Origin of the sequence: Telluribacter sp., assembly GCF_035998675.1 — a bacterium.
Classification (GTDB): Bacteria; Bacteroidota; Bacteroidia; order Cytophagales; family Spirosomataceae; genus Telluribacter.
The window spans coordinates 57416-434522 of sequence record NZ_DASYHI010000019.1 but is presented as its reverse complement, the minus strand read 5'-3'; the positions used below and the strand labels follow the sequence as shown (position 1 = coordinate 434522).

The 377107-nt window shown below is 51.3% G+C and carries 315 protein-coding genes, 3 tRNA genes, 1 rRNA gene and 1 pseudogene (1 of these 320 only partly in view); 123 read left to right on the top strand and 197 right to left on the bottom strand.

What is annotated here, in order from left to right; translation table 11 throughout:
* Window positions 1-91 (top strand): 5S ribosomal RNA (gene rrf, locus VGN67_RS24630); the annotation flags it as partial.
* A 362-nt stretch (window positions 92-453) separates the two neighbouring features.
* On the opposite strand, the gene VGN67_RS14135 is transcribed toward rrf, so the two are convergent.
* Together VGN67_RS14135 and VGN67_RS14130 are read right to left on the bottom strand one after the other, a co-directional pair.
* Window positions 454-1143 (bottom strand): response regulator transcription factor, encoded by a 690-nt coding sequence (locus tag VGN67_RS14135; RefSeq protein WP_327487497.1) that lies wholly within the window; start codon window positions 1141-1143, stop codon window positions 454-456.
* Entirely contained in the window at window positions 1140-2393 is a 1254-nt protein-coding gene (locus VGN67_RS14130) for a HAMP domain-containing sensor histidine kinase (RefSeq protein WP_327487496.1), read from the bottom strand. Before VGN67_RS14130 ends, VGN67_RS14135 begins: the two co-directional genes overlap by 4 nt.
* A gap of 166 nt (window positions 2394-2559) precedes the next feature.
* Between VGN67_RS14130 and VGN67_RS14125 the strand changes: the two genes are divergently transcribed.
* Window positions 2560-2937, top strand: coding sequence for a DUF1573 domain-containing protein (locus VGN67_RS14125; RefSeq protein WP_327487495.1), 378 nt, complete (start codon window positions 2560-2562; stop codon window positions 2935-2937).
* A 55-nt stretch (window positions 2938-2992) separates the two neighbouring features.
* Here VGN67_RS14125 and VGN67_RS14120 read toward each other — a convergent pair whose 3' ends face one another.
* Window positions 2993-3214, bottom strand: coding sequence for a hypothetical protein (locus tag VGN67_RS14120; protein WP_327487494.1), 222 nt, complete (start codon window positions 3212-3214; stop codon window positions 2993-2995).
* A gap of 267 nt (window positions 3215-3481) precedes the next feature.
* Between VGN67_RS14120 and VGN67_RS14115 the strand changes: the two genes are divergently transcribed.
* The 3 genes from VGN67_RS14115 (at window position 3482) to gcvP (ending at window position 8119) form a co-directional block, all read left to right on the top strand.
* Window positions 3482-4738, top strand: coding sequence for a metallophosphoesterase (locus VGN67_RS14115; RefSeq protein ID WP_327487493.1), 1257 nt, complete (start codon window positions 3482-3484; stop codon window positions 4736-4738).
* An 81-nt stretch (window positions 4739-4819) separates the two neighbouring features.
* The gene (locus VGN67_RS14110) at window positions 4820-5047 is read left to right on the top strand and encodes a hypothetical protein (protein WP_327487492.1); all 228 of its coding nucleotides are present in this window, start codon (window positions 4820-4822) and stop codon (window positions 5045-5047) included.
* A gap of 180 nt (window positions 5048-5227) precedes the next feature.
* Window positions 5228-8119, top strand: coding sequence for an aminomethyl-transferring glycine dehydrogenase (gcvP, locus tag VGN67_RS14105; RefSeq protein WP_327487491.1), 2892 nt, complete (start codon window positions 5228-5230; stop codon window positions 8117-8119).
* An 87-nt stretch (window positions 8120-8206) separates the two neighbouring features.
* Here the strand turns inward: gcvP and VGN67_RS14100 are convergent, their stop codons facing one another.
* On the bottom strand, window positions 8207-9061 hold the full coding sequence (locus VGN67_RS14100) for a pirin family protein (protein ID WP_327487490.1): 855 nt from the start codon (window positions 9059-9061) through the stop codon (window positions 8207-8209).
* 109 nt (window positions 9062-9170) lie between these two features.
* Entirely contained in the window at window positions 9171-9932 is a 762-nt protein-coding gene (locus VGN67_RS14095) for a hypothetical protein (RefSeq protein WP_327487489.1), read from the bottom strand.
* Window positions 9933-10207: 275 nt separating this feature from the next.
* On the opposite strand from VGN67_RS14095, the gene VGN67_RS14090 reads away from it, so the two are divergent.
* Window positions 10208-11401 (top strand): IS4 family transposase, encoded by a 1194-nt coding sequence (locus tag VGN67_RS14090; RefSeq protein WP_327487488.1) that lies wholly within the window; start codon window positions 10208-10210, stop codon window positions 11399-11401.
* Between the two features lie 245 nt (window positions 11402-11646).
* Here the strand turns inward: VGN67_RS14090 and recQ are convergent, their stop codons facing one another.
* Window positions 11647-13800, bottom strand: coding sequence for a DNA helicase RecQ (recQ, locus tag VGN67_RS14085; RefSeq protein WP_327487487.1), 2154 nt, complete (start codon window positions 13798-13800; stop codon window positions 11647-11649).
* A gap of 107 nt (window positions 13801-13907) precedes the next feature.
* On the opposite strand from recQ, the gene folK reads away from it, so the two are divergent.
* Window positions 13908-14393 (top strand): 2-amino-4-hydroxy-6-hydroxymethyldihydropteridine diphosphokinase, encoded by a 486-nt coding sequence (folK, locus tag VGN67_RS14080; RefSeq protein ID WP_327487486.1) that lies wholly within the window; start codon window positions 13908-13910, stop codon window positions 14391-14393.
* 67 nt (window positions 14394-14460) lie between these two features.
* On the opposite strand, the gene VGN67_RS14075 is transcribed toward folK, so the two are convergent.
* Window positions 14461-15042, bottom strand: a complete 582-nt coding sequence (locus tag VGN67_RS14075; RefSeq protein ID WP_327487485.1) for a YdeI/OmpD-associated family protein — start codon at window positions 15040-15042, stop codon at window positions 14461-14463.
* A gap of 99 nt (window positions 15043-15141) precedes the next feature.
* On the opposite strand from VGN67_RS14075, the gene VGN67_RS14070 reads away from it, so the two are divergent.
* Window positions 15142-16140 (top strand): Gfo/Idh/MocA family oxidoreductase, encoded by a 999-nt coding sequence (locus tag VGN67_RS14070; protein ID WP_327487484.1) that lies wholly within the window; start codon window positions 15142-15144, stop codon window positions 16138-16140.
* 3 nt (window positions 16141-16143) lie between these two features.
* Here the strand turns inward: VGN67_RS14070 and VGN67_RS14065 are convergent, their stop codons facing one another.
* Window positions 16144-17100, bottom strand: a complete 957-nt coding sequence (locus tag VGN67_RS14065; RefSeq protein WP_327487483.1) for a nucleoside hydrolase — start codon at window positions 17098-17100, stop codon at window positions 16144-16146.
* A gap of 172 nt (window positions 17101-17272) precedes the next feature.
* On the opposite strand from VGN67_RS14065, the gene VGN67_RS14060 reads away from it, so the two are divergent.
* Entirely contained in the window at window positions 17273-18442 is a 1170-nt protein-coding gene (locus VGN67_RS14060; RefSeq protein WP_327487482.1) for an AIR synthase related protein, read from the top strand.
* A 21-nt stretch (window positions 18443-18463) separates the two neighbouring features.
* Here VGN67_RS14060 and VGN67_RS14055 read toward each other — a convergent pair whose 3' ends face one another.
* From VGN67_RS14055 to VGN67_RS14035, 5 genes are all read right to left on the bottom strand, one after another.
* Window positions 18464-19282 (bottom strand): serine hydrolase domain-containing protein, encoded by an 819-nt coding sequence (locus VGN67_RS14055; RefSeq protein WP_327487481.1) that lies wholly within the window; start codon window positions 19280-19282, stop codon window positions 18464-18466.
* Window positions 19260-19565 carry a serine hydrolase domain-containing protein gene (locus tag VGN67_RS14050; protein ID WP_327487480.1) on the bottom strand — a complete coding sequence of 102 codons (306 nt, stop codon included), beginning with the start codon at window positions 19563-19565 and terminating at the stop codon, window positions 19260-19262. Before VGN67_RS14050 ends, VGN67_RS14055 begins: the two co-directional genes overlap by 23 nt.
* A 64-nt stretch (window positions 19566-19629) precedes the next feature.
* The gene (locus VGN67_RS14045; RefSeq protein WP_327487479.1) at window positions 19630-26070 is read right to left on the bottom strand and encodes a right-handed parallel beta-helix repeat-containing protein; all 6441 of its coding nucleotides are present in this window, start codon (window positions 26068-26070) and stop codon (window positions 19630-19632) included.
* Entirely contained in the window at window positions 26067-26264 is a 198-nt protein-coding gene (locus VGN67_RS14040; RefSeq protein ID WP_327487478.1) for a hypothetical protein, read from the bottom strand. The genes VGN67_RS14045 and VGN67_RS14040 overlap by 4 nt, the downstream gene beginning before the upstream one ends.
* 102 nt (window positions 26265-26366) lie before the next feature.
* Window positions 26367-28136: a hypothetical protein gene (locus VGN67_RS14035; RefSeq protein WP_327487477.1), complete on the bottom strand. Its 1770-nt coding sequence runs from the start codon at window positions 28134-28136 to the stop codon at window positions 26367-26369.
* 307 nt (window positions 28137-28443) lie between these two features.
* Here VGN67_RS14035 and araD1 point away from each other — a divergent pair, with 307 nt between their 5' ends.
* Window positions 28444-29445: an AraD1 family protein gene (gene araD1 / locus VGN67_RS14030; protein ID WP_327487476.1), complete on the top strand. Its 1002-nt coding sequence runs from the start codon at window positions 28444-28446 to the stop codon at window positions 29443-29445.
* Window positions 29446-29502: 57 nt separating this feature from the next.
* Here araD1 and VGN67_RS14025 read toward each other — a convergent pair whose 3' ends face one another.
* Window positions 29503-30294, bottom strand: coding sequence for a hypothetical protein (locus VGN67_RS14025; protein WP_327487475.1), 792 nt, complete (start codon window positions 30292-30294; stop codon window positions 29503-29505).
* A gap of 191 nt (window positions 30295-30485) precedes the next feature.
* Between VGN67_RS14025 and VGN67_RS14020 the strand changes: the two genes are divergently transcribed.
* Window positions 30486-31667, top strand: coding sequence for a dienelactone hydrolase family protein (locus VGN67_RS14020; RefSeq protein WP_327487474.1), 1182 nt, complete (start codon window positions 30486-30488; stop codon window positions 31665-31667).
* An 82-nt stretch (window positions 31668-31749) separates the two neighbouring features.
* Here the strand turns inward: VGN67_RS14020 and VGN67_RS14015 are convergent, their stop codons facing one another.
* The 4 genes from VGN67_RS14015 to VGN67_RS14000 form a co-directional block, all read right to left on the bottom strand.
* On the bottom strand, window positions 31750-34398 hold the full coding sequence (locus tag VGN67_RS14015; protein WP_327487473.1) for a DUF7133 domain-containing protein: 2649 nt from the start codon (window positions 34396-34398) through the stop codon (window positions 31750-31752).
* A 260-nt stretch (window positions 34399-34658) separates the two neighbouring features.
* Complete coding sequence (locus VGN67_RS14010) at window positions 34659-35750, bottom strand: DUF4249 domain-containing protein (protein WP_327487472.1); 1092 nt, start codon at window positions 35748-35750, stop codon at window positions 34659-34661.
* A 35-nt stretch (window positions 35751-35785) separates the two neighbouring features.
* Window positions 35786-38182 (bottom strand): TonB-dependent receptor, encoded by a 2397-nt coding sequence (locus tag VGN67_RS14005; protein WP_414717321.1) that lies wholly within the window; start codon window positions 38180-38182, stop codon window positions 35786-35788.
* A gap of 216 nt (window positions 38183-38398) precedes the next feature.
* Window positions 38399-38472, bottom strand: a tRNA-Pro gene (locus VGN67_RS14000).
* Window positions 38473-39345: 873 nt separating this feature from the next.
* On the opposite strand from VGN67_RS14000, the gene VGN67_RS13995 reads away from it, so the two are divergent.
* Window positions 39346-43569, top strand: coding sequence for a putative Ig domain-containing protein (locus tag VGN67_RS13995; RefSeq protein ID WP_327487470.1), 4224 nt, complete (start codon window positions 39346-39348; stop codon window positions 43567-43569).
* A 7-nt stretch (window positions 43570-43576) separates the two neighbouring features.
* Here VGN67_RS13995 and VGN67_RS13990 read toward each other — a convergent pair whose 3' ends face one another.
* Entirely contained in the window at window positions 43577-44416 is an 840-nt protein-coding gene (locus VGN67_RS13990) for an N-acetylglucosamine kinase (protein WP_327487469.1), read from the bottom strand.
* Entirely contained in the window at window positions 44413-44646 is a 234-nt protein-coding gene (locus VGN67_RS13985) for a cytochrome b5 domain-containing protein (protein WP_327487468.1), read from the bottom strand. Before VGN67_RS13985 ends, VGN67_RS13990 begins: the two co-directional genes overlap by 4 nt.
* Before the next feature lie 167 nt (window positions 44647-44813).
* Here VGN67_RS13985 and VGN67_RS13980 point away from each other — a divergent pair, with 167 nt between their 5' ends.
* Together VGN67_RS13980 and thiL are read left to right on the top strand one after the other, a co-directional pair.
* Entirely contained in the window at window positions 44814-45260 is a 447-nt protein-coding gene (locus tag VGN67_RS13980; RefSeq protein WP_327487467.1) for a hypothetical protein, read from the top strand.
* Window positions 45261-45336: 76 nt separating this feature from the next.
* The gene (thiL, locus tag VGN67_RS13975) at window positions 45337-46368 is read left to right on the top strand and encodes a thiamine-phosphate kinase (RefSeq protein WP_327487465.1); all 1032 of its coding nucleotides are present in this window, start codon (window positions 45337-45339) and stop codon (window positions 46366-46368) included.
* Window positions 46369-46375: 7 nt separating this feature from the next.
* Here the strand turns inward: thiL and VGN67_RS13970 are convergent, their stop codons facing one another.
* Complete coding sequence (locus VGN67_RS13970; RefSeq protein ID WP_327487464.1) at window positions 46376-47443, bottom strand: mannose-1-phosphate guanylyltransferase; 1068 nt, start codon at window positions 47441-47443, stop codon at window positions 46376-46378.
* Window positions 47444-47919: 476 nt separating this feature from the next.
* On the opposite strand from VGN67_RS13970, the gene VGN67_RS13965 reads away from it, so the two are divergent.
* A complete protein-coding gene (locus tag VGN67_RS13965; protein ID WP_327487463.1) occupies window positions 47920-50985 on the top strand; it encodes a carboxypeptidase-like regulatory domain-containing protein in 3066 nt (1021 codons plus the stop codon).
* A gap of 77 nt (window positions 50986-51062) precedes the next feature.
* Here VGN67_RS13965 and VGN67_RS13960 read toward each other — a convergent pair whose 3' ends face one another.
* Complete coding sequence (locus tag VGN67_RS13960) at window positions 51063-51563, bottom strand: pyridoxamine 5'-phosphate oxidase family protein (protein ID WP_327487462.1); 501 nt, start codon at window positions 51561-51563, stop codon at window positions 51063-51065.
* A 160-nt stretch (window positions 51564-51723) separates the two neighbouring features.
* Window positions 51724-52368 (bottom strand): uracil phosphoribosyltransferase, encoded by a 645-nt coding sequence (gene upp / locus VGN67_RS13955; RefSeq protein WP_327487461.1) that lies wholly within the window; start codon window positions 52366-52368, stop codon window positions 51724-51726.
* 135 nt (window positions 52369-52503) lie between these two features.
* On the opposite strand from upp, the gene VGN67_RS13950 reads away from it, so the two are divergent.
* Both VGN67_RS13950 and lpcA read left to right on the top strand, forming a co-directional pair.
* Entirely contained in the window at window positions 52504-54252 is a 1749-nt protein-coding gene (locus VGN67_RS13950; protein ID WP_327487460.1) for a hypothetical protein, read from the top strand.
* A 28-nt stretch (window positions 54253-54280) separates the two neighbouring features.
* Window positions 54281-54865, top strand: coding sequence for a D-sedoheptulose 7-phosphate isomerase (gene lpcA, locus VGN67_RS13945; RefSeq protein ID WP_327487459.1), 585 nt, complete (start codon window positions 54281-54283; stop codon window positions 54863-54865).
* A gap of 178 nt (window positions 54866-55043) precedes the next feature.
* Here the strand turns inward: lpcA and VGN67_RS13940 are convergent, their stop codons facing one another.
* Window positions 55044-55787, bottom strand: a complete 744-nt coding sequence (locus VGN67_RS13940) for a ThuA domain-containing protein (RefSeq protein WP_327487458.1) — start codon at window positions 55785-55787, stop codon at window positions 55044-55046.
* 59 nt (window positions 55788-55846) lie between these two features.
* A complete protein-coding gene (locus VGN67_RS13935; RefSeq protein ID WP_327487457.1) occupies window positions 55847-56590 on the bottom strand; it encodes a ThuA domain-containing protein in 744 nt (247 codons plus the stop codon).
* 110 nt (window positions 56591-56700) lie between these two features.
* Here VGN67_RS13935 and VGN67_RS13930 point away from each other — a divergent pair, with 110 nt between their 5' ends.
* On the top strand, window positions 56701-57141 hold the full coding sequence (locus VGN67_RS13930) for an NUDIX domain-containing protein (protein ID WP_327487456.1): 441 nt from the start codon (window positions 56701-56703) through the stop codon (window positions 57139-57141).
* 64 nt (window positions 57142-57205) lie between these two features.
* Here VGN67_RS13930 and typA read toward each other — a convergent pair whose 3' ends face one another.
* The 6 genes from typA to VGN67_RS13900 all read right to left on the bottom strand — a co-directional run bounded on the left by typA (window position 57206) and on the right by VGN67_RS13900 (window position 62780).
* Window positions 57206-59020: a translational GTPase TypA gene (typA, locus tag VGN67_RS13925; RefSeq protein ID WP_327487455.1), complete on the bottom strand. Its 1815-nt coding sequence runs from the start codon at window positions 59018-59020 to the stop codon at window positions 57206-57208.
* Window positions 59021-59259: 239 nt separating this feature from the next.
* On the bottom strand, window positions 59260-60135 hold the full coding sequence (locus VGN67_RS13920; protein ID WP_327487454.1) for a methylated-DNA--[protein]-cysteine S-methyltransferase: 876 nt from the start codon (window positions 60133-60135) through the stop codon (window positions 59260-59262).
* 29 nt (window positions 60136-60164) lie between these two features.
* Window positions 60165-60326 carry a hypothetical protein gene (locus tag VGN67_RS13915; protein ID WP_327487453.1) on the bottom strand — a complete coding sequence of 54 codons (162 nt, stop codon included), beginning with the start codon at window positions 60324-60326 and terminating at the stop codon, window positions 60165-60167.
* A 149-nt stretch (window positions 60327-60475) separates the two neighbouring features.
* Window positions 60476-61936: a TlpA disulfide reductase family protein gene (locus VGN67_RS13910; RefSeq protein WP_327487452.1), complete on the bottom strand. Its 1461-nt coding sequence runs from the start codon at window positions 61934-61936 to the stop codon at window positions 60476-60478.
* Between the two features lie 248 nt (window positions 61937-62184).
* Window positions 62185-62592 carry a type II toxin-antitoxin system death-on-curing family toxin gene (locus VGN67_RS13905; RefSeq protein ID WP_327487451.1) on the bottom strand — a complete coding sequence of 136 codons (408 nt, stop codon included), beginning with the start codon at window positions 62590-62592 and terminating at the stop codon, window positions 62185-62187.
* Window positions 62592-62780, bottom strand: a complete 189-nt coding sequence (locus VGN67_RS13900; protein ID WP_327487450.1) for a hypothetical protein — start codon at window positions 62778-62780, stop codon at window positions 62592-62594. The genes VGN67_RS13905 and VGN67_RS13900 overlap by 1 nt, the downstream gene beginning before the upstream one ends.
* A 225-nt stretch (window positions 62781-63005) precedes the next feature.
* Between VGN67_RS13900 and VGN67_RS13895 the strand changes: the two genes are divergently transcribed.
* From VGN67_RS13895 to VGN67_RS13880, 4 genes are all read left to right on the top strand, one after another.
* Window positions 63006-64604: a M28 family peptidase gene (locus tag VGN67_RS13895; protein ID WP_327487449.1), complete on the top strand. Its 1599-nt coding sequence runs from the start codon at window positions 63006-63008 to the stop codon at window positions 64602-64604.
* A gap of 2 nt (window positions 64605-64606) precedes the next feature.
* Window positions 64607-65971, top strand: a complete 1365-nt coding sequence (locus VGN67_RS13890; RefSeq protein WP_327487448.1) for a methyltransferase RsmF C-terminal domain-like protein — start codon at window positions 64607-64609, stop codon at window positions 65969-65971.
* Window positions 65972-66087: 116 nt separating this feature from the next.
* Window positions 66088-66516, top strand: coding sequence for a hypothetical protein (locus VGN67_RS13885; RefSeq protein ID WP_327487447.1), 429 nt, complete (start codon window positions 66088-66090; stop codon window positions 66514-66516).
* Window positions 66517-66702: 186 nt separating this feature from the next.
* The gene (locus tag VGN67_RS13880) at window positions 66703-66876 is read left to right on the top strand and encodes a methyltransferase RsmF C-terminal domain-like protein (RefSeq protein WP_327487446.1); all 174 of its coding nucleotides are present in this window, start codon (window positions 66703-66705) and stop codon (window positions 66874-66876) included.
* A 42-nt stretch (window positions 66877-66918) separates the two neighbouring features.
* Here the strand turns inward: VGN67_RS13880 and VGN67_RS13875 are convergent, their stop codons facing one another.
* Window positions 66919-69435 carry an outer membrane beta-barrel family protein gene (locus VGN67_RS13875; RefSeq protein WP_327487445.1) on the bottom strand — a complete coding sequence of 839 codons (2517 nt, stop codon included), beginning with the start codon at window positions 69433-69435 and terminating at the stop codon, window positions 66919-66921.
* A 276-nt stretch (window positions 69436-69711) separates the two neighbouring features.
* Between VGN67_RS13875 and VGN67_RS13870 the strand changes: the two genes are divergently transcribed.
* The 12 genes and pseudogenes from VGN67_RS13870 (at window position 69712) to VGN67_RS13815 (ending at window position 81567) form a co-directional block, all read left to right on the top strand.
* Complete coding sequence (locus tag VGN67_RS13870) at window positions 69712-72768, top strand: WD40/YVTN/BNR-like repeat-containing protein (protein ID WP_327487444.1); 3057 nt, start codon at window positions 69712-69714, stop codon at window positions 72766-72768.
* Window positions 72769-72856: 88 nt separating this feature from the next.
* A complete protein-coding gene (locus tag VGN67_RS13865) occupies window positions 72857-73132 on the top strand; it encodes a hypothetical protein (protein WP_327487443.1) in 276 nt (91 codons plus the stop codon).
* On the top strand, window positions 73129-73536 hold the full coding sequence (locus VGN67_RS13860; RefSeq protein ID WP_327487442.1) for a putative toxin-antitoxin system toxin component, PIN family: 408 nt from the start codon (window positions 73129-73131) through the stop codon (window positions 73534-73536). Before VGN67_RS13865 ends, VGN67_RS13860 begins: the two co-directional genes overlap by 4 nt.
* A gap of 94 nt (window positions 73537-73630) precedes the next feature.
* Window positions 73631-73957 (top strand): metalloregulator ArsR/SmtB family transcription factor, encoded by a 327-nt coding sequence (locus VGN67_RS13855; RefSeq protein WP_327487441.1) that lies wholly within the window; start codon window positions 73631-73633, stop codon window positions 73955-73957.
* 71 nt (window positions 73958-74028) lie between these two features.
* Window positions 74029-74850, top strand: a pseudogene (locus VGN67_RS13850) (arsenite methyltransferase); the annotation flags it as partial.
* 9 nt (window positions 74851-74859) lie between these two features.
* Window positions 74860-75360 carry an arsenic resistance N-acetyltransferase ArsN2 gene (gene arsN2 / locus VGN67_RS13845; protein ID WP_327487505.1) on the top strand — a complete coding sequence of 167 codons (501 nt, stop codon included), beginning with the start codon at window positions 74860-74862 and terminating at the stop codon, window positions 75358-75360.
* Window positions 75361-75410: 50 nt separating this feature from the next.
* Complete coding sequence (locus tag VGN67_RS13840) at window positions 75411-76022, top strand: protein-tyrosine-phosphatase (protein ID WP_327487440.1); 612 nt, start codon at window positions 75411-75413, stop codon at window positions 76020-76022.
* An 86-nt stretch (window positions 76023-76108) separates the two neighbouring features.
* The gene (recO, locus tag VGN67_RS13835; RefSeq protein ID WP_327487439.1) at window positions 76109-76810 is read left to right on the top strand and encodes a DNA repair protein RecO; all 702 of its coding nucleotides are present in this window, start codon (window positions 76109-76111) and stop codon (window positions 76808-76810) included.
* Window positions 76811-76896: 86 nt separating this feature from the next.
* On the top strand, window positions 76897-77604 hold the full coding sequence (locus VGN67_RS13830) for a hypothetical protein (RefSeq protein ID WP_327487438.1): 708 nt from the start codon (window positions 76897-76899) through the stop codon (window positions 77602-77604).
* A 221-nt stretch (window positions 77605-77825) separates the two neighbouring features.
* Complete coding sequence (locus VGN67_RS13825) at window positions 77826-80207, top strand: TonB-dependent receptor (protein WP_327487437.1); 2382 nt, start codon at window positions 77826-77828, stop codon at window positions 80205-80207.
* A gap of 6 nt (window positions 80208-80213) precedes the next feature.
* Complete coding sequence (locus tag VGN67_RS13820; protein ID WP_327487435.1) at window positions 80214-81323, top strand: PepSY-associated TM helix domain-containing protein; 1110 nt, start codon at window positions 80214-80216, stop codon at window positions 81321-81323.
* A gap of 82 nt (window positions 81324-81405) precedes the next feature.
* A complete protein-coding gene (locus tag VGN67_RS13815) occupies window positions 81406-81567 on the top strand; it encodes a hypothetical protein (RefSeq protein WP_327487434.1) in 162 nt (53 codons plus the stop codon).
* A 163-nt stretch (window positions 81568-81730) separates the two neighbouring features.
* Here the strand turns inward: VGN67_RS13815 and VGN67_RS13810 are convergent, their stop codons facing one another.
* From VGN67_RS13810 to VGN67_RS13775, 8 genes are all read right to left on the bottom strand, one after another.
* On the bottom strand, window positions 81731-84349 hold the full coding sequence (locus VGN67_RS13810; protein ID WP_414717320.1) for a TonB-dependent receptor domain-containing protein: 2619 nt from the start codon (window positions 84347-84349) through the stop codon (window positions 81731-81733).
* A 130-nt stretch (window positions 84350-84479) separates the two neighbouring features.
* Window positions 84480-85292, bottom strand: a complete 813-nt coding sequence (locus VGN67_RS13805) for a LytTR family DNA-binding domain-containing protein (protein WP_327487433.1) — start codon at window positions 85290-85292, stop codon at window positions 84480-84482.
* Window positions 85289-86389 (bottom strand): sensor histidine kinase, encoded by a 1101-nt coding sequence (locus VGN67_RS13800; protein ID WP_327487432.1) that lies wholly within the window; start codon window positions 86387-86389, stop codon window positions 85289-85291. The genes VGN67_RS13805 and VGN67_RS13800 overlap by 4 nt, the downstream gene beginning before the upstream one ends.
* Window positions 86390-86582: 193 nt before the next feature.
* Window positions 86583-87314 (bottom strand): LPS export ABC transporter ATP-binding protein, encoded by a 732-nt coding sequence (gene lptB, locus VGN67_RS13795; RefSeq protein WP_327487431.1) that lies wholly within the window; start codon window positions 87312-87314, stop codon window positions 86583-86585.
* A complete protein-coding gene (locus VGN67_RS13790) occupies window positions 87314-87862 on the bottom strand; it encodes a GNAT family N-acetyltransferase (protein WP_327487430.1) in 549 nt (182 codons plus the stop codon). Before VGN67_RS13790 ends, lptB begins: the two co-directional genes overlap by 1 nt.
* A gap of 15 nt (window positions 87863-87877) precedes the next feature.
* Window positions 87878-89587 carry a single-stranded-DNA-specific exonuclease RecJ gene (gene recJ, locus VGN67_RS13785; RefSeq protein WP_327487429.1) on the bottom strand — a complete coding sequence of 570 codons (1710 nt, stop codon included), beginning with the start codon at window positions 89585-89587 and terminating at the stop codon, window positions 87878-87880.
* Window positions 89588-89752: 165 nt separating this feature from the next.
* Window positions 89753-90052: a helix-turn-helix transcriptional regulator gene (locus tag VGN67_RS13780; RefSeq protein WP_327487428.1), complete on the bottom strand. Its 300-nt coding sequence runs from the start codon at window positions 90050-90052 to the stop codon at window positions 89753-89755.
* A gap of 2 nt (window positions 90053-90054) precedes the next feature.
* A complete protein-coding gene (locus tag VGN67_RS13775; RefSeq protein WP_327487427.1) occupies window positions 90055-90252 on the bottom strand; it encodes a type II toxin-antitoxin system RelE/ParE family toxin in 198 nt (65 codons plus the stop codon).
* A gap of 398 nt (window positions 90253-90650) precedes the next feature.
* Between VGN67_RS13775 and ruvX the strand changes: the two genes are divergently transcribed.
* The 3 genes from ruvX (at window position 90651) to VGN67_RS13760 (ending at window position 92600) form a co-directional block, all read left to right on the top strand.
* The gene (ruvX, locus tag VGN67_RS13770; RefSeq protein WP_327487426.1) at window positions 90651-91064 is read left to right on the top strand and encodes a Holliday junction resolvase RuvX; all 414 of its coding nucleotides are present in this window, start codon (window positions 90651-90653) and stop codon (window positions 91062-91064) included.
* Between the two features lie 47 nt (window positions 91065-91111).
* Window positions 91112-91690, top strand: a complete 579-nt coding sequence (def, locus tag VGN67_RS13765) for a peptide deformylase (protein WP_327487425.1) — start codon at window positions 91112-91114, stop codon at window positions 91688-91690.
* Window positions 91691-91790: 100 nt separating this feature from the next.
* On the top strand, window positions 91791-92600 hold the full coding sequence (locus VGN67_RS13760; RefSeq protein ID WP_327487424.1) for an amidohydrolase: 810 nt from the start codon (window positions 91791-91793) through the stop codon (window positions 92598-92600).
* 34 nt (window positions 92601-92634) lie between these two features.
* On the opposite strand, the gene gatC is transcribed toward VGN67_RS13760, so the two are convergent.
* The 5 genes from gatC to VGN67_RS13735 form a co-directional block, all read right to left on the bottom strand.
* Window positions 92635-92922, bottom strand: a complete 288-nt coding sequence (gene gatC / locus VGN67_RS13755; protein WP_327487423.1) for an Asp-tRNA(Asn)/Glu-tRNA(Gln) amidotransferase subunit GatC — start codon at window positions 92920-92922, stop codon at window positions 92635-92637.
* 59 nt (window positions 92923-92981) lie between these two features.
* Window positions 92982-93362 (bottom strand): DUF5615 family PIN-like protein, encoded by a 381-nt coding sequence (locus VGN67_RS13750; protein ID WP_327487422.1) that lies wholly within the window; start codon window positions 93360-93362, stop codon window positions 92982-92984.
* Window positions 93362-93601: a DUF433 domain-containing protein gene (locus VGN67_RS13745; protein ID WP_327487421.1), complete on the bottom strand. Its 240-nt coding sequence runs from the start codon at window positions 93599-93601 to the stop codon at window positions 93362-93364. Before VGN67_RS13745 ends, VGN67_RS13750 begins: the two co-directional genes overlap by 1 nt.
* Before the next feature lie 100 nt (window positions 93602-93701).
* Complete coding sequence (locus VGN67_RS13740; protein ID WP_327487420.1) at window positions 93702-93866, bottom strand: Arc family DNA-binding protein; 165 nt, start codon at window positions 93864-93866, stop codon at window positions 93702-93704.
* A gap of 1 nt (window position 93867) precedes the next feature.
* Window positions 93868-94722 carry an SPFH domain-containing protein gene (locus tag VGN67_RS13735; RefSeq protein WP_327487418.1) on the bottom strand — a complete coding sequence of 285 codons (855 nt, stop codon included), beginning with the start codon at window positions 94720-94722 and terminating at the stop codon, window positions 93868-93870.
* A 200-nt stretch (window positions 94723-94922) separates the two neighbouring features.
* Between VGN67_RS13735 and VGN67_RS13730 the strand changes: the two genes are divergently transcribed.
* Complete coding sequence (locus VGN67_RS13730; protein WP_327487417.1) at window positions 94923-95999, top strand: isoaspartyl peptidase/L-asparaginase; 1077 nt, start codon at window positions 94923-94925, stop codon at window positions 95997-95999.
* 98 nt (window positions 96000-96097) lie between these two features.
* On the opposite strand, the gene VGN67_RS13725 is transcribed toward VGN67_RS13730, so the two are convergent.
* The 7 genes from VGN67_RS13725 to VGN67_RS13695 all read right to left on the bottom strand — a co-directional run bounded on the left by VGN67_RS13725 (window position 96098) and on the right by VGN67_RS13695 (window position 102663).
* Complete coding sequence (locus VGN67_RS13725) at window positions 96098-96583, bottom strand: hypothetical protein (RefSeq protein WP_327487416.1); 486 nt, start codon at window positions 96581-96583, stop codon at window positions 96098-96100.
* Window positions 96584-96686: 103 nt separating this feature from the next.
* On the bottom strand, window positions 96687-97271 hold the full coding sequence (locus VGN67_RS13720; protein WP_327487415.1) for a hypothetical protein: 585 nt from the start codon (window positions 97269-97271) through the stop codon (window positions 96687-96689).
* Window positions 97272-97292: 21 nt separating this feature from the next.
* Window positions 97293-98594: a hypothetical protein gene (locus VGN67_RS13715; RefSeq protein WP_327487414.1), complete on the bottom strand. Its 1302-nt coding sequence runs from the start codon at window positions 98592-98594 to the stop codon at window positions 97293-97295.
* Window positions 98595-98735: 141 nt separating this feature from the next.
* Window positions 98736-99158, bottom strand: a complete 423-nt coding sequence (locus tag VGN67_RS13710; protein WP_327487413.1) for a hypothetical protein — start codon at window positions 99156-99158, stop codon at window positions 98736-98738.
* A 59-nt stretch (window positions 99159-99217) separates the two neighbouring features.
* Window positions 99218-100441, bottom strand: coding sequence for a serpin family protein (locus VGN67_RS13705; RefSeq protein WP_327487412.1), 1224 nt, complete (start codon window positions 100439-100441; stop codon window positions 99218-99220).
* A 118-nt stretch (window positions 100442-100559) separates the two neighbouring features.
* Entirely contained in the window at window positions 100560-102122 is a 1563-nt protein-coding gene (locus VGN67_RS13700; RefSeq protein ID WP_327487411.1) for an outer membrane beta-barrel protein, read from the bottom strand.
* Window positions 102094-102663: an RNA polymerase sigma factor gene (locus VGN67_RS13695; RefSeq protein WP_327487410.1), complete on the bottom strand. Its 570-nt coding sequence runs from the start codon at window positions 102661-102663 to the stop codon at window positions 102094-102096. Before VGN67_RS13695 ends, VGN67_RS13700 begins: the two co-directional genes overlap by 29 nt.
* A gap of 349 nt (window positions 102664-103012) precedes the next feature.
* Between VGN67_RS13695 and VGN67_RS13690 the strand changes: the two genes are divergently transcribed.
* Window positions 103013-104776 carry a hypothetical protein gene (locus VGN67_RS13690; protein ID WP_327487409.1) on the top strand — a complete coding sequence of 588 codons (1764 nt, stop codon included), beginning with the start codon at window positions 103013-103015 and terminating at the stop codon, window positions 104774-104776.
* An 11-nt stretch (window positions 104777-104787) separates the two neighbouring features.
* Here VGN67_RS13690 and VGN67_RS13685 read toward each other — a convergent pair whose 3' ends face one another.
* The 4 genes from VGN67_RS13685 to VGN67_RS13670 all read right to left on the bottom strand — a co-directional run bounded on the left by VGN67_RS13685 (window position 104788) and on the right by VGN67_RS13670 (window position 109254).
* Complete coding sequence (locus VGN67_RS13685) at window positions 104788-106341, bottom strand: phosphatase PAP2 family protein (protein ID WP_327487407.1); 1554 nt, start codon at window positions 106339-106341, stop codon at window positions 104788-104790.
* An 8-nt stretch (window positions 106342-106349) separates the two neighbouring features.
* A complete protein-coding gene (locus VGN67_RS13680) occupies window positions 106350-107243 on the bottom strand; it encodes a hypothetical protein (protein WP_327487406.1) in 894 nt (297 codons plus the stop codon).
* Between the two features lie 43 nt (window positions 107244-107286).
* Window positions 107287-108417, bottom strand: coding sequence for a hypothetical protein (locus VGN67_RS13675; RefSeq protein ID WP_327487405.1), 1131 nt, complete (start codon window positions 108415-108417; stop codon window positions 107287-107289).
* A gap of 282 nt (window positions 108418-108699) precedes the next feature.
* Entirely contained in the window at window positions 108700-109254 is a 555-nt protein-coding gene (locus VGN67_RS13670) for a hypothetical protein (RefSeq protein WP_327487404.1), read from the bottom strand.
* 218 nt (window positions 109255-109472) lie between these two features.
* On the opposite strand from VGN67_RS13670, the gene VGN67_RS13665 reads away from it, so the two are divergent.
* A complete protein-coding gene (locus tag VGN67_RS13665; protein WP_327487403.1) occupies window positions 109473-110585 on the top strand; it encodes a patatin-like phospholipase family protein in 1113 nt (370 codons plus the stop codon).
* A gap of 87 nt (window positions 110586-110672) precedes the next feature.
* Here VGN67_RS13665 and dnaN read toward each other — a convergent pair whose 3' ends face one another.
* From dnaN to lipB, 6 genes are all read right to left on the bottom strand, one after another.
* Entirely contained in the window at window positions 110673-111797 is a 1125-nt protein-coding gene (gene dnaN / locus VGN67_RS13660; protein ID WP_327487402.1) for a DNA polymerase III subunit beta, read from the bottom strand.
* A gap of 156 nt (window positions 111798-111953) precedes the next feature.
* Window positions 111954-113609, bottom strand: coding sequence for a gliding motility-associated ABC transporter substrate-binding protein GldG (gene gldG, locus VGN67_RS13655; RefSeq protein WP_327487401.1), 1656 nt, complete (start codon window positions 113607-113609; stop codon window positions 111954-111956).
* 73 nt (window positions 113610-113682) lie between these two features.
* Complete coding sequence (rnr, locus tag VGN67_RS13650; protein WP_327487400.1) at window positions 113683-116118, bottom strand: ribonuclease R; 2436 nt, start codon at window positions 116116-116118, stop codon at window positions 113683-113685.
* A 135-nt stretch (window positions 116119-116253) separates the two neighbouring features.
* The gene (locus VGN67_RS13645) at window positions 116254-116988 is read right to left on the bottom strand and encodes a ribonuclease H-like domain-containing protein (RefSeq protein ID WP_327487399.1); all 735 of its coding nucleotides are present in this window, start codon (window positions 116986-116988) and stop codon (window positions 116254-116256) included.
* Window positions 116989-117079: 91 nt separating this feature from the next.
* Complete coding sequence (locus tag VGN67_RS13640) at window positions 117080-117493, bottom strand: hypothetical protein (RefSeq protein ID WP_327487398.1); 414 nt, start codon at window positions 117491-117493, stop codon at window positions 117080-117082.
* A gap of 31 nt (window positions 117494-117524) precedes the next feature.
* Window positions 117525-118265, bottom strand: coding sequence for a lipoyl(octanoyl) transferase LipB (lipB, locus tag VGN67_RS13635; protein ID WP_327487397.1), 741 nt, complete (start codon window positions 118263-118265; stop codon window positions 117525-117527).
* A gap of 106 nt (window positions 118266-118371) precedes the next feature.
* On the opposite strand from lipB, the gene VGN67_RS13630 reads away from it, so the two are divergent.
* Window positions 118372-118728 carry a YraN family protein gene (locus tag VGN67_RS13630; RefSeq protein WP_327487396.1) on the top strand — a complete coding sequence of 119 codons (357 nt, stop codon included), beginning with the start codon at window positions 118372-118374 and terminating at the stop codon, window positions 118726-118728.
* 56 nt (window positions 118729-118784) lie between these two features.
* Here the strand turns inward: VGN67_RS13630 and VGN67_RS13625 are convergent, their stop codons facing one another.
* Complete coding sequence (locus tag VGN67_RS13625) at window positions 118785-119270, bottom strand: GAF domain-containing protein (RefSeq protein ID WP_327487395.1); 486 nt, start codon at window positions 119268-119270, stop codon at window positions 118785-118787.
* Window positions 119271-119715: 445 nt separating this feature from the next.
* Between VGN67_RS13625 and VGN67_RS13620 the strand changes: the two genes are divergently transcribed.
* The gene (locus tag VGN67_RS13620) at window positions 119716-120657 is read left to right on the top strand and encodes a DUF6807 family protein (RefSeq protein WP_327487394.1); all 942 of its coding nucleotides are present in this window, start codon (window positions 119716-119718) and stop codon (window positions 120655-120657) included.
* 60 nt (window positions 120658-120717) lie between these two features.
* Complete coding sequence (locus VGN67_RS13615) at window positions 120718-123549, top strand: family 16 glycoside hydrolase (RefSeq protein WP_327487393.1); 2832 nt, start codon at window positions 120718-120720, stop codon at window positions 123547-123549.
* A gap of 95 nt (window positions 123550-123644) precedes the next feature.
* Here the strand turns inward: VGN67_RS13615 and VGN67_RS13610 are convergent, their stop codons facing one another.
* Entirely contained in the window at window positions 123645-124607 is a 963-nt protein-coding gene (locus VGN67_RS13610; RefSeq protein ID WP_327487391.1) for a N(4)-(beta-N-acetylglucosaminyl)-L-asparaginase, read from the bottom strand.
* Window positions 124608-124715: 108 nt separating this feature from the next.
* Between VGN67_RS13610 and purU the strand changes: the two genes are divergently transcribed.
* Complete coding sequence (purU, locus tag VGN67_RS13605; protein WP_327487390.1) at window positions 124716-125549, top strand: formyltetrahydrofolate deformylase; 834 nt, start codon at window positions 124716-124718, stop codon at window positions 125547-125549.
* Between the two features lie 94 nt (window positions 125550-125643).
* On the opposite strand, the gene VGN67_RS13600 is transcribed toward purU, so the two are convergent.
* From VGN67_RS13600 to VGN67_RS13590, 3 genes are all read right to left on the bottom strand, one after another.
* Window positions 125644-126801, bottom strand: coding sequence for a hypothetical protein (locus VGN67_RS13600; RefSeq protein WP_327487389.1), 1158 nt, complete (start codon window positions 126799-126801; stop codon window positions 125644-125646).
* Window positions 126773-127366, bottom strand: coding sequence for a hypothetical protein (locus tag VGN67_RS13595; protein ID WP_327487388.1), 594 nt, complete (start codon window positions 127364-127366; stop codon window positions 126773-126775). The genes VGN67_RS13600 and VGN67_RS13595 overlap by 29 nt, the downstream gene beginning before the upstream one ends.
* Window positions 127367-127531: 165 nt before the next feature.
* Complete coding sequence (locus tag VGN67_RS13590; protein ID WP_327487387.1) at window positions 127532-128089, bottom strand: RNA polymerase sigma factor; 558 nt, start codon at window positions 128087-128089, stop codon at window positions 127532-127534.
* A gap of 189 nt (window positions 128090-128278) precedes the next feature.
* Here VGN67_RS13590 and VGN67_RS13585 point away from each other — a divergent pair, with 189 nt between their 5' ends.
* Window positions 128279-129514, top strand: a complete 1236-nt coding sequence (locus VGN67_RS13585) for a 4-hydroxy-3-methylbut-2-enyl diphosphate reductase (RefSeq protein ID WP_327487386.1) — start codon at window positions 128279-128281, stop codon at window positions 129512-129514.
* A gap of 60 nt (window positions 129515-129574) precedes the next feature.
* On the opposite strand, the gene VGN67_RS13580 is transcribed toward VGN67_RS13585, so the two are convergent.
* The 3 genes from VGN67_RS13580 to VGN67_RS13570 form a co-directional block, all read right to left on the bottom strand.
* A complete protein-coding gene (locus VGN67_RS13580) occupies window positions 129575-130129 on the bottom strand; it encodes a DUF4142 domain-containing protein (RefSeq protein ID WP_327487385.1) in 555 nt (184 codons plus the stop codon).
* 76 nt (window positions 130130-130205) lie between these two features.
* Entirely contained in the window at window positions 130206-130739 is a 534-nt protein-coding gene (locus VGN67_RS13575; protein ID WP_327487384.1) for a DinB family protein, read from the bottom strand.
* A 44-nt stretch (window positions 130740-130783) separates the two neighbouring features.
* On the bottom strand, window positions 130784-132307 hold the full coding sequence (locus VGN67_RS13570) for a glycoside hydrolase family 10 protein (protein WP_327487383.1): 1524 nt from the start codon (window positions 132305-132307) through the stop codon (window positions 130784-130786).
* Window positions 132308-132581: 274 nt separating this feature from the next.
* On the opposite strand from VGN67_RS13570, the gene VGN67_RS13565 reads away from it, so the two are divergent.
* The gene (locus VGN67_RS13565; protein WP_327487382.1) at window positions 132582-134396 is read left to right on the top strand and encodes a glycosyltransferase; all 1815 of its coding nucleotides are present in this window, start codon (window positions 132582-132584) and stop codon (window positions 134394-134396) included.
* A gap of 119 nt (window positions 134397-134515) precedes the next feature.
* Here the strand turns inward: VGN67_RS13565 and VGN67_RS13560 are convergent, their stop codons facing one another.
* From VGN67_RS13560 to VGN67_RS13550, 3 genes are all read right to left on the bottom strand, one after another.
* On the bottom strand, window positions 134516-136012 hold the full coding sequence (locus VGN67_RS13560; protein WP_327487381.1) for a DUF4301 family protein: 1497 nt from the start codon (window positions 136010-136012) through the stop codon (window positions 134516-134518).
* Between the two features lie 77 nt (window positions 136013-136089).
* Window positions 136090-138345: an ATP-dependent helicase gene (locus VGN67_RS13555; protein ID WP_327487380.1), complete on the bottom strand. Its 2256-nt coding sequence runs from the start codon at window positions 138343-138345 to the stop codon at window positions 136090-136092.
* Window positions 138346-138429: 84 nt separating this feature from the next.
* Window positions 138430-139134 (bottom strand): LexA family transcriptional regulator, encoded by a 705-nt coding sequence (locus VGN67_RS13550; RefSeq protein WP_327487379.1) that lies wholly within the window; start codon window positions 139132-139134, stop codon window positions 138430-138432.
* Window positions 139135-139985: 851 nt separating this feature from the next.
* Here VGN67_RS13550 and VGN67_RS13545 point away from each other — a divergent pair.
* The 7 genes from VGN67_RS13545 (at window position 139986) to VGN67_RS13515 (ending at window position 146022) form a co-directional block, all read left to right on the top strand.
* Window positions 139986-140825, top strand: coding sequence for a MotA/TolQ/ExbB proton channel family protein (locus VGN67_RS13545; protein ID WP_327487378.1), 840 nt, complete (start codon window positions 139986-139988; stop codon window positions 140823-140825).
* A 44-nt stretch (window positions 140826-140869) separates the two neighbouring features.
* Window positions 140870-141487 carry a biopolymer transporter ExbD gene (locus VGN67_RS13540; protein WP_327487377.1) on the top strand — a complete coding sequence of 206 codons (618 nt, stop codon included), beginning with the start codon at window positions 140870-140872 and terminating at the stop codon, window positions 141485-141487.
* Window positions 141488-141535: 48 nt separating this feature from the next.
* Window positions 141536-142120, top strand: coding sequence for a biopolymer transporter ExbD (locus tag VGN67_RS13535; RefSeq protein ID WP_327487376.1), 585 nt, complete (start codon window positions 141536-141538; stop codon window positions 142118-142120).
* Between the two features lie 41 nt (window positions 142121-142161).
* Window positions 142162-142986, top strand: coding sequence for a TonB family protein (locus VGN67_RS13530; protein WP_327487375.1), 825 nt, complete (start codon window positions 142162-142164; stop codon window positions 142984-142986).
* 5 nt (window positions 142987-142991) lie between these two features.
* Window positions 142992-143213, top strand: coding sequence for a hypothetical protein (locus tag VGN67_RS13525; RefSeq protein ID WP_327487374.1), 222 nt, complete (start codon window positions 142992-142994; stop codon window positions 143211-143213).
* Window positions 143214-143229: 16 nt separating this feature from the next.
* The gene (locus VGN67_RS13520; protein WP_327487373.1) at window positions 143230-144183 is read left to right on the top strand and encodes a substrate-binding domain-containing protein; all 954 of its coding nucleotides are present in this window, start codon (window positions 143230-143232) and stop codon (window positions 144181-144183) included.
* A gap of 81 nt (window positions 144184-144264) precedes the next feature.
* On the top strand, window positions 144265-146022 hold the full coding sequence (locus tag VGN67_RS13515; RefSeq protein ID WP_327487372.1) for a tetratricopeptide repeat protein: 1758 nt from the start codon (window positions 144265-144267) through the stop codon (window positions 146020-146022).
* A gap of 99 nt (window positions 146023-146121) precedes the next feature.
* On the opposite strand, the gene VGN67_RS13510 is transcribed toward VGN67_RS13515, so the two are convergent.
* Window positions 146122-146328, bottom strand: coding sequence for a hypothetical protein (locus VGN67_RS13510; protein ID WP_327487371.1), 207 nt, complete (start codon window positions 146326-146328; stop codon window positions 146122-146124).
* A gap of 111 nt (window positions 146329-146439) precedes the next feature.
* Here VGN67_RS13510 and VGN67_RS13505 point away from each other — a divergent pair, with 111 nt between their 5' ends.
* Together VGN67_RS13505 and aroC are read left to right on the top strand one after the other, a co-directional pair.
* Entirely contained in the window at window positions 146440-147849 is a 1410-nt protein-coding gene (locus VGN67_RS13505; protein ID WP_327487370.1) for a BatD family protein, read from the top strand.
* 9 nt (window positions 147850-147858) lie between these two features.
* Window positions 147859-148938 (top strand): chorismate synthase, encoded by a 1080-nt coding sequence (gene aroC / locus VGN67_RS13500; RefSeq protein WP_327487369.1) that lies wholly within the window; start codon window positions 147859-147861, stop codon window positions 148936-148938.
* On the opposite strand, the gene VGN67_RS13495 is transcribed toward aroC, so the two are convergent.
* A complete protein-coding gene (locus VGN67_RS13495) occupies window positions 148935-149126 on the bottom strand; it encodes a hypothetical protein (protein ID WP_327487368.1) in 192 nt (63 codons plus the stop codon). The two genes, aroC and VGN67_RS13495, sit on opposite strands and share 4 nt — an antisense overlap.
* Between VGN67_RS13495 and VGN67_RS13490 the strand changes: the two genes are divergently transcribed.
* The 3 genes from VGN67_RS13490 to VGN67_RS13480 all read left to right on the top strand — a co-directional run bounded on the left by VGN67_RS13490 (window position 149113) and on the right by VGN67_RS13480 (window position 152445).
* Window positions 149113-150186, top strand: a complete 1074-nt coding sequence (locus VGN67_RS13490; protein WP_327487367.1) for an FAD:protein FMN transferase — start codon at window positions 149113-149115, stop codon at window positions 150184-150186. The two genes, VGN67_RS13495 and VGN67_RS13490, sit on opposite strands and share 14 nt — an antisense overlap.
* Window positions 150187-150379: 193 nt before the next feature.
* A complete protein-coding gene (locus VGN67_RS13485) occupies window positions 150380-151057 on the top strand; it encodes a phosphoribosyltransferase (RefSeq protein WP_327487366.1) in 678 nt (225 codons plus the stop codon).
* Between the two features lie 32 nt (window positions 151058-151089).
* Entirely contained in the window at window positions 151090-152445 is a 1356-nt protein-coding gene (locus tag VGN67_RS13480) for an erythromycin esterase family protein (RefSeq protein WP_327487365.1), read from the top strand.
* Window positions 152446-152725: 280 nt separating this feature from the next.
* On the opposite strand, the gene VGN67_RS13475 is transcribed toward VGN67_RS13480, so the two are convergent.
* Window positions 152726-154054: a Gfo/Idh/MocA family oxidoreductase gene (locus tag VGN67_RS13475; protein WP_327487364.1), complete on the bottom strand. Its 1329-nt coding sequence runs from the start codon at window positions 154052-154054 to the stop codon at window positions 152726-152728.
* A gap of 43 nt (window positions 154055-154097) precedes the next feature.
* The gene (locus tag VGN67_RS13470) at window positions 154098-155090 is read right to left on the bottom strand and encodes a formylglycine-generating enzyme family protein (RefSeq protein WP_327487363.1); all 993 of its coding nucleotides are present in this window, start codon (window positions 155088-155090) and stop codon (window positions 154098-154100) included.
* Between the two features lie 198 nt (window positions 155091-155288).
* On the opposite strand from VGN67_RS13470, the gene VGN67_RS13465 reads away from it, so the two are divergent.
* The gene (locus VGN67_RS13465) at window positions 155289-157175 is read left to right on the top strand and encodes an ABC-F family ATP-binding cassette domain-containing protein (RefSeq protein WP_327487362.1); all 1887 of its coding nucleotides are present in this window, start codon (window positions 155289-155291) and stop codon (window positions 157173-157175) included.
* A 91-nt stretch (window positions 157176-157266) separates the two neighbouring features.
* Complete coding sequence (locus tag VGN67_RS13460) at window positions 157267-157917, top strand: DedA family protein (RefSeq protein ID WP_327487361.1); 651 nt, start codon at window positions 157267-157269, stop codon at window positions 157915-157917.
* Between the two features lie 3 nt (window positions 157918-157920).
* On the opposite strand, the gene VGN67_RS13455 is transcribed toward VGN67_RS13460, so the two are convergent.
* The gene (locus tag VGN67_RS13455; RefSeq protein WP_327487360.1) at window positions 157921-158442 is read right to left on the bottom strand and encodes a gamma carbonic anhydrase family protein; all 522 of its coding nucleotides are present in this window, start codon (window positions 158440-158442) and stop codon (window positions 157921-157923) included.
* Between the two features lie 271 nt (window positions 158443-158713).
* Between VGN67_RS13455 and VGN67_RS13450 the strand changes: the two genes are divergently transcribed.
* Both VGN67_RS13450 and VGN67_RS13445 read left to right on the top strand, forming a co-directional pair.
* Entirely contained in the window at window positions 158714-159274 is a 561-nt protein-coding gene (locus VGN67_RS13450; protein WP_327487359.1) for a YqgE/AlgH family protein, read from the top strand.
* A 37-nt stretch (window positions 159275-159311) separates the two neighbouring features.
* Window positions 159312-159848, top strand: coding sequence for a transposase (locus VGN67_RS13445; protein WP_327487358.1), 537 nt, complete (start codon window positions 159312-159314; stop codon window positions 159846-159848).
* 20 nt (window positions 159849-159868) lie between these two features.
* On the opposite strand, the gene VGN67_RS13440 is transcribed toward VGN67_RS13445, so the two are convergent.
* From VGN67_RS13440 to VGN67_RS13420, 5 genes are all read right to left on the bottom strand, one after another.
* Window positions 159869-160789: a polysaccharide deacetylase family protein gene (locus VGN67_RS13440; protein ID WP_327487357.1), complete on the bottom strand. Its 921-nt coding sequence runs from the start codon at window positions 160787-160789 to the stop codon at window positions 159869-159871.
* Window positions 160790-160810: 21 nt separating this feature from the next.
* Window positions 160811-163579 carry a DUF6797 domain-containing protein gene (locus VGN67_RS13435; RefSeq protein WP_327487356.1) on the bottom strand — a complete coding sequence of 923 codons (2769 nt, stop codon included), beginning with the start codon at window positions 163577-163579 and terminating at the stop codon, window positions 160811-160813.
* Between the two features lie 218 nt (window positions 163580-163797).
* Window positions 163798-165924 carry a xanthine dehydrogenase family protein molybdopterin-binding subunit gene (locus VGN67_RS13430; RefSeq protein ID WP_327487355.1) on the bottom strand — a complete coding sequence of 709 codons (2127 nt, stop codon included), beginning with the start codon at window positions 165922-165924 and terminating at the stop codon, window positions 163798-163800.
* 21 nt (window positions 165925-165945) lie between these two features.
* The gene (locus VGN67_RS13425; RefSeq protein WP_327487354.1) at window positions 165946-166953 is read right to left on the bottom strand and encodes a xanthine dehydrogenase family protein subunit M; all 1008 of its coding nucleotides are present in this window, start codon (window positions 166951-166953) and stop codon (window positions 165946-165948) included.
* Between the two features lie 67 nt (window positions 166954-167020).
* Complete coding sequence (locus tag VGN67_RS13420; protein ID WP_327487353.1) at window positions 167021-167803, bottom strand: 2Fe-2S iron-sulfur cluster-binding protein; 783 nt, start codon at window positions 167801-167803, stop codon at window positions 167021-167023.
* Window positions 167804-168274: 471 nt separating this feature from the next.
* Here VGN67_RS13420 and VGN67_RS13415 point away from each other — a divergent pair, with 471 nt between their 5' ends.
* The 3 genes from VGN67_RS13415 to VGN67_RS13405 are packed head-to-tail and all read left to right on the top strand — an operon-like array spanning window position 168275 to window position 170212.
* On the top strand, window positions 168275-169114 hold the full coding sequence (locus tag VGN67_RS13415; RefSeq protein ID WP_327487352.1) for an alpha/beta hydrolase: 840 nt from the start codon (window positions 168275-168277) through the stop codon (window positions 169112-169114).
* Window positions 169107-169598, top strand: coding sequence for a sigma-70 family RNA polymerase sigma factor (locus VGN67_RS13410; protein WP_327487351.1), 492 nt, complete (start codon window positions 169107-169109; stop codon window positions 169596-169598). Before VGN67_RS13415 ends, VGN67_RS13410 begins: the two co-directional genes overlap by 8 nt.
* Before the next feature lie 11 nt (window positions 169599-169609).
* The gene (locus VGN67_RS13405) at window positions 169610-170212 is read left to right on the top strand and encodes a hypothetical protein (protein WP_327487350.1); all 603 of its coding nucleotides are present in this window, start codon (window positions 169610-169612) and stop codon (window positions 170210-170212) included.
* Between the two features lie 20 nt (window positions 170213-170232).
* On the opposite strand, the gene VGN67_RS13400 is transcribed toward VGN67_RS13405, so the two are convergent.
* From VGN67_RS13400 to VGN67_RS13390, 3 genes are all read right to left on the bottom strand, one after another.
* Window positions 170233-170637: a putative toxin-antitoxin system toxin component, PIN family gene (locus VGN67_RS13400; RefSeq protein ID WP_327487349.1), complete on the bottom strand. Its 405-nt coding sequence runs from the start codon at window positions 170635-170637 to the stop codon at window positions 170233-170235.
* 2 nt (window positions 170638-170639) lie between these two features.
* The gene (locus tag VGN67_RS13395) at window positions 170640-170858 is read right to left on the bottom strand and encodes a hypothetical protein (protein WP_327487348.1); all 219 of its coding nucleotides are present in this window, start codon (window positions 170856-170858) and stop codon (window positions 170640-170642) included.
* Window positions 170859-171090: 232 nt separating this feature from the next.
* On the bottom strand, window positions 171091-171333 hold the full coding sequence (locus VGN67_RS13390) for a hypothetical protein (RefSeq protein WP_327487347.1): 243 nt from the start codon (window positions 171331-171333) through the stop codon (window positions 171091-171093).
* Window positions 171334-171495: 162 nt separating this feature from the next.
* On the opposite strand from VGN67_RS13390, the gene VGN67_RS13385 reads away from it, so the two are divergent.
* Window positions 171496-172206: a hypothetical protein gene (locus VGN67_RS13385; protein ID WP_327487346.1), complete on the top strand. Its 711-nt coding sequence runs from the start codon at window positions 171496-171498 to the stop codon at window positions 172204-172206.
* A gap of 447 nt (window positions 172207-172653) precedes the next feature.
* Here the strand turns inward: VGN67_RS13385 and VGN67_RS13380 are convergent, their stop codons facing one another.
* The 3 genes from VGN67_RS13380 to VGN67_RS13370 form a co-directional block, all read right to left on the bottom strand.
* Window positions 172654-172959 (bottom strand): hypothetical protein, encoded by a 306-nt coding sequence (locus tag VGN67_RS13380; protein ID WP_327487345.1) that lies wholly within the window; start codon window positions 172957-172959, stop codon window positions 172654-172656.
* Window positions 172920-173186 (bottom strand): hypothetical protein, encoded by a 267-nt coding sequence (locus VGN67_RS13375; RefSeq protein ID WP_327487344.1) that lies wholly within the window; start codon window positions 173184-173186, stop codon window positions 172920-172922. The genes VGN67_RS13380 and VGN67_RS13375 overlap by 40 nt, the downstream gene beginning before the upstream one ends.
* 251 nt (window positions 173187-173437) lie before the next feature.
* The gene (locus VGN67_RS13370; protein WP_327487343.1) at window positions 173438-174379 is read right to left on the bottom strand and encodes a cation diffusion facilitator family transporter; all 942 of its coding nucleotides are present in this window, start codon (window positions 174377-174379) and stop codon (window positions 173438-173440) included.
* Between the two features lie 169 nt (window positions 174380-174548).
* On the opposite strand from VGN67_RS13370, the gene VGN67_RS13365 reads away from it, so the two are divergent.
* The 3 genes from VGN67_RS13365 (at window position 174549) to VGN67_RS13355 (ending at window position 175808) form a co-directional block, all read left to right on the top strand.
* The gene (locus tag VGN67_RS13365; RefSeq protein WP_327487342.1) at window positions 174549-175019 is read left to right on the top strand and encodes a DUF6444 domain-containing protein; all 471 of its coding nucleotides are present in this window, start codon (window positions 174549-174551) and stop codon (window positions 175017-175019) included.
* Window positions 174962-175366 carry an IS66 family transposase gene (locus VGN67_RS24565; RefSeq protein ID WP_414717317.1) on the top strand — a complete coding sequence of 135 codons (405 nt, stop codon included), beginning with the start codon at window positions 174962-174964 and terminating at the stop codon, window positions 175364-175366. Before VGN67_RS13365 ends, VGN67_RS24565 begins: the two co-directional genes overlap by 58 nt.
* A gap of 100 nt (window positions 175367-175466) precedes the next feature.
* Window positions 175467-175808 carry a transposase gene (locus tag VGN67_RS13355; RefSeq protein WP_327487340.1) on the top strand — a complete coding sequence of 114 codons (342 nt, stop codon included), beginning with the start codon at window positions 175467-175469 and terminating at the stop codon, window positions 175806-175808.
* Window positions 175809-176228: 420 nt separating this feature from the next.
* On the opposite strand, the gene VGN67_RS13350 is transcribed toward VGN67_RS13355, so the two are convergent.
* The 5 genes from VGN67_RS13350 to VGN67_RS13330 all read right to left on the bottom strand — a co-directional run bounded on the left by VGN67_RS13350 (window position 176229) and on the right by VGN67_RS13330 (window position 185539).
* Entirely contained in the window at window positions 176229-176861 is a 633-nt protein-coding gene (locus tag VGN67_RS13350; protein ID WP_327487339.1) for a hypothetical protein, read from the bottom strand.
* Window positions 176862-177260: 399 nt separating this feature from the next.
* A complete protein-coding gene (locus VGN67_RS13345) occupies window positions 177261-178382 on the bottom strand; it encodes an MBL fold metallo-hydrolase (protein WP_327487338.1) in 1122 nt (373 codons plus the stop codon).
* Window positions 178373-178960: a hypothetical protein gene (locus VGN67_RS13340; protein ID WP_327487337.1), complete on the bottom strand. Its 588-nt coding sequence runs from the start codon at window positions 178958-178960 to the stop codon at window positions 178373-178375. The genes VGN67_RS13345 and VGN67_RS13340 overlap by 10 nt, the downstream gene beginning before the upstream one ends.
* Window positions 178933-179589: a hypothetical protein gene (locus tag VGN67_RS13335; protein WP_327487336.1), complete on the bottom strand. Its 657-nt coding sequence runs from the start codon at window positions 179587-179589 to the stop codon at window positions 178933-178935. The genes VGN67_RS13340 and VGN67_RS13335 overlap by 28 nt, the downstream gene beginning before the upstream one ends.
* 499 nt (window positions 179590-180088) lie before the next feature.
* Entirely contained in the window at window positions 180089-185539 is a 5451-nt protein-coding gene (locus tag VGN67_RS13330) for an MG2 domain-containing protein (protein ID WP_327487335.1), read from the bottom strand.
* 198 nt (window positions 185540-185737) lie between these two features.
* Between VGN67_RS13330 and VGN67_RS24560 the strand changes: the two genes are divergently transcribed.
* Together VGN67_RS24560 and VGN67_RS13325 are read left to right on the top strand one after the other, a co-directional pair.
* Window positions 185738-185986, top strand: coding sequence for a hypothetical protein (locus VGN67_RS24560; protein WP_414717327.1), 249 nt, complete (start codon window positions 185738-185740; stop codon window positions 185984-185986).
* A gap of 165 nt (window positions 185987-186151) precedes the next feature.
* Complete coding sequence (locus VGN67_RS13325) at window positions 186152-186643, top strand: lipocalin family protein (RefSeq protein WP_327487334.1); 492 nt, start codon at window positions 186152-186154, stop codon at window positions 186641-186643.
* 108 nt (window positions 186644-186751) lie between these two features.
* On the opposite strand, the gene VGN67_RS13320 is transcribed toward VGN67_RS13325, so the two are convergent.
* On the bottom strand, window positions 186752-186973 hold the full coding sequence (locus VGN67_RS13320; protein ID WP_327487333.1) for a hypothetical protein: 222 nt from the start codon (window positions 186971-186973) through the stop codon (window positions 186752-186754).
* 88 nt (window positions 186974-187061) lie between these two features.
* On the bottom strand, window positions 187062-187496 hold the full coding sequence (locus VGN67_RS13315; protein ID WP_327487332.1) for a nuclear transport factor 2 family protein: 435 nt from the start codon (window positions 187494-187496) through the stop codon (window positions 187062-187064).
* A 175-nt stretch (window positions 187497-187671) separates the two neighbouring features.
* On the opposite strand from VGN67_RS13315, the gene VGN67_RS13310 reads away from it, so the two are divergent.
* Complete coding sequence (locus VGN67_RS13310) at window positions 187672-188952, top strand: hypothetical protein (RefSeq protein WP_327487331.1); 1281 nt, start codon at window positions 187672-187674, stop codon at window positions 188950-188952.
* Between the two features lie 107 nt (window positions 188953-189059).
* Window positions 189060-189293 (top strand): DUF433 domain-containing protein, encoded by a 234-nt coding sequence (locus VGN67_RS13305; protein WP_327487330.1) that lies wholly within the window; start codon window positions 189060-189062, stop codon window positions 189291-189293.
* A 35-nt stretch (window positions 189294-189328) separates the two neighbouring features.
* On the opposite strand, the gene pbpC is transcribed toward VGN67_RS13305, so the two are convergent.
* Window positions 189329-191629 (bottom strand): penicillin-binding protein 1C, encoded by a 2301-nt coding sequence (pbpC, locus tag VGN67_RS13300; RefSeq protein ID WP_414717325.1) that lies wholly within the window; start codon window positions 191627-191629, stop codon window positions 189329-189331.
* Between the two features lie 148 nt (window positions 191630-191777).
* Between pbpC and glpK the strand changes: the two genes are divergently transcribed.
* From glpK to VGN67_RS13270, 6 genes are all read left to right on the top strand, one after another.
* Window positions 191778-193277, top strand: coding sequence for a glycerol kinase GlpK (gene glpK, locus VGN67_RS13295; RefSeq protein ID WP_327487328.1), 1500 nt, complete (start codon window positions 191778-191780; stop codon window positions 193275-193277).
* Between the two features lie 69 nt (window positions 193278-193346).
* On the top strand, window positions 193347-194156 hold the full coding sequence (locus VGN67_RS13290) for an exonuclease domain-containing protein (RefSeq protein ID WP_327487327.1): 810 nt from the start codon (window positions 193347-193349) through the stop codon (window positions 194154-194156).
* A gap of 92 nt (window positions 194157-194248) precedes the next feature.
* Window positions 194249-194599 (top strand): NADH-quinone oxidoreductase subunit NuoK, encoded by a 351-nt coding sequence (gene nuoK / locus VGN67_RS13285; protein WP_327487326.1) that lies wholly within the window; start codon window positions 194249-194251, stop codon window positions 194597-194599.
* Between the two features lie 86 nt (window positions 194600-194685).
* Window positions 194686-196605, top strand: coding sequence for an NADH-quinone oxidoreductase subunit L (gene nuoL, locus VGN67_RS13280; RefSeq protein ID WP_327487325.1), 1920 nt, complete (start codon window positions 194686-194688; stop codon window positions 196603-196605).
* 33 nt (window positions 196606-196638) lie between these two features.
* Window positions 196639-198087, top strand: coding sequence for an NADH-quinone oxidoreductase subunit M (locus tag VGN67_RS13275; RefSeq protein ID WP_327487324.1), 1449 nt, complete (start codon window positions 196639-196641; stop codon window positions 198085-198087).
* 50 nt (window positions 198088-198137) lie between these two features.
* The gene (locus VGN67_RS13270) at window positions 198138-199532 is read left to right on the top strand and encodes an NADH-quinone oxidoreductase subunit N (RefSeq protein WP_327487323.1); all 1395 of its coding nucleotides are present in this window, start codon (window positions 198138-198140) and stop codon (window positions 199530-199532) included.
* 91 nt (window positions 199533-199623) lie between these two features.
* Here the strand turns inward: VGN67_RS13270 and VGN67_RS13265 are convergent, their stop codons facing one another.
* From VGN67_RS13265 to VGN67_RS13255, 3 genes are all read right to left on the bottom strand, one after another.
* On the bottom strand, window positions 199624-200961 hold the full coding sequence (locus VGN67_RS13265; protein ID WP_327487322.1) for a hypothetical protein: 1338 nt from the start codon (window positions 200959-200961) through the stop codon (window positions 199624-199626).
* A 648-nt stretch (window positions 200962-201609) separates the two neighbouring features.
* Entirely contained in the window at window positions 201610-202539 is a 930-nt protein-coding gene (locus tag VGN67_RS13260; RefSeq protein ID WP_327487321.1) for an AraC family transcriptional regulator, read from the bottom strand.
* A 174-nt stretch (window positions 202540-202713) separates the two neighbouring features.
* A complete protein-coding gene (locus VGN67_RS13255) occupies window positions 202714-203853 on the bottom strand; it encodes an acyl-CoA dehydrogenase (protein WP_327487503.1) in 1140 nt (379 codons plus the stop codon).
* Between the two features lie 229 nt (window positions 203854-204082).
* Between VGN67_RS13255 and VGN67_RS13250 the strand changes: the two genes are divergently transcribed.
* Together VGN67_RS13250 and VGN67_RS13245 are read left to right on the top strand one after the other, a co-directional pair.
* Window positions 204083-205354 (top strand): hypothetical protein, encoded by a 1272-nt coding sequence (locus VGN67_RS13250; RefSeq protein WP_327487320.1) that lies wholly within the window; start codon window positions 204083-204085, stop codon window positions 205352-205354.
* On the top strand, window positions 205351-206601 hold the full coding sequence (locus tag VGN67_RS13245; protein WP_327487319.1) for a hypothetical protein: 1251 nt from the start codon (window positions 205351-205353) through the stop codon (window positions 206599-206601). Before VGN67_RS13250 ends, VGN67_RS13245 begins: the two co-directional genes overlap by 4 nt.
* Window positions 206602-206699: 98 nt before the next feature.
* On the opposite strand, the gene serS is transcribed toward VGN67_RS13245, so the two are convergent.
* From serS to pdhA, 6 genes are all read right to left on the bottom strand, one after another.
* A complete protein-coding gene (gene serS / locus VGN67_RS13240; RefSeq protein ID WP_327487318.1) occupies window positions 206700-207974 on the bottom strand; it encodes a serine--tRNA ligase in 1275 nt (424 codons plus the stop codon).
* Window positions 207975-208038: 64 nt separating this feature from the next.
* Window positions 208039-209397: an aspartate kinase gene (locus tag VGN67_RS13235; RefSeq protein ID WP_327487317.1), complete on the bottom strand. Its 1359-nt coding sequence runs from the start codon at window positions 209395-209397 to the stop codon at window positions 208039-208041.
* 43 nt (window positions 209398-209440) lie between these two features.
* Complete coding sequence (locus VGN67_RS13230; protein WP_327487316.1) at window positions 209441-209704, bottom strand: CBU_0592 family membrane protein; 264 nt, start codon at window positions 209702-209704, stop codon at window positions 209441-209443.
* The gene (ribH, locus tag VGN67_RS13225) at window positions 209701-210195 is read right to left on the bottom strand and encodes a 6,7-dimethyl-8-ribityllumazine synthase (protein WP_327487315.1); all 495 of its coding nucleotides are present in this window, start codon (window positions 210193-210195) and stop codon (window positions 209701-209703) included. Before ribH ends, VGN67_RS13230 begins: the two co-directional genes overlap by 4 nt.
* 105 nt (window positions 210196-210300) lie before the next feature.
* On the bottom strand, window positions 210301-211002 hold the full coding sequence (locus VGN67_RS13220; RefSeq protein WP_327487314.1) for a tetratricopeptide repeat protein: 702 nt from the start codon (window positions 211000-211002) through the stop codon (window positions 210301-210303).
* Between the two features lie 208 nt (window positions 211003-211210).
* Complete coding sequence (gene pdhA / locus VGN67_RS13215; RefSeq protein ID WP_327487313.1) at window positions 211211-212239, bottom strand: pyruvate dehydrogenase (acetyl-transferring) E1 component subunit alpha; 1029 nt, start codon at window positions 212237-212239, stop codon at window positions 211211-211213.
* A gap of 139 nt (window positions 212240-212378) precedes the next feature.
* Between pdhA and recF the strand changes: the two genes are divergently transcribed.
* The 3 genes from recF (at window position 212379) to VGN67_RS13200 (ending at window position 216072) form a co-directional block, all read left to right on the top strand.
* On the top strand, window positions 212379-213464 hold the full coding sequence (gene recF / locus VGN67_RS13210; protein WP_327487312.1) for a DNA replication/repair protein RecF: 1086 nt from the start codon (window positions 212379-212381) through the stop codon (window positions 213462-213464).
* Between the two features lie 311 nt (window positions 213465-213775).
* Complete coding sequence (locus VGN67_RS13205; protein WP_327487311.1) at window positions 213776-214150, top strand: BlaI/MecI/CopY family transcriptional regulator; 375 nt, start codon at window positions 213776-213778, stop codon at window positions 214148-214150.
* A gap of 2 nt (window positions 214151-214152) precedes the next feature.
* On the top strand, window positions 214153-216072 hold the full coding sequence (locus tag VGN67_RS13200; protein WP_327487310.1) for a M56 family metallopeptidase: 1920 nt from the start codon (window positions 214153-214155) through the stop codon (window positions 216070-216072).
* Window positions 216073-216132: 60 nt separating this feature from the next.
* On the opposite strand, the gene VGN67_RS13195 is transcribed toward VGN67_RS13200, so the two are convergent.
* From VGN67_RS13195 to VGN67_RS13185, 3 genes are all read right to left on the bottom strand, one after another.
* On the bottom strand, window positions 216133-217203 hold the full coding sequence (locus tag VGN67_RS13195; protein ID WP_327487309.1) for a ferredoxin--NADP reductase: 1071 nt from the start codon (window positions 217201-217203) through the stop codon (window positions 216133-216135).
* 70 nt (window positions 217204-217273) lie between these two features.
* A complete protein-coding gene (locus tag VGN67_RS13190) occupies window positions 217274-219604 on the bottom strand; it encodes a DUF5916 domain-containing protein (protein WP_327487308.1) in 2331 nt (776 codons plus the stop codon).
* 144 nt (window positions 219605-219748) lie between these two features.
* Window positions 219749-220966: a pyridoxal phosphate-dependent aminotransferase gene (locus tag VGN67_RS13185; RefSeq protein ID WP_327487307.1), complete on the bottom strand. Its 1218-nt coding sequence runs from the start codon at window positions 220964-220966 to the stop codon at window positions 219749-219751.
* 275 nt (window positions 220967-221241) lie between these two features.
* On the opposite strand from VGN67_RS13185, the gene uxuA reads away from it, so the two are divergent.
* Complete coding sequence (uxuA, locus tag VGN67_RS24555; RefSeq protein ID WP_414717316.1) at window positions 221242-224532, top strand: mannonate dehydratase; 3291 nt, start codon at window positions 221242-221244, stop codon at window positions 224530-224532.
* Window positions 224533-224551: 19 nt separating this feature from the next.
* Window positions 224552-225316: an SDR family NAD(P)-dependent oxidoreductase gene (locus VGN67_RS13170; protein WP_414717315.1), complete on the top strand. Its 765-nt coding sequence runs from the start codon at window positions 224552-224554 to the stop codon at window positions 225314-225316.
* Between the two features lie 158 nt (window positions 225317-225474).
* Here VGN67_RS13170 and VGN67_RS13165 read toward each other — a convergent pair whose 3' ends face one another.
* Both VGN67_RS13165 and VGN67_RS13160 read right to left on the bottom strand, forming a co-directional pair.
* Window positions 225475-226464, bottom strand: a complete 990-nt coding sequence (locus VGN67_RS13165; protein WP_327487306.1) for a TlpA disulfide reductase family protein — start codon at window positions 226462-226464, stop codon at window positions 225475-225477.
* Window positions 226465-227414: 950 nt separating this feature from the next.
* Window positions 227415-229862, bottom strand: coding sequence for a TonB-dependent receptor (locus VGN67_RS13160; RefSeq protein WP_327487305.1), 2448 nt, complete (start codon window positions 229860-229862; stop codon window positions 227415-227417).
* Window positions 229863-230122: 260 nt separating this feature from the next.
* Here VGN67_RS13160 and VGN67_RS13155 point away from each other — a divergent pair, with 260 nt between their 5' ends.
* On the top strand, window positions 230123-231283 hold the full coding sequence (locus VGN67_RS13155) for a PepSY-associated TM helix domain-containing protein (RefSeq protein ID WP_327487304.1): 1161 nt from the start codon (window positions 230123-230125) through the stop codon (window positions 231281-231283).
* A 111-nt stretch (window positions 231284-231394) separates the two neighbouring features.
* On the opposite strand, the gene VGN67_RS13150 is transcribed toward VGN67_RS13155, so the two are convergent.
* Both VGN67_RS13150 and VGN67_RS13145 read right to left on the bottom strand, forming a co-directional pair.
* Window positions 231395-232621, bottom strand: a complete 1227-nt coding sequence (locus VGN67_RS13150) for an NADP-dependent isocitrate dehydrogenase (protein WP_327487303.1) — start codon at window positions 232619-232621, stop codon at window positions 231395-231397.
* A 123-nt stretch (window positions 232622-232744) separates the two neighbouring features.
* Window positions 232745-233224 carry a hypothetical protein gene (locus tag VGN67_RS13145; protein ID WP_327487302.1) on the bottom strand — a complete coding sequence of 160 codons (480 nt, stop codon included), beginning with the start codon at window positions 233222-233224 and terminating at the stop codon, window positions 232745-232747.
* Between the two features lie 78 nt (window positions 233225-233302).
* Here VGN67_RS13145 and VGN67_RS13140 point away from each other — a divergent pair, with 78 nt between their 5' ends.
* Window positions 233303-233659, top strand: coding sequence for a VOC family protein (locus tag VGN67_RS13140; RefSeq protein WP_327487301.1), 357 nt, complete (start codon window positions 233303-233305; stop codon window positions 233657-233659).
* A gap of 122 nt (window positions 233660-233781) precedes the next feature.
* On the opposite strand, the gene VGN67_RS13135 is transcribed toward VGN67_RS13140, so the two are convergent.
* Window positions 233782-234546 (bottom strand): DUF6503 family protein, encoded by a 765-nt coding sequence (locus VGN67_RS13135; protein WP_327487300.1) that lies wholly within the window; start codon window positions 234544-234546, stop codon window positions 233782-233784.
* 261 nt (window positions 234547-234807) lie between these two features.
* Here VGN67_RS13135 and VGN67_RS13130 point away from each other — a divergent pair, with 261 nt between their 5' ends.
* The 4 genes from VGN67_RS13130 (at window position 234808) to VGN67_RS13115 (ending at window position 236944) form a co-directional block, all read left to right on the top strand.
* The gene (locus tag VGN67_RS13130) at window positions 234808-235041 is read left to right on the top strand and encodes a DUF433 domain-containing protein (protein WP_327487299.1); all 234 of its coding nucleotides are present in this window, start codon (window positions 234808-234810) and stop codon (window positions 235039-235041) included.
* Window positions 235042-235153: 112 nt separating this feature from the next.
* Window positions 235154-235378, top strand: a complete 225-nt coding sequence (locus tag VGN67_RS13125) for a hypothetical protein (protein WP_327487298.1) — start codon at window positions 235154-235156, stop codon at window positions 235376-235378.
* Entirely contained in the window at window positions 235378-236115 is a 738-nt protein-coding gene (locus tag VGN67_RS13120) for a zeta toxin family protein (protein WP_327487297.1), read from the top strand. The genes VGN67_RS13125 and VGN67_RS13120 overlap by 1 nt, the downstream gene beginning before the upstream one ends.
* Before the next feature lie 55 nt (window positions 236116-236170).
* Window positions 236171-236944: an HpcH/HpaI aldolase family protein gene (locus VGN67_RS13115; protein ID WP_327487296.1), complete on the top strand. Its 774-nt coding sequence runs from the start codon at window positions 236171-236173 to the stop codon at window positions 236942-236944.
* Window positions 236945-236955: 11 nt separating this feature from the next.
* On the opposite strand, the gene VGN67_RS24550 is transcribed toward VGN67_RS13115, so the two are convergent.
* Entirely contained in the window at window positions 236956-237096 is a 141-nt protein-coding gene (locus VGN67_RS24550) for a hypothetical protein (RefSeq protein WP_414717314.1), read from the bottom strand.
* A gap of 26 nt (window positions 237097-237122) precedes the next feature.
* The gene (locus VGN67_RS13110; RefSeq protein ID WP_327487295.1) at window positions 237123-237350 is read right to left on the bottom strand and encodes a type II toxin-antitoxin system VapB family antitoxin; all 228 of its coding nucleotides are present in this window, start codon (window positions 237348-237350) and stop codon (window positions 237123-237125) included.
* 134 nt (window positions 237351-237484) lie between these two features.
* Here VGN67_RS13110 and VGN67_RS13105 point away from each other — a divergent pair, with 134 nt between their 5' ends.
* Entirely contained in the window at window positions 237485-238804 is a 1320-nt protein-coding gene (locus VGN67_RS13105) for a pitrilysin family protein (protein WP_327487294.1), read from the top strand.
* A gap of 107 nt (window positions 238805-238911) precedes the next feature.
* Window positions 238912-240288, top strand: a complete 1377-nt coding sequence (locus VGN67_RS13100; RefSeq protein WP_327487293.1) for a pitrilysin family protein — start codon at window positions 238912-238914, stop codon at window positions 240286-240288.
* Between the two features lie 151 nt (window positions 240289-240439).
* Here VGN67_RS13100 and VGN67_RS13095 read toward each other — a convergent pair whose 3' ends face one another.
* The 19 genes from VGN67_RS13095 to ilvD form a co-directional block, all read right to left on the bottom strand.
* Window positions 240440-240937 carry a hypothetical protein gene (locus VGN67_RS13095; protein WP_327487292.1) on the bottom strand — a complete coding sequence of 166 codons (498 nt, stop codon included), beginning with the start codon at window positions 240935-240937 and terminating at the stop codon, window positions 240440-240442.
* Window positions 240938-241096: 159 nt separating this feature from the next.
* Window positions 241097-242251: a 2-isopropylmalate synthase gene (locus VGN67_RS13090; RefSeq protein ID WP_327487291.1), complete on the bottom strand. Its 1155-nt coding sequence runs from the start codon at window positions 242249-242251 to the stop codon at window positions 241097-241099.
* A gap of 276 nt (window positions 242252-242527) precedes the next feature.
* Complete coding sequence (gene leuB / locus VGN67_RS13085; protein ID WP_327487290.1) at window positions 242528-243598, bottom strand: 3-isopropylmalate dehydrogenase; 1071 nt, start codon at window positions 243596-243598, stop codon at window positions 242528-242530.
* Window positions 243599-243648: 50 nt separating this feature from the next.
* Window positions 243649-245241 (bottom strand): alpha-isopropylmalate synthase regulatory domain-containing protein, encoded by a 1593-nt coding sequence (locus tag VGN67_RS13080; RefSeq protein ID WP_327487289.1) that lies wholly within the window; start codon window positions 245239-245241, stop codon window positions 243649-243651.
* A 100-nt stretch (window positions 245242-245341) separates the two neighbouring features.
* Window positions 245342-245938 (bottom strand): 3-isopropylmalate dehydratase small subunit, encoded by a 597-nt coding sequence (gene leuD / locus VGN67_RS13075; protein ID WP_327487288.1) that lies wholly within the window; start codon window positions 245936-245938, stop codon window positions 245342-245344.
* 149 nt (window positions 245939-246087) lie between these two features.
* Window positions 246088-247503 (bottom strand): 3-isopropylmalate dehydratase large subunit, encoded by a 1416-nt coding sequence (leuC, locus tag VGN67_RS13070; RefSeq protein WP_327487287.1) that lies wholly within the window; start codon window positions 247501-247503, stop codon window positions 246088-246090.
* 12 nt (window positions 247504-247515) lie between these two features.
* Window positions 247516-247920 carry a type II toxin-antitoxin system VapC family toxin gene (locus VGN67_RS13065; RefSeq protein ID WP_327487286.1) on the bottom strand — a complete coding sequence of 135 codons (405 nt, stop codon included), beginning with the start codon at window positions 247918-247920 and terminating at the stop codon, window positions 247516-247518.
* Window positions 247901-248143: a hypothetical protein gene (locus tag VGN67_RS13060; protein ID WP_327487285.1), complete on the bottom strand. Its 243-nt coding sequence runs from the start codon at window positions 248141-248143 to the stop codon at window positions 247901-247903. The genes VGN67_RS13065 and VGN67_RS13060 overlap by 20 nt, the downstream gene beginning before the upstream one ends.
* 105 nt (window positions 248144-248248) lie before the next feature.
* Entirely contained in the window at window positions 248249-248503 is a 255-nt protein-coding gene (locus VGN67_RS24545; RefSeq protein WP_414717323.1) for a DUF2442 domain-containing protein, read from the bottom strand.
* A gap of 120 nt (window positions 248504-248623) precedes the next feature.
* Window positions 248624-248737, bottom strand: coding sequence for a DUF4160 domain-containing protein (locus VGN67_RS24540; protein ID WP_414717312.1), 114 nt, complete (start codon window positions 248735-248737; stop codon window positions 248624-248626).
* Window positions 248738-248861: 124 nt separating this feature from the next.
* Entirely contained in the window at window positions 248862-249710 is an 849-nt protein-coding gene (locus tag VGN67_RS13050) for a helix-turn-helix transcriptional regulator (protein ID WP_327487284.1), read from the bottom strand.
* A gap of 11 nt (window positions 249711-249721) precedes the next feature.
* The gene (gene ilvA, locus VGN67_RS13045; RefSeq protein WP_327487283.1) at window positions 249722-250990 is read right to left on the bottom strand and encodes a threonine ammonia-lyase IlvA; all 1269 of its coding nucleotides are present in this window, start codon (window positions 250988-250990) and stop codon (window positions 249722-249724) included.
* A gap of 99 nt (window positions 250991-251089) precedes the next feature.
* Window positions 251090-252136 carry a ketol-acid reductoisomerase gene (gene ilvC, locus VGN67_RS13040; protein WP_327487282.1) on the bottom strand — a complete coding sequence of 349 codons (1047 nt, stop codon included), beginning with the start codon at window positions 252134-252136 and terminating at the stop codon, window positions 251090-251092.
* A 54-nt stretch (window positions 252137-252190) separates the two neighbouring features.
* Window positions 252191-253819, bottom strand: coding sequence for a hypothetical protein (locus tag VGN67_RS13035; RefSeq protein WP_327487280.1), 1629 nt, complete (start codon window positions 253817-253819; stop codon window positions 252191-252193).
* Window position 253820: 1 nt separating this feature from the next.
* Entirely contained in the window at window positions 253821-254549 is a 729-nt protein-coding gene (locus VGN67_RS13030; RefSeq protein ID WP_327487279.1) for a class I SAM-dependent methyltransferase, read from the bottom strand.
* Window positions 254550-254601: 52 nt separating this feature from the next.
* The gene (locus VGN67_RS13025) at window positions 254602-256362 is read right to left on the bottom strand and encodes a hypothetical protein (protein ID WP_327487278.1); all 1761 of its coding nucleotides are present in this window, start codon (window positions 256360-256362) and stop codon (window positions 254602-254604) included.
* A gap of 54 nt (window positions 256363-256416) precedes the next feature.
* Complete coding sequence (gene ilvN, locus VGN67_RS13020) at window positions 256417-256950, bottom strand: acetolactate synthase small subunit (RefSeq protein WP_327487277.1); 534 nt, start codon at window positions 256948-256950, stop codon at window positions 256417-256419.
* Window positions 256951-257026: 76 nt separating this feature from the next.
* A complete protein-coding gene (gene ilvB / locus VGN67_RS13015; protein WP_414717311.1) occupies window positions 257027-258787 on the bottom strand; it encodes a biosynthetic-type acetolactate synthase large subunit in 1761 nt (586 codons plus the stop codon).
* A gap of 39 nt (window positions 258788-258826) precedes the next feature.
* Entirely contained in the window at window positions 258827-260512 is a 1686-nt protein-coding gene (gene ilvD, locus VGN67_RS13010; protein WP_327487276.1) for a dihydroxy-acid dehydratase, read from the bottom strand.
* A 342-nt stretch (window positions 260513-260854) separates the two neighbouring features.
* Here ilvD and murQ point away from each other — a divergent pair, with 342 nt between their 5' ends.
* Together murQ and VGN67_RS13000 are read left to right on the top strand one after the other, a co-directional pair.
* Window positions 260855-261658: an N-acetylmuramic acid 6-phosphate etherase gene (gene murQ, locus VGN67_RS13005; protein ID WP_327487499.1), complete on the top strand. Its 804-nt coding sequence runs from the start codon at window positions 260855-260857 to the stop codon at window positions 261656-261658.
* Between the two features lie 213 nt (window positions 261659-261871).
* Window positions 261872-262888, top strand: coding sequence for a quinone oxidoreductase family protein (locus tag VGN67_RS13000; RefSeq protein ID WP_327487275.1), 1017 nt, complete (start codon window positions 261872-261874; stop codon window positions 262886-262888).
* A gap of 102 nt (window positions 262889-262990) precedes the next feature.
* Here VGN67_RS13000 and VGN67_RS12995 read toward each other — a convergent pair whose 3' ends face one another.
* Genes VGN67_RS12995 through VGN67_RS12985 form a run of 3 tightly spaced genes read right to left on the bottom strand, consistent with a single transcriptional unit; the run spans window position 262991 to window position 265077 of the window.
* Window positions 262991-263293: a Dabb family protein gene (locus tag VGN67_RS12995; protein ID WP_327487274.1), complete on the bottom strand. Its 303-nt coding sequence runs from the start codon at window positions 263291-263293 to the stop codon at window positions 262991-262993.
* A gap of 51 nt (window positions 263294-263344) precedes the next feature.
* Window positions 263345-264046: an SGNH/GDSL hydrolase family protein gene (locus tag VGN67_RS12990; protein WP_327487273.1), complete on the bottom strand. Its 702-nt coding sequence runs from the start codon at window positions 264044-264046 to the stop codon at window positions 263345-263347.
* Window positions 264043-265077 (bottom strand): sensor histidine kinase, encoded by a 1035-nt coding sequence (locus VGN67_RS12985; RefSeq protein WP_327487272.1) that lies wholly within the window; start codon window positions 265075-265077, stop codon window positions 264043-264045. The genes VGN67_RS12990 and VGN67_RS12985 overlap by 4 nt, the downstream gene beginning before the upstream one ends.
* A 254-nt stretch (window positions 265078-265331) precedes the next feature.
* On the opposite strand from VGN67_RS12985, the gene VGN67_RS12980 reads away from it, so the two are divergent.
* Entirely contained in the window at window positions 265332-266714 is a 1383-nt protein-coding gene (locus VGN67_RS12980) for an SGNH/GDSL hydrolase family protein (RefSeq protein ID WP_327487271.1), read from the top strand.
* Between the two features lie 112 nt (window positions 266715-266826).
* On the opposite strand, the gene VGN67_RS12975 is transcribed toward VGN67_RS12980, so the two are convergent.
* A complete protein-coding gene (locus VGN67_RS12975; RefSeq protein WP_327487498.1) occupies window positions 266827-268101 on the bottom strand; it encodes a Glu/Leu/Phe/Val dehydrogenase in 1275 nt (424 codons plus the stop codon).
* Window positions 268102-268462: 361 nt separating this feature from the next.
* Between VGN67_RS12975 and VGN67_RS12970 the strand changes: the two genes are divergently transcribed.
* Window positions 268463-268846, top strand: a complete 384-nt coding sequence (locus tag VGN67_RS12970) for a TraR/DksA family transcriptional regulator (RefSeq protein WP_327487270.1) — start codon at window positions 268463-268465, stop codon at window positions 268844-268846.
* A gap of 277 nt (window positions 268847-269123) precedes the next feature.
* Window positions 269124-270227, top strand: coding sequence for a VCBS repeat-containing protein (locus tag VGN67_RS12965; protein ID WP_327487269.1), 1104 nt, complete (start codon window positions 269124-269126; stop codon window positions 270225-270227).
* A 15-nt stretch (window positions 270228-270242) separates the two neighbouring features.
* Here VGN67_RS12965 and mnmD read toward each other — a convergent pair whose 3' ends face one another.
* Together mnmD and VGN67_RS12955 are read right to left on the bottom strand one after the other, a co-directional pair.
* Window positions 270243-270923 (bottom strand): tRNA (5-methylaminomethyl-2-thiouridine)(34)-methyltransferase MnmD, encoded by a 681-nt coding sequence (gene mnmD, locus VGN67_RS12960; protein ID WP_327487268.1) that lies wholly within the window; start codon window positions 270921-270923, stop codon window positions 270243-270245.
* A gap of 24 nt (window positions 270924-270947) precedes the next feature.
* Complete coding sequence (locus tag VGN67_RS12955) at window positions 270948-272216, bottom strand: aspartyl protease family protein (protein WP_327487267.1); 1269 nt, start codon at window positions 272214-272216, stop codon at window positions 270948-270950.
* Between the two features lie 189 nt (window positions 272217-272405).
* On the opposite strand from VGN67_RS12955, the gene tpiA reads away from it, so the two are divergent.
* Window positions 272406-273170: a triose-phosphate isomerase gene (gene tpiA, locus VGN67_RS12950; RefSeq protein ID WP_327487266.1), complete on the top strand. Its 765-nt coding sequence runs from the start codon at window positions 272406-272408 to the stop codon at window positions 273168-273170.
* An 88-nt stretch (window positions 273171-273258) separates the two neighbouring features.
* On the opposite strand, the gene VGN67_RS12945 is transcribed toward tpiA, so the two are convergent.
* Window positions 273259-273771 (bottom strand): rhodanese-like domain-containing protein, encoded by a 513-nt coding sequence (locus VGN67_RS12945; protein ID WP_327487265.1) that lies wholly within the window; start codon window positions 273769-273771, stop codon window positions 273259-273261.
* A gap of 88 nt (window positions 273772-273859) precedes the next feature.
* Between VGN67_RS12945 and VGN67_RS12940 the strand changes: the two genes are divergently transcribed.
* The 7 genes from VGN67_RS12940 to VGN67_RS12910 all read left to right on the top strand — a co-directional run bounded on the left by VGN67_RS12940 (window position 273860) and on the right by VGN67_RS12910 (window position 284864).
* Window positions 273860-276922 (top strand): glycoside hydrolase family 3 N-terminal domain-containing protein, encoded by a 3063-nt coding sequence (locus VGN67_RS12940; RefSeq protein ID WP_327487264.1) that lies wholly within the window; start codon window positions 273860-273862, stop codon window positions 276920-276922.
* A 96-nt stretch (window positions 276923-277018) separates the two neighbouring features.
* On the top strand, window positions 277019-281617 hold the full coding sequence (locus VGN67_RS12935; RefSeq protein ID WP_327487263.1) for a T9SS type A sorting domain-containing protein: 4599 nt from the start codon (window positions 277019-277021) through the stop codon (window positions 281615-281617).
* A gap of 69 nt (window positions 281618-281686) precedes the next feature.
* Window positions 281687-282130 (top strand): nucleoside deaminase, encoded by a 444-nt coding sequence (locus VGN67_RS12930; protein ID WP_327487262.1) that lies wholly within the window; start codon window positions 281687-281689, stop codon window positions 282128-282130.
* Between the two features lie 63 nt (window positions 282131-282193).
* Complete coding sequence (locus tag VGN67_RS12925) at window positions 282194-282802, top strand: superoxide dismutase (protein ID WP_327487261.1); 609 nt, start codon at window positions 282194-282196, stop codon at window positions 282800-282802.
* Window positions 282803-282899: 97 nt separating this feature from the next.
* A tRNA-His gene (locus VGN67_RS12920) sits at window positions 282900-282975 on the top strand.
* A gap of 97 nt (window positions 282976-283072) precedes the next feature.
* Window positions 283073-283750: a carotenoid biosynthesis protein gene (locus VGN67_RS12915; RefSeq protein WP_327487260.1), complete on the top strand. Its 678-nt coding sequence runs from the start codon at window positions 283073-283075 to the stop codon at window positions 283748-283750.
* Between the two features lie 235 nt (window positions 283751-283985).
* A complete protein-coding gene (locus VGN67_RS12910; protein WP_327487259.1) occupies window positions 283986-284864 on the top strand; it encodes a MerR family transcriptional regulator in 879 nt (292 codons plus the stop codon).
* Here the strand turns inward: VGN67_RS12910 and VGN67_RS12905 are convergent, their stop codons facing one another.
* The 6 genes from VGN67_RS12905 to VGN67_RS12880 all read right to left on the bottom strand — a co-directional run bounded on the left by VGN67_RS12905 (window position 284865) and on the right by VGN67_RS12880 (window position 291931).
* The gene (locus VGN67_RS12905) at window positions 284865-285818 is read right to left on the bottom strand and encodes a D-2-hydroxyacid dehydrogenase (protein ID WP_327487258.1); all 954 of its coding nucleotides are present in this window, start codon (window positions 285816-285818) and stop codon (window positions 284865-284867) included.
* A 101-nt stretch (window positions 285819-285919) separates the two neighbouring features.
* Window positions 285920-286882, bottom strand: coding sequence for a YheT family hydrolase (locus VGN67_RS12900; RefSeq protein ID WP_327487257.1), 963 nt, complete (start codon window positions 286880-286882; stop codon window positions 285920-285922).
* 98 nt (window positions 286883-286980) lie between these two features.
* Window positions 286981-289362 (bottom strand): M1 family metallopeptidase, encoded by a 2382-nt coding sequence (locus tag VGN67_RS12895; RefSeq protein ID WP_327487256.1) that lies wholly within the window; start codon window positions 289360-289362, stop codon window positions 286981-286983.
* 55 nt (window positions 289363-289417) lie between these two features.
* On the bottom strand, window positions 289418-290038 hold the full coding sequence (locus tag VGN67_RS12890) for a HupE/UreJ family protein (protein WP_327487255.1): 621 nt from the start codon (window positions 290036-290038) through the stop codon (window positions 289418-289420).
* A gap of 197 nt (window positions 290039-290235) precedes the next feature.
* Complete coding sequence (locus VGN67_RS12885) at window positions 290236-291021, bottom strand: glycerophosphodiester phosphodiesterase (RefSeq protein ID WP_327487254.1); 786 nt, start codon at window positions 291019-291021, stop codon at window positions 290236-290238.
* Window positions 291022-291127: 106 nt separating this feature from the next.
* Complete coding sequence (locus tag VGN67_RS12880; protein ID WP_327487253.1) at window positions 291128-291931, bottom strand: type II CAAX prenyl endopeptidase Rce1 family protein; 804 nt, start codon at window positions 291929-291931, stop codon at window positions 291128-291130.
* Window positions 291932-292162: 231 nt separating this feature from the next.
* On the opposite strand from VGN67_RS12880, the gene VGN67_RS12875 reads away from it, so the two are divergent.
* Complete coding sequence (locus VGN67_RS12875) at window positions 292163-293800, top strand: GMC family oxidoreductase (protein ID WP_327487252.1); 1638 nt, start codon at window positions 292163-292165, stop codon at window positions 293798-293800.
* A 99-nt stretch (window positions 293801-293899) separates the two neighbouring features.
* On the opposite strand, the gene VGN67_RS12870 is transcribed toward VGN67_RS12875, so the two are convergent.
* The 21 genes from VGN67_RS12870 to VGN67_RS12770 form a co-directional block, all read right to left on the bottom strand.
* Window positions 293900-294418 (bottom strand): NADH-quinone oxidoreductase subunit J, encoded by a 519-nt coding sequence (locus VGN67_RS12870; RefSeq protein WP_327487251.1) that lies wholly within the window; start codon window positions 294416-294418, stop codon window positions 293900-293902.
* A gap of 65 nt (window positions 294419-294483) precedes the next feature.
* Complete coding sequence (locus VGN67_RS12865; protein WP_327487250.1) at window positions 294484-295077, bottom strand: NADH-quinone oxidoreductase subunit I; 594 nt, start codon at window positions 295075-295077, stop codon at window positions 294484-294486.
* A gap of 28 nt (window positions 295078-295105) precedes the next feature.
* Window positions 295106-296185 carry an NADH-quinone oxidoreductase subunit NuoH gene (gene nuoH / locus VGN67_RS12860; RefSeq protein WP_327487249.1) on the bottom strand — a complete coding sequence of 360 codons (1080 nt, stop codon included), beginning with the start codon at window positions 296183-296185 and terminating at the stop codon, window positions 295106-295108.
* Between the two features lie 56 nt (window positions 296186-296241).
* Complete coding sequence (locus VGN67_RS12855; RefSeq protein WP_327487248.1) at window positions 296242-297357, bottom strand: 2Fe-2S iron-sulfur cluster-binding protein; 1116 nt, start codon at window positions 297355-297357, stop codon at window positions 296242-296244.
* Between the two features lie 99 nt (window positions 297358-297456).
* A complete protein-coding gene (gene nuoF / locus VGN67_RS12850) occupies window positions 297457-298797 on the bottom strand; it encodes an NADH-quinone oxidoreductase subunit NuoF (protein WP_327487247.1) in 1341 nt (446 codons plus the stop codon).
* A gap of 27 nt (window positions 298798-298824) precedes the next feature.
* Entirely contained in the window at window positions 298825-299322 is a 498-nt protein-coding gene (locus tag VGN67_RS12845; protein ID WP_327487246.1) for an NAD(P)H-dependent oxidoreductase subunit E, read from the bottom strand.
* A 33-nt stretch (window positions 299323-299355) separates the two neighbouring features.
* Window positions 299356-300585, bottom strand: coding sequence for an NADH dehydrogenase (quinone) subunit D (nuoD, locus tag VGN67_RS12840; protein WP_327487245.1), 1230 nt, complete (start codon window positions 300583-300585; stop codon window positions 299356-299358).
* Window positions 300586-300611: 26 nt separating this feature from the next.
* Window positions 300612-301112 (bottom strand): NADH-quinone oxidoreductase subunit C, encoded by a 501-nt coding sequence (locus VGN67_RS12835; RefSeq protein WP_327487244.1) that lies wholly within the window; start codon window positions 301110-301112, stop codon window positions 300612-300614.
* An 8-nt stretch (window positions 301113-301120) separates the two neighbouring features.
* Window positions 301121-301663 carry an NADH-quinone oxidoreductase subunit B gene (locus tag VGN67_RS12830; protein WP_327487243.1) on the bottom strand — a complete coding sequence of 181 codons (543 nt, stop codon included), beginning with the start codon at window positions 301661-301663 and terminating at the stop codon, window positions 301121-301123.
* A 43-nt stretch (window positions 301664-301706) separates the two neighbouring features.
* Window positions 301707-302081, bottom strand: a complete 375-nt coding sequence (locus tag VGN67_RS12825; protein ID WP_327487242.1) for an NADH-quinone oxidoreductase subunit A — start codon at window positions 302079-302081, stop codon at window positions 301707-301709.
* 191 nt (window positions 302082-302272) lie between these two features.
* Window positions 302273-304330 (bottom strand): sialate O-acetylesterase, encoded by a 2058-nt coding sequence (locus VGN67_RS12820; RefSeq protein ID WP_327487241.1) that lies wholly within the window; start codon window positions 304328-304330, stop codon window positions 302273-302275.
* Between the two features lie 201 nt (window positions 304331-304531).
* The gene (locus tag VGN67_RS12815; protein ID WP_327487240.1) at window positions 304532-307648 is read right to left on the bottom strand and encodes a T9SS type A sorting domain-containing protein; all 3117 of its coding nucleotides are present in this window, start codon (window positions 307646-307648) and stop codon (window positions 304532-304534) included.
* A 154-nt stretch (window positions 307649-307802) separates the two neighbouring features.
* A complete protein-coding gene (obgE, locus tag VGN67_RS12810; RefSeq protein WP_327487239.1) occupies window positions 307803-308795 on the bottom strand; it encodes a GTPase ObgE in 993 nt (330 codons plus the stop codon).
* A 159-nt stretch (window positions 308796-308954) separates the two neighbouring features.
* A complete protein-coding gene (locus tag VGN67_RS12805) occupies window positions 308955-309524 on the bottom strand; it encodes an adenylate kinase (RefSeq protein WP_327487238.1) in 570 nt (189 codons plus the stop codon).
* A 178-nt stretch (window positions 309525-309702) separates the two neighbouring features.
* Window positions 309703-310392 carry a LytTR family DNA-binding domain-containing protein gene (locus VGN67_RS12800; protein WP_327487237.1) on the bottom strand — a complete coding sequence of 230 codons (690 nt, stop codon included), beginning with the start codon at window positions 310390-310392 and terminating at the stop codon, window positions 309703-309705.
* Complete coding sequence (locus VGN67_RS12795; protein ID WP_327487236.1) at window positions 310373-311455, bottom strand: histidine kinase; 1083 nt, start codon at window positions 311453-311455, stop codon at window positions 310373-310375. Before VGN67_RS12795 ends, VGN67_RS12800 begins: the two co-directional genes overlap by 20 nt.
* On the bottom strand, window positions 311452-312567 hold the full coding sequence (locus tag VGN67_RS12790; protein ID WP_327487235.1) for a serine hydrolase domain-containing protein: 1116 nt from the start codon (window positions 312565-312567) through the stop codon (window positions 311452-311454). Before VGN67_RS12790 ends, VGN67_RS12795 begins: the two co-directional genes overlap by 4 nt.
* Window positions 312568-312736: 169 nt before the next feature.
* Window positions 312737-315454 carry an ABC transporter permease gene (locus VGN67_RS12785; protein ID WP_327487234.1) on the bottom strand — a complete coding sequence of 906 codons (2718 nt, stop codon included), beginning with the start codon at window positions 315452-315454 and terminating at the stop codon, window positions 312737-312739.
* Window positions 315455-315458: 4 nt separating this feature from the next.
* A complete protein-coding gene (locus VGN67_RS12780) occupies window positions 315459-318125 on the bottom strand; it encodes an ABC transporter permease (RefSeq protein WP_327487233.1) in 2667 nt (888 codons plus the stop codon).
* Window positions 318122-318460 carry a PadR family transcriptional regulator gene (locus VGN67_RS12775; protein WP_327487232.1) on the bottom strand — a complete coding sequence of 113 codons (339 nt, stop codon included), beginning with the start codon at window positions 318458-318460 and terminating at the stop codon, window positions 318122-318124. The genes VGN67_RS12780 and VGN67_RS12775 overlap by 4 nt, the downstream gene beginning before the upstream one ends.
* Window positions 318461-318870: 410 nt before the next feature.
* Complete coding sequence (locus VGN67_RS12770; protein WP_327487231.1) at window positions 318871-319650, bottom strand: T9SS type A sorting domain-containing protein; 780 nt, start codon at window positions 319648-319650, stop codon at window positions 318871-318873.
* A 250-nt stretch (window positions 319651-319900) separates the two neighbouring features.
* Here VGN67_RS12770 and VGN67_RS12765 point away from each other — a divergent pair, with 250 nt between their 5' ends.
* The 3 genes from VGN67_RS12765 to hemB all read left to right on the top strand — a co-directional run bounded on the left by VGN67_RS12765 (window position 319901) and on the right by hemB (window position 324239).
* Window positions 319901-321805 carry a HAMP domain-containing sensor histidine kinase gene (locus VGN67_RS12765; RefSeq protein ID WP_327487230.1) on the top strand — a complete coding sequence of 635 codons (1905 nt, stop codon included), beginning with the start codon at window positions 319901-319903 and terminating at the stop codon, window positions 321803-321805.
* Between the two features lie 294 nt (window positions 321806-322099).
* Window positions 322100-322900 carry a response regulator transcription factor gene (locus VGN67_RS12760; protein ID WP_327487229.1) on the top strand — a complete coding sequence of 267 codons (801 nt, stop codon included), beginning with the start codon at window positions 322100-322102 and terminating at the stop codon, window positions 322898-322900.
* Between the two features lie 355 nt (window positions 322901-323255).
* Window positions 323256-324239: a porphobilinogen synthase gene (gene hemB, locus VGN67_RS12755; protein WP_327487228.1), complete on the top strand. Its 984-nt coding sequence runs from the start codon at window positions 323256-323258 to the stop codon at window positions 324237-324239.
* A gap of 407 nt (window positions 324240-324646) precedes the next feature.
* Here the strand turns inward: hemB and VGN67_RS12750 are convergent, their stop codons facing one another.
* Entirely contained in the window at window positions 324647-324769 is a 123-nt protein-coding gene (locus tag VGN67_RS12750) for a hypothetical protein (protein ID WP_327487227.1), read from the bottom strand.
* A 175-nt stretch (window positions 324770-324944) separates the two neighbouring features.
* On the opposite strand from VGN67_RS12750, the gene VGN67_RS12745 reads away from it, so the two are divergent.
* Window positions 324945-325997, top strand: coding sequence for a hypothetical protein (locus VGN67_RS12745; RefSeq protein ID WP_327487226.1), 1053 nt, complete (start codon window positions 324945-324947; stop codon window positions 325995-325997).
* Window positions 325998-326288: 291 nt separating this feature from the next.
* Here the strand turns inward: VGN67_RS12745 and VGN67_RS12740 are convergent, their stop codons facing one another.
* From VGN67_RS12740 to VGN67_RS12655, 18 genes are all read right to left on the bottom strand, one after another.
* The gene (locus tag VGN67_RS12740) at window positions 326289-326411 is read right to left on the bottom strand and encodes a hypothetical protein (protein ID WP_327487225.1); all 123 of its coding nucleotides are present in this window, start codon (window positions 326409-326411) and stop codon (window positions 326289-326291) included.
* A 109-nt stretch (window positions 326412-326520) separates the two neighbouring features.
* A complete protein-coding gene (locus VGN67_RS12735) occupies window positions 326521-326850 on the bottom strand; it encodes a hypothetical protein (RefSeq protein WP_327487224.1) in 330 nt (109 codons plus the stop codon).
* A gap of 377 nt (window positions 326851-327227) precedes the next feature.
* The gene (locus VGN67_RS12730) at window positions 327228-328457 is read right to left on the bottom strand and encodes a YjbH domain-containing protein (protein ID WP_327487223.1); all 1230 of its coding nucleotides are present in this window, start codon (window positions 328455-328457) and stop codon (window positions 327228-327230) included.
* Window positions 328444-329208: a YjbH domain-containing protein gene (locus tag VGN67_RS12725; protein WP_327487222.1), complete on the bottom strand. Its 765-nt coding sequence runs from the start codon at window positions 329206-329208 to the stop codon at window positions 328444-328446. The genes VGN67_RS12730 and VGN67_RS12725 overlap by 14 nt, the downstream gene beginning before the upstream one ends.
* A gap of 206 nt (window positions 329209-329414) precedes the next feature.
* Entirely contained in the window at window positions 329415-330419 is a 1005-nt protein-coding gene (locus tag VGN67_RS12720; protein WP_327487221.1) for a hypothetical protein, read from the bottom strand.
* Window positions 330420-330992: 573 nt separating this feature from the next.
* On the bottom strand, window positions 330993-332360 hold the full coding sequence (locus VGN67_RS12715; protein ID WP_327487220.1) for an exopolysaccharide biosynthesis polyprenyl glycosylphosphotransferase: 1368 nt from the start codon (window positions 332358-332360) through the stop codon (window positions 330993-330995).
* Window positions 332361-332891: 531 nt separating this feature from the next.
* Window positions 332892-333653, bottom strand: coding sequence for a WecB/TagA/CpsF family glycosyltransferase (locus VGN67_RS12710; protein ID WP_327487219.1), 762 nt, complete (start codon window positions 333651-333653; stop codon window positions 332892-332894).
* Window positions 333637-334812: a glycosyltransferase family 4 protein gene (locus VGN67_RS12705; RefSeq protein ID WP_327487218.1), complete on the bottom strand. Its 1176-nt coding sequence runs from the start codon at window positions 334810-334812 to the stop codon at window positions 333637-333639. Before VGN67_RS12705 ends, VGN67_RS12710 begins: the two co-directional genes overlap by 17 nt.
* Window positions 334790-336040: a glycosyltransferase family 4 protein gene (locus tag VGN67_RS12700; RefSeq protein WP_327487217.1), complete on the bottom strand. Its 1251-nt coding sequence runs from the start codon at window positions 336038-336040 to the stop codon at window positions 334790-334792. Before VGN67_RS12700 ends, VGN67_RS12705 begins: the two co-directional genes overlap by 23 nt.
* On the bottom strand, window positions 336037-336945 hold the full coding sequence (locus tag VGN67_RS12695; RefSeq protein ID WP_327487216.1) for a phosphotransferase: 909 nt from the start codon (window positions 336943-336945) through the stop codon (window positions 336037-336039). Before VGN67_RS12695 ends, VGN67_RS12700 begins: the two co-directional genes overlap by 4 nt.
* The gene (locus tag VGN67_RS12690; RefSeq protein WP_327487215.1) at window positions 336935-338272 is read right to left on the bottom strand and encodes a hypothetical protein; all 1338 of its coding nucleotides are present in this window, start codon (window positions 338270-338272) and stop codon (window positions 336935-336937) included. The genes VGN67_RS12695 and VGN67_RS12690 overlap by 11 nt, the downstream gene beginning before the upstream one ends.
* A complete protein-coding gene (locus VGN67_RS12685) occupies window positions 338251-338676 on the bottom strand; it encodes a hypothetical protein (protein ID WP_327487214.1) in 426 nt (141 codons plus the stop codon). The genes VGN67_RS12690 and VGN67_RS12685 overlap by 22 nt, the downstream gene beginning before the upstream one ends.
* A 238-nt stretch (window positions 338677-338914) precedes the next feature.
* A complete protein-coding gene (locus VGN67_RS12680) occupies window positions 338915-340207 on the bottom strand; it encodes an O-antigen ligase family protein (protein ID WP_327487213.1) in 1293 nt (430 codons plus the stop codon).
* Between the two features lie 60 nt (window positions 340208-340267).
* Complete coding sequence (locus VGN67_RS12675; protein WP_327487212.1) at window positions 340268-341563, bottom strand: lipopolysaccharide biosynthesis protein; 1296 nt, start codon at window positions 341561-341563, stop codon at window positions 340268-340270.
* Window positions 341564-341832: 269 nt separating this feature from the next.
* On the bottom strand, window positions 341833-344211 hold the full coding sequence (locus VGN67_RS12670; protein WP_327487211.1) for a GumC family protein: 2379 nt from the start codon (window positions 344209-344211) through the stop codon (window positions 341833-341835).
* Between the two features lie 115 nt (window positions 344212-344326).
* The gene (locus VGN67_RS12665; protein ID WP_327487210.1) at window positions 344327-345148 is read right to left on the bottom strand and encodes a polysaccharide biosynthesis/export family protein; all 822 of its coding nucleotides are present in this window, start codon (window positions 345146-345148) and stop codon (window positions 344327-344329) included.
* Between the two features lie 636 nt (window positions 345149-345784).
* Window positions 345785-346582, bottom strand: a complete 798-nt coding sequence (locus VGN67_RS12660; protein ID WP_327487209.1) for a tyrosine-protein phosphatase — start codon at window positions 346580-346582, stop codon at window positions 345785-345787.
* Window positions 346583-347886: 1304 nt separating this feature from the next.
* The gene (locus tag VGN67_RS12655) at window positions 347887-348099 is read right to left on the bottom strand and encodes a DUF3185 family protein (protein WP_327487208.1); all 213 of its coding nucleotides are present in this window, start codon (window positions 348097-348099) and stop codon (window positions 347887-347889) included.
* Window positions 348100-348462: 363 nt separating this feature from the next.
* Between VGN67_RS12655 and VGN67_RS12650 the strand changes: the two genes are divergently transcribed.
* From VGN67_RS12650 to VGN67_RS12640, 3 genes are all read left to right on the top strand, one after another.
* A complete protein-coding gene (locus VGN67_RS12650; RefSeq protein ID WP_327487207.1) occupies window positions 348463-349848 on the top strand; it encodes a dihydroorotase in 1386 nt (461 codons plus the stop codon).
* A gap of 1206 nt (window positions 349849-351054) precedes the next feature.
* Window positions 351055-351492, top strand: coding sequence for a hypothetical protein (locus tag VGN67_RS12645; protein WP_327487206.1), 438 nt, complete (start codon window positions 351055-351057; stop codon window positions 351490-351492).
* 277 nt (window positions 351493-351769) lie between these two features.
* Window positions 351770-352114 carry a four-helix bundle copper-binding protein gene (locus VGN67_RS12640; RefSeq protein WP_327487205.1) on the top strand — a complete coding sequence of 115 codons (345 nt, stop codon included), beginning with the start codon at window positions 351770-351772 and terminating at the stop codon, window positions 352112-352114.
* 402 nt (window positions 352115-352516) lie between these two features.
* Here the strand turns inward: VGN67_RS12640 and VGN67_RS12635 are convergent, their stop codons facing one another.
* Together VGN67_RS12635 and VGN67_RS12630 are read right to left on the bottom strand one after the other, a co-directional pair.
* Window positions 352517-353971, bottom strand: coding sequence for a DUF5723 family protein (locus VGN67_RS12635; protein ID WP_327487204.1), 1455 nt, complete (start codon window positions 353969-353971; stop codon window positions 352517-352519).
* Complete coding sequence (locus tag VGN67_RS12630; protein ID WP_327487203.1) at window positions 353968-355893, bottom strand: ATP-dependent DNA helicase RecQ; 1926 nt, start codon at window positions 355891-355893, stop codon at window positions 353968-353970. Before VGN67_RS12630 ends, VGN67_RS12635 begins: the two co-directional genes overlap by 4 nt.
* A gap of 881 nt (window positions 355894-356774) precedes the next feature.
* Here VGN67_RS12630 and VGN67_RS12625 point away from each other — a divergent pair.
* Complete coding sequence (locus tag VGN67_RS12625; RefSeq protein ID WP_327487202.1) at window positions 356775-358052, top strand: D-alanyl-D-alanine carboxypeptidase/D-alanyl-D-alanine-endopeptidase; 1278 nt, start codon at window positions 356775-356777, stop codon at window positions 358050-358052.
* A gap of 5 nt (window positions 358053-358057) precedes the next feature.
* Here the strand turns inward: VGN67_RS12625 and VGN67_RS12620 are convergent, their stop codons facing one another.
* Window positions 358058-359812: a hypothetical protein gene (locus tag VGN67_RS12620; RefSeq protein WP_327487201.1), complete on the bottom strand. Its 1755-nt coding sequence runs from the start codon at window positions 359810-359812 to the stop codon at window positions 358058-358060.
* A gap of 71 nt (window positions 359813-359883) precedes the next feature.
* The gene (locus VGN67_RS12615) at window positions 359884-360912 is read right to left on the bottom strand and encodes a hypothetical protein (RefSeq protein ID WP_327487200.1); all 1029 of its coding nucleotides are present in this window, start codon (window positions 360910-360912) and stop codon (window positions 359884-359886) included.
* 93 nt (window positions 360913-361005) lie between these two features.
* Between VGN67_RS12615 and fcl the strand changes: the two genes are divergently transcribed.
* Both fcl and VGN67_RS12605 read left to right on the top strand, forming a co-directional pair.
* Window positions 361006-361947, top strand: coding sequence for a GDP-L-fucose synthase (gene fcl / locus VGN67_RS12610; protein ID WP_327487199.1), 942 nt, complete (start codon window positions 361006-361008; stop codon window positions 361945-361947).
* 446 nt (window positions 361948-362393) lie between these two features.
* The gene (locus VGN67_RS12605; RefSeq protein WP_327487198.1) at window positions 362394-362867 is read left to right on the top strand and encodes an Lrp/AsnC family transcriptional regulator; all 474 of its coding nucleotides are present in this window, start codon (window positions 362394-362396) and stop codon (window positions 362865-362867) included.
* Between the two features lie 75 nt (window positions 362868-362942).
* Here VGN67_RS12605 and VGN67_RS12600 read toward each other — a convergent pair whose 3' ends face one another.
* From VGN67_RS12600 to VGN67_RS12590, 3 genes are all read right to left on the bottom strand, one after another.
* Window positions 362943-365255 (bottom strand): NHL repeat-containing protein, encoded by a 2313-nt coding sequence (locus VGN67_RS12600; RefSeq protein WP_327487197.1) that lies wholly within the window; start codon window positions 365253-365255, stop codon window positions 362943-362945.
* Between the two features lie 51 nt (window positions 365256-365306).
* Window positions 365307-367628 (bottom strand): hypothetical protein, encoded by a 2322-nt coding sequence (locus tag VGN67_RS12595; protein ID WP_327487196.1) that lies wholly within the window; start codon window positions 367626-367628, stop codon window positions 365307-365309.
* Between the two features lie 445 nt (window positions 367629-368073).
* Entirely contained in the window at window positions 368074-369294 is a 1221-nt protein-coding gene (locus VGN67_RS12590) for a tetratricopeptide repeat protein (protein ID WP_414717322.1), read from the bottom strand.
* Between the two features lie 120 nt (window positions 369295-369414).
* On the opposite strand from VGN67_RS12590, the gene hpt reads away from it, so the two are divergent.
* The 3 genes from hpt (at window position 369415) to VGN67_RS12575 (ending at window position 371577) form a co-directional block, all read left to right on the top strand.
* The gene (gene hpt, locus VGN67_RS12585) at window positions 369415-369945 is read left to right on the top strand and encodes a hypoxanthine phosphoribosyltransferase (protein WP_327487194.1); all 531 of its coding nucleotides are present in this window, start codon (window positions 369415-369417) and stop codon (window positions 369943-369945) included.
* 41 nt (window positions 369946-369986) lie between these two features.
* The gene (locus tag VGN67_RS12580; protein ID WP_327487193.1) at window positions 369987-371384 is read left to right on the top strand and encodes an MBL fold metallo-hydrolase; all 1398 of its coding nucleotides are present in this window, start codon (window positions 369987-369989) and stop codon (window positions 371382-371384) included.
* Window positions 371385-371493: 109 nt separating this feature from the next.
* A tRNA-Leu gene (locus tag VGN67_RS12575) sits at window positions 371494-371577 on the top strand.
* 106 nt (window positions 371578-371683) lie between these two features.
* Here VGN67_RS12575 and VGN67_RS12570 read toward each other — a convergent pair.
* Together VGN67_RS12570 and VGN67_RS12565 are read right to left on the bottom strand one after the other, a co-directional pair.
* Complete coding sequence (locus tag VGN67_RS12570) at window positions 371684-372142, bottom strand: MaoC family dehydratase (protein ID WP_327487192.1); 459 nt, start codon at window positions 372140-372142, stop codon at window positions 371684-371686.
* 21 nt (window positions 372143-372163) lie between these two features.
* On the bottom strand, window positions 372164-372715 hold the full coding sequence (locus tag VGN67_RS12565; RefSeq protein ID WP_327487191.1) for a CopD family protein: 552 nt from the start codon (window positions 372713-372715) through the stop codon (window positions 372164-372166).
* A gap of 95 nt (window positions 372716-372810) precedes the next feature.
* Between VGN67_RS12565 and msrA the strand changes: the two genes are divergently transcribed.
* Both msrA and VGN67_RS12555 read left to right on the top strand, forming a co-directional pair.
* The gene (gene msrA / locus VGN67_RS12560; RefSeq protein WP_327487190.1) at window positions 372811-373479 is read left to right on the top strand and encodes a peptide-methionine (S)-S-oxide reductase MsrA; all 669 of its coding nucleotides are present in this window, start codon (window positions 372811-372813) and stop codon (window positions 373477-373479) included.
* 475 nt (window positions 373480-373954) lie between these two features.
* On the top strand, window positions 373955-377107 hold the 5' portion of the coding sequence (locus VGN67_RS12555; protein WP_327487189.1) for a TonB-dependent receptor. Its footprint extends 87 nt past the window's final position; only the first 3153 of its 3240 coding nucleotides appear in the window; the start codon lies at window positions 373955-373957; its stop codon lies off the right edge, out of view.

Below are 377107 nucleotides of genomic sequence, written 5' to 3'. Positions count from 1 at the left end.
TGATCACCTCTTCCCATCCCGAACAGAGAAGTTAAGCCCCGCACCGCCGATGATACTGGTTAACAGCCGGTAAAGTAGGTAGCCGCCACCTCTTCACCACAAGAGCCCCGCCCAATATGCGGGGCTTTTGCGGCTTAAGACAATAAGGAAAGGTAATATTTGATAAATTCTGTTATTAGCAGGATAATAACGGTGTAGAAAGCAGAAAAATGAAAAATTTTAGATCTTGTAGATTTACTTTTTAGAGGTTAGATATTGTAGTTTAACTGTTTGAAATACAGCTTGCTAAGTAGTTATTTTGTGCCTATAACAGCTTCCTAGAATTTTTCATAGCCTTCTCTCCCTGCCTTTGGTCTTATCTATAAAAATCTCAGACGTATGATATTTTTCTGCTTATAAAAGCTCCTATTATATTCTAGCTTCTATAAAAGCTCGCTTCATTACTTTCCCAGATTACCAACTCATCCGGAAGCCAACTCCATGAATATTATCCAGACGGATAGTGGGATCGGCCGCCAGGTACTTTCTGATTCTTGATAAAAAGACGTCAAGGCTGCGGCCTTTGAAATAGTCGTCGGTTCCCCAGATAGCGGTGAGTAGTTCCTCTCGCTTTATTACCTGACCCCGGCGGTCAGCCAGATATTTCAGAACCTCCGCTTCCCGAAAGGTGAGCGTATGGGATACGTGGTTGTTTAGCAGCAATAGTTTTTTGAAGTCGAAGGTATAGTTGCCGATGTGCTGGGGGTCATTGGTTACGCTGTGTCCGGTACGCCCTTTTTTACTTCGTCGTAGAAACACCTCTATCCGGAGCATCAACTCATGAATACTGAAAGGTTTGGTGATATAGTCATCGGCCCCTAATTGAAAGCCCCGTAGCTTATCCTCCTGTAATGAACGCGCCGAAAGAAAAAGGATAGGTACTTCTTCATCGGCTTCCCGGATTTGCTGGGCCAGCGTAAAGCCATCCATTTGGGGCAACATGACATCCAGAATGCAGAGGTCAAAGTGATCCTGACGAAAGGCTTCCCAGCCCTGGTGGCCATCCATGCAGTGGGTTACTTCATATTCATAAGCTTCCAGGTTGTCCTTGGTAGCAAAGGCCAGGTTGGGGTCATCTTCAACGTAGAGTATTCTTGCTTTCATGAGGTACTACTTTTCGGAATAATAATCCTGAATTCACTTCCCCGGCCCACCTGGCTTTCAAGTTCCAGTTTCCAGCGGTGGGCTTTAACGATTTGCCGAACATAGCTGAGTCCAATCCCAAAACCCTTTACATTATGGATATTTCCGTGCGGTACCCTAAAGAACTTCTGGAATATCTTTTCGTGGTACTCTGGAGCAATACCTATGCCGCAATCTTTTACAGCCAGTACCAGCTGATTTCCCTGCCCGAACGTACGCACACTTATTTGTGGCTTCTCGGGAGAATACTTAAGCGCATTATCAATCAGGTTGTTGACAATATTTCCAAAATGTATGGCATCAGCGTGTATGTACGGCGAAGGGGCTTCCAGAGAAAGATCAACTTTGCCATCGTAGGTACGGGCCACCGATTCAATAACTTGATGCGCGTCCAGCCATTCAATTTTTAATTCCAGTTTCCTCCGTTCGGTTTTGGCCATAGTCAGTACTGTCTCTACCTGGCGCTGTAATCGGATAATTTCTTCCTGAACTATTTGTACGTACCGCTTGTGCCGCTCAGGCTGGTGAAGTATGGCCGGAGTGTTCAGTACATCAGCAGCAATGCGTATGGTGGAAATGGGCGTTTGTAGCTCGTGCGTCATATTGTTCACAAAATCACGCTGCACTTCAGAGAGCTGCTTTTGCCGAAGTATCACAAATATGGCATAAGCGAAAAAACTAAGTGCAATCAGGATTAGGATAGACGAACCTATCCAGGCTTCCATATCATCGTTAATTGTTTTGGATTGTTGCGGAAACCGGATACCAAAGTAGTACGGGTACTTGTCGGTCTTGATCCAGCCGGCAGTAGCGGTAGGTGCTTTGTCGCTGTTACGGCTACTGAGCGACATACCGTAGCGGATCTGGTGGGTAGTACAGTCGTAAATCCCTACTTCAAAATCAGTGATAAGGTCATGCCTCTGAAATGACGATCTCAGAAAGTGCTCCAGTACATCGGGTTGGGTAGTAGAGTTGGTGTTGACCAGAAAGTATGTAGGAGAGAGTTGCTCTACCGGATTGGTACTTAGCATGACGCCATTCATTTCGGCCAACTCTTCGGCTACCTCCCGCAGTGCTATGTGGGCGCGCTGGTTAAACTGACGCTCCCGTACATCCAGCGTTTTTTTTACCCAATAAATCTGCGTGACTATTACCCCAATAATAGATAAGGCCGAAAGGAGTACCAGCCACCGAATGGTGCGTCTGCGCATAAGAAATAAGAAGATTCCGGTGCTAATTACGAGCTTTTCCGGCTTTTTTCAAGGCATTAACAGCTAGTTAACAATCATTACCAACTCATTAACAAGCCTATAATTCTAAAACTTCTACTTTTAGCCGGTTGATAACCATTTGTTCTATCTTAAACCGTAAAAAAGTATGAAACGAAAAAGTATGATTTTGCTGATTACTGGCCTGATTATCTCCTCATTGGTTATGGCCTATCCCCTGGCGTCCTTTAAATGGAGCCAAACGACAATGCAATTTGGTAAAATTCCCAGGGGCAAACCCGTGACGGCCGAGTTTAGGTACACCAACGCCGGCACTGCCCCCCTGCTGATCGCCCGGGCTACCGGCTCATGCGGCTGCACGGGCGTTGAGTACGACAAGGAGCCTTTATTGCCCGGCCAGTCGGCTGTAATTAAGGCTACGTTCAACGCCGCTGCCGTAGGGCCTTTTACTAAGTCTATTACTGTGGAGTCCAATGGCGACAGCGGGCTGGTGGTGCTGCGGCTCGAAGGAGAAGTAACTGAGTAAAGTACCAGGTTAAGTACCTATTCAAACGTACCCCAGGCACTTAGGGGTACGTTTTTTAGTTGGTGCTATTCAATCCCCTGACCGACTCATAATCGCTTTTTAGGCGTCCTACTTCTTTGGTCAGAAACTGCTGGAGTTGCCGGTTAAAGTCAGCCTTGTCTTCGTCTGACAGGGAAGCGTACAGGTCTTTCAACTCCTGATTAATGGCTGAACGCTCTTCTTCGCTATGCGCGTTTATGGAGCGAAGGTGGTATTTCTTAAAATCAAATTCTGGCATAAGATCTATTTCCTTGGGTGGTTACTGCCGAAGCCTGTTCCAGCTAAGGTAACACTTCGGAGTAATACGTTTATTTATAAACAAAAAGCTGTTGTTCTTCAATCTTTTTAACGAAGCTAAAAATAATATCCATTTACCCCTCAAAAGGCACCGTTTATCTACCCATAGCTGCACTGGAAATATAAGCGGGTAGTGAGCTTCCAATAATGAACAAGAAACTTCTGCTCTACGTTTAATTCCCCATAGATATACCCATTTACTTACCTTATGAGTCGTTCCTTTTTTTTTATTCTACTTACGTTTGTATTTATTGCCATTGACTGGTACGTATGGCAGGCGCTGCGGGTGGTTATTCGTTCCTCTTCACCTGGTGTGCAGCGCTCGGTAGCCTGGCTGTACTGGGGTTTTACCGCTATTACCCTGAGTGCTTATATCCTGATTCAGCTGTTACCGCCGGATATATTCGGCCGTACTACGCGTAACTTTGTTTTTTCGGGCATTGCTATTCCTTATTTTGCCAAGCTATTCGCGGTTCTCTTTCTGCTGGTAGACGATATTCGTCGCCTGGCACAGTGGGCGGTTAGCTTATTTGTGCCACCGGCTGCCGATCCTTCTGCTGATCCATCCGTATCGCGCATTCCCCGCTCCGAGTTTATGTCGCAGGCGGCATTGGTAGCAGGCGGAAGCTTGTTTGGTACTTTTGTCTTTGGCATTGTTTCCGGAGCCCACGACTACCGCATTCGTCGGGTGAAGGTTCCGCTCAAGAACCTGCCCGCTGCCTTTCATGGTATGCGCATTGCGCAGCTATCGGACATTCATTCGGGTAGTTTTTTTAACAAAACGGCGGTAAAGGGTGGTGTAGAAATGTTGCTGAATGAAAAACCGGACATGGTATTTTTTACGGGTGATCTGGTCAATGACCGGGCCGAAGAAGTAAAGGATTACATAGAGGTTTTCGGAAAGGTTAAGGCTCCGCTGGGGGTGTACTCGGTATTGGGTAACCACGACTACGGCGACTACGCCAACTGGTCCAGCCAGGCAGCTAAGCGTGAGAACCTGCAGGACCTCATGAAAGCCCACGCTGCCATGGACTGGCGGCTGATGCTGGACGAAAACCTACCCATCCGGGTAGATGGCGAAGAAATAGGCCTGATCGGTATTCAGAACTGGGGTGCCGGTGGATTTGCCAAGTACGGAAACCTGGCCAAGGCTTATCAGGGAGCCGACAAGTACCCGGTTAAGCTGTTACTCTCCCACGACCCCAGCCACTGGACCGCCCAGGTAAGGCCCCAATTTAAAGATATAGACGTGGCGTTTGCCGGACATACCCACGGTATGCAGTTTGGGGTAGAAGTAGGCGGTATAAAATGGAGCCCGGTCCAGTACCGCTACGAGCAATGGGCGGGCCTGTACCAGCAGGAAGACCAGTTTCTGTACGTAAATCGTGGTTTTGGATATATAGGTTATCCGGGCCGCGTTGGTATTTTGCCGGAAATAACTATTATTGAACTGGTAAAAGCCTAAGTACCTAGAATAAAAAAGGTAGGGGAGCGTTACCTACTAAAGCCTTTGGATAAAAGCAGTACTCAGAAAACCTTCAGACCCATGAAGAATAAAGTCCTGATAATTATACTTACAGCATTCATGGCCGGAGGGTACAGTGTAGAGTCCGCTGCGGCCACACTGTCTGCCGATGCCACTCAAACCGAACTTTTAGATAAGGGGAATAAAAAGAAAAAGCGGAAGCGGTATCGCGGTTATAAGAAGCCCAAGAACAAGAAGTTTCTGGGGATATTCAAGCGTAAGAGCTCCTGCGATTGTCCCAAGTACTAGTCCTCATATTTTTATTCTTCAAATAGTACTTTCGGCTTTCCCACCAGCAAACTTACGGCCGTACTTATTTGTTATACTAACATTGGTAAGCATACCAACTATTCTCATCAGGATTCAGTTGGATTTGCTTACTTTTGTGTTTATTAACCCCTATATATTGGCTTTTTCTGCCTCAATTGCATGAAAATCAACCTCCATTACCACGAAAAATTTGAAGATCGGCACCACGGCAAAGACAAGGATGAGTTGCAGGAAATGCTGAATACCATGGGGGTCAACTCCCTGGATGAACTCATAGACCAGACCGTTCCGGCTGCTATTCGGCTTGCCCGGCCACTGGACCTACCACAACCCCGGTCTGAACACCAGTTTTTGCAGGATTTTAAGCGGCTGGCGCGGCAGAATATTCTTTTTAAGTCTTACATAGGCGCGGGGTACTACGATACGGTTACACCTAACGTTATTCTTCGGAACATTCTTGAAAATCCGGGTTGGTATACGGCTTACACGCCCTACCAGGCCGAGATTGCGCAGGGCCGCCTGGAAATGCTCCTGAACTTCCAGACCGTAATAACGGACCTTACGGGAATGGAAATAGCGAACGCATCCCTGCTGGATGAGGCTACCGCCGCTGCCGAAGCTATGACCATGCTGTACAGCCTGCGTCCGGCGGCCAAAAAAGCGGCTGATACGTTCTTTGTATCCGAGCTTTGCCACCCCCAGACCATCGATTTGTTATATACCCGCGCTGTACCTATAGGTATTAAGGTTGTAGTGGGTGATCACCAGACCGTGGATCTGACCAGCCCCGGCTTGTTTGGCGTGCTGGTACAGTACCCGGCTACCAACGGTGAGGTATTTGATTATACAGATTTCATTGCGTCGGCCCACGAGCTGAACGTAACGGTAGCCGTAGCCGCCGACCTGCTGGCCCTTACGCTGCTGAAGTCGCCGGGTGAAATGGGCGCTGACGTAGTAGTAGGCTCAGCGCAGCGGTTTGGGGTACCCATGGGTTACGGTGGGCCACACGCTGCCTTTTTTGCTACCAAAGAAGCCAACAAGCGGCAACTGCCCGGACGCATCATAGGCGTGTCGGTGGACGCGGAGGGGAATCGTGCCCTGCGCATGGCCCTGCAGACCCGTGAGCAGCACATTCGTCGCGAGAAAGCTACGTCTAATATCTGTACCGCTCAGGTACTACTGGCGGTTATGGCGGGTGCTTATGCGGTGTACCACGGTCCGGAAGGGCTGAAAAACATAGCGGCCCGCACCCACGGCCTTACCACGCTTTTTGCCGATTCGGTCAGGAAGTTTAACTATAACGTTCTTACCTCTACCTACTTCGACACCGTTACTATCCAGACACCACTGGCCGGAAAACTACGGCAGGAAGCCCAGAAATGGGGTATTAACCTGCGCTTTACCGGCGAGGATCTGGTAGGTGTTTCGTTTGATGAAGTAAAAACTTTCGGCGATGTAATTGAGCTGCTGAACCTGTTTGCCGAGGTATCGGGCTTTCTGGGTGAAATGGTAATGGAGGAGGAGATAGAAATTGAGATTCCGGATAATCTGGCCCGTACGTCGGAGTACCTGACGCACCCGGTGTTTAACACGCACCATACCGAACACGAAATGCTCAGGTACCTTAAGTACCTGGAAAACAAAGACCTTTCGCTGGTACACTCCATGATATCGCTGGGTAGCTGTACCATGAAGCTCAACGCCACGGCCGAGATGATACCGGTTACCTGGCCGGAGTTTGGTAAAATGCACCCATTTGCACCGCAGAAGCAGGCGCAGGGCTATCGCCAGCTATTCCAGGAACTGAACGACTGGTTGTGCCAGATTACCGGCTTTGCGGCCATGTCGCTGCAGCCTAACTCGGGCGCTCAAGGCGAATACGCCGGACTGATGGTGATCCGGGCTTACCACGAAAGCCGCGGCGACACCCACCGCAACGTAGCACTGATTCCTTCGTCGGCCCACGGTACCAATCCTGCTTCCGCCGTGATGGCCGGAATGAAGGTAGTCGTAACCAAGTGCGACGAACGGGGTAATATTGACGTAGAAGACCTGAAAGCCAAAGCCGCGCAGTATAGTAACGAGCTGTCGTGTCTGATGGTCACGTACCCGTCTACCCACGGGGTATTTGAAGAAACGATTAAGGAAATATGCTCCGTCATCCACGAGCACGGCGGACAGGTATACATGGATGGGGCCAACATGAACGCCCAGGTAGGTTTGACCAGCCCGGCTACTATCGGGGCGGATGTGTGTCACCTCAACCTGCACAAAACGTTCTGTATCCCCCACGGTGGTGGTGGACCGGGTATGGGACCTATCGGCGTAGCCGAGCACCTGGTGCCCTTCCTGCCGGGTCATGCCGTGGTTAAGATTGGTGGAGAGCAGGCCATTTCGGCCGTGTCGGCGGCCCCTTTCGGCAGCGCCAGCATCCTGACCATCTCGTACGCTTACATCGCTATGATGGGCTCCGACGGCTTAACCAACGCTACCAGGATGGCGATCCTGAATGCCAACTATATCAAGTCACGCCTTAAAGGCCACTATGTAGAGCTGTACGCAGGTGCCAATGGCCGCTGTGCCCACGAGTTTATTGTGGACTGCCGTCCGTTCAAAGCAGCCGGTGTGGAGGCCGAGGATATAGCCAAGCGCCTGATGGACTACGGCTACCACGCGCCCACGCTGTCATTCCCCGTAGCCGGTACGCTCATGATCGAGCCGACGGAGTCGGAGTCGAAGGCGGAGCTGGACCGCTTCTGCGACACCCTGATCGCGATTCGTAACGAGATACGGGAAATAGAAGAAGGTACTGCTGATAAAGCCAGCAATGTATTGAAAAATGCGCCGCATACGGCCCGCGTAGTACTCGACGACAACTGGAACCGCCCGTACAGCCGCGAGAAAGCCGCTTTCCCGCTGTCGCACCTGCGTTTCAACAAGTTCTGGCCGAGCGTCAGCCGCGTGGACAGCGCCTACGGCGACCGCAACCTCATCTGCTCGTGCGTACCTATCGAAGAGTACGCCGAAGTATCGCAGGAAGAAAACGCTTGATTTTATTCAATAGTCATAAAAAAGCGGGAGCCCGGCCATCAGTTCGGGCTCACGCTTTTTTGCTAATAACTAATCGCTAACAGCTATCTACCCATTCCACTGGCCGAATTTTCCGGCGCGGTAGTCGCTGTAAGCTTCCATAATTTCTTCCTGCGTATTCATCACAAAAGGCCCCTGCGCTACTACCGGCTCGTCAAAGGGCCTGGCGTGGCCGAACAGAATCACGCTGTCAGCGGAGGATTTTACCTCTATCTCCTCCGCGTCATACCCAAACTCCACCAGCTGCAGGGCTTCTATCTCCTGGCTATTGACGGTGAGGGTACCTCGTACTACGTAAAAGAAAACCGAATGGTCGGCGGGTACTTGGGACTTGAACTCACCGCCGGGCTGGAAGTACACGGTACTCATAAAGACGTCAGTCATGGGACTGAAAGCTCCCTTTTGCCCCTCCCATTCCCCTGAGATAAGGTTCAGCGTTACCTTGCCTCTATCCAGGCTAAGGCTGGGAATATCTTCTTTCTGGAGGCCCTTGTAGGCGGGCTTTGCCATTTTGAGGCGCGCCGGTAGATTAATCCACAGCTGTAGAATTTCCATATCGCCGCCGTTCTTCTTGAATTCTATCGACGATACTTCGGCGTGAATCAATCCACTACCAGCGGTCATCCACTGTACCCCACCGGCATTGATCACACTTTCGTGGCCGCCGGTGTCCTTGTGCATAATGTCGCCTTCCAGGATGAACGTAACCGTTTCCATGCCCCGGTGCGGGTGCGGCCCGAAGGGCAGACCATTGTTGTTAGGCCGGTATTGCTGCGGGCCGTGGTGGTTCAGGAACAGGAAAGGGTCAATTTGGTCCAGCGACCGCGACGGCAGCGGTGAGTAGGTAATCAGGTCGCTAATGGGGGCGTAGTGGGCGGTATGTATTTTTTTGATGCTTCGCATGCGTGCAAAAGAGTAAGGTTTAGAGATGTACTTACTCTTTAACGGCTTGAAGTAGGGTTCAGTTTAGGTGGCAGGTAGTTATTAGTTTCACTCCTATCTAATGAAAAGCTTATTTGCTGACATCAAAAGCACTGTATAAACCTACCGACCACCTGTTAGGGTTAAAAGTTATAAATTCCTGTGTTGTTAGATAACGAGCGCTACCCGTGTTGTCTTTCAGCAGGCTCCAGCCACCAACGTTGAGTTTGATACCCAGCCACTTTGTGAAATTGTAGCCTATAACAGGAGAGATAGAGACTAAAATGGTTTCGGAAGAATAATTAGTTGAAGTGGTAGTGGTAAGAAGAGAAGGGTATGCGTTCGGCTCATTTGGATATGTTTCAGTTTGTTGAATGTACTCTCTATACCTATACTGTTGAGATCCCCAACCCACATGTAAAGCTGGAGCAAGCCAGAACCGTTTGTTCAGGTTGTATAAATATTTTACTTCGAAAAAGGGGCGGTTATTTGAATAGGTAAATCTCCTTCTGCCTATTACCTCTAATTGTTTAATGTTGTCACTTTCTGTATGATGGATAGAGTTATTAATACTGCCTTTCATATGGGTTAAGCCTATACTTATAAGCAAGTGCTTATTTAGCATAAAACCTACCGATCCGGTTAGCTTAGAGGTTTTCTGCCTATCATTTCCAGGTGAAAAGTAGCTATCTGCCAAAGGTGGAGCAGGTGTAAAAGGATAAGATATATCCACTCCATTTTGGTAAAAGCCAGTGGCTTCAACTACAATACTATGTACAGGTATTTGAGCATTGGAGGTTTGAAAAAAGGTTAAGAGAGGAACGAAAAGAAGTAGCTTTAAAAAGAAACGCATCTTGGTCGGCTAGATAAATTTGAATGTAAGGCTAAGAAACAAGTATTATTCCAGTATTCCACAGATTTCTCTACCGTTGCACTATTTGGTCAAATTGAGGAAGATATATTTTCATGTCGTTGTTGGTGTTTCTGACCATAGCCGTCAGGCTAAGGGTGGTTTATCAAAGATAGCGATACCTTTGCTGAGTGCAAAAGGTTCATGCCGTTGTTGGTGTTATCACCATAGCCGTCAGGCTAAGGGGAAGTTTTGAATGATAGCGGTACCTTTGTCTTGTGCAAAAGGTTGATATAGAGGATATAGATTTAGAGGCGTCAGGTCTTTCTGCCCTGTCTGTCTTTTTTGATAGTGTGCAGTTGGAAAGACTGGGGCGGCAAGTCCGATTCATCGAACGCAGCACCTCCCGGCTGAGCGCCTGGATGTTTTTGCAACTGAACACCTGCCTGGTGTCGAATGGCTCATCAGTTAGTCTGACCGACATGACTGATACGTTACTGGAAACTTTTGGTGTAGAGCTCACCAAGCAATCGCTGGATGAACGCTTCAATTGCTTTGCCGTAACGTTTATGCGAAGCTGCTTTGAACACGTATTTGAGCAGGTAGTAGCTTCATCGGGCGGCCCCCAAAGTGCGACTCGCGTTTTTGAGCGGGTCATCCTGCGGGATGCTACCAGTTTTCAATTGCCAGCTCAGCTCGCCTCTTTTTATGAAGGTAATGCCGGTGATACAACAGGCAGTGTCATCAAGATACAGCAGGAATACGATCTGCTATCGGGTAAGGTGCTGCGGCTGGACCTGCGTAGCGGTAAAGAGAATGACACGCAGTGGCTGAATGAGCAAGGACTGCCTGTGTCGGCTAATGATTTGCAGTTGATGGACCTGGGCTACTTTAAGTTGGGCCATCTGTTGCATATAGCTCGCCAGGGGGGCTACTTCATTAGTAGGTACAAAGTAGGCACCAGCCTTTTTCGTAAAGACCGCCAGGGACACTATCAGAAGCTGGATTGGTCGGAACTGCTACCCCATGTACAGGGCGCTGATTTCGAGCGGCAGATTTGGCTAGGGGAGGGGACCCAGAAACTGCCCGTACGCCTACACCTTCACGAGGTCCCTGACTTGCAGGTGCAAAAGCGGCTTAGAAAGTACCAGCTTAAAGATTGTAATCAACCTTCTACTAGAAAGAAGTATCAGACTTCGGAGCTAAAGAAGCGGCTAGCGAGTTACAACATTTTCATTACTAATGCTACTGAGCAGCAATTAGAGGCTGAGCAGATCTACACCTTCTATAAGCTACGATGGCAGATAGAGCTCTTGTTTAAGATATGGAAGAGCGTGTTTGCCATTGACAAGATAGGCAAAATGAGCGTAGGGCGTTTTCACTGCTACCTCTACGGTAAACTGATTGCTATACTAGTTACAGGTGCAGTTCAACCAGTTCATCCAGGACAAGATGCAGGTGGAGCTCAGTGAATGGAAAGCTTACAAAGTAATACAAAAGAAGATGTACACCTTTTGGCAAAAGCTTAGAGCGGGAGACAAACCGCTGAAACAATGGCTGGTAGAACTCTTTGAAAGACTTGTGAAAGTAGCCCAGAAAGAGAGGAAAAAGCTAAAAAAACATTCGTACAGACCCTCACCAAAAACTATCCTTCCCCTTAGCCTGACGGCTATGGTGATAACACCAACAACTCCTCAACCCTACTTACCATCCTTCACTACCCTTCCCCCTCTTCCTGCCAGATAGCTATCGCCAGGCGGATCTGCGCGTAGTCATACCTTTCTTCCAGGTGCTCGAATAGCGGCGTTACCGGGTCGCCGGGCTGGTAGTTGATGGCCCGCACGCCGTCCATGATGCTCAGGTACGCCTTGTCCGTAATCAGGTCGCGTAGCTTTACCCCGTGCCCCTCGTCCCGTAGCTTAATGAGGTGAGCGGCGATGGTGGAGGCACTGAGGCCGCGCTGCTGGGCCATATCGTCAAGGGTATAGCCGTCTTTGTACAGTTCCAGCGTCTGGAGGTAGGTCATGCCCTTTACCACGCGGGTACCGGGTTTGGTATGTTCTTTGGCAAAGGCTACGATTTCGTTGATGAACACGTCGCCGTAGCGGCGGTACTTCTCGGCACCTACTCCGGCCACGGCTTTCATCTGTGCTTCCGAAATGGGCTTTTTCTGCGCCATCTCCGATAGGGTCGCATCGCTGAAAATAACGTAGGGTGGTACGGCCAGCGCATCGGCCATCTGCTTCCGGAGCAGGCGCAGCCGCTCAAACAGCGCGTCGCGGATAATCTCCTGCTTGGGCTTCTCCTTCGGTACCAGCTCTTCCTCTTTGGCTTTGCGCTCCGCTAGCGGGATAAACTTCACCAGCTCGGGCTTGTGCTCGCCTTTGAGTACCTGCCAGCTAAGCGGATTCAGCTTGAATACGTGACCTTCGTCGTAAGCGATGTCCATCACGCCCAGGTTGAGGAGTTGACCGAGGTACTCGGCCCATTCTTCGCCCCGCAGGTCGTGACCAACGCCGAAGGTAGGTAGCTTGTCGTAACCGTGGTGCAGGACGTTGCGGTTGCGGCTGCCGCGCATGATATCGATGAGCATACCCATAGCTACGTTTTCTTTGGTACGGGCAATGGCCGAAAGTGCTTTCTGGGCAATGGTAGTACCGTCAAAACGGGTACGCGGATTTTGGCAGACATCGCAGTTGCCGCAGTCTTCCAGGATAGACTCGTTGAAGTAGCTAAGCAGAATACGACGGCGGCAGATATCGGCCTCGGCGTACTGCTTCATGCGGTTGAGTTTGGCCTGCATCAGCTCCTTCTGCTCCTCCGATTGACCGGAGTTCAGGATCATATCCTGCCGGGTGATGATATCCTGGTAGCTGTAAAAAAGCACCGTTTCGGCAGGAGCGCCATCCCGGCCGGCCCGGCCTATTTCCTGATAAAAGCTCTCTACGTTGGAGGGCAGGTTGTAATGAATAACCCAGCGGACGTTAGACTTGTCAATCCCCATCCCGAAGGCGATGGTCGCAACAATAATCTGGATATCGTCCCGCAGGAATTTCTCCTGCACATCGGAGCGCTGGTTGGAGGTGAGGCCGGCGTGGTAGCATTCGGCCTTAAAGCCCGCGTTCTGCAACCCGGCGGCTACAGTTTCGGTAGCTTTGCGGCTGAGGCAGTAGATGATACCCGGCTGGTTGGGGTGCTTCAGGAGGAAGGCCTGAATCTGCTGAATTCGCTTACGTCCGGGAAGCACCGTCAGGCTCAGGTTAGGCCGGTCAAAGCTGGACACGAAGGTTTTGGCTTTTTCGGTACCTATCTGCTTTAAGATATCGCGCCGGGTGACGCGGTCGGCGGTGGCGGTCAGCGCTACTACGGGTACTTCGGGAAAGCGTTGTTTCAGGACGGTGAGCTGGCGGTACTCGGGCCGGAAGTCGTGCCCCCACGACGAGATACAGTGCGACTCGTCAATGGCAAACAGCTTTACATTCCATTCCCGTAAAGCATCAAAGGTATTGCCCGAGAACAAGCGCTCGGGGGCTATATAAAGTAGTTTCAATTCGCCCAGCTTGGCCTGCCACAAGACCGAGTCCTGCTCGCTGCCGGAGAGGGACGAGTTGAGGTAGGCCGCACTGACGCCGTTGCTGCGCAGCGCCTCTACCTGGTCTTTCATGAGGGCAATAAGGGGCGAAATCACCACCGTCAGCCCGTCACAGAGCAGGGCCGGAATTTGGTAACAGATGGATTTACCACCACCCGTAGGCATGAGCACCAGGCAGTCCTGGCCGGATAGTACGGTATCTATGATTTCTGCTTGCTGGGGACGGAAAGAGTCGTATCCGAAGTATTGTTTAAGCGCTTGTTCTTTGGTAAGGGACATGGTAACGGTCAAAAGTACTAACAACACAAACCAGGGCGGGGGTAGTTAAATTCCCGCTTTCTTCGGTAATTTACCCCCTAATCCAAGGCCCCTAAATTACGAAAAAATTGGCTACTATTTACCTACTTCTTGGCGCTAACCTGGGCGACCGGCTGAGTACTATGCAGCGGGCCGCGACCCTCGTCGGCGAGCGCGTTGGGGCGGTTACGAAGGGGTCGTCGGTATACCAAACGGCACCCTGGGGCGTGGAAGAGCAGCCGGCTTTTCTGAATCAGGCGCTGGCCGTAGAGACGGCGCTGGCTCCCGAAGAAGTACTGCGTCACCTGCTGGATATCGAGTACGAGCTGGGGCGCGTCCGGTACGAGCGCTGGGGCGCCCGCGATATAGATATTGATATGCTGTACTACAGCGACCTGGTGATGGATACCGCCCGCCTGACCCTGCCGCACCCACGCCTGCACGAGCGCCGTTTCGCCCTGGTACCTTTGGCCGAAATAGCCCCTGACTTTGTGCATCCGGTACTGGGGGTGGATAATGCTACCTTGTTAAAGCAGTGCCCGGATGAGGGGGAGGTAGGATTATTTAGTGAATGAGTGAATGAGTTTATAGGTTCATAAGTTCAAAAACTCTGCGTACCTCTGCGTTTAAAAAACTTTTGCTCTACCCTACCACCTTCTCCCGCAGCATCTCCACGATTTTATCCAGTCGGCGCTGGCGGGTTTCTTCGCGCTTTGCTCCGGTAATCAACTGGATGTACTCCTTGCGTTGGGTGTAGGTCAACTTGTCAAATGCCTCTATGAGGTCGTGTTGGACCAGGTGCTGCCGGAGTAGGTCGGGTACCTCGAGCGTGCGGCTGGCGGGAGCAATGGCTACGCCGTCGCGGTTGAGCTGGGCGGCTTCTTTGAGGTAGTCGATGAGTTGGGCTTCGTTGATTTCGCTGATGTCGCGGTACTGAATCATGCGCATTTTTTCATTGTCCAGGCCGTGGGTGAACAGGCCGTGGCGGTCCGACATGGCAGCTCCTTTGTAGAAGTTCATGGAGGTGTGGCCTTTGAAAGCCCAGAGTCCGCATACCATGCCGTTGAGGTGGAAATTAGGTCCCCATTTCCAGTCCTCTTTGATGTCGGGGATCGTCTCGTGAATCAGCTGGCGAATACGGCTCAGAATGGCCTGGGCGAAGGGAGCGGCTTCAGCAATATAGGCGTCAATGCGTTGAGGAGCCTCGGGACGAATGGTAGCCATGGCAGATTTGGATTAGTGTACAAAAGCGGATAGCTTGTAGCCTTAAATGTAAATAAATACTATTTCAAAAGTTTCACCAAATCTACCTATACCCAATCTATGAACCCTATTCGTTGGGGCATACTGGCCCCCGGCCACATCGCCCATAAATTTGCGCAGGACCTTGTAAAAACACCCAATGCCCGCCTTACGGCCGTAGGCTCACGTAGTCTGGAACGAGCGGAGGAGTTTGCCAAAGAGTACGGCGCTCCCTACGCCTACGGCAGCTACGAAGAGCTACTCACCTGCCCGGAGCTGGATATTGTCTACATTGCTTCGCCCCACATTGGTCATTACGAACATACCATGCTATGCCTCAATGCAGGCGTGGCGGTCCTGTGCGAAAAGCCCTTTGCCATGAACCGCCGCCAGGTGGAGGAGATGGTCCGGACGGCGCGGGAGAAAAAGGTATTTCTGATGGAAGCCCTATGGAGTCGCTTCATGCCTACTATCCTTAAAACGCGGGAGCTAATCGAGCAGGGCGTTATCGGCAAGGTTTTGGGGGTAAAGGCAGATTTTGGTTTCAAAGGTCCTTATGATGTAACGAATCGTTTGTTCAGCCCGGCGCTGGGAGGCGGAGCCCTGCTGGATATTGGTATCTATCCGGTATTCTGGTCGTACCTGCACCTGGGCATGCCTACTACGCTGAAAGCCTCGGCTATATTCAGCGAAACGGGTGTGGACGCTTCCAATGGTATGGTGATGACCTACTGGGAGAACCAATTCGCCTTTCTTGACTCCACTTTTATGGCCAAGACTTCCTGTGAAGGTTGGGTATACGGCGAGAAAGGGAATATCAAGGTACATGGCCGCTGGCATGAGAGCCAGGGAATGACGCTAGAGCTATACGGGGAAGGTCGCGAGATGGAGACTCAGGAATTTAACTTCGAGCGCGATACCTGGGGTTACGGGTACGAAATAGAGGCCGTGGGCCGGTGCCTGTCCCAGGGACTGACCGAATGCCCCGACTGGTCACTGGACCACAGCCTGGACCTTATCCAGCTACTCGACAGCATTCGTAGCGAAATAGGGCTCCGCTACGAAGCTTTCGATGCGTAGGACTTAGTACCGTCCTAAATTTTGTTTCATGTACACCTCCATGAGGCGTTTGAGAAAGCCTTCCTTATCAATGGAGACACCAACCTCTCCGTTAGGCGTTTTGCTTTCGTCCATGCGGGTGTACCCTTCGTTATCTACGATCACGTGCATGGGTTTGGTCTTGAACAGGTCCGGCCATAGTACCATCCCTACCGCCACGGCATCGAATAGGGTCGGGTCGTTGTTATAGTTCCAGAGGCTATGCAGGCCCAGAATGCCGTTGGTGAGCGGGCTTTGGCGGTAGAGCATCTTCTCGCGGTAGGCCTTATCGGCCTTCACAAAGGTAGTAATGTCCAGTCCGGCGTAGATGATATTGATGCCGCTGTTATTCACAAAGGTTTTAGCGGATTCGACGTCGGCCACTACGTTCCATTCCTTGTTGATGGTGGGGCTATAGTTGTAGCCAATGTAGAAAGAGCCAAACATAGCGTACACCTTCTTCGCCATTTTCAGCGCCTGCGGGTCTTTCTTGATTACATCGGCCATGTTGGTTACGGGACCAACCGATATAACTACTACCTCGTTGGGGTACTTCCGGATTTGTTCAATGATAAAATCAGCGGCGGGTTTTTGAATGGGCTTTACTTTGTTAAAACCCTTGGCCCAGTAATACTGGGGTGCATACCAGTTGGCGCGCTCGCTGGTGCTGCTGGTATTGCGGCCCACGGCTACGGGTATCTTTTCCAGACCTAATTCATAGAGCATCTTACAGGCCAGTTCGGCGCGGTCATCGGTGCGGCCGTAGGTAGTGGTAATGCCCAATACGTCGAACTGGTCGTTGGCTACTACCAGCGCCAGCGCGAAGGCATCGTCAATATCGTCGCCCAGGTCGCAGTCGAAAATTACTTTTTGTTTGGTTTGGGCAAAGGAAGGAGCTACCATGAGTCCTAAGAAAAAAGCGAGTACAGCTATACGCAGCATGAATAAGAGATTTAATTAGTACTTTACGTGATAAAAAAAGGTACATCCTGGTACCTCTTCATGCCAAAGAGCAATAGGTACTCTATTTACCCGGTTAGCTGCCCCTTCCCCGCCTTTTTTTCTACCTTTGTACTTTATTTAATCAACCTGTTATTCAAAACTGTCGGTTCGCATGAATCCTACTGACCGCTACCTGCAACGAGGTGTTTCCGCTACCAAAGAAGATGTACACAAGGCTATCGCCAATATCGATAAAGGTATTTTCCCCAAAGCCTTCTGTAAAATAGTACCCGATACCCTGGCCGGTGACCCCGACTACTGTACCATCATGCACGCCGACGGAGCCGGTACCAAAACCTCCCTGGCGTACCTCTACTGGAAAGAAACCGGCGACTTGTCCGTCTGGAAGGGTATCGCGCAGGATGCGGTGGTGATGAATACGGATGATTTGCTCTGCGTGGGGGCGACAGGGCCGATGCTGCTGTCCTCTACCATTGACCGAAACAAGAATAAAATACCCGGTGAAGTAATAGCTGAAATCATCAATGGTACCGAAGAGGTATTGGCGATGCTCCGCAGCCACGGCGTGGAGATATACAGTACCGGTGGCGAAACCGCCGACGTGGGTGACCTGGTACGTACCGTTACCGTCAACAGTACCGTTATTGCCCGCATGAAACGCGCCGAGGTAGTAGACAACGCCAACATACAGGCCGGTGACGTGATCGTAGGGCTGGCCTCGTACGGGCAGGCTACCTACGAGAGTACTTACAATGGCGGTATGGGCAGCAACGGCCTGACCTCGGCCCGCCACGATGTACTGGGCAAGTACCTGGCTAGCGCCTATCCCGAAAGCTTCGACCCGGAGGTGAATCAGGAGCTCATATACAGCGGCTCCCGCAAACTTACTGATCCATTAGAAGGTACTCCCCTCAACGTAGGGCAGTTGGTTCTATCGCCGACCCGTACCTACGCGCCCGTTGCCAAAGCCCTGCTCGATGAGCTGCGCCCGCAGATACACGGTATGGTACACTGCAGCGGCGGCGCTCAGACCAAGGTACTTCACTTCATTGATAACCTGCACGTCATCAAAGATAACCTCCTGCCCATACCCCCGCTGTTCCGGCTTATCCAGGCCGAGAGTGGTACCAGCTGGCAGGAAATGTACAAGGTATTCAACATGGGCCACCGCCTGGAAGTATACCTGCCCGAGCAATACGCTCAGCGCGTAATGGAGCTGTCGCAGTCATTCGGTATTGAGGCGCAGGTAATAGGTAGGGTAGAAGCCGCGGCGCAGAAGCAGGTGACGATCTGGAGTGAGGTGGGGGAGTTTGTGTATTAACTTAATCATTACTCTTTTTCTTCAACGCTTACCGACGAACTGGTCCAGAAAAGCCTTGGCAAAAGCCGAGGCTCGCAGGTCCTTCTGCAGGCGGGGATTGGTCCTGAATGGGTCGAATTTGGCGTAGAAGGGGCGGCTCAGGTCCTGCGAGTTAGCCAGGATAATCAAGGTTAAGTCTTTTTCGGGAATTTTCACCAGCAGGGATGAATTCCCCTGCCACCAGCCGGTATGCCACATCATTTTGATGCCTTTATACGATTGTATAAACCAGCCGTACCCATACGGTAAAGCTTTGTTTTTGGGAGAACGGAAAGGGGTAAATACCTGCTCCCAGGTAGCTGGCTGCAACCACTGCTGCTCGTCAATAGCGACCGAGTACGCAGCCAGATCGCTGACGCACGACATCAAACCCGCCGCCGGGCCGAAGTGCGGTGGGTACGTGATGGGTACCAGCTGCCCTTTCTGAAGGTCGTAGGGCTTGGCTACCAGCTGGCGGTACTGGTCACGGTTGTAGCCCGTGAGGGCAAAATTGGTAGTATCGTCCACGTTGGGGGCGGTGTGGGTAAGGTGAAGTGGCTGGATGATGGTACTTACTACCGATTCACCAAAGGAAACGCCGCTCTCTTTTTCAATGGGTACGCCCAGTTGATTGTAGTAGTCGCCGTTGTAGCCAAAGCTGTACCCGGGTTTGAAGCCATTAAAGGTGTTGCCCTGAGCCGTGTGGGTGAGCAAGTGCTTGAGCTTGATACGGTCATCATTTCCCCAGCGGGCTCCCAGCTGAATACCGTAGGTAGTTACCGCTTCATCCAGACTAATTTTACCCGCCTCCACCAGCTGCATCAGAATAACCGACGCAAAAGTTTTGCGTGACCGAAGCCAGATGATAGACGGTGTGTTCGGTGGGCGGAATCTTGTTTTCCCGATCCGCGTAGCCCAGGCCCAGGTACCATACGAGTTGTTTTCCGTGCACAATCCCAACCGACAGCGAAGGTACCTGGTAGCGCTGGCGCAGGGTTTCCAGCTTTTGGGCAAAGCCAGTGGTGTCGGCCAGGGTAGGAGAGGAACGTTGGGCCAATGTGGTCAGCGCAAGGAGCAGCAGCGGGAGGAGGGCAAAGATTTTCATGAATAGTAATTTTGGACCAAACTACTAATTCTTTCCCAATCCGGCCCCTCCGATTGACGGTTTCCTACTCAACCCCCATTTTCAGACCACTACCTGCGTTGTTAAACTGCAGCTTGGCATTAAGACGGTACTCAATTGACTGAGCCTCGGCAGTTCCCATAACCGAAACCGTGTGCCCCTCGTCCAGTATAACTTCGTCACCAAGAATAGGAGTACGACCAATATCCCAGGTTCCTGCTTCTTGCCAGTTCCCGGTTTTTATACTGATGATGGTACCGTTCAGCAGGCCATTATACTCGTAGGCTCCCATGTCTACGGTGCCGTTCAGGATTCGCTGGTAACCCGCCAGATCCGAAGCCACTTCCGTGGGCAGGTGATCGTTCTGCCCGGTGTTTACGGCGGGGGAGGAGCGCTGGAGACGCAGTCCATCGTCTGCCGTACCCCACTTCCCGTCCGGTCCCGCCGGGTTTCCAGAAGCAGTAAACATAGGATCGCTCCCCGTCGGTGCGCATCTATCGCAGGTGGTGGATTGGAGGAGGCTATTCTGGAAGGTAATTGAAGTGGCTTCACCATCGGGCCGTACATCACAGGCTACGCTGGTGCTATCTCCATTAATTCCCCCAAACTTGTTGGAACGGAATAGGGTGTTACTAATCGTCAGGGGTGTATTAAGTACGTTAATGGCACCTCCTTTGTAGTCTACACTGGCTACCCGGTTTTTAAAGAAAGTGCTATTCACTACAACCGCCGTGTCTGCCGTATCAAACATCAGGGCTCCACCAGTTAGTGTTGACGTATTCTGAGCAAAGACAACATTGGCTAACGTACCGGAACCTGCCTTTATGTAGACACCCGCCCCCTGCTCACTGGCATCATTTCGGTCAAACACACAGTGAATACCCTGGAAACTCGTGTTATCTACGTACACTCCGGCACCTTTTAGAGCCGTATTCCCGGTTACTATACTATTGGCAAGCACCAGCGTGTCCATCTGGTTATTCAGTCCATAAATGCCCGCCCCCGGCTGGGTACTGTTGTACCCGTTCTGAATAGTAAATCCATCAATTACCGTTGGCTTCCCGCCCGCAGAGAGGTTACTCACCGTTACCACGTGCAGACTATTATCGGTCTGGATGGCGCTGTTTCCAATATTGCCGTCCAGTATTACCTGATTCTGATTAAGTGCACGGTCCCCACCACCGTTAGGATACCCACCCAGAAGAGCAAATCCAGCTCTTGGAATGACAAACGAAGCCTGTCGGTCGGTGCCGGATTGGGTACCGGTGGGGTAGTAGGTACCTTTGGCCACCAGTATGCTGTCGTAGGCGGCACAGGTGCCGGCCCTGGATAGTGCCTCCGCCAGGGTGCGGAAAGCGGTAGCCCAGGACTCTCCGACGCCGCTGACCGTACGGCTGCTGTCTACGTAGAGTATCCTTCGACCGGCGGCTATGGCTAGCTCGCAGGCGGTGGGGTATGAGCTTTCGTAGGCTCCCATGTCCAGGGTACTGTTGTGAATACGGGCAGCGCCGGTCAGGTCCTGGGTTACGGTGGCGGGGAGAGCCGCGTTGCTCGCGGTGTTGATAGCCGGTGAGTTTTCGCCCAGACGGAGGCCGTCGTCGGAGGTACCCCATATACCGTCGTCGCCCTGAGGAGTATCGGCTCCTACAAATTGAGGGTTCTGGTGACTATTACCGGTACCCGTGTATCCCTGCTTCACCAACGAGTAAGTGACCGTAGTCGCCGCAGAAGCATTGTTGACGATGGGGAGCCCAAAGGAGTCCAGGTCATTACTACCCCACAGAATAGAGTTGATGATAGTAGGCTGGGCGCTGGCTCCGTTATTGTAGATGGCCCCGTTATTCAGGGAGTAGTTATTGTAAAACGTACTATTAATGATGCTGGGCGAGACGCCTTCGTTATACATCGCTCCTCCCCGGATGCTGCTATTTTTGAAGAAAACAGAGGAAAGCACCGTAGGGGATGAGTTGTTAGCGTTGAATAGTCCGCCGCCGCCGTACGAAGTGCCCGTAGTATGGTTGTTTTCAAAGATACAGTGTACGAAGCGGGACGAGCTGGATATGTTACAGAGTATGGCCCCACCCCCGCCACTGGCGGAGTTATCGGTAAAGGTACAGGAGCGGAAGGTAGTTTTAGGGCCATTGAGTACACTACGCAGGTACACAGCTCCGCCGTAGCTATTCTCCAGTACCTGCCCACTGTAGGTACGGGTACCTGAGCCATTGGCATAACCGTTGAGGAAGGTGAAGCCATCCACCACAATACTATCGGCGTCGCTGGCAATACCGGCAATGGCCATGATGTGGTAGGAGTTGTCGTCACGTCCGCCTGCGGCTCCAATGTCCCCGTTGAGGTAGGTCAGGTGGGTACGGTGGTTGCGGGTACCTCCTCCGGCCGGGTACCCGCCGTAGAGCCTGATCCCCCCTCGCAGGATGGTGAAAGAGCTGTCGCGGAGGGTACTTGGTTGGGAGCCAGTAGGGTAGTATTGTCCCTCGGCCACGTGAATACTGGTGACGCTGGTACAGTTGTTAGCTACCTGCAGCGCTTCGGCCAGGGTACTGAAGGCGGTAGTCCAGCTCTCGCCCAGGCCGGGAGTAGCCACCGTGGCATCCACGTACAGGGAGGTCAGTCCCAGGCAGCCCACCTGCTCGTAGGCTCCCTGGTCCACGGTGTTTTGCTGCTTACGCGTCTGGCCGGCCAGATCTTTGGTCAGGTAACCGGGAAGTAGCGTGTTGGTACCGGCGTTGATAGCGGTGCTGGTCTTCTGCAGGCGCAGGCCATCGTCCGTAGTCATCCAGAGGCCGTCTGCTCCCGCACCCAACGCCATATTGACAAACTGGGGATCGGTACCGTGGATGTTGCTGTTGGAATTGACAACACTTGAGGCTCCTACGGTACGGATACCCGGCTCGGCAAAGGAAGCGGTGTTACCCCATATGAGGGAGTTTTGGAACCGCTGTGTCATAGTACTCGTGGAGCCGCTAATCTGCTGGCTATCCATAAAGCCTCCGAAACGGGCACTGTTAGAGGCTCCGGTTACCTGGGTCAGCCGGTACTCGAGGGCTCCGCTGCTGTTACTCTGGTTATAGATAGCTCCTCCCGAGCTACCTCCGGTGGTAGGGGTGGAGTTACTGTATAGTACACACAGAACCAGGTCCATCACAATCCCGCTTCCCACCGTATGGATGTTGGCAATGGCTCCGCCGTTGAGGGCGTAGTTGTTGCGCAGTACGCCATTGCGAAGCGTCAGAATGCCACCGTCGTTGAAGATACCGCCCCCCCGGTTCATGGTGAAGTTGGTAGCATGGTCGGCGTATCCTTCTTCGATAATCAAGCCATCAAGCTGGGTATTGGTACCCCGCAGGTACACAACGTGGTAGGCATTGTCCGTTTTAACACCCTTAGTACCCAGGTCACCACTGAGAATGGTAGGATTAGCCGGGATGTTACGCTCGTCCAGACGCGACTCGGTACCCGCAAAACCGCCGAACAGCCGGGTGTACCCACAAGGCTTGAAAGTAAACTGGCGGGATAGCGAAGCGGTAGATTCATAGTTGACGGTTTTGGTGGGGTAGTAGGTACCTTTCTTAATCCAGATGTCCTTGGTATAGGTGGACTGGCAGGCTTCGTCCAAAGCAGCCTGTAGGGTACTGTAGGCCCTGGCCCAGGAAGTACCATCCCCACCCGCCGGAGCATCGGCTGCCACGTAAATCATCGGCCGGATTTCATAAGCACCAATATCTATGGTATCCTGAGCTACGCGGTCCAGGCTGGAGAGGTCTACCGAGGTAGTGTTGGCACTGGAGAGTCCGCTGTTGCGCAGGGGCGAGTTGCCGGGTACCACCAGGTCCATGAAGGTCTGGTACAGCGGGTCTTTGTCGAGGTTATTCCCCGCGTTGGTACCCAGGGAGCTATTCCAGCCTGTGGGGGCACCGCTACCCTGAATCAGGGAGTAGCGGATGTAAATGTCCGACGATTCGTTTTGGATTTCCTGCGTGCCTGATGTACCGGCCAGGTCACCCCATAGCGACGTATTTTCAATTTTTACGTTACTGGTCGAGCTACTTAGCGCCCCTCCCTGGCTGGTAGCCGAGTTGAGGCTAAGGGAGCCATTGGTAAGCGTAAGAGAGGTGGTAGTTATGTGCAGGGCCCCTCCGTTCTGACCGGCCGTATTGCTCAACAGAGCACAGTTGACCATAGTCACCATACAATTCAGCTTATTGGCTCCCACACTATATAGGGCACCGCCCGACTGACTGGCCGTATTGGCTTTGAACAGACAGTTCTCAAACAATAAGTCGCCTCCAATGCCTGCTGTACGGTAGGCTACCGCCGCTCCCGTACTGGCCTTGTTGTTCTTAAAGCTACACTTACGGAAAGTAATGGCTTTCCGGCTTGCATCGGATAATTCACTGGCGTACACTCCCCCGCCTTCGGTATGTCCGGAGCCGTTGGCATTACCCTGTTCAATCGTAAACCCTTCAATAAGTACCCCCCGGCTGGTGGCCGGTATGGTCAGTACGTGGTAGCTGTTGTCGTGGTCGTTGATGGTATTGATATTCCCGGACAGGATGGTCGGGTGCATCAGGTGGTTGCGGGCGGCGAAGTCAGTGCCCCCGACCGGAAAGCCGCCGTAGAGCAGGGTACCCCGGCGAAGCACAAAGCTGGCGTTGCGGTCGTTGAGGGTGTAGCCCGTGCCCCGGTCGGGGTAGTAGGTACCGGTGGCTACGTATATGGTCTTGTTGGAACAGCCGTAGTTGAGGGCATCCTGCAGGTGAGTAAAGGCGTTGGCCCAGGAGGTACCGGTATTGGTGCCGGTGGCCTTGCTGTCTACGTACACTACGGCATTGGACAGGTCTTTGACCAGAAACCGTTCCTGATAGGTATGGCTGTTGCCGTTTTTGTCCGTAACCGTAAGAGGTACTACCACCTCCTGGCCCGACTGGGAGCAGTCGAAGGTGGTGGCGGGCCAGCTATAGGTTACTTCGCCACAAGGGTCCAGGTATACGGGGAAGTGCCCCTTTTCCAGCGTGACCGTACTGGTCGTGATATCAATGATCCGGGGAGTAGTAGAGACGGATTCCCGGTAGGGAGGCAGGTTATCAGCCACGGTAATAGTACAGGCAGCCAAAGCTTTGTTACCGGCAGCATCAGCCACGGTAAGGATAACCCGGTAGGTACCCAGGTCGCTGCAGGTAAAGGTACTCTTGCTGAGAGCGTAGGACTTAACCAGGTCGTTGTCGGTACTGCCGTTGTCTACCTGCCTGGCGTCCACTGTGAGGGTACCGGATGCGGGCAGGTACACCGTCATGTCTTTGGCCTGGGCTACGGGTGGAATGTCGTCGGCAATGGTCCGGAACTCAAACCAGCCATTGGATGACTCCTGCGCTCTGCCGCCTTTGATGTAAGACGCATCATAGCCACAAAAACTCTGCCCGCCCCAGGCTGATGAGGTACTTGTGCCATGTCTTCCATAAGATGTAGTGCCTGTACCACCTCCACCGGCTCCTGCCGATTTACCACCCGAAGTGGTAGCCGAGCCAGCACCTCCTCCCGAGTATCCACTCCCTCCTTTTGCACCCGGGTAAAAAATTCCAAGACCTGAACAAAAGTTAATAATGCCACCTGTTACATAGGGATTATGTACCCTTGTATAAGGAATTCCCCCCTGCTGGCCAACCTGAGGTGTTTGATAGGGATCCCCAAAGGTGAATATTTCAGAGCCTTTGGAAGCTGCTTTTTCTATATCACTTAAAATTGTACCTCCGTCGGATCTAACTGATGAGCCTGAATACACAAAAACATTTGCCTCAGAACATACTTCTGAGTTCATCTGAGTATTACTCTGAAATGTTTCACTAAGGTAGTCATGTCCCCCTTTGCCGTGGTGGGCCAGCAACGCCTGAGCGTATCCACCTCCACCACCTGCCGCAATGGCAATGACTTTACTGGATGGGTTAGTGGTAAGTAAATAGTCCCACATAGTAGGATTATCCACCGCCCAGGCCATTCCCGTAGAGCCACCACCGCCCGCCGCTACCGGGATAGTAGTAGCCCCTCCTCCTCCCTTTTTTCCGTAGGTAACCAGGAATTTGGCATCGTATACATCCATAATGTTGAACTGCACTAGTGCTCCCTGTCCCCCGTACCCGACCATATCACCGAAAGCACCCTTAAAAACAGCCTTTCCGCCGTCGGCTCCGCGCAGACGGAACTCCACGCCCTTTACGCCATCGCCGCGTTTAGGAAAATAGAACATCTTGGTTTCTACCTTCTGGATATCATCGGGCGCTAAGGCCGAAAACCGCACCCACTGGCCATTGGAGTTAAGGAGGCGGGTGGTTAGGTCGTTATTAATGGTGATGGTACTGCTTTGGGAAAAAAGCTGATGGGAAAACAGCATCCCAAAGATTAAGTAGGAAACAAGACGGCTCCACCGGATAGAGCGGGGGAAGCTTTGCCCGAGAAAAGAAAAAAACTTATTCATCGTGTATAGGAAGGGAAATAAAAGGTAGTACTGGTTACAAGATTTTCAAGCTGTTCATCCACCGCCTCAATCTTTAGGGAAAAAAACCACCACACGCTATAGGCTAATAAAGCAAACAACAGCACGATCAGCAGGTACCCCAGCCAGGGCCTGTGCAGGTAGTACTTGTTGAAAGAAAAGTTCAAACTGGGCATGAGGTTACATTCAGGCGCTACGAAAGCCCAAACCTACCCGCAGTGGGTTATATTCCACTGAAAAAAGGCGTGACAAAAACGTGACAATTGAAAAACAGGCCGCTATACCTGTTCAATGAGGCTTTCGAGCTGGGTACCTGCCGAGAGCTGGAGCTTACGGCGGAGGCGGCTGCGGTGCTGTCGGATGGCCTCCGGCCCTACCCCCAGCGTGCCGGCCATTTCTTTGGTGTTCAGATTTAGTTTGGCGAGAGCCATATACCGGATATCAGCAGACGTCAGGTCGGGGTACTTGCTTTTTAAGCGGTGAAAAAAACCAGCGTGTACCTTCTCAAACAACTCCGTAAACCGGGCCCAGTCGTCGTCGGTCAGAAGGGTAGCTTTTTCCAGTTGCTGAAGCGACTGGTAGTCTACGGCTGCTCCACTTGTAATTTGGGATTTTAGCTCCTGTAGTTCCTGATGCATTCGCTCCATTTCCATGGTAGCCTGTCCAATGAGTTCATTCTTTTGGCGAATATGGTCCGTAAAGTCCTGTAGCTGACGGGTCGCGTTGGTCAGCTCAAGCTCGGCCAGCTGTTTCTGGGTCAGTAGCTGCTGTTGTCGGCTTTTATTTTTCAAGGCCTGCCGGTTAAATAACAGCAGAGCAATTACCATTCCTAATCCCACCATGCCCAACAGTACATTGCGAAGTGCCTCCTGTCTTTCTTTCTCGTTCTGGAGTAGTGCCTCCCGGAGCTGGTGGCGTTCGCTTTCTGCGGCCATTTCGGCCTTATGCTTCATGGTTATGTCGATGTCTTTCTTCCAGAGTTCTTTGGCGTTAGCTGCCGAATCAGCGTAAAGCAGGGCCAGGTCAGCCTGCCCCGCCTGCTGGTAACAGGTTACCAGCGCCGAGTAGGTTTCCTGCGAAAATTTTGGATTAGCCGTACGCAGTGCGGCCTGGTGAGCCTGCTGAGCGTAATGTATCGCCTTTTGCGATTGCTCGTTCTTTAAAGCAATAAGGGCAAGCCTGGCTCCGGTAACGGCCACATAATCCCAGACCTTCTCCTGGTCAGCCAGCTCCAGGCCCCGCGCCAGCAGTGGCTGCGCCTCTGCGTACCTCTCTTCGTCGTAATAGGTAACCCCTAATTCAGCAGTAAGGATACCAACCCAAACGTCGTTGTTGAATTCTTCCACGGGTAGTTGCCGGAGAGACCACTGAAAATGTTTGCGGGCCTCCTGATGCTTGTTCAGCTTCTGGTACGACTTCCCCAATAGGCAGGCGGTATAAATGTGAGTATTCTGAATCTTCGCCGGAGGCTGTTTTAGCAATATGCTTCCCAGTGCAATGGCTTTCTCGTAATCGAAGAATTCGTAGTAAGCCCTCGCCAGAATATAGATTGAGTAGTTACGTTCGGGAAAGCTACTCTCTGTTTTATCCTGGATTAACTCGTAGGTTTTGAGGTAGTGAGTAAAGGCCAGATGGTAGTTGTGCAGGATATTGAAGTAGTATAGCCCCAGCATGAGGTGCAGCTTGGCAACTATCATTTCATCCGGCAGCTTGTTGGCCTGGTGAAGAAGAGCCGTTGCCTTTTTTAGAAAAGATTCATTATCGTAGCGGTTGGAGCGGTCAACGTTCAGGAGGGCGGTATGCAGGATAAGCAAGTCCCGCTCGTTTCCCTGTTGGCTTATAGATTTCTCCCATTCATGCCTTAGCCGCAGGGCCGTAGTTGTGTCGGTTTGCCAGGCCTTTCGGTACAGTTCTTCTATTTTCAGAATCCGACGGGGCGGGTCGAGCTGCAGGAGTTCGTGTGCAGTAACAGTCAATGGCGTGTTCTGTGCAACTACCAGGCTACCAGTGCCAAAAAGAAAAAGCAGTAAATTGAGGAAGGCCTTCATAGTATTTACCGCTGGCCACGGCTGGAATAGGGGGGCGGGCCGTGCAATGGGTACTCAAATATACTATCCGGAAAAATTAGGAAGAGGTACCGGGCCTTTATTTTTTTCTCTATTCTTTCCTGAAATAGCTAAAAACGGAGCAACAGTACTACCCGTCCGTATATACGCTTTACGATTAAGGTAGATTAGGAATAGCTTTTGAATCGCTTAACGTGCTAGTACAACCGGCAGCCTTGGCAGTCATTCTCTAATCAGGTAGCATGATAGATTTCGTGGAATTCCTGCTTTACATAGAAAAAAAAGCCCCATGCGAATCGTACAGCTCATCAATGCCCAGCACCAGCGCTGCGTCGCTGTAGTAGAAGAACCTCACCTGGTACTTATCAGGAATGCCTCCAGCGTGTACCAGCTCGCCCAGTCAGCTATTGAGCAGCAAGTACCTCTACAAAAGTTAATTGAGGGCAACCTGACTGACGAGCAATTCTCCTACGATGAGGTATACGAAGGCCAATCCGACTGGCAGCTCCTGCCCGCCATAGACCATCCTGACGACCCCCGTTTTTGTATGCTCTCGGGTACCGGCCTGACCCACAAGGCCAGCGCCGACAACCGGCAGAAAATGCACGATGCCGCTACGGCCGGTCAGGCTACCGATAGTATGAAGATATACCAGTGGGGCGTAGAAGGAGGCAAGCCCGATGCCGGGCAGATAGGCGTGCAGCCGGAGTGGTTTTACAAGGGCAATGGCAGTATGCTGCGGGCGCCCAACGAAGCGCTGCTGGTACCCAATTACGGCAACGACGGCGGCGAAGAGCCCGAACTGGCGGCTATATACATCAACGACCGGGACGGTACCCCCTACCGCGTCGGCTTCGCCACGGCCAACGAGTTCTCGGACCACGTCATGGAGAAGAAGAACTACCTGTATCTGGCCCCTTCCAAGATTCGTACCTGCGCCATCGGGCCCGAACTGGTGCTCACGGAGGCCGTGGAGGACATACAGGGTAGGGTAGCTGTAGAAAGGGCGGGGCAGACGCTTTGGGAGAAGGACATCCGGACCGGCGAAGCCAACATGGCTCACAGTCTCCAAAATCTCGAATACCACCACTTCAAGTACCCCAATCATCGCCTGCCCTTTGATGTACACGTCCACTTTCTGGGCGCCGACGCCTTCAGCTTCGGTGAGGGCATCCGGTTGCAGGACGGCGACCTCATGCAGGTACAATGGGAAGGCATGGGCCGGGCATTGAAGAATAGGTTGCGGATGGATACAACCAAAGAAACCTTACTTACCGTGCGGGTGCTTTAATAGGATAAAGCCAATGATTATACCAAATACCTTATCATAGTCAGGCACTTAGTGTAGTTACTGTGAACTTAGTGCGGATAATAAGAATAGTAAGCCCAAACCAATGGCAACGCCCAGCCAGGTACGTCTGTACCGACGGCCTTCCCGCTTTCGCTCTTCGCGGGTCATGTCCCGGTACAATTTCAAATTTCTATCCAGCGCCCGACCCAAAAAGTAGATTCCTGCTGCCAATATACCGGTACCCAACAGCAGTACCATCACAGCTCCTACGCCGTATCCTGAACAGGCCAGGTTACAGGCAATCGCGGCGGCGCCATAAGCTAATATTAATCCAAGAATGAATAGAAAAAAGTAACCAACGCGTGTGCCTCCCAGGCTCGAGCCACGGCGGGCCGAGGCCGGTACAGGAGCCCGTTCCTGACTGGGAGCGACGGCCGGAGCAGGCTTAGTCCAGTCATACATATATACGGAGCGGACTTCCTTACTACCCAGGCCTCCGGACGGATGAAAGGTACTTACCCGCTCGGCTCCTATGCCGCCCACTAGGATATAGGCTATAAAGTTGAGGCAGAAAAGGGCATAGATATACAACCGCTTATGGCGACGACTTTTAACAAAAGTCTGGGTAAAGTACCTGATAAAAAACACCAGACAGATCAGCAGGATAATGTTTACCTGAAGAAAGCCACCCGAACTAGCCTGAGGCCTGGAAAAATGGTCCCAGGCGCTGGCACCTAAGGCTGTACCAATAGCAGCATTGACCAGTTCAATACATATAATCAACAGCCGGGCAGGTACCGGGCGGCGGGCAGCCCAGCGGGTGAGGGGCGGTAGTGTGGTAGTGGACAAAGTACGGGAGGTTTATTTTTTTTTGAATATACTAATTTATTAGAAAAAGGCCTTTTCATGGTGTAATTTAAGATACCGGTAATCACTCAATAGGCAATATAACAGCCGTGGCTGGTGTATTGAAGTAGTCAAGGTATGAGTAGAATTTCGGATAATTTTCTTCATTTTAAATGAAAATACTACAAGTTCCTATGAAATCTATTTGTCTGCTTTTTGCCGCGTTCCTGTTTACACCGTACCTGTACGCTCAGAATTACGATGAGTCCAAAGTGGGCGACTATACCCTGCCCGACGTACTTACTGCCGCGAACGGAAAGAAAATTACCACGAAGAAAGAGTGGGAACAAACTCGTCGTCCGGAGGTACTTAACCTTTTTGAGGAGCATGTCTACGGTCAGTTTCCCAAAAAGTACGACCGGCTGGAGTACTCCGTCAAGAACGAGAACAAGCAGGCCATGAATGGTAAGGCTCACCTGAAGGAAGTGGAGATAACCGTGTATAATAATAACAAGCCCCTGCGCATTAATGTGGTACTATTTGTGCCAACGAATGCAAAGAAACCGGTACCGGCTTTTCTGCTGATCAACAACCGGAATAAACGCAATACCGCGCCCGCACGGGATACCCTGAGTGAATTCTGGCCCGCCGAAATGGTCATTGACGCCGGCTACGCGGTAGCTGCTTTTCACAATAGCGATGCCGCTCCTGACAACAAGAACACCTACCAGAACGGAGTACTTCAGCTCTATCCAGAACAGCTTCAGGCCGACAACGGCATGAAGGCCATCGGCGCATGGGCCTGGGGAGCCAGCCGGGTACTGGACTACTTCGAGAAAGACAAAGACATTGATGCAAAAAAAGTAGCTGTGGTCGGGCATTCGCGTGGCGGCAAGGCGGCATTGTGGGCGGCGGCGCAGGATCAGCGGTTTGCCATTTGTGCCTCCAACTGTTCCGGAAACACGGGGGCTTCTTTAGCGCGTAGAAACTTCGGCGAGAGCGTGGAACGAATCAATACCTCTTTCCCGCACTGGTTCACGACCAACTATAAAAAGTACAATGGGAACGAAGCCGCCCTTCCCGTAGACCAGCACATGCTGATCGCCCTCGTAGCCCCCCGACCTGTATACGTAACCAATGCTTCTAAGGATTTGTGGGCCGACCCAACGGGTACCTTCCTTGCTATAAAAGCAGCCGAACCTGTGTATACTCTTTTTGGGTCCAAGTCTAAACTGCCCGATAGTCCTCCTGCGGTGGATACCCCCTACGATAATCCTCCTTTAGGGTATCATAATCGGGTAGGGATTCATGATCTTACGGAATACGACTGGGCCAACTTCATTGATTTTGCTAATTTCCACTACAAGAAAAAGTAGCCGAGGTACCTACAAAATAAAACCTGGCGGAAGCTTTGTAGTTTGCTACAAAACTTCCGCCAGGTCGGGGTACTTTACTAAATTACTTCTTCTGCTGCGAGAGGAAGGTAATCAGGGAGGCAAATTCTTCATAAGAAAGCGAATTGGCCAGTCCGGCCGGCATCATAGAATGCTCCATTTCCTCCCGCTTCACCACATCCGAGGCCTTAAGGCGGTACACCTGACCGGTGATATCCCGCAGTACCAGCCGGTCGGCCGACTCTTCCGTCACAAAACCCATGTAGCTTTTATTACCCTTGGCCGTAATCATTACCGAGGCAAAGCCCTGTGAAATAGAGGCATTGGGTTTAAGAATAGACTCCGCAATCTGCTCCCGGTTCATGATAGAGCCAATCTGGCCCATGTAGGGGCCTTTCATAGTTTCACTTTTGGTGATACTGTGGCAGGCTACACAACCCTGGTTCGTGAACAGCTTCCGGCCCAGGGTGGGATCGCCCTGAATTTTATCCATGGCCAGCATCACGTCTTCAATGGACGATTCTCCCACCTGTCCTTTTTTAGTCTTTATTTTTTCCAGATCCACTTTTACCTCTTCTTTCGCGGCTACAACCGGCTCGTCGGTTCCCAGTTCCGGAATTTCCAGGCGCTGGCGACTATTGAGGTCCTTGAAAAATTGCTTGTCGGTGGCTGAGGCTACTTCTGCTACCAACAGATTTTTTATTGCCGGCGACGATTCCCACGTAATTCCTTTGTAGTAGGGGCCATGTGTGTCGGGGCGGGTACTCCACCACCACGAACCGTCGTAGGGAGCTTCCTGCTTGTAAAGCCGGGCCACCGTAGTTAGTATCTGCTTTTTCAGGTTATCGTCCTGAGCTACTTTATAGGCGTTGATCAGGCCATCAACGGCTTTGGGATCGTGCATGTACCGTAGGGCCCACAGCGCCAGCCTCGAGTTTTTGGTTCCAATAGCTTTTACACTTTCGTCTACGGCATTGAGGTTTACCAGGGCTTTTACCGCCAGGTGGGGAAGTACTATGGCCGAATTTGGCGTGGCGTGCGGGCCTTCGGTACCCATAGCCGGAGCCACAAAGGAAGCCGGAACGGAAGTAGTGAGCAAAGCCGGAATCGCTTCCTTGCGGCCCATGCGACCAAGACCAACAATGGCCGCCGCCTTAACCCGGTCCGAAGGATCATTAAGAGCTTTAAGAAAAGGCTCAACCGGCACGGACGAAGCGGTAGCTTTCCGGTCGGCGAGGGCTCGCAAGGCAAATTCACGCATGGCAGGCTCCTCCGTCAGTTTCACGAGGTTTGTCTGGCCGGTAGCTCCTGCCGCCTGGGCATAGGTAAACAGCCCCGCCACGCGTACGGCCAACGGCTGACTTTTATCCGTAGTTACTTTCCAGGCCACTTCCGACGCCTGTTTGGCCGGGCGGGTAAGCAACTCCTGCTGAGCCGCCAGGCGGGCCACACTACTACCCGATTTTAAGATAGAACCGAGCTGATTGACCGAAGCTTTTTTAAGATCGGGAAACGCCTGGTACTTCCAGTTTTTGGGCACCGCCCTTACCACAAAACCTTTGGACGGGTTACCCGAGTAGCCCGCACCGTCCCAGGCCGATAGGTACATGCGGCCGGAGGCGTCCATATCCACGTCGGTAATCTGGGCTAATTTTATAAATTCTTCTTCCTGCTGGGTAAAGCTGGGTCCGGTAGGCTGCACGCGGTGAATGTACAGCTGGCTGCGGCCCCAGTCGGCCATCAGAGGTACCTGATTGTATTTTTCCGGCCAGGTTGGGTCATCAATGAAAAGGGCACCCGTTCCCGAACCACCACCCAGGTCCACCATAGCCGGAATGATTTCTTCGGTAAAATGCTTGAAAAGTACCGGATAGCCATACTCACCCGACTGAATCTGGTGGCTGAACCGGATGTTCCAGCCGCCGCCATCGTTGGTGTTGCCCCGGGCAAACATATTCATGAAGGGGTCAATGGCCACATCATATATATTTCGCATACCATGGGTATATACTTCCATGTCGGTACCATCCGGCCGTACCCTAACCACGCCTCCCCCCAGCTGAGTAAGCTTCTTACCCGAGCGATCCACGGCATCGTGAAAACCAAAGTCTCCTACGGCAATGTAAATCCAGCCATCGATACCCATCCGGATGCCGTTGGTGGAGTGGTCGGTACCCCGGCTTTGCAGAAACTTGGGCGAACTGATATTTTGAATCAAAGGTTGGGAAGGTCCATCGGCTACGCCGTCCTGATTTTTATCCTCAAAAACCACCAGGTCCATACCCGACGCAATGCCGGTTTCGGGCGAGAAGGTAGTGTGCAGCACAAACAGTTGATCGCCTTTGGATATAATGCCGCGTGGGTTATCTACCGTGGCGTATACAGAATGCTTATCTACCTTCCCATCATTGTTGGAATCAACGAGTTTGACAATGCTTCCTTTGCCCGGTTTTTTACCAAGCGAGCCCATCATATCTACGCCTACGTACACTTCTCCGGTGGCGGCCACCGCCAGACAGGCCGGGCTGGGCGTGAGGTCGGAGCCGGTAAAATGGATTATGGTTAGTTCGGTCGGCCATTTGGCGGCGTTGGGCAGCGAGTCGGCTTTGGAAAAGACGGCTTGTTGGTTTGTGGTTTCATTGGTGGTAGGTCTTCCATTATTCAGGAGATAAATCAGGAAGGCAAATACCAGACTTAGAGAGATTTTCAACATACAGCAGGGATATTATGGCTTAATTAAAATTAGCTTTTAAAAGGACGAAACCCATAATGAATAAAAGCCAAATGTCGCTCAAAGCTACCGACCTACCGCCTATTTTGGGTATTTGTTATCATTAAAAATTCAGAACCGGGGCGCGGGAGAGCAACCAGGCTTCTTTACTGGTACTTATGGGCTATTGTACCCGAAGCAGGGTACTCTAGTACTTGCAGCCAGGTTTGCCCTGGCATAAGAAGAAGATAAAGTTGGATACTTCAGGGTTTAATAACCTGTACACTCTGATTGTAAGCCGCAAAAACACCTAGCCCACCCTTGACATTGGTATACACCAGGGCGGGTTCCGCAAAGGGATTATCCTCCCCTGCCTGCTGCACGCTGCGGTGAAACCGGTAGTAGTGGGAATCGGTATTCAAGAGCAAAAGGAAAGTTCCCTTGTTTTCGGGTCCGCGTTCGGGTTTGACGGGGCCGCCCGTTAACGAAGCCAGGTACTGCAAACCTTCTTTTGGTTTACGTCCCTGGGGAGAGGAAAACAGAGTACCGTCCAGATTAGTATCGTTTTGGAAAACGTTTCGGCTGCTGGTACCTACCCACCTAAAATAGGACCGTCCCAGCGTACGCGCTTCCTTAGTAGCTTGTGTGATGGTGTCTATTTTGACCACCGAGTATTCAAATAACTCAAAGGCTTTTACCCGATAGTAGTTTTCTTTTCCGGCCAGGTCATTCCACGTAAAACTCAAAATAAGGGAAGTATCGCGGCGGGAAAGGCCGGTGACCAGTGCCGTGTCGAGGGTATATTCTTTGATGGGTACCTGCTCCGGGGGAACGGTGCAACTGGCCTGCGCACTGCGTTTGCCGTCGGTAACGGTAAGAGAGTAGGTCGTGCCGGCCTTAATCGGAAACTGGCGGGCCGGTAGTGCATAAACCTGCTCCCGGGAGTTGTAGGGTAAAGTAGCACTCGAAACACCGTCACTAATCACTACGGTGGCGGTGGTAAAGCTGTCGATGTTACTGAGAATAGTGTCCCCATCTGCCACGACCAATGAGGTACCCGGCGAAAATGTGTATTCACCAAACAACGGAACCGTCTGGCTCACCTTAACCCGAATCACCGTATCCTGCGGCGATACAAAGGAAAAGACCGTCAGTTGCGACTCCATTCTGGGTAATTTGGACTCCGGTACTGTATTCACGAGCGTTTCGCAGGATGACAAACCCGTCAGTAGCAGGAAAACTACCGGACCATAGCTCATGAACAGCCTGGGCAGCCGAAGACGCGGCCTGGCGGCTTCTCCCGACGCCGGGAGCTTTTGGGTATATGTAAAATTCGCTTTCAAAACTGGTTTCATAACCTTCGCTGGTTATTGTCGGTTAGAGTACTTGCTTAAAACTTAAAGTTATAGCTAACAGAAGGTAGAAAAGGAAACAGCGAGTACCGCTTCAGTACCATCCTGGTTCTGGGTTTTCCCTGGGAATCTACCGTAGGTTCAGAATCCAGGTTGTAAAAAAACGGATTGCGGCGGTTGTACGCATTGTATATCCCAATCTCCCAGGTACGTTCGTGGCGTTTCATTTTTTTATGGAACTGTACGGCCAGGTCGAGGCGGTGGTAGGGTTCAGCCCGAAAACTGTTTTTGGGTCCGTGCTCGTTGACGACCACTCCAAACCAATTTAACTGGTTCTGGGGAGTGGTGGCATTGTCCTGGTAAGCATTGAATTGTGACATAGGTACCGTTAGGGCGTTTCCGGTACCGTACACCCAGGTACCCGACAGCGTAACGCGCTTGCTGATTTCATAAATGCCAACTACCGATATATCGTTACGGCGGTCGTAGCGGGGGTAGAAAATTTCGCCGAAATTTAGCTCCGGAAACTGCCACTTGGTCCAGGAAAGCGTGTACCCAACCCAGCCCGAAAACCGGCCGGTTTTTTTATGAATAAGAAATTCCGTTCCGTACGACCACCCGCGTCCGGCGGTTATGTTATCCTCCCAGCTAAGCTCGTTGGCGTTTTCTCCGGCCAGGCTCAGGAAAGAAGCCCCTTCCTTATAATTCAGGATGTTATCCATGTTTTTGTAGTACCCTTCCAGCGTCAGAGTCAGGGCGGGCTTCTCGAGGTCTTTGGCCAACCCTACCGCTACCTGTTGCGACTGCTGCGGCGCTACGCGGTCGGTGGTAGGTACCCATAGGTCGGTGGGTAGGCCCAGTCCGGTATTGGAAAGCAGATGCACATACTGATTCATCCGGGCGTAAGAAGCTTTCAGAGAAAAGTCCTGCGCCAGACGCAGGGCCGCCGAAAACCGGGGTTCGGGACGGATGTAATTCTTTGTTTCGGTCTTAAAAGAACTCAGCCGAAGACCGACGTTCATCTTCAGGGCATTGAAGGGCTGCCAGGTATCCTCCACATACAGGCCGCTCTCTACCGTGTTAACGGGATCTACGGAGCGCTCGATGGTCTGATTCACGAAAGAGCCTTTGAGGGCAATGGCCGAAGGCACAAATTGGTGGAAAGTCATCTGAGCGCCGAATTTGATGGCATGTCCCGAAGCCGGGTAGTAATCAAAGTCAGTCTTGATGCCGTAATCCCGAATGCGGGAATCGTAGCGTAAACTAAACTCGTCCGCCACGCTGCCATCTGCGTTTTTGTTTTTTATGTCGCTGTTAATACCAAAAACAAAATTACTGGCAATGACCGAGGTATTGGCAAAGAGCTTCTGGCCGAATAGGTGATTCCAACGAAGCGTAGCCGTAGTATTACCCCAGTTCAGGCCGTTCTGCGAGTCGGTATCGGGGCCCGCTTCGTTGACATAAAACCGGTCACGCCCGAAGTACCCGCTAAGGTACAGTTTATCATTTTGTCCCAGATCATAGTTGACTTTGGCGTTCAGGTCGTAGAAATAGTAGCCGGGCTTTACTTTGTTTTCTTCGTTTTTTTGCTGCGAAGCAATGAGCGGTGCGGCCAGTACATCAATGTAGGTACGCCGCCCCGACACCAGAAAAGAAGATTTTCCTTTGACCAGCGGTCCTTCCAGGGTCAGGCGCGACGATATCAGCCCAATGCCCCCCTCGCCGTGCAGCTTGTCCTTGCTGCCCTCCTTCATATTCATATCCAGTACCGACGACAACCGCCCCCCGTACCGGGCCGGAAAACCACCTTTAGTCAGTTCGACGCTCTTAAGCGCATCGCTGTTGAAAATAGAGAAGAAACCAAACAAATGATTGGCGTTATATACAACGGCGTCGTCGAGAATAATGAGGTTCTGGTCCGGACCGCCACCCCGCACGTACAGTCCGGTCTGGCCCTCGGTACCTTTCTGTACGCCCGGCATCAGCTGTAGTACTTTGAGTACGTCCTTTTCTCCGAAAAAGGCCGGAATTTTCTTGATTTGCTGAATTGGAATTTCAACCTGACTCATCTGGGCCGAGCGACTGATGTAATCATCCTGCCTGCGTGCCGATATTGTCACTTCTTCCAGCTGGTTGACACTGGTAAGCAGGACATTGAGTTGGATATTTTCGGTAAGGGACAGGTTTCGCACGGTCTTCTGGTATCCTACGTACGAATAGACCAGTTGAATACTATCCCGGGCGGGCAGGGTGAGCGAGTAAAAACCGTAGGTATTAGTGACTACCCCGTAGGCCGTGCCTGTTACGTAGACATTTACGCCCGGCAACTGCTCCTGGCTACCCATTTCTTTCACAAAACCACTGATAGTAACCATGTTTTGGGCTGCCCCCCACAGGGACAAGCACATAAGCAGGCACGTAAAACCTAGACGCATAATAAAGAGATTTTCTCCTGATGTACATGGGTAACGACCCACGCATGCCTTTGTTAGTTGTATTGACTAATAAATGAATAGAATTTACGGGAGAGTGAAGTACTAATAGTACCAATATAAAAACTTTATAGTGGCAGGAGTAGAAAGAAGATTTGTCAGCAACTCAACAAAAAAGCACTTACAGCTTTTGGCCGTAAGTGCTTTTTTTATAGTTCGTCGGGATGACAAGATTCGAACTTGCGACCCCTTGCACCCCATGCAAGTGCGCTACCGGGCTGCGCTACATCCCGAACTAATTGGGATTGCAAAAGTAAGGAGAAAAGTTACTTCTGTCAATGGTTTGAATAAAATAATGCCGCTATTGAGCTTTAGGGGGCTACTTGAAGATTTCTGCCGAAAATACATCATTTTATAAAAATTTATGACATAAATGGCTGTAAATTAATAGGTTATGTGCGATTTTAAAATAACATTTTGCTGCTAAGCAAATAATGTGCCTATTTGCAACTTATTTGCTTTTTATTCTAAGCATTTAAGTGGCTTCTACGGTAAACCTGTTTAATAAGGTGCGGTAGAACCCGCCTAAAAAGCTCAGAAACCATCCTGGCCATGCTACTTTAAGATTGCAGAAGCAATAGCATTTCTATTGCTTTTATACCACGCCCATTTCTTCAACAGAGCCTTTTTTTATCAGATGTAAACCTATAATGAGCTATTAGACAGCTTATTGTGTCCGAGGTCTGTATTTTGGTTATTTTTTAAATCCCAACAAATAGTACTAAAATTTACACCTCTGTTTGATTACGTTTTTTCTCCATGCGTTTGCTCCCATTCCTTCGTGGCCGGTTACTAAGGCCTGATCAAATTCCCGAAAAATGGCAAGGATATTGCTTTTTTCCTAACGGTCCCAATCACACACACTTCACATGACTTAAATACGACCACCATAAGATAACTTTTACACCATGCTTTTTACTGTTCTCTCTTTGAGGCCAGCGGTTACCGCGGCCTTGTTAGGAATGCTTTGCCTTTACTCAGGAAAAAGTTTGAGTAGTGGAACCCGAGAAGCTACCGGTAGCCTCAAGGATTTTTCTGCTGGACCTGCTGCGGTTGCTCAACCAGTTCCTCCCCAAAATCCGCCTCGTTTTCTGAGTCTATCCATCATGAACGTAAAAAATGATGATAGCTACCTACCCGTAATGGAGGAGGCGGCCAAGGCCGGGGTCAATTCTTTTTTGCTGAATGTAAACTGGGAGCGCATATACGGATCACGAGGAGAACAAGCTAACTGGAGTCAGATTGATAAGGAGGTAGCTCTGGCAGCCAGGCTAGGCTGTAAAGTAATGCTACGGATTTGGATAGCCCGCCACAACGATGGGTACGGAGGCTGGTGGCCGGAGTCATCCCGACCGGTCGGGAACGGAGGATTGAGACGCTCCATTCTGGGAGGTATTACTTTCTCCGATGAAAGTGCTATTCAGGAGAGTCTCGCTTTTGTTCAGGAGGTAGCGGAGCATTTTAAGGCACGGCAGCAGGCTGGTGAAATAGCCTTGATATCCATTGCCAATACCGAAGCATGCGAAATAGGCTATACCCTGGAAGGTTTTAGTCCTGAGCATGGAAAGGATATTCTACAGGTATACGATTATACCGATCATACTATCAGGGCCTTCAAAGACTGGATGAAGCGGAAGTACATATCTATTGATAATGTAAACAAAGCCTGGAATAGTGATTATAGCCGGTTTGAAGATGTATATCCCCCTCGTCCCAGAAACGAAGAGCTCTGGAATGCCTTTGCCTTTACAGCGGGAAGAGACTGGTACCTGTTTCGGCATCATGCCCTGAAAGGGTTCATGGACCGGGTGGTAGAAACGGTAAAAGGGGTAGACAACTCGTACAAATTTGTTCAGGACATGGGAAGCTGCTGGGATGGCTTGAGTGCCAACCGGGGGACTTTAGGCTTCAAGGATTTGTGTGCCAAGTCGGATGGCTTGAAAATTAACGATTTGAACGAATATCCGCACCGGTTTTCCATGGATCTGCTCCGGACCAATCTGCCGGGTAAAATGATTGGAAATGAGGTAGGAGGAATCCCCCCTAATAGCTACCCCAATGACTGGAAGAAACAAATAGACCAGAGCTTTGAGCATGGCGCAGACTGGGTTAATTTATTTGCTTTTGATGAACTTTGGCAACTATCCCCTGCCCTGGGAGTCATTACAGAAATGTCCCAAAAATGGCTTAATGTCCCTGTTCCTGCCATCTTTCCCGAGCAAACAGTTACCTATACGCTCTCAGAGGCAGTAAAGCAGGGAACGAACGGCGTTCGGGATCGGTGGAGAGCGGCTTATAATATTTCACAAAAACCGATTCGGGTAGTCCTGGAAGAAGACTGGCTGGGTGAGCTACCCGTTGTAAATAAGCCGCCTAAATTGGTGACCGCTATCCCGAACCAGCAGGGCTCGGTAGGAAAGTGGTTTCAGTACACCATACCCAAAGATAACTTTCAGGATGAGGATGGTATTATAACTGGGGTAGAAACGCAGGGTATGCCGGAGGGGATCTATCTCAACGGCTGGAATCTGGAAGGCAGGCCGCTCAAAACCGGAGACTTTACAGTAACTGCCCGAGTTAGCGATAACGCAGGGGCGATGGTTTCTACTACCTTTAAGGTTACGGTGGTTTCCTCAACCGACGCCAACCTTATCAGCCTTTATGCAGCGGGTAATTTTCTTACCCGCCGGTTCCTGCGCTATATTCAGGACGGGGATACACTCAGAGGTCCCGATGTACAGCAAACGGTCAACCTCATGGCTTCGCCCCGGACGGGCTCCATTGGAAGTTATTCATTTGCTTTATCTGGTCCCTATTCGGTAAGTAGTGTAGATAGCCGAACGCCTTATGGACTCTTTGGTGACAATGGAGGCGTTGCCCTGGTACCTGGTACATACACGTTTCTTATCAGGTCGTTTTCCAGTGCTGATATGCAGGGTACACTTATCAGTCAGCAGACAGTCCGGTTTGTGGTGGTAGAAGGACAAGATACGACCAATCAGCCTCCTTTCCTGTATAAGCAGCCTAAGGGACTGTTGGCGAAGGTGGGTGACCCCTTCGAGTACCGGCTTCCCGACAGTACCTATGTTGATCCCGATGGTACCATTGCTTCTATTAGTATGACGGGCCTTCCGGATGGACTTACCAGCACGGGTTCTCTTATTAAAGGTACTCCTTCCAGGAAAGGTGACTTTAACGTGCAGCTAAAAGCCACCGATGATCAGGGAGCTTCCTCGTCCACTCAGTTTGTATTCACCGTCACCGCCGATAATCAGCCTCCTGTCGTAAAGGCCTCAATTCCTGACCTGACGATCACTATTAATCAGCCTTTTGAGTATCGAATTCCGGATACTACGTTTGTAGATATGGATGGTACCATAGTGAGCTACGCCATACTGGGTACGCTGCCCGCGGGGCTTGTTGCCTCAGGCAGGTTGCTCTCGGGGGTACCTAAGGCCGCCGGGCAGTACCAACTGGCAGCAGTGGCCACCGATAATGGTAACGCTTCTGCGCAGGTTGCTTTTAAATTAATCGTAATAGACGCGACCAACGCCTCACCGGTACTTTCCAAAGCCCTGGTCAATTTGTCCACGAAAGTAGGCGAAGCTTTTGAATACCGGCTTCCGGACGCAACTTTTACCGACCCGGATGGTACCATTGCCTCCATCACCATGAATGCCCTGCCCGACGGCCTGGTATGGGATGGAACGCTCATAAAAGGGACTGCGCAAAGGAAAGGTACTTTTGAAGTACAGGTTACGGCGGTGGATAACAAAGGAGCTTCAATCGCCGCTAAATTTACCATTACCGTAACCATTGATAATGTAGCGCCCATTGCGGTAAAGACTATCCCTGACCTTACTACTGAGGTAGGCAAATCATTTAACTACCAACTCCCCGAAGGTACCTTTGTAGACACGGACGGAGTCATTGCCGGTATTACCATAGAGGGGGCTCCGCAGGGGCTGTCGGCCAACAAGGATGTGGTATCCGGTGCGCCGGCCGTGACTGGGGTGTTCCAGCTGAAAGCTATCGCCACAGACGATGCCGGCGCTACTGCCCAGATCACTTTCAAACTTACTGTTACCGCAGCGGTAGAAAACCATCCGCCATTTGTGGCCTCCCAGATACCCGACCAGCAGGCACTGAAAGGAGAAAGTTTTACCTACACGATTCCAGGCAATACCTTTGTGGACTCGGACGGAACCGTGGCCAAAATTGAAATTTCGGGTTTACCAGCCGGATTGACCGCAACGGGCTTAACCATCAGCGGGGTTCCGGCCGACTCGGGTTCTTATACCATCAGCGTTACGGCTATTGATGATAAGGGCGCTTCCGCTAAAACCACCTTTAAATTAAGAGTGAATATCGTCAATACGGCTCCCAACCTGCTAATGGACCTACCTGAGCTGGTGGCCATTGTTGGGCAGGTGTTTAGCTTTGACGTAAAAGAGTACTTTGAAGACAAGGATGGAAAGATAGAATCCATCTCCTATGCCTCGGCCTTGCCGCCGGGCCTCACGGCCAGTGAATCCAGGCTGTCGGGTAACCCCACCGCTGCCGGAAGATATGAAATAAAGGTAAGGGTAAAGGATAATAAAGGTGCAACCACTGAAAACACCCTTAAACTACGCGTGGAAAAGCCGGAGCTATCCATTGATCTGTACCAGGCCGGCAATGAGGTTACCCGCAAGTTTCTTCGTCAGATTGCCAACGCCGACATCATTGATGGCTCCGCGCTGCCTCAGTTACTAAATATTTTTGTGTCGAGTAATGCCCGCATTACCTCTGTCACTTTTGAACTGACAGGTTCCGTAACGGCGAAGTACACCGATGATAAGCCTCCTTTCTTCAGCCTGCTTGGTGAAGAAGAAGGATTCCCGCCCGTGACAGGCACCTACCAGCTGAAGGCAACGGCCTACCGCGACGGTGCCCTGGTGGTAAGCCGCACGATTCGGTTTGATATCATCAAGGGTGTGAGCAGTACGGGTCGCCAGGGAGTGGAAGAGACGGCGCCTGAGCAGGTAGAGGCGGCAGCCTTTGTCCCTGATTTTATAACCGATCCCTGGAAAGCTTACCCCAATCCCTTCCAGGACCGGGTACAGCTGCAGACCGGAGGTAAAAGCCAATCGACCGTAAACCGGGTAGAGGTACTTTCGATAGACGGCCGGCCGCTGCCCCTGGCTACTCACCACTGGAAGCTGAACGGGGGCGTACTGGAAGTAGACCTTTCGGAGGTAGCCACCGCGCCGGGTATGTACCTGATGCGCATTCAGGACAGCACCGGCCAGCAACGGACCATTAAACTGATCAAATCAGACCAACGCTAATTCACTGTCAATCTATACCATGATACCGAAGAAGCCCCTCCATGGGGCTTTTTTGGATAGTACCCATCCGGAGCTCCTTTTCAGCAACAGCCTCGGCTAACAGCTCCCGGAAGTAGTAGGCCACTGAACCCGTAAAGTGAACCGGGTAAGCAGGGGCGTCAGGATGTTTCAGAACGTATTTTTCCAGAAATACTCCAAAGGCCTCCCGGATGAGCTGCCGGATGTACGGATGGGGTAAGTTGTCGGAAAGAAAGCGGGTAAAGGTGGCGAAGTACCGGTTGGGAAAAGGCTTTTTGTAAGCGTTTTCGAGTACACTGAACCGGTCTATTTCCGGATAAGCCGAGGCAAAGCGTTCGTGAATTTCCGGAGGTAGTTCCTTGTGTAAAAAACGTACTACCAAGGTTTTTCCCAGGTACCCGCCACTGCCTTCGTCGCCCATCCAGAAACCCAGTGACCCTACATTATTTAAGATACGGGTACCGTCGTAGAGGCAGTTGTTGGCACCGGTACCCAGTATGCAGGCAATACCGGCCTCATGGCCACACAGGGCGCGGGCGGCCGCCAGCAAGTCGCTGTTGACCTCTACCGGCGCTCCCGGAAAGCTCCGCCGGAGTGCCTGCCAGACCGGACGCGCCGACTGTTCATCGGCACAGCCCGCCCCGTAAAAAAAGATATGGCTGGCCGTAGGTACCTGCGGGAGTACTTCGTGCTGCAGAGCCTCAAGAATAACGGCTTCAGTCTGGTAAAATGGGTTAAACCCCACCGACTGGAACCGCACGGCAGGTACCTCGGTACCCCAGGCCACCCAGTCGGTTTTAGTAGAGCCGCTATCGGCGATCAGAATCATGCTTGAATAAGTTTGCCTACTACTTTAAATCGTTCAAAAACCCGGCTGGTGTGGGGGGCATCCGAAAGCTCAGGGGTGAGGTCCTGGCCGGCCCAGTGCTCGTAGTGTTTGCCATTGCGCCACAGGCGCGAAGGGCTTACATCGTAAATGATGCCCTGGTAAGCGCACCAGATCTCTTCCCGGTCCTGCCCGTTGCGTAAGGCCAGTTGGGCCCGCGTATATTCTTTCATTACTACTTTACAATCAGACCCAAAGCAGCAGCCAGTGCCGTTAAATAATTAATAGTTTGAAATTATGGTTTAAAAGTGAGAAATTGTACCAGGATTCGCAAAGAATGCTGTAACTCGTATCAATAATAAGGTACCTACTTCGTTCTACTGAAAAAACAGGCAAGGCAATGAGAAAAAACACTACTATCCTTTGGTTTCTGGTATTGGCAATCGGACTGGTTGCAGCAGGCTGTAAGAAGCCCGTCCCCCCTATGTCGGAGCGCATTGCGAAAGACTGGTCGGCCGAAGCAGTCATGGAGGGCAGTACCCTGGTATTTACCAAAGGAGGTGCTAACAATACCCGTCCGGGCTATGCCAGCTGGCGCATAACACTACGGAGCGACGGCACCGCTACCTACACCGAATTTGACAATAATACCTTTACCGGCCAGTGGGAACTGCAGGGCGATACCCGGCTGGTACTGAAGAACCTGAATCCGCAGCCGACGGGCTCTAACGGTACCATCGAATTTACCATCAGTGAGTTTGAAGATGGCCGCATGGTACTGACCCGTACTACCTCCAGCGTAAAAACGGGAGGTACTATCAATAAATACACCCTGGTTGCTCCGTAAGGCAAATACTCGTATATACTAAGGAAGCCGCCTCGTGCTGAGGCGGCTTCCTGTTGTTTTTGGCTACCTTTGTCCTATGACACAATCAAGAACCGAAATAGCTACCCTGGGTGAGTTTGGGCTGATTCGCCGCATCAGCGAAGGTTTTACGCCCGCTTTGCCCGACACCATAAAAGGAATTGGTGACGACGCGGCCGTTATGGATCTGGGCGCTGAATACGGCCTCCTCACCACCGATATACTCATGGAAGGCGTCCATTTTGACCTGACTTTTTACCCCCTCCGGCACCTGGGCTACAAAGCCGTATCGGTCAATGTTTCGGACATTGCCGCCATGAACGGGGTACCCCGTCAGGTAGTAGTAGGCCTGGGACTGAGCAACCGTTTTTCGGTCGAAGCCGTGGACGAACTTTATGCCGGCATCAAAGCCGCCTGCGAAGACTTCCGGGTTGACCTGGTGGGGGGCGATACATCTTCATCGCGCGCGGGGCTACTCATCTCGGTCAGTGTATTTGGCAAGGTACCTAAGGAAAAGATTGCCTACCGCGCTACCGCCCGCCCCAACGACATCCTGTGTGTGAGTGGTGACCTGGGAAGCGCCTACATGGGCCTGCAGCTACTGGAACGGGAAAAGCAGGTTTTTCTGGTCAATCCGGACATGCAGCCCGAGCTGGAAGGGAAAGAATACGTGGTGCAGCGCCAGCTGAAGCCCGAAGCGCGGATGGATGTAGTTTATGAGCTGGAAGAGGCGGGCGTGGTACCTACCGCTATGATTGATGTATCGGACGGGCTGGCTTCGGAGCTCCTGCACCTTTGCAGCCAGTCGGGGGTAGGAGCGGTGGTAGTGGAGGAAAATTTGCCGATTGATGAGCAGACATTCCTGACCGCTACCGAGCTGAATCTGGACCCGGTTACGGCTGCTATGAACGGAGGCGAAGACTACGAACTGCTGTTTACAATCCGGCAGGACGATTACCACAAACTAAAAAACAACCCCAAGATCAGCTTCATCGGCTACATGACCGACAAGCCGGAGGAGGTCATCTTAAACACCAAGAGCGGCAACCGCTATCCGATTACCGCCCAGGGATGGAAAACGATTTCCTGATTTAGGGTTAGGTATATCGGGTATTAAGTACCTTGGCTTCTGCCACAAATTCCTTTACCCGTTGCTCCTCCTCTTTACGGCAAATGAGCAGCACACCGTCGTACTCAGCCACGATGAAGCCTTCCAGGCCGTTCACAACCACCAGCTTATCCTTGGGAGTTTTGATAATACAGTCCCGGGTATTAAACAGGAGCTGGTGGCCGTCCGTGACGTTATGGTTTTCATCTTTGGGAGAAATCTCATATAACGATTTCCAGGTACCCAGGTCCGACCAGCCGAAGTCGCTCAGTACTACGTGTACGTTATCGGCTTTTTCCATAATGCCGTTATCGATCGATATACTGCCGCAGTGCGAGTAGGCTTTACTGATAAAAGCCGCCTCCTGTTCGGTATAAAAGGTAGAGGCTCCATCTTCGAAAATTTCCGCCACCAGGGGCATGTACTTGCGAAAAGCCTCCTTGATGGTTCGGGCATTCCAGACAAATATGCCGGCATTCCAGACAAAATCGCCGCTTTCCAGAAACTGAACCGCCAGCTCGAGGTGGGGCTTTTCGGTAAAGGTCTTTACTTTTTTGACGGTACGCTTGTCGGGTATGTACTGAATATAGCCATAACCCGTATCGGGGCGGTTAGGCTGGATACCCAGCGTCACCAGTATGGCTTCCTGGCGGGTTGAGCCCAGGGCCACCCGGATCGTGTCCCGAAATACCTCTTCTTTTAGAATAATATGGTCCGCAGGCGCTACGACAATATTAGCATCCGGATTTCTGGAGGCTATTTTGTAGCAGGCATAGGCAATACAGGGTGCCGTATTGCGGCGGTATGGCTCCAGCAGGATCTGGTCTTCGGTGAGCGCCGGTAACTGCTGCTGTACCAGTTCTTTGTATTCCAGACTGGTAACTATATAAATATTCTCGGGCGGGCATACGCCCTCAAATCGTTCGGCGGTTTGCTGAAGGAGCGACTTCCCGGTTCCCAGTACATCATGGAACTGCTTGGGGTAAGTAGTTCGGCTAAATGGCCAGAAGCGGGAACCTACTCCCCCAGCCATAATAATAACATAGGTATCTTGCATAGAAGGCGTGGCTGATTATTGGTTAATAAATTTTGGCAAAGCTATCATTTTTAGTCGGTATTTAGTTGGAGTTCTGCATATACAAGCAGGTAGTGCCTTTTACCTCCTGTCTGATTTCGTAAAAAATAAAGTTATCGGGTTTACAAAATGGCGGTTCGACCGGCTTTTTAAGCCGCTTGCGGACTACCGGCCGACACTTTATAATGGCTGCGGACAGCCCTCCGAAGACCGGTTTTCCGGGCTTATAGCCAAAGAAAAAACAAAGACTATAATTACTATTGAATAGGGGTAAAAGTACTTAATACAGCTTGTTAAAGGCCTTTTTAGCCTTCTATTTTGGACTATTTGAATAGTAGCCGAGAGCAAAATTGCAATTTTTTAATAATATGGAGATAAAATAGAATAATAATCACACTTCTCGCTATAATTACATTAAAATAGCAAACTTTAAAACCAGTTTTAACCCTCAGAAGTGTATGTGCAAAAGATTTACAGAACGGGCATCGTATGTTATGATGCTCTTTTTATTGTTGGGAACTACGGCAGCGTTTGCCCAGGTAAGGTTAGCGGGAAGGATAACTGACGCTGCAACCCGTGAACCACTGGCCGGTGTGAGTATCCAGGTAAAAGGAAAAGTAGTAGGTACTATTACGGATACGGAAGGAAGGTTTAATTTGACAACAACTACCACGCCTCCCTTCTCCATTATTGTTTCGTCGGTAGGGTACGAAACCCAGGAAATAGAAATCACTGGCGACCGGAACAACCTGGATATCAGTCTGACGGAGCAGGCTATCATGGGGCAGGAGATAGTAGTAGCGGCTTCCAGGGTGGAGGAAAGCATTATGCAGTCGCCGGTGGCGGTGGAGAAAATGAACATCCGGGATATACAGGCAGCTGCCGCGCCTTCCTTCTACGATGCGCTGGCTAACCTGAAAGGCGTCGATATGACTACCCAGGGTTTGCTCTTTAAGTCAATCAATATGCGCGGCTTTGGTACTACCGGAAATCCCCGTGTAGTGCAGATGATCGACGGAATGGATAACTCGGCTCCGGGACTTAATTTCCCGGTTGACAACATAGTAGGTATGCCCGAACTGGACGTGGAAAGCGTGGAGGTACTTCCGGGAGCGGCTTCGGCCCTGTACGGTCCCAATGCTATCAACGGCCTTATTCTGATGAACAGCAAGAGTCCTTTCCTGTACCAGGGCTTAAGCGCTAACCTGAAAACGGGCATCATGAGCGCCAGTAACCGGGCACAGGTCAATACCCCTTTCGGGGACTTGTCAATCCGCTACGCGAAAGCTATTAACGATAAATTTGCCTATAAAGTAAACGTGTCGTACATACAGGCCAAAGACTGGGAAGCTACCAACTACAGCAACCTGAACATAGGTGGCGTAGAGAATGGTACCCGCGGTCCGGGCGTAGCCCTTGACTACGATGGTGTAAACGTATATGGCGATGAGGTGCAGGCCAACCTGACCACAGTGGGGCAGGCCCTGGTTGCCCGAAGATTGTTACCCGCAGCTGCATTATCCCTGATACCTAACTCCAATGTGAGCCGCACGGGCTTTCTGGAAAGAGACCTGGTTGATTATAATACCAAGAGCTTCAAGACCAACGTAGCCCTCCACTACCGCCTGAACGAAAAAGTAGAGGCCATAGCCCAGGTGAACTACGGCTACGGTACTACCGTGTATACCGGTACTGGTCGCTATTCGCTGCGTAATTTTAACCTGACGCAGGCCAAGCTGGAGCTACGGGGCGATAACTTTACCGTGCGGGCCTACACCACGCAGGAGCGTTCGGGGCAGTCGTACGTAGCGGGGCTTACGGCTGTAGCTATGCTCAACGGTACAAAGAGCCATGAGACGTGGTTTGGTGAGTACACCGGAGCCTTTGTTCAGGCGCGACAAAACCCGAATATCAGCGCGGAAATGGCGCATGCCGCCGCCCGCCAGTTTGCTGACCGGAGCATGCCTCTGCCAGGTACGGAGGCATTTACTGATTCACTAAACAAATACCGTAACTTACCCATTACTCAGGGCGGAAGCGGCTTTCTCGACAAAACCAATATGTACCACGCCGAGGGGCTTTACAATTTCAAGAATGAGATTAAGTTCCTGGATCTGTCGGCCGGGGCGAACATTCGTCAGTACCAGCTACGCTCGGGAGGTACCTTGTTTGCCGATACAAAAGACGGACGCGACGGCAGCATTGGTATTACCGAATACGGCGCTTTTGTTCAAGCCGGTAAAAGCCTGCTTCAGGACCACCTGAAACTGATCGGCTCACTGCGCTACGACAAAAATGAGAACTTCGAAGGCCAGTTTACACCGCGTGTGTCGGCCGTTACTACCTTCGGGCAGCACAACATCCGCCTGTCTTACCAGACCGGCTTCCGGATACCTACTACGCAGAACCAGTACATTGACTTGGAAACGCCAGCTGGAACACTTATCGGAGGCTTACCGGAGTTTGTGCAGCGCTATAACCTCAACAATGGTATTCTGCGGCAGAACCTCGATCCCAGGGTTATCGCCTCCTACGCCTCCCAGCCCGCGGTTATCCAGGCGGCTACTCAGTACGCAACCCAGTATGCTACCCTGCTTATCACACAGCAGGTAACAGCGCAGGTTACTGCGGGTGTTAATGCCGCGGTAGCCGCCGGGCAAATTCCTAATAATCCGCAGATAATTGCCGGAGCTATCCAGAATGGTGTAAATGGTGCGCTACCAGGTGCCTTACAGACTAATTTACCTGGAACTGTAGCTCTGGTACTGCCCCAGGTACTGCCCGCTTTTGCACTGGCGGCCATACCTAAGTACCAGGCTCCGGCTCTGAGGCCCGAGCGTATTGCCTCTTACGAAATTGGCTACAAAGGCATTATCGCCCGAAAACTTTACGTTGATGCTTACTATTATGTCAGTAAGTACACCAACTTTATTGGCGGTACTGTTATCATAGTGCCTACCTTACCAGCGGCACCGGGCTTACCGATTGAGTCGGGTGTAGGAAGTGCCAATACGCGTGAAGCCTATTCAAGACCAGCCAATAGTAATGAGTCTATTACCGTACAGGGTTTCGCCATCAGCGCCGACTACTCCCTGCCTAAAAACTATTTTGTGGGAGGAAACGTCGCAAATAACGAACTGACCAACTTTGTACCTACGCCGGAGCAGCAATTCTCGCAGTTTAATACACCTCGGAACCGGTATAACCTGAAATTCGGCAAGCGGATTGGAAGCGGCGACCGCTACGGTTTTAATATACAGTTCCGTCATCAGGACAGCTTTGTGTGGGAGGCTGGTTTTGTCCAGGCCACTACTACTACGGTACCTTTATTCACCAATACCATCGTACAACCTATCACTACTCTGGATGCCCAGGTAAGCGCCAAGCTGCCCGGTATTAAGTCTATCCTGAAGGTGGGAGGTACCAACCTGTTCGGAAAGCCTTACGTACAGGCTTACGGTAGCGCGGCCGTGGGCTCTACCTACTACGTATCGCTGACGTTTGACGAACTGCTCAATCGTTAACAAAACAGGAAGGGTCAACAATAGAAAAAGGACGCAGCAAGTGCTGCGTCCTTTTTCTGTATCTAGGAATAAAGCTGTTACAGGTTTATTTTTTTGTTTTCTCCCTGGTCGTACCGGTCGCCGGTCGCCAGGGCTTTGGCTATTTTGTAGGCCTGCACCATTTTGGATGAGCTGCCATCCCAGTACTCAGCCTCCTTAATTTGTATTTTCAGAAGCGTCAGTTCCGGGTCTTCCAGACCTTTGGGAAACCAGGCCTTTAATATAGGGTTCCACAATTCTTTTTTGGTTTCGGCGTCGTCCACTACACTGGCGGTACCGGTTATGGATACGTACGACCGGGACCCTTTGTCGGCGTAGCTAACGTTGATATTGGGGTGCTGCTGCAGTTCATCAATTTTTGGGGAATGCTCATTGGTGAAAAACCAAAGGCAGCCATCCGCATCGAATTTCTGCGTTTGCATGGGTCGGCTGCGGTGGTCGCCGTTGGCTTCCATGGTGGTAATCATGGCTACTTTTATGTCATCCACGATATCCTGGATTTTCTTTAAATCAGGGTGTGTTACCTCTTCAGTTTTCATAGTGTATCCATTTTGTTATATCCCGTAAGTGGTTAACAAAATAGTGCCAGCGTACCTGCCGTAACACAATAGCGGGAAGCTGGGCCAGCGGTCCGGCGGGTTTTCGGCAGATGTTGAAAAATATACCCAGCCCCGCAGCAGCAGAAAACAAGAATAAGAACTACTCTTTGGGACCAAAAGCCAGATCGCCCGCGTCGCCCAGGCCGGGTACTATGTAGTAATGCTCGTTGAGGTGGTTGTCCACGGCACCCAGCCACAGCCGGCACTCCGGCATACGCTGACGCAGGTACTCAACGCCTTCCGGACTAGCAATTACGGAAGCTATGTGGGTCTGGGCGGGTATTCCAAACCGGAGCAGCGCGTGGTACACCTTTTCGAGGGAGCGTCCGGTGGCCAGCATGGGGTCCATCAGAATCAGCGTTTTGTCCTGCAGGCTCGGGCTGGTTATATAGTCCATTTCCACGCTGAACTCGTCGCTGTTGAGGTGGTGGCCGCGGTAGGCCCCAATGAAAGCGTTTTCGGCCCCATCAAACATATTCAGAAAGCCCTGATGAAACGGCAGACTGGCCCGCAATATAGTACCCAGCACTACCGGCTGGCGCAGCTTATGCGCAGGAGCGGCCCCCAGTGGCGTTTGTACCTGCGATGGGCCGTAGAGGAGCGTTTTGGATATTTCGTAAGCCAGCAGTTCACCCAATCGTTCCAGATTACGCCGGAACCGCAGCCGATCTTTCTGAATGACGACATCTCTTAATTCGGCTAAAAAATGGTCGGCAACGGAATTCTTTTGGGACAGAATAAACATGGACTTTGCAGGTTTAAGAAAAAACAGTAACGATTATACAAATTGATTATCTAATTTGGCACTTTTTAGCAGCTAAATTTTCATTTGGCACCCTTTGTGTGGAAAATCCAGAGCAAGAAAAGGATTCCCTGTCTTATGATCCGATATTATTCGTTTTTATTTATACTTTTTAGTGTTGTTGCAGGAGGTAGGCCTTGTCATGCTCAAAGTACTTTTATTCCTCTGAATGATGATTACCACCATCTGATTGACCGCCTGGAGATTAAGCGGGGCAAGTTTTCGGAAGGCTTGCATTATGGGGTCAAGCCCTTTGAGCGGCGGGCGGTGGTGCAGCTTACCGATACTATTCTTAAATATGGGGGCGTAGGCCTGACCGAAGTAGACCGGGCTACCATACGCTACCTGCGGGACGACAGCTGGGAGTGGACCTCCGATACCGTAAGAACGTACTATAATACCAGCCCGTCGCGGCTGGGGGCTCTACCGTATCAAAAAAAGCGGGAGCGTACCTTTTGGGAGCATCCTTCTGACCTGTACAGCCTCCACAACGATGAGGTGGACCTGCATGTCAACTTCGCCACTGACAACATATACGGAGCCGAAACTAACACAAATTCAGCCCTGTGGTTTACGGGCAGGGGCGTGGAGATCCGCGGTATGCTCAACCAGAAACTGGGCTTTTATACCTTTGTGGCTGATAACCAGGGTACTTTCCCGGAGTACGTGCGTAACTATTTTTCGCAGTATGAAAAAGATTATACCAATATTTTTACCTTTCCGGGTGAGGGTTTAGCCAAGCCGCTGCGCCGGACCGGCGTAGACTTCATGTCTGCCCGGGGCTATATTACCTTTCGGCCGCTCAAAAGCGTTAACCTGCAGTTCGGGCACGACCGCAATTTTATCGGGAGCGGCTACCGCTCCATGATCCTGTCTGATGCTCACCCTCCCTACCTGTTTCTTCGACTCGACACGCAATTGGGCCGCTTTCGCTATACTAACCTCTGGACGAGTATGATTAACTCTCAGGGGACCTCTAACCGGGATTTTCTACGCGCGCGCAAGTACACGGCCATGCACCACCTCAGTATCAACCTGAGCGACCGCTTCAATGTGGGCGTATTTGAGGCGGAGGTATTCAGCCGGGGCGATAGTACCGGTGGGGGCGGCTATGATCTCAATTACCTCAACCCGATTATATTTTATCGTTTTGTAGAATCTTACATCGGGAGCGAGGACAACGCTCTACTGGGTTTTGACTTCCGGTGGCTGCTGGCGCAGCGCGGTTCGTTGTACGGACAGTTTATGATGGATGAATTTCTGACCAGGGCCTTTTTCAACAACCAAGGCTCCTGGACCAAAAAATACGGTCTGCAACTGGGAGGTAAATACGTTGATGCTTTTGGGATACCCAACGTGGACCTACAGCTGGAGTATAACCTGGTGCGCCCCTATACCTACTCGCACCGCGACGGTGCCCGCAACTATGCCCATTTCCGGCAGCCGCTGGCGCACCCATTGGGGGCCAATTTTGTGGAGGTACTGGGCATTCTTCGCTATAAAGTTTCACCCCGTCTGACCACCTATTTTACGGTAATGTGGTCGGACAAAGGACTGGATTCCTTCGGTAGAAACTGGGGCGGGAATATACTGCTCGACTACGATACACGCTTCCGGAATCTGGGCAACTACATAACCCAGGGAAAAACCACCGTTACCAAATCGGCCGACCTGAGGCTTTCCTATATGCTGGCCCACAACCTTTTTATAGAAGGCCGGTACCTGGGCCGCCGGGTAGAGTCGCCGCTGTATACCTTGGTTAACAGTACTGCCCTGGGTACCCTGGCCGTACGCTACAACATACCGTACCGGCAGCAGACATTTTAATTTAGAAGTACTTATCACTACCAAAAAAATGAGTTTTCAGGATATTATTACGCAGGAGCTAGCGGAGTCACAGCGGGTACTTACTGACTTTTTGGGTAATCCGGCCCACACGGAGGCCATTGAAAAAGCCGCCACGCTTATGGCCGAAGCCATCAAAAACGGGCAGAAGATTATTTCCTGCGGTAACGGGGGCTCTCACTGCGACGCCATGCACTTTGCCGAGGAACTATCGGGCCGCTATCGCGACAACCGCCGGTCACTACCGGCCATCGCTATTTCGGACGTCAGCCACCTGAGCTGCGTAGGCAATGACTATGGTTTTGATTACGTATTCTCAAGGTATATTGAAGGCCTGGGGCAGACCGGTGATGTACTGCTGGGTATAAGTACCAGCGGCAACTCAGGCAATGTACTTAGAGCCGTAGAAGCGGCTCGTGCCAAAGGGATGAGGGTCGTTATTCTGTCCGGTAAAGACGGCGGCCAGCTGGCCGGTAAGGCCGACGTAGAGATACGGGTACCTCACTTCGGCTACGCCGACCGTATTCAGGAGATTCATATCAAAGTCATCCATATTTTTATTCTGCTGATTGAAAAAATGGTCCTGGCGGAGTAGGTGGTAGCTGGTTAGGCGTTAGGTTTTTGGTATGTGAATTAAAGGGTACTTACTCCCGGATTAGATGAGCTTTGAGTAGGCAAAGAGGGTGAAACGGCAACCGTTTCACCCTCTTACTATTTGTAATACCATAGATGTAAAAGAGGCTAACCACCTAACACCTAACTACCTCCTTTAGCTACTTCGTCCTTTTCATGGACCACTTGATGCCTTCCAGCACGTGCTTCATAAACAGAGGCTCAGCATAGGACTCATCAGTGTGGCCGCCACCGGTATAAAAGGCCCGGCCGCCGTCGTACTCGTGGAACCAGATAAACGGATGGTTCCGGCCGTTGCGTCCGCCCTCGTAGGTACCTTCGTCGAGCGTAGCAAGTACCTTTATACCCGGTTGAATACTTTTGTAGCTGTACCACTCGTCAAAGCGTTTCCAGCGCTCGGGCAGGAAGCTAGTCGTAGGATGTTGCTGATTCCAAACGTGAATAATGGCATTTTGCTGCTTGGGGTGATGCAGGAAGTAAGCCCCTACCAGCTTGTTGTACCAAGGCCATTCGTACTCGGTATCGGCGGCGGCATGGATACCTACGAACCCGCCCCCTTTCTGAATATACTGCTCAAAAGCGGCCTGCTGCTCCGGGTTCAGGATGTCGCCCGTAGTACTAAGGAAGACAATGGTCTTGTACTTGCGCAGGTTGTCATTTGTAAATACTGAGGCATCTTCGGTGGTATCGGCCCGGAAATTATTTTTCGTTCCCAGTTCCATAATGGCTTTTTTACCGACCGGAATGGACTTGTGACGGAAACCGGCGGTTTTTGAAAATACCAGGATGGCATCGCGGGGGGCAGCTTTTCTCGTTTGTGCGGCACTCGTAAGTACTACTGCACTAACGCACAGCAGGATAAGCAGAGAGCAAATGTGTTTCATGGGACTTTTTTAATTTAAGGATTTTAGAAGAAAAGCGTAAATTCCGGTTAAGCTACTATTCACTTCCGGCGCTTCATGGCCCATAGGATACCTTCCTGAACGTGCTGCATAAACAGGGGCTCGGAATACGACTCGGGCGTGTGTCCGCCGCCGGTGTAGAAGGACCGCCCCCCGTCGAACTCGTGGTACCAGGCAAACGGATGAATACGGCCGTGTTTGCCGCCCGTGTAGGAGCTTTCGTCGACCGTAGCGATCACTGTAAGGCCAGGCTGGATGCTCTTGTAATTGTACCACTCATCGAAGCGATTCCAGCGGGCCGGTAGTACGCGGCTGGCCGGGTGGTCGCGGTTCCATACGTCAATGGAGGCATTCTGGGGCTTGGGGTGACCGTCAAAATAGGCGCCAATCAGCTGGTTGTACCAGGGCCAGTTGTACTCGGTGGTAGTAGCGCCGTGAATTCCCACAAAACCGCCGCCTTTGCGGATATACTCCTGGAACGCCTTTTTCTGCTCCTCATCAAATACTTCCCCCGAAGTACTCAGAAACACCAGTGTTTTGTACTGACGCAGATTGGCCGAAGTAAAAACCGAGGCATCTTCGGTGGTATCTACCCGGATGCCGTTTTGCTTGCCCAGTTTGAGCAAAGCCAGTTTGCCGTCGGGAATGGACTTGTGACGGAAGCCTTTGGTTTTTGAAAATACCAGGATGGTGTCACCGGGCTTTCCGGGTCCAGACGGTGGCGTAGAGCCGGTAATGGTAAGGAATAGAAATATAGAAAAAAGAGAGAGTACTAAAGATTTCATAATGCGTAATTTGACATTTACTAAAAGAGAAAGTCGCCGGGTAGGCAGAGCTTACTTGCAAAAGAACCCGTTTTTTTACAGAATTACCAAATAATTAGCTACACTATACGATGAGAGTACGGCCTGCCGCCCTGATTATACAAAATGATTCATTACTGACCATGCGGTACCGCTACGGTGCCACCGATGTGTACATGCTTCCCGGCGGTAACCCCGACCCGGGCGAGAACCTCCGGGAGGCGCTGCAAAGGGAGTTGCACGAAGAATTGGGTATAGAGGCAGTAGCGGGTCAACTGGTACTTTGTGGAGAAGTACTTGGCTGGCGCGGCAAAGAAGATACCCTGCACTGCGTATTTGAGGTAACTGACAGTACCGGCCCGGCCCGGCTCAATCCCGACCACACCAGCGCCGTGGCGGTGGCCTGGCTACCGGTGGCCGAATTAGGTACGAAGGTACTTTATCCCCAAGTGGGGGAGGCGCTGGCGGAGTACCTGCGGGGGGGGCTGGCTTCGGTGCATATAGGTACCATTGAACAGCCCTACGTAGATTAGGCAGTAGGTACAAAAAAAAGGAGGCGCTACTGCGCCTCCTCCACTTCTGTTAAGTACTTCCGACTTAAGCCATTTCCATTTTATTGGCGTAACGCTTGCGGTCGTTTTCGTCCAGATATATTTTCCGCATCCGGATGCTCTGCGGCGTTACTTCCAGGTACTCGTCCTTCTGGATATACTCCATGGCTTCTTCCAGCGAGAAGTTGAGCTTCGGAGCAATACGCAGACCGTCGTCCGAGCCGGAAGCCCGCATGTTGGTCAGTTTCTTAGCTTCCTGCAGGTTTACCACGATGTCGTTGGGGCGGTTGTGCTCGCCAATTACCTGTCCGCCGTAAATCTCTTCGCCCGGCTCCACAAAGAAGCGGCCGCGGTCCTGAAGTTTGTCAATGGTATAACCCGTGGCCATACCGGTTCCCTTCGAGATGATTGAACCGCTGATACGGCCGGGAATAGCGCCCCGGAACGGCTCAAAGCTCTTGAACCGGTGGGTCATAACGGCTTCACCCTGCGTAGCGGTCAGTACGTTGGAACGCAGACCGATCAGACCGCGCGAAGGAATCTCGAATTCCAGGTGCTGCAGGTCGCCTTTTGGCTCCATCACCAGTAGCTCACCCTTCCGCTGCGTAGCGAGTTCTATCACCTTACCGGCCGACTCCTCGGGTACGTCCACGACAAGTGTTTCGACCGGCTCGAGGCGCTGACCGTTTTCGTCTTCTTTGAAAAGTACCTGTGGCTGTCCTACCTGTAGCTCATAGCCTTCGCGGCGCATGGTTTCGATCAGGACCGACAAGTGCAGAATTCCCCGTCCAAATACCAGAAATTTATCTTCGGTATCGGTGTTCTCTACCCGCAGCGCCAGGTTTTTCTCCGTTTCTTTCAGGAGGCGGTCACGCAGGTGGCGTGAGGTTACGAATTTACCTTCCTTACCAAAGAACGGAGAGTTATTAATGGTAAACAGCATGTTCATGGTTGGCTCGTCCACGGCAATACGTGGAAGCGGCTCGGGATTTTCAACATCAGCAATGGTATCACCGATTTCGAAATCTTCGATGCCCGTTACTGCACAAATATCACCCGCCGATACTTCGGCGACCTTTGCCTTGCCAAGACCTTCAAATAAGTTCAGTTCTTTAATTTTTACCTTTTTTATTACACCGTGGGCTTTACAAAGGGCTACGATAGAGCCTTCTTTCAGCGTACCACGAAGTACCCGTCCGATGGCGATCCGGCCTACAAAGGCGTTATAATCCAGCGAAGTAATCTGCATCTGCACGGTACCTTCGTTCATAGGTGCCGGTGGAATCTGCTCAATAATGGTATCCAGCAGGAAAGTAATGTCGGTAGTAGGATTTTGCCAGTCAGGGCCCATCCAGCCCTGCTTTGAGGAGCCGTATACCGTTACGAAATCAAGCTGGTCTTCGGTAGCGCCCAGGTTGAACATCAGGTCAAATATACCTTCCTGTACTTCCTCGGGGCGACAGTTTTCTTTATCTACTTTATTTACCACCACAATCGGCTTCAGACCCAGCTGAATGGCTTTGCTTAGTACAAAACGCGTCTGTGGCATAGGACCTTCAAATGCATCCACCAGCAGCAGCACGCCGTCGGCCATTTTGAGTACACGCTCTACTTCTCCCCCAAAGTCGGAGTGACCCGGCGTATCGATGACATTAATTTTTACATCCTTGTAGCGTACCGATACGTTTTTAGAAACGATGGTAATTCCCCGCTCACGTTCGAGATCGTTGTTGTCGAGAATCAGGTCGTCGAAGGCCTGGTTGTCGCGGAAAAGCTTGGAAGCATGAATGATTTTGTCAACCAGCGTAGTTTTACCGTGGTCAACGTGCGCAATAATTGCGATGTTACGAATGGATTGCATGTATTTGATTACTGTTTTCAGTTCTAATAGCTAATCGGGCAAAAGAGTTCAGCTGCTACTTTTGGCGGTCAGCAAAGCATTTGGGCTTTACCTAACCTATAACGCCTCTTTTACCAAAATAAGCCGCAAAGGTACGGACTTTATTAACTGTATAACAGATTTTTACAATTAATAATCCATTACTATTGAAAAAACAGTGATTAAACTCAAAGAAATGCAAATAGGCTGAATCGGGCCGGTCATAAAAAGTCCAGTTCGGGCTGGGCCAGAGGCTGGCTTTGTACCGCCTCCCAGCCCAGTATGGCCTGCTTGCGGGCTGTGCCCCAGCGGTACCCACCCAGGCCACCTACCTTTTGCAGTACCCGGTGGCAGGGAATCAGGTAGGCGATGCGGTTGCTACCAATAGCGGTACCCACCGCGCGGGAAGCTGTAGGTTGCCCAATGTACCGCGCCACGTCGTCGTAGCTCACCAGTCGCCCCGACGGAATACGCAGCAGCGCCTCCCATACCTTGATCTGGAAGTTGGTACCCCGCAGCAGCAGAGGTAACGGAGTAGCCGATTTTGCAAAGAATAGTTGGTGAATGTAGGGATGGGTAGCTGCCGCGTCGTAGGTACTGCGGGCGTGGGGCCACTCCGCCTGTACCTGCGCCAGAACCGCCTCGGCCGTATCGGCTTCGCTCAGAAATCGTAAATCGGTAATCCCCCGCTCCGTAACGGCGATGAAGCATTCGCCAAAGGGCGTTTCGTGTACCCCGTACCGGATAGTTACACCCTCGCCTAGCGCCCGGAATTCGGCAGGCGTCATAGCTTCGTAGGTAACGAACAGGTCGTGCAGGCGGCTCGGGCTCGATAGCCCCACCTCATGGGTAGTTTCCAGCAGGTTGGCCGACGCCGCCAGCTGCTCCTTGGCGAACTCCTTGGTCAGGTACCGCATAAAGCGCTGCGGACTGGTACCCGCCCAGCGCGTAAACAGCCGTTGGAAATGGTACTCCGAAAGCGCCACATGTTCGGCTATTTCGCGCAGGCTGGGCTGCCGCTTGTAGTGCTCCCCAATGTACCGGATGGATTTTTCAATCCGCTGGTAATCCAGTAATGTATTTCCTGACTCTTCCATAGTACTAGTATGTTTACTTACCAAAGGTACTACGGTTGGAAAGGTCGTACAATCTGAATTTTGCTAATGTTAGCGTTATTGCCTGGTGCAGCAACCGCCGCCCTGGGAGCTTCGCTGTTGTAGTAGTCATTCTGCCGTTTGCCGTCGTGGGAGTTATCTCCACGACCTGACCGGGGAGCAGTCCCGGGCATCAGCTGTACCCCTGCCTCGGCCCCAGACGGGAATCACGGTAGGAGACCCCTCGGAGATAACTCCGGCAATGGCAGAAACCAAAAAGATGTGACTCACCGGAGTTTGCCTTTCTCTTTAAAGAAATTTTACCTGCCCAAGGCTATTTTTGTTAGAGAGTTAAAAGAGAATCTAAGTAGTTGCCAGATAATAATTCCGATGGCCGTTTGGCGTTAGCATTTATTATATTTCCATCTTTATCAATCATAATATATTTGGGAATTCCGTAAATTTTATACAGGCTGGTAATCATGTTTGAGTCTGCTACAAACTCAGAGTTTTGTATACCGTGTAATCCTTTGATTTGTACATTTTTTCTCAAAAACTTCTTCCATTGCTCCACGTCCTCATCTATTGATACATAAAGGAATTTTAAACCCGGATGATTTGAATATTTTTTCGATAGCTTTTTGGAATATTCCAATTCATCTATACATGGCCCACACCACGTTGCCCAGACATCTATGTATACAAGATTTCCTTTAAGGCTGGAAGCGCTGAATGCTTTTCCATTCGTATCATGCATCTTTATGTCCTTCATAGGCATCCCACTTTTTAACTGATAGAAGTCGGTAAGCTTATATTCCAACTCGGTCAAGTACTTTGATTGTGGATAATCCCTTTTGAACGAATTAATAAGCTTTGATCCTAAACTATAATCCATCTCGTCGCTATGTATCATTTGAGCTATAAACATAGCCATTAGCAGCTCCCGATAATCGTTCAATTTCGCGTCTCTAACTACCGCTCTCTTAATGTATTCATACTCCCCCGTTTTTATGCCATTCTCGTAACGGTAGTTCAAGAGGCTAAAAAATATTGGCCACAACCTCATTTGTATGTACCACTTATAGTTTGGAAACTTTATGTACTCAGGTTGTAAGCTAAAATCTTCAAACGCATTAGACAAGGTTGAGTCTAATTCTACACTTCTACCCTTGTTGTTTATCTCATTCCTATCGACTTGCGTGTCAAAATGCATGCGTTGAGTAATTTCAAAATGGGAAAAGTAATCAATTAGAATTTCCCGATAGTGATTTGAAATAGAATTATCTCTTTCTATCTGCTTTTTTAACTCTGTGCCAAATGTTGTCAGGCTATCAAAATACACTTGTTGCTCTAGTGAAGATGCAGTTCTATATCTCGCATGATTTGCATTTACATATTTCTGTCTTTCTCTATCATTCAAATCAATTTTATTATAGTATGAATTGATGATTTTCAAATCCCCTTCAAAAGTAGGGAGTCCATTCTCAATCGTAAGTTCGATAGTAGAGCCTGGCTCTAAGTACAGGGTCGTGAAGAATTCATAGTCGCCAACTTTCAAGAATGCATGGAGGGTATCCTTATGGATAAATTCAATTCTTGCACGCCCCAAGGAGTCAAACTGAGACTTATGAATTTCTTTGGGCCCAGAAGGTAAACTCCTGGTTATGGATAGAGACACCTCCATTCCATGATATTCTATAGACGAGATATTTATTTGAGTTTTATCCTCTTTCGAGAAAGAAGCGCAACCTGAAGCAAAAAGTATGGGAATGATTGTGCAGAGAATTGAAATGAGTGATTTCATGCGCTATGTGATTGTAAAAACTGAATCAATATGATGCAAATTCATATATATATTACTATGCACTATACTAATTTAAGATACTTTAAGATTTTTACCGTTGTGGGAGTTATCTCCCACGACCTGACCGAGGAGCAGCCCCTAGGCCTCAGCGGTACCCTCTGTCTCTGGCGCGGCCCATGGACGGGAATCAAAGTAGGAGAGCCAGCGGAATGAGCGGAGATAACTCTACCAATGGCAAATAGCCTAATCTAAGTAAGTTGTATAATGTTCGCTTCAAACCACTCCCGACACTCTTCCAGGCTAGATTGGCCGGATGCTACTTTGATGATGAAGTTATACAAATCGCTGTTTAGCAAACCTTTATTAAGCCTCATCCCATTTAACTTAAGGAAAGCAAGAGCAGCCTCTAATCCTGTCCTTTTATTTCCGTCGGTGAAGATATGGTTGCCAATAATGCTGAAGCAATATAGAGCGGCTTTATCTGAAATAGTCGGATACAAAGGCTCGCCAAACAGTTCGGCCTGAACCGCCTCAATTAGGTAATCCAGATTCTCTTCGTGCAGAAAGTTATGAGGTGGTACAAAGTTGCCACCGTGTTTAGCTACCGTTCTTTGGTTAATGAAGATGATATCTTCCTTGTCCAGGTAATATACCATTAGGCCAGGGCCTTAAAGACCTCATCGTACTCCCTGAAGTCTTCCTCAACAATCTCTTCAAGGCGCTTTCTCCGGGCTTTTTTTAGGTCCTCCTTCACTTCCAGTAGCAGTTCGCGTACAAAGTCAGGCTCCTCATGCGCCAATTGAAGAAGGGATTTTTTTAATGTTTCTTTTTCCAATGCTGTCATAGTTACGCTTTTACTTAAAAATCATCTAGTACCTAGGCTAAGTATAAAGATAGGTACGTTTTACTAAACGTACCCATTTCTGCGGATATTTCCCAGCGGTAAGGCAGGGAGGTACCTACGGTAATTTTGCTTTCGCCCGTAGCTTTGCTTTATTTGTCAAACGGACGAATCGGAGGAGCCTTTTTCTTCGTTTAGTACCTATTTACCATAACGTTACCTACATCAATGAACAAAAAACTAATCTGGGCGGGTATGCTGGCTACGGTAGCTACCGTAGCGCAGGCGCAGGATGTCGCCTCCAGGTACGCCGCTACCATTACCCCGGCCGACCTCAAGAAACACCTGACCATTATCGCTTCGGATAGTCTGGAAGGCCGTGACACCGGCTCGCCCGGGCAAAAGAAGGCTGCCGACTACGTGTCAAAGCACTTCAAACAGTACGGCCTGACGCCCATCGCTACCGAAGCCGATGGCTCGAAGTCGTACTACCAGAAATACAACCTGTACCGGCGTGGCTGGGGCGAGGTGTACGTAAAAGCGGGTAATCAGCAGTATGATTTGAACAAAGACTTCTACCTGAACGGACTGCTCAACGTACCCGAAGAAGCCACGGTACCTACCATATGGGCGGGCTATGGTATTGAAGCGGCGCAGTACAACGACTACGCCGGACTGGACGTAACCGGCAAAACCGTGGTGGTGTTTGATGGCGAGCCGAAGGATGCCAAAGGCAACTACCTGGTAAGTGGTGGTGCCGAAAAGTCCAACTGGAGCGGTCCGCCTTCGTGGCAGCGTAAAGTAGCCACTGCCCTGAGCAAAGGGGCCAAGTACGTCTTTATTGTTTCCGAGAAAAGCGGAACGGAGTTTGAGCAGGAGGTACGTCAGCGTTCGGTGATGGCCCGTCGTATCAACTCCATGACCATGAAGCCGGTGGAGGAGTCGCTGAGCAATATAGCTGCCTTTACGGTATCGCCGGAGCTGGCCGCTACGCTGCTCAAGAGCAGTACCAGGAATCTGGAGAAACTGAAGCAGGATATTACCAAAGCGGGTAAGACCGTAGATAAAGGTCGTCCGGCGGGAAGTGTGACGCTGAAAGCGGAGCGTACCAACGAGGTTATCGAAACGGAAAACGTAGCGGGCTTTATGGAAGGTACCGACAAGAAAGACGAAGTACTGGTGCTCACAGCCCACCTGGACCATATTGGTATTTCGGCGGACGGACAAATCAACAACGGGGCCGACGACGACGGCTCGGGTACGGTATCTATTCTGGAACTGGCCGAGGCGTTCAGTCAGGCCAAAGCCGCCGGAAACGGTCCGCGCCGGAGTATCCTGTTTATGACCGTAACGGGCGAGGAGAAAGGTTTGTTTGGCTCGGAGTACTACTCGGAGAATCCGCTGCTGCCGCTGTCCAATACCGTGGCCAACCTGAACATTGACATGATTGGCCGGGTAGACAAAGCCCACGAGGCTGACCCGAAATACGTATACCTGATTGGGTCGGACAAGCTGTCGTCGGAGCTGCACGCCATCAGCGAAGCGGCCAACAGCAAGTACATCAACTACAAGCTGGACTACACCTTCAACGACCCCAAGGACCCCAACCGCTTCTATTACCGCTCTGACCACTACAACTTCGCTAAGAAGGGTGTACCCGTTATATTTTATTTCACGGGCGTACACGAAGACTACCACCGCCCCGGCGATGACGTGGAGAAAATCATGTTCGACAAGCAGGCACCCATTGTGCAACTGGTGTTCCATACGGCCTGGGAACTGGCCAACCGCGACGCCCGCATTGTGGTAGACAGCAACAAACCTTGAGTATGCCGGTACAACTGCCCGAACAATTTCGGGAACGCATGCAAGCCCAATTGGGTCCGGAATACGATGCTTTCAGGGCGGCTCTGGCAACGGAGCCGCCTGTTAGTATCCGGCTGAATCCGGCCAAACCCACAGCCGGAATCTCTGACGACCTCTCTCCAGTGCCCTGGCACCCGCAGGGGTACTACCTGCCCGAGCGGCCGGTTTTTACGCTGGACCCGCTCTTCCACGCGGGCGGGTACTACGTGCAGGAAGCTTCTTCCATGGTACTTCGGGAGGTACTTAAGCAGGTCTATCCCGGTAAGTACCCGCTCAAAGCTCTGGACCTGAGTGCGGCCCCCGGCGGAAAAAGTACCCTGCTGGCTTCGTGGCTACCCCAGGGAAGTCTGTTGCTGGCCAACGAGGTGATACGCAGCCGCGTCACCATCCTGAAAGAAAACCTGGACCGCTGGGGCTACGCCAATACCTTCACCAGCAGCTACGACCCCGAAGCTTTCTCGGGACTGAACGGGTACTTTGATGTAGTACTGGTCGATGCGCCCTGCTCGGGCGAAGGGCTTTTCCGAAAAGATCACGCGGCGGTAAACGAGTGGTCGGAGGAGCACGTGCAGATGTGCTCGTCACGGCAGCGCCGTATCCTGGCGGCGGCCATGAAGCTGGTGGCGCCGGGGGGGGTACTGCTGTACAGTACCTGTACTTACAATGAGTTTGAAAACGAGCAGAATGCCGACTGGCTGGCCCGTGAACAGGGGCTTACTCCCGTTGCTCTTTCTTTACCGGCCGAATGGGGCGTAGTACCTAAAGGCATTGGCTACCAGCTATATCCGCATCTCGTCCGGGGCGAAGGTTTTTACTTTGCCGCTTTCCGTCAGACCCGGGGAACGGGCTTTCAGGGAAAGCCACAGCGAAATTTTACGAAGCTGATGCCACTCGGCCGGAAGCAGGAAGCTGCTATGGGCGACTGGCTAGAAGATGCTGACCAATTTTTTTACCTGCAGCGCCCGGACGAAACGGTACTAATGGCTCCGGCTTCCCTGCGTCAGGACCTGCTCATACTCGACAGGACTTTACCCCAGGGTGTATGGATGCGGGAAGTAGGGGAATTCAAAGGAAAAGATTTTATTCCGGCGCATGCGCTGGCGCTCAGTACCGACATAGCTACCCAACTACCCTACGTAGAGCTGGACCGCGATAGCAGTTTACAATTTCTGAAAAAAGAAAATCTGATACTGCCCGAGGCACCCAAAGGCTGGCTCCTGGCCCGGCACCGGGGCCTAAACCTGGGCTGGATGAAAAACTTGGGCAATCGTATGAACAACTACTTACCCAAAGACTGGCGCATCCGGATGGATATCCGGGAGGTCTGAAATTTTGTTTTTCTTTTATTTTCTTGGCTTTTCCAACCATTTCGGAGGTGACAGGTTCTAAGGTGACGAATACCTAATGTAATATTTTTTGTTTGAAACAGAAAATATACCAGAATATGAAAAGAGTGAAAATTTGGGCTGGAATATTGTTGGCGCTATTTGTACTTAACTGTTCAAAGGACGAACTACATCCCTATAAACAAAATGTTATTGGGACTTGGCGACTATTCGAATACGGGATTTCGCCGGGTTCTGGATATTTCGTTACTGAGATATCCGAAAAACCGCCGCAATTACTGACCTTTACGAAACGCGGCGAATTGATTCGACAGGGTACCCAAGCCCAGATGGAGTACTTTTTCGACGGTTATAACCGTTATCGGCTGGTTTCAAAACAACGCGGCATTTCCCTGGTATTCTCCAAAAAAGGCAAGGACGACTCCGAATACCGCTACCGTTTAAGTACACAAAATGACACTTTGACTATTTTACCGTATTGTGCTGAAGGCTGTCACTTCGGCTTTGTAAGAGTTGGTGAAAAATGAAACCGCTTCGATCCCTAGCCACCATTTTCTTTTTTATTTGTGTACTAGGTTGCGCCGATAAAGAGATTCGCCCCTATGAAACACACCTCGTGGGTACCTGGCGGCTATTTGAGGTAGCAGGCTCATCCGCTGGCTCTGGGTATTGATATCTCTACCGATCTGCCTTATGTGGAGCTGGATCGGGATATGAGTCTTCAATTCCTGAAAAAAGACAATCTAGTGCTACCTGATGCGCCCAAAGGCTGGCTCCTGGCCCGGCACCGGGGCCTCAACCTGGGTTGGATGAAAAACCTGGGCAATCGGATGAACAACTACCTGCCCAAAGACTGGCGCATCCGAATGGATATTCGGGAGGTATAAAACAGAACAGGAGCGCCCGCTGGCGCTCCTGTTTAACTTCTATTAAAATTCATCCACGTCTCCTCCGCCGTCTCCTCCTTCGCCACGCTGTTCGCGTTCGCGCTGGAGTTGCTTAACCTGTTTTCCGAAGCGGTAGGTAAAGCCAATGAAGCCAATCCGGGTTTCGCGCTTGCCGATCATATTACTTTCAAAGCCCTCACCAAACGTCCGGATTCGGAATTGAAGCGTGTTAAATATATCACTCACCCGCAGGTTTATAGAGCCGCGCCCATTCAGGACGTCTTTTTTCATACCAAAGTCTACGTTAAAGAATCCCATAATTTCCCCCTGCGGAATAATAAAGGGCGAGCGGTAGTTAACACTGAGCTGACCGTCGAACCCTTTGGCAAACGTGAAGCTGTTGTTGACGCGGGCGGTCCAGCTTTGGTTGGTCTGGGACAGTACATTAGGTACCTCCGGGTTGCTCAGGATAGTCCGGATAAAGTACGAGAAGTTACCGTTGGCTTTCCACCAGCGGGCTATGTCCTGATTCACCACCATCTCCAGACCGTACGAGTAGGAGCGGGCCAGGTTAAGGTACGTCTGCTCGGTTACCCCGTCGGCCCGCAGGGTACGGTATCGGGTTATGTCGTCGGTGCTGGCGCGGTAGAAGGCTGTGCTCGTCAGCGAAGTACTTTTGCCGTACCACAGGTGGCTCAGTTCGTAGGCATTGATCAACTCCGGACGCAGGTTAGGGTTACCAAAACTGATATTCAACGGGTCCGACAGGTCTACAAACGGGTTCAGGGCGCGCACCCAGGGGCGGTTGATCCGGCGGGTATAGTTAAGCTGCATTTTCTGGGCCTTGCTGATGTCATAGTTCAGGAAGGCACTGGGAAACAGATACGTATAGTTCTGCTGTGAGGTCTGGCCGGTGGTGCGCTGTTCGGTATTCAGGGTGGTATGTTCCAGGCGCATCCCTACCTGATAGCTCCACTTTTTCATTTCAGTACCGTAGTTGGCGTAACCCGCGCTGGTATGCTCATCGTAGATAAACTGGTTGGTAAGCCGCTCGTCAATCTGCCAGAACATGGCATCGCCGATGCGGTTTTCAAACAGGAAGTCTCCGTCCAGAAAACGATTGGTGTATTTAAGTCCCGTTTCGAACTTCCCGTTGTTTTGGAGCGGTTCCAGGAAGTCGGCCTGCATCACGGCCACGCGGTTGTTGTTGTCGCGGGTATTGCGCTGTTGTAAAGCCGGGTCGGAAGGAAGCCCGTCGGCACCAAAGGTACTCTGGTTAAACAAGGCTACCTGAGTACTCGTGGAGGTAGCCAGCGTAGCGTCAACGGTGAGCAGTCGCTTGGGCTTGCTGAACTTTTTTCGTATACCCAATTGATAATCAAAGCCGCCTCCTTTCTCTTCTTCATCATTGCTCCGGACAATACGCTGGGTAAGTTGTCGGTTAATATTAAAGTTGTTGTATATGGCCTGGTCGCGGTCGCGGTCGTACTCAGGCCGGTACAGGATGGAGCCACTCAGAGCAAACTTAGAGGTAGCATCCCAGTCAAAGCCGAAGCGCAGGTTATTATTCAGATCCCGGCTTATTCCGTCGGAACGTTGCTCAAGATAGCGCAGCTCCGGGTTCAGGAAGTTTTCCCGGTCCATGATCCGGTAGTTAAACCGGCGCTGCTCGCGCAGGTTATAGCTGGTATACAGGTTCAGCTTTCCATTGATACGATTATTAAGGTTAATGGAAGCGTTGTACTTGTCGCGCGTACCTACGTTCAGTTGGGCGCTTCCGTTAAATCCGTTCGCTTTTTCTTTTTTCAGTATTATATTTAATATTCCGGCCGCTCCATCCGCATCGTACTTGGACGAAGGATTGGTAATTACCTCAATACTTTCAATACTGCTGGCCGGAATCTGTTCCAGCACGGCCTGGCGGTCCAGGCCGGTTAGGCCCGAGGGTTTGCCATCTACCAGAATAATCACGTTCTCACTACCCCGCAGACTTAGATTCCCGTCCATATCCACCGTCACCGAGGGCACGTTCTGCATAATATCCAGCGCACTACCTCCGAGCGTAGCCGGCAGCCGGTCTACGTTGATAATTTTGCGGTCAAGGCTGTACTCAACCAGCCCTTTTTGTCCCGTTACATTAACTTCCGCCAGTTGCCGGGCCGTTTCGTTCAGCATAATATTTCCCAGCTGAATCTGAGGAGCATCCGGAGAAATTATGATATTTTCCCGACGCAAAGTAGTAAAGCCCAGCGACTGAATCAGCATGTAAAAAGTACCATCGGGAATACCTGTTATCGAAAAATATCCTTTTTCGTCGCTAATAACACCAGCTACGGCCGAGGAGTCACTGGTACGGAAAAGGGCTACGCTGGCAAACTCAACCGGCTTTCGCTGTCCGTCCTGTTCGTGGAGCAACCGGCCGCTTATTTCTCCTGCTGTTGACTGAGTGGCGGTGGTCTGAGGGGAGGGAGTAGGTACTTCCACCTCAGGAGTCTGAGCATAGACAGACGCTGTAAACAAGCCTGTGCAAAGGATAAATATAGTGTGTAAGTATTTCATGAGTGAGGTATTTTAAAAGCCTGTTAAATAGTAAAAGGTACTTTATGTATAGGTAAATGGTTTATAGTGAGGAGAGAAGTTTAGTAACCCATGGTAAAAAAGGGTGCCAAAACAAGCGGCTGAAAGGTAGAAATTGTATTTTTTACAAAAATAGGATTGGTACAGCTATCGGGCAGGTAGATTTTAATCATTACTAAAAGCGCTGAAATAGAATCTGCTTTCCTATTTTTGTTACAACAACTTTTACAAACCAATAACCAGGCTAATCGTCTTATAATGAGAAAAATATTACTATGTACACTGGCCCTCGTGGTAGGTGTATCATTGGGTGTCAGCGCCCAGAAAAAGAAGAAAACTACTGCGAATAATCCATCTGTGACCGTTACGGAACCCACCGCCGCCACCGACCGGTCGGCGGGTTACGAGCAGCGTAAAAAGTTGGATGCGGCGTCCCTGGTAAGTAATGTGAAGTTCAGGTCCATTGGCCCCACTACCATGAGTGGCCGGGTGGTGGACCTGGATGTGAACAATGCCAATCCTACGCAGTTTTTTGTGGCGTACGCCTCGGGTGGCCTCTGGAAAACCGAGAACAACGGCATGAGCTTTACGCCGCTTTTCGACCATCAATCTACCATGACCATCGGGGATATTGCCGTGGACTGGAAGACCAACGGGCAGACCATCTGGGTAGGTACCGGCGAGAACAATTCCAGCCGCTCCTCCTACGCCGGCGACGGTGTATATAAATCTACGGACGGAGGTAAGACGTGGCAGCAGCAGGGTTTGGAAGACACACACCATATTGGGAAAGTTATTCTGCACCCCACCGACCCTAACACCGTATGGGTAGCTGCCGTAGGGCATCTGTATAGTCCCAATGCCGAGCGGGGTATTTACAAAACCACCGACGGCGGCAAAACCTGGTCCAAAACCCTTTACGTAGATGAAAAGACGGGTGCCATTGATCTGGATGTACATCCCACCAATCCCAACGTACTCTATGCCGCCATGTGGCACAAGGAGCGTAGCGCCTGGAACTTCGTGGAAGGTGGCCGGACCTCCGGTATTTATGGGTCTACCGACGGCGGAAGTACCTGGCAACTGCTAAGTACCCCCGCCAGTGGCTTTCCGCAGGGCGAAGGTGTGGGCCGCATCGGCCTGGACATCTATCAGCGTGATCCGAATATCATCTATGCCTTTGTAGATAATCAGGATCGCCGTACCGCCGAAGAAAAGAAGGAAGAAGAAGGCCTGACGCTGAAGCAGCTCCGGGAAATGACCGTAGAGAACTTCATGAAGCTCCCCGATTTAATCATCAATGAGTTTCTGGACAAGAGCGGATTCCCTGAGAAGAATTCTGCGAAGCAGCTCAAAACGGATATTAGCGGCGGTAAGCTGAAAGTAAAGGACCTCTACGACTTTGTGGCCGGAGCCAACGACGAAATGACCCTGAATCCCGTTAAAGGAGCCGAAGTGTACCGCTCCGAAGACGGCGGCAAAAGCTGGAAAAAGACCCACGACGCGCCCCTTGACCTGGTTTATACCTTTGGCTACTACTTTGGACAGATATTCGTAGCATCGAATGACCCGAACCGGGTTGTTACATTCGGGGTACCTATTCTGCTGTCGGAGGATGGGGGCAAAAGCTGGAAGAGTCTGGACCGGGACAACGTACACGCCGACCACCACGCGCTCTGGATTAATCCTAACAATCCCAACCACATGATTGATGGTAACGACGGAGGCCTCAACCTGACTTACGACAGCGGCAGGCACTGGTCGCACCTCAATCCGATACCGCTGGGGCAGTTCTACGCCATTGGAGTGGATATGGAAAAGCCTTATAACGTGTACGGTGGCTTACAGGACAACGGCGTGTGGTACGGTACCTCCCGGCCCCGCGAAGAAGGGCCACTGCCGACCTGGAAGTCCATCATGGGCGGCGACGGCATGCAGGTACAGGTCGACTGGCGTGACAACAGTACCGTCTACACCGGCTTTCAGTTTGGTAACTACTTCCGGCAGGACAAAAACCGTAGCGGCTTCAGCAATATGAAGCGGCTGGTGATGCCCCGCGAAATTGGTGACCCGAAGCTGCGTTTCAACTGGCAGGCCCCTATTCACCTCTCGCGGCACAATCAGGACATCGTGTACTTTGGTTCCAATAAATTTCACCGGAGCATGGACAAAGGCGAAACCTTTGCTACACTATCGGATGATCTCACTAAGGGAGGCAAGGAAGGCGACGTTCCCTACGGTACGCTTACCATTATTGACGAGTCGCCGAAGCGCTTTGGTTTGTTATATACCGGTAGCGACGATGGTCTGGTACATGTCTCCAAAGATGACGGCTACACCTGGACCAAAATCTCCGACGCTTTGCCCCAGAACCTGTGGGTAAGCCGCGTAGCGGCCTCGGCCCACGAGGAAGGTACCGTGTACGTATCGCTGAACGGCTACCGCAACGATAACTTTAAGCCGTACCTCTACGCCTCGCAGGATTACGGCCAGACCTGGAAAGCCATTGGTACCGACCTGCCCGCCGAACCCATTAATGTGGTAAAAGAAGACCCCGCCAATGCCAACATCCTGTACGTAGGTACCGACCACGGTGTGTATATTTCGCTGGATAAAGGTACCTCGTTTATGCGCATGTCAGGCGGTCTGCCCGCCGTAGCGGTACACGACCTGCTGGTTCACCCGCGCGATAAGGAGCTGGTAGTAGGTACCCACGGCCGCTCCATTTACATAGCCGACGTAAGCCTGGTGCAGCAACTGGCCGATACGCTCCGCCGCAGGGACCTTTACGCCTTTGCCCTGGAACCCGTTACCCACAGCGAGCGCTGGGGGCAGGTCAGTAAGTACGAAGAAACCAAGCCCCAGCAGTACCAGATACCCTACTACGCGAAGTCAGCCGGTAGGAGTACCATCAGCATTCAGACCGACCAAGGCCTGACCCTCCGCTCCTTCACCGATGACAGCGAAGCGGGCCTCAACTACGCTACCTGGAACCTCACCGTAGACGAAAGCGCCAAAGCTGCCTACGAGCAGTACCTGAATGAAACCAGGAAGAACCCTTCGACAAGCTCAGGGCAAGATAAGGAGGTAAAGCTGGAAGTTGCCGAGGACAAGAACCTGTACGTGCGGGCAGGTACCTATAAAGTAGTAGTAACTACAACCGGCGGGGCCAAAACGGAGCAAAAGCTAACCATCAAAGCCCCCGAAAAACGCCCGTCACGTCGGGCTGTCATCCCCGGTTCGGCTATTCCGTCCACCCCCGGTGAGTGGGAAGAGTACATGGAGGAGGAGTTGGGGCTGGAAGAGGTGAAGTAGTAACTTGAAGGCAGACCGCCAAATTTGTTGAGGCAACAGATTTGGCGGTCTACATGCCATTTTTCGTTATCTTGTAAAAAAGATTGTTATGAACGCGTTACGAACTTTTGCAACAGCCGATAGTGAGGGTAAAATTACCATTCAAGTGCCCGATGAATACCGTCAAAAACAGGTAGAGGTGATCGTATTGCCCGTAGAAAACGTTGGAATTCCCAAAGACAGATACTACTTTGAGAATCTGGCTAAACTTCAAAACCCCAAAGATGCTAAATGGAGGGAGGCCCGAAATAAATTGGCCGGGCAGGCAGAAAAAAGCGGATTGACTCCCGAGCTACTCGATGATATTTTGAATAGCCCTGAATGAAAGAGGTTGTTGTTTGCGATACCAACCTGTTAGTAAGTGCTGCCATATTTCCTAACTCCGTTCCTGCGCAGGCGCTTGATAAAGTTACGAACGATTGTCTGCTTGTTGTTTCTATTGAAACCCTGGCCGAACTCTTTGAAGTTCTGAACCGGTCCAAGTTTGATAAATACATTGACCTTGAAACAAGGCTTCAATTCTTTGATGCTTACCAGGAGCGGTCACTGTTAATCGAGGTCATCCATGCAGCCCAGGATTGTCGGGATCCAAAGGATGATAAGTTTTTAAATCTCTCTCGTAGTGCCTCTGCCCGCTACCTTATCACAGGCGATCCTGATCTTTTAGAAATGAATACCTACTATGGAATTCAAATTTTGCCCCCGGCTGAATTTTTAAAAGCTAAGTAGCAGCATAAAATTAGCTAAAAAAAATATATCGTAATATTGCGATTAATAAAAATATCCGTTACCTTTGGAGCATCAATAGAGAAAGAGTACAGAAATGGGAGCGACCAAGACCGAAGAATTCACCGCCGAAGACAACCGGATAGCCGAGCTGGCCAAAGCCTTTGCGCATCCGGCGCGGGTGGCTATTCTGCGGTTGCTGGCGGAGAAGCGGACCTGCATCTGCGGGGATTTGGTTGACGAGCTTCCGCTTTCGCAGGCGACAGTATCGCAGCACCTGAAAGAGCTGAAGCGCATCGGTATTATTCACGGTAGTATTAATCCGCCCCGGGTATGCTACTGTATCAACGAGGCGGTGTGGGAAGAAGCCCGGCAGGCATTCGGTGGCGTGTTTGACAAGTACGTAGCAGCCGGATACTGCTAAAAAATTTTACCCATAATCATCGTAATATTACAATAAAATTATCTATTAACTATCCAAAACATCTATTAGCCATGAACAACACTACCAACAACGACCAGGCCCTGAAAGAAATCGTACGCCAGAAGTACGCCGAAATTGCCGGGCAAGACCCCGCGCTGAACGCCGCTTCCTGCTGCGGAGCTGGACCGGTATCGCAGGATGTTTGCAAGATTATGGCCGACGACTACACCCCCTTCGACGGCTACGTAGCTGAAGCCGACCTGGGCCTGGGTTGCGGCCTGCCTACACAATTTGCCCGGATTAAATCCGGCGACGTCGTGATAGACCTGGGTTCCGGAGCGGGTAACGACTGCTTTGTGGCCCGCCACGAAACCGGCGCGGAGGGAAAGGTCATCGGGATTGACTTTACGGAAGCGATGATTCAGCGGGCCCGTACCAACGCCGAAAAGCTGGGGTACCACAACGTCGAGTTCCGGCAGGGCGATATCGAGGCCATGCCGGTGAATGATAACGTGGCCGACGTAGTGGTGAGCAACTGCGTCCTGAACCTGGTGCCCAACAAACGGAATGTATTTGCCGAGATAGTCCGGGTCTTAAAGCCGGGCGGTCATTTCAGTATTTCGGATATCGTACTGCTGGGCGAGCTGCCGGAGCACCTGCGGGAGGCGGCCGAACTATACGCGGGCTGCGTGTCCGGGGCCATTGCCAAAGACGAGTACCTGGACCTGATTAAAGAAGCGGGTTTTGAAAATATTAACTTACAGAAGCAAAAGCCCGTTTACCTGCCAGACGACATTCTGCAAAAGTACCTTTCGGCGGAGGAGATAGCCGCTTTTCGGGCGGGCGCGGCCGGTATCGAAAGCATTACGGTCTACGCCGAAAAGCCCAGCCTGCCGCAGGAAGTGGAATTGGAAATAGGAACAGCCACGGCTCGGGACTTACCTGAAGTAGTAAGCCTGCTACGGGCCGAAAATCTGCCCGCCGAAGACCTCAACCCTGAGCTACCTCACTTCCTGCTGGCCCGCGCCAACGGTACTCTGGTGGGGATAGCCGGTCTGGAAGTATACGGTACTGATGCCCTGCTGCGCTCGGTGGTAGTACACAAGGACTTTCGCAACTTCCACATAGCCCGCCGCCTTACCAATGACCTGCTCAAACAGGCGAAGCTCAGCGGCATCAAGGACGTATACCTGATTACCACCACCGCTGACCAGTACTTTGAAAAGCAGGGCTATGCTCGGGTAGAGCGGACGGAAGTGCCAGCGGCTATCCTGGCTACCCAGCAGTTTAGCGGGCTATGTCCCGGCACGGCCCTAGTGATGCACCGCCGAATCGAAAAACCCAAGGTAAAGTTGTCGGAGGTACAGAACTCCTGCTGCTCGCCGAGTACCGGTTGCTGCTAATCTGACCTGATGGGGCCGGTTTTCGGTCCCTTTCTTTTACTTTTTTTCGTATGTATCCTTCTGTACAAAGCTATCTTAGTAGCCTCAATTTCAACAGCATTCCGGCCGAACGCCGCCCGTTGCTGGATAAACTTACCGAATATGTTAAAGAGAAAGTAGCCAGAGAGGAGCCGGTACGGCTGACCTACATCTGTACCCATAACTCCCGCCGGAGCCACCTGGGGCAGGTGTGGGCGCAAGTAGCGGCGGTGTACTACGGTGTAGCCGGAGTAACCACTTTTTCCGGCGGTACCGAAACCACCGCCTGTAACCCCCGTACCATTGCCGCTTTCGAGCGGGCGGGTTTGCAAATAGCCCAAACCACCGAAGGCGATAACCCGGTGTACCACCTTGTGTACGCTGGGGAACAGCCGCCGGTGGTGGCTTTCTCTAAGGTATACGACCAGGAGCCAAATCCGACGGCGGGCTTTGCGGCCATCATGACGTGCAGCCAGGCCGAGGAAAACTGCCCCTTTATCCCCGGCGCCGAGCGCCGCTTTTCCATTACCTACACCGACCCCAAGGAGGCCGACGGTAGTCCGGCCGAAGCCGCGACCTACGATGAGCGTTGCCGGCAAATTGCTACGGAAATGATGTACGTGTTTTCGGAGGTGAAGAAATAGCGCTGTTAGCGGTGAAGGTGTAGCTGTAAATCCTCCCTACTTGTGGGGAGGATTTACTATTTTTGTACCTGACCAATCAGCTACCTATGCTCCACAAAACCCGAGGCATTGCCCTGAGCTACATTCGTTATCGGGAAACTTCCATTATCGCGAAGATCTACACCGAAGCCTTTGGGATTCAGAGCTACATCGTGAACAGCGTCAGGAGCAGTCGGTCCAAGTCTAACCGGATTGCGCTGTTTCAGCCGCTGACGCTGCTGGATTTGGTAGTGTACCACAAAGACAACCGGGCCGAGGGGAGTCTGCACCGTATTTCAGAAATCAAGACGCGGGTACCATTCCGTAGTTTGCCTTTCGATGTCGTGAAGTCCAGTCTGGCCTTGTTCGTGACGGAGATACTGGGCAAGACCCTCCGCGAGGAGGAAAACAACGAGCGGCTGTTTCAGTTTCTGGAAGAGTCTATCCTGTTCCTGGAAGAGGCCGAGCGGGGCTACGAGAACTTCCACATTCAGTTCCTGCTGCAGCTGGCGTTTTTTCTGGGCTTTGGTCTGGAATCTACCAAAGACCTAGATGATGAGCTGTCGGCCAATCTGTACCCGCACCGCCCCGACCAGGAACAGCGCGAAGCCATCATGACCCTGCTCGTGGCTCCCTACGGTACGCCCGTACCGCTGGACCGCCCGCGCCGCGCTTCCCTGCTGGAAATGATTCTTTTCTTTTATAAAATACACATGGATACCCTGGGCGAAATACGGTCCATGGAGGTACTGCGCGAGGTACTTCGGTAGGCTAATGGGTAACCCGGCAAACAACCTGGGTGTGGAATGGTTCTTTAGGTTTGACAGATGAAATTTTCCTAAATCACTTATAGCTCATGAAACACCTATTAACTACTCTGCTGGTATCATTAGGACTAACCGCCTCGGCCCAGTCTATTAAGGGAGCCTGGAAGGCCCTGGCCCAAAACAACAGTACAGTCATGCTCATTATTGCGGATAACTACCTCATGAGCTCATCCTATAACCCCCTGAACAGGTACTTTGACCGGACCGAAGGGGGACCTTTTACCATGAGTGGTAACCAGATGACCTACACGCCCGAATTCAACACTACCGACACGGCGGCCATTGGGGTACCTATTGTGTATACCATTGAGCGAAAAGACAGCGTTCTGACGCTGCGGGGGAAAGAGGCCTGGGTGTACACCATTGTGGACGATGCGCAGAATGTACCTATGGCCGGTACCTGGCACATTACTGAGCGCGCCAATGACCAGGGAGGCATGTCCAAAATTCATCAGACCGGTACCCGGAAGACCTTAAAGATACTATCAGGTACCCGTTTCCAGTGGGCTGCCATTGACCCGGCGGTAAAAGGTTTCTATGGTACGGGTGGTGGTACGTATGACGTTAAAGATGGAAAATATACCGAGCGCATCCAGTTCTTTTCCCGCGACAATAACCGCGTAGGCGCTAACCTAAGCTTCAACTGGGACCTGAAAGATGGTCGCTGGGACCACTCCGGCAAAAGCAGCGCCGGAGCGCCTATCCACGAGGTGTGGGAGAAGGTAGACAGTAAGTAAGGTACTACAAGAATAACCGCAAAGTTAGCCCGGGGAGCGTTCTCCGGGCTTTTTTTATGGTAGATGGGCTGGTAAGCAATCCGAAGGTACTGGTTAATAGGAACACTAACATTCCTTATTTAGAATTATTCAAAATAATTTAGTTTTTTCTTGCGCTGTAAGCGAAGAGAGTGTAGGTTTGTGCCATTATTTATAATTAGTCTAATTAATTGAAGATATAGATGAAAAAGTTTACCTACATTTTGCCACTGTTCTTACTGGTAGCCGTAGCTGTATTACGGCTATCACCTGCCCGGGCCCAGTCCATACCCGGAAGTATTAAAGGAAAAGTAACTTCTACGGATGGACAGCCGGTTTCTATGGTGTCGGTATCGTTGAAAAATACTAAAGCAGGTACTATAACCGACGAGAACGGCGAATTTATACTTAGTAATCTGGAAGCAGGTACCTATACCCTGTTGTTTACAGCGGTAGGCTTCGGCGCCATAGAGCGTCAGGTACTTGTAAACGGCGGGCAAGCCAGCAGCCTGGAAGTTGCGATGCCTTCTACCATTGAGCAACTGAGCGAGATAGTTGTAACGGCCAGCCGCAAGCCCGAGAGCGTGCAGGAAGTACCCTCGGCCATGACCATCGTGGGACGTCGGCAAATACAGGAGCAGATAGCCATGAATGCTGACATTACCAATGTACTGCAGTACACCGTACCCGGCCTGGCCGTAGCCACCGGCCGTAGCTCCAACACTGGCCAGACTCTGCGCGGCCGCCAGGTACTGGTACTGGTCGACGGCGTTCCGCAGTCCACGCCGCTCCGCAACGGGGGCCGCGACCTCCGCACCATTGACCCCTCGGCCATTGAGCGCATTGAAGTTATCAAGGGAGCTACTTCTATCTACGGCAACGGCGCCGACGGCGGAATTATCAACTACATTACCAAGCGCCCCGACACCAACCAGCCCCTGGCCGGACAAACGTGGGTAGGTCTGACGAGTGGCCTGACCCCTAACAACGCCGAAACGATGGGCTACCGGCTGAGCCAGCAGTTCTCGGGCCGGAGCGACAAGTTTGACTACGTATTCAACGGTACTTACGAGCGCAGCGGCCTCATGCGTGACGCCAACGGCGTGGCTGTTTCGCCTTTTTATAATACAGGGCAAATGAACAATTATAATGTATTGGGTAAGCTGGGCTATACCATCAACAGCAAGCAGCGGGTAGAGGCCATGTATAACTACTTCGCGGCGAAGTCGGACCTGCAGTACGTGGAGCAGGTGGGTAAGTACGGCCAAACGCCGACCATCGGTATTCCTACGTCGGACGCAGTTCCGGGTACGCCGCAGGGCACCCCCTACAACCATAACGCCACCTTGCGCTACAGTTTTGACCGGCTGGTGGGTGGTACCGGCCTGGAAGTAGTGGCTTACGCCCAGAGTTTTCGCACCGTGTACGGCTACGAGGCCCAATTCTTTGAGGGCGGCGGACAATCAAATATCGTTTCTGATAAAAAAGGCATTCGCCTGAACCTGAACACGCCCCTGACGCTAACCCGAAACCTGACGGGCGAGCTACTGTACGGGGCCGACCTGCTCAACGACCAGACCGCCCAGAAGCTACAGGACGGCCGTTTCTGGACGCCCAACATGAACATGACCAATCTGGCTCCCTACGCGCAGCTCAAGCTGGATCTCTTCCGGAACCTGATTCTGAAAGCCGGTGCGCGTTTTGAGAATATCAACGTAAATGTATCGGACTTTTCTACCCTTAAAACCTACAACGCCGCCCGCAACAGCTACGATGGAGGTATCTTCGTGGGTGGAGGCGAGTTAAATTATAGTGCTTTCGTAGGTAATGTCGGTCTGCGCTATTCTGGTCTGGAAGCATTCCAGCCGTTCGTGAGCTTTTCGCAGGCGTTTTCGATCAACGAGCTGGGGCGCATCCTGCGTACCGCGCAGACGAGCATCATTGCCGACCTGAAAACCGAACCGGTCATTGTCAATAACTACGAAGCGGGTGTGTCGGGTACCATCTCGCGGTACTTCCACTACGACGTCGCCTACTACCAGAGCTTCTCGCAACTGGGGGCTTCTTTCCGTCAGCAGTCCAGCGGCGTATTTGAAATAGTACGGGCTCCCGAGAAGGTGTGGGGGTATGAGGTATCCGCTGATGTGTCACCTACGAAGTACCTGACGCTGGGCGGTTCGTACAGCTTCGTGGAAGGCCAGACCGATGCCAATAACGATGGTACTTATGAAACCTACCTGGGCGGCGACCGCATCATGGCTCCCAAAACTACCGTGTACGTACGTATCCAACCCCTCCCGGCGCTGGTCCTGAACGTCAACGCGCTCATTTCCGGCAACCGCGACCGCTTTGAGCCCGGTACCAACGGCCTGTATACCTACGGTCGCGGTCCGGTGGAGAGCTTCACGCTGGTCAATTTTAACGGCTCGTACAACATTAACCCCAAAACAACCTTGTCGCTGGGCGTGGAAAACCTGCTGAATACCGATTATTACCCGACTATTTCGCTCTGGGCCGCCCGTAATGCCGACTACATCAAAGCTCCCGGCCGCAGAGGTATGTTCACTGTTTCTTATAAATTCTAACAGCCAATGAAGCAGCTAAGGAAGCTGGTAGCACCGGTACATCTTTGGTTAGGACTCCTGTCAGGGCTCATCCTGGTGGTGGTAGCCATGACGGGCTGTATATGGGCCTTTGAGGAAGAAATCCGCTACGCTACGCAGCGGGAGTACCTGTACGTGGAGGCCCGGGCAGACGTTCTGCGGGCAGACGTGCCGCGTGCTACGGTAGAGCAGGTAGTTGCCTTACTCAACCGGCTGAAACCGGAAGTAAAAATCAGCCAGATTCGCTTCTTTGGTAATCCTGAAAAAGCCATCAACGTCTACACCAAAGACAAGCAGCTTCTTACACTGAATCCGTATGATGCGCGTGTCATCGCCGTTCGTAGTACCGAGGATGACTGGCTGCTGACGGTACTGAGCCTGCACCGGACGCTGCTGCTGGGTGAGGTGGGCAAGAAGATTATCTACTGGAATACGTGGGTATTTGTCCTGATGCTGCTGACGGGACTGGTGCTGTGGGTACCCCGCCGGCTGAACCAGTGGCAGAAGTATTTTACTATCCGAAATTGCGGCAACAAGAAAGTATACAACTACAAGATTCACTCCGTGGGCGGCATGTACGCCGTACCTCTGCTGCTCCTGATGGCTATTACCGGCCTGAGCATTGCATCCCACAAGGCCTCTAAGGACGAGGTGAAATCGGTGGTAGGTCCGGTGGCTCGTCCCGAACGCCTGGCCGATGCAGCCCTGCACAGCGTGTGGAAAGGCGAAGCGTACGAGAGCATTCGGGTCACGCCCGCCAAAGACAGTACTGACCTGCTCCGCATCATGATTCGCTACGCCACCAGCAGCCTGCGCAAGGAAAGTACCTTTGGCTTTGACCAGTATTCGGGAGAGCTACTAGTGGCTAATCGGTATACGGAGCAGTCGGGCTGGGAGAGGTTCTGGAAGTCGGATTTTGAGATTCATACGGGCCGCATCTGGGGGCTGGGCGGTAAAGTATTGGCTTTCTGTACCGGTCTGATGGCGCTGGTACTACCCATCAGCGGCTTTCTCATCTGGTTCTGGAAGCGCCGATCGTCCAAGGTACTTAACCGGAGAGCCGTGGCGAACAAAGTCGGGGTAGAAACGGTTGTTTAGAAAGAGTCAAAATAAATTCTGTAAATCATTTGGACTGATTCTAAATAAGCTTAATTTTGCATAAATATTTAGTCAATTGAACATGAACTACTTCCAGGGTTGTGATGTGGTAGCCAATGTAGGGGAGGAGAAGCCCTGGTCGTTGTCGCTGGTGGAGAATGAGTGTTGCGCGCTGAAGAAGTGCTGTAAAAACTACAAGAAAAAAGGGAAGTACTGCAAAAAGTGCCCCAAGAAGGACGACTAGGAGCCTTCAGTACCTTTATCAAAGATATTCGCAAAAGAGCGGGTGGCAGATTATTTCGGCCACCCGCTCTTTTGCTTTTTTATACCGCATAATAAAAGGCTGAGCGAGGCATTGGAAGCGATCAGTGTTCTATATTCCTACACCTCGCCCATCTTGGTAATTATTATCTGGGAGATCCTCCTGGGCCAGCGGGAGCACCACCTGGCTGCTGTGTTTGGGTACCACCGTCACTTTTAACATCGTCATTACTGACCGACTTGGTCTTTTTGCGAACAGGACTGACAGTCATCTTACCGAGCTTGTAGGTGAAAGTCATCCGGACACCCCGGTTGTACAGGTAGGTATTACTTACCTGCGAGAACTGAGCCGAGTTGAGCGTTGAGTTAATGTTAAACCGGTTGCTAAGGAAGTTTTCGGCGGCTAAGCCCAGGCTGCCCTTCTTGTTAGCAAAGTCTTTCTTCACACCCAGCGAGTAGAAGCCAAAGCCTCCCTGGCGTCCCTGTAGCTGTACCTGCGAACCCTGCATGAACCCGAAGGCCTGTGCCCCCCAGCCGTTTCCAAACTGAGCCGAAGCAAAGCTTCCTCCTCCTACGGTGAAGCCCGTGTTAGTGATCGTGGCAGATGCTCCGTCCAAGCCCATAGCCGGATCGCCGGACCGCTGACCCGTCAGGCTGGTGTAGTGGCTGTTTAGGAACAAACCAATGTTGATCTTAGAAGTCACGGCTACATTAGCGAATATATTGGTGCCGTAGGCATGTTGACGGCCGATGTTCTGATAGGTAGTAACGATAGCCCCCACCAGCGTATCCGAAGCCTGACTCACCTGCGTAATGGCGTTGTTGGTCGAGCGGCCGAAAAAGGTAGCATTGATGAATGTCTTCTTGATGGTGCGGCTCAGGCCCAGTTCAAAGTTGTTAGTCAGTTCAGGGCTCAGGGACGGATTACCAATCGTGATGTTCTGTGGGTTAGCTGCGTTGAAGTTCGGGTTGAGCTGCTGCAGACCCGGTCGCTGGATCCGGCGGTTGTAGCCTAGCTTCACGGTGGTACCACTGATTGTTTTGGATGCATTGAGGCTAGGTACCAGTACGCCGTAGTTGCCTACGTCCAGGTTACCTCCTTCGCGGGTACTGGCGTCGATAAATGTATGCTCGTAACGTAGTCCTCCTTTGAAGGTGTAGCGGTTCTTGGTCGTATAGGTGTAGGAGCTATAAGCCGCCGCGATGTTCTGGTTGTACAGAAGAGCACCCGAAGTACCATTGGTCTCCGTCACAAAACTTCCGGTCGGCCCCTCTATCAGGTAGCGGTAATCGCTGTTTACCTGGCGAATAATTCCTTTGGCGCCGATTTCAAATTGCTGGTTGCTCTTAATGGGTGTCTGGTAGTCGGTCTGTATGGTAATCTCCTGGTTCAGGTTCTTATTCAGGTTCTGCTGGCGACCCGTCAGCTCATTGGCGTCTCCCAATAAATCAGCGTCAAAGTTGTTAGTCAGGTTGTTGCGGCTGTATAGCGTCGAGATGCTCCACTCCTGACCGGGCTTGAAGGTACGAAGGTAGTCCAGGTTGGCATCCAGGGTACCTGACAGGTTCTTGACATCTACCGTACGGGTCGAAGTGGCATCCAGAATACCATTCGAGTATAGCTGGGTAGTGAGGTTCTGCTGGTTGAGCATGTTACGTGCTCCGAAACGAACACCGGCCGTCAGGCTCTGGTTGGGAGCCAGGTCATAGTCGAAACCCAGGCTGTAGTTAGCGTACATACCGGAAGAATTTCCCGCGCCATTTTGACGGGTAAGAGTAGGTATGCCGTTGGCAAAGCTGGTTTGTTCGAGGCTGTACAGGGTAGGAGTGTTGTAGCTCATACGTCCCATACCACCCAGGTTAAAGCCAATCTTGCCCTTGCGGTAGTTACCATTCAGGCCCAGCATAGAGCCGCGGTTACCTACCCCAGAGTCAACATTCAGGTTCAGGCCCTGTAGACTGTTTTTCTTCGTGATGATATTAATGATACCACCCGTACCTTCGGCATCGTACTTAGCGGAGGGGCTGGTGATGACCTCTACGGTTTTAATCTGATCGGCGGGTATCTGCTTCAGGGCATCGGCTACGCTGCTGGCTACGATGGTGGAAGGCTTGTTGTTAATGAGTACCCGTATATTCTGACTACCACGTATCGACACGTTTCCGTCCAGATCCACCGTCAGCAAGGGTACTTTACGCAGTACATCCGCGGCATCTCCACCTTTGGACGTAATATCTTTTTCGGCATTGAACACCAGCCGGTCTACCTTTTCTTCGATCAGCGCGGCCTGTCCCGTTACGGTTACCTCATCCAGTTGCTTTACGCTAGAGTTCAGCTTGATGGCTCCCAGTTCCAGGTTCTGTCCATCGGCCAGGGTGAGGGTATTTATGGTAGTATTTTCAAAACCAACAAATGTGATCAGCAGGTTGTACGTACCAGCCGGGAGCTTTTGTAGAGAGAATTTACCCTTCTCGTCAGCTACGGTACCGTCGATGGCTTTGTTAGTGGCCAGATCATACAGGGCGATGGAGGCGTATTCAACCGGTTTGGCATCGGTAGCATCCACTACCTGTCCCGTCATTTTGGCCGTTCCTTTGGGAGCTTCGGCCCCGGCGGTGCCGGGTAGTGCTTTGGGCTGAGTGGTACCTGTCCCCATCATGGGGAGCTGGGCCTGGGCTACCAGCGTACTTCCTACGAAGAAAAGAAAGAAGAACGAACGGGCTATCCGTTGGCTGAGGCGCGAAGAAAAGGTCGATGTGTTCATGACATTGTTTTTTTGTATGTCACAAAGTTCTCAACCCTGGCTTGGTCAGCCCAACGAATGTTGCGGAGTGCCGGATTTTAGGGTCTGAATTCCGGCTATTGCTGGCTAAATGTCGGAACCGGGAGCATAATTATTTGCCCAGCCACTCTTTAAAATCAGTTATGCGGTCCCCACTCACAAATACTTCAAAGCGCGGTTTGGGCTCCAGTTCCAGCTTGAGCTTTCCGGCCGAGTAGGCGGTAATAGAACGGATGGCGGGTAAGGATACCAGGCACTGTCGGTTCACCCGGAAGTACTGCTTCGGATCCAGGAGTTGAGTCAGCTTGTCCAGGCTGTACTCTACGGGCAGGTTGGTTCCCGCCTTTGTTACCAGGAAAGGAATGCGCTCGTCCAGGAAGAAGTAGGCAATTTCATTCGTCTCGACGCTCCATATCTTAGGCCCGACCGTGACCATGAACCGCTCCTTGTAGGTGGCTTCTTTGGGAGGCGCCAGCATACGCAGCAGGGCATCCAGATCGGGAGCCGGGGCCGGTGGAGCAGCCGGCTCGGCTGCAACCGGGTTGTACTGCTGCCGAAGGGACTTGAACTTATCTATGGCCGCGGCCAGCTCCTCGTAGTTGAGTGGTTTGAGCAGGTAGTCGATGCTATTGACTTTAAAGGCCTGTAGCAGGTACTCGTCAAAGGCGGTGGTGAAAATAATGGGCTTCGTTAGCCTGACCTGTTCTATAACCCGAAAAGCCAGCCCATCCTGCAAATGTATATCCATAAACACCAGATCTACCGGTACCGCCTGTTCGGACTCTTCCTGCTGAAGAAACCAGTCCACGGCTTTTTCTACGGAGGGCAGCGTGACCACTACCTTGATGGCAGGGTCGTACTTCTTGAGCAGACTTTCCAGTCGCTGGGCCGTCAGCCGCTCATCTTCCAGGATAACTACATTCATGAGAGTAGCGGAATTTTAACGATAAAGGTACTTTCCTCTTCTTCGATCCGGACGGGGCGGGTTGTAAACTGCTGGTACCGGTTAATAATGTTCTTTAAGCCAATACCTGTCGAATGGCTCATCTGCTCGCGCGGCTGAAGTGGGTTTTTAACTACCAGGTAGTCATCTTCTACCTGAATCTGTACGAACAGAGGCTGCTCCGGCGTCATCCGGTTATGCTTCACGGCGTTTTCTACCAGTAGCTGTAGCGTCATGGGCGGGATGTAGTACTGCTGAGCCACCGCGTCCGGTACCTCCATGTAGACCTCGAAGCTCTCCTCAAAGCGGATTTTGAGCAGGAATGTGTAGGAACGGATGAAATCAAGCTCCGTCCTCAGAGATACCCGGTCGTTGTCTTTCTGCTCGAGAATGTAGCGGTAGGCTTTCGACAACTTATCAATAAACTGCTCCGACAGGTCAGCATCTACGTGTACCAGGGACGAAAGAATACTCAGACTATTAAAGAGGAAGTGCGGGCTAACCTGGTCTTTCAAGGCCGCAAACTGCGCCAGGGCGGCTTCCTTCTGGTAGCGCTCCGTCTGTACCTGAATGTCCTTTAGCCGTCGGTTGGCCCGGCGGTTAGCGGCTACATAGAAGATAGATAACATAATAATGACGGTAAAGCCATTTTGTGACCGTGCCAGGTACTCCCCAAACACAGGGTCAGGTCGCCATCTTTCGGCACCACTGGGAGGTGTAATGTAAAGCATGGCGAGGGAAAACAGACCCTGGTAGAACAGACTAATGAGTATGGCTGCCCCCACCGCTCCGGCCAGTATGAGTAGTTGAGAGGAGAATTTAAACTCTACCAGTACCTCCTCTCCATATCGCTCCGACAGGCGCTGGAGGATCCACTCCGTGAAGTAAATCCAGCAGAAATAGGATAGAGTTGTTAGGATACCCTGTCCGAGGATAAATGGGGAGGCCTTCCGTAGCAGGGCCCAGGATAGCTCGGGCAGGTATACATACAGCAGGATAGGGTAGTATATAACCGTCAAACTAAGAGTAAAAGTCCAGATTTGACGGAGCGAAAGCCGGTAGTCGGTAGTTAATTTCATGAGCAATGGGAGAAGGACCGGCAGTATAGTCCGGCCACAAAGATGGCCGGAGCCACTGGTTCTAATCCATTAAATCCTGCAGAGTACCGATTTATACCCGCTCAATGGATAAAATCTATGTCGGAAGGGCTATTCGGAGAGAAGTAGAGGAGAAATGGGAGTAGAGTAGGTACTTATGCACAGGGATAAGTACCTATATCTTCCGCTTCAGCTCAAAGTGCTGCCCCAGGTATACCCGGCGTACCTGCTCGTCGGCAGCCAGTTCCTCGGCGGAGCCTTGCTTCAGGATTTTTCCCTCAAAGAGCAGATAAGCCCGGTCGGTGATGGAGAGGGTTTCGTTTACGTTATGGTCGGTGATGAGGATACCGATGTTGCGGTGCTTGAGCCTGGCTACAATACTCTGAATATCCTCTACGGCAATGGGGTCTACCCCCGCAAAAGGTTCGTCGAGCAGGATAAACTTGGGGTCTACCGCCAAGGCTCGGGCTATTTCGGTACGGCGGCGCTCTCCACCGGATAGTACCATACCTTTGCTTTTGCGTACGTGGTGCAGGCTGAATTCTTCCATCAGGGCTTCCACCTTTTCCTTCCGGTCGGCCTTGGAAAGATTAGTCATTTCCAATACCGCCATAATATTTTCCTCCACCGTCAACTGCCGGAAAACCGACGCCTCCTGGGCCAGGTACCCCAGTCCCAGCCGGGCCCGCTTGTACATGGGCAGGTTGGTAATATCAATATCATCGAGGTATACCTTTCCGCTGTTGGGCTTTACCAGCCCTACGGCCATATAAAAAGAGGTGGTCTTGCCGGCTCCGTTTGGTCCCAGCAGCCCTACAATTTCGCCCTGCTCCACCGAGTAGCTCACCTGGTCGTTGACCAGACGGGAGCCATATTTCTTGATCAGGTTTTCGGTCCTAAGGATCATCAGAGTTCTTTTATCATGAGGTACATACCCCGGTACTCGGGTTTCATCTGTTCAAAAGGGAGCCGCTTCACACCCGCCTTCCGGTAGCCGTATTTCTCATAAAACCGGATAGCCTGGCTACTATCCATGGTGTACAGGTACACATAGTCCCGCCGAAGCGCGGCGGCCCGCTCTGCTACCCACGCCAGTACCTGAGCGCCCAAGCCGGTTCCGGTGGCTTCTTTTAACAGGTATATTCGTTCCAGCTCCAGTCCGTTATCCGTTAGCTCAGTGCTTTCGGCGGGCCGGGCTTTAAGATTGATTTTCAGGTAACCAACGGGCAAGCCTTCCTCAGACTGGTATATCCAGTAAAACTCCGAAGCCGGGTCAGAAAGTTCGGTACGTAGCTGTTCAGGGTTGTAGCGGGTGCGCTGGTACCATTCGCCCGCATCGTACCAGAGGTACAGGTAAAACTGGGGGTAAAGTCGCAGACAAAGTGCAGAAAGAGCATCAGCCTCCTGAACGCTGATTTTTTCTAGTCGTACTGCGGTAGTGGCTTGTGTTTGCATGTAAACTTTTTGCCCTTAAAACTTCACATCTTTCAACCCCAACTGTAACGACTTATTGCCACGAAAGTTGTTTTCTTCGAGCTGGTAACAGATAGAAAACGGTTTCCCGCTCATGAGGTCGGGGTACAGGTGCGCCATACTGAACCCAATCACTGTAAAAGCCGGAGAATCGCCCTGATACACCTCAAACTTAATATGCTTGCTCTTCATGATGGTAGGGCGACCGGCCACCTGTACCTCGTGCGAAACAAATACCGGTAGCATATTACCCGGACCAAAGGGGCCCATCTGGCGCAGGACGTTGTAGAACTTCCAGTTGATAGCTTCCAGTTGCAGCTCGAGGTCAATCTCAATCATGGGGACCAGTTGCTCGGGCAGGATACGGCTCGTTACGATTTCTTCAAATTTGAGCCGGAATGCCTCCACATTCTCAACCGGCAGCGTAAGACCCGCCGCGAAGGTATGCCCCCCAAACTGCTCGAGCAGGTCGGCGCACTCTTCGATGGCTTCGTATACATCAAAACCCGGTACCGAGCGGGCCGAGCCGGTAGCTTTGCCGTTGGAGTGGGTCAGGATAATGGTAGGGCGGTGGAAGTGCTCAATGCAGCGGCTGGCCACAATACCCACGACTCCCTTGTGCCAGTCCTGCTTAAAGAGTACTGTACTTTTGGCCTGTGACAGCCACCCATCCTGCTGAATCATGCTGAGGGCTTCTTCGGTGATGCTGGTATCGAAGGTGCGTCGCTCGGTATTATGTTTGTTTATTTCAAAGGCAAAGGCAGTAGCCTCATCTTCGTCGTCACAGAGCAATAACCGGACAGCTTCTTTGGCGTGCTTGATGCGCCCGGCGGCGTTAATGCGCGGTCCCAGTCCGAACACTACTTTGGTAATATCCAGGGCCGTGGTGAAGCCCGCTATCTGGATCAGGGCCTTGATACCGGTGCAGGGCGTGTCGTTGAGCCGTTGCAGACCGTAGTAGGCCAGTACCCGGTTTTCACCCGTAATGGGTACTATATCGGCGGCTATACTCACTACCAGCAGATCAAGGTATTCATACAGCAGGTCAAGTTCCTGGCCGTTGTGCAGGCAGAAAGCGTGGAGCAGCTTAAAGCCAACGCCACAGCCGGTGAGTTCTTTGTAGGGGTACTTGCAGTCTTCACGCTTAGGGTCCAGTACGGCTACGGCCGGAGGAAGTTCAGAGCCAGGGCGGTGGTGATCGCAGATAATGAAGTCAATGCCACGCTTTTTAGCCTCCGTTACTTTGTCGATAGACTTGATGCCGCAGTCGAGCGTTACGATCAGTGTAAAGCCGTTGGCCTCGGCCCAGTCGATGCTTTGCCACGATACGCCGTATCCTTCCGAGTAGCGGTCGGGAATATAGTAGTCGAGCTTGTCGTATATTTTTCTAAGAAAACCGTAGAATAAAGCTACCGAAGTGGTACCGTCTACGTCGTAATCGCCGTAGACGAGTATCTTCTCCCCGTTGGCCATGGCTTCGCACAGCCGCTCCACGGCTACCTCCATATCCTGCATCAGGAAAGGGTCGTGCAGGTGCGAGAGCTCAGGCCGGAAGAAATCCCGGGCCGATTCAAAATCAGTAATACCCCGCTGAACGAGGAGTGCGGACAAAAATGAAGTTGTGCTGATCGCCTGCGCTAAGTCATGGGCGGTCTTGTCTTGTTCGGGGGTAAGCGCGGCTCGTACTATCCAACGTTTTTCATTCATACCTGCAAAGATAGCGGAATTGCCTGTCTCTCTCTCAAAAATACGAAGTTACAGCCATCTACTCTACTCCTGTGCGCTGGGGCGGGTTAGGGGGCTATGGGGTAGGTACAAAAAAACAGTCAACCCAGAGGATAGTTATATTTTATTATTGGTAAGAAAGACTAATTAAAGAAAGGTCAGGCCTATTTTCTTATTTAAGCCCTTCTCAAAGATTCGTATCAGAGTGGAGAGCTGGATATCGCCTCTCGCATTTTCTATACGTGAGATATAGCTCTTTTTAGTTCCTGCTTTTTCCGCCAGTTGTTCCTGGGTTAGTTTGGCTTCTCTTCTGGCCTCCTTCAGCATCTCACCCACTATAAACATTTGGGCATTTTCTTCATACTTATTACGATTTTCAGTACCTATCTTGCTGTGCTCCCTTTCTATCAGGTCATCGAAGGTCTTAATTCCTTTATAATCAGTCATAGCTATTTTCCTTTAAGTCTAAAATACTCGTTTTTTAGTCGTACTGCTTTCTCAATTTCCTCCTTGGGTGTTTTCTGGGTCTTCTTCTGAAATCCGTTGAACAGCACCACCAGCTTTCCTTCGTCAAAACAGCAGAAAATTCTGTAAATGTTCGACTGGTATTCTACCCTCACCTCATACAGGCCTTCGTATCCGCTCATAGGAGAAAGAAACTTTACCGGCACCCGTTCAATCTGCCTTATCAATTCCAGTACGTACTGAATTTCCCGTCAAGGCTTTTGTAGAAGTCCAGGAAATAATCTCCGTGGAAGATGATTTGTCTTATCATACACAAAGTTATCTTAAAGGATAACTTTCACAAAGCATTTTCACTATTAGATTATAGGATGAAGTATGTTACGTATCTAATTTACCTACCATACAGCCGCAACGAGAAGCACAGGCCAAACGTTCCGCGTATCGGGGAAGGGCAGTAAATCCAGCCAGCCAGTAATTATAAGCTACCCTGACGAGCAAGATACCGAATGCCAGCGGGAAAGCTACGCGAAAGGTTTTATCTTTGCGGGGTGTTTAACCTTTTTTAACTTAGTCGATTTCCATGCCCCGACTCCTGGCCATTGATTATGGTACCAAACGTACCGGTATTGCCGTCACTGATCCGCTGCAGATCATTGCCACGGCGCTGGATACGGTGCGGACGCATGATTTGCTGGATTTTCTCAAAAAGTACACGCAGCAGGAGCCGATAGAAGCCTTCGTAGTAGGTATGCCACGGCGACTTGATAATACCGATACCAACAATACGCCTTTGGTACAGGCGTTTATAAAACGGTTGCAGAACAGCTTTCCGGATATTCCCGTTTATACCCACGACGAGCGCTTTACTTCCTCCATGGCCCTGCAGTCCATGATTGCCGGGGGAACCAAGAAGAGCGACCGCCGCATAAAAGGAAATATTGACAAGGTAAGCGCTACCATTATTTTGCAGTCCTACATGGAGAGCCGACGGTAGCGTAGAAAAAACTAAAAACTAAGAGCTAATTACTAATACCTAATTCAATGATTTACCCCATAGTAGCTTACGGAGATCCTATTCTGCGTAAAATAACCCGCCCTATCGAAAAAAACGAACTGGATCTGAAGAAGCTGTCGGAGGATATGTACGAAACCATGTACTCAGCCTCCGGCGTCGGACTGGCCGCCCCGCAGGTAGGACTCAATATCCGGATATTTGTAGTAGATGGTACCCCCTTTAACGAAGGCGAAGACGAAGAGGACAAAGATGCTTCCCTGGAAGGATTCAAGAAAGTGTTCATCAACCCTCAGATTCTGGAGGAAGACGGCGACGAATGGCCCTTTGAAGAAGGCTGCCTGAGCATACCCGGTATCCGGGGTGATGTATACCGTCCCGAGCGGTTAAAGATCCGCTACCGCGACCTTGACTGGAATGAACATGAGGAGGAATATAATGGTACTGCTGCGCGTATAATCCAGCACGAGTACGACCACCTGCAGGGTAAGCTCTTCACCGACTATATGCCGGCCCTGAAGAAGCAGCTCCTTAAAAAGAAACTGAACGACATAGCCAAAGGAAACGTGGACGTAGACTACCGCATGCGCTTTCCGAACCGCCGGTAGGTACTTGTTGTAAGAAACTTGTTTGAACGCGGAGGAAAGGGAGTAGCGGAGTTTCGCAGAGCCGCTATACTTTCCTGATTTCCTCCTTTTTCCCTTTTTTATGCCTGAATCAGCCGAAAACCTGGCCGTAGCCTTACTGCAGGCCAACCTGTACTGGGAAGATACCACCGCCAACCTGGCCATGCTGGAAGAACAGATCGCGGCCCTGTCCGAGCCAGCCGACGTACTTGTGTTGCCCGAAATGTTCAGTACTGGTTTTTCCATGAATGCCGCCCGGGTAGCCGAGGCCATGAACGTGACTACCACACGCTGGATGAAGCAGATGGCCGCCAAGACCGGAGCTTTGGTAGTAGGTAGCTTTGCCGTAAAGGAAGAAGGAAAGTACTATAACCGCCTGCTGTGTGTGCGGCCCGACGGTACCTACCAGGCCTACGACAAGCGGCACCTGTTCCGGATGGGGCAGGAGCACGATACCTATACCGCGGGTACCCAGCGGCTGGTGGTGGAGTGGAAAGGCTGGCGTATTTGTCCGCTGGTGTGCTACGACCTGCGCTTTCCGGTGTGGAGCCGGAATAGTCAGGCGGCACCTTACGACCTGCTGCTGTACGTCGCCAACTGGCCCGCCCGCCGCACCTACGCCTGGCATACGCTGTTGCGCGCCCGCGCCATCGAAAATCAGTGCTACGTAGCCGGGGTAAATCGGGTAGGAGCGGACGGAAACGGTATTGAACACCTTGGTGGCTCGCAATTGATAGATTTTCTGGGCGAACCCATCACTGATCTGGGCGAAGCCGAGGCCGCCAAAGTAGTTAATATTGAAAAGGCTCCACTAGTGACCTACCGCGAGAAGTTCCCGGCTTACCTGGATGCCGATTCTTTTGAGCTACAAACAGAAAAACCCGCCCGATAGTACAGGCGGGCTATATTTTAACAGGGACAAGTACTTATTCTATCACCTTAGGTACTTTAATGTAAGTACCATCCTGACTGGGTGCGTTGGCCAGGGCCTCTTCCCGCGTCAGTCGGTTTTGCCCCACATCCTCGCGCCAGTTATTGACTTCACCCGTCACGTGGGTCAGCGGCTCCACGCCTTCGGTATCCAGCTCGTTGAGCTGCTCCATCCAGGTCAGTACGTTTTCCATACTGGCCAGCAGGGCTTCTTCTTCCTCGGGCTTCACTTCCAGCCGCGCCAGGTGCGCTATTTTATGTAAGGTCTCGTGATCTATTTTCATTTTGGGGATTCTATAGGTTTATCAGGACAAAGATAGGGAGTTGTAGGTAAGCCACCTGTCTATATTTCGCGTACCCGTATTTTTACTTTTTCAGGAAAAAGCTCTGCCACAATGATAAAAGGTATTTTAACATCCAGTTCTTTATCCAGAAGTATGGTCAGTATTTTTATTAAATCAGTCGAGCGAACATGCCCGGGACGTATGTAAACAATGCCTATGGGCTGAATGTTTTCCCTAAAAAATAAGGTGCCAAAATCACTGTCCTGAGTCAGGATGATCCTTGCTTTTTCTATGGCCAACTCAATAATAGAAGTATCCGGGGTAGAGGCCATACCTTCTTCTTTTATGTCAAATACATCAATACTAATACTCCTGAGGAAACTGACAACAAGAGGGGGAATGTTCTCGTCAGTAATAAACGGATACTCTTTCAGTAGCATCAGGCAGCTAGTTCAATATCCATAAAGCCGGAGTTTTTAGACAAAGCGGCGGCAAACAAAATGGCCTCCCGAACCGCTTCGGGCTTCAGATGCGGAAACTCTTGGCAAATTTGTTCAACCGAAGAACCATTAGCAATCCATTCCAGAACAAGCTGTACACTAATTCGGGTACCTTTGATAATAGGTTTACCGCCCAAAATAGCCGGGTCGGCGGTTATGTATTCAAACTGAGTTTTCATACGGCAGATGCTTTTAGCAAAAATATAAAAAGCTGTGAACAAGTACTAACCTCTGTACCCGCCAACATTTGTAAGATAGATACAGAGGTTAATACAAATCTCATTCCTTCCCCTTCCCGCCCGCACGTTTGCGCTTTTTTAAGGCTTCGCTCAGCAGGTACTCAATCTGTCCGTTGACGCTGCGGAAGTCTTCCTGCGCCCACTTTTCCAGCTCTTTGAGCATCTCCGGACTCACGCGCAATACAAAAGCTTTTTTTTCGGCCATATCAGGGATACAGGGTACCGGCGTTCACGATGGGGGCCGCCGCTTTATCACTACACAGTACTACCAGCAGGTTGCTGACCATGGCGGCTTTTCGCTCCTCGTCCAGGTGTACAATGCCTTTTTCGGAGAGCTGGGCCAGGGCCATATCCACCATACCCACGGCGCCGTCCACAATCTGGCGGCGGGCGGCTACCACGGCTGACGCCTGCTGACGCTGCAGCATGGCCCCGGCTATTTCGGGAGCGTAGGCCAGGTGGCTGATGCGGGCTTCCAATACGTCAATACCGGCCCGGCTGAGGCGCTCGGTAAGTTCGCCTTCCAGCATCGCGTTGATCAGGCCGGTGCTGTCGCGCAGGGTTACTTCCTCCAGCTGCTCTTCGTCCATAATATCGTAAGCGTAAGCGCCCGCCAGGTGCCGTACGGCCGCTTCGGACTGAATCTCTACGAACCGTACGTAGTCATCGACCTCAAAAGAAGCCTTGGCCGTATCGCCTACGCGCCACACTACCACGGCGGCTATCTCGATGGGGTTGCCGAGCTTGTCGTTTACTTTTAGTTTCTGACCGTTCAGGTTACGGGCCCGCAGGCTTATTTTCTTCCGGCGAAACAGTGGATTCACCCACCGGAGGCCGTTCTGGCGCATGGTACCCATGTAGTCACCGAAGAAGGTAGTCACGATGGCTTCGTTGGGGTTAATGACCGACAAACCAATCAGGATAATAATACCAATGATGATTATCGGTACGCCGAAGGATGGTTGTCCGGCCACAACCAGAGGTACACCACCAAGCAGCAACAGGAGGCCTATGGCAAAGAGCACATAGCCGGAAAGCGAGCGTAGTTCTTTTTCATTCATCGTCGTAGAAATGATAGTAAATTGATATCACAATGATAGAAGTTTTTTAGGCTGGAATCTACTGTTTTCGGACTAAGTACCCCCGGCCCGGATGAATGGTACCCGGCCGGGAAGAACGGTACCGGCTGATGCACCTCCTAACTAACCATCGTGCTTCGTCCGTTTTTGACTATATTTGGTAAAACTATTTTACCTGAACTATGAAGAAATTACTGCTGGGGGCGTTGGTAGGATTGATGACAGCACCGACACTTTTTGCCCAGGATTACAAAGATAAAATCACCCTGGTAATACACGGGGGCGCGGGTACCATTACCCGCCAGAACATGACACCCGAGCGTGAAAAAGCCTACAAGGAAGTACTTACGATGGCGCTGCTGAAGGGACATCAGGTATTAAAGCAGGGCGGGACCAGCCTGGAAGCGATAGAAGCTACGGTGATGGTCATGGAAGATTCCCCGCTTTTCAACGCGGGTAAAGGCGCTGTATTTACCAACGAAGGCAAGAACGAGATGGATGCCGCCGTCATGGATGGCAAAAATCTCATGGCGGGAGCCGTTGCCAGCGTTACGACTATTAAAAATCCCATTCGGGCAGCCATAGCCGTGATGGAAAACTCGCCGCACGTGATGATGATAAGTAAAGGCGCGGAACAGTTTGCCGAAAAGCAGGGCATTGAACTGGTGGACCCTTCCTACTTCCGTACCGAAGCCCGCTACAAAGCGCTCGAACGCGCCCAAAAGGAAGAAAAAGTGGAGCTGGACCACAATGCAAAGGAAAAACAGAAGGTGAAGAAAAGTCCCAAAACCGGAGCTGTACTACCCGAAGAAGACCTCATCTTTACCGAAGGCAAGAAATTCGGTACGGTAGGTTGCGTGGCGCTGGACCAGTACGGTAACCTGGCCGCGGGTACCTCTACCGGCGGTATGACCAACAAGCGTTACGGCCGCGTGGGCGACGCACCCATTATCGGCGCGGGTACTTACGCCAATAACAACACCTGCGCCATCTCGGCCACGGGCCACGGCGAGTACTTTATACGCTCGGTGGTTGCCTACGACGTATCGGCGCTGATGGAGTACAAGGGTCTGAGCGTGCAGCAGGCGGCCGACGAGGTAGTGATGAAAAAACTGGTAGAGCGGGGGGGCGAAGGCGGCCTCATCGCCCTCGACCGTCAGGGTAACATTGCTATGCCCTTCAACTCCGAAGGTATGTACCGCGGCTACGTTAAGGCCGATGGTACCATTGAGGTGTTAATTTATAAGGAGGAAAGGTAAGAAAGGAGGAAAGCAGGAAAGTGCCGAAGGGAATTACGGCTATTAAAAATTGGTCACTGGTTACTGACTGACTCCTTTCTCACCTTTACTCCTTTAATTCATTTCTCCTTCATAAATATCATGCGCTCGCTGCGGTTGTTAAAGTAGATAGAGAGTTGACTTTTTCGGTCCGCCGAAACGTGAACTTCGTAGCCGGTAGCACCGTTGAGGGCGGTCCAGGCTTTGGCGCTCCAGTCGGTTGGTTCGGCTACTTTAGTGCCGCCAAAGGTGACGTTCAGGAGCTGACAGGCGTCGGCTTTCTCATAGCTGCCTGATACCTCATTGGCTACGGTATGCCCCTGTATAGTACCCCTGTCGCCTTCTTCCCTGAACGTAAGTACAACGCCACGTCCGCCCGTCTCGGGGTCATGTTCCAGCTTACGACTGTCGATGTGCTGGTAGGCCTGTAGCCGCCAGGTACCTTCCATACCGCCGGAGGGGCTGCAGCTGTACGGAGCGTCAACAATGAAATCTTTCTGCTCGCAACGGAAGGCCGTAACGCCGAGCAGAAAGACCAATGCAACGCCTGAAATATATTTTTTCATATCTCTCTTTTAACTGATTTAAACGTTGACCCCGGCCTGCGAAACACCGGCCAGGGATGAGTAAATAAAGCCTACTGCTATTAGCTACCGCCCAGCCACCTTCCTAAAACGCAATTCCCATCCGCAGACACATCCGGTTGTAGACGCGGGTTTCGTAGCGCTCGGTCTGATCCCAAAGGGGTGGTTTAGTGACGGAGGCTTCCTGCCGCTTATAGCTGAGCGTAATGGTGAAGGCCGCTCCCTCAGGCCGGCCCAGCCGTAAGCCCAAACCAGGGTTCAGCATCATACCGCCCCGGGTCTGGTACCCTTCGCTATCATCATGGAACCACGCCAGTCCGTAGCCCGCGTCGGCCGTAGCGAAGAGGCGGGCATTGCGTTTGCCCGTCAGGTCGTACCTGACACCGGCGGCAATGGGCGTGATGAGCGCGGCCGTGTACCAGTCGAGGCCGGTGGTGAGGCCAGCCGCCAGGCGCGGGTTAAGCTGCAGACCGTTGAAGGTCTGCAGGGTCAGACTCAGGCGGTTTTCTACTACCTCGTCGCTGCCCTGGTAGGGGCGGTACTTCACCCGGCCAAACAGACCGCCCAGTTCGGTGTGGTTGATGTAGGTACGCCGGAAAAGACCCTCCTGGGCCGTGGCAAAGCCCATTGTCAGTACGCCTACTACGAATAATGAAAGTAGCTTCTTCATGATTTACTTTTTGGAAAAACCTTAAATGGCACTTTTACCGACCGGAATCTTACTGATTTGCCGTAGCTGACGCGGATTGGTAGCATCAAACTGGTAGAATCCATCTTTACCAACCATCAGCAGTGTTTTGCCCAGCGAAATAACATCGTAAGCGTCTACCTCCTTCATGTGAGACAGCAGGTTTTTATCTACCCCAAACTGGTCGGTTACGTTAAATGTCTTCAGACCGTACTGGCCTTCGCAAAGGTATAGCGTCGGGAAGTTAATGCTGAGTCCGTGGGGGTTCTGCATGGGGTAGCTCTTGATGAGGCGCGGACGCGACAGGTCACTGATGTCCACCAGGTCGAGCTGATTCTGGGCGTTGCGGCAGGTAGTACCCGACCGCAGCGTTACGTAGGCCACATTGTCCTGTACCACTACCGGGTCGCAGGCCATCATGTGCTGAAATACTGATAGCTGCTTCGGGTCGGACGGATTGCTATTGTCGTAGATGTACATACCCGTGCTGGAGCCGATAAAGAGTTTGTCCTTGTAGGGGAAAATGGTTTCAATACCCCAGCCGATGTTAACAGTTGAGTAGCTGGCGGGCTTGGCCGGATTGGATATATCGAACAGGTGCAGGTTATTTTGTCCTACGGTATAAAGGAACTGGTTGTAAAGCGCAAAGCGGGCCATAGAACCGCCTTTGCCGTCGCTGCTGCCGGGGGCCGAAGCCGGTGCCGCCGAGCTGGAGAAGGCCACATCCATCATGCGCCAGGCCCCACCTATGCCCCACCACATACCCGGCATAACCGGATTCTCTTCGCAGTTAGTGCTGATGGTTTCCGTTCTATACTCCACCTTCTGGTCATTGATAGCGCCAATGGATTCATTGTAGCTCCACCAGGCTCCCTCAAACTGACCGTTTTTGAATACCTCACCTACCCGCCCAACTTCTTTGGGTTGAGTCGGGTCAGTAATATCCAGCGCTACCAGGTCGGTGTAGCTGTCGGCGTAGAGAATGTTGTCCCGAACGGCCATGTCGCCGTTGCCGGGTATGTTAATGAATGATACAAAGCGCGGGGCAGCCGGATTGCTGTTGTCAATGACGTGCAGCCCCTTTTTTATTTCGTTGATAAGCAGGTAGTTGCCTTTGATATAAATTTTGCCGGGATGCTCGAGGGCACGTGGCGCTTCGGTTTTCAGGCTCCGCCGGATTTCCATCAACGATACCGTCACGGGGGTCATCTGCTTCACTACGCGGGTTTCCTGGCACTGGTCGTTGCAGGACCACAGACCGGTGGTCAGTACGGCAAACAAAAGAAGTAAAGGTGTAGGTCTCATGGCAAGTAAGGGGTTTAGTACAGTCGGTTAGAATACGCTCATATAGATTCTTTGTTACCTGAATTGGTTGGAACAGACACCAACAAAATCGTCCGAAAGCAAAGCCCCCGGACGATAACGCACCCCGAAAACGTCAGAAACTTACTGACGCTTGTACTCGTACAGCGAGCCGTCGGCTACTACAGATCCCTGCGTACCGCGCTCGTACAGGTACAAACGGCCTTCCGAAATCTCGTACGCCTGGTACGTATTATCATCAGGATAAATTACCGCACTTTTATAAGGTGCATTCTTCTGGCTTTCGCCGGTGTAGCAACGACCACTACTTTCTACCTTACCGTCACGGGTTTGGGTATAGTTGGTACCCGAAAATTCTATTTTTTCAGAATAAGGAAGTTGTGCACCCCGTACGGTAGTTTGGGAAAGACCGTAGGTAATGGCCTCGAGTTGCCAGGTACCGGTCAGTTGGGAGTCTACTTTTACGACATCTTCTTTTTCGCAGGAGGCCAGCAGGGTCACTACCGCCAGGGCGGGTACTAGTACTAATTTTCTTAAAAATTTCATGGCTATTTTAATAAATGGTACGAGTGAAAAGGATAAAAAACTGTGTTGAGTGATAAATACTAAGGATTCATGATACGCCCCATAAACAGGATGGTATCGGAGGATTTTTCGCTGATGATGAATACAAACGGCCGGTCAAATATATACGAAGGCGGCGCGGAGGTTACTTCTATTCCAATGGTTGTCACGGCGGCGGCTTCGGTACCCTTTTCGTCTACCCCCAGGTAGGTATTCTGCTTGATAAAGCTGACCGCCAGTTGCTCGGCCTTACTGATTTTATCCAGCTCAGCCTGGGCGGTAAACACCCGGTCCATGCCCATCTTCTGTAGCGTTTTGTTGAGGTTTACCTCATATTCCAGCGTAAACTTGGGCAGCCCTACCAAAACCTTGCTTTCCTGCAGCAGGCTACTTTGTAGTTTGGTCCACTCTTCGGCCGTAAAACCAGCAATCAGGTCGTTTACCGTAGCTCCTTCGTTGGGCATGAGCAGCGTCAGGTTAAACTGGCCGGTTGAGTAGGGTAGCTGAGCCGCGGTGTACTTTTCGGTACGGGCTACGCGGTAGTTCTCCTTGAGCGACATCATCTTCACGTTCTTGGTACCGCCGTTGGCCAGGGTAAAAGGCGCATCCATGGTCTGCTTGGGGTCAAACTGGTACTTCCAGTCGCCTTTGAAGTACAGGGCGTTGAGCAGGAACATGACGTGCTCGGGCCGGATCTCGTCAATGACTTTCTTGATCTTGCCGTTGGTGTTGTCGCTGGCCCACTGGTTTATGCGGTCTTTGGCGGCGGGGCTATCAAAGTTCTCAGCTGATACCTCCGCTTTAAACGACTGCTTGAGTACATTCAGAAAGTCTTTTTCGACCTGGAAGGTATTGCGGTACCATACCGAGTTGGCCAGGGCCAGCTTTACGCTGGGGTCGGCCTGCGGGAGTCCCTCCATCAGTGCCTGGTAAGCCTGATTCAGCTCTGCCTGCGTGAGCCCCTCCAGTTTCAGGGTCTGCTGAATCTGCCGGGCCGTTTCGCCTTCGGCTCCGTTCAGCAGCATACCCAGGGCAATGTGCAGGCTCAGCGGCGACACAAATATATTGTCCCCGGCGGGCTGGGTACTTTGCAGGTTTTTGAAGAAATCAAAAGCGAAGTCGGTGGTATTGGCGGCTACCCGGGCCGATATCCTCACTTCTTTACCCTCTATGGGAGCGGGTGTATTTCCGTTGTTGTCGCATCCGCTCAGGGATACGGTAATTAGCGCGGCCGTCACAGCGGCAGTGGTGAATATTTTGTTCATGGCTAACAGATAATTTAAAGTTCGCTTTCATCAGTCGGTCACCTATCTGTTGTGGTGGACTTGTTACTATAAAGATTCAGGTCCCGGGCTTAGGGTTGGAATCAAGACCTGAAATTTTTTAAAATAAATACCGGAAGCCCCATCCCAGTCCGTACAGCTGCGGATGCGAGCTAATGTTATCGTTGTTCTGAATCCCCGTCGCTAGCGCTTTCTGGTAGGAGCCGGTTAGGCTGGCGGTCCAGTGCGACGACAGGTGATAGCTCAGGCGTACCCCCGTAGCCGCCGACCAGTTGAGACCCCGGTATACACCATCGCCGGCGGTATTGGTCACGGTATAGCCGGGAGCCGTTTCAAGATCATTACGCAGAAACACGTTAGCGACCATGCCCCCCAGTACTGTGTAGCTCACCTTTCCTTCCGGATTCAGGGTATAGCCCGCCTGAACGGGTAACTGCAGGTAACGGTAATCATTACGCGTATGCTGGTCCAGATCAATGTACACGGCCGACATCTGGTAATCCTGCGCGGACGAAGGGGCAAACTGCGACTTATCATTGGCGGCCCGATTGCTGCTACCCGCCATCAGGGCATTTTCGAGTACATTGGCGCTGCGGTTGGACATGGCATCCAGCACGTAGCCATCGCTTACAAAGGTAGAATTGGCCTGTAGGTAGCTCACACCCGTTTCGAGTGACCAGTGCTTCGATAGCTTTACCCCGCCCTGCGTTTGTACGGCATACGACAGCCCCGCCCGGCTTGAACTGGACATAGACTGACGACCCGCGTTAGCGGCCGAAAAGGCCGCCGGAGGAGAAGTTACGTTAACAGCGGGGTTGAAAGCAGCGGGCATTACGCCAACTCCGGCCCAGTACTCTTTCGAGCGGGCAGGTGGTGTTAAAGGCATATCGTCCGGAGCGTCGTACCGGAAGTACACGTAGCGTTTCTGCGGGTACACGGCCAGTTCGCGGAACCCGCGGGGCGATAACGCTTCTACCTGCATAGCTACCATTGGAGTACCTGCCTCCAAAGAGCGGGGCGTTTCCGTGGCAGCAAGTCGGCTGTCGGCTGTGGAAGGTACCGTTGATTCCTGACCGGAAGTAGTACTGACTTCAGAGGTGCCCGGTACGGAAGTACCCGGTATGGAAGTACCCGGTACGGAAGTACCCGGTACGGCCGCAACCTGTGGTCCCAATAAAGTTTCGGGTGTTAGAGCGCGTTGTTCTCTGGAGGCTTTGCGACCACTTGCTGTCCGGTTTGACGCGGCATAGCGTGGTTCGGTAGCAGGTGCTGTTATTTCCGCCGGAGCAGCCTCTTTTTTCTGACCAGTGGCTGATTCCGCCCCCGTAGCAGCTTCCGCGCCAGTCTCTGCCGATCCGGCCAGACGGTCTTCGGCCTGGGAGTTGTTTTTGTCTACCGCTACGGTTGGCAGCTGCGACTGGCTGTTCTTGTCCAGGCGGAGCAGGAGGGGCCAGCTAACCAGTAAAAGGGCTCCCACCGCGGCGGCGGCGTACCACAGCCGGGGTGAGCGCCACCACAGAGGTACTATGGGCGCGGTGGCCTTTTCGGGCTGGTCGAGCTGTGCCTCCAGGGCGTCCCAGACCGAAGGCGGCGGGGCCTCCGAAGCCTCATCAAAGGCTCGGCGCCACTCCTCCTCAAAGTTGTGTTTTTCGGACTGATTCATCGTCAAACCGTTTTTCTTTGTTCAATTTCTGTTGCAGCAGCATACGCGCTCGCGCATACTGTGACTTTGATGTTCCTTCAGATATACCCATCAGCTGGGCAATCTCATTATGCTGGTAGCCTTCAATAGCATACAGGTTAAAAACCGTCTGGCAGCCGGTAGGTAGTTCATGGATGAAACCCATCAGCTGCTGCCACTGAAAGCTCGACAGCGTTAGTTCCGTATCGGCCAATCGGTTATCCTGGGTATGGACGTCGTCGAGTTCTACTAAGTTTTTCTGCTTGCGCAGATGCTTCAGGGCAGTGTTCACTACGACCGACCGTACCCAGAATTCAAGCGGACATTCCCCCCGGAAAGAATCCATGTTTTCATAGATCTTAATAAAGGCATCCTGCAATACATCCTCAGCATCGGGCCGGTTTTTGGTATAACGCAGGCAAATAGCGAACATCTTCCCCGCAAAAACGTCGTACAAACGCTTCTGGGCGATTCGGTCGCGCTGACGACAGCCGTTCACCAATTCCTGCTCGTTCAATATCATTCGAAGGTAGGGGTGCTTCGTACGCTTTCGTTTTCTTAGTTCGTGCCAATAGCTTTACGTACCGGAGGCAGAATAAAATTGGATGATTTACCAGAAATCAAACAGGCTATATCCTGACTAAGTCTTCCGTGTACCACATAAGATACCGTAAGTGTCGAAATGGTTGGAAAGTGTCTTACTAATTTTAATACAAATTTACATTTATTATTTATAGCTTCACTTCAGAAGGCTAGGGATCAACAATAACAGAAAGACGAGCGGGGGAGATAGTACCCTTCGCCAGCGGAGTGGCATAGAATTTTAACCACAATTGTACCTGCGCATTTTTTATAAACATTCACCTTACGGCATGAGTGACCTGAAACAACTTAGCTCGAAAAAATGGATAATATGGACGGTTGGGATAGTAGGGGGGATTGTATTGCTCATTTTAGTAGCCTCGTGGTTGCTGCCTCAGTTTTTTAAAAATCAGCTGGATGCTACGCTCAGGAAATCGGTATACGAAGCGTCCGACGGGCTGTACTCCATTGAGTATGATAATCTTGGAATTAACATACTCCTGGGTAACGCCGAAGTAAGCGGGGTAGTACTGAAATCGGACTCCGCAGTATACAAAAGGCTGGTGGAACAGCAAAAAGCGCCGGACCAGGTAGCCAGTTTACAAACGAACCGGCTCCGGCTGGGCGGGGTTTCCCTGTGGAGGCTGTTACTGTTCAAGGTCCTGTCTATTGATGAGGTAGTTATAGATAGCCCGGAGATTATCGTAGCGGTCGATAAAAAGCCCTACAATGAGAACCGCCCTAAGAAGTCGCCCTACGAGGTCATCAACAAGGTACTTAACTCCATCCGGATCGACCACATCAGCCTCTCCAGCGTTAATTTTACGTATGCCAATAACAACGGTGAGGAATCGCGGAAAAATCATCTTGAGGAGCTGTACCTGGACGTTTCGGATTTTTTGCTCAATGAAGAAACGGCCCAGGACTCTAGTCGTATCCTGTACTCCCAGCAGGTAAAGCTACGATTAAAGGGGTTGACGCTGGACGCTGGCAGCGACCTCTACACTTTTACCATGGAAGAGCTTGAGCTCTCCTCCCGGGACAGTACTATCAAAGTACAGAACGTGCACTACAAGCCTAAGCACTCCAAGGACCAGTTTGGTAAAGCCGCCGCGATATCTACTGACCGTTATGACTTAAAGTTTGAGGACCTGAGCGCCCGCGGGGTTGATGTCCGGCGGTTCCTGATGAAGCAACAGTTCTTTGCCCGTGCTTTGGATATTGACAAAGGCCTGATAGATGTGTTCAGGGACCGCCGCTACCCCGACCCGAAAGATAGTAAAATGGGGAAGTACCCGCACCAGATTCTTAAACAGGCTAAGTTTATCGTTTGCCTGGACACCGTCCGGATAAAAGGTACCCAGGTATTTTACGGGGAGCAGAGCGAGCAAACCGGCCTGCGGGGAATAGTCAGGTTTACGGGTACTCAGGGTACTATTACCAACCTGACCAACGACACGGCTACCATTACCAAACGGCGTTATTGCCGGGTGAGGGCCTATACGACGTTTATGGGAGCAGGCCGGCTTAATGCCTACTTTAACTTTGATATGGCCGCTGACAATGGAAGGTTCAACTGTGGAGGCACCATGAGGAACTTCAAGATACAGCAGATCAACCCGATTACAAGAGCGCTGGCTAAGGCAAGCGTCGAGTCCGGCAACCTGGATTTGTTACAATTTCAGATTCAGGCTAATGACCAGCAGTCGCGTATCACTACCCAGATGCGCTATAATAATCTGGCGGTCAAAGTACTAAAACAGGATGACGAGTCCGGAAAGCTGGAAGAGAGGTCACTGCTGACCAACCTGCTTAACGGACTCATCATCAAGAACAACAATCCTTCCGGAAATAACCCGCCCCGGGTAGGCGAGGCGACCGTACAACGAGAGGCCAGCGATTCTTTCTTTAACTTCATCTGGCAATCTATCCTTACCTCCATCAAAAGTGTTGTTTCGGGTAAGGCCGACGAAAAGGAGAAAGAAAAGGATACACCAGAAAAAGACAAAGAGAAGGACCGTAAAAAGGGCTTTTTCAAACGCCTGTTTAACTAAGCAGCAGGCTGCTACTGACCCGCTCCGTCGGCTTTGGCCCACGCTACGGCGTAACTACCAATGTTTTTACCGCATTTCAGCCCTGCTTCGCAATCAAACCGGTAGTGGATCAAACCGTACAGGCGCGAGTTGGATGCTTCCACGGCCATAGCATTGAACTTGTTGGCCTGTTCCGGAAAAACGTGTCCAAGTACCTCTGCTGCCGCCGCCGAGAAAGTAGAGTGCCCGGACGTATACGAGGGGAAGTTGGGGGTACCTACCGTAGTCTTCAGGCCGTATTGCTGGGGGCGCGGGTAGTACCACCAGTACTTCACATCCCAGCAGCAGATGCCGGCATCCATCAGGGCAGTACCTACCAGAGCCAGCGTCCGCGCCATGCGTACTTCGCTGTACCGGGCCTCGTGAGCGGCGTTGGCGGCAGTGCGGTGCCAGTGGCCGGGAGGGGTGTAGCTGCCTACGCCGTCGGACCAGTAGTTGGCGATTCGTGCCTGCTCGCGGGTCTGGTTTTTCTGAATTGTTTTCAATTCATCCAATGCTTTTTGAAATTCAGTACTACCTACCGCCGGAGGTGCTTCGGGGCGTAGCTTTACGACCGTGGCCTTATCGAAGTTCCAGGGGTTAAGGAAGCCGTAGGCGGGTAACATCGGCAGACGAGCCGGTACCTCCTGACTTACCCAGGGCTCAGTTACGCCCAGCTTTTTAGCGTTTTCAATCATACCCGCCGTCAGCGACTGGTTATTGGAGCTGCCCATGCCGTCGGTTCTGGCACGGCCCATTACCTTGGCCGCTACCGCGGTACCTAGCTCGGCTCCGGCGGTCAGGTCACTTTGTACATTCATACCCGCCCACAAACGGCTTTCCTGGTGCTCCTTCATCCTGGCTTCCAGGTATGGTACTTCGCCCGGAAACATAGCTTTCAGGACAGTGAAGGAAGCGGCTGCTACCACGGCGTCTTCGGAGGGGTAGGCAGGAATGCCAGTGGCCGGCAAGGCCGCTTTTATGGAGCTTTCGGTCAGGGCAGGCGCGGCGCGGTTGTACTTGTACTTATAGTGCCAGGCCGACACCAGCGCATCGTACTGCGCTACGCTCAGGTAGGCCAGCGCACGCGCGGTATAGGGCGGATTGGCAAACGGAAACGCAGGGTAGGACAGGGGGTTAGCCGCATCCGGAACCGGGTACTTGCCATCCGGGCCGGCTGCGGGAGGCAGGTTGTAGCGGGCAGCCAGCTCACGGGCTATCTCATTCCAGCGGTACACGGCTCCCGCGCCCCAGTAGGCCACTTTTTCCCGTTGTGCCGGGGTCAGCGTAGCCGATTGCTGTTTCAGACTGCTTAGTTCGGCCTGGTACGCGGCCGACCCCGTTGCGGCCGGAGCCGGAACTGCTACCTCAGTGGGCGAGGTAAGTACATAGGTTTTCCAGGTACCGGCGTTGGCATCGGTGCTGGTGGGAGCATAGGCCGGAATAGCCGGTTCCTGAATTGTTTTATCGCAGGAGGTAGCAACAAAAAGTACCGTAAAACCCATAATCAGGGCACGGTATGAAAGAAGGAAGGTATATTTCTTCATGGGAAATTCTAGTAATTAAATTGATACAAAACCCCAAGCGAATAGCTCAGGCTCTGGCCCACATTCAGGCCTTCCACCACGTAGCCCACCCGGACGTTCAGCCCCAGGTTACGGGGTTGCACTTTTCCGTACCAGCCCAGGGTAGTCATCTCCATTTTGTTGGTAGGAAAAGGCATGTCGTTACGCCGGATGTTATCACCCTCAACGCCGGCGAAGCGTTCAGCAAATACCTCCGTTTGCCAATTTGATTTCAGGATACCTACCCGTACGCCCAGATCAATGGCGTTGGGTACCCGTACTTCGCTGGTATTGTACACGCGGCCGTCGGCCTGGTAGGAGTTACGGTCCAGCTGAATATTGCTCCGCCACGAGTAGCTGCCGTGGCCGGTCAGGTAAAGGCCGGTAGGCGCGTGGGTATAGCTGGCAATCAGCCGACCGGTAGCCGTGCGAGCCTGAAGACCGATGGACATGGGCAAAAACTCCACCACGTAGTTGGTTAAGGGAACAGAGCCACCCAGAACTCCGTGTACCGAAAGGCCTTTCTTGTCCAGGAGCCGGTACTTCAGCCAGGCCGAAGCATCCTGAAATCCCTGCTGGCCCATCAGGTTCCCCGCGCTGGTGCTGGTCCTGACGTAGGGAATAGTAGCAATGATATTCAGGCGGTCGGTAATACCCACGGCTGCCATCAGCGATGCCGTCTGCGTGGTGTGGGTACCTATATTCAGGTTGTCGCGTTTTAAAGTACCTTCCCAGTACTCGTTCCAGCTACTCTGACCGTAGGTCAGGGCCAGACAGGTGGTCTTCCGGGGCATATATAGAACGTCGTGGGGCATTTGGGCCTTCGCTGCTACCGATACCAGTAGCAGCGTCAGGATAAGTATAGACAAAGGAGTCCCTTTCATTTTCAAGGAAGTAATGAGGTTGATTGTAAAGAGATAAAACAGGTTAGAACCAGCGTGACATACTTACTGAAACCAGGTAGTCAGCAAAGGCGGCGTCGCCGTGGCGCTGACCGGTGGGGTCCTGCCGGTCGGCGTAGCTCTTGATACGGTTGCGGTACAGCGCTACAGGTACGGTGGCGGCAATGGATAACTTCTGGTTCATATACGCCACGCCCGGCTCCACCGACACAATATAACCCGGACGACGGAAGCCCGCATCGCCACCAATCAGGTCGTGCGCGGGTACTCCCTCCACGCGGCCGCCCAGCATCAGCGACAAGCCCTTTACCATGGTCAGCGACTGGTTGATACCCAAACGGGCCGCAAACTGATCGGCCACCGAAAAGTACCCATCAATGGGGCTGATGGTAGTACCCGGGTTACGCACCACGTTGTTCGTCTCGCGGGGGTTAAACAGATAAAAACCATTGAAGTACACGGCAGTCTGCTCGCCCAGCTGCGCATAGCCCTGCCCTTCCAGGCTAAAGCCTACACCTCCGTCGCCCAGCTGAATAGACTGGTCCACGGGCTTGCGGATAATGTAGTCGAGTTTTTCCTGATTCAGCTTATGGATGTCGCCTTCTACGCCCGGATTGCCCGTTGGCAGTTTGACGCCTAGTCCCAGCGCGAAGTTCATTTTGGGGAGTTTCATAGGGTCAATCACCCAGTAGCTACCCGAAATACGCATATCGCCAATGCCCTGCGAGCCGGTATGAAAGCGCTTCTGCTCGGGGTTGGCGGTAGTACTGTTGCCGTAATGCTCGTAGAGCGACGAGCGATCATTGTAAAGTACCGGCACGTTCACCGAAAACGACAGCCGCATGGTAGGCTGGTAGGTAATGCCCAGGTCCAGGTTGTGCGATACATTCACTACTTCGGTATTGTTTTCCACCCGCTCTTGCTCCTCGTGGTCGCCCCGGAAGTGACGAAACGAACGGAAGTACCGGTAACCGGTATTGACCTGCCACTGTCCGTGCTTCTGCTTGAAAAGGTCTGATGAGGAAGCCCCGGGAGTCGCCACTCCTGGCGTGGAGGAACACATATTCATGTGGCGAACGGCCACGCAGCCCTGCCCTAGAGCCAGCTGAACACTAAATAGGGCGATAAGAATGGTACTGTATAGAATATTTTTCATTGTCCTGATTGATAAAAATGAGCTATTGATAGGTGCGCCCGGTACGGCGTAGCAGGATAGGCAGCTTTGGTGGTCGGGGGTACATAGAAGCAGGGCCGGCAGCTACCGTAGTAGTACCAATTGCTCAAATGACGAGGAACTAGGAGAACAAGTACCTTAGATATAAGGCTACTTTTAAGTACTTTCCCAATTCCCGACTACAAACCTACCCGATACCATACGTACCAAAGGGCGTGCGGGCCTGGCCTCTCTCAGCGGAGCGACCGGCGGCATAGCAGTATATCAGGCAAGGGCCTCCGGAGGTGGAGAAAGAAGCTGGTAAGTACCAGCAGGGAGAGAAAAAGCAAAATCACGGAAAGGAGCCGGAGCTTCTATCCATTCGTACAGGTTAAAATAAAGGTTTCGATGGGACGCGTAATAATCTTTTATCAGGTAGCTCACCAGGTGAGAGGCTTTTTCGGAAGTACCCGGCAGGCCATTCACGGTAATCTTGACCCACTCACTGAGGGTCTGGAAAAGTTGCTTTTCGGTATGATCTTTCACGCAAAGTACCATCAGCGTGTCGCCCACTACCTCCTGCTTGTAGAGCTTGTAGTACTCGTTGTTGTACCGGATTTGTCCGTCAATACGCTCGGGCGCTTGTCGGGTTTCGGTCCAGTAGGGGAGGTTAATAGGAATTTTGATAGTGAAGAGTTCTTCTTCTCCCAGAATGTTCTGGTTTAGTTTCTGCTGCATCTCCAGCTGGGCCTTCAGCTGCATACAAAAGTACACCGGGTAGTAACCCAGCGTATTGAGTAGCAGCAGAATCACGCCTCCGATACAGACTAAACGTTTCACCAAACCTTCAATTTTTTATACAAATATTACCAATACAAATTAGAATGAAAAATAACTGTGAAAGTAATTCTGTGTACCTGAGTAGGTTAACAGCTCATAAGCCAGCCTACTTCTTTCAATCAGGTACCTTACGTATTGCAGCAAAGCGGATAAATAAAGAGATTTACTACTAATCAAGTACCTCCCGTCCGGCATTTATCTACTTTTTCCTTATTTCTATGGCCAAGCAAAAGAATATACTGGTACTAAGCGGAGGTGGTTTTAAAGGAGCTTTCCAGTGGGGAGCGCTCGAGTACCTCATGGAGCAACGCAACGTCCGCTTTGACCGCATAGCCGGGGTGTCGGTGGGGGCGCTGAACGGAGCCCTGGTAGCCATGGATAAGTTTCATGAACTTAAAGCCCTGTGGCAGCAGGTACAGCGGGAGGGGTACCAGGCTATCTATACTTCCGATATTCTGGTGATGCAGGGCGAGACAATCCGTCCTGATTTTGCCGCCATTATCAAAAAACTTCTGCCCCGTTCCCTGCTTCGGTACGGGTTTCAGTACCTGTTTGACCGCCCGGCGCTGCTGCGGGAAGTCATGGCTAATTTTAACCAGATTCGCTCCCTGGCGGATAACCGCCCGCTTTATATGAAACTGCTGCAGGTAGTACGGCGCGGCGACTTTAAGGTACCTTACCAGTGCGGCGTAGTATCACTAACCAACGGTAACTACTACACCTGCCGTCCGCAGGACTTTACCACGGACGAAGAGCTGGCCAAAGCCATTCTGGCCTCTACGGCCATGCCTATTGTGTGGGAGCCGGTGAAAGAGTTGAACCTGCTGGGCGATAATTTTAACGAAGCTACGGTACTTCGGGAGGTAGTGGATGGGGGTATCCGGACGGTGTCGCCGTTGGGAGACGTGGTGCAGGCTATTAAAGACGAAGCCGACGATGTAGACGACTACATTATCTATATCCTGAACTGCAACAGCTGGGACCTCCCGGATGACCCGGCCCGAAAGTACCACCTGACCAACATTGCCCTGCGCGCCCTGGACGATATTGCTATCAATGAAATATTTAACGATGACCTGAAAAGGTACCTCGAAATAAACGAGCTCGTGATGCAGGTACGGGATGCGCAGCGGAGCCGGGTACTACCGCCCGACTTCCGATTGAAGCTGGGCGGGAAACCCCTGAAATACTTCCGGACGGTACTGGTACAACCGGAGCCGGGGGAGGTGGGCCATACGCTGGATAGCAGCGCCGCCATGCTCGAGCGACGCCGTCAGGCGGGGTATCAAAAAGCCCGGACCGCGTACGAAGCCGCGTTCCCACGGGCCTGACGCAGGTACTTCTACATAAAAAAGCGGCCCAACTGTAAAAGTGGGCCGCCGTCTTATAGGTGGTGGTACTGGTAAATGCTATGGCTATCAGGCGTAGGTATTGAGCATAACCGGCATAACAAGCATCAGAATATCTTCGTTTTCTTCCTGCTCAACCGGAATAATAAGTCCCGCGCGGTTAGGTGCGGACAGCTCAAACGTCACGTTTTTGCAGGTAAGGTTGCTCAGAATCTCAATCAGGAATTTAGCGTTAAAACCGATCTCCATATCGTCGCCGTTGTACTCGCACATAAGCCGTTCGTTGGCCTCGTTGGAGTAGTCAAGGTCTTCGGCCGAGATAGACAGATCGTTGAGCGTCATCTTCAGACGTACCTGGTGCGTAGTACGGTTAGAGTAGATAGAAATACGCTTCAGCGAGTTGAGCATTTCGGCCCGGTTGATCGTAAGCGTATTGGGGTTATTGGTCGGAATTGCGTTTTCGTAGTCCGGGAAGCGCTCGTCAATCAGACGGCAGATCATGCGGATATTTCCAAAGCTGAAAAAGGCATTGGAGGCGGTAAACTCCGCTTTCACGGCCAGGTCTTCGGAGGGAAGACAGGATTTCAGCAGGTTCAGGGCTTTCCGCTGAATAATCATGGATGTATCCGAGCTGGCCTTGATGTCGGTGCGGCGGTAGCGCACCAGGCGGTGCCCGTCGGTCGCAACAAAGGTGGCGTTTTCGGCCCCTATCTGCACAAATACCCCCGTCATAGCCGGGCGAAGATCGTCGGTGCTGGTAGCGAAAATGGTATTGGAAATAGCCGTACCCAGCGAAGCCGACGACAACTCTACCGACTGACCACGGTTGACCGAAGGCGTTTTCGGGAAATCAATGGGGTTTTCGCCGGATAGCTTGTAGCGGCCGTTGTCCGAAACGATTTCAGTCCCAAAGGTTTCTTCGTCAACATTGAAGGTAATAGGCTGCTCGGGAAGTCCGCGCAGGGTATCCAGAAGAAGCTTGGCCGGTACCGCAATAGCCCCCTTATCACCCGCTTCTACCTCTATTTCAGTAATCATAACCGTTTGCAGGTCCGACGCGGTGACGGTAAGGGTATTACCATCCAGTTTAAATAGGAAATTCTCCAGTATGGGCACAATCGGATTCGTGGAAACGACGCCGTTGATGGCCGATAGTTGTTTAAGGAGCACCGATGACGATACGACAAACTTCATAGTACGCAGTGGCTATTTTTTCGGTTGACAGATGACTTGTACAGTTCCTTTGGGAGGAATGGGGCTTCTTAAAGCTAAGATACTCACAATTCGCACGTAAAGCCCAAATTTTCTCTGTAAAAAACAAAAGTAAAAAAAATAACGCACCTACGACGCTCACCGGCCAAATTTTCGGCGACGCCAATAGTACCGGAGTGCCCCGAATATACCCACCAGCCCCACCGGCAGCAGCAGGTTGAGGAGCTGCCAGCGCGTACGCTGCTCCTGTACCCGTACCTTGTCCAGCGGCCGGATGCTGATTTGTTTGTTGCGGGCCGTTATAAGTCCCTGTGCATCAGTCATATAATCAAGGGCGTGCAGAATAAAATCCTTGTTGCCGTAGATATTCTGGGATACCCGGTCGTAGCCCAGCGGCAGGGGGGCGTTGCGGCGGTAGTCGAAGTCATTGACCACCAGGTCGCCGTCTGAAGCTACCAGGACCCGCCCCGCCTCACCCTGCGCCCGAAAGCCCGCCGAGCGGGGGTCAGAAGGAAGGATGCGGTTTTGAAAAAGGGACGTAAACTGCCCCTCCAGGAGTACTGCCGCCAGCTTTATTCCTCCGTTATATTCGGCCGGGCTGGGTTGCTGACGGGCTTCGTTATAGGCTACCAGCGCCGGGGCGTTAAGTAGTTTGGTATAGGGCGAAGTCATGAGCAGGGGGAGCTTCCTCAGACCTGCCGCTCCGCCCACGGTATCTATACTACTCATAAACCGGGCGAAAATAGCGTCGGTATTGCGCGTAATGGGGTGGGTGCCAAAGTTATTGAGTAGCGGAAAAAAACGCCACGGCAGGGGCTGTATCTGCGGGGCGTCGCCCATGTTACCTACATTGAGCGGTATGAGAGCCGAATTAAGGTCTTTGACCAGATTGGTATTGACCCTTACACCCCAGCGGAAAAACAGGTCGCTGAGGTTGAGGTCCAGCGGCTGGGCAAAGGTACCTTCCATGCTGACGCTATCCACGCGGGCTCCATCTATAAAGAACAACGCATTCCCTCCGCCGACTACGTACTGGTCAATTTTGTACTTCTCGTCCTCGTTAAAGGGCTGGTCGGGCTTGAGGACAAGCAGTGCGTCCAGCCCGTCGTAGGATTCAGGGCTATTGACATCCAGAAACACGTCGTAGCTCTGCTGCAGGGTAGCGATCAGGTCCGATAGCCGGGCGGGCGGAATAGTGGTATGGCTCACCAGCAGCCCGACCCGCTTGCGCTCCTGCGGGGCCATTAGCCGGATGGCCGACGCCAGCTCAAATTCCACGCCTTCGTACGACTGGTTCAGCTGCTCTTCGGAGCTGCTGCTGCGATTACCTTTCAGGAGCTGTACGGGTACCCCCAGGGTATCTACCTGTACTATGGCTCCGGGAAATATCAGTTTTTCGGTCCGCTTGCCCTCTTCATTGGCAAAAAGGTTGGTGGGCGTAAGGCCCCGGTCTACCAGTTGGGCGTACTGCCGCTGGCGCTGCTCCTCTGACGTAGCCGCCGAAGGATCTATAAACTGATAGGTGAGCCGGCCTCCGGCGTACGTTTCAAATTCTTCCAGGGTTTCGCGGGTGGCATTTTCCAGGCGCTCAAAGCCCGGCGGAAAGTCGCCCGACAGGTATACCGTTACGTGTACGTCGCGGTCGAGGTTCTGGAGGAGTTGCCGGGAAGCCTCCGAAATGGTATAACGCTGGTCTTCGGTAAGGTCCCAGCGAACATATATAAACGAAGCCAGCCAGTTAAGGCCGACCAACGCCACTAAAACTATAACAGATCGTAGGAGTAATTTTTTCATGAAGCTATAACGCCCGGTGGCGGGGCAAAAATACAAAAAGGAGAGGCTTCTAGGCCTCTCTTTACGTAACTCTTTACCTGCTGCTGCGCTTTGAGCGTTTGGCGCGCGACTCACCTTTGCCGTCACCTTTGTCACCTTTACTGGCAGTAGCGGCCTTGCTACCTCTTCCTCCCGAGCTTCGGCTACCCGATTGCGAGCCGCCGCTCCGCGAGTCGCTACTCCGGGAGCCGCCACCCCGAGAACTACCACTCCGGGAGCCGCCGCTCCGGGAGCCTGATTTGGAAGCTTCCGTCCGGCGGGTGCGTTTGGTAGCGTTGGGGTCGCCTTCCAGGTACAGGTCCATGCTGCGGCGGGCCAGGTTAATTTCCTTTACTTTTACCTTCACCGGATCACCGAAGGTATAGATCTTCTTGCTGCGCTGCCCGATAAGGCGGTAGTTTTCTTTGTCAAGCTCGTAGTAGTCATCCTCAAGGTCAGTCATCCGGACGAGGCCTTCGGAGGCGGTTTCGGTGATTTCTACGAACATACCAAACTCGGTAACTCCGGTAATAATGCCGTCAAAGACCCGGTCACCCTCCATGGTACCCATGTACTCGATCTGCTTGTACTTGATGGACGCGCGCTCGGCCTCCGCAGCCAGTCGTTCCCGCTCCGACGAATGTTTGCTGGCGGCTTCGTACTGTTCCTTTTCGACAGATTGGCCGCCGTCGAGGTAGTGCTGCAGCAGGCGGTGGGCCATTACGTCGGGATAGCGCCGGATGGGGGAGGTAAAGTGGGAGTACCGCTGGAAAGCCAGCCCAAAGTGGCCCTGGTCTTCGGTACTATAGCGGGCTTTGGCCATGGTACGTACCGCCAGCTGTTCAATCAGGTTCTGTTCCGGTTTGCCTTCGACATCTTCCAGCATACTGTTCATGGAGCCGGCAATCTTCTTTTCGTCTTCTACCTCAACCGAGTAACCCAGTTTGGCTACGAAGGTGGCAAAGGTTTTCAGTTTTTCGGGGTCCGGGGCCTCGTGAACCCGGTACACCATGGTATTTTTATTTTTACCCTTCGAAAGCGAATAGACGTACTCGGCCACGCGCTTGTTGGCCAGCAGCATAAACTCTTCAATGAGCTTGTGGGCGTCTTTGCGCTCTTTCTGATAAATACCCAGCGGCTTTCCGTTTTCATCCAGCCGGAAGCGTACTTCCACGGTTTCGAAGTTGATGGCCCCTTTCCGGAAGCGTTCGTCGCGTAGTTGTCTGGCTATTTGATTGAGCAGGGTGAGCTCTTCCGGGAAATCACCCGCGCCGGTATCCAGTACTTCCTGGGCTTCTTCGTAGGTAAAACGGCGGTCGGAGTGAATAATGGTACGCCCAAACCACTCATTGAGGATTTTTCCTTTGGAAGTCAGCTCAAATACCGCCGCAAAGGCCAGCCGGTCTTCATGGGGCCGCAGCGAACACAGGTTGTTCGACAGCTTTTCGGGCAGCATGGGTACCGTCCGGTCTACGAGGTACACCGAGGTAGCGCGCCGGTAGGCTTCCTTTTCCAGCTCGGTATTGGGTTGTACGTAGTGGGCTACATCGGCAATGTGAATGCCAACCTCCACGTTGCCACCTTCCAGAAAACGCACCGACAACGCGTCGTCAAAATCCTTGGCGTCCAGCGGGTCAATGGTAAAAGTAGTGGTGGAACGGAAATCGCGCCGTTTGGCCGCTTCGGCTTCCGGAATGGCATCGGCAATGGCCTGCGCTTCTTTTTCTACTTCCTCCGGAAAGCGGTTGGGTAAGCCGAACTCGGCCAGAATGGCGTGCATTTCGGCATTGTTGTTCCCGGCTTGTCCCAGTACTTCAATAATTTCTCCTTCGGCCTGGCGGGTACGGGTGGGCCATTCGGTAATCCGGACAATTACTTTATCGCGTTCCTGGGCTTTACCCAGCTGGTCCAGTTTCAGGTGAATGGGCTCGTAGAGTTTGCGGTGGTCCGGGTGTACCAGCGCGTACTTGGGCCATATTTCCACGACACCTACTACTTCGGAGCGTCCCCTTTCGAGTACTTCCGTAACCCGGCCTTCCAGTTTCTGGCCGCGCGCGCGGCCGTCGCTGAATATCTGTAGCCGTACGGTATCACCGTCCACGGCTCCTTTCAGGTTATCGCTCTCGACGTATACATCGTTGTCCTGACCTTCTACTATGACAAAAGCAAAGTTCTTGTTGACGTGGTCCACGCGGCCGGTTACGCCGGTTTGCCCGGTGGGGGCCGCTACGGAGTAGGTACCGTCCGACTGGCGGAGCAGGCGCCCCGCTTCCTGTAGTTCGTGGATGATTTCATTAAAGAGGTGGCGGAGCTTTTTGTCTTCTACCCCGAAGTGGTCGTGTACGTCGGTGGGACGGAAGGATTGTTCGTTATTTATTTCAAAGAAAGCGGCAATATCGGCCTTTAATTCATCTACGTAGGACAGAATGTTGTGCGGCTTTTTGCCCGATTTCTTTTCCCGGCCTTCCCGGTTTGATTTTTTATTTCTCATTGCTTAACAGATTGTTTTAAATACACGGCCCGGCCGGTAGAGGTATAGATGATGCCTCTGGTACCTAGCTCTCAGACCCGTATTCTTCTTAGTACTAACTTGGTATTTTTAGGATATGTTTTCTGCCCGTCGGGCTTAGGCCGGCCGGTCAATGTTTTTTTCGGCTACCAGGGGCAGATAATTCATCCGCAGATAGAGCTGGGCCAGTACTACCACGTCTTCGCAGCAGTAGCGACAGATTTTAGGTACGTCTTTGTCTTCGTAAAATACGCGGGTTACCTGGTCGCCGCTCATTTCGTCCTTGCTGCTGGCTACATCAAATACGGCCGCCAGCAGGTCCAGCGAAGTAGCCCCTTTAAAATCGCCGAATTTCCAGAGTTCCATGGTATCCTGGTGCAGAATTTCCCAGGGCTTTTTGCCCGATAACTGCAGCGCGCGGGGCAGCTCAATACCATGAATAAGCATACGACGGCAGATATACGGAAAGTCAAATTCCTTGCCGTTGTGGGCGCACAGAACCAGCTTATCGGCCGGGTACTTCTCGACCAGGTCCTTGAACCTGCGCAGCAGCGTAGCTTCGTCTTCGTCGGCGAAGGTGCGTACCTTAAAACTCATTTCGTCCTGAGCATTCCAGTAGAAGGCGCCAAACCCGATGCACACAATCCGGCCGAATTCGGCAAAAATACCCGCCTGGTCATAAAAAATTTCGGCGTCGGTCTGGGGGTAGTTGTCTTTTCGTAGCCGCAGGGCCTTCTTGCTCCATAGCTGCTGCATGCGCTCACTGAGGTGGTCGTAGCCAGGTACCGAAGCGACGGTTTCAATGTCCAGGAGGAGGAGGTTTTGGGCTCGGCGGCGAAATTCGGCGTTCATACTGAAAGCTTGGCAAGTTATAACTCCGACGGGTCGGCGGGTACTTTCCCGCCAGGCGGCGTAGCTAACCTAAGCGGAAACGGCAGCAAAGTTACTCGTGCAGGACCCCCTCCAGCCCCAGCGGAGCTATTTCAATGAGGTTGTCTTCGACGATGCTATCCGGCACGAAGATAAACTTTTTATCGTAAATCTGATTCCCGATGAAGTAACTCACCCAGTATTCGTTGTTCAGGTGGAACACATCCGGCATGATAGGCTCCACTATTACGTGCTCGCCGGGCGGTACTTCGGCAAAGAAATGGCGGAGGGTAGAGGTACGCTGGTCGGTAGTGGTACCTGACTCGGTGTTGCTGTATCCTTTGGAGGTAACAAACACATTGCTGATGGAAGCCGGTTTCCGGTTTAGAAGTACTACGTGCCAGTCCGGCTGTTCGAGTTCATTTATATTCCGTACAATGGCTACCTGAATGCCTTCGACGGGCAGGAATGGGATGTCTTTTTTCATTTACGCTATCTTTACTTCTATCTATATCGTACTATATCGTACTTTGAATGCGGGTTTCTTCCAGCTCCATTTCAAATAAAACGGCCAGCCGGGCTTTGAGTTTTTGGGCTACTTCGTCCATCGCTACCGGATGCCCCAGTTCGGCTTCGAGGGAGGTAACGGCTTTATCCTGAATACCACAGGGAACAATATGGCCAAAGTAAGCCAGGTTGGTATTGACGTTGAGCGCGAAGCCGTGCATCGTCACCCACCGGCTCGACTTAACCCCCATGGCACAAATCTTACGCGGATTGCGCTGCTCTTTGTGGTCGAGCCACACGCCGGTCAGGCCCTGCACGCGTCCGGCGTCCAGCCCGTAGTCGCCCAGCGTCAGGATGATAGCTTCCTCGAGCGTCCGCATGTACCGGTGAATATCCGTGAAGAAATTGTCCAGGTCCAGAATGGGGTACCCTACCAGCTGGCCGGGGCCGTGGTAGGTAATGTCGCCGCCGCGGTTAATCCGGTAGTACCTCGCCTCTTTCTGGTCCAGTCCATCGGTATCCAGCAGCAGGTGCTCCGGCTTGCCGCTTTTGCCCAAGGTGTACACGTGCGGGTGCTGGCAGAAAAGCAGGTAGTTGGGCGTCAGTAGCTGTACTTCGGGGGCCAGGTCACGGTTCTGGATTTTAACCGATATAACGTCCGCAAACAGTCCTTCCTGGTAGTCCCAGGCCTGCTGGTAATCCATCAGTCCTAAGTCCCGGAATTCGACGCGCTTATTAATGCGGGTATTCATTGGTAGTAACAAGTAGTAATCAATCTCAGGTCTTTCCCGGGCAAAAGTACTTGGTCAGGGGCGGCCTTTTGGTAAATTAACGTTAAATTGCCCTAAAAATGTTCGGATGGCGCAGCATAATGAGACTGGTAACTGGGGCGAGAAAAAAGCAATGGAGTACCTTCAGGAGAAGGGCTACGAGATAGTCGTGAAAAACTACCGCCACAAACAGGCCGAAATTGACCTGATAGCCAAAAAAGGAAAGCTGCTGCTGTTTGTAGAAGTAAAAACCCGTACGGGTACCGGTTTTGGGCTGCCCGAGGAGTTTGTCAACTACGCCAAGTCCAGGCTGATTATGAAAGCGGCCGAGGGGTACATATTTGATACCGACTGGCACTTCGACGTGCGGTTTGATATTATCTCTATCCTGGTTTTTCCGGATGGAGGTATTAATATCCGGCACATAGAAGATGCTTTTTGTTAAGCCAGCGCCACCGTCTGTTGTTTAGTAGCAGAGAGAACAGTGGCACCAAGGTGCCACTACAGCTTGCGCTCAATGAGCCGCATGAGTTTTTCCAGCCCCTGGGAGTCGGCCTGACCGAAGTCGTCGAGTTGGTCGCTGTCTACGTCAAGTACCATGGCTACGGTACCATTGCGATGAAAAACGGGTACTACTATTTCGGAGCGGGAAGCCGAGCTGCAGGCAATATGGCCCGGGAAAGCTTCTACATCGGGTACTACTATCGTTTCGCGGCGGGTGTAGCAGGCTCCGCAGACACCCTTGTGGAAGGGAATGCGGGTGCAGGCAATGGGACCCTGGAACGGCCCAAGTACCAGTTGCCCTTCTTTTGTGATATAAAATCCTACCCAGAAAAACCCGAAGGCTTCTTTCAGGGCGGCCGCTACGTTGGCCAGGTTGGCGGTCAGGTCACTTTCTGTTTCAATCAGGGCCGCTAGCTGCGGATACAGGGCTTCGTAGAGAGCTGCGCGGTCGGTGGTGGTAGGGAGTGTAAGCGTTTCAGCCATGGAGAATGGAGGTACTTTGTAATAATGGTTAAAGTACCTGAACGTACATCCGGCCGGAAAAGTTACTTCAGCCCGTAGTTGGGTACCTGTGTAAAGGGTCCATAGATCCAGACAATAACCTTGCGTAAATTCCCTGGCATCCGCCATAAGTGGATACTTCTGTCGCTGGTCATCATGAGGGTATGAGCCGGTAAGCTATTTATTTTTAGGTACTTATGGAATGCCTTTAAGATTATTTACAAGTCGGATCACTTTTAATTTTATGCCAGCTACACACTTTAATCGCGTAGATAAGGCCCGATAACTGCTTTTCCAAATAGTTAGGATGGAAAAAGCTTTAATCCCAAAGGAATTTATGGAGAGAGTAAGTAACAGTGGCTCTTTCTGAAGCTGCACCGGGCAATGTCCTGCTCCTGATATAGTATTGAATTTCGCCTGAGTAAGTATGAGTAAGATAAACAGGATAACATTTTTTACCCTATTCGTTGCTGCCGTCATTAGCTACGGGGGCGGTCTATTGCAGACCATGGCCTTTGCAAAAGATAGCTCAGCAATCGGCAATAGGGCATTACGAATAGAGCACGATGAGCAGGCGGGTACTATTTCGGTTTTTCGGGCCGGAGATAAAGCCCCCATCTTGACCCAAAATGCCAGGGAGGATACCCGCCCTTACCTTCACCCTGTTGTGGCTCCTGATGGGAAAGGTCTGCTGACAGAATACCGGCCCAAACATCACCTGCACCAGACTGGACTCTACTGGGGACTGAAACTGGTCAATGGCCGCGACTACTTTATGAACTGGCAGGGCGACTACTGGCGCCGCGTATCGGCTACGGTACTTAGGAAAAAGGGCGAGGAAGTTAAATGGCAAACCGTCTATGACCTGATTGATGAGAAAGGTACCACCATCCTGACCGAAACCCAGAACTGGTCCATGCAGGAGCAGGACGGTAAGTACCTGCTGGACCTGGAATGGAAGGGGAAAGCGCATATTGATATTAACCTGGGCAAGTTCTACGTCGGTGGGTTGTTTATCCGGATGCCCTGGAAGCCGGGTGACAGGGGCGAGGTAGTCAATGCGGTAGGACAAAAAGACAAGGAAGCGGAGGGGCAACGCGCCATCTGGACGGATGTGGGTATACAGGTAGAGGGACGTAATGACCTGGCTCATATAGCCATTTTCGATCACCCGGATAACCGGGCTTTCCCTACCCCCTGGCGGGTGGATAATGAGCTGGGCGTGGGACCTTCTGTTCAAATACTGGGCGACTGGAAGATTAAAAAAGGACAAACCGAGACAATTCGCTACCGGCTGGTTGCCTACACCGGAGACCTAAAGGGTGCTGGACTGACCCAACAGTGGAAGGAATTTGTCCGGGCGTATTGATACACGCAGCCTTACCACATTACTCAACTTTTCTCTGATTGATTACTGAAATAGAATTACATGAAACCATTTGCGTACCTCTTTTTGCTTCTTCCTTTTCTGCACCTATATACTGATAAGGCCCCGGTACCTCTATCCGGTGTTGTTGGGCTAGATTCTATTCCCAAAAGCGGCCCAAAGGACAAGTATGACAACTTTACGGATTGGGCCATCTACCGGGGAGATAAAAAAGCCAATCAGTACGCCGAGCTGGCGCAGATCAACGCTACCAATGTGCACCAGCTGGAGAAGGCCTGGGAGTACCATACCGGCGACCCTAAGGGACCTTCCATGTACAGCAACCCCATTATCGTGAATGGCCTGATGTACTTCACCACCCCCAAGCTGCATGCCGTTGCCCTGAACGCGGTCACCGGGAAGCAGGTGTGGGTGTTCGATCCGGCTAAATATAGTGAGGACAAAAAAGACTTCCGCGGGCGCAGCCGCGGCGTTACCTACTGGGAGGACGCTTCGGGTCAGAAGCAGCGAATCTTTAACTTTGTGAAGGACCGGGTGTATGCCCTGGACGCCAAAACGGGCGCTCTAATCGAGTCGTTCGGGGAAAAAGGTTTTATTGATTTACGTAAAAATCTGCCGGTTGATCCGTCCCAGGCCGCCATTGAGGTCACTACGCCCGGCATCGTGTACAAAAACTTCCTGATCGTAGGCTCGCGGGTACCCGAAGGAGAAGATTCGTCGCCGGGAGATATCCGCGCCTATGATACTGAAACCGGAGAATTTAAGTGGATCTTCCACACCATACCACAAAAGGGCGAGTTTGGCTATGATACCTGGAAGCGGGTGGAGGGCGTGACCTACGGCGGGGCCAATCCCTGGGGAGGTTTTTCGCTGGATGAAGAAAGGGGGTGGGTTTTCTGTGCCACCGGATCAGCCGCCGCCGACTTTATCTACGGAGGAGAGCGCAAAGGAGCCAACTTGTTTAGTAACTGCGTGCTGGCCCTGGATGCGACTACCGGCAAGCGCAAGTGGCACTACCAGACCATCCACCACGATATTTTTGATTACGACAATCCTCCGGCGCCTATGCTGACCACCATCAGCTCCAAAGGGAAAACCCGGGATGCGGTAGTTCAGTTTACTAAAATGGGCCTCACCTTTGTACTGGACCGGGACACGGGCGAACCCTTGTTTCCGGTAGTAGAGATGCCCGTGCCGCCCTCGGATGTGCCGGGCGAGGAAGCCTGGCCCACCCAGCCATTCCCCCTGAAACCAGCACCACTCAACCGATTGATCCTAACGGAGGCGGACCTGACCAATATTACCCCCGAATCCCGCGCTTCGGCTTTGAAACAATTCCGAAAATACAAAACCGGATTTTTATTCACGCCCGCTTCCCAGCAGGGTACCATCACGCTACCGGGGCATCAGGGCGGCATGGAGTGGGGAGGTGGCTCGTATGACCCCTACACCAACCGGTTGTACATCAACGTCAATGAAGCGCCTACTATCAACCAGTTGGTACCTTATCAGGATACAGAAAACAGGGCTCTGGCTACGCCCGGCGAGCGTGGAGCTATGATCTATAACAAAAACTGCACGTCCTGCCACGGAGTTGACCGGCAGGGCAACCTACCGGCTTATCCACCACTCGCCGCCCTGAAACTAAACAGCGCTCAGATTCGTACCGTACTGCACGCAGGGCGCGGTATGATGCCGGCATTCCCCCAGTTCAGCGAGGCGCAGGTAAATGATCTGGTCGCTTTTTTAAAGAGCCGGCCCGGCGAAATAAAGCTAACAGAGGTGGCTGGCGGGCGGGTACGCTATGCCAACGAGGCCCCCTTCTTTCTGGACCCCTACGGCGTACCGGCCATTTCGCCGCCCTGGGGTACCCTCAACGCCATTGATCTGGCAACGGGTGATATTCTGTGGAAGGTACCTTTGGGCGAATATCCCGAGCTGGTAGCCAAAGGCATCCGGAATACCGGCTCAAAAAACTTTGGCGGGCCCGTTGCCACGGCCGGAGATGTGGTATTTATAGCGGGTACCCCCGATGAAAAGATCCGGGCGTTTAGTACGCATACGGGCGAAGTACTGTGGGAGTACCAGTTGCCCGCCGGGGGCTATGCTACCCCGAGCGTGTACATGATCGACGGCAAGCAGTACGTGGTGATAGCCGCCGGAGGCGGAGGTAAAAACGGCACCAGGTACGGCGATTCCATCATAGCCTTCGCCCTGCCGGATTCAAAAAATAAGCAACAGCCGGAACAAAAAAAGGCGGAAACGGGCTGGGTTGATCTCTTTGACGGCGCAACCCTGAACGGCTGGGTGCAGCTCAATGGCACCCATACCTTTGCCGTGGAAGACGGAGCCATCGTAGGGCGGACGAAGGAAGGCAGCCCCAATTCTTTCCTGAGTAGCCGGCAAAAGTTCAGTGACTTTGAGCTCGAGCTGGACGTGATGGTCGATAGTGTGACTAACTCGGGTATTCAGATCCGGACCCGGGTAAAGCCGGTAACGGCAGGCAAAGGCCATGATCAGCGGGCTGGAAGAGTGTATGGTCCGCAGGTGGAAATGCAGCGGAATCACCGCCCGGGTACCCCAACAACGGGGCTCATCTACGGAGAGGCGCTGGGAACGGGCTGGCTCTCCTCGCCCGACAAAATTCAGAACGGCCACCACTACCTGAACAACGAGGGCTGGAACAAGCTACGTATCGTGGCCAAAGGCCCGCGCATACAAACCTGGCTGAATGGTCAGCCGATTGAAGACCTCACTAATGAGGCCATTTACAAGACCAATCCCGAAGGATTTATTGGCTTACAGATGCACGGCATAGAAGGCAAAGGTCCCTACCTGATGAAGTGGAAGAATATCAGGATCCGGCAGCTCTGAAAAAAGATTCAGGAAATAAGCGCTACTGGTTAATTTGATTGAAAAACAGGTATTATTAAGTAAATGCAGATAACATTAATGTTCGGCCGAAAAAGTTACTTCAGCCAGTAGTCTGATTCGATGACACGGTTCTGTCCGTTCTGGTAGAGGGCGAAGTTGAAGCCCTGCTGAATGCTGTACGCGCCGTATTCGCCCTTTTTATTGACGGCCAGGTACCCTACCTGAAAGTCCCGGAAATCATCTTTGGTTTTACCTTTCACAATGCGTCCGATGGCTTCTTCGCAGGCCTGCTGGGGAGTACGTCCCTGTCGCATGAGTTCAACCAGCAGAAATGAGCCCAGTGTCCGCATCACAAATTCACCTACGCCCGTGGCGCAAGCCCCGCCTACCTCGTTGTCAACGTACAGCCCCGCCCCGATAATGGGCGAGTCGCCCACGCGGCCGTTCAGCTTGAAAGCCATGCCACTCGTAGTACAGGCTCCTGACATATCGCCCTGGGCGTCGAGGACCAGCATCCCGATGGTATCGTGCCGCTCTACGTTCACAATGGGTTTGTATTTAGCCGTTTTGAGCCACTCTTTCCAGATCTTTTCGGATTGGGGCGTCAGCAGATTGGTCTTTTTAAAGCCATTGGCTAAGGCGAATCGCAGGGCACCGGCACCACTCAGCATCACGTGCGGCGTCTTTTCCATCACCAGCCGGGCTACGGATATGGGGTGCATGATATGTTCCAGGTAGGTAACCGCTCCGGCGTTGCCTTTTTCGTCCATGATACAGGCGTCGAGGGTCACGTGGCCGTCGCGGTCGGGCAGGCCGCCGTAGCCTACGCTGGTGTCGTTGGGGTCGGCTTCCTGTACTTTTACACCCGCTTCGACGGCATCCAGTGCGCGTCCCTTCTTTTCGAGTACGGCCTTAGCCGCTTCGTTAGCCTTAAGGCGGTCCCAGGTACAAATGGCCATGGGCAGACCTCCGCCCTCGGCTATAGGCAGAGCTTCGGTTAGGGTAGGGGAGAGCAGGGCGGCTCCGCCAGCCTGTAGAAATTCACGACGATTCAGCATAAAAAAGGTAGGTGATACGCGATAAGTACTTTAATTTGAAACATACGTAACTTTGGAGTTCCCTACGGTTGCGGCAGGGAATGTAAGAGCAATATATTAAAAATCCTGATGAATAACCGCCATATCCTGCTGATGGATGGTCCCGACCACAAGGGGTTGATCTACCACGTAACCCGCGTGCTGTTTGAGCATAACCTGAATATTATCCGGAATGATGAATACGTAAGTCCTTCGGGCTACTTCTTTATGCGGACCGAGTTTGAGGGGGAAGCCCATTCAGAACAGTTGCTGGAGGTACTTCGCAGCGAACTTCCTGGGGGGATAAACCTGCGGATAAACCCCAAAAAGAAAAAGGATGTGGTTTTGATGGTGACCAAAGAGCACCACTGCCTGGGCGAGCTGCTGATCCGTTACGCTTTTGACGAGCTGGATGCGACCATACAGGCCGTAGTGAGCAACTACAATGTACTGCAGCCTCTGGTGAGCAAGTTCGGGATACCGTTCCATTATATTTCGCACGAACACAAAAGCCGCGAGGAGCACGAGGAGGCGATACTGCGGACGCTGGATATTTACCAGCCCGAGTACGTAGTGCTGGCCAAGTACATGCGGGTACTTACGTCCGATTTTGTCAAACATTATCCTAACCGGATCATCAACATTCACCATTCGTTTCTACCGGCTTTTGTGGGGGCCAATCCCTACCGGCAGGCCTACGAGCGGGGCGTCAAGATTATCGGGGCTACGGCCCACTTCGTGAACAATGACCTGGACGAAGGGCCTATCATTGCGCAGGATGTTAAAGAGGTGGACCACCGCCAAAAGGCCACGGACATGGCTACGCTGGGACGCGATACAGAGAAGTCGGTGTTGTCCAAGGCGCTGAAGCTGGTTTTTAATGACCGGGTATTTATTTATAGCAACCGTACCATTATACTCTGATACCTACCTTTATTTCCGGCCCAAAAAAAGCCCTGCGACCGGAGCCGCAGGACTATGAACGAAATGGTATAAAGGAAAAAAATGGAGCGGGAAACTAATCTTTCAGACTCACGTCACCGAATCTTGAAATAACTTTAATCCGGGTGCCGCTACCGGAGCCTACCTTGCCTTCGTAGGATCGGGTGCTGGTACGGGTGGCTTTTTGTTCCTGCCCCGGCTGATTCGTAAAAAGTACCTTTACGTTGGAAGGGTAGCTAAAGCTTCCGTGCGTGACCGTTACGTCAAAGTTATTGGATTCGGCGGGCAGCGTTACCGACGAGTAAGCGGCTTGTATATCCACGTTTTCGACGGTCTGTGGTAATTGGCTGATGCGGAAATTTCCCGAGTAGCTCAGCCGTACTTTACAGGATTCATTTAGGGTACCTATGCTGGCACCTGAGTAATCAATGTCCGCATTCAACCGATCCACCTCGCCTATATTCAGTTTACCCGACTTGTTGATCAGCACCAGCGTAGTGGCGCGGTCCAGCAGCAGATCACCAAAGCGTACTTCCAGCTTACCACCCTTCATCGTTCCGATCTCGGCATTACCAAAAGCAACCTGAATTGCATTTTGGGCGTTTTCCAGAGCTGTGGCATAGAAGTTGCCATGTTGGGAGTCTACACTGAGCTGGGCGTGAAAAACCGGAATACTGGTATCACCAAACTTGTTACGTACCACCAGGGCGTTGCTTTTGGGCATGTTGATGGTATAGTCAATCTGGATATAATTTTTGTCGGTGACGCTGCTTCTGCCGGTACTCTTCCAGGCGTTCCAGTTGTTGGTGGCAAAATGCTCCCGGTTAATAGCAGTACGAAGAATGATTTGGTGCCCCTCTCGTTTTTCATCAATAGTTACCGAACTAAGGTACTCCTGGGCGCGCTGGTCGGTGGGGGCATTGGCCGTAATAACCACATCCACCCGGATGTCTTTTTTGTCCCACAGATTGACCTTAACCTGGCCAAACTGGTTGTCGACCATGAGTTGCTCTTTGGTACTTACATCAAATACTTTCACGATGGTTTTGCGCTTTTCGACCAGGTTAGCCTCGTCTTCATTATCCCAGGTACCGGCCAGGAGTGGCGCGGCCAGATGTGGCCCAGCCAGATGTGGCCCAGCCAGGCGTGGCGCGGCCAGATGTGGCCCAGCCTGTACGTTGATTACCTGAATCAGCGCCAGCAGACTAAATAATGGTACTATTATCTTTTTCATGGCTTTTATCGGCCTCTTTAATTCGTTGAAGAATTGTTAGTTGTTGATTGAGCAGATCGAGCTGCAGCTGTAAGTTTTGTATCATGGCCTGGATAAGCGCTTCCTGGTTGGGAGCTTTGGGTAGCTCCGACCGCAGGTTCTGGTAGTTGCGTTCCAGCCGGTCCAGGTCCGACGAGAACTCCTTGTACAATTCGGGATTATCCGTAGTAAGCCGGATAAGCTCGTTGCGCTTTTCGTCAATAGCCAGGGTGTAGTTATTGAACTCCCGGGCGTAGGTAGGTACGGCCAGGGCTACTTTGGGATCACGCGTGACTCCGTATTGGTTATTGAGGTGGTAGACATAGGACATGCCCAGGGCCATTACTATGCCGGCGGCTATGCGCCAGTCGAGGTAGGCTTTACCCCACCAATGCAGCCGTTTTGTGGGGCTGGTTTTGGGGGCTTCCCCAAATTGCTCCTCAATACGCGCCCACAATTCGTCGCTCGGCTCGTCGCTGTCAAACGCCTCACGATTATCCCGCACAAACCGCTCCAGCCGATCTTTCTTATCAGAAGGCTTTCTCATGGTATTATCAGATTAATTAGTAAAATAATTATCAAATAGTATACAGGTTTAGTGGTACTAAGCTTCAGGCTGTATGCTGTAAGCAATATGCTTTTATTCGACATTGTAAACTTAATAGTTCCCAAATTCCCTTCCTGCTTTCGTACCCGTCCTCCCTTCACATCATTACTTCATCAATTCCAGTAGTCGTCGTTTGGCCCGCATGTATTGGGTTCGGGAAGTGGTTTCGCTGATGCCCAGTACTTCACCGATCTCCTCGTGGTCGTAGCCTTCAAACAGGTACAGGCTAAGTACCACGCGATACCCTTCGGGAAGGTTTTTCATAGCGCAGCGAATACGTTCCACTTCGTACGACTGGTCCTCCTCCAGGTAGGATATTTCTTCCGACGGGCTGTTGGCTTCTTCGGCCTCCTGCCATTCATCAATCTCTACCCACTGTACCTTACGACTCCGAAGCTGATTAATTGCCTTGTTGACCACAATCTGCTTCAGCCACGCCCCGAATGTAGACTGCTGCCTGAACTGATGAATATGCGTGAACGCATCCACAAAAGCCTCCTGCAGGGCATCCTCGGCTTCACCCACATGGTTGAGCATCCTAAAGCAGATGTTATACATCGCTTTGGAGTAATGCTTGTACAGCTCGTACTGGGCTTTTCTTTCGCCCTGCTTACAGCGCTCCACCAAGTCGACATGCCGGTCGGTGTAAAGTTTTGTTTCCAAGCAGAAGGATAATAGTTGAACGTTCTGAATCAAAGACACCTAGCAGCGATCCGGTGTTGCATCCGGAGTAGAATTTTTTTAAGATAGTGGTTGTAACAACATTCTGTATCAGTAACGAACAAAGCTTTCGGGGTAGTTGTTGTTTCAATAGCTTGAGTACCTTTGCCCTCATAAAAGAGAACAACTTTCATGAAGACCTTCAATATACCGGATTTTTACCGAAGCCGGATCATTGGCCCCATAAAAGAATACCGCCGCCGCAAAGACAAGCTGAAGCGGGACTTTACCCCTACGGTACTGGATTTTGGTCCGGTCAGGTTTCTGATTGCCCGGCATTTCGGCTTTTGCTACGGGGTCGAGAACGCCATTGATATCGCCTACAAAGCTATTTCCGAAAACATTGGCAAGCGGATTTTCCTGCTGAGCGAAATGATTCACAACCCCGATGTAAACCGCGACCTGCTGGACCGGGGCGTTCGGTTTATTCTGGATACCAAAGGCAATCAGCTCATTTCCTGGGACGAACTCACGCCGGATGACATTGTCATAGTACCTGCCTTTGGTACTACCGTGGAAATACAGGCCAAGCTGACGGAACTGGGAATTAACGCCTACCAGTACGATACCACTTGTCCTTTTGTGGAGAAGGTATGGAACCGGGCCGCTCAGATTGGTGAGAAGCAGTACACGGTAGTAGTACACGGCAAGCCCACCCACGAAGAAACCCGCGCTACTTTCTCGCACAGCAAGGAAGGAGCCCCCACCGTAGTGGTCAAAGATCTGGCCCAGGCCCGGCGGCTGGGTACTTACATGACGGGCGAAGGTCGGGCAGAACAGTTTTACGAGGAATTTAAGGGGCAGTACTCCGAAGGCTTTGATCCGGAGCGCGACCTGCGGCGCATCGGCGTTGTGAACCAGACTACCATGCTGGCTTCGGATACGCAGGGTATTGCCGACTATCTCAAGCAACTTATGATTCAGCACTACCAGCTGACGCCCGGGCAGGTGGATGAACGCTTTGCCAATACCCGCGATACCCTCTGCTACGCTACCAACGACAATCAGGATGCTACCTACGCGCTCCTGACGCATCCGGCTGACCTGGTCATAGTGGCCGGGGGCTACAACAGCTCCAATACCTCCCACCTGGTGGAGCTCTGCGAAGAGAAACTACCTACCTATTTTATTTCGTCGGCCGATAAGCTACTGGACCGCCAGCTGATCCGGCACTTTGATATGCATAAAAAAGAAGAAGTAGTGACCGGCAACTACCTGCCCGACCGTACTCCCGTTACCATTATGCTTACCTGCGGGGCCTCCTGCCCCGATGCCGTCGTGGAAGGTATCCTGACGCGGCTGCTGTCCTTCTACGAAGGTACCCGTCCGGTAGAGGAGGTCATGGAGATATATCAGGAAGTACATTAGTACAGCAAAGGCAGCTCGGTAGAGGTACCAGGCTGCCTTTGTTGTACTAATGTGTTGTTATTACTTTACCGCATTCTGCATAGCCTGCGCTCTTTCCAGGTGCATTTCCAGAGCAGGTACTTTGCTGGCTGCCCAGGATTTCAGCTCTGCATCCTTACCATCTTCTGCCGTTTCCCTAAATTCTTCAATATCTTCCTTGTGGTCACTTACCATCAGGTCGGCGTATGCACGATCAAAGTCTCTTCCGGTTTTCTTAGCCAGATTATTGTATTTGTCCTGTTTGTCTTGGCTTAATGTAGTAGGAAGTGTAATATTTTTTTGCTGGGCTAACTTCTTAAGCTCTTCGTTGGCTTTACCATGGTCCGTTACCATCATTTTACCGAACTCTTTTACCTGGGGCGATGTACCGCTTCTCTGGGCGAGTTCTCCCATTTGCACTTCAAACATGCCCCCATCGGCAGCGGCTACGGCAAACTCCGCATCTTCCTCCATGGAGCTACGGAGTGTTTCCTCGTTTTGGTCTTCGGCTGTTTCTGTGCTATCCTCCTTGGTGTTACAGGCTACTGCTGCAAAAAGGGAAGCCGCGAGCATAAAATTGTAAGCTAACTTTTTCATAGAAATTTTAGGTTTTAGATGGTTGGTGTTAATTACCGATACTAAACTAAATATCTATGCCAGTCCTTAGCTCATTTCAAAGTTTGGTTGCCAGCCAGGCTTCCAGCTCTTTTTGCTGACGCAGGTGGTGACGCAGGTGCATTTCGCCCACGTGACACCACTGCCGGGCCGTGAGCCAGCCAAAGGCGGGCTGCAGGGCTTTGTAAGTACCGTCGTCGGCGGCTACGGCTTCCTGAATCGCTTCCATGCTTTGGATTAACTGGGGAAACAGCCTTCGGTACTCATCCCGGGTACGCCCCACCGGCTCGGGTGCCTGAACCTCCGCGGGCGGGCGGAGCTTCATGGGTGGGAAACTATTGTACTTAAAGAGATTGTGGCCGTGCTCGTTGAGTTCGCCGCCTTCCTGTCCCTTGCGTTTTTCGGTACAGCGTTTGGCATTGGCCAGGAAGAAGTAGGTAGTAGCCAGGTACAGGTGCTCGTACATCTGCGCCAGCGACCAGGTTTCTTCGGATGGTTTGGCCGCAAATTGCTCATCGGTATAGCGGTCAAGGGCGGTGATATAGCCGTTAATGGTAGTTTCCAGGCTTTGCTGAATTTCAGGGAGGGTCATTGGTTAATTCGTAGTTAACAAAGTTGTTTAATAAAACTCACCGGCTAAAACTGCTCTAATCGCTTATCATTCATCATAATTCGCAACGGGCCAATAGGGCGACCTTCGTTGTGGAGGCGGTCCACGGCCGTAACGTAGTACACGTACTTACGGCCGGGTAGTATGGTAGTATCCAAAAAACGCTCTCCTTTGTGACACATCCCCACAATACGACGGGGGTCGCGGGGAGTGGGAGTATCGTCTGGATCAAAGCGGTAAATGACGTAGTACCAGGCCCTGTCGCCGTCCTGGGCAGGTTCGGGGGCTTCCCACAGTAGCTCCACGCCCCGCGGATGGAGGATACCCTTCAGGTTCTGGGGTGCCAGGGGTGGTGTATTATCTTTCCAGGGCATGGTAGGTATCAGGGCCGGGTAGCGGTAGAAGTCCTGACGGAGGGAGTCCACAAAGCCCAGGTTATTGGCCCGCATGGAGCGGGAGCTAAAAAAGATACTGCCTTCGGCCCCCTGCTCGCGCAGGTACCGTACCTGACTGGGTATTTCGCGCGGATTGGCCCAGGTCTTGTCCTGATCTTTGAAACCGGCGCGGTAGGCTCCCTGCCCAATGTACAGGTGCCGGTCAAAGCGATTTTCCATCCACCAGTCTACCAGGTTTTTGTAAGGTACTTTGTTAAACCCCGACGAGAAGTATACCTGCGGGGCTATATAGTCGATCCATCCTTCCTTTATCCACTTGCGGGTGTCGGCAAAAAGGTCGTCGTAGGAAGCCAGACCGCCGTAGGTATTGGAGCCGTCGGGCGTAGAGCTTCGGTTGCGCCACACACCAAACGGACTGATACCAAACTTCAAGCGCGGATTTACCTCCGTCAGCGCATCGTGGATCTGCTTAACGAGCAGGTCAATGTTGTGGCGTCGCCATTCAGCTTTGTTAAAAAATCCTTCCCCGTATTTTTTGAAAGTGGCGTCGTCCTGTAAAGTTTGGCCCCGTACCGCGTAGGGATAAAAGTAATCGTCGAAGTGAATACCGTCTATATCGTAGTTTTTGGCAATATTCACCGTCAGGTCCGTGATAAACTGGCGTACTTCGGGTAATCCAAAATTAAAGAGCTTGGCCCCGTCGTAGGTCAGGATCCAGCTGGGGTGGGTATGGCTGATGTTCTGGGTCGAAACGCTGGTGGATGACTTGTGTACCAGACGGTTTAGATTAAGCCAGGCGTGAAACTCAAGCCCCCGCTGGTGGGAGGCCTCTATCATGTATTCGAGCGGATCATAAAAGGGCTGGGGAGCGCGTCCCTGCTGTCCCGTCAGCCACTCCGACCAGGGTTCCGGACTTTTGGCGTAGAAAGCGTCTCCGGCGGCACGTACCTGCACAAACACCGAATTGATACCGTTCTGCCGGTGAAAATCCAGTAGCTCGGCAAACTCCTGTCTTTGTTCTCCCGGCTCCATATTTTTACGGCTGGGCCAGTCTATATTGTCTACGGTAGCAATCCATACCGCCCTGAACTCACGCTTGGGCGGGGGAGGGTCAGGCAGGTCCGACACGGAAGATTGGGCCTGGCAGGAAGCCATCAAAACAGTACAAATTAATAGGCAGAGGGCTATGGTACGGGAATTTTTCACAAAAGCAGACCAGAGAAAGTTAGTTTCCTATTTTCAAAGTAAAGAATTTTAACGCAAATCTTGGCCCGGCAGCGCTACATATATTAAACGGAGGGCTGTACCAGGGAGTACTACCCGTTAAGTTTGTCGCATTTGTTGGGTATAAAGCAGGAGCTTTTGTGGTTTTAATGAAAAATAGTACCTTTCATTCGAAACCATAGCTGGATTAAACTCATACTATATTTTGGAACCATACGTAAAAACGACAAAGAATGCTTTACTATTTGAAGCTGCCTGGGAAGTTTGTAACCAGGTAGGGGGCATCTATACAGTTATTCGCACTAAAGTACCGGCTATGGTAGAGAAGTGGGGGGAAGACTATTTCCTGCTTGGCCCTTATTTTTCTCAAAAAGCCGCTTCTGAATTTGAGCCTATATCTGATCTGGACGACTCACCCGCCGGGCGCACGGTGCGGCGCATGCGCGAACTGGGCTATACTGTGCACTACGGCTACTGGCTCGTAACGGGTAAGCCCCGGGTTATCCTGTTTGATATCATGAGTATGGCTCCCCAGCTGGACAAGATCAAGTACGAGCTGTGGGAAAACCACCGGATATCTACCCTGAATGTCGAGGAACTGGTTAACCAGGTACTGCTGTTTGGGGAGGCCGTTCGGGTGTACCTGACAGAATTTGCCGCTGAGAATGCCCGGAAATCAGAAATTGTGGTACAGTTTCATGAGTGGATGGCCGGCAGTGGTCTGCCCGACCTGCGCCGCGATAATGTAAAGATAGCAACCACTTTTACCACCCACGCTACCATGCTGGGCAGGTACCTGGCCCAAAGTGTAGAGGGCTTTTACAACAAACTGCCTTTTTTTGACTGGGAGCACGAAGCCCGCAACTATGGCATCGAAACCCAGGCTACCATAGAGCGGCTGGCTGCTCAGAACGCCCATGTACTTACTACGGTAAGCGACGTTACCGCCCGCGAGTGTGAGGTATTTCTGGGCCGGATGCCGGACTTGGTTACTCCCAACGGACTGAACGTTACACGTTTTTCGGCGGTACACGAGTTTCAGAACCTGCACGTCAAGTTTAAGGAGCAAATCCATGAATTTGTGCTGGGCCACTTCTTTCCCAGCTATTCTTTTGACCTCGATAAAACCCTGTACTTCTTTACATCGGGGCGTTTTGAGTATAGCAACAAAGGCTACGATCTTACGCTGGAGGCGCTCGCGCGCTTAAACTGGAAAATGGTCCAGGCCAATATGGATATGACAGTTGTGATGTTTATCGTCACCAAGCAGCCTTACCACTCCATCAACGCGGATGTACTGCAGTCAAGGGCGGTACTGGATGAGCTTCAGGAAACTTGTACCGCCATAGAAAAACAGGTAGGAGAGCGGCTGTTTCTGGCCACCGCGGCGGGAAGTGACCACAAAATGCCCGACCTGAACAACTTTGTGGACGAGTACTGGCGCCTGCGCCTGCGCCGCACCATCCAGACCTGGAAAACCGAGCGGCTTCCAGCCTTTGTAACGCACGATCTGAAGCAGGACGACGGCATTACGGATTTCTGCCGCAAGGCCAACCTGGTCAACAACGAGCGCGACCGGGTCAAGATAGTGTACCACCCTGATTTTATCTCCTCTACCAATCCCTTGTTTGGTTTGGACTACGGTCAGTTTGTGCGGGGCTGCCACCTGGGGGTATTCCCCAGCTACTACGAGCCCTGGGGCTACACGCCGCTGGAATGTATCGTACGCGGGGTACCTACCGTAACCAGCGACCTGTCCGGCTTTGGTGACTATATCATGCAGATCATGCGCGACTTTGAAAACCGGGGTATCTACGTTATTAATCGTAAATCGCAGAACTTCTCCCAGGCCGCCGACCAGATGGCGGATATCCTTTTCAAATTTGTGAGAATGCAGCGCCGCGACCGCATCATGCAGCGTAACCGGGTGGAGAATATTTCGGATATTTTTGACTGGACCAACCTGCGTTCCTACTATGATACAGCCCATGACCTGGCCATCAAGCGCAAAAAGCCATGAGAGTGTTAGTAATGAATAGGTAAAGCCGAATAAACAAAGAAGCGGAAGACAGCTCCAGGGGGCCATCTTCCGCTTCTTTAATTATAGGTACTTATATTATAGGTACTTACAGGGGTACCTTACTGGTGCTGCTCCCGCAACAGGTCGTTGACCGTTTTTACCGGGTTGAATGTAACAAGAGGTACCTCTACGAATAACGTATTCCAGTTGGCCATGGAGCCATTCCAGAGGCCGGGCAGCTCCTGCGCTTTCAGCTCCTTACCATCTTTGGATTTGTTGGATACAAAACCGGTCATTGGGTCGCGGAACTGGCGCAGGTCATAGCTTTGGCCGTGGCGGTTTTTCATGGCGCACACCAGGTCTACGGGGTTGAAGTGGGTAGCATTCTTGAAAGTAGCTTTCTGCGCCTCATCTTCCATGTCAACCTGCGCCGACTCCACAATCTGTAAGGAAGCCGAGCCGTCGGTGTTGTCGGCCCAGAAGGGGCCACCGCCGGGTTCGCCTTCGTTTTTCACCATGCCACATACCCGCAGCGGACGGTCCAGTTTTTTAAGAAAATAAGCCGTTTTCTCTTCGTCGGTCCAGCTATTGAACTTTTGAGGAGGGCGTACGGATAGCTCCTGCCGGAAAAACTGGTCCAGCTCGTCCAGCAGCGCGCTGTCAGGGCCTTTTTCAAGTTTCTGCAGGTAGCTGAATATTTGTTTCTGATAACTCAGAAGTACCCCGGCCAGGGCTTTCTTGTAGGTGACGGTGGTATCTTTCAGGCGGTCAGGTACTACGTTGTCAATGTTTTTGGTAAATATGACATCCGCGTCCAGCCCCGCCAGGTTTTCGAGTAGCGCACCGTGCCCGGCCGGCCGGAACAACAGCCCCCCGTCTTTTTCGCGGAAGGGGGTATTATCCATATTAACGGCAATGGTATCCGTTGACGCTTTTTGCTCCGAGAAAGACACGTAGTACTTCACCCCAAACTGGCTTTCGTAGGCAGGAAGTACTTCCACCAACAGTTTTTCGAATTTATCGCGGTGCTCCGGCGATACCGTAAAGTGCAGCTGTACGCGGCCACCGGCGTTGGCATACAGGGCGCCCTCTACCAGGTGCTCTTCCAGCGGGGTGCGGGAGCCGTTAGGGTAGCGGTGAAACTCAAGCAAGCCCTTGGGCAGGGTACCATACCCCAGTCCTTTGTCGGTCAGGAAGTAATCAGCTATGGTGGTACGGTCGGCGGTACTTATATCGAGGTCGTCGGAGGCGAGGGCTTCCTGCAGGTCCTCATAAAAAGCGAAGTCGGAGAGGCGGTCAAAAAATTCTTCCACGGACTTATCACTTTTACCTTCTTCCAGAAAAGCAAACAGCGACTTGAACATACGGGTAGCAGCTCCTGAGGCAGGTACAAATTTCAGGAGGCTTATTTCTCCTTCGGCGGCACTTTGGTCGTAATCGGCCGTTAGCTGCTGAATCTGCTCGTCCGACAGCCGGATAATCCCCTCCCCAACCGTAGCTGCCTTCGCAAGCGGCAAAAAAGGAAAGCCATCTATAAAGTACTTGATTTGTTCTTCTACCAGCGCAACATCGCTGCCACGCGCTTTTATTTGGGTTAGGTCATTGTCATTGAACATAGTCGTGTAAGTAGGTTTCTAGGATAGGAAGTATAGTGTAAAGGTTTAGGTTTTGAAAATATAGGAAATTGAGGAGATTAATTTAAAATCTTAAGCTTGGCAAAACTCAACAGCAGTGTCTTTTCCCCGACGCTGTCAAATTTAACCACGGCTTTGCGGTCGGTACCGTTTATGTCTACTTTGCTTACTACCCCAAAGCCAAACTTCGGATGCTCCACCCGCTGCCCTTCGGCCAGGCCGGAGGTATCGCTGGGGGTAAAGTCAGAGGAAGGTACATGATTGCTGGCGGCGGCAGGTTTTGAGGCGGCTGGGCGCTGGGTCAGGTTCTTGAGGAAACCCATGGGCGTGGGCGAGGTTTCGCGCTCGGCCAGGTTGCGGGTGGTTTTGGAGGCATTGAGGAAGCGCTGGTCTACCTCCATCAGGAAACGGCTGGGTTCACACATTTTCAGGCGGCCCCACTGGTAGCGGCTTTCGGCGTAGGAAAAAGTAAGCTTTTGTTCGGCCCGGGTAATGGCTACGTAAAACAGCCGCCGCTCCTCTTCCAGGTCCTGCCGGCTTTCGAGCATCATCTGGCTGGGAAACAGGTCTTCTTCCATCCCTACTACGTACACGTTCCGGAACTCCAGACCCTTGGCCGAGTGGATAGTCATCATCGTTACGCGGTCGTTGTCGCCATCGTCGTCGGGCTCGTCGGCATTGGTCAGCAGCGACACCGACTGCAGGAAAGAGCTCAGCGATTTATCGTCCGTTTCGGCGTTATCAACGTATTCCTTAATAGCGTTGAGCAATTCCTGTACGTTTTCGTAGCGCGACAGCCCCTCCACGGTTTTGTCTTCGTACAGCTCCCGCAGCAGGCCCGAGGTTTTGGCAATGTGTGAAGCTACTTCGTAGGCATCTTTGCCCTGTTCTATCAGCAGCTTAAAACTTTTGATAAGGGTGGAAAACTGCTCAATGGGCGAAGCGGAGCGCCCACCTACGTACTGGTGAATGTTAGCAACTACCTCCCAGATAGGTACCTGGCGTTCGGCCGCCGTTACGGTGATTTTGGCAACGGTTGTGTCGCCAATGCCCCGCTTAGGTAGGTTGATAATCCGCTTGAAGGCTTCCTCGTCCTGCTGGTTCACCGTGAAACGCAGATATGCCAGCAGGTCCTTAATTTCTTTGCGCTGGTAAAAAGAAAGCCCACCCACAATACGGTACTTGATGCCCAGCTTGCGAAGAGCTTCCTCGAAGGCCCGCGACTGGGCATTGGTACGGTACAGAATAGCGAAGTTGGTATTGTGCAGGCTGTGCTGCATCTTCTCTTCGAAGATAGAGGTAGCAATCAGTCGGCCTTCCTCGTTGTCGGAGTTAGCCTTGATGACTTCAATGAGGGTACCTTCGTCGTTTTCGGTGAAGACATTCTTTTTCAGCTGCGCCTTGTTCCGTTCTATAATGGAGTTGGCAACGTTGACGATGGTCTGGGTGGAGCGATAGTTCTGCTCGAGCTTGATGGTACGTACATCTGGAAAGTCCTTTTCAAAGTTCAGGATGTTCTCGATGTTAGCCCCCCGGAAGGCGTAGATACTCTGGGCATCGTCGCCCACAACACATATATTACGGTGTACCGCCGACAGTTTGCGCGTAATAAGGTACTGCGACACGTTGGTATCCTGAAACTCATCCACCATCACGTGCTGAAACTTGTGCTGGTACTTATGAAGTACTTCGGGGAAGTCTCGGAAAAGTATATTGGTGTTGAACAGCAGGTCGTCGAAGTCCATGGCGTTGGCCTGGAAGCAGCGTGTGACGTACGCTTTGTAGAGCCGACCAATCTCGGGCATGCGGGCCGCGTCGTCGTCGGCCCTGATGATGGCGTTGTTGAGGTAGTCGTCAGCCGACACGAGCCGGTTCTTGGCACCCGATATCCTGTTAAATATCACATTGGCCTTATAGGTCTTGTCGTCCAGCCCGAACTCCTTTATAATAGAGCGCAGCAGCGACTTGGAGTCGTCGGTGTCGTAAATAGAAAAGTCGCTGGTGTAGCCCAGGTAGCGGGCCTCGATGCGCAGTATCTTGGCAAATACCGCGTGGAAGGTACCCATCCAGATATTGCGGGCCTCGTAGCCAACCGCTTTTTCGATACGCTGCCGCATTTCGGCGGAGGCCTTATTAGTAAAGGTCAGGGAAAGAATCCGGAACGGATCCACCCCGTTTTCTATCAGGTAGGCTATTCTATAAGTCAGTACGCGTGTTTTGCCCGATCCGGCCCCGGCAATAATCATCAGCGGACCGTCGCCGTGGGTAACGGCCTGGCGCTGGGGCTCGTTCAGACTCGACAAATAATCATTCATAAGTTTCTCCTCGTTTCCGTAGTCTTCGTAAAGTAGTAAGGCCCAAAGTTAGGAAAAACCAAAGAATGAATTAGCCTTCGGTGGCTACTCAACCGGGGCGCTTACGATATGAGCCACCCGCCACAGCCCTCTGAGTTCGTCAGCCGGTACACTCACACTTCCTCCCAGGGGATTGTCGGAATGTAAAGTAAGGTAGCGTTTGGTGAGCAGCTCGTTTTCACGGATACGTTTTACCACAAAAAAATCACGATAAATCACAGCAAACACGCCGCCTGACTGATAAATCCAGTCACCCGGATCAACGGGAACTACCATTACTTTCGCTCCATTAACCAGTTGTGGGCTCATGCTGTTGCCCGAAATCTCAATAATAATGGGATCACGCAGGCCTTTGGTAGCTTCGGTACTTACACTATAGGTATCCAGGTCGGCATAACGGAATCCGTCCGTAAAGGTCTCCACGAAGCTGGCGTGAAACTTAACGGGGACAAAAGGTACCTCCACATACGATATTTCATTGGATACCAGGTGGGCATTGGAGGGGTCAGCTCCGTGAAGAATGGGCTTTACACCACGAAACAGGAAGTCGGCGCTTACCTGCGGGTAATGATCCAGAATCCGGATAATCGTATCATACGATGGCTTGGCGCGCCCGTTCAGAATATTATAGAACTTAGAAGAATTCTCGTCTAAGTCTTTGGCTATCTGATAAATACTAATGCCCAGGGCATCAAATACCTGCTTTAGCCTTTCCTGAACAGAAGAGTCGTTGTCGAATCTGGAAGCCATTTGTATTAAAGAGGTTGCTGGTGTATAATAAAACTTAAATATATTTATGACACAAATGTAATAAATATAAGGTGATAATTAGTATAAATTTAAATAGATGCAATAAAATAGGCAATTTCTTATACCAAAACTGCCATATAATTCGTACCTAAGAACAACTTCTATTATGGGCTGCGTATAATGAAAGTTTTGGTTTTGGCCAGAACGGGAGGAGCACAGGAGCAGCCGGAAAATTTCCTGAGATAAAATAGAACAGAGGCAATTTGTTGGCAACGGTATGTTAGCCAGGTTAATTACCTTAGGTCAATCGGGAAAAAGCAGCCATTTTAGACGACCAGAATAAAAAGGGAGGTAGATTTCCAAAACAGCTCCCTTTATGAAAGGTATGTTTGTAGAAGAGTCGCCTTTCTGTACCAAATCCCCGCCCATTGGTAGTTACTTGAGTTGGGAAGGCCCTTCCGAATAAAATTTGCTTTTTTGTTGTTAAGAGGCTAATTTTCGAATCCGATTTGGGGGTATATTGAAATCAAATTCGTATATCAGCAAATAATAGTACAATAAGTAAAAGTGAAGTATGCTTATCCAGATAATTGATTGTCAAAGCAATAGCTTCTATGACGGCTAATTTCTGAAGTTCCCCGGGCTGGTAATAGTACAATTTTTTATTCAAGTACTTTAAAAGCTCTAAAAAAACTGAAGAAACCTTTGCTTTTTTTTAAAAGGAAAACACATACTTTTGTAATGCTCTTTTTTAACCTTAATCAAAATTTTATTTTACAAAAGTTCATTTATCCAAATTTTTCTTTTATTCACAACCAAAAATCTAAATTAACCCTTTAAAAGTAAGTCTGATGGAAAAGAAAGCTTCGACTCCGGCACCCGCAGCCAAGCCTGCAGCAGCACCCAAGAAAGGCAAAGGCGGTTTGAACCCAGCGTTGGTGATTCCCGTTTTGTTTGTGATTGCCCTTTCAATTTATCTGTTTGTGTTGGGGTCTCCCGATCACTTCATTGATGGTGATCACGAAAAAGGTCCAAAGCCAGGTGATTATTACGGTATCGTTTACAAAGGCGGACCTATTGTACCTATTTTGATGACCTGTTTTTTGATTGTTTTAGTATTTACAATTGAGCGTTTGATTACCCTGGGTAAAGCAAGTGGTAGTGGTAACATTGATGCGTTTGTTCGCAAAATCAGAAGCCTGCTCGACAAAAACCAAATCGACGAAGCTATCCGCGAGTGCGACAAGCAGAAAGGATCAGTGGGCAACGTAATTAAAGCCGGTCTGGAAAAGTATAAGCAGCTTATCAGTGAAACCAACCTTGACAAAGAACAAAAGTTGGCCGCTTTGCAGAAGGAAATAGAAGAAGCCACTACGCTCGAAATGCCTATGCTGCAAAAGAACCTGACTATTATCGCTACATTGGCGTCAGCATCTACGCTTTTGGCGCTTCTGGGAACGGTAATTGGAATGATTAAGGCCTTTGCTGCGTTAGGTACTTCGGGTCAGCCTGACTCCGCTGCACTGGCAACAGGTATCTCTGAGGCCTTGATTAATACCGCATTGGGTATCGGTACAGCTGCGATTGCTACCATCTCTTATGCGTACCTTAACAGCCGCGTTGACGACCTTACTTATAGCATTGACGAAATCGGTATGAGTATCCAGCAAAATTTTGCTGCGCACTATTAATACTATTTTTTCGTTTATATAAAAAAAACTTATATATTTGAGGTATGGGAAAAGTAAGACCGAAAAAGCATCCACCTACTACCGACATGACAGCCATGACGGATGTAGCGTTCCTGTTGCTTACGTTTTTTATCATGACAGCTACATTTAAGTCAAATGAAGCTGCCGAGATTACCACACCAACGTCAATTTCCGGAATTAAAGTACCTGATGAAAACATTATGATCATCAGTATTGACAACTCAGGAAAAGTATTCTTTGGTGTTGACGCCCAGGCAACCCGCGTCGGTATGCTCGAAAACATTGGCCAGACCAAGGGTATTTCGTTTAGCGATACGGAGAAAGCCAAATTTGCCCAGAATGCTAGTTTTGGATTTCCGTTGAATCAACTGAAACCCTGGTTAGCACTTTCCAACGAGCAGATGAGCGCAGTAAAGCAGCCGGGTATTCCTGTAGACTCTACGGGAGTGAGCGAACTAGCCGACTGGGTATACGCTGCTCGTAAGGCGAATCCACAGCTTAGACTGGCCCTTAAGGGAGATCAGATGGCTAAGTTCCCGGTATTTAAGGATGTACTTACAAACCTACAGTCGCAGAACATTAACAAGTTCAACCTGATTACAGGTACAGAACAACCCCCTTCGGGCTGGACTGTTGACTAGTAAGGTAAGCAAGTAGGGTATCATATCACCTGAAAAAAAAGCAAAAAAATGGCAGAAATAGTAGACGCCGGTGGTGGGCATGGTAAAGGCGATGGTAAGGTAAGGGCCAAAAAAATGTCTACCCGTGTAGACATGACTCCCATGGTGGACCTGGGATTCCTCCTGATCACGTTCTTCATGCTCGCGACCACCATGAGCAAGCCAACCTCCATGACGCTTAATGTTCCTGACAAACAGGAAGACAAGAAGGAGCAGCAAACTGAGCCTTTGAAGGCCTCCAAGGTATTGACCATCTTTATGGGTCGCAACAACGACATCTGGTACCTGGATGGCGTAGCGGCTGATGATGACAACGCCGAGGCAGCTTTGAAAAAGACCACGTATGGTACGGGTATCCGCGATGTAGTTTTTCAGTCCAAAACCCGTATCAATTCCCAAAATCCGAAGGATGAAGCCGGGAATGATCCTTTTGTAGTGGTTTTGAAGCCGACACCTGTATCAACCTATAGAAATATGGTGGATATTCTGGACGAAATGGCCATTACTAAATCAAAGCGTTACGCGCTGGTAGATGAACTAACGGAATCCGAAAAGAAGCTCTTGGGCGACCGGGTTGTTCCTCAGCCAGAGTAGCAGTTATTTGTAAATTGTATTAACCTAAAAACAATAGCGCCATGGCAGAAGTAAGCCAGAATGCAACACTGGAAGACATAGTGTTTGCAAATCGCAACAAGGCGTACGGTGCGTATTCACTTCGTCAGGATTATCGCGGTGTAATAAACCGTGCTACCCTACTTGGAGCCACTCTTTTTGTACTTGCCATGTTTACTCCAACGCTTATTAATAAGCTGATGGACTCGGGCGAGGAGCAGGAAGTAATGGTAGAAGTGGATCTAATGAAGATACCGCCGCCACCCCTTGATCCTACGGAGCCACCACCACCACCACCGCCGCCCGTTGAGACGCCTAAGGTGAATACGGTGAAGTTCTTACCGCCCGAAGTAAAGAAAGATGAAGAAGTGCCGGAAGAAACACCGCCACCCACCGTCGAAGAACTGAAAGAAGCGGTAGCTGCAACGGAAACCGTAAAAGGAGATCCCAATGCTGAAGAGATTATAATTGCTCCTGAGCAAATTGCCGCTCCCAGCAGAGGTGTTGTTGTTGAAGCTGCTCCGGCCGAAGAGCAAATCTTTACGGTAGTAGAACAGCAGCCGGAATTTCCGGGAGGAATTGCAGAAATGTACAAGTTCCTCAGCAAAAATATCAAGTACCCAAGCGCAGCCTCACGGGCCAACGTAACGGGTAAAGTATTTTTGACTTTCGTTGTAAATACAGATGGAAGTATCCAGGATGTAGCGGTACTGAAAGGACTGGGATTTGGTACTGACGAGGAAGCCATGCGGGTAGTAAAAACTATGCCTAAGTGGAAGCCTGGAAAGCAGTCAGGTCGTCCGGTACGGGTAAAGTACAACCTGCCGATTAACTTCCAACTCGAGTAAAATTCATGAAAGAAAGACCATTGCATGAGAAGGTTTCAATCCTAACCTCCATGATGATGGCTCTGGTATACGCAGGAGGAGGGATCTATCTGATCGCCTCCTCCTCGTCTTTTAATCTGATACCGGCAGGTAGTTGGGGCCGTTACCTGCTTAGTGCGGCGTTGATCGCTTATGGCGTATACCGGGGTTATCGGGCATGGAAGAACTGGGAGAGAAGTGAAGAGTAACCATAAATTGTGAGATATGAAAAGAGGATCGTCACTGGGCATAGCAAGTGTACTGATAAGTATTTTTATCTGGACGGGTTGTACCTCTGACTCTTCGTTGGATAATCCACGCCAGGGTACTATTACTGTAGCCGCGGACGAGTCGTTCCGGCCGGTAGTAAGTGCACTTACCAGGGCGTACGAGGGAATATATCCGGAAGCTCATTTTAATGTTTTGTACCGGCCCGAACAGGAGGCCATTCTGGCGCTTTTGCAGGACAGCGCCCGCCTGGCCATTGTTACCCGCGAGCTAACCGTAAAAGAAAGAGACATTATACGAAAGCAGGAAGGGGCGCATCGGGTGCAGCATATTGCTATTGATGGCATTGCCCTTATTACCAGCAAGGCCAATTCCGATAGTCTGATCACCATGCCCGAACTGGAAGGAATCTTTAATGGTACCCTAACCGACTGGTCGGGACTAAAGGACAGTAACCAGTCCGGCAAGATTACCCTGGTTTTTGACGATGCCAATTCCAGCAATCTGGGTTATATGCTCAAGCATTTTAATGTAGAGGATGTTACTAAGTTGCGGATTTTTACGGCCGGTAATAATGAAAAAGTAATTGATTATGTTCGAAAAAATCCCCAGTCTATCGGCTTTATTGGGGTGAACTGGATTAGTGACGGCGATGAGTCCATTACCTATGAATTGTCTAAAGGCATTCACGTATTGGGGGTGTCGGATAAGGCTGAACCGGCTTCCATTGCCGACTATTACCAGCCGTTCCAGCGGGACTTAGGCCGGAGAAAATACCCTCTATCCCGCAAGCTGTACATTATTAGCCGCGAAGGCTTTGCCGGACTGGGCGGTGGTCTTATGACTTACATTGCCCGGGATGTAGGTGGGCTTATCATTCAAAAAATGGGGCTGATTCCGGCGATCCCTTACCCCAGAGAAATAGAATTACGGTCAGAACAAAATTTTTAGAGTTCGGGCACGATTTCTTACATTTGAAAGTTAATACATATAAACACAAAATTTTTTATCCTTTTCCAATCCGGTTAAAAAATGAACACTAAATTGAAAACAATGTTCGGAGCACTCTTACTGAGTGCACTTACGCTTGCAACAGTTGTTGCTCAAACGCCTGAGGAAGGATTTGCGCAACTGGAAGCAGAGCGTCCTAATGATGCGAAAGCGATTTTTACCAAGTTAGCAGAAGGCAGTCCCACGCCAGAAAGTTACTATAATTTGGGCTATTTCTATGTGCGCAACAAACAACTGGATGAAGCGCAGAAAGCCTTTGAAAAAGGCCTGTCTTTGGATGACAAGAGTTACCTGAATCAGGTAGGTCTGGCTACGGTAGCTTTGGGTAAAGGTGATAAAGCCAAGGCGCAGGAATTGATCGCTCTGGCTGAGAAGAAAACCAGAGGTAAAGATGCTCAGGTACTATACCGTGCCGGCGAAGCGTATACTCTTTTTGAAAAGAACAACGATCCGGCCGAAGCTATCCGGTTGCTTGATGCCGCTATAAAGCGTGACAAGAGTCTGGCAGATGCTTATATAGCCAAAGGTGATGCGCTGATGCTTCGCAACGAAGGAGGGCCGGCCGTAACGGCTTATGAATACGCTCTGATGGCCAAGCCCGGTTATTCCTTAGCCAACAACCGTATTGGTCAGGTGTACCTGCGTGGTAAAGCCTACAACCAGGCGCTTGACTTCTACAAAAAGGCCATTGACGACAATCCTAACTTCGGGCCTGCTTATAAGGACCTGGCTGAGCTTTACTTCTTTGCCCGTCAGTACAAGCGTGCGGCTGAGAACTTTGATTTGTACCTTCAGAAAAGTGGCAACACTGACCCTAAAATGGTACTGCGTGCCGCTCAGTTCGCCTTTACCGCCGATGATTATACCAAAGCACTGGAATTGCTGGATTCGGTAAAAGGAAAACTTGATGACACGATCCTGAAGCGGATGTATGGTTGGGCTTATTACAAGACCAACGATATGGAGCAGGCTATCAAAAATCTTGAAGAGTTTATTGAGAAGTACCCGAAAGAAAAAGATGAGGAGGGTAAAGCCAAACAACTCGTTCCTGACGACTATAAGTATTTGGGACGCGCCTATAATAAGATGACAACGTCTGGTAAAGAGTATGACTCTACGGGTATGCAGTACATTTTGAAGGGTGCCGATCTGGATACAAGTGCAACCGAAGCAGCTACTACCTACAAAGAAGTAGCGGGTCTTTACTACAAAGAGAAGGAGTATGACAAAGCGGCCAGCACTTTTAAGAAGGGTATTGCACTGGATACGGCCAAAGCCTCTCCGAACGACTACTACTACCTGGGACTTTCTTACTACCAGGAGGCGGCTAATACTAAACAGGATAGCTCCACTACGATGGATAGCGCTCAGGTAGCTCAGACTAAATTCAATACCTACCTGCAGGCCGATTCAGTATTCGCAAAAGTTACTGAAAAGTTACCGGATTGGCCTTTTGGCTACTACTGGCGCGGTAGTGCTCTGTATAATGCCCATGGGCCACAGGCAAACCTGGAACAAGGTATCTCGGTTCCCCATTACCAGAAATTTATTGAAGTAGCGGAGCAGAAAGGAGATGTAGCCAAATCATTTCTGAAGCAAGCGTATCAATATATGGCCTTCTATCACCAGACAATTACCAAGGATGAAGAGAAAGCCAAAACCTACTGGACTAAGCTACTGGAAGTAGATCCGGCCAATCAGCCCGCTAAGGATGCACTCGGTATAGCTGAAACCGCAACAACACCTGCGAAAGGAACTACTACTCCCAAGCAGAAATAGTAAAATACATAAGCTTGTTACTACAAGCCTCTTTACAAGCAAAGGCCCCCGGAGATTTTCCGGGGGCCTTTGTGTTTTGAGTGGCAATCTTAAATAATACTAAGCAGCAATAGTGGGTAAAGAAAAGCAGCTGTCTAAAACTGTCCGATATATAGAACCAAATCGTTTGTAGCACCAGTTCTTTAATCGGTTTACTTCGTCGGGCATTAGCATTCGCAGGGCTTTTCTTAATTCTTTTTCAAATAACCTGCTGTCAAAGCTTACTTTTTGCAGAATAATTTTAATGTATTCAAGCATTGAGGCCATAGTAATTATGTAGTTTTGTGGTTTAGGAAGGCAATAGTAAAACCACCGCCTATGTTATTAAATAATAGCCCGTAATTGGTACATTGCCACTTTATATAACGAAACCATTTAATGAAATTATATGTTTTTTTAAATATTTTTTTGTGCTTTTCGTTACTTACTTCTGCCCAGGAACAAGTACCCGAGATTAGTGTTGAAGTAGGCAGCAAAACTCTCTCTATTAACAATCCATTTGTCATTTCTGTTATTGTCCGCCATAGCGAAGAACGCCCCACGGTTACCTTTCCCGATATACCCGGCCTCGAAAAAAGGAGTGCATCTGCCACCAGTGCTGTAACTACTTTGGGCGGTAAAGCTGCTATGGTTCAGACCATTACCCAACAGTACCTGGCAACCCGCGCCGGCACTTATGAGGTACCGCCGCTTACAATAACGGTCAATAAAGAAAAAATAGAAATTGAAGAATTCACCCTTACTTTTTCGGTAGACTCATCCGGAGAAGAACCAACCACCAGCCAGGTACCAGCGGCGCCCATACCCGAGATAGCCGCCGAAGACCTGGATAAGGGGTCCATTTTTCTCGCTGTACAGGCTACCAAGCCAGAGGTCTTTGTAAGAGAAGGATTTGCGGTTCGGTTCTCACTATACGTTTCAGAGAATGCCCCGGTAGAAATGGAGTTCTTTCAACTGGATAGTCAGCTACAGGCCATCATCAAAAAGCTCCGCCCGGCCAGTTGCTGGGAAGAAAACGTAGGTATTGAAGAAATAGTCCAGAATACAGTTACTATCAACGGCCGAAGGTTTACGGAATACCGCATGTACCAGTCGGTATTTTTCCCGTTAACAACCCAGAATGTTGCTTTTCCGGCAGTAACACTTGATATGCTGGTATACGAAGGACAAGATAAGGGTAATAGGGTAAAGACCATCCGGAAGTTCACTTCCCGCCCGGTACGGGTACGGGTACAGCCGCTTCCCCCGCATCCCCAAAGAGACCAGGTAGCCGTAGGAGAGTATACCCTTGAAGAGCGGGTTACCAAGCAGCAGGTAGCTTCCGGAGAAAGTTTTCGTTATATCTTTAAGATAGCCGGTACCGGTAACCTGGCCGCCGTTACGGTACCAGATGTCCTTACCAGTGCTTCCTTTGATTTTTATCCTCCCGAAGTAAGTCAGGTAGTGAGGCGTAGCTACGAGCGGGTCAGCGGAGAGAAATCCTTTAATTATTTTGTGGTAGCGCGGCAAAACGGTACATTCCCTTTGGGCAGGTACTTCCAGTGGGTTTACTTTGACCCCCACAAAGCCCGCTATGATACATTGCGGTCCGACCGGGTTATTGAAGTACTGGGGGAAAGCCGCCCGCCCGACGTCCTGTCATCAGAAGGAGACCTGCTGACGTACGAAAACCTGGCCCGGCTGGATACCTCCGAGCCCTATATCAATTACCAAAGCCTGACCCGCACTTTAATCAATGCAGTTGTAATTATATTATTGATGGGGACCCTTTGGATGTTCCGAAAATAAACAGAGACTATGAGTAGTACGTACGGTAAAATATTTAAAATTGCCACCTTTGGCGAATCACACGGAGCAGGGATTGGCGTAGTGATTGAAGGATGTCCGGCTGGTATTGACTTCAGCCTGGACTATATTCAGAGTGAGCTGGACCGCCGGAAGCCGGGGCAGTCACGTATTACCACCCAGCGCCGCGAAGCCGACGAGTTTGAAGTACTATCGGGTGTATTTGAAGGAAAAACCACCGGCACACCCATCGGGCTGGTTATTCGCAACCAGGATCAGCGTAGCAAGGATTATTCTCACATAGCCGCTCAGTACCGGCCCTCCCACGCCGACTATACTTACCAGGCCAAGTACGGCGTACGTGACTACCGGGGCGGGGGCCGTAGTTCAGCCCGCGAAACGGCTGCCCGCGTTGCGGCCGGGGCTTTGGCCAAGCTGCTACTGCAAAAGGCAGGAGTAACCGTACAGGCTTACGTGTCGCAGGTAGGGCGGCTGAAGCTGGAAAAAGGCTATCAGGAACTGGACTTCGCACAGGCCGAAAACAATGCGGTGCGCTGCCCGGACCCGGCCATGGCGCAGCAGATGTTTGACTTTATTGACGAAACCCGCAAAAGGGGCGACTCGGTGGGTGGTGTCGTAACCTGCGTGGCCAAAGGGGTACCCGTTGGTTGGGGGGAGCCCGTATTTGACAAACTACACGCCGAGTTGGGTAAGGCTATGCTGAGCATTAATGCCGTCAAAGCATTTGAGTACGGAAGTGGCTTTGCGGGAGTTGAAATGTTTGGGTCCGAACATAACGATGCCTTCTATACCGATGACCAGGGCCAGGTACATACTACTACCAATCATTCAGGCGGAATTCAGGGCGGCATCTCCAACGGAGAAGATATCTACTTCCGGGTGGCATTTAAGCCCGTAGCGACTATTATGCAGGACCAGGATAGTGTAGACCAATTTGGCGATAAAGTAACGGTACAGGGCAAAGGACGCCACGACCCGTGCGTAGTACCCAGGGCTGTTCCCATTGTGGAGGCGATGGCAGCACTGGTATTAGCTGACTTTTACCTGCGTGCCCGGGCCAGCAGGCTTTAACTGTTGCGCCGACGGCGGTGGTAAAGGCTCAGCACGAGCAAGATGGTACCCATAAAGTCTACCCCGAGGCCGGCCAGGATAGTCTGGTTGCCAAAGGGCATCGTACGAAGATTCAGGAAGGCTCCGGTAACGACTATCACCAGGCCGATGAATAAGATAAGTAACGCGTTTGTAATGCTAAGTTTCACCCGCTTTGGTAGTTCGTTACAGAATCAGGACCGCCGTACTGGTTCAGGAATGCAAAAGCGGCTGGTCTTTTTTTCGAATATAAGTATTCTACTGATTCTAATCTACTTACCAGCGCAGGTATTTGCGCAGCCGGTACGGTACGAGTTTGCCCGGGGGCTAATGGGTTCGCAGTTCCGGCTGATCCTGTACGCACCCGATAGTACCACGGCCCATCAGGCTGCCAACAGGGCATTTGAGCGCATTGAAGCCCTTAATGAAATTCTAAGCGACTACCGCGACGGCAGCGAAATCAACCGCCTCTCGGCGCGGTCGGGTACGGGCGAGTGGGTGGCCGTCAGTCCCGAACTTTTTGACATTCTTTCTATTTCCAAAAAAATCAGCCGACAGACCGGGGGTACTTTTGACGTTACCGTTGGCCCGGTGGTGCAGCTTTGGCGACGGGCTATGCGCCGTCAGTACTTTCCCGAAAAGGAGGCTATTCAGAAAGCCCGCCGGAGCGTAGGCTATCGTTACATAGAGTTGGACCCAGGGGAGCGTAAAGTACGCCTGAAACGGAAAGGAATGCGGCTGGATGTAGGTGGTATCGGTAAGGGCTACGCCGCCGATGAGGCAGTGCGGGTACTTCGCGAGCGTGGAATTACCTCGGTACTGCTCGACGCCGGAGGCGACCTTACCCTGGGCGATCCTCCGCCGGGGGAGCCGGGCTGGAAAGTAGAGATTTCTTCGGGTATCAAAGCAGACTCAGTACTAACCCTCGAACTGGCCAATACAGGCATAGCTACCTCCGGAGCCAGCTACCGCTTCCTCGAGCACCAGGGGCAACGTTACTCCCATATTGTAGATCCGCATACTGGCGTGGGCCTTCGGTACCATGTCCGCACTACCGTACTGGCGCCCACGGGTACCCTGGCCGATGCCCTGGCTACGGCCCTGAGTGTAGCGGGAATCCGGCGCGGAAAAAGGCTCTTGAAACAGTTTCCGGAAGTACAGGTGTGGCTCCTCGAAACAAAAGGGAGATCGGTCAGGAGCTGGAATACGCTTTCTCCGTTGGCTCCCTGACGATTAGCGGCTTATAGTACCCTCTCCATTTCTGAATCCAAAGCACCTGGCCTCCGGTTGATGCATACGTATATATACGTATTATTTGTGGTAATGTACCAAACATTACTTTACGGACACAGTTAAAGGGGAGAAGGGAAGAATGATTTGAGCACCTGACAAGGCACTGGCTTTGTCATAACAAATCAAGAGCATGGATAGAGTTGAGAATGAGCTAATCTTCAGGGATCGTCGGCATGCCGGCGAAGAACTAGGCAAGTACCTGGCACCTATTTACAAGCATCTGCATCCACTTGTACTGGGTATACCCCGAGGAGGCGTTGAGGTGGCCTACTACGTCGCCAAAGAGTTGGATACGGATTTGTCTCTCGTCATTACCAAAAAGCTACCTTTTCCGGGCCACAAAGAATACGGCTTTGGCTCCATAGCCGAAGACTACTCCGTGTACATCTCGCCCCGGGGGGAGGAAGGCCTTTCGAAGGAATCCATTGAACAGGTAATCGAAGAACAAAAGCAGGAAATCAACCGGCGGGTTAGTCAGTACCGGCAGGGGCGTTCTTTACCTTTTATGGAGGGACGTATAGTACTGCTGGTAGACGATGGCATCGCCACCGGTGTTACGCTAATTGCGGCTATCCGCCTTTGCCGGAAAAAACGGGCCGCCCGTATTATCCTGGCGGCTCCGGTGTCGGGCTACAGGTACGACAAAGCCCTGGACGAAGCCGACGCCCTGGAGGTACTGGTACAACCCGAGCCCTTCTTTTCGGTGGGGCAGGCCTACGAGGAGTTCGGAGACTTTACGGATGAGCAACTGGCCGATTTACTGAAACGAGCCGAAAGAGAGAAGAAACCAAATGGAAACTGGAATTAACGCGGTGCCCATTACTTGGAGAGGAGAAAGCTATGGCAACAGGACCTACCAACCAAAGAAGCTATACTGCTGCGGATGAGGTAAAAGAAAACCTATTTCATCTGCAAAATACTAAAGATCTGGACCCGCTGCTGGACCGGATCGGCGATGCCCGCTTTGTGTTGTTGGGCGAAGCCACCCATGGTACCCACGAGTACTACGTCTGGCGAACGGAGATAACCAGGCGGCTGGTGGAGGAGAAAGGGTTTAACTTCGTAGCGGTAGAGGGCGACTGGCCTGACTGTTACCGGCTCAACCGCTACATCAAAGGGTACTCCGACCAGGACAAAAAGCCGATAGATATGCTACGGGGCTTTGAGCGCTGGCCCACCTGGATGTGGGCTAACCTGGAAGTAGCAGCCCTTATCACCTTTCTTAAAGACCACAATGCCCAACTTTATCCCGACCAGCGGGTAGGGTTTTACGGCCTGGATGTTTACAGTCTGTGGGAATCCATGGATACCCTGGTGGAGTACCTGGAAAAAACGGACCCGAACGCAGCGGCGCTGGCCCGTAAAGCTGCTCAATGCTTTGAGCCTTACGCGGAGGATGGACAGCTGTACGCTACGGCACAAATGGAAGGCCTGCCCCAGGATGGCCTGCCCCAGGAAGGCCTGTCTCAGTCTTGTCGGGAGGATGTGGTAAAACTACTAAGAGAAATAAGAGCCAAAGCTCCGCAGTACGATCACGACCCCGAAGCAGCCCTGAATACCGAGCAGAATGCTCACGTGGCGGTGAATGCCGAAAGGTACTACCGCAGTATGGTGGGCTTTGACGACAACTCCTGGAATATTCGGGACACGCACATGGTCGAAACGCTGAACCGGATCGCCAACTTTTATGGTCCTGGGTCCAAGGCGATTGTCTGGGAGCATAATACCCATATCGGCGATGCCCGCTATACCGACATGAAGCGGGCGGGTATGGTCAACGTAGGGCAACTGGTGCGGCAGCAGCACCACGAAAACGAGGTAGTACTGGTAGGCTTTGGCTCCTACCAGGGAACTGTAATAGCCGGTAGCCGTTGGGGCGCGCCCATGGAAGTTATGGAAGTACCTGAAGCCCGGGAAGGGAGCGTAGAGGAGCTACTACATAACGAGTCGGCGGAAGACAGGCTTCTGATTTTTGACCGTTACAACCCAAAGGAACGATTTAGTAAGGTTATGCCGCACCGGGCCATTGGGGTGGTGTACAATCCGGAATACGAAAGCTACGGCAACTATGTACCTACGGTACTTAATGCCCGCTACGATGCCTTTATATTCCTGGATACTACCACGGCGCTGCACCCCCTGCGCCTGCAAACGGACCAAGAACTGACGCCGGGTACCTTTCCGTCCGGGAAATAGGTGTTAGCTGGTAGGTGTTAGTACTTAGCCGTTAGCTTACTATTAATTCTTTTTACCAATAAATAAATTGAATAGAATATTGTAAATAATTTTAATACAAATTATCTACAATATTCTATTATACAGCAAATTAGAGAACTAACGGCTAATTTCTAACAACTATTTATAAACAGAAGAAGCCCCGGTACTGTGTAAGTCCGGGGCTTCTTGTTATTCTAATAGTTGTATAGCCGAAGATTTAAGAGCTAAAAGCTAACGGCTAACTACTAATAGCTACCTACTAAATCACCTGCGTCTTACCGGGAACCGCTACGGGGTAGTAGCCATCCGGACCGGGAAGTACTTTAGGCGTAGCATCCCAGGCCAGCTTATCCGGGAAGAGGTTGATGTTCGAGTTGAGCGCTTCGTCCCACTTCACCAGCTTGCCCGAGTAGGTAGCCATCCGGCCCATAATGGCCGTCATGGTGCTTTTGGCGGTGCGCTCGGCATCAGCAAATTTATACTCTCCTTTGGCAATGGCCTCAAACAGTTCGTCGTGCTCTACCTGGTAGGGATTAATATCTTTCTTGCTGTCATGGGCATACATAACCCCCCCCTTGTAATCTTTCAGGACAGTGCTCTTGTTAGAGAAGCTATCAATGCGCCCTTTAGTACCCACAAAGGCCTCATCTACGCGACTATAGGTACCTTCGTAGTGGCGGCACTGGCTCGAAATGGTAGTACCGTCGGCATAGACCAGATCCAGCATGTGATGGTCAAATATCTCACCATATTTCTTGCCATCCCGGGTCTCTCGTCCTCCGGTTCCTTGAATCTCAACGGGATACGCTCCCTTCACCCAGTTGGCTACGTCGATGTTGTGTACATGCTGCTCTACGATATGGTCGCCGCACAGCCAGTTGAAGTAGTACCAGTTTCGCATCTGGTATTCCATTTCGGTCATGCTGGGTAGGCGGTCTTTAACCCACACACCCCCGCTGACCCAGTACACCTGTCCGCCCACGATGTCGCCCAAAGCGCCGTCGTGGATGCGTTTGATGGCCTCGCGGTAGTTGGCCTGATAGTGGCGCTGCAGGCCAGTCACCACGTTCAGTTTTTTCTTCTTGGCGATTTCGGCCACTTCGAGCACTTTCCGGATACCGGGCGCATCGGTAGCTACGGGCTTCTCCATAAAAACGTGCTTATTCTGACGCACGGCTTCTTCGAAGTGCGACGGACGGAAGCCCGGAGGGGTTGCCAGAATCACCACATCAGCCAGGGCAATAGCTTGCTTATATCCTTCAAAACCCACAAACTTATTTGCCTCAGGTACCTCTACCTTATTCACTTCTTTACCCGAAGCATCTTTGTACTTGCGTTTGGTCAGACCGTTGTAGGCATCATCCAACCGATCGCGGAAAGCATCGGCCATAGCAACCAGTTTCACGTTTTGGGTAGTACTCAGGGCCTGAGCAGCAGCTCCCGAACCACGGCCTCCACAACCAATCAAAGCGATCTTGATGGTATCGTCTACTGCACTATTATAGCCGTAGGATGCCAGAGGGCTGAGCATGGCGCCGCCCGCCAGTAAGCCAGTAGCTTTTAGAAATTCGCGACGATTTTTTTCCATTGTAATGTTATGTTAAGAGTTGAAAGGAATATATGTTACAAAATCAATAATCTTCGATCAGAGGTGGATTGTAGTACTTTTCAATTTCCTCCTTAGAAGGAGTTTTCTGCGGCCGCACCAGGCGCAGCCCCACAAAAGAGGCACTCGTCAGCCACCATTCGCTTTTGGGTAGTTGGGGGTCCAGAATCTTCCAGTCGGGGGAAGAAGGTATCCGGGCCGCACTGCGGGCTACCGGAGCCTCGTCGTCCCATGAGCCACCACGTACTGCGTTGGGATATAACTCAGTAACAGGTGCAAAGGGTTCCTTTACTTCACCTTTAGCCTTTTTGGTGTAATAGTCGGCATAGTACTGGTCCAGGGTCCACTCCATTACATTGCCATGGATGTCGTGCAGGCCCCAGGGGTTGGGCTTTTTCTGGCCAATCTGCTTATAGGCACCGTCGCTGTTGTCCTTGTACCAGGCGTAGTCGCCCAGTTGGGCGGGGTCGTTGCCAAAGGAGTAGGCAGTTTTGGAACCGGCACGGGCGGCATATTCCCACTCAGCCTCAGTCGGCAGGCGGTAAAAAATACCCGTTTTTTCGTACAGCCACTTACAGAAATGAATAGCGGAGTACTGCGTCATATTAATAGCCGGATACCCCGAACGCCCCATACCGAACGACATGTCTACGTAAGGCGGGCTGGGGCGGGTACTGGCGTCGGTTTTGGCAATGCTGTTGGTAGGGTCGGGGTTACGGGCGGCCATTTCTACCTCCATATTTTTAAAAGCAAACAGGTCGTAAAGGTCCCAGGTCACTTCGTACTTGCCCATCCAGAATGGCTCAATCTTTACCTTATGCTGCGGACCTTCGTCTTCGTTGCGGCCTTTCTCAGAAGCCGGACTTCCCATCATAAACTCACCACCCGGAATAGCCACCATATCGTAGGTTTGGCCGCTGCCGGGTATTTTTTGGGTATAGCTCTTAAAATCAGCCTGAGCGGAGGCTAATAGGGGTAAAAAAAGAGTAACTAGTAAACTGGTTAAACGCGTATTCATCAGGCTAAACTACAAATGGACTATTTGAAACAGGTGCATTTAAGTATAAAGAGTAAAAATAGCGAAGTTATACTACACAAAAGAGGATTTTTAAGATATGTTTGTTACCAGGGGTATAGACTTTACCAGCATCCCCGCCCAAAAGCAGGTTCTTAACCGTTATAATCCTAACTTTGGGTTTTACTTCTTTATTGGTACATGAATTATCTTTCTGCAGAAAATATAGCCAAGTCATTTGGTGAAAAATGGTTGTTTCGTAACATTACCTTCGGACTCAGCCGGGGCGACAAAGTAGCCCTGATTGGTACCAACGGGACCGGCAAAACTACTTTTCTGAACATACTAGCCGGCCTGATGCCACCCGACGAAGGCCTGGTGAGCTTGCGAAAGGATATCCGCCTGGGGTACCTCGACCAAAGCCCCACCTTCGACGAGGCCCTGCCCGTGATAGAGGTCATCTTTGCGTCGTCCAATCCGGTGGCGCAGGTAGTAAAGCGCTACGAAACAGCCCTTGCTTCCGGGAACAATAACGAACTGACGGCTATTCTTGGTGAAATGGATGCGCTGAAAGCCTGGGACTTTGAGGCAAAGGTCAAAGAAATTTTGGGGCGACTGGGTATTCACGACGTAGATGCCCGCTTTGGTACCCTCTCGGGCGGGCAGCGCAAGCGCGTGGCCCTGGCCAAAGTCTTGCTCGAAGACCCTGACCTGCTGATTCTGGACGAACCTACCAACCACCTGGACCTCGACACCGTAGAGTGGCTCGAAAACTACCTGGCTACCCAAAACACTACACTCCTGATCGTTACGCACGACCGCTACTTCCTGGACAATGTGTGTAACCAGGTGGTGGAGCTGGATAATGGCTCGGCTTATAGCTACAAGGGCAACTACTCCTATTTCCTGGAAAAGAAAGCCGAGCGCGAAGAAGCCGAAGCCGCCGAGATTGACAAAGCCCGTAACCTGATGCGCAAGGAACTGGACTGGATTCGCCGTCAGCCCAAAGCCCGGGGTACCAAAGCAAAGTACCGGGTGGATGCTTTTGAAGACCTGAAAGACAAGGCAAGTCAGAAAAAGTACGACAACCAGATGGAGCTGAACGTAAAGGCTACGCGCCTGGGCAGCAAAATTGTGGAGCTGCAGAGCGTAGGTAAGCGCTTCGGTGACCGCGAGCTGATCCATAACTTCCTGTATACTTTCCGCAAGGGCGACCGCATTGGCATTGTAGGCCAGAACGGCATGGGCAAAAGTACCCTGCTCAATATGATTACGGGTGAACTGCGGCCGGACAATGGTCAGGTAGTACGCGGCGACACGGTGCAGTTTGGCTACTATACCCAAAGCGACCTACAGTTTCAGGACGACCAGCGGGTTATTGATATCGTCAAAGATGTGGCCGAAGTAGTGCGCCTGGGTACCGGCCAAACCGTTACTGTCTCAAAGTTTCTGGAGGCGTTTCTGTTTTCACCTTCCAAACAACACGACTACATTGCCAAGCTCAGCGGGGGCGAAAAGCGCCGCCTGCAGCTGCTGCTCATGCTCATAAAAGAGCCCAACTTCCTGATTCTGGATGAGCCTACCAACGACCTCGACATCAATAGTCTCAATGTACTGGAGGAGTTCCTGGCCAACTTTCCGGGCTGTCTGGTCATCGTATCCCACGACCGTTACTTCCTGGACCGGCTCGTTGACCACCTGTTTGTATTCGAAGGAGAAGGGAAAATCCGCGACTTCCCCGGCAATTACAGCGACTACCGCATCTGGCAGGAAGAGCGGGAGGCGGAACAAAAACGCGGGCAGCAACTGGCCAACAGCAAACTGGCTGCTACCTTAACTACCGAAGCTAAACCGGCAGGTACCTCTGCCTCATCCAAACGAAAGCTGAGCTACAAGGAGCAGCGGGAATTAGAACAACTGGAAACGGACATAGCGAAGCTGGAAGAACGGAAGGCCCAACTCATCGGGAAGCTCAACAGCGGCGGCTCGCACGAGGAACTAACCGAATGGGCCCGGGAAATTGAGCAGCTTACGGAGGAGCTTTCGGAGAAGGAAATGCGCTGGCTCGAACTGTCAGAATTTGCTTAACTTTGGAAAGTTCAACCCCTTAGTTGCCCTGGCGAGTTATGGTTGCTACGTGCAGTAAAGGGAGAGTACTTTTGATACATACGGCCGTTTTATGAATTCTATACTTGAATTTTTTCAGTACCTGCTCGATTCCGAAGAACTCATCCGCACCGGGGGGCTGGTAGTTATTACCCTCATCGTTTTTGCGGAGAATGGCCTTTTCTTCGCGTTTTTTCTGCCCGGCGACTACCTGGTTTTTCTGGCGGGGGTATTTTGCGGTACTCAATTGCTGGATGTACCCATCTCCCTGCTGTTGCTGTGTCTGTTCTCGGCGGCGGTACTGGGGTCGCTGGTGGGGTACCTTTTTGGTAAGTACTTTGGTGACCAGCTCGAAAACCGGAAAGACTCTTTATTCTTTAAGCGCAAGCACATTGAAACCACCCGCAAGTACTTTGAGAAGTACGGCAGCCGGACGCTGGTTATCAGCCGTTTCCTGCCCATAGTACGAACCTTTTCCCCCATTCTGGCGGGGGTGGTCAAGATGCGGTTTGTGGATTTTATTATCTATAATGTGCTGGGAGGCGCTATATGGATAGGTGCCCTGACGGGCGGTGGTTACTTCTTTGGAGAGCGTTTTCCCTGGATTATGGACTACGTACACTACATCATTATCTTCTTCCTGGCCATTACAACTTTTACCGTTGTAAAGGCATACTTTAGTGCCCGCAAGGAAATGAAGGCCGAGCAGGAGCGGGTCGACTAGTACCTACTCCTCTTCCGTCCGGAACCAGCCCGCGTAGGTAATGTAGTTGTTGGCGGTGCGGGTAATAACTTCGTCCAGCTCGGGTGAAACTTTTTTCAGGAACCGGGCCGGATTGCCCGCGTAGATACTCCCCGGTTCCACGCGGGTACCCTGCGTAACTATGGCTCCCGCCGCTACAATGGCCCCCTCGCCTATGACGGCCCCGTCCATCACAATGGCCCCCATCCCTATAAGTACCCGGTCTTCGATGGTACAGCCGTGCACAATGGCATTGTGCGCAATGGACACGTAGTTACCGATGGTGGTACTGAACCGCTGGTACGTACAGTGAATCACGGCCCCGTCCTGGATGTTGGAGTTATGGCCAATCCGGATGCTGTTGACATCACCCCGCACCACCGCATTGAACCATACCGTGCAGTTTTCACCCATCACCACATCGCCCACCACCGTGGCGTTATCGGCCAGCCAGCAGTTGTCGCCGAAGGCAGGTTTTATTCCCCGTACAGATCTGATTAAAGCCATAGGATAGTCTGGCCGCTAGGTGGTACCTTCGGCCGGTAAGTTAGTAAAGGATTAAAATCAAAAGCTAAAAGTAGCACCCTCGTTTGATTTAATAAACAGGCCAGCCCTTATCGGCAGATCCTGGCCTTACTCACAGGTACTTCTTTGTGGAATAAAAATCGTGGAATGGTTTTAATGAAGAATTTTAGCAGGCGAAAAATATCTTTTTCGTCAATAGGAAAAGAAGGTTTAGGCGTATATTCAGAAGTATCAACCACTAAAAACGTGACCTATGGCATCAGTTGTAAATATATCAAAGGGTAGTTTGCTGATTGCGGAACCCTTTTTGGAAGACCCTAATTTTGAGCGGGGCGTTATCTTAATGTGCGAACACAATGAGCTGGGTTCGTTTGGTTTTGTGTTGAATCAGGCTACCGAGCTGATGCTGGGCGATGTCCTGGAAGAAACCATCTACCAGGACATACCGCTGTACCTGGGCGGACCGGTCGAGAAAAATACCCTGCATTTTATTCACCGCCGCCCCGACCTGATTGAGGGAGGCTCCGAAATTGGAGAGAATATCTACTGGGGTGGGGATTTTGAACAGTGCAAGACGCTGATTAATGTCAATCAGATCACCAATGAAGACGTCCGTTTCTTTGTAGGATATTCGGGCTGGGGCAGCGGGCAGCTACTGGACGAGCTCCTGCAAAAGACCTGGATTGTAACCCAGACTACCTCGGAGTTTCTGTTCACTACTCCGTCCAACCAGTTCTGGCGCGAGGTACTTAAAAACATGGGGGGCAAGTACCGCGCCATTGCCCACTACCCGACCGACCCGAGTCTGAATTAGGGCTTTTTGTAGAGACGCAACATCTTGCGTCTGGTACATGTATCGAATATTTAATATGGATGCGTATAAAAAGTATCGTGTCTCTTCGGCGCGATTGGCTAACTGGGATTATGGGTCACACGGTGTTTATTTTGTTACTATTTGTACTGCAGGTCGGGAAAATTACTTTGGTGAAATAAAAGAAAATCTTCCGGTTTACTCAGAGATTGGAGAAATAGCCTTTCAGTATTGGTTGAATATACCTGCGCACTTTCCTTTTGTTGTTATAGATCACTTTGTGGTGATGCCTAACCATCTGCATGGTCTTCTATTTCTGGATCGGCCACAACATCATAGCTGGAAACCTAACCGCTTTGGCCCTCAATCGCAGAACCTGGCCTCTATTATACGTGGATATAAGGCAGGGGTAAAAAAATACGCGACGCAACACCACATAGAGTTCTCGTGGCAGCCACGTTATTACGATCGGGTAGTCAGAAATGAAGATGAATGGAACCGGATTCGCCAGTACGTGGCTGATAACCCTCTGAAATGGGATCAGGATCGGGACAACCCCGAAAATTTGTACATGTAGAGACGCAAGATTTTGCGTCTCTACTGTGCAGCCTTGACAATATAGTCCGGCGTCGCGGGATCGTTGGCAAAGAATTCTTTTGGAACGGAGCGGCTGAGGGCCCAGCGATCAATCCAGGAAATGCCGTAGTTGCCAAATTTGGTTATTTTTTCCAGATAAGCTTTATCCTGAAGGGCTGTGTATAAATCTACGAACGTGTACCCGTTTCGCTTGTACATCTCAGCTAGCTCATCCAGATAATCCGCGTTGAGCAGGTTGGCGTGTATCAGCAAGACCTGCGGAATTTGCCGGTTGAATAGCCTGCTGCTCGCCTGCTCGTAAAAATAGACCTTGGCCTCCATGTACTTTACGTAGTCCGAACCAATGCGCTGCATCTGCGCCTTGTTATTCTTTTTGTGCGCATTGGAGTAGGCTTTGGCAAACAGATAATCTTCGTTATCAATGGTGACGGGAGCCTCAATGTAGTTATGGCTTTCAAGGAAGGTACTTAATGAATCGTACCGTGCCTGATTCTGGCCAATGTGCAGGAACGGGTGCCGGAAGTACTGCCACGGTAAACCGGCTTTTTTGCTCAGCGGCGGAGTTACCTTTTCTCCTTTTAGTATATCATTCGTAAATTCAGTAAACGGCGTTTTGTGGTAGCTCAGATGGCTGAAAGTATGGTTTCCTAACTCGTACCCCCTATCCAGCCACTGACGCAGCAGGTTTACGCTTTCCTTATGTACTTTCCCTGATTTGTACAGCTTCCTTTCATTGACAAATCCAATGGCAGGTATGTTGTATTTCTGGAAGTGAGCGACCAGCTTCTGGGTAATCTCTTCCTGATTTCCTTCGCCATACTCCACCGTAGGCAAGTCATCCACCGTAACGCATAGCTGCTTAGGTTGCGCTATGACTCCAAAGCCGGTAATGCTGAGTAGAAGAGCAAGTACTTTATTCATGCCTGAAGTAGGATACTTTCCTTATTTCTTTTCCAGCGACTTCACAAACAGGATAACTGATTCAATATCGGTATCGGACAGGATACCCTGGAAGGAGGGCATCTCCGGATTATAGCCCTTCACAATTTTAGCCGTTGGATTCAGGATGGATTCCCGGAGGTACTGCTCGTCGGCCACCACGGTGGTACCATCCTCCAACGGACGTTTAGCACCGTACAGCCCCTGGAACGGAGGACCGTACATACCCTTGGTGCGGGTACCTTCCGAGTGGCAACCGGCGCAGGCGGTTTTGGTGAAAACAGCCCGCCCTTTTTCCGCGGAGGCTACTTCTTTGGGTTTCTCCGCCGAAGCTTCTCTGCGGGCCGTCAGGAGAGCATAATCTACTTTTTCAAAACCATATTTGGCGGGCGCCAGGTCGTCCAGGTGATTAATCGTAAACCAGAACTGGTCGTCAACTTTACGGCCATCCTTAGCCTTTAACTGATAGTCCACCTCCATCTGCATTACTTCTTTCATCTCCGGGACCAGCAGCAGTACCTTTTTGCGGTCAGGCGATACGTAAGCGGCCGAAACGTACATGGTTTCTTCGCCCGTAGAGCCATCCAGTTTGTAGTGCCCGGAGCCGTACTCTTCGGTCCGCTTGTAGTTGTACCTTTTTACCTTAAAATTGTCCGGGTTGGAGGCTACGGCCGGGTCCAGTTCCGAATCAAAACTTAGTACAATTCCCTGCTTTCCACTCTCAAATCCATTGACCATATAGCTGGGCTTGCCCGTGTAGCGCAGCCGCAGCAGGGCGCTCAGCCCTTTCGAATTGGAACCCCACAGGTTAAAGCCCGCCACGTAGAGTTGCCCGTCCACGGGATGCGTTGCGCCTTTGGAAGTAGGAGCGGGGTAGTCGGCATGAATGATTGAAACACCCCCCTGTACACCCTGCGAAGTACTATCTATAAGTACCCTGAACAAACCGGGGCGACCAAAGGAGAAGTGTACCATGTTCCCGCTCAGGGGGCCCATTTTGTTACTGGTTACCCAGGCCTGTGAGATACTCGACTGGTCAATGTGGTGAGGAATCCAGGTAAGCGGCGGGGTTATCTCGGGATTCTCCTGCCCATGAGCGGTGGGGCTTACGCCGTAGTAGTCGCCTTTCTTTACCAGGTAAATCGGCGTAGAAGGCACAAAGTTACCCTGCTGGTCGGAGGAAGTAAGAACACCGGTTTGGGGATGGATACCCAGGTACGGCCCCCGCAGTCCCGTAGCGATCACCTCGGATTGGCGACCATCCGCTGAAATCCGGAGAATAGTACCGTTGTGCTTTGAGCCCGCCCGGAAGCCTTTACCCACCTGCGGCGTCATACCCGGACCGTTACTCAGGCTGCCGCCCTTGGCTACATAAAAACTACCGTCCGGCGCGGCTACCAGATCGGCCGCCCACTCCCGCCCTTCGGGCGACTGGGACATGATGTTCGAAAAATTTTCGTAGTAGTCGGCTACGCCGTCCCGGTTCAGGTCGTGCAGCCGCACGATGCCCTCCCGCCCAAACACATAAACCGTATCCTTCACTACCTCAATGGTCATGGTCTCGTGCATACCAGACGCAAACCTAGTCCACGTTAAGTTCTGGAGTCCCCGGTCAATGCCGTCAATCAGCCAGACATCCCCCTCGAAAGTAATGGCCGCAGCCCGTCCGTCTTTAAAGAAAGACACATCAGCCACCCGCACGTTCCGTTTCCAGGGGTTGGGTAGGGGCAGGGTCAGTTTGTCGGTCATGAAGGCCGCCGTGTCCGGCGCGAGTACGCCCCGTGTCACTACCTCCTCCTTCCAGTAGGCGGGACCGCCTTTTGTTACGTCGGGAAGCGTAATTTTGGTTGATTTAGTAGCTTTCTCAAATTGTTTGATCAGTCGGGCGGGACCTTTCCAGACCAGTACCGTAGCTTCCATGCCCTGGCTGGAAGGCGCTACTATGATTTTCAGGTGACCCTTATCCGATACGCTGGGTGTCATCAGCTTGGTACCCTTACCAGCCAGCCCCACCGCCGTCACTGTATCCTGATTGGTTCCCTGATAGATGTACGCGAAGCGTGCATTCTGCTCTACTTTTTTAGCATTGGGTACTTCTGCCAGCACCAGTCCCAGCGCATCGCTGGAGGAGCCTATTTTGAAGGTTCGGGTAAAGGCGGTTTGTCCGTTGAACGAAATACTGCCCGGCATTTCCAGTATAGGTACTTGACCCACAGTATAGTTCAGTACTACCTTATCACCGTGCGTATAAACCCCATTCCAACGGGCCTCTTCGGCCGGTAGCGGCATCCAGTCCCGTCGGGGAGTACCTACCTCGAAGTTTGCCGGATTGTCTTTCAGTGCTACCCAACCCGCGTAGCTTCCGGTAGCCAGCTGGGGTACTCCCCCCACGGTAGCCAGTTTATTACTCTTGTTGAAAAAATCACTGTATGAAACCTGCGCCATCAGGTTCATGGACATGAAGCTGCGGGTCCAGGCGACCGACCACCGGAGCAGGTCCGTATCAAAGCTTACGTAGGCGCTGTCGCTGAGCCGGATCGCCAGCGTCCGGGCAGCCTCATTCTCCTTAGGGAAGCCCGGCCCCAGCTTGCGACCATCAATGGACGTAGAGATAAAAGGGAAGTCAGGCTCCACAAAGGGGGCGATTTCGAGAGTATCGGGTTGGGTGGTAACTACTTTTTTAAAATCAGAGTTACCAGCAAGAAATAGCGAAGCCACGGACAGCACGCCGACCGAAGCAATGAGGGAAACTTTACGTGAAATTCTGAACATTGATCTATTTTATTGAAAGCAAAGCCTTTCTTTATCTAAAAGCAAAGATAACATTCTTACCTACCGAACTAAACAACCAGTATGTAGTGAACACCTTTGCAATAACACAGACGCAAAAAGTATCGGTCTGCCTTTACAAACGAAGGTAAAAACAAATTCCAGATACCACAGTACCTGGAATTTGAAATGGAGAAGTACTACTAGCAGGGAGCCTGGTTTTACACCAGTTTGTCCGGTGTGATGGGGAGTTGCCGGATTCGTTTGCCGGTGGCATTAAAAACGGCGTTGGCAACGGCCGCGGCTACCCCCACTATACCAACTTCCCCCAGTCCTTTTATGCCTAATTTGTTTGAGTGTTTGTCTTCTTCCCGGATAAAAATGGCTTCCATGGTACCTATATCCAGATTAGAAGGAACGTGATAGTCGGCCAGGGAGCGGGTTACGAAGTTACCCCAGCGCGGGTCCACCACCGATTCTTCGGACAAAGCCATGCCAATACCCCAGGCAATACCTCCAAGTACCTGCGAATTGGCCGTCTTAGGGTTGAGGATTTTGCCCGCTCCGGTTACGGCCAGGAAGCGGTCTACGCGTACCATGCCAGTATACATATCTACCCGCACCTCTGCAAAGTTGGCGTTGAAGCTGTGCGACGAGTACTCGTCGGCGCTTTCCAGTTCTTTCGAATCTGCCCGGGTCTGGAACTCAGTAACTTTTTCAGATAGCATCAACTGAGCGGCTGTCGGCCGGGCAAAAAACTGTTTGCCCGATTTGGCCATCAGTTCATCCGTGATTTTTATACAGGCATCATTTACTACGTTGGCGTAGCTGGTGGCCCCCACTGACCCCACCGAGCCAGCGGCGGGAGGCAAATCAGAATCACCAATTTTGACAGTTATCCTTTCCATCGGCAAGCCCAGTGCGTCGGCGGCGGTCTGGGCCAGAATGGTATAGGTACCAGTGCCCAGGTCGGCCGCGGCCAGCTCAACGGTGGCAGTCACTTCATTGCCCTTTCGGTCCAGTTTTACCAGCGCGGAGCTGGGCCTTTGGTGCGCCGGGTAAGTACCGCAGGCCACCCCGTAACCAATGAGGTAGTTGCCCTGCTGGTTCTGGCGGGGTTCGGGCCTGCGCTTCTCCCAGCCAAAGGCTTTGGAGCCTTCCCGCAGGCATTGTACCGTAGTTCGTGACGACCAGGGTTTGCCATTGGAGGGGTCACGCTCGGGCTCATTTTTGATTCGGAATTCGATGGGGTCCATTTTCAGCTTGTAAGCCAGCTCGTCCATCGCCGATTCCAGCGCAAAGCTTCCCGTGGCTTTTCCCGGCCCGCGCGTGTAGGTAGGCAGGATAATATGCATGGGTACTACCCGGTAGGAAATGAGCGAATTGGGCGTCGCATACATGACTTTGGAGCAGTCGCCGCAGGGCTCCACAAACTCATTGTCAATGGCGCAGTGGGTGGTTGTTTCGTGCGCCAGGGCCGTCAGTTTGCCGTCTTTGGTAGCGGCCAGACTTACTTTCTGGTGGTTCCGCTGCCGCAACCCGACCGAATTGAACATCTGGTGGCGGGTCAGGGCCAGTTGTACCGGCCGGTTCACCATTTTGGCCGCTATCGCCGTCAGCACCAGGTTGGCCCACTGCCCGCCCTTGGAACCAAATCCACCGCCGAGGTAGGGCGATACGATACGTACCTGCTCTGGCTTGAGGTTGAGCGTGGCGGCGGCGGCACTCTGCGCTCCGGTTACGATTTGGGCACTGTTGTACAAGGTTACGTGGTCGCCCTTCCACTCGGCGATGGTGGCGTGGGGTTCCATGGGGTGGTGGTGCTCCATGGGCGTTTCGTACACCTCCTCCACTTTAAATTCGGCGTTGGCGAGTGCCGCTTTCACATCTCCGCGTTTTACATCCGCCCGGTCCTTATCTTTTGGTGTTTTGGCTTCTTTAGATAATTTTTCAAAGTTGGTTTTGGGCGACGCCTCTTCGTACTTTGCCTTTATTAAGCGGGCGGCGTGCCGGGCCTGTTCAAAAGTTTCGGCCACCACCAGGCCAATGTGTTGCCCGTAAAATTCAATAACCGGACTTTGTAGCATGGCTCCGCCCCGAATGCCTCCTTTTTCGTTCAGCTTAGGCACATTTTTGTGGGTGATTACGGCCAGTACACCCGGTGCTTTCTCGGCCGCGGCGGTATCAATGTCCACAATCTTTCCGGCGGCAATGGTACTTTTAAAAATCATGGCGTGGGCGACATTAGCCACCGGATGGTCCACGGAATAATCAGCCTTGCCGGTTACCTTTAATATCCCATCGATACGACTGACGGGCGTGCCGATCATTTTATTTTTCTCTTCCATAAAATTTGGGGCTTATAAAAATCAGGACCTTTTTCCATCCATGGCTATTTGCAGAGCCCGCACAATGCTTCGTCGGCCCAGCTCCACTTTGTATTTGTTATGCTCCAGAGGCTTCGCCTCCGCCATGGCGGCTTCGGCCGCCAGCTTGAAATTAGCTTCGGTAGGTTCTTTTCCTACGAGCATCTGTTCGGCTTGCAAAGTCCGCCAGGGCTTGTGCGCCACACCTCCCATCGCAATCCGGGCCTGCACAATTCGGTTATTGGCCACCTCCAGGGCCGCCGCGACCGAAACCAGAGCAAACGCATACGAAGCCCGGTCGCGTACTTTTAGGTAGTATGATTTTTCGGCGAAGTTGTTCTTAGGTAGCTCAATGGCCGTAATCAGTTCACCGTGCGCGAGATTGGTGTCTTTTTCGGGCGTATCGCCCGGCAGGCGGTGAAAGTCTCGAAAAGGAATGGTTCGTTCCTGTCCGGCTGCATCCCGGACCCGTACCACCGCGTCCAGCGCGGCCAGTGCTACCGACATATCCGAAGGGTACACGGCGATGCATTTGTCCGACCAGCCAAAGATGGCATGCAGCCGGTTGATGCCTTCCATGGCGCCGCAGCCGGTACCCGGCTCGCGTTTGTTGCAGGGCATGGATACTTCGTAGAAATACGGACAGCGGGTACGTTGCAACAGATTGCCTCCGTTGGTCGCCATATTCCGTATTTGTCCGGAGGCACCCGCCAGTATAGCCTGTGTGAGCAGCGGGTAGTGCTGGCGCACCAGCGCATGATTGGCCGCGTCGGTATTCTTGCCCAGTCCCCCGATGGACAGCCCGCCTTTGAGGGTACCGGTAACTATGGGTTTTATCTGGTCAAGGCCCAGGCGGGAAATGTCAATCAACTCATTGGGCCGCTCTACATCTTCCTTCATCAGGTCCAGCAGATTGGTACCGCCCGCCAGAAACCGCCCTCCCGGATTGGCCGTCAGGAGTTGGGTGGCGGTGGAAACGTCTTTGGCATTCGTGTATTTAAATGGTCTCATAACCTCTCTATCAGCAAGTGAAGTACTTATATCAATTCCAGTTCACTCAAAGCATAACCATTGATGCTTACCCTACAAACCGCCAGGTCTGTTCCACGGGTTTTCCGCTGTATACTTCCCGGATGGCCGCCACAATATTGGGATAAGCGCCGCAGCGGCACAGGTTGCCCGACATCCGCTCCCGTATCTCCTCGTCTGAGAGAGGAATGGCTCCGGAAGTTTTACGAACGTTTTCGGTCACGTAACTGGCTTCACCCCTTTTGGCCTCTTCCAGCACGGCTACTGCCGAACAGATTTGCCCGGGCGTACAGAATCCGCATTGAAAACCGTCGTTTTTGATGAATGCCGCCTGCACCGGATGCAGCTCATTGCCCTGGGCCAGACCCTCAATGGTTTTGACCGACCGGCCTTCACAACTGGCGGCCAGGGTAAGGCATGACAGCACCCGCCGACCATCCACCAGTACCGTACACGCGCCGCACTGCCCGTGGTCACAGCCTTTTTTGGAGCCGGTGAGTTCCAGTCGTTCGCGCAGGGTATCCAGCAGCGTCATGCGGGAGTCTACCGTCAGCTTTTTGGCGGCTCCATTGACCTTGAATGCTACCTCAACCCCGTTTTCAATACTGGCCGGGGACAGCTGGTCCGGTGGTACGTTGAGTGGCCGGGTCAGTACCTGCTCGGCCGCGGCCGCCTGGTAGGCCAGGATTCCCCCACCGGTTAGGGTCAGTAGTTTCAGGAAGTGCCGACGGTTAACGCCGGTATCAAGGATTTCGTCCAGGTCTTCCGGCATGAGGTCTTCAAACAGTTTCTTCTCGTCCTCAGTCAGTTGCAGTTTTTCGTTTTCTTCCATGCAGGTATTCAGGATTTCGGTTTCTGGAATTTAAAAGCCTAAAAGAGGGGTATTTTAATAGGAAAGACTTGTTAGGGAATATTGTTTCAGATTGTAGCGCACCCAGTCCCCCGCAGGTACTCTGATAGGTAGTATAAAGTAGTAAAACTTCCTTCAGGTACTTTATGTTGTGCCAGTCTATTGGTATTAACCGCTGAAAAGGAATATAAAGTAGTACAAACAAGAGGCCACCCGATGATGCGTCGGGTGGCCTGGAGTAATGAAATTATAAAAACTAAATTTACCCCTCAGATAAGCGGCGCTTTTGCCCAGAGCTTCTTTGGGGGCAGCCACCATGTCCTGCTCCACATAGTAGTGTTCTACACGCCGCCAACAAGGCTCCCTTTTTGTATAGTTTTGGATAGATGTTAGGAAAAAAGTAGAGCCTATGTAACATTTGTCCGGCACCTGCATCAAAGCGATAAAAAACAAATGATGAAGACCATCAAATTTACTATCGCTTTACTACTAATGGCCGCCCTGACCTTCGCACAACCCAAAGCTATTCGGGTATTGAAGAGTGGCCAAGGTACTGCTGTTCTTTTTCTGCCCGGTTTTACGTCTCCGGGTTCGGTCTGGAACGAAACCATTAGCCACCTCTCCAAGGTGGAGAGCCACGTGGTCTCCTACGCCGGCTTCAACGGCATACCACCCGTTGAGACGCCCTGGTACCCCCGCCTCCGGCAGGAGCTGCTGGCTTACATTGAGCAGGAAAAATTGGGCAACCTGACCCTGATCGGGCACAGTATGGGAGGAAATCTGGCGGTTGATATAGCCGCGGCTCTTCCCGACCGCGTTACCAAACTGGTACTTGTGGATGCGATTCCGTGCATGCGGGCGCTTATGATGCCCGGCGTACCGGCCTCGCAGATATCCTACGAAAGTCCGTACAACAAGCAAATATTAGAAATGCCGAATGAGCAGTTTGCCCAGATGGCCGCAGGCATGGCCGGCAACATGACCAATAACAAGGCCATGGCAGACACCCTCGCCCGCTGGACCGTAGAAGCCCACCGACCCACCTATGTGTATGGGTATACTGACCTGCTCAAACTGGACCTGCGGGAAGTACTACCCAGCATAAAGGCTGAAACCCTGATACTGGGCGCTCCGTTTCCGGATGAAAAGATAGTCCTGGAAAACTTTCAGAAGCAGTACGCCCTACTACCAGCTAAAACCATTCAAATCGCTCCCGCCAGCAGGCATTTTATCATGTTTGACCAGCCGGACTGGTTATACGAAAAAGTAGCCGACTTTCTGAAAAATGAGTAGTACGCCCGCCCGGTTACCGCTGTTTGAGTCGCTGTACCAGCAGTACCGTCCTATGGTACTCCAGGTGTGCATGGGCTACGTACAGGGGGACAGGGACCAGGCCAAGGACCTCTCGCAGGAGATATTCATTAATGTCTGGAGAGCCCTGCCGCAGTTTCGGGGTGACGCTTCCCACAAAACCTGGATTTACCGCATCACCGTCAATACCTGCCTGATGTACATCCGGACTACCCGCCGGAAGGAGAAAGTAGCTCAGGAAGCAGTAGCCTTATTAGGCCAGGCCGATTGGGTAGAGGTGGACGACCCGGCATACCAGGCTTTGTACCAGGCCATCGGTAAGCTACCCGAGCTGGACCGGCTGATTATCATGATGGTACTGGACGAACTGGAATACGAGGAAATATCCAGGGTAGTGGGTATCAACGCGGTGAGCCTGCGGGTAAGGATTCACCGGATCAAAAACAAACTCAGACAATTACTCTAATAAATACTACTATGGACGAGCTTTCAAACCAGTGGAAAAAAGCCAGGACGCAGCTAAAAACACCTCCTGCCGACAGCAGCCAACTGGTAGGGCGGGCCCGACAGCGACAACGAAGTTCGCAGTACTTCCAGCTCGGGAATATTCTGGTCTTAACCATCAGCCTGATTGGCGTCGGCGCATTCTTTTATTGGGTCGCGCCGGTGCGGGAGGTACTTAGCCGGATAGGGGTAGTCTGTATGCTGGGTGGGCTGTTGCTACGAATCGGGATAGAGGTGTGGAGTATCTTCAAATCCCGAAAGATACAGCTCGGTACCACTACGCTTCAGACCACCCACGAGGCCGTACAGTACTACAGCTTCCGCAAGCAGATTCACGGACCGGTTACCCTGACCATCCTTGGCATTTATATACTCGGCTTTTATTTGTTGACGCCCGAGTTCAGCCAGTACATCTCTTTTAACTGGATGCTCCTGATGCATGCGTCATTCCTGGTCATGGCGGTATTTCTCTTCGTTCAAATCCGAAAAGGAATCAAAAAGGAAATGCAAAGCCTGGCCGAACTGATCGAGATTCAAAACGACTTACAAGGTACCGCAGGAGATACAAATTTCTGACGGCTTTAAATAAACCCTAATCATGATATTTCGATGTAGGAAATGTAGAACTGCCGGGGCGACAGGATTTGCGTTTCCTGGTACTTTTCCAAAATCAACAGGTCTTTGTCCCCCGTGATGATACAATCTGCTTGAATATAGCTCGCCAATTGAAGCACGTGATTATCGTCAGCGTCGCGGCAAACATCAGGCAGATCGTTGAAGGGATGCACTACGGCCATCCGTTCTTTAAGCAAATCCAGGTAGTCTTCTGCTTGCTCGTCGGTTAGCTTGAATTTTCCCGATAGTTTTTCTGATAGCTCATCCAGAAGCCAATCCGACGAGAAAATGTTATAGCTTACTGCACAGAAGTCATATACTTTGGTGGAAAAACCGGGGAATAACAGGGAGGATAATAGTACGTTGGTGTCGAAGATGACTTTCATTCCTAGGAAATAGACTCGAATAAATCTTCCTCACTATCAAAGCCCTGCTCCCTAGCTTTTCCTCGAAACTGTTGACGCATGGCATTAAGCCTTTCCAGGTAGAAATAATCTTCCAATGCTTTGTTGACAACGTCATCTGCATTGGTTTTGAGTTCTTTTGTCTTTTGCTCTAAGCTTCGGAGAATCGATGGTTTGAGCTTTATTTTTATGGTTTGATTCATAGTTTTAATAGTTGCTGACTGATTTTACCATTCTAAATCCTCTTCGGACAGCTTTTCTGACACATAGACAAGGTGCCGCCCAGTGCCAGATTTGATTTTTTCTTTGGGGCTTTCTTCCTGATTGTAATGACTTTGTCCTTACTCATTTTGTAAGCCCACCTGATTGTAATGACTTTGTCCTTACTCATTTTGTAAGCCCATCGGTAGTCTTCCCGGGCCTCTTTTGTCCACTCTATCTGGTAATCCATTCCTTGGCTTCACGCATGATCTGCGAATTGGGGATGGTTGCAGTGTCAGCATGAACCGATTTCAAGGCTCGCCGGAGTTGCTCCAGAAATTCCGGAGATTCTTTATCCCAAAGCTGTCGGTGGCCCAGAAAGTCGTTGACCGTAAGGAACAGGTCCTGAATATCTTCCGGGTCATTCAGCAACTCAATTTGTTTATGCAGTAGGTCTTTCAACTCTCGCGCCGACATATCTCTTTTGTTTTTTCAAATATATAAAAAAGATATGAAATTTGGGGTAGGGCCTCAGCGGGAAGAGTTTATCAGAGTTTTGGGTCCGGGTTCCAACCTATTCCCCTCTGAAGTCGTCTTTAGAATACAGGCTCATGATACCTGTCCAGTTTCCTTCAGACGATGAAAAATCTTCTACTCGTTTTGCTACTGCACTTGCCGCTTGCTGTTTGTTATGGACAAAAGACCGAGATCTCTATTCAGGCCAGTTCGGGGCTTTCTTTCTACGGAGGACAATCGGCTACCTCGACCCCGACCGTTTTTATCAATGATGTCGGCCCACCATTTTACCAGGTTAGTTCTCCTTACAGCAACAAAAGTGATTTACCCTACGGTTTTGCCGTACAAGTACAACGCGTATCGAGTAAGAACCTGCTCTTTGGCCTTAGATTGGGATACGATACCTTCTCGACAATCTCTCATTTTGATAGCTACGGAGCCATGGGAGGCAGGTCAAGCGTTGAAAATGGAACGATTCAACTCCAGAACAATTTGATATACGCTAACCCCTATCTGGGCTATCGTTTGGGAATCAATACTATTCATCTGGATGTAGTGGCTGGCATTAATGCCGGTTCCATAAGGAAAAGTACGTATAGTGTTAGTTTCGACGGTCAACCCGCTGCTTTTGACGAAAAAGTGGATAACTACCTTCTGACTACTAAAATGGATTTCGGCCCAACTATTGGATTGGCAACAGAATACAGAAGAGTTGGAATACAGGTATCTTACTGCCATGGGATTGTCAACTACATGAGAAACCTGGACTACCTGCCAAAAGCTCAGGCTTACTCCCGATACCTACGATTGGGCGTATCTTATCGAATCATGTAGTGTACTCCCTGCTCATCCGGTTTGCAAATCGGATGAGCAGGGAAAAATAAAGGCAGGTACCTTCCCGAGCATTAAAACTACACCGCTGCTTTTTCTGATTTCATAAATAACATCCCTCCCCACACCGCAAGTGCGGCCATCATTACCACCGTTCCCAGGGCAGCTAATTTTTCACCCCCGGTCAGAACGCCGTGTAGATGATGAAGACTTGTAAGCAGAGAACTTATAGTACCAAGTAGAAGCAAGGCTCTGCTACCTTCGGAGGGAAGTGCATGTCTGACCGCCTAGAAGGCCGCTCCCAGGGCAAAAAGTATATATCCATACCCGCGCGAAAATGAAATCATGCTAACGGGTAGTACCACGTTGTCGGCATTGTAAATGTCCGATACCTATTGGGGTTAGCGCTTCCGGTTTTGATCTGGTGCAACACGAATGACATATCATCGGCTACCAGTTGATAGCTGTCTTTGGGCTTATCGGCTGCATAAACGTACCATTGGAGGCCTGTAAAACAGGAGACAGGGGAGCAGAGTTGAGAGCAGCTACCATATACCCGGCACTCACCAGTTCCTGTATGATATAGCTATACTCAAGCGTGGACCAACCCATATCGGGTGCAAACAGAATCAGAGGGAATTTCTCTTTGCCGGTCAGACGAAGGCCCTCGGTAAAATAGGCTTTCCCAAAAGCAACCGCTTTGCCCGCTTCATCACCTAACTTCTTTGTAACACGGGCAGGTACTGCCGCCGCCATTCGTCCGTTAGAATGATATAGCTGGTGGTCTTGACAGAGGTAGTAGGATAATAGATAAACAGGGGGATTTCCCGGTTCTGACGCGAAGGGTCCTTCAGACTTAATCCGTAGCGGCCTACCTGAAATTTGCCCGATGGTTTAGGGAGTACAAAGGTCTCTCTTTGGCCTTGGGACCAGCCAGATCTCGTTATAGAGAGAAGGAGGAATAGGATGAGTGTTTTTTTCATGGCGCTTTTTTGCTAATTAAGGAATTTAGGTATACTAATACTCTGTATATGATCCACTTCTTACTTCTGGCCGGAGGACTGTGAAATGGCAGACACTAGTGAAAGAAATGGAAGCAGGTACATTATACTACCTGGTTTTTGTCAGACGGTAATCCAGGATTATGTGCGGTAGGGTCAGGGTAGGTGCCTGGTAATTAGCATGAGCTAATCATGAGTGAATTATGGGGCTGGATGTTCCTAAGAAATACCTGTTATACCTGATTATTTTGGGAAGTACTTCGGTCGGTGGAGATAGCCCTGGCTTCGATAAATATTCGTTTGATGTCAGGATGAGCCTGTTTGATTTTTCTTTCCAGTTTTTCTACGGCCTGTTCAACCTCCACGGCGGTTAGTTCTGGCAAGAAATTGACATCCAGGGCCAGAAAAACCTCATTGGGCCCAAAGTGCATGGTGAGCGGATGCTTTGCATTCAATATGGTGGGCTCCTCGTTAATAAGTACCACCAGGCTTTCCAAAACAGCCGGGTCAGCCCCCTCCCCAATCAGAAGGCCCTTACTTTCGTATGCCAGAAAAATAGCAATAGCCGAGAGAATCAGGCCAATAATCAGAGACGCTGCGCCATCAATGTACGGGTTGTTGAACTGATGCCCCAGGAAAACACCCAAAGCAGCTACAATCAAGCCCAATAAGGCAGCCGTATCCTCAAAAATAACGGCAAAATTTGAAGGGTCTTTGCTCGCCCGGATCGCTTTCCAAAAGTCTTGATTACTACGGGTAGCATTGAATTGTTTCAGGGCAAGGTATAGGGCGATGCTCTCAAAAACCGCCGCCATTGCCAGGACCACGTAATTCCAGGTGGGGTCGGTCAGGGGTTTGGGATTCTTGATATGAATAATCCCTTCGTAGAACGACATGCCTCCCCCAATAGAGAAAATAAGAATAGCTACTATCAATGACCAGAAGTATAACTCTTTGCCGTGCCCAAAGGGGTGTTTTTCATCGGCTGATTTTTTGCTTTGCCGAATACCGTGCAATAGCAGAAGACCATTGCCAGTATCCACTACCGAATGTATCCCTTCGGAAAGCATGGCAGAGCTACCAGTGAATCCGGCGGCAATAAATTTAGAAATGGCAATAGCCGTATTGGCACCAATAGCCGCATAGATAGCCGTTTTTGAGTTGGCGTTTGCCATGATTTGGAAAGGGGAAAGTGATTAACCAGGTAAAGCGGACTAAAAAAATCGAACCATTCGGCCGTTAAAAGACAATCTGATTAAATATTATCTATATAATACTGTGAAATACAGATATCTAAATCTTTATTTGTAATTATTTAGGTACACATTTTTTGGGATAACTTTAATGGGAGAGACCAATGACATCGGGGCTTTACAAGGGTTAGTTCATAGCCTGCTGGCTGAGGTCGAGCGCCTGAGGAAGCGTGTCCATGAGCTGGAATCCCAAAACGCCGATTTGACAGCCCGCCTGGCCCAGAGCTCTTCCAACTCTCATAAGCCGCCCTCTTCGGATGGTTATAGAAAAAAGCCTTTGATCAAGCCCGCCCTACCCAACCAGACCGGAAAGAAGCCCGGCGGGCAAGCGGGCCACCCCGGCCAGACGCTGGAAATGGTCCAGCAGCCCGATCTGATTCACCGCCACCAGGCCACGCACTGCGGCCAGTGTGGGCTTGCGCTGGCGGAGAGGGCCGGCTGGTGGCCCGTCGGCAGGTCTTTGACTTGCCCCAGCCCCGGCTGTGGGTCGAGGAGCACCAACTGGTGGCCCACCAGTGCCGCTGTGGCTGTGTGCAGACCGGCGAGTTCCCGGTCCATGTGAGGGCCCCGGTTCAGTACGGCCCGCGGATCCAGGCCCAGAGCCTACTTCTGAACGTGGACTACCGAATCCCCTTCGCCAAAGTGAGCCGGCTGTGGGGCGACCTGACGGGCTACGCCTACAACCCCGCCACGCTGGCCAGCGCCCAGGCGGTTGCCTTCGAGCGGCTGGCATCCATTGAGCAGCAGATCAAGGCGCAACTGACTCAGGCTCCGGTCTGCCACTTTGACGAGACAGGCATCCGTCTGGGGGGCAAGCTTCACTGGCTGCATGTAGCATGCACGCCGGAGTATACCTACCTGTTCGTACACGACAAGCGCGGGCAGGTGGCCCTTGGCTCACCCTGCTAACCCCGATTTGTAATCGGGTGTTGCGTCTTATAGCGTTTGTAACGCTCTACAATAACCCAAGCTGCTGTATAAGAGTTATAACATATCACATAAACGCTGTATGTCCAGCAGTCAATACTTTATTCGCAATCCGGAAGGTACTTACTTCCTCACCATGACGGTAGTGGACTGGGTCGATGTATTCAGCCGTCCCACGTACCGGCACATCGTAGTTGATTCGCTACGCTACTGCCAGCAGCAGAAAGGGCTACGGCTGTTTGGCTGGTGCCTTATGTCCAACCATCTGCACCTGTTAGCCGCCGCGGCTGATGATCATAATCTCTCAGATATCCTGCGGGATATGAAAAAGCATACGTCTAAGCAGCTGGTAAAAGCGATTCAGGAAGAGCCGGAAAGCCGCCGCGACTGGATGCTACAACGCTTTGCTTACGCCGGAAAATAGCAATCGAATGTAAAGGAGTATAAGTTCTGGCAAGATGGTAACCAAGCCAAAGAATGTAGCTCACAGGCCTTCCTGCTGGAAAAGCTGCAATACATTCACCAGAATCCGGTGCGAAATCTGCTCGTAGAGGAACCAGAGCATTACCTGTTTAGCTCAGCGCGGAACTATGCAGGTCTTAAAGGGTCGCTGGATGTGGAGTTGTTATAGGATGTTTATTAACTTTCGCGTTGCAAACGCTATGTGATGCAACCCCAGCGGGGGACCGTCCCGATTGCAAATCGGGGTTAGCGGAGAGCCTATGAAGAAGTAAGGCTGCTCCCGCTCACCCTGGCCGGGTAAATCTTCTAACCCCGATTATAAATCAGGGTTAGCAGGGATAGTGCCGCAAAGGTAGGTGCTGGCATTTAGCCCGAACAGGAACTACTTTTTATCAGCTACCCGAATGGTTATTACTACGTTTTCGGGTCGCCCTTCGTAATACCCAACAACTTGTTTGCCATTTGCTTCAACCATTTCTTTCGTGACAAAAAACGGAAACTCCAACGTATTCTTTTCGTTGGTTGTGATAGTAACTGTGCCGGGTAAATCGCCGGGTGTTTCCTCGTCGGCTCCGTTCAGGATACCTTCCATTTTTTTCATCTCTGGACTAATGTCAGGGGCATCGGCCCCCAGTAAGGACCTCCCGTTGTGCTGCACATCAAGCAGCGCGTTGACTAGATTACTGGTGTAGCGAAACGATACGTAACGGCCTACCCAGCTTCTTAGCTTTCCAATGTCGACGCCTTTGACGTTCTCCACATTTACGGTAAAATACTCCGTCATTTTCCGCTCCGGGAATTCAATGATCAGCGAGACCATCGGGTAAACCATATCGTCAACTTCCTTAAGCAAACCCAATTCCTGTATCTCCTCGTCGGAAGACGTAGTAGCAGCGGTTGAAACAATTTGAGTTTGGACCGAATCGGCAGAAGCGGTGGTTGTTGCCGATTTGTTTTCGTTTGCTGTGCAGGCCAGGCATAGCATCAGCGAAGCTGCGTATAAGTAACGGTTCATAATAGGTTGGGAGGGGGGGTGAATTTATGGTTAATTGACGCTATAAAATTAATGTGAATTCTATATTAAAAAATGATAGTCAGGGGTTTGTGTATAATTAAGCCTAAAAAAGGTTTTTAGTACTGTGAATTTGGTGTAGAGGGGTATCGTTACAGTCTAAGACTGATATTTATTTAATATCACCAGTCGCAGACTGGCGGGAGCGGCGAGTTATAAGGCTGACGAGGGCTGTTTGAAGGAGAATTGTTTTTGGGTGTAGATGTGAATCCGGTGGCGGGACCGTTGCACAGGTACGCCTGCCGGATCGATAGTTATTTTTAATACCCGGTCACCCTAAGGAAGATGTTCGCAGAGCGCGTTAAACTACAACGAAATAGAGGAAGACCTTGAAAAGCTATTCTATATGGAATCTCTTAGATGAATTGCAGCGCCTGCCAACTCTATTTTAAAGGGAGCCTCCCCCATAACAATATCAAGTCGATATCTTATTATTCCATAATTATTTTTTACCTCAGAAACGACAAGATCAAAATCTTTGATAAGCTTCTCTAAACGGCGAGCACGTTTTTTTGCTTTTCCAAAATTAGCTTTTGTTGATGTAATGTATAAATTATTTGAGAGCCCTCTATAAATTTTGAGCATATCATCTGTTGGAAGACCGTTATTGCGATTCCATGGAGTTAGAGTGGCTACTGGATTTTCTGACAAAAGTTCTTCCCATATTCGACTATGATAACCATTTTCCGAACCATGATGCGGAATTTTAAAATATATAGATTTAGTTTCTCTATCAATACATTTTAGATTATCTAAAATATTAAACCAGCCTGAGTTTTCTTGATTACCAATTTCTAGATCAGCACCAAAAATTGCGGTATAAGCTCCAAAGGTGAATAATAGCGCTACAGATTTTTCGTTTGGCTTTTCAATGACAATCTTGCTTTCTCTCGACCCAAAATCTTGTATTAATTGTGATATTTCCTCATCAAACCTATCCAATGTGGATGATGAGGGAGATAGGGCGAATATGGTAATTAATTTTCCGCCTAATTTTACACTATGTAGTAAATGGTCAGACTGTGCCCTTAGGTAGGATTTATTTCGGTTTATTAATATTTCAAGAATTGTATTAAACTCATGCGTCGAAGACATGGAAGGTTGGTCTTTCAGTTTAAGGGCATCTAATGAAACAAAGTAAAGAAATTTTCCTTGGTCATGGGCTTGGCTAAATGTGATTTCTGCTGATGAGCATTCTCGATATATATCTGCTAAACCTTTTATGTGGTCATCATGCCAATGAGTACAAACAATTAATTTTACGGAGTTTGCTAAATCTACACCCAGATGATTTAAATATTCCAAAGGCAAGTTTTTATCATCATCTGGAGATATGCAACTATCAACAATGATCCACTGTCCAGTTCCATCATGAATGATCAAGCTTTCTCCATATCCTCCACCAGTTCCAATAACTGTTATTTCAATTTCTCCTCTGTTAGGGGAAGTATTATCTATTTCCATTCAAGTGTCTCACCACTAATATTTTTAGCCAAATAAGTGGCTCTATCTGCTGCCTCATCAGTTTCCTCGACAGACCAAGAAACTAATCGTTGAAATTTCAAAATCATCTTTTTTTGGACTTGACCATTCGTATTATAGAAGTATCCAACACTAAGGTAAAATGTAGCCCCTATTTTCAAAAGGCTCAAATCATCCCTATCAATTTTTTCAATTGGAAGCTGTCCTATCTCGTAAGTTCCTTTGGCATCAATATCAAATAGTTTTGAAATAAATGTTTTCTTCTTTATTTCTGTGACGAATCCTTTCCATCGAACGACATCATTATCAGAGATAGTCGGTTTATAGCGAAATGTATTTAAAATAATTCCTTCCGGTAGATCTAACGTTTTTTCAACGTAAGAAGAAATGCCATATTGATCTTTAGAATGTACTAACGATTCTTTTTCTAAATCGATTCTTTCAATTGCATTTTCTACCACGTCCTTTTTGTCCAAGAAATCGAAGGGAACTGATGATAGGGGCTTGGTTTGCCGAGAAGTAAGTTTTGTATTTACTGTCTCTTCAAGAACTGGTTCCATAATGATGTTGTTATTAATTTTGTTTGGTCAAATGATGACTGCCAATTTTTTGAAATTACATCCAACATGTCACTTACTGATTTTACTTCAAAATGGTCATTAATGCTAATCGATATCCCATATTTAGCTTTCGCATTTGATATTCCTTCTAACTTAATATTCCTATACCCGGGAAGATTGTCTTTTCTTGGTTGCTCGAGAATTTCAATAGTTTTTAACTTAGAATGGCTTATTGTTTCGTCCCAAATATCCATTGTAGCTAAAAATTTCCCAAATTGATCAAATTTAGTTGCGTTACCTAAATCGAATACAATAACGTGGTTGATTCCAATAGCGTTTACAGGAGTCTCCCGTAATACTTTAAAAATACTTTGGAATAAATCCCTCATGGGCTCAAAATAGGAAATTGAGTCGCATATAAGCTCAAATCTTTCGGGTGTTACACGACAAGTTGACCAGCTTAATGAAAATTGGGTTAATTCTCTATGTATTATATCAATGTTTGCACTTTCTGTCTCTTGTTTACCGAGTGCACCCTTTCCTTGTAGCCACGCCGGACTTATGATTACAGGGTTAAACGATCCTATAGTAACTAATGCAATGGTATATTGAACTGGTTCAGTAGTCATTTCGGTAGTTAACTGCGTCTTTTAAATGGAACTTATTAATAGAAGGTCGTAAGACTTACATATATATAAACGCATAATTTATTAATTAATAATAAATTCCCTAAACTGATTGAGTTACAGACCCAACTCCTGACGAGTTCGAATGGCAAAAGTAGGCCTTTAAAGCCTTATCAACAAGTATGTTGCATAATTGTTTAACTATGTACTAGAGCTATTATATTACCCGCTAAGCCTGATTGCAAATTTGAGTTGCATCACTTCACGTTTGTAACGCGATTTGCGAATGAGTATATACCTCGTATCGGGCCCAATAGCTTAACTGACTTATAGTAAGCAACTTTATTCTAAACAGCAAGCAGTTTACCTCCCGCTCACCCCGATTTGCAATAGGGATGAGCATCCACTAGCGTTTATAACGCGACAACCGCCCAAATCTACCTAGCTCACCCCGATTTGCAATCGGGGTGGTATCACCTAGCGTTTGTAACGCGAATATAAACTACTCCACCACCACCTTCCTACCACCCGAATAGCTGCGGTACTGGCCGAGGTACATGGCATCGGCGGCGGCGGGGCCTACCGTGAAGGTACCTTTCGACACCGCCCGTACCTGATAGTAGAAGTGCTGCTCGCGCTCGGTGGCGGTGGTGAAGTAGTGGATACGGTCGTCGCGAATGTCGAAGTAGTCGGGTAGGGCAGCATTCTTAATCCACGGCATATCGCGGGGCTCGGTCAGGCGTGGGTTTTCTACCTCAAAGCCAGCAGGCAGCAGGTCCGTCACCACTACGTTTTCGATGGGTAGTCCGGTCGTACTTACCACGCTCAGCTTCACCACGAGGAGGTCGTTCTGCCGGAGGGTACCCGCCGGTCGGCCGTCGCGCGTCAGGTACTGGCGGCGTACCCGCAGGCCCTGGTCTTCCTCGGTGTAGGTACCCGTGGCGCTGATGCCTTCCGTCTGCGCAAACCAGTACAGGTCGCCCTGTCCCTGCGTCCGGACCGTCAGCTTCTGTCCGGCTATTCCCTTCTCCAGCGATAGCTCTTTTCCATCAAATCCAACCTGTAGCTTTCCGTTAGCCAGTACCGTGGCCGTGACGATGGAGTTGGCCGTACGTTTGGCGATTTTGCCCAGGGCCAGTACCGCAAAAGCCGCCTCCTGGGTATTGAGGGAGGATGCTGACTGCACCGCCTGCGAGAGCTGCCGCGCTAGTACGAGTACCTGCAGGTTGTCACGGTCGGTTTCGAGCAGGGTATTCAGCACCAGCGCTAGGTTGCGCAGGGGCGAGGAGTAGCTACTATTCGTGGCGTCTATACCGTTGGCCTCCGCCGTATATTTGGTAGGTACCAAAGCGGCGTGGCTGCGGGTGTCGCCGGTGAGCTGGAAGGCCCCGGCCAGTACGTAGCGGGCGTCGGTGGTCAGCAGGGCGGGGTTCTGCTTGTAGTAGTTCAGGGCCGAGCGGTTGGGACGGCCCGTGAGCGCCAGCACGTACAGGGAGTAGATGCTCTCGCGGCTGGCTACCACTTTACGTACCTGCCCTGCAACGGTTGCCCCCGCATCCTCAGTGGCGATCGGCATTTCCTTCGTGGCGGGGGTACCGGTTTTGGTGGTGAGGTAGTCGAGGGCGCGGCTAAAGCTGGCTTCGTTGATTTCAAATCCGGCGCGGCGGGCTTCTTCCAGGAAGTGAACAGTGTAGGCCGTTACCCACCAGTCTTCTTCGGTAGCGCCCGGCCAGAGGGCGTAGCCCCCGTTGTACAGTTGCTGCGACTCCGCCAGCCGGATGGCCTGCTGTACGTTCGTAACCGGGTTAAAGTCGCTCTCACCCCGGCTGACCAGGTACACCGGCGTTTTGGCCATGGCTTTGGTCAGATCCGCGAAGTAGATTTGGGGGAAGGCCCTGGATATAGATTGTTCCAGGCAGCCGTAGGGGTACCCCAGTAGCGTAGCCAGCGCTTTGCCGCTGGTCTGTACCATCGGCGAGCGGCTCAGTACCACCTGGCTGCGGGCGGTGCCGGGTATAAAAGGGTTGGTGAGTCCAATGGTACCGGTTTGTCCGCCCGCTATGACACCCGATTGGCTGGTCTTGAGCAGCGGCGAAGCCGGACGAATGCTGAGCTGGGTCTCCTGCACGAAAGTTTCGCCAAAGGCATTGACCTTCACGATAATCTTACCCGTACCCATAGCCGTACCGGCTTTGATACGGAAGGTAGTACGTACCTCCTGACCCGCGGGCACGGGCAGTGTACTTTTGGTCTGCTCTACCGCGCTCAGCGGACCACTCAGTGCCAGGCTGGTGGTGACGGAGGTGTTGCTGGTGGTTGTATTGCTGATGTTAACGGGTAGTACCAGTTCGTCGCCGGGGCTCAGGAAACGGGGGACTCCCGCACTGATGACCACCGGGTCGGCTACTTTCATGTTGGTCGAGGCCGAGCCAAAGGCGTTGCCTTTGTAGGCCACCGCCATCACGCGCAGGTCGCCGCTAAACTGCGGAATGTTGATGTCAAACTGGGCTTCGCCGCTGCCGTTGGTAGTAAGGATGCCGCTCCAGAACGTAACGAGCTGGGTGCGGCCGTTACTCAGCGGATTGATGCGCCGCTCGAGGTCGTAGCCGTCGCCCCCGGTGCTGGACGCGCCGGAGAAGTTCAGCTCGGGAAACAGGAACGCGTACAGGTCATGGCTGTTGACTTCCAGCGCCCGTTTTTGGTAGAAGTACCCGTGGATGTCAGGCGTCCGGAAATTCTTGATTTGCAGGATACCCTCGTCCACCACAGCCAGTGTCACCTGCGTATTCGGCTCGGTCCGGACGCGGATGCGCTGGGTCATTTTGGAGCGGGATTTCTCCACCGCCGTGAGCTGTACGTCCAAGTGCCGGTCGGGTGCCTCTACCTGAATGGGCGCAAAGCCGTGCGCTACCGTCAGGGGAAGCTGCGAGGCATCGAGCGGACGAATGAGCGTAGCCGTCACGTACACGTTGGGCAGGTACTTATCGGTTAATTTAATAGAAAGCTCAGCGGCTTTTTTCTGAGTCTGAATGATGTGCTGCTCCAGTACCTTGTCGCGCTCCACGGTCACCAGCAGCCGTCCGTCAAAGGGCGTCTTGAAAAGTACCTTGGCCGTTTCGCCTACCCGGTACTTTTCCTTATCCACCTCCATCAAGACCCGTCCCTCGTTGCTCACCTCAAAGGAAGAGTACTCGGTAAAGCCGTAGCCGTAGGCGAAAAATTTAGCCACGGCATAGTGGGCAGCCCCCGGCCGACGCACCCGCACTTCGTACTCGCCGGATACGGTAGGTACATAGCGGAAGGTTTCGCGGCCGGAGCTAAGGGCAAGCGGCTTCGAAAATACCACCTTCTCCCGCTCACGCGAGGTATAGCGCAGCTCCTCGTTCTGCTTCTCGACCACAGTCTGGTACTCGAGCCGCACTACCTCTACGGTGGCGTTGGCTCCTTTTCTGAGCTGTCCGGCCTTGTCTACGGCTATGACTTCTACCGGAGCCGGGGCGTTCACGCTGACGTAGCTATTGGCCAGACGAATGCCGTAAAAAGTAGGTTGCGTCACTACCTCGTAGCGGTGCAGCCGGTTCACGGCGCGGCCATTTTCATCAAAAACCGTAACGTAGATTTTTCCTTCCAGTACTCCTATGTCCTTGTAGCCGGGCGGTAGTACAAAGGCTTCCGTGGCCTGTCCCTGCGCGTTGGTGACGCCCTGGCGCTGCTCGCGCTCAAAGCTGGTTTCGGCCGGAATGTCGAAGCTGAATTCGGGGAAGGCGGGAGCCGTAAAGCTTTTACGCTTCAGCTGTGACTCCATTTCGTAGGTGCGGTTGGCGGCGGGCGGGCCGAAGAGGTTCAGGGCGGTGGCCGTGAGGCTGACCTTTTCGCCCGAAGTGTACTCTTTCCGGGCACCACTCAGCTCTACCTTGATGCGGTCGGGCATGAACTCCTCCACGCTCACCGACTGCGAGGCCAGCAGTACCTCGTTGGCGTTGTACACTTCCAGCGTGTAGGTACCGGTGAGGGCGGCGACATCCGTCGGTATAGTAGTTTCTACCGCGCCCTGCGCATTGGTACTCTTGCGCCAGCTCCGGTATTCGCGGCCGTTGGGCGTCACCAGGCGTATTTTCAGCGGAATATTGTCGGCGCTCTGCCAGCTCTGGGTACGTACTACCGTGTTGAAATGCAGCGTTTCGCCCGGACGGTACATATCCCGCTCGCCGTAGATAAAGGCCTGCAGGCCCGACGGATTATCCCGTGCGCCCTCCACCTCAAAGCGCGAGGTCTCGACGCGGGTATCCTGTAACAGGAGGTAGTTAAAGTCGTCTTTGGTGCGGACGGTAATCATGGCAATGGTAAAGCCGGGTGCTTTTTCGCTCAGTTTCTCTACGTGCGCTACGCCATCGCCGTTGGTTTCGGCGGTATATACCGACTGATTATTACTACTCACCAGCGTCACCTCCACGCCCGCCAGCGGCTCGGTGGTTTTGATAGAATTGGCAAAAATCCACAACTCATCCTTGCCCTGCTTGGCTATGAGCCCGATATCCGACACCGACACCAGCTTGGTAGAGCCCAGGTACGCCTCCTCTTTGGAATGCACCGATACCAGGTACACGCCCCGGCGCTCGTTGTGGTCGGGCAGGGCGATGTTCAGGGCCTGGATGCCTTTGCTGCGGGGCAAATTTTCGGTTTCGACGGTCTTGTTCACTACTATATCCGAGTACAAGCTCTGCTCGTCGGCGCTGTAGTTGTAGGCACCCGTGGGCTGCCATTCCTCGCCCCGGTAGTCGTACTCCTCAAAGCGGTTGGTCCGGACGAAATTCAGGATGTTATTCTCGTACACCTTCGCGATGCGCACCTGCACTTTCGGCACATTCACAATTTGTACGCCGATGTTCTTAGAACCTTTGGGAGTAAGGTAAATGGCCTTTTTATTGGCAAACGAAATACCCGCGGGCATTTTTCCAAAGAACAGGTCGCGCGATACCTCCTCTTCCAGCTTCGGCCCCAGTACCCCCTGCAGCCCCGTAGTGAGCGCCAGTACGTAGGTATCCGTTTCGTTGAATTCCCCCTGGATGAGGAAACCGTTTTCGGTAGGTTCGGTGCGGGTAGCGAGGGTGGGCGTGAGGCTGAATCCGCTTTCCAGGCTTTCGGGGGCCAGTTCCTGGGTAGTGATGACCCGGATGTACCCCTGATTATTTTCAAAACCCGTCTGAACGTCGGCTACTTCGAGCCGCAGTGGCGAGGGCAGGCTGGTAGTCTGTTCGAGGGGTTCAGGTGTAGTGTAGTTGGCGGTAGTGGTTTTAAGCCCTTTTTCTACCCGCACCGTCAGCGGTATTGGGTTCGGGTCGGCGGTGCCGGTGTTGGTCAGGGCTACCGTAACGGTGCGGCCGTCGGAGGAGGGAAGTACCTTAAAGTCCATCGCTGCATCGCGCAGGCTGAGGCGGAGCCGCCCGGCTACGGCCTGGGTCTCTACGGGGTAGTTGAAGGTAAGGCGGAGCCGGCCTTCGGGCCGACCGCTTTCGCGGGAACGCGTCCACCAGCTTTCGGTTTCGGTGAGCTGCAGGAAAGGCGTGTGGAACGCAATGGCCTCGTCGGCTACTTTATATTTTTCTTCCTGGGCGGCGTGCTTGAGTAGCTGGTCAGACAAACTGGCCTTGTAGGTCGTGGCGGCGCTGAAGGTACTGGTGGGCGAAAATACCAGTTCGTTGCGGGCCGTCCACCGGAATTTACCCCGCACCGCCGGTTCAAACTGTACGTATTGCGTGGAGTCCCACCCATTGAGCTGACTCTCCCGCACCAGATCCTTGTTGAAGGTAAATACCAGATTCTGCGAAAGCCTGACTTCGTCCGTAAAATTCGTTCCCACCACCCTTACCTCATTCCACGACGCACAACTATGTAACAACAGGCCCACCAGCACGGTGAGCAGGAAGGAGGCAACGGCCGTATACCTTTTCATAACGACAATCTTGAGTAAGGAGGATGAGGAACTACGTGAAATTTAAGTACTACCGAAGTAGTGGTGGAAGTTAGCTATTTCTCCGGCAGAAAATAAAAAAGCCGCTCTCTTTTTATGGAAGATTTGAAATCGGGGTGAGCGGGGGAAACAGGCTGGTTGCCCCCTGTTTTGACCTGTTCAGCCTAGGAAAACGAGGGAATTGAGGTTATTTGGGAAATCATTGAGCAGTACGAAGAGCGGACGAAAAAGAATGGTTTTTTTGACAAGAACCGACAAAATCAAAATCTGGATTGGCTCAGAAATTTTATTCGCCAAGAACTGGAAGTCCGGTTTCTGAATCATCCCGAAATCAAAGCGCAATGGTTTGCCACCGCCCAGGACATACAAGCGGGGAAGGAGCTACCACTGCCCACGACTGAGCGTCTCTTGAAGCTATTTTTCAAATAGTTTAATTATTTTTTATATTATATTGACTTTTGTAAAGATCAAATATCCGTTCATTAATTCTTAGGCGTTTATTCTAGAGTTTTAGCCTCTATTTTTCCTGTAAACGCAAATTCATGTATTACCTTCACTTTTCAGTTTTTTCATTTCTCAACCATCCGTTCGCTTATGAAAATTCCCCGCATGAAATTTCGTAGTATGTCCTCACTCGTGGTGCTCTGTGCACTACTGAGTATGGTGGCCTGCAAAAAAGACTCTGACGACCCCGCTCCGCAAAATGGAGTCGAAGGGACTTGGCAACTCACTGCATTGACTTTTAACCCGGCTTTTAACGGTATTACTGACTATGTATCCGCGCTCCAGGCTACTGGCAACACCTGTGCCAGTCAGATAAACTTCGTTTTCAATAACAACGGATCAATTACCATAAACTCCCCCAACACGTGTACGGATACCAAGGATTTATTTATGCAAAGTCTTGGCATCAACAGTTCCACAACCTGGAAGGTTGAGGGCGATAAGCTGGTGCTTACTACGGGCACCGACGTAACCCAAATCAATCTGAGCGTCAATCAATCAACCATGACGCTTACCGACACCGGAGCAATTCCACCCGCTACTACGGTCTATACCGTTACCTTTTCTTTCAAGCGGGTTTAGGCCAAGCTGGCGCACAAGCGAAAAGGGCCTTCCCAACCAGAAAGGCCCTTTTCGCTTTTCTAAACCGATAGCTTTCTATTCGGTCGCGCGTGTCTTCTCCGCTCTTAGTTACAGCAACCCTACCACCCCCGAAAGAAAGGTACCTACCTTAATCTCCCAAAAGAAAAGAAACCCCGTGCCTGCCGCCGAATTGGCCCAGGTCACCATCGTGGCGCGGTCGGGGTAGCGCTTCAGGTACCCCCCGCTCACCCCGATTTGCAATCGGGGTGGTGTCCTATTAGCGTTTGCAACGCGAATATAATCTACTCCACTACCACCTTCCTGCCACATGAATAGCTCCGGTACCTCCCCAGGTACATAGCATCGGCAGCGTAGCCCGGCGTGAAAGTACTTACAGATACAGAAAGTACTGAAACCCCTACCGAATAGGCGTCATTTGCACTGAAGCCACCTTCCAGCTACCGCCCTGCCTCACGGAAACTACGGTAAATACGACCTCGGTATTAAATCCATTTCCCTGAAATTTACCACTAACCCGCCAGGTACCGTTCGTAACGGCAGCGTCGCCGTAGGTACGGGTCCGTAGGCTGTACAGGGTACCCGTGTCAATGACAATATAGCCTCCGGCTACCGACTGGGTAAGGGTACCTCCGTCAATGATACTGCCGTCAAAGCTCACAATGCCAAAGTCGGGCGTAAGTAGCCGGCTCAGGGTAGTACCATCCTCGTTGAGCAGGGCCTCGAAAAAAGCGCTGGCGCTGGCCGTGGGGTCATTGGTGGAGAAGTTACCGGACTGGGCGTAGGTCGAAAGGGTACTTAGTAGCAGGAAACAGGTAAATACTATATTTTTCATGGGAAAGGCGCGTGATTTCTCGCAGGAGAACAACTTTTAGGATTATTAAAGGTAAAGTGAAGAAAAGGCGCATTCTATCAAAACATTTTAGGAGAAGTTTTGGTAAAGAGTGTGGTAATAGAGACTTCTAATCAGTATTTTAGTGCCAGGGTAAGGATGAAACGACTGCGTGCCTATGAAACAATATATACTATATATACTATTCTGTTTTTTAGTGGTAGGTACTGTAACGCTCAGCGTGGCGCAAAGCCCCTGGCGCATGAGTACCTCTCTGGGGCCGTCCGTATCGCTCAACCGGCTCTATTCTGATAAACCCATTCCTTCGGGACAGTTTGAGGCACCCAATCGGGTGGGCGTTTCGTTTGATTTATCGGCGGAGCGGAGCCTGACCCCCCACCTGTCGTTCCGGCTGGGCGTTCGTACCGCTAACCTGAAGGTAGGTACCCGTACCAGCTTTATATTCCGCGATTCGACGGGTACCATCAGTGGCTGGGGACGCAACAACGGCTATACGCAGTTTTCACCGGCCAACCTCAACATGGGTCTGACGTATAACTCGCGCTTGTTCTGGCGGCGTTTTATCCTGAACGGTGGCGTAGATGCCAGCTATATTGTGAACCGCTACGATGGCTTTGTGCGGGAGCGCAGCAGCCGCAAGACCGACGGCCACTGGCCGGGCGACGTGTACCGCTACGAACTGGTGAGCGCCCATACCCACAACAACGGCTTTGCCTTTACCCTGCGGGGCGGCCTAGACTACAAGATAGGTCAGTACCGGGCCCTGACGCTGCAGTTCCTGTACAACAACGGCCTCCGTGACCTGTTCCGCATCTCTACCCGTGAGCTGGACCTGAACGGCGTGAACTACAGGGCCAAGGTTGTGAGCCGGGGTAGCTTTACCTCGCTGCAGATAGGCTACAAGCAGGGACTGAACTGGAAACAAAAGGGCAACTACCTTACCCCCTACAACGTAGCCATACCTACCCGTCGCAACGCCAACTGGGCCGACTTCACGGCACGGTCTTCTATGGTTGGTATTTCAGGCGTGGTTATTCCGTATTCGACCGGGGGTAGTTTTGCCAACGTTGCCTTGAAAGGCGGGTACTTTGTGGCCGACCGCATTATGGTTGGAGCCGTAGGCTTCGGGGCTTATTCTACGATAGTACCCATTGATGCGCCGCTACGGGGCTGGGCGGTAGGCCCGATGGTCCGGTACCACATCAGTACTACGGCCTTCTCACCCTTCGTGGAAGCGTCGTACCTGATGGGCCGGGAGACCGGCGATAGCTACCGCCATGCCTGGCAGTTCATTGCCCTTATGCCCGGCTTCAGTGTACGCCTGAGCCGCCACCTGAAAGCTGATGTAGGCGTGTACATGCTGCGGCCAACTTATCCAACGGCCGAAACGGGGGTGGTATCGGTACCGCAGGTGGGGCTGCATTATTCATGGCGGTAGGCAAGGGTATATTTTCTTTTCAAACTTAGCCTTGTCCCTGAAAGGATGGAGATAACCGTTGAAATACCAGATAGGGTTTTTCAGGAAAATCTTTCCTTTTAAATATAATGGAATACATCGCGGATAGAATAACCATTGATCCGGACCTCTGTAATGGGAAGCCTACCATACGGGGCAAGAGAATTACCGTGCAAACTATTTTAGGGTTTTTGAGCGCCGGAGACAGCAAAGAAGATATTTTAGAACAGTATCCTTCCTTAGAAGCCGAAGATATTGACGCCTGTCTGAGGTTCGCATCCAAGCTTATGGAGAACCAGTACGACTTCCGGCAAACTGCCTAATCTATTTTCTTCCATAATTTCTTTACCACTTTCTTTCACAGTTTCTTCACCATAATCCAGATATCGGAATTGCGGCCCTTGTCGTCGCTGCACGAGATTTTGACGCGCCCCGGCGGGGGACTGATAAAGACTGCTTCGTTGGGCGAAGTTCGTTTTTGCAGACGGTCGTTGACGTACCAGAATACTTCCTGTACATCGTTGGCGGCCTGGCAACTGAGCTGGAGTTGCTGCGGCTCATTAGTATATACATAGTACTCACTGTTGGCGTTGGGACTGACGATCAGCGGCGCTCCTTTGCCAAATACCCGCTCGCAGGCCGGATTGTGCGGGGGCAGCTTCTCGTAAGGTACCTTCCTGGTTTCGTAGTAGGCAATCAGTTCGGGCAGCAGGTTGGGGTAAGACTTTTTCAGGTAGCCCTGTTCCGGCAGGCAGTGCGTACAGTAGGTAACACGGGCCGCTTCGTCTGTAAATACCCACCGCCGGTGCTGGCAGCGCCGGTACGGTGAAATACCCACGATGTAGTAGTCGGTGATTCTATGCTCACAAAATTCGTCCGGAATATCGCCACTGGCGGCACATACAGTTCGCAGGGTCAGGTTGGCGGCTGGCTGGTACCAGTCCCGGGGAGCATTGTAGTCGATCGTATTAAAAATGTCGAACAGCAGGGGCGTTGCCGTATTGGCCCCGCTGAGTTCAGGTACCCCTTCTCCCGAAAAATTCCCCACCCACACGCCCACCGTATAGTGGCGGTTGTAGCCCAGGCTCCAGGCATCGCGCTTGCCGTAGGAGGTACCGGTTTTCCAGGCTATGCGCGGCAGGCGGTAGGTATGGTCAAAGTTGGTGGGAAGGTCGGGGCGGGTGACCTGCGTCAGTACGTTGGTAATCATGAAGGCGGCTTCTGGCGAAATGAGCGCTTCGCCCCCGGAGAGAGTATCCGATTCGGTCAGGTAGCGCAGGGGGCGGAACTGGCCCTGGTGAGCAAAGGCGGCAAAAAGACGGGTGAGCTCTTCCAGCGTGACGCCGCAGCCACCCAGAATCATGGAAAGCCCCAGGTCTTTGGCCTGCTTGTGTACCGTCTGGAACTGCGCCTTTCGCAGCTGGTCTACCAGGATGGGGGTACTTACATGTTTTAAAACCTTAACGGCGGGTATATTCAGGGAGTTAGCCAGAGCGAATTCTATCGTGACGGGGCCGTTGAAGCGCTGGTCAAAGTTTTCGGGTTCGTAGCCGCTGAAGTTGGTGGGTACATCGTTCAGGACGGATTTGGGCGTCAGCAGCCCTTTGTCAAAAGCCGTAGCGTACAGCAGCGGCTTGAGGGTACTTCCCGGCGAGCGCACCGCCCGCACGCCATCCACCTGTCCGCCGTCGAAGGGATTATTGAAATCCGCCGAACCCACGTAGGCTTCCACCGCCCCGGTCTGGTTATTGACTACCACCACCGCCGCGTTATGGATGTTGAGCGACCGGAGGCGATTCACGTAGTTCTGCACCAGCGTTTCGGTCTGGGCCTGTCGCTGCGGGTGGAGTGTAGTCTGCACGATGGGTTGGCCGGGAAGCTCCTTTTTTAGCCGCCAAGCCAGGTGCGGTGCCCGGCGGGGCGGTCGGAGCCGGCGCACATTCAGCGGCTCGTTCAGGGCGTCCTCAATGGTACTTTTTTCGAATAACTCCTCTTTTTCAAACTGCCGTAGCCAGCGGTTGCGCTCCTCCCGCAGCCGATTGTTCTGCCGGCCGGGCTGCAGGCTCGACGGACGGTTGGGTACAATAGTCAGGGCAGTGATTTCGGCCAGGCTCAGGAGCTGCGGGGGCTTGCCGAAGTAGAGCAGCGAAGCCGCTTTGATTCCCTCGATGTTGCCGCCGTAGGGTACCAGGTTGAGGTACAGCTGCAGGATTTCATCTTTGGAGTAGTACCATTCCAGCTGCAGGGCCCGTAGTACTTCAATCAGCTTACTCGTATAGGTCCGCTGGCGGGGCTGCAGGAGCCGCACGACCTGCATGGTAATGGTGGAGGCCCCGGAAGTACGCCGTCCGGTAAGGAGGTTGCGCAGAGCCGCCCGGCCGATGGCCACCGGATTCACCCCCGGATGGGAATAGAAGTACTTGTCTTCCTTGTAAATGAGGGTTTTGCGCAATAGCGGTGTTATTTCGGGTAGTTCGGTATAGAGCCGCCACTTGTCGTCCGGACTGAGGAACGTGTGCAGGATGGTACCATCGGCGGCGGTAATCTGGGTAGAGTAAGGGACTACCGGCCGGAAGGGAAACAGTGCGTCGGCTCCCGCACCCAGAAACAGCACCACCAGCCCCGCCCAGAGCAGACGGGTGCGAAGTACTTTTTTAATCCGAAGCAAGTACGTTGGTTTCAATGGGCCGATAGAATCAGTAGCTGGTGAAGGTAACGCCACAAATCTGGAAATCTATTTGTCTCTGTTCGGAAAATTCACCTATTTCCCGCTTTATTCCTACTACCAGCCAAACCTTACTACTATCATGTCCAAATACGTGGCCGCAATTGACCAGGGAACTACCAGTACCCGCTGTATCCTCTTTGACCGTCAGGGAACTATTATTTCCGTAGGGCAGAAAGAACACGAGCAGATTTATCCCAAGCCGGGCTGGGTAGAGCATAATCCTGACGAGATATGGAAAAATACGCTCGAAGTCATAGCGCTGGCGCGTATTAAGGCGTCGGCTACCTCGGCGGACATCGCGGCCATTGGTATTACCAATCAGAGGGAAACGACGGTTGTCTGGAACCGCCGCACCGGCAAACCTTACTACAACGCGCTGGTGTGGCAGGACACCCGTACCGGTGATTTGGTAGCGAAGTACGAAAAAGAAGGCGGACTGAACCAGTTTCGGGAGAAGACGGGCCTGCCCGTATCTACCTATTTCAGCGGATTGAAACTGAAATGGGTACTTGACAATGTGGAAGGCGTACGGACGGACGCCGAAAAGGGCGAGGCTTTGTTTGGGAACATAGATACGTTCGTCATCTGGCACCTGACGGGAGGCGCGCGCGCGGGCATCCACGTGACAGACGTCACCAACGCCAGCCGCACGCAGCTCATGAACCTGCGTAGCCTGCAGTGGGACGACGATATGCTCAGTACCTACGACATACCCAAAGCCATGCTGCCGACTATCCGGAGCAGCAGTGAAGTGTACGGCGAAGTATCGTCGGAGGTACTGCCGGGGGTACCCATTGCCGGTATCCTGGGCGACCAGCACGCGGCGCTGGTAGGGCAGACTTGTTTTGAACCCGGTATGGCGAAAAATACCTACGGCACTGGTTGTTTTATGGTCATGAATACCGGAGATGAGCTGAAACTCTCCGAAAATGGCCTCCTGACGACCATTGCCTATAAGTTTGGCGACCAGCCGGTGCAATACGCCCTGGAAGGTAGTATCGCCATTGCCGGCGCGCTGGTGCAGTGGGTGCGCGATAACCTGGGACTTATCAATAAGAGTAGCGATATCGAAGTACTGGCCAAAACCGTGGAAGATAACGGTGGCGCCTACTGCGTGCCCGCGTTCTCCGGCTTGTACGCGCCCTATTGGCGCAACGACGCCCGGGGTATTATTGCCGGACTGACGCGCTACGTCAACAAAGGCCACATAGCCCGGGCGGTACTTGAGGCCACCGCCTACCAGACCCTGGATGTGGTAAAAGCCATGGAGCAGGACTCGGGCATAGAACTGTCGTCGCTGCGGGTGGATGGTGGCATGGTGGCCAATCAGCTGCTGATGCAGTTTCAGGCCGATATGCTGGGAGCGCCCGTAGTAGCACCCGCCGTGGCCGAAACCACCGCCCTGGGTGCTGCCTATGCGGCCGGTCTGGCTGTTGGCTACTGGGAAGGCCTCGACGACCTGCGCCGTAACTGGTCGGTGGCGCATACCTGGGAGCCCGCCATGAGCGAAGAAAAACGTACTGAGCTACACCGGGGCTGGAGTAAAGCGGTTACCAAATCGTTCGGGTGGATGGATTAAAGTACCTTACGTTGGGCTATCTGCTGGGTAACCCGTAACTTCGCGGCACATTTACCAAAATAGCTCCGTATGCATACCCTCATTCTGAAAAAGCCGCTGGCTTTTTTTGACCTCGAAACCACCGGCATCAATATCATACGCGACCGTATCGTCGAAATATCCGTGGTGAAGGCGCTGCCCAACGGGGAACTGGACATACGTACGCACCGGGTAAATCCGGAGATGCCCATTCCGCTGGAAACGAGCATGATTCATGGTATCTACGATGAGGATGTAAAGGATTGCCCCACCTTTAAGGGCATTGCCAAAAGTATTGCCGCTTTCCTGGAAGGCTGCGACCTGGCGGGTTTCAACAGCAATCGCTTCGACGTGCCCCTTTTGATGGAGGAGTTTCTGCGCGTCGGGGTAGACTTCGATGTGAAGGGCCGTCGGCTGGTGGATGCCCAGCGGATCTTTCATATGATGGAACCGCGTAGTTTGTCGGCGGCTTACAAGTTTTACTGCGGCAAAGAATTAACCGATGCCCACACGGCCGAAGCCGATGCCCTGGCTACCTACGAAGTACTTAATGCGCAGGTGGTCCGCTACGCCGGGGTAAAGATTAAAGATGAAAAGGGCAGGGAGGTGGAGCCCATACAAAACGATATTGAAATATTACACAATCTGACGGCTACCCGCACGGTTGATTTTGCCGGCCGGATGGTCTATAATGACAAAGGAGAAGAGGTTTTTAACTTTGGCAAGCATAACGGAAAACGCGTAAATGATGTGCTCAAACAGGAGCCATACTTCTACGATTGGATGTTAAAAGGAGAATTTCCGCTCGATACTAAACGCAAACTCACCGAAATTAAACTACGGGCTCTCACGGAGCGATAGAATTATCCGGGGCTTTATGTTGAGTAAGTAGTATTTATGAGTAGTTTTGCGGAAATTTTTATTGAGAATCCTGAGCTAAGAAAAATACAAAAATGGAACCCTCGATGATGCAACTACCGGCCGTGCCGGAAATCATACAGCTTATTCCCCTAAAGAACTACTTAATCCTGAGTACTGCTTTGTTTGTCATAGGCATTATAGGGGTACTTACCCGGCGTAATGCTATAGTTATATTTATGTCCGTGGAGCTGATGCTGAACGCGGCCAATCTGCTCCTGATTGCTTTTTCTTCCTACAAATCTGACCCGGCCGGGCAGGTATTCGTATTTTTTATTATGGCGGTGGCCGCGGCGGAAGTAGCGGTGGGGCTGGCTATTATCGTAATGATTTACCGGAATACCCGAACGACTGACGTTGGTTTTCTTAACAAACTAAAATGGTGATTCTGTAAGGCCCGGATGCCACAGTTGATAGCTGACTATATACTATCAATGAGCGAAGAATCACCTTACTATTCTTTATTAAAATTATGTCTGCTTCCTTACTTGTTCTGATACCTCTCCTCCCCTTAATAGGTTTTCTTATTAATGGTATCGGATTTCGTCGCGTCCCGAAAGGGGCCGTGGGAGTGATTGGCTCGCTGGCTGCCCTGGGTAGTTTTGCGGTGTCGGTAGCCGTACTGAGTGCCTTCAAAGCGGCCGGCAATGAAACGCAGGTCGTTTCGCTTTTTGACTGGATTACCGTTGGGAACCTGACTATTCCCTTTTCGTTCCAGATTGACCAGCTTTCCCTGCTGATGCTGATGATTGTGACCGGGGTAGGCTCCCTGATTCACATTTACTCCATCGGCTACATGAAGCACGACGAGGGCTTCGGCAAATTCTTTGCCTTCCTGAACCTCTTCCTTTTCTTCATGCTGCTGCTGGTGATGGGGTCCAACTACGTTATCATGTTCATTGGCTGGGAGGGCGTAGGTCTTTGCTCGTACCTGCTCATTGGCTTCTGGAATAAAAATACGGATTACAACAACGCCGCCCGCAAAGCCTTCATCATGAACCGCATCGGGGATTTGGGCTTTCTGCTGGGGATTTTTACCATTATCGCCACCTTCGGGTCGGTAGAGTACACGGAGGTATTCAGTCAGGCCACGCGGCTGTCGGTAGGTGACCCAATGGTGGTAACTATTACCCTGCTGCTGTTTGTGGGAGCCATGGGTAAATCAGCCCAGATTCCCCTCTTTACCTGGCTGCCCGACGCTATGGCGGGTCCTACGCCGGTGTCGGCCCTGATTCACGCCGCTACTATGGTGACGGCGGGCATCTATATGGTTATCCGTTCCAACGTACTTTATTCTCTGGCGCCGTTCACACTGGAAGTCGTCTCCATTGTGGGAATAGCCACGGTATTACTGGCTGCTTCCATTGGTCTGCTGCAGAACGATATCAAGAAAGTACTTGCCTACTCGACGGTGAGTCAGCTGGGTTATATGTTTGTGGCACTGGGTGTGATGGCCTACTCGGCTTCTATGTTTCACGTTATTACGCATGCTTTTTTCAAAGCCTTGCTTTTCTTAGGTGCGGGTAGTGTAATTCATGCCATGTCCGACGAGCAGGATATTCGGTTTATGGGAGGTTTACGTAAAAAGTTACCTATTACCTTCCTTACCTTCCTGATTGGTACCGTAGCTATCGCGGGTATACCTCCGTTTGCGGGTTTCTTCTCCAAGGATGAGATTCTGGCGCACGCTTTTGAGCATAACAAAGTCTTGTGGGTACTGGGTCTGGTTGGTTCGTTCATGACGTCCTTCTACATGTTCCGCCTCTTGTTTCTTACCTTCTTTGGTGATTTCAGAGGTACCCACGAGCAGGCACATCACCTGCACGAATCACCTTCGTCCATGACCATTCCCCTGATTATTCTGGCGGTGTTCTCGGCCGTGGGTGGATTTATGGGCGTACCCGAAGCGCTGGGAGGTACCCACTACCTGGCCGAGTTTATGAGTCCATTGTACGAAGGCGCGCGTCTGGTCAATCCCGAAGCCTTTGCTGCTACTACACTCGGACATTCGGAAGAGTACCTGCTGATGGGCGTTTCGGTAGTGGTGGCTCTGGTAGCTGCTGGTGCCGCCTACGTAATGTACGTGAGCCGTCAGGCAGTACCTGCCCCCGAGTCGGTGGAGCGTCCGGCCCTGCAGCGGGTGGTGTACAACAAGTACTACATTGACGAAATCTACAACGCTGTTTTTGTACGGCCCATAGGTACCTTGTCTAACCTGCTGTACAGCTTTGGCGAATTTTTCATTGACCTGGTCGTGAACGGAACCGGACGCCTGGTAAAAGGGCTGTCCGGACAGGTACGGCAAACCCAGACGGGCTCTACCGGCTACTATATATTTGCGATGGTAGTGGGTATTGTGGTAATCCTGTTCTGGAACCTGCTGATTCGTTAAGCTATTTTTCGATAAAGAAAAAGAATTAAACTCATGTTTACTTTCCTCTTACTACTTATACCTGCCCTTACGGGGGTACTTACGCTAAGCATCGGAGGGCGTCACGCCAGGCAGCTGGCCCTGATGGGAGCCCTGGCCGAACTGATTGTGGCCGTGGTGGTGTGGAGCCAGTTTGACCCGGTAGCCGGACTTCAGTTTGGCTTTAAGTACAACTGGATCCAGTCCGCCGGCGTTACGCTCGGGGCTGGTCTGGACGGTATCAGTATGTTGCTGGTACTGCTGACTACCTTCTTGTCGCCGCTGATCGTACTGTCGACCTTCGGTCACGACTACCGCAACGCGCCCGCTTTTTACTCGCTGATTCTTTTTATGGAGGCGGCTCTGGTGGGGGTATTTACAGCCACAGATGCTTTCCTGTTTTATTTTTTCTTCGAAGCCGCGCTGATTCCGGTGTACTTCCTGTCGGCGTTGTGGGGAGGTGAAAACCGTCTGAAGGTAACCTTCAAATTTTTTATCTATACCATATTTGGTAGCTTGTTCATGCTGGTGGCGTTTGTGTACCTGTACCTCCAGACCCCCGGTACCCATTCCTCCGAAATCACCGCTTTTTATAACCTGCAGCTTGATGCTTCCAGCCAGGGCTGGGTATTCTGGGCGCTGTTTATAGCCTTTGCTATCAAAATGCCGGTGTTCCCGTTCCATACCTGGCAGCCCGACACCTATACCGAATCGCCTACCCCGGCTACCATGCTGCTGGCGGGAATTATGCTGAAAATGGGAGTTTATGGCCTTATCCGTCTGCTGCTACCCATAGTACCGCTGGCGCTGGAAGAGTGGGGCGCCGTAGCCATTGTACTGTCGGTGATTGGTATTGTGTACGGCTCCATCATTGCCATCAAGCAGCGCGATATGAAGCGTCTGATTGCGTACTCGTCCTTCGCGCACGTAGGGCTCATGGCCGCCGGTGTGTTTTCTACTACGCTAAATGGCCTACAGGGCGCCCTGATTCAGATGCTGGCGCACGGTATTAACGTGGTAGGCATGTTCTTCATCGTAGAGATTATCTTCTCCCGCACCCGTACCCGTAATCTTGACCAGCTGGGAGGGATTACCCAAACTACTCCACGTTTGTCGGTCTATTTCATGATTCTCCTGCTGGGGAGTGTGGCGCTACCCCTGACCAACGCCTTTGTGGGGGAGTTCCTGCTACTGGCGGGTGTATTTGAGTACAACGGCTGGCTGGGTGCCGTGGCCGGTCTTACCATTATTCTGGGGGCCGTTTACATGCTGCGCCTTTTTCAGAAGTCAATGTTTGGTACCCGCTCGGTAGTAACGGAGCAGTTTGCGGACCTGAGTATAAGCGAGCGGGCAGTGCTGGTACCACTGGTCATTATGGTGTTCTGGATTGGGCTTTATCCGGCTACGTTCCTGCAGCTGACCGAACCTACTGTAAGTCAATTACTACGTTTCATAAATGGTTAATACGGGCTGACGGTACTGTACCGGCCTGACGACTAACGACTATAAAACTTATGTATCCTATTGTATTGCTGTCCGTTCTTGGTATCGTTCTCCTGTTTCTGGGATTTCTGAAATCAAAGAACATCTTACTGCCCGCTACGCTGTTGTTCCTGGCTTTGGCGCTGGCAAGCAACTTCATTGACTGGAACCAGGGTCCGTTTCTTTATTTCTATGGCATGTTTGCGGTAAATAAAGTTTCCCTGACTTTCAACGCCATAGTACTTATATCGGCCTTTATGATTGTGGCTATGACACGGGGTTTCCAGGACGATGACGAAGCCCAGCCCGCCGAGTACTTTGGTATCATGACCTTTTCGCTGGTAGGTGCCTTCATGATGATTGGCTATGAGCACCTGATAATGTTTTTTATCGGGGTAGAGATTCTGTCGGTAGCTATGTACATCCTTACCGGGAGCGACAAACGGAATCTTCGTTCCAACGAAGCCGCTCTTAAGTACTTCCTGATGGGGGCCTTTGCGACCGGAATCATGCTTTTTGGCATAGCGCTGCTGTACGGCGCCACCGGTACCTTTACCCTGACGGGTATTCAGGGATTTGTGAGTGCAGGCCAGGGACCCGAGCCTTATATTTTGTACGCGGGCCTGCTGCTGTTACTGATCGGGATGCTGTTTAAAGTGTCGGCGGCTCCTTTTCACTTCTGGACTCCCGATGTGTACGATGGTGCCCCTACCATTTTTACCACCTTTATGTCCACCATCGTCAAGACCGCCGGTTTTGCCGCTATCTTCCGGTTGCTGTCCCACTCGTTTTCGGACATTTATAGTTTCTGGTGGATTACCCTGGCTGGTGTTACCGTCCTGACGCTGTTCGTAGGTAACGTAGTTGCCGTGTACCAGGACAGCTTCAAGCGCATGATGGCGTACTCGAGTATATCCCACGCCGGGTACCTGCTGATAGCCCTGACGGCGCTGTCGAGGCAGACGGAGATGTCGATCCTGTTTTATTCCATGGCTTACTCCGTTGCTACGATCAGTGCCTTTGGAGTACTGATGCTGGTGGCCCGGGAAAAGTCGCTGAATGGTCGCCCCAACGAAAGCTACGATGCCTTTAACGGTCTGGCGCAGCACAACCCGCTCCTGGCCTTTGTACTGACCGTTTCCATGCTGTCGCTGGCGGGTATACCGCTTACGGCGGGTTTCTGGGGTAAGTTCTATGTATTCAGCAGCGCGGCCGAGCGCGGGCTGGTGTGGCTGCTGGTGGTAGCCGTGCTGATGTCGGCGGTAGGTATTTATTACTACTTCCGGGTGGTAATTGCGTCGTACATGAAAGAAGGTACTACCGCCAAAATCCGCATTGCTCCCTTTTACCAGATAGTACTGGTGGCCGCTACGGTTATTACTATCCTGTTTGGGTTGGTTCCCGGCTTTTTTGAGCAAATCCTGTAATTTACTGGTATACTATAAATCAAAGAGAGAGGCGGCTGAATCGAGAGAGGCGGCTGAATCCATCAGTCGCCTCTCTCTTTTGGTAGTACTACTACCACCACTCCGACGGCCGTTTACGCTGAATAGTAATGGAGTCGGGTTGAAAAGAATAGTAAGGATTATTTAGATGAGCGAGTACCCCTACCCGGTACTTACCTTCCGGTAAAGAGAAAGCGGTAACGTCAGTCGCTATGTCGCCCGCGTAGTATTGGCCCGTTCTGAGGAAGTACGTCAGGGAGGTTTGGCCGGGGGTCAGAGAAAGCACAAACTGGGACGCAGAGCTACGAAGCACGAGGTAGTAGTTCTGGTAGTGGCGGTACGCGATGCGGAGGTCCCTGCTTCTAAAAGTGTAGGTGTTATTCCGACTGTCATATTTTATTGTGAGTTTCGGTAAATCGGTCCTTTCGGGGCTAACCAGCCGGGCATGGCGCAGAAAGGCAGGGTCCGTTGGTTTGTAAACACCGGCAAGTATGGCTGAGTCTACATTGGGTTTATTGTATTTCTGATTGCCTCCCCCCCAGGTTCCAAAATCATTCATAAAGCCAGGCTTGTTGTGCAGGTAGTTGTACAGGGAGGTCGTGTGGAAGCGCTTCTCCCTGATGCGGGAGTCAATCCGGTAGAAATAGCTCAGGAAACAATAGATAAGCGCCAAGAAAAGCGATGTAACAAACACCCGCTGGCGGAATCGGCCCGCGAGCCACAGTGCCATCATATAGGCCATGGCGACCGTAATAGTAGGATATAAAATGAGCCGGGGTTTAAACAGCTGATCGCCATACTCAGGGGTAGTCCGGCCGTTAACAACCATATAAATGGTAACGAACAGCAGGGCCACTGCTCCGGTAATGAATAAGCGAATGCGCGGATAACGCTGCCACCAGTCAGATTTTTTCTGCATCCATTCCGGTATTCTTTTAGCCAGAAAAGGCCAGTTGCCAGCCCATGCCACCAGTAAGGTGTACATTATGATACTACTGCTGGCCAGGCCGAGTAAATAACTACCCCAATGAGCAGGATTGTAAATGGTTGATTCACTCACAGAAGTGGGGTGAAAGTGCAGTATGCCCCCAATATAAAGAATAATGTACCTGATAAGCAGCCAGACAGATAAGGGGTTGTCGTAAGGGCTGAATTCGGGCAGGCCCCAACCGGGCTGCGTATAGTTACGGAAGTACAAGGCCGCCGTCAGGATGGCGGCTAAACACCAGATTGCCAAATACCCCCAGCGTTTCCGTAAAAACAGTACCAGAGCCCCGGCTCCGTAGCCTAATAAACCGCTGGAAAAGGCACTTACCGCTATCACTACACAGGCCAGCGCGGCTATAACCCGCTTCCAGCCGTCTTTGGTTAACAGCCATACCGCTACCAGGGCAAAAAATAGGGAAGGCATGTAAAGCTGGTTAATCAAAGACCAGAACAGGTAGGTCCTTAGCTGAGGCTGGAATAGTAAAAAGGCTAAAGGTAAGCTGTAAAACAGCGGAAGGCGGGAGCGGTACAGTATAAAAGTAAAAAGAGCATAAAACAGCATCAGGAAAAGGAGACCTACTCTACCCGTATGGGTAATATCTAATTCTCCCCCGTTAAGAAGAGCTGCGATTAACGAAACAGAACGGGAAAAAGGATACCGGTGCCCAAACCCGTGCGAAACCCATTCGTCAAGCAGACTGCTCCAGGAATGGGTTGACCAATGGCGGACAAAGGTCATAGAAAGTAAGTCTTCGTGCTGCGGGTAATTCAGCTTAAAGAGGTCATAATAAATTAGGAAGAATAGGAACGGTACGGTTGATGCTACGACAAAAAGTAATGTAGCTCTTCTTTTGACAAAGTCGCTGATAAGCAGCAGGACTTTTGATTGCCTTGAATAGGCATTGAGCAAAGATAGTAACATAATACGGCTTACTTGTTAGACAATAGTGTCGGGGCGTAACGAGCAAGGAGGGCGTATTATAAAATCAAAAGTAAACGAAGCTAGCTAAAAATCAAAAAGAGAAGCATTTTTAATGCTTCTCTTTTTGATTTGGAAAAAAGAGCTTTGGGTCTATACGTTCATCAAAGACTCGCGACGACGCATTTTTCCGGCCGGAATACCGAACATCATCTTGAAGCGGCGGCAGAAGTAGGCAGTATCTTTGTATCCTACATCAGCACCAATAGCCCGGATGCTTTTTTTGGAGGTACGGAGCAGGTCAACGGCTTTCTCCATACGCTGGTATTCAATGTAATCCTGTGGGTTAATACCGGTCAGCATTTTGAAGTACTGTCCTACGTAGTCTTCGGATACGTTGGCTACGTTGGCAAGTACCTTATTGGAAAGGTCACCCCCGAGGTTGTCCTTGATATAAGCAAAGATATCGATCAGGCGAGGGTCTTTGAAATAGGTACTATTGGTGACGAGCTGCTCTACGAAAAGTTTATTCTTTAAGATATAGCGGATAATCTCAATCACTACCTCTTCGGTCTTAATCTTGATCACCCGGCCTTTTCCCGGCGTATCGGTCATGTCTTCGCCCAGTACCTGATTAATGGTAGCGGCCATATTATCGTCGCGCTTAATCAGGAAAGGCGGAATATCCAGCGAGGTAAAGAAATTAACTGTGTCAAATACTTTGGCCTCAAACGAGATCAATCCGAAGGAATTAGGAACTTTTCCGATCATGGATGGATTGTAGCTGGCTTCAAAGTAGTTGTCACGATTGGTCATGAACTCTTCGTTGGATACGGTTTTGGCCAGAGCGGCGTTTCCGTAGGTGACCGTGGCATGCTTACCCCCCGGGATGAACAACATGTCGCCCATCTCTACTCTCTGCGGTTCTTCGGTGCCAAACGACACCTCACCATCGTACAAAATCGTGAGTGAATTTTGTACATCATAAAAGTTTTTGATTGTAATTGGCTGTAAAATGCGGATGTGACGAGCCCTTACAAACTTAACCCCAAGTGATTCGATAATCTTGTTGTAGTCTTCCATGACATGTATTTTAGAGGCATGCAATTGCCTTGTAATTCTTATTTTTGTACAAATCTAATAAATTGTACAAAACTAATACAAGTATCCATATAGCGAAAATAAAAAAAAAGTACACGATTATACCTACAAATCGTGTACTTTTTTTATAAAATTTCGAAAAATGGGGCTACAACCCTATTTCAGGAGCTCTCTGGCTATCACAAGTTTTTGTATTTCTGATGTACCTTCGTAAATCTGGGTGATTTTGGCGTCCCGCATGAGCCTCTCTACGTGATACTCTTTCACGTACCCATAGCCGCCATGGACCTGAACGGCCTCGGTGGTAGCCCACATAGCCACGTCGGAAGCATAGAGTTTGGCCATGGCTGCCGCCTTGACATACTCCTTTCCTTCGTCTTTTAGCCGGGCAGCCTTGTACACCAGCAGCCGGGCGGCCTCAATCCGGGTGGCCATATCGGCTAATTTGAATTGCACGGCCTGATGCTCAAATATAGGCTTTCCGAAGGATTTGCGTTCCTGGGCATAAGCCAGGGCCAGCTCGTAGGCACCGGCGGCAATGCCCAGCGCCTGGGCGGCAATGCCAATACGGCCGCCGTTGAGGGTACCCATGGCAAATTTGAAGCCCAGTCCGTCTTCGCCAATCCGGTTTTCCTTGGGTACCTTCACATCCGAGAACATCAGGGAGTGCGTATCCGAAGCCCGAATACCCATTTTGTCTTCTTTCTTACCAACCGAAAATCCCTCCCAGCCTTTTTCAACAATGAGGCAGTTGATGCCCCGGTGGCCTTTCTCCGGGTAGGTTTGGGCCATCACCAGGTATACCGAAGCGGTATTGCCATTGGTAATCCAGTTTTTGGTCCCGTTGAGCAGGTAGTAGTCACCTTTATCCTCGGCAATAGTATGCTGGGAGGTAGCATCCGAGCCAGCCTCCGGTTCAGAAAGGCAAAAAGCACCTATGATTTCACCCGCCGCCAGGCGCGTCAGGTACCTTTGCTTTTGGTCTTCATTCCCGTATTTCTCCAGTCCCCAGCACACCAGGGAGTTATTAACGGACATAATGACCGAGGCCGATGCGTCTATCTTTGAAATTTCTTCAATGGCTATGGCGTAAGAAACTGTATCCATACCCCCTCCTCCGTACTCGGGAGATACCATCATTCCCAAAAAACCCAGGTCACCCAGGCGCTGGAGCAGGGTTGGGTCAAACTTCTGCGCATTATCACGCTCTATTACCCCCGGCAGCAAATCATTCTGAGCAAAATCACGGGCTGCTTGCTGTACAGCTTCGTGTTCTTCGCTCAGGTTGAAGTCCATGCCGGGCCATTCTGCAGTTATTGCCATATTCCTTTAGATCTGTTGATGAAGTTATATAACCAAATTTAGGCCATTTTGATATAGTATGCAAGCATACTGATTCGGGATTTTGAAAACATAACGATGAGGTTACAGTTTTTGTGGTAAACTATATAGTTTTGTACCATAAATTAAATCTGCCAGCCGGAAGGAAAGCTGCCGGTTTGAAGTAAAAGTATTTACCCATCGTATGCCCATCCTTACGGTTTTTTATATAAAACTGCTTCTTAACGTAGTACTTACAGCAGGAATTATCTGGGTTGTTCGTCGGCAGCCGCTTTTTGCTAAATGGCAGCATGAAAAGGAGGGGCTGGTATTCGGGCTGGGATTTCTGCTGTTCCGTTTACTCCCCTGGATCGGAATCTTTATCCTGCTTAATGAGGACCCGCGCGGCGATGTTCCGTTTTTTTTCTACAAAGCCGAAGGAGCCAAGGCCGGGGGCTTTGTCTACCGCGATTTCTGGTCGTACCATGCTCCTCTTTATGCCTATATTATCAGCCTGCCGGTTTGGGTGTGGCACAATGCCCGCGCTATTGTGCTGTTGATGGTACTGATGGAGGCGGCAATTCTGTGGCTTACGTACCGTACCTATAAGCACCGGCTCCCCAACGCCCTGCAGCTTACGGTTCTGTATTGGCTGCTACCGGCCTCGTTTATGTATGTACTTGTTGACGGGCAGGAGGAGGTCTGGTTCTGGGGGATAGCTTTACTGATGCTTCGCCACACCCTTAAGAAATCTACCGACTATGAAGTGGGACTGGGGCTTCTGTTCGCCTTGGCTTTGCTTACCATTAAAGTAACCTTTATTTTCTTCCTGCCGCCTTTGCTGCTGGTAGTGCGCAGGCCCGTCAGGATGCTGGCCGTTATGGCGGCGGTGGGGTTACCGGCGGTGGCTTTTCTATACTACCACATTGGCGACCTGTTTCTGATGCCAATCCGGCATACGGAGCAACTCATGACCCCAAATCTTTTTTCAATCTCGCGACCTTTTATTGAGCTCTTTTTCAGTATCAATGAAAAAGAGTCGACCCTGCTTAACTGGATCGGACTGGTATTTACAATCCTTATCCCGAGCTATATGGCTTACCGGAGCCGCAACCGACACATAACAGAAACGCTGCCGGGGTTATTTGTGGCTACCTTTGTGTGTATGATGATATTTCAGGCCAGTGCGCCGGGAGCCTATATTATTGCGTACCTGGTGGCGGTCGTGTTTGAACTGATTGAAGTTCGTAAGGCCTGGCACATTGGGGTACTGTTGGCCGTAAGTTGGCTGACCGTAGTGCAGCCCTTTGTGTATGTATATTATGACCAACCTTCCTATACCAGCTTTGGTATGTTTGCTAATCCGGTCTTTCTTTTTGAGTACCTACTCCAGTTGCTCAGTATACTTTGCTACTTCTGGATTCTGAAACAGGCGTACCGTAAGGTGGTAGAGCGGCAAATTCCGGTGCTGGTATGAGTATTATCCTTGCCAAAGCAGGCCTGAGCCTGGCAGCGCTGTTACTGGTTGGGGTAGTACTTTATCAAAAAGCAGCTATTACCCAATGGCTCAGGGGAAAAAGTACTTCCGTGGTACTGGGCACCGGATGGCTTCTGTTCCGTTTGGTCCCTTTTATGGCGGTTTACCTGGTAGCTGGCTTTGAGCCGACTTCAGATGTCAACGGCTTCTGGATGATGGCCAGTGAGGCGGCGGCCGGGAAAATAGTCTACCGCGACTTCTGGTCACCCTATTCTCCTTTTTATTCCTACTTCCTTGGCGCAGGCGCGGTACTTTGGTACAGCCCCCGGATGATCGTACTCATAATGGCGCTGATGGATGGGGTAGCGCTGGCCTTGACCTACGTTTTTTACCGGCACCGCCAGTCGCGGGAGCTCCCGGAAGAATTACGGTACAAGGCCTTGCTTTACCTGATATTGCCCGGAGCACTTATTTTGTGCGTAGTAGGAGCGCAGGAAGATGTCTGGATGTGGCTGTTTGTGGTACTGGCCTGGCTGGTACGGCAGCGCACGCAAAGTGTAGTAGCCTATAGTCTGGTACTAGCGGTTGGTTTACTTATGACGAAGGCTGTTTTTGTGCTTATTCTTGCGCCTTTGTTTCTGCTGGAGCCCCAGCGGCTCACAATGCTGATTTCGCTGGGGCTGGTAGGCATTGTTACGGTTATAGTACTTTACAGCCTCGTGGGCTGGGAGTTTATGCAGCCCCTGGGAGAGGCCAGCGTTTTGCGGGCTCCCAATGTGCTGTCGGTACTGAATCCGTGGGCGTTTAATGCCATGGGCACCGGTGAGAAGTTCTGGAACTGGATTGGACTGCTGGTATCGGTAGGGTTAGGTACCCTGGCCGCCTGGCGGCTGCGGGAGGCTCCTTTCTACCAGATGCTGTCGCAGGTGTGGGTGGTGCTGTACGCTACCATGATGATCGTGCAGCAAAGTGCTTACAGCAACTACTTGTTTCTGTTCCTGCTCCCGCTGGTATTTTACATCATTGACTGGCAGAACCGCCAGCAGGTACTCCTCTTACTCCTGTACAATCTGTTGTGCGTAGTGCATCCTTCCTACTGGTGGCGACTGGGAATGCCCAAGTACCTGTCTCCGGCGGATGTCTTCGCATCTTCTGCATTGATTATTGACTATCTGATGCAGGTAGGCATTGTGGGGCTGACTATCTATTTCATCGGGCTGGCTTTTCCCAAAAGAGCTGCTATTTAGGGAAAAATTGGGTTTATCTATCCTACCAGACCCTAAAAAAGCCGCTAACTGATGAAGGTTAGCGGCTTTTTTAGGGCTTATGATAAAGCTAAAAGACTTTACCCAATCCGATCAAATCCACAGTAAGGTACCAGTGCCTGCGGAATACGGATACTGCCGTCGGCCTGCTGGTTGTTTTCGAGCAGAGCGGCTACAATGCGGGGCAGAGCCAGCGCAGATCCATTGAGCGTATGCAGGAGCTGCGTCTTTCCTTCTACTTTATAACGTAGCTTCAGACGATTGGCCTGGTAGCTTTCAAAGTTAGATACCGAGCTGCACTCCAGCCAGCGCTCCTGCGCTGCCGACCATACTTCAAAATCAAAGGTAAGCGCGGAGGTAAAGCCCATATCGCCCCCACAAAGCCGCAGGATACGGTAAGGTAGTTCCAGCTTTTCTAATAAGCTTTTAACATGATCTACCATCTCGTCCAGAGCGGCATAGGATTCTTCGGGCTTCCGGATCTGTACAATTTCTACCTTGTCGAACTGGTGCAGGCGGTTAAGTCCGCGCACGTGGGCGCCCCAGCTACCGGCTTCGCGGCGGAAACAGGGGGTATGGCCGGCGTTCTTTACGGGTAGGTCGCTTTCCTGTAGGATTACATCGCGGTAGATATTGGTGATAGGTACCTCGGCGGTTGGGATTAGATACAGATCGTCAGCGGTAGCGTGGTACATTTGTCCTTCCTTGTCAGGGAGCTGCCCGGTTCCGAAGCCGGAGTCGGCATTGACCAGGATCGGAGGCTGTATTTCGGTATAACCGGCTTTGGCGGCCTCATCCAGGAAAAAAGAGATCATAGCCCGCTGCAAACGTGCTCCTTTGCCTTTATACACCGGAAAACCCGCGCCGGAAATTTTATTTCCTAATTCGAAATCAATTATATCCAGCTTTTTGATCAGCTCCCAGTGCGGCTGGTGTCCTGCGGGAAGTACCGGCTTTTCGCCCTGCTCATGTACCGTAACATTGTCCTCGGCGGTGCGGCCCTCGGGTACGCTTTCGTGGGGAAGGTTAGGGAGTTTTACCAGCTCGTCCTGTAGCTCAGTCTCAAACTTTTTTAGTTGCTCATCCAGTGCCTTTGATCGTTCTTTCAAAGAGGCTGTTTCGGCTTTGGCCGCTTCAGCTTCCTCTTTTTTGCCCTGCTTCATCAGGCCGCCTATTTCCTTAGCCTTCGCGTTGGACTGAGCCAGCAGACTATCCAGCTCCTGCTGGGTTTCCCGGCGCTGGCGGTCCAGGTTCAAAATAAGATCTACCGCACTTTCGGCGTTGGGAAAGCGCTTTTTGGTCAATCCGGCAATGGTCAGTTCTTTATTATCGCGGATAAAGGTTGTCTGTAACATAGTTAATGAGTGTCAGCTAAAAGCCCCGCACACTGGTGCGGGGCTACAAAAATAAGTATATTTCTTAGGGAGCCGTAAAAATTCCCTTCATGGCATCTTCATAGTAGAAGAGGCGCTCGTTCAGGACATTGAGGGCGTCGGCTTTGTACTTGGAATGAATCAGCAGCGAAAGGTTATGCTCGGAAGCGCCGTACGAAATCATGCGGATAGGAATGTGCTTCATGGCATCCAATACCTTCAGGGCTATGCCTTCCTTGTCGGCACTGAAATTACCCACGATACAGATAATGGACTGCTCCAGGTCGTGTTCTTCCAGGTCGGCAAATTCGCGCAGTTCGGCCGTGATGGCTGCCAGGTTCTCCGGATTATCAATCGTTACCGATACGGATACCTCCGAGGTCGTGATCATATCAACCGGAGTCTTGTACTTCTCGAACACCTCAAAAACCCGGCGCAGGAAACCATAGGCGTTCAGCATACGGGTAGAGTGAATATAGATGGCCGTGATATTATCCTTGGCGGCAATGGCTTTTATCTCCCGGTCGGTACTTTGGTTGGCAATGAGCGTACCGGGGGCCTCGGGCTGCATAGTGTTTTTCAGCCGCACGGGTACTTCCCGCATTTTGGCGGGAGTAATGGTACTTGGGTGCAGGATTTTGGCACCGAAGTAAGCCAGTTCGGCCGCTTCCTCAAACGTAAGTTCCCGGATGGGGAAGGTACGCTTCACAATGCGCGGGTCGTTGTTGTGCATCCCGTCAATGTCGGTCCAGATTTGAATTTCTTCGGCCCGGATGGCACCACCAATAAGGGAGGCCGTATAGTCGGAGCCGCCGCGCTTCAGGTTATCTACCTGTCTGCGGGGGTTGCGGCAAATAAAGCCCTGCGTTATAATCAGCTGTTTGTCGGGGTGCTGGTCCAGCATAGCGGTCAGTTTCTTTTCAATTACTTCCAGCTCGGGTTCGCCGTCGGCATCAATCCGCATAAACTCCAGCGCCGGAAATAGTACCGAGTTTTCGCCCTGCTCCGCCAGGTACGCCTGGAACATCTGGGTACTCAGCAATTCGCCCTGGGCTACCAGTTCTTTTTCCTGCTTTAGCGTAAAAGGCCGGATACCAATCAGGGAGCGGATAAAAGAAAACTCATTCTCTACTATCTTGCGACCCGTAGCCAGCCCCTCGTTGGTCTGATACAACTCCTGGATAAAGCTATCGTAATGCGCTTTGAGCTCGTCAAGTTTCTGCGTAGCCTCGGCTTCATTGTTAGCTTTGGCCGATTCGCCCATAGAAATAAGGGCGTTGGTAGTACCCGACAGGGCCGACAGGACCACGATCTTACGGCCTTCGGTAGACGTAATAAGGGTTCGGATTGAATGCATGCGCTCGGGCTTTCCGACCGAGGTACCGCCAAATTTCCAGACTTGCATCGTACTAAATGATTGAAATGAATAAACAGATGATTAAACAGTACTATATTTTAGAGATCTTTACTAATTTCTTCCGCTTCCAGAGGCCCCATATTCCAATAAAAACCCAGATTACGTTGACGCAGGCCGAAGGGTAAGCCCCTACGTAAGCCGTGTTCAGGATCAGGCCGATACTCCCTACCACGTTAGCCCAAAGGTAAGAGGGGGCGTCGGCCCGCAGGCGTCCGCTGATGTTAAGCGCATAGGCACCCACCACCAGTACCGAGCCGATCCAGCCTACAATATCAATCCAAACCTTCTCGCTCATTGCGCTGCCTGCACTTTAAGTCCCAGCATTTTTATGGCCGTAATAGCCGCTTCATCGCCTTTGTTTCCGTGCTTGCCACCCGCGCGGTCCAGCGCCTGCTCCATGGTATTGGGGGTAAGTACCCCAAAAATGACGGGCTTGTTGTACTTCAGCGACAGCTGGGTCAGTCCCTGCGCTACGGCGTGGTTAATGTAGTCATTATGCTTGGTCTCACCCTGAATCACGGCTCCCAGTGCTATCACTGCCTCTACGTCGGTCCGCTCGGCAAACCACTGCGACCCCAGCGTCAGCTCAAAGCTGCCCGGTACGTTTCCCCGCAGGATGTTTTCGGGCGTAGCACCGTGGTTCAGCAGGGTTTGGTAAGCTCCTTCAAAGAGCTTCTCGGTCACTTCGGTGTTCCACTCGGCTACCACAATAGCAAAGGTACGTTGGCTGATGTCGGGGAGTCCCTGGGTGGTAAATACGCTGAGGTTTTTATTGGCACTGGACATATTTTTACTATAAAGTGGTTAACTGACGAAAGTAGAGCTTTGAATAACAAAAAAGGATAAAACCGGGTCGGCTTTATCCTTTCATGGGAAGGGGGCATATACCCATTACTCGCCGACCTGTCCCTCGAGGAGCCCCTTGTATTTCTTGGCATTGACAACCTCCGCCGAGAGTGGGAAATCCTCAATAATACGTTTATAGGAAGCAACGGCATCCTGAGGCTGCTGCGCTTTTTCCTGAGCAATAGCCAGTTTCATCAGATAAACAGGCGTAAAGAACTGATTTGCTTCGTAATCAGCAGCATTTTTGTAGTTACTGATCGCTTCGGCAGGCTGTCCTTTTTCCATATAGGCATCTCCAATCAGGGCCTTGGCACGGGCCTGCACCAGCAGATCCGATGAACTAAAGTCCTGTAGGTGATCGATCGCTTCGTCGTACTTGCCTTGTTTCAATAAAGCTACACCCGCGTAAAAGCTGGCTAACTTACCGGCATCGGTACCACCGTAATTATCCGCAATACTGAGCAAACCTTCGTTTCCGCCGCTACCATTCAGAGCCTGCTGGAGCGAGTCACTTTCAAAATTATACACTACGCCCGAAAGAGCCCGTTGTGCTTCCTCTTCCTGATTATCGATATAAAACCGATACCCGGCAAATGCCACAATCGCTACTAAAATAGCGCCACCAACGCCCAACAGTACTTTTTGATTCTGGCGGAAGAAGCCTTCGGCCTTGCTAATCTGACCGGCCAGCGCTTCTGGGCTTTCAATGATCTCCAACCCGGGACCCGCCGTATTTTTCTTGCTCATACAAATGGTTGAAATTTGGAGTGCAAAGTTATGAAAACTTCTTAATCACAAACAAGTTGCACTATAATTCTTTCGTCTCTAACGAAACAAAACCATAATTATCTTGTTAGCGTTCCTCTTTTTTAGATTTAGCTCATTTAACCTAAAAAAGCCCGCCGGAGCTTTGGGAGCAACGGCGGGCTTTTAGTCAATTATATAAATAGGTACCTTACTCCATTATAAAAGGATAATCCTCCTGTACGTACACATCGGTGTAGGCTTCTTTTGGATCGGGGTAGTTCGACTCCTCGGCAAACTGTACCGACTCGGCAACCGACTCTTTAATCCGGGCATCAATGGCGTCCAGATCCTCCTGCGTCGCAATTCCGTTTTCCAGAATAGTGGCTTTTACCTGCTCAATAGGGTCACGCATCTTGTACTCTTCCACCTCTTCTTTGGTACGGTACTTCTGCGGGTCCGACATGGAGTGGCCGCGGTAGCGGTAGGTCCGGAACTCCAGGTAGGTAGGGCCCTCTCCCTTGCGGGCGCGGTCGGCGGCGCGGGATACCGCATCGTGAATGGCTTCCACGTTCATGCCATCCACGGGCTCCGACGGAATATCGTAGGCTTCTCCCAGGGTATACAGCTCAGTTACGTTAGAGGAACGCTTAACGGAAGTACCCATGGCGTAGCCGTTGTTCTCTACCACAAAAATAACCGGTAGCTTCCAGGTCATAGCCATATTGAAGGCTTCGTGAAAAGCACCCTGACGAACGGCCCCGTCTCCGAAGAAACAGATGCACACATTTCCGGTTTTGTTGTACTTTTCGGCAAAGGCAATACCGGCACCCAGCGGAATCTGAGCCCCTACGATACCGTGGCCACCCATAAAGTTACGCTCTTTGTCAAAAATGTGCATGGAGCCTCCTTTGCCTTTGGTGGTACCGGTTTCTTTTCCGTATAGCTCAGCCATGATGGCTTTGGGGTCGGTGCCCAGCGCCAGGGGCATACCGTGGTCGCGGTAGGCGGTTATGTACTTGTCGTCCGGGGTGAGCGCCGTAGCGGTACCCGACGAGCAGGCTTCCTGCCCGATGTACAGGTGACAGAAACCACGGATCTTCTGCTGGCCGTATAGCTGACCGGCTTTTTCTTCAAAACGACGCTGCAGGAGCATATTCTCGTACCAGAACATGTATCGTTCTTTGGAATGCTGCAACTTCTTGGCTGATTCTTTCTTTTTCTCCTTAACGGTAGCCATGTATTTGGTTCTCGTTTATAAAGACAGAACTTTGTCTGTCCGTTGTTGGTTTGAATTAAGTCTTATTTTCCGCGAAACATTTCCGGGTATTGGTCAAAGACCCGCGAAATTAAGCATAAAGTCCCTAACAAAGAAGTTCATGTGGCTCGAAAAACTCCACCTTACTTATTTTAAAAGCTACGAGGAGGGGAGTTTTACGTTTGGGGAGCGGGTCAATTGCCTCGTGGGAGAGAACGGAAGCGGCAAAACCAACCTGCTGGACGCTATTTATTTCCTGGCTCTTACCAAGAGCGCTTTTCAAACGCAGGATGCTCTGACCATTCACCATACGGCTGATTTCTTTGTCCTGGACGGTATTTTCAGAAAATCCGGCAAGGGTACTCAGATTACCTGCAGCCTGCAGCGGGGCCAGCGAAAGGTACTGATGTCGGATAAAAAATCGTACGAACGACTGAGCGACCATATCGGACAGTTTCCGGTGGTACTGATTGCGCCGGACGACACCGACCTGGTCCGGGGGATCAGCGAGGAGCGTCGGCGCTTCTTCGATGGAGTACTCGCGCAACTGGATCCTTCCTACCTTGACGACTACCTGCAGTACAACAAGCTGCTCACCCAGCGTAACAGCCTGCTCAAACTCTTTGCCGAGCGCAACTACCTCGACGAGGACATGCTCGAAACCTACAACGAGCCGCTCATTGGGCTGGCGCAACGGATTTATGCCCACCGGCAGCGCTTCATGGACAAGTACCTGCCGCTGTTTCGTAAGTACTATGCTTACCTGAGCAGCGAGCGGGAGGAGGTAGGCATTGCCTACGAAAGCGAAGTGGCCGTTGAAGACTTTGGGGCGGTGTTCCGGCGGCACCGCGCGCGCGACCTGCACGCGCAGCGTACCAGCAAAGGGGTACATAAAGATGATTATAGATTTGAAATTGACGGGGTAGCCCTCAAGAAGTTCGGCTCGCAGGGGCAGCAGAAGTCGTACGTAATAGCGCTTAAACTGGCGCAGTATGAACTATTGGCCGACGAAAAGGAAACCAAGCCCCTGCTGCTGCTCGACGATATTTTCGACAAGCTTGACGACCGCCGCATTCATAAGCTCATTGAACTCATTGACGACGGTTTTCTGGGGCAGGTCTTCATTACCGATGCCCGCCCCGAGCGCTCCCACCGTATCCTGGATCAGGTACAGGCCGATGTGCGGTTTTTTGAGATTGGGAAATAGCTTTTGAATTTCTGATAGGTAAATACAGAGCCCCGGAGGGGCAGTACCTTAGTAGCAGCGGTTAAAGAAAGTACCTAAGCCCCGGCGGCGGACGGCCGCTGCCGGGCCGACCTCCTTTTGACTTCTATTTATTCCTCATGCAACCTGAAGGCCGCTTACTTCATCTTTGCCTTAGTACACACCTGGAGCTCCCTTTTTAACATTTTTTAAGTTCCTTCTACGAAAAAATTCGTAGATAAAGTTTGTATCTACGAAAAGAATCGTATATGTTTGTTACGAAATATTTCGTAGATGTACTAATTCAAACAGCCATGACCCTGAAACCAACTGATTCTGAACTGGAAATACTGCACTACCTCTGGAAGGAGGGACCCAGCACCGTGCGACAGGTACACGAGTACCTGGCCGCTACCAAAGACGCCGGCTACACCACTACCCTTAAGCTCATGCAGATTATGCACGAGAAGGGGCTGCTCAGCCGCACCGAGGAGGCTCGTTCACATATCTACACGGCGGGAGTCAGTGAAGAAGAAACCCAGCAGACGCTCCTGGACCGCTTTGTCGAAACTACCTTCCGCGGCTCAGCGGCCCGGCTGGTGATGCAGGCGCTGGGCAATCATACTACTTCACAAGAGGAGCTGGATGAAATCAGGAAACTACTCAACAACCTCGAAAACAATCGTTAGCCATGAAAATAATCTTTAATCTGTTTTCCGAAACACTGGTGGGTGCTCTGGGCTGGACGCTCCTGCACGCGCTCTGGCAGGGTACCCTGCTGGCCGTGGTGGCAGCCTTTGGTTTTTATGTATTTCGAAACCGCCCGGCGCAGGTTCGCTACGGACTGGGCATTGGCTTGCTGGCTTCGCAGGTACTGGCTTCGTTGGCCACCTTTGCTTACTACTACCTTAATCTGGCCGTAACACCGGTTGCGGCAGCAGTTAGCTCAACGTCTGTTACTGCTTCCGGAGCCGCGTCGGTACTGTTGTGGCAGCCGGTAGAGTTATCGCTGGCCGCACAGGTTCGCCTGTGGGTCAATAGCCACCTTACCGAGCTGGTAGTATGCTGGCTGGTTGGGGCGGGGCTACTGCTGCTGCGCTTTGTGGGTAGCTGGCTTTATGTGGAGTACCTGCGCAGTGGTGCGGTACTGGTCGCCGACCGGGCGTGGCGAAACCGTTTCAGTATCCTGACGGCGAAGCTGAATATTACCGGGTCTATTGAGCTATACGAAAGTACCCGCATCCTGACCCCGATGGTGATCGGCGCTTTAAGCCCGGTGGTACTGGTACCGGTAGGGCTGCTGACCGGTTTTTCACCGGCAGAGGTAGAGGCTATTCTGGTGCACGAGCTGGCGCACATTCGCCGGCACGACTACCTCGTTAATCTGCTTCAGTCTTTCGTGGAGGTAGTTTTCTTCTTTCATCCGGCCCTATGGTGGATCTCCAACCGGGTACGAACCGAGCGGGAGCATTGCTGTGATGATATTGCTATCAGTATTTCCGGTGACCGCGTGTCACTGGCCCACGCGCTGGTGCGGGTGGCCGAGTGGCAGTCTAATCCGAAGCTGGCGGTAGCTTTTGCTTCCAAAAAACCGGTACTACTACAGCGGATACGCCGGGTAGTAGGCATTGCGCCCAAGCCGGTACAGACCTGGACGGGCCTGCCGGTGCTGCTGGTACTCGCCGGAATGCTGATTGGCGTGTCGGTGTATGCCGTGGAGCGGAAGCCGGAGAAAAAGCCGGGTAAAACAACTAAAGCCACTACTTCAAAAGCCAAAGATATTCCTTACCTGCCGGTAGCCTACGCGGATACTACTATAGAAGTGGAAGAAGAAGCAGAGGTTGATATGGAGGAGGTGGAGATGGAAGATTTAGACTTAAACATTGATATAGACATGGAAGAGATGCCGGCTATGTCGTACAATTTTAACTATAACTTCAACCACGACTGGCAGTTTAAAATGAACGATACGCTGCAGGAGAAGCTCGAAGCCTTTCATCGGAAGATAGAAGCGCTTCAGCAGCAAATGGAACCCCTGCACCGCCGCATGGACGAGCTGCACCTGAACATGGAGAAGTTCCGCTTTGAACAGGAACGCTTCGGACGGGAGCAGGAGAAAATTGAGTGGAAGAAAGATAAGGTGATGGAAGCGCGTGAAAAGCTGATCCAAAAGCGGGCGGAGCTGATGCATCCAAACCCGAAAGCGGCTAAGCTGGCCGAAGCCGAAGTAGAGAAGCAACTAGCCAGCATAGAGCAGCAGATCAAGGCCCAGGAACAGGAAGTGACGCAGCTGAATGCGCAACTCGCCGAAGCCCGCAAGCAGGCCGAGGTAGCCGATGAGCCGGCCCGTAAAACCGAAATGGCGATGGAGGAACTCAGCCAGCAGATGGAAGTACTGGGAAGAAAAATGGAGTTGGAAGCCAGAGGTATGGAGAAGTACCTGCCTACTCCACCACCGCCACCGCCTGCTCCCCGGGCTACTCCTGCCCCTAATGCTCCCCGGGCACCCAAAAAGGCGGGAGCCACGGTAAAAGGTACTCCGCCCCGCCCAGCCCGGCCCGCTGTGGCCCCGGTTCCGCCGCCGCCGCCGGCAAAGAAGAAGGTAAACTAATATAAAACGCCCTGACAGAGAAGTACCTGTCAGGGCGTTTACTTTTATCATACAGGCAGCCTACTCCACTTCAATCACCACATCGTCGCTCATGGGGTGGGTGACGCAGGTGAGAACAAAGCCCGCCTTCAGCTCGGCTTCCGACAGGGCGTCTTCTTCGTCCAGATGTACCTTGCCCGATACGCAGCGGCCCATGCAGGCGGTACACATACCCGCCTGGCAGGAGTAGGGCAGGTCAATGTCCAGGTCCAGGGCGGCTTCCAGTACCGTCTGGTGGGGCTCTACCTTAAATTTGTACTCGCTACCTTCGTACAGTACCGTTATTTCGCGCGTTTTCATACTTCCGTCGTTTTCTTCCATCGTTACCTCTCCGTGGTTTTTAGCAGTTGTAGCCGTGAGGAAACTTTCCTTATGTACCTTTTCTACAGGTACTCCCAAAATATCAAGTGCCCGCTTCGCCTCTTCCATCATATCGTCGGGTCCACAGAGGTAGTAGTCGGTGGCGGCGGGGTCAGTGGAAGGTAGCTTTTCCAGCAATTTAAGAATATGTGACTTGTTCAGCCGGCCCGTTTCGCCGGTCCAGCCTTCGTGCGGCTGGGTCAGGGTATGCATTACCTGAAACCGTTCGCGGTACTTAGTAATGAGCGCGTCAATTTTCTCCTTAAATATAATGCTGTTTTCGGTGCGGTTGCCGTACAGCAGCCGTACATGGCTTTCGGGCTCAACGATCAGGACTGACTTGGCAATGGAAATAAGGGGGGTTATACCACTACCGGCACCAATCAGTACTACCGTACGGCCTTTGTCAGCGTCGAGCTCGGGGGTAAAGGTACCCATGGGCTCCATGGCCTCTACTATATCACCTTCTTTAAGTTCATCAATCAAATAATTGGAGGCAAAGCCGGATGGGATACGCTTCACCGTAATCGCCAGCGACACATCGGTATAGGGCGAGCTGGACATGGAGTAGGAGCGACGTACCTTAGTACCTTCGCGGGGCAGTAGCAGCGTCAGGAACTGCCCGGGCTTGTACTTTACTACTTCGTTCAGCGGGTGCCAGAAGTGGATCGTCACCGCATCGGAAGTTTCATGTTCTATTTCTTTGACTTTCAGATAATAGTACTTACTCATTCTTACTTACACGGATAAAATGGAGGATTTATAGTTCTGTATTTTAAGTGGTACCCCTACAGCTGACTGCCTACACGTTCAGCCAATAGGTCAGTTTTACAACCAGCGCCCGGTTCTTGGAGTTCATCCAGCCCAGGTTATAGGGATGATCCGGATAGCTGGCAAAGTAATTGTCTGTGTACACAACAAAAAAATCAGAAACAGGTTTGAACCGCCACTGAAAACGCGTATTAAGATTAATATTATTGATCTGATTATTGTACTGTACGACCGTAGTCAGAAAAACGCTCTTGCTGAACGTCAAATCCAGGCGGGGACCTACCAGTATCAGTTGGGTGTCAGCATATCCCTGCTTTTCAGGCAGGTTTATATTATTGTAATTGAAATCAACTGATAAATTGGCATAGGGCTGGTACCTATACATCCATGAAGAGCTAAGAGAGGTAATGTTTCCATTGAAATATTCACCAATACGACCCATTAATATTACACTAAATAACTTGGCAGGATTGGATTGGTATGAAAAACGAGTACTTCGGTACCGGTATTCGGAACCCCGGGGTAAAGGCTTATTGCCCCGGTTACTCGGATCAAAGCTACGGTCAAACAGATAGGTATAATCAGTGCGTAAAGGTGTAAAGCGGAAAAGGCTGTTATCCACGAACCGTACAAAAAACTGAACTGGAGAAAAATCCCAGTCGGTAAGTCTGCCTGTACTGGCCTGAACACGAATATCGCTGTCAAATCCGAAACCCCAGCTGTTTACAATGCTGTTAAACCTTGGATTTTTAGGAAAGAAGCTATATTCTAGCTGAGGGTTTGATCGCCATATATCGTTTCGGGGGACAAATCCTATCTGGTTTACATTATAACCGGAACCTATGCGACTGGCCCCTGCCGTAAATGAAAGACGGGGGCTTGAGTACTCAAACAATGCAGCCATTGCCAGTGCATCATCAGGATTTTGAGGTGTAAATGATTTATGGGCGAATATTTTTCCGTTCAGACGACCATCACGCGACGCCAGATTGTAGTCAAGCCCAATTACTCGATTAAAACCGCTACTGAATAAGGGCTGATCTCTTTTACTATCAAAATCCTGCTTGCTGGCCATTATTATACCGATGGTCGAGCGTGAAAACACCCGCTGCTGGACGGACAGAACCGAGTAGTTAGCAGAGGCCTGTACCCCTTCTTTATGAGCTGTCTGCATAGACAGAAGCCCAACGCGAAGGCGATTAGTTACTTTTCCGCTGAGACGAGCTCCGCCGAGAATAGGTATAATCACATTATTGCCACTGACAGTATCCCGGGCAATACCTATGCGGCGGGAAAAAAACGGAGTTACTACCGAGTTCCCACCACCGCCGCCACCACCGCCACTGCCACCGGTGCTGCTACTAACTACACCACCTACTCCAAAACCAGCAAAAAGGTCGCTGTTCTCCAGAAAGAACTGACGTCTTTCCGGAAAGAAGAGTTCAAACCGGCTCAGGTTCGTTACCTGTCGGTCCACTTCTGCCTGAGCAAAGTCAGGGTTAATTGTCAGATCGAGGTTAAGACCGGTAGTAATAGCTATTTTGGCATCCAGCCCTATACCCGGACGTGTAGATCCGGGTCTTTCATTAAGGTAGTCGCGGTTAGAGTTCAGTGAAGCGTACGGGATCAGGGATATATTCCCAGCGGGCTGGGGCGGGGGGGTATCCCATATCAACGGACTCGTAAAGGCAATATTATTCCCTCTGAACCCACGGGGCATGTGTGACCAGGAAGAGCGCTCATTGATAGACAGGTTGTTCCGGAAAAAATTAACATTCCAGATATTGGTACCTTCGGTAACTTTATAGCGTAATGTCTTGAAGGGAATAGAGCTTTCTACTATCCACCGGTCGTCATAATTAGTTACCTGCGTATACCACTTGTTATCCCAGTCATTGGTAATATTATCTCCGTTTGCTATGAGTCCCTCCCGCTGTACGCCATAAGGATTCACAGCAAAATGAAATGCATTCTGTTTGTCACGGAAAGTATCCAGGTTTATGAAGATCAAATCAGTACCGCCACCCTGAGGAAAGTCCCTGCGCAGGGACTGAACCGCATACTTTCGGGGCTGGTACACAACGAAACTTACGTACAGGAATTCGTCGTCAAAGGTCATACGAGCCTCTGATTGCTGAACGGCGGCAGATGTATCGTAAGGAAACTGCTGCCAGAAGTTGCCTGCCACCTGAGCTACCTGCCAGTCCTCTTCATCCAGTATTCCGTCAAGTACTATCTTGCCAGTTGCCTTTTTAATATGTAGTGACCTTTCATTAGGGGCTTGAGCACAGGCCGGGACCAGAATAGCAGATAGGCTTGTACTAAGTAGTACTATAAAAAGAGACGGTAAAGCAAACTTCATCACTGGTGTAAATAATTAAAAGCTAATGGTAGTATATAAAGACATAATAATGAGGGGAGTTGCTATTAAAGTAAGGAATACAAACTATCAAAAAACCCCATAGGTAAAAGGCCCTATGGGGTTTTTGATAATTTATGACGTCATTTATTTCAGAGTAGAAACGGCATCTTTGATGCGTTGTACCGCTTCGGTCAGTGCTTCGTCGGCCGCAGCGGTCGAAATCCGGATGCAGTTGGGAGCCCCGAAGCCCGAACCGGCTACCGTCGAAACGTAGGCGGTATTGAGGAGCCAGTTCGAGAAATCGTCCGAATCTTTTATTTCAGTGTTCCCGTCGGACTTGCCGAAGTAGTGGCTCACATCAGGGAAAGCGTAGAAAGCACCCTGCGGTACATTCACTTTAAAGCCGGGAATCTCTTTCAGCAGGCCTACCACCAGGTCACGACGACGGGCGTACGCCTTGGTCATTTCTTTGGTAGCATCCAGTGGTCCGTTGAAAGCAGCTACGGCGGCTTTCTGGGCAATGGAGTTGGTACCTGAGGTTACCTGTCCCTGCAGTTTCTCGATACCGTCGGCGATCCACTTGGCAGCACCGATAAATCCGATACGCCAGCCGGTCATGGCGAAGCCTTTGGCTACCCCGTTCACGGTAATCACACGGTCTTTCAGAGCCGGGATAGAACCCATACTAAAATGACCTTCATCGGTGAAATTGATATATTCGTAAATTTCGTCGGCTACGACGAAAATATTGTCATGCTTTTCCAGTACCTCTCCGATAGCACGCAGCTCAGCCTCCGAGTATACTGAACCCGTTGGGTTATTAGGCGAAGCGTACATTACTACCTTGGTACGGGGCGTAATGGCGGCTTCGAGCTGCTCAGCCGTTACTTTGAAATCATTCTCGAACGCCCCTTCCAGTACCACTGATTTTCCTTCGGCCAGTTTCACCATTTCGGAATAGCTTACCCAGTAAGGCGCGAAAATAATCACTTCCTCGCCCGGGTTTACAAGTACCTGAATAGCGTTGGCCAGAGAGTGCTTGGCACCCGTTGACACCACGATATTCTCAGGTTTCCAGTCAATGTTGTTGTCGCGTTTCAATTTATCAGCAATCGCCTTGCGGAGATCAGGGTACCCTGCAACGGGCGAATAGCCGTGGAAACCATCGTCAATGGCTTTCTTGGCGGCTTCGCAAATGTGGGCGGGCGTCTTGAAATCGGGCTCTCCCACACTCAGACTAATTACTTTGTGGCCTTGGGCGGCCAACTCACGGGCCATTTTGGTCATCGCCAGCGTCGAAGATTCTTCGAGGGCGTTGATGCGGTCGGCCAGCAACCGCGTTTGCTCTGCTACTGCGGACATTGCATTAAAAAATTAAAGTAATTGAAACGGTTTCAACAAATTGCCCGCAAAGCTACGGGTTTTTTCAATGGAGTAGTAGGTATTAACTAATTTAAGTTTTTGGAGTAAATGGGAATAGCTATATAACGAGTCCGCCCGTAACCAGCGACATCAGCGAGCGGAGTAAGTAAATATTAACCCTTCCTGTATTATAAAAAGGATAGGGTTGTACCGTGGCAGTGGCACTCAGCTGGTACTATGCGTCCAAAATAAATTATAATTCAGCAATTTTTAAGATGCCTTTTATACACACAATGCGCTGGTTTGGCCCGCACGACCCGGTTTCACTCAACGATATTCGCCAGGCGGGCTGCGAAGGAGTAGTGTCCGCTCTGCACCAGCTACCCGTCGGGGCGGTATGGTCGGTGGAGGCGATCCGGGAGCGCCAACAACTGATCGAACAGGCCCCGGAGGGAGTAATGCCGCTGCGGTGGCTGGTGGTGGAAAGTCTGCCCGTCCACGAGGACATCAAGAAGGGTCTCCCCTCCCGCGAGCAGTATATTGAGAACTACAAGCAGTCGCTGAGGAATCTGGCGGCCTGCGGTATCGAGGTCGTGTGCTACAACTTCATGCCGGTGCTAGACTGGTCGCGGACGGATATAATGTACCAGCTGCCCAACGGTGCCCGTACGCTTCGCTTTGATTGGGAGAAGTTTGTAGCCTTTGACCTCCATATCCTGAAGCGTCCCGGTGCGGAGCAGGACTACGATGCCGATACCATCGAGCGGGCCCGGCGGCGGTTTGAGTCGATGAGTGAGGAGGAACTCCAGGCGCTGACCGCGACAGTACTACTAGGGTTGCCGGGTTCGGAGGAAGCCTTTGAACTGCCTACCTTTCAATCTTTATTAAGTACTTATAAAAATATAGACGCCGACGCACTACGGGCTAATCTGCACTACTTCGTGCAGCAGGTGGCGCCCGTGGCCGAAGAACTGGGGGTACGGCTGTGCATCCACCCCGATGATCCGCCGCGTCCGCTGCTGGGGCTGCCCCGCGTAGTAAGTACCGAAGCCGACCTGCGAGCCCTGATGGATGCCTGCCCTGTCCGGGCCAACGGTATTACCTTTTGTACCGGCTCGCTGGGTGTCCGGGCCGACAACGACCTGCCGGGTATGGTACAGCGCCTGGGCGATAAGATCCACTTTGTGCACCTGCGTTCTACCCAACGCGATGCCGACGAACCACGTAATTTTCACGAAGCCGACCACCTGACCGGCGATGTAGATATGTATAGCGTTATGAAAGAACTTACCCTCGAGCAGCAACGCCGGCAGCAGGCCGGACGGACTGACAGCGCGCTACCCATGCGCCCCGACCACGGTCACCAGATGCTGGACGACCTCCACAAAAGGACCTATCCCGGCTACTCCGCCATTGGTCGCCTCAAGGGTCTGGCCGAATTACGCGGGATGGAACTAGCCATCCGGCGCTCGCTGTCGCTGGTACTCCTGCTGATATGTACTTTGGCAGGAACAAGTACCCGCGCCGACGACGGCTACCGCCTCTGGCTCAAATACGACCGGATTCAGGACGCGGCCCTGCAGCGGACCTACGCTACTGCTTTTACTTCGATAGTCAATACCGAAAACTCACCCATGCGGCAAGTGGCCATTGAGGAGTTGCAGACGGGTTTGCAGGGATTGTTGGGCACCAAAGTACCTGTGCAGAAACAGGCTTCGGGTAAAGGTGATATTGTTTTTCAACTCAATGCGCAGGAACAAGTAGGGCCGGAAGGGTACCATATCTACCGCAAAGGCAACCAGACTATTATAGCCGCTAAAACCGAAAAAGGCCTCCTGTACGGGAGCTTCGGGCTGTTGCGTCATCTGCAGACCCTGCGTCCGCTGTCGGAGCTGAATATAACAACGAGCCCCAAGGTACAGTACCGCGTACTTAATCACTGGGATAACCCCAACGGTACCGTGGAGCGGGGCTATGCGGGCTCGTCCATCTGGAAGTGGTACGACCTGCCGCAGGTCATAGACCCACGCTATAAGGAATATGCCCGCGCCAACGCCTCCATCGGTATCAATGCCACGGTGGTCAATAACGTGAACGCCAGCGCCCGCTTCATGACGGCCGAGTACCTGCACAAGGTAAAGGCCCTGGCTGATGTATTTCGCCCCTACGGCATCCGGGTGTACCTGTCGGTACGTTTTACGGCTCCCCGTAACGTGGGTGGCCTCCCCACCGCCGACCCGCTGGACCCGGCCGTACAACAGTGGTGGAATGAGAAGGTGAAAGAGATTTATTCCATTATCCCGGATTTTGGTGGGTTCGTGGTGAAGGCCAATTCCGAAGGCGAGCCTGGGCCACAGGACTATAAGCGAACCCACGTCGATGGTGCCAATATGCTGGCCAAGGCGCTGGCGCCCTACGATGGCATCGTGATGTGGCGGGCTTTTGTTTATAAAGCGGACCCCAACGGCGACCGCTACAAGGCGGGTTACGAGGAATTCAAGCCCTTCGACGGGCAGTTTGACCCGAAGGTACTGGTACAGGTCAAGAATGGACCCATTGACTTCCAGCCCCGCGAGCCGTTCCACCCGCTGTTCGGCCAGATGCCCCAAACACCCCTGATGATGGAGTTTCAGCTTACGCAGGAGTACCTGGGCTTTGCCACACACCTGGTGTACGAAGCGCCGCTCTTCAAAGAAACACTCGATAGTGATACGTACGTCAAAGGTCCTGGCTCTACGGTAGCCGAGGTAGTGGATGGTAGTCTGCACGGCTATACCCGCACCGGCATGGCCGGAGTATCTAACATTGGCTCTGACCGCAACTGGACCGGTCACCCCGTGGGGCAAGCCAACTGGTACGCCTACGGGCGGCTGGCCTGGGACCACACGCTGTCGTCGGAGCAGATTGCCGGGGAGTGGATTAAGATGACGCTCACCCGCCAGCCGAAGGCGGTTGCTACCATTACCAATATTTTGATGGAGTCACGAGAAGCGGCGGTCAACTACATGACGCCCCTGGGCCTGCACCACATCATGGGCGAAAGTATCCACTACGGACCGCAGCCCTGGCTGGAGAAGAGTCAGCGCCCCGACTGGACCTCCCTCTACTACCACCGCGCCGATGCGCAGGGTATCGGTTTCGACCGTACCAAAACCGGCTCCAACGCCCTTTCGCAGTACGCTCCGGAGTTGCAACAGCAGTGGGGGGTACTGGAAAACACACCGCCCAAGTACCTACTCTGGTTCCACCATGTACCCTGGTCGCACAAGATGAACAACGGACGTACCTTGTGGGACGAGCTTTGCTACCGCTACTACGGCGGGGTTAAGTCCGTAGAGCAGATGATCCGGCAGTGGGATAGTGTGAAAGGGAACGTAGATCCTGAACTACACACCGACGTGGCGGGCCGTCTGCGGATTCAGAAGCGGGAGGCCGAGTGGTGGCGTGATGCCTGCGTGCTGTACTTTCAGACGTACTCGAAGCAACCTATTCCGGCTGACCTGCCCAAGCCTGACCGTACGCTGGAAGAGATTAAAGAGCTGGTGCGCATTTATCAATTACGTTAATTATCAGAAAATACAAGCTGTGAATACAACGCAATCTTTTTCACTAGAAGGAAAATTAGCCCTCGTAACCGGCGGAGGTACCGGCATCGGACTGGCTACTACCCAATGCCTGGTTGAGGCCGGCGCGCGGGTGGTCATAACGGGCCGCCGCGAAGAAATGCTGAAAGAAGCCATAGGTACCTTGGGAGAAAGGGCCCATTACGTGGTCAATGACGTGACGGACCGGGCGAAGCTACCAGCTCTGGTGCAGCATATTGAAAGTACCTACAGCCCCATTGACATCCTCATCAATAACGCCGGTATCAATATGAAGAAGCCGGCGCTGGACGTCACCGACGAAGAATTTGACCGCATCCTGATGACCAATCTTAATGCGGTATTTTCTCTTACCCGCGAGTGCGCCCGGAGCATGATTGCCCGCCGCAGCGGCTCCATCCTGATGATATCGTCCATGGCCGCCTACTACGGCATTGACCGGGTAGCCGCCTACGGGGCTTCCAAAACGGCCCTCGAAGGTATGATCAAGATACTGGCGTCGGAGTTTTCACCGCACAACGTCCGCATCAATGCCATTGCTCCCGGCTTCATCGAAACACCTATGTTTTTAAAAGCCATGGGTGACGACCCGGACCGTCTGCGGAGGGCCATGAGCCGTACGCCCATGGCGCGGTTGGGCGCTCCCAAAGACATCGGGCTGGCGGCGGTTTTCTTATCCTCCGAAGCCGCTTCCTTTATCACCGGGGTATCGCTGCCGGTCGATGGGGGAAATTCTATTGGGTTTTGAGGTAGGGTAGGAGCTAGAAGAAATTAGTTTAATGCTGCTTTGTCCAGTGCGGTACAGGCCCTAAATACTTGGCTAGGAGACGCGTAGGGACGCGGGCCGCAGTGAAAAATTTCTGCTTTCTTTTGGCTCTCCTGCTTTATCTAAATGAATTGTATCATTTACTCCTCCAGCGCCCTGTCCAGCACCTGGTGCACTTTTGGGTCGCTTGGGCGGGGTGCATTAGCATCCAGTACATTTCCCTGCCGGTCCAGCAGGACGTACCGTGGGATTTCTTTGAGATTGAACTGCTTTGTTAGACCAGAGGTAGCCGGATTAGGTACCAGAAAGCTCTCTTTCTCCGACAGCCCCAACTGCTTCACGGCCCGCTCCCAAGCCGCCGGGTTCTCGTCCACCGACAGGTACACGAATTGTACCCCCTTTGCTTCATACTCGGCTTTTAGGTTTTTTGAAGCGGGCATTTCAGCGCGGCAGGGGGCACACCAACTTGCCCAGAAGTCTACGTATGTGAGGCGTGACCCTGCGGCCAGAGCCTGCAACCTCACTGGCTGGTTCCGTTGCGTAAGCAACGCATCTGCGGCTGACAGTACTTGAGTGGGTTTTTGTAACATACGCGTCAGGTAGGAGCGGTAGGGCTCCGTCTGGCAGGTGGCCAGCAGGTCGGCTTCGAGTTTTATATCCTTGATTTTATTTTCCGACATCGACTGGTAGAGCATCAGGAGTAGAAAATCACGGGTGGGGCCGGTGAAAAACTGGTTGATGACGGACAGTTTCTGATTATTTGTAAGAGGCTGGTAGTTGTGCTGGCGTAGACCCAGGTAGAGCTGCAGAAGTCGCGCCGCGTTTTGGTACTCACGTAGGTAAAGCAAATGATGGTTTTGAAAGTATGGTAAGGTAGCATGTAGCTCATCCTGGTACCAGAGGGGTAGCTTCGCCGTCACGGTCTGGTTGGGTATCAGAAAAAGTTTCTTCTCGAGCATACAACAGGTGAAGTAGTCTTTCCACCGCTTATAAAATTCATCGCTCAACTGGTGTTTTTGCTGATAAGATCGGAGGTATCCGAGTTGTGCCTGAATCTCTCCTTTAAATTGCTCTTCACGGGCTTTGAGTCCTGTCTCCATTTGAGCTACCTTAACTGTGAAATCGGGCATGGCAATTACTTTTTTGACCCGCAGCTCTTCTAGATACTGACTGTAGAAGTTCACCTCAGGTAGCTGGCTTTGCTGCGATTCAGCAATGAACCTATTTGGCTGCTGGGATATTCGGATACTATCCGAAGCGCTCACTAAAAAAACAGTGTGTAGGTCTTTTTCTTGTAACTTTAATTCTAAAAAGTCAAAGTTGGTTGCCAGGTGAATATGCTCATTATGTAGTAACTGATAGTCTCCCAACTCATTGTAGAAAACTACTGTCGCTTCCTTAGATTTGGAGATGTTGATTGAAGTAGTGCGGGAGAGGGAGTCAGTTTGTTTAAACTTGATTGTACTACTATTCACGAAAGCCTCAGCCCTTACAGCCACAGTTGAGAGAAGGAAAGAGAACAGAAGGAATGTTGTACGCATAGAAGGGGGATAGGTCATATCTAGGATAGGTTTGAGAAAAATCATAGCAAAATAAGAGAAAGCCTGTGTATGACCAGCTATTTTGCGGAATTGTTATCCAATGGTACCTGGCTAACCAGCTTTAGATCCTTTTCACCGGCTACGGAGAAATTTATGTACAGAATGAAAACCTATAACACATAATGACTCAGTTATAGAAAGTGGACAGGGGCCACGGTGAAGAAAAGCCAGCCGGAAGGTACCACCCCGCTGGGGCTTTGACATTTTATTATTTGTGTTGCAGTTACTACTAAGGTGCCGCCCCTCCGGGGCTTTGGACAACAATAGGCTGGCCCCAGAGGGGCGGACGTCTGATGCCGCTAAATTTCAGTTGCAATACCGGATTAACCAGAAAATAGCCCCAGCGGGGGCGGTACTTTAGTAGAAAAGAGCAGGAAAGAAATTTGAGCCCCGGCGGGTCGGACGGCCGATGCCGCGACACTTTTGTTCAAAAACAATGGAATAACAGAACGGGCCGCTCAACTAATGGGCGGCCTGTCTTAAAACTCCTTTTCCCCAAACTCACTCGACGGTAGGCGGGACTTCTTACTCAGCTGGTTGAGCGAGTAGCTCAGGTTGAGGATGAATACGTCCGATTCGAGAATATAGTTGGTAGTGGTAAAAAAGTCCCGGCCGCGGGTGGAAATCCGCTGCTCGTTGGAGGGGAGCAGACCCAGACTCATCGACTGCCACATAGCCGATAGCTTCCCCTTCATAAAGGTTTTCTTGAGCGAAGAGTTAGGTACTATAAAGCGCGAGTCTTCGCCCTGGGCGGTGATGCGCTGCGACAGGTAGCTGACGTTGGCCTGGAGGAGGAGCGTCGGGGTGATCTGCACGCTGGAGGTACCAGTGAGAGAGTAGACCAGGCTGTTGGTATTGAAGGTAACCGTATTGTCGAAGAGCTGCCCGCGAATCTTGTAGTCGTAGACGTTGCCGCCCAGGTACAGCTTCCACCCTTTCACCGGCTGCACGTCCAGCCCCAGCTCCACGCCCCAGCGGCGGGCCTTGCCGGCATTGGTAAAGATACGGTTCAGGATGGTATCGGCGTAGACGCTGTTGACCCGGTTGACAATGTTGGTAATATCCTGGTGGTAAACCGTCGCCAGGAAGGTACCCTTCTCAAAGGTTTTGACCACGCCTATTTCGGAAAGGTTCACAAACTCTGGCAGCAGCTGCGGGTCGCCTTGCTCGAGGGTTTCGGAGTGCTCGCGTTCTGGCAGTGGATTCAGCGCAAAGTTGTTGTTGCGCTGCACGCGCCGGCTGTACCCCAGTTTTCCTTTTAAATCATCATTCAGAGAATACAGGATGTTGAAGGAAGGGAACAGGTTGGTAAGACGCAGGTCGTAGGTATCGTTGGTTTGCTTAATGAACAGGTGCCGGGTTGCGTACTCAAACCGCAGACCAGCATTGTACTCCAGGCGGCTCCTTTTGGCACCGTACTGGGTATAGAGCGAATGGATCTGGTTATCTACCAGAATACCGCCGGTAAAGGCCGGCATGAGCACGGGCCGGGTAAAGTTGCCTTCCTTTTCGAGGTAGAGAAAGTCCCCTTCGTCCTGCTGGCTGCGGTACTGGTAGCCCGCCTCCAGCTTACCTCCTCCTACGGTAGTAGCGTAGTCTACACTGGTACGGAAGTTATGAATGGGGCGGTCAGTGGTGGTCAGGGTGTACTGCAGGGTATCGGCGTAGTTCAGAGCATTTAAATTTGAATTGCGGGTATAGCCATCGAGGTAGTCGTACTCGTACAGCACCGAAGCCGACAGGGTAGAGCGGTTAACGAAGGTATGCGTGTAGTCGGCGTTGGCGGTATAGAATTTCCCTCTTTTCTGCACCAGATTGGAGTTAAAGTACGTGATGCGGTTCAGGATGTTGCCGGTGGAGAGGTCGGTAGTGGTATTGTTGTAGAGGATGTCGGCCAGGCGGTACTCGGTCCGATGGCCGTAGTAAAAGCCACCCCCGATGGAGTTGTTGGCGTTAGGGGTATATCCCACCGCCAGCCGCCCCGAAAAGTTGTACCGGTCAAAGCTGCGCTCGCCCACCGACGGAAAGCGGGTGAAGCGGTTGCCGATGGTGGTATTGACATCCCCCACGCGCCGACCGGCTATGTCGTTGCGGAGGTAGCTCAGGCTGGTGGACAGGTCCCACTTGCCTTTCTGGTAGTTGAGGGTAGCGTCGGCTCCGTAGCGTACGGGTTTTTCGGCGTTATTGTAACTGTTGACGCTGGGTAGTCCCCCCTGTACATTGACCAGCAGCGACAGGCCATCGTTAGCGCCTTTTTTAGTAATAATATTAATAATTCCCGCTTTGCCGTCCGGGTCATACCGCGACGAGGGCGTGGTGATAATCTCAATGTTTTCGATGGAGTTGGCGGGGAGCTGGGCCAGCAGGGTACCCATGTTGGCCTGTACCGGCTTGCCGTTGAGCAGTACCAGAAAACCATTGGAGCCCCGCATGCTCACTTCGCCTTCGGCGTTGACAGTAACCGAGGGCATATTTTTCAGTACATCCACCGCCGTACCTCCCACGGCCGACTGAAACTGGTCGGCGCGGTAAACCTGCTTGTCAATTTGGGTAATCACCGTCGCCCGCTGACCAGATACCCTCAATTCCTCCAGCAGCCTGGTATCTGCTTCAATGTCCAAAGTACCTACATTAACCTTTTGCCCCCTTTCGAGCTGAATGGGTACCTTATGTACCTTGTAGCCCACAAAAAACACCTGCAGGTAGTAGCTACCCGCTTTCAGTTTGGTCAATTCAAAGCTACCATCCGCGGCGGTCACCGCTCCGTTGACCAGGGCTGAATCAGGCAGGCTATGAATCGTGACGTTAGCGTATTCGAGTGGCTGGGTACTTTGCTTATCCCTGATGACACCGTTCAATGAATTGTTCTGGCCGTAAAGCTGGGCTGATAGTAAGAGCAAAAGGAAAAGCAAGCAGGGGTACTTCATGAGTTGAGCGATACACAAGGTTACAGGCGCACTACTACCAAGACAAGTTTACGCTTAATTTACCCTTACTACTATATATTGGGAAGATAAGGCCGACCGTTTCATCAGCCAGTTGAAAATTCAGAGGAAAATTTGCAGCGTATTCTATTTGTATTTATTCTAAATTAACTTTGCTTTGTGTAAATTTAACTGAAAGAAAAACGCTTCGGCTGTTTATTTACTTAACTCCAACCAGAAACCACTACCTGTTACTACCTACCATGAAAGTATTTTTTCGGAACATTCACCTGTACCTCAGTCTGGCCGCCGGGCTGGTTATTGCGCTGGTGTGTCTGACGGGCGCCCTGCTGGTATTTGAAAAAGAACTGCAGCAGACTATTTATCCCCATCGGTACCAGGTAGAGGCAGGAACGCAGCGGGTACCCATAGACCAACTGGTAAGTACAGTGGAGAAGCAGGTACCAGAGGCAAAAGTGACGGCTGTAAAACTATATGATAGTCCCGCCCGAAGCGTGGAGGTTACCTATAAAATAGAGGAAAAGGTGCCGGGACAGGAAGAGCCCAAGAGTGTGACGGAGCTGGCTTTCATGAATCCTTACACGGGGAAGCTGCTGGAGCAGTACAACCACCGCAACAGCTTTTTTTACACCGTATTCGCGCTGCACCGCTGGCTGCTGGCCGACGATCCCGGTAAACTGATCGTGGGTATCTCTACTTCTATGTTTCTGTTTATCCTGCTGACGGGGATTGTCCTGTGGTGGCCGCAGAACAAGAAAATTCTGAAACAGCGCCTGAAGCTCAAATGGGACGGCGGCTGGAAACGCCTCAACCACGACCTGCACATCGTTGTGGGTTTTTATACCGCTATCTTCCTCTTCGCCTTTGCCTTTACCGGCCTGGCGTGGTCGTTCAAGTGGTTCAACGACGGCATCTACTGGATTACCGGTACCGAGAATGTGAAATTTGAACCTCCGGTTTCCACCCCACAGCCCGATACCCAGGCTATTACGTTGGATCAGGCACTGGCTACTGCGGAACAGATGTACCCCGGCGCGAGCTACTATAACCTTAACAAACCTGAGGGACCGGAAGCGGCCGTAGCCTTTACCGTGATGCCCAGGGAAGCCATTCACGACCGGGCTTCTGATCAGATATTCCTGGACCAGTACTCCGGAGCCGTAATAGGTACTAATAAATTTGCGGAGAAGAATCTGGGACAGCGGATTCGGGGTACCTTCTATCCGGTACACGTAGGTTCTATTGGTGGTTTGCCTACCCGAATCATTGCGCTCATTGCCTGTATCGCCGGCTTTACGTTTCCTATCACGGGGGTTATACTCTGGATCAATCGTCTGAACAAGTCGCGCAAGAAAAAGGGCAAGAAGCGGAAAGATACCACTTTTGACGAAGTAGAGGCGTAGGTACCTCATCCCCCGGCCCCTTCTCCTGCTAGGAGAAGGGGTGAAAGTCTCCCTCTCCTCAAAGGAGAGGGGGTAGGGGCGGCCGCCGCTGCGGTGAGGTTATTTAGTACTTTAGGCCAGGGCCGACTGCAGGTTTTCGTTGATGGCTTCCAGGAACTCCTCGGTGTAAAGGAAGTGGTCGCCGTGCTTCACGTCGTTGCCGTGTACGATGATAGCCAGATCCTTCGTCATTTTACCACCTTCTACGGTCTCGATACATACGCGCTCGAGCGTCTCGGAGAAGTTGATCAGCTCCTGATTTTGGTCCAGTTTACCACGGAACGCCAGACCGCGGGTCCATGCGAAGATGGAAGCGATAGGGTTGGTAGACGTAGGACGACCTTTCTGGTGCTCGCGGTAGTGACGGGTAACGGTACCGTGGGCGGCTTCGGCCTCCATAGTACTTCCATCGGGAGTAACCAGTACCGAAGTCATCAGACCCAGTGAACCAAAGCCCTGCGCTACGGAGTCAGACTGTACGTCGCCGTCGTAGTTCTTACAAGCCCACACGAAGCTACCGCTCCATTTCAGCGCCGAAGCAACCATGTCATCGATGAGGCGGTGCTCGTACACGATACCGGCTTCTTCAAACTTAGCCTTGAATTCAGCGTCGAAAATTTCCTGGAAAATATCCTTGAAACGACCGTCGTATTTTTTCAGGATGGTATTTTTGGTTGATAGGTACACCGGCCAGCCCTTCTGCAGACCAATGTTCATACAAGAGCGAGCGAATCCACGGATAGACTCGTCGAGGTTGTACATACCCATAGCTACACCACCACCGGGGAAGTTAAATACGTCAAACTCCATCACCTGACCATCCTCACCTTCAAACTTCATTGTTAGTTTACCTTTGCCGGGTACTACAAAGTCAGTAGCGCGGTACTGGTCACCAAACGCGTGACGACCTACGATAATAGGCGAAGTCCAGGTAGTAACGAGGCGTGGTACGTTGCTCATCACGATAGGCTCACGAAATACAGTACCATCCAGGATGTTACGGATAGTACCGTTGGGCGACTTCCACATCTGCTTCAGGCCGAACTCTTTCACGCGGTCTTCGTCGGGTGTGATGGTAGCACACTTGATACCTACCCCGTACTCTCTGATAGCGTTGGCAGCATCAATGGTGACCTGGTCATTGGTTTCGTCGCGGTATTCGATGCCGAGGTCATAGTACTTAATATCGACATCCAGATACGGCAGAATGAGTTTTTCTTTGATGAATTTCCAGATGATGCGGGTCATCTCATCCCCGTCGAGCTCAACGACCGGATTAGCAACTTTAATTTTGTTCATGTAGTAATAAAATTAGTAGCCAAATATTATTTGTTTCAACATCGGCCCAAAAGTACAAAATCTAAGCTAAAAGCCGAAGGTTGAATCTAGATTGGTGTTTGTGGGGTACTTGATAGTACTGCATCAGGGTGTAAGTACCTTCACCAGCATATAGTCTATAGTTCTGTCAGGCCTGGTAAATACATTGATTTCCCGGAGGCCGTGTAGCCCCTTCCAGCGGCTCAGAGAGTCGCTTTTAGTATCAGGTGGCGTAGCGGGCAGGCCCAGCAGCGGCAGCGCGTGCTGAACGGGCGTCGAATCCGGGGGATTGACGGTGATCCAGTCGGCCATGTCGTTGATGTACACGATGCGCACCAGGCCATTTTTGTAGATGTACTTCTGGCAGTTCTTGCAAACGGCTAATTCTTCGCTATTCAGAGGTTGAAAGCTACTGGTCAGGCCGATGATGTGTTCCAGGTCTTCCTGCGTCTGGTTAGCTATTTCTTTAATATCAATAATAGGAGTAATAACAGGCGTTTGTCCCCGCTCTTCGGATGAGGCGGGTTGGGAGTGGCACGAGCTGGTAAGGATGCAAAGTGTCAGAGCAAGAAAGAAAGCTTTCATGGTAAAGGTGTACTCGCTATTTTTAGGTATAAAAGGTACCTGTTGCCTTTTTATACCAACTAAACCTGCATCTGCCTTATGTCAGCACTCATCTCCTGGTTCGAAATACCTACCTCCGACATTAACCGCGCCGCGCAGTTTTACGGTGCCTTGCTGGCTACCGACCTGTCCGTACTGGACCTGGGGGCGCTCAAGATGGTACTGCTGCCCGACGGCGGTGCACTGGTGCAGCACCCCACCGCCTACCACCCCTCGCACGAAGGTCCGCTGCTGTACCTCGATGGTGGCGAGGATATGACGGAGCTACTCAGCCGGGTGGAGATAGCCGGAGGCAGGATCATTCGCGAAAAGACACAGGTAAGTCCCAGCTTCGGCTACATGGCTCTTTTCGAAGACACCGAAGGCAACCGACTTGCGATACGGTCGCTGGGGTAGGGTTTTAGGAGTTTTGAGTTTATGAGTGCATGAGTATAAACTATAAACTCTGCGCTAACTACTTCTTTAACTCAACGTTCGAAAAATTCGAAAGATTAGCATTCGTCAATCGAAAATCCCACCTACATACTCACCGGGCTCTGAACCTTCACATTTTTGTTTTCAATCCGCGACAACTCTTTTAGTTTCCCGGCTTCAAAGTACTGGTCCAGCTTCACCAAATTCTCTGTCGTGACGGCCATCGTTGAGTCGACGGGGGCGTAGTTGATGTAGTCCTGCACCAGAATACCCCCCACCCGCTGCGGGTTGTAAGCTTCGCGGAAGCGCAGACCCGTTTCATCCGTGTAATACAGGTAAGCCAGGTAGTCGAGCGAGTGGTCGTCCTTGTCGAACCAGTACACAAACTCATCGCTGAAGTCCTTACCGCCGCCTTCCTGCGCAAAAGACACGTGTACTTTGTGGTAAGGCTTTCCCTTGATAGTCGCCTCGCCCAGGTACTTTTTCGTAACGGCCGGGTCATTGAGGGGTTGGGGGAGCAGAATGAAGTACGCAACCGAGTTAACGGAATTCTGGTACTTGCTCATGGTCGTGTCGGGTACGTTCTGGCGCTCACCGTTGATAGTGCGGTAGGCTCCGTCGTTGGTATATATATCCTGGATAGCGGCACCCGTGGAGTCCTGCTGATGGCGCTCGTACCGGAAGTGGTCTTTTTCCCGCACCACCACGTAGTGCTTATCCCGGAAATCAAACTCCATCCGGAATCCATTGTAGGCTTCGGCCCCGTGGTGGGCAATGGCCCTATCCACCACCGACTGGGCCGGGTCGGGCGACTGGCAGGATACCATACTGAGCAGGCACAGAAAAATCAGCGGGAAAGCGTGACGCATGGGAGGGGTGAGGTTAGTTTTGGTTGTTAATGACTTTTAGAAGAAGTACTTCAATAGATTTGTTCTGGTAAATATATAAAAATGAAAAAGACGGCCCTATCCCTGCTCCTTTTCTCCATGCATCGCTGGACCTGCTGGCGTATCGGCTAGTGCGGGAGTAGGCTTTTAGCCGGAGGCTAAAACCATTTTTGCTACCAACTGCTTTTTATATTGGATTCATTATAAATCAGGTACTTTAGTAGGAATCATATCTTTTGAACCATGGTAACTTATCACGAACGTATTGTAGCTGACCCGCAGGTGATGTTGGGAAAACCTGTCATAAAGGGTACCCGTATTACAGTTGAGCTGGTTTTGCGGAAACTATCCCAAGGAGCTACAACACAGGATATAACAAAGATGTACCCACATATTACGCAGGAAGACGTCATGGCGGTGCTGCTCTATGCCGCTGATTTACTCGCTAATGAGCAGATGATCGATACCGCAGCATGATTCTGGCGGATGAAAATATTGACCATTGTTTGACGTCTTTAATTGCAGAATCAAGGTAGTTGTAATTGACAGGTCAGAGAGCTATATTTGAATAAGGACGAAAGGAATAGACATGAAGCTGACAGAAAAAGAACTGAATTTCCTGGAAGAGCAAATTCCGGCGATGACCGAGCAGGCCACCCAAATAGCTTACTACACAACCCTGGCCAACGGGCACAGTGTAGTTATTGCCGAAGGCGGACATTTGGTGGAGGTGTTTCCTGATGGCACCAAAAAAATCAGAAAAAAACTACCGGCTAAACCTGTTCGTGCCACGCGAAAGAAATATATAATTTGATGAGTGGCATTCCCCGTCTGCGAATGTTTGCTGGTCCGAATGGCTCGGGAAAGAGTACCGTAAAAGAGTTGATTCCGGATAACCTCCTGGGCCTATATCTTAATCCGGATGAAATTGAGAAACAACTTCATAATACCCGGATTTTTGATTTTAGTCCTTCCGGTATAGGTACTACTACAAAAGAAGTTACAGAATTTTTTAAAGAGGCTGGCCTCATTCAAAAACTTGGACGGCAGCGGGAGATGGAGCAGCTCTCTGTTTCGGATGGAAAATTGTACTTTTCCACTGTTACCATTGACTCCTATGTTAGCTCGGTGCTAACAGATTTTCTTCGGCGAAAGCTACTGGAAGTCCATCAATCATTCACTTTTGAGACAGTCATGTCTTCACCTGATAAGGTACGTCTGCTGGAAAAAGCAAGGAATACATATAGCTATCGTGCCTACCTTTATTATGTAGCTACTGAAGATCCTGCCATTAATATAGCTCGTGTCCAGAACCGTGTAAGGATGGGAGGGCATGATGTTCCCGAAGATAAAATTATAGGTCGCTACTACCGCTCGCTAGATATGCTGCTTGATGCAATCAGGCATACCGACCGAGCTTATGTATTTGATAACTCTGGCAAAAGCCGTATTTGGGTAGCTGAAATTACCAACGGCATAGAACTGGAGATAAAGTCGGATGAGATACCTGTTTGGTTTCAAAAGTATGTTCTGGATAAATTAACGGTTTAGTTAGGAGTCTGTGTGGCTGATGAATGCTTTTTATTCTTACTAAATTAAATACACCATGCGCACCAACCGACTGAAAGAACTCTGGCGTCAGAACCAAACCGCCACCAACGCCTGGCTTACCATCCCTTCTTCCTGGACCGCCGAGGTACTGGCTCATGCCGGTTTTGATGCCCTGACCATTGATGCTCAGCACGGTTTGGCCAGCGACCTGTCGGCTATTTTACCGATGCTACAGGCCATTGGTACTACGGATACGGTGCCGCTGGTGCGGGTACCCTGGAACGACCCCGCAACGCATATGCGCATGATTGACGGCGGGGCGCAGGGGATTATTTGTCCCATGATCAACTCGCGCGAGGAAGCGGAGCAGTTTGTGGGGGCGTGTAGGTACCCGCCGGTTGGGTACCGGAGCTACGGGCCCCTGCGGGCGGAGCTTCACCTGGGCAGCGATTACTTTCAGCACGCCAACGAAGAGGTACTTACCCTGGCTATGATTGAATCGGCTGATGGGTATAAAAATATAGAGGACATTGCCCAAACCCCCAGCCTCGACGGATTTTACGTAGGCCCGTGGGACCTGAGTCTGGCGCTGGGTATCAAAAAAATGGGTGACTTCGAAGATCCTCAACTCCTGAACGCCCTGGACAAGGTACTTAATGTGGCCGCCAGGCGTAGCCTGATGGCGGGCGTTCACTGCGGTAGTCCGGAGATAGCGGCTGCCATGAAGGAGAAAGGTTTTCATTTTGTTACCTCAGCCATTGATACCAACCTGCTCAAAAAAGCCGCCGCCGATGTGGTGCAGCGGTATCAGGATTTGGTAAAAAAATAGCCGGTATATAGCTACCACAGGATTCGGACTTTGTAGTCTTCGAAGTAGCGGTCTTTAGTGGCTACTGTGAAATCTTCGGTAAGAGCTTGCGAGATAATAAGCCTGTCAAAAGGATCTTTGTGAAAATCGGGTAGCTGGCTGAGACGGACCAAATGCTGAAATTCAATGGGGAGTACTTCTATTTGATTGCGGACAATGAAGTTGAATACTCCTCAAACCCATCCACAGAAGCATCAAAGTCCTCCTTAATGTGTACTTTCCCTTTGGCATAGCCAAACTCACGTTGTGTGACAGTGGCTTTTGCACTCTGATTTTTCTGCTTCAGAAAGGCCACAAAATCAGACACTTGTTTCCGGAGGTCGGGTGGGAGTGTCTTTATTTCCCTGAGTATGGCTGAATGATTCATAATGAAAACAGTTTTAGTAAATATACTATTATTTTAAAACAATGTTCTGTTCCTGGCTCCACTCATCCCTTTGGAATATCAACTTCTCCCGTTTTTCGTTACTATTGCAGATCGAGAATCTTTAACCCTACACAATGTTACAAAAATTAGTACTGGCTGCGCTGTTGGTGGCAGGTATACAAAGTACCTACGCCCAGAGCAGTCCCGACGACGTTAAAACCTTTACGCTGCCCAACGGCATGAAGTTCCTGGTGCTGGAAGACCACTCCATCCCGACCGCCAACATGTACCTGTTCTGGAAAGTAGGCGCGCGCAATGAGGTACACGGCATTACGGGTCTGTCGCACTTTTTTGAGCACATGATGTTCAACGGCTCCAAAAACTACGGCCCCAAGCAGTTCGATAGGGTGATGGAAGCCAATGGCGGCTCCAACAACGCTTACACGACCGAAAACGTCACCGTGTATACCGACTGGTTTCAGAAAGACGCGCTCGAAACCATTTTCAAGCTCGAATCCGACCGGATCGCCAATCTGTCTATTGATTCGGCCATGGTGGAGAGTGAGCGCGGAGTAGTACTATCGGAGCGGAGTACCGGCCTCGAGAACAGCAACTACCGCGTTATTAGCGAGCTGGTAAAGTCAGTAGCTTTTCAGGAACACCCGTATATGCTGCCGGTCATTGGCTTTGAGTCGGATATAAAAAGCTGGACGCAGCAGGATTTGGAAAATTACTTCAAGACTTACTACGCGCCCAACAACGCTACGGTGGTAGTGGTGGGCGACGTTACCCTGGAGCAGGTACGCCGACTGGCCAACCAGTACATGGCACCCATTCCGGCGCGCGGTCTGCCGCCCAAAGTACGCACTGTAGAACCCGAGCAAAACGGCGAGCGCCGGGCCACTACCTACAAGGATATTTCGACGCCCAACCTGCTGCTGGCCTACCATACGCCCGAAACCGGCCACGCCGACTACTATGCGCTGGACCTGCTGAGCAGCCTCCTGACCTCGGGCAATTCGTCCCGCCTGGTAAAGTCGCTGGTGATGGATACTACGCTGGCGTCGCGGGTATTTACTAATTTTGGCGAAGGCTTTGACCCCAACCTGTTCTACATCTACGCCATAGCTGGTAACGGCGTATCGGCACCCGAACTGGAAAAAGCAATTCTGGCGCAACTGGATAAGGTCATCAAGGAAGGCGTTACTGATAATGAGCTGCAGAAGGTAAAGAACCAGAAGCTGATGGAGTTTTACCGCACCATGGAAACCATCAACGGCAAGGCCAACAGCTTGGGTACCTATGAGGTGTTCTTCGGCGACTACCGCAAGCTGTACGAAGCGCCCAAACTCTACGAAAAGGTAACGCCCGCCGATGTACAGCGCGTAGCGGGCAAGTACTTCACCGAACGCAACCGTACCGTCGGGTACCTGTTGCCGGAGAAGGGGGAGTAGGAGAAGGAGGAAAGGATGAAGGGAGAAAAGCAGGAAGGAAAGTAAATTAAAATCAAATTGCCTCCGGCTTACCGCCTAAGGCATTTAGCTTAAAGCCACTATAAACTATGAAACATATATTTTTAGCATTCCTGGCTTTGCTCACGTTGTCGGCCCAGGCGCAAAATAACTTTAAAGTACCTAAGTACGAGAAATTCAAGCTTAAAAATGGCCTGACCGTGTACCTGATGGAGCAGCACGAGGTACCTCTGATCAACGTATCGGTGGTGTTTGACGCTGGGTCTATCCATGACGGAGAAAAATACGGATTGGCGAGCCTGACGGCCGATGCGCTGACCTTCGGTACGCAGAAGTACACCAAAGAGCAGATCGAGGAAATGACGGACTACGTCGGGGCCAACCTGTACAGCAGCGCCGGTAAGGAAAGCGCCAACGTAGGAATGTCCTTCGCCGTGAAAGACCAGGAAAAGATGCTGGACGTACTACAGCAGGTACTGATGTACCCCGTATTTAACGAAACCGAATTTGCCAAACACAAGCAGCGTACGCTGCTGGAACTGACCCAGCAGAAAGAAAGCCCGCGGGCGGTGATTGGTAACTACTTCAACCAGATGGTCTTTGATAAGCATCCCTACGCCACCCCCAGCGGAGGTACCCGCACCACGGTAGAGAAAATAGGCGTAGCCGAGGTAAAAGATTTTTACCGCAGCAACTACACCACCGATCGCGCGGCCATTGCGGTAGTGGGCGACTTCAACACCGCCGACATGAAGAAGAAGATTACAGCGCTGTTGGGCGGGTGGAAAACGGCCGAGGGAAAAATGATTAAACGCTCCGCGCCCGAATTGTCATTTGATAAGAGCCAGGTACTACTGGTCAACAAAGCCGACGCCCGCGAAACTACCTTCCTGATTGGCGGGAAAGGCGTAGACTACAATAATCCTGACTACGTACCACTGCTGGTCGTGAATACCGTACTGGGCGGTAGGTTTACCTCCTGGCTCAACGATGCCCTGCGCGTCAACTCCGGCCTGACCTACGGGGCTGGTAGCCGGTTCAACCGCCTGAAGCACGGAGGTACCTTCTACATCAGTACCTTTACCAAGAATTCCACCACCGTACCCGCCATTGATATGGCGCTGGGGGTACTTGACAGTCTGCACCGCACGGGGCTGAACGAAGAGATACTGGCGTCGGCGAAGGCCTACGTCAAGGGCGACTTTCCGCCCGAGTACGAGTCGGCGGGGGCGCTGGCCCGTTTACTTACGGATATGTTTATCTACGGCTTTGATGAAAATTACATTAATACCTTCCAGACCAAAGTCGACGGCCTCTCCGTAGCCCAGGCCAATGAGATAATCAGGAAATACTTTCCGAAAGAAAATCTTCAATTCGTTCTAGTAGGCAAAGCCGATGAAATCCGGGACCAGGTAAAGAAATACGGTACCCTGACGGAGAAAGAAATAAAAAATGAAGGATTTTAGCCGGGCCTGACCCCAGGTACGCACCGGTAGTTACCCCGAATAGTACAAGAAAAAAGCCCTCGTCCACACTGGCCGGGGGCTTTCCGTATTCTGATGGAAATTAAATTCTTGGTAAGTATAGTACTTTTTGGTAAAAATATCAAATTCAGCCTCAGGCTATTACCTCCACCTTCTGATGGACAGGTACCTCCTCGGGTAGCTGGTCCCAGCGTGGTAGTTCGATTTTCGCCAGCAGTTGTTCTTCCAGCAGGTCGGCCCAGGTCATCAGGTACAGCACCACGTCGTCCCTTAGGTTGTGGCGCAGCGCGCGCTCGTCCCGGGGCAGCCTTTCCAGCACCCGCCGGTCCGATAGGCGTTCGAGGTGCTTGAGGTCATCGGTAGCTAGTCCGGCGGTGAGCATGTCGGCTATCAGGGTATCTATGGGCAGGCCACTCGTGGGGCAGTAGTCGTTCAATTGTTCATTCCAGTCGCCGCGGCCTACGGCCAGGGCGTGGGCGTGAATCTCCGCTTTGCTGAGCTTGGTTAGTTCCTGGGCCAGATTACCGCAGTTGCAGCTTCCCATGTGTCCCCACTGGTAGGGAGCACCGTCGGCCAGCTTCCGGGCGGTACGCCTCAGGGCGGCTATGAGTTCAGGGCTTGGTCGTGCCATAGCTTTTCTCTGTTTAAAGGCCCTGGTAGGGGCTTGCTTTTTTGTACTCAACCCTTCATTCAGTCATAATGTTTGAAAGAAAGGGGTACTTCCGGTACATAAAAAAGCAGCCCCGCCGGGGAGGCAGAGCTGCTTTTTTTAAGGCCAAAGTGGAGGTAGTTAAGCGGCTATAGTGGTACGGGCCAGCTCCACCAGGTCTTTGTCGTTTACTTCTTTTTTAACGTCAGCTATATCCAGGAAGCGCTTGTACAAGTCATCAAGGACGGGCTTGTCAAACGTAAAGCCCAGGAGCTCGAGGCGGTGCTTCAGGGCGTGGCGGCCGCTGCGTGCTGTTAGTAATATGTCCGATTTATCCACGCCCACATCATTGGGGTTCATGATTTCGTAGTTAATCGTGTTCTTCAGAAAGCCGTCCTGGTGTATACCCGACGAGTGCGCAAAAGCATTGCGGCCTACAATAGCCTTATTGGCCTGAATGGGCATCCGCATCATTTTGGACACCATCTGGCTGGTAGGGTAAATGAGGGGCGTCTGAATACCGGTTTCAAAGCCTAATTCTTTATGTACTTTCAGCGCCATCACTACTTCTTCCAGCGAGGTATTTCCGGCGCGTTCACCGATCCCATTCATGGTTACCTCTACCTGACGGGCTCCTTCCCGAATACCGGCCAGCGAGTTGGCGGTAGCCAGACCCAGGTCGTTGTGGCAGTGAATCGAGATGGTAGCTTTATGGACGTTTTTGACGTTTTCAAAGATGAAGCGGATCTTCTCGCCGTATTCTTCGGGCAGGCAGTAGCCGGTAGTATCCGGAATATTCACCACCGTGGCCCCGGCCCCGATGACGGCCTCTACCAGCTGCGCCAGAAACACGAGGTCAGCCCGGCCGGCATCTTCGCAGTAAAACTCTACGTCTTCGACCTTGGTCCGGGCGTATTTGGTTGCATCTATGGCCCGCTCAATTATCTTTTCGCGGGTCGTATTGAATTTATGCTGAATATGGATGTCCGACGAGCCTATACCGGTATGAATACGGCCGCGCTTAGCGTACCGGAGGGCATCGGCAGCCGCGTCAATATCGGCCTGTACGGCGCGTGAAAGGGCACATACGGTGGGTTCCTGTACGGCTTTGGAAATCTCAACAACGGAGCGGAAGTCACCCGGGCTTGATACGGGGAATCCAGCTTCGATTACGTCCACACCTAGTTTTTCGAGGTGTTGAGCTACCACAATCTTTTCCTCAGTGGTCAGTTGGCAGCCGGGTACTTGCTCACCGTCGCGCAGGGTGGTATCGAAGATGTAAACTCGCTGGCTCATTCGTGGGTATTGATTTATGGTTAAACTTCAAATTTGTATTTAAAAAGGCAATAAAAAACCCCTTCCCGGTGTGAGAAGGGGTTGTAATGTATACAAAACCAGACCTGTCTCACACCCTTAAGAGGTGATTAGAAGGAGAAGGAATAGGTTTTTTGACGTGTTCATCTTTATAAAGTCTGGCGAAATTTCGCCTTTTGGTAGTTTCTACTGCAAAGGTAGAAGAACTTCTGAATTCACAAAATAGATTTGGCACGAATTACAGCAGGGCTTTAAAAATCAGATCAATTCAATGATTTTCTGTCCAATAGCCTCTGTATTAAGTACCATTTCGGCGGCGGTAGAGGAGTCGGCGATGTCACGGGTACGGTAGCCGGCCTTCAGTACCTGGTCAACGGCACTGATAATAGCGTCAGATTCTTCCTTCAGACCAAACGAAATATCCAGCAGCAGGGCCGCCGAAAGTACCGAGGCCATGGGATTAGCTACCCCTTTTCCCGTAATATCGTGGGCTGAACCGTGGATAGGCTCATACACACCGGTACTTTCGCCCACGGAGGCGGAAGCCAGCATCCCCATAGAACCCGCAATCTGACTGGCTTCATCCGTCAGGATATCGCCGAAGAGGTTGGCCGTCACCACTACGTCAAAGCGGCGCGGGTCTTTGATCAGCATCATAGCGGCCGAATCCACGAACTGGTGTTCTACTTCTACGTCAGGGTACTCGGGTTCAATGGACTGAACTACCTCGCGCCACAGGCGGCTGGTCTCCAATACATTGGCTTTATCGACCGAACACAGTTTTTTACGGCGGGTACGGGCGGCTTCAAAGGCTTTGCGGGCAATGCGCTCTACTTCAAACTTGCTGTAGGCAGCTATATCATAGGCCGTATCGCCGTCGTCTTTCCGGCCTTTTTCGCCAAAATAAATATCGCCCGTCAGCTCGCGGAAGAAAAGTATATCGGCGCCTTTCAAGATCTCGGGTTTAATAGAAGAAGCCTCGAGTAGTTCGTCGAATAACTTGATGGGGCGCAGGTTGGCAAAAAGGCCCAACTCCTTACGCATGCGGAGTAGCCCCTGCTCGGGACGTACCTTAGCGGTAGGGTCGTTGTCGTACTTGGGGTGGCCCACCGCACCGAACAGTACCGCATCGGAGGCCCGCATTTTGGTCAGGGTTTCTTCGGGGAGCGGATTACCCGTTGCTTCAATAGCTACGTGGCCAATCAGGGCTTCGTCGTAGGTAAATTCGTGCCCGTATTTCTCCGCGATTTTTTCCAATACTTTCTTACCAACGGCAGTTACTTCCTGCCCGATCCCGTCACCGGGTACTACTAAAATATGTTTCTTCATTGGTTAATAAAAAGAGGTATTTATAGGATAGGAGTGATTTCTGGTGGTGATTAATTTTTAACAGCTACTTCGTAGAGTGATTCCGGAATGGACAATTGCGGACTTAGTACCGTCTCGTTCGATGAGCTTATCAGGTTCAGCATTTTCTGCGTCGCCTGAATGGCCGACACCGTCTGGTCCGAGTCCAGTCCGCGGGTTTTGACTTCCTTGTTATTGATGTTCCACGTAATGATGGTTTCACAAAGCGCATCGGTTTTTCCGCCCGGCGGAATACGGACCGTGTAATCCGTCAGCATGGGCAGGCAAATCTGCATTTTGGCGTAAATCTTTTTGAGGGCGTTCATAAAGGCATCGTACTGGCCGTCGCCCTGCGCATTTTCCTCAAAAACCCGCTCCCCAATCTTTACCTGCAGGGTAGCCGACGGGTTCAGGTTTTTGGAGTGGGTCAGTACATAGTTCAGTATAACTACCTTTTCCTCAATGGCGTTGCTGTCCAGTACATCCGAAATAATGTAAGGAAGATCGTCGCGGGTAACCATTTCTTTGCGGTCGCCCAGCTCAATGATGCGCTGCGTTACCTTTTTCAGGTCTTCATCGGTTAGTTTAAGCCCCAGTTCCTGCAGGTTCTTTTCAATGTTGGCTTTGCCGGAGGTTTTACCCAGGGCGTACAAACGCTTGCGGCCGAATCGCTCCGGCATCAGATTGCTGAAGTACAGGTTGTTCTTTTTGTCGCCGTCGGCGTGGATACCAGCGGTCTGGGTAAAGACGTTTTCGCCCACAATTGGCTTATTGGCCGGAATCCGGACCCCCGAAAAAGTCTCAACCAGCCGACTGACGGAGAACAGCGACTTTTCAACGACTGAGGTTTCTACTTCGGGCACAAAGTCGTTCAGTACCGCGATAGCGCTCGCCAGGGGCGTATTGCCGGCGCGCTCGCCCATGCCGTTCACGGTCACGTGCAGGCCCTGTACGCCCGCCCGAACGGCTTCCAGTACGTTGGCGGTACTGAGGTCGTAGTCGTTATGGGCGTGAAATTCAAAGTGCTGACCGGGGTACCGGTCTACAATAGACTTTACAAATTCGTAGGATTCGGCCGGGGTAAGTACCCCCAGTGTATCGGGCAGAAGTACCCGCTTAACCGGCTGGGTAACCAGAAAATCCAGAAACTCAAACACGTACTCGCGGGAGTTGCGCATGCCGTTGCTCCAGTCTTCGAGGTAGATGTTACTCTCAATACCATTGGACCGCGCCAGTTCAATCACCTGGGCTATATCCTCAAAATGCTCCGCGGGCGTCTTCTTCAGCTGGTACTTCAGGTGGTTCAGGGAGCCCTTGGCGAGCAGGTTCATGACCCTGGCCCCTGCTTTAAGCATCCAGTTGACAGATACCTCCCCATCAATAAAGGTAAGTACCTCAATCCGGTCAATGAAACCATTTTCGTTAGCCCATTCGGTAATTTTCTTCACCGCCTGAAACTCGCCCTCCGAAACCCGCGCCGAAGCGATTTCGATGCGGTCTACCTTTACTTCCTGCAGTAAGAGCTGCGCAATGGTCAGCTTCTCGGAGGCCGAAAACGATACACCGCTGGTTTGTTCACCGTCGCGGAGGGTCGTATCCATTATTTCTATGTAACGCTTGGGCATGATTGAGGGGGCTTTAAGCTTAAGGTACTACGCGGTAGTAAGCATTAGTTAGTTGACTTCTACTACTAAATTAAAGCATAGGGCCTTTACTTAAAGCATTTTAGAATGGTCGGGCTGCCTGAAAATCCTGTATTTCTTCCTTCATGGCCTGCAGGTAGTCAATATCATCAAAGCCATTGATCATATTATGCTTTTTGTAGCCATTAATATCAAAAGTCTCCTGCTCGCCGGTAGCCAGAATGGTGATGGTTTGCTCCGGCAGATTTACCTCCAGCTCGGCTTTTGGGTCGGCCTCAATGGCCCGGAAAATCTTATCCAGAAAATCCGGACTTACCTGTACCGGCAGTATACCAATGTTCAGGGAGTTATTCTTGAAAATATCGGCGAAGAAGCTCGACACTACACACCGAAATCCGTAATCATAAATGGCCCAGGCGGCGTGTTCGCGGCTGGAGCCGCTGCCGAAGTTTTTGCCGCCTACCAGGATTTTACCGGAGTAGATGGGGTTGTTGAGTACGAAATCCTGCTTGGGAGTACCGTCGGCATTGTAACGCCAGTCACGGAACAGGTTGTCGCCAAAGCCTTTGCGCTCGGTTGCTTTCAGGAAGCGGGCAGGGATAATCTGGTCGGTATCGACGTTCTCGATGGGCATCGGAACGGCGGAGCTTGTCAGTACAGTAAATTTATCGTAGGCCATTTTTGTAGGGCTTTAAGCTGTAGGCTGTATGCCTTAGCTTTTGCTGTTTATTTTCTTTTCTAAATGATAGAGTTTAAGTGTAGACAACATGAAGGGGGGATGCAGTAGGCCTGCATTACTACAAGCCTACAGCATGTGCCTAAAGCAGCTTACAGCAGTTCCCTCGGGTCAGTTACTCGTCCGGTTACGGCGGCGGCGGCGGCTACCAGCGGACTGGCGAGCAGCGTGCGGGCACCCGGTCCCTGACGTCCTTCGAAGTTACGGTTGGAGGTACTTACCGCGTACTTACCAGCCGGAATCTTGTCGTCGTTCATGGCCAGACAAGCCGAGCAACCCGGCTGACGCAGCTGGAAGCCAGCATCGGTCAGAATATCCAGAATGCCTTCTTCCTTAATCTGCCGCTCTACCACGTGAGAACCGGGAACAATCCAGGCGGTGATGTTATCGGCCTTTTTACGTCCTTTTACGATAGAAGCAAACGCGCGGAAGTCTTCGATGCGGCCATTGGTACAGCTACCGATAAACACATAGTCGACGGGTTTGCCCAGCATGGAGTCACTTTCGTCAAAGCCCATGTAGTTAAGCGCTTTTTCGTAGGTAGCTTTGCCGCCTTCCACCTGGTCAGCAGTAGGGATATTTTTAGAGATACCCATACCCATACCCGGATTAGTACCGTAGGTAATCATAGGCTCAATATCGGTAGCCTCAAATACATATTCCTTATCAAATGTGGCACCTTCCTCGGTTTTCAGCGTTTGCCAGTAGGCCATGGCCTTGTCCCAGGCTTCGCCTTTGGGAGTTTGCTCGCGACCTTTCAGGTAGGCAAAGGTTGTTTCGTCGGGTGCAATCATGCCCCCGCGGGCACCCATTTCGATACTCATGTTACAGACCGTCATGCGGCCTTCCATGCTCATATTTTCAAATACCTCACCGGCGTATTCAACGAAGTAACCCGTGGCACCGGCCGAAGTCAGCTGGGCAATAATGTACAGCGTTACGTCTTTGGGGGTCACGCCTTTGCCCAGGGTACCATTCACCGTTACCCGCATTTTCTTAGGCTTGGGCTGCATGATACACTGCGATGAAAGTACCATCTCTACCTCCGAGGTACCAATACCAAAGGCGATAGCTCCGAAGGCACCGTGGGTAGAGGTATGGGAATCACCACATACAATGGTCATACCGGGAAGTGTAATGCCGTTTTCGGGTCCGATTACGTGCACAATACCGTTTTTGGCGTGGCCCAGTCCCCAGTGCGAAATACCGTGTTTGGCGGTGTTGGTTTCAAGGGCTTTGAGCTGATTGGCCGACAAGGGGTCGGCCACCGGCAGGTGCTGGTTAATGGTAGGCGTGTTGTGGTCGGCGGTAGCGAAGGTACGCTCCGGGTACATGACACCAATCCCCCGGGTCTCAAGGCTCAGGAAGGCAACCGGGCTGGTTACTTCGTGGATAAAGTGGCGGTCAATGAAAAGTATATCCGGACCGTCTTCAATTTGTCGGACTACGTGGGCATCCCACACTTTGTCAAATAGGGTACTTGCAGTTAAATTTTGTTGGGTAGGCATATTAGTATTTGGCTAAAAGGTCCAGTTGTCAATTGTCAGATTTTCAATTCGGGAAAAATGGCCTGTATTATTAGTGACCAGCACAAAATCGTTTTGTATGGCGATACCAGCTATAAGGGTATCCAGATACCCTATCGGTTGGCCTGCCTGATGAAGTTTCGATATAATTTCAGCAGATAGCTCAACCGACTGCTTATCCAGATTAACAATTACATTCTCTTCGGCAAAAAGCCGATACCTATCCAGTTGCTTCCTGGCATCTTTTCGGAACAGGCCATTCAAAATTTCAAAGTGCGTGATGATGGATACATTTAAGTACCCGGATGTTTCACGGTATTTTTCAAGCTTCTCCACCACCGGCGGCACATTCCTGAGGTAATAAGACAAAGTGTCGGTATCAACCAAGGCTTCTCTCATCAAACTCTTTGTTTAGGGCCTCCCGGTTTTTTCTCATGTCATCAAGCAAATCCTGAAAATCTTCTTCGGGCATGTCGCTCCATATCCCCGCGAAGCTCCTGACTGGCTTTTCCTTCTTCTGCAGCAGCATCTTATCCAGAAACTCACGTACCTCGTCCATACGCGAAGCGGGTAGCTGACTCAACTGCTGCAAAACTCGTTGGTATGTTTGCGCCTGGCTCATAGTAGTTCTTTAATTTACTAAATGAAGGAGTCTCATCCTGTTATACCTGTACTTTATGCTGGAACCAATCCTTCTATGTACAGGTCCAGTACCTCTTTCTTATTTTCAAGGATTTGATGATACGCCATGTGCTTCTACTTTACTTTGCTCCAGCCGCCTTAAATAGTCGGGGCAGAAATCATAGCCATTTTCCCAGTAGATGCCCCGGCCCCGTTCATATATTTTTACTTCTTTGAAGTAGTCAATATTTGCTAACGGACTTGTTAGTGCGTCCTTCCTAATATATGGCTTAAAGTCAATCAGCTTGGTAGTATCATCATCAAAAGTGAATTGAATGTTATGGTTGCTGGATACTTTGATGGCTCAAATACGGGTTAACATAGCTGAATTACCTTAGTGGTTCTATAGGGTTCAACTCCTCCGGCTTCCTTGCTTTGTACCAGTTTTCCATTAATTCTTCCCGGTGTTCGAGCGCCCACTCTACAACCAGCATGGTGGCACGTTTTGATAATCAAGATTAATTATATCGAAAAGGGCTTCCTCATCCCCATATTCAGCGTGAAAGTGAGGAGGCGCATGGTCATTATAGAACATTCTGATAATAATGCCATAAAAGCGGCTTATCTCGAGGATAAACACCTACTTAATCCACTACAAAGTACCACAGAATAATGCAATTAGTGATAACGCAAAACGCTCAAAAAATAACGATTTTGGGTCAGTGACTTCGCTTGGGCGTAAATCCGTATTTCTCCTTGTAGGACTTAATGAAGTGAGAAACGCTTTCGTAACCAATTTCGGTACTGATTTCAGAAACGTTTTTGGAAGTATTGCGGAGCAGGAAGTCGGCGTGTTCGAGGCGACGATTTTTAATCCAGAAGGCGGGGGAAACCCGAAACTCTTCCTGAAAGTCACGCTTGAAGGCCGATAAGCTGCGGCCCGACAGGCGGGCTAACTCGTCCAGCGTCAAGGGCTTGAGGTAGTAGCTGTTCATCAGGAAGCTCAGGTCGGCTTTTTGACCTTTGTAAAGACTGTACAGAATAGCCTGCAGCTTTCCGGACTGGTCAATCTCCAGCAGATGCAGGAGCAGTTCCTGAAATTTGAGACGCAGAAAGTGGTTTTTTAGAATAGTCTGCGTGCGGAAGTAGGGGAATACCGAATTGACAAACTGGGAAAAAGTATCCGTCGAATTGAGCAGCAAGATCGGCGAACGCAGCGGCGAAGTACCTTCTTCGGCTTCAAACAGCTCCGAATGCAGCCCTACAAATTCTTTCAGCAGCTTCTCATCAAAGAAAAATACCAGACTCTTGTACGACTCATTAATAGACTCCGACATCAGATAAAAGCCCCGCTGCACAAACAGGATGTTGCCTTTCTCAACGTGTACTTCCTGGGAAGGATTAATGAATTTCTTCTCTCCCTCAAGTACTACTATTACCGCGTGCTCTTCAAAAAATACCTCGTAACGGGAGGGGTACACCTCGTTGCGGTAGGCCACAAAGGTCATGTCCTGAATCTTCAGCGATTCAAACTCCTGGGTACTTATGTCGGAAGGTACGCGTAGCAAGGGGGAGTTAGTTACACTAGAAACTGAAACATATTGGGCTGGTCGTTGAGGTACTCGTACACAACGCGGCTGGCGTCCATCCGTTGGATGAGTGGCTCGAAGTCCTCGCGGTTTTTTAACTCTATCCCCACCAGGGCCGGGCCTTGTTCGCGGTTGGTTTTCTTAACGTACTCAAAGCGGGTAATGTCGTCGTTGGGGCCCAGTACATCCAAAAAGTCCCGGAAGGCGCCGGAGCGTTGCGGAAAGCGGATAATAAAGTAGTGCTTCAGTCCCTCGTACAGCAGCGACCGCTCTTTTATTTCCTCCGTACGGGTAATGTCATTGTTGCCCCCGCCAATGAGCGCCACCACATTCTTCCCTTTTATTTCGTCCCGAAGCTGGTCCAGTACCGCTATGCTCAGCGCACCGGCCGGCTCGGCCACAATGGCTTCTTCGTTGTAGAGTTGCAGAATGGTAGAGCACACTTTGCCCTCGGGTACCAGCAGGATACGGTCGAGGTTTTGCTTACAAATCTCAAAAGTAATATCACCGGCCCGGCGCACGGCGGCACCGTCCACAAATTTGTCAATCGTTTCGAGGGTCAGTACGTGTCCTTCTGCCAGGGCCCGGTGCATGGTAGGCGAGCCCTGCGGCTCTACGCCAATGAGGCGGGTTTTGGGCGAAAGCTGTTTGAACACCGTTGACACGCCCGCCGCCAGTCCGCCGCCGCCGATGGCCATCAGCAGGTAGTCTATTTTAAAGTCCGCATCCTTAAATATTTCCAGGCCTACGGTACCCTGTCCTTCCATCACCTGTACGTCGTCGAAGGGGTGGACAAAGGTAGCTTCGTTGGTGGTCTGGTACTCCATAGCCGCGTGGAAGGCGTCGTCGTAGGTGTCGCCCACCAGGTGAATATCGACCCATTCCTTTCCAAAAAAATGGACTTGCTTCACCTTTTGGGCCGGGGTAGTAGTAGGCATAAATATGGCCCCCTTTACACCCAGTTTCCGGCAGGCATAGGCCACACCCTGGGCGTGGTTACCCGCGCTCGCGCACACTACCCCGTTGGCCAGAGTTTCCTGCGACAGCCCCGCCATTTTGTTATAGGCCCCCCTGATTTTGTACGAACGTACTATCTGTAAGTCTTCCCGCTTCAGGTATATATTGGCACCGTACTGCTCCGAAAGGTGCAGGTTATGCATCAGAGGCGTGTGGCTGACAATATTTCGCAGCCGCTCCGCCGCCAGAAATATATTGTCCAGGGTGGGGTAGGTAGTACTAGGTTCGACGGGTGGCTTCATGAAGTGTAAGTTAAAAAAGAGACCTTACGGAATTCCGTAAGGTCTTACAAATTTACATAAAGCAGACAGGTTTTCCGAACCCGGACACTTTACGATATATTAGCTGCGCTCAGGACGGAGGCCGCGTACGGTAGTACCGGCCTGCCACATTTCTGATTCGCGCAGTTCGCGTAGTTCTTCTTCGAGTTTCTCGCGGTAGTCGGCCTGGGAGTTGCGGGTAATGGAGATACGCGCCTGCTCACCGGATTTTACCGAGTTATAGAGTTGTTCAAATACGGGCCTGGTAGCGTCGCGGAAAGGCTTCCACCAGTCCAGGGCACCGCGCTGGGCGGTAGTTGAGCAGTTGGCGTACATCCAGTCCATACCGTTTTCGGCTACGAGGGGCATCAGCGACTGCGTCAGCTCCTCGACGGTTTCGTTGAAAGCCTCGGAAGGTGAGTGGCCGTTGGAGCGCAGTACTTCGTACTGAGCCGCAAAGATTCCCTGTATGGCCCCCATCAAAGTACCCCGCTCACCGGTCAGGTCAGAGGTTACTTCGCGGTAAAAATCAGTTTCGAACAGGTATCCTGAACCTACCCCGATCCCCATGGCAATACACTTCTCACGGGCCTGGCCGGTAGCGTCCTGGAAAATAGCAAACGAAGAGTTAAGACCTTTGCCTTCTACAAACAAACGACGCAGCGAAGTACCTGAGCCCTTGGGAGCAACCAGGAATACATCTACATCGGCCGGAGGGATAATCCCCGTCTGGTCTTTGTAGGTTACACCAAAGCCGTGTGAGAAGTACAGGGCCTTACCGGCAGTCAGGTGTTTCTTTACGGTAGGCCACAGCTCGATTTGGGCGGCGTCCGACAGCAGGTAGCAGATAATGGTACCTTTCTCAAGCGCTTCTTCAATGTCAAAAAGGGTTTCGCCGGGTACCCAGCCGTCAGCTACAGCTTTGTCCCACGACTTACCTCCTTTACGCTGTCCAACAATTACGTTAAAGCCATTGTCACGCATATTGAGGCTCTGGCCGGGGCCCTGTACCCCGTAGCCGATTACGGCAATGGTTTCGCTGCCAAGTACTTCGCGGGCCTTTTCGAGGGGGAATTCTTCGCGGGTTACTACTTCTTCTTCAACTCCGCCAAAATTTAACTTTGCCATTTTTGATTGGGTAATTTAATTGGTTAAAATAGATAAGGAAAGTTTTTAGTAAGACTACTTAATTTTTTGACGATGAGCGTAAATACGGCGCTTATCGGTTTCTTTGACCAACGAAAATCCTGCTTGCCCCGGATCCGAAAGGAAGGACTTGTATGAGGGGTCATCTTTGAAATACGCGTGCATGGGAGCATTGATAATTACCGCATTAATATCGTTGTCCCGGATAAAGCCCAGGAAGTTGTCAGGCCGCTCGTTATCGTAGAAGTAAAAAGTCCAGTCCTGATCCACATACCGGCTGTAAGTAATAGGCTCGCCCCCAAACAGGTTTATCTTTCCCTCTAAGTTCAGGCTCTGGAGTTCGTACATAAAATCACGCTTGGGCGTGGGTTCGTCCTGAGCGTTGGCCCGCAGGCGGGGCACCAGGAATATTGTCAGGAACAGCAGGTTCAGGGCCGGTGCCAGGTACCGGTGGCGCAGCAAGTCCAGTGACGGGAGTGACACCTTCCGGAAAGCCAGGTTACTCAGCAGCACCCCCACCAGCGGGATGTATAGCAGGTAGAAATGGTACAGGAAGTAGTGCGGCCGGGGGTACATGGTGGTGGTGGTGAGAATAGAGGGCACCAGCGTCAGGAACAGGATCACCCCAAATTCTTTGTATCGCTTGGCCGTTTCCCACAGGTTGGAGGCATAGCGCCGGTAGTCAATAAGGGCCAGGAACAGCAGCCCCAGCAGCGGAAACAGGTACCGTTTATAAGGAATCGGGAACAGGTCCACCATCATCTGCACATACTCGGCCGCATAGCGAAACGAATCCGTCACCAGCTTGACAATGTTGGTCTGCACGTGCCGTACCACCAGGTCCGGACGGGTTTCTACCGCATCCCGGATCGACACCAGGCGGTGCCCGAATATCTGCTCGTTGATTTCGTTGAAGTGCATCCAGGGCGACAGGTTGATCTGGCCGGGGTACCATTCGAGGTAGTTGATGGCCATGTACACCTTAAAAGTCCAGAAGCTACGGTCGTTTTTACGGATAGGAGTCCCCAGAAGTACCCCCGATACTAGTACTACAGTGAACAAAGTAGCAAAACGCCGGTAGGTTTTTCGCTTGTACGACAGGTACAGGAGCCAGAGAATGATAAGTCCGCAGGCCACGTACATTTCGGGCCGGATGTAGGAGGCCAGCCATACCGTAAAACCAGCGATGGTGAGTTGCTTGATGAGGTTGCCGGCGGCAAAATTGGAAATAGCCAGACCTGCGCCCAGGAAAAGTACTGTAAAGTGGGTCAGCTTGGGCAGCAGGGGGAAATTCAGCCCCGAGAACATAAACAGCAGGGTTAGCCACACACTCACCCATACGTTTACACGCAGGCTGCGCATCAGGGCGTACAGCGCCAGGCAGGGCAGCGAGACCATCGCTACGTAGTTGATGTAGTAGGTCTGGATGGGGTCCTGGGTAATCATCTGAATGCCCAGTTGCCACAGGCAGTACAGTACGGCATCGTCGGGGCCACGGTACTTGCCTTTGAGGTAGTCCATGGCAAAGCCCCAGTAGAGGTCGTCATCGTCGGAAATAACATCCAGACGATCCATTAAATTAAAATTCAGTACAATCAGGCCCAGCAATACGATGGCCAATCCAATCAGGTCCTGCCGGGGAATCCTTTTCAATCGTTCAATCATTCTATTGCGCTTTGATATAGTACTGGGCGCCTATGGGCAGCCAGTCCAGGTATTTTTCGTAGGGAATAAATGAGGACAAAGGCTTCGGGAAAAATACAATATAGTGCCTGGTCTGGCTTTTAAAACCCGCCTTCCGGATATTCTCGCTCATGTTCCGGGCGGGGATCATCTTGCAACCCTGGTCAAACTCACAGGTGTCAAAGGCCGCCTTGGTGAGCGGATTAAAAGGGTTATGCTCAAATATATACAGGTAGCCGTTGGGACTCAGCAGCGTGCGCAGATGTGCCAGGATAGGCAGGCGCAGGTCGTTGGGAATGTGGTGAAAAACATTAGCCGCAAAAATTATATCAAAGGGCTGGTCATACGTCAGCTCCGTTACATCGTTGAAATGCTGGTAGGTTACATGCGGTACGTTTCTATTCCGCTCCATGGCCCGATCCAGCGAGGACTTGGATACATCGACCGATACCGTCCGGGCTCCGGGCAGGTACTTGTGAATGAACTGCTCGCTTTTACCGATACCGCACCCAAAATTCAGAAAACGGATTTCGTCGCCTGCAAAAGGTTTTTTAAGGAAGTCAGCCGCCAGGGTTTTGATCTTATGTTCGTCGAAATAGCTGGGAGGAAAACCGGAGGCTTTGATATTATCTTTAACCAAAAGCTCATAGTTATCTGCGTAATCATCAAAATCTGGTAACTTCTCCGGTTCTTCTGAGAATTTTGGTTGCATATTAGGTTATTGTGTGGTTTATATATCTGGTAGATGAAATGCTAAACAGGGGTCAGGAGTCGGCAGATTTGCGGACAAAAACCCGGGTTTTGCCGTCTATGTCTGCTTTAAGCTCATAGTGCTCCTTGACGTAATTATAAACGACCGGATAATTTTCCAGTCCGAACTCCCCGCGACCGTCAGCACCAAACGTTAACGCCGAATATCCCTGGAATGTTTCTACTACAACTTTGGGTTTATTTCTCTTTAAATCCTCAACGTAACGCTCCAGATAGTACGACTGTAGCTTAATGGGACTCATGTGGTAGTGGGTATGGCCGTCGCGGGTACCCTGTAGCAATCCGGTATCTACAAAAAGCGGCGTGTTCCAGCCCCAGGTAGCCATTTTTTCGTTGGGCCGGGCGTACCTGGAAATGATTTTGGCTTCCTTGGAACGAATATCGTACTTGGTACCTATAAACGAAGTAGTACCAACGTTGTGCTGTACCGACTGAATAGTCGAGAACCAGACCGTGATAATCAGGAATATGGGTACTACGACTCTGCCCATAAAAGCACGGACCTGACCGGAACCCTCCGAACCAAGCTGAACCAGCTGGTAAACGCAGGCGGCGGCGGTAGCGCACATCCAGGCTACGGGGACCAGCAGCATGTTCTGGTAGTGGTAGAAGAACGTCAGGGGCTTTACGGTGCAGAAGAAAGCCACCGCCAGCATCAGGGCGGCAAACGCAAGCTCCCGGCTCAGGTACCTGCCCAGCGCGAAGCGTTGGGTAAGGAGCATTACTACCCCCAGCAGAAAGCTGAGCAGACCCGTCAGCATCCAGAACGAATACTCGGGCTGGGAGGTGAGGTAGTCCAGCATCTTGCTGATAATCATACCGAAGGAGTAGGTATTACTATAAGCACCCTCCACACCTCCGTAAAACAGGTTATTCAGAATGTAGGAATTAATAAAGTCTTCCCAGAGTCCGTTCAGGGTCAGGTACAGGGCTACCAGCAGCGAGGGAGACAGTCCGCCCACCACAAACGCGGCTGCTGGGCGCAGCTGACCTTGGGTACTCCAGATCTTCCACAGGTACCCTACCGCTATAATCATACCCAGCGGAATGGCCTGCGGTTTGGAGTAGGCAAACATACCGACCACAAAGCCGGCTCCCCAGTAAAACAGGGTGGAATAGCGACCGGTGAAATCTTTACTGTACAGATAAAAGCTGAGAGCCGTCAGAAACAGAATGGCAAATTCCCCGTTGTAGGCGTTTAGATTCTGCGCGATGGCCATGATACTGGCTAGGGGTATGACTACTATATCGGCTATACGTATACCGTAGCTGTTTCGTACGGCCAGGTAGAGAAACAGCAACGCGGGCAAAATGTACAGGGTGATGGCAAACAGCCGTACGGCCGTGTAGCTTAGGGTACCTCCCAACAGCGGGATCAGGCTTAGGGGAATAATGCTCAGCGGACCACTGGTGGTACCATCTACCGATAGCCAGAAGTAGGGGTCGGTATAAAAGGTGGCGGCCCCCACGAGCCAGTCCGACTCGTCCACGTCAAGATGAGCATAGGTAAGTACCGGCAAACGCAACAGGCAAACGCCCAGCAGCAGGGAGCCCAGGAAGAGGACATCGCTGCGTAGCCAGGAAGCACCGGATGTTTTTTGACGGAAATAGAGCAGGAGTAACCAAAGCGCATTAAAGGCCACAGCCACAGCGATCCACTTTCTTCCTCCCCGCAGGTAGCCCAATTGCTGCAGCCAATCAGCTATCTGAGTGGCCCACGAACTATCCATATCAATGATAGCTTGCACTAACATTCTTCAGAGAACTGGTTGATAAGAGCGGCTAAAATTAGAGTGCTTTTCACGGCTTTACAAATATGACTCCCATTCGGCTTCGGGTAGGTACTCCACCAGGCTTTGCGGCGACTTGCTCACGGCCACCCGGCCCGAACGCACAAACTCCAGAATATTATGCGGCTTGATGTAGTTGAAAAAATCGAAGATTTCTTCCTCGGTTCCGGTTTTTTCGATCACTACGTAGTCAAGGTGCCAGTATACTACCCAGGCTTTATAAACCTTATTAACTGTTTCGATGTCCAAAGGTTTGGCACCGGCTGGAGTCGCTATTTTAAAAAGGGCTATTTCGTTGTAGGCAATCTCCTCATTGAGGTACCCGAACACCGCCAGTACCTCGACTACTTTCCGGATCTGCCTAACCAGCTTTTCGACGGTCTCGCGGGAGTCGTGGCGAATAACGATGGTAAAGCGGGAAACGCCTTTTCGTTCTGTTTCAGATACAGTTAGACTTTCAATATTAATACGCCGACGGGTAAACAAAATGGTGATTTTGTTCAGTAGCCCAATGGTATTTTCGGTAAAGACACAAATGGTGTATGTGGTCATGGCCCCTAACCCCAGCGGGGAATTTTAGTAGTTGTCCTAAGTAAAAAAATAATACTACGCTCGTCTGAGAAAAAGCTTACTCCAGCCGGATATCGGCTACACAGGCCCCGGAAGGTACCATAGGAAATACGTTTTCTTCTTTTTCCACGATTACCTCCAGCAGGTAAGGCTTGTCCGACTGCAGCAGCTGGTCGAGTGAGTCGCTCAGGTCGGCGCGTTGCGAGCAGGTATGTCCGGCCACCCCAAAACCTTTGGCAATGGTAATGAAATCAGGGTTCTGCAGCTCTACGAATGAATAACGTTTCGCATAGAACAGCTGCTGCCACTGACGTACCATTCCCAGGTAGTTGTTATTAAGAATAATGGCCTTAACAGGTAGCCCGTTCTGGGCAATGGTACCTAGCTCCTGGATGGTCATCTGGAAACAGCCGTCGCCAATAATGGCTACTACTTCCCGGTCGGGGGTACCTACCTTGGCTCCAAATGCGGCCGGCAGGGCGTAGCCCATAGTACCCAGCCCCCCCGAGGTAATGAATGAATTTTTCCGGTTAAACTGATAGTAGCGGGCGGCTATCATCTGGTGCTGTCCTACGTCAGCCACGATCACGGCTTCGCCTTTCGTCTTATTGGACAACATCCTGACTACTTCCGCCATCTTTATTTTCTCGGTAGTAGGTGCCAGCTCGCGTTGGGTGATTTTTTCGTCTTCCAGCGCTTCGTACTTCCTGAACTCGTTCCGCCATACGCTGTGGTCGTTGGGCTGAATGAGGGGCAGAAGCATCTGAAGGGCCTGTTTGGCGTCACCCACTACGGGGGCTTCGGCTTTTACTACCTTATCAATCTCCGCCGGATCTATTTCTATATGAATAATCTTGGCTTGCTTGGCGTAGCGGCTTACATCGCCGGTAACGCGGTCGTCGAAGCGCAGCCCTACGCCAATCATAACGTCGCATTGGTTGGTAAGTACGTTGGTACCGTAGTTGCCGTGCATACCCAGCCAGCCCGCGTAGAGCGGGTGGTCTACGGGTACGGAGGAAAGCCCCAGCAGGGTGGAAGCGCAGGGAATGCCTGCTTTTTCTACCAGTTCCATCAGTTCTTTTTCGGCACCGGCAATTTTTACGCCGTGTCCGAACAGCAGGAAGGGGCGCTTGGCTTCATTAATCAGCCTGGCCGCTTTCTCAACCTGCTCCCGCTTGGGGATCAGACGGGGGTGGTAGCTTATCAGTTTTTCGCAGCAGGAATAATTAAATGCCTTCGTCATCATTTCCTGCTGGGCATTTTTGGTAATATCAATCAGTACCGGACCCGGACGACCCGACCTGGCAATATAAAATGCTTTGGCCAGGATTTCGGGTACCTCGTCGGCGGAGGTAATCTGGTAGTTCCATTTGGTAATGGGCATGGTCACACCTATCACATCGGTTTCCTGAAACGCATCGGTACCTAGTAGCTGCTTGGCTACCTGCCCCACTACGCAAACCATGGGCGTAGAGTCAATAATGGCATCGGCAATGGCCGTTACCAGGTTGGTAGCCCCCGGACCGGACGTTACCAGACACACGCCGACCCGGCCCGAGCTACGGGCAAAGCCTTCGGCAGCGTGGCCCGCGCCTTGCTCATGGCGCACCAGAATATGATTTACCTGGTCCTGATAATCATAAATAGCATCGTACACGGGCATGATAGCGCCTCCGGGATACCCAAAAATAGTATCCACTCCCTCCGCAATCAGCGACCGGATGAGCGCATGGGAACCGTTCATCAGCTCCGGTACTTCTATCTGCGCCAGTTGTTCCTGCGTCTCAGCGGTTACGGCTTGATTTTCTTTATATTCCATGACCTTGGCTGTTTTTGGTTTGCTTGATTTTTAGACTCCTTACACTTCATCCGTTACGCAGCCTTCGTTGGCGGGCTTTACATTGCGGATATACTTGCCGAGCATTCCTTTGGTAAATTGAGGAGCGGGCTGTACCCAGGTGGCTTTACGGGCGGCCATTTCTTCGGCTGTTATGTGCAAAGTAAGCTCGCGGGTATTAGCATCAATGGTAATGAAGTCACCGTCTTTTACCAGCGCAATCGGGCCTCCGTCGAAGGCTTCGGGGGTAATATGCCCTACGACAAAGCCGTGGGTACCACCCGAAAAACGTCCGTCGGTGATGAGGGCGATTTTATCGCCCAGGCCAGCGCCCATTACCGCGGAGGTAGGTTTCAGCATTTCTGACATGCCCGGTCCGCCCTTGGGACCCGCGTTACGGATTACCACTACCTGCCCGGCCTTTATTTCTCCTTTGGCCAGGGCATCAATGATTTCGGATTCATGCTCGCAGATTTTGGCCTCTCCCTCAAAACGCAACCCTTCTTTACCCGTTATCTTGGCTACCGCCCCGGCGGGAGCGAGATTACCGTATAGTACCTGTATATGCCCCGAGGCTTTAATAGCCTTGGAGATGGGGAATATGATCTTCTGTTTTTCAAAGTCCAGATCAGGCGCTTCGGCCAGGTTTTTGGCGACGGTCTTGCCCGTGATGGTCATACAGTCACCGTGGATCAGCCCTTCGCCGTGCAGGTACTTCATGACCGCGGGTACACCGCCAATCTCAAGAATATCCTCCATATAGTACTTGCCGCTGGGCTTCAGGTCAGCAATAAAAGGCGTACGGTTGCTGATGGTCTGAATGTCGTCCAGCATAAGCGGTATCCCCGCCGACCGGGCAATGGCCAGGTAGTGCAGGGCCGCGTTGGTAGAGCCTCCCAGCGCCATTACTACGGTCAATGCGTTCTCAAGGGACTTCCGGGTGATAATTTCTTTGGGGGTCAGGTTCAGCTCGAGGAGCTTCTTCATGGCTGCCCCTATTTTCTTACATTCTTCCTGCTTGCCTTCGTGCGTAGCCGGATAGCTGCTGCTGAACGGGAGGCTCAGGCCCATCGCCTCAATGGAGGAAGCCATGGTATTAGCCGTATACATACCGCCGCAGGCACCCTGTCCCGGTATGGAATTCTGAATAACTCCCTTGTAGTCTTCGTCGGAGATGGTACCGGCAAACTTCTTACCCAGTGCCTCAAAAGCCGAAACGATGTCGAGTTTCTGTCCTTTGTAATGCCCCGAACGAATGGTACCCCCGTAGACCATAATAGCCGGACGGTCCAGACGAGCCATGGCCATGACAGCCCCGGGCATGTTCTTATCACAACCTACCACCGCAATCACTCCGTCGTACCACTGGGCGGCCACTACGGTTTCAATGGAGTCGGCAATAATTTCGCGGCTGGGCAGCGAGTACCGCATGCCGTCGTTGCCGTTGGTCATCCCATCGGACACCCCCACGGTATTGAATATCAAGCCTATCATGTCGGTGGCCTGGATGCCCTGCTTTACATACACCGAAAGCCCGTTCAGGTGCATGTTACACGGATTCCCCTCGTAGCCGGTACTGGCTATGCCGATCTGGGGTTTGGACATATCTTCTTCTTTCAGGCCAATTCCGTAAAGCATGGCCTGAGCGGCCGGATTGGTTACTTCCTGGGTAAGCGTACGGGAGAATTTGTTTAGTTCCTGGGCCATAAAGTTGGTTTAATAAAAAAGCGCTTCACTCAGCGAGGTGTGAGTGAAGCGCTCTGGCTAAGCAATGCCTTCCACTCACACCCTAACGGGCGCTGACGAGTAGAACGACAAGGGGAATAGCCAAATACATAGAATAGTTACGGAAAATTTTCTGGCAGCGAAATTACGCTAAATGCGCAAATGCAATACAAAGAAGAACGCTATCTTTCTTTTTTCCAAATTTTCTAAATAGTATTTTATGATTTATATAGCTAAAAACTACTATATCGCATTTTCGGGCAATTCGTAACTTGAAAAGTTATATTTTTGAAGTCCATACATTTATCGTTTTTCTTAGCTATGATGACAACCGAATCCACTTCCCGCTACGACAATCTGGAACAGATGAGCGTACGTGACTTACTTATAAATATCAACCGGGAAGATCAAACCGTGCCGCTGGCGGTAGAGAAAGCGATACCGCAGCTGGAGGCGCTGGTGGAGCAGGTGGCCGGGCGGATGAGCCGGGGCGGGCGGCTGTTTTACATAGGCGCCGGTACCAGCGGGCGGCTGGGGGTGGTGGATGCTTCGGAGTGCCCGCCTACCTACGGTGTTCCGTTTGACCTGGTCATCGGCATTATGGCCGGAGGAGATAAAGCCATCCGGAAAGCGGTAGAAAACGCCGAAGACGATCCCGAACAAGCCTGGAAGGACCTGCAGGAGTACCATATCAACGAGCTGGATTCACTGGTAGGCATAGCGGCATCGGGCCGGACGCCCTACGTAATAGGTGGTTTGAAAGCTGCCCGTGGGGCGGGTGTGCTGACGGGTTGTATCGTGTGCAACGAAGGCTCGGCCGTGGCCGCCGCCGCTGAGTACCCCGTGGAAGTAGTAGTGGGGCCGGAGTTTGTGACGGGTAGTACCCGCATGAAGGCCGGCACCGCCCAAAAGCTGGTCCTGAATATGCTCTCTACGTCGGTGATGATCCGGCTGGGGCGGGTCAAAGGAAATAAAATGGTTGATATGCAGATGACCAACCACAAGCTGGTGCTGCGGGCAATCCGGATGGTGCGGGAGGAACTGGGCGTGTCGGACGAAGAGGCCAAAGCGTTGCTGGACGCGAATGGTAGCGTACGGGCCGCCATCGAAGCCGGACGCACTGCCTGAGCCCGGACCTTTTCGGGTAGTGTGAACAGTGGTCAGGGGAAGTAGTTATATATAGTAAACTAAGTAGCTATCAGAAATTAGCTTTTAGTGGTTAGTTCTCTAAGTTGCTGTATAAGAACGGATTGTAAATAATTCTAATGCAAAGTAATTTTGCGTAAGTACTTATTATTTAATAATTAATCTTTCTTTTTCACCCCTAATTCGCGTACACTTATGAAAGCAGCGGTACTCCAGACACTCCACCAGCCCCTTGTTTATACGGAGGTACCTACCCCCCAGGCCGGCGCGGGCGAAGTAGTTGTACAGGTTAAGGCGGCCGCCTTAAACCACCGCGATGTCTGGATTCAGAAGGGCCTGTACCCGGGTATCAAAACGCCCCTGATCCTGGGGTCCGACGGGGCGGGGGTAGTAACGACGCTGGGAGAAGGCGTAAGCGAGTACTGGCTGGGAAAGGAAGTAATAATTAATCCATCGCACAACTGGGGCGACAATCCGGCTTACTACGGCAGCGACTATAAAATACTGGGCCTGCCCGACGACGGTACCTTTGCCGACTATATAAAGATAGAAGCCAGGTACCTTACGCCTAAGCCCAAGCACCTGTCGTTTGAGCAGGCCGCGGCCCTGCCCTTAGCCGGACTCACCGCCTGGCGGGCTCTTATTACCCGCGTCCAGCTAAAAGAAGGAGACCGGGTGCTGGTAACGGGAGCGGGAGGGGGCGTAGCGCTCATCGCGGTTCAACTGGCGCTGGCGCTGGGGGCCGAGGTGTGGGTCACTTCCGGCTCGGACGAAAAGATCCAGAAAGCCCTGGCCATGGGAGCCCGCGGTGGGGTTAACTACCGCAATCCGACCTGGTACCGCGACCTGCTCGTTAAGGCCCACGCTCCCAAAAGCGGCTATTTCGACGTGATTATTGATAGTGCCGGCGGAGCGGGCTTCGCCCGGCTGATTGACGTAGCGGCTCCGGGCGGGCGCATCTGCTCTTACGGAGGTACTACCGGCAATATCACCGACGTGGTACCGGCCAAGGTATTCTTCAAGCAGCTCAATATTTACGGAAGTACCATGGGTACCGAGCAGGAGTTCGCGGACATGACGCTTTTTGTGGAAGAGAAAAAGATAGTACCGGTAGTAGATAGTACCTTTCCGCTGAGCCGGGCCGAAAGCGCCCTGCGGCACATGGACTTCGGGCAGCAGTTTGGAAAAATAGTGTTGTCGACGGAAGAATAGCCGGTAAGCGGGAGGAGTTATAAACTATTTAAAGAGTTATCCACACTACCTGTGTGGATAACTCTTTTTTTTGTGGCTAACTGTGGGGCGATAGCATAGTTGTCAAGAATTTACGGCATCATATACCTGCACCCGCTCCCAAAGGTGCGCGCAGTTTTCAACAAACTTCAGGTGGGTAGGATGCACCTGGTAGGTATCGTGAGCAGCCTTATCCGTAAAAACAAACGTAATGGAAAAGTCGTAGCTGTGGTCAATTACGGGACGACGGGTGTCGGCGGGGCTGCCGACGTAGGCCGCATGAATAGCATCGATACTTTCGAGGGTACGTATCCCGGCCCGCAGATCCTGCCGCGCCTGTTCGTTTTCTTTTTCTTTCAGCCAAAAAAACACAGTATGTACAAACATAGGTAGTTGGGTAAGTGTATGAGTAATAAAAAATAGAAGAGCGGATTTAGATTAGTTTTTACTTATAATCTCCTTCACCACGGGCAGGGCTTTTTCCGCCCACAGCCGGTGCATTTTGCCGGAATAGTGTAAGCCGTCGGAAGCAACCAAAGTGGGGTCGTTCAGGGCAGTACGCGAAATGGGGGTAATGTCCACGTACCGGATACCGGCTTTCTCGGTTTCTTCTTTGGCTACGGCATTGAAGGCGTCAATCTCGCGGGCTATCTGCTCGCGGTTCCGGGTGGCGGCAAAGGGCGTTACGCCCCAGTCGGGTATGGACAGCACAAACACCCGGTCGGCCCGGCCCCCGGCAAATGTAACGCTGGTCCGCAGCAGTTCCCGAAACTCGGTGCGATAGCGCTCCAGGCTCTGTCCCCGGTACTGGTTATTGACCCCAATCAGCAGCGACACCAGGTCGTAGGTATTAGTATTATTGGCCTGCCGGATTGCCTCCGACAACTCGGCGGTAGTCCAGCCGGTGCGGGCAATAATATCGGGTGACTTTACCGGTATACCTTCTTTCCGCAGCAGGTCCGCCAGAATCACCGACCAGCGGTCGCTGGCCGGGACGCTCTCCCCAATGGTGTAGGAGTCGCCCAGGGAAAGAAAACGGGCACCTTCTTCGGTGGGGTCAGGAGGAGCCATAGTATCGGTGTCAGAAGCGCAGGCCTGGCATACAAGTAGCAGCCCGACCAGCAAAGGAAGTATTTTCATTCGGCTTTTTCGAGTTTAAAGGTAAAAGTAGTGCCTTTGTCAAGCTTGCTCATGACGGCAATCTTAGAACCGTGGCCATTGAGAATATGTTTGACAATGGCCAGCCCCAGCCCCGTACCGCCCCGCTCCTTGGACCGGCTTTTATCTACCCTATAGAAACGCTCAAATATGCGGGTCAGGTGCTCGGGCGGAATACCAGGGCCATTATCACGCACCGATATACCAAAGTGTTTCTTTTCCTCGTCGAAGTGTATAATTACTTTCCCTCCCTCGGTGTTGTACTTGATGGCGTTCTCGATCAGGTTGGTCATTACCTGTTCAATGCGCTGCGGGTCCGCCCGGACCCCCACTTCGGTCAGGTTATCGGGTTTTACTTTCAAGACTACTTTCCGGTCGTGGGCGATTTTTTCAAGGCGGTCGCACACATCTTCCGTAATCAGCCGCAGGTTTACCGATTCCATGTTCATCCGGATAGCCCCCGTCTCCATTTGGGAGAGCGTCACCAGGTCTTTGACCAGGGCATCGAGGCCGTCGAGGCTCCTGGCCGCTTTTTTGAGGAAGCGGTCCCTGACCTTATCGTCGTCGATGGCCCCGTCCAGAAGCGTATGTATAAAACCCTGGGCGGCAAAAATGGGCGTTTTCAATTCGTGCGAAACATCGGCCAGAAACTCCCGCCTGAACAGCTCCAGTTTCCGTAGTTCTTCGATCTCTTTTTGCTTTTTTGCTACGTACACGAATATCTCGTCGTTGAGTCGTTTGAGCGGATTATTCTCCCGGATCAGGGACTTACGCGAAATACTGAAGTCCTTTAATTTGAGTTTGTGAATAGTGCGATACATCTTGTTTACCTCGCGGTATACGATGATTTCGATGGTATACAGCACCAGAAAGAAAGATGTCATAAAGCTGGACACACACACCACAAACAGCATACTGGACGTTACTCCTCCAACGAAGGTAAGAAAAGAGGTAGTGATTGCGGAAATGAGAAATGCCAGCAGAAACGCAATAAAGCGGGGACTTAACGACATGATCAGGAAGAGGTTATGCTACCGGCTGTCATAGACTACCGATAAAGCAAAGGTAGAAAGAAGTTAGGAAAGCTGGCAGCGTTCCGGCAAAAGTAAGCAAGAGTAGATTGGTACCGGGGCATATTTTTTTAATAGTTTAATTTTACTGTACACACAAATCAGAGCAGGAATGTTTACTTAACTATCCTTGACTTAGGTAAATTTTTATACGGGCAGGAGTCCGGTCGTTCCTGTTGGTATTATACTAAGACTACATGGCAATGAAGAAAAAGCGGGCACTGCTATTCTATATAGGAATGTACATTCTTATCTATAGCATTTTTATACTATATGATTACATAAAAGAGCCTTTTGACGGTATTGTGGCTGGTTGGCGCTACCATCGTCTCATGGTAGTTCTGTTGTCAGTGGGTCTTCTGCTTCTGCTACTGGTTCGTGGATTCACCTCCCGTAACATCGCTAAACAAAATATAGCCCTTTCGGTGTCAACGCTGTTATTCCTGTTTGTGCTGCTGGAGGTAGTCAGTTGGGGAGTAATAAAGGCGGGTTGGTTCCCTACTACCCAGCCCAAGCACCATCTGCTCAACGACGCCCGCGACCTGAGATTTCCGCGCCGCCCGTTCTGGGGCGATTTTGATTCTGACATAGCTTTTTGGCGCTTACCCCAGGATACTATCACCGTAAAGGCCTGTCATGGTGAAAATGTATTTTATAAAACCAACGCCTACGGAGCCCGGGATCGGGAGAGAACCGAAAAGAGTACTACGGGCAAGCGGGTGGTGGTAATGGGGGACTCGTTTATGGAAGGATTTATGGTGGATACGCGGCAGCGGGCTTCTGACCGGCTGGAACAAAAAACCGGTCGGGAACACCTCAACTTTGGGATACTGGGTACGAGCCCTATTAACTATTACCTTACTTATAAGCATTTGGGCAGTAAGTTTGAGCACGATGCCGTAGTCATCGGGGTATTACCCGCCAATGATTTTGAAGATTATAATGAACGGGGCAAAGTCAGTCTGATTCAGACCCCGATTTATCGTCCTTACTGGAACCTGAAGGCAACGCCCTATCAGCTGAAGTACTCCCTGGACGATGTTAGTTTATCCGCCTACTCCCTCGAGCAGTACCGGAATCCCGGCAACATTCACCACACCATTGATCATGTCTTCGGAGAGTTGTCCCCGGTCAAAAAGGTACATGCTGTTTTTATGGATAACTCCTATACCTATCATCTTCTGAAAGGAGTTCGGATGCAGCAATTTATTAAACCTAAGAAGAATTATTCGCGGTATAACGAGCACTCGGAGGAAGAGTGGAAGGTGTTTGCTCATTCGCTGGAAAAGCTTTTTGAAGCCGCCGCCGGTAAGCGTGTGCTGCTGGTGATGTATCCAATTCTGAGCGATATTAAAGCCTACGATGCCACGAAAAAAAACCAGCTCAACGACAAGGTAAAAGCTTTGTGTGACCGCTACCAGGTTAGCTACATTGATTTACTACCGTACTTTCATGCGTACGAAGGCGATTGGCAGGACCTGTACGTGCCGTGCGACGGACACTGGTCGGAGCGGGGAGAAAAATACGTAAGCGAAATACTGTACAACCATCCGCTGTACCAAAAGCTTCTGGACGAGTAGCAGTGGGCGCCCTGGGTACAGGGATTAAAAAAACACCCGGTCAGGTAGGTACCTGGCCGGGTGTTAAAGTAGTACAACTACCAATAATCAGTTCCTGATTCAGAAATCAATATCAATAGCCGCCCCGGTACTTATAGGTACTGGCTACTTTGTCAATAGCCACAATGTAGGCCGCAATTCGCAGTGGTACCTGGTACTGCTGGGCCGTCTGATATACTTTATTAAATGAATCTTTCATGATACGGTCGGTGCGGCGGTTGATGCGCTCGAGGGTCCACTTGTAGCCGATGCGGTTTTGCACCCACTCAAAGTACGATACCGTTACGCCCCCGGCGTTGGCCAGAATATCAGGTACCACCATGATGCCTTTCTCGTTAATAATGTCGTCGGCCATGAATGAAGTGGGACCGTTGGCACCTTCTACGATCATTTTGGCCTGTATGCCCGACACATTGTGATGCGTAATAACATCCTCTTTGGCGGCGGGTACCAGTACATCTACCGGCAGGGTAAGAAGCTCATAAGCCGGTATCATCTCGGCCCCCTGAAATCCTTCCAGGGTACCATTGTTCCGGTCGCGGTAGGCTATAGCCGCCTCAATATCAATACCTCCTTCGTTGTAAAAAGCACCCGAAATATCGCTGATGCCCTGTATGCACACGCCCCGCTCCCGCAGCAGCGAGGCGGCGTGCGAACCTACATTACCGAAGCCCTGCACCGCTGCCGTAGCGCGGTAGGGGTTCAGGCGCAGTTTTTCCATACCCGCCAGCGCCGATACCATCACCCCCCGTCCGGTGGCCTCGGTACGTCCCAACGAGCCGCCCAGTACCAGTGGCTTACCCGTTACAACCGCCTGTACCGTCATTCCCTTCGATTTGGAGTATTCGTCCATGAGCCAGGCCATCTCGCGCGGACCGGTACCCATATCCGGGGCCGGAATATCCTGGTCGGGACCGAATACATCCAGCATGGCGGTGGTGTAGGCGCGCATGAGGCGTTCCATTTCGCCCGCCGACATTTGCCGCGGGTTACAGGCTATACCTCCTTTGGCTCCCCCGTAGGGAATGTCCACAACGGCGCACTTCCAGGTCATCCAGGCGGCCAACGCCCTTACTTCGTCCAGGTTAACCGCCGGGTCAAACCGGATACCGCCCTTACTGGGGCCCAGTATGGTAGAGTGAATAACCCGGTACCCTTCAAAGGTGCGGATCTCGCCGTTGTCCATCGTAACCGGCAGTCCGACTATTACTTGCTTGCGCGGTATTTTCAGAATGTGATACATCTCCTCAGATATTCCCAGAAGCTGTACGGCTTTGTCGAATCGCTGCATCATCGACGCCAGGGGATTCTCCTTGTCGGTTATAGGCGCCGGTTCTATATAGGTCATCATTATTTTTTAGTCTGTTGGTTTTTAATAAGTTATCTGAAGTGCTGAAATCGTTTGACACAAACATACATTATTTGAAACGACAAAAGCAAAGAACTATTTTTTCTTGAAATTGTATAATTTCATTGAGCAAATATTTTGTTTTAATATTTACTTAAAAATGCGAATAAAGCTGCCTGGAAAACTATTTTATCCAAATATTAAGTAGACTTTTTGAAATAATTTAAAATAGTAATTTTTTTATAATTTCTGTTTTGCCAAAGGGGCATGATTAAAGTATGAGTAATTCCTGTTAATTTTGCTGCCAGAAGTCCGCAGCATTATTAATTTTTGGTGAAATAACTTTCAAAACCCTACCGCTATGCAAGAAGAAAGGACCCGGTATTCGGAGGAAGAACTAAAAGAATTTGAAGATCTTATCCGAGGAAAGCTGGAAGGTACACGTAATGAATTAAACTACATTAAGGAGACCCTCAGCAAAAAGAATGATAGCGGTACAGACAATACAGCAGGTACTGCTAAGCTTCTGGAAGATGGTGCCGACGCCAGCGAACGCGAAAACCTGAGCCAGCTGGCGGCCCGCCTGCAAAAGTACGCCACGCAGTTGGAAAACGCGCTGGTCCGTATCAAGAATGGTACTTACGGCGTTTGTATTGACACCGGAAAGCTCATTCCCAAGGAGCGCTTGCGGGTGGTACCTCACACCCAGCAAACCATCGAAGCAAAACTCAAGCGTGTAAGCTAAGCTGGGATATTTCGGTACCGGCTGTTTTGCATAGTCTTTTTTTACCGGACAAGGATGCTTAGGAAGTATCCTTGTCTTTTTTGTTAAGTACCTGTTTCATCACTAGCTGGTAGTTTAGTTGGTGTAACAATACGGCCAAAGAACCATGCCACCTGTGGTACTGCCGGGCTTCGCGGGTAGCGCTCACTAGTGGTAGTTATGAGATTCATTGCAGTATTTTTGGGAAGGGTACCTGCTTTTAAAAGCAAAGCTGCTAACCCCATTCACTCCGTTCCTGATGCGCCACCTTCTCCTATTGGTATTCCTGCTGGCCTGTACGGCCTCTACGAAGCAAACTATCCCTCCGGTTACCTTCTCCCGCTACTTTGTGGCGGCCGAAAGCTACGAGTCCGTGGGTGTTTTTGATGTTAATAACGACGACACCCTGGATATTGTATCGGGCGACTTCTGGTACCAGGGGCCGCGGTACCGCCAGCGGTACCTGATCGAAAACCAGCCGCGCAAAGAAGAGTACTACGACGATTTCTCCACGATTCCGTTTGATGTCAACGGCGATGGCCGCACCGACTTTATCTCAGGCGGGTGGTTTGACGGGACCCTGCGCTGGATGGAAAACAAACCCAAAGGTACCTGGCCCCGGCACGAGCTGGCCAAGGTAGGCAACGTGGAATGTACCCGCGCCTGGGATGTGGATGGTGACGGTACCCCGGAAATTTGCCCTAACAATCCGGGGCATCCGCTCAAGTACCTCAAGCACCAGCCCGACGGTACCTTTAAGCAGGTACAGGTAGCTCCTACGCAGGGCCACGGCCTGGGCTTCGGCGATATCAACGGTGACGGCAAAGGCGACTTCATAGTTAGTAACGGCTGGCTGTCGGCTCCGGACTGGACGCTGCACAAGGAGTTCTCGCTGGGTACCGCCAGTGTACCTATTCTGGTAGTGGATGTAAACGGGGATACACAGAATGACCTGATTGTGGGGCAGGGACACGGCTACGGCCTGCACTGGTACGAGCAGAAGGCAGGTCCCAACGGACAGCGTACCTGGACGAAGCACATCATTGACGATAAAAATTCTCAGTACCACGCCATGGAATGGGTGGATATAACCGGCGACGGCCAGCCCGAACTGGTAACCGGCAAGCGCTACCGCGCCCACAACGGGAAAGACCCCGGCTCCGAAGACCCCGTAGGCTTGTACTACTTCACGCTTGACAAGGGGAAATTTACCAAACATATCATTTCCTACGGGCCAGCCGGCGAAGGGAAAGGTACCGGTATTTACTTCGCCGTGGTTGATCTCCGGAAAACGGGCCGTAAGGATATAGTAGTAGCCGGAAAAGACGGTCTAACGATTTTTTATAACCAGGGAACCCGGTAAAAAGGCGGCAGGTACCTACCGCCGGATTGCCCGTACTACCTCCCGCTTGCGGCCCGGTCCCGGGTGTTTTTCGACGGTAAAGCCCACGGCATCCAGTGCCCGGCGTACACTTCCCTTGGCCGAGTAGGTAACCAGCCTGCCGCCGGGGCGGGTCATAGCGGCTATACGGGCAAATACCTCTTCCGTCCAGAGCTCGGGCTGGGCGCTGGGCGAAAAAGCATCGTAGAAAATAACATCAAAAACAGAGTCAGTCGTAAAGCCTTCCATAGTAGTATGCTCTTTGCGGAAGGTAAAGTGGTCCGATAGCCGGACTCCGGTAGCCCAGGGCGCCTGGTGCAGCTGAGCAAGGCCGCACTTGCCGGTTATTTCGTCAAAGTTCAGGCCCTCTGCTTCTTCATCCGCTACGGGGTAGGCCTCTATCCCCAGGTACTCCACGGGCCTTTGGAAGTAGTCAGCCTGCTGCCAGGCCAGCAGGGCGTTAAGGCCCGTACCAAAGCCCATTTCAAAAATGCGGATAGGAGAAGTGGCCGGTTCCAGCGCGGGCTTTAAACCCAGGTTTATAAATACATGCAGGGACTCCTGCAGGGCTCCCTGCATGGAGTGGTAGTGCTGGTCCAGGGCAGCATTGTATAAGGAGTTTGAACCATCAGCAGTATACACCAGTCGGCCGGGGCGCGTGAAGGTAGAGTAAGGCATAAAAGAACTATAAATCAGTTTAGGTCAAATTAATCGTCTGAGTACGAGTCGGGTGAAAAATATTTTCCCCTCCCGTTTTACCAGTAACTCTATTTCCTCTCCGTCGCCCTTCTGCATTAGCTTATAGAGTTCACTGATATTCATATCCTGTACCGAACGATCATTCACAAACAGGAGCTGATCTCCCTCCTGTAGGCCGGCGTAGGCCGCCGGGGAGCCATCTGCAACGTGCTGCACCTGATAAGCGCGCAAATCATTGCCCAGGGCGCGCAGCTCCAGGCCGCTCATATCATGTTCAAATGTTTCCCGTAACTCTCTTTTAACGGGTTTAAGTACCATGTAGCCGTCGTGGTAGTTCATGGTCACCTTAAAGCGGCGAAGCAGTTCACAGCCTATATTGCCCTGTCGGCTGGTGCGGTCGGGGAGTTTGGAGCCGTAGGCGTTACTATCGGGGAAAGAAGCCAGCACATTGTCCAGTTCAAACCGCCCGAAACGTACCCTTTCAATCCGGCCCAGGCTGCCGTTGATGACCCCATTGAGCCCACGCCCAACCTGGGTTCTGATAAGTTTCTCGGGAAGCTGTATCCGTTCATCCGACGACTTGTCCAACAGCAGGGCGTGTCCGGCCCCCGTATCTATCACCACCCGAATGGGGTGTTCGCGGCCGTCGGCCAGCAGCGCTACGGCGTTGGTGAAGGGCTTGGTGTCTTCAATGGTAATCGGGTAGCGGTCGCCCTTCCGGGAGCGGTACCGGTACCGGCCCGGCTTCATAAGTATCAGCTGCTTGGTCGAAAAGTCAATCGTCACCACAAAATTATTGAACACCTCGTGCCCGAATATACCGTGTACAGGTACCCCTACGTACTCGGCCAGGTGCAGCACATCCTCATCCAGCACAATCAGGTTGTGGTGGTTGGCTTTCATGTGATGCATCGATAAGGAATTATCAATAGCCATGTGAGCCGAAATAGAATTGCCTTCGCCCGCTCCGGCCAGGCTTACTTTTCGGGTTAGCCGGAGGCTGTCGGGGTTGAGGGCTGCCGGGTCAGTGACAATAGTTGCGCTGACGCCCGTATCCAGAATAAACCGCAGGGTATCGGAGCCGTTGATCTGGACCGGTACCAGAATAAGGTTAGAGTGAAGCTCAAAGGGAATGCGTACAAACCGGCGGTTACCTTCCAGAAAAAAGCCATACTTCTCCTTAGATACGACCAACTTCTGCGCCTCGGCGCAGGGAGTAGTCACTATCCATAGCAAAAGAAAAATCGCTATCAGCCGGCCCGGGTGCTTCATGGCATGGTACACATAATCAACAAGATGTAAAGTTAGAGATTTGGTCTTGCTTAAACACAAAAAAAACTTCAATGAGGTCAAATTGTTGGCAATAATCTGTAAAAGAATCAGAAAATGGACTTCGTAGGGAAAAAGTGGTAATTTCGCAGCGTAAATCAGATGGTATTACCCTATACAGCTTACCTACCTATGCGCAAGAAAATAGTAGCCGGAAACTGGAAAATGAACAAGACCCTCGACGAAGCCCTGGCGCTGACCTCCGAGGTAGTTAATATGATCAATGATGAAGTAACCGGCGATGTGCAGGTCATTCTTTGCCCTCCCGCCCTCTACCTGACAACCCTCAATAAGTACGTCGAAAACTCGCCTCGCATAGCCCTGGCCGCCCAAAACTGTTCGGATAAAGCGTCGGGAGCCTACACGGGAGAAATCTCGGCGGCCATGCTGAAGTCTATCGGTATCGGGTACGTGCTGGTGGGGCACAGCGAGCGCCGGGAGTACTTCGGCGAAACCAACGCTCAACTCGCCGACAAGGTAAACATCGCTCTTGAGAACGGACTGGTACCTATTTTCTGCTGCGGCGAATCACTGCACCAGCGCCAGAACGAGGACTACATCGGGTTTGTGAAAAACCAGATCAGTGAAAGCTTATTTCATTTGTCAGAGGAGCAGTTTGGCAAGGTAGTGATCGCGTACGAACCCATCTGGGCTATAGGTACGGGGCTGACCGCCAGTTCGGAGCAGGCGCAGGAAATGCACGCCGCCCTCCGCGGATACCTGGCCGAAAAATACGGAAATGAAGTGGCTGATACTACTTCCATCCTGTACGGAGGTAGTGTAGGGGCTGCCAATGCGGATGAACTGTTTGCCAGTCCGGATGTGGACGGCGGGCTGGTTGGTGGCGCTTCGCTGAAGTCACGTGACTTTACCACCATTATTAAAGCGCGTCAGTAGTAGTACTTTTCAGTAGTAGTACTTTATAGAAGAAATACCAGGAGCCGGTACTCTGCTGTATCTTTCGGATACAGCAGAGTACCGGCTCTTATTCGTACACCTTTTCTCCTTTGCGCAGCCATATACCCCAGGCCGGGGAGTAGGCGTGTACCCGGCTCGTAGGCTGCTCCTGGCTATCGACAATGGGTTTATCCTGATTGACCCACTCAAACAAACTTCCGTACAGGTTATAGACCCGGGTGTAGCCGGCGTCCAGCATTTTTTTGCCTACCTCTTCGCTCCGTACTCCCACCGAGCAGTATACAACCAGCGGAGCATCTTTGGGAATATCTTTCACCCGGTCCAGCGAAAACTCCTCGTAACCCACCCAACGGGCATAGGGAATATGGCTTACCGCATATTCAGATTTTGAACGGGTGTCCAGAAACCGGGCTTCCTGTAAAGCCTGGGCTCCATCGCAGCTGAGCAGCGGTACCTGCTTCTTGTACAGAGTGTGCAGTAGTGCCCGGTACGGCTTGCTGGTTATTTGGCCATCCGAGGAATAGCAGCCGAAAAGTAGCATGGATATAACGATAAAGGGAATTTTTAATCTTTTTTTCATGAAATTTGTTATACTGGAAAGGAATTTACTTATTAACAATAGCGTTAAAACAGTAACATATACACCGTAATATACTTTAACAGTCAGTATGAGAAATTGGTTTGGTCGTATTACCCGTCCGGAAATACTGCGGGTAGTCATTGGAATGTGTGTCTTGTTGGTAGTAAGTTCAGTAGTAGCAACCGCCTGGAAACTGCATCAATCGGCTACGATCCTTTCGGCATTGGTTGCTGAAAAACCACAGCCTGCCAAACCCGTTAAAAAAGCCAAACGAAAGGGACAACCGGTACACGTACTCCCCGAAGCCAAATGGGTAGATAGTACCTTTGCCAGGCTTAGTCCGGAGGAGAAAATCGGTCAGTTTTTTATGGTAGCCGCTTTTTCCAACCGGAATGAATACGAAACCAGGTACGTTGAAAAGCTAATCCGGGACTATCACCTGGGTGGCCTTATATTCTTTCAGGGCGGACCTTACCGGCAGGCTGTACTGACCAATCGCTTTCAGGCCCAGTCGAAGGTACCTTTGTTCATAGGTATTGACGGAGAGTGGGGCCTGGCTATGCGACTGGATAGTACCATGGAGTTTCCCAAGTCTATGGTGCTAGGCGCTATCCGCAACGATGACCTGGTGTATCGCATGGGGGCCGAAATCGGCCGGCACTGCCGTCGCCTGGGTATTCATATCAATTTTGCTCCGGTCTCTGACCTCAACAGCAATCCCAAAAATCCGGTTATAGGTATTCGATCCTTTGGTGAAGACCGGGACAATGTAAGCCGTAAAGCTTCGGCCTACATGCGCGGACTTCAGCACAACCGGGTCATTGCTACGGCCAAACATTTCCCCGGCCACGGCGACACCGACGCCGACTCTCACTATACCTTACCGGTGGTGGCACATTCCTCCGAGCAACTGCGGGAGGTAGACCTTTACCCGTACCGCAAGCTGATTGCCGACAGCCTCATGGGGGTACTCAGCGGCCACCTGTATGTACCCGTGCTGGACAACACGCCCCAGCTTCCCTCGTCGCTTTCTTCCAAAGTAGTGACCGAGCTGCTGCGCAATGAAATGGGTTTTCGCGGGCTGGTATTTACTGACGCCATGGACATGAAAGGTGTACTAAAGTCGGGTAAAGCACCGGACGTTAACTTGAGGGCTCTCATGGCAGGTAATGATATACTGGTTTGTCCGGAAAGTGTAGGCGAAACCGTGAAGCGAATTAAAGAGGCCCTGGCTCAGGGTACCATCACGCAGGACTTTATTGATGAAAAAGTAAAGCGTATTCTGAAGGCCAAGTACTGGGCCGGCCTGAACGAGTACAAGCCCGTTGAACTGGCCAATTTGTATCAGGATTTGAATAACAAAGAAAGCAGGGAGTTGTACCGGGAGCTGAGCGAAGCGGCCGTAACCGTAGTAAGAAACGACAATAACCTCCTGCCCATCCGCACGCTGGAAGGACTGAAAGTCGCTTCGGTAACGGTGGGTGTCGGCACGAAAACCGTTTTTCAGAAAATGCTGGGACACTACGCCCCCATGCGGCACCATATATTCAGTGATAAGCCTAATAACGAAGAAGAAATAGCCCAGATGATGCAGCACCTGGAAGGTTTTGAAGTCGTTATTGTGGGTGTACACGGCATCAGTTCCCAGGCCCGCCGCAACCACGGCATTACCCCCGGTACCGTTAATTTTGTGAACCGTCTCAAGCAGCAGGGAAAGCGCGTGATCCTGTGCTTGTTCGGCTCTCCTTACAGCATTCGGTTCTTTCCTGAAACCGACGTACTTGTTTGTGCCAATCAGGATGGGGAGGATATGCAGACCGCCGTACCTGAGGTAATCTTCGGGGCGCTGCCGGGGCAGGGTACCCTGCCGGTATCGGTTCTTTCTTACGGGCCCGGTCATGGACACGAAACTTCGGCGATCGGGCGCATGAGCTACGGCACGGCGGAGAGCGTTGGCATGAATAGCCAGGTACTTCAAAAGATTGATAATGTAATAGCGGAGGCAATAAGCGAGCGGGTCTTTCCGGGTTGTCAGGTACTGGTGGCCCGAAAAGGGAAAGTGGTGTTGGATAAATCATACGGTACCCTCAACTACCGCACCACCGAGCGGGTAAACGACGAAACGCTGTATGATCTGGCCTCTGTGACCAAAGTAGCCGCCACCCTACAGGCAGTTATGCTCCTCTACGATCGGAAAGTAATTGATCTGGATAAGAAAGCCTCAGAGTACCTGCCCGAGCTCCGCTTTACCAACAAGCAGTACTTTACCGTCCGCGATTTGTTGCTGCACCGCTCGGGGCTGGTGTCTTTTTACCCTAAGCTCTGGGAGCGTACCATGACCGGGGGCCGGGGCCTGCAGGCGGAGTACTACAGCGCCTCCGCCGACAGCGTATTCCACCTGCAGGTAGCCCCGCAGTTGCACGCCAAGTTTACCCTCCGCGACTCCGTCTGGAAATGGGTAGTGGAGTCGCCCCTGCACAACCGGCGCGAGCGCTCCGGTCAGTACGGGTATGTATATAGCGACCTGGGTTTTCTGACCTTGCAGAAAATAGTAGAACGGGTAACCGCGCAGCCGATGGACCTTTTTCTGTACCAGAATATTTACGAACCGCTGGGATTGTCCCGGCTGGGCTTTAACCCGCTTCGTCGCTTCGCGAAAGAAATCATTGCGCCCACCGAACAGGACCACCGCTTCCGCAGCCAGTTGATTCAGGGAACCGCCCACGACCAGATGGCCGCGATTCAGGGCGGCGTTTCGGGACACGCGGGGCTGTTCGGCACCGCCTTTGACGTAGCAACCCTGTTCCAGATGAACCTCTGGAAGGGTATCTATGCTGGCAAACAGTTTTTTCAGCCGGGTACGGTACCTTTCTTTGCGAGTATGCAGGACAACATCCACCACCGGGGACTGGGTTGGGATAAAGCACCCATCAGCGGCAACAGCTCCTATGTTTCGGCAAAAGCCTCTCTGAATTCCTTTGGTCACACGGGTTTTACGGGGGCAGTTGTGTGGGCCGACCCGGACGAGGAGCTGATCTTTGTGTTCCTGTCTAACCGGATCCATCCGGACATGGAAAACAACGGCATTAACCGGCACCGTACCCGCCGGAAGGTACATGATTTGGTGTATGAATCTTTAGGAAAACCTTGATACCGCTTACTCAGTGGGAGCATTTTTTTTGAAAAATATACCTAACTTTAAGGGCGAATTAGCAGGAGTTTTACCCTTCTCACCAAAATCAGGTATATGCAGAAAAGAAATTTTACTCACGGGGTAGTAGTACTTTTTATCAGTTGGTTGTGGGTAAGTCCATCATTAGCTCAAACCATCACCACCGGCGCACTGTCGCAGAACGAGGCTTGTATAGGAGGCACCATTTCGGTGCCTTTTACTACTACAGGTACCTTCAATTCGGGAAATACCTTTCGGGTCCAGCTCTCTGACGCTACGGGTAGCTTTTCCAATATAACCGACTTACAACCCGGCGGAACCGCCAGTCCGCTGGTTGTGACTATTCCAACCGGTGGCATTGTCGCGACCGGAACCCAGTATAAGGTACGGGTTGTGTCTTTGGACCCTATTAGAATAGGCTCGGCCAGTGCTACTACGCTAACAATAACAAATGGCCCGGCGGCTCCGGGTGTTACACCCGTTACCTACTGCCAGGGGGCCGCTACGGCTCCACTGACTGCCACCGGTACTAACCTGAAATGGTACACGAGTGCTACCGGAGGTACCGGCTCTACTACCGCACCTACCCCCAGCTCGGGGGGAGTGGGTTTAACCTCCTACTACGTCAGTCAGAGTAGCGGTGGCGGTTGTGAAAGCCCGCGGGCCCGGCTGGACGTGACCGTCAATCCCAGACCGGCGGCTCCGGCCGTAGCCACGAGCAGTTTTGAGTACTGCGTAGGTGCCACTGCGCAGCCGCTTTCGGCTACGGCCACGGGTAGTAATACGCTGAAGTGGTACCTGCCCAACGGCTCTACCAGTACTACTGCCCCCACCCCCGCCACCACGACGGCCGGTGACCAGACCTTCCAGGTCAGCCAGGTCAATGGGCTGGGTTGCGAAAGTCCACAAGTCACCATTACCGTTCGTGTAAATGCCATTCCCGCCGCTCCCGCTGCTACTAGCCCCATAGAGCTGTGCGAAGGCTCACCCACCAGCCCGCTAACGGCCACGGGTTCTAACCTCAAATGGTACGATGCCTCCAATACCGTTTTGCCCGGCGCTCCTACCCCCAGCAATACCGCCTCCTCTTCCTATTCGGTTACCCAGACCGTCAATGGATGCGAGAGCAGCAAGAAAGCCATCACCGTTACTATAAAGCCTAAGCCGGCTGCTCCGGCCGTTGCCGCTACTACGGTAGGGTACTGCTACGGGGCTACTGTTCCGGCTCTTTCGGCTACGGGAACTGCCCTCAAATGGTACAATGCCGCGGGTACCCAACTGGGTGGTGCTCCTACGCCCAGCAATACGGCCTCCTCTTCCTTCCAGGTAAGCCAGACCGTCAATGGTTGCGAAAGCGATAAAGTAACAATTACCGTAAACATTACCCGCACGGCGGCCCCAACGGTAAGTTCACCCGTGGTGTACTGTGCTGCTGACGCGGCCAGCGCCTTGTCAGCTACCGGTACTGACCTGAAATGGTACGGCACCAATGCCACCGGAGGTACGGCCAGCGCTACGGCACCTACACCCGCTACGGCCAGTGCCGGTACTACTACCTACTACGTTACCCAAACCCTGAACGGCTGCGAAAGCGATCAGCGGGCCGGCATAGCAGTACAGGTCAATCCTCGTCCTGCCGCTCCGGGGGTGTCGCCAGTAACCTACTGTCAGAACGCCAGTACCTCACCGCTGACCGCTTCCGGCTCTAATCTGAAATGGTACGGTACCAGCGCCACGGGAGGCACCGCCTCGGGCACGGCACCTGCCCCCGGCTCAGAAGCCGCGGGTATAACCTCCTACTACGTCAGCCAGACCAACGGTTTTGGTTGTGAAAGCAGTACCCGCGCCAAACTGGACGTGACCATTAATCCTACTCCCGCCGCTCCGGCCGTCGCCGCTGCTACGGTTGAGTACTGTATAGGGGCTACGGCTCAGGTGCTGGCGGCTACGGCTACTGGCAGTAATACCCTGAAGTGGTACCTGCCCGCCGGAACCAACCAGCCTGCGGCCCCCACCCCCCTTACCACCACCGCCGGTGAGCAGACGTTCCGGGTTACCCAAACCAATAGCCTGGGTTGTGAAAGTCCGGAAACGCAGGTGAAGGTTACCATTAATGCGCTACCGGCCGCTCCTACGGTACTGGCTACGCAGGAATTTTGTCAGGAAAAAGAGTCCAAAACGTTTACTCTGGCAGCAACCGGTACTAACCTGCGCTGGTACCAGGCCGCGACCGGCGGTACGGCCGGCACGGCCCCGGTCATAGACCTTAAAGACGTAGAGACTTATACCTACTACGTTAGTCAGGTAACCGATAAAGGCTGCGAAGGCCCCCGGGCCCGAATCAACGTCCGGATCAAGCCTTTACCAGGCCTGCCTGCGGTAGTTGCTTCGGCAGCGCTTTGCCAGAACGATCCACCGCAGCCGCTTAGCGCCAGTCCCGTTACTGGTGGCACGCTCAACTGGTACGGGACCAATGCTACCGGCGGTACCCGCTCGGGCACCGCTCCGGTACCGCCCACCACTACCGGTGGTGATACTACCTATTACGTGAGCCAGTCCGTGGCGCAGTGTGAGGGTGACCGCGCCGCCATTAAAGTAACGATTCGCACGACACCGGCTCCTACCGTCGAGGCCCTGAAAGAGTACTGTCGGCAGGCCACAGCTACTCCGCTGACGGCCCAGGGCGATAACCTCAAGTGGTATAACACAGCCAGTGGTGGTACGGCCAGTACGGCCGCTCCTTTGCCGGGCACAACTACCGTAGGGACTACTGCGTACTACGTCAGCCAGACCCGCCCCTACACCGTCGGTACCATTAACCTTAACTGCGAGGGACCACGGGCCAAGATTGATGTTACCATTAACCCGCTGCCGGGCTTACCCGGTGTTTCCAATATAGATATTTGCCAGACCCGGGGCGACGAACCTTTGGCTCTGCAGGCCTCAGGCAATAACCTGCGGTGGTATACCACCGCTTCCGACGGTACGGCCAGTAATGCGGCGCCGACGGTCAATCTGAGAAATGCGGGCACTACTTCTTTCTTTGTGAGCCAGGTGACCGCAAAAGGCTGCGAAGGAAGCCGGGCCGAGCTTCGGGTGCGGGTGAAGCGTTTGCCAAACCTCCCGGGCGTAACTCCTGAAATTGTATACTGTCAGTTTGATGCTCCCGCTCCGCTGGCTGCTGGCCTGGAAAGCGGCGGCTCGGTTAACTGGTACGGTACCAGTGCTACCGGAGGCAATCGTTCTGGTGCCGCTCCGGTACCTTCCACGCAGGAAGGAGGTCTTACCTCATTCTACGTAAGCCAGACGCTGGAAGGCTGCGAAGGTGATCGGGCTGAGATAAAGGTACGTGTCAATACAACGCCCAAGCCAACGGTTACGTCGCCGGTTGAGTACTGCCAGAATGTTACGGCTGCGCCACTGGCCGCCCAGGGTGAAAAACTGAAATGGTACCGGGAGCAGACTTCCACTGAATCACAGGCTACGCCGTTTACCCCGTTTACTGCTAATGTAGGTACCTATTCCTTTTATGTAACTCAAACCGGCAGCAACACTTGCGAGAGTCCCAAGGAGGAAATCCGGGTACGGGTAAAACCGCTGCCATCGGCCACCATCGAGGGCGACAACTCCATTAGCCTGGGCCAGTCGGCCGAAATCCTGGTGAACTTCACCGGCGATGGCCCCTGGAGCTATGTACTTTCCAACGGGCTGTCCGGGCAAACAAGTCAGACACCGCTTCGGGTTCAGGTATCGCCCCAGCGCACTACGACCTACCTCGTAACCGAAGTAGCCAACGAGTGCGGAAAAGGGGTACCTAACGGAAGTGCCATGGTAACCGTCCGGATTCCCACTATCAGTACGGGTAACCCTACCACGGCCAGTTTATGTGCGGGCCGCACCTTTACCATACCTTTCCAGGCTTCCGGTGAGTTTGTAGCGACTAATAAATTCAACGTGCAGATTTCCCCGGACACAACCGACCGGAACTTCTACACGGTGCCTACCGTACAAAATGGCAACGAAGCGGTAGCTACGGTACCGGATAGTACCGCTGGGGGCAACTACTTCGTGCGGGTAGTAGGGCAGAGCCCCCAGTTCCTGCTGCGGGGAAGTGTGAGCCCGGTGACGGTGACCGTAAGGCCGCTGCCAACGGCGATGCTAACGGGCACGACTACCATTCTGATTGGCGAGTCCACCACCCTGAACGTGGCCCTTACCGGCGACGGCCCCTGGACCTTCACCTTTAACAACAGCGTCCGCGATTCACTCATTACCACCAGTGTGTCTCCTTTTATTATTACAGTGAAACCGGGGGCTACCACTACCTATTCCCTGACCGGCGTGTCTAACCAGTGTGGGGTGGGTAAAGCCAGCGGAACCGCCCGTATTCAGGTAGACCCAATTCTGGGTACCGAGCCGACGTTGTCGGTTCAGTGGCTACATGTATACCCAAGTCCGGTGCAAACCATTTGTGTTGTGGACATAGAGGCTCCTCTGGTAGCGGGAGAAGCGCAGCTGCGGGTATTTGACCAGAGCGGTAGGCCTCTGCTGGAAAAGAAGGTACGTACCGCCAAGACAGAAGTCGACTTTACCCGTATGGCCTCAGGAGTATATTTTATTCAGGTTGAAAACGCCGGACGCGCCTCGGTACGCCGGGTTGTGAAGCAAGATTAAGTATATAAATAGTACTTTTAAAAGCGAGAAGGTTTCCTTCTCGCTTTTTGTATGTCCTTACCGTAGCCAATGGACCTGTACACGGATGATTACTTTATGGGAGAAGCCCTGCACCAGGCGCAGCGGGCGGCGGCGGCCGGTGAAATACCGGTGGGAGCGGTAGTTGTGTGTAAGCAGCGTATCATAGCCCGGGGCTACAACCAGACGGAGCTACTGCACGACGTAACCGCCCACGCCGAAATAATTGCCATTACGGCGGCCGCGGAGTACCTGGGGGCCAAGTACCTTCAGGACTGTACCCTCTACGTCACACTGGAGCCCTGTGTGATGTGTGCGGGTGCTATCTACTGGGCGCAGCTGGGGCGGGTAGTATACGGAGCCAGCGATGACAAACGCGGGTTCGGGCGGCTGGGAAAGCAGGTACTTCACCCCAAAACCGCCCTGATGAGCGGAATCAGAGCGGAGGAAAGCCGCCAGCTCCTGCTCAACTTTTTTCGCCGGTTAAGAACATAAAAAACATTTCATCTGTTCTTAAAAAGACATCTAAATCTGCTAACCTATAAAACACCTTGTACAATGGCATTTACACTCGATCCACTTCCTTACGCAAACGATGCTCTTGAGCCTCATATTGACGCGATGACCATGGAAATTCACCATGATCGCCACCACCAGGCCTATGTGAATAACCTCAACAATGCCATAGCCGGCTCGGATACGGAAGGTAAAAGCATTGAAGAAGTAATTTCTGGTGGTAATCTGTCAGCGGCGGTTCGTAACAACGGCGGCGGGCACTGGAACCACAGCTTCTTCTGGAAAACACTTTCTCCCAACGGAGGCGGTCAGCCCCAGGGCGAACTGGCCAAGGCCATCGACGCGAAGTTTGGCTCCTTTGATGCGTTCAAAGAAGAATTCAAGAAAGCCGCCGGTGGGCGTTTTGGTTCGGGCTGGGCGTGGCTGGTAGTTACCGAAGGGGGTGACCTGGCCGTTACCTCTACGCCTAATCAGGATAACCCCCTGATGAAGGAAGCCGAAACCAAAGGTACTCCCGTCATCGGGCTGGACGTGTGGGAACATGCTTACTACCTCAAGTACCAGAACAAACGTCCTGATTACGTGGATGCTTACTGGAATGTAGTGGACTGGAATGCCGCTGAAAGTAATTATACCTCGGCCCGGACGTAAGCTTCCGGGGCCGGAAAAGGTTTATAGCTTGTAAAAAAACTACCCGTCTGGTATTGCAAGCTGTAAACCTTTTTTATAGTTTTGTACTCTCAAAAACGGAGATTGTAGCTCAGTCGGTTAGAGCGCCAGATTGTGGTTCTGGAGGTCGCGGGTTCGAGACCCGTCTTTCTCCCTTCCGAAAAACCCCGCTCGTCGGGGTTTTTTTTATTATCCCTGTTTCACCTGAATCTATCAGCTCCACGGCTGACCCATAGCTAATACAGCCCGGCCTTGAACGCTCAATCCCCTCTTTCGGCTCCTGCTTCTTTGCTAACCCCGCCTGTCCGCCGGGTTATTTTTATAGTACTTCCCCTGATGTACCTGGCCGGAGTCGTGGGGCTACAGGTAGAGGTACTTCAGCCCTTGTTTCGGCTGCTTATTCCGTTTAACCTGCTGACTTCGCTGGCTTTGCTGCTGCTTTTTCATACCGACTGGAACCGCTCGTTCCTGCTTTACTGCGTCGTGGCTTTTTGTGCGGGCTTTCTGGTCGAGGTAGCCGGGGTACATACCGGACTTATTTTTGGTTCGTACCAGTACGGTACCGCGCTGGGCTGGCAACTGTGGGAGGTTCCGCTGGTGATCGGTACCAACTGGCTCATGCTTACCTACGCCTGCGGGAGCGTGTGTGACCGGCTGGGGGTACCCTCATGGGTGAAGGCGCTCGCGGCCGCCGCACTCATGACCGGGCTGGATGTCCTGATTGAGCCCGTAGCCATCCGGCTGGGCTTCTGGGACTGGAATAGTGCCGAAGTTCCCCTTCAGAATTACGTGGCCTGGTATGTGGTCTCGGCTATCCTGCTCCTGCTGTTTTACCGTCTTCCTTTTAGCCGAGCCAACCGGCTTGCTCTCTTACTCCTGCTGCTTCAGTTTTTTTTCTTTGGAATAAGTACTTTGTTTATTTTTTGGTAAACAAAAATTAAACAAATTTGAAAGTACGTGGTTAGGTACTTGACTGTCTGAAATGGCCGGAGGAGAGGGCAAAGGTCCGCGAAGCTTTGGGGTGGGTGGTGTAAATACTCAACTTAAAGGGCTTCCGGGGGCTATGCTTCTTTGAAAAGCTGTTGAAGGATAAGCGATGCTTTACTTACAACCTGGTCCAACAAAGCTCTATGTCGTCTTTATACAAGCCCTCTTCCGCTGAATTATGAGCAACTATTCCATTCGTGATCTTGAACAGCTTTCGGGTATAAAAGCCCATACCCTGCGCATCTGGGAACAGCGGTACAACATTATTACTCCCAAGCGTACCGATACCAATATCCGGCTGTACGACGACCAGGATCTGAAGCTGGTACTGAACATTTCCCTGCTGAAAGACCATGGCTATAAGATTTCGGAAATAGCCAAGATGAGTTTTGAAGAGATGAGCAGCGAAGTAGTAGCCATCTCCGACCGCAAACTCAACTATCCCGACCAGATTCACGCCCTGACTATCTCGATGATAGATCTGGACGAAGAACGCTTTGAGAAAATCATTGGTACTAATATTCTCCAGTTCGGGTTTGAGAGTACTATGGCCAATGTTATATACCCCTTCCTGAGCCGCATTGGTACCCTCTGGGTAACCGGGTCCATCGGTCCCGCGCAGGAGCACTTTATTACGAATCTGGTCCGGCAGAAGATAATCGTAGCTATTGACGGACAGGTAGTAAAGCAAAAACCCACCTCCCGAAAGTACCTGCTGTACCTGCCCGAAGGCGAGCTGCACGAAATCAGTCTCCTGTTTGCCAACTACATTATCCGGGCCCGGCACAATCTGGTTATTTATCTGGGACAAAGCCTGCCCTACAGTGAACTGGAGTTTGCCTACGACATCCATAAGCCCGACTATATTTTCACCGCGATTACGTCGGCCCCGTGCAACAGCGACGTCCAACCCTACGTGGATGCCCTGGCCGCGCGCTTTCCCGAGTCTACCATTCTGATAACCGGTTATCAGGTCGTGGGGCAGGATATCCAGACCCACGACAACGTTATCATCATCAACAAAATTGAGGACCTGATCAGCTTTGTCAGCGTTTAGCTAACTCACTACGTTCCGGGGGGTACCCTGCTGGTAGAAACGGATGTTTTCGACGGCCAGCTGCAGTAACCTTTGCCGGGCTTCAAAAATGGCCCAGGCAATATGGGGAGTAATCAGGCAGTTAGGAGCCGAAAGCAACGGGTTATCCGCCGGAGGGGGTTCGGTAGAAAGTACGTCCAGTCCCGCACCCGCGATCTGTCCGTTCCGGAGTGCCGCCGCCAGCTCGGCTTCCTGAATTAACGGTCCCCGGCCGGTATTGAGCAGGTAGGCCGTAGGCTTCATGAGTGACAGCGAATCTTTGTTAATGATTTCACGGGTTTCGTCGGTCAGCGGGCAGTGCAGACTTATTACATCGCTGCGCCGGAAGAGTTCGTCCAGGCTAACGTTCTGAATCTCCGGTTGGTCGGTCTGGGAAGGGTTTTTGCGGTGTACCAGTACCTTCATTCCAAAAGCCAGGGCAATTCCGGCTACCTGCGTTCCAATATCTCCCAGCCCGATTAGCCCCATTGTTTTTCCGTGTAACTCCACCAGAGGGGTTTTCCAGTAACAAAAATCGGGTAAATTGGTCCAGTCGCCCTGGTGTACACTCTGGCTGTGCAGCTCTACGTGGTTGACCAGGCCCAGCAGCAGAGCAAAGGTGTGCTGGGCCACCGAAGGCGAGCCGTAGCCTTTGACGTTCGTAACCACTATTCCCTGTTCACGGGCCGCTTCTATGTCCACATTGTTATAGCCGGTAGCCGTTACTCCTATGTACTGTAGCTGAGGCAGCTGAGCCAGATGCTCGCGGGTAAGTACTTGTTTATTGACCAGAACTATGTTGGCTTCCCGGCTTCTTTCTACCACCTGCTCCGGGGAGGTGCGGTCATAAATGGTGAGATTTCCCAATTCGTGCAGCGGCTCCCAGCTTAGGTCGCCGGGGTTGAGGGTATAGCCGTCGAGGATTACAATATTCATAGGCAACAGGTAAGACTGTGTGTAGAAGTAGATTTAATTTTAAGTTGCCCGGCAAAGAAAAGGAGGAAAGCCGGAATCTATAACATTTTGGGCGGGATAATTTAGCAGCTGACGAACTCCAGGGCCCGCCTTTCTGACCAGCTAAACTCATCGCGGGCCACCATAAAACTGACGTGTCCACCGAGACGGGGCGTTTCAAGATAAATATGGGGGTGCTGTTCGGCCAGCGCCGCCGGAGCGCACTGGGGAGTAAGTATAGGGTCGTTCTGGGCGTTAAGCAGCAGTACGGGTACTTCTATACCGGGCATAAAGTTCAGGGCCGAGGCCTGGGTGTAGAAGTCGGTGGCGTCGCGGTAGCCGCCCAACGGGGCCGAAAAAGCTTCGTCGAAATCCTGCCATACCCGTACCGACCGAAGCTTGCTGATGTCCAACAGGCCCGGGTGCAGCTCTGCTTTCTGTAGTATTTTCTTGGTTAATTTGCGCAGGAAGCGGCGTTTGTAAAAACGGTTGGTAGGGTTGTCGAGAATGCGGGCGCTGGAACCCAGGTCGGTAGGGGCCGAGATAGCCACCCCCCGCCGGATTACGTCCGGCACTTCCCGGCCGTGTACCCCCAGGTACTTCAGCGTAATATTACCGCCCATACTAAAACCAACTAGGGCTACTTCCTCATAGTGCCTGGTGCGCAGGGCGTGCCGGATAACCTCCCCGATGTCGCCAATCTCTCCGTGGTTATAGAGCCGGAAAGCGCGGTTCATTTCACCGCTGCACGAGCGGCAGTTCCAGGCCAGTGCATCCCAACCCTGCTGAGCGAACAACTTGGCCGCCCCCATCATATAAGAGCGGTAGGAGTCACCCTCCAGCCCGTGGGTCAGAATGACGAGTCGTTTACTGCCCCGGTCCACCCAGTCCAGATCCAGAAAGTCGCCGTCGGGCAGGTCCAGACGCTCCCGCTCGTATACCAGCCCCCTGACTTTACGGAAAACATTGGGTACGATGGTCTGCAGATGGCCGTTGTAGAGGTAGCGGGGAGGGCCGGGGTAGGAAGAATGTCGTAGTACTGGCATGTGGATAAGCTACGCTGCGGTAGTAAAAACAAAAAAAGAGTCTGTACCGTGGGTAGGTACAGACTCTTTAACGAAATCAGCTCGGGTGTTGTTCTTGCTTAGTTATTGTTTCCACTCCCCAGCCTACCGGCTCCACCGCTCTGCTGCTGCTCGAGCTGCATAGGATTGGGCGCCCGGCGCTGCTGCTGCTTAAAGAGCTGGAAGCGGTTCGGCTTCTGAACCGGCGGGAAAGCGTTATTACCGGTTTCTATGTCGGCAATTTCATTGAACGGATCAAGCGTCCACTGCACTACCTTCTTTTTGGTAGAGATTACTTTCAGGACCTGCTGGTCGTTGAAGCGCCATATTTCGGCGGGGAAGCGGGCTACGGAGTCTGTACCATCTTCAAATTCCATCCGGACAATCACCGGCATCACCAGGCCGCCCTGGTTTTTGAGAGTCAAGGTATAGAAGTTGCTGTTGGACTCCGCCAGTTCCCGCTCCCCGGGCGACAGTGTTGCCAGGTACTCCTGGTACTTCTGGCGGTCGGCCGGCGTTACTTTGTAAGGGTCGTAGCTGTTGTAGAAGTCACGCATGGTGGAGTCCTGCGCTACAACCGTCTGGTCTTTGGTCTGGGCATCCCTAATCTTGCTCATGGTTTGGGCTTTGCGGGCGGCTTCTTCGCGGGCCAAGGCTTTTTCTACGTCGGGGTTCTGGGTATCAAGGTTAAACCACTCTACATTTACCAGCGCCTGATCTACGGGCTGTACACCATAGAACCAGCCCTTCCAGAACCAGTCCAGATCCACGCCCGAGGCATCTTCCATGGTACGGAAAAAGTCGGCGGGGGTAGGGCTTTTGAAGCGCCAGCGGTTCGAATACTCCTTAAAAGCATAGTCAAATAACTCCCGGCCCATCACGGTTTCGCGCAGGATGTTCAGGGCCGCAGCGGGCTTGGCGTAGGCATTAGGTCCCAGACCTATGACGTTGTCAGACATGGTCATAATGGGCGACAGTACCGAGGGGTCCGACGACATATAGTCTACAATCTGCTGGGGTTCGCCGCGGCGGGTAGGGTAGTTGTAATCCCACTCTTTTTCGGCCAGGTACTGGCAAAAGGTGTTCAAACCCTCGTCCATCCAGGTCCACAGGCGCTCGTCGGAGTTCACGATCATCGGGAAGAAGTTATGCCCTACTTCGTGAATGATTACGCCAATCATACCGTATTTTACCTGTTCGGTATAGGTACCGTCCGCTTCGGGACGGCCCCCGTTGAAGCTGATCATGGGGTACTCCATACCACCACCGGGTACGGCGTGGCAGGAGATAGCTACGGGGTACGGGTACTCAAAGGTACGATTGCCGTATGATTTCAATGTATGCTCCACGGCGCGGGTAGAGTACTGTCCCCAGAGCGGGTTACCCTCCTTGGGGTAGTACGACATGGACCAGATCTTGCGGCCGTTGCCGTACACATCCGTTTGCATGGCATCCCAGATAAACTTGCGGCTGCTGGCAAAGGCAAAATCCCGTACGTTGTCGGCTTTGTACACCCAGGTTTTCTTGCCGGTTGGCTTGCCTTTTTCAGCCTGCTCGGCTTCCTGCTGCGTCACTATTACAATGGGTACTTTGGAGGTTTCTGCTTTCTTGAGGCGTTGGCGCTGCGTAGCCGTAAGTACCTGCGCGTAGTTCTGGCACTCGCCGGTGGCGGCTACCACGTGGTCGTTGGGTGCCGTAATGGCTACTTTGTAATTACCAAAAATCAGCGCGAACTCGCCCTGTCCCAAAAACTGTTTGTTCTGCCAGCCATTTACGTCGTCGTAGGGAGCCATACGCGGAAACCAGTGCGCAATGAAGTAGTTGTAGTTGCCGTCTTTCTCAAAGAACTCAAAGCCACTGCGGCCGTAGTACTCGGTGATAAGGTAATTCCAGTCTACGCCAAAAACCACATTGGCCCCCGGCTTCAGGGGCGCGGGCAGGTCTATGCGCATCATGGTTCCGTTAATGGTGTAGGGCAGGGGCTTACCGGCTTTGTCACGAACGGCGGTGATGTTGTACCCGTACTCTTTTTTCGGGTCCAGGTTGGAGCCTCCGCCGGAGTTCAGATTTTGCAGTCGGTTAAGGGAGGAACCGCTCGGGCTGATGCTGCCCGTATTGGTGAGACCTCCTATGGAGCCTTTGTCAAAAATATTCTGATCCAGCTGCAGCCAAAGGTAGCGCAGCTCGTCCGGTGAGTTGTTAAAGAACGTAATGGTTTCGGTACCGGTAATGCGCTGGTTCTGGTCGTCCAGTTCGGCCTTGATATCGTAGTCGGCCCGCATTTGCCAGTACTCGCGGCCCGGCGCGCCGGAGGCGGTGCGGTAGGTGTTGGGAGTAGGAAGGGTAGTACCCAGCGGCTCAAAGCTGTCGTTGGCCTTGTACCGCTCCGAGGTGGGAAACCGCTGCGCCTGGGCACCCGACGCCAGCATACACGCTACCACAAAAGCAAGAAGTTTTCTCATGGTTTGGTTGACTGAAAATAAATTGATTGGATTAGGTTATTGATGTACTGGTTAATCAGTTAGGCGAGCCGGTCCATTGTCTAAAAAGCTCATTATTAATAATCAACGAAAGAGCCATACCGGCAATTATACCCGAAACGATGTAATTCCAGCTGCGTTTGGGGGCCCGAAAAAGCTCCACTACGGCAAAGGCGAGTAACAGGGCAATGAATACAATCAAGATTTGCCCCAGCTCAAGCCCCACGTTAAACGCCAGCAGTGGTTCTAAGATACTGGCCTCACCCCCCAGCAGACTCCGCAGGTAAGTTGAGAACCCCAGCCCGTGGATAAGTCCAAACAGCAGGGCCAGCGGGTAGCGCAGGGGCGAGCTCTTTTCTTCGGTGACGAGGGTGGTTTTGGGTGTAGGATGAAAAAAATTCATACAGGCCGTGATCAGAATCGTAACCGGTATCAGCAGCTCTATGACATCGGACCGGATACTGACAATATTCAGCGTAGCCAGCGCCAGTGTTACCGAATGGCCGATGGTAAAGGCCGTTACCAGAATAAGTACTTTTTTCCAGTCCCGCAAGGTAAAAATGGTACACAACGCAACTACGAATAGTATATGGTCATAGCCGTTGGGGTCGGTAATATGTTCAAATCCTAGCTGGAGGTACGCTTGAAATTCAGACATGCTGTACTTGTTAAAGCAATAAAGTTAGAAAAGACTTACGTAAGTCCCTAAAACAGTTGAAAAAACCAGCTACCGGACCGGTAGGGTGTTATTTTTTCTAAGAAAAACAAAAGCAGTCTTTGCCAGCCGGAAAGAGAATAGGGTACCCCCCTTCTACCTGATTTTTAAAGTAGGGTGGGGTATAAGTAAGGAAGCGCCTACTGGGCTTTGGTGATTTCGAGCAGCAGCTCCGGCTGGTCGGTAGTGATAAAGTCGACGTTACGTTCCAGAAACCACTCCATCAGGGGCTGGTCATTGACCGTCCATACGTTCAGGGTCAGGCCTTTTTGCTGTGCCTCTTTAATCCAGTTTTCGTTCTTTTTATAGATGCTGTGGTGGTAGTCGAGGCCGTAGAAGCCATCCGCCGCCAGTTGTTCGGGGGTTTTATCGCCGTTGAGGTAGGCTACCTGAGCCTTCGGGTCCAGCTCCTTTACTTTTTTGCATACATCGTAGTCGAAGCTGATGTAGTCGACCAGGGCGCGGGTTTTGGTTTTGCGTACCATTTCCACGCACTTTTCGGCCAGCGCCAGCGAGCGCTCCTTACTAACCTGCGAGGCCTTTATTTCCAGGATAAGCCGCGTCTGCTTCTGCTTTTTACCGGCGTTAAGGTAGGCTTCCAGCGTGGGCAGGGCTTCTCCGTTGCTGAGTTTAATAGCCGCAAGCTGCGCGGCGGGAGTAGTTTCGAGGGCTACCCCCTGTATAGTATGGTCGTGGTTGATGACAAGTACCGAGTCGGCCGACATGTGTACGTCAAACTCGCTGCCGTAGCACCCCAGCCGGATAGCGTGCTGCAACGAAGCCAGGGAGTTTTGGGGGACTCCGGTATTTTTCCAGGCGCCGCGGTGGGCAATTACTTTAGTACGATTTTTTCGGGCAGAGTTCATTCCCTGAAAGACAAAGGTAGTCAGCAGGAGGGTGGTAAACAGCAGTACTTTTCTTTTCAAGACCATGCTCTATTCACTGGTAAGGGGGTTGGGGTACTTTGGTATTGGTACAAAATAAAAGAGGGAGTACCCGTGCCTTCTACTGAGGTGCCGGGGGCGTTATTCGCTAGGAGGCCTGATTTTGCTGCGGGTATGCCTCTTCCGGAGGGGTGAGCTGGTAGTCCGTCTTTTGCCGCGAACGAACTATGTACCAGGCAATACTCACCAGAATAACAATGGAATAGTCGGTGCTTTCGCGCGGACCGTAGATAAACCAGGGATTGTTGGTAAAAGCGTGAAACAGGGCCGTAAAAGGTACGCTGCGGGTGGTATAGTACACAAAGAAAAAAGCAATACCCATGGTAAAGGGACTCCACAGCGACGAAAGGGGTACCTGGTCGCGCAGCAGATAGGCCGGAATGTGCACCAGTACAAACAGGACCAGTACGCCCAGATACAGGAGCCAGGCGCGGGGCTTACTCAGCGAGCGGCTTTCGGCGTAGCGCACGGGCAGGTACCTGAACAGGAACTCCTCGATCAGGGCACCCGGCAGCGAGTTGAGGAGAAAGACCGACAGGAACCGAAGAAGACTTTCGTAGGAGTTAGAAAACAGGAGGCTCGCCGGATGGCTCGCCGAATGCCTAAGCGCGTAAATTCCGTTAAAGAGCAGCCAGGTACCTACGCCCGCCCCGAGCGCCGTAACCCAGACCGAAGCCGCGAAGGGGCGCCCGAGCCAGTCGTCCGAAGCGTACTTCTTTACCAGGTACCAGGTCAGGCTAATCTGAAATAGATAAACTATGGCCCCCAGCAGCAGACTTTGCCACAGTACCGACCACAGGTGTTGAATTTCGTTAATCAGGAACAGCAGGTTGGCTAAGGCGGCAAACAGCCCGTTGGCCAGCAGGATGTACCAAATATGTCTTTGCTTCATCAGATAAGGCTACTGTATTTCATTGCCTGGTGCAGTACCAGTGGGTGCCTGCTACACAAACGTTTTTGTGAAGGTGCTCATTTCAAAAACCACCTAAAGTAAGCGGTGTTTTTTCAGAGAATAAAAAATTGGCGTATAAATAGAAGTTTCCAGGGAATAAATAGTAAATTAAACTACTAATTTTAAAGCGATTACCTGTGCTTTTGAAGTACTCCTACCTCTAACCTTCCTATGCAATTCGACTACATCATCATTGGGGCGGGTTCGGCGGGCTGCGTGCTGGCCCTTCGCCTTTCGGCTGACCCGACCGTGACGGTCCTGCTCCTGGAAGCGGGAGGGCCCGATACGAAAATGGAGATTCATATACCGGCGGCTTACTCCCGACTTAACCGTACCGACGTAGACTGGGCCTACCAGACCGAGCCCCAGGCGCAGGTCCTGAACCGGCGGATGTATCTGCCGCGCGGCAAGACCCTGGGCGGATGCAGCTCCACCAACGCCATGGCTTACATCCGGGGCAACCGCGCCGACTACGACGAATGGGCTGCGCTGGGTAATGCGGGCTGGAGCTACGAGGAGGTACTGCCGTACTTTAAACGCTCAGAACATAACGAGCAGCTTACTGACCGTTACCACGGTCAGGGCGGGCCGCTCAACATAACCCACGCTCAGCGGTTTCGTACCCCCGTAGCCGACGCATTTGTGGAAGCCTGCGTGCAGCGGGGGCTTCCGGCCAACCCCGATTTTAACGGAGCCGAACAAACCGGAGCGGGACTGTTTCAATTTACCATCAAAAACCAGAAGCGCCACAGTACCGCGGCCGCTTTCCTGAAGCCGGTGCTGCACCGGCCTAACCTGAAAGTAATTACCCACGCCCATACCAAACAGGTACTTATAGAAAACGACCGGGCGGTGGGAGTGGAGTTTTTAACCGGAAAAAACACTACTGAAACCGCCCGGGCTAGGCGGGAGGTAGTCCTGTCGGCGGGCTCGTTCAACTCGCCCCAGTTGCTGATGCTGTCGGGAATTGGGGAGGCAGAGGAGCTGAAGCGGCACGGAATTGTGGTAAAGAAGCACCTGCCGGGCGTGGGCAAAAACCTGCAGGACCACCTGTTTCTGTCGGTGAGTGCGCTGGCGTCGGTTAGTACCGCCAACTACTACCTCAAGCCCCTGAATCAGGTACTGGGCTTACTCAACTACGCGCTTTTCAAAAAAGGCATATTTACGACCAGCCCGCTGGAGGCCAATGCCTTTCTGAAAGTTACGGATAGTCCCGATCCGGTAGATTTTCAATTTCACTTCGCGCCGGTCCACATTGGCAACGATTACAAACCTGATTTTTATAATCCGAATACCTATCCGCATACCAACGGCTTTACCATTCTGCCTACGCTGCTCAAGCCCAAAAGCCGGGGGTACGTAGGGTTGCGGTCAGCCAATGCTATGGACAGCCCGTTCATTCAGCCCAATTTTCTGTCGGAGGAGGACGATATCGTTACGCTTGTAAAAGGTACCCGAAAGGCCCTGGAAGTCATGGAAGCCGAGGCTCTGGCTCGTTACCGTACCCACATCATTACACCCCCCGACCGTAGCTCAGACGAAGGCATTCTGCGGCACGCCCTGCAGGTACTCGAGACGGTGTACCATCCGGTAGGTACCTGTACCATGGGCCATGACGAAAGGGCGGTAGTGGATTCCCAACTTCGGGTACATGGTATAGAAGGACTGCGGGTAATAGACGCCTCCGTTATGCCACGTATCATTGCCGGTAATACCAACGCCACCGCCATTATGATCGGTGAGAAAGGGGCGGATCTGATTTTGGACCGGAAGGCAGAATGGAGGAAAGAGGAAAGGCAGGAAATATAATGCAGAGACACCCGATCGGGTGTCTCTACCCAATGCAAAAAAAGGGGCTGACCAAGTGGTCAGCCCCGCAAACTATAAGCAAACAGGTACGGGGTCAATTTAAAAATGACGCTCTCCCACTTCGCGCCGGCCCAGCATTACGGCGCCGGTCATGGCAATGAGGAAAAGCACCGACGCCAGCTCAAAGGGGAGCAGGTAGTCCCGGAAGAGTACGCTACCCAGGCTTTCCACCATCCCTACCTGCGAGTTGTACTCGTAGGGGTTGTAAGTACCTACCACCGACCTCCGGTACGCGCCGAACAGAATCACGAACAGCGTGCCGGCCACAATCATGGCCGCAATCTTGGTCAGGTTCGTTTTCGCTTCCTCATCCTCCTTCTTCATGTTCAGAAACATGATAACGAAAAGGAAAAGTACCATGATGGCTCCGGCGTACACTATGATATTGACCGCCGCCAGAAACTGCGCGTTCAGCAGAATATAGTGGCCCGTCAGACAAAAGAACGTCAGGATCAGGTACAGTACACTATGAATGGGACTGCGGGCAAAAACCACCATCAGGGCACTGAGTACAGTCAGGAACGACAGAAAATAAAAGATAGACAGCGTCGGATTCATAAACAGGTATTGGTCACTTCCAGTGGGCGGTTGCTCACGCGGCAAAGATACAAAATTAGTTAGATTCAGGGAATAGCGCGCGGCTCTACCCCCGAGACTTCGCCCCGGGCTTTCTTTTCGTCCAGCAGGCGGGCTTCTTCTTTGGTCCAGGCTTCGCGTTTGTAGCGATCGTTCATATCTTCTACGAGTACATCCTTACCCCAGATTACCTGATCCCGCTCGGTAAAGACGGGTACCATTTCGTCGTGACGCAGGTACACGGCCTGCTTGGGACAGGCTTCTTCGCACAGTCCGCAGAAGATACAGCGCAGCATATTTACTTCGTATACGGCCGCGTACTTCTCCTCGCGGTACAGGTTTTCCTCCCCTTTCTCCCGCTCGGCGGCTACCATTTGGATAGCTTCGGCCGGGCAGGCCACGGCGCACAGGCCACAGGCGGTACACCGCTCGCGTCCCTGCTCGTCACGCTTAAGGATGTGGCGCCCCCGGAACACGGGGCCCAGGTATCGCTTTACCTCCGGGTACTGAATGGTTACTTTCTTTTTGAAAAAGTGCTTGATCGTAATCGCCATCCCTTGCGCAATAGCAGGCAGGTAGGCTTTTTCGGCCAGCGTCATTTCTTTATTACTAACTTGCTTAGAGCGATTTGTCAACTGCATGGCAATGTATATTTTTCCGTGTAGGGGATTACTTCAGCAGGGCCGTAAAGTAAGGCTCCAGAAAAAGTACTCCCGTACCAGTGATGATTATATTTAAAATAGCCAGCGGGATTAATCCCTTCCAGCCCAGGTTCATGAGCTGGTCGTAGCGGAAGCGCGGAAGCGTCCAGCGTACCCACATATAGAAGAATACGAAGAACAGCGCTTTGGAAAAGAACGCCGCCGTACCAAGTATGGTGGCTACGTTATGGCCGGCCACGCTACCAAAGGCATCGGTAAGCTGTACATACACCCAGTCCATACCGGGGTAGTTATAGCCGCCAAAGTACAGGGCCGAAATTACGGCCGACGAAATAAACATATTGATGTACTCGGCAAACAGGTAAAAACCCAGCTTCATACTGCTGTACTCGGTATGGTACCCGCCTACCAGCTCGGTTTCGCACTCGGGCAGGTCAAAAGGCGTACGGTTACACTCCGCAAAGGCGCAGGTCAGAAAAATGATAAACCCGAGGGGCTGGTACCAGATGTTCCAGTTACCGCCGTGCTGCTGGGCTACTATATCACGCAGAGACAGCGAGCTGGACATCATCAGAATGGCTACAATGGCCATACCCATGGCTATTTCGTAGCTGATGTTCTGCGAAGCCGCCCGAATAGCCCCCAGCAGGGAAAACTTGTTGTTGGAGGCCCAGCCGCCAATCATGATACCATATACCCCCAGCGATACTACACCAAAGATGTACAGGATACCGATGTTAGCTTCCACCGCCTGTACCGCTACTTCCACCCCGTCGTACCGGATGGTACTTCCAAAGGGTATTACCGCACTGGCCATAAGGGCGGTAAGCATAGCCAGCGCCGGACCGGCGATAAACAGCCATTTGTTGGCCTGAGCGGGAATGAAATCTTCCTTGAAGAACATCTTTCCGGCGTCTGCCAGCGGCTGTAGTATGCCAAACAAGCCTGCGCGGTTAGGGCCAATCCGGTCCTGAATGAAAGCGGCGACTTTCCGCTCACCCCAGGTAGAGTACATGGCAATCAGGAGGGTTAGTCCAAATATGACCAGGATAATAAGGCCCTTGATAATGAACTCGGTTAGTTCCATGGTGGTATACAGCCGGAGGCCCTGTGGTACCTCCGGATTGCTGGTTATAGGTTAAATCAGTTTTTCTCGGCCAACTGCGAACGGTGGTTGGCTTTCTCATTATTTTCAATACTCAACTGACGAATGGTATCATTATCCGTCACAAAGTCGCGGTCATCGTCTACGGGCTTGTACTGTGAATTCGCCAGTTTCAGCGCAAAATCAGGCTTTTTAACCACATCCGCGCGGTACTTATTCGCCGAGATCACCGAGCTGCGCATGACTTTAGTAGGACCTTCAATAACCCAGTCGCTGGTACTTTTCTTTTCGAAACGGCAGGTGTTACAGATAAACTCCTTCACCTCGTCCCACTCGTTTTTGCGCGCCGTTACCCTGATTACCTCTTCGCCCCGGTACCACAGCGTCACCTTGCCGCTACAGGTAGGGCAGTCGCGGTGGGCATCGACGGGCTTCGTAAACCATACGCGGTTCTTGAAGCGGTAGGTCTTATCGGTCAGGGCTCCTACCGGACACACGTCTATGACGTTACCGGAGAAATCGTTATCAATGGCTTTCTCGATATAGGTACTGATTTCGGCGGCGTCGCCCCGGTTCAGCACCCCATGCTGACGCTTATTGGTGATCTGGTCGGCCGTAAACACGCAGCGGTAGCACAGGATACAACGTGTCATGTGCAACTGAATGTACGGGCCCAGGTCGTGCCGGTCAAAGGTGCGGCGCTCTTCCTCATAGCGGGTATTGGCGGCTCCGTGCTCATAAGCAAAGTCCTGCAGGTGACACTCACCGGCCTGATCGCACACGGGGCAGTCGAGGGGGTGGTTGATGAGCAGGAACTCTACAACGCCTTTGCGGGCTTCCAGTACGGCCGGATTGGTCGTATTTTCTACCACCATACCGTCCTGTACCTGCGTAATGCAGGAAGGTACCAGCTTGGGCATCGGACGCGTGTCTTTGGCCGATCCCTGCGCTACCTTCACCAGACAGGCCCGGCACTTGCCACCCGTCCCTTTCAGGGGCTCGTAGTAGCACATAGCCGGGGGCACCAAGGAATCCTGGCTGCGGTCGGCTTCGGCGATTTTCCGGGCCGCCTGCATAATAGTGGTACCCGGCTCTACTTCGACTTCAATGCCGTCGAACGTTATCTTTAACAAAGTTGGTTTGGTCTCTTCCATTTATATTAATGATTGAATTTTGAGTGAGTGATTGAGTGAATAAAAAAATCTTCTAGTATTCACTCATTCTCGCCTTCTCTCATTCAAAATTAACTCAAATTACACCAGGGCCGCGGCACCCATATACACCGCACCGGGGCGGGTAGCCTCCTGCGGGTGGGTCACGTGCCATTCAAACTCTTCACGGAAATGCCGGATAGCACTGGCTATGGGCCAGGCGGCCGCGTCTCCCAACGGACAAATAGTATTTCCTTCTATTTTCTTAGCTATATCAACCAGCAGGTCAATGTCGTGCATGCTGCCGTGGCCGTGCTCAATGCGGTGAAGTACTTTCTCCATCCAGCCGGTACCTTCGCGGCAGGGGCTGCACTGTCCGCACGATTCGTGGTGGTAAAAGCGGGAGAAATTCCAGGTATTACGCACGATACAAGCCGTTTCGTCAAATACAATGAATCCGCCCGACCCCAGCATGGTACCGGTAGCGAACCCTCCGTCCGACAGCGACTCGTAGGTCATCAGACGGTCTTCGCCGTTGGCGGTTTTGGTAATCAGATGGGCCGGCAGAATGGGTACTGACGAACCTCCGGCTACCAGCGCTTTCAGGTAGTGGCCGTCACGGATACCGCCACAGTACTCGTCTGAATTCAGAAATTCATCCACCGTAATACCCAATTCAATTTCGTACACGCCCGGCTTTCTGATGTGGCCGGAAGCAGAAATAAGCTTGGTACCGGTACTGCGTCCTACCCCGATGGCCGCGTAGGCGTCACCGCCGTTGTTGATAATCCAGGGCATGTTGGCAATGGACTCCACGTTGTTTACCACCGTAGGGCTTTGGTACAGACCCTTTACCGCCGGAAAAGGAGGCTTGTTACGCGGGTTACCACGCTTTCCTTCCAGCGATTCCAGCAGGGCGGTTTCTTCGCCACAAATGTACGCGCCACCGCCGGGCTGTACGACCAGTTCCAGGTCGTAGCCCGTTCCCAGAATATTTTTACCCAGGAAGCCTTTTTCTTTGGCCTCGGCAATCGCTCTTTCCAGAATCTGAATCACGTACATCAGCTCGCCCCGTACGTAGATAAAGGACTTATTAGCGCCCAGCGCGTAGCTCGACACGATCATCCCTTCGATCAGCAGGTGGGGGAGCATCTTCATCAGGTAGTGGTCCTTAAAGGTACCCGGCTCCGACTCGTCGGCGTTACAAACCAGGTAGCGGGGTACGCCCTCCGGCTTGGCCAGAAAGCCCCACTTCATTCCCATCGGGAAGCCGGCTCCGCCCCGGCCGCGTACGCCTGATTTCTTTGCCTCTTCCACTACCTCCTCGGAGGACATGGTTTTAAAGGCTTTCTCAACAGCCGTATAGCCCCCGTGTTGGCGGTACACCTCAAAGGTATCGATGCCGGGGACATTTATATATTCAGTTAAGATCTTCTTTGCCATTTTTATAGTAGTATCAGCCTAAGCCGATTATTTGCTCAACTCATCAATGATCTCGTCAACCCGCTCCCGGGTCAGATTCATGTAGTACTTCTCCCGCACCTGGAACACGGGTCCCCAGCCGCAGGCAGCCAGGCACTCTACTTCCTTCACCGTAAACAGGCCGTCGGCGGTAGTTTGTCCGGCATCCACGCCCAGTTTTTCTTTCAGGTACCCGTACACTTCCTCCCCGCCCATCAGGCAGCAGGGGCCGGTCCGGCAGTATTCAATTACGTGCTTACCGACGGGTTCCAGGTGAAACATGGTGTAGAAGGTAGCTACTTCGTAGACCTCAATGGGTTGCAGGCTCAGAATATCCGCTACGTAGTCCATAACGTCACTGCTCAGCCAGCCCCACTGCTCCTGAGCTACGTGCAGCACTGGCAAAAGGGCCGATTTCTGACGACCTTCGGGATAGCGGGCAATGATTTCCTGTACTTTGGCCAGACGTTCCGGCGTAAATGCTACTGTATTAGGTGCTTCGATCATTATCTTTCTGCGAGAAGGATTCCAATGGTTAAGTTACGCGTCCAGCTCTCCGGCAATTACGTTCAGGCTACTCATGGTCAGGATCGCATCCGACAGGGTACTTCCCTTACACATTTCCGGAAAAGCCTGGTAGTAGATAAAGCTCGGACGACGGAAGTGCAGACGATACGGTGTGCGGCCTCCGTCGCTGATCAGGTAAAAGCCCAGCTCACCGTTGCCGCCTTCTACCGAGTGGTATACTTCACCCACGGGCGCGTCAATTTCACCCATCACAATCTTGAAGTGGTAGATGAGCGCTTCCATGCTGCGGTATACCTCCTGCTTGGGCGGTAGGTAAAACTCCGGCGCGTCGGCGTAGAACGGTCCCTCGGGCAGGTTGTTCATGGCCTGCTCGATGATCTTCATGCTCTGCCACATTTCTTCGTTACGTACCATAAAGCGGTCGTATGTATCGCCACTCTGGCCCACGGGAATGATAAAATCAAAATCTTCGTAGGACGAATAGGGATTCATGACCCGTACGTCGTAGTCAACCCCGGCAGACCGCAGGTTAGGTCCCGTAAAACCGTAGCTGAGCGCCCGCTCCGCCGAAATGGGCCCTACGTTGATCGTACGGTCCATAAAGATGCGGTTACGGTTGAAGAGGTTCTCAAACTCCTTCAGAACCGGCGGCAGGGTTTTTAGCATCTCCCGTATTTTCCGGAGCGCCTCGTTGGAAAAGTCTCTTTCCATACCGCCCACACGGCCCATGTTGGTTGTCAGGCGGGCACCGCAGATTTCCTCGTATATTTCGTAAATCTCCTCCCGTTTTTCCATCAGGTACAGGAAGCCCGAGTAGGCTCCGCTGTCCACCCCCAGAATTCCGTTACAGATCAGGTGGTCGCTGATACGGGCCAGCTCCATCAGGATCACCCGGATGTACTGCGCCCGCTTAGGTACTTCTATACCCAGCAGCTTTTCTACCGTCATGTGCCAGCCGAAATTATTAATAGGCGACGAACAGTAGTTCATCCGGTCGGTCAGGGTGGTGATCTGGTAAAAAGGGCGGCGCTCGGCTATTTTCTCAAACGCCCGGTGTATATACCCGATGGTCTGCTCACCCGACACAATGGTTTCTCCGTCCATCTGCAGGATGTTCTGGAAAATACCGTGGGTAGCCGGGTGCGTAGGCCCCAGGTTGAGGGTAGTCAGCTCGCCCACCAGTTCGGGGTGGTCGGGCCGGGCCGGGTAATTTTTATTAGGTACTAATTCAATATCTGCCATGGTACTTGCTCAATTAGATAGTAGGATCATCGGCCAAAGAGCGCGTCGGTCTTATCCTGACGCGTCGAGTCTTCCATCGGGTACTGCTTCCGCATGGGGAAGTAGTCCATTTCCTCTATATTCAGGATACGCCGCAGGTCCGGATGTCCGTCAAAGATAATGCCGAAGAAATCGTAGGTTTCCCGCTCCATCCAGTTTGCCGACGCGTATAGCGGCGTAGCCGAAGGAATATGAACATCGGCTTCGGGCAGAAATACCTTGAGCCGGACCCGGAAGTTCTGGGTTAGGCTGTGCAGGTGGTAAACCACCGCAAACTCCTGGCCCGGATCATCCGGATAGTGAACCCCGGTAATATCAGTCAGAAACTGGACCTTAAAACGGTCGTGGTGAAACAGGTACTCCATGAGGGGTAGTACCTGCTCGCGGGTAGTGGTAAGGGTTAGCAGCCCGTACGGTTCTTCAAAATCATATACATTGTCGCCGAACTTCTTTACCAGTTCTTCAGCTACTTCCTGATTGCTAAGCATAGAGTGGGTTATTGTATTTTATAGGACTCCAGCAGGTGTTGGTACTCGTCAGAATTACGACGACGCAACGACTCGTTGCGGGTCAGTTCCTGCACCTGCATCAGGCCCTCAAGAATTTGCTCCGGACGGGGCGGACAGCCCGGTACGTACACATCGACGGGAATAATCCGGTCAATGCCCTGAAGTACGCTGTAAGTATCAAATATACCACCGCTGGTAGCGCAGGCCCCTACGGCCATGACCCAGCGTGGCTCGGCCATCTGCAGGTACACCTGTTTTACAATGGGGGCCATTTTTTTAGCAATGGTACCCATTACCATCAGCAGGTCGGCCTGCCGGGGTGAAAAACTGGGCCGCTCCGAACCGAAGCGGGCAATATCGTAGTGCGAGCCCATGGTCGCCATAAATTCAATACCGCAGCAGGAGGTGGCAAACGGCAGCGGCCACAACGAGTGGCTGCGTGCCAGGCCAATGACCTGATCTAACGAAGTAGCAAAGAAACCAGCCCCACTGTGCCCGTCCGGGGCCTCCACCATCTTTATAGGTTCCATAATATTTTGGATTTAAAAAATCAACAAGTAAAACAACAACCGGCTATTGTTCCCACTTCAGTACACCCTTGCGGATGATGTAGTAGAAGCCAGCCAGCAACAAAGCCATGAACAGCAACATCTCAATAAAGCCAAGCATACCCAGCTTCCGGAAGTTAACCGCCCAGGGATACATAAAGATAACCTCCACGTCGAACAGAACGAACAGGATAGCTACCAGAAAGTACTTGACCGACACCGGAGTACGGGCGTCGCCTTTTATTTCAATTCCGCACTCAAACGGATCGTCTTTCAGGCTGCTCTTGCGACTGGGACCAATCTTGTGGGTTACAATCATAGTCACCACAATAAAGGCCGCCGCCAGACCAAACTGTACCACTATGGGTAGAAAATCAGAGGGAAGATAAGTCGTATTCATAGTTCTTGGTTTCTTAACAATTTCCGGATAAGAAACGTTTCTTAACGATTGCTTAGACAAGTATAGTACCTGACTGTAAAATTACTACCTGCAAATTTACCAACCAAATACGGGAGTTTGTGTCTTGCTTACAGAAAAAGTACAAAAAAAGGCTCCTGAAACCAGGAGCCTTCGGTAAATAGCATAAATTCTTAATCTACTACAATTCGCTTGGCGACGTCCACACCCGGAGCCCTTACCCGCACTATGTACACACCGGGGGCCAGCGTACCGGCATTAATACTACGACGTTGGTTCAGAAGTGGAAACTGCTGGGTCCGGATCAGGCTGCCGTCTACATTGTAAAATGCAACTTCGGCGTTGGTCAGGTCTTCCCGCGTTTCGATGGCAATAACGCCCCCCCGGGTAGGATTGGGGAATATTACAATGGCATCGCCTTCGGAGGGCAGATACGCCACGGGCGCGGAGAAAGAAGAGTAACAGCTAAGCTGGTTGCTGCTGCCCAGGTTGTACACGGCCTTGGCCCGGGCGGTGTAGCTACCGGTTTCCGCTACTTTAATTACGTCGGACTCCGGCTTCAGAAACTGATTATTCCGTTTCCACTCGTAAGTCACCGCCAAAGCGGCATCGGGAATGGTGGCCTGCATACTGAAAGGACCCGACTGCACCACAGTAGGCTGAGGTACCCGGGGGCGGAGGGTCAGGTTGGTGGGGGCCGATGCGTCAGATACGCAGCCAAAGACATTCTGGGCGCGTACGGTATAGGTGCCGTTTTGTAAAGCCCGGGTAGTAAGGCCGGTGGTGTTGTTGCTCCACAGAAAATGATCGGTACCGCCGGAGGCCGAAAACACAAAACCCGAGTCAGCGCAGGCCTGCTGCTGCCCCGCCGGCACAATGGAGGGCGTCAGGGGCTTTATGTTATTATCAACTGTAACGGACGGGCTCAGGATCGTATTTCCGTTCGCATCTTTCAGCGTAGCGCGGTAGGTACCCGGCGAAGTCACGGTGATAGCCCGGCCGGTTTGGCCCGTACTCCATACGTAGGAGGCATAGCCGACAGGAAGGGTGAGGGTAACGGCCCTGTTATCGGAGGCGCAGGTTGTGGTGATAGGGGGTAAGGCGGCCGGTACCAGCGGCGTAACGGTAGAGAAAAAAGTAGTGTTCAGGCTGTTGTTCCAGGCGTTGGCCAGGATGGTCAGCCCTTCCAGCCCGTAAAAGTGAATACCATCGGGCCGGGGTACAAACAGCTCGTCGGTTTCGGGGCCTGGATAGGTACTGTTGAAGGGGGTGTTTATGACCTGGTTCTGACCGGCAATAACCGCCGGGCTGGTATTGGTCAGGCGGGAAGTACGGGCAATCACCCAGGTGATTCGTTTGCCGGTGTCGCCACTTAGTGTATTGATTAGTAACTGAAGGTCCCGGGCATACTCCTGCGTACTGGTTTTGGCAAAGTTATCCGATTCACCCTGCATCCACAGAATGGCCCTCGCCCCGAGCAGGTTGGCGTAATAGCGGGTGGCCATGAGCAGGTTAGCGTAGGGCATGGCGGGCGGATAGTTAAAACCACCAAATACGTTAGAGGTAGGTTTGCCGGCGGCGCTTTCGGTCCAGTTCCTGACTGCCGTGCCGTCCCAGGCCGCATTAATGAACAAAACCGGTACGTTCAGTTTCCGGGTGAGCCGGTCGCCCAGCAGTCCCCACATCCAGGCGGTTTGTCCCCGGGGGCCAATTACCGCGTCCGAAGTAAGTTGGGCAAAGGTAGGAGCAGGCGGATCAAAGAGGGAATTAACGGTATTGTCGTAAACAATGTAGTTGACGCGGTCGTCGGTGGCGGAAGGTCCGGGGTTGTCCCGGAGGCCCTGGGCGTTGGATTGTCCGGCAATCAGAAATACTTCTCCGACGCCCATGCGGGCTACTACGTCTCGGCCTGCTATGGCTTCGTTGGCTATGCCCCGCACTTCGAGGGTATACCAGCCGCCCTGCAGGCGCAGGGTGCCCAGGAAAGTACCTCCGCCGGGGGCGTTCTGAAGGGTAGTCCATTCGGTACCGATACCTTGCCCCGGTACTACGGGCACCGCCCGTACCTCAACTCTGTCGAGGGGTTGCGAGTAAGTACCTGACACCGAGATGGTCGTCTGGCCGGTTACGTCGCGTTGATAAACAGCTCTGTCGGTAGGGGAGGTAATCCTGATCTGGGCACTAACAACGACAGGAATACACAGTAGTAGCAACCAGGTTTTCAGAAACACAGCACACGTAAAGGGTTTATACATTTGATTTATATAAATAAATATTGAATCAATTTTTCTGCCGGTACGGGCAGTACAGGAGCAATGCCGGGTACCCACCCATAAGGGCGGGTACCCGGCATCAACCGACTACAAATTTAAGAGATTATTTTTGCTACAACGCACCAATTTTCTTTTTGCGTCGCACAGTTACTATCCGGCTTAGCGGGCCAGAATTATTTTTTGTATAGCGGTGAAAGAACCGGACTCTACCCGCACAATATACACCCCGTCGGCCAGCGTGGAGAGGTCAACGGTTTTACGCTCTTCAAAAGACAGCGCCGTAAAAGTATGCAGCAGATTTCCCCGCAGATCGTACACCTGTACGGTAGCGTTCTGGAGGTTCTGCAGGGTTTCGAACGTAACGAGTCCGTCCAGGCTGGGGTTAGGATAAATGCTGAATCCGCCGTTGCTCAGGTCTACTTCAAACGGGAACAGTTCGGAGGCTTCGGAGGTACAGGTAAGCGTAGGGCTGTACACCACAAATCCCCGCGCGGAGTAGGTACCCGACTGCTCGGCTTTAATGACTGCATCGGCCGCTGGCAGTAGTACGGTACCGTTGCGCGTCCATTCAAAACGTTCGGCATCCAGCGTGCTGGTGGCTTCTAGGGTATAGGTACCTATTTGTTCTATGACCGGTTTTTGGGGAAGGGGATTGGCGGTGACCAGGATCGAAAGACCGTAGGGCGAAAAGCAACCATTAGTACCCTGCACGCGGGCGGTGTAGGTACCCGACTGCCTTACCGAAATGGAAGGGGTTGTTTCGCCGGAATTCCAGGATAATAGCCCGGTGCCGGTAGCCGAGAGGGTGACCTGATCGCCTTCGCAGAAACTTGTAGGTCCCAGAGCCCTTACCGTGGGTGCAGCTGGCAGGGGAAGGGCCGTAATGCTGATACTGTTGGAGGGGTCAGAGAGGCAGCCGAACTCATTAAGCGCCTGAACCGTATATTCCGCCGATTTAGAAACAGAGACATCTTTGGTACTGGAGCCATGGCTCCAGCGGTAGCCGAAGGCCGGGCTGGCCTGCAGTACCACACTCAGGTCTGCGCAAAAGGTAGTTGGGCCGGCCGCCGTAATGGAAGGCCGGGGGGGCAGCGGGTTCACAACAACCCGCGTCGCGGCGGAGGCGGGCGAGGTACAGCCGTTAATATCGGTTACAGTCAGGGAGTAGTCGCCGGGCGTACGGATATCCACGTTACGCCCCGTAGCGCCGGTATTCCAACGATAAGCGTGCGATTCAGTGGCCTGTAGGGTCGTAAAGTCGCGTTCGCAGAAGGTAGTCGGGCGCAGTGGGGTAATAGTCGGGGCGGCGGGCAGCGGATTTACCTGCACCGTTACGGGGCGCGAGGTGTTTTCGCAGCCGTTGGCGTCCCGCACCTGTACGGTAAAGGTACCTGATTGCGCTACCGTTATAGAATTCGAATTGGCCTGGTTGGACCAGTTGTTACCGCTGGGGTAGCTGGAGGTAAGCGTTACATTGCCTCCCTGGCAAAAGGTGGTGTTGCTACTGGCCGTAATGACCGGCTGGGCCGGCAGCGGATTAACCCTTACAGTTACCGGGTCAGATTCCGCCGAGAAACAACCCTGCTCATCAACGGCGCGTACCCGGTAGTCGCCGGAGGTACGTATGGTCACTACATTGCCCTGCTCCCCGTTGGACCAGACACTCCGGGCGGCATTGGACTGTAGGTTTACTTCGCCTCCTTCGCAAAAGACCGTCGGGGCCGCAATGGTAATGGCGGGCTTAGGCGGTGGCGGGGTAGGGAGTACACCCACCGCCAAACGCGACGAGGTAGCCTGGCAGCCGTAGGCGTTCCGGACGGTAGCAAAGTACTCGCCGGCATTGCTTATTGTTATCCGCTGATCGGTTTGTCCGGTATTCCATACCACCCGACCGGAGGTATTGGCCGTCAGTACGGCGGTGCTATTCTGACAAAGCGGATTGCGGCCTTCCAGCGAAATAGTAGGCTGGAAAGCCCTAACGTTATCGGGAATCCTGATTTCGGGAGAATACATAACGTTGCCGGCGGCGTCCCGCGTACGCACCCGAAAAGTACCCGGCCCGGCGGTAATGGTCCGGTCGTTGGAGCCATTTGTCCAGTTAACCGAGGAGTAGTTGCCTTCCACGGTCAGGGTCAGGGTATTATTCTCGTTAGAACAATTGGCTACCGTTACCCTCGGTAGCGGCAGAGCCTTGTAAGGTTCCGAGCGGGCAAAGAAATTATCGTTGAGATGATTACTCCAGGCATCGCCCAACTGCACCAGTCCACCATCCGAAAAATGGGTCTGATCGCGGCGCTCCATAATCTGATCGGTTTCAGGACCATAAAATACGTTCGGCATCGAGGCAATAACCTGATTCTGCCCTTGTATTACCTGGCTACTGGTGCCCCCCGCCAACGGAAAGAAAGAGGTACGGGATACCACCCACGAAAGGTTTTTTCCGGACTGGCTCCGGCTTTGTTCAATTATGGTACGCAGGTCATTGGCATAGTTGGAAGCACTGGTGTTCAGGTAGGTGTCGGACTCCCCCTGCAGCCACAGCACGGCCCTGATACCCGTAATAGGGACGTAGTACTGCATTACCAGCCTCAGGTTGCTGAAGGGCATCCCGGTACCGGGCGGAGGATAAGGCGCCCCGTTGAATATTGAGTAGGTCTGGCCATTAATGCTCTCGCGCCAGTTGGCAACCGACGAACCATACCAGCCTACATTATAAAACAGAATTGGTACGCCCAGTCGCCCGGCCAGCTGGTCGCCCAGCCGCCCCCACGACCAGGCCGAGTTACCTCGGGGCGCGATAAAGGAGTCCTGATTCAGGTGCGAAAATTCCGGATACGGCAGGTCACTCCCGCCCGCGCCTTCGTTGTAGTAGTTAATGGTATTGACCCGGTCGTCGTTGGCACCGGGGCCTCCGTAGCCCTGGTACCCCTGCGCGTTGGACTGCCCGGCGATCAGAAACACTTCTCCCACACCTACCCGCGACACCGAGCTGCCTCCTACGACCTGGTCCCCGCGCCATACCCGTACTTCCAGGGTATACCAGCCACCCGACCAGTCAATACTGCCGTAAAATTCTCCCCCCTGCGGGTTGTTCTGGATGGTGATCCAGCCGGAATTATTCCCCCCCTGAACAGGTATAAGCTGAGCTTCTACCCGGTCTGCCGCTTCGGTGTAGCTACCGGCTATATAAATAGTAGCTGAATTATTCTTATCTCTTTGAAAAACGGTGCGGTTGATGGGGTACTTAATATTAACCTGACCAAGAACTTCCGGCAAAATAAAGGCTACATTTAAAACAAATGTAACCAATAGCAAATGTAAAGTGTATTTCATCTAATTCAATGGCTTCCAAGATTGTACTACCGCAGCAAATCTCGGTTTAGAACGATTGCAAAGCAACTTTTATTCCATTAAGTTATTCAACGGTAAGTTATTCATTCAGGGTTTTCCAAATCAAGTCTTTCAGCGGCTCTATACCTTCCTGAGTAATAGCCGAAATCAGCAGGTGAGGTACATCAGCGGGTATCTGCTGCGGAATCTGTTTTCGTTCGTCCTCGTCCAGCAGGTCCACTTTGGAGATAGCCAGCAGGCGCTGCTTGTCGAGCAGGCTGGGGTTATACTGCCTCAGTTCGTTGAGTAAAGTCTCGTACTCTGCTCCAATGTCTTCACTGTCGGCGGGTACCATAAACAAAAGCAGGGAGTTGCGTTCAATGTGTCTTAAAAACCTAAGGCCCAGTCCCTTACCCTGCGAGGCGCCTTCAATGATGCCGGGGATGTCGGCCACGACGAACGAACGGAAATCGCGGTAAGATACTACGCCCAAATTTGGCACCAGCGTCGTAAAAGGATAGGAGGCTATTTCGGGCCGGGCGGCCGAAATGACCGACAGCAGCGTGGATTTACCGGCGTTGGGAAAGCCCACCAGCCCCACATCGGCGAGTACTTTTAATTCCAGTATTATCCAGGCTTCCTGACCGGGCTCGCCGGGTTGGGCGTGCTGGGGGGTCTGGTTGGTAGGGGTTTTAAAATGATCATTGCCCAGGCCACCCCGGCCGCCGGGCAGCAAAATAACTTCCTGTCCTTCTTCGGTTATTTCCAGGAGTTGTTCGCCCGTTTCGGCGTGCCGGGCTATGGTACCCAAGGGTACTTCCAGGATAACGTCGGTCCCCTGCGCCCCCTTCCGCCGTCCGCCTTCACCGGCCTTACCCGCATCGGCTTTCACGTGTTTGGTATACTTCAGGTGCAGCAGCGTCCAGAGTTGGGTATTCCCCCGCAGGATTATATGGCCGCCCCGTCCGCCGTCACCGCCGTCGGGCCCGCCTTTATCCACGTACTTCTCGCGGCGGAAATGCACAGATCCCGCCCCTCCGGCTCCGGAACGGGCGTTTATTTTTACGTAATCTATAAAGTTTGATGAAGCCATATTGTGTATCAGTAGCTGTTAGCTACCGGCTGTAAGCTATAAGCCATATGCTTTATGCTGTTGAAAAAAATGAACAAGAAAAAGAGTAAAGTGAATATATCTTTACCTCCTCATAACCGAAATGAAGCCTACTGCCTACAGCATAAAGCCTACAGCAGGTTATTTCTCAATGGCCCGGCAGACGGTGGTGAATATAGTGTCAATTTCGCCAATGCCGTCTACGCCCACGTACTTGCCCTGCTGGCGGTAATAGTCGGCGACGGGGGTCGTTTTTTCGTTATATTCCTGAATGCGCTTCCGGATCAGGTCCACGTTCTGGTCGTCGGGGCGGCCGGAGGTAGCTCCGCGCAGCAGCAGGCGTTTGGTCAGTTCTTCGTTGTCTACTTCCAGTCCTACCATGACCGTAATTTCCTCGTTGTAGCTGCGCAACAGGGCATCCAGCGCTTCGGCCTGCTTGACCGTCCGGGGAAAGCCGTCAAATATAAAGCCTGCCGCCTGCCGGTTTTCCCGCAGTTTATTATCAATCATGCCTATTACTACCTCGTCGGGTACCAGTATGCCCTGGTCCATGAGGGTTTTGGCTTTTAGTCCCAGTTCGGTACCGCCCTTGATTTCTGAACGCAGCAAGTCGCCCGTGGAAAGGTGTACGAGCTTGTACTTTTCGATGATTTTCTCGCTTTGGGTACCTTTCCCGGCGCCCGGAGGGCCAAACAGAACAAGATTGAGCATGGTAGCAGATTGATTATGTACCTTATAGTAGATGAGTATACCGGGCAAATTTACAACTCTTCGGCCATGCTTGGCTATTTTCCTGCTTTTTTAACGCAAAAAGTCCCCGTACGGCTGGCCATACGGGGAGTTCCTGTTAGAAAAGTATACGGCAGGTACCGTCTGATTTGCAAGCCTGTTACTTCATAGAGCGGCCGATCAACTGGTAGAAGTGGTCCCGGTAGGTACCTGATAAAGGGATAAGCGCCTGTTGTATCTTTAACCGGTCCCGTTCAATGGAGTCGATCTTATTCAGAGCTACCAGGTAGGACTTGTGAACCCGGCAAAACTGCTGGCGGGGCAGTTGACGCTCCAGTTCACCGAACGTTTCCAGGGTCATGATTTTTTCAGTCGCCATATGGATACGCCGGTAATCACGCATCCCTTCGATGTACAGGATCTGGTCAAAGGCTACTTTCTGGAGCCGGTACTCCGTTTTTATAAACAAAAACGAGTGACGCGTCTCCTCCGGGACAGCTACCTGCCCCTGCCGGGCGCGGGTGACGGCCTGCAGAAAGCGGTCGAAGGTGTAAGGCTTTAGTAAATAGTCAGCTACCTGCAGGTCAAAAGCTTTCAGGGCATACTGATCATAAGCCGTTGTCAGTATTACGGCGGGCCGTACCGGTAAGGCTTCCAGCAGCTGCAGGCCCGAAAAACCATCCATTTCAATATCCAGGAAAACCAGGTCAATCGGCTCCCGCTGGAGCAGAGGAATGGCTTCCAGTCCGTTATCGACCGCATAGCTGAGCGTCAGAAAAGGAACCCGCTGTACGTACTCTTTCAGCCGCAGCATGGCTAAGGGTTCATCTTCAATGAGTAGACATCTCATAGGCATGTACAGGTAAAACCAGGTGAACAGAGTAGGAATCTTTAGTAGCCTGGATATCCAGGGTATACGTCTCCTGGTATAAAAGGGTTAATCGTTGCCGGAGCAGCCTCTGACCCAGGCCACCCTGCTGTTTCGGCCTGGTGCTGCTTTTGTCAACGACGTTGATACACCGGAACTGGATCTGATTTTCTGCCACCGAAAAGTAAATGCGGATCGCTTCCGGGACCTTCTTGTTGGTAGCGTATTTGAAGGCATTTTCGATGTAGGGTATAAAGAGCATGGGGGCAATCAGTACCCCCTCGGCCGGCCCCTCAATATGCAGGGTCACGTACTGTTCGTTGGGAGTTCGGACTTTCTGTAACTCGATGTACTTTTTGATGTAGGCCAACTCGTGGGTTAAGGGGATCTGATCGGCCTGCGTTTCGTACAGGGTAAAGCGCAACAAGTCCGACAGCTTGTTCAGGTACTGCGAAGCCCGGGGCGCATCCAGCTCAATTAGGATGTCAATATTGTTCAGCGTATTGAACAGAAAATGAGGGTTAAGCTGAGCTTTCAAGAGTTCTATTTCGGTACGCAGGGCTTTGCCGGCCACCATTTCTTTCATGTGAATATCCGTATACCAGGTAATGAACCCCCTGATGACCGTGCCCATCATACCATTCACTACGGCCAGCAGGGTGAATCCGGTCATCAGTACCAGTTGATCCTTCGGCTGAAAGAAAATGAATTGAGTCTGATGCAGGGCTATGTAAATAATGATTGTCGTTGCCATTGACACCATAAAGGTAGCAAACAGGCCGATGCCACTACTCACCACCAGCCCTACGCCAACAAAGAGTCTGACGCGCCGGGTAGTCAGGTAGCGCGGGACCAGCCACCCATAAAAAGCATAGAAGCTAATGATCCCGGTCAGTAAGGCAAAGAGAAGAATAGCTACCCAATCCTCCCAATCCTCCACCGCGGAATCTTCGGTGGCCTGGGACAGGAGAAACAGAAAACTGACCAAAAAGCAGTACAGGAGCCAATAGCTCAGATGCAGCAGAATGACGGTTGCTTTTTTCATCGTTTCACCTCAAAAAAGTAACTGGCAATGGTTTCTACCTCCGGCAAATTGATGTTGACGCCGCTCATATTAGCCGTAATCGCCACCACCAGGTCATGCTCGGGGTACAGCAACAAAAAGGTTCTGCCACCGTCGATTGTCCCACCGTGGTGGATAATTTTCCGGTTCAAAGGGCTGGTACCCATACGCCACCCCAGACCATAGTAGGTATTGGTTCCGTCCAGCAGAAGCTGAGGTGTAAAAAGTAAAGCTACCGTTTCTTTCCGTAATAGCGAATTGGTCAGGAGCCCACGCCCCAGTTTGACCAGATCAACGGGAGTTGATAGCTGTCCACCACCCGCCCACTTATAACTATTATCTACCTGGGCGGCGTTGACCAGTCTGCCCTGCCGGTGTTCATAAAACCGCACCCGGTTAATAACGATACTGTCACTAGCATCTACTCCTGTATCAGACATCCCCAAAGGAGTAAATACGGCCTGCTGCATATAGGAGGGGTAGTCGAGGTGGCTCGCTCCTTCAATAACGGCACTTAACAAGGTATACCCGTAGGTGGAGTAATTATAAGCCGTCCCCGGTTTGAACAGGAGGCTGTCCTGGCTGAAAATTGTCAGTCCCTCCTGCACCGTGGCATACCGTTGAGGGCAAGCCAGCGGATCACTGTCCCGGTAATGGCGGATACCGGCGGTATGGGTAGCCAGCTGCCGGGCGGTAACCGGATATTTTTTTACCGGAAATAGGGGTACATACTGCTGAACTGCCGCATCCAGGTCGAGCTTTTTTTGCTCTACCAGCTTGCCAACGGCTAAGGAGGTAAGTGATTTGGACACCGAGCCAATCCGAAATTTGGAATGGATGGTGACCGGCTGGTGTGTTTCCAGATCGGCGTAGCCAAAGCCTTCCGCCCACAGAATTTTCTGGCTGGTACCTACACAGACCGAGATACCCGGAATGTCCTGAACTGCCCGAAGCGAATCAATGTATTTTTCGGCTCGCCGAATGGCGGTTAAATAATTTTCGTCCTTAATGGATTCTTTGGGTTGGCGCCCGACACTTTGTCCAATGGCTGGAAACCAGCAGAGCAAGCCAAGTAGCATCAGTACGTTTTTCATGGAGCAACGAGTTTGGTTAGTTGTTGCTCTAAAATTGCCTCAACCTGTTGGCTCCTTAAAAGCTATTCTGCAAGTTCCGTTATTTTGTCTGCCATAGTACCATTTTGTCCGATTCCAGATTATTGCTTTAATGAAGTAATTAGCTATTGATTGACCCATTTCCACCAGACTACTCACTCTTCAGGCTCCTTACCGGATTCATCAGGGCCGCTTTAATGCTTTGGAAGCTGACGGTAGCCAGGGCAATGACAACGGACATTAGCCCCGCAGCCGCAAACACCCACCAGGCAGGCTGAATGTGGTAGGCAAATTCTTCGAGCCATCGCGAAGTGGCCCACCAGGCCAGCGGAAAGGCAATGCCGTTAGCAATCAGCACCAGTTTCAGGAAATCTTTCGAAAGCAAAGCGGTGAGATTGAAAATGCTGGCCCCCAGTACTTTACGCACCCCAATTTCCCTAATACGCTGTTCGGCGGCATAAGTCGCCAAGCCGAAAAGTCCGAGGCAGGCGATGAAAATTGTGGCTAGCGCCACCCAAACCAACAAGGTAGCCCGGCGCTGGTCTTCAGCGTAGAACCGGGCCAACTGCTCGTCCAGAAAATGGTACTCGAGCACGTGGGTAGGGTCAATTTTTGTCAAAACTGCATTTATCTTCGCCAGCGTGCCGGGAATGTCGTTGCCGTCGATGCGGGCGACGTAGTAATCGATCGGATAAACCGGATTGTTTTCGTAGGCCAGCACCATCGGGGCAATTTTCTCGCGCAGTGATTGGAAGTTGAAATCCCGCACAATACCGATCACATTAGCGGTGAATGGTTGGTTGGCTTCGTTCATGGGCTGGAAACTTCCCCCCATCGAGCGGGAGGGCATTTCGACGCGCTGTCCCGTGGCTTCGGTGATGCCGAGCAGGCGGGCAGCGGTTTCGTTGAGCAGCACCGAGGCGGAATCGCTTTTTCCGATGAAATTACGGCCATTTAAAAGCTGCAATTCAAAAGTTTTGGCAAAATTCTCGTCGCCGCCGATGGTGTAAGCGACTTTATGGTCTTCAGTATTGCCCTCCGTTCTGATTTTGACCATCGGAATGTCCTTCCATTCACCCGGTACGCGCGAAACGGCCGAGACGTTTTTGACCGTCGCCAGGCGGCTGAATTCTGTTTTGATCGTTTCGGCTCCGCGCCGTATATCGCCGCTGTTGATGTCGACCACCAGCAGTAGTTCTTTGTTGAAACCCAGATTCTTTTCGTTCGCAAACCGCACTTGCTGGAAAAGCACGATAGTAGCTACCATCATCACGACGGAAATCGTAAACTGAAAAATAACCAATCCCTGCCGCAGCGAAAGACTTCCTGTGTTCCGTATTTTGAGATTTTTCAGCAACGAAATCGGACTGAATCGTGACAACAGAAAAGCCGGATAGCTGCCCGATAGCAAACCCGTAACCACCAAAACCAGCAGAGTGTAAAGCCAAATCCGGTAGTCTGTATGGATTCCCAGTGAGAGTTCTTTGTGGGTGAATTCATTGAAGGCCGGCAGCAGGATATTGACCAGCAATACGGCCAATAAGAAAGAAATGGTGGTGACGACCAGTGACTCGGTCAGAAACTGATGGGCGATGTGGCTCTTGAAAGCCCCGCTGGCTTTGCGAACACCTATTTCTTTTGATCGATTGGAGGCCCGCGCCGTGGCCAGATTCATATAGTTGATGCAGGCGATGAGCAGTACGAAAAGCGCGACGCTGGCAAAGATTTTAATATAAAGCAAATCGCCTTCGCTCATAGCCTCCACGTTGGAATTTCTGGCTCCGTCCATAATGCCTTCGGAGTAGAGGTGGATATCGGACAGGGGTTGGAAGCTGTAATTCAGGGATATACCCGGTTCCAGGCTGGCGTTGGCGTCGAGCAGTTGCGTAATTTTTTTGGCTACTGTTGTTGGATTGGCTTTCTCTTTCAGCAAAAAGAAAGTCATGAAATATTGGGAATCCCAGTCCGCTATGAAGTCTTTAAATCTCTCATCGCTGCTGATGGTCGCTTCCGAAACAGCCAGTTTGAAACCAAAACTCGAATTGCGGGGATGGTTTTTCAGGACAGCGGTTATCTTCAGGGGCTTATTGTCCAAAAGCTCAAATTCGACGGTCTTGCCCGCTACCTGGGTATCGTTGAAGAGCCGCTGAGCCAATTCCTCGACGATCACAATGGAGTTGGGTGCGTTCAAGGCCGTCTTGCCATCGCCGTCTACCACTTCAAAGTCGAACATTTCCATCAAGCCGGGATTGGCGAAAGTGACGGTTTCCTGAAAGGTATTCTTGTTTTCGGGGTTGGTAATATTGGCTCTTCCGATTCGGGCGAAACGGGCCGAGTTTTCAATTTCACCGATGCTTTTCTTCGACTCTTCTGATACTTTATAGCTCGACGCCGCAATGGTCAGGTCGTCGGTGGGCGTTTTTTTATGCTGGATGGCCCGATAAATTTGCTCCGTTTGGCGGTGTTGCTGGTCGAAAGTCAGTTCGTCGAAGAGGTAAAGGCCAATCAGCAAAAAGCAACTGATGCCAAAAGTTAGACCCGCCACGTTCAGGGCGGTGTAGAGTTTGTTCCGGACCAGAGTCCGAAAGGTGATTTTGAAATAGTTACGGATCATATCAGGATGTAGGAGATAAGGTTGATAATAGTCTTTTTCACGTTTGCGCCGCCGCACGAAGGGCGGCAGCACCGACAGTACATTGAGCAGGTACCTTAGCGCAGCCTGCCGCTTACCTAACCGTTGGTACCAGTAGGTATACAGCTCCTGCAGGTCACCTTCGACTTCTTCCAGGGTGTCGCCGGGGTGCAGCCAGGTCAGCAGTTGCTGCATCCAGCGTGGTGGGGAGCTGCCTCCTTGTTCATTAGCATTCATATCTTTATTCGCTTCGCAGGCTCCTGACCGGATTCATCAGGGCCGCTTTGATACTCTGGAAGCTGACCGTCAGCAGTGCGATACCTACTGCCAGCGTACCCGCCAGGGCAAACACCCACCATTCTATGTCTATCTGGTAGACGAATGTCTCCAGCCACTGATTCATAACGTACCAGGCAATAGGGGAGGCAATGACGAAAGCAATCAGGACCAGCCTGACAAAATCGGTGGAAAGCAGGGCAACAATACTGGTAATGGAGGCCCCCAGTACTTTGCGAACGCCGATTTCTTTGGTGCGGCGTTCAATCAGGAAGGTAGACAGCCCCCACAGTCCTAGGCAGCAGATGACCAGTGCCAGTCCGGCGAATATACGCAGGAGTGTGAACTGCCGGGCTTCTTCCACGTATAGTTCCTGCAGACTGTCTTCAACAAAGCGGGAGTTGTAAAGGGTATTGGTATGGAACTGTTTCCAGACCCCCTCAACCGCAGCCAGCGTAGACGGGTAACTGGTTGGGCGAAGTTTGAGGTGGGCGGTTTCGTAAAAATACGGGAAGTTCATGATTACCGCGGGTTTGATGGCTTCGTGCAGCGAGCTGACGTGGAAATTGGCTACAACCCCGACAATCTCCGCTTTAATGTCATTCAGGCCAATTTGAATCTGCTTCCCGATCGCCTGCGCGGGTTGGGAGTAGCCCATAGCCCGGACAACCGCCTCATTAACCACAAACACGTACTTTCGGTCAGAAGATGGCATGCCGGAAGCGTTCGTCAGGGTATCCTGGGGTTCAAGAAAGCGCCCGGCCAGCAGCTTTAAACCAAAGGTTTTTTGGTAGCCGGCATCGGCAATTTTGATATTGGCATCAACCCATTGCTCCGGAATGGCTGGATTCGGGATGAGTTTAGTATTAAAGTTATTATTCGAGGTGGGTGCCCCGAAGGCGAAGGACACGGCCTCTACCCCCTGTATTTGCAGTAGGGCATCCCGAAAGGCAGGTCGTTTGGCAGCCTTGCTGGTGACGTCAACCGTCAGTACCGCTTCGCGCTGGAAGCCGAGGTCTTTCTCCCGGAACAGATTCATTTGCTGATAAATAATGGCTACCCCTACTGCCAGTACCAGAGAAACCGTAAACTGAAACACCACTAACCCCTGCCGCAGCCAGACTTGTCCGCTACTGGCCGATTGCACCCGCGAACTCAGGGCTTTGATGGGTTTGAAGCGTGACAGAAAAAGGGCCGGATACAGCCCGGCTGCCAGGGCCGTCAGTACGGCTAGCGCCGCTACCATTCCCGCTACTTCTACCCAACGGAAATCCAGCTCCCGTTCCAGAAAATCTTCCAGCCGGGGCAGCACCACCTGCATTAGTCCCAGTGATAGTAAGGCGGCCCCGCCCGCCAACCAGCCGGCTTCGCCAATAAACTGCCCCATTAATTGGTGTCTGGTGGCACCAATGGATTTGCGGATACCTACTTCTTTGGCCCGGATCATGGCGTGGGCCGTGGACAGGTTAATAAAGTTGACACAGGCAATCAGCAGCACAAACAGGCCTATTAACCCGAAAGTCCAGAGATAGGTAGGTGAAACGGCCGGAACGAAATCTGTACCTTCGGCCTGAACATCAAAGTGAATGGCGTGCAGGGGTTGCAGCACGATTTCGCGGGTTTCCGTACCGTCCGGCTTCATGTACTTGTTGACGAGCTGCTGCATCCGGGCCCTATATTTATCCGGAGCCTGGTTTTCGGGTAATCGTATGAATATGCTGCCCTGCGAGCGCATCCCCCACTGATCAACCCCCAGGTCAAAGTACTCCTTAAGTGTCTTGTACGATACCAGTAAATTGGCCGGCAGATTGGTTTGGCCGGGCATGTCGCGCATAATGCCTGCCACCTGCAACTGCGTTTTCTGGCCCAGATGAAAGGTTCTTCCCACCACATCAGTCGTGCCAAAATACCGTTTTGCGGTACTCTCGCTCAAAATCGCCTGGTTGGGCTGGCCCAGCGCCTGTCGGGCGTTACCCGTAACCATTTCTACCGTAAACAGGTCCAGAAACTGGGGCTCGACAAATAAGGCTCGTTTTTCGGGGAGTAGCTTCTCTGGTGAAATCGCTACAAAGGCATCGCCCTCCGTATGCATACTCACAACAACCGGCCAGTCCGGAAAATCGGTACGTAAAGCTTCACCCATTGGATAAGGGGTAATTCCTGAGTACTCCGTTTCATTCTCATGGCGATCAATCAGATTAACCCGGTAGGTGCGTTCGCCTTGTGGCTGGTAGCGGTCGTAAAGCCACTCGCTCCGAAGAAACAGGCCGATCAGCAGGCAGGTCGTCAATCCAACCGTCAGGCCAAGCAAGTGAACGGCCGTCGTCGCGGGATATTTGCGGAGGTTCCGCCAGGCGATTTTGAGGTAGTTGCGGATCATATCAGGATGTAGGAGATAAGGTTGATAATAGTCTTTTTCACGTTTGCGCCGCCGCACGAAGGGCGGCAGTACCGACAGTACATTGAGCAGGTACCTTAGCGCAGCCTGCCGCTTGCCGGCCCGCCCGTACCAATAGGTATACAGCTCCTGAAGGTCACCCTCCACTTCTTCCAGGGTGTCGTCGGGGTGCAGCCAGGCCAGCAGCCGCTGCGCCCAGCGGGGTGGGGCAGGAGTGGGTACTTTTGGGTTCATATCCCGCTTACTTTTAAGGCTGACGGAGGTACCAGTTGCCAGAGCTGGCTGCGTAGTTGCTGAACATCCTGCAGGGCCCGGCTCCCGTGCGCTGTGATCGTAAACAGGCGCTTGCGCCGGCCGCCCCGCTCGGCGGTAGCGCCGCCCAGCTGAGATTTCACGAAGCCTTTTTCTTCCAAACGAATGAGCGTATTATGTACCGCGCCAAAGGTGATCATCCGGCCCGTCTGCTGCTCAATTTCCTGGCTTACACTCAGGCCGTAGGCTTCCCCATCGAGGATGGCCACCATCAGCAGAACGATCTCTTCAAATTCTCCCAGGTAGGTTCGACGCATTGCCGGTATGTATTAGTTTATATTTTGTCGTACAAATCCTTTGCCAGAAGCCTAAAACCGCTTCTATTGCCTTATTTGCAGATAATGGTAGTCTAAAAGTGTTCATTAACGGACAAAGAATGTTCACCGGTGAACGTGAAAGTACCTGCGCCGCCAGGGTACTTAACCCTTAGAAGGGTAGTACCAGAATCTAGGCTATTTATCTTCTATTTTAACGTAAAAAGTCCCCGCACCGGCTACCGGTGCGGGGACTTCTCCTTCCTAAGTACCTGCTCTCAGAAGACACTTACTACATGGGCTGCTTGTGGAGCGGTGCCACCCACAGGGTGGTACTAGTAAATCAGAGCGTACCTACCAGCGTGTACCTGTGGACCGGTGCCACCCACAGGGTGGTACCGGTTAGGCGTGCCTTAGGGGATTACTACCCGGCGGGTGGCGCCGTCGTCCTTCTGCACCACGGTGACGAACAAGGTACCTTTGGTGTTTTTCTTTAATTCCAGCTGACCCACAAAGTCCCCGCTGAAATCCCTGATTTCCTTGCGGGCTACTTCCTTACCACGGGTATCGGTTACGCTGATGGTCACATCGCCCTTCTCGGGTACGCTAAACCGCAGATTTAGTACGCCGTTATCCGGATTGTTGGGGTATACATTCAAGCCGCGCACATTGGCGGGTTGGCCCGTTTCGCTGCTCCAGATGTCGCCCATCCGCTCCCCGGCGTTCTCCAGGTCACGCATGAGTACCTTCACGCGGGGCTTGACCTCCTCCTCAATGCGGCGCATTTTTTCGCGCATTTCCCGGCTGTCAAATTCCACGTGGAAGTCGTCGTCGTCGCCCTTCCAGCTGAATACCGGCGCGTCATCGTTATGTACCTCCACGCGGCGGCGCTCACGGGTTGTTACGTTGCCGTCACCTTCGTCTACCGTTACGGTTACCCGGCGGTTGTTGTGGGTATCGGTACCAAGCGAGTCAAGTACCTTGTCCACAAATTCCTTACGCTCCTGATCCGACAGGGTACCTACTTCGTAGCTTCTTTCCACGACCTCCGTCCTGCCGTTTCGGTTTTCGGATACCTTCACCCGTACGGTCGTTTTCTTCTCCTCTTTCGACTGCGCCTGGGCCGGGCCGTAGCCCATACCCGCCAGCAGCATCACACCCAGTACCAGGGAGCGTCCAATCTTATTTTTCATGTCGGTTAGTTTGTTTTGGTTTGTTGATATTTATTGTCGGATGGTACGACTGAAAAAAAGCCTTCGGGTTTAAAGGCAATTGTCCAAAATTTTAAGTTAAGTTACTTTAAAGCTTACCCTCCAACTCTGTTAAAGTATGTTAAAAAACCCAGTACCCTATCCGCCGGGCACCCCAAAGGGCCTATTTTTGTTATTGTAGTTAAAATAAAGTCGTTCCCGAAACGGCCTGCGTTGCATAGCGTACCAAAAAATGACAAAAAGAAAGATACAGATTATAGTGGGGTTGATGTGCCTGGCACTGGTGGGGCTCATCGGGTTTCAGTGGTACTGGATCCGGGAAGCTATTGTCATTCGTAACGAGCAGTTCAACCATAAAGTAGCGGAGTCGGTACAGGCGGTGGTACACCGGATCGAGAAGCAGGAGATGATGTACCTGCTGCAGCAACGGATCGAAGCCGAGCAGCAGCAGGCCAGGTTTGACCGCATTACCCAGGTCAACGAAAAACCCCGCACCAAGCGTCCGGGAGTAGCCACTCCGGGAGGCGCTCCTCCGCATTCTCCCGAGCAGCTGGCCGCGGTACCCTCTCCCCCTACCAACGTCGAAATCACCATTGGCCCCACCGGCGAAGTGCGGTACCAGTTCTATACCGAAGAAGCGCCTTCCGAAGTAGCGCCTTCCGATGTATTAAGTCCCAACTTCCGGGTAATGGCGGACCACCAGCAGCAGATCATCGAAGAGTTTTTTCAGGCCCAGCGCCTGGGCCTGGCGGGTATGGATGAGTTTATGCGGCGGCGGCTGGAGGAAGAAAAAAAGCTGGGTACCTATTTCCGGGAAGAGGCCATGACCCATCCACCCACCCCATCCAGCCCAAAGGCCGGCGCCACCGCCCAGGTACCTGCCCCATCCAAAGCAGGTAAGGAACCAGCGGCCAGACCCACCGCCGACAATAAGCCCCCACCGCTCGACCGGGCTGAGCTGCTGCGGGAAGTAATGAAAGACCTCCTGTATACCCAGCGGCCCATCAAGGAGCGGGTCAACCGCTTTCTGCTGGATTCGCTGCTGAAAAAAGAACTGGTACAAAATGGTATTTCGCTGCCCTATGAGTTTGCGGTACGTACCCATGCCGTAGCCCAGCCGGTACTTGCTACGGCCGAGCTTAAGGCGGGCGACTGGGAGCAACGGGCCTACAAGGCGTCGCTGTTCCCGAGTGAAATGCTCAGCGGCAATAACCTCCTGTACGTGTACTTCCCGGATCAGCAGCAGTACATACTGCGGAAGATGAGCGCCATGCTGGCGGGCTCGGCGGTACTGGTGCTGGTGATTCTGACCTGCTTTTACCTGGCCGTAACCACTATCCTGCGGCAGAAAAAGCTCTCCGACATCAAAAACGACTTCATCAACAACATGACGCACGAGTTCAAGACGCCCATTTCTACCATTGCCCTGGCTACCGACATGGCGCAGGAAAACGCGGCCACGGTACCCCAGCCGGACCTGACCCTCCGCCTGAACCGGTACCTGGGTATTATCCGGGAAGAGAACCGGCGGCTGGGTACCCACGTCGAGAAGGTACTTCAGATGGCGCTGCTCGACCGCGGCGACGTCCGGCTCAAAACAACCGAGGTCAATATCCACGACCTCATCGGGAAGGTACTTAACAACCTCAGCGTCCAGATTGAGCAGCGGGAGGGAGAGGTGGAACTGGACTTCGAAGCCGGGGAGGAGATCGTAACGGGCGACGAACTGCACCTGACCAACGTCCTCTCCAACCTCATTGACAACGCCATCAAGTACTCACCCGAACGCCTGCACCTGACCATCCGGACCCGCAACGAGCCCATAGGTACCCCCCGTGGAGACGGCCCCCGTGGCAATGGCCCCCGTGGCAGCGGCCACCGTGGTAGCGGCCGTCCTGGTATCCGGATTGACATAGCCGACCAGGGAATTGGTATGACCCGGGAGCAGCTCAGCCGTATTTTCGATAAGTTCTACCGCGTACCCACCGGCAACCTGCACGATGTAAAAGGCTTCGGCCTGGGCCTCAGCTACGTCCGTAAATTGGTAGAAGCCCACGAAGGTACCATTCAGGTCCAGAGCCAGCCGGGCCAGGGAAGCGTGTTCAGTGTTCAATTACCAGTGATCAATGAGCAGTGAGTGAATGAGTGAATGAGTGAATGAGTGAATGAGTGAATGAGCGGCCACCGCTGTGGTGGATGAGCGCCTCCCGCTGTGGTGAATGAGTGAATGAGCGGCTACCGTGGTAGCGGCCACCGTTGATGGGGAAGGGAAAACACCGCGTTACTCTGTGCTAAAACTCTTTGAACTCTGTGGTTAATTAATACCCGGAACAGTTCAATGTAAAACTATTTTCTTGGTCTAGTACTTAAAAGAAAAGCTTACTGCATATAGCATACGGCTTACAGCTAAAACCTAACACTGCACACTGCCATGCGTTTACTTCTCGTTGAAGATGATCCGAATCTGGGGGGGCTCCTGCAGGAGTACCTGACCCACAAAGGCTACCCCACCGACCTCGCTACCGACGGGCAGAAGGGATGGCAGGCTTTTGTGGAGAACGACTATGACCTCTGTATCTTTGACGTTATGATGCCCAAAAAGGACGGCTTCTCCCTGGCCAAAGAAGTACGCATGAGTGGCCCCCGTAGCGACGGCCGCCGTGGAGACGGCCCCCGTGGCAGCGGCCACCGTGGAGACGGCCACCGTGGTAGCGGACGCGATGTCCCCATTATTTTCCTGACCGCCAAGTCCATGAAGGAAGACACCATCCAGGGCTTCCGCGTCGGGGCCGACGACTACGTTACCAAACCCTTCAATCAGGAAGAGCTGCTGCTGCGCATTGAGGCCATCCTGCGCCGCTACCGTCGCTCCGACGGAGCGCAGGCGACCGATACCGACCCGGAGGCCAGGGTGTACCAGGTAGGTACCTATACCTTCGACTACGACCACCAGCAGCTCCGTCATGGCGACGACAGCACCCGCCTGACCAGCAAGGAGTCTGAACTACTGAAGCTCTTCTGCCAGAACCTCAACCAGCCCATCAGCCGCAGCTACGCCCTCAAAATGATCTGGGGCGACGACTCCTACTTCAACGCCCGCAGCATGGATGTGTACGTGACCAAGCTCCGCAAGCACCTCCGCGACGACCCCTCCATCCAGCTCATGAATCTCCACGGCGAAGGGTTTAAATTGATGAGCAGCCCTTCGGGCAGCGAAAGAGCGAAAGAGTGATAGAGTGGGAGGAAAGGCGGCCGCAGGGCGGTCCGCCGCGCGGTTCATGAGAAGGTAGGCAAAGGAGGCATGGACGATACTCACACTTTGTTAACGGTATAAACAAACTCTGTGTCTCTCTGTGAAGTACTCTTTAACCTCCGTGGTAGGAAAAATAGCAGATTTAAACACCCCCTGCCCCCTTACTAGGGGGTAAGTAGTTTGGAATTCAGCATTCACTAATCTAAAATTCAGAATTCCTACAAACTATCTTTGCAACGGCTGAATCCACTTTCAGCCGTTTTTGTTACTATATCTATTGATAGCCCCCGGCTATAAGCTAATGGCTAATACCTAACCACCTAACAGCTAACCAATGATCTATATACCCCGTCGTCCGCGTCGTAACCGTAAGTCTGCTGCCATCCGGGAGCTGGCTCAGGAAACTACCCTTTCGGTATCTGACCTTATATTCCCCATGTTTGTGCAGGAAGGTACCGGCCTACAAATTGAAATCAAGTCCATGCCCGGCATCTACCGCTTTTCCGTGGACAGCCTGCTCGAGGAACTGAAGGAGGTGACGGACCTGGGCATTAAGACCATCTGCCTTTTTCCCAACTACCCCGAAAGCAAAAAAGACAAGTACGCCACTGAAAGCTACCGCGAAGGTACCCTCTACCTCGACGCCCTCAAGGCCATCAAAGACCGCTTCCCCGACCTGGCCCTCATGACCGACATCGCCATGGACCCCTACAGCAGCGACGGCCACGATGGCGTGGTAGAGAACGGCGAGATCGTCAATGACCCAACCCTCGAAGTACTGGGCAAAATGGCCGTGGCGCAGGCTAAAGCCGGGGCCGATATCCTCGGTCCCAGCGATATGATGGACGGCCGCGTGGGCTACATCCGCGACCTGCTCGACGCCCAGGGCCACTCCCACGTCAGCATTATGTCCTACACCGCCAAGTACGCCAGCGCCTTCTACGGTCCCTTCCGCGACGCCCTCGAGTCGGCCCCGCGCTTTGGCGACAAAAAAACCTACCAGATGAACCCCGCCAACCGCCGCGAGGCCCTGGTGGAAGCCCAGCTCGACCTGGAAGAAGGTGCCGATTTCCTGATGGTGAAGCCCGCCCTGTCTTACCTGGACATCATCCGCCTGCTCCACGACCACTTCGACCTGCCCATTGCCGCCTACAACGTATCCGGCGAGTACGCCATGATCAAGGCCGCCGGACAAAACGGCTGGATCGACGCCGAACGCGCCATGCTGGAGGTACTTCTCAGCATCCGCCGCGCCGGTGCCAAAGCCATCCTGACCTATTTCGCCAAGGAAGCCGCTTTTGTGCTCAATGAACAGTGAGCAATTATCAGTGACCAGTGACCAATTACCAGTGACCGCGCGGCGGTCCGTCAGTGATCAGTGACCAATGAGCAATTACCAGTGATCAGTGACCAATTACCGCAACGGCAGACCGCCAATTACCAGTGACCGCGGACCGTTAATGATCAATTACCCTGTGGGACATTCAGTTACCAGCGTGGCTGGCAGCGTAGGGAGGAGGTGCTTAGGCCGGTTTGATAGGAAGGTATCAAAAGCGGGCCCGGCAGCGGCGGACGGCCGCTGCCGGGCCGTATCTTAGTAGAAAGAAACAGCTAATTCCTAATTCAGAATAAGTAGTGTACGAAGGGTTGATTTTCCTGAGCATGAGTAGCTTTCAGGCCATGGAAGCGGGCCCCAGAGGCGGACGGCCCCAGCGGGGCCGCACCTTAGTAGAAAGAAATAGCCATAAAGGGAATAGATAGCTCCGTAGGCGGCCGCAACGGCGGACCGTCGCCGCGCGGAGCGGCACCTTTTGTTCCTTCGTACATTACCAATTCAGAATTCATCATTCAGAATTAATAAGGTGCCGCCCCTGGGGCTTTTTTGAATTGGCAACTGCTCATTGGTAACTGCTCACTGGTCACTGTCCTCCGACTTCGTGAACGGTCATTGTTTACTAATTTTCCTGCGGTTATTTGTAACCGGCCTTACCAGGCCCCGCTTTACTCAACGTTATCCTCTTTCATGAAAAAGAAATTTCTACTCTACACAACCGGTGTAGTGGCCCTGCTGTATAGCTGCTCCACTAAAGATCTCCCCTCCGTTGACCCCTTCGCCCCTTCCCTGCGGGAACTGGAAAAAATGGAACTGCCGGATATAACTTTACAAAAACCCGCCCCCGTTACGATCGTGCCCGGCTCGGTCAAAGAGTCGGCTAAGGGAGCGGCGGCCGTCCGGGAACTAACTTCCCTGGGCACCGAAGGTACCCTGTCGGTTTCTTCCCGGCAATTCGCTACTGCCGTTATGCAGGCCGTACCCGAAAGCCAGGCTACCGCCGTGCGGGAAAGTACTTCCGCCGGTACCCTGGGCCAGATCATGGAGCAGACCACCTATACCGAAGCGCAACGCGTATTTGTGAAATCTCTCAAGGGCCTGCCGACCGAAGCCGCCGGTTTTTTACCCCAGCTCAGCCAGCCCCTCATCAACGGTAAACCCGCCGGAGCACGTTCCGGCCTGCCCGAGGGTACTACGCCTCCCACGCCCGTAGCAACCGGACCGCTTGGCACCCAGGCACCGGATGAACTGATGAAGGGCGAAGATGGCTGTAAGAGCGCCGCCCTGGAAGCGCTGACCCGCGTGCTGGAAAAACTACAGCAGAAAAAAGCGGAGCAACTGGCCCGGGCCGACGCCGAATTTCAGAAAGACCTGAAAGAAGCAGGGGCAAATAAAAGCTGTGAAGCCGACAAAAACCGCAAAGAGGCCGTGAAGGAGCTGGAAAAAAAGTACAAAAAGCTCTTTGACGACCTGGGAAAAAGCAAAAAGAAAGACGATTATAAAGCCAGAGCCGCCCTCCTCAACGCCCTTTTCTACGCCGAACTGGACGCCATCAACAGCCTGTACCTACAGGAGCTGGCCGCCTGCGCGCAGGCCCAAACCTTACGCGAAGCCGCCGCCCGCGCGGCCCTGGAAGCCAATAAGCAACAGATTGAAGCGAACTATAAGCAGGAAGCCGACAAAGCCACGGGTATCGCCAATGCCCTAATTGCTGCCTGCCATAACCAGGGCGGAGGAAAGTGATCAATGACCAGTGATCAGTGACCAGTGAACAATGATCAGTGACCAATGAGAGAAGGAGAGAATGACCGGGCGGCGTTCCGCCAGTTACCAGTTACCAGTGACCAATGACCGCGCGGCGGACCGTCAGTGACCAATGATCAATGAGTGAATGAGAGAAGGACCAATTAGTGGTTCGGGACGCGTAGTTCGGGAGGCGCTCCTTCGGCGGGCCGTCTGGAGGCATCTCCGTGTTGGACCGATGGGATAGCCCATTCTTTTTTTCTCACGGCAAGCTACCAAAATCCTGGAATCTTACCGGCTTTCAAACCTAAAGGCCCCCGTGGATACGGCCACCGTGGATACGGCCCCCGTGGATACGGCCACTGCGGCAGCGGCCACCGCGGCAGCGGCGCATCCCGCACAGTAATTGGTCATTCTATTAATTTACGGTAATTGATCACTGGCGGTCCGCCGGACTGCGCGGCCCTCGCGGTCATTGATCACTGGTCACTGCTCACTGCTCACTGGCGGTCCGCCGCCGCGGTCATTGCTTAATTTCCGCTTCCAGCTTTTGGTGCAGGCTTTTCAGGCGTTGTACCAGGAGCTGGCACTCTTCCTCGCTCATGCCCCCGATGGTGTTCGCGACCTGGTTGAGGAGCATCCGGCCGTCTTCCAGGGGTACCCCACCGCGTTTGACGGTACTCAGAATCGTTTCCCACTCTCTTGCCAGGGGCTCCGAAAAGAATTTAGGGTCAATGATATTAAAATAAGCCGCCTGGGCCTTAAGTCGCTCTTTCAGGGGGGATACCGGGCCGTGGAGATTCCCTACGAGCTTTGACAGCTCCACGTACGCAAAGATGTTAGACTTCTTCATGTGTGCGGTATAGTTATAGAATTGAGGGTAAAAAGAGGTTTACGCAAAGCTACCATCTGTTTCTATACGTTAGGGTACCGTTAGATAAAATTATTGCAGAAATTGATCAATGATCAATGATCAATGACCAGTTACCAGTGACCAATGATACTAGTGATCAATGAGTGGATGAGTGGATGAGTGGATGAGTGGATGAGTGGATGAGTGAATGAGTGAATGAGTGGATGAGTGGATGGCCAATTACTGGTTTGGAGGCGCTCCTCCGGGAGGCATCACCGTGTCGGAGGAGCGCCTCCCGAACTACGCCTCTCGCACTACGCGTCCCGCACGGTCACTGATAATTGGTCACTGGCGGTCCGCCGCGCGGTCACTGGTAATTATTTCAGCATCTGGTACTGGCGGTTCAGGTAGTTGCGGTGGTACTGGCGGAGGCGCTGGTCCAGCTGGTAGCCGGTGCGGTAGCGTTCGCCAATGTTGTAGCCCCGCGTGTAGGTATACTCCCAGCGAAACTCCTCGCCGGTCCGCAGGCGGGCGCGGTCCCCCTGCCAGAGCTTGCCCGGTGGTATGGGTACCGCCAGGTTAAAGCCCAGGGTAGCGCCGTTGCGGCTTTTGGTGGTGTACAGCCCCACCTCCACGTTCGTAAACTGCCGGATTATATCCAGGCGCGCGCCCACGTCATTGGCCAGGTACTGTCCGCCCGACAGCTTCAGCGTCAGGTCGGGGCGGGGGAGGCGGTAGGCCACGTCAGCCAGGAGCAGCAGGTTGTCCAGCGCGCCGTATATGGCCCCCCGTCGGGTAAAATAAAACTCGCCCGTCAGGCCCGTTTCGGCTCCGAACGACCAGGCCCCGCTCAGGGGCATGTGGCGGTACTGCACGTTCAGGCCGTACTGATCGTCGTGGAAGAAGCCCGCCGAGGCGCTCACAAAATGGTCGCCGTCCAGGGCCAGAAACTGGTTCAGAAACAGGGGAGCGGGCCGAACGATATTGGGACGGTTGTCCAGGTCGTTGGTGAGCGGGAACAAGACCCCCCCGTTTAGCACCAGGCCGCGGCTGAGGTACAGCTGCGTCATCAGCAGCAGGTACGTATTACTCTCAATAGGCTGGTTCCGGTTGCCGAAGTAGGCCGCGAACTGAGGCTGCAGCCAGAAGTCCAGCTTGTACTGCCGCCAGGGGCGGTGCGGGCGCTGCACGTAGTACGTCTGCCGCTCTCCCCGGCTCAGCGGACTAAACTCCAGCCTCTCTCCTTCCATAGAGTACTTACCCACGGGTATCCCCTGAATCAGCGGCACAAAGTTTTTGATAACGGCCGGCGTACCGGCGCCCGGCGTACCGGCCGACGCCGGTGCGCCCGGCGCGTCGGTGCTGCCTGTCGTAACCTGCCGCATTTCGATCAGCCCAATGAAGGGGTTGCGGTACAGGCGCTGCTCGTAGTAAACGGTACTCCGGCCTCCCGTAGTGTCAAACGAAATATTTTCAAAGTTTTGCCGCAGGGCCTGTTGGGCCGCTGGAACGCCGGCCGCCGGGCTCAGCAGTGGCTGGGCCACCAGTTGGGTATACCAGCCCGTACCCAGCAGAAAAAGGAGAAAGGAGCCTTTACTTAATTTCATTGGTTTTCCGGAGCCTTACCGGGAGGGCGTTAAGCGGTACAGTATAAGAAGTTCCAAAAGTAAGCTGGTCAAAATTCAGCAGGCCCGCCTGAATCGTCCACCGCTTAAAAAGCGTAGCGTAGCCACCCACATTCACGCGCTGCGAGTCCCACTCGGCCATCAGGCCCGCCTTCTGTTGGTAGTTCAGGCTCAGGCCACCAAAGGGACCAGTCAGGTAGTCATTGCTAAATATAGCTTCACTTCTTTTAATTATTTTGAAGTCTGCTAACACATTATAATTCAATCCAGATTTATCATCTCGAAAAATAAAGTAAGGGCTACCCATGCCTCCGGTTAACTCAAACTTAATATTTTCATTGAATTGAAATTGCTTTGTAGCTACTAATGCATAAGTAATTAATGAAGCCTGTACAGTAAATGGTGACGACATAATTACTGCTATAGAAGGGCGAAGCTTTTTTTCTTTAAGAAGTAGATACTTAATATCCAGCTGCCGATCACCAATCATCCTTTCTATATATGGAATACCAGGTCCATTTAAATGTACTAAGTTAACATTAATTTCTAGGCGATGCAGAAGCGTCAGGTTTGCATATAGAATGCGTTCAGAAAAATTTCCTTGATTTTTATAGTAGGTTGACCGAAACCCATAGCGGTAGGGATTGTAGTTAGCCCCGACCGTAAAGGTACCATCCGGCGTTTCCCGGGCCGTCGGAATGTAGATCAACCCCGGCTTGCCCGAAATATTCATTTGCCCGTAACCCCGCGTCATACCCAGTCCCGCGAGCAGCAGGAACACAAAAAAGGGTAGCGTTACACTACCCCTTTTTTTACGTAATTCTTGTATCATTTTTTAAGTAAAGAGTTTTGAGTTTATGAGTATGAAGTACTACCGCAGCGGCGGGACGCGTAGTCTGGCCGTCACTCATGAACTCATAGACTCATGAACTCATCAACTTACTTCCCTCCTCCCTGGTTGTGGCAGGCCTTTACCAGTTCCGCTATCTTATCTGAAGCGGTTTTCAAGCCTTTGTTCAGTGCCTCGGTTACTTTGCCGGTATTGGCTGCCTTGGCTGCGTTGGCGTTGGCAATGGTAGCTTCCTTCTTCTGGGTACAGGCCGCCAGGTCCGCTTTTTCCAGCGAATTGATCGCCGCGAGTGTCGAGCCGTACTGAACCGTTACCAGCGCTTTCAGGAGGCCGTAGAAGCTACCCAGTGCAGCCTGGTTAGCATCCAGGTTCGCCAATATTCCACTAAACTGCGTCTTGGTGTTGGTACGCAGGGTCGTGTAGTTGGCGGGGATACCGGCCTTGCAGCTGGTTTCGGCCGTGGCGGCATCTGCCACCTGCTTCTGGTAGTCGGCATCAACTTTGTCCTGCTGCGTTTTGGCGTCAGCTTTCAGTTTATTGATCACGTTGGCCAGCGCATCCTGCGCCGCTTTCACACAGGCATCGTCCGCCTGGGTACCCATTACTTTTTCGATCGACTCGGGCAAACCGGTACGGCCGTTCACCACAGTTCCGTTCACGGTTGGCAGGCTGAAGCTAGCCAGGAAAGAGGTCAGTCCCGCGTTGCCCTTTATTTTATCGAGCGCGGTCTGTAGTTCCGAAGGGAGCGTTCCTCCGTTGGCAATTGCATCCAGCTGAGCGGGAGTAATGGCATTGACAGCCGATACTTCACTGGTGCTCAGGGTATTTGATACCGTGGTAGCTGTCGACTGCATCGCTGCCGTTGGGGCACCTCCGCTGTAGCTGCTGATCGTCGTGTTAGTCGGAGCAGTAAAGGTCGCAGGCTGGGTCGTTACCGGAGCCGGAGGCGCGATCGTTACCGTTTCTACCGTAATCCCGCTCAGCTCATTGTTGAAGTCAGGAATGGGAGGGGGCGTCTCGTGATCTTTACAATTGTAAAGGGTCAGTGTAGCCAGGAGGCTGTACGCAAATAGGGATGCATAACGTTTTTTCATTGGAAAAGATAGTAAGTAAAGTATGTAACAGGTTCGGTATAAAAAAGCCGCGGCACGTTGCCGCAGGAAAAATTCAGCTTTAAAAAAGGTCCCTATCACACGCCAAAACCACTTTTCCGGAGGGAGTTTTACACTATTTCAGCAGTTTACCCGCAATATTAGACTATTTTATCACATTATTGCCCGTTGGGGTAAATATATTTACTTCTTCAGGCTTTTTATAATGCTTTAGGCTATAGGCCGTAAGCTTTAGGCTTTCCTGAGTTCAATTTCACTACTCTTACTTCAAACCCACTCATCAACTCCTTCACTCATTCGCTCATTGGACACTGCTCACTGGTCACTGAACACCTCCCGCGCGGCGGCCGCCTCAGTCCCCGCAACGGCGGCCGCTCCTTATAGGAGGGAAGCTTCATTGTAGGGAAGCTATACTTTGTGCTTCAATCACTGACAGTCCGCCGAACTACGCCTCCCGCCTGATCATTGGCGGAACGCCGGAGGAGCGCCTCCCGCCCGGTCACTGCTCACTGGTCATTGATCATTGGTAATTGGTAATTGGTAATTGAGCATAGCTCATCTTCCCCTTCCCAGCATCATCACCACCACCGTCTGCATTACCAGGCTGATGTCCTGCCGGAGGCTGTACTTACCCAGGTACTCCAGGTCGTAGCGGAGGCGATTCACATTTTCGGCTTCGTTGGTGGCGTAGCCCGCCTTAATTTGCCCAATGGACGTAATCCCCGGGTTAACCGTCAGTATTTTCTTGAATTCCTTGGGGGCGGCCTTCATCAGCATCTCCACGTCATAGTGGGGCAGCGGACGCGGACCCACCACCGACATTTCTCCCTTTATTACGTTCAGGAACTGCGGCAGTTCGTCGAGTCGGGTCTGACGCAGAAAAGCACCAATGCCCGTCAGGCGCGGGTCTTTCTTCCCTTGCGAGTGCTGGAGCCCGTAACTATCGGCATCTACCTTCATGGTCCTGAACTTATAAATGCTAAAGTTTTTGCCCCAGCGGCCGGTCCGGCTCTGTGTAAAGAACACCGGGCCCGGCGAGGTCAGCTTTACGGCCACCATCACCAGCAGGAATACGGGCGCTCCCACCAGCATTACCAGCAGAGAAAACAGGAGGTCAAAGGCCCGCTTTACCGTTTGCTCCTGCGGACTGGAAAACGGCTTCGTGGATACCTCAATCACCGGGTACACATCGTGGTATTCAATAGTCGCGTGGTTAGTCATAAAGCCCCGGAAGTCCGGTACCAACCGCACCTGCGTACGCTGCCGCTCCGCTACCTGTATAATACTCCGCACCTGCTCATCGTTCAGCTTCGACAGGCAGCAGTATACGTAGTCCAGGTTACGGTGTTCTATAAATCCTTCCAGCGCGGCTTCGTCCTGGCTATGATCTTTAAACTCAAACAGGCCGTAGTAGTGGTAACCCAGCTCCGGGCGCTGCTCATAAAACTCTTTGATGTACTCAATCAGCTCATCGTCACCTACAACGGCGTAGCGACGGAAGTCGTAGCCCGCCCTGCGGTATAGCTGCAGCGACAGCAGCATCGCTATCCGGACCACCGTAGCCGACAGGATAAACAGCCCGTAGGTCATCGCCAGCTGTATCCGTGAGTAGGCATCCCCCAGTTGAGAAAGGTAGATAACGCCCGTTAAACAAACAGCGTGCAGCAGCGTGGCCTTGATCAGGTTGCCTTCCTGGTCGTTGAAGGTATACGACAGCCGGGTGAAGTTGTAGGTCCTAAGGAAATAAATTACCAGTACCCACAGCAGGTTGCTAACCAGCAGCAGGTTTATGTAGTGCGGGTTCAGGTCCGTCAGCAGCGTATCAAACCGGACCAGGTAGGCGATCAGGAAAGAAGCATTGAGCAGCAGAATGTCCGTCCAGAGGTGGGTTTTGGAAACCAGACCGGTAGAGCGATTTTTCATTGTATAGCGTGTAAGTTTTCGGAGGATACCAGGCAAAGACCCCGAATAGCCGCTTTGCCCGGGGCAAAGCATAAGCTACTGTTTCTGCGCATGATCATGATATGGGGCGATTAAATTTGAAACTACGGTACAACTGTTACTATCACCAGCCCCTCAGCCTGTTCACTATCCTTTCATCCTCCGCCTTCCCAAACACCCTTCCCTCAAGCAAAAACTACACCAACTGCCAGCAGTCAGCTACCATTTTTTACCTGACAGTTACATCCGCTGATGTAAGGTACCTGACCCGCCACCTATCAGCCGGAACTAATCTGCCGGCACACTACCTAAACTCTTACATTACGATTGAAAACAGCAGGAGTAACTGGAGTAACTATAGATTCTGCTTGAATAGGGCTACAAGTTGTACATTTTCAGAGCAATACACCAACTAGAAGTATAAAAATTTATCAAACGGTATGTTATTATGTACTAAGTGCTACCGAGTATAAGTTTTATCTAATTTTCCATCAATAGAACAATGTTACAAATCTAAATTGAGGAATTGTTTAGTAATTTAATTTTGATCCATTCTTTAATAAACAATTTTAAAAAGATTGTATTATTAAAAAGGTATCGTTTCCAAAGTCGCTTTGGGTCTTGACATAGTCGAAATATCCATTCAAGACTTAGTTCTCTCATCCATTGAGGAGCTAGTTTTTCTACGCGGGCGTAGACAGGAAAAGCATTGCCAACTCCAATCATGACACAGTGAATATTTCCTTTCATTTCAGCCATCCATTTTTCTTGCTTTGGGCAACCCAAAGAAACAAAAACTAGTTGTGCACCAGATTCATTTATTGTTTGAATCAATTCAACTCGTTCGCCAAAGGTGGCAGGCCGAAAAGGAGGAGAATGTATACCAGCTATGATTAAGTTTGGGATATCTACTCGGCAGCGTTCTACAAGAGATTGCAAAACGTATTCAGTGGACCCTAGAAAAAAAACCTTAATCCCTACTTGTGCTGATCGAGCAAGCAATAATGGAAACAAATCACATCCTGCGACTCGTTCTTGATTTATGCCATAAAGCCATCGCATAACAAACACTAATGGCATACCATCAGGAATTACTAATTCAGCATCATACAAAGCTCGAGCCATTTCAGAGTCAGACTTTGCCTCACCTACCATATGAACGTTAGCTACACAAATGTAGTATGAACGCTTTTTTGTCGCCAAAAAGATTATTTCATCGATAACAGATGTAAAAGGGTTTACAGTAATGGGGAAAAAATTAAAGAGCTTTTTCATTATCTAGAACAGACTTATAAATATTAATAAGATTTTTGTAATTTGCCTCAGGGGAGTAAACATCCTCATAAGTCTTCCTAGCATTTTCATATAAATTACTGTTTTTATTATCCATAATTTCTGAAATAACACTAATCAAATCATTGGCATCATTTTTGCAAAAAAGAAAACCATCTTTTCCATGGATAACTATTGAATTAATATTGTCAATATTTGTAGCTATTACTGGAGTCCCAGTTGAAAAAGCTTCTAAAATGGTCATTGGAAGACCTTCAAAAGAAATAGAAGGAAATAGTAAAGCTTTTGATTTTTTCAAACGATTAATTATAAAGTTTGAATCCTTTTGCCCCCAGTAGGTCAAGGAGGAGTAAAGGTTAGCTGCATTTTGGACATCAATAGCAAGTGGACCATCACCAATAATTTCAATTTTAACGCTACAGCGGGAAGCAATATCAAGAATTAATTTTACACCTTTCTCATTAGTTAACCGGCCTATAAAGATAATAAGGTTTTCTCTACCTTCTAAGGGAGAAAAACCATTATCCATAACAAAATTAGGCTTAATAGAAGTTTGTAAAGAAGAAATACCAAGAGAAGAATTAATAAATTTTTGTCTAGAAAAGTCGGTTAAAAAAATAAATTTATTTATTTTGTTTTTCCAAGTACCTAAATAATTATGAGCAGAGATAATAAAAGAGAGTTGAAACGTTTTGATATAAGATTTCTGAAAACAGCTATTTAGTATACCATCCCAACCAATTTTTTTCTTAATACAAAGCTCACAAATTTCGCCATTTTTTAAAAGAGTAGCCGCAGTACAGATTAAACGGTAATTATGAACAGTCATAATTACGGGTAACTTAGCTTTAGATGCAATAAATAGTACAGACGGGGAAATATTGTAAAATAAATTATGGATGTGAATAAGATTTGGTTTAAAGGATTTAATTTTATTTTTTAAAATTTGAGCTGTAACAGGGTTGAAAACTGTCAAAAAGGGGGCTGTAAGTTTACCAAATGGAGTATTGAAATCATCATTAGAAAATTTTAGGATTTCAACGTTATGACCATAAGAAATTAGTAAATTCATTTCATTCAGTACTACTGAATCTTCGCCACCTTGATTATTGTAGTAATTATGCAAAATAAGAATGTTCATTATTTTTTAATTTAGAATCAATAACATCATATGCAGAATTTACAATTTTTGACCATGAAAATTCATGTGCTCGATTAATAGCTCCTTGTGACAAACTAGTTAATAAAAGCTCATCGTTTTTCAAAAGTTTTATACTATCAGCAAAACCAATTATAATTTGTTCAATAGAAGTATTTTTAGTACTAATTTTTATACCACAAGAGCTATTGACGATTTGGTTTGGACCACCAATGTCTAAACACAAGGCAGGCATTCCATTGGAAAAAGCTTCTAAAATAACAAATCCTCCACTGTCATGAAAGCTAGGAAAAACTAACAAATGACCTTTTTTATAATATTCATGTAACTCCTCCTGAGGAAGCCATTTTACCCACTCAATTTGATTGTCAATATTTAGCAGTTGTGAAAGTTTTTGCAGGTGAATTTGATAATTTCCCCTACCAATAATAGTTAAATGGACATTTATGCCTTCATTCTTTAAAAAAGCAATTGATTTTAATAAGATATGAATTCCTTTTAGTGGAATTATTTGCCCTACATAAAGTAAATGGAAAACGTCAACATTTTTTATAGACTTCAAAGTTGGACAATGTCTAGGCGTATTAGAAATGCCTATGGCGCTATTAACAAAAGATTTATATTTAAATTTTTCAGATAAAACATTTTTTGTGTCCTCGGTTGCGCAAAAAATGACTTTAGAAGATTCTAATGCACTGTTGGAAAATGGATTTATTTTAAGAGACCTATTAGATAATAATCTAATATATTCATATACTTTATATCGAAGTGGTAAAGAATTAATAAGTTTAAGTGTCGGTTCTTCACCACCAGCAACGGGACCAAAAATGAAGGGAGCCTCAATTTTATAAAGGAAGCTTGGGAATCGTAAGGTAACAAACGTTATATGGTGAACTAAATCAAAATTATATGTATTATGTAATTTTTTGGCTAAATTTGAAATATTAATTTGCCAAAGAAAATAGTATATCCTAGTCCCAAAATATTTTTTAAATTTTAATATTTTAGATGGAAGATCATAATAAATAAAATGTAAGTTATGTGGAATTGAAGGATATGCATCAATAGTTTTTTTATTATTTAAACGAGTTATTACCCAAACCTCATGACCCATTTTTGATATTTCAAGTGCCCAATTCCAACCAACAGCAGGTTCTGATCCTTTATTTGGTTCACAAGCATAAGCGGAAAGTAATATTTTAAATTTCATTGGTACTCATGGTATAATTGCAAATATTTACTATAAAGTTTTGAGGATTTATTAATTGTAGTATTCAACTTAATCGTAAGAAAATTAATTAAATATGGCTTAAAATTTCCAATATAATAGACAGTAAAATATTCTTCAAAGCTAGTCAAATTCTCACTCATAATTGAGCTAAATGATTTCTTTGGATAAAGTAAAAAATTTGTTTGAAATGCAAAGGTAAATAAATCGAAGCCAAGAGGATAATAGCCGGCCAATTCCCAGTCAAAGACTTTAAAATTATTATTATCATCCATCAAATTCCATGGACAAAAATCACCATGACTAAATGTATATATTAAACCATCTGCATTATGATGCACCTCTTTAAGAGAGTTAATATAAATAGAAAGAGAAATTATTTGTTGATTTAAAAGAATGTTTGAAAGCTTTTTGCCATCCAAAACAGATGTAGTAAGGTAGGAAAGATGCTCACACTCTTCAAAATCGATAAATGTTGGGAACAATTTATTCTCCGAAAGGTCCATCAACACACGAGCTTCATTTAAAATCAGCTCCTTTGCTCTGTTGGTATTCCCTGCTTTAATGAAAAAAGATTGTCCAAGATTTTTAGTAATTATTATTGTTATTTTTTGATCTGGTCCTGGTGTACCCAGATTTATTAAGCAATTTGCTTCTACTAGGTTGAATTTATCTTTTACTTCACTAAAGTATGATGGAAAATCATCCGGATTGTAGACGAATAGTTTTCTAAAAAAAGGAAAGTAAAGCCAAAGCTTCCAAATTAACGCTGTGAAATGGTTATAAGCGTAATAAAATTTTTTCCTCACCAATTTATTGTGGATAAAAGTTGAAGAGAAAATGAATTGTTTTCGCCAAGGAGGAAAATAATAAAGTTTAGGATCCATGAATTTTCAGACGCCCTGCAAGATAATCTAAAAGAATAGTTTCTATTTGTAATGTAGCAATTTCAGAATTTGCTGAATTGTCAATGATAAATGCATTACTTAATTTGCTTGCGATTTTTCTATATGCTTTACTTTGCCTTTCGGCTTCAATAAAGCTAACTTCTTGTTTGCGCAATAAAAGTAAATCAGGCGGAGCATCAATAATAAAAAATAGATCTGGTTTTGGAACTATCTTTCCTACTAGTGTTGCCAATTTTAAACTACCGCCATGACGATATCGTATTGGGTCTATGAGAATATCATGGAAGTATCTATCAAAGAATATTATATTACTTTTAGCCTTTTTGGGATATACCAAAAGCCAAAAACTAATTACGTACTTAAATAACAGAAAAATAATTTTTATACTTGATAGAAAAGAGTTTCGAGTTTTTAGTGAATGAGGATTTTCACTGGCAATTTTAGGCTTTTGAATGAACTCTGGACATAGATGAAAATATTTCTTATCTCTAAATATTGAATTACTTAGGTGTCGATTGTAAATGTTATTTATGATAGTAGACTTACCTGAACCGTCACATCCTAAAAATGCAATAACCAGGCCTGTTGGTTTGATTATCCTATTATAAATTCTTAGATACTCTTTATATATGTCATAAATTTTTATTCTATTAGTAGAAAAATTAGTAAGATTATTTAGTAGTTCGGCATTTATACCATCGTATACGTTCTTATTGAAAAGTAATTCAATTTGATTTAATCCAGCGCTGCCATAGATATTTCTTAATTCTTTTTTAATGGCATCTGTTTCTAAATCCCATAGACTCTTTAAATATGTAAAGCTATCTTTTGATACTTTTTTCTTTTCAACCCTCTTTATAAAATAATACAAAAATGAAACTGTCGTGTTACAAACCTTGAAATCACAATTTCTTTTACTTATTATTTGATTGTTTTCTAATAGCTTTTCCCAAGTTAGTATTAATTTATTATTTCTATAATAATCTGAGCAAGCATCAATTGCAAGGAAAGTTGATATTTTTGTTTTTTCATTCAAATAAACAATCAGAAAGTATTTAGATGAAATTTCATGATTAAAGCAGTTGCATAGACGATAATTATATTTTGAACAATATACTTGAATCAATCTTTCAATGTTATTGTATATTTGTTGACTGAATGAAATATCAATATCAGAGTCTATTTTTTCTGGTAAATTATTTATATTGCCCAAAATTGAGTAATCAATATTTTGATCCTTTAAAAAGGTTAGAAAGTTGATGAACATCAACCTTTGCATATTATCTACTTCTGACCTTTCTGCCATTGTTTCTTATTATAAGAAATTTGAAATTCAATTATATAAAACTTTCGCTGGTACACCCCCAACCACGCTGTTTGCGGGAAAGGATTTTGTGATAACAGCCCCTGCCTCAATTTTGCAATTACAGATAATTTTACCCCTGGCATTAATATAACCCGTGTCCCAATCCAGACATTATTACCTATTATTTCATGCTTACTTATAGAAGGGTTTGTTGGGTCGTTCATTAATTTTGAAGTATCGGAAATATCATGTGTTATAGCCATGATAACTACATCAGGGCCCATCATAACATTATTTTCTATGGTTATATGGCCTAACAATTTTGAGTTTTGGTCTAATTGTGAGTTATTGCTAACGCTGAGCAAATTTCCATTGCCAAAATAGCATTTGTTCTTTATTATCACTTTTGATCCTAAACGTTTTATTATGCCTGTACATAGTTTATTCCTAATCTTGTAGTAAAAATATATCCAGGTATTGGTTGCATCGGTTAGTAATATGCAAATAAATAGTATATCAATAAGTTTATAATTTCCAATAGCATTACTTTACTTGAAAATTACATCTTAAGTTACTCTTTTTATAATCTTTATTTTATAAGTTCTTTACATAAATTTAAATAAGTATCTAAATAAAACTTTCTCAATTTATATTATTTGCATAATTAACTTTTATTATCTTTCTATCATTGGCTTTATTTTTATTCAAAAATAGAAATGTTGCAATTATAAAATATGTATGACAAAAGGGTTTAAATGGCCCTGCAATAGAGGATTCGATCAGGCCATGAAACAGAATAACTATAAATATTATTGAGAATGAAACTTTATTTATATTTTTTCTATAAGTTATTTCTTTTAGTGCGTGAACCAAACAATAAAAGATGAGAAAAACTGTTGGAATTGATAAAATGAAACCTCTTGCTAATAAAAGTTCAAGAATAAAATTATGCGGATGAGATGGTAACCAATTTGAAAACATGTTTTGATTCTTAAAGAATTGTTTCTCTCCTTCAAATACCCCAACGCCCCAAATTAAGTTTTCCTTTATTCCTTTGACCGTTTTATTATATACCAAGCTTCTATCTATCCAAGTTCCACCTCCTTCTGTTATTATGGTTTCAATTTTATTGTTAAGAAAGAATGATACTACAAAAAATAAGATAGTAGTAACAAATAATATCCGTATGAAGTTATTTTTTTGATATAGTGTGATCAAAAGTATTGCTATTATCATTACTAATACTCCGCTAGCACTTTTTGTAAAATAAATTATTGTAATTGATAATATATAAATAAATCCTGCTTTTTTCTTACTGATAAAATTTTGGTTTTTTAGCATCCATGACATTATAATAATGCATACTGAACCCAATGCTAATGTATTTGGATGTAAAAAAGTGGCTCCTAGCCTTACCCCTCTTTCTTCACTTGTTCCATATATCAAGTTCATATTAAATAAACCTATCATTATTGCCGTCGCCACTATGATAAAGAATAGGTTTAAAGATATTAGAAAGACTTTATTCACCGCGCTTTTTAAGCCAATAGTACTCTGTAAATTTTTATATGATAATAATGCTAAACTCGTTATTGTTATGATTTCAATAGACTTAATCCATGAATTAATGTTTGTTGGTGTATGCATCAATAATGAAATTATGCCACCTATTATGTACCAAAAGTAGAAATGACCAAAACCTCCAGAAAACAATGTATTGACATTTTTTTCTTTTGCTATATAATAAATAAGGTATAGACAAACTATTGTATTAAAAACACCTCTTAAAATAAATGATGGATTTGTATATTCTAAAGTTGTAAAGCCTGTTACATCTGTTTGTGTTATTCCAAAGATTGGGAATAAAGATATGTAGAGTCCATATTCTGATAATTTTATTTTATTGCTTATTAATTTTCTTCTATATATTTCCATTTACTGACTTACTTTACTTATGCTTGGTATTACTTTGGTTTTATTTTATACAATTATGGATTATTTTATCATTTCTAGAGGCCTATTTAGAAGTTTTGATACTTTTATGTAAAATGATAACATTAATACTAGATTTGTGAAAACAAATGAAACTATAGCCCCGACTAAGCCATAATACGGGATAAGTAGAACACCTAAGCCTAATGTTAGTAACGAGCCAAATAAATATACTGTTGTTATTGTTTTAGATTTTTCAAAAGTTCTAAGCACTGATATATAAATATTTGTTATTGCGCTACATATTGGAGATATTCCTAATATTACTAATAAGAATGTTAATTCTAAATATGTTTCATTATATAGCCATTTGAGTATTATATCTCCAAATAATATTAAAAATATCCAATATATTATTGAAGAAGTTGCTAATAGTTTCGTTATGGTTTTTAACTTTTCTTTTAATAAATTATCTGATTTTGCACGTGAAAATATTGGTATTAATAAACCAGTTATGGCCACATTTATATTAATAATTGGAAGTATTAAATTTGTTAAAGCTTTATAAGACGCAACTACCTCTAAACTTTCATAATAAGGCAATAATATATAATTTATGTTTCCAAATACCCAATAAAATATGCCTGCTAAAAACGACCAGCTGCCATACTTCCAATGATTTCGGTAAATAAATGGAAGTATAAAAAGTTTTTTTGATGTTTTATTATTTAATGGTAATTTGGTATTTATTGCTAATGCTGAAAGATAGCTTGCTACACCCATCAAAAGGAATGCTGTAATTATATTCAATTTAAACACTTTACCTACTAATATTGCACTAGGGACAAATAAAAGCATATATGTTAAACCTCCATAAGCAGCAATTCTTGGTTTCATTATTAAATAACAATACCTACGTGTTATCCACATATGCAGTATAAAGGGGCTTGCAATACTTGTCCCCCAGATTGCATAAGAAAGTTCTTTTTCGTCTATCTTATTTAAATAAATGCCAAAAGTTATTAATAATAACGAAATTGTTAATGTAAATTTCCATTGTAACGATTTTAATATCGAATAATAATTTATTAATCTTTTTTGAAATAAGTTAGAACCAAAAATTAATAGCGGTTCAGTCCAAAAAGAACTTTGGATAATTCCTAGTAATAAAAATATTGAAAATGCTAATGAGAATGCACCATATTCCGTTTGTGACATCCATCTTGCTAATATGATGTTTACTATAAAATTTGACCCTGCAAATAATGCTTGGTCTACTATAGCCCATGAACTTTTTGAAATACTTTTTAAGCTTATCTGATTTTTTAGTTGCCTTTTATAAAAATTTGTAGTAAACATTATGTGCCCTTAGAACTTGTTGGGGGATTTATATTTAATATCAGTTTCCTTTCCTCTGTTACAAAAAGAATGTTTGTGGTTAAACTGGGGCTTCTACTATTTTCTGTGCGCATAATATGAGATATGAATGTACTTAATGTATTTGTTTGCTTGATTTATATTTTATTGGGCAGTACACATGAACTTTGTACGAAACTCTGGTCTCATCAGTTAATTGCATAAAGTCACCTGAATGTGTTTGTTTTATACATTACATAAATTTATTTATTCTAACTATTCACTATATTTTTCAATCTATACTGCCATCCCCGTACTTTACTTTCCTTTTCGCCATCGTAATAACCGTAACCGTAACCCCCGTAGCCGTAGCCGTAGCCGTAGCCCGCTCCGTAGTTGACGCCATTAAAGACCACGCTCAGGTTAGCGAAGCGGCGGCTGCGGCTGAGCTCACCGATGTGTCGCAGGTGATCGCGCATGGTATAGTTGAAGCGCACGAGGTAGAGGGTTGCGTCGGTATGCTCGCTGATGATGGCGGAATCGGTAACGAGGCCAAAGGGCGGGGAGTCGATGAGGACGTAGTCGTAGCGCTCGCGCAGCTCGGTCAGGAGCTGGGGCAGGCGACCGTTGCTCAGCAGCTCGGAGGGGTTGGGCGGAATGGGGCCGCTGCTAATGACGTCGAACTTCGGGTGTACGCCCGTGGGCTGAATGAGGTCGGAGAGGGCGCTCTGCCCGATGAGGTAGTTGGTGACGCCGCGGTCGTTGGGTACCTGCAGGCGCTCCTGCAGGGAGGGCTTGCGGAGGTCCAGACCGACCAGAATAACCCGCTTGTCGGAGTAGGCGAGGCTGGCGGCCAGGTTAATGCTGACGAAGCTTTTGCCCTCGCCCCCGATGGAGGAGGTAAGCATGAGGGTGCGGCAGCGGCCGTCGCCCAGGTATTGTAGGTTGGTGCGCAGCGCCCGGAACTGCTCGGCTACGGCCGAGCGGCTGGTCATTTTGATGATGGACTCCGGGTTGGAGGCCTTCTTAAGCAGGCCAATTTCGCCCAGGATGGATACCTTGCCGAGCTGCTCAATGTCGTCGCGGGTTTGCACGGTGTTGTTGAGCATGAAGAGCAGGTTGATGAGTAAGAGCGGGATCACAAAACCGGCTCCGGCCGCGCCCAGCCACACGATGGCCCGCCTGGGCTTGATGGGCAGGAAAGAGGCCGTGGGGGCGTCGACGAGGCGGCTGTCGGTAACTGTGGAGGCGTAGGCCAGGGCGGTTTCCTCGCGCTTTTGTAAGAGGTAGAGGTAGAGGCCCTCCTTGATGGTCTGCTGGCGCTTGATGCCCACGTACTCGCGCTCCTTCTGGGGAATGCTGCGGAGGCCCGCCGAGAAGCGGTTGTTAACCGACTGGAGGTTCTGGCGGCTGAGGTCGAGGCCGCGCTTGAGGTTCTGGACGTTTTCGCGGATGGCCTGCCGGGTGTTGGCCAGCTGGGTGTTGACGGTCTCGAGCAGGGGGTTGCTGGCGGCGGTGGTGCGGGCGTAGCGCTCGCGCTGGATGGCCAGCTCGTTGAAGCGGGTGAGCAGCGACACCAGCACGGGGTCGTTGATCATGTAGGTGGCGGGCGCGATGGCGTCGTTGTCGCTCTGGATGTAGCTTTCGACGCTTTCCAGAATGCGGAGCTGCACGTTGACCTCGTTGAGCTTGGTGTCGTTTTCCTTGATGTTTTCGAGGAACAGCTGCGACTCGGCGCTGATGTCGGTCAGGCCCTGCTCGCGCTTGTATACCTCCACGTCTTTTTCGACGTCGCCCAGCTCGCCGGTAATGAGGCCGAGGCGGTCTTCAATGAACTTGAGGGTGTTGGAGGCTTCGCGGTTTTTGTCGTTGAGCGACGACTGAATATACACGTCCAGCAGCTTGTTGAGGACGTCCTTGCCGCGCTGCACGGAGGGGTCGTCGAAGGTAAGGGTCAGGACGGTGCTCTTGACGTTGGGCTGGGTCACGGATAACCGTCCGCGCATTCCTTCAATGAGAGCTACGGGGTCTTTAAAGAGGACTTTTACTTCGCGGACGGGGGAGCCGGGGGCGTCGTGGGTAACTCCCCGCCTGACCGTAAACTCGCCCCACTCGTTGCGGAAGGTTTTGCCGAAGGTACGGACCTCGCTTTCGCCGTTGATCCGGAATCCGGCGTCCTCCAGCTGAATGACGAGGGGCTCCTGGTAGGCGTGAGCAGTAAGTACCTTAGGTTCTACGATAATGGGGCTTTGCTTGTAGAGATCAAGGGTAGCGAGGCCGTCGCGGGTCTGGTAGGCTACCGGCAGGCCCAGTTCGTTGATGACCTGGCCCATGAGGGTCTGGGACTGCAGGATCTCCACTTCGTTCTCGACGAGCTTATTGCCGCTGAACTGGGTGAGTTCCTCGAGCATATCGGTAGCGGAGCCGCCCACGCCCTTTTTCTCGTCCTTGATGAGGAGGGTAGCGGTAGACTGGTAGATGGGCTGGGCAATTTGTAAGTAGAAGAAGGCGGCGGTGAGCGTGAGGCCCACGAACAGGGGGAACAGGTACCAGTAACGGAGGTACCGGCGCAGGTACTCCTGTAGGTTAAAGTCTTGCTCCTCGGTCTCGGCGTACTCTACAGGTACTGCCACGGTGGTACGGTCAGTCATGGTAACAAAGATAGCCGCAAAAGGTTTCGGCTAATTTAAAAAGTACAAAAATTTATCAAACGGTACTAAAGTATGGGAATCAACTAACTACTTCGGAAAAAGATGCTATGCTTTATCAGAAGCCGCGGGACAAGTTTAGCGCCAGAATGCCCAGCGCGGAGACGATACCGGTGATCATGGGGATGAGCTGTACGTTGCGGTCGGTGGTGGTCATGCGGGCCTTGATGGGCTCAATGTAGATGACGTCGTTTTTGTGCAGGTAGTAGTAGGGCGAGCGGAAGACGTCGCGGGAGGTGAAGTCCACGCGGGCGTACTCGCGCTTGCCGTTTTCCTCGCGGATGATGAGGATGTTGTCGCGCTTGCCGTAGATGGTGAGGTCGCCGGCGAGAGAGAGTACCTCGGGCAGGGTGATGCGCTCGTCGGGAATAACGTACACGGCCGGGCGGTTGACCTCGCCCAGGACGGATACCTTGAAGTTGAGCGTCCGGATGCTGACGGTAGGCTCACGCAGGTAGGCGAGCAGCTTCTTCCGGATGGTATCGGAAGCCACCTGGGTTTGTAAGCCGCCTATATTAACCTTCCCCACCAGGGGCATTTCGATGTTGCCTTCGTGGTCCACGAGGTAGCCCACGGACTGGGCCCGCGCCCCGCCGCCGGTGGCGGAGTAGTTCATACTGGAGGTATTGAACTGGTTGGGCATGTTGAAGATTTCGTTGGATTCGGGGCTGAGGCTCCCTACCACGATGGAGAGCAGGTCGCTGGACTGGATGGTGGGGACGTAGCTCTGGGTGATATTATCAGAAGAATATTTTAGGTCTTCTCCCTGGAAATAGACAATGGTTTTGGGCGAAACGCAGGAGCTGAGGCCGGAGCCGAGGGTAACAAACAAAGCACAGTACGCGGCCAAACGCGCCAGCGAGGGGTACACTTCTCTCATGAGGATGGGGTTACGAACTAAAATTCCTATAAAGGTAAACTAATTTTGAAAATACAATATGAGTTTTAACAAGTTAATGCCCCGCCCACAAAAACAGTACCATTTTTTCAATGACCGCGCGGCGGACCGTCAATGAGCAGTTATTGATAGATGAATTAGTTTGTAAACTTTTGTCAGGCTGAGCGGAGTCGATGCCCGGGCTTCGACTCCGCTCAGCCTGACAAACCTAATGGCATACTTTACAACTCTATTCACTTATCTATATCAATTACCAAATGACCAATAAGCAGTTACCAATGAGCAGTTAATTCTGAATTAACCTACGCAAGGTACGGAGAGAGACGTTGGGCTGCGATACCGTTTGATAAATTGGTTAGCCTGAAAGGTTAGAAGGGTTGGAAAGGCGGCCGCCGCTGCGGAGGAAAGGAGGAAGGGAGGAAAGGAGGAAAGGTTCGAAGGGAGGAAAGGTTCGAAAGGAGGAAGGGTTGAAGGGAGGAAAGGTTCGAAAGGAGGAGAGGAGTACACTGCACCGCCTGGACTGCGCGTCCCGGACTGCGCGTCCCAGGTATTCTCCAAAGCGGTGGCCGCTCAATCACTCATTCGCTCAATCACTCATTCACTCATTCACTCATTCACTCATTCACTCATCGGTAACTGGTCATTGCGAAAGGCGTAGCGTTCCAGCCAGGGGGATTTTTGGGCTTTGAGGAGGAGGTCGAGGTGCTGCATGCGGTGGGCGTCGGTGCCGAGGTAGGTGATGAGGCCCTCGCGCAGGAGCCAGTCGGCCATGCGGGTGATGCCTTCGCCGTAGTAGCCGGTGAGCGACAGGGCGTTGACCTGCAGCTCGCAGCCTTGATGGCAGAGCTTGCGGTAGATGGTCGGGTCGGCGTAGAAGTAGGTGTAGCGTTCGGGATGCGCCAGGACGGGCCGGTAGCCGTGCTGGATAATGGAGAACAGGGTTTCGGCGGTGTTCATGAGCGGCGTAGAGTAGGGGAGCTCCACGAGCAGGCGGTTGCCGGGCAGGGTCAGGAGGGGCTGCTTTCCCTCGAGCATTTCCACGAAGTGTTCGTCAATGAAGTACTCGGCGGCGGCGCCTACCTCCACGCTAAGGCCCGCCTGTTGGCAGGCTTCCTGCACCTGGGCCAGTCCGCCCAGGATGGTGTCGGGGGTATTGCGGTAGCAGTCCCAGATCACGTGCGGGGTGGTAATCACCCGCCGGTACCCCAGTTCCTGCAGGCGCTGCACCATCGCCACCGACTCCTCGAGCGTCTGCACGCCGTCGTCAATCCCGGGGATGAGGTGGGAATGGATGTCGGTCTGGATCCGCGACAGGTCCAGCACTTTTTTATTTTTCTTCTCAAATAACCAGCTCAGCATGCGTATCTTTTGGAGGGTACGTTTTGGTCGTACAAAGCTAATGAAAACAATCCTCAATTATCAGTGACCAGTTGGGAGGGAGTGTATGAGTTAATGACAAGTCATATTAATGTAGTAATGTTTACTTTCGCAGTACCCTACTATTTCATGGCTACTTACAAATATTGCGGGTATTGATGGTTTTCGCACTCCGCCGGTATTCTTTGAATATTTCCAGCTTTTCCGGGTAATGCTATCGTTTGCCCTCCTCCGCCGGGCGGGCGGCGCCCGGCGAGCTTTTCTGGCTCTATGTAAATTTTGTTGGGAAATGCTGTCTTTCGCCCTCACGGCCGGGCGGGCCCCGCCCTCTCAACACCGCTAAATTTTACAGCCCTGCTTTAGCCAGCCGCACAAATGGCTGTAAAAAAATGCGGCTTATGAGAGGGCTGTTAGAGTTAACATAGTTCATGTACGTTGATAGGGGATTGCAGCGTACTTTTCAAAGACATTGCTAAACAATTTTATTTTGCACCAATTAACTTCCTATACTAATAGGCAGACAGCAAAAAATCCTCAGCTCTCCCCACGCCGCTAAATTTTACAGCCCTGCTTTAGCCAGGCGCACATAAGGCTATAAAATAGGTGGCTAATGAGAAGGCTGATAGAGCTTGCATTGTCCATGTGTCGTAACAGTTTTACCTTTTATATCTCCCTCAATTCCGCCGCTCCTTATAGGAGAGAAGCTTTACAGTATAATTCACGTATCTAAAAGTACATGTACTTCCGTTGCTAATTGGTACTTTGTCAAATTTCTCAGCTCTCCCCTAAGCCGACCTAAGCCTGTAGGCATTTGTGCGGCTGGCTTTGCGCAGGCCCGCAGGGTAAGGAGGCGTGGGGAGAGCGGGGCCCGCCCGGCCGTGAGGGCAAACTACAGCATTACCCGGAAAAGTTGAATAGAGTCAGAAAAGCTTGCCATGAGGAGCGCCTCCCGGCCGTGAGGGCAAACTACAGCATTACCCGGAAAAGTTGAATAGAGTCAGAAAAGCTTGCCCTGAAGAGCGCCGCCCGGCCGTGAGGGCAAACTACAGCATTACCCGGAAAAGTTGAATAGAGTCAGAAAAGCTTGCCCTGAAGAGCGCCTCCCGGCCGTGAGGGCAAACTACAGCATTACCCGGTTAAGTTAGATAAAGCCAAAAGAATCCGGATGAGGAGGGTAAAAGGAAGAATTACCCGGAAAAGCTGGATAAAGCCAAAAGAGCTGAGAAAGGTGAATGAAAATAATAAGACCTACTGCCCTAAACCTCCCAAAAGCAAAAGCAGCAGACGCCTGGTCTGCTGCTTTTGTCTTAGTGCCTATAGCTTAAAGCCTATAGCATACAGCATTATTTTTTGTTACGATCTAAAATAACCAGCCCGATGCCGGCTACTAAAACGATAACCCCGGCGTAGGTAGGCCAGGCGACTTCCTTGGTTTTATCGGCGTTGATTTCGATGGGGCCGATGTCGGCTACTTTTTCTTCGGACTGGTAGCTGAATCCGCCAAAGATCAGCATGGCCAGGCCCACAATGGCGAGAATGATTCCGAGTGCTTTCATGAGTGTTTTGGATTGATGAATGAATGATTAAAGAGAGCTACCAAAACTATACCACGGTCAGGCAAGGGCACTGGGGAAAGGGACCACAAGTAATGACAGTGACTAATTATCAATGATACGAAAATTAAATGGTAAAGTGGCCTCTCCTTCAGATGGTGCGGCGAATGAGTGGATGGGTAAGGTGGAGGAGTAATTTCTGGAAATAGGAAATAATGTACTTTTGTGGGGAGGAAGTGGCCTGGTACCAGCTGGATTGATACCTTGTATAGCTTGGGTCTAAAAATCCGGAGTACCACAGTTCTCATAAACCCATATACTCATAAAGACTTTCTCCATCCCCAGTACTCATAAACTTTTGAACTCATGAACTCCTATACTCAGACTAAAAGCACGCTGCTACTGAATACCCGGCTGGTTAACGAAGGAAGGATACAGGAAACAGATGTATTAATACAGGACGGGCGCATCCGGAAAATGGGGAAAGACCTGCAGAATGAGGCGGCGGATAGGGTCATTGACGCCGGGGGGAAGTACCTGCTGCCGGGCGTTATTGACGACCAGGTACATTTCCGGGAACCGGGCCTGACGCACAAGGCCACCATTGGGTCGGAGGCGCGGGCGGCCGTGGCGGGCGGTGTGACCTCCTTTATGGAAATGCCCAATACCGTACCCAACGCCCTGACGCAGGCCCTGCTGGAAGACAAGTACCAGATAGCAGCCCGGACCTCGCTGGCCAACTACTCCTTTTATATGGGGGCCTCCAACGACAACTACGACGAAGTAATGCGCACTGACCGGGAGCGCGTGTGCGGTATCAAGATATTCATGGGCTCGTCGACGGGGAATATGCTGGTGGACGCGCCGGAAGTACTGGAGCGGCTGTTTGCGGGTGCCCCCGGCCTGATAGCTACCCACTGCGAGGACGAGCCGACCGTGCGGCAGCGCATGGCCTACTACCAGGACCTGTACGGCGACAAGGTACCTTACGACATCCACGCAATAGTCCGGAACGAGGAGGCCTGCCTGAAATCGTCTCAGTTCGCGTCGTCGCTGGCGCATCAGCACGGTACCCGCCTGCACATACTGCATATTTCGACCGGCGATGAAACCGTGCTTTTTGAACCGGGTACCCGCGTGAACGGGAAAATCTTGCGGGCCGATGGTTCGCCCAAGCTGGTGACGGCGGAGGCCTGCGTGCACCACCTGTGGTTCGACGCGGAAGACTACCGTACCCTCGGCAACCGGATCAAGTGCAACCCGTCCATCAAAGCCCCGCACCACAAGGAGCAGATTTTCCGGGCCCTGCTCGACGACAAGATTGACGTCATCGCCACCGACCACGCCCCGCACCTGGCCGACGAAAAGGCGCAGCCCTACTGGCAGGCCCCCTCGGGCTTGCCGCTGGTGCAGCACTCCCTGAACGTAATGCTGGAGTTTTACCGGCAGGACCGGATTTCGCTGGAGCGGGTGGTTGACAAGATGTGCCACGCCGTGGCCGACTGCTTCCAGGTTCGGGAGCGGGGCTACGTGCGCGAAGGCTACTGGGCCGACCTGGTGCTGGTAGACCTGGACCAGTCCACGGAGGTAACGCCCGCGTCGGTCCACGCGCGCTGCGGCTGGTCACCTTTTGAAGGTACTACCTTCGGCTCCCGCATTACCCACACCTTCGTTTCCGGTCACCTGGCCTACGAAGGGGGGCAGTTTGACGAGTCGAAGCGGGGGGAGCGGCTTTCTTTCAATGAGCAATGATCAGTTACCAATGATCAGTTATCAATTACCAGTGACCAGTTATCAGTGACCAGTTATCAGTGACCAATGATCAGTAGCCAGTGACCAATGATTGATTATTGCGGCTGACTGTCGAAGTGGCAGCGGCGCGAGGCGCCGCTGAGGAAGAATGCAGGACAGGAATATACTACGCGTCCCGGACTGCGCGTCCCATCGATGTCGGGATAAAGGGAAGTCTGAAAGTTAAAACTGTTACGGCATATGGACAATGTAAGCTCTATCAGCCCTCTCATAAGCCGCCGCACGGGCGGCACCGCTTATTTTACAGCCATTTGTGCGGCTGACTTTGCGCAGGGCTGTAAAATTTAGCGGTGTTGAGAGGGCGAGGCCCGCCCGGAGGAGCGCCTCCCGGCCGTGAGGGCGAAAGACAGCATTACCCAAAAAAGTTGAAAATGGGTGAAATAGCTTGCTCGGAGGAGCGCCTCCCGGAGGAGCGCCTCCCGGAGGAGCCACCGTGGCAGCGGCGCCTCCCGGAGGATCGCCTCCCGCAGCGGCACGCGGTAACTGCTCACAAACAGTTCGCTGGCCGCTCATAAACTCATACACTCATCAACTCCCTCCTAACTGTTCATTGAGAAAGCATTGGTCACTGGTCATTGTCTGAATTGTTCATTGAAAACATTGGTCACTGGTCATTGTCTGAATTGTTCATTGAAAAACATTGGTCACTGGTCATTATTTCAATTGGTTACTGAAGACATTGGTCACTGGTCATTGAGGACATTGATCACTGCAAAAATTTGGCGGTCCGCCGCGCGGTCATTGAAAATGGTCGGTTCAGGGGGAAGAAATTACAGTTCATCTTTTTTTAGTTTCGGAATGCAACGTTTTATAGGACATTTGCATCCATAGTTCAAAGACGCACAATTGCATCTATTAGCCATCAAGATTTTTTAGAGTAAAGTTGAGAGTTTGGGTACTTGTTGCCTGGTTGAGAAGAAAAGCCATCAGAAAAATAGCAGGTTGAAACCGGATTCCCTGAGGCTTATTTCTAACGAAAATAGAACTTTTAACAAAAATTAATAAAAAACAAGGTACTATGTGTTGCATAGTACTATATAAAGTTCTACCTTTGTCAGGTAATTGATCTGAAAGAGGGAAAGTAAGAGGAAAAACAATCACCAATTTAAAGGAAACGCCCAGCGCGTATAGCCACAAAAAATAGCCATGAAAGCATTGAAACTACTGACCGTGATGATGTTGATTAGCCTGCTCAGCCTGCAGCAGGCAGGTGCTACCGGGTACGCACACAATATGTTTGCCGCCCAGAAGATGCTCAAGTCAAAGAAGGAAGCCCGGAAAACGCCGGTAACAGCGACCCGCACGGCAGTAGTAGCAGCGTCCACTGGGGCAGTGTCCACTGGGTCCTCTACAAATGTAAACAAGGAGGAAGAGGTATGCTGCGAAAACTCGGCGGTGGCGCTTACCCAGCAGTTGGCCCGCTGGATAGTAGGACTGGTCTATGATGACAGCAACACCGGCGATGAAAAAGCGGGTAGTCAGCCCGAAAGCAGAGAAGGACTTTCCCTGAATGGCTGGTTTGTAACGCTGGCAGGAAAGGCTGTGTACGGTCTGTTACAGCCCGCCCGGGTATTCTGGCAGTAGCGATATAACATACTTAATACAGGAAACAGGTACTGCCGTGCGGCGGTACCTGTTTTTTTTGTCCTTTGGGAAAACAGGCAAGTGGGGAAGCCGCTGGGCGGGTGGGTACTATGGGGTTTCCCCAGCGTACAGGATTTTCCACAGGCGCTCTGGACAGGTAATGGGGAAGGGCCGTTAGCGGCGGATTGGGAGGGGGTAGCAACGGGGCCGTAGGGGCGGGTCTGGTTTTTTAAACAGACAACCTCACCTGTTTTACTAAACCAAAAACCTGAGTAAGATGAAAAAGGAAGTAATACCCTGCGTGGAAGCGTGCCTGGCGTGCTACACCGCTTGTCTGGATTGTGCGAATGAGGGCATCAAAATGGCCCGCGAGGAAATGATCAACTGTATACAGGCCTGCCTTGACTGCGCCGAACTCTGTAATCTCTGCGCCCGTTTTTCGGCCACTGACTCCGACTACCTTCGTAAAGTATGTACCCTGTGCGCCGACCTGTGCTATACCTGCGCCGCCGAATGCGATAAGCACGACGAGGAGCACTGCCGTATCTGTGCCGAAGCCTGCCGCACCTGCGCCCTTGAGTGCGAAGTAATGGTAGAGGTAGAGGAGGCGTTTTTAAATTAGTAAGTAGTTATTAGAAATTAGCTTTTAGCGGTTAGCTTTCTAAGTTGTTGTATAATAGCGCATTGTAAATAATTCTAATGCAAAGTAACTTTGCGTAAGTACTTAATACAGATTATCAGATTTCATATAAAATTAGGAAGGTTGTTAGCGGCGGTCGCCCGGATATACGGCGACCCGCCGCAATTGCCGCCAACCCGCCGATAGTTGGCTGGTCTCGCTCCTGCGAGACCTCACCTTCCGACCCTGTAACCGCATGTAGTAGATAGATGTACTATAAGTACCTGAAAAGTCCCTTATTTCTTTTACCTTTTCCCCTTTTATCCTTTTATCCCTTCCTCCTTTTATCCTTTTATCCCTTCCTCCTTTTATTCCTTCCTCCTTTCGAACCTTTCCAAACCCTTTCTACTGTTTAGTGGCAGCAGTTTCCTTTAGTTTCCAGAGGGAGAAGCCTACGTACATGAAGGAGGCCCGGGGTGCCCCCGGAATGGCCGCGCGCCCTTTTAACATTCCCCCCAGATTACTGAATCCGGCGAAAATAGGCCCAAAGCGGGCCAACAGGCCGACAGTTACCGTTTTGTTTCCTTCTATAAAAGAAATGGGGAAAGCGATGTCATTGTCTTCCCCCTCAAAGCGGGGGGTAATGGACAAGACATTGGGCTGGCTGATAGCCAGCGGGCCTTCGGGCTGGCCGTAGCGTTTGGTTTGGGCAACATTAATAAAGAACGAACGCATCAGCTGCAGATCGGCCTCGAGGTGTACGGCGGCCGGAAGCGGCGCTTCGCCCGCCAGCGTGGTAGTAGACTGCGCGGGAAACAAGTCAATAAAGCCGTCGGCGCTCCGGTCGGCCATGGTTTCCAGGGCCTCCTGCCCGATCACGGTCCGGCTTTGCTGCCCGGCTGTAACCTGGCTGCTGGCGGTCTGGTACTGAATAGCGCCCAGGTCGGTAAGCGAAGCGGACAGCCGGATGAGATAGCCGGAGCGGGCGTCATTGTCGATTTTTCCCTTGTCCCAGACGGACCCCAACTCGTAGCTGGCACCCAGGTCGTAGCCCCAGCCCTGCGCGTACTGCTGCGCGTCAAACAAATCACTTACCCGCAGGGGCTGATTGGGCTGGCTGTAGCCACTTTCGTAGGTAAACCCATTCAGCACCAGTTCTTTTTCCGTTTCTGACGTGGCAACGGGCTGAATCTGGTAGCGGTCGACGGTACCGCGCAGGTAAGCCGCCCGCGCGCCGAAGATTTTTTTGGCGGTACCCCCCGCGCGCAGTTTATGAGCAGGCAGGTCCAGGAGCAGGATACCGTACGAGAAGCTCGCCTCGGAGAAGCTCTGCTGCAGGAGCCGGAACTCGCCCCACTCGCCCTGCTCAACGGGAGTAGCGGGGGTGTCGAGCCGGCGGAAGTAGAGGGTGCGGATACCGGCCGGTATATTTTCTCCGGTCACGTAGCCCCGCGAGCGGAACTGGAAAGCGATGCCGTGCCGCCGACCCATTGATACCATGACCGAAGGCCAGCGGATGTCGCTGGCCAGGTACACCGGGTCACCCTGGGAAAGGGAGCCCATGGTGCGGGAGCGCCCGTAGAGTTCGTCGGTAGAGTGAGGGGCCAGGAGGGGGTAAAACAGGGAGTTGCGGCCAAGAAAAGTAAAGTAGCGGCCGTTGATGGTACTACCCAGTGAGGCAACGTTGAGCTGCCAGCGGTAGCGCGAGCCACCCAGCGCCGCCGGGTTGTAAGTAGCCCGGTAAAGGCCGCCGTAGTTGCTCAGGTGAAGCCCCGGTACCTGCTGGGCCCGGACGGGCAGCAGGGAAATCAGGCTGAGGATAAACAAACCAGTGGCTGACCGGAAAAAAAAAGGTTTCATAAGGGGTGCTGTGGATTTAAAGCTAATTTTCCTATTTCGTCGTAGACCAGTATCTCCTGCTCGATAAGGTAACGCACGGTATGCAGCAGTTGTTTTTCGGGAACCCGGCCAAAAGCCTGGCTCAGCGGGCGCGGGGCTACGGGGCCGTGCTGCTGTACATGTAACACGATTTCCTGGCTGAGTGGTATGCCCGTTTCGTGAACGGTTTCGGCCTTGCGTTTCTGCACGCATATATCACACAGGCCGCAGGCTTCGCCGTTTTTCTCGTTGAAGTAATCAAGCAGGAGCAGGGTACGGCACTGCTGCCCGTGGCGGGCGTAGTGGATTACTGCCTGGGCCTTGCGAAGGTCCCGCTCTTTTTTTTTCTGGATTTCAAAAAGATTTAAAGGCAGCTGCTCGGCTTCAAAGCGGGGCGTCAGGAAGGTAAGCTGGGGCTTGTCACGCTGCTTTTCGTAGGTCACAATATCGCGCTCCTGTAAAAAAAGGAGACGCTGCTGTACCTCCGGCAGGGGCGCGTAGTAGGTTTGGGCAATGTCAGTTTCGGCTATTCTGACGTAGTCGGTAAATAACTCTCCGCCGTACATGCGGAGCAGCAGCCGGATAAATTGGTCGTAGTCGGGGTAGCGCAGCTGGAAATCGTACAGCTGGCGGTTGTCGACCCGGAAGTGCAGCCGGGACGGCGCGTAGTAGGCTTCGTTGAGTTGAATAAAACCTTCGTCCTCGAGTAATTTAAGAGAAAAGTGGGTATCGGACACGGGCAGTCCAAAAATGCCGGTAAACTCGTGGATGTCCAGGTCGTAACTACCCAGTTCGCCGCCCCCGACGGGTACCTTGCAGTAGTTGGCGAGCGACTGGTACACCCGGCGCAGCAGGTCGGCCGGGGGGTACTTGCGCTCAATATTTTTTTCCATTTCGTCGGCATCCTTCGCGTGGAAAAGGGCCACGGCGTAGGCTTTGCGCCCGTCGCGTCCGGCCCTGCCCGCTTCCTGGTAGTAGGATTCGAGGGTATCGGGCAGGTCGAGGTGAATAACGCTGCGCACGTCGGGCTTGTCGATACCCATACCAAAGGCGTTGGTAGCCACTATAACCCGCACCCGGTTGCGGAGCCAGGCGGTTTGCCGGTCGGAACGGTCGCGGTAGGAGAGGCCCGCGTGGTAGTATTCGGACCGGATGCCCTGCTGGTTGAGCCAGTCGGAAACCTGGCGGGTGCGCTTGCGGGTGCGCACGTACACGATGGCCGTACCGGGTACGTTGTGCAGGATCTGGAGGAGCTTGCGGTCCTTGCTTTCTTCGTGAAAAGCCGAGTAGGAAAGGTTGGCGCGGGCAAACGACTGCCGGAATACCTGCGTCTGCCGCATCTGGAGCTTGTCCTGGATGTCGTTCTGTACATCAGCCGTAGCCGAAGCCGTGAGGGCCATAACGGGTACCCCCGGCAGCAGGCTCCGGAACTCAGCGATGAGCAGGTAGGAAGGGCGGAAGTCGTACCCCCAGGCCGATATGCAGTGGGCTTCGTCCACCGCCAGCAGGCATACCTTCATTTGTTTGGTACGCTCCATCATGATGTCGGTCCGCAGGCGCTCCGGCGACACGTACAGGAACCTGGTCTGGCCGTGGATGCAGTTGTCGAGGGTAATGTCAATTTCGTGGCGGTTCATGCCGGCGTGGATAGCCGCCGCGGGAATCTGTCGCCGCCGGAGCTGCTCGACCTGGTCTTTCATGAGCGCGATGAGCGGCGTCACGACAATACAGATACCCTCCTGCGCCAGCGTCGGTACCTGAAAACAGAGGGACTTTCCGCCGCCGGTGGGTAGCAGTACCAGGGAATCGTAGCCCGCCAGCACGGCCCGGATGGCTTCTTCCTGAACCGGGCGAAAGCCGTCGTAGCCCCAGTAGTGTTTGAGTATACCCTGAATATCATTCATAGCGCTTGCCGCAGGAACATTACCTCTTATCCATTGCAAAGTACTTAAATCAAGGTTATATTTCGGATAATTGCCTTATCAAATATCAGTTGCTATCCCCTATATTCGTTAACTAAGTTCAACTACTATGGGTACTGCCAGCTTTCGCTATCCTCCGCCGGGTTCATCGGCATTTTTAGACTCTTCCGGGTAATGCTGTCGTTTGCCCTCCTCCGCCGGGCGGGCGGCGCTCTCTCAACACCGCTTAATTCTGTTAGCCTGCGCAGGGCTTACGCACAAAGGCTAACACAATAGGCGGCTTATGAGAGAGCTGAGAATTTTTGCAGTCTCCATGGTCGTAGCACTGTTTATAAAGGTATAAAGTCAATAAAAGATTAAGTCTTCGATAACTAATCTAGAATTATCGTTGGTCTAGGCTACTATACATGAAATATGCTAACTCTATCAGCCTTCTCATAAGCCACATTTTTTACAGCCTTGTGTGTGGCTGGCTGGCGCAGGGCTGTAAAATCAAGTGGTGTTGAGAGGGCGGGGCCCGCCCGGCCGTGAGGGCAAACGACAGCATTACCCGAAAGAGTCTAAAAATGCCAATGAGCCCGGCCGTGAGGGCGAAAGCCGACAGTACCCAAAGACGTTGAATCAAGCCAACATACACATTAGTGGAGAATAAAACCTTTATTGAACTGGATTGAAATAGCCGGAAAGGAAGGCGAAAGCTGTCATCACCCAGAAAAGTAAAAAGAGCCGGAGATGGAAGAGAATGTTTCCGGTTGTAAAGATGCCTGACGGCAGGTACAAATAATTGATACGCTAGATTAACCTATATCACGTTACTATCTATATTTATCAATTCCCTGATCTACTGAATCAACTACCCCTACATGCGTTTAGTCCTTTTTGTATTAAGTATCCTTACACTATCCAGCTGCTCGGTCTCCCACTACGTGAAGCGTGAACTGAAAAACTCCCCGGTCCTGAGCGGGCACCAGGTAGGTATAGCCGTGTACGATCCGGCCCGGCAAAAGACACTGGCTTCCCACCAGTCCGACAAGTACTTTACCCCGGCGTCCAACACCAAACTGTTTAGTTTTTACGCCGGGCTGTCGGTACTGGGCGATTCGCTGCCGGGGCTACAGTACCAGGTGTGGGGCGATAGCCTGGTATTCAGAGGAACGGGTGATCCGTCGCTGCTGCATCCGGACCTGCCCATGAGCGCGGTATACGGCTTTCTGCGGAGCCGACCGGAGCGGTTGTTTTTCTCCCCCGCCAACTACCAGAACGAGCGCTTCGGACCCGGCTGGGCCTGGGACGACTACACCGGCTACTACCAGCCCGAGCGGTCGCCGCTGCCGGTCTATGGTAACATGGCCCGCTTTGTGAGCGATTCGACGCGGCTGCTGTACGTGGGCCCCCGCTACTGGCGCGACTCCCTATTGACCGACACGACGGTACCGGGTATCCGGCGCGACGAAGACCGGAACCTGTTTCGCCACTCCCTGTACGCACTACCTCCGGGCCTGGAACAGGACGTACCGGTCAGGATGTCGCACCAGCTCACGGCCGACCTGCTGGCAGTAGCCTTGTACCGGCCCGTGGGGCTAGTGAACGAATCGCTGGAAGGCCAGCCCTTGCGTACTGTTTACAGTATTCCTTCGGACTCCCTGTACGCCCGTATGATGCAGGTGAGCGACAACATGCTGGCCGAGCAGCTCATGCTGCTTTACGCGGCTGCCAATAGGCTGCCCCTCAATACCGAACAAGCCATTGAACACGCCCTGGAGCACCACCTGAACGACCTGCCCGATCGCCCCATCTGGCGGGATGGCTCGGGACTTTCGCGCTATAACCTGTTTACGCCGCGCACGATGGTGAAGTTGCTGGAGAAGATTTATCAGAAGGTACCCCGGGAGCGACTGTTTGCGCTTCTGGCGCGGGGCGGTAAGACGGGTACTTTGCGGAATATATTCAAAGGGGAGGAAACGTTTATTTTTGCCAAGAGCGGCTCGCTGAGTAACAATTACAGCCTGAGCGGCTACCTGGTTACCCGGAAGGGGAAAACGCTGCTGTTTAGTTTTATGAACAACAACTTTACCCGCACGAGCTCCGAAGTCCGTAAAGAAGTAGAGCGTATCCTGACCGGGCTGCACCAGCGGTACTGAGTCACTTAGTCGGTTTCAACCCAGCTGCGGTTGGTGCAGTAGATCCGGTTGTTTCCCCCTTCCCGGACCAGCAGATAAAGGCGGTACGTACCGGGTTCGATGGTGGCCTGGTCGTAGTAGCCGGTAAAGTGCTGACTGAAGTACCGGAACCTTCGCACAAAGGTCTGGAAAGGTACGGCCGTCTGACTGGCCGAAGAGATATACACGTGCCGGTCCGACTTAAGTATATAGTAAGCGCCGTCGGTATAGCTGGAAGTGGAGGAAAGCAGCGGGGCAGAGGTCTGGATGGTGATTCCGCCGTTTGTGGCGAAGAGCGTATCCACGGCCCGGGTACCGGTGCAGGTCAGGGCGTCGGTAAGCGTGCGGGGGTTCCAGCCCTCGGCCAGGGGATCATCAGACCCGTAGTAGGAACGTATCTGTTCAAAATGCACCTGGTCAATATCAAACATTTTCAGTCCCAGCCAATCCACATTATAGCGGGTGTTAAATTCGTAGGCGATGGCCTGGCGGCGGTTGCTGACGGCCGGAGCGAAATTGGTAAAAAGAATAACGAGGTTGAGCAGGATAGCCGCCGGAATGAGCAGGACCAATACCCGGTCTTTAAGCTGATAAAAGGAAACGGCTGCCAGGTATACCCCCACTACCCACAGGGCTGAGTACATGCGATAGCGGCCCTTGAACATGCCTTCAAACGAGTCGGTAGGGATGCGCTTGTAGATAACCGCCGCGGCCGTAATAACCACAAAAAGGATAATAGCGAGGCCGAACAAAGCCCCCGCCGGTAGCTGGACGGGCTTTCCCCAGAGGGAAGTGAAAAGGGAAGCGAGCTGTTTTCTGAAAATATACAGGAATAAGCCTACCAGGACTACGCCCGCTACTACGGCCACCGGCAGCATGTAGTCGTAGGGAGTATAGGCCGCGTAACCCCAGAGCGTAGCCAGCGAGCCGATAAAGCCAAAAAAGCCCGCCACCCCTTCCTGTACCTGTTCTGAATCAGACAGGCTCAGGCTCTGGGTAATGGGGGTGAAATCAATAAAGTAGATAAAGGCGATGAAAGCCGTTACGGCCACGGTTATGAAAAAAGGTTTCCGGCGGCCGGTGATCCAGGCCAGCCCGGCCAGTACCGGAAAGGCCATGAGTCCATTGCCATAGGTAAAGGTAGCCGCTACCGCGGCCAGCAGGGCGGCCACGAGCCGCCGGGGGTGGTGCGTAGCCAGATAAAAGGCCAGCAGCGCAAAGAAAATAACGCCGAAGTTGCAGAGGGAGCTAACCCCCCAGTAGATATTCTCAAAAGACTGGATTTGAAACCACAGCCACATAACCGGGACGAAGTACCAGAGCGAGAGACCCAGTTTCCGGAAAACCCGGTAGAAAAGCCAGGCACAGCCCGCCCAGCACAGGTTGCCTACCACCATCAGCCACACCAGATCCACCCGGCCCAGTACCTGGTAGAAAAAGAGGACCAGCGAGCGGGAAAAAACCAGGCGGTGCTCGGGAAACAGATCGGTGAGCCGGCGCCAGCGCTCGGGCCAGGCAGCTTCCTCAAAGCCCGGAATGACACCCAGGATAGTAATGTCGTCGTAGGCAATGTAGTTGACGTTGTAGGCTACTTTGAAAAAAGCCCAGCCGTAGAGTACTACGGGCAGGAGGCACAGAACCGGGGCCAGCCACCGGAGTGCCGGCCACCGGAGCGCCAGCCGCTGAAACGCCAGGGGCGGTTTATTATTGGAAGAAGCTTGAATTCTTGGGGGTACTTGCATAAAAAAAGCGCTCTGTTGGTCGAACACAACGCCAAAAATAGAAAAGATTTGGACTAACTACCCGCAATGCCTCAGTTATCGCCTTCCACTACCTCCGCCGACGCCCGCGGATCTTTGGAGTAGTCATACAGCATTTTTCCCTTGTCGTCCCACTCACGCAGCACAAAGGGTTCGAAGTCTTCGTCCCAGCAGGTGGCGGGGTACTGGGTTTCCTGTTTTCGCTGACGGCGGTACTGGTAGTACTCTATCCAGCGCCCGACCTTCTTGCCGCGCTCGTATTTGCCGGTGGTCATAAGCTGGCCGCCGTCGTAGAAGCGCAGGTACTCGCCGTCCACTATGCCAAACTGTACCGGTACTACCTCCTTGATTTTGGTATGGGCAGAGTCGTACCAGGTAATCCTCGATTCGGCCGGGAAGCCCCGGTACCAGTGGCTTTTGTCGAGGAGGTTGTATTTAGCGTCATACCGAGCCCAGCGGCCGTCTTTGGTACCCATATAGTAGTAGCCTTCCTCCACCAGCACACCCGCCGTATAGCGTTTGTAAGGGCCGTGCAGCGGGAGTGCTTTTTCTTTTTCCTGTATGACCGATGAGCTCAGGTTTTTCTTTTTGAGATCGTACCAGCGGAGTTGCGTGTTACGTACATAGGGGCTGATGGGCTGGTACTCTTTCAGCACGTGAAACTCTTCGATGGTGGCGCGGTCGCCGCTTCCAAACTTCACGGCCAATTTCTCCATCAGAATCCCCTCGTACTGTACCCGGGCCAGGCGGCCTTTTTTGGCTTTGCGGCGGCGTTCGGCGCGGTGGTCTTTGTATTCTTTTGCTTTAAGGCCTAAATCGGGGATGGTTTCGCCCAGGAGTGTAGAGAGGTCGGTTGTTTTGCCTTTTCCGCCCGGCAGCGCCAGGGAACCCGATGGATTCATGCCGGGAAGCTGGGCCTCCAGACCGGTAGAGCGCTGGAGCCGGTCCCGCAGGCTGTCGGCCTTTGCCTGCGACTGCTGCATCCGCTCCTTCGTCGATTTTTTGGGTTTTGCGGTTTGCGCCCAGGCCATCGAGGAAAGACCGATCCACACAATACAACATCCGAGCACGCTCCTTTGCATAAATTTAACAGATTCTTCGGGTCAAGATTGTTACCTTTGTAACGAACAGTCCTCCGGGTTATTGACTTACAAATTAACAAACTTTTCTGCACCTTGGAAAAAAACGCCAAAATCTACATAGCCGGCCACAGGGGTATGGTGGGCTCGGCCATCCACCGCCGGCTGTTAGCCGACGGATACACCAATTTTGTTTTCCGCACCTCTTCCGAACTGGACCTGCGTCACCAGCAGGCTGTCCGGGATTTCTTTGATGTTGAACGCCCCGACTATGTATTCCTGGCGGCCGCCAAAGTAGGGGGCATTATGGCTAATAACACCTATCGTGCCGAATTTTTACTGGATAACCTACAGATTCAGAACAATGTCATTGACAGTGCCTACCGGGCGGGGGTTAAAAAACTGCTCTTTCTGGGGTCTTCCTGTATTTATCCCAAAATGGCCCCCCAGCCGCTGCGCGAAGACTACCTGCTGACGGGTATTCTGGAGCCTACCAACGAGCCCTACGCCATTGCCAAAATAGCCGGTATTAAACTGTGTGAAGCCTACCGGAGCCAGTACGGCTGCGACTTTATATCGGTAATGCCTACGAACCTGTACGGTCCCAACGACAACTACGACCTCAATAACTCGCACGTGCTGCCCGCCATGATTCGCAAGTTTCACGAGGCAAAAGCCGAGGACAAGCCGTACGTAGAACTATGGGGTACCGGCTCGCCGCGGCGGGAGTTCCTGCACGCCGACGACCTGGCCGACGCCTGCTACTACCTGATGCAGCACTACAGCGAACCCGAACTGATCAACATTGGCGTAGGTGACGACGTGACCATCAAGTCCCTGGCCGGGCTGATACGGGAGGTAGTTGGCTACGAAGGCGAGCTGCGCTGGAACACCGACAAGCCGGATGGTACCCCCCGCAAGCTGATGGACGTGACCAAGCTGCACAACCGCGGCTGGCAACACCGCATCGGGCTGGAAGAGGGAATACGGGCTACCTACCAGGACTTCCTCCAGAAGATTGAGGCCTACGCGGTGTAAAAGCCAGTATACTATTACCACACGGAGCGGCAGGAAGCTTTTGAAGCGCCTGCCGCTCTGTTCTTTAAATAGTACTTTCTTTTTCTTCCGGTACCGGCCCGGCCGCTACCGGCTTTGTCCCGTTTGACTGCGCTGTCCCGGCGGCGGTAGTACTTCTACGTTTCTGTTTATAATACAATTTAATAAGCGTAGCCGGGAGCGTTGGATAAAAATCAGCCGGGAAAAGCCCGGTACCCGCGGGACCTGCTTTGAAAGACAGGTTTGTAAAAAAGGAGAGCGTAGGTCAAAATTAGCTGAAACCTAATATTGAAGGGCAAAAATGGGTATTTGCCCACGATAATTTTATCATTAAACAAATATTCAGTATTTATTTGCAATAATATTCGGGAAATGAAGTAGCTTTGCGCGAGCAAAACCAGATAGAGTATTAACCCTGTAATAGAGCGATGTCTTCCACATTAAAACTCGATCAGATAGATCGTAAGGTACTTGAGATTCTACAATCAAATGCCAAAATTACAAACGCCCAGCTTTCTAAAGAAATAGGACTTTCCCCGGCACCTACCCTCGAACGCGTTAAAAAGCTGGAACTGGCGGGAATCATCAAGAGCTACCACGCCCAGCTTGATCCCGAAAAAGTAGGTCTGGGGGTAACTACCTTCGTGCAGATATCCCTGGTAGGTCATAAAAAAGCCGTGACGGAGTCATTCGTAGAAAAAGTAAATTCCATCCCCGAAATTATTGAGTGCCATCACATCACCGGTACGGGCGACTTCCTAATTAAGGTCATATCCAAAGATATCAGTACCTATCAGAAACTGATGCTGGAAAAAATCAACGAAATAGAAGAAGTAGCCAGCACCCAGACGATGGTGATCCTGTCGACCTTCAAAGAAAGCAAAACCATGCCGATTCCCTGAATCGCAGGTACTTGAACTTTCTTCTTATTCACAGCAAAGCCCCGCCAGAGATAGCGGGGCTTTCTTCGTAAGTGGCTATTGCTGTCCTACTTGCAAAGAACCGGTGTTTTTCGTTAATATTAATTTAGCATTGGGCCGGTACTCTATCTCCTTCGCCGTAGCGGGTCTATTGATAGTTATGGTATGATTCTGGTCGAGGATTACTTTATCGTTCGATAAGGGTACCATTCCAATATTCCACATGGTTGGGTCTTCCCAATTACCGGATGCTTTACTAATGATTGTACCTCTTACCATACGTATGCGATGATTGGTAACATCTGCAATAAAAATATTGCCAACCTTATCTACCGCAATATCGCCAGGTATAAGATTAGCATTTATTGCAGCGCCACCATCACCACCAAATTCAGCAGTTCCTTTTCCTGTGATTGTATCTACTATTCCACTGCTAACAGAGATTTTGCGCACACGATAGCTCATATCAGCAATATATAGATTCCCGGCTGCATCCAAAGCTACACTGACAGGGTTACTAAAACTTGCACTTGTAGCCAGATCTCCGTCTCCACTATATGCATTGATTCCGTTGCCCGCCACGGTACTAATAGTGCCATCAGTGGCATCCACCTTACGTATTCGGTGATTACCCCGATCGGCTATATACATATTTCCTGCTACATCTAATGCAATGTCTACTGGGTAGTTAAGATACGCCTGAGTTGCGGCTCCACCGTCACCACCAAAGTCATACCTTCCAGTACCGGCTACAGTATAAACCTTATTATCAGTCACACTAACTTTACGGATGCGATTGTTTCCGTGATCCGCAATGTATAAGTTACCAGCAGAGTCGACCCCAATACTGGCCGGAGACGACAGGCTGGTAGTAGTAGCATCCATGCCATCCCCATTAAAGCCTATTAAAGCAGTACCTGCTACTGTACTGATAGTGCCATTATAGGCACTAACTTTACGAATGCGATGATTACCCTGATCAGCAATATACAAGTTGCCGGACTTATCAAGGATTATACCCGATGGATTATGTAGGCGAGCATTGGTGGCAATTTCCCCATCGCCACTGAAGCCTCGTTGGCCATTACCGGCTACTGTACTTATTAATCCGTTGCTTCTATTGACTCTGCGAATGCAATGATTATCATTGTCTACGATAAATAAATTACCATTAGAATCCAGTGCGACATCAGACGGGTAGTTAAGGCTCGCATTGGTAGCTGCTCTCCCATCACCACTGTATCGTCGAGTTCCATTACCTGCAACAGTAGTTATTATACCATTTTCTTTATTGATTTTTCGGATTCGAAAATTCCCCCGATCTTCTATGAAGATGTTACCATTTTTATCTACTGTTACTCCTGTTGGGATTAAACCAGCATTTGTAGCAAGATCACCATCACCATCAAAACTAGCCTTTCCGTTACCTGCTACTGTACTTATTTTATTAGTAGCAGCTTCGATCATACGGATACGAAGATTTTCTGTATCGGCAATATAAATATTGCCTGCTGCATCCACAGAAACATCTTTTGGATAGTTTATGACGGCATCTTTTGCATCACCTCCATCTCCATAAAAGCCTCGCCAGCCATTGCCTGTCAAAGTACTGACAGTATTATTACTTTTATTAATCTTGCGGATACGGCTATTACCCCAATCAGCTATATAAATATTTCCGGCTGCATCCAGCGCAATGTTATGTGGATCGAAAAAACTGGCTTCAGTAGCAGCTTCGCCATCACCACCATATGCCCGGTTACCATTTCCCGCTATTGTACTGATTGTACCATCGCTGGCGCTTACTCTTCTGATGCGCTGGTTGTCCTTATCGGCAATGTATATATCTCCGGATCCATCCACGGCTACACCAGCAGGATAATTCAGACTGGCACTAGTTGCCGGTCCTCCATCACCACTGAATCCAGGGATACCATTTCCTGCTACTGTACTAATGGTTCCATCACTGGCATTGACTTTGCGAATAAGTTGATTCCCTGCATCAGCAATATAGAGGTTTCCAACGGCATCCAATGCTATCTTTGATGGACGAAAAATATTCGCATCGGTAGCTGCTCCACCGTCACCACCATATCCTTCTACTCCATTTCCTGCTACTGTACTAATAGTTCCATCGCTGGCATTGACTTTGCGAATACGGTGGTTAAGTTCATCGGTAATATAAATATTGCCAGTCAGATCTACGGCTACACCTGAGGGAAAGCTGATGCCTACATGTATAGCGGCTCCACCATCTCCAGCACCTCCACCAGCAAATGTTGTAATAGTTTGAGCAGTACTATATAAGGAGATGCTAAGCCAAAGAGCCAGCAGGCAGAGCCAGTAATGTTTTTGAAGAGAAGGTAGCATAATGAGGTTGGTTATTTTTTATACTGAGTAGGGCCTATAAAATCAGGAACCTTATTGACCTATTTGTAAGGAGCCGTTGGTACCTGTTACTAACAGTTGCGCATTAGAACGGTACTCAACCGACTTCGCCGTAGCAGGGCTATTGATAGTTACTGTATGGCTCTGGTCGAGGATAACTTTGTCATCTGCCTGGGGAATTCGGCCGAGGTTCCAGGTAGCCAGGTCTTCCCAGTTGCCCGATTGTAGCGTACTAATCGTCTGGCTGACGAGGCGAATGCGGTTGTTGTAGCTATCAGAAATGAATAAATTACCTGACTGATCAACGACAACACTATAAGGATCATTAATACCAGCACTGAGCGCAGGTCCTCCATCACCGCTGAACGTGGGGGAGCCAGTGCCGGTAACAGAGTTGATTGTACCGCTTTGGATATTTATGAATCGGATCCGGTTATTACCACGATCAGCAATGTAGATGTTGCCGGCTTTATCGAGGGCTACACCGCTAGGAGCCGTAAGTTGTGCGCTGGTAGCGGGGCCACCATCTCCGCTGAATCCATTCAGATTACTACCAGCAATGGTGCTGATAGTACCATCGTTTCCATTAATTTTACGGATACAGTGGTTGTAGTGATCGGCAAAAAGAATATTTCCAGCAGCATCGAAAATCATACTTGTAGCCGCAGAGATACTGGCATCGGTTGCAGCTCCGCCGTCACCACCGTATCCAATGGTACCGTTTCCTGCAATTGTCGAAATAGTACTATCGCTGCTGTTAACCTTTCGAATGCGCCGATTGCCCTCTTCACCAATATATAGATTTCCGGCCGCGTCCACCGCGACTCCGACTGGAAAGTTCAGCTGGGCGTTAGCTGCCGGTCCGCCATCACCACTGAATCCGGCTGTGCCACTACCCACTACTGTACTTATGGTACCATCGTTGCTGTGTACCTTACGAATGCGGTGGTTGTTATAGTCTGCGATGTACAGGTTTCCGGAAGCATCCACTGCGATTCCCTTTGGGGATCGTAGGTTGGCACTGGTAGCAGGCCCAGCGTCACCACTGAATCCAGAGGTACCGGTACCTGCCACCGTATGGATAGTGCCGTCGCTGGCACTAACTTTTCGGATGCGGTTGTTGGCCGACACAAAAAGGTTACCAGCGGCATCCAACGCTATACCTGAAGGACGGCTTAACCCGGCACTGGTAGCGGGCAATCCTTCACCCAGGAAATTCATAGAGCCATTGCCCGCTACGGTCTGGATGGTACCATCACTAACTGTAATTTTTCGAATGCGCTGGTTGTATATATCAGCAATGAACACATTTCCGGTCGCATCCACTGCTACTCCGCCCGGCTCAAAAAGCCGGGCGCTGGTAGCGGCTCCTCCATCGCCACTATATCCCGGAGTACCCGTACCTGCTATGGTTGAAATAGTACCGTCACTGGCGCTAACCTTGCGAATGCGACGATGGGTTGGAATTGCAATGTAAATATTGCCGATGGCATCAACCGCCACACCACTTGGGTTACTAAAGCCAGCACTGGTAGCGGGGCCGCCATCGCCGCCGAACACAAGAGAACCACTACCCGCTACAGTACTTATGGTGCCGTCACTGATTTTTACTTTTCGAATTTTAAAGTTTCCCCAATCGGCAATATAAATATTACCCTCAGCGTCCAGGGCTACTCCTTTCGGGCGAAAGAGACTGGCACTGGTAGCAGGCCCTCCGTCACCACTACTGTAGGCAAACCCGTTGCCTGCTACGGTGGTGATGGTACCGTCGCTGGCTTGTACTTTACGAATGCGGTGGCTGTATTCCTCCGCTATATAAACATTCCCGTTCTTGTCTACGGCTATCCCGATAGGGCGGGAAAGGCCGGCACTGGTAGCGGCTCCTCCATCTCCATGATAATAGGAAAGGCCATTACCGGCTATGGTGCTGATTGTACCATCACTCTTGCTGACTTTCCGGATCCGGTAATTCTCTAAATCCGCAACATAAAGATTCCCGGCTGCATCTACGGCTACCCCGGCAGGACTCGAAAGACTGGCCCTGGTTGCGGGGCCTCCGTCGCCTGCGTATCCTACTTCGCTATTTCCGGCAATTGTACTGATAGTGCCATCGCTATTACTAATTTTCCGGATACGGTGATTGTCTGTATCGGCTATATAAATATTCCCGTCCGTATCTACCGCAACGCCAAAAGCGTTATTCAAACTGGCACTTGTAGCGGCTCCACCGTCGCCTATACCACCTCCAGCGTAGGTAGTAATAGTCTGGGCGGTACTGTACAAGGAGGTACTAAGCCATAGCGCCAGTAGGCAGGGCCACGGTTTTAGGAAAGAAGGTAGTAGAGAAGGAAGCATATTAGTGTATGGATGATAGGAGGGTATAAGTAGTATATAAGTTGGGTACTTAAAGCTTTGGTACTCGTTCAAGCTGCCGCACAACAAGTACCTGATAAAGTAGAATACGCAGCAAAGTACAAGCCGGGCAACTAAGTACTTAGCCGAAACACCCAAACAACGAAAAAGGAGGACGGAGGCGGATAGGCCTTGGTAGAAGCAGGAGAAGATGTGGGCATGGTATGGACAAGTACTGTTTAAGAGTGAAGATACTAACAAGGAGAGTTTTACGGGAGAAAGATTCTATAAAAACACTGCATCTGCAAGTACCTTGCAAAGAATATTTTTTTCGTCTTGGTCGGCTGTTTTGTTCCCGGTAGGAGAGTCTCAGAACACACGGGTCATTTACGACAAAGCCCCGCCAGAGATAGCGGGGCTTTGTCATTAATTTCACGGTTTTCCTCGTTTATTTTTTCCGGTTGCGGCGGGCGTCGCGGCGAATCTTTTTGAGATTATCAATGGATTTTTTGGCTTCATCGTGCTGGCTCGACTTCCGCTCGGCCTTGTCGTACGCCAGCTTGTAGTAGCGTTGGGCTTCGTCGAAATCTTTTTCGGCTTCGGCTATTTTTCCCAGTCCCAGCAGCGACGACACGTAGTACCCGGCGTTCATGGACTTGGTTTGCACCGAAAAATTAATAGCCTGCTGGTAGTTGACGCGCGCTTCCTGGTAGTTCCGGGAGTAGTTGTGGTTGTAGTAGGCCAGTACATAGGCGGCGTTGCGTCCGCTTACGGCTTCGTAGCCCGGCATACCCCGGTTTATTTTGTCCAGAATGTTACGCGCGGCCTGCTGGGCCTCGGCCATGTGACCCGTAACAAAGGCCGTCCGGCAGAAGTACCTTTCAAAGTAAGGGTTATCCGGGTAGGTCTGCCACATGTACCGGGCCATATCGTAGGCTTTACCGTACTCATTTTCCATGCTGTAAATCTGCAGCAGGAAGTACCGGGCTTCTACGCGGGTGTAGAAGGCGTTGTTGGCTACTCTTTCCAGTTGCTGGGCGCCCAGTTTTTTGTTTCCTTTCGGGAAAAATACCAGAATTGGCTTGAGCAGCGGGTACTCCCTGGGTATCCATTCGGCGTAGTAGTTATAAATACCGTCGCCAAAGAGCAGCTCCGGGCTCAGCTCGCCGTAGCCTTTGCTTTGTTCCATGTACTTCAGGGCACTTTTACCGGCCAAGGTGGCTTTGGCCCACTGCTTGCGCTCGGAGTAAAGCCTGCCTTTAAACGCGTAGGAAGCCGCCAGGAAAAAAGCCGGTTCTACTTTGTTCTCTCTTTCATCGTACATTTTTTCCGCCAGCGCCAGGCTCGAATCCATCTGGGCAATCAGGCGGTCGTCGTAGGCGGTATTGTCGGTATTTGGTACAATCTTCCACCATTCGGCCAGTCCCATCAGGAAGTGCGGCATGGGGTGCTTGGGGTAGCGGTACTTCAGCCAGCGAAACTCTTTGTCGGCTTCGGCAAACTTAAAGTTATACAATAGGTTTATAGCCTCGGTGGCTTCAATTTGCACACCGGGGTTTTTGAGGAGCATGTCGTAATTCTTGTCCAGGTCGGCTGACGAGTACAGCTGAGCACGGGCTGCCGGCAGGGCCAGAAGAACAACAAACAGCGGGAGGATCAGGTCTTTCAGTCTTTTCATTTTTGGCTATTTCGGCAATCTGACCATGTAACGTTAGTTTTGGATTTTCCGTTTGGCAGGGGCTATGTTTTTGAAAAATAGATTAATTTGGCCCCCTTCTTACTAAGAGCTATGGTTACTGTTAAAGATAAAGTTTTCGCACCCTTCATCGAAAAGACCACGCTGGAACAGCGTATTGTGGAAATGGGAGGGGAAATCAGTCGGGATTATAAAGGCCGGAATCCGCTGTTTGTGGTAGTACTTAACGGGGCTTTCATGTTTGCGTCGGATTTGCTCAAAGGCGTAGATGTACTCTGCGAAATATCGTTTATACGGCTGGCCTCCTACGAGCAGACCCAGTCGACGGGGAAGGTAAAGCAGATTCTGGGCCTGGCCGAAACGGTACAGGGCCGGGAGGTGATTGTAATTGAAGATATCGTAGATACCGGACTGACCATGAGTGAGTTGGTAAGCCAACTCAAAGCGAAGGGGGCCGCTTCGGTAGAGGTAGTGACCCTGCTCCACAAACCGGAAGCGCTGAAAACGGCCATTGACCTCAAGTACGTAGGATTTGAGATTGAGAACCGGTTTGTAGTGGGGTACGGCCTGGACTACGACGGCCTGGGGCGTAACCTAGATGCTATATACGTACTGGCGGACTGAGGTCCGGCTCCCGATTTTCTATGTACTAAACCATTACCCTTATGCAGATCCAGTTCTTTGGAGCGGCCCGGACCGTTACCGGCAGCAAGCACCTTATCACTACCGAGCGTGGTACACGTATTCTGCTGGACTGTGGCTTGTTTCAGGGTATACAAACCGACGAGTTTAACCAGGATTTTGGCTTTAAGGCTTCGGAGGTAGACTACCTGCTTCTGTCGCACGCCCACATCGACCACTCGGGCCTTATTCCCCGCCTGGTGCGGAAGGGATTCAAGGGACCCATATACTGTACTGCTGCCACGGCCGACCTGTGCCGGCTCATGCTGCTGGATAGTGCTTATATTCAGGAGAAAGATACGGAACGGATTAACAAACGTCGCCGTCGGCAGGATCGTCCCGAGCTGGAACTTCTGTATAATGCGCAGGATGCCGAGCGCGCCCTGGACCTGTTCAGACCGGTCAGCTACAATCAGCCTTTTCAACTGGGCGATAGCGGCGTAGAAGCGTTTTTTACGGATGCCGGACATCTGCTGGGCAGCGCGGCCGTGCATTTGACCCTGCCCGACGCGGGTACTTACCGGAAGCTGACTTTTACCGGTGATATTGGCCGCCCCAATGACAGTATTCTGGGTAAGCCGGAGCCTTTCCGGCAGGCCGATTATATTATCTGTGAGTCGACCTACGGGGACCGCCTGCACGAGCCCCCAACCGATATGAAGGCGCACCTGCTGCGCATTGTACACGAAACCTGCGTAGAGCGGCGCGGGAAACTGCTCATTCCGGCTTTTGCCGTAGACCGTACCCAGGAGCTGATCTACGCCCTCGACCAGCTTTCAAGCGTGGGCCAGCTACCCCGCCTGCCGGTGTATATTGACAGTCCGCTGGCGGTGCGGGCCACGCGGGTGATGCAGGAAAACAGCGACTACTTCAACCCGGAAATTCTGGACTATATCGAGAAAGACGGTGATGCGTTTGATTTTCCCTACCTGCACTACATCTCCGACGTCGCCGACTCTAAGGCCCTGAACGGGCGCGATGAGCCTTGCATTATTATATCGTCGTCGGGTATGGCTGAGGCGGGCCGCATCAAGCACCACATCCGGAACAACATCGAAGACCCTAATACTACCATTCTGATTGTCGGGTACAGTGCACCCAATACCCTGGGCGGCGCCCTCAAGCGGGGCGACAAGGAGGTGAAAATATTCGGAGAAATCCTTGCCGTGAAGGCGCGGGTGGAAGTGATGGACTCTTTCTCGGCCCACGGCGACTACAACGAAATGATCGACTACCTCCTGTGCCAGGACCCGGCGCGGGTACAGCGGGTGTTTCTGGTACACGGTGAATACGAAACGCAGATTTCTTTTCGGCTTAAGCTGGAAAAGGCGGGCTTTCGGGATGTACACATTCCGGCCCTGTACGAAAGTGTAATCCTGTAAGAGAAGCAGATAGCCAGGTAGCAATAATTTTTTCCGGGATAGTACCGGCTATCTCTTGCTTAATTGAAATCGGTAGCTGTATATTTGCACTCCCTGATGTGTAATACTCGCCGAAGTGGTGGAATTGGTAGACACGCACGTTTCAGGGGCGTGTGGGGGTTGCCCTGTGCGGGTTCGAGTCCCGCCTTCGGTACATTGGAATATAAAAGCCTTGCAAGCAGCCGCTTGCAAGGCTTTTATATTTTCAGTCTGGTGAACTCCTGAAACATTTTGGGGTCGGTGGTGAGCGGGGAAGGTACTTACTCGTACAGTACCGAGATCAGCTCCGCTACGCAGGCGGGCTTTTCCTGCCCTTCCAGCTCGAAAATACACTGCACTATGATTTTAAGCCCGTGGTTGGGTACCTCTTCGGTTTCTAGCAGCGTGGCCCGCATACGTACCTGACTACCTGAAGGTACCACCGAGGTGAAGCGTACCTTGTTGGCCCCGTAGTTAACGCCCATCTTCACCGAAAGTACCCTGAACAGATCGGCCATGAGCCGGGGCGCCAGCGACAGCGTCAGGAAACCGTGCGCGACGGGTGTTTTAAAAGGAGAAAACTGCCGGGCTTTCTCGACGTCCACGTGTATCCACTGATGGTCGCCGGTGGCTTTGGCGAAGTCGTTGATCATGTCCTGCGTAATGGTCAGGTACGGACTTACACCTATTTCCTGACCGAGGCAGGAGGTTAGTTTTACCAGGGTTTCAAATGTTTTCATTCCGGTTTTTTTTAGTAAAGATTAAGGTACCTGTCCCTGTTTTTTTTCCCGGATCTTTTTGGCAATCCGCACGGCAGACATAATAAGTACCGCAAAGGCGATGAGCCCGACTACGCCCCAGATCCAGTCGAGGGTATTTTTAAGTACTACCAGAAACACGATAGAGAAGAGAAAGACCGTGGCTACTTCGTTCCAGAGGCGCAGCTGCAGCGACGAGAAGCGAAATTGTTCCTGCCGGATCTCCAGCAGCAACTTTCGGGAATAGAAATGGTACCCCAGCAACCCTAGCACAAAGGCCAGCTTGAGCTGCATCCAGCCCTGGTTGAGCCAGTCGGGGGTAATGTACAGCATGGTAGCGCCGGTAAGGAGCGTCAGCCACATGGCGGGCGTCATGATGGCGTTCCAAAGCAGCTTTTCAAATTTGGTAAACTGAGCGAACAGTACCTTGCGCTCCCGATCGGGCAGCGGCTGCGCCTCGGTATGGTACACAAATAGGCGCGGCAGGTAGAACAGGCCCGCAAACCAGCTTACCACAAATATGATGTGCAGGGCTTTGACGTGGAGGTAGGTCATACAAAACGGGTCATGACCGGCAGCCGGACAGCTAAACTTTCCCCGGCTACAGATCGTTAATGGGTATATCAGATCAAAAAAACAACATAGTTGGCATGAAAACAACCCTCCGGTTTTTTACGCTCGTGCTACTGAGCTTTATAACAGTAGTGTCTTACGCTCAATCAACCAAAAATCAACAGAAAAAAATGAATAACGAACCCACTTCATCCGCCGCCGGACTGCAAACCGCCACCTTTGGCACCGGCTGTTTCTGGTGTACGGAGGCCGTCTTTGAATCGCTGAATGGCGTTTATAACGTAGTATCCGGCTATTCGGGAGGGCAGATACCTAACCCTACCTATAAAGCCGTATGCGAAGGTACTACCGGCCACGCCGAATGCGTGCAGTTAAACTACGACCCGGCCAAAATCAGCTACGCCGACCTGCTGGAAGCTTTCTTCCGCAGCCACGACCCTACTACCCTCAACCGCCAGGGCAACGACGTAGGTACCCAGTACCGCTCGGTGATTTATTACCACAACGACGAGCAGAAGCAACTGGCCGAGCAGGCCAAACGCGAACTGGATAAGTCGGGGGCCTTCGGGAAACCCATCGTAACGGAGGTCAGTCCGACGGAGAAGTTTTATACCGCCGAAGCCTACCACCAAAACTACTTCGCCAATAATCCCGAGCAGGGGTACTGCGCTTTTGTAGTGGCCCCCAAGCTGGATAAGTTCAGGAAAGTGTTTAAAGACAAGCTTAAAAAGGAGCTGACCAACTAAGCCCAGGTACGGCTGGCCGATCTTATTTAATCCATAGAGCCAAATATTTCTGATGTCAGGCCCGGTTGTTTCGTAGCAGCCGGGCTTTTTTATGCAGCAAATTCTGAGCTTCGATAAGTAACTAGTAAACTACTTAATCCGTACCGTTTACTAAATTTTTTAAATTTTTTTATTAAATGTACCATCTTTGCATTTTTAACTGATAAAATATTATTACTTTCACTTCGCTTTAGCCCACCACTTTTCCTGATACTAAAAGTTTTCTTGATTCTAAGTCTGGATTTTGGTGAGAGGATAACTAAAGCCAAAAAAAGGTATATAAATATTTGGATAAAAAATATCGTATTTTTGTAAAGAGCCTGTTCAATTTAATACTACGCCTATGTAAAAATCGCCTTTTTACTTTAAGAGCCTCAGAGGTAATCTATTGATGTCTTACTAATGGTAAAATTTTATTACACCTAACGCTAACCCAATGAAACAAACCACTACTTCTCCCGGTATGTCCTCTTTCAGGAACATACCCTATCGATTTTTGCCGCTGCTGATGGTACTTGCCTGTACCGTTAGTGCTAACGCCAGCGATATTCGCACACCAAATTCAGTTATAAAAAACGCAACCGTTGTTGAAAAAACCGTTCGGGGTAAAGTAACCGACAAACCGAGCGGGGATGGCCTGCCGGGCGTAAGCGTGATCGTGAAGGGAACCAGCCAGGGTACCACTACCAACGGAAGCGGCGAGTATACCATTAGCGTGCCCGATAATGGCGCGGTGCTGGTTTTTAGCTATGTGGGTTATTTGAGCCAGGAAGTGGCAGTAGGGAACCGTACTACCATTAACCTGTCCATTGAGCCGGATACCAAAGTACTTAACGAGGTAGTGGTAATCGGGTACGGTACGGTTCGCAAATCAGACCTAACCGGAGCGGTATCGGGCATCAAAGAAGCCGAACTTATGGAGCGGCCAGCGTCCTCGCTTAACCAAATGATGGCCGGCAGGATGGCAGGTGTTCAGGTCAATAATAACTCGGGACGCCCCGGTGGCCGGTCTACGGTCAGGATTCGCGGATTCAGCTCCATCAACTCCTCCAACAACCCGCTGTATGTGGTTGACGGCGTGTTGCTGCCCCAGTCTACGGGTGATCAGTTCAGTAATGCCATTGACTTCATCAACCCCAACGATATCGTATCGGTCGAGGTGCTGAAAGATGCCTCTTCAACGGCTATTTACGGGGCGCGGGGTGCCAATGGCGTTATCCTGGTCACAACCCGCAAAGGTAAGGCGGGCGAAACCCGTATCACCTACGATACACAGTTTAGCGTCAATACCATTGGCCCCAATAAGCCACAGGTACTCAACGCCAAAGAATACTTAGCGGTTGAAGAACTGTCTTATGCCAACATTCAAAAGTATGATCCCGCCGGCTGGGCGTCAGGCAAGTACGCCAACCTGGATCCGATGGTGCGCCGGAAAGCCTTCAGCGAAAAGTTTCCGGGTGTATTTCGGGAAGAAGGTGGCAAATTCCTACCCAACTACGACACCGACTGGTTTCGGGAGTCGAGCCAGAACAAACTCTCGCAGAACCATCAGCTTGGTTTCGGTGGTGGCAATGATCGGACTCAGTATTCACTTTCCATAGGCTACCGTGACGATCAGGGTTTGATCAAAACATCGTACATGAAGCGGTATTCAGGTCGGTTCACGATTGACGATCAGGTAAAATCATGGCTAAAATTGAGCGGTACGTTGAGTTATAACAATCAGTCAGATCGGCTGGTTGACATTAACGACGCGGTGGCGCGGCAAATCGTGGAAGACTTCCCGTTCCTGCCCGTGAGATACGCCGACGGTACCTTTGCCAACAACCGCGATTATCCGCTGGCCGAAGGAACTATGAGCTCGGTACACCGCCTGATGGGTCGTAAGTACATTCAAAACACGCAGACCACGCTGGGTAGCCTGGCCGCAACGCTTAGTCTTGCACCCGGCCTGCAGTTCAAGAGTATTTTGGGCGTAAACGTCCAGACGCAGGAGGTTAACCAGTCGCAGACCCGGACGCTGAACATCGGCGGCAACGGCAACGCATCGGTCAATAACCGGAAAGAAACGTTCTGGTCACTGGAGAACCTGCTAACCTACAACAAGCAGTTTGGGGAAGATCACTCGGTTGACGGACTGCTGGGTATTTCCTGGCAGGAAACCAACGTGTTCTCCATTGGCGGGGGCATAAGCAATTTTGCCACCGACTATTTTGGCTTCAATAACCTGGGTGCCGGTGCTACCAACCCGAGTATTGGTTCCAATGCCTTCCGGTTTGCGTTCAACTCGTACTTTGGGCGTGTTAACTATGGCTACAGAAACCGCTACCTGTTCACGGCAACAGCCCGCGCCGATGGGTCGAGTAAGTTTGGTGAGAACAACAAATTTGCGGTGTTCCCCTCGGCAGCCGTAGCCTGGCGCGTATCTGAGGAGGACTTCCTGAAAAATAACCCAATTATCTCGAACCTGAAAATTCGTGGTAGCTACGGTCTGACGGGTAACTCCGAGATTCCTTCTTACGCGTCGCTGTCGTTACTGAGTTCCAACTACGCCACTATCTATAACGACAACCGCATAAGCGGCACGGGTATCAACCGTCTGGCCAACCCCGACCTGCGCTGGGAGAAAACAGCGCAGACCGACGCCGGTATCGAGATTGGCTTGTTCAAGGGCCGCATATCGCTCGAAGCCGATTATTACTACCGCCTGACTACCGACATGCTTTTAGATGCCCCGGTACCCCGATCAAGCGGATATGCCACCATCCGGCGTAACGTAGGGTCAATGGAAAACAAAGGCTTTGAGTTTGCCATAAATACCGTCAATATTGAGAGGGGCAACTTCAGTTGGACGTCTAACTTCAACCTGTCGCTGAACCGCAATAAAGTGCTGTCGTTGGCTACGCCGTCAGATATTTTCAACGTAGGTGGTCCCAACTTCACCAACCCTACCAACATCATTCGGGTGGGTGAGCCGGTGGGTTCCTTCTGGGGGTTAACCCGGCTAGGTGTCTGGAGCGAAGCTGAGCGCGAGGAAGCGGCTAAGTTTAAAAGCTACCGCAACGGCCTAACCATGCTGCCAGGCGATATTAAGTACCTGGACGTAAATGGCGACGGCGCTATCACCGACGCCGATCGCAGCATCATTGGCAACGGAAGCCCCAAAGGCTGGGGAGCTTTCAACAACAACTTTAGGTTTGGCAACTTCGACGCCACGCTGGAACTACAGTTCATGTATGGCAACAAAGTGATGCTGATGAACCTGCACCCCAGCGAAGACCGTCAGACTCTGGCTAACAGCTATACCTCCGTGCTGGGTGCCTGGACACCCGACAACCAGGATTCACAAATTGCAGAAATCCGCGATACGCGTGCTGGCTACGTAACCAACGTAGATACCCAATGGATTAAAAATGGCTCGTTTCTGCGTGGTCGTAATGCCCTCATTGGCTACACGTTCCCATCGGCAGTTACCAACCGGATAAAATTGAACCGCCTGCGGGTGTATGCTTCGGCACAAAACTTCTTCCTGCTTGTAGAAGATCCCATTGTGGGTGATCCGGAGGTTACTCCAACCAACCAGGGTGGC

Coding starts and splice junctions, on each gene's coding strand:
- recQ (WP_327487487.1), bottom strand. CDS start 13,800: ATGTCCCTTACCAAAGAACAAGCGCTTAAACAATACTTCGGATACGAC.
- VGN67_RS12940 (WP_327487264.1), top strand. CDS start 273,860: ATGAGAAATTGGTTTGGTCGTATTACCCGTCCGGAAATACTGCGGGTA.
- VGN67_RS14110 (WP_327487492.1), top strand. CDS start 4,820: ATGAAGAATAAAGTCCTGATAATTATACTTACAGCATTCATGGCCGGA.
- VGN67_RS12955 (WP_327487267.1), bottom strand. CDS start 272,216: ATGAAGCACCCGGGCCGGCTGATAGCGATTTTTCTTTTGCTATGGATA.
- VGN67_RS14130 (WP_327487496.1), bottom strand. CDS start 2,393: ATGCGCAGACGCACCATTCGGTGGCTGGTACTCCTTTCGGCCTTATCT.
- VGN67_RS12580 (WP_327487193.1), top strand. CDS start 369,987: ATGCAGATCCAGTTCTTTGGAGCGGCCCGGACCGTTACCGGCAGCAAG.
- VGN67_RS13275 (WP_327487324.1), top strand. CDS start 196,639: ATGTTTACTTTCCTCTTACTACTTATACCTGCCCTTACGGGGGTACTT.
- VGN67_RS12640 (WP_327487205.1), top strand. CDS start 351,770: ATGAAAAAGGAAGTAATACCCTGCGTGGAAGCGTGCCTGGCGTGCTAC.
- VGN67_RS13685 (WP_327487407.1), bottom strand. CDS start 106,341: ATGAAGAAATATACCTTCCTTCTTTCATACCGTGCCCTGATTATGGGT.
- ilvA (WP_327487283.1), bottom strand. CDS start 250,990: ATGAAGCCACCCGTCGAACCTAGTACTACCTACCCCACCCTGGACAAT.
- VGN67_RS13025 (WP_327487278.1), bottom strand. CDS start 256,362: ATGTTAGTGCAAGCTATCATTGATATGGATAGTTCGTGGGCCACTCAG.
- VGN67_RS13900 (WP_327487450.1), bottom strand. CDS start 62,780: ATGACAGCATTGGAAAAAGAAACATTAAAAAAATCCCTTCTTCAATTG.
- VGN67_RS12625 (WP_327487202.1), top strand. CDS start 356,775: ATGCGTTTAGTCCTTTTTGTATTAAGTATCCTTACACTATCCAGCTGC.
- VGN67_RS13665 (WP_327487403.1), top strand. CDS start 109,473: ATGGCCAAGCAAAAGAATATACTGGTACTAAGCGGAGGTGGTTTTAAA.
- VGN67_RS12975 (WP_327487498.1), bottom strand. CDS start 268,101: ATGACCTATATAGAACCGGCGCCTATAACCGACAAGGAGAATCCCCTG.
- VGN67_RS14050 (WP_327487480.1), bottom strand. CDS start 19,565: ATGAAAATCTTTGCCCTCCTCCCGCTGCTGCTCCTTGCGCTGACCACA.
- VGN67_RS13560 (WP_327487381.1), bottom strand. CDS start 136,012: ATGTTCAATGACAATGACCTAACCCAAATAAAAGCGCGTGGCAGCGAT.
- nuoL (WP_327487325.1), top strand. CDS start 194,686: ATGTCTGCTTCCTTACTTGTTCTGATACCTCTCCTCCCCTTAATAGGT.
- murQ (WP_327487499.1), top strand. CDS start 260,855: ATGACAACCGAATCCACTTCCCGCTACGACAATCTGGAACAGATGAGC.
- VGN67_RS13930 (WP_327487456.1), top strand. CDS start 56,701: ATGAGAGTACGGCCTGCCGCCCTGATTATACAAAATGATTCATTACTG.
- VGN67_RS13120 (WP_327487297.1), top strand. CDS start 235,378: ATGAGTGGCATTCCCCGTCTGCGAATGTTTGCTGGTCCGAATGGCTCG.
- VGN67_RS14010 (WP_327487472.1), bottom strand. CDS start 35,750: ATGAAACCAGTTTTGAAAGCGAATTTTACATATACCCAAAAGCTCCCG.
- VGN67_RS13105 (WP_327487294.1), top strand. CDS start 237,485: ATGTTACAAAAATTAGTACTGGCTGCGCTGTTGGTGGCAGGTATACAA.
- VGN67_RS13420 (WP_327487353.1), bottom strand. CDS start 167,803: ATGGAAGAAAACGAAAAACTGCAACTGACTGAGGACGAGAAGAAACTG.
- VGN67_RS12615 (WP_327487200.1), bottom strand. CDS start 360,912: ATGCAAAGGAGCGTGCTCGGATGTTGTATTGTGTGGATCGGTCTTTCC.
- VGN67_RS12600 (WP_327487197.1), bottom strand. CDS start 365,255: ATGCTACCTTCTCTTCAAAAACATTACTGGCTCTGCCTGCTGGCTCTT.
- VGN67_RS12890 (WP_327487255.1), bottom strand. CDS start 290,038: ATGTCTGAATTTCAAGCGTACCTCCAGCTAGGATTTGAACATATTACC.
- VGN67_RS12990 (WP_327487273.1), bottom strand. CDS start 264,046: ATGAAAATACTTCCTTTGCTGGTCGGGCTGCTACTTGTATGCCAGGCC.
- VGN67_RS12855 (WP_327487248.1), bottom strand. CDS start 297,357: ATGGAAGAGACCAAACCAACTTTGTTAAAGATAACGTTCGACGGCATT.
- VGN67_RS13325 (WP_327487334.1), top strand. CDS start 186,152: ATGAAAATTCCCCGCATGAAATTTCGTAGTATGTCCTCACTCGTGGTG.
- VGN67_RS13155 (WP_327487304.1), top strand. CDS start 230,123: ATGAAAGTATTTTTTCGGAACATTCACCTGTACCTCAGTCTGGCCGCC.
- VGN67_RS13245 (WP_327487319.1), top strand. CDS start 205,351: ATGAGTATTATCCTTGCCAAAGCAGGCCTGAGCCTGGCAGCGCTGTTA.
- ilvN (WP_327487277.1), bottom strand. CDS start 256,950: ATGACCACATACACCATTTGTGTCTTTACCGAAAATACCATTGGGCTA.
- VGN67_RS13720 (WP_327487415.1), bottom strand. CDS start 97,271: ATGAAGAAGCTACTTTCATTATTCGTAGTAGGCGTACTGACAATGGGC.
- VGN67_RS13445 (WP_327487358.1), top strand. CDS start 159,312: ATGTATCGAATATTTAATATGGATGCGTATAAAAAGTATCGTGTCTCT.
- VGN67_RS13365 (WP_327487342.1), top strand. CDS start 174,549: ATGGGAGAGACCAATGACATCGGGGCTTTACAAGGGTTAGTTCATAGC.
- VGN67_RS13630 (WP_327487396.1), top strand. CDS start 118,372: ATGGCGCAGCATAATGAGACTGGTAACTGGGGCGAGAAAAAAGCAATG.
- VGN67_RS12605 (WP_327487198.1), top strand. CDS start 362,394: ATGTCTTCCACATTAAAACTCGATCAGATAGATCGTAAGGTACTTGAG.
- VGN67_RS13535 (WP_327487376.1), top strand. CDS start 141,536: ATGGCAGAAATAGTAGACGCCGGTGGTGGGCATGGTAAAGGCGATGGT.
- def (WP_327487425.1), top strand. CDS start 91,112: ATGATTTACCCCATAGTAGCTTACGGAGATCCTATTCTGCGTAAAATA.
- lptB (WP_327487431.1), bottom strand. CDS start 87,314: ATGATCCTTAGGACCGAAAACCTGATCAAGAAATATGGCTCCCGTCTG.
- VGN67_RS13730 (WP_327487417.1), top strand. CDS start 94,923: ATGAAGAAATTACTGCTGGGGGCGTTGGTAGGATTGATGACAGCACCG.
- VGN67_RS13935 (WP_327487457.1), bottom strand. CDS start 56,590: ATGAAATCTTTAGTACTCTCTCTTTTTTCTATATTTCTATTCCTTACC.
- VGN67_RS12870 (WP_327487251.1), bottom strand. CDS start 294,418: ATGAATCCGACGCTGTCTATCTTTTATTTTCTGTCGTTCCTGACTGTA.
- VGN67_RS13400 (WP_327487349.1), bottom strand. CDS start 170,637: ATGAAAGTCATCTTCGACACCAACGTACTATTATCCTCCCTGTTATTC.
- VGN67_RS13985 (WP_327487468.1), bottom strand. CDS start 44,646: ATGAAAGAATATACGCGGGCCCAACTGGCCTTACGCAACGGGCAGGAC.
- VGN67_RS13545 (WP_327487378.1), top strand. CDS start 139,986: ATGGAAAAGAAAGCTTCGACTCCGGCACCCGCAGCCAAGCCTGCAGCA.
- VGN67_RS13510 (WP_327487371.1), bottom strand. CDS start 146,328: ATGGCCTCAATGCTTGAATACATTAAAATTATTCTGCAAAAAGTAAGC.
- VGN67_RS13000 (WP_327487275.1), top strand. CDS start 261,872: ATGAAAGCAGCGGTACTCCAGACACTCCACCAGCCCCTTGTTTATACG.
- VGN67_RS13960 (WP_327487462.1), bottom strand. CDS start 51,563: ATGAAAACTGAAGAGGTAACACACCCTGATTTAAAGAAAATCCAGGAT.
- VGN67_RS13585 (WP_327487386.1), top strand. CDS start 128,279: ATGAAGACCTTCAATATACCGGATTTTTACCGAAGCCGGATCATTGGC.
- nuoH (WP_327487249.1), bottom strand. CDS start 296,185: ATGGAACTAACCGAGTTCATTATCAAGGGCCTTATTATCCTGGTCATA.
- VGN67_RS13990 (WP_327487469.1), bottom strand. CDS start 44,416: ATGATTCTGATCGCCGATAGCGGCTCTACTAAAACCGACTGGGTGGCC.
- VGN67_RS13195 (WP_327487309.1), bottom strand. CDS start 217,203: ATGAGTAAGTACTATTATCTGAAAGTCAAAGAAATAGAACATGAAACT.
- VGN67_RS12900 (WP_327487257.1), bottom strand. CDS start 286,882: ATGCCAGTACTACGACATTCTTCCTACCCCGGCCCTCCCCGCTACCTC.
- VGN67_RS14120 (WP_327487494.1), bottom strand. CDS start 3,214: ATGCCAGAATTTGATTTTAAGAAATACCACCTTCGCTCCATAAACGCG.
- VGN67_RS12695 (WP_327487216.1), bottom strand. CDS start 336,945: ATGGATCCTAAACTTTATTATTTTCCTCCTTGGCGAAAACAATTCATT.
- VGN67_RS12965 (WP_327487269.1), top strand. CDS start 269,124: ATGCGCCACCTTCTCCTATTGGTATTCCTGCTGGCCTGTACGGCCTCT.
- VGN67_RS14125 (WP_327487495.1), top strand. CDS start 2,560: ATGAAACGAAAAAGTATGATTTTGCTGATTACTGGCCTGATTATCTCC.
- VGN67_RS13190 (WP_327487308.1), bottom strand. CDS start 219,604: ATGAAGTTTGCTTTACCGTCTCTTTTTATAGTACTACTTAGTACAAGC.
- VGN67_RS24540 (WP_414717312.1), bottom strand. CDS start 248,737: ATGTTCTATAATGACCATGCGCCTCCTCACTTTCACGCTGAATATGGG.
- VGN67_RS13615 (WP_327487393.1), top strand. CDS start 120,718: ATGAAACCATTTGCGTACCTCTTTTTGCTTCTTCCTTTTCTGCACCTA.
- VGN67_RS13160 (WP_327487305.1), bottom strand. CDS start 229,862: ATGAAGTACCCCTGCTTGCTTTTCCTTTTGCTCTTACTATCAGCCCAG.
- VGN67_RS12865 (WP_327487250.1), bottom strand. CDS start 295,077: ATGCAGTTGACAAATCGCTCTAAGCAAGTTAGTAATAAAGAAATGACG.
- VGN67_RS13745 (WP_327487421.1), bottom strand. CDS start 93,601: ATGAAAACTCAGTTTGAATACATAACCGCCGACCCGGCTATTTTGGGC.
- serS (WP_327487318.1), bottom strand. CDS start 207,974: ATGTTACAGACAACCTTTATCCGCGATAATAAAGAACTGACCATTGCC.
- VGN67_RS12980 (WP_327487271.1), top strand. CDS start 265,332: ATGGCAATGAAGAAAAAGCGGGCACTGCTATTCTATATAGGAATGTAC.
- nuoK (WP_327487326.1), top strand. CDS start 194,249: ATGGAACCCTCGATGATGCAACTACCGGCCGTGCCGGAAATCATACAG.
- VGN67_RS13950 (WP_327487460.1), top strand. CDS start 52,504: ATGATCCGATATTATTCGTTTTTATTTATACTTTTTAGTGTTGTTGCA.
- VGN67_RS13405 (WP_327487350.1), top strand. CDS start 169,610: ATGGACGAGCTTTCAAACCAGTGGAAAAAAGCCAGGACGCAGCTAAAA.
- VGN67_RS13430 (WP_327487355.1), bottom strand. CDS start 165,924: ATGGAAGAGAAAAATAAAATGATCGGCACGCCCGTCAGTCGTATCGAT.
- VGN67_RS13600 (WP_327487389.1), bottom strand. CDS start 126,801: ATGAAAAAGATAATAGTACCATTATTTAGTCTGCTGGCGCTGATTCAG.
- VGN67_RS13675 (WP_327487405.1), bottom strand. CDS start 108,417: ATGAAAAATATTCTATACAGTACCATTCTTATCGCCCTATTTAGTGTT.
- obgE (WP_327487239.1), bottom strand. CDS start 308,795: ATGGCTTCATCAAACTTTATAGATTACGTAAAAATAAACGCCCGTTCC.
- VGN67_RS13705 (WP_327487412.1), bottom strand. CDS start 100,441: ATGAACAAAATATTCACCACTGCCGCTGTGACGGCCGCGCTAATTACC.
- VGN67_RS12750 (WP_327487227.1), bottom strand. CDS start 324,769: ATGATGAATTCTGAATTGGTAATGTACGAAGGAACAAAAGGTGCCGCT.
- VGN67_RS12805 (WP_327487238.1), bottom strand. CDS start 309,524: ATGCTCAATCTTGTTCTGTTTGGCCCTCCGGGCGCCGGGAAAGGTACC.
- VGN67_RS12785 (WP_327487234.1), bottom strand. CDS start 315,454: ATGAATGCTAATGAACAAGGAGGCAGCTCCCCACCACGCTGGATGCAG.
- VGN67_RS13855 (WP_327487441.1), top strand. CDS start 73,631: ATGGGAGCGACCAAGACCGAAGAATTCACCGCCGAAGACAACCGGATA.
- VGN67_RS13520 (WP_327487373.1), top strand. CDS start 143,230: ATGAAAAGAGGATCGTCACTGGGCATAGCAAGTGTACTGATAAGTATT.
- hemB (WP_327487228.1), top strand. CDS start 323,256: ATGATCTATATACCCCGTCGTCCGCGTCGTAACCGTAAGTCTGCTGCC.
- VGN67_RS13415 (WP_327487352.1), top strand. CDS start 168,275: ATGATGAAGACCATCAAATTTACTATCGCTTTACTACTAATGGCCGCC.
- VGN67_RS13230 (WP_327487316.1), bottom strand. CDS start 209,704: ATGAGCGAGAAGGTTTGGATTGATATTGTAGGCTGGATCGGCTCGGTA.
- VGN67_RS13980 (WP_327487467.1), top strand. CDS start 44,814: ATGAGAAAAAACACTACTATCCTTTGGTTTCTGGTATTGGCAATCGGA.
- VGN67_RS13380 (WP_327487345.1), bottom strand. CDS start 172,959: ATGGCGGCGGCAGTACCTGCCCGTGTTACAAAGAAGTTAGGTGATGAA.
- VGN67_RS13165 (WP_327487306.1), bottom strand. CDS start 226,464: ATGCCCGATTTCACAGTTAAGGTAGCTCAAATGGAGACAGGACTCAAA.
- VGN67_RS13690 (WP_327487409.1), top strand. CDS start 103,013: ATGAGTGACCTGAAACAACTTAGCTCGAAAAAATGGATAATATGGACG.
- VGN67_RS13805 (WP_327487433.1), bottom strand. CDS start 85,292: ATGAATGTAGTTATCCTGGAAGATGAGCGGCTGACGGCCCAGCGACTG.
- VGN67_RS12910 (WP_327487259.1), top strand. CDS start 283,986: ATGAGCAACTATTCCATTCGTGATCTTGAACAGCTTTCGGGTATAAAA.
- VGN67_RS13550 (WP_327487379.1), bottom strand. CDS start 139,134: ATGGCTTCCAGATTCGACAACGACTCTTCTGTTCAGGAAAGGCTAAAG.
- VGN67_RS13265 (WP_327487322.1), bottom strand. CDS start 200,961: ATGCCTTCCCTATTTTTTGCCCTGGTAGCGGTATGGCTGTTAACCAAA.
- VGN67_RS13490 (WP_327487367.1), top strand. CDS start 149,113: ATGCTAAGTTTCACCCGCTTTGGTAGTTCGTTACAGAATCAGGACCGC.
- VGN67_RS13815 (WP_327487434.1), top strand. CDS start 81,406: ATGAACTACTTCCAGGGTTGTGATGTGGTAGCCAATGTAGGGGAGGAG.
- VGN67_RS12970 (WP_327487270.1), top strand. CDS start 268,463: ATGCAAGAAGAAAGGACCCGGTATTCGGAGGAAGAACTAAAAGAATTT.
- VGN67_RS13860 (WP_327487442.1), top strand. CDS start 73,129: ATGAAAGAGGTTGTTGTTTGCGATACCAACCTGTTAGTAAGTGCTGCC.
- VGN67_RS12765 (WP_327487230.1), top strand. CDS start 319,901: ATGACAAAAAGAAAGATACAGATTATAGTGGGGTTGATGTGCCTGGCA.
- VGN67_RS13625 (WP_327487395.1), bottom strand. CDS start 119,270: ATGGCTGAAACGCTTACACTCCCTACCACCACCGACCGCGCAGCTCTC.
- VGN67_RS13695 (WP_327487410.1), bottom strand. CDS start 102,663: ATGATATTGAACGAGCAGGAATTGGTGAACGGCTGTCGTCAGCGCGAC.
- VGN67_RS13800 (WP_327487432.1), bottom strand. CDS start 86,389: ATGAAATTAACTACCGACTACCGGCTTTCGCTCCGTCAAATCTGGACT.
- VGN67_RS13475 (WP_327487364.1), bottom strand. CDS start 154,054: ATGGAAAAAAATCGTCGCGAATTTCTAAAAGCTACTGGCTTACTGGCG.
- VGN67_RS13440 (WP_327487357.1), bottom strand. CDS start 160,789: ATGAATAAAGTACTTGCTCTTCTACTCAGCATTACCGGCTTTGGAGTC.
- VGN67_RS13185 (WP_327487307.1), bottom strand. CDS start 220,966: ATGTCCGCAGTAGCAGAGCAAACGCGGTTGCTGGCCGACCGCATCAAC.
- tpiA (WP_327487266.1), top strand. CDS start 272,406: ATGCGCAAGAAAATAGTAGCCGGAAACTGGAAAATGAACAAGACCCTC.
- ruvX (WP_327487426.1), top strand. CDS start 90,651: ATGCCCCGACTCCTGGCCATTGATTATGGTACCAAACGTACCGGTATT.
- VGN67_RS13135 (WP_327487300.1), bottom strand. CDS start 234,546: ATGCGTCACGCTTTCCCGCTGATTTTTCTGTGCCTGCTCAGTATGGTA.
- lipB (WP_327487397.1), bottom strand. CDS start 118,265: ATGAATACCCGCATTAATAAGCGCGTCGAATTCCGGGACTTAGGACTG.
- VGN67_RS13030 (WP_327487279.1), bottom strand. CDS start 254,549: ATGCAACCAAAATTCTCAGAAGAACCGGAGAAGTTACCAGATTTTGAT.
- VGN67_RS14115 (WP_327487493.1), top strand. CDS start 3,482: ATGAGTCGTTCCTTTTTTTTTATTCTACTTACGTTTGTATTTATTGCC.
- VGN67_RS12715 (WP_327487220.1), bottom strand. CDS start 332,360: ATGAAAAATCGCTCTACCGGTCTGGTTTCCAAAACCCACCTCTGGACG.
- VGN67_RS13940 (WP_327487458.1), bottom strand. CDS start 55,787: ATGAAACACATTTGCTCTCTGCTTATCCTGCTGTGCGTTAGTGCAGTA.
- VGN67_RS13485 (WP_327487366.1), top strand. CDS start 150,380: ATGGATAGAGTTGAGAATGAGCTAATCTTCAGGGATCGTCGGCATGCC.
- VGN67_RS13385 (WP_327487346.1), top strand. CDS start 171,496: ATGAAAAATCTTCTACTCGTTTTGCTACTGCACTTGCCGCTTGCTGTT.
- VGN67_RS13620 (WP_327487394.1), top strand. CDS start 119,716: ATGAGTAAGATAAACAGGATAACATTTTTTACCCTATTCGTTGCTGCC.
- VGN67_RS12995 (WP_327487274.1), bottom strand. CDS start 263,293: ATGTTTGTACATACTGTGTTTTTTTGGCTGAAAGAAAAAGAAAACGAA.
- recO (WP_327487439.1), top strand. CDS start 76,109: ATGCTCCACAAAACCCGAGGCATTGCCCTGAGCTACATTCGTTATCGG.
- glpK (WP_327487328.1), top strand. CDS start 191,778: ATGTCCAAATACGTGGCCGCAATTGACCAGGGAACTACCAGTACCCGC.
- VGN67_RS13895 (WP_327487449.1), top strand. CDS start 63,006: ATGAACAAAAAACTAATCTGGGCGGGTATGCTGGCTACGGTAGCTACC.
- VGN67_RS12595 (WP_327487196.1), bottom strand. CDS start 367,628: ATGCTTCCTTCTCTACTACCTTCTTTCCTAAAACCGTGGCCCTGCCTA.
- VGN67_RS13140 (WP_327487301.1), top strand. CDS start 233,303: ATGTCAGCACTCATCTCCTGGTTCGAAATACCTACCTCCGACATTAAC.
- VGN67_RS13555 (WP_327487380.1), bottom strand. CDS start 138,345: ATGAATGATTATTTGTCGAGTCTGAACGAGCCCCAGCGCCAGGCCGTT.
- VGN67_RS12675 (WP_327487212.1), bottom strand. CDS start 341,563: ATGTTTACTACAAATTTTTATAAAAGGCAACTAAAAAATCAGATAAGC.
- VGN67_RS13200 (WP_327487310.1), top strand. CDS start 214,153: ATGAAAATAATCTTTAATCTGTTTTCCGAAACACTGGTGGGTGCTCTG.
- VGN67_RS13350 (WP_327487339.1), bottom strand. CDS start 176,861: ATGAACCGTTACTTATACGCAGCTTCGCTGATGCTATGCCTGGCCTGC.
- VGN67_RS13330 (WP_327487335.1), bottom strand. CDS start 185,539: ATGAAAAGGTATACGGCCGTTGCCTCCTTCCTGCTCACCGTGCTGGTG.
- VGN67_RS13700 (WP_327487411.1), bottom strand. CDS start 102,122: ATGAATCAGTCCGAAAAACACAACTTTGAGGAGGAGTGGCGCCGAGCC.
- VGN67_RS12935 (WP_327487263.1), top strand. CDS start 277,019: ATGCAGAAAAGAAATTTTACTCACGGGGTAGTAGTACTTTTTATCAGT.
- VGN67_RS13470 (WP_327487363.1), bottom strand. CDS start 155,090: ATGAATACGCGTTTAACCAGTTTACTAGTTACTCTTTTTTTACCCCTA.
- VGN67_RS13130 (WP_327487299.1), top strand. CDS start 234,808: ATGGTAACTTATCACGAACGTATTGTAGCTGACCCGCAGGTGATGTTG.
- purU (WP_327487390.1), top strand. CDS start 124,716: ATGAATAACCGCCATATCCTGCTGATGGATGGTCCCGACCACAAGGGG.
- VGN67_RS12635 (WP_327487204.1), bottom strand. CDS start 353,971: ATGAAACCTTTTTTTTTCCGGTCAGCCACTGGTTTGTTTATCCTCAGC.
- VGN67_RS13865 (WP_327487443.1), top strand. CDS start 72,857: ATGAACGCGTTACGAACTTTTGCAACAGCCGATAGTGAGGGTAAAATT.
- VGN67_RS13465 (WP_327487362.1), top strand. CDS start 155,289: ATGAATTATCTTTCTGCAGAAAATATAGCCAAGTCATTTGGTGAAAAA.
- VGN67_RS13290 (WP_327487327.1), top strand. CDS start 193,347: ATGCATACCCTCATTCTGAAAAAGCCGCTGGCTTTTTTTGACCTCGAA.
- VGN67_RS13725 (WP_327487416.1), bottom strand. CDS start 96,583: ATGAAAAAATATATTTCAGGCGTTGCATTGGTCTTTCTGCTCGGCGTT.
- nuoD (WP_327487245.1), bottom strand. CDS start 300,585: ATGGCAGATATTGAATTAGTACCTAATAAAAATTACCCGGCCCGGCCC.
- VGN67_RS13320 (WP_327487333.1), bottom strand. CDS start 186,973: ATGTGGCAGGAAGGTGGTAGTGGAGTAGATTATATTCGCGTTGCAAAC.
- VGN67_RS13995 (WP_327487470.1), top strand. CDS start 39,346: ATGAACGTAAAAAATGATGATAGCTACCTACCCGTAATGGAGGAGGCG.
- VGN67_RS12760 (WP_327487229.1), top strand. CDS start 322,100: ATGCGTTTACTTCTCGTTGAAGATGATCCGAATCTGGGGGGGCTCCTG.
- VGN67_RS13450 (WP_327487359.1), top strand. CDS start 158,714: ATGGCATCAGTTGTAAATATATCAAAGGGTAGTTTGCTGATTGCGGAA.
- VGN67_RS13775 (WP_327487427.1), bottom strand. CDS start 90,252: ATGAGCGGATACGAAGGCCTGTATGAGGTGAGGGTAGAATACCAGTCG.
- VGN67_RS13735 (WP_327487418.1), bottom strand. CDS start 94,722: ATGAATGAAAAAGAACTACGCTCGCTTTCCGGCTATGTGCTCTTTGCC.
- VGN67_RS13715 (WP_327487414.1), bottom strand. CDS start 98,594: ATGAGACCTACACCTTTACTTCTTTTGTTTGCCGTACTGACCACCGGT.
- VGN67_RS13370 (WP_327487343.1), bottom strand. CDS start 174,379: ATGGCAAACGCCAACTCAAAAACGGCTATCTATGCGGCTATTGGTGCC.
- VGN67_RS13780 (WP_327487428.1), bottom strand. CDS start 90,052: ATGACTGATTATAAAGGAATTAAGACCTTCGATGACCTGATAGAAAGG.
- ilvD (WP_327487276.1), bottom strand. CDS start 260,512: ATGGCCCAGGAACTAAACAAATTCTCCCGTACGCTTACCCAGGAAGTA.
- VGN67_RS13905 (WP_327487451.1), bottom strand. CDS start 62,592: ATGGTATATTACCTGGACAAGGAAGATATCATCTTCATTAACCAAAGA.
- VGN67_RS14045 (WP_327487479.1), bottom strand. CDS start 26,070: ATGAATAAGTTTTTTTCTTTTCTCGGGCAAAGCTTCCCCCGCTCTATC.
- VGN67_RS12650 (WP_327487207.1), top strand. CDS start 348,463: ATGAACTCCTATACTCAGACTAAAAGCACGCTGCTACTGAATACCCGG.
- VGN67_RS13435 (WP_327487356.1), bottom strand. CDS start 163,579: ATGTTCAGAATTTCACGTAAAGTTTCCCTCATTGCTTCGGTCGGCGTG.
- ilvB (WP_414717311.1), bottom strand. CDS start 258,787: ATGGAATATAAAGAAAATCAAGCCGTAACCGCTGAGACGCAGGAACAA.
- VGN67_RS13090 (WP_327487291.1), bottom strand. CDS start 242,251: ATGAGCCAGCGAGTTTACATCTTCGATACCACCCTGCGCGACGGTGAG.
- VGN67_RS12845 (WP_327487246.1), bottom strand. CDS start 299,322: ATGATCGAAGCACCTAATACAGTAGCATTTACGCCGGAACGTCTGGCC.
- VGN67_RS13580 (WP_327487385.1), bottom strand. CDS start 130,129: ATGAAAAAGTTAGCTTACAATTTTATGCTCGCGGCTTCCCTTTTTGCA.
- VGN67_RS13920 (WP_327487454.1), bottom strand. CDS start 60,135: ATGGAAGAGTCAGGAAATACATTACTGGATTACCAGCGGATTGAAAAA.
- VGN67_RS13575 (WP_327487384.1), bottom strand. CDS start 130,739: ATGACCCTCCCTGAAATTCAGCAAAGCCTGGAAACTACCATTAACGGC.
- VGN67_RS13145 (WP_327487302.1), bottom strand. CDS start 233,224: ATGAAAGCTTTCTTTCTTGCTCTGACACTTTGCATCCTTACCAGCTCG.
- VGN67_RS12735 (WP_327487224.1), bottom strand. CDS start 326,850: ATGAAGAAGTCTAACATCTTTGCGTACGTGGAGCTGTCAAAGCTCGTA.
- VGN67_RS13825 (WP_327487437.1), top strand. CDS start 77,826: ATGAAAAAGTTTACCTACATTTTGCCACTGTTCTTACTGGTAGCCGTA.
- VGN67_RS12790 (WP_327487235.1), bottom strand. CDS start 312,567: ATGAAAAACGTACTGATGCTACTTGGCTTGCTCTGCTGGTTTCCAGCC.
- VGN67_RS14100 (WP_327487490.1), bottom strand. CDS start 9,061: ATGCGAAGCATCAAAAAAATACATACCGCCCACTACGCCCCCATTAGC.
- VGN67_RS12930 (WP_327487262.1), top strand. CDS start 281,687: ATGGACCTGTACACGGATGATTACTTTATGGGAGAAGCCCTGCACCAG.
- dnaN (WP_327487402.1), bottom strand. CDS start 111,797: ATGAAGTTTGTCGTATCGTCATCGGTGCTCCTTAAACAACTATCGGCC.
- VGN67_RS13680 (WP_327487406.1), bottom strand. CDS start 107,243: ATGAAAGGGACTCCTTTGTCTATACTTATCCTGACGCTGCTACTGGTA.
- VGN67_RS12945 (WP_327487265.1), bottom strand. CDS start 273,771: ATGAAAAAAAGATTAAAAATTCCCTTTATCGTTATATCCATGCTACTT.
- VGN67_RS12880 (WP_327487253.1), bottom strand. CDS start 291,931: ATGAAGCAAAGACATATTTGGTACATCCTGCTGGCCAACGGGCTGTTT.
- VGN67_RS13525 (WP_327487374.1), top strand. CDS start 142,992: ATGAAAGAAAGACCATTGCATGAGAAGGTTTCAATCCTAACCTCCATG.
- VGN67_RS12620 (WP_327487201.1), bottom strand. CDS start 359,812: ATGCAAGTACCCCCAAGAATTCAAGCTTCTTCCAATAATAAACCGCCC.
- VGN67_RS12825 (WP_327487242.1), bottom strand. CDS start 302,081: ATGAATACGACTTATCTTCCCTCTGATTTTCTACCCATAGTGGTACAG.
- VGN67_RS13100 (WP_327487293.1), top strand. CDS start 238,912: ATGAAACATATATTTTTAGCATTCCTGGCTTTGCTCACGTTGTCGGCC.
- VGN67_RS13480 (WP_327487365.1), top strand. CDS start 151,090: ATGGCAACAGGACCTACCAACCAAAGAAGCTATACTGCTGCGGATGAG.
- VGN67_RS13570 (WP_327487383.1), bottom strand. CDS start 132,307: ATGGCTTCCTGCCAGGCCCAATCTTCCGTGTCGGACCTGCCTGACCCT.
- gldG (WP_327487401.1), bottom strand. CDS start 113,609: ATGAAAAAATTACTCCTACGATCTGTTATAGTTTTAGTGGCGTTGGTC.
- VGN67_RS13255 (WP_327487503.1), bottom strand. CDS start 203,853: ATGGACTTCAACCTGAGCGAAGAACACGAAGCTGTACAGCAAGCAGCC.
- VGN67_RS13250 (WP_327487320.1), top strand. CDS start 204,083: ATGCCCATCCTTACGGTTTTTTATATAAAACTGCTTCTTAACGTAGTA.
- VGN67_RS12705 (WP_327487218.1), bottom strand. CDS start 334,812: ATGAACATTCTTATTTTGCATAATTACTACAATAATCAAGGTGGCGAA.
- gcvP (WP_327487491.1), top strand. CDS start 5,228: ATGAAAATCAACCTCCATTACCACGAAAAATTTGAAGATCGGCACCAC.
- VGN67_RS13235 (WP_327487317.1), bottom strand. CDS start 209,397: ATGCAAGTCTGGAAATTTGGCGGTACCTCGGTCGGAAAGCCCGAGCGC.
- VGN67_RS12925 (WP_327487261.1), top strand. CDS start 282,194: ATGGCATTTACACTCGATCCACTTCCTTACGCAAACGATGCTCTTGAG.
- VGN67_RS13515 (WP_327487372.1), top strand. CDS start 144,265: ATGAACACTAAATTGAAAACAATGTTCGGAGCACTCTTACTGAGTGCA.
- VGN67_RS12770 (WP_327487231.1), bottom strand. CDS start 319,650: ATGAAAAATAAGATTGGACGCTCCCTGGTACTGGGTGTGATGCTGCTG.
- VGN67_RS13710 (WP_327487413.1), bottom strand. CDS start 99,158: ATGAAATTTTTAAGAAAATTAGTACTAGTACCCGCCCTGGCGGTAGTG.
- VGN67_RS13970 (WP_327487464.1), bottom strand. CDS start 47,443: ATGCAAGATACCTATGTTATTATTATGGCTGGGGGAGTAGGTTCCCGC.
- VGN67_RS13260 (WP_327487321.1), bottom strand. CDS start 202,539: ATGGAAGACTACAACAAGATTATCGAATCACTTGGGGTTAAGTTTGTA.
- leuD (WP_327487288.1), bottom strand. CDS start 245,938: ATGGCCTACGATAAATTTACTGTACTGACAAGCTCCGCCGTTCCGATG.
- VGN67_RS13315 (WP_327487332.1), bottom strand. CDS start 187,496: ATGAAAAATATAGTATTTACCTGTTTCCTGCTACTAAGTACCCTTTCG.
- VGN67_RS12665 (WP_327487210.1), bottom strand. CDS start 345,148: ATGAGAGAAGTGTACCCCTCGCTGGCGCGTTTGGCCGCGTACTGTGCT.
- VGN67_RS13760 (WP_327487424.1), top strand. CDS start 91,791: ATGCCTGAATCAGCCGAAAACCTGGCCGTAGCCTTACTGCAGGCCAAC.
- ribH (WP_327487315.1), bottom strand. CDS start 210,195: ATGTCCAGTGCCAATAAAAACCTCAGCGTATTTACCACCCAGGGACTC.
- VGN67_RS13595 (WP_327487388.1), bottom strand. CDS start 127,366: ATGAGAAAGCCTTCTGATAAGAAAGATCGGCTGGAGCGGTTTGTGCGG.
- VGN67_RS12830 (WP_327487243.1), bottom strand. CDS start 301,663: ATGGAACCTATAAAGATGGTGGAGGCCCCGGACGGGCACAGTGGGGCT.
- VGN67_RS12630 (WP_327487203.1), bottom strand. CDS start 355,893: ATGAATGATATTCAGGGTATACTCAAACACTACTGGGGCTACGACGGC.
- VGN67_RS14095 (WP_327487489.1), bottom strand. CDS start 9,932: ATGCGTTTCTTTTTAAAGCTACTTCTTTTCGTTCCTCTCTTAACCTTT.
- leuC (WP_327487287.1), bottom strand. CDS start 247,503: ATGCCTACCCAACAAAATTTAACTGCAAGTACCCTATTTGACAAAGTG.
- VGN67_RS12780 (WP_327487233.1), bottom strand. CDS start 318,125: ATGAACCCAAAAGTACCCACTCCTGCCCCACCCCGCTGGGCGCAGCGG.
- gatC (WP_327487423.1), bottom strand. CDS start 92,922: ATGAAAATAGATCACGAGACCTTACATAAAATAGCGCACCTGGCGCGG.
- VGN67_RS13095 (WP_327487292.1), bottom strand. CDS start 240,937: ATGGCACGACCAAGCCCTGAACTCATAGCCGCCCTGAGGCGTACCGCC.
- VGN67_RS12795 (WP_327487236.1), bottom strand. CDS start 311,455: ATGAAAAAAGCAACCGTCATTCTGCTGCATCTGAGCTATTGGCTCCTG.
- VGN67_RS14035 (WP_327487477.1), bottom strand. CDS start 28,136: ATGAAGGCCTTCCTCAATTTACTGCTTTTTCTTTTTGGCACTGGTAGC.
- VGN67_RS14055 (WP_327487481.1), bottom strand. CDS start 19,282: ATGCAGCTGGTGGAGGCGGGTAAAATTAGTCTGGATGAAGCGGTAACT.
- upp (WP_327487461.1), bottom strand. CDS start 52,368: ATGTTTATTCTGTCCCAAAAGAATTCCGTTGCCGACCATTTTTTAGCC.
- VGN67_RS13460 (WP_327487361.1), top strand. CDS start 157,267: ATGAATTCTATACTTGAATTTTTTCAGTACCTGCTCGATTCCGAAGAA.
- VGN67_RS12565 (WP_327487191.1), bottom strand. CDS start 372,715: ATGACCTACCTCCACGTCAAAGCCCTGCACATCATATTTGTGGTAAGC.
- aroC (WP_327487369.1), top strand. CDS start 147,859: ATGAGTAGTACGTACGGTAAAATATTTAAAATTGCCACCTTTGGCGAA.
- VGN67_RS14015 (WP_327487473.1), bottom strand. CDS start 34,398: ATGTTGAAAATCTCTCTAAGTCTGGTATTTGCCTTCCTGATTTATCTC.
- VGN67_RS12670 (WP_327487211.1), bottom strand. CDS start 344,211: ATGACTGACCGTACCACCGTGGCAGTACCTGTAGAGTACGCCGAGACC.
- VGN67_RS13610 (WP_327487391.1), bottom strand. CDS start 124,607: ATGCTGAATCGTCGTGAATTTCTACAGGCTGGCGGAGCCGCCCTGCTC.
- uxuA (WP_414717316.1), top strand. CDS start 221,242: ATGCCTTTTATACACACAATGCGCTGGTTTGGCCCGCACGACCCGGTT.
- VGN67_RS13840 (WP_327487440.1), top strand. CDS start 75,411: ATGTATCCTTCTGTACAAAGCTATCTTAGTAGCCTCAATTTCAACAGC.
- araD1 (WP_327487476.1), top strand. CDS start 28,444: ATGCGAATCGTACAGCTCATCAATGCCCAGCACCAGCGCTGCGTCGCT.
- VGN67_RS13455 (WP_327487360.1), bottom strand. CDS start 158,442: ATGGCTTTAATCAGATCTGTACGGGGAATAAAACCTGCCTTCGGCGAC.
- VGN67_RS12745 (WP_327487226.1), top strand. CDS start 324,945: ATGAAAAAGAAATTTCTACTCTACACAACCGGTGTAGTGGCCCTGCTG.
- VGN67_RS13830 (WP_327487438.1), top strand. CDS start 76,897: ATGAAACACCTATTAACTACTCTGCTGGTATCATTAGGACTAACCGCC.
- VGN67_RS13375 (WP_327487344.1), bottom strand. CDS start 173,186: ATGAAAAAAACACTCATCCTATTCCTCCTTCTCTCTATAACGAGATCT.
- VGN67_RS13110 (WP_327487295.1), bottom strand. CDS start 237,350: ATGAATCATTCAGCCATACTCAGGGAAATAAAGACACTCCCACCCGAC.
- VGN67_RS13875 (WP_327487445.1), bottom strand. CDS start 69,435: ATGAAATACTTACACACTATATTTATCCTTTGCACAGGCTTGTTTACA.
- VGN67_RS13305 (WP_327487330.1), top strand. CDS start 189,060: ATGGAATACATCGCGGATAGAATAACCATTGATCCGGACCTCTGTAAT.
- VGN67_RS13640 (WP_327487398.1), bottom strand. CDS start 117,493: ATGAAAAAAGACATCCCATTCCTGCCCGTCGAAGGCATTCAGGTAGCC.
- hpt (WP_327487194.1), top strand. CDS start 369,415: ATGGTTACTGTTAAAGATAAAGTTTTCGCACCCTTCATCGAAAAGACC.
- VGN67_RS13890 (WP_327487448.1), top strand. CDS start 64,607: ATGCCGGTACAACTGCCCGAACAATTTCGGGAACGCATGCAAGCCCAA.
- pdhA (WP_327487313.1), bottom strand. CDS start 212,239: ATGGCTACCGTTAAGGAGAAAAAGAAAGAATCAGCCAAGAAGTTGCAG.
- VGN67_RS13125 (WP_327487298.1), top strand. CDS start 235,154: ATGAAGCTGACAGAAAAAGAACTGAATTTCCTGGAAGAGCAAATTCCG.
- VGN67_RS14065 (WP_327487483.1), bottom strand. CDS start 17,100: ATGCTGCGTATAGCTGTACTCGCTTTTTTCTTAGGACTCATGGTAGCT.
- VGN67_RS14005 (WP_414717321.1), bottom strand. CDS start 38,182: ATGCGTCTAGGTTTTACGTGCCTGCTTATGTGCTTGTCCCTGTGGGGG.
- VGN67_RS13065 (WP_327487286.1), bottom strand. CDS start 247,920: ATGAGAGAAGCCTTGGTTGATACCGACACTTTGTCTTATTACCTCAGG.
- VGN67_RS12985 (WP_327487272.1), bottom strand. CDS start 265,077: ATGTCGTTAAGTCCCCGCTTTATTGCGTTTCTGCTGGCATTTCTCATT.
- VGN67_RS12740 (WP_327487225.1), bottom strand. CDS start 326,411: ATGACCAATTACTGTGCGGGATGCGCCGCTGCCGCGGTGGCCGCTGCC.
- VGN67_RS13205 (WP_327487311.1), top strand. CDS start 213,776: ATGACCCTGAAACCAACTGATTCTGAACTGGAAATACTGCACTACCTC.
- VGN67_RS13645 (WP_327487399.1), bottom strand. CDS start 116,988: ATGAACGCCGAATTTCGCCGCCGAGCCCAAAACCTCCTCCTCCTGGAC.
- recF (WP_327487312.1), top strand. CDS start 212,379: ATGTGGCTCGAAAAACTCCACCTTACTTATTTTAAAAGCTACGAGGAG.
- VGN67_RS13345 (WP_327487338.1), bottom strand. CDS start 178,382: ATGGAAATAGATAATACTTCCCCTAACAGAGGAGAAATTGAAATAACA.
- VGN67_RS12645 (WP_327487206.1), top strand. CDS start 351,055: ATGAAAGCATTGAAACTACTGACCGTGATGATGTTGATTAGCCTGCTC.
- thiL (WP_327487465.1), top strand. CDS start 45,337: ATGACACAATCAAGAACCGAAATAGCTACCCTGGGTGAGTTTGGGCTG.
- VGN67_RS13340 (WP_327487337.1), bottom strand. CDS start 178,960: ATGGAACCAGTTCTTGAAGAGACAGTAAATACAAAACTTACTTCTCGG.
- VGN67_RS13885 (WP_327487447.1), top strand. CDS start 66,088: ATGAAAAGAGTGAAAATTTGGGCTGGAATATTGTTGGCGCTATTTGTA.
- VGN67_RS13220 (WP_327487314.1), bottom strand. CDS start 211,002: ATGAGCAAGAAAAATACGGCGGGTCCCGGGTTGGAGATCATTGAAAGC.
- VGN67_RS13810 (WP_414717320.1), bottom strand. CDS start 84,349: ATGAACACATCGACCTTTTCTTCGCGCCTCAGCCAACGGATAGCCCGT.
- recJ (WP_327487429.1), bottom strand. CDS start 89,587: ATGAATGAAAAACGTTGGATAGTACGAGCCGCGCTTACCCCCGAACAA.
- typA (WP_327487455.1), bottom strand. CDS start 59,020: ATGCAATCCATTCGTAACATCGCAATTATTGCGCACGTTGACCACGGT.
- VGN67_RS12720 (WP_327487221.1), bottom strand. CDS start 330,419: ATGAAAAAACGTTATGCATCCCTATTTGCGTACAGCCTCCTGGCTACA.
- VGN67_RS13880 (WP_327487446.1), top strand. CDS start 66,703: ATGAGTCTTCAATTCCTGAAAAAAGACAATCTAGTGCTACCTGATGCG.
- VGN67_RS12835 (WP_327487244.1), bottom strand. CDS start 301,112: ATGCTTAGCAATCAGGAAGTAGCTGAAGAACTGGTAAAGAAGTTCGGC.
- VGN67_RS13530 (WP_327487375.1), top strand. CDS start 142,162: ATGGCAGAAGTAAGCCAGAATGCAACACTGGAAGACATAGTGTTTGCA.
- VGN67_RS12905 (WP_327487258.1), bottom strand. CDS start 285,818: ATGAATATTGTAATCCTCGACGGCTATACCCTCAACCCCGGCGACCTA.
- VGN67_RS12710 (WP_327487219.1), bottom strand. CDS start 333,653: ATGAAAAAGCTCTTTAATTTTTTCCCCATTACTGTAAACCCTTTTACA.
- VGN67_RS14020 (WP_327487474.1), top strand. CDS start 30,486: ATGAAATCTATTTGTCTGCTTTTTGCCGCGTTCCTGTTTACACCGTAC.
- VGN67_RS13425 (WP_327487354.1), bottom strand. CDS start 166,953: ATGAGACCATTTAAATACACGAATGCCAAAGACGTTTCCACCGCCACC.
- VGN67_RS14075 (WP_327487485.1), bottom strand. CDS start 15,042: ATGGCTACCATTCGTCCCGAGGCTCCTCAACGCATTGACGCCTATATT.
- VGN67_RS13540 (WP_327487377.1), top strand. CDS start 140,870: ATGGGAAAAGTAAGACCGAAAAAGCATCCACCTACTACCGACATGACA.
- ilvC (WP_327487282.1), bottom strand. CDS start 252,136: ATGGCAAAGTTAAATTTTGGCGGAGTTGAAGAAGAAGTAGTAACCCGC.
- VGN67_RS13915 (WP_327487453.1), bottom strand. CDS start 60,326: ATGCCCGGGACTGCTCCCCGGTCAGGTCGTGGAGATAACTCCCACGAC.
- VGN67_RS12895 (WP_327487256.1), bottom strand. CDS start 289,362: ATGAGAAAACTTCTTGCTTTTGTGGTAGCGTGTATGCTGGCGTCGGGT.
- VGN67_RS13150 (WP_327487303.1), bottom strand. CDS start 232,621: ATGAACAAAATTAAAGTTGCTAATCCGGTCGTTGAGCTCGACGGGGAT.
- VGN67_RS12690 (WP_327487215.1), bottom strand. CDS start 338,272: ATGGCAGAAAGGTCAGAAGTAGATAATATGCAAAGGTTGATGTTCATC.
- VGN67_RS14135 (WP_327487497.1), bottom strand. CDS start 1,143: ATGAAAGCAAGAATACTCTACGTTGAAGATGACCCCAACCTGGCCTTT.
- VGN67_RS13335 (WP_327487336.1), bottom strand. CDS start 179,589: ATGACTACTGAACCAGTTCAATATACCATTGCATTAGTTACTATAGGA.
- VGN67_RS14060 (WP_327487482.1), top strand. CDS start 17,273: ATGAATCCTACTGACCGCTACCTGCAACGAGGTGTTTCCGCTACCAAA.
- VGN67_RS13910 (WP_327487452.1), bottom strand. CDS start 61,936: ATGAAATCACTCATTTCAATTCTCTGCACAATCATTCCCATACTTTTT.
- msrA (WP_327487190.1), top strand. CDS start 372,811: ATGAAAACAACCCTCCGGTTTTTTACGCTCGTGCTACTGAGCTTTATA.
- VGN67_RS12800 (WP_327487237.1), bottom strand. CDS start 310,392: ATGAGATGTCTACTCATTGAAGATGAACCCTTAGCCATGCTGCGGCTG.
- VGN67_RS12570 (WP_327487192.1), bottom strand. CDS start 372,142: ATGAAAACATTTGAAACCCTGGTAAAACTAACCTCCTGCCTCGGTCAG.
- VGN67_RS13080 (WP_327487289.1), bottom strand. CDS start 245,241: ATGCCCAAGCGTTACATAGAAATAATGGATACGACCCTCCGCGACGGT.
- VGN67_RS12680 (WP_327487213.1), bottom strand. CDS start 340,207: ATGGAAATATATAGAAGAAAATTAATAAGCAATAAAATAAAATTATCA.
- VGN67_RS13390 (WP_327487347.1), bottom strand. CDS start 171,333: ATGTCGGCGCGAGAGTTGAAAGACCTACTGCATAAACAAATTGAGTTG.
- VGN67_RS13270 (WP_327487323.1), top strand. CDS start 198,138: ATGTATCCTATTGTATTGCTGTCCGTTCTTGGTATCGTTCTCCTGTTT.
- VGN67_RS13115 (WP_327487296.1), top strand. CDS start 236,171: ATGCGCACCAACCGACTGAAAGAACTCTGGCGTCAGAACCAAACCGCC.
- VGN67_RS14040 (WP_327487478.1), bottom strand. CDS start 26,264: ATGCCCAGTTTGAACTTTTCTTTCAACAAGTACTACCTGCACAGGCCC.
- lpcA (WP_327487459.1), top strand. CDS start 54,281: ATGAGTTTTCAGGATATTATTACGCAGGAGCTAGCGGAGTCACAGCGG.
- mnmD (WP_327487268.1), bottom strand. CDS start 270,923: ATGCCTTACTCTACCTTCACGCGCCCCGGCCGACTGGTGTATACTGCT.
- VGN67_RS13820 (WP_327487435.1), top strand. CDS start 80,214: ATGAAGCAGCTAAGGAAGCTGGTAGCACCGGTACATCTTTGGTTAGGA.
- VGN67_RS13060 (WP_327487285.1), bottom strand. CDS start 248,143: ATGAGCCAGGCGCAAACATACCAACGAGTTTTGCAGCAGTTGAGTCAG.
- VGN67_RS14070 (WP_327487484.1), top strand. CDS start 15,142: ATGAACCCTATTCGTTGGGGCATACTGGCCCCCGGCCACATCGCCCAT.
- VGN67_RS13505 (WP_327487370.1), top strand. CDS start 146,440: ATGAAATTATATGTTTTTTTAAATATTTTTTTGTGCTTTTCGTTACTT.
- leuB (WP_327487290.1), bottom strand. CDS start 243,598: ATGAAGAAACATATTTTAGTAGTACCCGGTGACGGGATCGGGCAGGAA.
- VGN67_RS13965 (WP_327487463.1), top strand. CDS start 47,920: ATGTGCAAAAGATTTACAGAACGGGCATCGTATGTTATGATGCTCTTT.
- VGN67_RS12725 (WP_327487222.1), bottom strand. CDS start 329,208: ATGAATATTTCGGGCAAGCCGGGGTTGATCTACATTCCGACGGCCCGG.
- VGN67_RS13790 (WP_327487430.1), bottom strand. CDS start 87,862: ATGCAAACACAAGCCACTACCGCAGTACGACTAGAAAAAATCAGCGTT.
- VGN67_RS13395 (WP_327487348.1), bottom strand. CDS start 170,858: ATGAATCAAACCATAAAAATAAAGCTCAAACCATCGATTCTCCGAAGC.
- VGN67_RS13870 (WP_327487444.1), top strand. CDS start 69,712: ATGAGAAAAATATTACTATGTACACTGGCCCTCGTGGTAGGTGTATCA.
- VGN67_RS12875 (WP_327487252.1), top strand. CDS start 292,163: ATGCAATTCGACTACATCATCATTGGGGCGGGTTCGGCGGGCTGCGTG.
- VGN67_RS13355 (WP_327487340.1), top strand. CDS start 175,467: ATGTCCAGCAGTCAATACTTTATTCGCAATCCGGAAGGTACTTACTTC.
- VGN67_RS12775 (WP_327487232.1), bottom strand. CDS start 318,460: ATGCGTCGAACCTACCTGGGAGAATTTGAAGAGATCGTTCTGCTGATG.
- VGN67_RS13310 (WP_327487331.1), top strand. CDS start 187,672: ATGAAACAATATATACTATATATACTATTCTGTTTTTTAGTGGTAGGT.
- VGN67_RS12730 (WP_327487223.1), bottom strand. CDS start 328,457: ATGAAATTAAGTAAAGGCTCCTTTCTCCTTTTTCTGCTGGGTACGGGC.
- VGN67_RS13410 (WP_327487351.1), top strand. CDS start 169,107: ATGAGTAGTACGCCCGCCCGGTTACCGCTGTTTGAGTCGCTGTACCAG.
- VGN67_RS13750 (WP_327487422.1), bottom strand. CDS start 93,362: ATGCTACTGAAAGAGTATCCGTTTATTACTGACGAGAACATTCCCCCT.
- VGN67_RS13740 (WP_327487420.1), bottom strand. CDS start 93,866: ATGGCCGAAAAAAAAGCTTTTGTATTGCGCGTGAGTCCGGAGATGCTC.
- VGN67_RS13035 (WP_327487280.1), bottom strand. CDS start 253,819: ATGATTGAACGATTGAAAAGGATTCCCCGGCAGGACCTGATTGGATTG.
- rnr (WP_327487400.1), bottom strand. CDS start 116,118: ATGAGAAATAAAAAATCAAACCGGGAAGGCCGGGAAAAGAAATCGGGC.
- nuoF (WP_327487247.1), bottom strand. CDS start 298,797: ATGGCAAAGAAGATCTTAACTGAATATATAAATGTCCCCGGCATCGAT.
- VGN67_RS12655 (WP_327487208.1), bottom strand. CDS start 348,099: ATGAAAGCACTCGGAATCATTCTCGCCATTGTGGGCCTGGCCATGCTG.
- VGN67_RS12700 (WP_327487217.1), bottom strand. CDS start 336,040: ATGAAATTTAAAATATTACTTTCCGCTTATGCTTGTGAACCAAATAAA.